Here is a 461,373-nt window from a genome sequence, read left to right on the forward strand (position 1 = left end):
TTGGCCGCTTACCGAACACGGGTATCAATGACAAGATTCTAATTAAATTGTCGACGCAGGCGTTTTCGAAACTTTCACCCGAAGATCGGCGTTTTCGAGCTGAGGTCAGTTATATTGTTAGATAAGGACTTATGGAAACCAAAGAAGAGCGTATTGCCCGGCGTCACCGCGAACGCGATGAGCAGATGAAAGCCACCCCAGGTTATTTGACGTTCAGCATTATGTTCACATTGGCGTATCCGTTCATTGCGGTCTTTACGTTCGTTATGTCGACACTGCTGGCCGTTTTTTCAGGTATTTCCCGCGCTATGGCGTGGATTGTTAGCGGAGGCCGTTCGCACTAAGCCTTCGCCAGCCACTACGTAGTTACGATGACACAACCCGAACTTATTGATTTTTTGAATCTGAAGGCCGATCAATACAATCGGCCTTCATTTATTGAGCACGATCCCATCAGCATTCCGCACCGCTTTAGTCGCAAACAGGACATTGAACTCATGGGCTTCTGGGCGGCCATACTTGCCTGGGGGAAACGCTCCGTTATTCTGAAGAAAACCACCGAGCTGGTCGAACTCATGGAGGGCGCGCCTTATGATTTTGTTCGCAATCATCAGGAAAGTGACCTGAGCCGGTTTTTGGCCTTCAAACACCGCACCTTCAACGCGACCGATGCGCTTTATTTCCTCCATTTCTTTCGGCAGTATTATCAGGAAAATGATTCGCTGGAGAATGCTTTTCTGCCTTACACCACGGGTTTAAAATCCAGTGCAGATGATACTATATTAGCGCCAGGTTTTAACCCGGTGTTCACAATGAATACTGTCGAATCGGCCCTCATTACGTTCCATGACCGATTTTGTAGCCTCACTGATTTTTTCCCGGAACGTACGCGCAAGCACATTGCCACACCCGCCCGCAACTCGACGTGCAAGCGACTGCTCATGTTTCTGCGCTGGATGGTACGTAGCGACGACCGTGGCGTTGATTTTGGGCTCTGGAAACAGCTACGTCCCGACCAATTAGTGATGCCGATCGATGTCCATGTGAACCGCGTGGCCCGCCAGTTGGGTCTGCTCACCCGACCGCAAACCGACTGGAAGGCCGCGCTCGAACTTACAGAAACACTACGTCAATTCGATCCAGCAGATCCAGTGCGGTATGATTTTGCCCTTTTCGGATTAGGTGTCGAAGGTGAAATGTAAGTATCCAGGCACCCATCTGTTTCGCTGTTTCGAGAAGAATTGTCAGAAATCAGCAAACAATCACCGCACGGGAAGGCTTACTAATTTACGACCTGACTGTATTGTTCTATGCCTTTTCAAATCACTACCCAGCCTTTTGGCCCGTTGCCAACCGGTACGGAGCCGCTCACTGAATACATACTTGCCCACCCTGAATCAGGCGAGTTTATCACGATCATTCCTGAATTTGGCGCCATTTTAAGGCGGCTAGTTCTTCGGAAAGGCACAGAGCGGTTTGAGTTGCTACAGGCTCCCGAATCACCACAGGCATTGTTGGTCGCCGAGAGTTACGCCAGCGCCCTACTCTACCCGTTTCCAAGTCGGATTCGGCATGGCATTTATCAGTTTGAGGGCGAAAGTTATGCCGTGAAACTGAATGAGATGAGACGCGACAATGCCTTACATGGCTTTGTACATGGGCGCGTATTTTCTGTAGTCAGCCAGGATATATCACCAACCCACGCGCAGCTAACACTACGTTACGACTATGAAGGTGATACGTTTGGTTACCCATTTCCGTTTGCGTTAACGGTTACGTATGAACTGGTTCAGGCTAATGCATTGCCTCTAGGTAGCAGTGCTGCCGAGGACAAGATGTGTGCGCTTCGGATGAGTTACTCAGCCCTCAACACGGGCGAAACACGTTGTCCGGCCGCTTTTGGCTGGCATCCCTATTTTACATTTTCGGAAGAGCCCATTGCCAATCAAACGTTATCACTACCTAACCGAACGCCCATCGAACTTGATGATCACATGATTCCGAAAGGTCGACTACCGCGTGAAGAAGCCGGAACAATTGGCCTGAAAGATCAGGAACTGGATATGGCATTTGCTGTTGAGCCAACGAGCCTCCCAACGGATACTAAGCCGTTTGCCGAAACGGTACTGACATCCTTACAAACGGGCGTTCGGTTGATTGTGGGGCAGGAGACTGGCGAAGGTAAACTCAATTATTTAGTGTGTTATACGCCCAACCGACGCGATAGTGTAGCGATTGAGCCGCTAACGGCCAATGTCGATGCATTTAACAACGGGGAAGGATTGGTTATCTTGAATCCAGGCGAAACACTGTCCGGTACCATATGGGTACGATTGGATTAGGGGTTACAGCGGGCGAAATTTGATATTCCGAAACCAGACCGAGCTACCCCAGTCCTGCAAACCGATTCGACCAGAAAGACGGCCTTTTGCCAGGGGACTATCTTTGAGTTTGCTGGTAGAAATGCGCTGCTTCCAGTCAGAGCTAGTCACATCATGCTCCTGAATGCTAAAGCCATTTAGTGAAACACTCAGCTTGTTGTTTTTAAAGATCACATGCACTTTATTCCAGCTTCCAACGGGCTGGAGCTCGCGAACCCGCGCGTTGGCTACACTAAAAAGATCGCCGGCCCGGTGCTTGTTTTCGGCAGCCCCTTCATAGATAGCGTCGTCCAGCACCTGAACTTCCAGCCCGGTATCGAAGATGTTTTTATACTGCGGTGCTTCCTGAACAAAGAGAAAGATACCACTGTTGGTGAATCGTTCCACTTTCCATTCCACCTTAAACTCGAAGTCGCCGGAGAATACGGCATCGGTTACTAAATCGCCCCCATCAGACGCTTTATTCCCAACTCGATTAGGTACATCTAACTTTAACGCACCCTGATCAATTTTCCAGGATGCACCTACTGTTTTGGTGCCATACGTATGCCAGCCTTCTACATTTTGCCCCGTAAAGAGCAACTTCCAGCCTTCTTTTTTTTCCTGAGGAGTCAACCTATTAAGCGCCTGCGCCTGTAAATCCGTAAAGGCGAGCCATATAAGTAGACCGATTGTTGAGATTTTGCTTAACATCGTTTTAGAAAAAGATTAGTTAGGCTAAAAAGGCTATATTATTCATTAACTCCTCATACGTTACCGGCTAATCTGTCAGGCTATAAACATGACTAATCCGAAAAAAAACAAAGGAGTAAGTATTTTTACCCAACGCTCATATAAGGTCTATTTTCTCTGATCAGCAATGAATTCGGGCAAAAAAAATCGAGCGTAATGTATAAACAACATTACGCTCGAATTAAAATTTTTCAGTAAATCAAACGCTACTTTATCGCTTTTTCTTGCCCGAATAGTTGCCCGAAAATTTAGGTTTACCAGTACTTTCTTTCTTTGGACTTCCCAACAAACGCTCTACCAAATCCGGCCGTTTGAGTGTGTTCAGGCGATTCCGAATCCAGTTTTTATATTCAGGCTTATACCAGAAGAAATAGTTATTCTGCGCCTGTTTCTCTTCCCGCGTTTTTGCCGTTTTGACTGGTTTCAGCGTGTAAGGATGGACACCGGAATAATAGATCACTTCGGCGACTGTCATCGGGGTTGGCGTGAAGTCCTGTACCTGTTCGAGTTCAAAACCCAGGTCTTTCGTTTCGGCGGCCAGATTGGCCATGTCCTGTTCTTCGCAACCGGGATGCGACGAGATAAAGTAAGGAATCAGTGGCTGCTTGAGGTTATGCTTCTCCTGAATCCTGTCGTACTTCTGCTTAAATAACTTGAAATATTTAAACGACGGTTTCCGCATCACCCGCAACGTATCGTCGGAGGTATGCTCGGGTGCGACTTTCAATCGACCCGATACGTGGCGCGTAACCAGTTGCTCCATATATTCATCGTGATTCCCGTCGGCATTGTTTTTGTTGAAATCATCGACCAGCAAATCATAGCGAACGCCCGAGCCAACAAATGCCTTTTTTACGTTTGGATTAGCATCGACCTTGCGATACAATTCCGTCATGGGTTTGTGCGACGTATCGAGGTTGGAGCAAATGACCGGGTGAATACAGCTTGGACTCTGACAACGGGCGCAGATCGATTCGTCTTTGCCCTTCATTTTGTACATATTGGCCGACGGACCACCCAAATCCGAGATATAGCCCTTGAATTCGGGGTGCTTCGTAATTTCATCGACCTCTTTAAGTACCGATGCTTCACTACGGGATGCCACGAATTTGCCCTGGTGCGCCGAAATGGTACAGAAACTGCAACCGCCAAAACAGCCCCGGTGCATATTGACCGAGAACTTAATCATGTCGTAGGCCGGAATCGGACCCCTTTTTTTATATTTCGGGTGCGGTAGCCGGGTATAAGGCAAATCGAACGACTTGTCGATTTCGGCCTCTTCCATCGTCTTGAACGGTGGGTTAATCACCAGAATCTGATCGCCTACTTTTTGGGTGATCCGGTTAGCCTGCCACTTATTCGATTCGACCTCAACAATCTTGAAGTTGGCCGCGTATTTGATTTTGTCCTCCAGACAAACCTCATGACTCGCCAGCTCAACCGAACTCCATTTATTATAGTCGCGTAGTTCAGTATTGGCGTCGTGCAGAAACGCTACCTGATTGATGTTCCGCATCGATGAAAACGGCACGCCTTTCTGCACCAGTTTCAGGATTTCGCGGAGAGGTTGCTCACCCATGCCATATACGAGCATATCAGCGCCCGCATCGACCAGAATGGAGGGCATCAATTTGTCCTGCCAATAGTCATAGTGCGTTACCCGGCGCAACGAAGCTTCAATGCCCCCGAGCAACACCGGTACATCGGGATACAGGGTTTTCAGAATATTGGAGTACACAATGGTAGCGTAGTCGGGACGGAAGCCCGCTTCGCCACCCGGTGTGTAGGAGTCATTGGAACGCAGGCGTTTGTTTGCGGTATAGTGATTAACCATCGAGTCCATACAGCCTGCCGTAACACCAAAAAAGTATTTTGGCTTACCAAATTTCTTAAAATCGCGCAGATCGTCTTTCCAGTTAGGTTGGGCGATAATCGCTACGCGAAACCCTTCACTCTCCATGATGCGCCCAATCACAGCCGTGCCAAAAGCTGGGTGATCTACGTAGGCATCCCCCGACACCAATACGACATCAACTTCATCCCAGCCTCTTTTTTCGACTTCTTTCATCGTCAGAGGCAACCAGTCAGTAAGGGGTCTTTCAATCATGAGTACGCAACATTATCTATCTAAGAAACATCGAATTTACGAAATAATTCGATGAGCGATAAGTAATTATGCATTCTCAGCCAACATAAGAGACTATATGAAGTAGGTAAGGAACCGGTTAATTACAGGTGATATGGGCTTTATGGCAATGCTACAGAAGTAGATTTTATCGAATGGCTATTATGCAAAATTAGTTGGTGACTCGTTTATATTTTTCAATTATCACCCGGTCAATACCAAGCTTCTCAACTTTTTCAACACCTTTCTGGACCAACGTATCCTTATTAATTTTGACAACGAATGGAAATTTGTTGTTCTCCCAGGCTTTATCACTGTAGTAATCCAGGCTCTCCGTATAAACACTATCAACCAATGTATATTTTCCTCCGCCTGCCGTGAATGCATTAGACGAATCTTTTGCAGTGTTGACAGCATGGTTTAAGAAGGCAAAATGTGTAGCATTAATGATTTTAATCATTTTATGACTCGGATCGAACGTAGAAAACGTGGAGTCTTTTTCTATCGTTGTTGCCGAAATCAACTCCCAGGTGCCAATAATTGGGCTGGCAGTATCTTTAGTAGCGCATCCATAGAACGTAGTAAATATGGCAATCGAACTAAGTACACGGTTGAATTTCATGGTTTAAGTGTTTACAGAAGTTTTACAAGTTACCAGTTATGAAGCCAAAAAATCCAAAGTTGATCGAAGAGATAGACGTAGAGTTGTGAATTGTCAACCTACTATCAAAGAACGTCGAGAGATTTGTGCGTTCATCCGCTCGTACAAAGCGACGACTACGGGTTCGTCTACTGCTTCGACCCAGACCTCAAAGCATAGTGCTTGAGCAAGCAGTCGCTTATCCCGGCAAATTAACCAAGCTCACCTTTAAGTCTACCTAACCAAGGTGCTTCTCGTATCACAGGGAACCCGCCTGACGAGCCTGAAGTTACCATAACGAGCCGAGCGACCTATCGTCCAGAACCCGCCTTACACGCCCATTTTGTTTGCTTCACCCAACGCCCGCGAGGGCTGATGGTGTGCGAAATAGTTCACTTCACTACGTTACTTCAACCTTTACACCCTCGTTTGGTTGGGCTGCCAATTTTCCTTCGGGACGTGCACTCTGTCATCGGAAAGCTACCCCACGCAGAGCGAAAAGGATTACTTGTAAATTGCGCTTCCATTCATCAAACTTCCATATGAGTTCCTTTCAAGATTCGTTAACATTCGAAACTTCGCTCCCCAATTATACAGGAATAGAGCGTGAAATCATTGTGTTCCCTCAAGAAAATCAAGTACTCGTTTACTTCACTTTCCGTGGATTAAACGATGAGTTCCCGGCTTTCGAAAAAGTATATAACAAGCCAGAAGTGGCACTTGAACACATCGAAAACTTCCTCAAAATAGAGCAACAGGAAAATGCTGCTGGTTTTGAGAGAGAAGATGAAAGCGTTACACAAAGTATGTACCGTTTTTTTGAAGACCTTTTGGCAGAGCGAGTGGCCTTGCCAGATAAAGGCGCTGGCTACGAGTTAAAAGGGGATAAAAATTATCTACAAGTTAAATTAGATCGTTACAAAAATAGTTTGCCCAACTAAGTTATCTAACTGGTGCATTCCCTTTGTCAGACGTTACGTGCCAAATGTGCTTTGTGGACTACCCTAATTGGGGCGCTTCTCGTGTCGACCGAAACCAGCAAACAAACCCAAAACCCGCCTAACGAGCCGCGCTCCCTGTCGCACGCAAGCCGACCACTACGTTATTTTCAGCTTGTTGCTGTTCACCCAACCCCAACGGGTGTTGATGGTGGGCTCAAAACTTTACTTAACAAACGTACTTTCGACCTTTACATACTCATTTGGTTGGGCTGCAAACCCGACCTCGGGACATGCATCCTGTCACCGGGAAGCTACCCCATGAAAGCAGTTTAGTCGGAGTAGTCCTCGTGCAACGGCTTCATCACGTCCTCGACAAAGGATTCCCAAGTGGTGAAAAAACTAACCCCTGGAAAATTAGGACTTGGCTCTCTGCGGCCTGTCCAAGTTAGATGCACAACACAGTACTCAAAACTACCATCAGCAAGTTTAAACAAGCAATCGTCGTCTGCCAAACTCCGCCCAATTAATTCAACCGACTTGCCGAAAAGAGGATGGTGCTGATTAATCTCTTTTTGTAGCTCGGTCATTATTTCCGGGCTATTGTCGGCGGTAATCCAAGGCTCTAAAAAAACGTACTTCATCTCATTCAAATTTTGCCAAACCGGGGCGTTTCCGCTGTCGCAGGAAACCCAGAAATGGAGACCGACCTTAACCTGCTTAATCGGGCGATTCTCGTATCTAAAAGAGCCGGAAATGATAAGCCGAAAGCTCATTGTCCGAGCCGGACCTCGTGTCGACCGATGACCGTAAATGAACACGGCCTGTTGGCGCCACCCAACGACCATAAGGGCTGATGGCCGAAAGATAAACGAAACTCAGGTACGTTGCCTTGACCTTTTCACCCTTGTTCGTGTTGGGTGTCGCATTGGCACTTCGACCGCTTTCCTGTCCGAGGTAAGTGGCCCCAGCAACGCTGACCAATACGCTAAGCAGGGAACGTGGCTAAATGAGTGATTAATTCGTGACTATCCGGCCATCCACTGCTTTGATGCATACAAACGATCAACCGTTGTTGCGCTTCCTCTAATGAACCAGCATATCCTTTTACATAAGCATCAGGCCAAGGTTGTTGAGATACTGGAATTTTGTACTCAAAGTGATAATGATTAGCCCCATCGTGATGAATCACTATGAGCTTGTCGGCCTCATAATCATCTCGGTTCATTAGAATGAGTTGGTCATGTGAGGTCATCACCCATAATTCAGTTTGTGGGAACGCCACGTTAACCATTTTGACAAACTCTCGCATGTGTTGGCTAACCTTGACGTAATACGGCGAGGAGTTGCTTGCCATCTCCTGATAGAACTCATCAACTGTTAAACGAGCCTGTTCTGAAAAACGAAGTAAAGGCATAAGTGGAGAAAGATACAATAAACAAGCTGTCACCAGTTGATTCCTGTCGGCCGGAACGCTTTTGAAGTTCTGACAATGGTTGGCTAGCTTGTCCAACCGAACGAGAAATGTCAGAAAGAACGTTCTGTCCAGCAGACATTGCCCTGTCGACCAAAACGCGAAACATCAGCAAACAAAAGCTCACTATCAATTAGTTATCCTGTCGCCCGATACGCGCCGAACCTACCGACTTGGACGGGCCACCCAACGACCACAGGGGTTGATGGCACCAGAAGTCGCTGCAAATAACAAACGTAGCCCCTGCCTTTACACCCCTGTTTGGTTGGGCTGTAAAGCCTCCCACGGGCCGCCCCCCTGTCCCCCGCCAACTACCCTACCGAGCAGAATTAAAAACGGTGCTTTTTTATCTTAATCCAGTTGAAGAGCTGCACCCCTTTCTGAATCAAAAAACGCCCAGCAAACCGAAAGTAGCGAAATCTAAAATTTCACCTACAAAGTCAGCGACAGCAGGCGTTGGAATTAGAAATATAAAGCCTATACCTGCCGCTACCACGAAAGCATAGAAAATCAATAAGTATTTCCACTTCATTATTCATCAACTATTGAACTATGTTTATCAAGCTTGTTGCTTTGTCACAGGAGACTTGACAAACCCATTTTTAGATTGTCCTCACTGGGCGTTTCTCGTGTCGACCGGAACCCGCCAAACGAGCCGAAAAACTACCCTGTCGAGCCGGGCGGCCTGTCGCACGAGGCCCGACCATTACGTTATTTTTCAGCTTGTTGTATGCACCCAACGACCCAGGGGGTTGATGGTGGAGAACACTACGTCACTGAACGAACGGAGCGCCAACCTTTACCCCCCTGCTGGTTGGGCTGCTACGTCTCCTACGGGACGCGCTTCTTGTCACAGATAGCCTGCCTTTGAAAGCTTTAATCTCGGAGTACTCGCAAGTAAATTGTAACGATAAACATCACAATACCCAGGAGCAAGATTCTTACTCCATGTTTTCTGTCGCTTTTTTGATACGTATAAACCTGTTCGCCTGTGGGAAGTGTCTTTCTTGAACTTACCATGTTCCAGCCAATAGCTATACCAATTACACCGCCCAATAAAGCCGAAAGATAACCAATCCAAATAGTGCCTCGATGTTCTTCTTCCGGTTTCGCAATGGTTTCAATACGAGCCTTTCTGAGAGAAGCGAGGAAAGCTTTGTCTATTTGCTTGCCCCGCTCTTGCAGAATTTTTTGGGCTAACTGATAGTCAAAGGCGGACCACTCATCAGGTTTAGCCAAAATGTCGTACAACTCTTGGTCTGAGAAATCAAACAAGTAATGTCCTCTATCAACGTCGGACATCTGCTCTGCCGCCAGTTCATTGAGAATTTCATGAACTTGGGCATATTTATCGGAAGGCACTTTGACAATATACTCAGGTGCAATAGGGGCTATAGTAACCGAATCAATCCTTTCTCCATAAGTTTCCGTCTGAAAAGGAATAGAATTTTTCTCTAAAATTCGGACTAACTCCTGAAACGGTTCCTCATTGTTAAATTTTTTAGCTGTTACAAATTCTTGCATTAATGGTGATTGGTTTAGGTTTTAAGTTACTGCTGTTTTTCAAAAGTATAAATTGTCAGCCAGAACTCGCCTTGCAAGCCCAGCTTAGATAATGGGCGCGTTTCCTCTGTCGCACACAAGCCCGACATGAACGCCTAAACTGACTTATCCGGGACGATTCTCGTGTCGACCGGAGTCAGAAATGAACGCCTAAAAGTTTGCTATCTGGGATAGACCTCGTGTCGACCGAAACCAGCAAATACGTATGACCTGTTTGGCTGCACCCAACGACCATGAGTGTTGATGGTGAGCGCACAACTCATTAAAGCAAACATACCTGCACCTTTACACACTCATTTGGTTGGGCTGAAGACTTTCCTGCGGGACGTGCTGCCTGTCGCCCGCGACCCGCCTTGCAATTTTAGCTTTTATTGGGTTTCCAAAATACTCCAGGTAAGAAGCCAAAATACAATTTAAACTCAAAAATATCAGTATCAACTGATGGATTTGCTTCTTTGACTGCTTCGATAAATCTGGCGAAACTATCATCTATTGTGGAGGGCAAGACCCTCACTGATTCTAGCTCGTCAGACAAATATGTTACCTTCCAGTAGCGATCATGGTGCTGGTTGGCCAGCCATGTTAGTTTAATTGATTGGATTGATGAAAGTGGGATTTTGTCTTTGCGATTTTTTCTGTAAAAGAAATGGGCGTCGAAATCAATGGGATGATAAAAGAAGCCGAACCTATAATACAGTGATACGGCAACAAAAGGTAAAAAATGAAGTAAGTTCTTAATGTTCCAAAAGTCATTTTCTAAAACAATCTCGACGCTGGCATAAACCAATGTAAGCAAAGCAACAAAGCTAAATAGTCTTTTAAAGTGTGCCGGATAGCTATTCATTATTACATCATTTCGCTTACTAGGGCGTTTCCTCTGTCAGCCGAAACTGGCTAACGACCTTATATTTTTTTATTGAGCCGTGCCCCCTGTCGCCCGAAACCCGCCGAACAAGCAAAAAGCTTAACATCTGGGACGTGCAACTTGTCGCCGAGATGCTGGCACTCACGCACTTTATGGACCCGCACCCAACGCCAATGAGTGTTGATGGTGAGCGCATAACTCCACTCGACAAACCTACTTGAACCTTTACACACTCATTATGTTGGGCTGCGATTTGCCCGCAGGACGTACTACCTGTCGTCCGGTACCTTGAATTACAGCTTTTCAAATTGCTCCTCAATGTTCCACAACACCTCCGAGTCGTCTCCTGCACCGTTCTTGACAAGCCAATTTTTTAGTAGCTCAAAATCCACTTCGTTTTCAATGCAAAACTGTTGAGTTAAGTTAAAGCCTGTTTCTGCCTCTTCGTCAAGGTTCTCCTCCAAGAAGTCGAACAGTAGCTCGAACAGGACAACTGACATAGGTAATGCCTGGCGAAACTCGTCTAACTGCTGTTGTTTGTACTGGCTTTTAAGAGCTTTCTTGTTGTCCTGCTCGTTCATTAAAAAAATATTTAGTCTCAATTTATGGGGCGTTTCCTCTGTCGCACGTAACCCGCCCATGAGCAACAGTTTAACTAAATCGTTGCTCCACTGTCGCAGGTATCCTGCCTTTAACTAGCTGCATGGACCCGCACCCAACGCCCGCGAGGGCTGATGGAGCAGTACACAAATCTACTGAACACGAACCACTTGCACCTTTACACCCTCATTTGGTTGGGCTGCAAACCGTCCTATGGAACGAGCGTCCTGTCACACGAAGCCTGCCCTTGTTCTTCTAAGAAAGCGTTTTCTCATTCGGTTTCCAAAGAATAAAATCTTCTATTTCTTCCTCATTTTCTTCATCGACCAATTGCCAACTGAGAAAAGTTGCAATTCTAACAAAGGTGTCTTTGAGCTCTTGAAATCCTTTTAATTCATCTTTTGCACAAACAATTGCGATTAAGTTAGTCCTCTGGGTGGCCCTATCTTTATCCGACCAGCTATAGATATGGTTTGTCCATAACAGGGAAATATTGATATATAAAGGCGACCTGTCGTCGTTGGTGAATGTAGTGGCAGCAATTTGTTTAAGTTGAGATAAGGACTTTAAAAACGCTACAAGTTGATTTGTGTCGCAATCAACGCTCAATCCCTTGTCATGATAGATATTTAGATAGTAATACTTGTCTGACCAGATGACTATAAAGAAATTTACAACTTGCCTGTCGGGGCGTTCCCTGTGTCAACCGGAAGCCGACCAACGAGCCTAAAAGCTACCTGTCGAGGAGTGCAATTTGTCACACGCGACCCGACCACTACGCTATTTTTCAGCTTGTTACGTTGCACCCAACATAGTATTGTACGCAAAGCCGCTTAATGATTTCTGGCTGATATTCAGCACGATGTAATTAAGCGGCTGCTTTATACTTGATATCTTTGAGGCCGAATTTTGTTGAGTAACTAATTACAGTACAATCATAGATAACCAGGTTGATGCCTGCAACTAAAATGGTAAAAAAAGTTTCTGTCAATACGCTGGTTGAGCGCGTATGGGATATTGAAGGCTATCCAAACTATTTTTTTGGGGATGACAAACAATTATATCGCTATGACTCACGAGGATGTCTGCAGCAGAATAAACGAATTATAATTGGTTACACATCAGGATATATTCTGAAACGCAAATTCTTTAGTTTGGCGCAACTTCGCCCATTACTCCGGCCACATAAAACTACAAATCATCTAACGGACTTTTGAGGGTACTGATTTTATCCGCCGTTACATGGGTATAGCGCATGGTGGTCAGGATGCTTTGGTGTCCGAGCAGTTGCTGTATGTAGCGAATGTCGGTGCCCGATTCGAGCAAATGCGTGGCAAAGCTGTGCCGTAGTGTATGGATGCCCCCACGTTTTCGAATACCCGCAGCGTGAGCGGTCTGAGCATAAACAAGCTGGATGGTACGTATCATCAGCGGCTCGTTCGTCTCAGTCTCTTCGAACAGATAGGTCTTGGAATTGTAGATTAGGCTGGCATCTCGCTCGTCAATACGGATAGTAATCATAAAGCAGACTTTCGGGATCAATGCAGTTTTGTTGACCCCGAAAGTCTGGTTCAGTCACTATTTATAATTCAAATGCAATGCCCTGCGCCAGTGGCATGGTGGTGCCGTAATTGAGGGTATTGGTTTGTCGGCGCATGTAGGCTTTCCAGGCATCGGAACCCGACTCGCGCCCGCCACCGGTTTCTTTTTCGCCCCCAAAAGCCCCTCCGATTTCGGCGCCTGACGTACCGATGTTCACGTTAGCAATGCCACAGTCCGATCCGGCAACCGATAGAAACCGTTCCGCTTCACGCAGGTTCAGTGTAAAAATAGCTGACGATAATCCCTGCGGTACGTCGTTCTGCTGCGAAATAGCGTCCTCTAAGGTAGTGTATTTGAGTAGATACAGGATTGGCGCAAAGGTTTCACGCTGCACAACAGGCCACTTGTTTTCAGCTTCGGCAATGCAGGGGCGAACGTAGCACCCCGACTCAAAACCTACTCCGGTTAATACGCCCGGCTCAACGACAAACCGCCCGCCTGACTCCCGTATCTCGTTAACGGTTACCTGATAACTATGAACGGCAGCCTGATCGATCACTGGCCCCACATGAAATGACTCGTCTAACGGGTTCCCTATACGTAGCTGCGCATACGCGTTTTTTAGCCGATTCTTTACATCATCGTAGATACTCTCCTGCACAATGATTCGGCGCGTAGATGTACAACGTTGTCCGGCGGTACCAACCGCCCCAAACGCGATGGCTGGAATAGCCAAATCAAGATCGGCATGTTCCGAAACGATAATAGCGTTGTTGCCCCCCAATTCGAGCAGACTACGCCCCAATCGGCTGGCCACGGCTTCGGCCACGGCTTTGCCCATGCGAGTGCTACCCGTTGCCGATACCAGTGCGATGCGTGGATCGCGGGCCAGCCACTCACCAGCATGGCTATCGCCCGTGATGAGGCAGGATACTCCTTCGGGAACGTTATTATTACGTAGTACTTCGCTTATAATCTGTTGGCAGGCCAGGGCGGTCAAGGGTGTTTTTTCGGATGGCTTCCAGATACAAACATCCCCACAAACCCAGGCCAGCATGGCATTCCACGACCAGACAGCCACGGGGAAATTGAAAGCTGAAATTATACCGACGACGCCCAGCGGATGCCATTGCTCCATCATTCGGTGGGCAGGTCGCTCAGAATGCATCGATAGGCCATAAAGCTGGCGCGACTGCCCGACGGCAAAATCGCAGATATCGATAATCTCCTGAACTTCCCCCAATCCTTCCTGGAGCGACTTACCCATTTCGTAACTAACCAGAGTACCCAGCTCGCGTTTATAATGCCGAAACTGCTCACCCATTTGCCGGACAATTTCGCCCCGGCGTGGGGCTGGAACTTGCCGCCATTCGGCAAAAGCAGCTTGGGCGGTTTCGACAACACGATCATAATCAGCACGGGTTGACGCATAAACACGAGCAATCAGTTGACCGTCAGCCGGCGAATAGGAATCAATGGTTTTCTGTGTGTCAGTATGCCAGAACTGCTGGCCAGTACTGGTGCCGGGCTTAACGGGCTGGGTTGGAAGTGGCAGAATAGACTGCATATACGTAGTTCGTTATTTGTTGAGATGCGGGCAAATCTACCGGCCTTTGGGCAAACAATGCACACAAATCGACAAACTTTTTAGGATACAAGAGGTTAATCCATGACTGATTATTACTAGGCAATTACGGAACAATGTTATGAAAATCAAGCAACATATTGGCCTGTTCGCGCTGGGAATCGCGCTGGTCATCACCCCTGGCTGGGCGCAGACAACGCCCACCAGCACCGCCCCGGCAACGGGCTATCCACAGGGAGCCATCGCTCCAGACTCAACTCCGGCAAAAACTTCCCGCAGTCAGAGAAGAGCGATGAAACGAAGCCAAAACGCTATGAATCAAAACGCAGCAACCAACACGAATACATCTACCCAGGATGCTAACTACCGGCAGAGCTCAGCCAGTGAGGGAACGTCTATCAACAATAGCAATACGACAAACTACAACAGTAACAACGTAACGAATGCGCCGACCGGAGCAGGCAGCAATCCAAACACCTTAAACAGCACAACACCATCTCCCAGCACGGGCACACCAACGAATACGAAGGGAGAAGCCAGGTCTGATGCTGGAGCGGCTGAAGCTATTTCAGGGGCCAAAACGACTGAATCGCCCGCCGTGAAAGCAGGCAGTACAGTTCGAAACACCAGCATCGGCGACTTTGTGGCTTCGTCGCCCAATTACACAACGCTACAAAATGCGCTTCAGTCAGTTAAACTGGACGAGACACTTAGAGGTACCGGACCCTATACAATCTTTGCCCCAACGAATACGGCCTTCAAAAAACTGCCTGCTACCGTGCAGGGTGGCTTGCTGGATGGCAGCAATCGTGAGGCCTTAACACAACTACTATCCTATCACGTAGTAAATGGCGCGCTGACTGCCGACGAGTTGACGCGGCAAATCAAAGCGGGCAATGGAAAAGCTCAATTAAAAACACTGGCGGGCGGTAGTTTAACGGCTCAACTTGGGGCAAACGGCCAGCTACAATTAACCGATGAGAAAGGTGGAATGGCTACTATTGAAGGAGCTGACAATCGGCAGGCCAATGGTGTCGTTCATGGGATTAATAGCGTACTGATGCCCAAATCAGGGTCAGGTTCTTTTCGATAAAAAGAGTGAGTAAATACTGGAATCCTTTGTTTATTTATTGGCTATATACGACGTAATACTATAGTTAGCTGTGTACCTTTTTAGAGATAGTCTGAAGAGGTATACGGCTAACTATCGCTTTTTTAACGTACATAATCGGTATAATGTGGCCTATATAGCGTTTATAATAAGTGTTATAGCAGCTTACCTCATTCATAGTTTGAATTTCTCTTATATTTGGCTCACTTAACACACCGTCTGCGTGAAACGCCAATCTTCTTTAGTTTCTGAAAGTGTCCTGATCGAGAAGCTTACTCGACGAGATCAGCAAGCCTTTCAGTGGCTCTATGACCAGTATTCGCCTGCTCTGTATGGGGTTGTATTACGTATTGTGCGTGATGAAGACCAGGCTGCAGATCTCTTGCAGGACATTTTCGTTAAAATCTGGAAGAACCTGGATGCTTACGACGCCAGCAAAGGCCGTTTGTTCACCTGGATGCTGAATGTGGCCCGCAATACGGCTATTGATTCCCTACGCGCTCAAAAAACACAACCCGCCAGTGCAATCCGAACCGATGAGGAGAACGTACATATTGTTGATCGGCAACATAATACGGAACAGCCAAACCCCGACCACATTGGTCTCAAAGAAGTTGTAAGCCAGTTGCGTCCCGAACGGAAACAACTTATTGACCTGATTTATTTTGGAGGATACACCCACGAAGAAGCCGCTGAAGAACTGAAGTTGCCCCTAGGAACGGTGAAAACCCGAATTCGAGCTGCATTACAGGAACTAAAGCAACTATTTAAATAAGTCATGAACGTCACGGAATATATAGCGTCTGGTATCTTAGAGTCTTACGTCATGGGTGCGGTGAGCGACCAGGAGCGACGCGAGGTTGAGTGCCTGTCGTCTATCTATCCAGATGTGCGCCAGGAACTCGACCAGCTATCAGTTGCCCTTGAACAGTATACACAATTACATAGTGTTGAACCCCCCGCGTCTGTAAAAGCGAAGTTGCTGGCACAACTTGATTTTGACCAGCCCCAGGAAACGGTCGTTCGGCCAATGCCCGTAGATCTTACAACCGGGCCCACCTATACGTACCGACTCACCTGGATGGTAGCCGCGTCCATCGGCCTGTTAGTTTTATTGTTTTCTTTTTATTTACTTTCTCAATTACGAACGAATCAAAATACCTTAGCCTCCGTTCGAACGTCAAATAATTCACTTCAGTCGGAGATACGGAAGTTGAAAGATCATCAGACACAGGCCGATCAGGCATTAGCGTTATTGCGTCAACCCGGTTTGCGTACGCTGGAACTGAAGGGTAACGAGAAAGCTCCGCAAGGTAATATGCTTGTCTTTTGGAATACCCAAACGCATCAGGTAGCCGTGCAGGTTCAGTCGCTGCCCGCTTTGCCAGCCGACAAGCAGTATCAGCTCTGGTACATGGTAAAAGGGAAACCCGTTGATGCCGGTGTTTTTGAAGCATCGAATGCCACCGAGCTTGTTCAACGCCTAAATCGCTCCGTTGATCGGGCCGAAGCATTTGCGATAACCGTTGAGAAACGTGGCGGTAGCCCTACCCCAACCCTCTCGACGCTGCTCGCGATGGCACCTGTAAATTCCTGAACGGCACCCGCTATTTTATTGTTATTATCACGTGAGTCCTTGCACCCACCTATGGCTTCGTGTGTTTTTCCAAACTCAAATCCTCAGGTGTCGTTTGGTCGTATATTTTGTCATAATAAAGTCATAAGCTCATGAAAAATAGTCTGTTTTTATTATTGTCCGCCTGTTTACTGGCTGGCTTCACCAACAAATTACCGGGTATGAATAGCCACGAACCCTCCAGTTCCATTAGCCGTGTTACACATGACGACCCACCTAAGAAGGTTGTCAAGACCGATGCTGAATGGAAGAAGATACTGACGCCGAATCAATATTCGGTGCTCCGCGAACACGGTACCGAACGGGCGTTTACCAGTCCCCTGAATGACATTCACGACCACGGTACGTTCTATTGTGCAGCTTGTCATAGTCCTTTGTTCTCTTCCGACACAAAGTTTGATTCGGGCACAGGCTGGCCTAGTTTCTACGCACCGATCTCTAAAACTGCCGTTAAGGACGTAACCGATAAAACTTATGGTATGATCCGTACCGAAGTGCTTTGCACCGTTTGTGGAGGGCATCTGGGACACGTTTTCAACGACGGTCCCAAACCAACGGGTCTTCGGTATTGCATGAATGGTGTTGCCATGACGTTTGAGAAAAAATAACGGATATGGCTAAACGTACTAGGTAGCAAAGACCGCTTATTGAATAGCGACACCGCTCATACAGTACGTTGATACTAACTCACTAAAAACCAACCGGGTTGTTCACGCGACCCGGTTTTTGTATATAAGATCGGTCGAAAATACGTTATATTTGACGCTCGGCCAGTCTGCCGGTGAAGTGAATCGTCCGATCAATATAAGCTGAGTAAATCTGTCGAAGCGGAATTTACTGTACTGCTTTTCGGTAGCCGGATAAGTTAGTGGCTTTAGGACGATACCATGTATAGTTATCAGGTTTCTTCGACTAAAAACGCATGAGTCAATTTAGGGAGCGATTACGCGCTGTCCGGCACGCTTTTGGCGCATTCCGACAACGACTTCGACAACGCCCGAACAAGTTAGGCACGATTAGACAAGGAGTTGGCCAACGTATTTATCGGCAAACGGCGCGCATTGCTGGTGAAGAACGTATCAGTTCATTATCGAATACGTACCATACCTACCGCAATCGTTTACGCTCGTTTGTTCACCAATACATCGACCCTGATTCCTGGTATTATCCTTATCTTAAAACAGCTGTCAAGGTTTTTTTCTGGTCTTTTCTGCTTTTAGGGCTTTACGTTTTTACGCTCAACTACAACTTTCTGTACCTGACCGGCGAAATGCCCAGCGTTGAAGAGCTTAAGAATCCAAAGCTCAATCAATCATCCGAAATTTACTCGCAGGATGGGATATTGATCGGTAAATTTTATGCCGAGAACCGATCGCCCATCAAGTATGAAAACATTCCGAAGCAGCTTATAAATGCGTTGATTGCCACCGAAGACGCCCGTTTCTACGATCATGGAGGTGTCGATCCACGTGCTATTGGCCGGGCCCTTATTAGTTTAGGGCGTGAGGGTGGTGGATCGACCATTACGCAGCAGTTAGCCAAAAATCTATTCAAGACGCGCCGAAAAACGAATACGGGCTTATTGACCCGGATTCCATTTATTCGAAAAGTTATCTACAAATCGAAAGAGTGGCTGATGGCGCTTAAACTGGAACGCAATTTTTCGAAACAGGAAATCATCACGTATTACTTCAATACCGTTGATTTTGGCAGCAATGCCTTTGGGCTAAAAACCGCAGCCCGGACGTTTTTCAATAAAATGCCGGACAGCCTGAACGTGCAGGAAGGGGCGGTTCTGGTTGGGTTGCAGAAAGCCACCACGAATTATAACCCCCTCAAGCATCCGGATCGCTCCCGCGAACGACGAAACGTAGTGCTTGGCCAAATGGCCAAATATAAGTTTCTGTCCAGAACACAAGCCGACTCGATCAGTGCACTACCTTTAGTCACCGACTTCACACCCGAAAACCCATACTCGGGCCCGGCTACTTACCTCAAAAACGCCGTTCAGGATTATGTCAAAAAATGGGGTGAAGAAAACGGGTACGATCTCAATACTGACGGATTGCGGATTATAACTACCATCGACTCGCGCATGCAATCCTACGCCGAAGAAGCGACCAGCGAGAAAATGAAACAGTTGCAGCGAACGTTCGACAACCACTGGCGCGGCCGTAACCCCTGGACTGACGAGGATGGAAATGAACTACCAGGCTTCATCGATTCGGTGGCACGGCGCACGGAACGTTACAAAACGCTTAGCCGACGGTTTATGCCTCTTTACCCGGATTCGATTACGTATTACATGAAAAAAGTGAAATACAAAATGCGGGTATTTAGCTGGAACAGTAAGAACGGGTACGATTCGACAACCATGACGCCCTACGACTCCATTGCTTATTACAAGCATTTTCTGCAATCGGGTATGGTGGCAATGGACCCGCACACGGGCTATATCCGGGCGTGGGTGGGTGGCCTGGATTACGATTACTTCAAATACGATCACGTTAAACAAGCCAAACGCCAGCCAGGGTCGACGTTTAAGCCGTTCGTTTACACAACCGCCATCGACGATACGTTGATTAACCTCAGTCCCTGTGACCGAATCGAGGATCGTCCGTTCAGGAAGGAATACCGGGAAAATGGCGAAGATAAAGTCTGGGAGCCCAGAAACTCGACGGGTTATTACACCTATTCCAACATGACATTACGCCGGGCAATGGCTCGGTCGGTAAACTCCATTACAGCCCAACTCACCGACCGCGTAACGCCCGAGCGCGTCGCTCAGTATGCGCATCGAATGGGTATAAAAAGCCGTTTGGAAGCGGTGCCGTCCATCGGTCTGGGATCGTCGGATGTGTCGTTATACGAACTGGTTGCTGCTTACTGTACCTTTATTAATGACGGAGAATCGACAGAACCCGTTATCGTTCAACGCATTGAAGATCGGGACGGGAACGTACTGGAAACGTTTACAAGCCAGCACAAACGGGCTATCAGTTCCGAAACGGCTTTCCTGATGCGGTACATGCTGCAAGGCGGTTTACAGGAATCGGGCGGTACATCGCAGAATCTGTGGTCATTCGATCTATTCAAAAACCACAATGAAATGGGGGCCAAGACCGGTACTACGTCGAACAACTCGGACGGCTGGTTTGTGGGTGTATCCAACAATTTAGTAGTGGGTGCCTGGGTTGGTGGCGATGACCGTAGCATACATTTCCGTTCAACTGACCTCGGCGAAGGTGCCAAAACGGCCCTGCCACTGGTGGGTCGTTTTCTGGAAAAAGTATACGCCGATCCTAAATTCAAAAACCTACAAGGCCCTTTCCCTAAGGCAGTTGGCATTACGAAAGAATACCTGAACTGTGGCTACTCGGGTGATGAGGAAGAAAGCAGTGAATCGGATTCGACGGATACGGGCGCGGTAAACGACTCGACTTTTATTCCAACCAGCCCGGCCCCAGACCCAACCGCGCCACCTGACACGACGATCAGACAGTAAACAAAAAATTAGTATATTGTGAAGTAAGCCCAACCTGGTTGGCCCTAGTTACTCGACGCCCTATGAAACGGTTCCTGAAAATTCTTCGCTGGTCCTTACTTACCCTGACCGTATTAGCCGCTGGAATAGTGGTTATTGCCTGGTTCGTTGACTCCCGTCAGAGCGATCAGGAATTGGCCGAAGAGTTTCGGGGACAACGCATCCGCCCCAGTGTGCATTATTATCACGTGGGCAAGGCTGGTGAGTCACGAACCATACGGTTCATCGAAACTCCGGGTAGCATTGGCGATTCAGCCTTGCCCGTCGTGTTATTCGTGCATGGCGCTCCAAGTTCGCTATCGTTCTTCAAGGAATTTTTCAAAGATACGTTGCTACTTAACCGCGCTCAGTTGGTAGCGGTCGATCGGCCGGGTTACGGCTATTCCGATTTCGGTCAGGTGGAAACCTCTATCATTCATCAGGCAGAATTACTTCAACCCTTAATTGAGCGATACCGGAAGGCTCCTTATTTAGTGGTCGTTGGATCGTCGTATGGTGGCTCCGTATCAGCTCGGCTGGCCATGAACAATCCAGATTGTATCAACCATGTTGTCTTTGTTTCGTCGGCCCTGGGGCCGGGCCTGGAACGTACTTATCCAATCAGTTATTTCGCCGACAGTCCGCTCATTCACTGGGGCGTCCCTCCCCTGCTTCGGCTGGCAAATGACGAGAAATTAGCGCACAGAGAAGCGTTGGAAGCCATTCTGCCCGATTGGCCCAAAATTCGCGCCAATATTACCATGCTCCATGGAAAACTTGATGAGTTGGTATATCCAACCAACGTATTGTTTGCGCAGCGACACTTGGTGAATGCGCGGGTGAAGCAGTTTTTACTCCCCGAGAATCGCCACGATATTGTCTTCAACAAACGCGAGTACATCACGGAAATCATACTCGATATCCTGACCGGTCGTGCCGTAAAAGCAACTGTCCAGGCCAGAGGCATAGCCGTGAAATAATAAGGGGAGAAAAAGGAGTAAGGAGAAGACAGGGGAAAAGGCTGAATTCGTCTTTTCCCTTGTCTTCTCCTTACTCCTTTTTCCTACCGCTAAACCGTAATTTCAATACGGTTCTGTTCCGGGTCAAGCACAACACTTTCATAGTAGCCGTCACCCGTTCGGCGCGGTTCGCCTGCAATGACGTATCCCGCTTGCCGGAGCTTCTCGGTCAACTCGTCAACAGCGGCTATACTTCCAACCGAGAAGGCAATATGGGCCAGCCCCATGTATTGAGTCTGAACATCCGTTGGTCTATCCACAATGCCCGGCATCTGCATCAGTTCCAGACGCGGCCCATCGTCGGGAAAACGCAGAAAATAGGAGGAAAATCCTTTACGCGGATTAACGTATTGCTCATTGGCGGTGGCACCAAAATACGTTTCGTAGAAAGCTCGCATCTGTTCCAGATCGCGAACCCACATAGCCAGGTGTTCAATTTTCATGACGCAAATATCCCGCTATTCCTTAAGCGAATGCTACGTCTCTATTGACAGGAACTACCACGCTATCAACGTATCGGCTCCCACATATCAGCCTGGCGACCTTAAAAATGGCGAAGCACCTCAATGGCTAAGTAAACAGGTAGCGATACATTTTTAATACCTGTTACACTGTGATAAGTAATGAACGGCGTGTTTTCACTTTTACCTAAGATCGCAATCAGCACGTACTGAAACCTCTCTTCCCCAATAAAGCCTTCTAAGCAATAATGACATCTAAATTACTTTGGGGGGTAGCAGCCCTCAGTCTGACAGCAACTCTTGGAATGACACTTACGGGTCATTTAGCACAAGCTGGGCCACTGGTGATTCTTTTCTTTCTAGCCATAGCCTTAGCCTTTCGGGGGTCGGAAGCCCTGAAGGGGTTTGCCTATACAATTATGATTTTTGCCGCTGTTACCACAGCCTTGTATTACCCGACTTATTTTGTGGAAACGGGTGGCTTTAAATTCAGCAAATTAATTACGCCCCTGATTCAGCTTATCATGTTCGGCATGGGTACGTCGATGAGTGTCGAAGACTTTGTTGGCGTAGTGAAAATGCCCAAAGGCGTACTGATTGGCGTAGTTAGCCACTTTGCCATTATGCCTACCATTGGTTTTCTGATTGCCAGCATGAGCGGATTTCCGCCAGAAATTGCTGCCGGTATTATCCTGATCGGTTGCTCACCCAATGGCATGGCGTCGAATGTTATCTCTTACTTAGCCAAGGCAAATCTGGCTCTGTCCATTACCATAACAGCCATTTCAACCATGCTGGCCCCGTTCATGACGCCCATGCTCATGAAGCTTTACGCCGGTGCACTGGTTGATATCAATGTACTGGATATGATGTGGGACATCTTCAAAATGGTGATTTTCCCGATTGGCGCCGGCCTGCTATTCAACAAGTTTCTGAGTGGAAAAGCCAAGTGGCTGGATGATGCGATGCCGCTGGTATCAATGTTTGGCATTGCCTTTATCATCGTCATTATCACAGCGGCTGGCCGGGATAAACTACTAACCATTGGCCCGGCATTGATCGGATTAGTACTGATTCATAATCTGTCGGGCTATTTCCTCGGCTACTGGTCTGGGCGACTGTTCAGAATGAGTGAGCGCGACTGCCGGACCATCGCCATCGAGGTCGGCATGCAAAATGGGGGACTGGCATCGGGACTAGCCAATCAAATGGGTAAAGTAGCTACGGTTGGACTGGCCCCCGCCGTGTTCGGTCCGTTAATGAACATTACCGGTTCCATACTCGCGTCCTGGTGGCACCGCCGACCGCCGAAAGACGACGTTCAGGAATCCCAGCACGTAGTGACTGCCGAAGTATAAAACAGGAAGAAGAGCCGGGTTTGATTACTCAACTCCTCGCTGTTTTAACTCGCTGCTGGGCGTAGTCAGAGACTACGCCCAGCGTTGTCCGGTCTCCGACCGGTTTATATCGTCAAGCTAACTTCGGTCGAAGACTTAGCTCGGCGTAGTCTCTGACTACGTCGCAGCGTTACCCGGTCTTCGACCGGTCTTAAGTAGGTGATAAATTCCGGTCAGAGACCGGGTAACACGGCGACGTAGTCAGAGACTACGCCGAACAGCGTAATGTCCCAGTTCACGTCCACGCGTTGCGCAGAAACCGCAGCCAGTTGCCGTGGAAAATATTATCAATATCATCGGAGCTGTAGCCTCGTTTTGTCAGCAGGCCACTTAGCTTTTGCAAGTCAGCGATCGTGTCCAGATCCGTGGGCGATTGCTCGGTACCATACGTACCGTCAAGGTCGCTGCCGATAGCAATATGTAGACTATTACCCGTCATCTGGCAAATGTGATCGTAATGATCGATGATGGTTTCCAGACTAATACCAAACTCTGCCGGACTGCTCATTCGCTGGGTGAAGCCCGGTTTCATCATCCAGGCGTCAAAACAGCCGCCGATGACGGCTCCGCGTTCTGTCAGTTGCTTGATCTGGTCGTCGGTTAGTTGCCGCTGGTGTGGCACCAACGCCCGGCAGTTATGATGACTTGCCCAGACCGGTCCTTTGTAGAGAGAAAGCGCTTCCATAAAACCCTCATCTGTGAGGTGCGTTACGTCCAGGATCATCCCTAGGCGATCCATTTCCTGCACCAGTTGGCGGCCCTGTGGAGTTAATGGTCCACTTAGTCCCGTGCCTGGCGCATACCGCCCGGTGCTATAATGGGCTGGTCCGCAAGCGCGCAGGCCGTATCCGTAGGCTTTTTCGAGATACGATAGGTTAACAAATGAATCGGCTCCTTCCAGGCTCAGAATATACCCGACGGGTTTCTGCTCGTTCGGCATGTTTTCGTCAAACCAAAGCGCCAGATGACGTTCCAGACCAGCACGATCTTTAATTTGAACCATCTCGCCCACATCTTCCATCGCTTCGTACCAGGCCCGCTGCGCCTGCGTCATGGCCCATGCCTGCTCGGGCGAATTCCAGCCTGCTCCGGGCAAATTGCCATTCGTCTGATTGAAGCGGGCAATCTGCGTAGCAACGACCAACCCAATATTTCCCCGGCGAAGATCGGGCAGCGATACGGTCCCTTTGCCCCGATCGATTTTATCGCTCATGCCAGTTTCGCTTTCCCGAATCTGATGGGCTGATAGCCGATAATCCCGGTTCCATTCCAGGGCATTCAGCGACATATCCAGGTGAGCATCAATAATTAAAGGGGATGTTTTCATGGCTGTTTAGAGGAGTCTTCGTCGTTCTGCCGGGCTAATCTGGTTTTTACTACGTCGGCTGGGTATTTCAACGCTAGCTTGCGGATTTCGTAACTGAACTCTTCATAGGTTTTTTGCCATTCCAGGGCTTCTTCGGGTGTGTAGTCATAAAAACCGTGTGCATTCAGTACGCCTTTGCCGCCTGCTTTAACAATATCGTCTATTAACTTCGGCATGGCTGTCTGATTACTCAGCGTAGGAAACAAATCCTTCATGACGGTATGATAGGCCGGTACACCCGTTAAGTCCATCCAGCGAAACACACCAACCAGCGTCATCCAGTAACCCGGACTATTTCGGCAGGCACGATCCACGTCTTCAACAGTAGCATAGCCATTTTCAACCAGATTGAAAGCCTCCCGATACATCGCGTACATCAGGCGGTTGGTAATAAACCCGCGAATATCTTTACGGACCAGGATAGGTTCTTTACCCCACTGGTGCGACAGTTCATAGAGCCATTCGGCGTATTGTACCTTACTCAAATCGCCACAGATAATTTCCAGAAAACGGGTTGTATGTGACGGCTCCATCCAGTGCAATCCCAGGAAACGGGAGGGCAGCCGCGTTTCTTTCTGTAGCAAGCTGATAGGAATAGCCGACGTATTACTGGTAATAATGGCCTCGTCAGACACTACAGCTTCGATTTTGGCGTAGACGGCTCTTTTAATGTCAATGTTTTCGAGTGTGCATTCAATAACAAGTGCGCAATCTTTCAGCAGGCTGTAATCTTCCGTAATACGGAGTTTTTCGAAGTAGACGTCCGGTAGTTGAGTTACTAAGCCTTCCTGAAGCGCACCCTTCAAGTGACCACGAATGCGCGGTTCAGCCGTTTCCATATCGGACGGAATTGGCGCCACGGCCACCACCGGATGCCCAGCTATCAATAGACACGTAGCAATGCTACAACCCATTAATCCCAAGCCTATTACGCCAATTGGTATCTGTGTCGGATTCATTGACTGATTTATTTTTGGTTAGAGGTGTTGCGAATATTCCTATAGCACTAGCGCAGGCATCCAGAAGACGCCATCACCAAGCCAGCGATAGCGTTCATTCCGGAGGAAATAAGCAGGATACCGTTGCATGACGTAGAGGGTCAAGCTCATTAGCCCAAGCATCAGTGCAGAGCGTTGTGCAAATCGATCTGTTGTCAGAAAGCAAAGTGTAAAACCGGTTACGACAATGACGGCGGCCAACCAGTTAAGTACCCGTTCACTACGTTCTTCACCCCAGGCTGTTGCCAGCGAAAACAGAGACTGATCTGGACGGTCCAACGATCCTGTTTCGTATTGTTCCATGACGGCAAACAGAAGCAGATTCTGAAACGCAATCCCAAGAAACATTAGAAACTCGGCTATCTCTATTCTGCTTACCGCAGTACGTTGCACCCAAACGCTACCCCAGACACCGACGGCAAAGAGCACGGCTACAAGTGGTTCTTTTAGAAGCAAAGCCGGATGCCGGGCCGGTAATCGAAAGACGGACCCTACATAGGCCACGCAAATTCCGCCCAGCACAATCCCGAACTTCACTACGTTACCCGGCAGAAAAAACGTCAGGATTAATACCAGGCCAGCGGCTACGCCAACAACGCTCCAGAGCAGCATAGCATAGCGTTGATGAAACCGATGCCGGGCCGTCATTGGCTGACTCAATGCATCGGCCTTATATTTACGAACATCAAGGAGCCGGTCAACGGTGTAGATAATGAACACAACCAGAGCCAGCACAACAGGTGTGGCCCAGTGAATAGGCGTCACGTCGGACAGGCGGGCAGCCATACGATTAGACAAAACAGCGCCAATCACGACGGGAAAACTTAAATAATAAAGGGTACGCAGATAAGTAAGCAACGAATCAGGAATTTAAAATCGAAACGCGCGTAGGGGGAGCCAGCCAGGGCTCCTGACGGCTGACTATCTCAACTGGTTGCCCAACACGCAGACTCCCTAAAGTGTTTTCGCCGGTCGATCTGGCCAAGACGTTCTGCCCGAACAGAATTTTGTGTTTCCACTGCCGATAGGTCGTCAGCGTTTTTAGTGGTTCTTTTCCTTTCTGACCCGTTTCGGGATCAATAGTCGTCAGCACACAGCGGGCGCAGGGTTTAACACCGTAGAAATCGATTTCACCAATTCGGAACTGGTTCCAGGCATCTTCGTCGTAGGGTTCACTCCCACTTACGACCATATTTGGGCGGAAGCGTAGCATGGTAAGAGGCTCCTCAAGGCGTTGATTAAGGGCATCGAGCGAAGACTGTCCGATCAATAAATACGGGTATCCGTCTGCAAAACTGACGGCATCCTGTTCAGGGTCGACAGCGTAATCCTGGTCGACAGCACGGGTGGTGGTTTCAGGCATAAACACCAGCCGGCAGGAGGTACCAATGGCATTCGTAAACCACTGATCGGCTTCGTCACTTACCGTTACGGCAGGCACATCTTTACTGTCCCAAATCTCGACCAGCATGGTTCCATGAGACGCAATAACTTCATCATTTAGCACCAACGGCAATTCCAGTACGTCGTCGGGGTGGTTTCGATGCCAGACATGTAGCGTAGCAGCACGGTCCGGCGTTTCAGTTATGGTTACATCAATAAGGGCCATCTGCGTGTGCGTCCGTTGGGTTATGAATTTCCCTTCGGGTGTGACAAGCATAAATCGTCGGTCATACCGAAATCCTTTCGGCTCCACAATTACCTCAGTCATCGAAATGCTGCCGAGCGATTTGATAGGATAAATAAGCAGTTCTGAAATGGTCATAGTCATGGGTTACGGTCTTCGGTTTACGGACCGCCGAAGGCCGTAAACAACAGTTAAAAGCTCATTCTCGGCAACGGACTTACAGTCTGGGGCGTAAAGTCACCTTGCTCGTATTTAAATTTTGCCGCCATTGCAATCATGGCGGCATTATCGGTACAATACTCAAATCGTGGAATGTATACGTTCCAACCCAACTCACGGCCAAGCTGCGTCAACGTAGTACGCAACCCGCTGTTCGCCGACACGCCCCCGGCAATGGCAATCTCGCGAATGCCTGTTTCTCGGGCGGCTTTCTTTAATTTGGTCAACAGCATTTGTATCAGCGTATGCTGAATGCTGGCACAAATATCCGGCAGATTTTGGGCAATAAAATCAGGATTTGCTTTACTATTATCACGCAGGAAGTACATAATGGCGGTTTTGATACCGCTGAACGAAAAATCCAGATTCGGCATCTCGCTCATCGGAAACTTGAAAGCCAGCGCATTACCTTCTTTTGCGTACTTGTCAATGAGCGGGCCACCGGGATAAGGCAGGCCCAGCAATTTAGCCGATTTATCGAAAGCCTCCCCTACCGCATCGTCCATTGTCTGGCCGATAACCGCCATGTCAAGTGGGCCATCGACACGTACAATCTGCGTATGTCCCCCGCTCACCGTCAGGCACATAAACGGAAAAACAGGCGTTGGCGACTCAATGAAATGAGCCAGTACGTGTGCCTGCATATGATTAACCTCGATAAGCGGAATATTCAAGCCCAGCGCCAGTGCTTTGGCAAACGAAGCGCCGACCAGCAACGAGCCCAGCAAACCCGGTCCTCGCGTAAAGGCAATGGCCGATACGTCATTTTTCGATAAATTTGCGTCGGTCAACGCACGTTCAACCACCGGCAGAATATGCTGTTGGTGCGCCCGCGAAGCTAATTCGGGCACGACCCCTCCATACTGCTCATGAATTAACTGGGTAGCAATTACGTTGGACAGAACAAGCCCGTTGGCTAAAACAGCCGCCGACGTTTCGTCGCAGGAAGACTCAATGGCTAAAATATTCACCGAACAAAAATAATGGATAATGATTTCCCCGAGAATAGACAATGGAAGTTACCTGTAAACCGTTCCCTCATTTAGTGGTGTAACCTATACAAGGTCCCGTTATTCATTGTATATTAGGTCTTTCCATTCTGAATGCGTCAATTTTTTGCCATATTCCTTAAAACGCTGCTTTACTCGCTCCTCACGGTACTGGGTTTAGCATTAGGAATATTACTGAGCTTGCAAATTCCGGCCGTCCAGACGAAACTTGCCCAGAAAGGCGCTACGTGGCTATCTAAAAAACTACAATTTCCGGTTGATATTGAGGGCGTTTCAATAAAATGGTTTGACTCATTAACCCTCGAAAAGCTTACGATTAAAGACCGTCAGGGACGACCGATGATAACCATTGGCCGACTTGATGCCGATTACAACCTTCGGAATCTGCTCGATTCATCGGCACACAATCTCCACCTGGATGAGGTCGTGTTGTATAAGCCCGATGTTCGGATGATAAAAAACAAGACGAACGGCGATACAAACCTCGACGATTTCATTGCCCGAATTGAGCAGCTAACTTCTGATCCGACCAAACCAAGCATTCCGAATCAGAATGTCCCCTTCACCATCGGCCATATTCATTTGGTGGAGGGAAAGTACACACTCGAAGACCCGCGCGAACCCTTACTGCGGGATAAAAAGAGCTTCGATTACAATCACTTTACCCTTCAGAATCTTACCGGCGAGGTCAGCGAATTCCTCGTCCTGGGCGACACCATTGCGTTCGATGTCAAAGGATTATCGGGCATTGATCGGGATACCCGATTGAAGATCCGGCAATTGGACACACGCTTTCTGTATTGCAATACCAAAATGGAACTGGCGCAGTTAAATGCCCACATTGGCAACTCCATCATCCGAAACGAACTCACCTTTCTTTACGATAAACCATCAGCCTTCGGTGATTTCAACAGCCGGGTGCTCATGCAGGCGCGGTTCCGCAACAGCAAAGTACAGTCCAAAGACTTGGGTTATTTTTCGGACTACCTACGCGATCTGAATGAAACTTGGTTGCTGTCGAGCAACTTCACGGGCACAGTCAATGACTTCCGGCTTCGAAATACCGATTTGCGATTTGGGCCTAACGGTCGCAGCCGCCTGGCGGGCACTATCGACTGGAAAGGGTTGCCCAATATGGACAAAACGACGGTCAATTTTGCCTTTACGCCCTCGGTAGTAAACATGGCCGATATCCGGCAGTATTACCCCGATTCGTCGTTTAACCATACCATTCAGAAACTAGGAACGGCATCGTTCAACGCTACGTTCGTGGGCGCTTTTGATGATTTTAAAACGAAAGGCACCTTCCGAACAGCCATTGGCAACGTAACGGGTGATCTGGCGCTTAAGCTCGCGGACAAATCCAGCCTGACGACTTACACGGCTAATCTACGGGGGGAGAACCTGGATTTAGGCCAATTGATCAATCAGCCCGCTCAGTTTGGTAAACTCGACGGCGAGGGACGGATCACCGGGCGTGGTACTAACCTCGAACTGGCTACAATTGACTTTGATGGGCAGTTCGGGCGATTCGGGTGGCAGGGCTATGCGTACAGGAACGTAGCGGCTCGGGGCAATTTGCAGAAATCCCTGTTTGAGGGGCAGATGCACGTTCACGACCCAAATCTGTCGTTTGATCTTGATGGCGAATTCAACCTAAAAGCTCCTCGCAATCATTACGATTTTCGTGGAGCGGTAGAACACGCCGACCTTAGGGCGCTCGGTTTTATGCGTGACTCACTGACAGTCAAAACGAAGGTAGACATCCGACTGGAAGGCAGCAAACTGGACGATATTGTTGGCAATGCTACGTTCAATGAGGCAACGCTCACCCTGAACAGCCGCACACTCGACGTAGACAAACTTACCTTGATGTCGTCAGTTGAACAGCAGCCTGTTGGTGCTGTCAACGGTGACTCTACCTTGACCGGCAAACAGACAACCAGTACGCAACGGTACTTTAATCTCGACTCTGACTTCCTGACAACCCGTTTACAAGGTACCTTTCAGCCACAACGCACGATTGACGATCTAAGCCGATTAGTGCGCGAATACGAGCTTTATTTTAAGGGCGACGCAGCCGGCATGACGGCCTATTATGAACAGAAACGTCAACAGGCGGATCGGTTAGCCAAACAACGGTCGCCCCTATCAGCACAACGGTATGGTGTTGACTATCAAATCATAATGAAACAAAGTGAACCTCTGCTCATCTTTCTGGGCATGGCTGCTTACGTAGCGCCGTCAACCAGGATGGAAGGTCGGTTCACCGAAGATAATACGTCCTTTTTGACGGCTACAGTCAAAACTGATTCGATGCAGTTCGGGAAGATTAGCTTTGGACCGAGTGACCTCGACTTAACCACATCTAAATTCACGTATAGCCAGGAGGTGCTGGCCTCGGCGGTTCTGTCGTCGAAACGACAATCCTTCAGTTCCCTCCTACCCACCCGAAATCTACAGGCAGAAGCGTCGTGGGACGTTGACCATATTGACTTTACAAGCGACATTGATCAGGCCGATAGCAGTGGGGTGTTCGCCAACCATGCCGACCTGAACGGCGAATTACGCTTCAAAGGAGACGCCATCGACCTGACCTTCCGACAGTCGAAAATACGCGTGCTGGATGGTGACTGGACGCTCAATCCCGAGAGTCTGATCCGTAAAGTAGGCGACGAGTACACAATTCGGAATCTGTCTCTGCTGAACCAAAATCAACTGGTGATGGCATCGGGGAAAATATCACCAGATTCGGTGCAAAACCTTAACGTAGAGGCTCAGAACTTCTTGTTGGCCTCACTTAATTCAGTATTGAACACTACGTTGGGCGGTACATTGAATGGCACGCTGGCGGTACGAAACATTTATGATACACCAATTCTGGAAAGTGCGCTGACGGTTACTGAATTATCGTATCAGAAAGCGCTGATCGGTGATGTGCGAGCCCAGGGAGAGTGGGATCAGCAGGCGCAGCGGCTCAACGTCGATGCCCGTGTAAACCGCAACGGTGCTGATGTAGTCACACTGCTGGGCACCTACACACCGAAGCGTAAAACAAACCCGTTGGCCCTGAAAGCGAAAGTAAATAATGCCGATTTGTCGCTGCTGGAACCCTTTACAACGGGGCTTTTTTCGAACCTGGGGGGTATAGCCAATGGGGTCGTATCCGTTACAGGAAAACCGGTGTCGCCTACGCTGATGGGTCAGGTGGCTATTAAAGGTGGCCGCGGACGATTCGATTATTTAAAGGCGGACTTCACTTTCGACGATAACATTTATTTCGGCGAAAATGAAATTGTCACCCAGCAATTGACGCTGCGCGATCCGCAAGGGAATACGGCCATTCTGAAAGGTGGCGTCTATCACGAAGGCTTCCGGCACTTCACCCTGGGTTTCGATGCCGATTTTAAGAACTTCAAGATCATGAATACGGTCGCGAAAGACAATGATGCGTTCTATGGACAGGCCATCGTCACCGGGAAAGCCGAACTTTATGGCCCAACAGATAACCTCACCATTCGCGCCAACGTAGCCAGCAATAAAGGCACGCGAATCTACATCCCGCTGGATGGTGCTACGTCGGTCGCGGCCGATGATCAGATTCGGTTCGTGAATATAATTTCCGGGAAGCCAACCAGCCAGACTGCCACGCATACCGGTGCGGAGAGCGATATTGATTTATCCCGAATTCAGATGGATTTCAACTTCGATATTACGCCCGATGCATACTGCGAAATTCAGCTGGACCGCCAAACCGGCGACATCATTAAAGCGTACGGCCAGGGTCGGGTGGGCATGAAAGTCGACACAAAGGGCGATTTCACGATGACGGGGAATTACGAGATTCAGAAAGGAGATTACACCTTCACGTTTCAGAATATCATCAACAAACGCTTCCAGATTCGCCCCAACAGCCGCATTACCTGGACGGGTGATCCCTATGGAGCGCTTCTGGATGTAACGGCAGCTTACACGCAATACACGTCTCTGGCACCTTTGCTGGGTAATCAGAAAACCAGTGCCGATCAGACCCGCCGGTATCCGGTCGATCTGGTGATCAAACTAAATGGAGAACTGGGTAATCCGACGATCAGCTACGATCTGGATATCAAAGAATACCCGTCATCATCCGATTTCCGGCAGGCCGTCACCGCATTCGAATCGCGGCTTCAAAGTAACGATCAGGAGTTGACCCGGCAAGTAAGTAGCGTTCTGTTATTCAATCAGCTATTATCTGAAAATACCAGTCTGTTCGAACAGGGGCAAGTCAATACGGGTGTCGCCAACAGCGTGAGCGAACTTCTATCCAATCAGATTAGTCGCCTGGCCTCGAACCTGAACGAAAATCTGGATGTAGGTGTATCATTCGGTGGTTTCACCAGCGGTACCCAAAACGAAAATCTGCTTAATAATCTTCAACTTAGGTTCTCCTATCGGCTACTAAACGACCGGCTACGTATCAGTCGCGATGGTGGGTTTACGTACGGACAAAGTCAGTACAACGCAGCCAGTTTACTGGGCGAGTGGACGCTCGAGTATTTCATTACGTCAGACGGACGTTTTCGGGCAAAAGTGTACAATCGCAATCAGCAAAGTATTCTAAGCCAGTACAGTACCAACAGCACCATTACTACAGGTGGTGGGTTGAGTTTACTCTATACACGTTCATTTAACCGGCTTTTCGGCGGACAACGTAACGCGCCCGGCCTAACGCCCAATAAAGCTGGTGACGAGCCAGCCCCGGCCCCTACCGTCAGCCCTATTTCCACGTTTAATGGTACAAGCCGGGACGTATTTCAGTAGGTTCACAAGCATTTCTTTCCTGTACGTTCCAGGGCACTACCTGTAAATGCCTGTGTTGATTGACTAAAGACACATCTATAGCGACCTGCTTTTCTGATAGTTACCTGTTTTAAGGCTCCTTTTCCCTAAACTTATTCAATAAATTCTTGCGTCTAAGAACTTCCTCAAGTATGTTTGTTTAAAATTAGTCTAAATAATTTTTACCCGATACGGTAGACGAAGTAAAGCAATGATCTTATAATCTTAAGTCCTGTGTACCGGAACAAACTAAGCTGGTTGAGATGCGCGAATCAACCCATTCCGGTCACAGGCACAAACCAGGCAATCCCAATTCCACCTGCGTATGAACCCTTGTAAACCAGCGGTATTGTTCGATAACGATCATTTTTGCATCGCCCAGTGCCATCATTGCCAACGAGTTGGCTTAACGTTTCAGAATCTTTTATTGGGCTTCTCCCAGGATGAGTTCGTCGGATTATGCCGTATCATGGACCAGGCAGATTTTCAGCAGTGCAGTGCGCTCATGCCCGACGGTCAATTACACATGATTGTCAACACGGGTCATCCAGACATTCAGTTTAGCTTATCACGATCAGAATTTGAGCGATTTAAAGCTGGCTTGTCGCAGGCACTACGTCGTCTGAACCTGTATCAATTACTAAAAAACCAATCCAACTAGCTCACACTCAACACGGCCTACGCATGGAACATCAGCATCATCTGAAAACGCTGACCCAACACGAAAACGGGTACATTGGCTATTGCGCCGGTTGCCGATCCTACAATCTGGCTTACAAGAATTCGCTGTTCATTCTGTCGGAAGATGAATACACGTATTACCGCAAAGTGATTGTCGAACGAACGGCCATGCGTCCTTTTTTTACGACACACGGCAAGGAATGGCTTCTAAAAACACCCATGCAAAATTATTTCATGATGTTCTCGGACGACGAGATCAACGAACTCATTCAGCTAATGGACGAAGCCAGCTTATTGATGCAGGTAAACCAGCTTTTGCAAACGCCAACCGCCAGAAGAAAAGATGATTGAGCAACCTACTTCTGTACAGGATGCTACTAGCAGCGATCTCCATCAGCAGGGCCTAATGGAGGTTTTGTTCAGAGGAATCCCCCTGTTTTTGAGTCGGTATGAAGTCGATGCGTTGCTTAATTGGCAGCAACAATGGTGGTGGTCTGTATTTTACAAAATTGGCCTTTTAGACGTACGGGATACTTGCATTCGAATCGGGTTTCAGGGGAAAAATCTCCAGATAACGCTCAAGGAATATGACGAACTAAGTTTGGTCATACAAGAAGCCTATTTACGGCTCGACTGGTAGGCTTCCAGAAGAAATATGATACGTGTATAACCACGATCCAGACGATAAATCATAGTTAGGTTAGTAGAAAAAGAAAAGGAACTGGTTGCTGACCAGTTCCTTTCTAAAATTTCAATCAGAGATGAACGAAACGCATTCGATGCTTGCCACCGCCCGAGCTAAACTGGAAGAATCTTTATTGGCGAAAGGATTACGTCGATCAGCCGAGCGCTTCGCTATTTTAGATGAGGTGTATTCCCGCGACGACCACTTTGACGCAGAGGATTTATATCAGGCCATGCACCAAAAATCGTATCCAGTTAGCCGGGCAACCGTTTATAACACGCTGGAAGTCCTGGTTGATTGCCATTTAGTGCGACGGCACCATTTTGGCGATGATGATAACTCTAAAAGCCGTTACGAAAAATCGCTTGGGCGTCAACAGCACGCGCATCTGGTTTGCACGGTTTGCCACCGGGTACAGGAATTTTGCGACCCGCGTTTACACCTGATAAAAACAAACGTAGGCAACACGCTTCAATTTGAAGTAGAGTCGCACTCATTCGTACTGTACGGGCAATGCATCGACGAAAACTGCGAAACTAAACCTGGCAACGGAGCGACGGCGAATTGATTTGTGAAGTGGTAGGGGTAAAAACAGGACTTTCGGTCTTTTCCTACCAAAACTTCGTTCTCTACATCATGACTTTTCCCCCAATTAAGTCCTGGTCTGTTGTCAGTGCGCTTTTTTTACTGATTCTCACGAACCACTACGTAGTAGCCCAGCGTACGTTCACCAACCCCATTAAAAACTCCGGGCCCGATCCCTGGGTATTGCAGAAAGATGGCTGGTATTATTATATGAATACCACCGGACGAAACGTAACCCTCTGGAAAACCCGGAATCTCGCCGATCTCAATACGGCTGAAAGCAAAGTCATATACACCCCTCCAGCCGGAAAGCCCTATTCACGGGAATTATGGGCGCCCGAAATCCATTCCTTTAATGGCCGCTGGTACATTTATTTCTCAGCCGATTCACTCAATAATCTCTCCCATCGAGTTTGGGTAATCGAGAATCCATCACCCGACCCCATGCTGGGGGAGTGGACAATGAAAGGGAAAATTGGCGACAAAGGCGATCACTGGGCGATAGACATGTCGGTCATCGATTTTAATGGTCAGCTTTATGCCGCTTGGTCGGGTTGGGAAGGCCCGAATAACGGACGGCAGGATATTTACCTGGCCAAACTGAAAAACCCCTGGACGATTGACGGCGACCGGGTTAAGGTTTCGCAACCCGACCAGCCCTGGGAACAGCATGGCGACGTACCACAGGAATGGCAGAAGAACGGCGAAGTTCCTAAGATCTATGTGAACGAAGGACCGGAATTTCTACGTCATGACAACAAGCTGTTTATTGTGTATTCAGCCAATGCCTGCTGGCTCGACTATAGCCTCGGGTTATTGACCTATGATGGCAAAGGCGATTTACTCGACCCCAAAAGCTGGATTAAAAGTCCACAACCCGTGTTTACGCAAGCGCCCGAAAATGGCGTTTGGGCACCGGGGCATGGCGGCTTCTTTCGCTCCTCTAGCCGCGACGGCGGACCGGGCCAGGACTGGATGGTCTACCATGCTAACCCCTCTGCTACTGACGGTTGCGGCAATAAACGTGCTCCTCATATTCAGCCGTTTACCTGGAACGCGGATGGGTCGCCCAACTTTGGCAAACCCGCTCCTAAAACGCCAATGCCTATCCCATGACGAATGGGCCGCCATAACTATTAATCATTATTAACTTATAATTCCTTCATTCATTAATTTTCAACAGCCAAATGCGTAAACTTATTTTCCCGGTTATTCTGGCCACTTTGTTTAGTCTGAATGGGTGTAAATCGGCGAACAAAAACGAACAGAAAGCCGTCGACTCCCTTGCTGTAGCCAAGAGTGACACAGCGATTACTCCTGCAGAACACTGGTCGGCCGAACGCGCAAATGCCTGGTACGCCCAAGAGCCGTTTCTGGTTGGTTCTAATTACGCTCCGGCCACAGCTATCAACGAATTGGAAATGTTCCAGGCAGATAGCTTCGATCCAAAAACTATCGACAAAGAACTGGCTCTTGCCGAAGGTATTGGCATGAATACCATGCGCGTTTTTCTACACGATCTACTCTGGCAGGATTCTACCGGTTTCACTAAACGGCTCGATCAATTCCTGACTATTTGCGACAAGCATAAAATCCGTCCAATGCTGGTATTATTCGATTCTTGCTGGGACCCGGCCCCTAAACTAGGTAAGCAACATGCACCAACACCCGGAATACATAATTCAGGTTGGGTACAAAGCCCAGGGGCAGCCGCTCTTAAGGATACAACACAATATCCGCGCCTGGAAACCTATGTAAAAGGGGTTGTGGGCGCATTCAGGAACGACAAACGGATTCTAGCCTGGGACATGTGGAATGAGCCTGATAACACCAATGCGAACAGCTACGGCAAGAATCACCTGAAAACTGAACTACCCGAAGACCAAAAGAAAGCCCTCATCAGGAAGCTACTTCCTCAGGTATTCCAATGGGCGCGGGCTGCCGGAGCAACTCAGCCGTTAACATCGGGCGTATGGATTTATCGCACGCCTGAAGACTGGCAGAATCCAGCCAAATGGTCGCCGATGGAAAAGATACAATTCGAAGACTCCGATATTATTACGTTTCACCAGTACTCGAAAGCATCTGATCTGGAGAAAGTCATTCCGGCATTACGTACATTGGGTCGCCCGATTATCTGTACTGAATACATGGCCCGAGGTGTCGACAGTAAATTCCAGACCCACCTCCCTATTGCCAAAAAAGAAAAAATTGGCATGATCAACTGGGGGTTTGTGGCAGGTAAAACGCAGACGTTCTTACCGTGGGATAGTTGGCAGAAGCCTTATGTGAATGGTCGTGAGCCAGCTGTCTGGTTCCATGAAGTGTTTAAACAGGATGGAACACCCGTTGACCCGGATGAAATTGTAGCTATAAAACAGGCTATGGGAAAATAAGTATTGATATTGGAAGCTAAATGAAAAAAATCGGCAGAACAAACCAACTGATTTCCAATGGATACGCCGAAACAGTACACCTTAGTTACAAAGTTTTTTCGGTAGCCCCTTGCATAGAATAGCCAAAGCGCCTACTTTTGTGCCACGATTAAGGAAAACGGCAACGTCAACCAAAAATCAAAGTTGGTTCGGTAGTTCAGTTGGTTAGAATACCTGCCTGTCACGCAGGGGGTCGCGGGTTCGAGCCCCGTCCGGACCGCCACTGTAAATCAAGCACTTATCAGAAATGGTAAGTGCTTTTTTTGTGTCTAGGTACAGCAGTAAGTATAGCAAGTCTAGAAGCTGCGGAGCAACTTGGACCAAGTACATAAGTAAGAAAAGAAGTAGAAGGAAATCTTCGAATTCCAAACCTATCCAAACCAACTTCTACAGGCTTCGATCCTGGCATTAAAGGCTCCTACAAAGAGGTTAGGTCATGGTAATTACAACCGACTGCCAAACGACCAGTGTCAATAACAGAGAAAGGAACCTACTAAACCAGAATAGCCAAACGTCGATTAGGATACAATGTCATTAAATCAGCAAGAATCACGGTAAGTAGTACGCCAATGTGTATTTCCGGATTGGCTTCCGATTGGATATTGATTCAACTGTAATTAGTAGCGTTGCCGTATCAGCACTGAGAAGCAGCTTCCAGCCTGCCCGAATAAGGCCATGTCATACCAGATTTGTTTTTAATGTAGACAGGCTATACTCTTCTACCAACCCAAAATATTTTTCAGGCAGTATGAGGTTTGGCTGAAAGTAAGTTTCGATTATTAGCAAGCGACTACAATTTGTTGGAAATACCAGGCCTGTTTAAAGACACCGCTAACCCGTCCACTCTTCGTTTCCTCTATTAATGCGGAGCTGGTTGCAACCTACATACCAGACGGAACCGTACTGTTTCTGATCACGGTCATTAGAGTCTATATAGAACGTACTAGAAGCAAAAATTCAGCCGGCCGTTATAAACGGCCGGCTGAATAGCCTTATCCAACAAGTGACCCACCTTGCGTCGGAGTCGCTTATAATATATACGAACAAGCGATTAGATTGGATTGATGTGGCAGGTACTTCTATCAGAAATATATTACCAAATACTTAAACGATTAAACTAGTAATAAACGGTAAATAAATTTCAATACAAAAACAACAAATTGGCTGTACCGTTCAGTATATTTTCGATGTATTTACATTCATTCTCAGGAAATTATCCTCGTCAATACCTAGATTTATGGAGTATATGTATACCTATATATAGTTAGTGTGCTTAACCTATAACTATAAACCTACATGAATCTTACATTAAGTGACGAAGAGACCATACGAAACCTTCTACCGAACCAGCCGAACCAATGTTTCGAGACGCTCTATAATCGCTACGTTAATAAGGTCTATCAACGGTGTCTTTATATGACCAAAGACTCCGAAAAAGCACAGGACTTTACTCACGACATATTTATGAAGGCCTTTGATAAATTAGACGCTTTTCAGGAGCGATCTAATTTTTCGACCTGGCTTAATACCATTGCCCATAACTATTGTTCCGATCAATTACGGCTGGCTAAACGAATTAATACAACACCTCTGGATGAAAATCATGAGCGCAGCTTGTCAGACTCCCGAGAAGCCAATTTGCAGGAGGAAACCCTTCAGATATTTCAACGGGCATTAGCCGAGCTCTCGTTGAAGGAGCAAACTCTACTACGGTTGAAATACGAACAGGGACTGAGTATAGACGAAATAGCCAACATTTATAAGCTCAAAACCAGTGCGGTCAAGATGCGGCTAAAGCGAAGTAGGGAGAAATTACAGCAGTTGTGTAAGGCCGAATATATGAATTAAATCTACTTTTATTTTATTAGGTAATTCTATTTACGTTCTATGGCCCACTAATATCATATTTACAAATTATACTGATTTTATAGCCCATCTACGCAGTTAATGGGCTTTTTTCGTGAACATTAGTTTCCTATTTATTGGTGCGAAGTCAATTTTAGTGATTACAACAACTACGCCAATATAAGCGTAGACTAACTCCGTATAAACACTTTAGAGCCGGAACGATTTGCAGTAGTTGTGGTGTCCTGAACCCATAAAAGTGAGCCAGTGAAAAGTAGGGTAAAAAACTTAACTTTCACTAGTAATCGAAAAGGGAATGAAGGCAACACGATTTACCGAATCGCAAATTGTAGCGATTCTGAGTCAGCAAGACAGCGGCCAAACCGTCGCCCAAATTACTCGCGAGCATGGCATTAGCGAGGCTACATTTTACAATTGGCGAGCCAAATATGGCGGCATGCAGATTTCCGAAGTCAAGCGGTTAAAGGAACTGGAAGAAGAAAACCGCCGACTCAAAAACGGGGCCGCCCGAGCGGATGTATGCTGAATTGAGTTTGCAAAATGAAATCATAAAAGAGGCACTCTCAAAAAAGTGGTGAGGCCCGCCGAGCGTCGAAAACTAGTCAGGTGGCTGATTGATCAGAAACAGATTAGTCAACGTAAAGCCTGCCGTTGGGTGGGTCTGAGCCGCAATGCGCTGGCCGAACCGGTTGTCATCAAAGACAAGGACAAAGCACTGGCTAGCCGGATTGAGCAATTGGCTCGACGGCATAAGCTGTGGGGCGTGTTGAAGATTTATCGCAGACTGCGTAAGCAGGGTGAGCTAGTTAATCACAAGCGAATTAGAAGGTTATATAGAAGTTTAGGATTGAGCTTGCGTCGAAAGGCTAAAAAGCGCTTACCTGATGCTGTCCGTAAACCGCTGCCCCAAGCAACTGCTTGTAATCAATGTTGGTCGCTAGATGTTACGTCTGACAACTTAACGGGTGGTCGGAAATTTCGCACGTTGAATGTGGTTGACGATTATAACCGGGAAGCATTAGGTATCGAAGTGGATTATTCACTGCCAGCCCAGCGGGTTATCCGATTATTAGATCAACTGGTTGAGCGATATGGTAAGCCGGAGCGGCTACGCAGTGATAATGGTCCAGAGTTTATTAGCCAAGCTTTGCAGGATTGGTGCAAGGGTCAAACGATTGAGTTATGTTGGATCGAGCCGGGCAAACCCACTCAGAATGCGTACATTGAACGGTTCAACGGGACGTTTCGGCGAGAAGTTCTAGATGCCCATGTTTTTAGCAGCATCAAGCAGGTAAGGCAAATAGTGGCCGCGTGGTTGATGGAATATAACACGGAACGGCCTCATCAGGCATTGAAATTTATGACGCCGGTCGAATATCGGCAGGTAGCTTAAATTCCAGTCAAAACTGGCTCACCGAACGGGGTAAGGACAGTGGTTCATTATAAAAGAGTAAAAAAACAGGCAACTTAATGTGTGTTCTCCTTAAATTGCTCCAGATTAATGGTTCAAATAAGGAATTAAACTACAAATTCTACCCAAATTCAGCTCTTACGGAAAAGTACCGATTTTGTTGTCAGGCAGTTACGCCTTCCATTCAAAGGTACCGATCAGACCCCCAAACGCTTTGCAGCTGGAATCGGGCTCATTTTCTCCATCACTATTCTATTAGTGCACAGCCCGGGAATCAATATGTTCCTTTTAACTAGTATCCTGATCGTATTTGCCCTGCTGGAATCATTTACTAGCTTTTGTGCAGGTTGCTACGTCTATACGTTTCTAAAGCCTTTTTTACCAACTGACAAGCGTACTTACAACTAAATAGGCTATGCCCCGAATCACACCCCTATCCTCCGACGAAGCCAGCACCGAAGTCCAGGCAGCTTTTGATGCGCACGTAGCTAATTATCCTGGCAGTCGCATCACTAACATGAAAGCCACGCTAGGCCGATCGCTCCTGTCGTTTCAGGTGTATATGCAGTGGTATCCGTTGTATGAAGAGGTCAAGAAAATTGTTGGAAACCGACTGGCCTATTTATTTGCTCATGCCATTTCAGAAGGGTCGAATTGCCCGGTCTGCACGACATTCTTCCGGCGGATTATTATCGACAATGGAGAACGTCCCGAAGAGTTGGTCTTGACCATCCACGAACAGGCTGTTATTGATTTTGGTAGTGCCATTGCCCAGCATAAGGGCGAGATTCCAGATGACCTTTATTTACCCATTAGCCAACGGTACACTGAACAACAGATCGTTGTGCTGGTGGCTTTTGCCGGACAAATGATTGCGACCAATGTGTTCAATAACGTATTGAACGTCACCGTTGACGAGTATCTCTTTCCCTACCTCCCTTTAACACAAGAAAAGTATAATGGCTGATTTTCAGGACAAAGTAGCCTTCATTACGGGAGCCGCCCACGGTCAGGGGCGAGCGGTTGCCCTGGCGCTGGCGCAGGCAGGGGCTTCTATTATAGCTTTCGATCTGGCGAAACCACTGTCCTACCCTGGTTATGCCCTGGGTTCTGAAAGTGAACTGGATTCCCTGCAACGCGAGATCGAAGCCCTCGGTAGTCGGTGCCTGACCGCCACGGGCGATGTTCGGCGCGACGAGGATATTAGCCGGGCTGTCGATGCGGCACTTGTCACGTTTGGACGTATTGATATTCTGTTCAATAACGCAGGAATCTGCGCCTATGGCCTAGCTCACGAATTGCCTGAGGACGAATGGGATGCGATGATCGACATCAATCTCAAAGGTGCATGGCTCATTGCCCGCCGGGTCATTCCGGTTATGATGAAGCAGAAATCAGGCGTTATCATCAACAATTCTTCCATCGCCGGACTTCGGGGCATGAATCGGCTGAGTCATTACGCGGCTTCTAAATGGGGCCTGGTGGGCCTGACAAAATCGTGGGCAATTGAGCTGGCTCCGTATACCATTCGTGTCAACTCCATTCACCCAACGGGTGTTAATACCCCCATGAACGACGGACTGGCTGAGTTGGAAGGCACGACGACGCAGGAAATTGCCGAACGGTCGGCAGGAAATCTGCTTCCGGTGCCGTGGGTCGAACCAGAAGATGTTTCAGGAATGGTGCTGTATCTGGCGTCAGACAAAGCTCGCTACGTTACCGGCGCACAATTTGTGCTCGATGCGGGCTTGCTGACGCGATAAATTCCGATCAATTCTTTCAGAAAAGCAGTGCTACGGTTCAGGCACTGGCACTGCTGTGGTTATAGTTTATTTCTCCCGAACACAGCGAAAGCCCAGATTGCTGCTGCCGCTGCTCACTTCGCCCTTGCCCCTACTCCCTGCCTTGTAGCGGATGCAGTATTGATCACTGCACAAAAACGAACCGCCCCGCTGTACATATTTCACGGCACCAGGCTCCTCGGGGTCATAACTGTCTTTGGGCCCTTTTGGATTGATAGCCGGGCTTGTTTGGTAGTAGTCAGGTCGATACAGATCCTGGCACCATTCCCACACGTTCCCGTCCATGTCAAACAAGCCATACGGATTAGCGGGAAACGACTGGATTGGCGCTACCCCGGCAAAGCCATCCTCCGATGTGTTTTTGTTGGGAAAATCACCCTGATAAATATTAGCGATCCATTTACCGCCCGGCTTTAATTCATTGCCCCAGTAATAGGTTCGCGCGCCTTTACCGCCCTGCGCGGCAAACTCCCATTCGGCTTCAGTCGGCAGGCGTTTTCCAGCCCATTTGGCATAAGCGGCCGCATCTTCCTGACAAACATGAACAACCGGCAAGTTCTCCCGTCCTTTGAGCGAACTCTTCGGCCCTTCGGGCTGCTTCCAGCTGGCTCCAGGAACGTACTGCCACCAACGTAGCGGATCAGCTAAAGAAACCTTCTGAGCAGGTGGCGTAAACACGGCCGAACCTGGCACGAGCTTATCGGCTGGAACGCCGGGATAATCGCTTGGCTTCAAGGGACGTTCGGCCACTGTTACGTAGTGAGTGGCTGCGACAAAACGAGCAAATTCAGCATTGGTTACTTCGTGCTTGTCCATCCAGAAGCCACTAACCGTTACGTTATGTACGGGTCGGGCATCCGGAAACTCATCAGCACCCATCTGGAACGTGCCGCCGGGAATCCAGGCCATATTGTCGGTGCTGGTTTCGCCTGGCCCAGTTACCGAAGCCGCCTGACGAACAGCCGCCGAACGGGATGGAATGCCTTTCGCTACACAATTGGCTCCACTGTCAGTCTCCGCAACAGTCGCCTGATCGGTCTTACTTGCTGAACTGCATCCCGAAAAAGCAAAGACAACACTACTCATCAAGGCTACTATGTAGCGACGTAATGGCTGTCTCCACCCACCTGAAATAAAATAAAATCTCTGATTCTCAACCATTACATATTAACTCTCCATACCATCAACAGGAATAAGTCTGGCTGATTGCTGGTTTACTTATCTGTCTTACCAGGCTGGGCCACCGATGCTTTAGCGGGCGTTTCGCCAAGCAGTTCGTTAATGTCGGCATTAAATTCCTTCACAAACTCTGCATAATATTGGCCCGTAGCCGGTCCACTGTAACCCGTATGAACCTTGGCAATTTCGCCCTGACGATTTACAAAAATAGTGGTCGGAAAAGCCATTACATTCTCCAGTGCAGGCAATACCGAGGAGGCATATTTTACATCAGCCGTGCCTGCAAACAGTATATCATACTCAACGCCAAACCGTTTTTTAAAGACTTCCAACCGAGTTTTGGCATAAGCAGGATCGTTCTTACGCTCGAAAGCCAGCCCGATTATTTCAACACCACGCTGTTTGTTGGCCTGGTACCAGGGAACCAGAAAAGAGGCCTCATCCAGGCAATTTGGGCACCAGCTACCCAGAATCGTTACCACAACCGCTTTGCCTTTGAACTTCGGATCGCTGAGAGATACGGGTTTTCCAGTAAACGCGTCGGGGAAGGTAAACGCAAACGGGGTACCGGCCTTAACTTTCGTCAATGTATAGGCATCGGGCAAGGCAGCCTCGGCATTACGGATACCTTTAATGGTTTGCGATGCTCGGGGGTTGGTCAACTCAGCCGTAAATTCATTACCATTAATTTTACCTTTGAGAAGTTGGGGGCTGGAACCGCTAAACGCTGATAAGGAAAACTCATCGCCCTGCACCGTGCCTTCAAAAAAACGATAGTCGCCCGTAGTGCTCAAAAACGTACCGGTCACTTTGTTCCCCGATTGATTGAATACGCCTACGGTCTTCGTCCCGCTACCCATCGTTACGTCCCATTTGCCATGCAGACTCACCGTCGCGGCAGCCGGTTTCTCCACAAATCGATACCGTTTGCCGAACTCAGCCTTGAACGGAATAGGGGCAACGGAAGGCCGTTTGAAAACGCCCAAAATCGTTTTGTCGGTCTCAAGTTTAGCAGCCAGCACTGCATCATAAATCTCGACGGGAATGAAGAGCGAATCACCCTTCTGGCTGACGCCTTTCAACTCAAAACGTTCCGAACCATTTAATAACCAGGCATTTGTGCCTTTCAGTTCAAAATTAAATGGAGATTCCTGATTGCCGGACAACGTGAATGTGCCGCGCCAGAAACCATCCTGCGGTTTGGTTTGAGCCAGACTAATTGAACTGGTTAGCAATAGACCTGCTGCTGCAGCTAAAGCGGTACGTTTCAGAATCATTGGTTGTATCGGTTTGAATGAGAAGGTATTTACGGATGCTACGCGACGCATCATAAGAGATCAATGTCGCACAAATCGACAACGGCAACGAGACGCGCAGGGTTCAAACCAGCACCTGTTTCCGATAGCGGATAAGTTCTTCGATACTAACGAGTTTCATGCCAAACCGATCCGCCAGTTGCCGAAGCTCGGGGAGTCGGGCCATGGTGCCGTCGGCACTCAACACTTCCACCAGCACACCCGACGGTTTGAATCCGGCCAGCACCGCTAAATCCATTGCCGCTTCGGTATGACCTGTGCGACTCAGGACGCCACCCGTTTGCGCGATCAGGGGAAAAATATGCCCCGGGCGACCAAAATCGTCGGGCTTGATTTTCGGGTCAACGAGTGCCTGAATCGTTTTCGCGCGGTCATGAACCGATATGCCCGTTCCACAGCCAAAGCCTTTTAAATCAACCGAAACGGTGAAGGCGGTTCTATGTGTCGCGGTATTTTGCGTCACCATAAGTGGCAAATCCAGTTCCCGGCAACGTTCTTCAGTGAGAGCAACGCAGATGAGCCCCCGCCCCTCTTTCGCCATAAAATTGACCAGTTCGGGCGTGATGCACTCCGATGCACCAATCATATCGCCCTCATTTTCCCGGTCTTCATCATCCACGACGATAACGAGTTTACCCTTTTTGATGTCTTCAATTGCCTCCTCAATACTATCTAATAAACGGTCTTCCATTTTTGCGAATCTGTGCCCTTTTTCGCTCCTGAAGCGCTCGATACACCTACGTATCATCTGGCTTTAGTGAAAGGGAAGGCAAAGATAGGTTCATATCCTCAGTCTACAACCCTGGCAATGACCCGTTGATAGCGGGTCAGAGAGGGCGTTTTCGCATCGGTTACCTCTAAAATGACGTGAATGGTTTTACCCGACGATGCATCTTTGGGTACTGTGAACGAAGCATTCGGCTTGTCTGCGTTCTGAATAACTACCTTCCCGGCATACGTACCGACCTCTTCGTACTGCCACCACCGATACGTTAGCGCGTCGCCATCGGTATCCTTTGCCGAACCGCTGAGCGTCACCTGCTGACCGGGTTTAACCCGAAGATTGGCCGAATGAGTCAGCTTCACAACCGGCGGATGATTGGCCTCTTTGTAGCTTTTGACGCACCAGTCGGCCCGGACGGCAAAATCATTTTGCAGCACTGGAATCCAGCGGGTTTGTGGGTAAGCGGCATCCTGCTTTTTGGTATATGGATCATAGTCGGTGACGGTCTTCCCGTCTTCCCAACGATACGAATTTTGGGACGATTGAACCATGCGCCCACCCCAGCCTCCGTAAGAAACATCCTCTCTACTACGTAATCCTACGTCAATCAGGTAGAAAAACGCGGGTGAGTCGCCCTCGGAAATAAAATCATACTGGCTACGCTGGTACTTTTCGGCTTCTTTCATGTCGCCATGCGTGTGCTCAGGGTCGCCGGGTAGTTTTTGACCATCACCCCACAGATAATAGGCTTCCAGCAATGGCCCGTGCCCAAACTTAATGTTTTCGGCAAACCATTTACCGCTCAAGTAAGGTTGAAGTTCGGCAGGAACAACACGCGGCCACAGATAAGCGAAACTCCAGAACTGGTCCGAATTATATAGCACTTTGATCGCCGGCCAGTTAGGAGCAACGTACTTTTGATACGTAGCGTCCTGATCGAGAACGGCGTAGATGATCGCCTTATCAGATACTTTCTTTGCAATAGCCGCCCATTCTGGTTTTCCTTTGTACTGATCTTCAATGGATTTCAGGGCGCGGGCCACCGTATTGGTGCCGCCCCAGATTTGCAGATAGACCGGGCTTGGGTTCGAATCGAGAAGAATTTGCTTAATGAAATCCGAACCTTCAGTATCCCGGCTCATTTCGCCTTCAAAGTCGATATTTCCAACCCGAACGAGACTTTTTAAATGCTCCGGCGTGGGGAAACCTTTGGCATGTTTTACCAGATTCGGGTAGACCTTTGCATATTTGTCGATGTAAGTCTCCATCCAGGTCGTGCCTGGCCAGCGAAGGTCAGTGCGCTCGCCGTATCGCTTGGCCGTGTTGGCCATCTCCGAGGTCATCTTCGTACCTTTTCCATCGCCTTTGTAGTGCCACTGCGAACTACTGTAGACCAGCCCTACAATATCAAACTCATTGGCATACAGCAATAACCGGATGAACGTATCGACATCGTCCACTTCGCCATCCGTCGTGACAATTGTTCGGGCTTTGCCGGAAATTGCGTCTTTCGGTTGGGCAAGAAGTGGCACCATAAGCGCCGTTTGCAAGGCCAAGAATAGGATAAACGATTTCATACAAGGATCGGAATAGGTTGATTTAAGGAGAGTTGCCTGGATTGCTACCTTTGACAAAGTTTTGAACTTTGTCAAAGGTATACTAGTCTATTAACTTGACTGAATGGCCGTCTGCCAACCGGTATATGCCTCGTGCACAGTTGAGTTATTAACAGTCGGGTTAATGGCAGATTTACAATCGTTCAATTGCTGTAAATGCGTCAGATCTTTATATAACCCCGTTTTTAAGCCAGCCAGATAAGCCGCTCCCAACGCCGATACGTCCGGCATGTCCCGATTGATCACCGCTTTACCCAGCAAATCGGCCAGGAATTGCAGGACGAAGCCATTCGAGGTGAGGCCGCCATTCACCATGATTTCTTCCAATGGAATGCCCGTATCCTGCTCCATCGCCAGAATCACGTCCTTAATCTGGTACGAAATCGACTCCAAAGCTGCCCGAACGATGTGGTTTCTGGTCGATCCGAACGTAAGACCGGAAATAGATGCCTTGCGGGACATTTCCCAGTGGGGAGCGCCCAATCCACTGAAGGCGGGCACAATATACACGCCCCCATTGTCGGGTACAGCCGTAGCCATCGCTTCCGTTTCGCGACTTTCAGCGAACAGACCCAGGCTATTTTTCAGCCACTCGATGGTGGCACCACACGTAACGATAACGCCCTCCAGTGCATAATCCACGCGACTTTCAGTGCTCCAGCAAATGGTCGTGACCATGCCATACTGCGACGTAGTGGGCTTCTCGCCGATGTTCATAATAATGGAACAACCGGTGCCTAAGGTCGCTTTGGCAGTTCCAGGCGTAAAACAACCTTCGCCAAACGCAGCCGCGTGCGAATCGCCAATCAGGCTCGTAATGGGCAGACTATGATCAAATAATCCGTTGAAATTTGACTCGCCAAATAACGCCGAAGACGGTTTCGGCCCCGGCAGATTCAGCTTCGACAAGCCGAACGTAGCAAGTAATTCCTGATCCCAACTCAACGTATGGAGGTTGAAAAACAGCGTTCGGGATGCGTTCGTATAATCGGTCAGGTAGCGCTGGCCATTGGTTAATTTATAGAGCAGCCATGTATCAATCGTGCCAAAATAGGCTTTTCCTGCGTCGATTGTCTGCCGGATTATCTCGTTATTTTCATAGAGCCAGATCAGCTTACTTCCTGAAAAATAAGGATCAATAAACAAGCCGGTTTTCGATTGGATTGTCTCTTCGAGCCCCTCAGCTTTTAATCGCTCACAAACTCCGATGGATCGTTTGCATTGCCAGACAATCGCGTTATGCAGCGGTACACCCTGTTCATCCCAAACCACAAACGTTTCGCGCTGATTGGAAATACCACAAGCCGACACCGCCCGCAAATTACCCCCCTGAGCCGCAAACGTACCGATGCATTTCCCAACGGACGCCAGTACGTTCCGAAAAATCTCGTCCGGGTCCTGTTCGACGTACCCATCCCCGAAGTAGTTGGTTGTCAGCGGTTCCGACGCCCGAGCCGCCACACGACCGGCCTCGTCAAACAAGAGTGTTTTGGTACTGCTGGTGCCCTGGTCGATGGCTAGGATGTAGGATGTCATTTGAAATTGGTTTGTGGTTTACGGTTTTTGGTCTACGGTGGGCTGACGCGAAGCAACTCCAGCGTCAGCCCACCGTAGACCAAAAACCGTAAACCAAATTTTTCAATCAGCCTTCGAATTCGATTTATCAATAATTACGGCCAGCAGAATCACGAAGCCTTTCACGACCTGCTGCCAGAAAGGCGATACGTTGAGCAGAACCAGGCCGTTGTTCAGCACGCCAATGATAATGGCGCCCTGCACCGTACCTAAAATACTGCCCCGCCCACCCGATAACGACGTACCGCCAATCACTACAGCCGCGATGGAGTCCAGTTCGTAGCTTGTACCCGCGTTTGGTTGAGCCGAGTCCAGTCGGGACGTAACGAGCAACCCACCGACGGCCGCCAGCGCACCGGCAATGGTGTATACCGCGATCTTGATCCGGTTGATGTTTACGCCCGACAGTCGGGCCGCGCTTTCACTGCCACCAATAGCGTAGATGTAGCGCCCTAAACGGGTTTTGTTCGTGACTAGCACAGTGATGGCAACGATGATACCGGATAACCAAACGGGCAGCGGAATCCCCAAAAACCAGCCGGTTCCCAGAAAGGTAAACGAATCGCCCAGCCCCGTAATCGGAAAACCTTCCGTCCAGAGCATCGTTAGTCCGCGAGCGATAGTCAGCATGGCGAGCGTTGCCACAAAGGGCGGAAGTTTGAAGCGCGTGATAGCCCAGCCGTTGAACCACCCCAGTCCGGAGCCGGTAATCAATCCAGCCAACGTAGCACCCAGCAACGTAAAACCAATGTACAGATTTGATGACGGCAGCTGAATTCCGTTACGTAGTAATCCAGCCGTAATGGCGCCTGACAACGCCAGTACTGAACCAACGGACAGATCGATCCCGGCAGTGAGCACCACGAGCGTCATACCCGTAGAAATGCACACATTGACCGAAATCTGCCGTAGCACGTTCCAGAAGTTGGCAACAGTCATGAATTTGTCGGACATGAGACTGATGCTCAGACAAAGAATGAACAGTGCAATGAGTGACTGAAACTTTGTAAGTAGTGGTCGGTAAGAAGTTGCGGTTAGTTGCATAGAAACGTAAGAAACGGTCAGAAACCCCCTACATCCCCTGAAGGGGACTTTGTTTGAGTACGAGCCAAGTCCCCTTCAGGGGATGTAGGGGGTTTCAGGCCTGTTGTAATATCTAACTAGTTTTCGGTATCGCGGCTTTGAGAATCGAGTCTTCCGACGCATCCTGCACAGTCATTTCAGCGGTTAAATTGCCTTCGCACAAGACCAGAATCCGGTCGGAAATGGCCAGAATTTCGGGCAGTTCCGAGGAAACGACAAGGATGCCCATACCTTCATCCGCCAATTGCAGAATGAGTTTGTAGATTTCGTTCTTGGCGTTGACGTCGATACCGCGCGTCGGTTCATCGAGCATCAGCAGCTTCGGATTTGTAGCCAGCCATTTCGATAACACGATTTTCTGCTGATTACCACCACTCAGGTTTCGGGCCGTTTGCTTTTCCGAAGGCGTTTTGATACGTAGATCAGCGATGTATTTTTTGGCCAGCGTCGTTTCTTTGTTCTGACTCAGGAAACCCGTTTGTTCAATGTTTTCCAAGGCCGTCAGGCTAATGTTGGTCTGCACATCCATCCCCAAAACCAGGCCATCTTTCTTGCGATCTTCCGGCACGAGCGCCATGCCCGATGCAATCGAATGAATAGGATTTTTAAACCGAACCGACTGGCCATCAATATTAACGGCACCGCTGGAGCGCTTCGGGTGGAGGCCGAACAACGTTTCTAGCAACTCGGTACGACCCGCGCCCATAAGGCCAAAAACGCCGACAATCTCACCCCGACCGACCGTGAATGAGAGGTTTTTGAGTTGATTATCCTGTACGCGAACGGGATGCTTGAGGCACAGGTTTTCGACCGAAAGTAGCGGAGCATGTACCCTATTAGTCAACTGACGGCGGATGCTGGTAATATCCCGGCCCACCATTTTGCGAATCAATGTATCGTGGTCGATGCCCTGCATACTGCCCGATTCGATGGATTTTCCGTCCCGTAAAACAACATAGCGGTCGGCAATCGTGAACAGCTCATCCAATTTATGCGAGATGTAGACAATGGCCTTGTTTTCGCGTCGCAGATCGGTGATGATATCGAATAGAACCGCGACTTCGCTTTCGCTGATGGCCGACGTTGGTTCGTCCATAATGATTACTTCCGACTCCACCAGCAGCGCTTTGGCGATCTCAACGACCTGTTGCTGACCGACTTTCAACTCAGCAACCAACGTATCGGGAGAAATGTCCAACCTGAGTTTATCCAGTAGTTTCTGGCTCGTCAGCCGCATGGCTTTCTTGTCGAGCGTGCCCCAGCGTGTAGTAATTTCGCGACCCAGAAAGATATTTTCCGTAATGCTCAGATACGGAATCAGATTTAATTCCTGGTGGATAATCGCAATGCCGCATTCCTGGGCGTCGCGGATGGAGTTGAAACGCACCGGCTCGCCATTAAAGCGAATCTGTCCTTCGTAGTCATCGTATACCCCCGACAGAATTTTCATCAGTGTGGATTTTCCCGCGCCATTTTCTCCAATCACCGCCGTTACGTTGCCCGCCAGAAATTCAAGGCAGACCGTATCCAGCGCCGTTACGCCCGAAAATCGCTTCGTGATGTTTTCTGCTACTAGCATAGTTTGATGGGCAAAAAATCATTACTGTCCAAAATACCCCCAACACCCTAAAATGGGCTTTGCTTATTATGGCACTAAGCCCCCTGAAGGGGGCTGGGGATATTTTTACTTCACTGAAATCGGGATAACTTCCAGATTATCAAGGTGAAAATGCGCTTTATTCAGCTCAATGGCTCCAACAAACTTCACCGTATTTCCGGGTTTCGCGCTGGCTTTAAACGGTGGCACCACTTTGTTCCGAATGATCGTGTTGAGTTCGGTCGATACGTTGTTCAGATCCATTGTGTTGTCAAATTCTGTAATCCTGATCAACCCCGACGCGTCTCGGGCGGCATTCCCGAAAATGTATTCGGTAGCGAGGTTTACCGATTCGCCACTGGACAGCGCAACCGTTACATCGTTGTCGCTGATGGCGGTTATTTGGCCTTCGCCCTTTACTAGAAAATAGCGGATGTTGCCGATGCCCAGCGCATGTGAGTAGGTGTCAAACGCTTTCTCTTTGTCTGTCTTCAGTAGCGAAAGAAGCGTACTCAATTCCGTTGCTGAACTCGCTCCCGCCGGAAGCAGCTTCGTTGTCCAGAACGTATTGGCGTAGGCAGCAGCATCAAATTTAGACGTAGCGTTTGCCCCAGACGTGGCTTTCACCTCATCCAGCTTCCTGAAATAGACCGAATTGTAGGCGACAAAGCCGATCAAAACCAGCAGAAGGGCGTATTTTACAATGTTTTTAGGCATGGTTCCTCAAGGCTTTTTTAGCGTGACGTAGTCCTTGATATTTCCCTGATCGACCAACTCAACGGCCACGGGTACCTTCTTCGCAAACTCCCGCTTTCCTTTGAAGTACTCGTCGGCATACTGAGCGGCTGTTTTGGCCATCGTCTGGGGCGATTGCAAACCCGTTGCTCTGATCTTGCCGTCGCGGATGGAGTTCATAACGTCGTCAGCTCCATCAAAGCCGAACACACCGACATCTTTAGCTTTTCCGGCAGCCACCAACGCCTGATAGGCTCCCATCGCCATCGCATCGTTTCCGCAGAAAACCGCGTTGATGTCGGGCTGCGCCTGTAGAATGGATTCGAGGACTTCCATTGCCTTGTTCCGATCGAAATCAGCGCTTTGCTGGGCAACCATTTTGAAATTCGGGTAGCGATCAACGACACTATGAAAGCCTTTCGAGCGGTTCCAGGTGTTGTTATCGCCCACTAAACCCAGGATTTCGACGTACTTGATCGGCGCATCTTTGGCTTTGCTACGTAGTGTTTGCACAAAATATTTGCCGATGGCCACGCAGCCCGAATAATTGTCGGACAGGATCTGGCACGTAGCGGCCTGCGGTGCGTTGACTTCCCGGTCCATGCAGAACACCGGAATACCGGCGTCTTTAGCCTTCATCGCGTTCACAATCGACCCGTCCGAATCCGTTGGGTTGAGCAGGATGGCGTTAAAACCTGAGACAATGGCATTCTCGAAATGGTCGTTCTCTAAAGCCGTATTATTCTGGGAATCAAAGATTTTCGTCTCATACCCCAACGCTTTTGCCTGAGCCGCAGCCGTTTCGGCCAGTACCACAAACCACGGATTGTTGAGCGTCGAGACAATCACGGCTACCTTTTTCGGCTGGCCCGTATCGGACTTATTCGTGCAGCTCCCGACCAGGATCAGGAGGACAAAAAGCCACAGAAAAATGAATTTATTCATAGTGAATTTAGGATCAGTTTGATCAAGCTTAAACACCCCCAACCCCCTAAAGGGGGCTTAACTCCATAAGTAGCAAAGTCCCTCGCAGTCAGCATCGGTATTGGCGGCCACGATTTTCAACCTAAAGGGGGCTTAACTCCATAAGTAGCAAAGTCCCCTTTAGGGGGTTGGGGGTGTTCACGGAAACACGGTCACGATAACGCGTTGGTAACGAGTCAGTGGCAGATTACCGGTATCGGTCACCGCCAGGATGACGTGAAATGTTTCGGGTTTGGTCACCTTTGGCGCTACGATAAAGGCGTTCATTTTCCCTTTATCCTGTACCTCAAGCGGGCGACTGCTGTCAAACGTACCCGGCTCCCGGTAATAAATCCACTCATAGGTCAACGGATTGCCATCGGGATCGGTCGAACCCTCGGCACTCAGCATGACCTTTTCGCCACTCTTCGCCCGTAACTCATTCGCGTGGTTAAGCATGGGAATGGGTGGGTGGTTCGCTTCTTTATACGGCTTCGTTGTCCAGTCGATGCGGGCGGCAAAATCATGCTGATACGCCCGGCGCCACCGCCAGATCGTGGCTTTGTTGCTGGTATGCCACGCGCTATCGGCTCCCATCACTTCATCCTCCGCATCCGACCAGAACGGGCGCGTTTCGGGTTCATAAAACCACTTGCGCATGCGAGGTGTATAGAATTCGTAGCGCCCACCCCAACTGCCATAATTCGGATGCTCGGGATCGCTTAAGCCGTTGTTAATCAGAAACAAGAACGTTGGCGTATCGCCTTCCATCAGGAATTTCGTGAACGGATGTTCGGCACCCAATGGCCCGTGATTTTTGCGGATATGTTCGTCCAGCCACGGGTTATCGACGATACTGAAATCGCCCCCTCCAAACCGCCCGTGAAAATTGTCTCCACTGATGCCGCTCCACGTAGCGTGGTGATACGCGCCACCCGCATGCATACCGGGACTGGCAATAAAAAACAGATTCGGAAAGGTTTTTCGGAGCCACGGACCCGAATCGTCCTGATCCGAAATGGTGTAGACACGCAGCTTTGACACGAATTTCTCGACGTCATCGGGTGTGCGGGTCTGGCGAACTTTCCAGAGTGCCTGCGCGAGGCAGTTGGCTCCACCCCAAACCGGAATCCAGACCGGACGACTGTCTTTTTTATCGACTACCGAAATAATCCAGTCCGAGCCTTCAGAATCTTTACCGGGCCCAACGGCCTCCATGCCGTAGTTTGGGTAACTCGCCTTAATGATACTGGTCAGATACGCTGTTTCCGGGTAGCCTTTTTCGTGCAGCAGCAAATTCGTTCTAACTTTTCCATAGGCCGTTACGATCTGTTTTATCTTGTCGGGCGCTACCCGATTTGGCTGGTGAATGGAAGTCGTCGCAATAAGGCCCTCTACGTCCCACTGGTTCGAATACGTCAGGAAACGCACCATCGACTGCGCATCATCCGGCTCATTCTCAATATCGGTCAGCACTAACACGCGCAGTTTCTGGGGCGCTTGCTGGGCGTGAGATACGAGTGACAGCGCTAGTAGCAGAAAAGTAAGTAGGAATTTCATGGGTTTAAGGGTAGGGATCACAGAGCCTTGGTTTACCCCCAACCCCCTAAAGGGGGCTTTGTATAAGAGTGAGCCAAGTCCCCTTTAGGGGATTTAGGGGTATTTCATCATTTATCAAGCAACGCCAACGCTTCTTTCACAATGCCGTCCTCCGACAAACCGTAGTGATTGAAAATCTCTACCTGTGAGCCCGTAACGGTGTATTCGTCGGGAATACCCATGATTTTGAACCGGTTACGAAAGCCGTTGGTCAGCAGGAATGACGCGCAAGCTTCGCCCAGACCGCCAAACACACTGTGTTCTTCGACGGTCAGGATCGGGCAGCCTTTAGCCGCTACGTCCGCCAGCAGATCGTAATCCAGTGGCTTAATCGTGTGCATGCTAATCACTGTCGAACGGAGGCCGTGTGTGGCTTCCAGTTGGCGGGCCGCCTGTAGTGCGGGATAAACCGTTTCGCCGGTTCCGATCAGCACCAGATCGTCACCTTCGCAGATAACCCTACCCTTCCCAAAGTCAAAATCCTGATTTTCCTCCGACAGCAGTGGCATCGCCTTTTTGCCGAATCGGATATAAATCGGATGCTCCGTTTGGGCAGCTAGTCGGATGGCTTGCTCTGTCTCGAAATTATCAGCTGGCGCTACCACGATCAGGTTATGCACGGCCCGTAGCGCGGCAAAATCGTGGAGGCTGTGGTGCGTCGAACCCAAGGCCCCGTAGCTAACCCCCGCGCTGATGCCGATGAGTTTGACCGGATTATTGGAATACGCTACGTCGGTTTTGATCTGCTCAAATGACCGCGCCGTCAGGAAACAGGCGGGGGATACGGCAAAAACTTTCTTGCCCGTTGACGCCAGACCAGCCGCCACTCCCACCAGATTTTGCTCGGCAATCCCGATTTCAATGAGCTGGGACGGGTATTTCTGACCAAACGGCACGAGTTTCCCCGACCCCCGCGAATCGCTGGTGACGGCCAGAATCTGCCGATCAGTGCTGGCTAACTCCTGCAACGTACTGGAAAACACATCCAGATTCGCTTGGGCCGCATTAGGCTGGGCTTTTTTATCAACTACTGTAATTACTTCTCCCATGAGATTTATTGATTCAGCTTACTGCAACGCCATTTCTGCCTCCGCCAACTCGTCCTGCGCCAACGCGTATTGCTCCGGATTCGGTACACCGTGGTGCCATTTCAACTGGTTTTCCATGTAGCTGATTCCCTTGCCTTTGATGGTATGCGCGATGATCAGACTCGGTTTTCCCGGCTCAAAAGGCAGTGCATCGAAGGCGTCGGTAAGGGCCTGGAAATCATGCCCATCTACGTGACGTACCGCCCAGCCAAACGCTTCAAACTTCCTGTCGAGGGGATCGGTGCTACACACGTCCGCCGTTGGTGCTGTGATTTGCAACCCGTTTTTATCGACAATGGCGCAGAGGTTATCGAGCTTATAGTGAGACGCTAGCAAAGCCGCTTCCCAGTTGGAGCCTTCTGGCAATTCGCCATCGCCCAGCAACGTAAACACACGATAGGCAAGTTCGTCCAGCTTTGCCGATAGGGCCGTGCCGACGCTCAATGACATGCCGTGTCCTAGGGAACCCGTATTCTGCTCAACACCAGCAACCTTTTTCGTGGGGTGACCAATGTAATGCGACTTGTACTGGCACAAGGTTTCCAGATCCGATTCGGGGAAAAAACCTTTGTCGGCCAGCACGACATAGAGTGCTTCGACGGTGTGGCCTTTGCTCTGAATATAGCGGTCACGGGTGGGCGATTGGGCCGTTTCAGGGCTGACATTCAGTACGTAATTATAGAGCACGTTCAGAATGTCCACGCACGACAAACTGCCGCCCGTATGCCCAGCCTTGGCCCCTACGATGTATTTGAGAATGTTTTTTCGGTAAAGAACCGACTTGCGGGCTAACTCCTGTGGCGTCATGATTTTGGTATTGAACAATTCAGAGATGGATAGAACACGGATTTTATGATCTATATGATTCGTTATGATTTAAGATCAGGAGCCCTTTCTCCAATGAATCATATAGTAATCTTACCAATCATACAATCAGCCTGCTATTGAGACTTAGTGGTTGTACACTTCCCAACCCATGTAGTTCTCCATCGCTTCGGTCAGGATTCCGGCGGTTTTAGAAGCATTCATAACTACATGGTGCTCAAAGCCGTTTCGGCAAATGTATTTCATCAGACCCTGGAGGTTGTCGATCTGTGCGACAGCCCGGTTGCCGAACGTATTCAGCGCATCGTCGGTCAGGGCACCTTCGCCAACGTAGGCCTTGATAACGCCTTTCGTATCGTCCGTGCTGATACGTCCGAAGGTGAGCGGAGACGCCGGTGTCCGGCCATCCAACGCACCATAGGTATTTTCTTCGCCAATGGTCGTGCCCAGAATGGGCGCTGTACTCATCTGAATATCAGGCAAAAACGACTTTGCCCAGTTGCCGCAGTGGAACAGCACGCATTTGTTTTCGTCGTCGGCGTAGTTATTATTCCAATCGACTAATGCGCTCGGCGAACCAGAGGCCAGCTGCATCGCATACATGCTCAACGTACCCGTTACATCCACTTCGCAGGCGCTCGGCAGCATGTTCTCGCTCATGATGCTCATGCTCGTACACACGTTACAGCCATAGTTTTGCTGAAGCGATGTCCAGCACTGAATGGCCGTTGCGTCGAGCGAATGTTCAGCCATGAAGTTATTCAGCACTACGTCTAATTTGGCAATCTGAATAAGTTTATCGTCAGGTGTGCGCCCCGTAGGTGTGTAGGCCTTGATGGCATCGAGCCGTTCTTTTACCGATTGATCGGCAGCAGTCAGTTTATTGGCATGGCCCAGAATCTGCGACAGATCGACCGTGACGACCGAAATGCCATTGCGCTGGAGAATTTTTTCGCTGTAACGTACTGTATTAAAACCACCCGGACGAGCACCGATGGCTCCAATCCGAACGTTACGTAGTCCTTTCACTACCCGACAGGTTGCCGCAAAATCGAGCAGATCGCGATGGAAACTAGGGTCTGACGGATGCACGACGTGCTTGGTCGTCAGCGAATATTTGATGCCGAATTGATGGAGGTTATTGCAGACCGAGATTTTGCCGCACCACGCATCCCGCCGACGCGCTACGTCCAAGCGATTCAGATCATCGGGATACGCCTGAATAAGCACCGGTACGTCCAGCCTGGCCCATTTCAACGTTTCGGCAACCCCTTTTTCGTCACCGAAATTGGGCAGAACCACCAGCACGCCCATGATCTCACTAGCATGATTTCGGAACAGCTCGGCACATTTCTGCGCTTCCTGAAACGTTTCTACGCCACCCAATTTCGTGGCAGACTCATCCAGCATAATGGGATTAATACCTGCTTTCTGAAACGCTTCGAGCAAATCGGCCCGACATTCTGCTACTAATCTATCCGGGAAGAAATCCCGGTTACCAATAATAACGCCTAGGGTTACAGGTTCACTCGTTTTTATACTCATGGGGTTAGTATCTCGCTACAATCAAGTCAATTTAGTAGGCTGGCAGGACGCCCTGACGCAGGGCGTCCTGCCAGCCTACTTAGCAAAGGTAAAAACAATAAATAGAAAATAAAACAAATAAATAGAAGATAACCTTAGTATAAAATGCCCATAGGTTTAAAAAATCTCGGAAGCTATACAGGTTAAAACTAAGCATACAAAGCCCTTTAAGCGCTACAAATCACACCTTTAAGCTATTTTATAGTATCTATCTTATGTTTAGTTTAAAAATAGCTTCAATATTTTCTTTTGCTTTCTAAATCATCCTTATTTTTGCCTTTCTATTAATTCTGCTTTCTACTAAAATGAAAAAAGCCCTTCCGTTCGTCTGTTTACTGCTATCGCTTGTATCACCTGGTTTTGCTCAGAAACAAGCTACCTGGATCTGGTATCCGGGCGATTTCGAGATCTGGCTGGGTAATAACATGCAAAACCGACGTACTGAACGGGGAACATTTTTACCGCCTTTCTGGAAGCTGGACAGTCATTATAATCTGATTGATTTTCACAAGGATTTCGATCTGGCGCAAGCCGAAGAAGTAGACTTGTTTGTGGAAGGGAAATACAACGTCAAGATTGATGGGAAGTCGTTTCCGGGCTATCCGAAGCGGATTATGGTGCCCGCCGGAAAGCATAAAGTGAGCCTTAAAGTATTCTGTCAGGATCGGGTTCCGGCTATTTTTGTTAAAGGCAAAAACGTGGTGTCCGATGCTACGTGGCTGGTTACGTTCGAGGATAAAGAGTGGATTGACGAAACGGGCAAAGCCTCCGATCAGTCGGGCACAACCTGGCTCAAAGCGGGTTCCTGGAATTTTAACAGCGCGCAAACACCACCGTCCAAATTTAGACTGAATACCGAAGAGAGGACTGCCGTGAAAGTGGATAAAAAAGCGGGTTCGCTCCTGCTAGACTTTGGCAAAGAAACCTTTGGCTTTATCAAACTGAAAGGGTTATTGGGCAAAGGGAACGTCAATATCTACTACGGCGAATCGCGGGAAGAAGCGCTGGCTACGGCAACCTGCGAAACCACCGATTTTTTGCAGATCGACCAGATGCAGAAACGGGATTCGGTGATGGAGCTGACCAAGGCATTTCGCTACGTCAATGTGCAGTATGACGGCAGCGTCTCGGTGGATTCCGTTTCGATGCTGTACGAGTTCCTGCCCGTTGCCGACCGGGGCGGCTTTCGCTGTTCCGACGAGCAGATCAACAGGATTTACGATGTAGCAACTTATACGCTCCACCTCAACACCCGTGAGTTTTTCATCGACGGCATCAAACGCGACCGCTGGATCTGGTCGGGCGATGCGGCACAGAGTTACCTGATGAATTACTACCTGCTATTCGACTCGCCCTCGGTGACGCGCACGCTGCTGGCACTACGGGGGAAAGACCCCGTTACGAGTCATATCAACACCATTATGGACTACACATTTTACTGGTTCATAGGCATTTATGATTATTACCAGTACACCGGCGATAAAGCATTCATCCAGCAATTTTACCCGCGCATGCAAAGTCTGATGGACTATTGTCTGGGGCGTCGGAACAAGAACGGCTTGCTGGAAGGCCTGGCGGGCGACTGGGTATTCATCGACTGGGCCGATGGGTTGAGCAAAAAGGGCGAGGTTAGTTTTGAGCAATTGCTGTTTGCCCGCAGTCTGGAAACGATGGCCCTCTGCGCCAACATCGTGAACGACGCCCCGAATGCGACAAAATACAATCAACTAGCGGCCGATGTAAAAGGAAAACTGTTCAGTTCGTATTGGAATGAGAGCAAACACGCGCTGGTGCATAGCCGGGTGGACGGCGTGCCTACGGAGAACGTAACGCGCTACGCGAATATGTTCGCGATCTTCTTCAATTACCTGGATGACGCCAAGAAACAAGCCGTTAAGCAACATGTGCTGCTCAATCCTGACGTACCGAAAATCACGACGCCCTACATGCGTTTCTACGAACTCGAAGCCCTTTGCGCCCTGGGGGAACAGACTTACGTAACGAAAGAAATCAAAGATTACTGGGGCGGTATGCTGAACCTCGGCGCTACGTCTTTCTGGGAAGAATACAATCCGGCAAAAAAAGGCGCTGAACATTACGCGATGTATGGCCGCGATTTTGGCAAAAGCCTGTGCCACGCCTGGGGAGCCAGCCCGATTTATCTGCTGGGCAAATATTACCTTGGCGTCAAACCGACTTCGCCCGCTTACGCTACGTATCTAATTGAACCACATCTCGGTGGCCTTCAATGGATTGACGGCAAAGTACCCACGCCCGACGGCGACGTTAGGGTGTATTGTAGCACCAACCAAATCAACGTAACGGGAGCCGCCGGAACCGGGACGCTACGGTTCAAAAGCAAAGCCAAACCCGTTTGCAAACAAGCCGACGTGCGTTCGGTAAGTGCCGGCTTGTATGAGGTGACAGTAGAGAAAGGAAAGAGTTACGTAGTGAGTTATAGGTTGTGAGCTGTATGCTCTTCCTCACCAGCCCAAAGCGTGTGCTATGTGTTGTAAGTACTCCACCCTTGCTATAAATTAGATCGATCCATCTGTTATTCAGTCTGCTAAGCACGACGGCAAATGCAACTAGCAACCCACTCAGTATCGACATAATAACGACTATTCCCGGAGCAAGCTCATCAGAAGGTGGAATAGTAGACAGTAAGATTACTTTAAACAGGAAGAGAAAACCAATTAGTTTACCTGCTTTGTTTTTCATCGCTACTAACGTTGTTCTGGCATCGAATCTATCTGGCGTTCTCATGCGGTTTACAAGCTAACTTCCGGCGAGGGGCGTTCCGAAGATACCAACCGCTAGTTCGGCCCAAATCAGGAACAGTGCTAGCAGAAGAACGGCACAAATAGCGATTCGGTACTCGATCTTGTGTACATCCCTCAGGACAAGCTCACACAGGAGACCCGTGCCGAAAAGCAGGACACCCGCTACGATAAAATCAAATACACTCCAGTTCACTTCATGGGTGAACTGCATCGCAATGAATGGGATGAGCAACAGCGTTGCTACGGCGATCATAATGCCCGTAAGGCGTTTGTTTTCAGTAATCATACATGGTTCGTTTTAGAATGATGGCAAATTTATCAAAGAACTTTGTATTACAAAGTGAATGAGTAAAAAAAAACTATTTGACTCGTCGCACATCACTGCGTATACCTCTGGTTATTTCTCATTGATTTCATGAAATAAGCGAGTAATTTTTTCGCCTAGGGGCTTAACAGCGTAGCGTCGCTGGGCCGGCCGCCGAAGCGGTAGCAAAATAACCATGTCACCTACCCTTCATGCAATCACATACGTAACTAGTCTCGTACCTGACAGCACGCTGAATAAACCCAAAAATTATACTATCTACCAACGCTACGCTGTTTGATCCCTACGGGATAAGTTGCTCGATTATTTTATGAAAATTGATCCGGAACAATACCATTTAATCCCGAATTGATTCCCATAAAGTGGCTAGACTATTTCAGGAAAATCAATTCGGAATTAGAACCTAACAGCTACTGCTTCAGTAGTTTCACAGTCTGAACCTGCGTGGGGGTTTGCACTTTCAGTATGTATAGCCCGGGTGAGCGGCCTAGTTTCACCTGATGCCGCTCACCCGTATTTGCCTGCTCAATACGTTGCTGGCTAACAACTTCGCCCTGTTGATTGACGACATCCAGTCTTATTGGTTCGTTATTAACTCCGGTGATTTCTACGTCAACGGTTTCATTACGTGTGGGATTGCCCAGCACAAGCACCTGTAACGTAGTGCCTTTTTCCGGGTTGCTGCCCTCTTCAGCCGCCTTGCGCAGACCGTTATTGCAACGTGACAACCAGTTCCAGGCAAAACTGGCCTTTCGACCCTGCGAATCCCAGGCTACGATGGTAACCGTTGGGTTATCGACGTAAGGATACATAATGGCGTCAGGATTCGTCGTTGGCTGAAGGAGTCCCACTACCGAGAAACTCATGGGCGGAGTAAAAGTGCCTGAGTATTGAGGCATAAACCGAACGGCCCGCATTTCAGGGTGGGAGGACGTAGCGGGCAGCATGACGTCGCAGCTTTGCAGGGTTGCCCCCGAAATAGAAAACGGCATTGGATCAGCGTTTGACGTAATGATTGTCCCTTTTTCACCCACGGCTATGTATTTTCCGTTCAAATAGCGGATGCAGTTCAGATTGCCAATGTTGCTGGGGACGCTTCTATAAGTCGGATTCGTGCCATCGAGCGTCGTCATAATGTATATATTACCCGCAATTGCGAACTGGCCGTTTCCGAACGTGATACTCCCCGTACCATTCCCCGACGTGCTGCCACTACCGGTCCAGGTGATGCCATCGGTAGACCGACGAACGTTTCCTCCTCCGCTGCCGACCGCCACAAAGTAACCGTTGTCATACGCGATACCGCTCAGTGTATTGGTCGTGTTGGAAACGCGGCTTGTCCAGCTCAATCCATCCGGCGACGTGTAAATAATCCCGCTACTCCCGACGGCAACAAACAAACCGTTGCCATAGGTAATGTCCTGAAAGTTTACGGATAGTAAGGGAGAGGATGCCGTCCAGGTCAATCCGTTGGTCGATACCATGGCTTGTCCGGAACCTACCGCGACATAGCGACCTTTGCCGTAGGTTATGGCTTTGAAGCTACTCCCCAGTTTGCGAAAAGTCCAGGTAAGGCCATCCGAAGACGATAAAATATTGCCGTAGTAATCCACCGAAACGAACAGATTCATGCCGAACACGACATCGCTCGGGGCCGGATAGGCCGCAAATTCGGTTCGGGTGAAGGTAACCCCATCGGTCGAGGTCAGCAGTTGTCCTTTGGACCCGGAGGCATTACTAGTCCCGAATATTACGTATCGCCCATTCCCATAAGCAACACTATTCAGATTGCTCTGTCCATCCGGGGCGTTGGTTGCCTGCCAGGTTGCTCCATCCGTAGACCGACGGATGCTGGTGCCGACCGTAATGAACTGGTTGTTGGCATAGACAACGCCCAGCATGGTATCCAGAATGCCAATGTCCCGTTTCGTCCAGGTGCTCCCATTCGGCGAGGTTAGAATAACGCCGTAATAACCTACCGCGACAAACTGGCCGTTACCGTACGTAATATCGTACATAGTATAGTCCATACCGTAGCCCGGCAGTTGAGAGGTCCAGGTGATCCCATCGGTTGACGTAAGCTTTGCGTTGGATGGATACCCACCCACGGCCACGTACTTGCCGTTTCCGTAGGCAACATCTTCCAAAGCTGCTCCTGAATTGGTCTGGCGCATTGTCCAGTTTAGGCCATTTGGCGAGGTCAATACAATGCCTCCATAGCCTACCGCAACAAACTGGTTTCCGCTATAGGTAACCCCCCGCAAGGCAACCGGACTTGGTGTATAGACATACCGTGCGGTCCAGGTATTGCCATCGGGCGAGGTTAAGATGGTACTGTTATCGCCCACAACTACGTATAAACCGTTGCCATACGTAACGTCATTCAGCGGGTTGGTCGTTGGCGACGATTTTTGGGACCAGCTATAGCCATAGTCCGTACTACCGAAGATCGTGCCATATACACCCACCGCGACAACCCCAACAACGGGCGAGCCAGCCGTCACACTGTTGAGTTGGTAATTCGTACCAATGAACGCTTTCTGCCAGGTGGTTCCGTTAATCGAGACAGCCACCGTATTGTCGATACCCACGCCGATGAACTGACCGTATTTGTAGGTAACAGCACTCAGGTTAAATGGCCTGCGTGCCGTCCAGATTGATTGAGCCGGGGCGGTGACCGCTATCAATAAAAACAGACCGATGAGAAGTTGAGAGGTCAATAAAAGTACTCCATTTGAAGAGCGATACGTACTAGTAGACATAATATTGGTTTGCGTTAAATGTTCGTCCCCTTTGTCGGCAAGACTATAAAGGATGGTAACACCGTTGAGCGAACGGTAAAATCGTACGATGGTTAGACAAAGTCCCCTTCAGGGGATTTAGGGGTGAAGGGCAACTTCATAGGCTAACATCCTACAACTTTTAGTGAAAATTGCAGAGCCGAAAAGGGTTTTTTGCTATTAATTTTGGCTTTTATACCATTTATCCAGTATGGGTTCTACCACTAAGCTAACCAAGACCGTTTTATTGGCTTTCGCTCTATCACCCCTGGCGCAGGTTACATGGGCGCAAACCAAAGCGCTGGTCAATACGTCGCAGAGTAAGTTTGCGCGATTGGAAAGCACGGACCTGAACGCTGTAAAATGGACGACGGGCTTCTGGGCCGACCGCTTTGCCGTTTGCCGGGATTCGATGGTGCCGCATTTGTGGGATACCTATACCGATGCCAACGTCAGCCATTCGTTTCGGAATTTTGAGATAGCGGCTGGGCTGGAAGAAGGTAACTTTAAAGGGCCTTCCTTCCACGATGGCGATTTTTACAAAACGCTGGAGTCGGTGGCGAGTATGTATGCACTCACCAAAGACAAAAAGCTGGACGAGCAGATGGATAAAGCCATTGCAGTGATCGCCAAAGCGCAGGCACCCGATGGCTACGTATACACGAAGGCGATTATCCAGCAGAAGAAGTCCGGCGAAAAGAAAATGTTCGATGATAAGCTCAGCTTTGAAGCGTACAATTTCGGGCACCTCATGACGGCGGCTTGTGTGCATTACCGGGCAACGGGCAAAACGTCCCTGCTGAACATTGCCAAAAAAGCGACTGATTTCCTGATTGGTTTTTACAACAACGCCAGCCCCGAGCAGGCACGTAACGCCATCTGTCCGTCGCACTATATGGGCATCACGGAGATGTACCGCACCATCCGCGACCCGAAATACTTAGCCCTGGCCCAAAAGCTGATCGACATTCGCGGGCTTTCGGAAGGAACAGATGATAACTCCGACCGCGTGCCGTTCCGGCAAATGAAGAAGGTAATCGGTCATGCCGTTCGGGCCAATTACCTGTTCGCCGGTGCCGCCGATGTGTTTGCCGAAACCGGCGACAGTACGTTGCTATCCACGCTCGATTTGATGTGGAACGACGTAGTGAATCGCAAAATGTACGTCACGGGCGGCTGTGGGGCACTTTACGACGGCGTTTCGCCCGAAGGCACATCGTATAAACCCGACACGGTGCAAAAGATCCACCAGGCATACGGCAAAGCCTATCAGTTGCCAAATCATTCGGCGCATAACGAAACCTGCGCCAACATTGGCAACCTGCTCTGGAATTACCGAATGCTGCAAATTACGGGCGAAGCCAAGTATGCTGACATTATGGAACTGGAGCTGTACAACGCGATTCTGTCGGGCGTAAACCTGGGCGGCACAAAGTTTTTTTATACGAATCCGCTGAGCGCGTCAGACGATTACCCCTATCAAATGCGCTGGATGGGCGGCCGTCAACCCTACATCCGCCTGTCGAACTGCTGTCCACCGAATACGGTACGTACTATGGCCGAAGTGAGCAGTTACGCCTACAGTATTTCTGATAAAGGTTTGTGGCTAAATCTGTTTGGCGGCAGTCAGTTGAAGACGACATTGAAAGACGGTTCGGCACTACGTCTGACGCAAACCACCAATTACCCCTGGGATGGAGCCGTAAATCTTCAACTGGAACAGGCGCCTGCGAAACCCTTTTCGGTTTTTGTCCGCATTCCCGGCTGGTGTCAGGGGGCAACGATTAAAGTGAATGGCACTACGTTGTCCAAAGCGGTTCAGTCAGGTGAATACGCCGAAATCAACCGAACCTGGAAAGCTGGCGATAAAGTGGAAATCAATTTACCAATGCCCGTGAAACTCATTGAGTCGAACCCGCTGGTTGAGGAAAATCGCAATCAGGTGGCCGTCAAACGTGGCCCGATTGTGTATTGTCTGGAATCGACAGACAACCAGAAAACGAAGCTGACCAACATTGCTTTATCGGCAAAGCCGGATTTAAAGCCGAATCTCGTCAAGATTGACAACGCTGACATGATGGCGCTGGAAGGGACTGCAAAGCTCATCAACGAAGGAAGCTGGACGAATCAATTATACCGCGAGGTGTCGGACAAAGCACCCCAGACAACGCCCGTTCGCCTGATTCCGTACTACGCCTGGGCGAATCGCGGGCATTCGGAAATGGAAGTCTGGATTCCATTTATTCGGTAAGATTAGGTTTAAGAAACTCTTTACAATTCACACATACCCTTAACCCCTGAAAAACGGTATGTCAATTACCCTTCCGCTTCGGTTATTTTTTCGTTTGCCTCTTCCAGGTCATCACTTTCAGGTTGTGGAATCTCTACATTCTTTGCTATCCGCTCGCCTACGTAAGTCAACGAAATTAGCATGGGAAAATGATCGGACCCGCAGTTAGGTAATCGACGGATAGATTGGAGCTGGAAATGCGGAGACACGAAAACATGGTCAAGGGGCCAGCGCAAAAAGAAGTAGTTGGCATGGAACGTATTGTACAAACCCCGGCCGATCCGCGGGTCGAGTAAGCCGCTGATTCGCTGGAATAAACGGGTGGTGTGCGACCACGCTACGTCGTTCAAATCGCCCGCAACGATGACTGGCCCCGACTTGGTACGGGCTTCTTTACCAACCAGCAGTAATTCAGCATCGCGTTCAGTAGACCGGTAATGTTCCGTTGGACTTGGCGGCATCGGATGAACCCCGTAAAAGTGCACCAACTGGCCGGATGGCAACTCAAGCTGTGCGTACATGGAAGGAATATCATCCTGAATCAGAAAACGCAGTTCATGGAAACGGATCGGAAAACGGGAATAGAACAGCATACCGTATGTATTTTCCAGGGGATGCAATAGTCTAAACGGATAATCATCTTCCAGATCAGCCAATTTATTCTGCCACTCCTGATTGGCTTCCAGTACTAAAAGCACGTCCGGCTTATGCTTTTTGGCCAGCGCCAGCACTTCGGGCATGTGCGTATTCTCCATAAACACGTTCGCGGTCAACACCCGGATCGTATTTTCTTCCGCGTGCGTTTTCCCTATCGGTTGCGAAAACGGCAGCACCTGTTTTTTGTGAAAGGGCGTAAAGGGATAAACCAGCCAGGCCTGGTAAACCAAGGTGAGCAACAAGCCGATGGGTACAGTGAGTAATATACCATCCATATGATGCCCAAGCACAAACCAGCCCAATAGGCCCAGTGCTGCCAGTACGGTCAGTTGCAAATGCGGGAAATCCCAAATGCGAATCCACCAGTAATCCAGTCTGATCAGGTTAAGGAACGAAGCAACTGTAATGCCTATCGAGTAGGCGAGCAGGATTACATCAAGAGTGGGCATGAGTGAGCAAAGGCGGTTAACAGGTTAACTTCGAAAAATACCATGTGGTTTATACCGTGGCCAGACAGCCTGGTATATGGCGGAAACTCAATAGCTCCTGAGGTACCGGTCTGATTATAATGCCCGTCTCATTATCCTCCTAAAAGTTCAATATTTTCTAAAAGTTATACCATGATAAGATAGTACAATTTTTAGGAAAAATGGTGGAAAATGACGCCCTTAAAATCAGTTAAGTTTGTCGACTCTATCAATTTCCCGAAAACGCTGGGCTTGCGGGAAATTTCGTTGGGAGAGGTTAGTAGCTGCGTACTACAGCTAAATAATCTTCTTGAATGCCAGCAGATTATCGATTATTACCCCTAAATCAAACTCCTCAATAATACGGTCATGAAGTATCTTCGCACTTGGTTTATTGGTCTTCTCGGGCTGGTTCAAGTGGTTTTTCCGGATGAAGTTTTTTCGCAAATAATTGCCAGTAATCGGCCGCGCTATGAAAAGATCCAATCCGCACAAATCACGTCACTGCCGTCAGTTGACAAGGTAATTAGAGGAACGGTCAAGGACGAAAATGGGCAGGCTTTACCGGGTGTAAGTGTGGTCATCAAAAATACGAGTCAGGGCACTACAACCGATCCCAATGGAGCCTATCAATTGACCGTACCCGATCAGGCCACTACGTTGGTTTTCAGCTTTGTCGGCTATCTGCCCAAGGAAGTGCCGATCGGGAATCAATCCGAAATAAACACTACTCTTCAGGTCGATACGAAGCAACTTTCGGAAGTTGTCGTGGTGGGCTACGGCACCCAGCGCAAACGGGATCTGACGGGTTCGGTGGTGTCGATCAAGGGCGATGAAGTGACCAAAGTACCGGTTACGTCGCCCATTGAAGCACTTCAGGGAAAGATTCCCGGTGCCGATATTTCGCGGACGAGCGGCTACGCGGGTCAGGGTCCTTCTATTCGAATTCGGGGCAACCGCTCCATTGCCAATCCGAGCAGTTCCAACAACGTACTTTACATTGTCGATGGTGTTCAGGGTGTGAACGCGGCCGATATCAACCCCAATGATATTCAGACGATTGACGTATTGAAAGATGCTTCCTCCACGGCTATTTACGGTTCGCGCGGGGCAAATGGCGTTATCATCATTACCACCAAGCGCGGGTCGGGCGGCAAACCCAAACTGAGCCTTAATTCCTACGCCGGTATTTCCGAAGTGGCGGGTTATGGTGCGTTTATGACGGGACCCGAATACATTGCCTTCCGACGCGAAGCCTACCGGGCATCGGGCACCTGGGCCAGCCCCGCCGACGATCCGAAAATATTTAATGCCAACCAGTTAGACGCGATCCAGAAGCAACAGTTCCCGGTATGGCCCGACCTGATACTACAGCACGGATTTCAGCAGAACCATCAGTTGGGCATCACAGGTGGAACCGACAAAACCAAGATATATTTCTCGGGTGAATATTTCCAGGAAAAGGGGTTGATGAAACTGGATGAATACAAACGGTATTCGGCCCGACTAAACATCGACCAGACGATCAACGACTGGGTGAAAGTGGGTATCCAGACTCAACTGGCTTATATCGATAATGACATCCGCCGGGACCCCTTCAACCGGGCATCAAGCATTTTGCCGCTAGGGACGCCCTACGATGCAAACGGGGCCTTTATCCCGTTTCCGTTGGGTGGCAGCATTATTAATCCGCTGGCCGACGAGCAACCCAATGCCTACAAACGGAACACAAAAACGAACCGGGGGACGTTATCGACTTACCTCGAACTGACACCTTTCAACGGGTTTTCGATTCGCTCGACACTGGGCGCTATTTTCTCGACCTCCGAAGCGGGCAGTTATTACGGGGTGAACACCATCGACGGAGCCGGGAGCCGGGCGCAGGCCTCGATCACCAACAACCAGAGCCGCAACCTGAGTTGGGAGAACGTATTCACCTATAAGCGGACCATTCAGGATCACGCGTTCACCATTACGGGCGTAACCAGCTACCTGACCTTTACCAATACATCGAGCTTTGCGGGGGGCAATAATCAGTTGATTCCGGCCCAGTTTTTTTACAATCTGGCAGCCGCTAACCAGAACCCATTTTGGGGCAGCGGCTACAGCCAGAACAAGCTGATTTCATTTACCGGACGGATCAATTATAGCTGGAAAGACAAATACCTGCTGACCGTTACGGGACGTAGCGACGGCTCCTCCAAATTGGGCGCTGGCCATAACTGGGCCTTTTTCCCCTCGGCAGGCTTGGGATGGCGTATCAGCGACGAGCCATTTATGAAAAATCAGCAAGTAGTAACAGATTTGAAATTACGGGCCAGCTATGGCGTATCGGGCAACGACGTTATCAACCCCTATGCGACCCAGAATTCCCTGACAACGGTTTCCTTCGCCTATAGCGATGCCAATGCGGCCAATGCGTACCTGATCAGCCCAACCATTGGCAATCAGGATCTGAGATGGGAATTGACCACCACCGCCGACGTCGGACTGGATGTTGGGCTACTCAACAACCGTATTACAGCCAATATCGATTATTACAATGCCCGCACGAACGACCTTATTTTCCCGTATACCCTTCCGTTGCTAACGGGCGTCACTACGGTGAACCGGAATATCGGCGTTACCCGGAACAAGGGTCTTGAAATCGGCATCACAACGCAAAACATCAATAAAAAGGGACTTAGCTGGTCGACGAATCTAACGTTTGCCCGCAACCAGGAACGTATCGTTTCGCTGCCCAACGGCAACGTCATCGCCGACGATTATCGAAATTCGCTCATCGAAGGCCAGCCGTCGCAGATTTATTACGATTACAAAAAGATCGGCATCTGGCAGTTGGGTGAAGAGTCGGAAGCGGCCAAATTCAACGCGATTCCCGGCGACATCAAGATTGCGGACCTGAACGGCGACGGCAAAATCGACGGAACCGACCGAACCATCATCGGCTCCCGCGTACCGCAATGGACGGGCGGCTTAAGCAACGACATCCGGTACAAAGGCTTCGATCTGAACGTACTGCTGGTGGCTCGCGTAGGCCAGTGGATCAGCTCGGATTATTACGCCAAATATACCCGCAACGCCAGTAGCAACGGCGCCAGCATCGACTACTGGACACCCGAAAATCCAACCAACGAATACCCCCGCCCGAACGCCACCCGTAGTTCAACCTACGTAACGACGCTGACCGAACGGCAGGCTTCGTTTGTCAAAATCAGGAACATTACGCTGGGATACACGATCCCGAAATCAATAACGAATAAGGCCAAAATTGACAACTTACGGCTGTACGTATCCGGTAAAAACCTGTACACGCTAAGCAACCTGAAAGACTTCGATCCCGAAGGCGAAGGCGTCATTGACCGTCCGCTCAACCGCCTGTATGTATTTGGCATCAACCTTGGCTTTTAATCGGAAACAGCATTCAATCATGAAAACATACAAAATTTATTTGTCGATGCTGGGACTGGCCGTTACGTTGCTGGCCTGCAAAGAACAACTTGTAGAATACAACCCGGCGGGGTCAACCGCGCAAAGCCTGTTTACTACGCCCGAAGGCATCGAAGCGGGTGTTAACGGGATTTACACGTACAACCGCTATTTCTACGGCAAAGAAGAGGGGCAGGCACTCATGGAAATGGGGACCGACATCTGGACCAATGCCGCCAACAATGGCAATTCGGGCTCCAACGGCGTATTTCCACAACCGCCCCTGATGACCTATCAGGGGTTAACGACGGATAATGTCTGGGTGAAAAATCGAATGTGGCAACAATGCTATGCCGCTATTAATCTGGCCAACAACGTATTGAAGTACTTACCAACGGCGGGTGTGCTGGCGACTCGTCAGAAAGAACTGGAAGGTGAAGCGCGGTTTTTGCGGGCCTGGTATTACTGGCATCTGGTCGAAAGTTTTGGGGCCATCCCCCTTCAGTTAACACCCACAGAGACCATCGAAACAACGGCAACCCGTACGCCCGTCGAGACGGTGTACGAGCAGATTTTTCAGGATCTTCAAGTTGCCGTAACGGCCATTCCGCAAACCACTACCGATTACGGACGTATCACCCGACCAGCCGCCGAAGCGTTTCTGGCGAAAGTGTATCTGACGCGGGGCAAAAACCAGGAAGCTAGTACTTACGCCAAAAAGGTAATCACGGGCTATTCGTACAAGCTGTTGCCTACGTACGCCAGTTTATGGTCGATGACGGGCCAGCAAAATACGGAAGTGTTATGGGCGGTGAACTACTCGACCAACCTGGCATTCAATGCGGGTAGTAACCTGAATCACACGCTGTTCCTGATGGAGTATAATACCCAGCCGGGCATGAAGCGCGACGTAGCAAACGGCTTTCCAAACGTTCGCTACATGCCGACGTTGTTCCTGCTCAACTTGTTCAATGAACAAAACGACTCCCGCTATAATGCCTCATTCAAGTCGGCCTGGCTGGCTAACGAAACCGACGCAACCAAGCGTCCGGCGGGGATGAATGTTGGTGATACGGCCGTTTTGACCACGAAATATCCGGTGACAGTGGCTTTTCGGCAGTCCAAAAAGTACCGGATTTATGACCTGAACGATATGTATAAAGCCGATGGCACACCCAACGACCGCTTTCACTACGTATCGCTTCGGAAGTTCGATGATCCCACGCGGGCCACAGACGCTACGACAGAGAGTTCGCGGGATGCCTACATCCTGCGTCTGGGCGAGGTATATCTGCTGGCTGCTGAAGCTCAGTTGAACTTAGGCAAGAAAGATTCGGCGGCTTATTACCTGAACGAAATCCGGACACGGGCCGCCGTGACCGGGCGTACTGCCAACATGCGTGTAGCGGCCGCCGACGTAACGCTCGATTTCATCCTGGACGAACGCGCCCGCGAATTAGCGGGAGAACAGGTACGCTGGTTTGACCTGAAACGCACGAACAAGCTGGTCGAGCGCGTGAAAAAGTACAACCCCGATGCGGCTCCCAACATTCAGCCGTTCCATGTGCTACGTCCCATTCCGCAGAGCGAAATCGATGCCGTGACCAATAAAGGAGACTTTAAACAAAATCCGGGTTATTAATAGATATTCAGAATTAATACCGTTCAAAGCTTCCCTAAAGACCAGATCTTTCGGGAAGCTTTGTTGTCGGGATATATACAGATTGTATGGAGAATCAGTTGGCAATAGAAGCGGCTGAGGCTTATAATCAGCTGAATCGGTTATAAGGAGACTTGGTCAGCGTGCTGGAAGTAGTTTTTTTCTACTTGAACAAACAGCGCTGAGTTAAAAACGATGAAAGCCATAGAAAACCAGAAGCCATAATGGGGCGTAATCCAACTGATCGCAGCGCTGGTATGAGCAATCAGAACAATCAGGGCAAATGTTTTAACAAATTGTTTAGGCAACCAGTAACCAATCACTCCGATGGCTATCAGCCAGGCAAATGAAATCAGGAATATACCTGATACGTGGCTTTTCATAAGGGCCGCTCCTATCGGATTGGCTTCGCGGCCTGCCTGCAGATTACCATTCCAGTAAGCCGCTGGCTGGTTAATAATAGTGACGGCTTCATCGACCAGGCAAGCGCAATAAGCTGGGATCAGAATAATCAATCTATTTTTCAGTTTAGACATCGGTATAATTAGTTATTTCTCAGGTAAACGATTGCCAAACAAATATACATTTAGGGTACTTATTCTCAAGCAGGTTGTTTACTTTCCAGCAACTTGCGTTCCATTCTTCGCCATGTCTCAACGATCCTTCGTTACTATCAGATTTCGCTAACATTGTATAATTTCCAGAGAAAATGGTGGAGATTAAGGTTGACATAAATGAGTAAGTTTGTTTCAATGCACGAGTTCCCAATGAGCGCATTTTTGTCATGCCTGATCCCAATATGAATCGATACGCCAAAACCTTTCCGCTTTTAATCTTCTTACTTTTCATTTCTCTGACGCTCTCCATCGCGCAGCAGACAACGAAAAAGAATCAGGCTATAACCATCATCATTCCCGCGTCGGCTCACGTTCGAACGACGTTCGGAGCAGAGAAGCTGAAACAGGCTTTGACCAAGGCGGGGTATCAGGCCACGGTAGCGAAAGGGCCGCAGGCGAAAAGCACTAATACACAGATTATTATCGGATTATGGTCTGACAACGTAGTGAAGCCGGCAATTAGGGCCTATGCACTCGCGGTGCCTACTGACGTAAAAAAGGAGAGTTTTTCGATTCGAAGCGCTCCTCAAAAACCACTGCTCATTGCCGGGGCTGATCCGTCGGGTACATTGTACGGCTGCATGGAACTGGCCGATCAGGTGACGGCAACGAGTAAACTTCCCGAAACAATAAACCTCAGCGATACTCCCGAAATGGTGCTGCGTGGTACGTGCATTGGCGTACAAAAACCTACCTATCTGCCCGGTCGGGATGTGTATGAGTACCCCTATACGCCCAAAACGTTTCCATGGCTATACGACAAAGCGCTCTGGATTCGGTATCTGGATATGATGGTCGAAAACCGGTACAATTCGCTGTATTTGTGGAATGGGCATCCGTTTGCGTCGCTGGTTCGGCTAAAGGACTATCCTTATGCCGTTGAAGTAGACGACGCTACGTTCAAAAAGAACGAAGAAATGTTTCGGTTTCTGACCGAAGAAGCCGACAAACGGGGCGTTTGGGTGATTCAGATGTTCTACAATATTATCGTCTCGAAACCCTTTGCCGAACATCACAACATCAAAACGCAGGACCGCAACCGACCGATTGTTCCGCTCATTGCCGATTACACCCGGAAGTCGATTGCTGCCTTTGTAGAGAAATACCCGAACGTAGGGCTGCTCATTGCGTTGGGCGAAGCGATGGAAGGCGTTGGGCAGGATGATGTGGACTGGTTCACCAAAACGATTATTCCCGGTGTGAAAGATGGCCTGAAAGCCCTCGGAAAAACCGATGAACCGCCCCTCGTGCTACGTGCCCACGACACCGATGCGCCACGCGTGATGAAAGCCGCGCTGCCTTTGTACAAAAATTTATACACCGAAGCCAAGTTCAACGGCGAAGCCCTGACGACCTACACCCCCCGCGGGAAATGGGCCGAATTACACCGGACACTGAGCAATATCGGTACGGTACAGATTGAAAATGTCCATATTCTGGCGAATCTGGAACCCTTCCGCTACGGTTCAGCCGATTTTATTCAGAAGTCGGTGCAGGCGATGCATAACGTGTATGGTGCCAATGGCTTACATCTCTATCCACAGGCGTCGTACTGGGATTGGCCTTACACCGCCGACAAAACGACACCGCGTCAGCTCCAGCTCGACCGCGACTGGATCTGGTACAAAACCTGGGCGCGCTACGCCTGGAAAGCCGGGCGGAATCGCTCTGAGGAGGTAACGTACTGGGGCAATCAACTGGCGGAGAAATATGGCTTGCCGCTGGATAAAGGCAAGGATGTACTGGAAGCCTATGAACAAACGGGCGAGATTTCACCGAAGCTGCTACGTCGCTACGGCATCACCGACGGCAACCGCCAAACCCTGACACTGGGTATGTTGATGACGCAACTCATCAATCCATTTCGCTACGGCCTGCTTACGTTGCTGTACGAGTCGGAAGCTCCTGAAGGCGAGATGATTATCGACTACGCTGAGAAAGACTGGAAGCATGAAAAACACATTGGCGAGACACCCGTTCAGGTTGCCGATGAAGTTGTCGAACATGGCAAAAAGGCGGTAGAAGCCATCGACAAAGCAACCGGGGCCGTCACGAAAGACAAAGAAGAATTTACGCGGTTGAAAAATGACGTGTACTGTCAGAATGCGATGGCGAATTTCTACGCGCAAAAAGCCCGTGCCGCGTTAGCCGTTTTGCGGTACAAATACTCCAGCGATGTTCGGGATCTGGATAAGGCCGTGCCCTTGTTGGAAAGCAGCGTGAAGCACTACGCCGATCTGGTGAACCTGACCAAAGATACCTACCTGTATGCCAACAGTATGCAGACGAAACAACGTAAAATTCCCATGCGGGGCGTCGATGCTACGTATATAACCTGGGCCGAAATGTTGCCGGTCTATCAGAAAGAACTGGACCATTTCAAGCACTCGATTGACTCGCTGAAATCTGCGACAAATGCGGTGGCGAAACAGCCCGTTACCTTAAAGCCAGCCACGGTTACGGTGCAAAGTCCACCAGTTGAAACGTATTCGATCGTAAAAGGGCAACGCGTGTATGCAGATACAGCCGCTACCATTAGTGAAGTTGCACCAGAATTAAAGGAGTTGAAAGGCTTGAAATTCTCGAAAGCGAAGCAGCAATTGGAACGTACCAGTCTGACATTTACAAGCACTCAACCCGTGAAGCTGTTGGTGGGCTTTTTTACCGAAAAGAACCCCAACTACCTGCCCGCGCCCGAACTGGAAACTGATGCCAGCGCAAATGACTATGGCCAGTCGGAAATCAAAATCTCGAATGCCATTCTGGTGAGCGGCCAACCGCCGGTAAACGTACACGCCTACTCGTTCAAGGCCGGTCAGCACACACTGAACCTGGGCAAGGGAGCCTGCTTGTTGTTAGGCTTTATGGATGGAAATCAGGAAATTCCCATTTTCGACGCTGGCCTTGCCGGGAACAAGAAGACTATTGACTGGCTGTTTGAATGATAACCAGATTTATCTCAATTCGCAATGATCAGTTCGATTTCGTTGTCGCGAAAGACCTGCTTATGTTTCTCTTCGATACCCGCGTCGGTAATGATGTAATTAATGAGCGACAACGCGCCTAAACTGGCAAACGCGCTCTTGCCGATTTTGGTCGAGTCGGCGACTAGATACGTAGTGTCGGCAGCGTCGATCATGGCTTTTTTTACGACTAAGTCGCTGATACTAGGATAGGTTAGTCCAGACTTTAATGATAGTCCCGCGGTAGCCAGGAACAATTTCTGCACGTTAATTCCCTTGAAAAAATCGGCGGCTTTCTGACCCGTCAACGACAGGGTTGGCGGCTTAAACTCCCCGCCCGTCATGATCACTTCAATACCCGGCTCAGCCCCTAAAATCAGCGCTATATTTAAGGCATTGGTAATGACGGTAAGATTCTTGTAGCCGCGAAGTTTCTTGGCAATTTCGGTCGTTGTCGAACCGGAATCCAGAATGATACTGTCACCGCTTTCAATGAACTCCAGGCACTTAGCCGCAATCAATTCTTTTTTGTCGATATTTTCCTGGTTACCCAACGAAAAGGTACGTACCTGATCTTCAACATTTTTCAGGTAAGCGCCACCGTGCTCTTTGGTCACCAGCCCGTCTTTCTCTAGTTTTTCGAGGTCCTGACGAATCGTAACTTCCGTTACTTTAAAGATTTTGGCCAGGTCGATTACCTTAGCCGAACCATCTTCCTTCAATAATTCGAGTATTTTATCCCGACGTTGGTTCGCCAACATATTTCTTTCTTTATGAATCAGCCCAAAGTAAGTAAAAGAACAATCTGCTACGTTATACTTTATAAACGCAAGAAATCAATAGCAAACGCAAATATAGTTATCACTCCGATGCCTATAGTAAGACTACCGAGACATATGAACCAATCCATGTAAGGTAAGCGATAAGCCTATGGCAAGAAAATAGAATGAAGCAACTTATAGAACCCGTGCTACGACAGCAATTCGCCTGAGCAAACTACTACTTAGCCAGCTTAAGCCCATCGCGCCCAAAAAGACAATAAGGAACTTAAGAACAGCCGGTACATTAACCGATAGTAAGGCGAATTGTAACCAGGTGACAAATCCGTAATGCACGACATAAATCCCGTAAGCATTAGCTGACAGGCTGTTCCAGCCTTTGAACGGGCGAGTAATTGACTGCCTGAAAAAACTGATGCATGCCCCCATACTGGCCAGGCAACTGGCGACAAATACTATATCATACAGGAAATAGCCCTCCGTAGATGTCAGGAGACCTTGCTTAACCCAAGTGGCTCCAGCACGGGAAATCATCACGAACAGTAGAAAAGAGCCCAGACATACGACGAGCCAGACCAGCCGGTCTTTACCGAAAAGCCTGTTCTGGCTGAAAAGATAATTCTGCCAATCGGTCGCGCTCAGGCAAGTGCCCAGCAGAAAGAACACTAAGTAAAATAAAAGCCGGTTTAGCTGAAAATCGAATGGCCCCCAGTTGCCTACCCATGTATATTGACCCACCCATAAACTCAGGGGAATCAGACTAATAGCGGCTATTCCGTAGACAACTGCGAACAAATAAACCGGCCGTTTGCTCAGCCTGGCCAGCCAATTGCCAGCGCTTACATAAAAGGATTTTCTCCAGGTGAAAATGAGGACAGCAACGCCATCAAATGCGAATAACAGCCAGATAAACCAGGGCGGACCAACGGGCCATTGTTGCACTAAACTATAATCCTTGATGAACGTAGTAAAATCCGTTGATTGGGTAGCCTGGTAAAAAGTAGGTGCATAAGCGAGTGGGATAAGGATCACTTCGGCGATCAGAAAAGGAATTCCCAGCCGGATGAATCGGTCCGCCAGATACGCTTTTATGCCTTTTTTAGTTAAGCCTCGATAGACAAACAAGCCACTGATCAAAAACATCAAGGGCATGAAAAACAGATCGTTGAAGCTAATGAACGTATCCATGCCCGACCAACGATTGCCATCTACAATGGGGGCAGTTGAATAGATATAATGAGCCGGATCAAAATAAGCAAATGTGGGGTAGGCCAGAGCTGCATGATGCGCGACGACCAGAAGTGTAACAAACGAACGTAAATAGTCAAGCCAAATCGCTCGAGCGTCACCAGTTTTCATAGAAAGTTTCAGAAATAAGAATCCATCAGCCAAAGGAGGACAGAAAATCAGAAAAGATGCATCCTATTAGATCGATACGTCTAAATTTTATGGTGTTTCAATATAAGTATTACCCCGTCTACAGCTTCACCTGCGCTAATCGAATGGGCTGACCAGCGTCTTATGCTGAATCTATTTGCACCAGCATTAAGGAACTCTGGTGCAAAAGATAAATAAAAAAAAGATGGCACAGTCTGTAAGAAAGTATATGAAAGCCTTCTATTAGCTACCAATGAGCAATAGCCCGAATTATAGTGGCTCATAATAAGTCAATTGACCAGATACCCTTCCGTTTAAGACTTACTTTCCTGATCTTACCTATAATTCAGATCACATCAGCACGACTGAATTTTTCTTTTTTTTGCTTTCTTAAGCCCGATCTTTACAGAAGTTTCCGTGCAACATCCCGCCTATTAAGGGAAGCCGTGAAGTCAACCTGCTCTAATCAATGTGTCTTATTCCAGATTGATCGATAGCCTTATTCTGATGCTGTCCATTCAGACAATTATTCATTTCAAAAAGGGAAAGAAGCTAAAGTTGACTTCTTAAAATAGTTATATTTAAAACGATCAAAGAGTATAAACTGACCTGCCTAGACGATGGGCCCTAAAAGTACCTATTCTATGTTTACTCACATAACGTTGCCAAAAATTCCTTTTCGGCAACGTTCCCGGTAACGATTGCGTAAAAAGAGCCAATCAAATACTTGTTTTCTACAATTTTTCTCCCAAGTTTTAATATACTCGTACGTTAAAAAATGGCTGGTATCAACCAGAATAAATTCAATTTTTCTCTCTGTATTATAAAGCTTGTGTTGATGAATTTTATACCTCGCTAATGGTCAAAAACGCATTGATTAAGCCACCAACAGCCACCTAAACCAGCCAGGGATAACCTCAGAAATAAGTAACAGAACAGGCCATTTCCAGTACCTCACTCCTACGAATTCAATTGATTTTTTACGACTAAACCAATACATATGAAGCCTATTTTAACGTATAGACGATCATGGAGAATAAACCTGATCTTTGTTTTATTTTGTTTTTCTTTCGTTCAGGTCTATGCACAACCAAGCGCAATTACGGGCAAGATCACAGACGAAACAGGGAAACCTCTACCAGGCGCTTCCATTTTGGTGAAATCGGCCAAAACGGGAACAATCTCCAATCAGGATGGTATATACACAATTTCTGCCGAGAAAAACGCAGTACTGGTCATTAGCTCGATTAGCTTCGACACCCAGGAAATTCCCGTCAACAACCGGTCGGTTATTGACGTATCGATGCAGTCATCCAACAAAACGCTCAATGAAGTCGTCGTCGTTGGGTATGGTACGCAGAGCAAACGCGCCATCACGGGAGCCGTCGCATCTGTCGGATTCAATGAATTCAAAGACCGGTCGTTCAGCAACGTTACACAGTCGCTGGCGGGTAAAATTGCCGGGGTAAATATTTCGCAGTCACAGGGAGCGCCGGGAGTCTCGCCCATCATTCGGATACGGGGTGTCAGTTCAATTACGGCCGGAACGAACCCGCTGTTTGTGGTCGATGGCGTTCCGCTCGAAAACTTCAACCTTAACCTGATCAACCCGCAGGACATTGAGTCGGTCGACGTACTGAAAGATGCGTCATCGGCGGCTATCTACGGATCACGGGGTGCCAGCGGGGTTATTCTGGTCACGACGAAACTGGGGAAACCCGGAAAAACAACCATCAGCGCGGGGTATGAATACGGCACGCAGACGGTAGCCCGTAAAGTGCCATTGATGAATGCGCAACAGTGGATTGGTTATTATATTGACGCCCATAACAATGCCTGGGTTGACCTGAATCCGGCGGTCAACAAAGCGTCTGATCCTAACAGTGCCCGTCCGTCAACGTATCGTATTCCCGAAGATTTCATTACCAATCCGCAGCAATTTGGCAATGGCACCGACTGGCAGGACGTCATGTTTCGGGTAGCGCCATCGCATAATGCGCAACTGTCGGTTTCGGGAGGTACCGAGAAAACACAGTTTTTATTCTCGCTGGCATATCTGGATCAGCAGGCCGTTCTGGACGAAAACTATTACAAACGCCTGGCGCTACGTTCCAACATCAAGCACAAAGTATCAGATAAGTTTAGCCTTGGCCTGAACCTGGGAGCAACCACAATTTTTGATCGTACAGAAGGTACGCAAGGCAAAAGCGATGTTATCAGTCTGGCTCAGCAAAGTGATCCGATCTTTCCGGTTTATAATGAAAATGGAAATCTGGGCTATCGCGACCCGAATTCGGTCTGGAACAAATACGTTGCCTACAATGACCTGAACCTGTGGCATCCGTATTCGCTAACTCGCTTTTATCATAAGCAGAACAAATCATTCAATACGCTGGCCACCGCCTTTGCCGATTACTACGTTACCGATGATCTGAAGTTTCGGACGAGCATCAGCGGCAACCTGTTCAATACGCGACTGAACTCGTACCGGGTTAAAAATCAGGGGTATGGCTATTCAGGGCTGCTGCCGGCAGAAGGCAATGTGCAGTCGTCGTATATGCTGAACTGGCTGTCGGAAAATACGCTGACGTATGACAAACAGTTTGGCGATCACAGCCTGAATGTGCTGGCTGGTTATACGGTTCAGAAACAACGCGATGAATTTGCTACCGTCACGTCGGGCAGTTTCCCGAACGACCTGGTCGAAACGCTGAACGCCGGTGTCGTGACCAGTGGCTCCAGCACGGCTACCGAATGGTCAATGATTTCGTATCTGGCTCGTGCTCAATACAATTACCAGAATAAATATTTCTTAACGAGCACGATCCGCCGGGATGGTAGTTCCCGTTTCGGAACGGACACTCGCTGGGGTTACTTCCCGTCGGTATCGGCTGGCTGGCTGATTTCGGACGAGTCATTTATGAAAAACGCTACGTTCATTAACAACCTGAAATTGCGAGCTAGCTACGGCGTAGCGGGTAATAACCAGATTCCGAACTACGGAGCCATCAGTCTGTTAGGCTCGTCCAACTACGTTTCTGGTGCTACGCTGGCATCAGGTCTGGCGATTGGTAACATTGCCAATACCAACCTGAAATGGGAACGGACAACTCAGTTAAACATTGGGCTGGACCTACGCATGTTGAGTGACCGCATCGGGTTATCGGCAGAATATTATCACTCCGTTACGAATGATATGCTGCTAAACGTACCCGTACCCGACATTTCCGGTTTCTCGACGCAGCTGACGAACATCGGCAAAATGCAGAATCGCGGGGTTGAGCTGAATCTGAACACAAAAAACACCACGGGTAAGTTTCTCTGGACAACCGATTTCAACATCAGTTTCAACCGAAACAAAGTGCTTCAGCTTGGCCCAGGGAATGCGCCCATCACGTATACCGACTACGTAGTGGCGGTAAAAACCGAAGTGGGTCAGCCCGTTTCTAATTTCTTCGGCTACGTAGTGGATGGCGTGTTCAAAAACCAGGCGGCTGTTGATGCCGCTCCGCACTACAGCACCACCAAACCCGGCGATCCGATTATCCGCGATGTGAATGGAGATGGTAAAATCACCGTTGACGACCGTACGACGCTGGGTAATAATCAGCCCGATTTCATTGCCGGCATTACCAATAATTTCTCCTACAAGGGATTCGATTTCTCCTTCATGCTGCAAGGCTCGTATGGCGGAGAGATTGTCAATCAGAACTTCCGCTACCTGGGGTTCTGGAATAATGGCCGGAACATGTATGCGAGTGTCGATAACCGCTGGCGTTCAGAAGCCGATCCCGGCGATGGCAAACACTTCCGCGCAACCCTCGGCCTGACGGGTTTGCAGGATCAGTTTCATAGCCTGTGGGTTGAAGATGCCTCGTTCACGCGCCTGAAAAACATTCGGATATCGTATACGCTGCCGACCTCGCTGATGAGCAAAACGCCGTTTCGGGTGGCCCGCGTGTATGTGAACGCCGAGAACGTGTACCTGTGGAGTTCCTACACAAACTACGACCCCGAAAACACGACCTACGGCGCCAGCAATTACTCCAGCGGCAGCAATGGATTGAATGCGTCGGGTAATGCACCAAATGGCGCGTTCATTGGGGTCGACTACGGCTCGTATCCACTCCCCCGCTCAATAACGGTAGGCTTAAAGCTTGATTTTTAAGGAAATACAGAAAGGTTTTTATCGATTTTCCGAAGACACTGGACTTCGGGAACGTAGTGAAACTCAAATTTGAAACGACAATGAAACATATAAAACACCTTCTAGCCATCATCTGTCTTTGCCTGGCGGCAACAGGATGCAAAGAGTCTTTTTTGAATCTTAATCCGATTTCCAACCCCACCGCCGATAATTTCAAAACCAGAGATGATTTTGAACTGGCGGTCAATGCGGCCTACGCGTCGCTGTACCTTGTCTATCATCCCGAAGGATCGGTTTCATATGCGAACGAGCAAATGAGCGACAACGCCATTGTGTTCAACATTTCGGGTATCCAGTCCGACAAATGGCAGTTTAAGGATTATAGCCTCGCGACGTCCAACACGATGATTTATCAGTTCTGGCAGGAATATTACAAAGCGATATTCAACGCCAACATTGTGCTGGACAAGATTGAAGGCGCTAGCGTGGATGCGGGATATAAAGAAGGCGTTAAAGCCCAGATGATGTTTTTAAGAGGGCTTTATTATTTCGATATGGTTCAACTCTGGGGCGATGTACCGCTGGTTACGACACCCTTAACGGGCGAAGAAAGTTATGGCGTGCTACGCTCTCCACAAAGTGCCGTTTATGACCAGATCAAAAAAGACCTCATCTACGCGGCCGATAAACTGCCTTTAGCGTCGGTGATCACCATGCCGGGACGGGCCTCAAAAGGGGCTGCACAGGCGCTTTTAGGTAAAGTGTATTTGACATTAGGCGATAAAGCATCGGCGGCAACAGTCCTTAAAGAAGTCTACAACAGCAATCAGTATTCATTGCTGACAAACTATGCCGATTTATGGGGGCCAACTGTAAAAAACACGAAAGAATCCATTTTTGAGATCCAGTATCTGGGAGGTAATGCCTCGGCCCCCTTTAGCCGCTACTACCAGACGTTTTACCCAAACAACAATTTTCTGGGTTTTTACGGGGGTGGCATGAATCAGGTGACCGACGATCTGTACAACGAATTTGAAGCCAGCGACCCTCGTCGTGATCTATCAATTGCGCTGGGCTACAACAACTCGGGTACGTTCATTTCGCAGAAATACCCGATCAAATGGACCGATACCAAAGCGACACAGGTTGGCGGTAATCCATTGGCTAACAACAACTTTATGGTGTTACGTTACGCGGATGTGCTGCTGATGTTGTCGGAAGCCAGTGGCGATGCTACGTACCTTAATCTGGTACGGACACGGGCTAAATTGCCCAAGTTTAGCGATGCTACGTATCCCACGGCCAAATATGCAACACTCGATTTGGCCATCGAACATGAACGACGGACGGAATTAGCGCTTGAATTTCACCGCTGGTTTGATCTGAAGCGGACGAACCGTGCCATTCCGGTACTGACGGCCAAAGGTAAAGCCATTACGCAGACCAAACTGCTGTGGCCTATTCCGCAAATTGTGCGGACGCAAAACGCAGCGATTACCCAGAATCCGGGGTACTAATGCCCTAAAACCCCTAAATCCCCTGAAGGGAACTTTGTTCGCACTTTGACAAAGTCTGCTTCAGGGGATTTAGGGGTATACAGACTAATAGTTTAACCAAACGACAACAATTACTAGGCTTTTTAGAATATACATGATTGGCAAAATCATACAATCCGGCGAAAAAATCATACACAGTACAACCTCGAAAAAATACATTCTTTGTACATGCTAAACCTGCTTTTTAAACGAAGCCTTCTTTTTGCGTTTCTGTCTACAATCATTGTCGCGTGTAGTACGGCTGAAAACGACAAAAAAGCACCCGATTCAAAACAGCTTTCCGTCTCGGCGAACAACCGATTTCTGGCCGTTGGCGATAATAAACCCTTTTTCTGGCTGGGCGATACAGGCTGGTTGTTGTTCGGTCGGTTGACGCGCGAAGAAGCCGAAAAGTACCTGGAAAACCGGAAGCAGAAAGGCTTTAATGTGATTCAGGTGATGGTATTGCATACGCTTAAGGTTACCAACGTATACGGCGACTCAGCGCTGATTAATAAGAACGTAGCAACGCCACTTATAACAAAAGGATCTTCCTTCGGCGATTCAACCGAATACGATTTCTGGGATCACGTTGATTTTGTGGTAGACAAAGCCGCCGAAAAAGGAATTTACATGGCGCTGGTGCCGGTCTGGGGCGGCAATGTAAAGAACGGGGGCGTCAATCAACAGCAAGCCAAAATTTATGCGGAGTTTCTCGCCAATCGCTACAAGAACCGGCCAAACATCATCTGGCTAAACGGCGGTGATATTAAAGGCAGCGACTCGCTGGATGTCTGGAAAACCATTGGTCGAACGATCAATCAGGTCGATTCAACGCACTTGATTACCTTCCATCCCCGCGGCCGGTCGTCCTCGTCGGAGTGGTTTCATAACGAACCCTGGCTGGATTTCAACATGGTGCAGTCGGGCCACAAGACCTATGCGCAGGATACATCGGCCAAAGAAACACTGCATTACGGCGAAGACAACTGGCGCTACATTCAGGCTGATTTAGCCCTAAAACCGACCAAACCCGATATCGACGGCGAGCCATCTTACGAGGGCATTCCACACGGACTGCACGACACTACGTTGCCGCGCTGGTCGGCTGATGACGTGCGCCGGTATGGATACTGGTCGGTGCTGGCGGGCGCGTTTGGGTACACCTATGGGCATAATTCCGTGATGCAGATGTACAAGACGAGGGATAAACACACGTCGTTCGGCCCGATCGAGACTTGGGACAAAGCCATCGACGCCCCCGGTGCCGGCCAGATGATTCACTTGAAAAATCTGATGCTGGCTCACTCCTTTTTCGACCGTATCCCCGACCAGTCGCTGATTGCCAATCAGGGCAGCAAGTACGATTATCTAGTGGCCAGTCGCGGACCAGATTACGCGCTGATTTACACCTACACGGGTCGGAACATCAGGCTGAACATGGGTAAACTCCCCGGTGATACTGTAGCAGCTTCCTGGTTCAGTCCGCGCGATGGCAAAACGACCGCCATCGGCGACGTAGCGAATAAAGGAATTCAGGAGTTCAACCCACCCGCCGAGCCAAAGAACGGCAATGACTGGGTCTTAGTCATTCAGAAGAAATGAGAATTAGTAGTATAAGCTTGAAACTCCGAAAAACCCCTAAATCCCCTAAAGGGGACTTGGCTTGTGCTTGGACAAAGTCCCCTTTAGGGGATCTAGGGGTTTTTCAGGCAAAATCCAAGTTTATCGGACTTATTGCCAGTCTTATTCTGTTCCTCTCATCCTGCTCGAAGGAAGTGTACATGTTCAGCTCATTTCATGAACCGGCTAATGAAGGACTTAGGCTGCTGTACAGCTACGACGGCTATAAATGGACGGATCTGAATCGTACGTTTCTGAAGCCTGAGATTGGCAACCAGAAAGTCATGCGCGACCCATCCATCGCCCAGGGGAAAGACGGTACGTTCCATCTGGTCTGGACCAGTAGCTGGAAAGACGATAAGGGTTTCGGTTACGCCAGTTCCAAGGATTTGATTCACTGGTCGGAAGAACGGTTTCTGCCCGTCATGGAACACGAACCAACGACAGTGAATGTGTGGGCGCCCGAACTGTTTTACGACGCCGAAGCCGACCAGTTTGTGATTATCTGGGCTTCCACCATTCCAGAGCGGTTTGAGCGGGGTGTTGAAGAAGAAAAAAACAACCACCGGATGTACTACACGACGACGAACGACTTCAAGACCTTCACGCCAACCCAACTTTTTCTCGATCCGAAATTCAGCGTCATCGACGCGGTAATCGTAAAGCGCAAACACGCTGATTACGTGTTGGTTCTGAAAAACAACACCCGACCGGAACGGAACATCAAAGTCGCTTTTGGCGATAAGGCGACGGGACCATTCACCAACGTATCGGCTCCTTTTACGAAGAAATTTACCGAAGGGCCATCCGTTGCCAAAGTCGGCGACGACTGGCTGATTTACTTCGACTCGTATCAGGACAAAAAATACGGTGCAGTAAAGACCCACGATTTCAAAACCTTCACCGATGTTTCCAGCCAAACGGCTGTTCCAGAGGGCCATAAGCACGGGACAATTTTTAAAGTGAAGAAGAAAGTTTTGAAAGGGTTGCTGAAATGATGTTGAGAGATGTTGAGCGTAGTCTCTGACTACGTTCGAGCGTTATCCGGTCTCCGACCGGAGCAAAACAACTATATAATTCCGGTCGGAGACCGGACAACACCACGACGTAGTCAGAGACTACGCCGAACAGTTCGCAAGTTTAATGAATCAACGTTTTTTTATCGTTCTCAGCTTTCTTATGTCGCTGGCTTACGTAACGCAAGCCCAGCAAACGGAAAAACGTTACCTGTCGGGAACCGGGAACAACAATACCGTAAACTGGCAATTTTATTGCACGACAGGGCAGCATTCGGGAAAGTGGACAACCATTCCGGTGCCGTCGAATTGGGAAGTGCAGGGGTTTGGTAAATACAATTATGGGTTCGCCAAAGACAGCTCACGCGGCAAGGAACAGGGGTTGTATAAGTATGATTTTCAGGCACCAGCGTCCTGGAAAGGCAAGCGAATCAACCTGGTATTTGAAGGGTCTATGACTGACACCGACGTTAAGATAAACGGAAAATCGGCTGGTCCCATACATCAGGGTTCGTACTATGCCTTCAAGTACGACGTATCGGATTTACTTAACTATGGATCGGGCAATCTGCTGGAAGCGACCGTATCGAAACACTCGGCCAATGCGTCGGTCAACGAGGCCGAACGCAAAGGCGATTTCTGGATTTTCGGTGGCATTTTCCGACCCGTATACCTGGAAATCCTTCCCGTCGAACACCTAAACAATGTAGCGATTGACGCCAAAGCGAACGGTACGTTTACGGCCCAACTTCAACTCAATACGTCGGGTGAAGCTACGGACGTTTTGGCCCAGATTTACACCACTAATGGACAAAAAGTCGGCACGTCCTTTAGCGCAAAAATTAAGCCAGGGAATCAATCGGTTACCTTGACAAAGACGCTACAAAATCCATTGTTGTGGACTTCCGAAACGCCGAATCGCTACAACGTTGAGTTCAAATTGCTCCAATCCGGAAAGCCGGTTCACGTAGTGACGAAGTACTTCGGTTTCCGTACGGTTGAGGTGAAACAACGGGATGGCATCTATGTCAACGGTACGAAAATCAAGCTCAAGGGCGTGAATCGCCATTCGTTCTGGCCAACGTCAGGGCGAGCGTTGAGTAAGAGAATCAGCATCATGGACGTAAACCTGATGAAAGACATGAACATGAACGCCGTTCGGATGTCACACTATCCGCCCGACGATCATTTTCTGGACGTTTGCGATTCGCTGGGCTTGTTTGTGTTCGATGAACTGGCGGGCTGGCATGGCCATTATGATACGCCAACGGGTACCAAATTACTCCACGAACTCATCACGCACGATGTTAATCATCCGTCGGTCATTGGCTGGATCAACGGCAACGAAGGTGGTCACAACTACGAGTTTGATGCACTTTTCGCCAAAGAAGACATCCAAAAACGGCACGTGATTCATGCCTGGGAGGATTTCGGCGGTTTCGATACGCAGCATTATCGGGAGTTCAACTACGGCATTGGCAATTACAACCACGGCCATTCGATCACGCTACCCACCGAATTTCTACACGGGCTGTATGATGGTGGACATGGCGCAGGGATAGAAGACTATTGGGAAGCGATGTGGCACGACCCACTGGCCGCTGGTGGTTTCCTGTGGGACTTTGCCGATCAGGGCGTGGTACGTACCGACCGAAACGCAGGAAAAGGTCCGCTGGATACCGATGGTAACCGGGGCGCTGATGGCATTGTAGGACCGTACCGCGAAAAAGAAGGTAGTTTTTTTACGGTCAAAGAGGTGTGGTCGCCAATAAAGCTGGAGCATCGGGAGATTACACCCACGTTTGATGGTTCGTTCCCGATTGAAAACCGGTATCATTTCACCAACACGAATCAGTGTTCGTTCATCGGAAAACTGGTGAGAGTTTCGGGGCCAAATGACGTAACGAAACCCATTGAAAAGACATTTTCTGTTACGGCACCCAGCTTAAAACCGCTCGAAAAAGGTGTGCTGAAAGCCAACCTGCCTGCCGACTGGAGAACTTACGATTTCCTGTACATCACGGCAATCGATCCGCACAAGCGCGAACTCTTTACGTGGAGCTTTCCGATTTCTTTACCTAGTAAAATCACGTCGTCGCTCGTCAAAACCGACGGTACTGGTACTGTAACAATAACTGAAACCGACTCGCTGTATAACGTAACGGCAAACGGTATAAAACTATCGTTCAGCAAACGAAACGGCCTTTTGAAACAGGCAGCCAACAACACCGGAACGATCCCGCTGACCAATGGCCCCATGTTGCAGGAAGGCGTCAATAATTTCAAAAACATCACCCAACGTACCGACGGATCGACCGTCATCATCGAATCGACGTTCGATCGAAAAAATAGCTACAATACCGTACAGTGGACCATTTATTCATCAGGTTGGGTAAAAATGAAAGTACGCTATTTTCCAGATGGTTATTTTACGTTCTTGAATGGCGTCAATTTCTCGTTTCCCGAAGCCAACATGAAAGGCGTAACATGGATGGGAAAGGGGCCTTATCGAGTCTGGAAAAATCGTATGAAAGGCGGCAGGTTAGGCGTCTGGACTAAAGCCTACAACAATACCGAAACGGGTGAGCAACCGCTGGTTTATCCCGAATTCAAAGGCTATCACGCGAACATGTACTGGTGCAAATTTGACGCGGCAGATAACCCGTTCACTGTCGCGACCGAGAACGAAGATGTCTTCTTTCGACTCTTTACACCGGCCTGGAAAACAGACCAATGGCACAACTACGAACCCATTTTCCCATCGGGTGATATTTCGTTCATGCAGGGTATCAGCAGTATCGGCACCAAAACGCAGCGCAACGAAACCACCGGTCCAATGGGGCAGAAATATGCGTTTTACGATTACGAAAAAGAACCCGCCCGCGCCAAAGAACTGACGCTATACTTTGACTTTTCGGGGAAGTGAAATCATATAGTACCCCCAACCCCCTGAAGGACGGTCGGCCGCTGCCGGGCTTTCCTTATACTCAACCAAAGCCCCCTTCAGGGGGTTGGGGGTGTTAGCAATATCGGAATCTCATGAAACGAACCCTCGCTACGTTACTTCTTTCTTCCCTCACCTCACTCATCTTCGCGCAGGAGGCCCAAATCTGGGTGGCGCCGGACGGGTCGGATGCGAACGCGGGGACGAAAGAAAAACCCGTGGCGAGTTTGCAATTGGCATTACGGAGGGTTCGCGAACTACGCCGGTTAGCTGATCCAGGTGTTGCTAAAGGCGCACACATCTACCTAAAAAATGGGCTGTATACCTTAAGTGAGCCCGTTTTTATCCGTCCGGAGGATTCGGGTACGCCCGCCAGCCCAACGATTATCGAAGCGGCTCCGAATGAAAACCCTATCCTGAGCGGTGGCGTAGCCATCACAGGCTGGCAGAAAGTGAAAGGCAACGTAGCGGGACTGCCCAAAGAAGCCGTTGGAAAAGTCTGGGTGGCGGATGCGCCCAACGTTGGTGGCCGCCCGATTGAGTTCCGGCAAGTGTGGGTCAATAGCGAAAAAGCGATACGTGCCAAAGACACACCCTATCCGCTGATGAACCGGATTCTGTCGTGGAATAAACAGGAACAAACCTGCTGGATTCCCGCCCCTAAATTCGGTGGTCTGTCAAAAGCGACGGGCCTTGAAATGTTAATTCATCAGTGGTGGGCCATTGCCAACCTGCGCATTAAACAAATTAACATTCAGGGCGACAGCGCCAAACTGTGGTTCCATCAGCCCGAAAGTCGCATTCAATCCGAGCATCCGTGGCCTGCACCCTGGATTTCCAAAGAAACCGGGAACTCAGCGTTTTACCTGACCAACGCCATCCAGTTTCTGAACCAGCCCGGCGAGTGGTTTCTGGATGCCAAAGCCGAAAAAGTCTACTACATCCCGCGTCCAACCGAGAACCTCGCGACGGCACAGGTCATCGCGCCCTCGCTCGAAACGCTGGTACGTATCGCGGGAACAGCCGACCATCCAGTGTCAAACGTCGTGTTTAAGGGCATTGCGTTTCAGCATACGGGCTGGCTGCGGCCGTCGCAGCAGGGGCACGTACCGCATCAGGCAGGGCTGTATATGCTGGATGCCTACAAGCTGAAAATTCCGGGTACACCCGACAAGAAGTCACTCGAAAATCAGGCCTGGGTGGGACGTCCGGCCGCAGGCGTCGAGGTGAATTTTGCCAATCACACGGCCTTCGACAATTGCCGGTTCGAACACATGGCGGCCGCCGGGCTGGATTACCATAAAGGCGTTCAGGACAACGTTATCCGGGGAAATCTGTTCCGCGACATTGGTGGCACAGGCATTCAGGCGGGCGTTTTCGCCGACGAAGCCACCGAGATTCACCTCCCCTACAACCCCACCGACGAACGGGACGTGTGCAGCAATCTGCTCATCAGCAACAACCTGATTACCAATGTAACAAACGAAGACTGGGGCAGTGTGGGCATCGGCGCGGGCTACGTCAGAGGGATCACCATTGAGCATAACGAGATCAGCAACGTATCGTATAGCGGCATCAACCTGGGCTGGGGCTGGACACGTACCATCAACGCTATGCGGAACAATGCCGTGGTGGCGAACAAAATCCATCACTTCGCCAAACATATGTACGATGCGGCCGCCATTTACACGCTGTCGGCGCAACCCGGTTCGACCATCGCGGAGAATTACATTGACAGTGTCTACAAAGCGCCGTATGCCCACCTGCCGGCCCACTGGTTTTACCTGTACACAGACGAAGGGTCGTCGTATTTTACGATCAAGGATAACTGGACACCCTCGGAGAAATACCTGCAAAATGCTAACGGACCCAACAACGTCTGGACGCACAATGGGCCGCAGGTAGCAGACAGCATCAAGGCGAAAGCGGGGATTCAGGCACCGTACCAACATCTGCTACGTGCCAAAACGCCTGCCGACCCGGCGTGGGGCATCAACAAAGAAAATCCGGTCATTGTTGAACTGGTCGTGAATACAAATCAACCTATTGATTTACAGAAATTAAAGAAAGTTTTGATTCGCACGAAGGTCAATCCCAAATCGGTCTATCAGTGGGGAAATCACTACGTTATTTTCGATAACGTGCAGGACGTATCGGTGCTCAGCGGGCGATTGGAGTCCGCTTTCCCGGGCACGACGATCAGGACGTATTACGATCTTTTCTACGAGTTCAACCGCGACCGTTGCGATGACAAATCCAAAGCCAGTGCGTGGGACCATACGATTTTAACCGCTAATCTGGTCGCCGATCCGAAGCGTCAGAATGAGTACCTGGACTATCACAAAACACAGTTTGAGAAATGGCCGGAGGTTGCCAGAGGGTTCTGTAACGCCAACTTTCAGCAACTGCTTTTGTATAGAAACGGGCGGCAACTGATGCTGGTTATCAGTGTTCCAAAAGGCGAAAGCCTGGATAAGCTCAATCCTAAAACCACTGAAAATAACCCGCGCGTCGATGAGTGGAATGCCCGAATGAAGAACTATCAGGAAGGCATTTCCGGGACAAAACCGGGCGAGGTCTGGGTGGAATTGAAGCCGGTAAATTGATTTTCCAACACGGAGAACACAGAGAAATAAGAAATTGAACGTATCGGTTTACCACTTTGTGTTCTCCATGCCTCTATGTTGAAATTTTTGCATTACTATTCAAAGTCAAGTAAATCATGTTACGATTAGGCATTTTAGGATTAGGCGAGGGACGCAGCACCATGTCGGCGGCATTGTCGAGCCCGAATTATGAGTTGGTCAAAGTCTGCGATCAGAAGATCGAGCTGTGCCAGCAACGGGCCAAAGAGTTTGATTTTCAACACTATACAACCAACTATCAGGACTTACTCGACGACCCGACGATTGACGTTATCGCGATTTACACACCCGATAAATTTCACGCGGAACACACCAAACAGGCGCTGCTCCACGGCAAACACGTCGTCTGTACCAAGCCGTTTATTGATGACTTGTCGAAGGCGAAAGAACTCATCGACATCAGCGAGAAGACAGGCAAAAAAGTGTTCGTCGGGCAGAGTTCCCGCTTTTTCGAGCCGATGAAAAAGCAGCGTGGTGATTTTGAAAAGGGCCTGATTGGTGAGTTGATTACGATCGAAGGCTACTATCATGCCGACCATCGCTGGTTTCTAGACAAAGGGTGGTCACTCGAAAACGCGTTCAAATGGCTATACGGTGGCCTCAGTCATCCGGTCGATTTCATTCGCTGGTATTTGCCGAATATCGAGCAGGTGATGGGCTACGGTATGCTCAGCGCTAACGGGCGCAAAGGCGGCCTGAAAAATGCCGATACGATGCATTTCATTTTCAAGGCCACAGACGGACGTATCGCCCGCGTGAGTGGTGCCTACACCGGCCCCGTGCAGCCGGTTGTCCGAGATTCCGAAATGAGCTGCATTCTGCGCGGCACGGAGGGATGTTCTCAGGCCGATTACATGGATTTGCGCTACGCCATCACGACTAACACCGGCGAGGAACTTGTGCAGACCTGGGAGCATAAACTAAAGCATTATTTCCGGTTTGAGGGCAAAAGCCACCATGCGGGCGAGTACCAGAACTACCTCGATTATTTCGCTACGTGTCTGGAATCGGGTCAAACGGCATACCCGGACATTCGCGAGGGAATCGGCACGGTGGCTTTGCTTCAATCGATGGACAAATCCCTGCAAACCGGCCAGCCCGTGAAGGTGCAGGACGTATTGAACGAGCACGGATTGTAGCTCGGCTGTTCGGCGTAGTCTCGGTTGTTCGGCGTAGTCTCTGACTACCGCACCGGCGGACCGGTCGTCGTGCTATCCGGTCTCCGACCGGAATTTAATGAATTATCCAAAACCGGTCGGAGACCGGGTAACGCAACGACCGGTCCGCCGGTGCGGTAGTCAGAGACTACGCCGAACGATAAAAGCATGAACAACATCACCGACCGCTTAACCGCCTTAGATTATTGTATTGTCCTGGCGTACCTGATTATCCTGGTGGTGATTGGTTATAAAGCTAGTATTCCGAAAAAAGGGCATACCGAAGAAACGTTGTTTCTGGCGAATAAATCACTGGGTTGGGCGAGTATTGGGTTCAATATGTGGGGTACCAATGTGGGGCCATCCATGCTGCTGGCGTTTGCGAGTATCGGCTACAGCACGGGCATTGTGGCCATCAATTTCGACTGGTACGCGTTCGTGTTTCTGTTTCTGCTGGCCATCGTTTTTGCGCCTAAATACCTGGCCGCCAACGTATCGACAATGCCCGAGTTCATGGGGCAGCGGTACGGCGAATCCACGCAAACGATTCTGGCGTGGTACGCGCTCATCAAGATTCTAATTTCGTGGTTATCGCTGGGGCTGTTTGCGGGCGGGTTTCTGGTACGTCAGATTCTGGACATTCCCATGTGGCAGTCTGTGGTTGTGCTCGTGCTATTTGCCGGACTGTTCGCCTATACGGGTGGTCTGAAAGCCATTGCCCGCGTGAATGTGTTCCAGATGATTTTGCTGATTGGCGTGTCGCTCACACTCACAATTCTCGGCATCAACAAAGTGGGTGGTCTGGAGGCCGTTGTTCATAGAGCGCCCGCCGAATACTGGAGTCTGATCCATCCGGCGAGCGACGCAAAATACCCCTGGCCAGCTATTTTACTGGGTTATCCGGTGGCAGCGGTGGCTTTTTTCTGCACCGATCAGTCGATGGTGCAATCGGTGCTGGGTGCTAAAAATCTGGAGCAGGGGCAACTGGGCGTCAACTTCATTGGCTGGCTCAAAATCCTGTCGCTGCCGCTGTTCATTCTGCCGGGAATTCTCTGCTTTATTCTGTTCCCGAACCTGAAAGACCCCGCTGAAGCCTACATGACGATGGTAACGAACCTATTTCCGCCGGGCATGAATGGACTGGTCATCGTGGTCTTGATTGCGGTGCTGGTTGGCACGATTGGTTCATCGTTGAACTCGCTGAGCACCGTATTCACGATGGACGTGTATGCCCGACAGATCAACCCGGATGCCAGCAATGCGCAATTAATTAAAGTGGGGCGAATGACGGTTGTGGTGGGTTGTTTGTTTGCCGTCGGGATGGCGCTAGCGATTGACAGTATCAAAGGGCTAAATCTATTCGACGTGTTTCAGTCGGTGCTGGGGTTCATTGCCCCGCCCCTATCCGTTGTTTTCCTGCTGACGGTTTTCTGGAAACGTACCAGCCGGAAGGCCGTAAATACCGTCCTATCCGTTGGTTCGGCCTTTAGTTTAGGCGTGGGTATCGTGTATTTATGGATTCTTCCGCCCGACAAATATACTTTTTGGCCGCACTATCTGCTGTTGTCGTTTGCCATTTTTGCGGTCCTGTTAATCAAGGCTGTACTGATTTCGTTACTCGATAAAAATCCGTCGATTTATGTTCCTGTTACGTTAAAATCTGACGCCATCAAACCAACCCGACGCGTCTGGATTGCCTGGATTTCACTGATTGTCACGATGGTGGGGCTGTATCTTGTTTTTAATTAGAAACTCTACTGAGCATGATTTGTCATTCCGACGCAGGAGGAATCTTGAAAGCATCCTAACCTGAGCCTAAGGAGACAGTAAGATTCCTCCTGCGTCGGAATGACAAAACCAACTCTTTAATGCTCTTACAAACCATGCTACGATTAATCCTCGTTTTCTTTGTCGCCAGCCTATCAATACAGGCACAACCACCCATTCGGCAGCCATTGACGCTATGGTACAAACAACCGGCTAATCAGTGGGTAGAAGCCCTGCCAATCGGCAATGGACGGCTGGGCGGCATGGTGTTCGGCGGTATTCTGGACGATCATATTCAGTTTAACGAAGCCACTCTCTGGACGGGCGAACCGCGCGAGTACCAGCGAGAAGGCGCGGCTCAGTATTTACCCCAGATTCGCCAATTGCTGGCTGAAGGAAAGCAGGCCGAAGCAGAAAAACTGGCGCAGGATAAGTTCATGGGTCGGCAAAGCAATGAAGAAGGCTATGCCCAGAAAAAAGAGACCTGGTTCGCCAGAGTTCGTCATCTGAGCAACGTAGCCTCAAACCCCACGGCTACTACGTTCCATGACCAGTCCTGGAAAACGATGAACGTACCAACCGCTGATGGTTGGGAAAAAGACAACCTGGAAGGACTGGACGGGGCCGTCTGGTTCCGCACGACGTTCGACTTGCCCGAAGCCTGGGCGGGGAAAGATGTCGTGCTGGATTTAGGGCGCATTCGTGATCAGGATTTCACCTACCTGAACGGCGAATTGGTGGGGTCTGATGAAGGCATTGCCAAAAACCGACGCTACAAAATTCCAGCATCAAAGCTGAAAGCAGGTAAAAATCAACTGGCTATTCAGGTCATTAATCTGTTCGACAAAGGTGGTTTCATTGGTGTTAAAACCGGCCAGCCTACGTTCGTTGTTTATCCCGAAGGACAGAAACCAACCGATGGCGTGCCGCTCAGCAAACCGTTTAAGTACTGGGTTCAGGATGATGCGCCCCCGGCTGCGCCCCGCTATCAGGCCGATTATCAACCCTTTGGTGATTTAAGGCTGCGGTTTAAAGATGCGGGGCCAGTAACTAACTACCGTCGCGAACTGGACCTGACAACAGCCGTCTCCCGCGTTACGTATCAAGCCAACGGTGTGAATTTTACCCGCGAATACCTGGCCAGCGCACCCGACCAGGTGATGGCTGTTCATCTAAAGGCTAGCCAGCCCGGCCAGATCAGTTTTGAGGCTACGCTGAGCAGTTTGCACAAAGGAAGCTCCGTTCGACAAATTGATAATCAGACAATTGCGCTTTCGGTTCAGGTACGTAACGGCGCGTTGAAAGGCGAAAGCCTGCTGTACATTCAGACACAGAAAGGCCAGATAACCGTATCGGAGGGGAAGCTCATCGTTTCGGGAGCCGACGAAGCGACGCTCTATCTGACGGCGGGGACTAATTTCAAAAAGTATAACGATATTTCCGGTGATCCGGCCACGATGAGCCAGCGACCTTTGCAGGCGCTACGTACCAAACATTTCGATGCCGTAAAAGCGGCCCATATCAAGGACTATCAGACCTATTTCACTACGTTAACGCTCGATTTGGGGACTTCGCCCAATCAAGGGCTGCCCACCGATGAACGACTCCAGCAATTCGAGAAATCGAATGACCCATCCCTGGCGGCTTTGTATCTACAATATGGCCGGTATCTGCTGATTTCGAGTTCACGGCCGGGAAGTCAGCCGGCTAATTTGCAGGGCATCTGGAATGATTTGCTCACTCCCCCCTGGGGCAGCAAATACACAACCAACATCAACCTCGAAATGAATTACTGGCCCGCCGAAATGCTGAATCTGTCAGCCTGTCACGAGCCATTGTTTGCGGCCATCGACGAACTGGTTGAATCGGGTCGGAAGACTGCCAAAGCGCACTACAATACCCGGGGTTGGGTAATGCATCATAACACCGATCTCTGGCGCGGTACGGCGCCCATCAACGCATCGAATCACGGCATCTGGGTGAGTGGGGGCGCGTGGGTATCGCATCATCTGTGGGAGCATTACCGCTACACGCAGGACCGGGTATTTCTGCAAAAACGAGCGTATCCGGTCATGAAAGAGGCCGCTCAGTTTTTCGTCGATTTTCTGGTTAAAGACCCGAAAACCGGCTGGCTTATCAGTACACCCTCCAACTCGCCCGAGCATGGCGGTCTGGTGGCTGGGCCGACGATGGATCATCAGATCATCCGCGATTTATTTAAGAACTGCATAGCGGCCAGCGAAATTCTGGGCACCGACGCTACGTTCCGCGATACGTTGAAAACGATGTACGGCCAGATTGCGCCGAACCAGATTGGCAGGCACGGGCAATTGCAGGAATGGCTACAGGATATTGACGACCCGAAAGACACGCACCGGCACGTATCGCATCTCTGGGGCGTTTTCCCAGGCACCGACATTACGTGGGACGAAACGCCCGACCTGATGAAAGCCGCCCGACAGTCGCTGCTGGAGCGGGGCGACGAAGGAACGGGCTGGAGCCTGGCCTGGAAAATTAATTTCTGGGCGCATTTCCGCGACGGCAATCATGCCTATACCATGCTCAAGCTGCTTTTCCGGCCGGCCATTTCGCCCGAAGGCACCATGGGTGGTGGGTCGTACCCGAACCTCTTCGATGCGCATCCGCCGTTTCAGATCGACGGCAATTTTGGTGGCGCCAGCGGCATTGCCGGGATGATCCTGCAAAGTGAGGGGCAAAGCATTGATCTGCTTCCCGCTCTCCCCAATGCCTTCCCGACGGGCTATATCAACGGCATCTGTGCGCAGGGCGGTTTTGTACTGAACATCCGCTGGCAGCAAGGCCACCTGATCGGGGTGGATGTTACGTCCCGAGCCGGGCAACCCTGCGTGCTTCGCTATGGTGACAAGCGAATGCGTTTGACGACTCAAAAAGGGAAGACGTACCGGCTAAATGGAGAGTTGAAACTGTTGTGATAGCCAACAGTTCAACTCTCCCCGGTCGCCCTAGTGTAGTTGGCTGCTAAATTTGAGAGAAAGCCGCCGGAATCAGGAACATACGGTTGATGTTCGAAACGATTTTGGCATCGGCAAATTCGGGTACGGAGCTGATCTTTTTCCATTCCGGATCGCTCCCAAAGGCTTTCCAGTTCTGATCGTGTTCCTCCATGTTGTCGAAGGTTAGCATGTACGTCAGATTGGGGCGCATGGGGCCGATGAGCGTTTCGCCGAAAAACACCGGCGTCAGGCCTACCCGTTTGAAAATAGAAATTTCACCACCCTGATTGTACATCTCGATTTTCTTTCTCCCAGCCGTTTCGTTATGGCTTTCATAGCGACGTAACTCAAAAATACGCGCCTTTTTTTCGGGCACTTCCAGTTTGGGCATACCGACAAAAGCCTTCAGTAACGAACTTTCAATACGTTCATAGGGCGGTGCAGTAGCCTCGGCATTTAAATAGTCGGCACCAGCCTGCTGATAGGCGTCATCTTTGGTCAGTTTATCGGACGTAGTGAAATAATCATCCAGCGAGATAAAGGGAATTAGGGCTACCAGTTTGGTAAACCCCTGCGGGAGATATTCGGAAAATACGCCAATGGTTTTGCTCCCTAATCGGTTGAGAGCCGGTATGTATGCATTTTGCAGATAGGTCTCAACGGCCTTCCGTTGCCGGGCATTTTTCAAGCTGTAAATCCGCAATTCATAAAACTCCGGGCTTGCATTTTGTTGGGTAGCGGCAGTCACCTGGCCTACGGGATGGATAAGGCTCGTCACGGCACTTGTGAGGAGGGATGCTTTTACGAATTTGCGTCTTTTCATCAGGGGTATTTTTTGCCAGATAGGCTGTAAACGAAATGTCTTGTCTTAGTACAACGTATCAAAGCACAAAGGCTACCCGTTCTATCTTACATTTCATCGGCAAAATTCGAGAATGGTCCTCCGGGCAGGGTTACTTATGCCCAAAACCGGATAGCCGCTTATGTTCCATTTAAACCCAGAAGAAGATCATTACTTTCGGCATCACTACTGATGATTTTTGACAAATAGCCTACGAAACGGGCACGAGCAAAGCACGAAAATAATGGCGGAAATGACCCTTTTATTGCCGTTTCTACCCCCTATCGAAGTGACGCCGGGGTGGTAAATTTGTCAGGTAAGTAAGTCAAACAGCAACTACACATGACACAAATCAATGCTGAAAACGCAACCCCTAAAGCCATGAAAAAGACAAACATCACGTACTGGATTCTGACTGGATTGTTCGCATTCGTTATGACGGGTTCCGCCATTCCCAACATCATGGTCAATCCAATGTCGGTGCAGGGTTTTCACGAAATGGGTTATCCGGCTTATATCATACCGTTTCTGGGCTGGGCCAAATTGCTGGGGTCTGTTGCCATTCTGGTTCCCGGTTTTCCTCGTCTTAAAGAATGGGCGTATGCCGGACTCATTTTCGATTTGCTGGGTGCTACGTATTCCGTCGCGAACAGCGGTAAGGATTTCGTCCAGTGGGCGCCAATATTTGTCTTTGTGGCGCTGGGTTTTGGCTCGTATTTCATGTATCACAAACGATTGAAAGCAATTTCATCAGGTGACGAAGCTGCTCAGCGCGACTTTCGCCTAAAAGCAACAGCGTAAGCTATCCGATCCAAGCTATCAAAAACAAGGCCCGTAATCTGCGTTCTTACAGATTACGGGCCTTGTTTTTGATAGATTTCCGGTTTGCTATACGCCCCCCGGCTTTATCGCTGAACGCTACGCGCAGATTCTTTTGGGGAGTAAACAGCTGATCGGTTTCATCCTTCAAAAACACAACCTACCGCTTGCCATCTTTCGGGAGCATAGTATTAACTAAGCCCATGGGCAGGTGGACTGAGGTAAGTTATAGCACGGCTTTTTTCAGGCTTATGGAAGCTCCACCATCGCCTTTATAACGCCATTCGCCGGGTCGAGATAACTGGCAAACGTATCGCGCACGTCCCCGAAAGCTACCCGGTGGGTGATGTACGTTGTTGGCGAAATGAGCCCTTGTTTCATGCTCGCGATAACATGCTCAAAATCGGCGCGGGTTGCGTTACGGCTGCTCATCAGCGTAGCTTCCCGTTTGTGAAACTCAGGATGATTAACCGAAATGTCGCCCCGCTGAAGGCCAACTAATACGTAGCGAGCGCCATGCGCCATGTATTGAAAACTGTTATTAATCGCTTTCAGGCTTCCTGTAGCGTCAATCACGACCGTCGGCATATCGCCGTTGGTAATGGCCTGAAGCTGCTCCATCACATCAGGTGACAGCGCATTGATGGTATAGGGTACGTTCAATTTCGCCTGGCAAAAGGCTAACCGGCCCGCATTGATATCCAGCGCAATAACGTTGCCGCCCGCAATTCGGGCAAATTCCATCACGCCCAGCCCGATGGGCCCGGCACCAATCACCAGAACAAATTCACCGGGTTTTACATCGGCCCGGCGCACGCCGTGGGCACCAATCGCCAGGGGTTCAACCAGGGCTAGTTCATCAACGCTTAAGCCGTCGCCATGTACCAGTGAGTACGATGGAACTGACAGATACTCAACCATACCGCCATCGATATGCACACCACTCACTTCCAGTTTGACACAGCAATTGGGTTTTCCCGATCGGCAGGCAATGCAGGTTCCGCAGTTGAAATAAGGAATGAACGTAACGATTTCACCCAACGAAAAACCGGGGGCTTCATCGGCTCCCATCAGTTCACCAGCCAGTTCGTGACCCAGAATTCGGGGATAATTAAAGAACGGTTGCGTCCCCTCAAAGGCGTGCAGATCGGTCCCACAGATACCAATGCGTTTGATGCGGATAATGGCCCGACCGGGCGCTGGTACTGGTTTCACGCCTTGTCTGTAATCTAACTGACCAGGGGTAGTACACACTAAGGTTTCCATATAGCTTATAAAAAAACTTGCCGAAAGACTCCAGGACATGCAGTCCGGGGATTGCAAAACTACGTATCGTAGCTACATATCATGGTTTAAAACTTTCGGCAAGTTTAAAAAATACACTAAACCTATATTCTCTTTTCTTGATGTAACGCGGACCGCCCGCGTTACGTAAAATCTATTTCAATGGATCGAAAGCCCCCCCCCAGGTCGTATTCTGGATCAGTTTGGGGTTATTGTCGATAGCTGACTGCGGTATGCCAAAGAAATAATACTCAGGTTTCCAGGCGATAGCATACTTCGTATCCAGTTGCTTGAACACCAGCGTAAAGTAGTTTGTGTAGGCCACATCTAAGGATACGTTGTCGCGATTAGTCGCGAAATCGGCCGGAACACCCGTGGTTTTCAGGTTGATCGTGACGCCGGTTCTGCGGGTGCCGTTCAGCGTTTTTTCGATCAGTTTCCAGCGACGTAAATCCCAGAAACGTTTGCCTTCAAAGGCAAATTCAATCTGGCGTTCATACAGAATCGCGTCGAACATTTCGGCACGGGTCATGTTGGCTTTCAGGCCATATAAACCATCAGTTCCGGCCTCAATACCCGCCCGCTTGCGAATGGCTTTCAGCTGCGTATAGGCTTCATCCAGTTTGTTGATGCCGGTAGCACTTTCTGCCAGATTCATCAACACTTCCGCGAAGCGAATCTCCATCCAGTCGGTACCCGAATACTGCGCATCGCCGATGCCAACCGATGGGTTGATGGCTTTCCGGGTATAAAACCCCGTATTGCTGGCCTTTTGCTCGACCGTTTTTCCGCCTGCATAATAAGTCCACACTTTATAGCCTGTGTTGCCGTTCAGCGGCCAGTTCACGCCGTTATAGGCGATGGTTTTGTCGAAACGGGGATCACGGTTTTTATAAAATAACTGGTCCGTATACGCATATTTAGTCGATTCGCCGGGCTTCTTACCGTCCAGCATCGGGAAAGCTTTCACCATTTCCCACGTTGGCTGGTTTGCGCCACCAGCTGTTCCCGTATACGAAGGCCGCGTATTGTTGTCGTACGTATTATTTTTTCGGGCCTGATCGCCAGTGGCCGTGTTATAACCCGTCAGCAATACGGCTTCCGGATTGTTGACTTCCTGGAACCACATCTGATCGAACGACGAATGCAGACCATATCCATTGGCCGTCAGCAAGTCGTAGGCCTGTTTGTTCGCATCATACGACGCCTGCCACTTGGTCTGATCATCGGTTGGATTGAACTGCGGACTGGCGGCATACAACAGAACCCGTCCTTTGAATGCAGCGGCACCCCCTTTGGTGATACGTCCCCAGTCGCTCGCAGCGGTCCAGCGACCCGGCACCGACGCAATCGTTGAATCCAGGTCTTTGACAATCTGCGCAAATGACTCAGCGGTGGTATTTCTTGGCAGAAAAGCCAAGTCTTTCGCTTCTGTACCCACAGCCGCCAGCGGACTTAGCACGAGCGGCACACCGCCGTACAAACGTACCAGATCGAAGTACCGCCAGGCCCGGAAAAACTGCGCCTGTGCTCGGAGTTTATTTTTCGTAAACTGAGGTAACGTCCCCCCATTTACATCACTCAGAAACATATTGATGACCCGGATTTTGCCGTAATTATTGGCCGCGTCCAGCTTCGTACCAAAATCACCAATTTCATTGATAAGCAGCGAACCCTGTAGAATTTTGCTCTCGGCAAACGACTCGTCGGAAAGGCCGCTGATGCTGGTGGGTTCCGGCCCCAGACTCCCAATTGGCGCAGGCAGATTCTGGTCGTAGATGTAATCGAGGTTCATCTGGGTGAGTACTGAATCTTTGAAAATCAGCGCGCCCGGTGTCGAACCCAGATCTGTTTTATCAAGCACCTTCATGCAGCCTGTCAGGACAAGCGATGAGCAAAAAACGGCCAGTAATTTATAAGAGAGTTTCATGGTATCTGTCGAAGTTTTACAAGCCAAGATTTAAACCCAGAGAGAAGGAACGTAGCACGGGATACGCATCGTAGTTACCCGAGTTTGCTTTATAATCGTACGGGTTGTAGAGATTGAGCGGGTTGGTGGCGACCAGGTAAAGCCGGGCGGTACTTAATCCCGCCTTACCTGCCCATTTCGTTGGCAGACCATACGAAACGTTGACGTTGCGAACGGCGATCTGCGTAGCACTTCGGTACCAGAACTCCGAATCTACGGTGTATGTGTCTTTGTAATATGGGCTTGGGTATTTGGCATTCGGATTTTCGGGCGTCCAGTGATCCGCCCAGAACTGCGGCCGGTTGGCGGTGGCGGTTCCCTGCGCCCGCGCCGTTCCTTCCACCATAGCCTGGCCGCCAAACGAGCCGCTGATCACTGCCGCAAACGACAGATTTTTGTATGACGTACTGAAATTGACCCCAAATCCATAGTGATTGCTGGCTTTTGGTTTCAGGTAATCCAGGTCAGCATCGGTGATTTTACCATCCGGAGCCGTGTATTGACCCGACGCATCTTTCGGCCCTCTAACGTCCTGATAATAAAGCATGCCCGGTTTAGGTGCCGCACCGAACAGCGTGTAGCCCGGATTTTTTTCTATGTACTGATCAACATCCTGCTGGGTTCTGAACATGCCCAGGTAATGATACCCCAGCAGGCCCATATCGCTCGACCGGCCGGTAGGGTCCAGATACGTACCAATCAGGCCCCGATTGACATCGACCAATACCTGTTTATTATCGCTCCAGGTAAAGAATGTATTGACTTTATACGACCAGTCACTGTTGATCTTGCTGTTCCAGCCGACCGAAAGTTCCGTACCAAAACCATCTATTGTTGCATAGTTTTCGGACGGCAACGTAGCACCCACCAGCAGAGGAACCGAAGAGGTCAGGGCCGTGAGCATGTTGTACCGGTGATCGTAGAAGGCGTCGAACGTGAACGACAGGCGGTTTTTCAGGAATTGCGCGTCGAGCCCGATGTTATATTTCGTGTTGTCGTCCCAGCGAGCCTGACGGTTGGCCATGGCGTTGTTGGGCGTTACGACCAGCGGCCGGTCGGAGTTGCCGCCAAATACGGCCCCTTTCCCCTGCTGGATCGAATAGCTGGTCAGCCAGTTGTAGGCTTTGGTGGCATCCCCTCCCAGGAAACCCAGTGAGCCGCGCAGTTTCAGGAAGTCGACAAAGTGAACGTTATCCCGGAAGAACCGCTCCTCCGACATCACCCAGCCCAGCGAGAACGAGGGGAAAAGGCCCCAGCGATATTCGGGGGCAAAGTTGGTCGAGGCATCGTACCGGATAGCCGTTTCGAACAGGTATTTGTTGGCATAGTTGTAGTTGATACGTCCTGCGTACGACAGGAAACCCGTTTCTGACTCTGTTTCCGAGGTTGTCTGGGTGCCGGTTGCATACCGCATGTTGTCCAGCCCATCAATGATAACACCCTCGGCCATGGCCGCCACCTGATCGGAGTGGGTTTCGGCCTGCTCAAAGAACGCGATGGCTGACAGCTGATGTTTGCCAAACTGACGGTCGTAGTTCAGGTAGCCATTGAACTGGTACGTATCGATGTAGCTTGGGTTGATCCGCACCCGGTCGCCGTTGTTCAACGTAACGGTTTTTAACAGGTCGCCCCCGTAGATATGCTTGTGGTCGCCGAGCATTGAGAAACTATAGACATTGTACTTGGTGCCGTACTGTTTCCCGAAGCTATTATCAAACGTACGGCTATAGAGCACTCTGGCTTTCAGGCCTTTTACGCCCGGAATCTGATACTCCATATTGGCCGTTACGTTCAACCCCGTTGTCTTGGTCTGTGTGTAGTTGTTCGAATTCTGAACCTCGAAAAAGTGAAAGGCATCGATGGTATTCGTGTTGCTGGCCGTAGACAGTTGAATGGGCAACCCATTCACATACGGTGGCGCAAACTGGGGGGTGTAGAGCAGACTTTTCATGTCATTCTCTGGGCTCTCACCACCCTGCTTCAGGTAATACATGCGTTTGTCGCCAATGAAACTGCTCAGCGACAAAGCAGCTTTCAGGCCCTTCGTCACCTGCATATCGGCACTGGCCCGGAAGGTCCACTTACTGGTGTTGATGTTGCTGAAGTTAGCGTCCTGCGCGTTATAAGAAACACCCGCGAAATACGTAGCTTTCTCATTACCACCACTCACGTTGAGCGCATGACGCGACACGGTCGAGGGTTTCCAGGCGGTACGTAGCCAGTCGGTATTGTTGTTTTTGAAATAGGCTAATTCATCGGGCGTGTAGATGAGCGGATCAGTAGCGGGTTTTCCAGCCGCGTAGTTGAGGTCATTCATGTAGGTCGCCTGCTCAAAGCCGTTCATCATTTTGGGCAACGTAGCATTCGAGATACCCGTCGAGCCGCTGTAGCTAAACTTAGGCGCGCCCGCCTTTCCCCGCTTCGTCTGCACAACCACGACGCCCTGGTTCGAGCGAGCCCCGTAAATGGCCGCAGCGGCATCTTTCAACACCGAAATTGCTTCGACTTCGGATACGTCCAGTGCGTTGAAATCATCCGACGACCGGACAACGTTGTCGATCACATACAACGGTTGCAACGTACCACCATCTTTCGACAGGATAACCGGGTTCCGAACCGTGATGGTGGCGTTTTCGCCGGGTCGGCTTGTCCCCCCCGAAACGCCCACACCGGGCAACTGACCCGTCAGCACGGCCGACAAATTGTTGACCGGCAGATCCTGAACGGCCTTCATGTCAACCGTCGCCACGGCCCCCGTCAGGCTTAATTTCTTCTGCACGCCATAGCCAACCACCACCACCTCGCTCAGCGCAGCGGCATCTTCTTCCAGCTGAACGGCCAGCGTCGTTTGCCCGTTTGCCTGAAATTCCTTTGTTTTAAAACCAATGTAGCTGAAGATCAGTGTCTCCTTTCCGGTCGGTAGGTTCAGCCGGAACGTACCTTTTATGTCGGTAACCGTTCCCGTTTTTGTGCCTTTGATCAGCACGTTTACGCCCGGCAAAGGCTCACCTTTCGCATCTTTGACCGTTCCGGTGATATTCTCCAGCGGGGCAATTTTCAACGAAGCGAGACCTCCCCGCTTACTGGTTGTCTCGTCGGCATAACACACATCGATTGTGCAGGCGCCCACGAGTAGCGCGCAGACCAGCTTTACGGTGCTGGGAATAAGGGTTGGGGTTCGTAAAGGCGTTATCATATGCGTTTGATTAAGGCAAACCGGGGTGTAAAAACTGGATCAAAAAGATATATGTGATTTAATTGTATTGCTTCTGGAATGCTGGTTCTGTAGTACGTCGGTCAAGGCAATAGACGCAACGAAAAGAGAACCTGGCGTTACTTTTTAGCTTCTTTAGCGATACGTTCTTCCCACTCTTTACCGGCCTTTTTCAGGTCGATCCCGGCGGCCGACAGGTAATTATTGATCCTGCCTTTATATTTCCCGAAAACGGCGTGTTTTCCTTCCGATGTTCCGGCATCCATGGCACGTTCGCGGGCTTCGGTTAACCAGGAAAGTATCTGCGTTTTCTGGGCATCGGTCAAATCCGGCAGCATAGCCTGATACCCTTTATAGGTAATGGGCAAAACGCCGTACGTCATCCCATCTTTTACCTGATCGACCTGCGTCGCCGTTAACTCCCTGGCCAATGCCGCTACGTACTCTTGATGCAGTTTTTCCAGCTTACTGTTCGTCTCGGTTTCGATCCTGTTCTTTTCGGTTTCCAGCGTTTCTTTGGCTGTCGTTTCACTGAGTCTTTTTACGGCTTCTTTACGGCTCTCATGAATGGTATTCAGGTCCCGATATTGCTGCACAATCGTCTGTTGTACGCGGACTGAAACCTGCGCGTCAGTGATACCCAATGTGGACACAATCTTGGCGGCACGCTCGTTGATGACCCGTGTATAAGCAGCCTCTCTACTTTCTTTTGTTTCATCCTGACCCAGCACCGAAATTGTAGCGAGAATGGTGATCAAAGCACTAAACAGGACTTTCCGTAGATGACAATTCATGGGTAAGTAGTGGGTCAAAAGTGTTGTTTTGTAGCGTTGGCCAACCAGTTTAGAATTTCCTGTTCAGTAGCAAAGAAGCGTCAGTAAAAGCAGACAAATCCATGAATTAACAATACTTTTCTATAACATGATACAAAAATATAGTACATTTTGAGGCCTTAACTGCATTTTTTTGCCAATTTGTTATAGGAAATTATCATAGAATAAATATGAATAAATAAGGTTCTTTCGTTAAGCGTATATCAGAAGGTCCGTATCGCACCGACTAAGCGAAAGTAAATTTGCCGGAATACAACTTACAGACTAAGGCCTTGCAGTAACAGGATGGAAGGTATGGCTGGAAAAGGCATAAGTTCGGCAGCGATGCAGGGTCAGTAGACAAGCAAAGGCCCGTACTTATACACGGACAGGATCAGTGTTTAAACAGCCTACAGGAAGGCTCAACAGCAAGGATACGGTTGCGGTAAGCCGGCCGAACGTTCAGTAAAAACGTATTATTTGTGTGATTGACTGCTAACAATTTTTGGTGATTATTGCCTACTACTATGAAGCCATTATTTCGCAAGGTGACTGCTAAACTGGAGAGTTCCTTTACAGTCCGTCACGATACATTGCCCCACTTCAAAAACATCTGGCATTACCACCCTGAACTGGAGCTACACTATATTGTAAAAGGAGAAGGCGTTCGGTTTATTGGGGATAGAATCAGCAATTTCTCGCATGGAGAAGTGGTGCTGGTTGGCGAGAATTTACCGCATACGTGGCGCAGTAACGAAGAATATTTTCACAACAATCCCGATCTGAATATTGAAGTAATTGTCATTCAGTTTTTGCCCGATTGTTTAGGTGATTATCTGTTAAATTTACCCGAAGCGTATTTACTGCCCAAGCTCTACGAAAAAGCCAAAAGTGGCATGGTCATAACCGGCGAGACCAATGAGAAATTAATTAATTTAATGCGTCGGGCGGTTCATGCAACGAATCTCGATAAAATAATCATCCTGCTCCAGATGCTGAAAATCCTCTCCGAGACTGATGAATATGAAGTGATTGTGAATGGACGAGCCGTGTTTTATCAGTCGAACGAAATGGACACGCTGCGGCTGAACAACGTGTGCAGTTACACCTTAACGAACTACAAAAAAGATATTACGCTGGAAGAGATTTCGGCCATCAGTAACCTGAGCGTTACGTCATTCTGCCGGTACTTTAAGTTGATGACGAATAAGACCTACTACGACTTCCTGATTGAAATCCGAATCAGTCATGCTTGCCGGGCCTTGATTGAAGATAAGACACCCACCGAAGTGATCTGCTTCGATTGCGGCTTCAACAACGTATCAAATTTTTATCGCCATTTCAAAAAGGTAACCGGTTTAACCCCGCTCGAATACAAACGCCAGTACCTGAATAAAGGACGGGTGTTAGTGGCGTAGTTTTCCGGTACCGGATCGAAAGTAGCAGGCATACGTATCAACCTGAAGGAACCCAACCTGATGGTATTGTGTAGGGTATTAACCGACCAATAGGGCTGTTCCCAACACAAACGATACGTATGGAATGAGTAAACATATATTAGATAACCCCGCCTGGAATGCACTAGTCTCCGGGAATAAACACTTGTCGAATGGGAATGACATCGCGAAATATTTTGCACCAGATGTTTCCCCGTTTGTCGGTATACGAGAGAATACTCAACAAAATCTGGAGGTTCTATATCAGACGATCCCTTTTGACAATCCCGTTATCTTGATTGCTAATGAGGAACTGATGATTAGTAGTCCCTGGCGTGTTTTAACCCGGATCGATGGTTTTCAGATGGTGTATAGCGGCCTTACCGAAACTTTACCAACAGGCCCGGAAATCATTCCATTAACCAATCAGCATGTGCCCCAGATGCTGGCGTTAACCCAACTAACGAATCCAGGACCATTTGCGCCGAAGACTATTGACTTCGGTCACTACAGGGGAATTTTTGATGGGGATCAACTCATTGCGATGGCAGGCCAACGATTGCACGCGGTTGACTTTGCCGAAATTAGCGCCGTTTGCACGCACCCGGATCATCTGGGTAAAGGCTATGCCCGAATGCTTCTCTTACATCAGCTTCATCGAATCCAGGCAGCTTCCGGCACGCCCTATCTGCATGTAAAATCCGATAATGTCCGAGCCGTAAACGTATACAAAGCGCTGGGCTTTGAAACCAGAACGGACATTTATTTTTACGTTTTGCAGAAAGCTTAGACCAATTTCAATTAAGTATACCCCCAACCCCCTGAAGGCCGGCCGGCCGCTGCCGGGCTCTGCTCGACTATTCTCAACCTAAGCCCGCTTCAGGGGGTTGGGGGTATAAACAAAAGCTATATAATCACCTCCGAAGATCCCTCCTGCGTCGGGATGACAGAAAATCAGATCGTCACCTTCAATTCCAGCTCTTCCTGTAAGCGCGTGTAGGAGGTAAACAACGTATCAACTTGCCGGGCAATGTCGGGGGTGAATGTACCGACGCTACGTCGGGTATAGGTCGACATGTCGAAGCCGCGCAGTTGTAAAAAGTACTTCGACACGGTTGGATAGACGTTGTGCATGACATCCATATTGTCGATGATAAATTGCTGCACTCTGGTTACTTCTTCCCGCTGGGCAGCATTGTCGTAATTATCACACAGCCAGACGATCAACTCGGGGAAGTAGTTGCCCTGAATGCACGAAAGTCCCGCTGAACCCGCCTTCAACGAATCGACAGCGTGAACCATGTAGGCATCGTACAAGCCAAAACCCGGCCGGGAAGCAAGCCGTAATTTCTCTTTAATCTGCGCCAGATCGAGCGACGTATCTTTATGATAAATCACGCGTCCGGTCTCGACAAACTGTTGCAGTTGTTCGGGCGAAATTAGACGCTTGTACGGAACCGGGCACTCATAAAATCCAACCGGGATTGACTCCGTTCGATCCAGTAATTGAAAAACGCGTTCGTTGAAAATGGCGTCCGGTTCGACTTCATCGGCCAGCAGGCCCGTAATCAGGATGACAGCTTCTGTACCCGTGTCGTGCACTTTTTTGACAAACTCAGCCTGTTGCTCAATCGGTCCGCCGAACGTACCGGTGGCCACCACCGGCACCGCGCCATTCACAACTTTAATGACATGCTCGATAATCAGAATCCGCTCCTGTTCGCTCAGTTCAAACATTTCGCTTGACAGGCAATTGGCAAACAAACCAGCCGCGCCAGCCTGTAAATAATAATCGGTGAGCCGGGTTAGGGCGTCGAAATCAATAGCGCCCGTATCAGTAAATGGCGTGAGCATGACGGGAATAAAGCCTTTTGCAGATGTTTTCATCAGAAAATAAAGAGCGAAAGAATGAATGGAACCGATTTATCATTATTCATTAGGGACGATAGCCTCTTTCTGAATCGGTGCCGAATTATGTGTTTTGAGTTTTGTCAATACCACACCCGTCAGGAAAATGGTGAGTGTACCTACGACGATAATCATATTGCTATGCAAGGTGTTACGCAGGAATCCGTATTCGTCGGGCAGTTTACCGGAGAACGTCATCCAGATGATTACCAGCACGCCAATGATGGTTGCCGTCAGCGCTTCGGGGCTTTTCGTTTGCCGACTGATCAACCCCAGCAGGAAAAGTCCCAACATGCCAGCCGCAAAAATTCCGGATAACGTCCACCAGGTATCCAGAATACTTTTTACGCCGATCATGGCAATACCAGCGCCCAAACCCGCCAGCCCAACCACAACCGTCGAGAGGTGCAACAACGTAAGCAACTTTTTGCCTGACAGGTTCGGGTTGACGTAGCGTTTGTAAATATCTTCCGTAAACACCGTCGCCGACGCGTTCATACCCGAACTGATGGTACTCATGGCGGCCGACAGAATGGCCGAAATAATCAGCCCCATGAGACCCGGCGGCACTTTGGTCACCATAAAATGCGGCATCACTTTGTCGCCATAATCAGCAGGTTGCAACGTAGCCACCAGACGCGATACCTCGGCCGCCGATGCGCCAATGGGTAGTCGATCCATTGCCACTTTTTGCTTGATCGCGTCGATGAATTCGGGGTGAAGCTGGTAGTAGGCAAACAGGCAGGCGCCAATGATGAAGAACAAAAGCGACGCCGGAACGTAGAGCCAGACGCAGAGCCACAACGATTTCGACGCTTCTTTGGTGGACGCCGTCGTATGGTACCGCTGAATGTAATTCTGGTCCATGCCGAAATTATTCAGGTTGATAAAAAAGCCGTACAGCAGCACCACCCAGAACGACGATTCGGTGAACGTCAACGAGAACGTACCCAGACTAAATTTATCGTTGGCCCGGCCAATATCCACGATTTTAGCCGCTCCACCCGGCATCGACTGCACGATCAGGTACACAATCAGGAGAGCCCCGAAGGTTTTGATGACCGCCTGTACAACCTCCGTCCAAATTACGGCTTCCATTCCCCCAAGAACCGTGTAGATAATGATGCAAATGCCCATTACCACCATGATCATCTGCATCGAGTAGCCGGTAAGCGCCTGTAAACTAAGGGCTATCCCCAGAAAAATAGACCCCATCCGGGCGAGTTGCGTAAGCAGAAAACAGACAACCGCATAGGTTCTGGCCCACGGGCCAAAGCGGTGCTCGAAGTGCGTATAAGCTGATATTTCACCGGTACGCCGGTAGAACGGAATAAAAAATCGAGCCGCTACGTAGGCCGCCAGCGGCATAGACAAACTAAAGACAAAGGAGTTCCAGTTGGTGCCGAAGGCTTTCCCGGGAACCCCCAGAAACGTATTGCTGCTCAGGAACGTAGCGTAAATGGATAAACCCGTTGCCCAGCCCGGAATCAGGCCAGATGCCTTCGTGAACTGATCGGCATTTTTGTTTTTTCGGGAGAAGTAAACCCCAACCAGCACCATCGCTACGAGGTAGGCGGCAATAACAGCAAGATCAACGAGAGGCAGGTTTTTCATGAAGGGTTTAGGAACAATTAACTAACTGACAGTTCAAAACTCTCGGTCAGTTAAAGGAAGGTTATAATCGGAAAGTCACCGGCGATAGTGTTTTTCCTTTAAATACTCGTTTTCCATCCGAAAAGACTATGAAGCCCTGACCTTTACCATAATGTTTTCCGGTTTTGTCGTACAAAATAGTCAGCGTTTTTCCGTGATACAGCACATTGTCGAGGCAAAACCAATTCCATTTGTTTTCAGGAATTAATGGATGGATTTCCACTACGTTGTCGGCGCGGGGTTTGAGGCCAACTAAATCGCTGATGACCAGATCGGCAAAGCCCGAGTGGTTGTAAAATTTACTCCTTGGATTATCGCCTTTCAGCCATTCGCCCGTCTTTTCGTCCTGATACTCACCCAGGTAGAGCTGCCCGTTCATGGTGTGCGACCGGGCATATTTTAACAACTCATCATAAAAAACCGTCTTCGTCATGGCCCCCTGATTTTTGTAATTGGTGAGCAGATTAGCCAGTCCTTTCAGTGTTTGCGTCGTCGCAAAGGGCCAGACGGGACCATCCCATTCACAACCGTGCCCGGACCCATGCGTGCGAAAACCCGGATGCCGGCGTTCGGCGGTGGTGATGCCCCAGGGCGCGTTGAAACCGGTGGTATCGGTTAGTTGATTCCACTGCGTTGCATACTCGGGCTTATCGTCGGGAAGGTTAAAATACCAAGGAATAAACCCAATGGCTTCGCGGGCGTTCGAGAAGCCGCCTTTTTCCAGTTTCACCTCGAAAAAATTGGCCGATTTATCCCACAAACTGTCGAGCGTCAGCTTTTTCAGTTCGGCCGCCTGCTGCTGGTAGCGCGTTTGTAACGTATCATTTTTGACCAGAGCAGCCATTGCCGCCAGGGCTTTGGCGTTGCCGTACATGTAGCTGTTGATGGATGGGCGACGATTTTTCTCCTTGCGCGAGCCGCTGATGGATTCCTCCATAGCATCTTTTACATCGAACTGCCAGAAAAGTCCGCTGGGCAACTGCTTCTCCTGCTGCCACTTACGGTAGTCGGCATCCAGTGCCGGTAACACTTTTTGGATGAACGGCTTGTCCAGATTGACGAGATACCGATTATAAACTGCATCGTCGACCCAGCTACTGAATCCATGAAACCGCTGTGCTACGTGCTTCGGGTCGACGTACAGCCAGAACGAAATATAGTCGTTTATGTACTGCGGATCGCGCAACCAGCGACCTTCGTAAATATGGTGGCCGAGGGCGCTGCTAATGGCGTTGTACTTTCCGGCATGGCTTACTTTGGTAATGAACTCCGTGAAAACATAACCTTCGGGCGTCTCCTTTAGATGTTTGCGAAACGCCCACCACCGGTAGTAATAAACGGTCTGCAATACCGAATCCGGGCAATCGAACATCGGGATATTTTTAGCGAGCCAGTCAAACGACTGATCGTTGGGTACGTAGTTTTTTACAGCTTCCTCCTGATCGATGGCGTTGAAGTAGGTAACGTAATTTTTCAGTTTATCCGTCGACAAGACCGTTGTCGATTGACCCCAACAAACCGTTGTTTGCAGCAACACAACGAACCAGACTAGACCGCAAATTCCTTGATACTTATTCATTGGCAAATCGTTACGTGAACTTCTTTTCGGCTTGTCAACCCCTAAATCCCCTGAAGGACGGTCGGCCGCTGCCGGACTTAACTCGTGTTTAGACAAAGTCCGGCAGCGGCCGACCGTTCTTCAGGGGATTTAGGGGTTTTCAGATAGCTGCTCAAGAAATTAACAACCTGTAGCTTCACAAATTTAGTCTCTAAATTTGCCATCAATCTCTACTATTTTCTCTTATAATTATACCATATTAGCCTTGCTACGTCCCATCTTCCGCCCCACATATACGGGTTTGCCAGTCGCTCTCTTACTGGCCAATCTACTCATTTTTAGCACACTAACTGACAGTTTAGCTCAGCTAAATCTGATTAATCAGTATAACGTAGTGTGGACAAGCCAGAGCAAAAATTCATCAGAATCGATGCCTTGCGGTGGGGGCGATATTGGCCTAAATGTCTGGGTCGAGAACGGTGATCTGCTGTTCTACATAGCGAAAAGCGGCACGTTTGATCATAACAACACCGTTTTAAAACTAGGCAGAGTTCGGCTTAAGCTTTCGCCCAATCCCTTCGAGACTGGAGCAACGTTCAAACAGGAATTGGTACTGAAAGAGGGATACATTCAAATTAATGGGGCAAAATCGGGACTTTCGGCGCAGGTCAGGGTTTGGGTCGACGTATTCAGACCGGTCATTCACGTCGATGTTTCCAGCAATAAAGCAATCAACGCCGAAGCTGCTTTTGAAAGCTGGCGCTACGTCGATCATGTGACCAAAGGCAAGGAAAACAATGCAAACTCCTACAAATTTGCGCCACAGGGCGAAATTAGAACCCTGAAAGATTCGGTTCGGTTTGCCAGTAATGAGGTCATCTTCTACCACCGAAATGATACGCAACGTTCGATTTTCGACGTAACAGTCCAGCAACAGGGCCTGGATAGCATCAAAATTCAATTGTTCAATCCACTGGCGAATCTGACGTTTGGCGGGAGCCTGTCAGGCGTGAACATGAAACCAGCCGGAACGTATCAGGGCAACTATCTGGATACGGATTTTCGGGGCTGGAAACTGGTCAGTAGGTCGGCATCCCGGAATCATGCGCTTGTCCTGCACCTGCATACCGATCAATCGGCGAGTGTGGCCGACTGGCAACGAGGCTTGGACAACGTAAAAAAGGAAGCCGCTACATCCGCAAAAACGGCTTCGGTTAAGACGCAGACATGGTGGAACGACTTTTGGGCGAAAAGCTACGTAGTCATTCTAGCGTCGCCCGGTTCGCCCCACTGGCAAATTGCCCGCAACTATCAACTATTTCGGTACATGCTGGGGTGCAATGCCTTCGGAAAATATCCTACAAAATTTAACGGCGGACTCTTCACCTACGACCCCTCACTGACCGACTCGACCATGCGCTTTACGCCCGACTTTCGCAACTGGGGCGGGGGCATTCATACGGCGCAAAATCAGCGGTTAGTGTACTGGCCGATGCTAAAAAGTGGCGATTTCCAATTGATGAAGCCTCAGTTCGATTTTTATCGCAATACGTTAAAAAACGCCGAGCTACGGACCGAATTCTACTGGCAGCATAAGGGCGCGAGTTTTACGGAACAGGTTGAAAATTTCGGCTTGCCCAACTCCGCTGAATATACCTGGAAACGCCCGAAAGACTACGATAAAGGCATGGAATACAACGCCTGGCTGGAGTATGAATGGGACACGGTGCTGGAATTTTGCCTGATGATACTGGATACCGAACGCTACGCCGGACAGGATATTTCGGACTATATGCCGCTGGTAGAAAGCAGCCTGACGTTCTTTAATGAACATTATCAGTATTTGGCCAGCAAACGGGGAAGTAAAACGCTGGACGGCGACAAAAATTTGATCTTATATCCTGGGTCGGCGGCCGAAACCTACAAGATGGCGTACAATTCCACGTCCACTATTTCGGCTCTCCGCACTGTGCTGACCCGCTTGCTGGAACTGCCTGATACGTATCTGAACGCTGAAAAACGGGAAGCCTGGACACTCATGCTCAGCCGGATTCCGCCCCTTTCATTCCGGTCGTTCGATGGTCACCCCACGATTTCGCCCGCCAAACTTTGGGAACGCATCAACAATACCGAATCGCCCCAGTTGTATCCGGTTTTTCCGTGGGGCATTTACGGCATCGGAAAGTCCGGCCTCGATACGGCCGTCAATACGTATCTGTACGATAAAGACGCGTTGAAATTTCGCAGTCACGTAGGCTGGAAACAGGATAATATTTTCGCGGCTCGCCTGGGCTTAACCGACGAAGCCGCCCGCCTGACGCTCCTTAAACTGGGCAACTCTCCCCGCCGGTTTCCCACGTTCTGGGGGCCCGGTTTCGACTGGACACCCGATCATAATTGGGGAGGATCGGGCATGATTGGCCTACAGGAAATGCTGTTGCAGGCCGATGGCAAAAAAATCTATCTGTTTCCGGCCTGGCCTAAAAGCTGGGATGTGCATATCAAACTCCACGCGCCTTACAACACAACCGTCGAAGCATTACTAAAAAATGGCAAACTTGAATCGCTCATTGTTACACCCGAATCAAGGCGGGGAGACGTAGTGAATTTACTGAAATAGGGAGTAGCAGCTGCCTCCTTAACGTACCAATGGTGTTATTTTCAACACAGAGGAAACGGAGTGAGGCATGAAGCTCATGGAGACAAAGCGCTTCACTGCGTTATATCTCAGTGTCTTGTTCGTAGATCGTCAGAGTTGGGCTTTCGATTCTAAACTTTCCGGATTTTCTATTTCAGGCTATAGCTACCCAAACTCAACGGCGGGAAGTGGTGTTACTCAGAGGAAATGATTCAGTCGGCGATTGCTCAGCAGGTACTTATTTCGGTAGCGCCGAACGGGTAAACCCAATTGATTTTCATGATTGAAGCTTAGGCTTTACAACGGCATTTTTTGAATAGCATAGATGGAACAACCCATTGAACCCCACCAGGCTGAACGGGGACAAAAAACAACGTTGGTCGGGATCGCCGTCAATATTGGTCTGGTGCTGGTTAAAGGAACAGCTGGCTGGCTAGGGCACTCCTACGCTCTTGTGGCCGATGCCATGGAATCGGGCACCGATATTGTTACGTCGATTTTTGTCTGGCTTGGCCTCCGCACGGCCGCAAAAGCCCCCGATCAGAATCATCCCTATGGGCATGGGAAGGCCGAGCCTTTAGCGGCTATGGTGGTGGCGCTGGCGCTGGTTGGCGCAGCCATCCTGATTGCGGTGCAAAGTATCCGTAATATTCAGGTGCCGCACGAAATTCCGGCACCATTTACGCTGGCCGTACTGGCGGGTGTCGTCATCGTGAAAGAAGTGCTGTTCCGGCGCATTGCCAAAGTTGGGAATGAAACCGAGAGCAGCGCCGTAAAAGCCGATGCGTGGCATCACCGCAGCGACGCCATTACGTCCCTCACCGCCTTTGTGGGCATCAGTATTGCGCTCATTGGGGGTCCCGGCTACGAGAGTGCCGACGACTGGGCGGCCCTGCTGGCGTCGGTGGTTATTGTGTACAACGCCTACCATATTTTCCGGCCCTCATTCGGTGAAATTATGGACGAAACACCGGCTGGCGACTGGCAAAAAGTGTTAAGAACCATTGCCCTGACGGTGCCACAGGTGAAAGGAATCGACAAATACCGGGTTCGAAAAACCGGGTTTGAGTATTTTGTGGACTTACACGTACTGGTGCCGGGCGACTTGACCGTAAAACAGGGTCACGATATCGCTCATGCGGTAAAAGCAGCTATTCTGAAGGAGAAACCCGCTATTTATGATGTACTGGTTCACATCGAACCGATTTAAGTAGTCGTTATTCCATTTTCGTAATTTTCACAGGCCCCAGCAAACCGGCTTCCTGCAAGGGTTTTCCCTGCAACCGGAAGGGGGCGGTAGTGCGGGTAATTCGTTTGGGTTCTGGCAACAACTGATCACCAATCAAGCGGTTGGCCCAGGTGTTGCTCACCTCAATTGTCAATTTATTTTCGCCGGGTTTGAGTTGGTTGGTAATCTCAATCCGATACGGAGCTGTCCAGATAACACCGCAGGAAATGCCGTTGACTTTCACATCGGCCATGTTGGCAATGCGTCCCAAATCAAGGTAAATACGTTGAGCAGGCGAGTTTTGAGAAGAAGCCCAGCTAAAGACTTTTGAGTAGGTTGCTGTTCCTGAATAGTAACGAATTGATGAATCAGCGGATTGGCTCCAGTCGGTGAGTTGGGTGAACGTTTGAGGTTGTTCAGGGCCGCCAAAAGCCGGATTAAACTGAACTTGCCACGATCCTTCCAGCGTTTGAACCGACTGAAAATCAGACCAGTTTTTGCCGGACTGACTAATTTGCCGGGTTGCTTTACGAAAAATAACAAACAACGATGCGTTTGGCTCCAGACGTACCGGAAGTTGCGTATGTCCACCGCGCAGACGCCATTCCCGGGCGTCTGTCAAATCATCGGTGATGGCATCATACAACTCAGGCTGCTTGCCAATAACCCGGAACGAAGCCAGTATATCCCGCTGTTTGTTCTGCTGATTAGCGATGAAATAAATGTCCGTTTCGCCGTCAGTTCGGTGCGTCCAGGCAATGTCATTTGCGTACCTGCCCGTTGAGTCCGTAAAGATCACATCTCGCATGACGTTCAGCTTTTCAAACGAACCCGGCTGGAAAGGTGTCTGAATCACCCACCCCTGCCCCAGCCGTTTTTTCCGAAGTGTCGTTGCACCATCCGCTACGTCCTGAAACAGGCCATCCCAGAGTTGATCGGCAAGCTGTTTCACTGGCTGATCGTCACCCTTCCCCGCCGAATACAATGGTTTCTCACCCAGCAGAACCGTTGCGCCACTCTTCACCACATCGACTAGTTTAGCCAGTGTTTTCGGTTTCATGAACGCATTATTGGTATTGAGAGGATGCTTTCTCGGCAATACGAGCAGGGCGTAATCTGCCCCATCGGCAAACGACACATTTCCTCCCTGCACTTTAGCCAGCGTGTTTAGCGCGTCGGGGCTGAACGAATCGTAGGCATATCCACGTAGCGGATTGACCCAATTCTCGGGATCGGCCATGTTGGCCGAATGCGTTACACCCGCCGGTTTCTGCCGCAGCGGCTGACCTACGTTCGTCAGTCGTTTGGCCTCTTTCTCAACAACATCTTTCCCGAAAATGCCGGGTAGGGTCGATACCAGTCGATCGGGTAAAACAGCGCGGCTGGGTATATCGTCGCCCGTGAAAACGGCAATGTCAGCAACGGGTCTGCCTATTTGAAGTAACGTCTGGCAGCGTCGGGCGTAGTCTACCCAGGCTCTGGCGGGCTTCCACCAGGTCTGGTCGCGTTGAAAATACAGGCCCACGCCGTCCAGTGTCATACCGGGTTTGCGGTCGAGCCAGGGGTTGTGCGTGAAGACGTGATACACCAACTTATTGATCCCCAAGGCGTAGTTCCGGTCCTGAAGGGTTTTCAGCATACCCGGATGTTCTGTCCAGTCCATACGTACTGTCGTAAATCCTTCGGCCTGAACAAGAGGTTTCCCATAAATATGAGCCGCCGAGACGGCGTCGAGCATGTCGTTCGGCTTGTCGTGCGTAGGGCTGTTCAGCCAGAATTCCCCCATCGGTATGTCTACCAGTCTGTAATGCGCCAGCCCATCGCTGGTCATGGTCGGGGCAACACTTTCGGCGGTAAACGTAACACCTTTCTGATGCGCCAGATCCGCCAATGTTTTGTAGAACGTATCGACGATTAATTCGGCCACTGTGCTGCGAATATCGTACAACACCTGCTCCGACATAGCAGCGCTCTCAACCGGAATCCCGGCCATGACCGGCAGATAAGGCGTCAGATCATACCCCCGCCGTTTTTTGAATTCATCCCCAAAAGCAGGCGACCAATTCTGACTCCCGCACTCCCAGCTATCGACGTGAAAGACCTTCAATACGTCCTTGCTCAAGGCTGGACCAATTTGCCGCTGGGCTTCCCCAAACCAACTATCGAACTGACGTTTAATGGCTTCGGGATTGAATTTATCGCACTCCAGTCCTTTCCCGGCTCCGGCGGTTGCGTTGGTATGCCCCGTAGACGTATGCCCGATTCGCAGGATCGTCCAGGAACCCGCCGGAGCTTCCCAGTCCAGCTGACCATCGGCTTTTAGCTTATCGGTGAGGTTGATAATTTTGTTGAGGGGGATGGCGCTATTTTCGCTTTTGGGAAAACCTGCATTCACAGGAATGGCCCGTTCCCCAACACGCCAGACAGCGGCCGATTTTCCTTCAAACTGATTAATTCTGGGTTCAGCGGAAAGCTCCAAACCCACCAATTTCAGGCCGGGCTTCCACTTGGCGGCATCCAGATCTTCAGAGCCGGGTTCAGAGCCGGTTTTGTCATAAACGAATCGAAAATAGCGGGCTGTGGTTGGCGTGATGGCGTGCGTTACGTCAGCGTCGGTATCCTGCCAGCCATGACGCGGGGGCGTAAGCCGACCAATGGCCCGAAACGTTTGACCATCGTCGCTTACCTCGATCAATAAACGCTGTGCCTGATAATTGTTGCCGCCCGTTCGGACAAGGATCGAACGGCAGGTAAACGGCTGATCGAATACGTACTGAATCCAGCAGGCCGTATCACTTCGGAAGCTTTCTTTCGTCGTACGGTTGAGCAGAAATTGCGGGTTTACGCCCGGCCTGCTGGACGTTATTTTGGGTTGTGAATGGTCCTGAGGTAGCGACGGAAATGCCAATACTGCGATGTTTTTGTAATAGCCTTCGCTTGTGGGCGGTTGAGGCAATTTGGCAGAAAACCGTTGACTTCCTTTTGCCTGAACCGACGAATACACTACTTTTTGCATCGACAATTCGGGCGTAATCCAGGGGCCACCCGCCAGCGCGAAGCCGTCACTGACGTGCATGCCCATTTCCAGACCCAATCGTTTGGCTTCCTGCATCGAGAACCGAACCATCTCCCACCAGCGGGAACTGAGTTGTTCGGTGGCGGGCACAAACAGCGGTGGATTTGTGACGCCCTTGATCGGCATCAAATACGCGCCACCAATTCCCGCTTCTTTCATGGCTTCCAAATCAGCCGTGATACCTTCTTTCGAGACTGCGCCCTGCATCCAGTACCAGAATACCCACGGTTTTGCCTGGCTGGTTTGCCTCGCTACCGGAACGATTTTCGCCAGCCCACCACCGGATTGGGCGAAGGCGCTAACATCTGTGAAAAAGATTACCAGTATAAAGCCAAGCTTTAACTTGCTGATCATAAATAGCTTGATTGAAACAAAGTCCCCTTTTATATTTTGCTTGTCTGCGAATGTTTTTGTCATTCCGACGCCAGGAGGAATCTCAAGTTTGATTGCTGAATAGGTGGAGATTCCTCCTGGCGTCGGAATGACAAAAAAAGTATTATTGACTAATCAACTCAACTGTAGCTCCTTGCAAGCCTTCCGACGTAACCGTTATAGTTATTTTCCCTGCTTTTTCGGTTGTCTGGATGATGGCCAGACATTTACCATGGTAGGCCTTTCGGTAGTTGGCTTTGAAGGGTTCAAGGCTGGCCTGGTAGCCATTATCGACTCCAGCAATTGTCCCCTCCCCTTTGACGCTGAACGTAATCAAATGGTTGGCGTCGGGAACGAGATTGCCTTGCTCGTCCAGTACGTTTACGGTGATGAATGACAGATCTTTAGCATCGGCATTCAGTGTATTCCGATCGACGATCAATTGAATTCTAGCGGGCTTTCCAGCCGTTGAAATCGTTCGGGTGAGCACGACTTTGCCAGCTTTCCGGGATACCGCTTTTAACGTACCGGCTTCATACGGAACGCGCCACATCACGTGCAGATCATCGCCCGACTTCCTGCGAATACCCAGCGATTTGTCGTTCAGGAAAAGTTCAACCTCATCCGCCTGGTTGTAGTACGCCCACACGTCAACGGTTGCCCCTTTTTGCCAATTCCAGTGCGGAAAAATGTGCAGAACGGGAGTATTTGTCCACTCCGACTGGTACAAATAATAGACGTCTTTGGGAAACCCGGCCAGATCCAGAATGCCGAAATACGAACTTCGGGCTGGCCACGGATAAGGATGCGGTTCGCCCAGGTAATCGAAGCCCGTCCAGATGTATAGCCCCGCCATATGCGGCAGTTTTTTGATAACTTTCCAGGTCTGTTCGTGCGTCGAACCCCAGTAAGCCGCTTCGTTATCATAGGCCGACGCCGTCCAGTCGGGATTGCCGTCTTTAAAAGTAGCGGGTCCACCTTTTCCCCACATACGTACCGAATCGGACGGCATGTCGTAATGCCCGCGCGTTTGCAGGGACGATCCCGTTTCGGACGCCAGAACAGCCTGATTCGGGAAGGTTTTGGGGAAATCAGCGTAGGCTTCGTGCTTGTAATTGAAACCTAACAGGTCCAATGCACCCGACCGATAGATGAAGTTTTTATCGGGTATATTTTCCGTCAACGCCGACGTAACGGGACGAGTTGTATCCAGTTTCCTAACAATTCCTACCAGCTCTTTTGTAATTGTAAGCCCCGTTGAATCAAACTGTTCGCGAATTTCATTGCCGATGCTCCACATAAAAATCGACGGGTGGTTCCGGTCGCGACGAACCATGTCTTCGAGGTCGGTTTTGTGCCAGGCATCCCAGCTAAGTCCGTAATCCTGCTTCGATTTCTTTTTCTTCCACATGTCGAAGGCTTCGTCCATCACGATAAAACCCATCTGATCGCACAAGTCCAGAAATTCAGGTGCAGGCGGGTTGTGCGCCGTGCGGATGCCGTTGCAGCCCATCGCCTTTAATAACTCGAGCTGACGCTGCATCGCACGTTGGTTCACGGCAGCACCCAACGAGCCAAGGTCGTGATGCAGACAAACGCCCAGAATCTTCGTGGGCTTCCCGTTCAGCGAAAAGCCAGTGGCCGGATCGAATTTGAAATAGCGGATACCCAGTGGTGTTTCGTACGTATCGACCAGTTGGTTCTGACTGTAAATTCGGGTCACGACTTTATACAGGTACGGGTTTTCGATCGACCAAAGCGTTGGATTCTTTACCGTGAACGACTGCGAAATGGTTGTTAACGTATCGACTAACGGAACCGACGGCGCAGTAGCCGTTGCTACTTCATGGCCTGCTACGTCCGTAATTACACTGACAACCCGGACGGTTTGCGGTTTTCCATCGGAGCGTCGACCGACCCCGTTACGTATCGTTGTCTGCAAAGAAACACTGGCGTTCTGATTCGTCACGTTGGGCGTTGTCACACAAGTACCCCACTGATCGACAGCGAGTTGGGACGTAGTAACGAGTCGCACATTCCGATAAATTCCCGACCCTGAATACCAGCGCGAATTGGGTTGCGTCGAATTATCGACACGTACCGAAATGACGTTTTTCTCTGTACCGAACTTGAGGTATTTGCTAAGATCGTACCGAAATGAGCTGTAGCCATAGGGCCGCATCCCCAGCGAATGCCCATTGATCCAGACGGCGCTGTTGCGATAAACCCCATCAAATTCAACACAAACGGCTTTGTTTTTTGCCGAAACGGGCACCCTAAAAACCTTCCGATACCAGCCAATTCCCGTGGGCAAGGCTCCCTCCTGGGTGGTGCTCAGGTGACGTTCACTAAACTGTCCTTCAATGCTCCAGTCGTGGGGCAAGGTCAGCATCCGCCAGTCCGAATCATTGAACACTATGTCCTTTGCTTTCGCGTCATCGCCTAGGTAAAACCGCCAGTTTTTAGTAAAATCCAGTACGGTACGTGGCTCGTTTCGGGCGAAAACGGGGGAGGTTATTAAGATTAGAAGTATAGCTAGAAGGCTGATCAGTTTTTGTTCAACCTGAAAAACCCCTAAATCCCCTGAAGAGGACTTTGTCTGCAAGCGAATTAAGTCCCCTTCAGGGGATTTAGGGGTTGTGATAGGGTTTATAAATGATAGGTTTCGTGATGTCAGATGCTTACATCTTCCACCATGAAACCTATGAAAAAGCGTATCCCTCATGGCTTTTTAGTGGCAGGTGCAGGTACGAATATCTTTTTACTTTTCCCTAAATCGACCGACGTAGCGACGGCGATGCCCCGTTGCTCGGCTTTGTTGACAGCGCAATAGAAGTGATACACGACGCCTTTATGCTTCACGACGAACGACTTATGAGCGTATAAGTCGTCATACGGCTCCGACGGCTCGACCAGGTTTGCACCTGTCCAGTCGGTCCAGTTGACCAGATCTGTTGACACGGCAAAGCGATTAAAGGCTCCCTTTCGATCCTCCCAGAAAGCGCCGAAATAAAACATGACGTAGAGATCGCCGATTTTCTGAATCACAGCGTCGCCCGTAATGCCAGCCGAGTGCATCAGAACCGGCTCTTTCTGAAAGCGTTGCCAGTTCAGCATATCGTCTGAAACGGCCATGCCAATACGTTCAAACCAGCGGGTTTTATTCACACCCGTCGTATCGCCGTTGGCGTTATAGTACATCACAAACGGGTGCCCAGTCAATTTTTTAGGATCGTGAATGACGGTGCTCTTGTATAATTTTCGATTTTCCCACCAGCGCGTGTCAGGGTCTTTGGCCGTTAAAACTGGTTTCGCCTGGCGCTGCCACTCGTGCACTTTCGTGGGGTCCTGCGCTGTAGACGCTATGCCAATGGACAGATCACCCGCTTCGTATCCTTTGGCAGCACCGCCGATATACGATAGCCAGTACTTGTTCTGGTATTTCTCCAGTGCGTAATTTCCGCCCCATTGATAATCCTGCAACGCGTTATAACCTGCTTTCTGATTGGCGTCCCACTGCGTACTGTCGGAGAATGACATAATACGTCCCAGCGTCTCCCAGTTCAACAGATCGTTGCTTTTTGCGAGCCAGGTTTCATAACCGCGTCCGTCATAAATCAGGTACGTCATATACCATTTTCTGCCTTTCTGAAACACCGTTGGGCAATCCAGTTTCCGCGAATTATCGGCGGGTGTCATCACCAACCCATACTTGAACGGCGTCTTGACTTCGTCATAAATTCGCTGCAGTTGTGCATCGGAAACACGCGCAGTCTGAGCAAACATAGGTGTGGATAAAAGGCAAAGAAGTATAACTCGGAGGGCTGGGAAGGTCATTATACTGATCAATTAAAGCCTATGGCGACTCAGAGTGCAAATCTATCCGTGATTAAGTCTATATTTATCTATTATTTTTCCTGAAGATTATATCATGTTAGCCTGCATTTGGTAGCCGTACCAGCGGACGGTCAGCAGGGCAGCCAAATGCACAATCGGAAAGCCAAGTGAAAACGTGGGCATCTATTTCGAGTTTGATAGCATTAGGTTTTAATTAATCAGCTTCTCCAAATCCTCAAACTTCCGAACAGCGGTAGCGGGCAGATTTTCGCCTTTCTCACCGAAGACATACATCGACGGATATTTTTCAATGGTGCCTTTCGATTCGTCAGCTTTCTTCACATCCAGCGCAAAGTTCTTCGCAAGAAAATCGTACAGCGCCAGTCGCTTATTGATGCCATAGTCGTGGCCTTCCTGGGGCAGATGGACATTTTTTACGGCGTCCGTTTTTCCATAGAAACTGTAGATACGTTGCAGAAAGGGGAATTCGGTATCGGGTACGTGCTGGGTCCAGTCTTTACCGTCGGTGATGGCTAATTGCGGACGGGGGGCCGCCATGGCAGCAATCTCTACGTTGTTGGTGCCCGTGCCACAAAGGTGTACACCCATACCACTTTCGCAGGGACAACCGCCACTGTGATAGGATGATAGCATCACCACAGGTACACTTAGCGTGATGCGGTCATCCAGAGCGGTCAACAGCATCGTCTGACTTCCTCCCCCCGATCCGCCACTGATCGCAACGCGCTTTGGATCGGCGTTTTTGAGCGTCAGCAGCCAGTCGAGACTACGCATCCCGTTGAGAATCTGAATCGTTTGAGCGAGACTTTTTCGATGATCTTCCGACCTGAATTGCAAGGCCGACTCACCCCAGGCGAACAGATCATAACTAAAGGCGATGGCACCCATGCGAGCCTGCATCGCACACCGGTATTGCGCATCGGCCCGGTAGCGACCATCGCCAAAATGCCCGTCGGGATTGAGGATTACGGGCATCAGCGCTTTGGTATTCAGGGGCTTATACAACGATCCCGTTACGTACAAACCCGGCAGTGTTTCAATCGCTACGTTCTCAACCGTGTAACCGTCGTATGTACGTTTGTTGGTAATGATGGGCTGACTATTGGGTTTGGCGGGCAAGTGCGACAGTTTGAGGGCATCCCACATACAGGCTTTTAACTCCGCTTTGCGTTTTTCCCAACTGGCTACGTCGGTGTACAAAGTCGCTAAATAAGCGAGTTGCAGTTTACCTTCGTCGGGCGTTTTGAGGTGGTATTGAAACGCCTGGAGTTTGTATTTTTTATCCCCTTCTTTCGCAAACGTAATGTCCTGCGACGCCAGAATATTCGCCATCGTTTTCTCGACATCAGCCGGTCGGAACCGCCAGTCGGCATACGTAACGAATTTATCTTTGATCAGCTCTTCGGGGTAGCGAATCTTTACGGCATAGCGCCGTTCGATTTCACCAATGACCTCTTTGAGTGGCTTTTTAAATTGATCATCAGATGTTTGCGCCGATGCGACCAGACTGCATCCGAGCAACAAAATGATAAACCCTAGTTTTCCTGTCGCTTCAAATTTCGAGCGGACCGCCATATCGGAAACTTGTTTTGACGCTTCTTTCGACGCCGTTCGCCAGCCGCTGTATAATAGGTTTTTGTCGAGTTTTGGCTTGGGGAAGAACAGACTCGCCACGTAGCCGACACCAATCACGATCAGGTGGCTGTACACGCCCAGCATCAGCTTGTGGTGGGTAAAATTATACATACCCAGATCCAGCAACAGCCGCTTGTTTTCGCCATAGCCGATTTTGGTCGACGTTAGAAACGCGTAGGCTGTAAACAGAATACAGACGATGATCGCAATATTGACGCCCTGTCTGTTGGCTCTCGCGCTGAAAATTCCCAGCAGAAAAATACCGACAATCCCGCCCGAAAAAATAGCATACAACGTGAAGACAATCCCCAGAACGCCCTCATTTCCAGCCTGCAAATAAATGGCTCCAATGCCAATTGCGATCAAACCCGAAAGAACGACAATTCCCTTGCTAATGGTCAAATATTCTTTGTCGGTACGTGTTGGACGGAATTTCTTGTAGAAATCTTCCAGACCAACGGCGGCCAGGGAATTCAGGTCGGCACTGAGGCTGCAAATGGCCGCTGAAATCATGGCCGCCAGAATGAATCCCACCACGCCCGTCGGAAATTTCGTCATGATGAAATACGGAAAAACGGCATCAGGACGTAGCGACGGCGGCAAAGGCTGCTGCTTGTAATACACAAACAGAGCGGTGCCAATAAACATGAACAACGCCCAAACCGGCACGGTTAACGAAATGCCCAGAATCGACGCTTTGATAGCGGCTTTGTCGGTTTTGGCGGTCAGGTAGCGTTGCACCACGGTCTGGTCGGTACCGTATTTCTGAATGGCGTAGAAGGCACCGTTGATGACCATGACAACGAACGTAAGCTTCGTAAAATCGAGTTCGTAGGGGCCAAATCCTGTTCGGTTGTTAGCCGATGCTACGTCGATGATTTCGGGAAAACCACCTTTAACGGAGAAAATAATGACGACTACACAGAGAATGCCGCTGGCAAAAAGCATGAATCCCTGAAACACATCCAGCCAGATAACGGCCTCAATGCCGCCCAGCAAATTGACGGCAATGATGATCAATCCGACAAGAACGATGATGTAAAAGGTATTACCGCCGGTCATGTTGGTCAGGGCGACGGCCAACAGAAAAAAGACGGTCCCCATGGACGAGAACTGCCTCAGAACGAACGCAATGGAGCTATAATAGCGGGCAAAACTACCGAAGCGTTTTTCGAAATATTCGTATGTACTCAGTCCGATCACCTTGCGATACAGCGGCACAATGAACCAGATGGTGCCCAGCAACACAATGGGCACCATCAAACCCTGTACCAGCAAAATCCAGTTTGACGAATAGCCTTCGCTCGGATAGCCCAGGAACGTAACGCTGCTGATCAGCGTAGCCAGCAGCGACATCCCGATTGCCCAGGCCGGCACTCTGCCTTTGGCAGCAAAATACGTCTGGGTTGTATTCTGATTTTTGGCGTAGCGCAAACCAAAATACAAATTGATAATCAACACCGTAACGATTATCAGGTAATCAATTGCGCTCAAGGTTAGGTTTGGCATTCGGTTTAGAAATTTATTTTTCTAACGTATCCACAGGCTTCAGCCCGTGTTTGGATCAGCACTAAACACGGGCTAAAGCCCGCGGGTACGTTATGCAAACGTCCATAAGTCCGGTGCCCAGCGGTAGCTTCCTGGCTTTACGGTAATATGTAAATTATTATTGTCGACAACGGCGCTTCGAACGACGCCAGCCCCCAACTCCTGCGTTACGGCCAGGCGCGTAATACCCAGTTCACGCAGAGTAGCCGATGCCGTTGAGCCGCCTTCGATAATTAATTCATCCACCGGGAATTGGTTGAGCACCAGCTTTACAGCTTTTGCCATGATCGTTCTCAAATGAACCGCCATCCCACTGGCATCCACGACCGATTCAGGCCCTATTGCCATAATCACCTGCTCATGTCGCTGAAAACAGTCAATAATACTCGCTACCCAATTCGCCAATTCAGTTGTTTCCTGATCTCCAGAATGCAACAAGGTATCGGGCATATAACAAACAAAATTGCCGGTCATAGCCGCTTTTTTTACCAACTCAACGCTGTGACCAAAGGCACTTCCGCATACGTAAAGTCTGCAATGGCCCAAGGCACTTGTTGGGCTTGTTGCCCGTTTAGATACGTAGCGCGATCCGAGAATAGCCGTAAAGAAACCCGATCCGCCACCCGGTAGCGTCTGCTCATCGACACGGCTGGCCCATGCCTGTAGGTCGCCTTGCGTGCCAACCTCGCCGATGACAATACCGGGCTGAACTAAAGCTTCTGCAGGTGGTTGCACCGTTATTGGCACGTCATTTCCAGCGAGTCGCTTCAACACATTCGATTCGATTATCGGGAATTCCGGATCGTTCGAGAAATGAGTCTGGTGGATCAGCTTACCCTGAACGTAATAATGGCCGTCGATCAGAATTCTACCCAGCGCCGGATTCGCCGGAACGATCAACGCTTTCTCTAAACCCAGGACGGCCAGCTGTGCCACGGTTTCCGGAATGACGTGTCCCCGCAGTACCGAATCGACTTTTTTGAAAATCAATTGCGGCTTCATCGCCTGTAAAGCCGCACTGACTTCGCTCATGATGGCGACCGCTTCCGGCTCCGAAACCGACCGGGCATCCGTCGCAATAACCAGCAATTCCGCGTTCGACTGCGGATTGACAGACATGGCTAATTCCACATCGAGCCCGTACGTCACCCCAATACCACCCAACTCGGCGGCCCCCGTTAAATCGTCTGCAATGACTGCTATCATTATGTTTTTTGTCCGCTGGTTCAATAACCCCCAACCCCCTGAAGGGGGCTATGCTTTAGAGGTGACAAAGCTCCCTTGTTCGGCGTAGTCTCCAGACTGCGCCGTCGTGTTATCCGGTCTCTGACCGGAATTAGCTTTTTTAACACGGTCGGAGACCGGATAACGCACGAGCGTAGTCTGGAGACTACGCTCAACCGAGTGACAAAAAAAGTTACACCGCCTGCAAATTCTTCTTTCGATACCTCGACAATTGAACCGCTGATTCAATCGCCAGGATCATTGCGTCGGGGCTGGCGACACCTTTTCCGGCAATTTCAAAGGCTGTTCCGTGATCGACCGAGGTGCGAATGATGGGCAATCCCATCGTGATGTTTACCCCTTTCACGCTGTCCATCTGCTTCTTGTCGGCGTTCCATTTGAAGCCTGTCAGCTTGAACGGAATGTGGCCCTGATCGTGGTACATCGCCACAACACCGCCGTAATAACCCGTTGCCGCTTTCGAAAATAACGTATCGGCGGGAACCGGGCCTTCGACGTCGTAGCCCCGTCGTTTCGCTTCTTCGACTGCTGGCCGGATTTCTTGATCGTCTTCCGTGCCAAACAATCCCGAATCGCCCGCGTGTGGATTCAGACCCGCAACACCAATTTTCAGGTTTGTTTCGCCTAACGAAATCAAGCCATTGTATAACAGGTCAATCACTTCAAGAATACGATCTTTTTTCACCAGATCGCACGCCTGCCGCAACGATACGTGCGTCGATACGTGAATCACCTTCAACTGGTCTTCTACCAGCAGCATACCATATTTTTTCGTGTTGGTAAACTGGGCGTAAATTTCGGTATGTCCCGCGAAATGGTGACCGGCTTCGTTGATGGATTTTTTGTTGATCGGGCCGGTAACGGTTGCGTCAACTTCATCGGCCAGGGCAAGATCAATCACAGTTTTCACTGCCGCAAATGCCGCTTCGCCCGCCATGGCCGAGATTTCGCCGAATTGCAGATTAACGAGATCGACATTGGCAAGGTCGTAGACATCAACCGTCCCTAACGTAAATTTCGCATCCGAAACGGACGTAATGGGATTGATAATTACGTTCAGATTCAACCGCGTGGCGATGTCGCGAAATACACTAGCATCACCTACCAGAACAGGGTTGCAGATGTCGTAAATAGTTGGATTCAGAAGTGCCTTAACGGCTATTTCGGGGCCAATGCTCGCCGGATCACCCATCGTGATTCCGACTATTGGTTTATTGTCTGTGTTCATCTTAAATATCTGATTAACAGATTTGATAAAGTTAGAAGCTATCTGAAAATTGTTTTTAGTCAACCTGCAAACCCCTAAATCCCCTGAAGGGGACTTGGCTCATGCTTAGACAAAGTCCCCTTCAGGGGATTTAGGGGTTTGTCAGACAGTTTCTTAGGTCTTGTCAATGATTACAGTTGTATTTCCTCCTTCTCGACCAAGTCGATCAGGGCAGCTTTCAATTGAATTTTCTCCTGCTCCGACTGCGGTTGAAGCGGGGGCATCACGGTGGTTCCGCATAAGTCATATTCCTGCATCAACACCTTCAGCGCCCACAAGGATTCACCCAGCGTTCGGCCTGCCTGATAGAGATGGCCGAATGCATCCGACTGATTCTGACAGCTATACGCCTTTTCCTCGTTGCCCTCCTCAACCGCCTTCAACATATCGCGGTAAAGGCCCGGAAAGAGATTTCCGGTACTCGGAACAAGTCCGTCACTCCCAGCGAGCAACGCGTGCGCCGATCGGGCGGCCCAGCCCATAAAATGGCTGAAATCAGGGCGGTTTGCCCATAACGCCAACGACTCGCTTAGTCGGTCGGTGCTACGTTCCGAGTCTTTGATACCGACGATTCGGGGGTGGTAGCTAAGCTCATCAATCACCGGAATCGGAATCGACATGCGGGTTGTCGCGAAGATGTTGTAGATGATCAGTGGCCCATTCAACTGATCGGCCAACTGCTCGAAATACCGCTTCATCTGGCTCTCCGACAGCGCATAATACGACGGCAACGTAGCGGCCACGGCATCGACGCCCTCATCGAAACAGTAATTGGCAAAATCGACCGACTCCTCCAGACAGTTGGACGAGATACCCGCGTACAACACCGTATCTGCCGACTTCAGCCGTGCCGCTTCTTTCACATAGGCCTGTTTTACCGACAGGGGCAATGAGGTCGATTCGCCCGTAGTCCCCAGAACGAACGGCATAGCTTCATTGATCTGAAGATTGGCCATCATCTTTTCAACGGCCGTTCCATCAATTTTATACGCGTCGGTCAGGGGCGTAACCAGCGGAACAACAACACCCTGGTATTTCTTTTTCATACTCATAGCTAATAAGCGGCTGTATAAATAGCAATAGCATCGTCGCGAGTGATCTCGCGCGGATTATTTTTTAGCAATCGTGTGATTTTCAGGGCATCATCCGCCATCTGAGGAATCGCTTCTTTCGGAATATTGACATCCCGCAAACGGGCTGGAATGCCACATTCACGAATCAGTTCGTTGATTTTCATTACGCCTTTCGCGGCTGTTTCGGCATCGTCTTTTCCGCGTTCACAACCCAGCGCAAGCGCTACCTGCGCATACCGACAAACGGCCGCCGGAATGTTGAACGCCATGACGTAGGGCAGCAGCAGCGCATTGGAAAGCCCATGCGCCAGGTGAAACGTACTGCCCAGCGGATACGAGAGCGCATGAACGCCCGCCGTATTCACCGGACCCAGGCAAAACCCACCCAGCAAACTCCCCATCGCTACGTTCGTGCGGGCCTCTTCATCCGCGCCGTTACGTACCACCTGCACGATATTGGCCGCAATCAGGCGCATGCCCTCAAATGCATACATGTCGATGAAGGGCTGCGCAAATTTGTTCGTATAGGCTTCCAGGCAATGGGTTAGCGCATCAATGCCGGTCGCGGCCGTAATGGACGCTGGCACGCTGATGGTCAGCAATGGATCGACATACACGATGTCGGGCACCAGAAACGGGCTGATGATTCCTTTCTTCTGATGATCAGCGTCGTCTACCAAAATGGCATTGGGCGATGCCTCGCTCCCCGTTCCCGACGTAGCAGGTACACAAATGAGCTTTTTACTACGTCCGTTCAGGTTTCCAATGCCCAGAATTTCCGTCAGCGTCTGGTCATTGTCCAGTTGAGCAGCAATCAATTTGGCAACATCCAACACACTCCCTCCGCCGATGCCCAGCACCAGGTCGGGATTGAACGGTGAAACGAGCTGCATCAGCTTTTCGAAGTCCGCGAACGAGGGCTCCTGCTCGATGCTGGTGTCGACCCAAACGCCTATTCCGTTGGTTTCCAACGTATCGACCAGGCTTTTCAACTGCGCCAGCAATGGGCTAATCGTCACGATCAGCACCTTTTGGGGCGACAACTGCACTAGTTCATCGGTCAGGTTTCCAAGTGAACCTTTGCCGAAAACCAGCTTGCCTGGAAAATGTATTTTTAATTCCTGCGTCATTGTCTAGCATGCTCGGCGTAGTCTCTGACTACGTCGCAGCGGTATCCGGTCTCCGACCGGTTTTAGGTAGTCTTTTAAACTCCGGTCGGAGACCGGATATCGCTGCGACGTAGTCAGAGACTACGCCGAACAGCGTATCACCTCAATCCTTCGTAATCTCTTTGGTTACCGGTGCCGTATAGCCATCCAGCATCGGCCAGACGCCGTTTTCAATGGGTTTCAGCTTCAGTTTCTTGGGGTCGATAACGGCATGTTTGATCTTCTGCCGACGCCAGGTGTAAATGACATGAATCATCCCATCGCTCGTCTGAATGACGGATGGATAGGAATACTGGCTTATTGGCGAATCTTCCAGGATCACCGCTGCCGACCAGTTCTTGCCATCGCTCGACACGGCCAAGTTCAGCGGTGTACGCGGTCCTTTGGCCAGGTCGCCCGGCGGCAGTACGTGGTTATACACCAGCAGCTGCCGACCGTCTTTTAGCGTGACAGCATCGGTTCCCGAATTGTTGTTCGGCAAGGTTGTTTTGGCCAATGGCGACCAGGTTTCGCCGTTATCCGTTGACCAGGATTCTTCGATGGCGCGGTCCCGACTACGGGCCAGAATCTGGAGTTTACCATTTCCATACGTCAAAATGCTGGGCTGGATAGCATTCAGTGTTTTGCCATCATTGAGCGGACCGATTTTTCGCCAGGTTTTTCCGAAATCAGGCGTTACCTCAAAATATAGTTTCCAGCCGTCACCCTCGGTGCTGGTTGGACAAAACAGATTGCCGTTGGCGAGCAGAACCGGCTTGTTTTTGATTGGGCCAAGGTATCCATCGGGTAATTTCCGGGCTGCTGACCACGTGCGTCCGTCATCGGATGAAGTTTTCAGCAATCCCCACCACTTCGACGGACTCGAGCCAACTTTATAAAACAGCATCAACTCGCCTTTCGGAATATGGTACAAAACCGGGTTCCAGCAGGCGTACCGAAGCGTGTCGTTGATAATGCCATTCGCCACGTTCTCAGGGGCCAGCCATTTCCCCTTTTCCTGCCGACTTACCCAAATACACACATCCGGGTTTCGCTCTTTGGTCCCGCCAAACCAGGCCGAAACCAACCCGGTCGGCGTCTCGGCGATGGTAGCCGCGTGACTTTCCGGAAACGGCGGTTTGTCAACCACAAATTCATCCACCACCAGCCCCGATTGCCACTTGGTCAACTGAGCAGACGTAGTGCCGAACAGGGTCAGGCTGATGAACAGGGTTGTGTATAGGGCTTTGTTTGTCATTGTGTTGTGTATTTTCTGTCATTCCGATTTTCTGTCATGCTTCCTATCGTCAGCATGACAGAAACAAAAAGAATCAATTCGTTGCCTGCTTCTTTGCTTCAGCCTTTTTAGCTTTAATCGCAGCCGTGTAAGCGTTGTACATATCCCGCCAATTCCGGCCATTTGCGTTCAGATACTGCTCTGATTTGGTTTTGTAGATCTCGAAGATGGCCGAGATCTCTTTCATGCTTTTGTAATCGACGGCCTGTTCACGCGCCTGTTCCAGAAACCCCTGAATGGTTGCTACTTCTTTTTCAGTGATGTTTGGAACAATAGCCTTGTATCCATTCATGGTGAACGCCACTTTCCCGATGGTGTATTTATCCAGAATGGCATCGACCTGATTCCTGTCCAGATCGGCCTGCAAACCGGTCATCAGTGATTGGTGAACCGTTCGGGGAATGGCTGAATCTGCGATCAATTGCCGGTCGAGTTCGGATAATGGGTTTCCGGTTACTGGATTGATTCCGGCGGGAACGGTACTGGCCGGATGCTCATTGTGCCAGTCACGAATGGCTTTCAAGTGGGTCGCCACTACGTTGGTCAGGCGTTTTTCTTTCCCGGCATCGTTCAGATTCAGTGATGCGATCCACTCGGACGCTTTTGTTTCCTGTTCGGCATCAGCTTTTGCCTCCGTTGACGTCGCCGATTGAGTCGACTCCTGCTGACTGAAGGCTGGCAATGTTGCAGCCAGAGCAGCTACGAATAAATAAGTAGTCAGGACGTTTTTCATCGTTAGTTTGAGCTTGACGTTTTTGCATCTAAACCTCTCGAAACAGGGCTGTCAGACGGCCTGACGCTGTCAAAAAGTTGATTCTTCTGTGGTTTATCTGTCCGGAAGGGCCGGGCTGGTAAGCCTTCTTTATTGAATAGATTCGGTTGGGCGGCTTCGTCCCACGCAAAGCGAACGGCCGTTGGATTCGGTACGTTGTCGGCCGAAACGAGTATGTGTTTGCCGTCAATATGTGCTTCGGCGGGCGAAAAAATACCGGCCTTCCCGGCAATGGTAAAGCCAGTAAGCGGCTGGCCATTTTTGCTCACTAAACCACTTCCGATTTGGCTGAAAGAGAGCTGAATGGCCCGACCTTTCACGTTCATTTTCTCGAAAATGGGACCTTCCGCTACTACGTCATTTTTGTCGTACGCATTAGTGAGGGCGAGCAGGGCCAATCGTCGGCCGACTTCCCATTTGAAAGGCGGGTGAATATCCGACAAGTCATCAGCCAGATCGGTCGTTACGATCATGCCCGTTTGGGGCAGGCTGAGCACCTGCTCCTGCGCTTCCCGAAACTCCGGTAATGTTTCGCGGGTCAGCGCAACTTTCCCTTTCGATTCGGAGTACTTGAACGGAGCCAGCGAGACGTAATAAAATGGCAGTTTCTGATCGTTCCAGGCAGTTCGCCAGCTTGTGATGAGCGTTTTCAGTTTGTGCGAATACGTAGTGGTTTCTTTTAGAAAACAATTGGATTCGCCCTGATACCACAGGAAGCCTTTCATGGCAAACGGAGCCAGCGGCCGAATCATGGGTTCGTAAAACTTACCCGGCTCGCCATCTATTTTCTGGTTGCCGTAGTAGGAGTCCTCCCGAAAAGCAGCCTCCGAAATCCACGGCTCAATACGACTGCCGGGGATAGCCGACGAAATGACGCCAATCGGTACGTTCAGATTCCTGTACAGTTGGTTGGCGAAGAAATAAGCCGGTGCCGAAAATGAACGTAGTGCCGAATCCTGCGCGACGTTCCATCCGCGATGCAGCGAATCGGGTTTGCTCAGCTCTTTCCGGTTGACCAAAAAGATTCGGATTTGCGGATTGTTAGCGTAGTTTAATTCGTCAACGGGATTATGGCCGTCAACGAGTTGGGTTGCCACTGATGCCTTCACTTTGCTGTTCTTCCGCATCGTGTATTCCATATTCGACTGACCTGAACACAGCCAGACTTCGCCCACCAGAATGTTTTGCAACCGGATTGTATTGGTACCCGAAATGACCAGCTCCGAGGGTGTGGCGGAGGCTTTGAGTGGTTTCAATGTGACACTCCACTTGCCCAGGGCATCGGCGGAAGTTGTTTGACTCTGCCCGGAAAATTGAATCGTCACGGTTTCACCCGCCGACGCTTTCCCCCAGAATGTCAACGGCTTACCCTGTTGCAGCACCATGTTATGCCCAAAAATCCGGGGCAGAATGATCTCGGCTTTCAGGTTGGCTGAAAGGAGAAATAAGGTGATAGCGAACAGTTTGTGTTTCCGCATTTTTGTTCGTGTTGAGCGAAGTCTCCAGACTTCGTTCGCGTGTTATCCGGTCTCTGACCGGTTTTGAACAGGTTATCAAGTTCCGGTCAGAGACCGGGTAACGCTGCAACGTAGTCAGAGACTACGCCGAACGTCAGAGAAGCAAGGCAACAGCTAACAGATTGTGTTTGAGCATTTTTGTTATTTTTATTTCTGTCCGCAAACCACTAAACTCCCTGAAGGGGACTTAACTCATACTCAGACAAAGTCCCCTTCAGGGGATTTAGTGGTTTCCGGGCGACTTCAGTTTTTTTACTCCACTCGACTTTGTAAACCACTCGTTTTAAAGGACTTGATTATAAATACAGCTTCGGCATCCTGTTCACCCGCTTTGGGTAAATCGTAGTTCTGATCGGTGGGCGTGTCGGCATCCGGGAAACGACGTACCGCACCCGTTCGGAAAACGACCCGTCGGAACGAGGCCACAGGCGCGAAAAACAGTCGGTTGCCTTTGGATTGTCCATTGACGAACGTAGTGAACATGCGTTTGTCGCGGTCCAGCTCAATCCGTACATCGTATTGCTTACCAGCCTCGTATTTCTGAATATTCGAATCGCGGTAGCCCACCTTGGCCTTGAACAGACTATCGGCGTCAAACATCAGCCGCACAGCCGCGTTGCCTTTAGCGTCCTGAAATTCAATGTGTAAGGTGCCTTTGTTGGTTCGGTCGGCGCTCCGATGTTGCGGTACGATCGAAAACTCAACGGTCAATTTCTTTGAATCAGGAATGACGCGCTCGGCTTTGGCGAAATCGAATTTGTCTTTGTCTCGCAGCACCAGTGCTTTCGTGCCGTCAACCGTTTCCAATTGAGCCGTTGCCTGAAGCGGGCTGTATATGTTCCAGTATTTAAGTTCTTCACCCGCCGGAAGCTGGGCAAATACGTCGTTGGCGTGGGTTTTCACCTCGTCGGTAATGGGAACCGGAATGCTCGATACCCAGATATCCTCCTTGTTCATGCTGTACGTAACCCATAGATTCCCATCGGGTGGCGTACCGTTTCCTTCCTCGATGCCCCGAACGTACTGCGGTCCATAAGACTTGTAGGCACCACCATAGCGCAGGGACGTAATCTCGCCGTTTACCAGCAGTAAGTTGGTGTAATTCAGCCCGTCTTTGCTGGTCGAAACAGCCAGCGGCCAGCGAAATTCCGACGGATTGTAGACCGTAGCGTACTGGCCGTCGGACGTTTTTTGTCCCCAGATTTTGGCGTTACTATTCACGAAACCCGGCGCCCGGACTGGGTTGTACTGCCACGTTTTACCGTCATCTTTGCTGATCGTCGTGAGGGCGTGTTTCCACAAACCCACCACACGATTGTCGGGCAGATGGTAGTAGCTGAACGCTTTTACGTCTTTCTTTAGCGAAATCAATGGGTCGTTGCGGTCAGCTTCTTCAATCCATTGCTGCATCATGAGCGTATTGCCCAGCAGTTCGTTGCAAGCGTCCACAAACCCTTTGTCTTTTGAACTGGTATAGAACGGATACGCTGACTTGCTTTTGTCCCAGGACGTATTATTTCGGATGAAGTAAATCGGTCCAAATTTGCCATCGGGGTAGATTTCACGCACCACCCGACCAATGCCGTTACCGTCGTTCGGATCATCTTTCGGACCCATCACAATGCCGTAAAAAGCCAGCGTCAGAAGTCGTTTGTTGGTCGCGACGAAAAAGCCCATGCGCTGGTGCATGACCGCATACAAATCTTTGGCTACTTCCGGGCGACCTTCTTTCTTCCAGCCATCCGGCACTTTGTAGGGCGGAAAAACGATGGTTGGCGCCGACCATTTATAGCCATCTTTCGAGGTCAGGAGCAATGTTTGACCCGGCGGTACGTGCTCACCAACGGGGTTGCTGAGGTATTGCAGGTAGAACGTATTGTTCCAGTAGGCCAGCATCGGCGCGTGGTTATACGTCCAGTTGGTGCCGCCCGCCAGCTCCGGATGCTCGCGGTTCGCCCGAAACACCTGAATGTTATGCACGCCCACCGCCGGACTCAACTGCCCATGATGATAATCGACATTGGACAGCGTCTGCCCAACGTAGCGCACCGTGTCTTGGGCGTGGGTTTGGGTGGAAAGCAAAACAAGGATTACTACCCCCAACCCCCTAAAGGGGGCTTTCCAGCCGGAGGTTTTAGCCCCCTTTAGGGGGTTGGGGGTAAGTTGATTCGTACTCATAACCCATTACTTTTTTTAACCCAGATCACGTCCGCGCCCTCGCTTTGTTTTTTCAGACTGACCATGCTGCCCCCTTTCACAATTTCTTTCGATTTCACTACGTCCCCCGTTTTAGGATTGATATAATTGACGGAGAATGATCCCGTTGCTTTTGTCAGATCAAGCTGAACCGGCGTTGCGGACTCGCTGTAAAGAACATAGCCGGTTTTGTCGTTGCCCATCGCCCACTGGCTGGCGGGTGTGTGGGGCAACTCAAGCGGCTGCATTTGGGTGGCGTCCGCTAAAAATTGAGGATCGGCCACTGCCGGAATATTCGGCATTGAACCGCCCGCCAGCAGGACCGCCCAACCCATCGAGTCGAAACTGTCGCCCGCATACGTAACGGCCTTGTCAGGGAACTTCTGCCGATATTCCCGCACGGCCCGATACACCTGCTCGAACGACGTTTTCTTGGGCGTTAAGAGTCGGGCATGTTGACGTGGGGCCAGATTTTGACCACCGGCAGGTGCGTAGGTCGTGCCGTTGGCCTGATAATGCCAGAATCGAATATCAATCAGATTGATAGCCGAAGCCCGTTTGGCATCTGCCAGAATCGCATCCTGAACGTCTTTGGTGGTGCTCAACCCAATGATTGCCTTTTTGCCAGTCGCCTTTTCCCACTCTTTAATTGTGTCGATCCAGAACTGCACAAACGGTAGCGGACCCGTAAACTCAGCCCCGATGAGTTGAATGACGCCCGAATTGGCCGCGAAATTGTCGAGGCATTTGTTGATATACGCTTTGTGCAGCGCCCGCCGAGCCGGGTGCGATACGTCGTAAAACTGTTCGGCCATGAAAATTCGCTTGTCACCCGCGTAGGGAACCGGCTCCGGAAAGCCAGTATTGTTGATGTTATTGGCGGGCCGCCAGGGGAAATCGGCGTAGTGAGCCCCCGCTTCAATGATGTTATGCTGGAAATAATTCTCGTGAATGAGCGCGAGTCCTTTCTGATCGGCGAGGTCAGCAAACTGCTTCAGTCGGCTCCAGTACCAGTTGTTGTACTTCGTCAGGTCGTATTTACTCAAGCCATCCCAGGCAGTTTCTTTTCCGCTTCGGGCAAAGGGAAGTTCGTAAAAAGGCGGCCATACCTCGCCATTCATCCGGCGAATACGTTCGTGATCGTCCCGCCGACGATCATACCAAAGTCCGTAATTATGGTCAAGCGCAACGATGTTATCGGTTTTCATCGAATCGGTCATTGCCTCCAGATTGTCGGTCAGGCCACGGCCCGTCATGCCCGGAACAAAGCGGGTGATATGCGGCTTGGCGCTGGCGAGTCCGTAGGGTCGGGCGCTGCCATTCCACCAGGGCACTTCCTGCCGCCGACCCGCAACCAACGTACTGCCCCGCACCAGTTTTCCGAGCTGAATCTGCATGGGAGCCGCTTTTGTGAGCGCCGTTTCTTTAGGTAAGCCAATCACATCAATTGACTTGGCAGACGACGTAGTGGAAAGGGGTTGGCGCGTTGCGGCTGCCGTGATAAAATCGTATAATGTCGGGGCGGGGTTGACGGCGAGTTTGGTAAGTGCCTGTGCTACGTCGACTTTGGGGCTGCTCGACGCTTCGGAGTCAACCGGCAGCAGAATTGTTCTGCTCGCTACGTTGTCGCCCAGCCGGTCTTTTAGTTGGGCGTAGTATAAACTCCTCGGCTGGATATGCTCATTGGACATGTCCCAGTAACCATCTCCGGCAAACTGCGCCCAGGTGCCAAACGCCCAATTTTGCGCCGTTGGCGGTTGAAAATTCTCCACGCGGGCAGCTGTACATTGCCAGAAAACACTATTGGCGGCATTCCAGCCCGCACCCTGTCCGTCCTGCCCGAGATTGGCGAAACGGAGCGCGTTGCCGTCGCTATTCACTACGTCGAATAACACACCCGACGCCCAACTGTCGATGCTGCCACTGAAACTAAACGGCAAATGCGCTTCGCACTGCACGAACGCATTCGGCCCGGCACTGCAAAAACCGACGGCAAAATCGTGGTAGCCAAATTCGGAATACAGCCGTTGGCAAAGAACCTGTTGTCCCCTGACCAGAAACGTGTTACGTCGTTCGCCACCGATTTCTGAAATCGGCTCCAGCGACTGGCAATCCTCAACCGTGATCCGTTTCGCCGTTTCCTGAACGTTGACCGCCGATCCGGCGAAGTGGCGAAAAACGACTTGGCGCACCCAGGCATCCTGCACGTTTTCAAGGCCGATGGCCGTCCAGCGATGGTCTTCATCTTTTGGATTTGTCTTGTCGTAAGTTGACCCCAGTGTGAGATTTTCGACCCCCGATTGCGCAATGCGCCCCGTCCATGTGTAGCGGGCAAGCCTGCCTCCGCCAAACGCTGAATCCAGCGCTGTTGTCAAGGAGGCATCAATGGTGATTTCGGAACCGTTAATGGCTGTAATTTGCCGATCCCAGTACATGTCGCGCTGACCCGGTTTCCAGCCCAGCGCCGAAATACCTCCACCAAACTGGTCTGTGCCCAATTTCTGAATCCATTCTTTGGTCGATGGACGACGAATCTGAACCTGATCGCCAACCTTAAAATCGGTCGATTTGGACAGGCGAATTTTCTGGGCGTTGACGGCTACGTAGCTATCGGCAATAGAAATTGGCGGTTCGGTTTTTCGGTCGTTTTGTCCCCCAATCGTAATCAGGTTATCGCGGCTGAAGCCCGTTCCGAGGAGGGTGGTGCTGCCCGTTCCGCTGCCTCGAAGGACAACACCAGAAGCGGTAATCGTTAACCTTCCAGCCACTTCATACACACCTTTTTCGAGCAGCACAGCGCCCCGGAAGCCATCGTTATTGATTGGCAGAGACGCTACGTAATCAAGAGCGGCCTGTATCCGGCGCGTAGCGTCTCCTTTGCGAACGGGCACGATAACCTTTGTCGCTACGTTCGGAATGGCCTGTTCACCAGCTTTGTAGCCGCAATATGAGAAATCAGGAATGCGGTTGCCTAACTGATCGGGCGTGTAGGTTAACCGCCCGTCCGTCCCAAGTGCCACCGGTTTGGGCGGAGTCGGTTTATTCTTCTGCGCATACGTATCGCTGCTGTGCCAACCAAGGGTTAGCCACGACATCAGGGCGATAAGTAGAGAAGGCTTTAGCACGGGTTTAGGCTGGCATGTTTTTGTTCTCATTAAGAACCCCTAAATCCCCTAAAGGGGACTTTGTCCAAATACAAGCCAAGTCCCCTTTAGGGGATTTAGGGATAAACTATTACGTCCTGGGAATTACCTGTTGCACAGGCACGACACTGTTAAGGTACTCTTCTATGTTGGTATAGCCATCTTTCTTTTTGGCCAGGCTCGCATCCGACGGATCTTTCGGGTTCAGGCCATTTTTGGTCTCCCACGCATCGGGCATGCCGTCCTTATCGGAATCAACGTAAGGCGTGCCTTTGTAATCCGGATAGCCCCCGACCTGAATTGGATCAGTAATGATGCCGTTCTTGTACGAATCGATGGGTAACCGACGGTGCTTGAACTGGGTTTCAGGCAGTTTTACACCTTCTTTGTACGTAATTTTTCCGGTACGTACCTGCTCAATAACGCGCGTATCGACGGGGTCGCGTTTGGGGAGCATAGCCCCCGCGTTGGCTAGTACGTAGCTATATGCCTGTTGCGCAGGCAGAATCGTGAGCTTAGGCATTGGAAGCGGCTCTTTCCATTTTATGTTGGCCATGTATTCACCAGCATTCGCCATCTCCTCCACCTGAACCCCACCATCCCAGTTGTCTTTCGTCACTTTCTCGTTACCATCGACAATATTGCCATTGACATAGGCCCGGCCATAAACACGGTAAGGCAATTTGCTACGTCCCGATTCCGGTTTTAGAATCCGGTAGGCAAGGGGCGAGTCTTTTGGGGTTTGCGGGCCTGGCTTGTAGTAGTTGTTGATAATATTGTACATAGCCGTATAGTCGCCCCCATCCGTTGACCGGTGTACCCAGTTAAAAATGACATTGTTGGTAAAGTTGAAGATGCCATTCCAGCCAATTGATGGGTTTCGGCCTGCATTATCGGCCCAGAGATTACGCATGAACGTACAATTTTCGCCACCCAACGTGCTGCCAAATGCGTGATTCCAGGTATCCAGTGCTTCTGAAAAAATCGAGTTTTGAATGGTAATATTCACTGTTGGGAGCTTTTCTTCCACCGTTTTACCCGTGCTGTCATTATACATGTGACGGTACATCGACATGTTTTCGTCCAGCCCCCAGCTTGCCGAAACATGGTCGATCATGATATTGCCAATGGGATTACCACCAATTGAGTCGTCGCGCCGACCCACACCGGTTTCACCCCGACGGAAACGCATGTAGCGAATGATTACGTCGTGCGTATTGATCCAGACCGATTCGCCGGCTACACAAACGCCATCGCCCGGCGCTGTCTGACCGGCAATCGTGATGTAAGGTGCTCGAATAATAAGCGGTGTTTTAAGCCGGATAATACCCGCTACGTTAAATACGATGGTGCGGGCACCGCCCTGTTCGCATGCCTCCCGCAACGTACCGGGGCCTCTGTCTTCCAGACTGGTAACGACATAAACCTTGCCACCACGACCACCGAATGTATACGCGCCACCACCTTCAGCGCCCGGGAAAGCCGGAATCGAAGCTTGCGGCAAATCGACCGGACGGGCCGCCCAGGGAATATAAGGTTTGCCTTCCTTCGCTTCTTTTGCAATAATCGGCTTCGCCTTTTCCCAGGCAATATCCGATTGCCGCCGGGATTCCTTTAGCAGTTCATCGCTTTCCTTCTGAACATCCGCCGGGATGGTTGGATACTGGGCAAAAGCGGAATACTGGCCAAGAAACAGGATAGCAGAAAGGGCTACAGGAATAACAGATTTTTTCATTTGGGTACAATTTCTGTTAGGTAATTGAATGAGTCAGGAATTTCTCTTTCAATCGGGCGACTTCAACGGCTTACGCTCAGATTGTATAGTAAGCTCAAAATAAGGCTAAAAAATAAGCTAATATCTATATCATTTTTTCGGCAATGTATAGGATATTATCATCCAGCCAGGAATCACTCTCGATTGTATTATAAATAGATAGAATTAGGCAATTGGGAGGCTAATGCCGAAGGATTTCAGCAACCATTTAGGGGCGTTATCAAACGCAATTTGGGAGCAACTAAAGCGACAAAGCCACACTAGTTTGTTGAAGCCCCGCAGGGGTTTGACAGCGTAGCGTCGGTAGAAAATAAAATATGGCAATTATTTGGAGTGCCGTCAGGTACGTAACCATCAATTATTTGTTACGTACCTGACGGCACGAACGATATATATTCTTTACCTTCTACCGACGCTACGCTGTTGAGGCCCATACGGGCCGTTTTTCAACTCAATTCAGTATTACTTTTTTTCCGGCTTTACGATCCGGTTGGCGAGGTCGAGTTGTAGGGTTTTGATGTTCGCCAGCACCAGTTCGGCCATTTTTCGGGCACCAAGTTCGCTGAAATGGGTGTTGTCTTCTTTCCCTTCGGGGTAGTTAGGGTGTTCACCAGGCGCCAGTTGCAGAAACAGCAGTTGGGAGTTCTCCACCCCGAACGTTTGCAGGAGTTCCTGGCTCTGCTTGTTAAGGTCAATGAAAGGCGTTTTGTATTCGGTCGCTACGTTCCGCACCAGCTCAGCATAGACGGCGTGGGTATCCTGAATTTTCCCGGCGGCATCGAACTGTCGGCGAGCAACGGGTGTAATGAGCACTGGAGTAGCTTTTTTAGCGCGGCTTTCGGTGATAAATCGAATCAGGTTTGCCCGAAACTCGCCTTCGGTCGTGTAACTTTTTTTCGTAGGCACTTCATCGTTATGACCAAACTGAATCAATACGTAGTCGCCTTCGTGCAAGTTATCGGCCACGGGTTGCCAGCGCTTTTCTTCAATGAACGTTCGGGTGCTACGTCCATTCATCGCCCGATTATCGACCGTTACGCTTTCGTCGAAAAAATAGACGAACGGCATGCCCCAGCCCGTTTCCGGATACGCTTTCGTCTGCTTGATCGACATGGTCGAATCGCCAATGAGGTAGACCGTAATCTTAGCGGGCGGGGTCGTAAAGGCCATCATAGCGATCAGGCCAAGTAGCGAGACGATTTTGAGACAACGAGGGTGGTTCATTGTTGAGTAGTCAGACTTAGTTCAGTTGGGATTTTTGACCGGTCTGAAAATACCCCCAACCCCCTGAAGGGGGCTAAAACCTCCGGCTGGAAAGCCCCCTTTAGGGGGTTGGGGTATTTTCAGACAGTCTCTTAGATCATTTAACGTCACTGATAAAATTCATTTCCCGCAGCCAGCTTTCACACAACGTTACCCATTGCTGGGTCGAACCCGGATTGTTACGTAGCGCAATGGCATGACCGCCCTGCGGAAACGTATGCAGACTGGACGGAATTTTCTTCTCAACCAACGCCTGATAAAAGAGTAAACTGTTACGTTGGTCTACGCCCGTATCATTAAAGGCATGAACCAGAAAGCAGGGCGGTGTTGTGGCCGTTACGCTGTTTTCCAACGAATACGTTTCCAATAGCTCTTCCGAGGGGTTCGGGCCCAGCAGATTTTTTCGACTGCCGACATGAGCATAATGCCCCATCGTGATCACGGGGGAGACAAGAATGGTAAAATCAGGCCGAAACGCCCGCTGACTGATTGAGTCGCCGATGGCTGATACGTCGGTGGTGGCTGTAGATAATAGAGCCGCCAGATGCCCACCCGCAGATGTTCCCTGCACCCCAATTTTATCGGGTTTAATGCCCCATCGTGTGGCATTCGCCCGGATAAGCCGCATCGCTCGCTGGGCATCCTGAAGCGGTCCCAGTTCGCGTTGTTTTAAATCCGGCGAATTCGGCAGGCGATAATTGAGCACAAATGCGCTGATACCCATTGTATTGAACCACTTGGCCAGTTGCCACCCGCTGATGATATAAGCCAGTCGTTCATAACCGCCACCGGGACAGATCACAACAGCGGCCCCTTTGTTCTCCTGTGCTGACGGCAGAAACGCATACATACCCGGCGTTCCTACCCGATAAATCCGCTCGTTGGCAATACTGTCTTTAATCACCAACCCTTTTGAATTGGGCATTTTACCCGCAGGCCACAACGGAATAAAATCCTGCGCCCTGGTGCAAAAGCTTACCAGCCAGAGAAAGATCGTGAGTACGTAGGTTAGGCGCATGAAGCTGTCGGAAGTTAGATTAAAAGGCAATTTTCGTCAATTTCTTATCGGGCTTCCAGTGATCACTACCCGCCAATACGTTGTCAACCGTGTAGCTTCTGGCCGCTTCGGTAGGTAGTTGTTTCGACCAGCTAACCCGTTGCGAGGGAGCAGCTCCCGGCCCTTTTGATCGATACTCCGCGTACAGGACTGTTTTTTCGGCGGTGGGCTTATCCCAATTGTGCCAGCCTTCGGGTTTGATATGGTCACCCAGTTGACAGCGAAGAAAAACCGTTCGGGCAAAATCGCGCCAGGGTCGACCCAGATACACACTCGCTCTGGAAGAATTGCTCGTAAGCCGACAGGCTAAAAATACAAACCCAAAGGACTTTCCTTTAGGCGTTGCAGCCGCCGTTATGTAGGTTTCCGGCTGTTTACTGAAAATAGTGCAGTTGTCAAAAACCGCCGTCGCCGATCCGAAAATGAAATCAATGGTACCCTCCACGTAGCAATCTTTGTAATACTGCCGACCATATTGCTCCGGCATTCCGGTGTAGAGGGTATCCTGAAAACCCAGAAACCGACAGTTGACAAACACGGCCCGGTCGCCGGTAATGTAGGCTGCCACGGCCTGCGCCACCGGCCCCGATGTGTTCTCAAACGTCAGATTCTCGGCCCTGAAATCGTTACCGAATATAGAAAACGAACTGGATGTGTAGGTGCGAAATTTGACGCCATCCGGCCCCATTTTACCTGAATAATCATCATAAGTAAGAATAGTTGACACTTTATCCTCGCCAATCAACGTAACGAAGTGCTGCGTGGAGTCAAGTTTTAACTTCTCTTTATAAATCCCCTTTCGAATTCGGATAATAATCCGGTTTTTATTTTCTGCCGGAATCGCATCCAGTGCGGCCTGTACAGTCCTGTAATCGCCACTACCGTCCTGTGCCACAGTAACGTATTGTTTTTGGGCAAACCCACACACGCTGACAAGGCTAAAAATGAGGGCAAGTACCAAGCTGTACATCCAGTTTATGCGGCTAAAGTAAGTGTTGAATGTTGGCGAACAAATTGACTTATACAACAAACAACCAACTTCTTTTTATGCAAACGTTGCCGGGAACGTTGCCAGTAAGCACGGCAAACAAGCCCTAAGTACGTATCTTTTCATAGCACAAAAAGAAGTCAAAGTAGAATAATCCTATTTCAATGAAAGCTAAAACAGTCACTATTTTAAGCCATATCCGTATTACTACCAATAAAAAGCCAGAATCTTCTTAGAAAGAGACAAACTGCAAACGTTGCCGGGAACGATTGCGTAGAAATAATTAAATAATACCTTGAGAAAATGCTTAACGGGACGTAGACTTGTTAAAAAGGGATTAAAAAATTACCGTTTAATAAGCATCTATTTCTTGAAAAAAGTAAATCCAGGGTCAATGAAACACATCTTATCTACTTTAGTAATGCTTCTGATTGTAGTCGCGGTTCAGGCGCAGGAAACGCGGCAGATCACGGGGCGTGTGACCGATGAACAGGGTGGGGCTTTGCCGGGGGTAAGTGTTGTCCGGAAGGGATCGCAGCAGGGAACCACCGCCGACGCCGACGGAAAATATACACTCCCCGTTTCCGGTCAGGGCGTTACATTAATTTTCTCGTACATCGGTTACATTACCCAGGACGTAGCAGTAGGCAATAACACGACGTTGGATATCGTCCTGAAAACTGACACCAAATCACTGAACGAAGTCGTGGTCGTTGGGTATGGCACCCAGCGGAAAGCGGAAGTCGCCACGGCGGTGGGTAGTATCGAAGGTCGAACCATTGCCGAACGCGGAACGGTCAACCCCATGCAGGCCGTTCAGGGCCAGATTGCCGGGGTCGATATCTCGGCCGGATCGGGCCGGGCGGGCAGCAATTATTCCGTTCAGATTCGCGGGCAAAACTCCCTGGCGGGCGGACAGCCGCTTTATGTAGTTGATGGGGTTATCGTGCCGGATATTAACTTCCTGAATCCGCAGGATATTGCCAAAATGGACGTATTGAAAGATGCGGCTTCAACGGCGATTTACGGATCGCGGGGCTCCAATGGCGTAATTCTGGTGACGACAAAAGGGGGCGCATCGGTTAAAGGACGCTCTACCATTTCGTACGATGGCTACATGGGTATTCGTGAGGTGGCGCGTATGCCCCGCTTCATGACCGGCCCGGAATGGTGGGAATATCGCCAGAATACGTTCATTTCACCGGAGTTGATCGCCGGACGTACCAATTACGACAACACGATTGGCTCACTGGGTAATCCGCTCGTTCTGCAACGGGTCGCCAACAATGACTACACCAACTGGCGTGACCTGGTGTTACGTACCGGAACGCAGGCCAACCACTGGCTGACCTTTTCGGGCGCCAGCGACAAGAATGCCATTCAATACCTGATTGGAGCCGGGTATCAGAAAGAGAAAGGCAATCTGCTCAATGAGGACCTTGAACGGTATAATTTCAAGGCCAGCCTCGACGGAAAAATCAACGATACATGGTCGGCGGGGATGAGCGTAAACCTCTCTTTGACCGAAACCGAGCGCGGCAGCGATGACGCCGTCCGGAATGCGTTTAACATGGCTCCTATCTTCAAGCCCTACGACGACAATGGCAATCTGATTTTCCGCCCTGGCCAGATTCCGGTACCGGGCAGTTCGACCATATCGAGCATAACCAGTACGGTGAATCCATTGCTCGAAATTCCCAATACCGAAAACAACACCCGCCGGATGTTTGGCGTCGGAAACATCTACCTGAAATTCGCACCGGTGAGCTGGTTCGAGCTAAAATCGACCTTCTCACCCAGTATGAATTTTGAGCGAAATGGCCGCTATTGGGGTTCGCTGACGGGGGTAGGCGAAGGCTTGCTGCCCGATGCGCAACGCACGAATCAGCAGTCACTGTCCTATATCTTCGACAACATCGCTACGATCCGTAAAACCATCGGCGACCACAATTTTACAGTAACGGGTCTGTATAGCATGCAGAAAGACCGCTTCGAAAGTGATGGCCTTCGGGTGAATGACCTGCCGTTTAATTCGTCATTCTACAACCTCGGTTCGTCAACCAACCGCCAGTCGGGAGTCAGTGCGTTCAGTCAGTTTTCGATCATGTCGTACATGGCCCGCCTGAATTATTCCTACAAAGGCAAGTACTACGCTACGCTGGCTACCCGCTGGGACGGCTCGTCGAAACTGGCTGATGGACACAAATGGTCTACGTTCCCATCGGCGGCTGTTGCCTGGCAGATTTCCGACGAAAACTTCCTGAAAGCAGCGAGTTACATCACGGAACTAAAGCTCCGTTTCAGCGCCGGGGTGGCTGGAAACAACAACAATATCAATCCCTACGAAAGCCAGATGACGCTGAGCGATCCCGCGTTTTATGACTATGGCGGAACGGTGGCACTTGGCTACGGCCCCAGCCGCCTGCCGAACCCATCGCTCACCTGGGAACGTACCCGCGAGTTTGACCTGGGGCTGGATTACGCTTTCCTGAACGGCCGTATTTCCGGTACGATCGACCTCTACGACAAGCTGTCGAAAGGGGTGCTGATGAACCGTGACATCCCGATCGAAACGGGCTGGAACTCCATTAAAGACAACGTGGGATCGGTGAGCAACAAAGGGATTGAATTTTCGCTGCGAACGGTGAACATATCGACCAAAAACTTCACCTGGAATACGTCGTTTACGCTGTCGCGCAACAAAAACGCCATTGTCGATCTGCTGGACAAAAAGGAAGATCTGGTGGGCAACTGGTGGTTCATCGGCCAGCCGATCAATGTCAACTATACCTATGTTTTTGATGGTATCTGGCAGGAGAGTGAACGCGAACAGGCGTTGAAATTCGGCCAGTCGCCGGGGCAGGCGAAGGTGAAAGACCTGAATAATGACGGCAAAATCAGCAGTACGAACGACCGGGCCATCATCGGCCAGAAAGATCCGAAGTGGACGGGCGGTTTCTCTACCCAGTTCACGTATAGGAACTTCGACCTGTCGACATCATTGTTTGCCCGTCAGGGAAATCAGGTATTCAGCGCTTTCCACAGCCAGTTCCTGAACTATTCGGATCGGGGAACCGACAAACTCTATACCGACTACTACATGTCGGCGAATAAAGTCACACCTACCCGCCAGTCCAACACCTATCCGCAGCCCAACAACATTGGCCCCTACTGGACCGGCGTTTCGGGCGTAGGTTTCTACAAGGACGTATCGTTTGTGAAAGTACAGAACATTGTGCTGGGCTATACGCTCCCCTCAACGCTCCTGCAACGGGTAGGCATCAGAAGCCTGCGCGTTTACGCCAACGTATTGAATCCGTTCGTCTGGACCAAATACGATGGGTTCGACCCAGAATATGCGAGCGGGATTGATCCGACAACCAGCTCATCGGTCAACAATACAACGACCGGCTCCATCAATAATACAGGTCCCAGCACCATTACGTATCAGTTTGGCCTGAACCTCAAATTTTAATCGAGATTAACTCATGAAGACCATAAAAATTGCCAGTCTGCTCCTTTGTCTGTTGCTATCGGCGGGCGGTTGTAAAGATTTCCTGGAAGAACAGAACAAGTCGAATATCGTTGCCGATCAGTACTATACCACCAACGAAGGCTACGAGAAATTGATCAATGCCGCTTACTCGTCGTTGCGTACCGTTTATGCCCAACCCTGGATTTTCTGTGCTGGCACGGACATGTACGTAACGGGGCGCTCGACGCAGCCCGAAGGCCTGAGCGAGTACCGGAATCTGATCCCCGATGATGGCGAAGTGCTGGCGTTTTACACAAATGTCTACAAGTCGATTCAGCTCACGAACACGGCCCTTTATTTCAACGAGAAGACGACGAATGTACCCACGCTGGCAGCGCGGAAAGGCGAAATGAAATTCCTGCGGGCCTACGATTACTTTTTGCTGGTGCAAACCTTTGGTGGCGTCGGCCTGGTAACGGATCGTTTCACGGCTCCCGTCGAGTCATTTAAGCGAAATTCGGCCCAGGAAGTGTATGATTTTATCATCAAAGAGATGACGGAAGCGCTGGACCTGGTACCCGAGACAACCCCGAACTTTGGTCGTGTCACGAAACGGGCCGTCCGGCATATGCTGGCGAAAATTTACCTGACACGCGGCTATGAAACTTTTGCCGGTGCCAATGATTTCAAGACAGCCGCTACGTTCGCCGATGCTGCCATTGCGTCGCAATCACTCACTACGCCCTTTGAAACGCTGTTTTTCCCCGGCAACGAGAAGAACAGCGAGATTCTGTTCTCGATCCAGTGGGATGCCACATCCATACCAACCGCTACCACGGGCGGAAACTCGCAGGCGGCTTTTTTTGGCCCTTATTTTGGCGGCCAGGGCGCTGTTGAAGGCTATCCGTACCGCACCTATACTCTCTGCCCGACGATGTACACCTTCGATCTGTTCACGCAGATCGATGCCCGCTTCGACGCTACGTTCATGATCACGTTCTACCAGCGGTACTACGATTATTATACCCGTCCAAACGAGCGTAACACGCTGAATGTCAAATATTATTACCCACCGAAATGGGCTAACACTCCGGCGGCCATTGCCGCTTGGAAAGCCGCCGACCCAACGCATCGGAACGGCGCAACGGTTTACCCGTATTCAGGCACGCTCTGGGAAGCCAGTCAGACCGTAACGCTGGACAATTTTACACCCTCGGTTAAGAAGTTTGATGATCCTACGGCGCAGTTCGGGGGAAATACCAGTACGCGGGATCTCTTTGTCGCTCGTTTGGGCGAGACGTATTTACTGGCGGCTGAAGCGTATTTCAAATCCGGCAACACCGCTACTGCCGCCGAACGCATCAATGAAGTACGGCGCAGAGCCGCCAAACCCGGGTCTGAAGCCGCCATGAAAATTGATGCGTCGGCCGTAACGATTGACTTCATTCTGGACGAACGGGGCCGGGAACTGGTGGGCGAATATCACCGCTGGTTCGATCTCAAACGTACTGGCACGTTGATTGCCCGCGCTCGCCAGTACAATAAAGATGTGAACAAATGGTATAATAACGGCGTCGATCCATTTCTGGGTGTCGGCAATCAGAACAAGATCTTACGGCCGATTCCCACCCGTGCCCTCGACCTGAACCAGGGAGATTTTGCTCAGAATCCTGGCTATTAAGCAATGCTAAAAAAGATATCCCGAAGAGGTTTACTTCTTCGGGATATCTTTTTTATAGCGGAATGGCTTGTCATCAATCCGAATGTAATCCTCAGTTTCTCTAAATATCGTCGCGCTACGTCACTCGTTCACTTGTTTGAGAAGGCCGGTTTTAGCCGGATTGTAGTAGCTCTCCAGCGCGTCCTGATAAAGCCCGTTTCGCCAGAGCAGATAGCAGAGTAGCGCCAACAGGACACCATACGCCACAATTCCCAGGATAGAGCCAATAAAGCGCATCAACAGGTCTTTGGCATATTCGAGGAGACGTGGCCAGCGCAAACGTGGCCACCCGAATGAGCGGCCAACGTTGCTGCTGGGCTGGTACAAAGAGGAAGGTTTATTCAATTTATGTGAATAGGAAAACAGGTCGTCAGAAGAGACAGTAGTAGTTCGTTTACCACTAAACCCGTCGGCAAATTTACCAGGCTCGTCAGCCACCCGGGTGTCAATCTAGGCCTACCAACGTATCAGATGACCCACCAGCGTGTCAATCTAGGCCCATAAACGTATCAGACGACCAAAGTCGGCAGATTAACCGTGACCGATGGCCGTAACCGTCGGTGATTCTATCCTTTCTTTTCGTCGCCTATAAACAGTAACGGTCGCTTCTGAACAGAAGCGACCGTTATGGAGACGTTCAGATTTACTTTACAGATAATCGGAGGGAAGCTTACCGAAGCGATTTTTGAACGTACTGGAAAAGTGTTTGACCTGGCGCAACCCAACCTGTTGTGCCAGGGCCTTCACCGAGGCTACCTGCCGGTTTTCCAGCAGCTGACGGGCGTGTTGCAACCGGGCTTCGGTAATGTATTGGGCGGGCGTCAGTCCTGTCAGCCGCTTCACTTCCCGGAACAGTGTGCTCCGGCTAACAGACAACGAATCGGCCAGTTGATCGGCCGTCAGGTCAAACTGGCTCAACTGCGCCTGCGCCTGCCTCTCCAGTCGTTCCAGCCAGTTTATATCCACACTCGACATCAGCGGACCCGGTTCCGGCTCATCGGCAGCGTCGATACCGACGGGTGCCAGTGACTGCCGCTGTTGCAAATTCAACAGCAGATTCGATACGCGGGCCGTTAACTCATCTTCATCGAAAGGCTTCAGCAGGTAATCATCCACGCCCAGCCGTAGTGCCTGGAGTTTATCCACTTTGTCGGCGCGGGCCGTCAGCATCACCACCGGGAGGTGTCGGTACGTATCACTACGTTTTAATGCTTCCAGCAATTGAAAGCCATCCATCACCGGCATCATCAGGTCGGAGATGATCAGCGAAGGCAGCATTGGCAACGTAGCAAGCCGGTCGAGGGCTTCCCGTCCGTTCTGAACCACCAGCACCGTGTAGCTGGGCTGGAGAATTGCCGTCAGGTAGTGACGCAGACCAGGATCATCTTCTACCAGTAACAGCGTTGTCTTTCGATGGTCTGTGTGTGTAAGCAACGGCATGGATGGGCTGATGCCGGGCATCATGGCGGTCTCATCGGCTTCTTCACTGGGAACCAACGTAGTGGTTCCTGGCTCTACGGGGTGTTTGGGGATTTCCAGATAGAATGTAGTACCCTGTTGCCACTGGCTATCCACCCGTAAGGTACCCCCCAGCAATTTGGCAAACTCCGCCGACAGGGCCAGCCCAATACCCGTGCCACCTTCGCTCGGCGAACCCGGCTGCTTGCTTTGAAAATAGCGATCGAATATGTGTGGCAGATCATTCGGATAAATCCCCCGCCCTGTGTCACTTACTTCAATATGAATCTGGGTCGGTTGTTCGGTCACGTTTACCGTAATATGTCCATCCGACGGCGTAAATTTAAACGCGTTGATCAGCAGATTATCGATTATCTTCTGAAACTTATTGGCGTCCAGCTCAACCACCAGATCGGCATCTGCTATGTAATTCAACCGGAGCTGAACAGCCGCCTGATGGGCCAGCGAGTTAAAATTAGCCACAATCCGACTCACCAGCCCATACAGATTCACCGGTTCGTTGGTCAATTCCAGCTTCCCGGCTTCGAGTTTCGTAAGGTCCATAATTTCGTTGACCAGATCGAGCAACCGACGGGCGTTTTGTTGCGCTGTCCGGAGAAGTTCGCTACTACGTTCGTCAGTCGGAGCTTGCTTGAGCAATCTACCGAGTGGCCCCAGAATTAAGGTTAGCGGTGTACGCAGCTCATGCGATACGTTGGCAAAGAACTGGCTTTTCAGGGCATCGACCTGACGCAGTTGGTCAGCCTGGGCCTCGGTCAGTACCATCTGCTTCCGAACGGCCCGCTGGCTTTTATGCTGAAAATACAGCGCCCCCCCTGTCGTTACCAGCAGCAGCGTTACCAGCACAATAACGATGATCAGATAGGTATGCTCCTGTTCACGCTGCTTCAGCAATAAATCCTGCTCTTCGGTATGAAAAATAGCTTCCCATTGCGAAAGGGCAGCGGCATTCTGGGTCTGATAGCGACGGCTCACATTCTGATATTCCTTTTCCAGATAGGCTAAAGCACCGGCCTTATCGCCGGTTTTTTTAGCGAGCTGGTACCAGATCACCGCTATCGACTCCGAGTAGGATCGATGCGGGGCCAACGCTCGGCCGAGCGAATCGATTTGACTGGCGGTGTGCGTTGCTTCTTTAATCCGGCTGTTGGCGATGAGCAACTCGAACAAATCCTGGTATATATATTCCAGGTATAGAGTTTCGCCCGTTAACCTGGTGTATTGCAGACTTTTTTGTAACAGTAATTCCTTCTGAGCGACTAAGTGGTTCGGCAAATAATGACTGGCGCCGATCATCAATCGGGCTTTTATCCGAGGCTGGCCCTTAGCCAACGGAAGTAGCTGAAGCATATACGTGATACACTTGTCGATTCGACCGGCATCTTCATAATTAAACGCCAGCGCCAGGGTTTCCTGCGCCATCAATACGGTATCCCGCCGGGCAATGCCAATTTTCAGCGCAGCCAGATGGTAGGGTACGGCTTTGAGCGATGCTCCGAAATAAATTCGTCGATTGATTACCCCCAGCAACGAAAGGGCGTTAGCTTCCAGATACGGATCGTGTTGCTGACGGGACAAACTCAGCGCTTGATTGAGCAGCGAATAGGCCCGTGAAAAATTCGTTTCCTGACCAAACAACGCACGTGCCTGAACAAGTTTGGACCAGCCTTGCAGGGTTTGCAGGGAATCGGCAAGCCAAACAGCCAGCTGACCGTACCGTCGGGCAGTGCTGTATTCACTACGAATGACGCAATAGGAAGCCCGCAAAATCAACCCCGACAGATAACGGGCATCGTGGATATTTCCTGCCTGTGCCGCCAGGGAACGTAGTTGCTGTTCATTACAGGCAGGTGTTGTTTTGAGTTGGGCTTGCAACGCAGGATACAGCCATTGCTGAGGACTTAACTCGTTGCCCCGGTTTGGTTCAGATGAGCAGGGCAGATTCGCTGGTGGTATCTCCTGCTGACACCAGTTAATTAACTGCTCAATTTTCCTGGGATCAGCCGGATACTGTTTCTTCGGCGTTACCGCCGACCAAAAGTTAGCCAGACTGTCGGTAGTTGGCTGAGCCTGTATGGTAGATACTAAAAAAAAGAAACAAATCAGTAAAAAGAGGATAAGCATCCTGGGATTGAGCAATACTCCAACAAATAGGCTTTGTTAAAAAGGAGTTAAAGTTACTGATTTGTTTGACATATACAGGCGACTATTATTCAGGTATACTGTCAGAATAAATCCATATCAGAAGTGGCTTTCTATCGTAATTTACCTGACGTTCAACGTCTCAGGTTGATTCACTACGTTCAATTTAAACACATCTGGGCGGGCATAATGGCCTACGCAGTCAAAGTCCATTTTGCTTTTGATCAGCACCGAAAAATCCAGTTCGGCGGTGAGTAATCCTTCCTGATTCCAGAGTGGTCCGGCTAACACCTCCCCCATCGGTGAAATAATGACGCTGCCACCCGCACTCATAATATCGGGCTCGTTCAGCAGGTCATCCTGGTATTTTTCGGGGTAATCGGCTTTGCGAACGTACTGATTACTGGCCAGCACAAAGCAACGGCCTTCCAGCGCGATGTGCTGCATGGTCGATTGCCAGGTTTCGCGGGCGTCGGCGGTTGGTGCCAGGTAGATCTCGATTCCCTTCTGGTAGAGGGCCGTTCGGGCGAGGGGCATGTAGTTTTCCCAGCAGATCAGGCCGCCAATTTTGCCCAGTTCCGTGTCGAAACTAACGAGCGAAGTACCATCGCTTTCGCCCCAGATGTAGCGTTCCAGACCCGTAGGTTTCAGTTTCCGGTGTTTGCCCAGCAACGTACCATCTTTACCAAAATAGAGCAGCGAGCAATGCAGTGAACCGCCAATTGGATCGCGTTCCGTTACGCCAAGGGCCACCAGCAGGCCGGCTTTTTTTACAGCTTCGCTAATTCGCTTGAAGGTATCTGATCCCACTTCGATACTGTTCGACCAGTAATCCAGCCACGTGCTACGTCCTTTATCGGTACGTCGGCCAATAACGGCGTCGAAGGTTAATCCTCGCGGATAACAGGGGATGAATGATTCCGGAAAAAGTAACAGCTCGCAACTTTCGCTGACGCCCTTCTTGATCCAATCAATAACCAGATCGGCACTCTTTTCCAGATCAAACAGGGCAGGTGTTGCCTGCACCACGCCTACCTTCACACGTTTATGAATCATAGAGATATCTTGGGTAGTTTTTTGAACACAGAGCCACAGAGAACACAGAGTAAAAATTGCTGGTTTTCATTTTCACTCTGTGTCTAACTCCGTTTCCTCTGTGTTTAAACATTTTGTTTCACTGGCGCATGCGCTTTTTTCTGGAAGCTGTAGATCAGGTAGAACAGCGCGGGCAGAATAAATACGCTTCCCAGCAACAGGGCCGTGCCAAGCGACTCAATCGTTTTATCATGGCCCCGGTGTTCCAGCAAGGAAAGGTATCCCCCATTTTTGAGGAGCACGATGTTCGGAAAATGATGGATCGTGGTGACCAGCAAAATCATCGTGATCTGAAATCCAGCCAGCACCCGCACGACGTAGCGCTTACCATTTGCCAGTAAATACCACATGAGCATCAGCGACAACGTAGCGGCCGAGATCGCCGTAAGGCCAACCCAGTTGCCAAAAACCCAGTCAAACAAGGGAATCCCTTCCGCATAGGCGGCTACGAAAACCAGTACACCACAACCAACAGCCGCCAGATTCATGAAGCGGGCTTTCCGGATGAACCGCTGTCGCTCACCGTGACTTCCAGTTTCGCCGATCAGATAAATAGCGGCCAGATATCCACAGATCGCAACCGTGAACAAGCCAACGGACACCGAAAACCAATCCAGCCAGCTGAACACATAAGCGTCCAGGAACGTAGTGGCCATCGGGTCGATATGGCCTGACACCGAGCTTCCGGCAATGATGCCCAGAAACAGGGGTGTGACGAAGCTGGAGTAGACAAAAATACGGTTGTAGAGTTCCTGCATATCGTCGACAACGGCGTCGTAATGCCGGAAGGCGAAAGCCGTTCCCCTGGCAATAATTCCCAACAGCATAATGGTCAGGGGAATATGCAGATAAACTGACATGGTTGCGTAGATGGCGGGAAAGCCTACGAACAGAATGACGACCGTGATAATGAGCCACATATGATTGGCTTCCCAGATGGGACCGATGGCCCGGTACAGGGTTTTCTGGGTGCGGCTCTGGTTGGCCTGCGACGTAAAAAACTCAATAATTCCGGCGCCAAAATCAGCGCCACCCAGGAGTAGGTACAATAAGATGGCGGCCCACAGATACCCAATGACAACGTATAACATGGCTTTAATGAACTAGTTGATTAGACGTAGCAGGCAGATCATACAGTTTCCCAACCATTCGAATCTGGCGGTACAACATGAAAATAACTACCAGCGCCAGCGATACGTAGACACCCGTATACAGGTAAAACGAGTAAATAATCCCCGGCATCGGCGTGACGGCATCAGCGGTGCGCATGATTCCCTGAATAATCCAGGGCTGACGGCCAACTTCGGTCACTGTCCAACCGGCCTCGACGGCAATAAATCCCATAGGCGTAGCCAGAGCGAATAAGGTGAGCAGCCAGCGCTTTTTCAGCCAATCGGCATATTTCCACAGAGCCAGAAAATACAGGCCTGACAGCGCCATCATCAGCATACCCAATCCTACCATTAGTTGAAAGGCGTAATGCGTAATGGCGATTGGGGGTTGATTTTTTACCGGAATCTGATCGAGCCCTTTCACTTCAGCCTCAAAGTTACCGTGCGCCATGAAGCTCAATAAACCCGGTACTTTCAGCCCATACTCCACCCGTTTATTTTTAGTATCGGGAATGCCTCCGATCAGCAGCGACGCCGATTTTTCGGTATGAAAATGGGCTTCCATAGCCGCCAGTTTAGCGGGTTGGGTTCGCGCCACGTACTTCGCCGACAGGTCACCGCTGAGGGGTTGCAGCAGAGCCGCAACGCAACCGAACACGGCGGCTATCTTGAAGGATTTTGTGTGGAATTCGACATTTTTATGGTTTAAAATCATGATCGCATGAACACCCGCCACCGCAAAACCCGTGGCGGCAAACGCTGCGATGGACATGTGCAGTGCCTGCGAGAACCAGGCATCGTTGAACATGGCTTTGATCGGGTCAATGTTAACGTACTGCCCGTTCACGTAGTCGAAACCCGACGGGCTATTCATCCAGGCATTGGCGGCTACCACCAGAATACCCGATACTAAGCCGCTAATACCAACAATGACGCCCGTAACCCAGTGAAACCACGGATTGAAGCGATCCCAGCCGTAGAGGAAAAAACCCAGCGCAATGGCTTCAATAAAAAAAGCCGTTCCTTCCAGCGAGAAAGGCATACCGAAAATAGGCCCGGCATGGTTCATGAATTTAGGCCAGAGCAAGCCCAGTTCAAAGGATAAAACCGTGCCGGATACCGCGCCGGTGGCAAAGAAAATAGCCACGCCCTGGCTCCACGCTTTTGTTACGTTCCGATAAACGACCCGGTTGGTCCTGAGCCAGTAATAATGCGATACGGCCATAAAAAACGGCATGACCATGCCAATGCAGGAAAAAATGATGTGAAAGCCCAGTGAAAGGGCCATCTGAGATCGTGCAGCGATAAAATCGTCCATTGTAAAACCCGATTATCAGGTGATTACGCCCCTGCCTATCTGATACGTTATGACTCAGAACAGGGTCTACAAATCTACTGGTTGGCAGGTTACTATAAAACCACAATTCTACACTTCTATAGGACAAACCAATGGTTTTGCGTTGATTTGGCGCGGTGTTCAACTCGCTCCCAACAGGGCTTTCCACAACATTCAACGCATGTCAACACAGGTCCCCGTTTATCAGCTCCAGGCATTTCCCCGACACCAGCCCAACGCGTCTTTTTACATGACCCGGCTGGAGAAGCTGGTGCAGGAGTTCAAGGGGATTGACAAGCCGCACTCCCATACCTTTTACCTGGTTATGTGGATCAGCCAGGGAAGCGGCACGCACACCATTGACTTTAAGACCTACGAGATCAACCCTCATCAGCTCTACTTTTTAACCCCAGGCCAGGTGCATAGCTGGAATCTGTCAGCCGATGCCCAAGGATATAATCTATTTTTTGACGCTCCTTTTTTCCACAACCGACTCGGGCACCGGCTCTATCAATATCCTTTTTTTCACTCGCATCAACATTTACCGCTATTGGAGGCAGGCAGCCAGGACAAGTTCTTCAGCGATTTGTTTGGGTATGCCTACGCGGAATATGAACAGGAGCAACCGAATCGGGCCGATGTATTTCAGTCGTTTGTGCACATCATTCTGGAGACAGCCAACCGACTGTATAATGAGCCCCGGATTCTGACTGACCGGCAATTATATGACCGTATCCGGCAATACGAAGAACTGCTGGAAGGGCAGTTTTTAACGGTTCGGGAGGTGAGCACCTATGCCGAACAAATGAATCTGACGCCGAACTACCTCAATCATATCTGCAAAAAAGTACTGGGTAAAACGGCCAGTCAATTGCTCCACGAACGTATCATTATTGAAGCGCAGCGTTTGCTGACGCACACGGCCCAGTCGGTGAAAGAAATCGGTTTTCTGCTGGACTTCGAAGACCCATCTTATTTCGTTCGCTTCTTTAAACGCCATACCGGCCAGACGCCCGCGGAATTCCGACAGACACTTCAATGAAGTAAATCACCTAAAAATGCAGGGCATCGAATTACACGCAATTAGAATCTGCGAATATAGTCTTATGTAATAATCTGGTTTACTTAGTAAAAAACACTGAAGACATAAATATTATGTAGTCAGCCTATTCCACCACCATTTCAATGAAAAAATCACTATTCTACCTGATCGTCTGGGTGTGGTTCAGCCTACCCGCCAGCGGTCAGCAGCTCTACATAAATGAACTTATGGCCTCTAACGGCCATGCGCTGGCGGATAATTCGGGAGCCTTTGAAGACTGGTTCGAGATTTATAATCCAAACGCGTTTGCCGTTGACATTGCGGGTTACTACGTCACCGACAACCTGAGCAATAAGACCAAGTATCAAATTTTAACCGGGTCTACTGAAACCATTATTCCGGCCAATGGCTACCTGATTTTATGGGCCAGCGAGGCCATGCATCGGGGCGTAACCCACGTCAATTTCAAGCTCTCAGCCGATGGGGAAGCGGTCGGGCTGTACCGGCCTGATGGCGCATCGGTAATTACAATCGACGAGGTGACCTTCGGTGCCCAACGAACCAATGTCTCCAGGGGACGCCAGCCCGACGGTTCGGCAAACTGGCTCTTTTTCGCAACGGCTACCATCAGTCCCGGAGCCTCTAATACCACACAAGTTGGCTACCCTAGCCTGCTGGCTCCGCCAACCTTCTCGCAGGCGGGTGGATTTTATAGCAACACAATCAATCTGAGTATTACGTCCTCCGATCCGGAAGCCACTATCTATTATACCCTGGACGGCTCCGACCCTACCCCTACCAACCTGACTGTCAACAAATTTCAATATAAAAATAGTTATCCTGAACTACCAGGACAGCCTTCGGGAGATTTTCTAACGGGTTCGTATCAAACCCAGGTTTATTCAGGCGCTATTCCCATTAGTGATCGAACCAGCGACCCCAATAAATTGTCGGTCAGATCGTCTACAATCGAATTTTCACCCACCTACTTCCCAACGACGCCGGTCTTCAAAGGCACCGTTGTGCGGGCCGTGGCATATAAATCAACGGCTCTGATCAGCGACATTGTTACCCAGACGTATTTCATTACGCCGACGGCTCCTGCCCGCTACACGATACCGGTTGTCTCGATTGCGACCAATGAAAAGAATTTCTTCGATTATAACACCGGCATTTATACCGCTGGTGCTACGTATGACAACTGGCGGGCGACTAACCCTACTGAGGACTCCTTTTTTTGCCCGTTAGGAAATTTTTCGAATGAAGGCAGCGCCTGGGAGCGACCGGGCAACGTCGAGTTTTTTCTCAATAATACATCCCTGCTCAATCAACCCGTTGGGCTACGTATTAACGGCAACTGTACCCGTTCGGTGATGCGCAAAAGTTTGCGGCTGTATGGCGATACTGACTTTCAGTATCCCTTCTTCGCGAATCGGCCTGCCAACCAGTTCTATAACCGATTGATTCTCCGTAACGGAGGAAATGACTGGTGGTATACATTGATTGCGGATGCCTATATGCAGACTATGGTGCGGCACCTGAAGTTTGATACCCAGGCCAATCGGGCGAGTGTGGTATTTGTTAACGGCGAGTATTTTGGTATTCATAGTCTCTACGAGCGCTACGACAATAACTACCTCAACCGAAACTATGCCGTCGATACCGATAGTGTTGATATGGTCGCTATTGGCTTTGATGACAATACCCGAGAATACGGCACGGTGGCCTCCGAAGGCGATCTGGACCAGTATACCAGCTTACAAAACTATTTTACCAATACGACCCCGATCAACTATAGCTACGTAAACACCCAGTTGGATATTGACAACTTCACTGATTATCAGATCGCGGAGATTTACTCAGCCAACGCCGACTGGCCCAACAACAATCAACAACTCTGGCGAAAACGGACGAGTCAGTACCTGCCCAATGCGCCTTATGGACACGACGGCCGGTTTCGCTGGATGATGAAAGATGTCGACCAGGGGCTTGGTAGTTATAGCAATGCCACGGACAACACCCTCGCCCATGCTACACAGGAAGATTCGGGTGAGTATACGCTGTTTCTTCGCCGGTTGCTGGACCTTCCCGACTATAAAACGTATTTCATTAACCGCTCCGCTGACCTGCTCAATACGACCTTTAGCCCCAGCCGCGCCGTCGACCTGCTAAGCGCTGTTCAGCAGGAGTATCAACCTTACATAACCGAACACTTCGACCGATGGAAAAACGGCACTACCTATACCAGCTGGCTCGCCAATATCGGTACGATCAACACCTTCGTGCAGCAACGCCCGGCCTATGTTCGGGATCATATACGCGCTAAATTTGGCTTAGCCAGCAACTGGAACGTAACGGTCAACGTAGTAAATACAACTCAGGGCTATGTGAAAGTCAACACCATCGACATTCTGCCTACTACACCCGGCGTACCGGCGACTCCTTACCCCTGGACGGGCATCTACTTTCAGGATAATGTGGTTCGCATCGTGGCCAAGGCGAAACCCGGCTATAAGTTTGTCAGCTGGAACGAGGGCGCCAGTGTCATCTCTACCGATACCGCCTTTAGTTACAACCCCACATCCAATCGTTCTTTTACAGCCCTGTTCGATCTGGATGACTCCTTCAATTCCAATCCGATTTCTTACGCACTAAGCAATTGTGAGTACCGGTTTGAGGCCTGGTCTCCTATGGCTACCCCGGCAACCTACCCGCCCAATATGCAATTTGTGAGCCTGAATCATGATGACCCCATGCTGACGGCTACTTTTACTAAGGCCGATACGGTAAAAGGGGCTTACAACTACGCCAGCAGTACACGCATCAATGGATTAAGTGGTAATGGAATTTCCTTTATCAACACGGGCGGAGCCAATCCCGGCTACGTTGCTACGGCCTTGGGCGGTGTCGTTCTGGCCATCAAAACGCTGGGCGTTACAGAGGCCTATATCCAGTGGACAGGGGGCACCGTCACACCTAATCCACGTCAGTATGCAATTCGGCTCCGGTACAGACTAGGCGATTCAGGCCCTTTCACTGACCTGCTCAATGGAGCCAATCAGCCGGTTGAGTACGTACGCAACGCTACCGCTGGGCATACTCAGCTCATTGGACCGGTTGCCCTGCCAGCCAGTCTGCTCAACAAGCCGTATGTGCAATTGCTGTGGCAGTATTATCACACAGGAATTGGCACGTCGGGGGCGCGGGATCAGCTTCGTCTGGACGACATCCTCATTACCCGGGGGAAATGCCAAAGTCTGGCCTCCGCAGCGTGGAATGCGCCCGCAACCTGGAGCTGTGGCCATGTGCCGACACTGTGTGATGACGTGATTATTAAGGCCGGGCATCAGGTGAGCATTCTCATTCCAAACAACATGGCCAGAAGCATTCAACTGGAAAGTGACGCCAAACTGATGTATGCCACCTCGGATGCGTCGGTACGCATCCAAACCCCATAAATTATGTGATCGATCGGCTCGGCTATTTTATAGCAAAATCCGTGTTCAAACGATCGTTTTTGATAACCTTCTGCTTTTTCTGTAGTTCTTAAAAGTGTAATCAACAACTCAATGTATTATGGAAACGCAGCAACGATTGACGGGAAAGAAGGTGGCGATTCTGCTAACCGATGGATTTGAACAGGTCGAAATGACGGAACCACGTCAGGCGCTGGATGATGCCGGCGCTACTACGCACCTGATTGGCTTGAAGGGTGGCGACGTGAAAGGATGGGACGAAACGGACTGGGGTGATACGTTCCCGGTTGATCTGCCCGTCGCCGGAGCCGACCCGAATCAGTATGATGCTTTATTATTACCGGGTGGCGTCATGAACCCCGACAAACTCAGAATGGATCCAAAAGCTGTGCAGTTTGTCCGGCATTTTTTCGAGGCTCATAAGCCAGTAGCCGCTATCTGCCACGCGCCGACATTGCTCATTGAAGCCGATGTGGTGAAAGGTCGGAAGTTGACCTCCTACCCATCAATTCAGACTGACCTCCGCAACGCAGGCGCGAACTGGGTAGACGAAGAAGTGGTAACAGACCAGGGACTGGTGACCAGTCGCAAGCCCGACGATATACCGGCTTTCAATCGGAAGATGATTGAAGAAATCCGGGAAGGAAAGCACGAGCGGCAACATGCATAAACTCATATAACAAAAAAGGCCGACCCTGCAGGGTCGGCCTTTTTTGTTACGAAACAGTTGCTTTAGCTACTAACTTTACCAAATTCAGTAGCTATATCAAAACAGTATTGCCTGTTTTTCAGCTACCAAATACATCTGCTGATCGCCCAGTTGATACGTTCCTTTTTCCGTCGAGTTGTAAACGGCAATCGTTCGCAATCCACAACTGGCCAGCAAACGTTTTATGTCGGAAAGCGTGTATACGTAGTGCTTGAAGGAGTGCGTTTCTGCCCGGTCGCCCTTTGTGTATGTAAGCTCAGTCGCCATGTAACTCTCGCCCACCACGTAGGCATTTCGGATATCCATGATCAAATCGCCGAGTACGTAGTGGCCTGCTTTTGGGAAATTAGGTAGAATGCTCTCCGCCACCATCCCCGAATTGATGACAAAGCGGGCACCTGGTTTCAAGGCGTCTGATACGTTCTTTACAAAAGCAGCCATTCCTGCATAATCGACATAGCCAAAACTGTTTCCCAGGCAATAAGCGCCATCGAAAAAGCGTCCAGGTTTCGTGGTTAATATGTCCCCCTGAATCACCTGAACAGGTAGATGTGCTGCATCAACCTGCTCGCTTAGCTTTTGGATATAGTCAGTCGAGATATCGATGCCTGTCATTGTAAAACCTCGTTTTGCCAACTCAAGCGTGTGCCGTCCGAAGCCACAGGGAACATCCAGAATGTGGTCGCCGGGTTTGATCTCTAGCGTATCAATCAGGAAATCAACTTCTTTATTAGTCCATTCGGTGGTTGTTGCTTTTTCCCACATCTCGCAGTTCAGGCCGGAGAAAAAATCCACGTACCACTCGTTATTAATATCAATAGTCATTGTCTGAAAGTTTTTGTGTAAATGTTCTGTAGTGCCGACCGCCGACGTGTCGGACCACCCAGCCAATAGTGAGGGCAATTCATCTGGCGGCTAATGAGTAGCCATGATCGCTACCTCCCGTTCAGTCATTGCGGAACGTAGCGAACCAGTAAAGGCGGACAAATTACCGCCAGCAGGAACGTTAAAACGTAGCGAATCAGCCGAGCCATTTCCGGCCGATCAGTTGGGCGAATAGAGCCGCAAAAGCGGTCGTTCCACGTGGGGTTCTTACAGGATGGCAGACACCGGCATTAGCATTTGAGTGCAGGATAAAAATACGTACATGGTTGACATAAAGTCAACTCTCGTTGAGCCAACGGTAAATATTGCCATTCAAAACCTTCTTCTAACAAATCCAATACAACACTATGGCTCTCAAACATTTGAATCTGGCGGTGCCGAACGTAGCACAAACCAGCGTTTTTTTCGAAACCTACTTTGGTTTCCGCTCCATGGAAGTCAAAGGCGACAACGTCATTGCCATTCTGGAAGATAGTGATGGGTTCACGCTGAGTATCAGCAATTTCACAAAAACAGAAACGCCCAGCTATCCAACCGATTTTCACGTGGGTTTCGTGCAGGGATCCCCCGAACAGGTTATGGCGATCTACCAGACCATGAAAGCTGATGGCATTGATGTTGGCAAAGAACCGCGTGCTTACGCTGGTCGAGGCACGATGTCGTTCTACGTAACAGCACCGGGCAATTTTCTGGTCGAGGTATTGTGTATAATTTGAGTGATAGGCAGAAGAATTGCCGTTAACTCAACAGTCGTTTTTGGCCGAGTAGTTTTGGATAGCAGCAGTCATTATGCTCTATACCAGACACTAACCATCTATTCGATAATGCTTAAACTCGACCAACTCCTGCACGACGTAGCGTCGGCCCGGAAGCGTTACACCAGCGCCTTAGAATCCCTCACCGACGAGCAGGCTCACTGGAAACCATCGCCCGATGCATGGAATGTCGTAGAAAATACCGAGCACCTTTATTGGGCTGAACATGGTGGCATTTGGGGGATGTGGCGAGCACTACTCGCTAAGCAGAATGGCAAACCGGTTTGGGAAGGCGAGTTGATTCACAAGGGCTTACCCATCGAGACAATTATCGACCGTACCTGGCAGGCCAAAGAAATCGTGCCCGCCAGTGCCGCTCCCCGAATGGGTGGACCGCTTGCCTTCTGGCTATCGGCATTTAATAGCCTGCAACAACCATTGCAAGATTTAGCAACCGCGTTAGCTAATGAAGATCACGAAGCCATCATTCATCCGCATCCCATTTCCGGCCCGTTAGATATCTGGCAGCGTTATGAATTCCTGCGCTTCCACATCGACCGACATAGGGATCAGGTGTTGGCGCTGGGGTTAGGGCCAGTTTAGACTAAATCGGGGAAGTTGGCACGTACCATAGCGGAGAATAGGTTTGTCGATCTGCCCCATTCTTTAAACGCTTCTCGTATTTCAGCAGCTTGTTCCCCATTTCTCTGGACGACACCTTCCAGAAAACGGAGTTTTTTCAGGTGTTCGAAGCGCTCTTTTAACAGAAACTCGCGATTCAGGCCAGTACGTTTAATTGTTTCAGCACCTTTACGAGAGCCATTTTTAGGTTTGACAATTTCGGCTTCGAACAATAGATGTTCGGCAATTTCATCGTGTGCTGGATGTAGGATTAAGCTGACTTCCAATGCCAAGTCATCATTATGCGATTTAGCACGATTGCTTTCGTTGGCCAATGGAAAATAATTCTTTTTATAGACCTGATTACAAACTTGACAACAGAAGAACAGGTTGGCAAAATCATAGGCCAACCAATAATAACCCGGTTTCACCAGTTCCTGATTCTCATCAATTTGATAGCCTGCTTTAGGGCGAAAATGCTCGACATCGCCGTGTGAAATATGTTCTATTTTAGCCTCACAAAAACAGCATTTGCTGTGCTGAATTTTCTTCAGAACTTCTTTAACTGTTTTATGGCCGTAAATAGATTTGTCGAAGACAAACGTAGTATCTCCGTTATCAAATACTGATTTTAGCTTCTCTGTTGCCTTTTCTCCTTTTCCGTTGTTCGCTAAAATTCTTGGTACTGCCAGTGTAGACTTATCAATCTTGATCACAAATTATTTGCTCAAAGCTTTGCCAATCAATTCCAATGCCTTGAGAGCCTCTTTCGATTCAGAAGCGGTCAGCATACCAAGTTCTTCTTCTAATTTCTCTAGTTCCTGGCTTTCAGCATCGGTACGGTCGTCTTTAAGTAACAAGGCCCGTCGACGCTGCATACGCTCTTCGGTTTTGGCAGGACGCCCACTTACTCCGCCAAACAAATCACTGCTCAAAATCTGGTCAATACGCCAGCTATGTACGTCAATACCATCTGCTACGTGTGTTTCGTCGCCTTCACGTTTCAGCAAAATAATATTGGCATCCTCAGCCGACTGCACAATCAACGGACTATGCGCTGTGACGATAAACTGCGTGTTGGGGAACGTATCAGTCAGAAACTGAATGATGGTACGTTGAAATTTCGGGTGTAAATGCAAATCAATTTCATCCACTAAACAGACGGCAGGTTCAGCAAGCGGATTTTCACTATCAGGATAACGATCAAATAAGCCTTTTGCAAAATCAACCATCCACGCGATGAGCGTTTTGTAGCCGAGACTTAATTCGTGAAGGCGAACGTCGCCGTAGTGAGTTTTAAAAAAGACTTTAGGAACGCCAGATTTAGTATCTATATAAATATCAGAAACTTCACTTTGGAAAAGAGTTTTTAACAATCTTAGAACCTCTGAATACTGGTTACTAAATTTTTCTTCTCTTAGAGAAATGTAATCAGCCTGTACAAGCCACTCTTCTGCATTTTGTAAACTTTTGTCATCTCTAAAAAGGGTAGTTATGGAGTTTGATATAATATCTGTTTCTGAAGAAAATTCTGGTTGAGTAATCGATCCGCTTCCAATCCTTCGAGATGCCCCATATCCAAATACTTTTAATTGTTTTATAGGTTGATGCTCTACTCCTATTTCATAATCTTTTTCCCTCATTATTTCAGCAGCTGACTTAAAATTCCTTACCCTTATAAAATGATGCTTGAAGGTTACGTCGTTTCCAATAGCATATTCAGACCATATATGAAGATCAGATTTCTTACTTCTTTCTAATGAATCAAGAAATTCGTTTCTACCGTCAAATATTTCTAAAACGGATAAATACGAGTATACTAATCCCTTCAACACCGTCGTCTTTCCCGTCCCGTTATCTCCCAAAATCACGTTCCAACGAGCGGCATTACCGTCTTTGTCGGTAAAGTTAATCGTTTGCTTTGTACCGAATGAACGGACGTTTTCAAGCGAAATACTCTTGAACCAGACGCGGGGATTTTCTGTAGCCATATTTTTAATACGCTAAAAACAACGTGGGCGAAGATACCAAAATATCTTCGCCCAACCGTAAACCAAAAACCGTAAACCGACTCTACACCTCCTCCGTTTGCAACTGTTTTTCGTACAGTTCGCGGTAGGCGCCGTTTTTGGCGAGGAGTTCCTGCTGTGTACCCTCTTCGATGATTTCGCCCTCGTCGAGCATGATGATGTAATCGGCGAGTTTAGCGGAGGAAACGCGGTGCGAAATCACCACCGACGTACGGTCGGCCATGATGCGCTGGAGGTTATTCAGGATAATATTTTCTGTGTTGGTGTCTACCGCGGATAAGCAGTCGTCCAGAATCAGAATCTTAGGGTCGCGGGCGATAGCCCGAGCAATGCTCAGGCGTTGTTTCTGCCCACCCGACAACGTAACGCCCCGTTCGCCCACGCGCGTATCGAACTGTTCCGGGAAACCCAGTACGTTTTGATACAAGTCGGCGTCGCGGATGGCTTGCTCCACGCGCTCCTGAGGCAGGTCGGGTTTGCCAAAGCGAACGTTGTTACTGATGGTTTCCGAAAACAGGAATACATCCTGCGGTACGTAGCCCATTTGTTCGCGCAGGGCAGTCAGGTTGTAGTCTTTGATCGGTATGCCATCGACCAGAATTTCACCAGATGATACGTCATACATCCGCGTCAGCAGATTTGCCAGTGTACTTTTACCGGAGCCCGTCGTTCCTAAAATCGCGACCGTTTCACCCGCTCGAACACGCATCGAAAAATTCTTGATGGCGATTATTCCCGAATCCGGGTAGACGAACCGGACATTTCTGAACTCCACCGCGCCCTGAATCGTGTGCTGAATATTTTTCTGCGACACAATGTCGGTTTTGATGTTCAGGAATTCGTTGATCCGTTGTTGCGACGCAGCCGCCCGCTGGGTTTGGCTCGTGGTCCAGCCGAGGGCCATAACCGGCCACGTCAGCATGTTTACGTATAAGATGAATTCCGTGATGTTACCGGGCGTCAGGCGACCGGCCAGAATTTCCTGCCCACCTACGAAGATAACCAGTACGTTGCTCAAGCCCACCAGAATGGCAACAATCGGGAAAAACAGCGAATCGACCCGCGTCAGACTCAACGACTTGCTTCGGTATTCATCACTTTCAATCTCGAATTTAGCCGCCGAATTATTCTCCTGCACGAATGCCTTCAGGACGCGGATTCCCGAGAAAGCTTCCTGAACATACGTGGACAGCCGCGATAAAGACCGCTGAATTTCTTCCGACCGCTGAATGATAATGTTATTGACAATGTAAATAGCTACCGATAGAATCGGCAAGGGCAGCAAGACGTACAGCGACAGTCGGGCGTTGATGCTAACCATATAGCTGATAACCAGAATGAACAGTACAATCAGATTCAGACCATACATAATACTGGGGCCAACGTACATCCGCACTTTGCTAACATCTTCCGAAATCCGGGCCATCAAATCACCAGTGTTGTGCTGGCGGTAAAAGCTTAACGGCAGCGTCTGGTAATGGTCGTAAATCTCGTTTTTTAGATCGTATTCAACGTGTCGCGACATAACGATAAGTGTCTGACGGACCAGAAACAAAAAGAAGCCTTTTAGTAACGCCAGCACGAGCGTTAGTACCCCAAACAGCAGAATACTGAACGCAAATACGTCGTATAAATCCGATTGCAGGGGTGATTTGTCGTAGAGGTAGTAAACGTCTAAGGTCTCGCGCACCAGATCAAGTGCGTACCGTACTAACTGGGCAGGAAAGATGCCGAATAAGTTGGAGATAGCGGTAAAAAGCGTCCCCAAAATCAGGTACCATTTGTACTTAAGTAGATATTTATTGAGGTAGGAAAGTGCTTTCACAGGACAACCAACAGCGTTTAATTCGTAACGGCCTGGGTTGGTGAAAAGTTGCAAATAGCAGAGGGGGCGGGGCAGAGGGGTTAGGGCATCGCAGCAGTCAAATAGTACGTTTTTTGTCCTTTGCCCAATCTCTTATTCCCAATTCCCTTTGCCCTTTGCCCAAATTTTCGTACTTTTGCACCCGATTTAAGCAGTTCTTTTTCTTACTGGTAGCTATTAGACTTAGGCGGGATGCTCAACAGGCGATTACTCCGAATAAAGGTCATGCAGGCGTTATACGCACTTCGACAGGCCGAATTTTCCAATCAACAACTAGCCATCGACGGCATCAATGACCTTTTCCAACCCGACCTAAACTCGATGTTGCCTCAGGATAAACGGCAACTCGAAGGCTACCGAAAACTCGCTGGTTTACTCTTCGAGGAAGCCATAAAATCCAATCAGCCGGCCAAAGATGAAGACGCCCCGACCAAGGTGCTCAAAGCCGCTAACGATGGGTTTATTTTCTACCAAAGTCGCTCAAAAAAAGATCGTCAGCACCTCGCCCAAATGCTCATTAAGCAGGTAAACAGCATTTATGACGATTACCTACGCGTTCTGTTGTTGTTGATTGAACTTGGACAGGCTGCCCGTGTTGACCGCGAACGGCAGTATCGAAATGTGGATGATGCGCCGTTTCCGTTTGAGTCTGATCTAAACGATAATAGGGTTATACAGGAACTGGCCAAACACCAGCCGCTACAAAATGAAGCGCTTCGGCATAACATTTCCTGGGCCGACGATTTAGGGTTCGTTCGGAAGGCTTTGCGCGAAGTGCTGAAGACCGATGAAACCTACCGTGCCTATTGCGACCAGCAAACGCATACCGCCGATGAAGACCAGGCGCTGGCTCAATACGTATTACGTACCCTCGTATTCAAGCACGAGGGCATCCGTGATCATTTAGCCGAAATTGACCTGAGCTGGGCCGAAAACAGCGAAGTGGTACGTGGTTTGGCGATCCGAACACTTAAATCCGTTCAAGGACCAACAGGTTTGCAGCTCGAACCCCTCACGGACGATTGGGAAGAAGACGAACTGTTTTTGAATACTCTGTTCGAGAAATCGTTTGAGAACGACGCTGAGTATGAGCAGTTAGTAGCTGACCAACTTCAGAACTGGGATGTGGAACGGGTAGCGATGCTCGACAAAATCATCCTGAAGTTAGCCGTTTGCGAGTTGCTCAGTTTTCCAAACATTCCGGTCAAAGTAACGATTAATGAATATATCGAACTGGCAAAAGCGTACAGTACGCCCAAAAGCGGTAAGTTTGTCAACGGAATCCTGGATAATCTTTCCGAAAAGCTGATGGCTTCCGGACGTTTGCGCAAGAGCGGACGTGGGTTACTGGACAATAAATAGTTTAAGTTTATGCGTTTACAGTTTACAGTCTACAGTTTTCGGTTGTGCGAAGCAGTTTTGCTTCAATTCAGGCGCAAGATCGAAAACTGAAAACCGTAAACTGAAAACTGAAAACTCCACAAAAAATGAGCAGAATTGGCCGTGATTTAACCTTTTTGCTAACTGGCATAGCTGCCGGTTCCCTGTTTGGACTGCTGTATGCGCCCGATAAGGGCAAAATTACCCGTGATCGGTTGTCATTCCGGTTATCGAAATACAGAGAGCAAATTAATCAGTTGCTAACTGATTTGAGCAACTCTACGGATTTGCCCGAAAATTCATCGAAAAACGAAGGACAACGGGTTGTAAATGACGCTCGCGAAAAAGCAGAAAAACTGCTGGAAGATGTAGATCGGCTGATGGCCCAGATCAAGCAACAAAACGCGTAAAACGTATTGGTTTACAGTATCCGGTTTACGGTGAGCTGGCACATCACTAACCGTATCGACAGGCTGCCGTAAACCGAATATCGTAAATCATAAATCATACCCCGTTAATGTACCTCAGACGTTACTTGCTTGTGGTAGCCGTTGTTGCCATAAGTGTTGGGCAAATTAGCTGCGATAATCGGCGGCAGGGCGAATCGGCTCAGGCAACCGCATCGGCGAAAAGCCCAAAAATCAAATTTGATCAAACAGGCATTTATGACTTCGGAACACTCACCGAAGGCGACACGGTTGAGCACGTTTTTTCGTTCACAAACACGGGCGAATTTCCACTGATAATCAATAACGTAACGGCTTCCTGCGGTTGTACTACGCCCGACTGGCCGCATGAGCCTGTAGCTCCAGGAACAAAATCGTCGGTACGTGTGCGCTTCAACAGCCGGGGCAAAAGTGGCGAGCAGAATAAAACCGTTACGATCTTCGCCAATACAGAACCGGCTATGACCGATCTGCAATTCAAGGCCATGGTAAACCCCAGAGCCAGTTCAACCAAAACGTCATAATATAGATCACCTATGTACTCCATCCTGTTACAGGCCGCAGCTGGCTCCAATACGTCAATGATTTATAATGTGCTGCTGTGGGTAGCCATCATCGGCGTTTTTTACTTCTTCATGATTCGTCCGCAACAGAAAAAGCAGAAGGACCAGAAGGGTTTTGTCGACAGCCTCAAAAAAGGGGACAACGTCGTAACTATTGGTGGGCTACACGGTCGCATTGCATCCGTAGAAGCTACCACTGTTACGCTCGAAGTTGATCGGGGTGTGAAAATGACCTTTGAGAAATCGTCTATTTCGCGCGAAGCGACCATCAAACCGGCCGTTGAAGAAGAGAAAAAATAAGCATTTTTTAGTTCAGCCAGGCTTCCGGGCCATGTCAAGTTCACTAATTTCGGATTGATCCGCAGTACCTAACTTGACTAGCCTGCCGCCTGGCTGAATCATTTTCTATTGACCTTAAATCCTCAGTACGCCTTTCTTTGTGAACACGCATGCCCAAAACGACCGCCCGTTTCAGCCAACCAAGCTTCTGCTTTGTTTAGGAGCCGCTACGCTGTTCTGGTTTTTGAGCGCGCTTAACAAACCGGGTTACACGCTCAATGTCGAGTATCCGGTACGGTTTGTCTATAATGACTCTCTGTTCATTCCCACCTCTCCCCTGCCACGTACGGTGCAGGTTAATGTATCGAGTGATGGCTGGGGCTTGCTTCGTCATGCCTGGCTGCCTTTCCGGGTAGATCCAGTGAGTTATGTTGTAAAAGATCCGCTTCATGCTACGGTCATTAATACGACTTCGCTAACAGCCGCCCTGGCTGAACACGTCAAAAAACTGCACGTCAACTACGTAGTTGCCGACACGGTCGACATTCGTTTCGACCGCCGTCAAAAAAAAACGATTCGTCTGATGCCCGATAGTCTACACATCAATCTGGCCCCGCGCTACGTAGTGTCGAGTGTTATCAACCTCACCCCCGACAGTATTCTGGTCGACGGTCCGGAAAAACTGGTACGTGGATTAGGCGATACGCTCCTGGTGACGATTCCAGGCAAGCGTATTGCCGATAACTACGACAATGAGGTTATTTTAAATCATTTTCGCCATCCACTTCTACGCACCAGTGCCGACCGCGTCATTGTCAGCTTTGAAGTGGGAGAATTGTTATCACCACTGCCTAATGACCCAAAAGTGAAGCAGTGAAAAAGCGCATTGCTAATGCAAGTGTCTTTTACTCTTTCACTCTTTTATCAATGAAACATCCCCTCCAGATTGGCGTAACAGGTGGCATTGGTTCTGGGAAAAGTATTGTCTGCCAGGTATTTCGGGCAATGGGTATTCCGATTTATGAGGCTGATGAGCGGGCCAAATGGCTCACCGAACACGACCCAATTCTGAAAGCGGACGTTATCCGCGTATTGGGACGTAATGCTTACCAGCTAGGCCATTACAACCGCGCTTGGGTAGCCTCGCAGGTTTTTGCTAATTCAGAATTGTTGCATCAGCTCAATGCTGTTATTCACCCCCGCGTGCTCAGCGACACCGAAACGTGGGTAACTCAGCAGTTAGGTAAGCCCTATGTTATCAAAGAGGCCGCGCTGATGAAGGCTGCTGGCGATGGCAATTCACTCGATAAAGTCATTGTTGTGCAAGCGCCTATTGCCATCCGCATCGAACGTATTCGTAAACGAGATCCGCACCGTTCTGAAGTTGAAATTCTGAATATAATCAATCGCCAGATCAGCGACGAGGAGCGACTACGTATCGCCGACTACGTTCTAAACAACGACGAAAGCCAGTTACTGGTCCCGAAGATCGTCCAGTTACATAAGGAATTTTTACAGCAACAGGCTGATTAATTTCACCATTGCTGTAATTTGGGCTAGTAGACCTGAATAGCCCAATCAATGAAACAACTATCTATTTTATTGGCTGCCTGTATCGGCAGCTTTCTGCTGGGTGCCTTTATCACCAGCGACGAACCACAGAAGCCTATAACGTCCAATATTGTGGACATAGCCTCGCGGGTTTTTGGCCTGGAGTTCAGCCCCGCCGAGCGCGATTCCATGCTCGACAAGCTCAACAATGCCCGTAAAGACTATGAGGTTCTTCGCACCATTGAATTGCCTAATAATATTGCGCCCGCGCTGTATTTCAACCCAGTACCAGACGGTTTTGTCATGCCTACGGGTTCGTCGGTATGCAAAGCGTCACCGTTAGGGAAAGTTAGCTTACCAGCAAATCGGGATGAATTAGCCTTTTACACGGTCGCGCAGTTGGGCGAGTTAATCCGAACCAAACAAATCTCGTCGGTCGAGTTGACGCAGTTTTTCCTGAACCGACTCAAAACGTACAACCCGAAATTACACTGTGTCATCACGATGACTGATGAGTTAGCACTGAGCCAGGCGAAACGCGCCGATGCTGAGCTAAAAGCGGGTAAATATCGGGGACCGCTGCATGGGATTCCCTATGGCGCGAAGGATTTACTGGCCAAAACAGGCTATAAAACAACCTGGGGATCAGTGCCCTACAAAGATCAGACCATAAACGCAGACGCTACCGTTATTCAAAAGCTCGAAGCCGCCGGGGCCGTACTCTGCGCCAAAATGACGCTTGGCGAGCTGGCCATGGGCGACGTCTGGTTTGGCGATATGACCCGAAATCCCTGGAAGCCGGAAACTGGCTCCAGTGGTTCGTCGGCAGGGTCGGCATCGAGTGTGTCGGCGGGGTTGTTACCGTTCGCCATAGGCACCGAAACGATGGGATCAATCGTCTCACCCTCAACAGTTTGTGGCACAACCGGATTGCGCCCTACCTTCGGACGTGTCAGTCGCCACGGTGCCATGGCGCTGAGCTGGAGCATGGACAAAATTGGCCCCATTACTCGATCGGTTGAAGATTGTGCCCTGGTTTTCAACGCCATTTATGGTCCCGATGGCCATGACCCTACGGTTATGGCTGCTCCATTCCGCTACGTTCCGACGGCATCGTTGAAAGGCATGCGGATCGGCTACGTCCGCAAAGGGTTTGAAAGCAACTACCCAAATCGGGATAATGACTCGCTAACGCTGCAAGTCCTTCGTAAACTGGGCGCCGAATTAGTCCCGTTCGATCTGCCAACGGGTGTACCGGCCAATCGAATTTCGTTCCTGCTGGGGGTTGAAGCAGCGGCCGCCTTCGATGAGCTGACGCGTTCTGGTCGCGATGATCAGCTGGTACGTCAGCTGAAAAATGCCTGGCCTAATTCCTTTCGCGCGTCGCGGTTCGTGCCAGCAGTGGAATACATTCAGGCGAACCGCGCCCGCACTAAACTGATCAATGACATGGCCGCTCAACTCAAAGCCGCCAAACTCGATGTATACGTATCACCCGCCTACGCCGGCGGTAATCTGACGGTGACGAACCTGACAGGCCATCCATGCGTCGTGTTGCCCAATGGGTTCAATAAGCAGAATCTGCCGACCAGCATTACCTTCATGGGGCAGTTGTTCGAGGAAGGAAAAGTATTGGCCGTAGCTAAAGCCTATCAGGATGCTACGGATTGGCATAAAAAGCATCCCACGCTTCAGTAGAGCGACAAAAACGGTGTGATAACGGGCCTTTGGGATGTCTGAGAAACCTTTCGTAGACCTATAAGTTCAATAGGAAACTATAGAAAGCAAACGTTATGAAGCGATTATTGGTAATTCTCAGCCTGCTAACCGTAGGCTACGGATGCTCGCCCAGAGTAACCGTTGATAGCAACAGCCGGGTTGATTTCAGTAAATACAAGACGTTTACCTGGATGGATTCGGATGTAAAAGCTGGACAGAATCCGGTCTTTTACAATCAATTAGCTACTCAGGGCGTCGAAAATACGATGAGTAGTGTATTACAGCAAAAAGGCTTGAGTCAGAATGAAGCTAATCCGGACCTGCTGATTGGCTACCATTTTTTCGTAGAAGATAAAACCCGAACGGTAGCGAACCCTACATCACCTTCCCCTTTTTATGGCCCTTATTTAGGCTGGGGTCGTTGGGGCTATCGAGGCTGGGGCCCCGGCTGGTGGGGTTGGGGTGGAACCCAATATACACAGGAAAAGTATAAAGAAGGTACCCTGGTTGTCGACATGGTCGATGCCCGCACGCATAAATTAGTCTGGCGTGGCGCGGTAGAAAACGCGGTGGCTGATCCGGCTCGTATTACGGCTCAGTTAACGAAAGAGGCCGAACGTATCGTTTCAAAATTCCCCGAGCGCACCAGCTAGGCCGGGCGGTTGGTTTAAAAGAAAACGTCCCGAATGCTTAAAGCATTCGGGACGTTTTCTTTTAAACCAGTTTACTACCAAAGCTTTTCGGGATAGGCTCCTTCGTCGTGCAGTTGTTTCAGGGCTGCCTGCACCCTTGGTTTATCATCCGGATACGTTACGCCGAACCAGGCCGAGCGACTACGGAATACCTTGCAATGACCCGTATCGGTTTCAATCAGATTGGTCATAACGGTTGGAATGTAGAATTCGGCTTTGGGGGAGTCTATATTTGCAATGGCATAGCTCTCAAACTGTTTCTGAACAAGCGGAAATACGCTTGGCTTGAATCCCCAGAAATTCATTGAAACGGGTGTATCGGGTGCCAGCGTCGTTAATTCTTCGCCTTCTTCGAAAACAATCCTGCTTTGTCCATTCTCTTTTTCGTAAATTTTTGTCCGCTCGATTACTGAGACAAGATTTCCATTTTCAGCCACTTCGCAAACGCCCCGCGATACGGAACCGTTTTCTGATAATGTGTTCTTAACTTCATAGCCAACCATGGCGTGGAGTTGATTGTCGGTATCAGTTGTCAGAAAATCGCTAATTAACTGGAAAGCTTCAAGGCCATAAAAATCATCGGCATTAATAACAGCGAAAGGCGTGTGCGTGTGATTTTTGGCACACAGCATAGCGTGGCCCGTTCCCCAGGGCTTCTGGCGTTTTACCGCACCCAATTCAGCCGGAACGAACGAATTGAGCGCCTGAATGGCGTAATCTACGTCAATTTTCCCCGCCAGTTTTTTCCCGAAAACTTCATCAAAGTCCTGACGTAGTTCTTCCCGAATAATAAACACAACCTTGCCAAAACCAGCCCGAATCGCGTCGAATAAAGAATAATCGATGATGGTTTCACCATTCGGTCCAAACTGGTCGAGTTGTTTGATACCACCGTAGCGGCTGCCCATACCAGCGGCCAGAATTAACAGAGTAGGTTGCATTTTTAGTCGTTAGTCAAAAGTTGTTAGCCGCCCGTTGCAGCAAATAACACGCTGCAAACATTGCCCGGCAAACGTTGTGCGGCAACGTTGTCCGGCCAAAATTAGAAAAAAGGGGTGGTCTCTGCTATACATCCACGTTGTAAACCCATTTTATCTAAAATAGCCTTGTTTAAACAAATTTTTTCTAAACAATATACAATTACCAATAGTTGTCCTTATAATTGTAAGCTTAACAATAGTTGTCTTAGCAATTATTATATTTCATCAACAAATGACTGGTTCCGGTCGGTTGAGCCGTACCTCGCCGACTGGAACGGCCAACCCAAGCGTATGCCATTTTACCACACACTCGGCCAGATTCCACCCAAACGCCATACGCAGTTTGAAAAACCAACTGACGGCAGCGTTCAACCAGGTGGACGTAGTGACAACCCATTTTATTACGAGCAGTTGTTCGGAACAATTGGCTTCGAGGGTATGTCGTCATTGCTGTATCACATGCATCGCCCAACGATGGTGCGCGACGTGCTGGAGAGTGTGGATGTAACGCCCAGGCTGGCCGTCGCTAAAAATATGCTGTCGCGGAAACTGATTGGTTTCAACGTCGAACCAACCGATGATTTTCTGGATAGCCGGATACCGCTGCTTGTCAATAATGACCTGATTTTTGGTCTGGCAGCCCCGCGTCAATCGCTCACTACGTATTTCTACAAAAATGCGGATGCCGACGAGATGCTGTTCGTGCATCGGGGTTCAGGTAAACTCAGGACGTTGTTCGGTACGATTCCGTTTCAGTATGGGGACTACCTGATTATTCCGCGCGGGGTAATTTACCAGATCGAGTTTGATGCTTCAGACAACCGTAACGACGAACCGCGCCTACTCTATGTCGAATCGCATTCCCCGATTTACACGCCCAAACGCTACCGAAACCAGTTCGGTCAATTGCTTGAACATTCGCCTTTTTGTGAACGCGACATTGTTCGGCCACGTGATCTCGAAACGCACGATGAAACCGGCGAATTTCTGATAAAGATCAAAAAACAGGGGTCACTGCACTCACTCGTCTATGCATCGCATCCGTTCGACGTTGTGGGTTGGGACGGTTACAATTATCCTTACAGCTTCTCAATTTTCAATTTCGAGCCAATAACAGGGCGGGTACATCAGCCGCCCCCGGTACACCAGACGTTTCAGACCGATGCCTTCGTCGTGTGTTCGTTCGTGCCGCGCCTGTACGACTATCACCCGAAGGCCATTCCCGCGCCTTACAATCACTCGAATATCGACTCCGATGAAGTCATATATTACGTAGATGGCGATTTCATGAGTCGCAACGACATTGCACCGGGTCATATTACACTCCATCCGGGCGGCATTCCACACGGGCCAGCGCCTGGCGCGATGGAACGTAGCATTGGCAAAAAGGAAACGCAGGAGTATGCCGTCATGGTCGATACATTTCGGCCGCTGATGCTAACGGAACAGGCCGTAGCCCTCGACGACGGGACATATTACAAATCGTGGTTAGACATGTAGAAACGCAAATATGCATCTCTACACAACATCAACAAGCAAAATGGAAGCAGTAGCAACCCTAGAACCAACTATTACAGATTTCCTGCCCCTCAACGGGACGGATTACCTTGAATTGTATGTAGGAAATGCCCGGCAGTCGGCGCACTATTTCCAGACGGCCTTTGGCTTCCAGCCGATTGCGCACGCGGGTCTGGCCACGGGCCTCCGTGACCGCGAATCGTACGTAGTACAGCAGGGTAAAATCCGGCTCGTGCTCACCTCTCCCCTGCACGGTGATTCAGCCATTGGTCAACATCTCGATAAACATGGCGATGGGGTCAAGGTCGTAGCCTTGTGGGTAGATGATGCGAGACGAGCGTTTGACGAGACCATAAGCCGGGGGGCGCGTGTCTACCTGGAGCCAACCCGCGAACAGGACGATCATGGCTACGTAGTGCGGTCGGGTATTCATACTTACGGCGACACGGTACACGTATTTGTGGAACGAAACGACTATCAGGGCATTTTTCTGCCCGATTATGAGCCCTGGCATCCAGAGTATCAGCCTGCTGGGGCGGGATTAAATTACGTCGATCACATGGTGGGGAATGTTGGCTGGCATGAAATGAACCAGTGGATGACGTTTTACCATGATGTAATGGGTTTTCAGCAACTCGTTTCATTCGACGACAAAGACATCTCGACCGATTATACGGCCCTGATGAGCAAAGTCATGACCAACGGTAATGGGCGGGTGAAATTCCCCATTAACGAACCTGCCGAGGGCAAAAAGAAATCGCAGATTGAGGAATACCTGGATTTCTACGGTGGGCCAGGCATTCAGCACATCGCCGTGGCGACAGACAACATCATAGAAACGGTATTGACGCTACGTAGCCGGGGGGTCGAATTTCTGAGCGTACCGGACACGTACTACGCAAACCTGAGCGAACGGATTGGTCAAATCGATGAGGAAATAGATAGGTTACGTCAACTGGGTATCCTGGCCGACCGCGACGACGAAGGATACCTGCTTCAGATTTTCACAAAACCAATTTGTCCACGACCTACTCTGTTTTTTGAGATCATTCAGCGCAAGGGTGCCCGCTCCTTTGGGAAGGGGAATTTTAAAGCCTTGTTTGAAGCCATCGAACGCGAGCAGGCTCTGCGGGGGACATTGTAGAGACGCAACCCCTTGCGTCTCCTGTGCGTCAGCAATACCATCCGGCGTATGAGACGCAAGGGGTTGCGTCTCTACAAGAATCAACAAATCTATGAACCAGACCTATTCAAAATATACACCCGACGATCAGGCGGTTTGGCAGTTGCTATTCGAGCGGCAGATGGCCCAGCTACCCGGTAAAGCCAGTCAGGAGTATCTGGACGGCATTTCGGCAACAGGTTTCCGGGCTGATCGGATTCCCGATTTTGAGCGGGATTTGAACCCGCGTTTGCAACAACTGACAGGTTGGCGTGTGTGTGCGGTGGAGGGATTAATTCCGAACCGTGCCTTTTTTGAGCTTATGGCCAACCAAAATTTCCCGGCGACAACCTGGCTACGTCGGCGCGACCAGATGGATTATTTACCGGAACCGGATATGTTTCATGATACGTTCGGGCACGTACCAATGCTATCAAATCAGGCATTCTGCGATTTTCTGGAAGCCCTAAGCCGGATCGCGCTACATCATATTGAGTGCGACGAAGCCATTGCCATGATTTCTCGTCTGTACTGGTATACTGTTGAGTTCGGCCTGATTCAGGAGGGTAATCAGTTGAGGATTTACGGTGGGGGAATTTTATCGTCAGTCGGCGAAACGACTTACAGTCTGTTCAGTCCAGTACCAAAACGAATGCCCTATGCTGTGGAAACGTTGCTGAAAACACCTTATATTATTGACCATTTTCAGGAGCAATACTTCGTCATCAAGTCTTACGAACAGCTATACCATTCAGTATCTCAGATTGAAGCCACGCTGGAAAGCTTGTTAGTTAGTTAGAATGGCTAAATTTGTCAATCATTTACGCCTAACTGATTACGGCACTAACTTTCTGGTGCCCCTCACCAATGACGCATCCATCCGATACGCGTGCTTATTTTTTCAAGATTGACACGACGATCAAAAAAATTCGAAACGCACTTCAGAAACAATTCATCGACTCGGGTTTTGACCTGACCGTGGACCAGTGGGTGGTTATTGATCACCTCTACCGAAACCCTGGTATCAGCCAGAACACCATTTCGGATATGACTACGAAAGATGCACCAACGGTCACGCGGATTATTGATCTGCTTTGCCAGAAAGGTCTGACCGAACGGCGTATGGCCGATACCGATCGGCGTAAGTTTCTGGTTTACCTGACCGCGGCCGGTGAAACCAAATATGGCGAGGTACTTCCAATCGTGTCGGCTATGCGACGCAAAGGATGGGGCGACTTGAGCGACGATGATTATCAGCACTTTGTCCGGATCATGGACTCGATTTACAGTAATATCAGCAAGTAATCTTTGCTCCTTTATCCAGCTTGCCAACTCCTTCCACCACGTTTAACGCCTGCCTATGCGTTCCGCTTATACGCAACCAAGGGAAACACTAGCATCACCGTCCGTCAATCAGTCATTTGGCTGGTATATACTCTTCTTATTACCGATCTTGCTTCACCTCTGGATGGTTTTCCGGTTCACGGTTAATCTTCCTTTTGTTGATGATTACACATTTCTGGTTGATTGCATGTATCGGCAGTCGCATGAGCTTGTTTGGAGTCATTTATTGGACGAACTATTTCATCCGCACGGGGAACACATCATTCTTTTTGGCCGTATAGCCGCTCTCACTGACTTATGGATTGAGGGCGAAGTGAACTTCAGAACATTATTTTTTATCGGGAATGCTACGTTAGTTGGCTCCGTTTGGCTACTCTACCGGCTTGCCCGCCGGGGTGGTTTGCCAGCCTGGCAATTTTTGCCTGTCGTGCTGTTACTTTTTCAACCACAGTATTATGACAATACGCTTACCTGGGCGATCTGTGCGCTGCAACATTTGCCCGCCCTTTTCTTCGCTTTTTGGGCGTTTGATCTAATCAGCCGTCCATCGAAATGGGCATTTGCCTTTAGCTTGCCGCTTGCTTTTCTGGCGCTGTTCTCGAATGGCAATGGCCTGGCCGTGCCTGTATGTGGGTTTCTGTTGCTCTTACTTCTTGGCCAGCGTAAGCGCCTGGTACTGTGGACACTTTTTTCGATAGTAAGTGTTGGACTATTCCTGTATGTGCATCATTTATACCACTCCCGCGCTACGGATTCGGGGAGCAACCTGCTTCATCCAGTACGTGTCTTGGCGGGGCTTTTCATGCTGGTGGGCTCGATAGGTTCCCTCGTTGCCAAATCCAGGGCCATTCTGGGATTGACCGGGGTAGTTTTTCTAGCCTTCGCAGGCCTGATTATCCTGACCAGTATAGTCTATCAGGCTGGCTGGACCCGCGTGTTAAGTTTCCTGCCAAATCGCTTTCGTCAATGGATTACCAGTAAATCATCCCAGTCGCGTAACACGTCCGCACTCGTCCTGATGGCGTGTTACCTATACGCGCTAATTACGTTGTTCGGTGTATCATTTGCCCGGAGCCTGGGTTGGTATCAGGGCTTGTTAAGCTCGCGTTTCATCTGGTTTGCTACGGTTGCATTCGCGCTGACTTATTTGTTGCTACTGTTCTGGCTAAAACCGGTTTACCGCACAGCTGTTGGTCGTATTGCCCTGGCGATGAGCTTCTTGTTCTGTTGCCTATCCTATCGGTTTACGTTTGCCGAAGTGATGAACGTACGGCAAGCCCAGTTAAGTGATCTACATAACTGGCGAGAAAGCCGACTGCTCACCAACTTACCCCCTGGCGAACAAACCTTTGATCAGTACTACAGTGAGCTTCTACAAAAAGCAGTCGATCAGGGAGTCTACCATTTGCCTCCTTCCATTATTGAATCAGAAATAAGTAAACTCCGTACGGCATCGGTAGAGCCCAATTTGATAAAAAAAGATAGCGCTTTCGTCTACGGAGCGCGGCAGATTCATTACCTCTCACTAGGAAACCGGCTACCATTAATTCATGCATTCGATACCAGGGAAGCCTATTTATTACTGCAATCGAGTCAGCATACATTCATGTGGCCCATCAATTGCAGCCCAACGAAACTGATGCTGTACATGATAACCGGCCATTCGGATTGGGATGCGAATATGGTTTGGGTATTCGCTGATCAACTTCCTCCGGCGCAGTACAAACCCTATCTGGCCGTTCTATCGGATGGCCATTGGACCACCGTTCGCAGTGATCAGGTACTTACGATGGGTACCAAATCAGGCAAAGTACAGTAATGCCTAACCCTTTATTGTTCACGTATGCTGTACGGTATTTTCAGTAACGGCACAGCCGGAAATGGTTCGGCAAATCCCCGCGTTGGGGTGAAGTACAACGAGCTTATCCTTGATCTCGATTGTGTGCGTATGTTAGGCTATTTCGATGAACTTGGCATCGACACAACCGTATTTGCCCAGCCTGTTCTTAATGATTTCATCGCTCTCGGCAAACCAGCTCACCAGCTTGTTCGGCAGCGCCTTTCGGAATTGCTACGTAGTGATGCCGCAGCGCTCGCCGATGTCCATGACCAGGTTTTCATCCCTGAATCGGGGGCTCAACTGCACTTGCCCGTGCGTATTGGCGATTATACGGATTTTTATGCGGGCATTCACCACGCCGAGAACGTAGGTCATATGTTTCGGCCAGATGGCGACCCGCTCCTGCCAAACTATCGTCATATGCCCGTAGCTTACCACGGCCGGGCATCGTCAATTGTTGTATCGGGTACGTCCATTCGGCGGCCAACCGGGCAGTTTATGCAGGCAGGTTCGTTAACGTTCGGCCCCTCTGAAGCATTGGATTTTGAGCTTGAACTGGGTTTGATTATCGGAAAAAGCAATCTACCTGGCGAACCCATTCCGGTTGATGAAGCCGAGTCCTACATTTTCGGCATGACGCTATTCAATGACTGGTCGGCACGCGACATACAACGGTGGGAATATCAGCCACTAGGCCCGTTTCTGGGCAAGAATTTTGCCTCGAGTATGTCGGCCTGGGTGCTTCCTTTCGAAGATCTGGAGCCGTTTCGCATCGCTGGGTCTGTTCAGAAACCAGTGCCTCTGCCCTATTTGCAATCCACTATACCGGGTCATTTCGATATTCAACTGGAGGTTTCACTACGTCCTCAATCGGGCGAAGAGGTTTGCCTTAGCCGTAGTAACGCGAAACATTTGTACTGGAATTTTGCCCAGATGATTGCGCACCATACCGTTGGCGGCTGCAATCTCAACATCGGCGACGTACTGGCGACCGGCACTATTTCGGGTACTGATCCTGATAGTTACGGTTCTCTGCTGGAGTTAAGCTGGAACGGTACGCAGCCTATCACCTTGCCCGACGGCTCTACCCGAACCTTTTTACAAGATGGCGATGCGATTACATTACGCGCATTTGCCAGAACTGATGCTATCACCATTGAGTTGGGCACTGTAACCGGAACAATTCGCTCATGAAAACCATCAATCCACACGATTTACAGCCCAACGAGTTTTATCGTTATATGATTGGCACCATTGGCCCACGGCCGATTGCGTTTGCCAGTACGATCGATGCAGTCGGCAACGTCAATCTAAGTCCCTTCAGCTTCTTCAATGTGTTTGGCTATAATCCTCCAACGCTGGTTTTCGCACCAACCATCAACCGGCATGGCCACAAGAAACACACGTTGCTGAATCTGGAAGAAGTTGGTGAGGTAGTAATCAACGTAGTGAATTATGCCATGGTTGAGCAGATGTCACTGGCAAGTGCCGAGTTTGAACGGGGCGTAAATGAGTTTGAGAAAACAGGGTTCACGGCCATTGCATCCGATCGGGTTCGTCCGCCGAGAGTGGCCGAATCACCCGCGGCATTTGAGTGTATTGTCAAACAAATCATACCTACCAGCCCCAACATGGACGCGCCCGGCGTGGATTCGCCGGGGGCTGGTACGTTGATCATTTGCGAAGTGGTGATGGGTCATTTTCACGATACTATCTTCGATCCTACGGGCGCTGTTGACCCGCACCAGCTTGATCTCGTTGGCCGTATGGGTGGCGACTGGTATTGTCGCGCCCAGGGCGACGCGTTGTTCGAAGTCAGTCGCCCTAAAATTGGTATTGGTGTGGATCAAATTCCAGCCTCGATTCGCAACAGTGCTATCCTATCAGGAAATGATCTGGGTAAACTTGGCAGTTTTGCGCTCCTGCCCACAGCCGACGAAATCGATCAGTTTCGGGTGTCGGGCGTACTAACGGATTTATTTAACGAAGCTCAGTATGGCTGCCAGTATTTACCGGATTTACTACACCAGAAAGCAAAACAGTTACTGGCAGAGAATAAGGTTAAGGAAGCCTGGTTAACGCTTTTGCAAAAACAGTAGGTTGCTGTTTGTTTATGGTTCGGCGTAGTCTCTGACTACGCCGTAGCGCTACCCGGTCTCCGACCGGTAATAAAGTACATGGATTCCGGTCAGAGACCGGGTAACGCTGCGACGTAGTCAGAGACTACGCCGAACCATAAATAAACAAGCAGCCCCTGTAACTCAGGGGCTGCTTGTTTTAGACAGGTAAAGTGTAATTATTTTATGGCAACTAAGCGGTTGGGAGCGCTGGGCTGTTGCGTCGAAAGGGTGACGTTGTGAACCGTTGTTTCTACGCCGTTTGTAATCTCTACCTGGTAGTTACCATCCTGTAAAGCGCTCATATCCAGACGAACGCGAGTTCCGGTTTCTTTTTTGCCGAGGTGCTGGCTGAATAAAACGATGCCGTCAGCGCTTTTCATCCGAATGTCGACAGCGCCACTGGTTTCTTTATCGAGTGCAATGTTTAATTTTCCTTCTATTGTGGTGTAGATACCCGTTTTGTAAGTAGCCACAGCTGCCGGACGAGCAGCAGGCGTTCCGTCGGCCAGGGCAGCAGACAGTGTAACGAGACTTAACGAGAAAGCAACGAGCAGAGGTTTGATGAGGGTTTTCATGATTTTTATGTTTTTATCTTTTGTTTAGAATCTAGTCGGGTTATTCCCGATTGGTGAAACAAAGATATAGGCTGTAGCCAGTACTATGCATTACAAACTACCGGAACGGTTGATCGGTTGGATAAGTGGATGGAAAACAGGTATGACTGAGGGAACGGTTTAACCAGCAAAATGCGCGATTAGCCTTATTAGACTCTTGAAGGCGCTACGCCGTACGTTTTTTTAAAGGCAAACGAAAAATGAGACAGGTCTTCAAAGCCAACTTCTAAATAAACATCCGACGGCGCCTGCCCTTTTTCTTTTATCAGGTAGTGGGCTTCCTGTAGCCGTCTTTGCTGTAACCAGCGGCTCGGCGTAACATGAAATATCTTTTCAAAATCCCGTTTAAACGTAGCAAGGCTTCGGCCTGTCAGGTAAGCGAACCGTTTCAGGTCCACATTGAAATGAAAGTTTTTTTGCATAAATCCTTCCAGGTCGACTTTACCGGGTTCAGAGAAGTCGAACAAAACAGGCTTTAGCTCCGGATTCGTTTGCAGCAGCAGTAAAATCGCTTCCTTCAATTTCAAGGCCTGCAAATGGTCATTAGCGAATTGCTTTATTTGGCCATAAGGTATGAGCGAATTCATATAATTCTCATACATTTTCGTAGGCTTCAATTGCAGAACAGGGTCGCCTTCTGTATGCTTCTCCGCTTCATAGCCGTATTCCAGACTAACATTTCGCAAGGTTTCCTGGTCAAGATAAATGGATATAGACTGAAAATCACCCGTTCGAGGGGGTTGCTTGCTAAACTTGATCAGATGGTTTCGCTTGCAGAATCGAAAATCGCCTTCTTTAAAAATGTACTCTTTCTGGCCGTCGTTCATGCTGAGCGTACCTGCAAGCTGATAACCAAAAATATGCTCGGGTATAAACTGTTCGCCCTGCCGACTCCGGGTGTGGTAGCAGGAGTACAGTATTTGCCCAGATCGATTGTCACCCTCTAGTACAGCCATATACACAAATCTACAAAAAAGACGCTACCTCATTAATAGCCTAAATCCTTAAGCCACATGGCTCATTTGCAAACTATCTAGCCTAAGGATTTAGACGGACAGAACAACCTGCTACGTATCGCTCAAAAAATACGTAGCAGGATCAACGTCATGATTCTTTTTTACCGAAAAGTGCTTTTCCGGCTTCTGTTTCCAGAAAGTTAACCGCGGTTTCGTGATCCGTGGAGATGCTTACGGGTATCCATTTTTCAAATTCGGCCTGTCTTGCGGCATCGGCTTGCTTTAAAATACCGACGGCTTCACTACCCAGGATCAGATGTACAGGTGGTTCAGGATGCTCAACCAGGTCAATCATCACTTGTGCGGCTTTGTCTGGGTCGCCCATGGGCATAAATTTCCCTCCCTTAAAGAACTCAACCCGTTGGTCTACGGTCGTCTCGTAACCTTCTACGGGTGCAGCATACGTCATGGAGTCGCCCGCCCAGTCGGTTCGAAAGCCGCCAGGTTCTACACTTGTTACATGAATACCAAGGGGAGCCACTTCTTTTGCCAGTACTTCACTAAAGCCCCCCAGACCAAATTTAGCGGCCTGGTACACGGATAGACCCGTACTGCCAACCCGTCCGCCTATTGAGCTAATCTGCAGAATATGACCTGAACGCTGTTTCCGCATGTAAGGCAACACAGCGCGTGTCACTTCAATGGGTGCGTAGAGATTTGTTTCCAGTTGACTACGTACCTGTTCATCGGTGAAGGCTTCGGTAGCGCCAATGATACCAAAACCAGCATTGTTGACCAGCACATCGATACGTCCGAAGTGGGCTATAGTCTGCTCAACCGCGGAAACGATCTGGTCTTTATCTGTTACGTCCAGTTGGACCGGATAGACTTGATCAGGGTATTTTTGAACGAGCGCAGATAAATTTTCCGGATTACGCGCGGTTGCCGCTACGTTATCGCCTTTGGCAAGTACTGCTTCTGTCAGACTTCTTCCCAAGCCACGGGAACTACCGGTGATAAACCAAACTTTTGTCATTGTCTTTGCTTTTAATTTTGACAAAGGTCGGTAGCCTTTCAGGGGGCAACTTTGTTGAAACGCTCAAAGTAGCTTTGTTGAAACGTTCACATTTCTGTCACGCTTCGGCACCGGCCGCCCGGCTGCGTCAGCATGACAGAAAAAGTAGTGGGGGCCAATTGATACGTACTTGTCAGATACGCATCAATTGGCCCCCACTTTATAAACTTGTCTTAATAACCTCGTGCTGTATTATCCGCTCGTGGGTCAGAAGCACCTTCATACGAACCGTCGGGACGTATCAAAATGCAATCCATACGACCGAGGGTGTTTGTCAGCTTTTCCAGGATGTAACCCCGATTTTTCAACGCTTCGATCGTAGCGTCGGAAAAGGCCCCGTTCTCGAACGTGGTTTTGTCGGGCAGCCACTGGTGGTGAAATTTCAGGGCGTTAACGGCCTGCTGCATGGTCATGCCGTGTTCTATTACGTTCAGAATAGTTTGGTAAACCGAGGTCATGATCGTTGAGCCACCGGGTGTGCCAACAACCATAAACAGTTTTCCATCCTTCTCCAGAATCGTCGGGGTCATGGATGAGAGCATCCGCTTGCCAGGTGCAATCGCATTTGCCTGATTACCAATCAGTCCGTACATATTGGGCGAACCGGGTTTCACGCTGAAATCGTCCATTTCGTTGTTCATGAAGAAACCGGCTCCCCCAACTACCACCCGGCTCCCGTAGCCGCCATTCAACGTAGTGGTAATACTCACCGCATTGCCCTCTTTATCGACAATGGAAAAATGAGTCGTTTCCAGACTTTCATACCCTGGAATCGTACCGCCTTTTATAGTCCGGCTGTCAGATGCTTTTGCCCAGGAGAAATCGGTCCAGCGGGTTTTCAGGTATTCGGGACTGATGAGTTGCGCCACCGGAACCTTAACAAAATCGGGATCACCCATAAATTTTGCCCGGTCGGCATAAACGCGTCGTTCGGCTTCGATCATGACCTGAACGGTACTATCACGATTCCAGCCCCATTTGCGCAACGGGAAGGGCTCCGTAAACCGCATCATTTGTAATAGCGCCACGCCCCCGCTGGAAGTCGGCGGCATAGTAATTACATTATAGCTTTTGTATTTGGCCTGAATAGGTTCACGCCAGACGGCGTGGTAATTTTTCAGATCTTCTTCTGTAATCAGCCCTTTACCACGTGCCATTTCTTCGGCAAGTAACCGGGCCGTTTCACCTTCGTAAAAGCCAGCACGGCCTTGATCTTTAATGCGTTGCATCGTCCTGGCCAGATCAGTCTGCACCAGCAAGTCGCCTTTATGCCATGTAACCGTATCGGTTGGTTCTGCACGTTTCAGAAAATACGTTTTACCCGGATTGATGGTGTTCAAATCATTTTTGATACGATTTAGCCCCAGTGCATCGCGCTCGGTAAGCGCAAATCCTTTGACGGCCAGATCAACCGCCGGTTGCACGACCTGCGCCCAGGTTAATTTCCCGAACCGTTTGTGAGCTTCGGCCATACCATCGACTGATCCCGGCACACCACTCGCCAGATGCCCGCTGATGCTCAATCCCGGCCGAACATTTCCGAGTGAGTCGAGGTACATATTCTGAGTGGCCTTTCCGGGCGCTTTTTCACGGTAATCGAGGGTGTAAGCCTTCCCGGTATTGTCGCGATACACCATGAAGCCTCCACCACCAATATTGCCAGCGCCTGGGTACACGACGGCCAGCGCAAATTGCACCGCTACGGCCGCATCGACCGCATTACCCCCCGCTCTCAGGATATCGAGCCCCACCTGCGAGGCTTCCGGATGCGCTGAAGCGACCATACCATTGCGCCCAATCACGCCAACCCGGTCCGAAAAGAACGGCTTGACCAGCGGGTCTTCATCGCGGTATTGATAAACTCCCTGGCTCTGACTGAGTTTCGTATCAGACCTGGTGGTCGATGTCAACTGAGTTTTGCAGGAGGCAATGGCTAGTGCAAAGAGGAGTAATTGAGTGTACTGAGCGATACGTAGTTTCATATTTTACGGTCTGACAGGCGGTTGTAAACGGCTAATCTACAAAAATAGCGTTATCCAAACGATCCTGCAATCCGCCACTTATCCGGCAGAACGTTGTACTTGTCCAAAATAACTTGGGTTGACGTATAGAACGTAGTACCTTCATTGAATTGAACGGCAGACTGATCTTTTGCCCTTTCGTTCCTTACAGTAGATGAAGTTTATTCGTCAGACGTTAGAAAGTTTCCGGTTTGCGTGGCAGTCGTTGCGCTCAAATCTCCTGCGCACCACACTTTCACTGCTGGGCGTAACCGTTGGTATTTTTGCCATTATTGCCGTCTTCACCCTGGTCGATTCGCTGGAACGCAATATCAAGGATAGTTTGTCATTCATTGGCGACAAAGTAATGTACGTCCAGAAATGGCCGTGGGTATTCGATGGCGACTTCCAATGGTGGAAGTACTTCCAGCGCCCCGAACCCACCTACACCGAATATAAATTCCTGTCCGAACGGCTCGAAAATGCGCAGGCTGTTGTAGCTATGGACTTCAAAGGTCGAGTGACCATCAAAAATGGGAATAACAGTATGGCCGCACTCATTCAGGGCACAACGCTCGACTACAACAAGATTTCGGATGTGCCCATTGAAGAAGGGCGCTATTTTACCCAGCAGGAAATTGATGTAGCCCGTAACGTAACGATTATTGGCTCCGATGTTGCTGAAAATATCTTCCCGGCACAAAGCCCTGTTGGTAAGACGTTTAAAATCAATGGACTAAACTTTATTGTTATCGGGGTTCAGAAAAAGAAGGGCGAAAGTATTCTCAACGTGGGTGGCAATCCCGATATCAAATGCCTGATTCCATACGGTGCATTTGCCAAAATGTTCCACTCGATTACCCCGAGTATCGACATCGTCGTTAAAGGGTATGACAGTGACGAAGGGCTCCTCGAACTCGAAAGTGAGGTTCGGGGACTCATGCGCACCCGAAGGGGCCAACGTCCCTTACAGGAAGATAATTTTGCCATTAACCGACCCGAAGCCGCGGCAAAAGCGATTAGTGGTATTTTCTCCGTACTGACCGTAGCGGGTTGGGTCATTGGGGGATTTTCGATTCTGATCGGTGGCTTTGGCATCGCCAACATCATGTTTGTTAGTGTTAAAGAGCGTACCAACATCATCGGTATTCAGAAATCACTTGGAGCGAAAAACTACGTCATTCTGTTCCAGTTTCTATTCGAAGCCATTTTACTGAGTTTAGTGGGTGGCCTGGCAGGTATCTTCTTAGTCTATCTGCTGACATTCATACAGTTAGGTACACTCGAACTTCAGCTTACAGCAGGAAATATTGCCTTGGGCTTAGGTGTTTCGAGTGTTATCGGGGTAATATCAGGCATTATCCCCGCCTTTTCAGCCTCCCGTCTCGACCCCGTTATTGCCATCCGGGCGAAGTGAGATGGAGCATGGTGCCAGGAGCATGGGGCAACGGTAAAACAATCTTTGCTTTTCCATGCCCCATGCTCCTGGCACCAGTCTAGCCTACATCTCAATCCTCAGCAAGTGCATGGGAAGCTGATACGGATCTAGTTCGACGTAGTTGTACTCGCCCTTCCAGGTGTAATAAGCCTCTGTGAGCAAATCATGAACCGTATAGGATTGATCGGGCTCAATACCCAATAGCCAGATCGGTACCTGCACAACCCCCGCCCGACGTTGATACGCATCCGTATTGACCACCATCAGCAGCCGATTGGCGCCTGAAACTTTCAGATAAGCCATGATCGCGTCGTCGTTGACGCTACAGATCGTTAGGTTATTGGTCGTTTGCAGTGCTACGTTCTCCCGCCGAATGCGATTCACCAGCGTAATTAAATAGGTTAGTTTATTGGTTTTGTCCCAATCCCAGTGCCTGATTTCGTATTTCTCCGAGTTCAGGTATTCTTCTTTATTGGGGAATGGAATATGCTCCATCAACTCGAACGACGGACCATAAATACCGTAATTACTGGACAGGGTTGCCGCCAGGAAGTAGCGAATCAGGAACGCCGGTTCATGACCCGAGTGTAAATAACTGGGATTAATATCGTGGGTCGTAGGCCAGAAATTAGGCCGGAAATAATACTTCATTTCCTCGGTCGTCAATTCGGTCATGTATTCCTCCAGTTCCGCCTTGGTGCTGCGCCAGGTGAAGTACGTATACGAATGGGCAAACCCCCGTTTCGCAAGTTCTTTCATTACTTTCGGCTTGGTAAACGCTTCGGCCAGAAACAGCATATCAGGATATTCCTTCTTTACTTCGGCGATGAGCCATTCCCAGAAAGCAAACGGTTTCGTATGCGGATTATCGACCCGGATGATGCGCACACCCCAGGACGCCCACACGAGCATTACCCGTTTTAGCTCCAGCCACAGATTTTGCCAGTCGTCGGTTTCAAAGTATATCGGATAAATATCCTGATATTTTTTTGGCGGATTTTCAGCGTATTGAATCGTACCGTCGGGTCGTTTTTTAAACCATTCGGGGTGTTCTTTAGCCCAGGGATGATCGGGCGAACATTGAATGGCAAGATCCATTGCCACCTCCATGCCGTAATTTTTGGCAATGGCGATCAGGTGTTTAAAATCATCTACTGTACCGAGTTCAGGGTGAATAGCATCGTGGCCACCTTCTTCAGACCCAATACCATAGGGAACACCCGGCTCACCCGGCTGGCAAATGACCGAATTGTTTTTACCCTTACGGTGAGCCGTGCCGATCGGGTGAATGGGCGGTAGGTACAGAACATCGAAACCCATGCCCGAAATGCGCGGCAGCAGCGTCTCGACATCCCGGAACGTACCGTGTTTAGGTTCACCCTGAAATTCCTCCCGCGAAGCCGACCTAGGAAACAGGCAATACCACGTACTGAATCCAGCCCGGGCGCGATCGACGTCTATGGCCAATTCGCGGTCGTAGCGCGTGGTGTGCTTCCGTTCGGGATAGCGGTTTGCATAAAATGTAAACTGGTCACTTTCAGCCACCGACACCGCTTCATTATAGCGATCTTCTCCAATTTCTGCGGCACCGGCGCGGAACAAAGCCGCCATTTCCTGCAAGGCCCACACATCAGCGTTGGGTGCTGGATCAATCGTTTTTTTGCCTTTACGTCCGGACTTCGATCCCGCTTTTACACCACCCGCCCGCTCCAGCATGCCATCTACATATTGCGCGCCAGCCAGCAGTTCACTTGTAATACGTTGCCCATCAGCCACTTTCAGATCAACCTCATGTTGCCACGTGGCCGGATGGTCTACCCAGGCTTCAATCGTGTATACGTACCGGCCCTGCTTTTCAACAATGAACGAGGCCCCCCAGCGATCATTAGTGAGCAATGACATGGCCGTTTCGGCCCAGGCATCATCGTCAATGTGTTTATAGAGAAGCACCGCGGAAAGGTAATCGTGGCCGTCGGCAAAAACATCAGCTTCAATGGCTACTACGTCGCCAATAACCGCTTTTATAGGGAATTGACCGCCGTCGATTTCGGGCGATACGTGCTCGATAACCACTCGGTTCTGGCCCCGCGTGGATTCGCCCAGCGTAGAATCACCTGAGATGGTCTGGACAGACAGGCTGTTGGATAAACTCATGCAGTCAGTAGTTGATTGTTTAGGCACAAAAGATGGGGCAATGTTACAAAAAAAGACACCAATCAGTTTAACTAAAAAGCCGCGTCCATTGATTCTGAACGCGGCTTTTTATTACGAAATGGTATTGACGATACGAGCGTCGGCTGGAATCTCAGGCAAGCGCTGCTGTTTCGGGAAGTCGATTGACTCTATTTAGCCCCATCTACTTTGGCACTAGCAACCGCTACGTTGCCGATCGCTGTTCCCAGCTTTGTTCCTTCATCGACATCGAATCGGTACTGAATGCCGCCGTAGAGTCGCGACAGAGCGGCTTCGGTTGCCTGTGCATTCAGGCTGCTGGCCTGATCCGGAAACAGATAGCCCAATACAGTACCGGCAGCGGTCGATATGGTCGCGTGATCGGATGGATATCCTGGATAATTGGGAATCGCAATGGATGTTTTGATCGTTGGATCAACCTGCGAGGGGCGTGGCACAAAATAGCGGTACATGGTAGCCCAGGAGGCTGTACTGCCATCTTGTATAGCCCGATTCATGAGCGCGTAGGTACGAGCCGACCGGAGTTCATTCTGGCGGGCATCCCGAATCAGATCCTGCGCAATGACGTTCCAGTGACCGGCCAGCATGTAGGTTGCAATGCCATCATCCCAAAAACTGGAACTACGCCACTGGTCGCGGGTGCGCGCGCTGGCCATATCGCGAACTTCACCCAGTGCTTTTAGAAACTCAGGTGATGTAGTAGCCGGTGGTGCAGCGGGTGCCAGTTTAGCCAGGGCGGTTGAATCATACCATGTTTTGACGCGCCCACCCAACGGGAGCATCGGAGCACGAACGGGGCTATCCAAGCTTTTCCATTTGACATCGTAAGGCGCACTGGCAATTGCCGTTTGCCAGCTATTGACCGGATCGTGGGCTGTAGCGAATCGGTCACTTCTGGCCCGGTCAAGAACGGTCGTTGCGACAATTGAAGCCAGGTCTTCGCCCGCTTTGAGGTCACTGGGAACGCTGGCTCCCGCCCAAAGACGACTCTGCTTGTGTTCGGTTGCTTTCGCCTTGAGCCAGTTGGCTTCGTTCGGAAATAAATACGCCAGAATCTGGTACGATGTCTCTGCAATGGCCGCGTCTTCTGACGGATAAGACGGTACGTCGGCTATGGGTACGCGCCCCACAACGCCCTGCCGTTCCAGCGCCGGTCGGTTATACTGGTACTTGGCTCGCCAAGCAACTACCAGTGCATCGTACTGCGCTACGCTCAGAAGGGCATACACACGAGCCGCGAACGAAGGGCTGGCCATTGGATTGGCCGGATCGGAAGGGGAGCCGATGTTGGGGTTCGTCAAATAGTCGGGCACTACGTTGTATTTAGCGACCAGTTGACGCGCAATCTGATTCCAGCGTCGAACACCCCCATCAGCCCAGTAGTTAACGGCTGTGTTCTGCTCAGGACTTATACTCAGCAACCCATTTTTTATATCCGTCAGCTCCTTCTGATACGTATCGGATGTAGCGGCTGCCGGTTGAGGTACCGTAATGTCGGCGGCTGATTTCAGCACGATGGTTCGCCAGGTTCCGCCATCGGGATCTGTGGTAGCAGGTTCGACAAAAGGCAGAATTCCCTCGTCGATGGTTGGCTCTTTACAACCGGCCATCCACAGCAATACAACACTTAAACCAATCGATAAAAAAGACTTTTTCATAAAATTCTTATGGTCAATACGCACGCCAGAAGCCTCATTTACAGACCAACAACCAGCCCAGCCGTGATGCGGGTGAATTTGCCAATGTTCCGTCCGTCGAGTGTCACGCTGTAGCCACCTGTCAGGCCAAGCTTGCCAATGAGTCGCAGGTAGGCAGATGCGCCTGCCCGGGTGAAACCAACGGCATTCGTTGGAAATGGGATGCCAGGGCCAATGTCGGTGCCTTCATTGTAGGGTGTTTGCCGCTGAATCCAGACATCGGCCGCAAATGGTTTCGTAATAATGCCTGTGCGAATACTCATGTCCGTCACGTCCGGGGAGTTGACGGTAGACCCGCTGGCGGGATTGACCTGTCCGGGATCATACGTGTTTACGACGTGGTCGAGCGTGACTTGCCCACGTCGTATGTAGCCGTACTGTCCGGTGAGGAAAAATTTCCCGGTCTTAAAATGCAGTAACGTCCGCGCATCAAAATTTCGGGAGCCGCGACCAATAGCTACCAGCGCATCGTTCACGTAATTCTGAAGCGGCACGGAGTAGCCCAGGGCAAATTGCCACGACACGCGCAGTTTCCCAAATTTGTAATCATAGGCTTCCCAACGTAGCGCGGCCGAAATGTCCTGAAACCCCTCCTGCTTGGGCGAATAACCTGCACTGGCCTCGGTACGGATGTAGGGAACGGCAACAATCAGGTCAAGGTCATAGCCCAGACCATACGTACCAACGAGAGTCAAGGCCTGCGTCGTGACGGTGCCAATATTCGGATTTCGGATTTCGGTCTTCCCCACGTAGTAGGAATCGTAGGTGTCCTGCGACCCAACCAAGGCAAGGCTCGCCTTTCGCTGGCCGCGCATAAACCCATCCACAAGCCCCTGTGCGTGAGTTTGATACGTAACACTTTGAAGAAGAGCAAAAAGGACAGTATAGGCTATTAATCGCATAATTCGACAGTAAGAGTCAGCAAAAGTAGTCGTTGGACGGCAGGCTACGTTATAAATGAGTGTTTTCCCTGCCAGCGGTCAAGCCAGTCACTCTATGCTGTTGTAACGGAAAGTTAGGGCGGTGGTGTATTTTTTGGCGCAAAAGAAAAGTCGGCTTTTAGGAACCGGCTGGTTTTAGAAACCTTACTACCCTGCTTTCCACACCGGATTAAAGCGGATGCGGATACCCTTGCTATTCATCAGTTTTCAACTCGTTAGACCGGGTATTGAGCCTGTGGTGCAAAAGTCTTCAACGTTTCGTGTATTGCTGCGTATTAGGGTGAAAGCTGCGCCAGGAATGCCAGAACTCCTGATACGCCTTTGGTATAGGTCCCAGTCGCTGACCCTTTAGCGAACCCGCTATGCAGTGCCCTCGCCAGGTCCAGACGGAGTGCGTTTCAAGATCAGTGAGTTGCCGATTGGCAAACTGGAACGTAAGCGTCTGCACACCCATGCGCCGACTCCAGGCACCAAATGATATGCTATCCGGTGACATCGCCAACAATAGGGGTTCCCCGCCTACTACGTCGTTCAGGATGCGTGTTGTCTGCAATTGATTCCAGTCGTATGCTTTGGTGTATCCAGATCGCTCGACACCGATGACCCACGATTTAGGCTGCCACGAAGCCGAGTCGCGTCGGGTAAGTTTTCCCTTCGACAACCCCAGGTCGTAATTCTTCATGCCATCAAATTCGTCGGCAAAGGCTGGGTCTGCCTGTAGTACGTGCGTATTCGGGTGTTCGGCAGCCCATTCGTCAAGGGTCATCTGCCGACCCGCTAGTTCACCCAGTTGCAACCCGCGTAACGGCCCGACTACAGCCTCGCCCGTTGCCTGACGCCACCAGGTGCCGGTACGTTTATCTTCGAACATGGCGTTGAAATGATCCATACCCACCAGGCGAAACTCATCGGACTGCCCCTTCACGACCGGATTAAATACCCGCCCGGTACGACAAACCGTGCAATACGTTACCATCACCGGCTGGCCACCCACGGTGTCACGCACCTGGTGGTGATAGCCAATCAGTTGAATCGGGTAAGCCGTAGCCTGTCCAAATGCCTCATAACCAATCACGAGTTTGTTACCCGGAATTTCGTTCTGACTCATCGGCACCACACGCTTCGTGATGGGTTGCAGGAACATGTGGTCAGCCATCATCTCCTGATTGACCTCGTATACTACCACGCCATAGGCCAGCACCAACGCACCCGCTACGTAGCGATGCCACGCCCGACGGGGTTTGACCAGAACTGAATAAGCTGGATAAGCCAGTAGTAACAAGCCAACCAGCCGCAGCCAAGTTATATGTTGATGCAGCCAGTACGCCCATTCCAGTCGGGCCAGGGAAGTCTCCGCCGGATTCGTCGCATCGAGACCCAGTTGACTGCCGGGAAACGGCATGATAAAGTAAACGCTTAGTACCTCAATGGCAATCAGCAGGAGGATCGGCACCAGAAACCAGGCGAAGGAACGCTTCATAGACAGGCAATCAAGTAGTTAATCCCGTTGGTGGCATGTAATGATCTTCATGGGTATATCCATATTCGGCTACTTTCGCGGCTCGATACCGGTAAAGATCCGGACTTTGGGGTGCCCAGGTGGCCAGCCCATCCACGTAGCGATTGAACATACAGAAGGCCGCGGCAATCAGTACGGTGTCGTGAATGTCATGATCTGTAGCTCCCTCGGCGCAGGCAGCTTCAATCTGCTCGGGAGTTACATACTTGCCACCCTGCTGCACACTGCCAGCAATAACCAGCAAGGCTTTCAGTTTCGGGCTAATGTCGGCCTGTTCAGGATCGCTTTTGACCGATTTCACCAAACTCCAGTCGTCGTCGCCCAGGTGATGGCTGGCAACAGCGCCGTGGATGGTCTGGCAAAAAAAGCAGTCGTTTCGGGTCGATACGTAGGTCGCAATCAGTTCTCGTTCGCCTTCTGTTAGCCCTGACTCAGGGCGATGCGCGTTGGTTCGCAGCAATACGTTAACGAGATCGTTGAGCGGGCGCGCCGTTTCGGGACTAAAGGCCATTGGCCTCCGAATGCCGGGCAAACCGGCGGGTAGTTCGATATGTGGCATATTCTTCGTTAGTTTGTGAGGGGAAATAGTCCCCCGGCCACAGTGTAGCCGGGGTCTATGCAACCAACCTATGATAAATTCGGTGAATGTGGATAACACGAACAGGTGTTATCCACTTCGTTTTTTGTCCCTTTTCAAGCCGGTTGTGGCTCGTTATAATTCACATAGCCCCGCGTAGCCAGGGCCTCGCCCATTTCAGCATATGCCGCCGGGTTCTCGGGCGCCCAGGTGGCCAACCCGTCCACGTAACGATTGAACATGCAGAAGGCCGCTGCAATTAAAACGGTATCGTGGATGTCGCGATCCGTAGCTCCCTCGGTCCGGGCGGCCGCCACCTGTTCGGGTGTTACGTATTTGCCACCAGTCTGGACACTGGCTGCAATACTCAGTAAGGCTTTCATTTTATCCGACACTGGCGCCGTAGCCGGGTCTTCCCAGGTTTGCGCTACGATGTTATTATCACGTCCAAGCAGATAATCCGCAACGGCCCCGTGGCAGGTCGAGCAGAAAAAACAATCGTTTCGGTGGGACGTAAACGAGGCAATTAATTCGCGCTCGCCCTGCGTAAGCGAATCGCTGGCATTTGTACGTAATAAAACTTCGGCCAATTCATTTAGCGGCTTGGTCGTTACAGGACTGTACGCCATTGGTCCTACAATTCCGGGCAATCCGTCAGGTAATGGAATGTGTGCCATGTTTTCAGCAGTTAGTTGTTTTAGAGAAATTTACAGATGTTACGCGTTTACGTTAGGTAGTTGATCCCATGCATTCGCCCATGGCTTCATAGGCGGCTGGATCGGTGGGCGTGAACGTAGCGAGTCCATCGACGTAGCGATTGTACATACAGAATGACGCAGCAATCAGCACCGTATCGTGAATGTCACCATTACTAGCACCTTCTGCCCGAGCCGCTGCCACTAGTGCATCGGAAACGGGGCCGACTCGCCACGTAGTAAAATCTGGGTGAGTTCCCGAATCGGCTGGGCCGTATCTAACCGGTAGTCAAGCAGGCCCGTAATGCCCGGCAGTTGTTCTGGTCAAGGGATATGTGGCCTATTTTTGAATGATGACCGGGTCGCTGGTGCGATTATACATGATGAATGATATCTGAATGACCTAATACTTTGTTCTTACATTCATGATGTATAATCGCACCGGCGACCCGGTCATCATTCTTTTACAGTCCCGATCCATCGGCTTTGCCACGTGCTATGGCGTAGGAACCGATGTTTTTCCCGTGTTTCAACCCTTCCTTCGAATCGAACCGATAGTGAATCAGTCCGTAGATACGCGACGTTGATGCTTCGTTTGCTTCGTCCTCAAAATCCTTCGCTTTGTCAGGGAAAATGCTGCTCAATACCACAGCAGCTGCCCCCGAAAACGTCGAGTGGCCGGAGGCATAGGAGGGAAAATTGGGTAAACCTACCGATGTTTTCACGCCAAACTGCTGCGGACGAGGGTAGTAGTAATAGTATTTGGCATCCCAGCAGGCAATAGCCGCATCCATCTCCGTCGTACCCAATAGGGCTAATGTCCGGGCCATGCGCACTTCACTATATTGCGCATCGTGGGCCGCATTGGCAGCCGTGCGGTGCCAGTGGCCAGGGGGCGTGTAACTTCCCGCACCATCCGACCAGTAGTTGGCAATACGGGCCTGGTCGCGCGTCTGGCTCTTGTTGATCTGCTTTAGCTCATCCAGCGCTGTCGTGAATTCGGGACTGTTAAGGGCTGGCGGTGGGCCGGGACGTAGCTTAACCAACGTCGCTTTGTCGAAATTCCAGGTCTGGACAGCCCCGTAGTTAGGCAACATGGGGGGCCGGGCGGGTGTCTCCTGACTTACCCATACATCAGCCAACCCACGCTCTTTTGCCGCCTGAATCATGCCTGCGGTTACCGTCTGGTTATTAGCGGCACTCATCCCATCGACTTTGGCCCGTGCCATTACTTTAGCGGCAACAGCATTACCAAGCGCCACACCAGCCGCAAGGTCGCTCTCTACATTCATGCCCGCCCATAGCCGACTATCGCGGTGTTCGGCCAGTTTAGCATCCAGATAGGCCACTTCGCCGGGAAACATGGCTTTCAGAATAACCGCAGAAGCAGCCGCGACAACCGCATCTTCGGACGGATACGACGGCAACGACGATACCGGCAACAGCGGTTTTAAGGCCGCATCAGTTTTAGCAGGAGCCACCCGGTTGTAGAGATACTTATAATGCCACGCCGACACCAATGCGTCATATTGCGCCACACTCAGATAAGCCAGAGCCCGCGCCGTGTACGGCGGATTGGAAAACGGGAATTTCGGATCGGCCAGTGGATTGGCGGCATCCGGTACGGGGTATTTGCCATCGGGCGTTGACGCCGGTGGAATGTTGTATCGGGCGGATAATTCACGGGCGATCTCGTTCCAGCGAAAAGCGGCCCCGGCTCCCCAATACGTCACTGCATCCTGTTGGGCACTAGTCAGGTTCGCTGCCTTTTGTTTCAAACTGGCTACCTCCGCCAGATAATCCGCTGAACTGATGGCCGCCGGGGCCGCAACGGTTACGTCGGTGGGCGCTGTCAGAACATAAGTTTTCCAGGTACCGGCCTTCTCGTCTACGTTGGTGGGCGCGTAAGCCGACAATTGGGGTTCATCAATTGTTTTGCTGCACGCGTTAAGCCCAGCCGATAACGCGATGATGGCAGCGCAACGTGCTATAAAATGATTCTGTGTTTTCATGACAAGTACGGTCTATTTCTTGAAACTGATTTGGTATAACACGCCAACCGTATAGCTGGTACTTTGCCCAACGTTCAGGCCGTCAACAACATAGCCGACACGGGCGTTAACACCAATGTTGTGCGGCTGGAACTTGCCGTACCAGCCGACGGAGGTGGCCTGCATGTTGTTGGTCAGAAACGGCATGTCGTTCCGGCGAATATTGTCTCCATTTAGGCAGGCGACACGTTCTGCCCACACTTCCGTTTGCCAGCCCCGGCGTAGTATGCCTAAGCGAACGGCCGCATCATACGTATTTGGTACATGTATCTGATTGGTATTATAAATCCGATCGTCGGCCTGGTACGCATCGCGATCGCTTTTGACATTACTCCGCCAGCCGTAGCTGCCGTAGGCGGTCACATAGAGGCCCGTTTTTGGATGTTTATAGTTCGCCATCAGTCGGCCGGTTGCCGTGCGACACTGCATACCGATGGACATAGGCATAAAATCGGGTACGTAATCGCCAACCGGAATCGATCCGCCCACAATGGCGTGGAGCGAGAAACCACCGGCGACTAACGCCTTTACTTTCAGCCAGGCCGATACATCCTGGATGCCCTTCTGCCCCATGAGGTTGCCCGCGCTGGTACTCGTCCAGACGTAGGGCAGGCTCATAATGACGTTCACGCGCTTGCTGATCCCGAAGGCAGGCATAATCATCGCGCTCTGCGTCGTCTGCGTACCGATGTTAAAATTTTCACGTTTCAGCGTATTTTCCCAGTACTGATTCCAGGAGCTATGGCTATACATGCCGGCCACACAAAGCTGGTTTTTGCCCATGTAGATGGCATCGTTAGGCATTTGGGCCTGCGCGGCAAAAGGAGCCAGCAGGAGGGCGATACGGAGTTGTTTTAGAATTGCTTTCATAGGTTTACAAGTCAGTTAAGTCAATGTAATACGATAGAATTATACCGTTAAACCAACGGTCAGCACAGCGCTGCGGCCGTCGGACGACCAGACGCCGGGGCCGGGATAGAAGGTTGGGCGTTTGGTGAAGTATTGCGCATTTAAGAGGTTATTGATACTGCCCCGTACCGTTAGTCCGCGTTTGATACGCCAGGTCCCGTTCAGATCCCACAGGCTGTAGGCAGGCACAGGACCAATGGCACCGTTCGCTGATGGTGTTGGCGTATTGAGGGCATCCGAAAAGGTCTGAGCAACGTAGCTGTACTGAAGCGTCAGGCTGGCGCTTCCGTAACGCGCCGTCAACCCGTTGCGGGAGGTCCAGCGGGGTGCCGATTCGACCTGATTTCCCGTAACCGCCCGGTTGTCGGTACCTGTTGAAACATGCCCATTGATGTAGCGGGCGTTGTTAAAGGCGGTCGAGGAGAAGCCGCTGATTAATACGGTTGACGTACGGATCAGTTGCCCTTCGATGAGCGCTTCAACGCCTGTACTCCGGCTGTCGCCGATGTTTGTCCGGAAGACATAATTCGTTCCATCGGTGTTGGTCAGCAACAACGTTCCCAGCCGATTCCGGTAGAGTAAGTCAAAGACTGTGACGTTCAGATGCAGTACCTGCCAGTGGGCATCCACCCCGATTTCGGCGTTATAACCCTGTGCATCTTTCAGATTCTTGTCGATGCGTTCATAAACCGAGGTTGGAATGATGTCTTTGAACACCACCGGCCGATACGCCTGCGACCAGCCGCCGTAGACCTTGACAGCCTCATTGATTTTGTATTCGCCATTGACACCCAACAGCGCGAACTGGTGGCTGATGTCGGTTGGCAGGTTGAGCGGGTCGTAGTACGTGATCGTTCCCCGCATTTCGGTCTTCCCATCCTCGATCCGAATACCGGGCGAAACCGTCAGGCGATTGGTCAGGTAAAACTGGCTTTCGGCAAAAGCGGCCAGGTTTTTGGTTCGGAAATGTAAATCACGCTTAAACGGGCTGACCAGTGCCAGGTCGAAATCGCTCGCCGTAGTGCCGACGCCAAGCTGTTGCCGATGCAAATCCGTACTCATTACTTGTACACCTCCAGCTACTGTAGCGCTAATGCCACCCAGTTTATAGTGGTGCAGCAATCGAAGTTCAGTGGTATAGCTATTGAAATGATCGACGTCCACCTGCCGGGCTTTGTATTGACCGGTTGCCCGGCTGATCGTATCGGGAACCGTCGCAAAGGCGTCTAGTTGAACGCTGTTACGTGCACCCAAAACGGCTGATGTTGTCCAGAGCAGGCGCGTCCGGTCCGACAGGTACCAGTCCAGTTTCAGCGACGGGATGTAAATGTCGGGGTTGAAATAGTTGCGACTACGTGTCGACTGGCGCGGGTCCTGCGCGAACATGGCATCCGTCAGTGGACCAGGAATCTGGTACGTATAGGTCGAGCGGCCAAGTTCTGCCGTCAATCCCAGCCGTCGTGTTGCCTGATAGTGCAGATTGCCAAACTGAGCCTGTGCATCGGAGCGGCTGTTTTGTCGGTATCCATCCGAATGCCGCCGGTAGTAATAGGCATAATACGTCCACTTTCCCACGCGACCACCAATGGCGTTGTAAGAACTCATCAGTCCGTAGGAGCCAATCGAATTGACCGTCTCAAAACCAAATTTGCGCGTGCTGTCGGCTCGTTTGGTTACGTAATTCAACATCCCGCCAAACTGGGCGCCGTATTGCAAAGAAGCCGTTCCCCGCACAAATTCAATCCGGTCCATGCTTTCCATCGGGGGCGAGTAGTGGCTGGCCGGATAGCCATACATGTCTGAGTTCGTGATGACGCCATTCTGCCGGATATTATTTTCCCAGGACCGGTGCGGGTCTAAACCGCGCGTGGCAATGTTGATCTGATTGCCCGTGCCGTCCATGTCATACACGAATACACCGGGAATCCGGGCAAATATCTGTCGAGGATTCTTTTCAGCTACGTTAGCATCAATTTCCGACACGTGTATGGCTTCACTTCGTTTTCCGCCCATTAGATACGTACCATGAACCGCGGGCAACGACTCGACCACCGACGACCGGATTCCTTTTACCGTCACCTGATTCAGGGTTCGGCCTGGCAAGGAGTCTGCCGTCTGTTTTTGTTTGGGAAGCTGTTGGGCACACAAAAGAAAAGGAGCGCCTACCAGTTGTCCAATCAGGAAATAGACTAATTGAGAAAATTTCATAAAGGTTGTCCCTATGCTGAACGTGGTGCGATGGTGATCGCCATCGCACCTGAAACCACTTAGAACCAGCGTGATACGTTGATAGACACCAGATAGTCGGCAAAGGCCGCATCACCTTGTCTCAGACCGGCCGGATCAAGTCGGTCGGAGTAACTCTTGATGCGGTTGCGATACAACGCAATGGGAACGGTAGCCGCAATCGACGTTTTGTGGCGCATGTAGGCCAGTCCCGGCTCTACCGATACGATATAGCCCGGCCGACGAAATCCCTGACTGCCGCCAAAAGCATCCATAGCAGGTACACCTTCAACCCGACCGCCCAGCATTACGGCTAATCCCGGAACCGCGCTGATCGACTGGCTCAGGCCCACGCGAGCGGCAAACTGATCGGCTACGGAGAACGTACCGGTTACGGGATCGACGGTGGTAGACAGTGGATTCCGGACAACGCCGTTCGTTTCGCGCGGATTGAACAGGTAAAAACCGTTGGTGTAGAGCGCCAGGCCTTTCGATAATTGCGCGTAGCCCTGTAGCTCAATACTCACTCCCACGCCACCGTCGCCAAGTTGAATAGACTGGTCAACGGGTAGTTCGACGGTATAGTCTTTGCCTTCTTTGTCCAGCTTATGGAATTGGTCGGTTGCCCGATAATTGCCGGTTGGCAATTTTACACCCAAACCAACGGCCAGGTTCGCCTTGGGTAGTTTGACCGGATTGACAAGCCAGTAGCTTCCCGACAGACGCAAATCACCAATGCCCTGCGAGCCGGTGTGAAACCGTTTCTGCTCAGGATTTTGCGCCACAGCATTGCCGTAATGCTCGTACAGAGACGAACGATCATTGTTCTGAAGTGGCAGATTGACCGAAAACGAAAGCCGTTGATTGACCATGTACGTAATGCCCAGGTCGATCGCATGCGACACATTGATCACATTGGTACCCTGTTCAACGCGCTGTTTCTGCTCGGCATCGCCCACGAAGTGCTTGTAAGACCGGAAGAAGCGATAACCCGCTGATACCTGCCAGTGGCCGGTACGTTGTTTAAAGTAATCGGCTGAACCCACCGGAGCTGCCGAACTCATATGACGAACGGCGACACAACCCTGCGCCGAAGCGGATGTATAGGAAATAAGAATATAGGCTATTGCCAGAACGATAGTAGAAATCGTTTTCATCAATAAGAATGTCTGTCTGAGTTGAAAATCAAGTAATTGTCCGCGATTGAAACCGAATGTTCATCGCGCAAACCAGCTCCTATTTTTTGTATAGGATACGGTGAGACTAAGCAGAAAATCATTCGGTTATGTGCTCTGTGAGCATACAGACCAAAAGCGATACGCACTGTGCGCTGGCAGAAATCACCTGATCATATGACCTGTAAAATCACAGCTCTAAGGCGTGTTTTAGAAGCTACTGAAGCAGAACACCAGTCACACAAACGTGTCGGTTACACTACGGAGTAAAGCAATTGCTTACTGTGCATTGTCACAGATCGTTCACAAACAGAGGTCGTCCGGTCAAGCGTTTGTTTAAACGCAGATCATGACCCTCGGAGACGGACTACAGTAATGAACACAGACCGTAATGACGTAGCACAGCTACGAGCATAGACTCACTAACGTAGTGGAAAATGACCTCAGACTTGAGGAGGGGGAGAATGAACCGGCAGGGCACGAGCAGCAACCACGAACAGATGTTCGGGAATGCGGATATCCTCGCGCCAGGTGGGAGAGAGAAAACTAAAGACGGCTCTTGGGTTGGCCGAATATTCTTTCAACAGGAATTTCAGGATTTTATTCGCTTTCTGATGCGTGTCCGTGGCGCCGGTGATGTGATCGTTGAGGAAGGAAAGAAGATCACTCTGCCAGAAGGACCGGCTTTCGGTCTGTAGACCGGCAATGTGCAGGGTGTCACCTTTTACATCCAGACTTATTACGGAATAATAATGACCCCGATACGTGAACCCATCGGAGGTCGTGCTGGCAATAGCACTGGCATCGGGCTTGTCTTTAAGCGGAATCTGAAACTCAACGATACTATCTACCGATCGATACACTAAAAGCCGCTCCGATAGATCATGCTCTGCCTGCCACCACGTACCGACAAACACCAGCACATAGGCGAGTGTATGATACAGGAGCAAGGCCGAGAGACCGATGGAGACCGCTTTTTTCACAAGTAGGCTACGTAAACTTTCTCCAAAAATAGCATTTATTTCTCAAACAAATTATAAAAAACAAACTTCCCGAAATTTTTCTACACGGTTGTTAGACCCGTCCTACAGCATTTCACGCTGCATTGCAATCAAAATTTGTAGTTTTGTGTTAGTAAGATACCCAATGATCTACGACAACCACAACCGACCCATCACGTATCTTCGGCTGGCCGTAACGGACCGCTGCAACCTGCGTTGCTTTTACTGCATGCCCGAAGAGGGAATCAAGTATCTGCCTAAGCACCAGGTACTGACCTTTGAGGAAATGGAGCGACTTGTGCGTGTGCTGGCTCGTTTAGGCGTGCAAAAGGTACGTATCACGGGCGGAGAGCCTTTTGTACGGTCGGGTTTAATGGATTTCATGCACCGCTTAGCTGAAATTGATGGTCTCAATGACCTTTCGATGACGACGAACGGCGTATTAACCGCTCCGCATATCGAGAAAATGGCCGCGCTGGGCGTAAAGTCAGTGAATTTAAGTCTGGATACACTTGACCGCGAGCGCTTTCGAAAAATCACCCGACGCGATGAACTCCCCGCTGTTCTGAAGACACTCGATGCGTTATTGAAAGCGGGTATTCAGACGAAAATCAATGCGGTCGTGATGGACGGTCAGAATACGCAGGACATCCTTCCGCTGGCCGAGATGACACGCGATCTACCCGTTGACGTGCGATTTATTGAGGAAATGCCCTTTAATGGGGAAGGAAGTCACTATCCCATCCTTCACTGGACGCACCGACGTATCGTTGACGAAATCAGGTTACACTATCCGGACTTACAAAAGCTGCCAGACCCACCGTTTTCGACGTCTGCTACGTATCAAATTCCAGGTCATCAGGGCACTATTGGTGTCATTGCGGCTTTTAGTCGCACCTTCTGCGGCACCTGTAACCGCATCCGCCTGACCGCGCAGGGCACGCTCAAGACCTGCCTGTACGACAATGGTGTATTAGATGTTCGCGCTCTGCTCCGGGGTGGCGCATCCGACGCCGAACTAACAACCGCTTTCCTGCAAGCCTTCGCTCATCGCCCGGCCAACGGATTTGAGGCCGAGCAACAGCGTGATGTGGTTAGTGAGTCGATGGCAACAATTGGTGGGTAACTACTCGTTGCCAGCAGAAAACAATTAATTTATATAGCCGAAATCCTTCAACTGTTGCTCCGGCTGCTGTAATTGAATGGTTCGTCCGCCGGTATTTAACAGATATAGGCTGTCACTGATCGCTAGTACTTCATGGTAATAATGATCCGTAATAAGAATTCCTTTCCGGCTTTTGAGGGAGATGAACAACGTTTTCAACGCGTCTACATGCAAGGGCATTACGTTTGAAAAGGGTTCGTCTAAAATGATAAATGAGGCAGGACAAGTTGCAACCATAAGCGTCTCAACCAATCGTTGTTGCCCACCCGAAAGCTGGTTGAAACGGAAGGGAAAAAGGCTCTTTAGTTCAGGAAAGAGCTCATTAGCTTCCATCAAGACTGACTGATAAAACGTAAAGGCCTCGTCTACACGCAGATGAGCGGGTACAAAGTTTTTTTGAGGTAGGTAGGCGGCTACGTTCTTACAGTGAAAAAGCTTCTTGATGTAGTTTCCGTCAACGCGCACAGAAGCGTTTTGAGCCGATCTAATGCCGTAGATAATTTCCAGTAAAGAAGATTTACCACAACCGTTTCTGCCCAGCAAACCAATAATCCGGCCCACGTCGACCCGCAGGTAGATATTCTGTAACACCTTACGTTGTCCATATGCCAACCAGATACTATCTGCTTCCAGTTTCATTGCTGGAACAGCAGGCTTGCCAAACAAATCCATAGGCTAATGAATATAAGGTCAAGCGTATAGATACCGCTGGCCAGTTGTAATTCCGATAATCCAAAATGTTGATAGAATACAAAGCCTTTCCGATTCATGGTACGAAAAAGGTACCAAATCAGGAGCTGACTTAGCGTACGTAACCAAAAAAAATTGGTTAAAAATGACAGTAGATTGACGGATAAAAGGGTCGGGTAACCAGCCAGAGCCCACATCAGCAACGACGTAGCAATAGTGAAAGGCCAAACTTGCCTATACAAAATCAGTAAGACCCGAAATAGAACCATCACCTCTTCTTTTGGGAAAGATAGCTGGTTCTGTTACACTCAACTTGAAATTAAGAAGCTTTAACACGAGTCTGCCCACACTTACCCAGAGAATCTAATTGGGTTGACGTAACGCTTGATTATAAAATAGCCAGTAACGTCTTTACGCTATTCCATCACTTAATTAACAACTACTTATGAAAGCACTATCTATCGCTTTATTGATAAGTGCAGGACTGGCCCTGCAATCCTGTCAGGATTCAAGTCAAACAGTCGATGAAAGACCAGCAATCAAATCCGTTTCATTTGTAGGTATCCCAACGAAAGATGTACGGTTTGATGCTGCAAATTCCAGGATTACGGTCCAACTTCCAGCTATTCTAAAAGGAGGCTTGCAACCCATTTTTGACTTAACGGATGGAGCAAGTGTGCTCGATGGGGTGATGGCGGATAACACCATAGATTTAACCCGCTTTTGTTACTGTGGGCAAAGCCATAACTCAGCTCAGGAAAAAGAGATAACCTTACGAATCGGCAATAAAACGACTACGACCGTTTATAAAGTAAACGTAGTGGCAACGGGAGTTTTAAAAGCGCAGGATAGTAATGAGGAATTTACGTTCTCCAGAAAAACGAAATTGCTGGAACTGAATTTACCCGTTGAAAATCTCTATACCAATCCCAGTATCACCGATCTGGTCTTTACGAATGTCGCCACAGGAAAAGGAACCCGAATTAATGCGGATGCCGCCTGTCTAAATACATGCAGTAGCACAGCTCCCAACCAGCTTGTCTTTAAATTATCCTCGCCAATTGAAAGTTATTTAACGGCTGGCACCTACACAATGGCGATTGCCAATGGAATAAGTTTTCCTCAACGCCTGATCGTTACGGATTAACCAGAGGTTGTCTTCAAACGTGAATCTGTTACCAACGTATCAGCGCGGGTACACCGGCCAGAAATTCGTTCGTAAACAGCGTGTCGACATCTAATCGTTGAATCAGCTCCCCGCTGAGATCGGTAAGCATATGGTTGCGAATCATCCAGTTGACAAACGACACCCAGATATTCCGGTGCATGAATCCCCAATGCCCTTCGCCATCCAGATAATACCCGGAGACGATTTGCTGGCTTTGCTCCACAAAATTCCGGTTGGACAACGTTGGGTGATTGGCCGTTTTGATCAGAATCTTGGCGGCTTCATCTGGATTTTTTACAGCGAATTGAAAGCCTAAGGCTGTTGCTTCCAAAAACTTACGTAGCGCATCCGCATTTTTGTGCGCCCAGTCGCGGTGAGTCGTTAGTACGGGGTTATAGCCATACGGAATTTCGTATTCGTCGAACAGAAACTGATTCAGATCTACGCCTTCAATATCCGCCCTAACGCCTTCCCAGGTCAGCCAGCACCAGGCCGCATCCACTTCACGCGTCAGCAACGCCCGCCAGATACCCGACCAGGGCGATTTATGCGGAATAAACTGCCCGCGGCCGTCGTCGTTCTGAATCATTTGGCGAATAATATCATCTTCATAGCGGGCACCGTAGGAAGCATATACTTTGCCATCTAACTGCTTGGGGCGATCAATTCCACTTTCTTTAAGAGTAACAATAGCACTGATGTCGCGGGCAAGAACGGTAGCAATGGCTAGTAACGGAACGCCATTTGTCTGGTAACTAATGATGCTTTCGGAGGGAGTAATCGCCAGTTCGGCTTCGCCTTGTGACAATCGTCGGGCGGGCGCTTTCTGATAATTATCGGCCTCAGGGCTTATAAACTGTACGTCGAGTCCGGCTCTCTCATAAGATCCTTTGGCAAGGGCTACATAGAATCCGGTATGATTGGTGTTTGGCGTCCGATCAAGGGCTAAACGAATTTGCGTATTCATAATCTTCAGTACTGCTACGGCTTCTTTAACCATCCTGATGATGGAAGGTTTTTGTATCCTCCAACCCGGTTGGCAATACGCAAAATTACAACTTTGTCCTTATTACTACGTAGTGCTGCAGGACGTATCATTACCCCACAAACAGAATCTCGTCTCGCAGGGCTTTCTCATAGTTTTCCTTATTGAACCGGTACAGATAAGGTGCCTTGTGGGCGCCACCGGTCTTGCGCTCCTCCAATCGCTCCAGGATACCGTAGCCCAGCATCCGTTTCTGGAAATTCCGGCGGTCAAGCGATTGGCCCAAAATTGTTTCATAGAGTTGTTGCAAGTCAGGCATGGTAAACTTGTCGGGCAACAGATTATAGCCAATCGGCTGATAGCTGAGTTGCCGACGTAGCGTTTTCAACGCCAGGGTGATCATGTCGTTATGGTCGAAAAGCAACAGAGGAATCTGATCGATATCCCACCAGCGGCACTCGTCCGTAAACAGGTCAGGGGTAGGTGTCACTCCGGCAAATTCAACCAACGCATAATAGCCCACCGAAACATCCCGGCTGGCAAACCCTTTTAAATCCTCCTCAGGCAGCCCCAGTTTGCTTAACGTATCATGTCGGCTGAAATGCGTATAGCGATCCACCTCACCGAAGGTGTGAAACTGTTGTAGGAAAATTTCGCTCAAACCAGTACGTTCCCGCAAACTTCGGTAAGCTGCAGCCTCCATGTTTTCGTCATGACGAATTCGGCCTCCCGGCAGGCACCACTTATCCGTTGTCTTCCAGCGTAATAACAGGACTTTCAACTGCCCATCATGAAAGCCAAAGATGACCAGATCTATTGATACGGATGGTAAGTAATTTGTTTTAAGGTCTAAAATCAGCCGTTTGAGCTCTTTTTGGTACTCCATGATGGAAAATTAAAACTTTTTATAGTGTGTACACTCAACACAATGAAAAATAAGTATTATCATTGTGTTGAAACTACGCATTAAGATGAACTACAATTCCTTTACCTCACAATCGTATCGAACGGTAGCTGCATTGTGTGTCGGTGCAATAGGTCTCTGGGCTTATTCGGCAAAGCCCATGGTCGATCCCGGTGACCTGCCCGACGAAAACCGCTTCACAAAGGTAGTGTTGGCCGAAAAACTTAACGAGCCGCTCGAAATGGCCATTTTGCCCGACGAACGTGTGCTGCTTGTGGAACGGCACGGCGACGTTCGGATATACTCACCATCGACCAGGCAGCTCAAAACCATTGCGACGATTCCGGTCAGTACGAAGTATAAAGATAAGGAGGGGCACGAAACCGAAGCTGAAGATGGACTTCTGGGGGTTAATATCGATCCCAATTTCGAGAAAAATCACTGGATTTACCTTTATTATTCCCCCGTCGGTGCCGAGCCTAAGAACATTCTGACCCGTTACGAACTTCGTGGCGACGAGCTGATTCTTTCCTCCAAAAAAGTTTTGCTGGAAGTCGCTACCCAACGCGAGCAATGCTGCCACACCGGTGGCTCGATCGACTGGGATCGCGACGGTAATCTGTATCTCTCGACCGGCGACAACACCAGCCCCCGGGCTACGTTGTATGCGCCCATCGACGAGCGGCCTGAGCGTGGCCCCTGGGACGCCCAGAAATCATCAGGTAATACCAATGATCTGCGGGGAAAAATCCTGCGCATTCACCCCGAAGCCGACGGTACGTATACCATTCCAGAAGGCAATTTATTCCCGAAAGGCACCGACCCGTCGGACCGCGCCAAAACCCGCCCGGAAATTTACACCATGGGTCACCGAAACCCATACCGTATTTCGGTGGATAAACACACGGGTTACGTGTACTGGGGCGATGTTGGTCCCGATGCCGGTGTAGATTCAGTAGGAGTTGGGCCAACGGCTGAAGACGAGTACAATCAGGCCAAAAAGCCGGGTAATTTTGGCTGGCCGTATTTCGTAGGTGACAATAAAGCCTACAATGATGTGGATTTCGCCACCAACAAATCGAGGGCCAAGTTTGATCCGGCTCATCCGTTCAATGACTCACCCAACAACACGGGCATGCGCGACCTCCCTCCTGCTCAACCCGCGCTGATTTCCTATACGGCGGCCGAAACCAAAAAATTTCCCCTCATGGGATCGGGCGGACGTAGCGCCATGGCCGGTCCAACCTATTACAAAGACGATTTTAAAGGTGCCAAACGACCTTTCCCGGCGTATTACAATGGTAAAACATTCCTATATGAATGGATGCGCGACATGATCATTGCCGTGAGTTATGACGGCAAAGGCGACATGACCAAAATGGAACGCTTTCTGCCGAATATGTCGTTCAGCCACCCGATTGACATGGCTTTCGGCCCGAATGGGGATCTGTATGTACTCGAATATGGCACGGGCTGGTTCCTCAAAAACGACGATTCGCGTTTGGTACGTATTGAATTCAACGCCGGAAATCGCAAGCCCAACATCCAGATTGCCGCCAGTCAGAAAGCGGGAGCCGTGCCGCTTAAGGTAAATCTATCATCGGCAGGCACGAAGGATTTCGACGGTGATGCCATGACGTATCAGTGGAAGATCATCAACAAGGCGGGGAATCAGGCAACGATTCTGAACGAGCCCAATCCGACATTTACATTCCAGAAACCGGGTCAGTATAAAGCGATTCTGACGGTGACCGATGCCAAAGGGTCGAAAGATTCTCGTGAGGTAGACATCATGGCGGGTAACCAGCCGCCCCAGGTGGTGCTGGACGTAGCGAAAGGAAACAAGAGTTTCTATTTCCCTAGCAAAGCCATTGATTACCAGGTCAGGGTGACGGACAAAGAAGACGGCAGCCTGACCGATGGCCGGATTAAAGCCAGTCAGGTGATGGTGAAAGCAACCTATCAGGATGAAACAAACGCCGAGGCCAAAAGCGAGACCGAACGCGGCCCGGCAGGCCATAAGTTTTCGGAAGCTACGTACCTGTCTACTGGTCAAACGCTTATGGAAAAAAGTGACTGCAAAGCCTGTCATTTTACGGACAAAAAATCGGTTGGGCCGTCGTTCACGGACGTAGCGAAACGGTACAAAAGCGATGCAAATGCCGTCGCCAGCCTGTCGAACAAGATTATTAAAGGGGGTGGCGGCTCCTGGGGCGATGCCATCATGACGGCTCACCCGCAACTGGCGATGCCCGACGCCAACGAGATTGTCAAGTACATTCTGACACTATCGGACAAGAAAGTAGCCACTCCATCCCTACCGACCAAGGGCACCTATGTTCCCAAAGCCGACGAAAAAGGAGATCTGGTTTTGCAGGCTTCCTACAAAGACAAAGGCGCGAATGGATTACCTCCCCAAATGGCCGAACAGGTACTGGTACTACGGAATCCGTTGGTCGCTATGGGCATGAGCACCAAACAGTCGAAAGGCATTACGCTCTTCAAAATGGGCACCCAGCCTTACCCACTGGTGATTGTGATGGCGTCGGATACTTACGTACAATTCGATCAGCTTGACCTGACGGACATCAAAACGATGGAGTTCGCTGTGGCGGTTCCCAAAGCCCAACTCATCGCCGTGGGTGGACGTATCGAAATACGTATTGATTCACCAACCGGGCAGTTGCTGGGGCAGACGGAGGAACTCGTGCAGAACACCAGCAGCGATCCTGCCGATATGTTCAAGCCCAGCATGGCCAAGGTTACCATTACACCGACAACCGGCCAGCACAATCTGTACTTCGTCTTTAAAAACGAAAAAGCGGGAAAATCGCCCCTGTTTGTCCCGGCCACGGTTCAATTCTCTAACTAAACTCACCTCAGCCCCTCTCATTTAGAGAGGGGCTATCCCCTGTTCAAATCATGACACAATCTCGTCGTAGTTTCCTGAATCAACTCGGCCTGACAGCCGCCGGAGTAGGCCTTGCTTCCACCTTTTCAACTGATCTATTCGCCGATATGGCACCGACAAAATTCTCGTTCGATATCTCACTGGCGGAGTTTTCGTTCGCCGGGGAGTTGATGTCAGGCAAAATGACCAACATGGAATTTCCTGCTCGTACCAAAAACGACTTCGGCATCAACGTACTCGAATACGTGTCCATGTTTTTCAACAACAAGCACACGGATCAGACGTACCTGAAAGAGCTTAAACAGCGGTGCGATGATCTTGGCATGAAAAACAACCTCATCATGGTCGATAGCGCCAACATTGCTGATCTGGATGCTGCGAAACGCCAGAAAGCGGTAGAATCACACTATGCCTGGGTCGATGCTGCCAAGTTTTTGGGCTGTACGTCCATTCGGGTCAATTTAGGCGATAGCTCCAAAGCTATATCGGGCGTAGCTGACGATCCGGCTGCTGAAGCCGCTAAAACGGCGGCCGACGGCTACCATAAACTACTGGAATATGCCGCAAAATCAAAAATGGACGTCATCGTCGAAAATCACTTTGGCAATACGACAGATATCGACTGGCTCGTCGGCGTTTTGAAGCAGGTGAATATGCCCAACGCGGGGCTTCTGCCTGACTTCGGCAATTTCTGCGCCCAACGTAGCAAACCCGAAACCAACGACATCAAGGGGATTATGGGTACGAAGTGCATCAAGGAATTTGATCGCTACGAAGGGGTAAAGAAAATGATGCCATACGCTAAAGGAATCAGTGCCAAAACGCACAAATTCGACGCGAATGGCAATGAAACCGAAACGGATTTCCTGAAAATGTTCAAGATTATCAAAGACGCGGGCTTCAAAGGCTATGTAGGCATCGAATACGAAGGGGGCCTTATCGGTATGTACAATCCAACGGGTGGGTATTTACCAACGAATGACGGCATCCGCGCGACTAAAACGCTGCTCGAACGCGTACGTACTGAGCTTGCCTAGCGCTAAAATTCATGCTTCGTAAAACCCTGAGAATTCTGCTGGGCGTCGTCTTGTTGCTGGCGCTGCTGGTAGGTGGATTTGTCGTCTTTGGAATGTACGTAACCCGTACGTTGCCCTGGCAGAAGCCTGTATTTGATACCGTGCTGCCGGCCGATCCAGGTCCGGTTGGCGATAAAGGTGTGCTGATTTTCTCGAAGACCAACGGCTTCCGCCACGAATCCATCGAGCCGGGTATCGAAGCGCTCAAAAAAGTGGGCAAGGAGAAAGGCTGGGACGTACGCACCACCGAAAACGGGGCTTTCTTTAACGATACCTACCTGAGCCGTTTCAAAACGGTGGTTTTTCTGTCCACTACGGGCGACATTCTAACACCTGAGCAGGAAAAAGCCTTTGAGCGATTCATCGAAAACGGCGGTGGGTACGTCGGTATTCATGCCGCTTCCGACACCGAATATAGCTGGGACTGGTACGACCACATGCTTGGCACGCACTTCCGCGACCACCCGCTTTATCCAGAACATACGCCCGAAGCTGAAGTGATTACTGACATCCGCGATCACCCGACAACCCAACATTTGCCTGCCAAATGGCGTAAAGTCGATGAATGGTATAACTTTAAACAAAGTGTCCGGGGAAAAGACAGCATCCAGGTGTTACTGACGCTCAACGAAGCAACCTATAAGGCTATGTGGCCAAAAGCCATGGGGGGCGATCACCCCATTTCGTGGACCAACGCTATGGGCAAAGGACGCGTTTTCTACACGGGCATGGGCCACACCAACGAAACTTTCACCGACAAATACGCCATGCCGCATATTGTCACCGGTGTCGAATGGGCAGGTCGATTTTAATGAGATGTCCGGTGTAATTTGGCGTTTGGCGTAGTCAGAGACTACGCCATAGCGTTATCCGGTCTCTGACCGGGTTTTAATTGATGATATAAACCGGTCAGAGACCGGGTAACACGGTGACGTAGTCAGAGACTACGCCGAACCGCTTCATTAGTACTTTCCCAAGTCATTATACCCGATTAACTGAATACCTTTCGTTTTGATCATTTCCTTCACACGTGGGTTCGTCCAGACATCCGTTACACCTTGGCGGTCGGCCGCTACGTTCTCATAGCCAATGTGGTAAATAGCCTGTACTTCCGGTGTATCAAGGCCAGGATGATCGACAAAAATGTATGTTTTCCCTGCCTCCAGACTTTTAAGCATCTTCATGAAGCTTTGCAGTTTTTCTTCCGACGTAGTGTGAGCGCCCACGTAGCCCACATGCGTAACACCCGCTTCGCCAAGGCTCATGTCATATTGCGGAATATGATACTCCTGCGCTAACTTTTTAACGAGCGCTTTCACATCATCATCCAGGCTTGTGCAACCCATATGGCCAGAAAAATGGCTTATCCGGGGAATTTTCTTCATCGCCAGCTCAATCTGAGCCCTGAACTCCTTTTCAACCTCGGCTAGTTTCCAGTCGTTTTCCGACACCGAGCGTTTGGGGTAGTTTTTGTTAGGTCGGATCATTGGATAAAAATAGCCGTCGGCATCCCGCAAACTGGGACAGTTGGATAGCGGACGCCATTTGATGTTGTCCCATTCGCTGGTCAGCGTTAAATGGATACCCACATCGGCCGTCGGAATCTGCTCCAGCATTTTGACGGCTTCGGGGAACCAGGGCGAGGGAACAAGTACTTCGATCGATTTCTCAATACCCTCTTTGTAGCATGTCAGAATCGCTTCGTTTCCGGCATGCGAATACCCCATATCATCCCCGCGAACAATCAGGCGGGGCGGAGTTGATTGCGCCCTGGCCGAGTAGAGGGCCGAAATGATCAGCAACAATGTAGGCAGTGTTTTTCCAGTCATCAGTTGTACGCTTGTGTTTAGTAGCTGAAAGACACATCTGCTGGGCAAAATACTGTGTGCCAACGTAGCAGATTACTTATCATAAAAAAAGCGGCCTAAGCCGCTTTTCACTCAGGCAGAATGCCAGAACTATTTATCATCAAAGCTCTCAATCATGTTCCGATAGAATGTTTTAGCGCTCCATTGGCCACCTGCAATAATACGTCGGACGGTGTATAAGGGCATCTGATCATCCCGTTTATCAGCCAGGGTAAACGCAGCCGCATAGCCTCTTTTTTGTATTTCCGGCAAGGCTTCCTTGTTCCAGAGACCAAACGGATATGCGAAGTATTTAACGGGCTTTCCGATGATGCCTTCCAGCTTGGTTTTTGGCTCTTCAAGCTGAATTTTCCAATCCTCGCCCTGGTATTTCTTTACATTATGGTGATCCCAGGTATGTGCACCAATGGTATGTCCCCGATCAGACAGGTCTTTAATTTGCGCTTTGTCCATATACGGCTGTTTTCCCCGGCGGCCAATAGCAACCGTCATAATGAAAAACGTGCCTTTAAACCCGTGTTTTTCCAGAATGGGTGTGGCCGTTTCATATTGATCGAGGTCACCGTCGTCGAACGTAAGCATAACCGGTTTTTTGGGCAGCGGAGCGCCCGTCGTCAGGTAGGCATAGAGTTGATCAGGCAGAATCGTGTGATAGCCACTATCGGCCAGAATTTGCATCTGTTCCTGGAAAGCCGCCGTCGGAATGATATAATCCTTCGCACTTTTGGAATCTTTGGGGCGCCAGTCCCGAATCTGGTGGTAGCACAGAATCGGCACCTGTGGACGAGCCAGAATCGTGGCGGCATCCGCGATTTTATTGGCTGGAATACTGGAAGGATCAGGCCCCGACGTAGCGGCTTCGGTGCTTTCCTTGGTCGACTTATCAGCCGTCGTTGAATCGGTTGTAGCTGAGCTCTCCGAAGAAGAACCTTTTGATTGACAACCGGTTAACCCATTAGCTAATAGAACAGACAGGCCAATGGCCGTTGCAATAGATAGTATTTGACGCGTAAACATAGTAGAATAATATACCCCAAACTTACTGAATTCTGAGCGGCTTCCATTAATCATCGGGTTAAAACTGGTGCAGATGACTCTATTAACAATGTAAACTACCGGGTTACAAACGAAAAATCAGAACATGTTGCCCGATGCGCTTGTTTACCAGAAATATAAAGGAAATGACCAATGACAGAGGATGCCGACGTACTAATCATTGGCGGTGGATTGGCAGGATTAACAGCAGCTATTCATCTGGCTAAGTATCATGTACGCGTAATCCTGATTGAAAAACAGACCTATCCGCATCACAAAGTATGTGGCGAGTATATCTCGAATGAAGTACTCCCCTATCTGCAATTTCTCGGCATCACGGTCGACGACTTAAATCCTTCCCGCATACATCGTTTTTTATTGAGCACTGTTTCCGGGAAAACAATAGAAACTGATTTACCCTTGGGTGGATTTGGCGTGAGTCGGTATGCGTTTGATCATTTCCTATACAAAAAAGCACTCGCTATGGGTGTTACCATTCATCAGCAGCAGGTTGTAGATATCCAGTTTACGAACGACGTATTTACAGTTACAACCGACGATGGCGAGAAGTATACGGCCCCTATGGCGATCGGCGCCTACGGCAAACGGTCTGTCCTGGATAAGCAATTAGAGCGTAAATTTATCCAGAAAGAATCCCCCTGGTTAGGTGTAAAAATGCATTATCAGGCTACATTCCCCAACGATCTGGTATCACTCCATAATTTCGATGGTGGTTATTGTGGCCTGTCTCAAGTAGAAGATGGCCTGGTAAACGCTTGTTATCTGGTCAGTTATTCCAGCTTCAAGAAGTATAAAAACGTGAAATTATTCCAGGCCAATGTTCTGTATAAAAACCCCCATTTAAGAAATTTCCTGTCTGGTGCTACGTCGCTGTTTGATAAGCCACTGGTGATTAGCCAGCTTTCGTTTGCTAAAAAAGAACCGGTAGAAAATCACATGCTCATGTGTGGCGATACCGCCGGGTTAATACATCCACTGTGTGGAAATGGTATGGCCATGGCCATTCACAGCGCCAAAATCGCATCCGACTTACTTATCAGGTATTTTCAGCGAGAAATAACCAGCAGGCTAACCGTGGAAAAACAATACGTTCTTTCCTGGAATGATGAATTCAAAAGGCGCCTGGCTATTGGCAGGTTATTACAATCCGTTTTATACTATCCTGCCTTAACAAACACCTTACTCAAAAGTCTGCAGCTAACGCCTAGGGCATTACCCTTACTAATCAAACAGACGCATGGAAAACCGTTAATTGTTGGCTAGGCTGGATTGTATGTTTGCACAACGCACCAATAAAGAAGAAATCATGGACAACTTTTCGCTGGAAGGCGAAGAGTTGCGCGACGCGTTAGATAAAATCGCCGTAATTAATCAGTGGTTAGGCGGCAACAAAATTACGCTTGATGGTATAAAGGAATTGATCAAGCATCAGCCCGGCGATAAAGTGATCTCCGTTGTAGATATCGGCTGTGGAAATGGGGATATGTGCCGGGCTGTTTCCGAATTTGGAAAACAAGAAGGTATTAAATTTAGTATTCTGGGAATTGATGCCAATGATTTCACCGTGAATCATGCAAAGGCCATTTCTACCGGCTACCCAGATATACAGTATGCTGTTTTGAATGTCTTTGACGAAGCGTTCGCCACGATGAACTATGACATTGCCTTGTGCACCCTGACATTGCATCATTTTACGGATCATGAAATTCTGCACATACTGAATGTATTTTCCAGCCAGGCTAGACTCGGCGTTATCATCAACGATTTACAACGTAGCGGTCTCGCGTATAGGCTCTTTCAGCTCATCTGTTTTGTATTTGGGCTGAATCCAATGTCAAGAGAAGATGGATTAACATCCATCCTTCGTGGCTTTAAAAAAAATGAGTTAGAATCTTTTTCACAACAGTTAAAACTCAAACAGTACAGCATTACCTGGCGGTGGGCTTTCCGCTATCAATGGATTATCAACAACCTATGAGTGTAAAAATAACAACGGTAGCAAAAGCTTTACCCCAATACTGGCGGCATACAAACGAAATCTTACCTTTTCTGGATGAATGGTTAGCGGGGCAGGAAGATCGCTTTCAGCGGAAAGTGAAAAAGATATTTGAGAATGCTGCGGTCGATACGCGCTATTCCATTATGTCGCCGACGGAGGTCTTCAGTAAGACTTCGTTTGAAGAAAAAAACGCCATCTACGCTCGTGAATCAATTAAATTAGGGGAAGCCGTTTTTATGAAAGCCTTACATAAGGCTAACTGGAACGTAACGGATATTGATTATTTGATTACCGTAAGTTGCACGGGCCTGATGATTCCTTCGCTGGATGCTTACTTGATCAACAGCCTGAAAATGCGTCAGGACGTAGTACGTCTTCCCGTCACAGAAATGGGCTGTGTAGCAGGCATATCCGGACTAATTTACGCGAAGAATTTTTTAAAATCGAACCCTGGAAAACGGGCTGCTTTGCTCGCCGTTGAATCGCCAACCGCTACGTTCCAGTTAGACGATTTTTCAATGGCCAATATTGTTAGTGCCGCCATTTTTGGTGATGGAGCGGCCTGCGTTTTACTTTCTTCTCACGATGAGGATGAAGGGCCAGAAATTGTAGCCGAAGAAATGTATCATTTTTATGAGGCTACGCATTTGATGGGCTTTAATTTAACAAACAGCGGTCTACAAATGGTACTGGATAAGGCCGTTACAGATACGATTGCCACCCATTTCCCGGCCATTGTCCATCCATTTTTAGAAAAAAATCAACTGACTATCAATGATATCTCCCACTTGATTTTCCATCCGGGAGGACGCAAAATTGTCGAGGTTGTGCAGGAGCTTTTCGGTAAACTGGGCAAGAATATTGACGACACAAAAGAAGTACTTCGGCTTTACGGAAATATGTCGAGCGCAACGGTGCTGTATGTGTTAGAACGCTTCCTGGAAAAACAGCCCGAAAAAGGTTCTTATGGGCTCATGCTCAGTTTTGGCCCCGGCTTTTCAGCGCAACGCGTTTTATTAAAGTGGTAAACGAATTTAGTCATACTAACTATTGGGCAATCATCCTTGGTGGAAGCAAAGGACTAGGGCTGGCTACGGCGAAGAAATTGGCCAGGCATGGCATGAATATATGCATTGTGCATCGCACGCTGAAAACCGACCTTCCTAAGCTGGAAAAAGAGTTAGATAGCATTAAAAACGAAGGTGTTTCGTTAAAACACTTCAATATTGATGCGACGAATATCGAAAAACGCCACTACGTCATTGATACGTTAAAGAAAGAGCTGGGCACGCACGAAAAAGTAAGAACGCTGATTCACAGTATTGCGAAAGGAAATTTGAAACCGATGCTCTCCGATAATCAAACATTTCGGCTAAAACATGACGATTTTCAATTAACGATCGACGCCATGGCCATCAGTTTATATGACTGGACGAATGACTTGCGAAACGCTGCGTTATTTTCGGCCGATGCGCGTATCATTAGTTTTACCAGCGAAGGAAGCACCAAAGCCTGGAAAAATTATGCGGCTGTTTCAGCAGCAAAAGCGGCACTGGAAGCTATTTCCAGAAGTATTGCCTTAGAAATGGCGCCCCTGGGTATTCGGGCCAATTGCATCATGGCGGGTGTGACTGATACGACTTCGTTAAGGATGATTCCTGATTCGGATATTTTGATGAATCATAGCAAACAAAAGAACCCGTTTTCGCGATTAACAAGGCCAGAGGACGTAGCCAATGTGGCTTATTTGCTTTGTAAAGACGAAGCGTCATGGATTAACGGTACGGTTATTCCGGTCAATGGCGGTGAACACCTTCAATAACAAACGCTTGCAAAATTTTACCCATATCCAGTCGAAGCTTCCTTACAACAAACCCTTTCTGTTTGTTGATGAGTTGCATGCCATCACGGAGAATGGTGTCGAAGGCAGCTATACATTTCCTACCGATTCTTTTTTTTACGAAGGCCATTTTAAAGATAAACCCGTAACGCCCGGTGCTATTCTGACAGAAGTTATGGCGCAGATAGGCGTCGTTTGCCTGGGAATCTTCCTGTTAAACGACTCACTTACAGCTAATATAGAAATCGCCATGACATCCACCCAGATGGATTTTTATAAACCTGTTTTTCCAACCGAAACAGTTACGGTTCGGTCAGTAAAAGAATACTTCCGGTTTAATAAATTGAAATGTAGAGTGGAGATGGTCAATACCAGCGGGGAATTGGTCTGCCGGGGCACTATTTCAGGAATGATGAAAGCAAACAATCATGCGTAATCGAGTCGTTATAACCGGGCTTGGCGTAGCGGCTCCAAATGCAGTAGGCATCCCTTCTTTTTCAGCCGCTATCAAAGAAGGCAAAAGCGGTATTTCTTTTCTACAGGAGTTAGCGGACTTAACGTTTTCCTGTCAGGTGGGCGGCATCCCTCCGGTTACAGAGGCCATTAAACATCAATACTTTACGGAATTGCAACTGCGTCAACTCAATAGCAGTGGCGTTGTGTATGGTGTCATAGCAGGCGTTGAAGCCTGGCAAAACGCGGGGCTTCCCATAGCCACCGACGAGCCCGATTGGGAGAACGGAGTTATCTTCGGAACCGGCGTTTTGGGCGTCGACAAGTTTCGGGAATCCATTTATAAAGTAGATCAGGGACAGGTCAGACGGCTGGGCAGCACGGTTGTCTTACAAACGATGACCAGTGGGGTGAGCGCTTACCTGGGCGGCATACTGGGCTGCGGCAATCAGATCACGGCTAATTCGTCGGCTTGTGCTACCGGAACCGAAGCGCTTTTACTGGCTTACGACCGCATTGCAAATGGGTATGCAACACGCATAGTATCAGGTAGCTGCAACGATCATGGTCCCTATGTTTGGGGGGGATTCGATGCCATGCGTGTGATGCCTTACCAATACAATAATTCTCCGCACCAGGCATCCAGGCCCATGAGCGCGTCGGCCAGCGGCTTCGTGCCCGGCAGTGGCGCCGGGGCGCTTGTCCTGGAATCGCTGGACAGTGCGCTGGCCCGTAACGCCCGCATTTATGGCGAAGTATTGGGCGGCCATATCAACTCCGGCGGTCAACGGGGCGGGGGTTCTATGACCGCTCCCAACGCGGTGGCGGTAAAACGCTGCATTCAAAAAGCCGTGGAACAGGCTGGTATTCAGTCAGAAGACATTGATCTTATCGACGGGCATTTAACGGCCACGAGTAAAGACTCGGCCGAAATAACTGCCTGGAGTGAAGCTCTGCAACGTAGCGGAGATGATTTTCCTTACGTTAATTCCCTGAAGTCGATGGTTGGCCACTGCCTGAGTGCAGCCGGTAGCATTGAATGTGTAGCCGCAGTTCTGGAATTATCCGAAGACTTCATGTACCCATCACTCAACTGCGAAGACCTGCATCCCGATATTTCAGCCATCATCGCGCCCGATCGAATTCCGCATCAGCTCATTCAGAAACGTATCAATGTCATTGCAAAAGCCAACTTTGGGTTTGGCGATGTAAATGCTTGCGTTATCTTCAGGAAATTTCAACCGTAAACACGCTATGCAGACGAACGAAGAATTAATTATAACGCTAAAAAAAATCGTAAAACCCTACGTTCAGGATGAACAGGCGTTCGAAAACGTAACGGAGAATACGGACTTCATAAAAGATCTAAAAGTAAATTCGGCAAACCTCGTTGACATTGTGCTGGACGTGGAAGAAGCCTTCGACATAGAGATTGACAATGCCTCTATGGAACGTATGCTTACCGTAGGCGCTGCGATCGACATTATTACCGAAAAACTAGCCGCCAAATGATCGGCAATGACATTGTTGACCTGGCGCAGGCGAAACAGGAAAGCAATTGGCGACGAGCCCGATTTCTGGATAAAGTTTTTACGGCTCATGAACAGCAGCTCATTCACACGGCCAACGATCCAGACGGTATGGTTTGGCTCCTGTGGAGTATGAAAGAGAGTGCTTATAAACTAATAATCCGACAAACAGGAAAACGCGTTTTTGCTCCTCAGAAAATAGCCTGTCAGCTTACTAATTCCTATCCAGAAGCCGTTGAAGGAGTCGTTTCGTATGAAGGAACGCATTACACGCAGTCCATACGTACAAATCAATACGTAGCGACGGTGGCATCTTTGGGGACCGTCTTTCCGCCTAAAAATCAAGTAATTATCCCATTTAACGATACTGCGTATCAAACGCAGCGTATGGGCATCCGAAACGCAATAAAACAGCATTGCGCTACTCATTTTTCCATTCCCGAAACGTCGATTCATATCCACAAAACTGAATCAGGTGTGCCAACATTACGTATCGACGATACGGAAGGAACGAAATTAAATCTCCTGCTTAGCATCAGCCACCACGGCCATTACGGCGCATATGTCATCGAACTTTCAGCCATGGAAGTTGCAAGAGAATAAACTGTTCAATTCACCTCGGGACCTATATATCGGCTGTATTTTAGGATCGCAACCAATTATAATTGGGTATTATTTGGCGAGTAACTATAACATAGCGTCGATAGGATTGCTGAGCCAGCGTTTTTGACTTATTTTTATCAATTCGCAACACCAATCATCTGACTGCAACCCACATGAAAACACAGTTTCTCACGGCGGCTTTACTGCTCCCGCTACTTGCCCTCGCTCAACCTAAAGCCAAAAAAGCCGCGGTACCAGCACCCGACAAAGACAAGCAAACCATCATCGCCGATCTTGACAAACGTTTCCCTGAATACGCCAGTATCTCCAAACAAATCTGGGATTTTGCCGAACTGGGCTATCAGGAAGAAAAAAGTTCAGCCCTGCTAGAAGAGCAATTGAAAAAGGAAGGTTTTAAGGTAGAAACCGGCGTGGCGGGCATCCCAACCGCTTTTGTCGCGACCTATGGGACAGGAAAACCCGTTATCGGCATCCTGGGTGAATACGACGCCCTGCCCGGTCTGGCTACCGAAGCGAAACCCGATTTCACGCCTATCGCCGGTCAGAAAGGCGGACATGGGTGCGGCCATAATCTGTTTGGTACAGCCTCTATGGCCGCTGCCGTTGAGATAAAAGACTGGCTTAAGTCATCGGGTCATTCAGGAACCATCAAAATCTACGGCTGTCCGGCTGAAGAAGGTGGGTCTGGTAAGGTGTACATGGTGCGGGAAGGCTTGTTCAACGATGTGGACGTAGTACTACATTGGCATCCGGGCGCACAAAACGCGGCCGACGCCAGTACGTCGCTGGCCAACAAAAACGCCAAATTCAGATTTCGGGGCATTGCGGCTCACGCGGCTGCCTCGCCCGAGCGGGGTCGGTCGGCCCTGGATGGGGTGGAAGCGATGGACTATATGGTCAACATGATGCGCGAGCATATTCCATCCGACACCCGGATTCACTACGTGATCACCAAAGGTGGAGAAGCCCCCAACGTAGTGCCCGCTTATGCGGAGGTTTATTATTATGCCCGTCATAAAGACCGTGATATTTTACAGAGCGTCTGGAAACGGATTGAAAATGCGGCTCAGGGAGCGGCACAAGGCACTGGCACGAAAGTAGAATGGGAGGTGCTCGGGGGCGTTTATAACCTACTCCCTAACGTAACGCTGGCGGAAGTAATGCACCAAAACCTCACAACGGTAGGTGGTGTGAACTATACACCCGAAGAAACAGCCTTCGCCCAGAAAATCAGTGAAACATTTGGGGAACAGAAAGTGGCGGTTACTGACGCAGCGCAGGTGAAAGATTTCCGCACAGCCACCGAAACCACCACCAGCAGTGCTTCTACGGATGTGGGTGACGTCAGTTGGGTGGTACCGACTGTGGGCTTATCAACGGCTACCTGGGTGCCCGGTTCATCGGCTCACAGTTGGCAGTCTACAGCCGCCAGTGGCATGAGCATTGGCCAGAAAGGCATGATCGTGGCGGCCAAAACGCTCGCCCTGACAGCCCTGGATCTGTATAAAACACCCACCCTTATTGAGAAGGCCCGCGCTGAATGGGTCAAAAAACGGGGTACTGATTTTAAATACGAAGCACTGCTTGGCGCTAGAAAACCAGCTCTGGATTATCGGAAATAAGTACGAAACCTAGTTTAGAAACCTTATAGGTTTGTCCGTACCTTTGCGGCAGAATTTAAAGAGTGAAGTTGCTCCGCTCCAGCAGAGCAACTTCACTCTTTCACTCTTTCGCTTATTTAAAAATGCTTCGAACGCATACGTGCGGGGAACTCCGCCTTACTGACGACAACAAAACCGCCACCCTATCTGGCTGGGTCCAAACCATCCGCGACAAGGGTGGTGTATTATGGATCGATCTCCGCGACCGCTACGGAATCACCCAGCTTTTGCTCGAAGACGGGCAGACAGCTCCCGAACTCTTCACCATTGCCCGATCGCTTGGCCGCGAGTTTGTCCTGAAAGCAACGGGAACGGTGATCGAGCGGAAGTCGAAAAACCCAAACCTACCAACGGGCGATATTGAACTGAAGGTAACGGCTTTACAGGTATTGAACCCGGCCAAACTACCGCCTTTTCTGATTGAAGATGAAACCGACGGGGGCGACGATCTGCGCATGAAATACCGGTACCTCGATCTTCGCCGGAATCCGGTTCGCCGAAGCCTCGAACTACGCCATCGCATGGCCCAGCAAACGCGGGTATACATGGATGGCCAGAATTTCATTGAGGTCGAAACGCCGGTACTCATCAAATCGACGCCCGAAGGAGCGCGGGATTTTGTGGTGCCAAGCCGCATGAACCCCGGTGAGTTTTATGCGCTCCCGCAGTCGCCCCAAACGTTCAAGCAATTGCTGATGGTATCGGGTTTTGATCGGTACTATCAGATTGTGAAGTGTTTCCGCGATGAAGATCTTCGCGCCGACCGCCAGCCCGAATTTACCCAGATCGACTGTGAGATGTCGTTTGTGGAGCAGGAAGATATTCTGAACATGTTTGAAGGGCTGGTACGTCATCTGTTCAAAGCGGTTAAAGGCATTGATATGGCTACAGTTCCCCGCATGACCTATGCCGACGCCATGCATCGCTACGGTTCCGACAAACCCGATACGCGCTTTGGTATGGAATTCGTGGAAATTAAAGGACCATTTGATACCATCGACATGACGTCGGGCAAAGGCTTTGGCGTATTTGATGCAGCCGAATTAGTGATAGGTATCAATGCGCCGGGTTGTGCGCATTACACCCGTAAGCAACTCGACGAATTGACAGATTGGGTTAAACGCCCGCAGATTGGCGCGAAAGGCCTGATTTACGTTCGGTATAACGAGGATGGCACCTTGAAATCGTCTGTTGACAAGTTCTATTCAGAAGCCGATTTGAAAGCCTGGGCTGTTCACTTCGGTGCGAAGCCCAGCGATCTGATGTTGATCATTTCGGGCGATTGTGCTAAAGCCCGCAAACAGTTGAGTGAACTACGTCTGGAAATGGGCAGTCGGCTAGGCCTGCGCGATCCAAACGTATTCAGTACGTTATGGGTGCTCGATTTTCCGTTGCTGGAATACGGCGAAGAAGACAATCGCTGGTTTGCCATGCACCACCCGTTTACGTCGCCAAAACCAGAGGATATTCCTTTGCTCGACTCCAACTTAGGCGCTGTTCGGGCCAATGCTTATGACCTGGTCATCAACGGAACCGAAGTAGGCGGTGGTTCCATCCGAATTTTCAACCGTGACTTACAGGCCCGGATGTTCAGCATTCTGGGTTTTTCGGATGAAGAAGCAAAAGCACAGTTTGGCTTTCTGATGGATGCCTTCGAATTTGGGGCACCACCCCACGGGGGGATCGCTTTCGGCTTTGATCGGCTATGTTCACTCTTTGGTGGCGCCGACTCGATCCGTGATTTCATTGCTTTCCCCAAAAATAACTCGGGCCGCGATGTTATGATCGACTCGCCATCACCAATCAGTCAGGCACAATTGAATGAGTTAAAGATTGCTACTGTTAAAGCTTAAATGATAACGAATAGTTAATATTATCTAATAATAGTAAAAAAAACAAATCTAGTCTAGTACAAGTATTGTCATATTGGCTTACTTTTGCTAGACTAGATTTATATCTTATCCACCCCTTCCAAGAAATTATAGCCGTGACATTACGGTTTGTGCATCGTCTGTGTAAGTAAAGCTTGGTTAAATGAAGTGAAAAGCTACGGCGATTCTCTATTAAGAAAGCAGTACCAAATGTCAATATAGTTGAAAGGTAAAATACGATCTGGGGAAAAAGTAATACACTTTACCGGATCAATTTAATCAGCAATTACGTAGATCAATTTTTGATTGCACTAAAAACTGAAGTGTGCAAACCTGCGTAAGTATTTAGTATATGTTACCTATTACCGCTTATCCAACGACTTTGCATGAATCTACGCAACCTCTACCTCTGGGGTGTTATGTTTTGTTTAGTACATAACATTTCCTTTGCACAACTTACCATCACGAATCCGGTCTCCCGGATGGTTTTCCAACGGAATCAGGCCAACCAAGCCACAATAGTTGTATCAGGGCTAGCTTCATCGGCAGCGACAACAGTGGAAGCCCGACTTATACCTATGGCTAATGGACAGGGGCAAAGTACAGACTGGACAACGTTTGCTTTTTTACCTTCGTCTAAAGCTTTTCAGGGATTAATAACAGCAAAAGCTGGATGGTACCGGCTAGAGGTGCAATCAAAAGCAGGATCTATGGTGGTTGGCCAGGCACAGGTCACCAAAGTGGGCGTTGGCGAAGTATTTGTTATATCAGGACAATCCAATGCAGTTGGCGGTTTCCAACGCGAACCGGGTGCTGCCGATGACCGGGTGTCCTGCCTGGATTTTCGTCAGAACAGCCTCGATGAGCAATTGTTACCGTTGGCTTTCAGCCATGCCAGCTATGGTGCCAGTATTGGGCCGGGCCAGCCTCCCCACATCTGGGCTGGGCTGGGTGACAAACTTGTTAGTCGACTCAACGTACCTGTCCTCTTTTTGGGAGCAGCTCAGGCTGGCTCCTCCAGCGATCAATGGAAACAGTCGGCAGCGGGTGTCACGGATGCATCGGGACAGCCGTTCCCATATCGGCGTCTGGGTGTTGTTTTGCAACATTACATTGCCCGAACCGGAATGCGGGCCGTTCTCTGGCACCAGGGCGAGGGTGATATTGGTTCGTCCAATGCTACGTATTTCAACAATATTCAATCCATTATCCAGAAGAGTCGACAACAAACAGGCTTCTCTCAACTGCCCTGGGTCATATCGCGGGTGAGTTATACACAGGGACAAACGAATTCCAACGTCATTGCCGCCCAAAACCGCCTTGTTTCGGAGGTTAATGATGTGTTTGCCGGTCCATCTACCGACGATCTAATCGGTCCCGACAATCGCCTTGGCGATAATGTTCATATTGCCAACAATGGGCTGGCGCGCTTTACGGACCGCTGGAATCAGGCGCTGACGGATGATTTTTTTGCTCGTTCAGTTCCCTTTTCTTCCCCTAATACGTCGGCACTGATAACAGACGGTTATGCACTTCCCCTAAAACGTCGGGCGGGTGAAACGATTCAGGTACCTTCCTTACGTAGTGATGCTCATGAAGCAGACAATGCTTATTTTGTAGAGCTGCTACGGGCTTCCGACAATAGTGTAATCAGTTCTTCACCACAGGGGACGGCCAATCCGCTTACATTAACCCTCCCCGGGAATTTAGCCGACGGCCAATATCGGGTACGAACCGTTTCGACTCATCCAGCCATAACCGGAACGCTCAGCGAACCCTTCACGGTGGACTATTTTGCTACACCATCAACTAATTCTCCAGCTATTGTAGCTCCCATTGCTGGCGGTATAGCTGACCCGGCATTACAACGGTTCGGGTATCGGTATGAGAGTGACAGCCATGGTTTCTACATGATGGCGCAATCCGACGTCCCGGTAGAAGGGCGGGTTGAGCGGATTGATGGAGGAGGGTTTAATAGCTCGAACTGGCAGTTGGCATTGCCCAGCAATCAGGCTCCTGATTACACCGATTTTGCCGATTATAACAGGATTCTTAATTACCCCCCTCCCTACCCATCATCTGGTGGCGTTGAGCCGGGCCGCTATCGGCTGTCTGTACGACGACAGGGTGATACAGGGGCAGGCTTCTGGTACGAAACAACTGTACAGGATGGCCGGAATACGCTCTATCAGCGTATGGAAACTATGGCTCCCGATCTGGTACCTATTGTTTATACCCAGTATTATAATCAGAATGGTATGACAAACTTCGGTATGCTGGTCGATGTTTATGAAATAAATTCCGTACCTACTAATGGGCTGATTACCATCTATATCCCCAAAGATCCGCTCGTTAAAATAAGCTTTTCTTCTGCTAGTATTATTGTAAGCAATCGGTCTGCCCAAAACAGTGCCTGGACATTTAATGAAACATCCAATCCCGACTTCTACCTACTGACTACGAATCAGGTGATTGAGGGTGGAAGCAAACTCTCGGTGGGTATTACTGGCGTATATTCGCCCGGCCGGACCAGGGGCACCTTAACCTTGGGCGCCACCATTTTGGCGGGCAGTGGAGGTGAATTGAATATCAATAATAACTCCGACAGTGATAGAATTGACTATTTTGGTTATTAACGATTTTAGCCAACTAACCAGGCTGTAGGGACTGAACCTGGTTAGTTGTAAGGCCAATACTACGTAGCCCTTAAGCCTGGGTAAATACGGCAAAGGAGCCCATATTTAGTTTCCAGAATCTGCATCATTCGGTCACCCATTTACCAATCCAAGGGTCATGTGTTTGCTGCTGAAAGCGCCTGAGTTTAGCTTGCATTTGCGTCAATTTAGCTTGATAGGCAGGCTTCGCAGCTAGATTATGTATTTCGTCAGGGTCAGTCTGAAGATCGTATAGTTCAAAGCGAGGCCGATGCAGATAAGCGGCAACCGTTCGCTTTCCGAACTGCTTCTGCTTTGTCTGGATAATGTCTTGCCACGTGAACGACTGATAAAGATCAAGTGCCATAGGGTAGGACAACGAGTGAGCGAGGTTGACAATCAATTTGTACCGACGTTCACGCAACACCCGCATGGGATAATACATCGTTATTTCATGTAGGGAATGAGATCCATAAACCTCGTCCCAGCCTGCCACGTTGTCCTGCTCAATAATAGACTTAAACGAACGCCCTTGTTGCCGTAACCCAGTGGGCTGAGCACCCGCCATGTCCAGCAGGGTAGGTGTAATATCAGCCCACGAAATCATTGCGTCCTGCACAAACCCGGGTCTCTGTGGTTTCGGTAATTTAATAATACACGGCAAACGCATCCCAGGTTCGTATACATTCGTTTTTGAGCCCGGAAAGGGAGCCCCATTATCTGATAAATAAATAATTACTGTATTATCGTACTGACCAGTGTCTTTCAGGTAGTCAATCAGACGACCGACACCCTGGTCAAGACGACTGATTGACTCATAGTATTGAGCCAATTCGGCCCGGCAGGCTTTGGTATCTGGCAGGTAGGCGGGTACCCGAACGTCCCGAGGTTGGTAGAAATGGTCGCCAACCTGTGGATACCCACCAGGTCGATTGCCAAAAAGGTTAGGTTTCGATCCATCAAATATTGGCGAACCATCAGGTGCTACGCTATTACTCCGGTGCGGATCATCAGTGGCAAAATATAGAAAAAACGGTTTATTCGATTTTTCGTCAATAAACGAATAGCACTCGCGGGCCATTTCTACCGGACTACGACCAATCGACGCCGGATCGTTGACGCCACCAGCCTTAAGAACTCGCTGGAAATGGTATACCTGCTCTGGTGCTACGTGTAGCTTGCCAATTCGGGCCGTTCGGTAGCCAGCCTGTTCTAACAAGACAGGCAATGAACGTAGTGTTTCAAACGAGCTGAAATGATGCTCCTGATGCTGCAGACCATACATTCCGTTAGCATGATTATGCAAACCCGTTAATAATACCGATCGACTGGGGCTGCAACTGGCGGTGGTGCAAAAAGCATGCGAAAAACGCGTTCCCTCAGTTGCCAACTGATCAATACGGGGCGTTCGGATGGTGGGGTTCCCGTAACAACCAACGGTTTCGAGACCATGATCATCCGCTACGATCAGAACAATATTCGGTCTTGCAGCAGCCAGATGGCTTTCTGTTTGTGCCTGGGATCTACTTCCAATTATCGATGCTATCCATGGCAGAAGTACAAAGAATACAAGGAGGGAAGGCCTTGAAGACATACTACTGGTGGCACGTAGTGAAACAAAACGCATAGCTAAAAAATAAGTAAATGCTTTATAGATAATAAGTTACATGTAGACAATAACATATTTTATTAGCAATTGAGTAAAAAATAAGTTACCTTTTAGTAAATTGCATTATGATTTGCCGGTAAATCTATTATGACATTAAAAAATAAAAAACAAACGATTGCTTCTATAGGCTATCTTATCCGTATAATCGTCTTTCGGTAGCCGCTGCGGTTTATCAACAATATGATTCACCAATTCAACAGGTCACACATCTCGATTTCTTCTTACTAAGCCAGGTGGATCAACGTTTCCTACGCAAATATGCATCATTAGCCTGCTACAAATCAATTAATTACGTAACACTCACCTAAACCACTGACAACCCGTATTGGCAAAGCTTGCCCCTATCCTGTGCCCAAAATAGTCGCCTGTTAGGCATAGCCTACTTCCCAGTTTTCAAATAGTTCATTTTATTCATATGAAATTACGTTCACTTAAATTTATACTACTTGCAATCACTATTCTTTTTTCATTTAGAACGATTGCTCAAATAAATATTACCAGTCCGGTACCCAGAATGGTTTTTCAACGCGGTTTAAACAATCAGGCTGCTATTTTGGTAACCGGTACAGCACCGTTAACAACTTCCAATGTTGAAGCCCGATTTGTACCGCTGACTACAGGGCAAGGGAGTCAAACGGCATGGACATCCCTGGGTTTAATCAGTGGGTCATCGGCTTTTCGGGGACAGGTAACCGTAGCAGCAGGCTGGTATCGTCTGGACGTGCGGGCGAAATCGGGGTCAACTGTGCTAACTCAAACGCAGGTAAATCGCGTGGGTGTTGGCGAAGTGTTTGTTGTGGCAGGCCAGTCAAATGTATTCGGTGGTTTTGAGCGAGTGCCCAATGCGTCCGAAGATCGGGTGTCTTGTGTAGATCTCCAGCAAGACAGCCTGAGTGAACAGACGTTGCCACTTCGGTTCAGTCACATCAGTTATGGAACGAATATTGGGCCAAGCCAGCCGCCACACATATGGGGCATTTTAGGGGACAGGCTTGTGCAGCGGCTCAATGTACCCGTTCTGTTTTTGGGGGCAGCCTTGGGTGGTAGCAGTAGCAGTCAATGGAACCTATCGGCAACGGGCACCATCGGAACTACGCCGAACTCATCCGTTTATCGTCGGTTGGGCGCAACCTTGTTACACTACATCCTTCGCACGGGCGCCCGGGCTGTTCTCTGGCATCAGGGGGAGAGTGACCGGGGAACACCTACCACAACGTATTTCAATAATATCAAGAACGTCATTGAGAAAAGCCGTCAGCAACTTGGCGGTAACTCACTTCCCTGGATGATGTCGCGGGCGAGTTACATTGATGGCTTGTCCGATTCGAATGTTATTGCGGCTCAAAACCAACTTATTTCAGCCGTACCGAATGTCTTTCCGGGCCCGGAGTCCGACAATATTACCGGCACAGACAATCGACCCGATTACACACACTTTAAAGGCGCTGGCCTGTATCGTTTTACAGATCAGTGGGATCAGAATTTATCGACTTCCTTTTTCCAGAATGCGGCCCCCTTTTTGCCCAATGATCCGGCAGCCCTCATCACCAGCGGATATACCTTACCACTCACCCGCCGGCAAGGAGAAACCATTGCGGTAGCCTCGGTACGTAGCGATGCCCATGATTCAGATAATCAGTACGTTGCACAGATTGTCCGCGTAAGCGATGGAGCCACCGTCTACGAATCTGGCCCCAGTACTGATAATCCAATCCTGGTAACCATACCTACCGACCTAGCCAACGGCCAGTATAGACTGCGTACGCGCTCTACCCATCCGGTTCTACTTGGGACATTAGGCGAGCCATTCAACGTTCAACAGTCGGCCACACCCAGCCCTGCCTTTGCTATATTCCGTCTACCTACGGCCAGTGGTGGTACAGGCGATCCAGTTATCCAGAAATGGGGGTATCGGTATGAAGCTGGTACCTATGGTTTTTATGCGACGGTACAGGCATCCGCCCCCGTAGAAGTCCGAATTGAACGTATCGATGGAGGAAGTTTCTCCGATTCGGGCTGGAATCTCGTGCCGCCCAGTAATCAATCACCTGACTATAATTCGTTTGGTGACTTCAATTATATTCGCAATTACCCGCCCATAACGGCAGGGCTCGGCGGTGTATCACCAGGCTTATATAGATACTCAATACGTCGGCAGGGGGACACGGGAGCAGGTTTATGGTATGAACTTCGTTTTCTGGACGGACGCAATATTATTTATTATCCGATGGAGCCAATAGCGCCCATAACCCCTCCTGATCTGACGTCCATTAGTTACGCCCTGCCATCTACCCAATATGGCATTACTAACTCTTCCCTTGTAGTCAATATTTTAGAAATAAACTCCAGAGCCACCAGCGGACAGATCACTGTATATGTCAGCAAAGATCCGCTGGTTAACATAAGTTTCAATCCAACAGCCACAGATATAGGTGGCCGCAGTGTCCAGAATAATGCTTGGACATTTAATAACAGTGATCCTTCCTACTACGTATTGACGACGAATCAGGTCATTCAGGCCGGTAGCAAGCTTGCTTTTGGCTTAACAGCGTTGCTAACACCTGGTCAAACCAGAGGCACCCTCACCTTCAGTCAGATTATTGTTGGAGGAAGTGGCGATGAGGAGCAGATCAACAATAACTCAAGTAGTGTTCGAATTGATTATTTCAATAAATAACCCGGTCCAATTCTTACTAAAGAAGGCCCCGCAGTGCAGGGCCTTCTTTAGTCTTTCCGAATAATCTCTTCCAGAAAGGCTCGAAATTTATCTGCAAACTCGGGCCGCTTAAGCGCAAATTCGACGGTTGTTTTCAGAAAATCGAGTTTATTTCCAATGTCATGACGCTTCCCTTCAATCCGATGCGCGTAAAGATTCTCCCGCTTCAGCAGCAATAGCAGGGCATCCGTTAATTGAATCTCGTTGTTTTTACCGGCTGGCGTTTGTTCCAGCATCGAAAAAATCTCGGGCGTCAGGATATAGCGGCCAGCAATAGCTAAATTTGACGGAGCCTCTGCCAGGGAAGGTTTCTCAATTAATGTTTCCAACTCCAGAATTCGGTCGCTCAACGACTTGCCTCCCACAATGCCATATCGGTTGACTTTGTCGTGAGGCACTTCTTCAACCCCAATGACCGAGCAGCCGTATTGCGCATACGTATCAATCAATTGCTGCGTAACGGGAATAACGGAATCCATAATGGTATCGCCCAGCAATACGGCAAATGGTTCATCACCCACATGATGACGAGCGTATCGAATGGCATCACCCAGCCCGTTCAATTCGCGCTGACGAACGTAGTGCAGGTTGGCCATGTCCGATAGCCGACGCATTTCATCGAGAAGCAACTGATCTTCTTTTTCTTCGAGCCGGGTTTCGAGTTCAAAGTTTCGGTCGAAATGGTCTTCAATAGCCCGTTTACCTTTACCCGTGATAATCAGAATATCTTCGATACCCGAGTCAACGGCTTCCTGCACCACGTACTGAATGGTCGGCCGGTCAATAATGGGCAACATCTCTTTGGGCTGGGCCTTTGTGGCAGGTAGAAACCGGGTTCCAAGTCCGGCAGCGGGAATAACGGCTTTTTTGATCATGAGCATGGAGCGTAGGCATGGGGCCAAGAGCATGGAGCAGCGGACTATCGTTTTTACCCGCTGTCCCGCGCCCTTGGCCCCATACTACATTACATAAGGCTTTATAACGCGGGCATTTACTTTTCTAAGTTCAATAAACAAGCGATTCAGCATAGCATCATCCCGGTAAAGACCGATAATGGAGCCGCCCGACCCCGTGAAAGAGGCCGATGCACCACAGGCGCGTGCCGTCTCGATGAGGCTTCGATTCCGATCGCTGATTGTATAAATCTGGGACCGCAGGTCGAAATTGCGGTTGACAAGTTCATTCAGCGCGTTAGTATCCTGACGGAGCATAGCTTCCCGCCCCTCACGCGCTACGTTGGCAATAGCGTTCATGGTTTCAACCACGGCCGGCTCACCTTTCAGCCATCGTGCCTTCACATCGTTGTGCACACGCCCCGATTGTTTGCCAAGATCTGTGTTATAGGCAATGTATAATTTAGGCAACAGACGCGAATCTAGCGGTACGTAGTGGCCATATCCCTGGCTCTCCATAGTGGCCCGATCGAAATCCATGTAAACACACCCCTCATAACACTGGATAACGCGATCCTGTAAACCAGCCGTAATACCGAGTTCTTCAGACTCGGTGGCCAGCACTAAATTAGGGAGTATGGGCAGCGGAATCTCAATACCATAGAACTGCATGAGCGCTCGAAAGGTAGCCACAATGATCGCGCTGGAACCGGACAAACCAACTTGTCGGGGAATGGACGTATTGTAGCGAATCGAAAAATTCTGATTGGGTAATCGAATCTGTTGCGCTTCGCAGTATTCGGCAAACTTTTTAATGGCTGCCTTTAACAAGGGAACACCGCCATGATACCCGAGCATGCTGACGGAATCGCGCAGATGGTGCAAACTCCGGAACACGTTCGTGTCCTGCGGCTGGGGTTCAATCTGCAGTTCGGGGGAAGGATAGAGCGTAACAGACGCCCCAAAATTGCGGACGGTAATGGCAATGGTTTTACCAAAAAAGCCGTCGGACGGGTTGCCGAGCAAGCCCGCCCGGGCATAGGCACGGGTTTCGATGAGCAAAACAGTAGGGTGGAGACGTTCTCCCTTGGCGTAACAATTAAACGACAAGTTTACGAAAGAATCTTCATCATAAAGATGCCTGATGAGTGTATGCTACCAAATAAAAAAAAGCGGCCGGGTTATTCCCGGTCGCCTTATCTACTCAATTTTATGCAGTACCTTATTTCGACGTCTCCTTGTCCTTCCCGTCATAGCCCACATTGTGAGGGTCGTAGCCAGCATTTGGATCGTCGCCTTCTTCGAGATACGTAGCGTCGGCCCGGTGGAACAAAGCATCATCGGATGGATTTTCTGCCACTTCGCTTAATTTCTTTGCAGATTCATCACTCATCATCTGGCCTTTCGGTACCTCAGAAATAGCGTCAGCGTTAACGTCCCATTCCGAATCGGTACCAAGACTACTGTTATGTGGCTCACCCGCGCGACCTACGCCAAGGTTGGCCTCGCGGGTGTCTTGTGTTATGTCTAAATTTTCGGTGTCCATATCCATGCCCGACGAAGAATCTTTGTAGGAATTCGTACCAACCCCTTCTGATTCACGACCAAAATCGGAATCGCCATGTTGCTGCGGGTCTTTCGAATAGAATTCGGGATCAACTTTATCTGGATCGAATGGTGATGTCGTTGCCATAGCGTTACGTGTTTTTTCTATATAACCTGAAACGCGGGAGGTTGTTTAGCATGGAGCAGGGGGCTTGGGGCATGGGGTGCAGGGCGAAGAGCATAGGTAAGAAGCAACTTCGCTCATTTCGATGACCCATGCTCTTCGCCCCACGCCCCTCGCCCCAAGCCCTTCAACTCCGCCAGCAGTTGATCATTGGTTTGTTGCAGCAAAGCGACGCGCTCGTTGAGCTGAAAGAGCAGGAACTCTACATTACGGAGCCGCTCCTCAGTTGTGATGGCTGCTGACGGTGAATTCAGGACCTTAAACATCATACCTTCTCCCCGCATAAGCCAGTCTCCATTGACCTGCGGATAGGCTATTAAAATTTTTTCGAGGGTGTCGTAACGAGGCTTCAGCCGACCGTGCAAAATATGATAAACTTTTTCGCCCCGATGCTCCCCCAACTGCCGGGCAAATTCCAGAACGCTAATGTCGAGCGTATCAATTAGCTGTTGCAGGCGGAGATGAATAGCCATAAATTACATTATTCTGTGTAAGAAACGATAAAAACGAAACGTATGCCTGAAGATGGCACAGAAGCCGCCAAAAATCAAACCTAAGCCATCAAAAAGCACCAAATTATCCCCTCTATTCAACCCCGAAAATACTTACAGAGTGGACTTGTTTTTTACACAGTTTTGTGTAATTTTATATCTGTAAACACAGGCCCTTAAAAAGGCAAAAGGGACCGCAAAATGGGTCCCCTGCTTGAACAGTAAACAACAAATACTAATGAACACACAAAACAAAAGCCAACTTTCGACAATTCAAAGCGATATCGCTCTGAAACCGTACCAAAAGATTAATGAATTGACCGGAGAGGTGGTCAATAAGTACAAATATCTGGAGGGCCATCCGCGCCAGTATCGCTTCGATGCGAAGGAAGGTGTGTTCAATATCAATGGTACGGAAAAGCTAGGCCGTACCCTCACCTTTCAGCCCATTGCCTGGCGCATCTTCACGGATAATATCCTGAACATGGGCACCAAAAACTGGGCAGAGATTTTCTTTATCGACGACAAAAACTGCGTGTCGGCCCTGCTGTTTCATGGCTATTCCGTCGATAATATTTTCCGACTCATCGAACCGCTGTACTATGACGACCTGACCCTGGCCGACGTAGTGATTACCGCCGTTGCCGAGAAAAAAGAATATACGAAAGTTCAACCCAAAGGCGTGTACTACATCGCTACGTTCTCCTACAAGATCGGCAACGCCGAGCAAACAGCTGAACTGAAGCAATTTGCGCAGGAAGTGAAAATCTTCCGTCAGGAAACGCTTACCGACATTGCCAACATCAAAACGGCAATGCACTACTATAACCCGTTCGCCGTCCCGGTTGAAGAACTTGGCGAGGCCGACAATCACCTGCTGTCGGTGGGTTAATCTGTAAAAAGTGAGGTTTTATTTAAGTAGGTATCCCTTCCACGGCGGGGATACCTACCCGATCTGTGCACGTAAATATTGATTCTATGTTAGCTTCCCCAGTTTCCAGACAAGCAGTTTCGCCACTCTTTATGCCGGGCGATGAGTATCGTTCACTGCTACGTGTTTCTAACTCTGATTTAACGCGATTAAAGGAAGAACATCTGGGCTATTGGTCGGCGCCTTCTTCGCGATTCATTCCGGAGAAAACGAAGGTTTTTGGGCGTGCTTTTCATCAACATCTGCTTGAACCCGAAACCGTAGGCACCGTATTGTCGCAGTTTCTGCCCGATATGGTCGACCCGTTGACACAACCCGCGTCAGATGCCTTAGCACCCGCCCAGACAGAGCAATTAAAAAAACTGATGCAAACGATTCGGCAGGATGCGTTCTGTAAACGGTATCTGCGCCTGTCGGAGCGGGAGCGCGTGGTGTTATTTACAGAGCCAACGACGGGTGTGGCCTGCAAATCGCGACTGGATATGGTGTATACCAGCCAGAAACGACGTAACGCCCTGATCATTGATCTTAAAACTACCTCTGCCCGAACACAGGCCCAGTTCCTGGAATCATGTTACACGTACGATTATGATCGGCAGGCAGCTTTTTACGTAGACAGCCTGCGCCATGCCGATAGCCAGGAGTGGGATATGACGCGGCAGTTTCGATTCGTGTTTATTGGCATTATGAAACAACGCCCGCACCGGCTCTTTGCCGTAGAAGCAACGTCGATTCCGGGCTTTATGGAGTATGGCCGAAAAAAATACCGTTTCTGGCTCCGTAAATGGCGCGAAGAACAAGAAACAGAGCTCATTACAACGCCGGCTTTGCAGATGCTTGCTTGATATTGGTTTATAGTATTCGGTTTACGGTTTCTGGCTGGCTGGTGCTGGCTACTGAAAACCTAAACCGTAACCCCCTAAAACGTTATGAACGCTTCGATTATCACCTTAACACCCGCTCAGCTCCATTTTGATTGGGGCACCGATGGCCTGGTGCTATGGATTGAGGAATTAGATGGAGCCGACAGTCTGGCGGGTCAAATGCATGAAGTAATGGACCGGATTGCCTTCGCCATAGAATTACAAACCGGGTGGGATCACCGCACGGATAGCGATACGTTACATCCGCTTTATGGCTATCGTCTTTTGTTACGTGATGCATCGGGCCGATGGAACGCTATTCGAACCGACGAAACCGGGCATTTTGCCGGGATAGTTCCCCTCGAAGAAATGGACTATGAAGTTGCTTATGAAAAAGTGATGTGGCTGGAATAGTAACCCGGCTGGAAAGCTGTAGCCTGTAATAATCTTTAACCCGTCGATTCTCAATGTAGAATCGACGGGTTTGTTTTTAGCACTCACGCAACGTTCTTTTACTAAACTGCATCTTTAAAAAAACACAACCAATAACGTCCCATGAAACTATTCATTGCGTCCCTCCTGCTTGCCTTTGTAGCGCTGGCCCCTGCTTTGGCCCAAACAACCGTTGATGCCAAAGATATTATTGCAAAAATTAATCGAAAAGAAGCCGTATCGTATCAAAATGCCACCATCACGGGTGATCTGGATCTGACCAATTTAGCCAACCGCAAAGAAGTAAGAGAAGGTAGCTGGAAAGGTGATTCACGGGAATTTCTGAGTGTGGTGGAATCACCGATTACATTCAAGAACTGCACGTTTAAAGGAAAATTTCTCGCCTATTACACTGAAGATCAGGACAGAAAAATCCTAAAAACAAACAATACAGTTTATAATGCTGACTTCAATGAAGCGGTCACGATCGAAAATTGCGCCTTTGACGACGATGCTACGTTCAAATACTCACACTTCCAGCAACGTGCCATTTTCACCGATAACACCTTCCGTGACGTAGCGCTGTTCAAATACGCCAAATTCAGCAATGCTGCCGATTTCAGCGGGTCTACGTTCCGGGACTATGCGGATTTCAAATACACGAAATTTGATGAGTCATCGTCATTCCAGAAAGTAGCGTTTGAGCAGTATGCGGACTTCAAATACACGAAGTTCGATGAAAGCGTTAGTTTCAAACAGGCTCGCTTTAACCGGAATGCCGATTTTAAATATACGCACCTGCCCCGCGGCACCAGTTTCGATGAGGCCCGTTTTGATGGCTCAACCGATTTCAAATACGCAACACTCGACGGCCGAAAGTTTTCGCCGAGTAACCGATAAATAAGTGCCACACAGACAGCCCCCTAAGATTTTCAAAACCTTAGGGGGCTGTCTGTGTGTTAAGTAAAACGTTACACCAATCATGCAACACTTTGAAACGCACAACCAAAATTCTGATTGCGCTTGTCGTTCTATTAATTATTGCCCGGCTGCTCCTGCCATATTTCGTACTCCGCTACGTTAATAAAACCCTGGCCGATATGGGCGACTATACCGGCCACGTCGAAGATATTGATATTCACCTTATCCGGGGCGCCTACCAGCTCGACGATCTACGTATCCGCAAGATCAACGGCAAAATCAAGGAACCCTTTCTGTTTGTTCCCAAAACCGATTTATCTATCGAGTGGAAATCGCTGTTTAAAGGGAAATTAGTCAGCGAAGTGGAGTGCTACGAGCCTGAAATCAACTTCGCCTTTAGCGAAAGTGAATCCCAGAGCCAGACGGGGGCCGAAGTAGACTGGACGGCTTATTTGAAAAAGCTGTTGCCGATTAATATCAACCGGTTTGCGGTCATCAATGGCAAAGTCAACCTGACGAGTTTAATTACCCAGCCGCGGGCAGATTTATCGCTCCAGAAATTTCAGGGTGAAATTCGAAACATTCGTAACGTTGAAGACAAGGACAACAAACTCCCCTCTCCGGTAACAGCCTCGGGAGACGTACCGGGCTATGGTGGAACGATGAACTTCGATGCCAATATGAACTTGCTGAAAGTTGTCCCCGATCTAGATTATAAACTCCGGTTCAGCAATCTTCAGTTAGTTAAACTCAATCCCTTAGCTCGTGAATATGCCAACCTCGACTTCGAGCGCGGCACGGTTAGCGTTTACAGTGAGATGGCCATGCTCAACAGTAAACTGAATGGCTACATAAAGCCTCTGACCAAAGGGATGAAAATCTTCAAAATTAATGAACACGAAGGCCGGTCGGTGGGTAAATTCTTTACCGAACTTCTTGCTCAGGGGGGAACGGCCATCTTAAAAAACCAGAAACGCGATCAGGTAGCGACGCGCATCCCGCTCAACGGCACCATCGAAAATATCGAAACAGCCACCTGGCCAACGATTTTCGGCGTACTGCGCAATGCCTACATTGAAGCCTTTCGCGGTGAGTTCGACAATAACATCACGCTGAAAGATGCGTTCAAGACGTTTAAAGAAGACTTCAAGGAAAAACGGGCCGAACGAAAGGCAGAGCGAAAAACCGAACGAGCCAAGCGGAAAGAGGCACGGCAGCAAAAACGAGCCAAGCGGAAGGCCGAGCGCAAAGCAAAACGGGAAAAAGAAAAATAGCCTGACATGAAACGTCCCGAAAGCTCTAAAGTTTCGGGACGTTTCATGTCAGGCTATTAAAGTTTGGTCGATTTCATCGTGTCCGTACGCGCTCCCGACTTTGTTCGTCGTGGTTCATACTTGGGCCTTACTTTGTGGACCCCTGCGTCTTTCTCCTGTTTATAACTGGGAATAGCTCGATCGCCACTTTCCAGTTTCTCCTTCAGCGAAGGTTGTGGTAATGGGCGCGTTGACGCAGCAACGGCCGTTTTTGATTGAGACCGGGTTGTCGATTCTGTTGAGCCGGATGCCTTCTCGGCTACACCAGCTCGTTTGTTATCTGAGGGTGTCTGGGCTTTTTGGGCAAAGGCTGTCGTAGCCACAAACAAGGCACCAATTACTAACTTGATCATAACGTTTCGTTGTTTTCTGGTAATTAAAATCAAAAGCAGATTAGCCTGCGTTACCCGTTTACCGACGGACGGTGTCAACTTTCGTGGCGCCACCCCGACGTAGTGAATCAGGGTTGAGTCGCCGTTGTTTCCGATTTTGGGGCGAAGTCGAATCCATACTGGTATTCATTTTTTGTTGCACCCCCTTAGGCGTTTTCTTGTTTTTTACCGGCCCCTGATCGGATTGATACGTATCAACCAGTAAGATCGATTTTGAGAAGGCAACAGCCTGATTAGCCTGGGTAAACAATCCAGTCGTCAGCAATAAGCTGAGCCATAGGGTATACTTCATACGCATGAGTAATTGCTGTTTTCTCACAACTCCCAATACGTAGTGAAAGTTATACCGTCAGCTAGGTTTAAGTTCAATAAACTCGTTCTACACCTATATTTGTGTCAAAAAAGCAACCAATCACCTTATGATCAGTGTGTAACCAAATTTGTTTCCCACTTAATATAGTGATTCCTTTGTAGTCTTTTTTCTTTCCCGTAACGCTAGTAATGCTCTTCAATTCATTACATTTTCTATTATTTTTTGCGTTCACCACACTGGCTTACTTTAGTTTACCGCTACGTGGACGGTGGGTGTTGCTCCTGATTGCCAGCTGTTATTTCTACATGGCATTCATTCCGGCTTACCTGCTTATTCTGGGGGGCGTTATCCTGATTGACTACGTTGCCGGCATCTATATTGAACAATCGCAGGGCGCTCGCCGAAAATTATTATTGATTGTCAGCCTCGTAGCGAATATTGGGCTGCTAGTCTTTTTCAAATATTACGATTTCTTCAATGAACAACTTACGCTGATGCTGCACAGCTTCGGCAAGGAGAATCCCATTCCTATGATGGGCGAGCTGTTACCGGGAATTTTGCTACCCATCGGCTTGTCATTTCACACCTTTCAGTCGATCAGCTACACCATCGAGGTTTACCGGGGAAACCAAGTGGCAGAACGAAATTTGGGCATTTACGCGTTGTACGTCCTTTTCTATCCGCAACTAGTAGCGGGGCCTATTGAACGGCCGCAGAATGTGCTCCACCAGTTCCGTCATTTTCATGCCTTTGACTGGGTTCGGGTTCGTCATGGGTTGCTGCAAATGGCGGGTGGATTTATCAAAAAAGTGGTCATTGCCGACCGCATGGCCCTGGTGGTAGATCCGGCTTTTAGCCATGCCAGCACAACGGGCAGTTCGACACTGTTGCTGGCAGCCGTCTTTTACTCGATTCAGATTTACTGCGATTTTTCGGGCTATACCGACATTGCCATTGGTGCGGGTAACGTACTGGGCATCAAGATGATGCAGAATTTTAACATGCCCTATCTGGCCGCGTCGATCAGCGACTTCTGGCGTCGCTGGCATATTTCGCTATCTACCTGGTTTCGCGATTACGTCTACATTCCGCTGGGTGGAAACCGCCGGTCAGCCCCACGAACGTATCTGAATACGTTTATCGTGTTTGGCTTGAGTGGCCTCTGGCACGGTGCCGACTGGAAGTTCATTATCTGGGGCCTTCTGCACGGGTTTTACCTGGTAGTGGGACAGCTCTGGTCCAAGCAAAGCCCGATTACGCCGGCATCCCCACAGGTAAAATACAAACAAAGCAGCTTTAGTTTTGTCAACCTCGGCCATCTAACGAACCAACTGCTGACCTTTACGCTGGTTACCCTAACGTGGGTATTTTTCCGGGCTAATACCACGGGTGATGCGTTTATGATTTTACGCAAAATATTGTCGTTCAATTACACAGAGCCCATTCAGGCAGCTATCCAACCCGCCGAACTTATTTTTTGCTTTTTATTAATGGCTGGTTTGCTGGTAGAAAACCGCTGGATTTCGTTTATCAAACGGGCGAATAACCGGGATTTCTGGATCGCGATACCCGTATTGATCCTTATCTGCTATTTCTTCGGCGTCTTTACGGCCAACCAATTCATTTACTTTCAGTTCTGACCGAAACGCGATGATCAGTAACGTATTAAAATGGTTTTCCCTGGTTGCATCAGGCGCCATCCTCTTCGTAGCGCTTTCGCCAGAAACACAACGCTGGCTGGACCAAAAACACTTGATTCCCAACCAATACAGTCATGGGGATTTATATAACATAACCAACCTCAGAGCCTTTCGGGAAGCGAATTTCGGCGAAAATACTAATCTGGTTGACGCCGACATTCCCAAAAAGCATAAGGATGTGCATCTGTATACAATAGGCGACAGCTTCACGGCAATGGATACGGTTTACTACGCGGGTGGACGTAACATGCACGTTTGGGTCGGTGAAAAAGATCACCCAACCATTGCCAAACTGGATACAACCAAAAAAAATATTCTGGTCATTGAGTTTATCGAGCGCGTTCTACAGGAACGTTTATATAAGCCCGACTATGAAAAAATATACATTCGGAACGGGTTTGCCCAGACGGCCCAGCCGGTTGTTGCCCAGCAAAACCCCGTTGAAGAAAACACCGTAAAGAGTTGGTTATTAGCCCGTTTCGCTAGTGACATAAACCAACGGCTTGAGTTTTTGCTGTTTAATACGAGACCGTTCATCTGGTTTAAAGAGATGAAAGCGCAGCTACTGCTCGATCTGTTTGGACGAGTGCCGGGAGCCGTTATTTCTGAGGATAAAAAGCACCTTTTTTACCAGCCTGAAGCCAATAACGACTACATCCTCAGCGCCTTTCGCCCACTGTCAGATCAACGACTCGATACGCTGGTCACCAATTTAAACACTATCCGGCAACATTACCTGCACATGGGTTTCGATGAAGTTTATGTGTGTATGATCCCCAATAAGGTAACGATTCTGGATCCAACCTATGGTCAATATAATCACCAGATCGAGCGCATTGAAGCCAATCCACGCTTACAGGCACCAATCCTGACCATGATTGATACGTTGCGGCAACACCCGGAATGGTACCATCTTGGCGATGGCCACTGGAATAAGGAAGGGAAGCGATTCTGGCTGCGCCGGGTTAATCAGCTGGCGGCTACCTGGTCCAGCGATCACGATTAATGCCGCTGGCTTGTGTGAAACGTTGTCTGAAACCCCCTAAATCCCCCGAAGGGGACTTTGTTCGAGTATGGGAAAAGTCCCCTTCGGGGGATTTAGGGGTCTTCAGACCAAATAAGAAATAACTCTCAGGCAATTTCAGACCAACTTTACAGCGTGCCAAACAATCTGTGTGGAATTTAGTCCGTTCATGCATCTATACAGTAAGTAGCCTGGCAGCGCATGTTCCTAAAGCGATTTCGTAAACCCAAACCCACTACCGACCTGGAGTATGTCGCGGCTTACCGCGCCACGGGCGATTTGGCCGTATTGGGTGAACTTTACGAGCGGCATATGGAACTGATCTACGCCGTTTGCTATAATTATCTGCGCGACGAAGACGAGGCCAAGGATGCAGTCATGCATTTGTTTGAGCAACTGGTGACCGATCTGCTACGTCATGATGTACAGCAGTTCGGGGCCTGGCTCCACAGCGTTGCCCGCAACTATTGCCTGATGCAACTCCGTAAAAACCAGGCTCATCCAAAGACAACACTGGTTACCAACGGCGTTGACGAAACCGATGATGAGTCACGGAATAGATTATTGATTGATGAAACAACCGATTCGGACCTGGAGGAAGACCTGAGCCGTATGGAAAGTTGCCTGCAAACGTTGCCACCTGAGCAACAAACTTGCCTGACGCTGTTTTATCTGGAGCGGAAAACGTATACTGAAGTGGCCGAGATAACGGGCTACGACCTGAAGCAAGTGAAAAGTTATTTGCAAAATGGTCGCCGAAATTTGAAAATTTGTATGCAAAAATAGTGCGGGTGGAAACCCGCAAGTAATTACAACGCGGGTTTCCACCCGCGCTATGACATGAACGACCAACTAACATTCGACGATTTACGGGCTTATCAGGCCGGCCAGCTGAGCGGCCCGGCCCGGCACCGTGTAGAGCGAATTTTGCTGGAAAATCCCTTTTATGCCGACGCATTGGCAGGTTTGGAAGCCATGCAACAAACGGCCTCTACGCTGGCGGCCGGGCCAATGACCGACCAAATAGCCGATTTACGCGATGCACTTCATCAGCGCATTCATGAGTCGGCAACCCCGAAACGGCTCTGGCCACTCTGGATTGCGACCACTACGGCAGCGATTCTATTCATGCTGGCGATGGCGATCTACTTTATTTTCTTCGCCCCTAAGCAAGCTAGAAAGCTTCAGGTTAAACCTGCCCATGCTGTTACGAACGTAGTGACCGGTAGCTCAATTCCTGTGCAGCCGATCAACGCCGTAACCTATCATCCAGACTTTTTGAGCTAGCTTAATTTTCGCGGTGAGGAAGCATAGAGTGCGCAGATTATAAGGGCGCAGGGCCTTGCCTGCCCAGTTGTTTTGGCCGCAATTTTACCTATGGTTTTTAGCAATTTCTGAGATATTCTTCTGAAACGGTAAAACATTTGTCGGAGATCAGACGTTAACCGGGCATATCAACTTATTGTTTTCTCCATGTTTCGCCCAATTTCAGTACGCTCTATTTTACTAGTTTTTCTGTTCGTTTTCTGCTGTCTATCAAGCACTTTCGCTCAACAACGCTTCACAGCCGGACCACGTATCGGCTTGAATATGTCTAATTACTGGGGCAATGCAGATCACATGTCATTTAAGCCAGGGTTGGCAGCCGGTGGTTTTTTAATGTATAGTTCGCTGAATCACTTCGGAATTTCAGCTGACGTCATGTATATGCAGCGGGGAGCAAAATATGATGACGGTCGCTACAAGTTTACCCAACATGTCAATTACCTGGAAATACCGGTGGTGGCCCGCTATTTTCTAACGCTATCCGGTAATTTCAGACCTAATGTTTTCGTTGGACCTTCTCTGGCCATTAAACTAAACGCCAAACGCACCGACGGCCAGATACTTTCGGGCCCTACTACGGTTATTAATAATGATAATACCCAGGATTTCAACAGCCTGGATTTAGGGGCCACAGGCGGTTTTCAACTTAACTGGGGAATGGGCAATCGGCAACACTTTTTGATTGATGCCCGCTACAACCTGGGACTGAGCAATGTACAGTCTAATTTGCCTAATTTGTGGGGCACACGGAATAACCTCAACAACTCAACAATTACACTGACACTTGGCTACGGCTTCGGTGTAGGACGTGAGCACCCCAGTCGTTATAAGCGATAGTAAATAAGTGGTTGTATAAAAAACGGCTACAGAATCGCCTTTATCATGCTTGTCGATAGCTATGGTAAAGGCGATTTTTGTTTCGTTCAAAATTTCGGTCCTGTTTTTTTAAGGCAGCCGTAGGAAATAGTTTTCGTATTTTTGAGGTTCAGGTTCAATTCATCAGCTCATGCCCTTCTGTCGGTCCCTTCTGTTTGGTTTATTCAGTGTTTTTTTGTCCCTACCAGCTTTTGCCCAAACCACCACGCCTACTTTTTTTCAACTCAATGCCCGTCAGAATTGCTGGGTTGATTCGGTCTTTACGAACATGTCACCCGACGACCGTATTGCCCAGTTGATCATGGTGGCCGGTTATTCAAACCGCAAACCAACTTACGAAGATTCGCTGATCAGGCTTGTTCAAACCAATAAACTCGGTGGCGTGGTGATGTTTCAGGGTGGTCCCGTTCGGCAGGCTCAACTGACGAACCGGTTACAGAAAGCTTCACCGGTACCTTTACTGATCGCCATGGATGCCGAGTGGGGACTAGCCATGCGCCTGGACAGCACCGTTCGCTACCCGTATCAGATGACGCTTGGTGCCATGCAGGGCGCGGGTTCCGATTCGCTGATTTACCAGATGGGGGCTAACCTGGCTAAGCAGGCTCGTCGTTTAGGCGTTCACGTTAATTTTGCGCCTTCCGTTGATGTCAATAACAACCCGAACAATCCAGTCATTAATTTTCGATCTTTCGGTGAAGACAAGTACGCTGTTTCGCGCAAAGCACTTGCCTATATGCGTGGGATGCAGGACAATAACCTACTAACCAGCCTTAAGCATTTTCCTGGCCACGGCGACACCGGCACCGACTCGCACTACGATCTGCCGTTGATTACGAAAAGTCGGGCACAGCTCGATTCGCTCGAACTCTATCCCTTCCGGCAGTTGATCAAGGCTGGTGCAGCGGGCGTGATGATTGCCCATTTGAGTATTCCGGCCTTAGATACGACACGTAATCGCCCTTCAACCCTCTCCCCTGCCATCGTTACCAACCTGCTCAAAAACGAACTGGGTTTTCAGGGGCTGGTCTTTTCGGACGCGATGAACATGAAAGGCGTAACGAAGTACTTCCCGTCCGGGCAAGCCGACGAACTAGGTCTTGAGGCTGGCATGGACGTATTGGAATTTACCGAGGACGTACCCGCAGCATTAGCGCAGATCAAGTCGGCTATTGCTACCGGCCGACTTACTCAGGCAGCCCTGGACAGCCGTTGCCTCAAAGTGCTACGTGCCAAAGCGTGGGTTGGTCTGGATCAGTATAAGCCCATTGTGCTGGAAAATCTGGTGCGCGACATCAACCCGGTGCGCGATGAGCTGCTCAACCGTAAATTTACCGAAGCCAGTCTGACGGTTTTAAAAAACGAGAGAAACCTACTGCCCTTGCAGCGATTAGATACATTGCGCATTGCGTCGGTAGCGATTGAGAGCGACAAAATCACGGCGTTTCAGCAAATGGCGGCCAACTACACGCAGATCGACCATTTTAACATCACCTCAAACACCCCCGATTCAACACTGGCGCAGGTGCGCGATTCACTCAAAAATTATAACCTGTTTTTGGTCGACGTTCACCTGAATAACATCCGGCCCGCAGCAAAATACGGGCTTCAGGCGAAAACGGCGGGTCTGGTCAGTGAGTTGGTCGCTACGGGGAAAGCGGTTGTCACGGTCTTCGGCAATACCTATGTTCTGGACAAACTCACCTTTCCGATGGATACGGCTCAGCCCAGCCGGAGCATCGAGCAGGCACGGGCCATTGTTATGCCCTATCAGCTCACTACGTATACCGAAGAATTATCGGCGCAGTTAATTTTCGGAGCTATCGGTGCATCGGGAAAATTGCCGGTAACCGTCAATCAACGTTTTCGAATCGGCGACGGTATACCTGTGCAACCTAACGGTCGACTCAAATATACAATTCCCGAAGAGGTTGGTATCAATAGCGTGTTTCTGACGCAACAAGTCGATTCTTTGGTGAACGTGGGTATTACACAAAAGGCGTTTCCAGGTTGTGTGGTGCAGATGGCAAAGGATGGCAAAGTAATTTTCCGCAAAGCGTACGGTCAGCATACGTACGATGCCTCACTGGGTGCAGAACCCAGGCCCGTACAGTTAGACGACCTCTACGATATGGCATCGGTGACGAAAGTGAGTACGTCAACGCCCGCCCTGATGCGCTTAGTGGACGAAGGCAAGTTCAACCTGAATGGAAAAATGGGGGATTATCTGCCCAGCTTTAAAAAATCGAACAAGGCAGATCTGGTTTGGCGAGACGTATTAACCCATCAGGCCCGGCTGAAAGCGTGGATTCCGTTCTGGATGGACACCAAAAATCCGGATGGTACATGGAAACCGAAAACGTTTAAATCCGAGCAATCCAGCCGGTATCCAATTGAGGTAACCGACAGTCTGTATGAATTTAGAAAGTATCCGCAAACGATTTACGAACAGATCAGAGACTCGCCCTTGAACGAGAAAAAGGAGTATGTTTATTCCGATCTGTCGTTTATCCTTTACCCACTGATCGTGAAGCGGCTAACGGGCATAGATTTTGAGGATTACCTGAAAACAACCTTTTACCGGCCGCTTGGCGCCAGTACGTTGACATTTAAACCCCGTCGATTTTATTCACTCAATCGAATTGTGCCAACAGAATATGACTCCTTATTTCGAAAAACGCTCATCTGGGGACGCGTACACGACGAAGGCGCGGCTATGCTCGACGGGCTATCGGGCCATGCGGGTTTATTTGGTGATGCCAACGATTTGATGAAGGTCTATGAAATGTACCGGCAGAAAGGCAGCTACGGTGGACAACAGTTTATCTCGGCCAAAACGATCGCCGAATTTACGCGCTATCAGTTCCCGGAGTTAGGTAACCGACGCGGCCTGGGCTTCGATAAACCCTCATTCAAGTACTCAGGAAACGCCCCCCAGTCGGCAACCAAAGCCAGTTTCGGGCACTCGGGCTTTACCGGAACGTTCGTTTGGGTTGAACCCGATCCGGCCTATAATCTGACGTATATCTTTTTATGCAATCGCGTCTATCCTACCCGAAATAATCCTAAACTTGCGAACCTGAATACGCGAACGAATATCGTTGAAGCACTCTATCAGGCCACTAAACGGGGAATGCGATGAAAGACTATCTGATTCACTTACTTGATTACGAACTCTGGGCGAATCGACGTGTGATTGATGCGCTCGAAACCGTGGCGAAACCGCCCTCACGAGCGGTAGCTGTTATGGGGCACATTTTGTCGGCAGAACAGGTTTGGTTTGGCCGTGTGGCGAATGAATCGGTATTTGTTTCCATCTGGGAAGATATTCCGGTAAGCTGGATGGTCGAAACGGCTGAACGTCAGCACCGCAAGCTAGTTAGCTATCTGGAAGGTGTGCCTGAACTGGAGTTGTTGCAGATGGTAGAGTACCATAATTCTCAGGGTAATCCATATCAGAGCACGCTGCTCGATATTCTGACGCACATGAGCCATCATGCGGCCTATCACCGCGGGCAGGTGGTTCAACTCATTCGCCCAATGCTGGCTGAAGCCCCCGTAACCGATTTTATCGTCTGGCAACGGGAAGGCATAAAGAACCATAAAACTGCCTGAGTATAGGCATCTGATACTAGGGCGACAAGCACGTTTCGTTTCCTGTCAACACAGCTATACGCTTGCCAGGTATCCGTGCCTATAAGAATCCATTAAAGATCAGTTTCAACGCAAAATCAAGCGACGTGAAATACCCATTTCTGCTCTTATTTTTCTGTTCATTTACGGCTCTGGCGCAAGTCAAATTACCAACGAATGAAACCGGCCAGGTGCAGTACCAGGAACTTGTTAAGCTACCGGATAATACCCGAAAAGCGAAGCAAATAATTGAACAGGCCAAAGCCTGGGCAGGTCATGAGTACGACTCCCTAAGTGCCGAACAGCAATATGACCAAGTAAATAACATCCTGTTCATCAAATCCTTATATTTAATTGACAGCCATAATGTTCGCTATACACTGACCATCGAAGCTAAGTATGGCCGGTATAGAGCCACCATAACGGATCTGCTTACGGAGAGTAATGGATTGAGCCTCCTTGTCAGACCGACCAGCCCTACTGTGGACGAAATGATGCAGGCGGCTGGCAACAAAATTACCGCTAAAGAGAAAGAAGTGATCGAACAGACGGTCCAGCAACAAACCGAATTGTATCAACAGATTAATAAATCCTGCCGCGCTACGTTAGCCAGCCTAAAAACGGCCCTGACGGCAGCGCCGAAAGAAGAGTAATTTTTAATAGTGCTACCTTGTTTGGCATAGTCTCCGACTACGTCACAGCGTTATCCGGTCTCCGACCGGCCTGTTTTGCCAGACTAATACCGGTCAGAGACCGGATAACACCTTGACGTAGTCAGAGACTACGCCAAACAACTCAAACCAACCCTAGCGGTGCCGCTCCACACCGACTTGCTCACAATAGGGTAAAACCGGGCAAGTGGAGCAATATGGTAACGTACCGGTACAGATATGTTTGCCAAATGGCATCAGCAACCGATTGATGTTCACCCATTGGTCGCGCGGCACATGCGTTTCCAGGACTTTCAACGTTTGCTCGGGCTGCTTCGTGTGTACGTATCCCCACCGGTTCACCACCCGGTGTACATGCACGTCTACACTGATGGCCGCCTGGCCCGTTGCCACGCCAAGGGCCAGGTTAGCACACTTCGGTCCAACGCCCTTTAGTGAAATCAACGTATCAAAATCAGCGGGTAAATGCCCGTTAAACTCATTAACAATGCGCTCGGCAATACCGCGCATGGTGTAAGCTTTCTGATCTGGGTACGTAGTGCCGTACAGCAACTCTGTCAGCGTTGGGATGTCTAACGTTAGAAGTTGTTCGGGTGTTCGAGCCTGTTCAAACAGACGTAGTGAAACCGGAATTGTAGTTTCATCGAGCGTTCGAATAGAAACAATGCATGAAATCAATTGCTCGAAGAGGCTATTATAGCCCCGTTCAAACAAGTCAAACATAGCGGCTTTAGGATATGGCCGGATGGCCTCTTCAATACCAGCAAGAACAACGTTGAGGTCAAAGTTGGGTTTCATACTAGCTAAACACGGAGATAACCGAGTTGTCACGGAGTACACAAAGATTTTTCTCTGTTTACTTATGTACAGCCATTGATACGTACTAGGGTTTATTTATTTTTAATAAAAAAGCCCTGAGAGTCAGGGCTTATACGATAATTTTTTAAGTAGTAGATTGAAAGTAATGGGGGTAGTTTTGAGTAAAAAGCATGGGCTGAATCCGTTAGTAGTCTACTATCTTTCCAGCCCCACCGGGTACGCTTTTTCCCAGACGAACTACCGGCGCTTCAAGTCTGGACCGATATAGGCGAAGTTGATTGGCGCTCTTGGGATGACCCTTACATAGAGTCATAAAAATATCTATTTGATGGCCAATCGACGCCGTTGCAAATACTCGCTCATCTCTTCCAGCGTCAGCGCATTGAATGTCATGGCTTTTGTTAATCCGCCTTTGCGGCCAATGGCTACACCATAATGCATGTCCAGCAAACCGGCGAAATCGTGCGCGTCGGGGTTGATGCTCAACATAACCCCCTGCTGCATGGCATACTCAATCCAGTGCCAGTCAATGTCGAGCCGGTACGGGCTGGCGTTGATTTCGATAATAACGTTGTGCTCAGCGCAGGCGTCGATGATGGCCCGGTGATCAATTGGGTAGCCTTCGCGGGCAAGCAATAATCGGCCCGTTGGGTGGCCTAGAATGGTGGTGTATGGGTTTTCAATGGCCCGCAGCAGCCGGGTCGTTGCCTTTTCAAGCGACATGGTCAGGGTTTGGTGAACCGATGCCACTACGTAGTCGAAAGTGGCCAGCGTCGCATCGTCGTAATCCAGTGAGCCATCACCCAGAATATCAGACTCGATCCCTTTAAAAATCCGGAAGTCAGAACCAAAACCGGCGTTAAGCTGATCAATTTCAATCTGTTGCTGGCGCACACGTTCGGCATCCAGCCCACCAGCATAGGAAGCCGTTTTTGAGTGATCGGCGATGCCAAAATACGTTAAGCCCAGTGTGCGGCAGTAAGCCGCCATATCGGCAACCGACTGTTTACCGTCCGACCACGTACTGTGATTGTGGAGCGTACCGCGCAGATCGTCCCAGGTAACGAGTTCGTCGTTCCGGTGATTTCTAGCCCAGCGGAAGGCAAAGTCGTCTTCCCGCATTTCAGGAACGATATACGGCAGACCCGCGCGTTCGTAAATAGCTGTTTCCACTTCGACAACCGACTGATTTTCTGCTACGTATGCACCGGTATAGGCCGACTGCAATAACGACGTGCCGCTGGGTCCAGCTTGTTTTAAGTGAGCATCGGTAGCTGTGTTGATGAACAATTGTCGGTTGATCTGCTCGGCTGGATACAACAGTATCTCAACCAATACGTCGAAACCGGCCAGTTTCCCCCGCCAGGCAAACGGTGACGACTCCAATTCGTTCTGCTCCAGATTCGGTAGTTGACCGAGCGTCAGCATGGCCGAAAGGGGGTCGCTGGTTTGCACCAGCAGTTGAATCATATCCACTTCCTGCGCTTTGCGCCGAACCTGTCCGCTTATTTCAACACGTTCGACGTGTTCGGTCAGTTCGTCGCGCAACAGATGAGCGATCATCTCGGCTTTATCCATGCGAACTTTTCCCTGCTGTTCCTGCAAAAACTCAAGTGCAGCCAGAATTTTCTCCTGTGTGCTGGCCCCAAATCCCTTGATTTTTGCAATCTCGCCGTTTTCGCCCGCCCGTTGCAGGTCATGGAGATTGTCAATACCTAGCTCCTGCCAGAGCGTACGTACTTTCTTGACACCCAACCCTTTGATGCGAAACATATCCAGCACACCAGGCGGTGTTTCGGCCAGTAGTTCGTCCAGGTCAGTCAGGCGGCCCGTTTCCGCAATTTCACGAATCTTCTGGGCAACAGACTTGCCAACGCCCTGTAATTTAACCAGTTCTTCAACGGGCAAATTAAGTAAGTCGGCAGTTGATTTATCTAAATTAAACGCGGCTGTCTGGAAAGAACGTGTTTTAAACGTATCGCGGTCGTGGAGTTCCATTAACCGGCCGGTCATTTCAAGCAGGTCAACGATTTCGGAATTAGTCATACAAAAACGGCAATTTACTCCGCAAGTTAGGCAATCGGTCAGATTTTAGAGAATGACGTTACAAGGTCCCAATACCTTTACATCGTCGGACAACAAACCGGCCTGATTATCAGTCAAAACGAATCGTAAACTCATGGAATCGACCCCAACAACTCCCGAACGTGACCCTTATTTATGGAAACAGGCCAAAGCCCGCGTCGGTTTTCGAATACACCTCCAAACGTATCTGCTTGTTAACACCGGCCTCTGGCTCATCTGGGCACTGACCAGCTTTGCTTTCCAATCGTCTGGGCACAATGGTTTCATCTTCCCCTGGCCTTTTCTTCCGATGCTCGGCTGGGGCATTGGTTTAGCCTCGCATTACTTCGCTGTTTACCGGAATCGCGAAAAGCATATGATTGAAGAGGAATACCGGAAACTAGTGGATCAGCAAGCGTAAGTAGCAAGCGCATAAGACAATTTAAACCAAGTGAACAGGCAAAAAGCAATCATAATTGGCTGTGGAATTTCCGGTCCGGCAATGGCTTTGTTCCTGAAGAGGATAGGCATAGACGCCACTATTTATGAAGCACAAACCAGGCATAGAGATGATACCGGTGCTTTTTTAGGTAGTTCGCCAAACGGGTTGAATGTGCTTAAAGAGCTTATGGCTCTTGAGACGATTTTAACAGATTTCACCCCCGGAAAAATGACCTTCTTCAATGCACAAAATAAACAGATAGGTGAAATTGACAATGCCAACCAAACCGAATTGTATGGAGCCGAAACTGTTCAATTAAAAAGAGGCTTGCTCAATAAAGCGCTCCGTAACGTAGCTATTGAGGAGGGGATAAAGATAGAACTGGGTAAAAAGCTAACATCAATTACCCAAACCGAACATTCGGCAACGGCTATTTTCGACGATGGAACGACAGCAACGGCCGATTTTATCGTTGGTTGCGATGGTATTCATTCGGCAACCCGAAAAGCTATATTTCCCAATGCGCCCAACATAGCGTATACCGGCTTACTGTCAACGGGTGGTTTCACAAAACTGGATAACGTAACGGATTTGTATGGTTCGATCCGTATGACTTTCGGGGAGAAATCATTTTTCGCGTACGCTGTTTCCAACTTGGGCGAAATCTGGTGGTTCAATAACATTTCGCAGGACAAAGAACCAGAGAGAAATGAGTTGAACAAAATAGACATGGATCAGCTCAAAAATACGCTGTTAACGCTGCACAAAAACGATCCGAAACCCATTACAGACATCATAGAATCGGCCCACACAATCGAGCTTTACCCAATTTACGATATTCCTTTTTTAGCAAATTGGCATAACGGGCGTGTTTGTCTGATAGGTGATGCTGCTCATGCCACAGCCCCGCACATTGGTCAGGGTGCATCATTGGCCCTGGAAGACACCATCGTTTTAGCGCAATGCATCAGAGACCTCGCCACGGTGGAAACAGCCTTTGCGAAGTTTCAATCAGTGCGACAAGCCAGAGTGCAAAAAATAGTTCGGGAAGCTAGAAAAGTGGGCGATAACAAAACAGTTCCCAACAAATTTCAACAATTTTTCAGGGATCTACTTTTGCCATATTTTGTAAAGTACGAGGCCAAAAAAATGGATTGGGTATATTCTTATAAAGTTAACTGGGCTACGAAAATAGAGTAGGCTTCGCCGGTTCGTTTATGAAACATCACAAACGTTGGCCAGCGTTAACGGCCTACACCGCCACAGGCGCTTTGATGGCGGGGTGCGGATTGTAATTCTCAAGCGTAAAATCCGCGTATATAAAGTCAAAAACCGACGTTACCTCCGGATTTAAACGCATGGTTGGCAACGGCCGCGACTCGCGGGAAAGTTGCGTTTCAACCTGTTCTAGGTGATTCAGGTACAGGTGCGTATCACCACCCGTCCAGATAAATTCGTGAGCAATGTAGCCGCATTCCTGCGCAATCATCATCGTCAATAATGCATAGCTGGCAATGTTGAAGGGAACGCCCAGAAATACGTCGGCGCTACGTTGGTAAAGCTGGCAGGAGAGCTTGCCATCCGCCACGTAGAACTGCATTAACAAATGGCAGGGAGGCAGCGCCATAGAAGGAACATCGGCGGGATTCCAGGCCGAAATAATCATCCGACGCGAATCAGGGGAGTTTTTAAGTTGCTTCAATACGTCCTGCAACTGGTCGATAACCTGTCCATTGGGCGCGGCCCAACTGCGCCATTGTTTGCCATACACCGGACCCAGATCCCCGTTTTCATCTGCCCATTCGTCCCAAATTGACACACCGTTGTCTTTCAGGTATTTAATATTCGTGTCACCCTTCACGAACCAAAGCAGTTCATGAATAATGGACTTCGTATGTATTTTTTTGGTGGTCAGTAGCGGAAAGCCCTCCTGTAGATTAAAGCGCATCTGGTAGCCAAAAACGCTGATGGTGCCGGTGCCTGTACGGTCAGTTTTGCGCGTGCCATCTTTGAGAATATGGCGAAGCAGATCATGGTATTGTTGCATTAAACAAAAGTCGGAAGTCAAACGTAGTAAGCCAAACGTTAGTGAAAATATTAGCCAGTCATTAATGATAAAGGCGTGCCACGGTTGCAACCGTGGCACGCCTTTATCATTAATGACTGGCTTACTTAATTATTCAACTCAAACGAATACGTAATGTCAGCCGACGGGCGGAATTGAGCTGTTGCCGAGCAGTATTTATCCATAGAAAGGTCAATGGCGCGCTTCACTTTATCGGCGTTTAGCTGACCTTTAAGCAGATAGGTAATATGAATTTTTTTGAATGGCGCGGGTATGGCGTCCTTTTCGCGCAGGCCATCCACTTTCAGTCGAAAATCTTCGATCACCTGCTTTTGTTTTTGCAGAATCAGAATCACGTCGATAGCCGAGCAACCGGCCAATCCCATCAGCAACATTTCCATGGGTCGCGCGCCCGCGTTATGGCCGCCAATATCGACTGCGCCATCTATGTGTTGCGCGACGCCCGACTTTCCGAGGGCTTCAAAGTGGAACGCATCGTCTACACGTACTAGCTCGACCTGCATTGTATTAAATTCCTGAACTATGTCAACCGGTTGTGAATCAAGCATTGTCTTTTTTGCGTTTATCAGGTAAAGTGTTTATTTTCACCAGCTCAAAGTAAGTTAAATCATGTCCGAAAAATTCACCGACGACCTCTTCGACCTCAAAAACGACCGGCGGTTAAGCGTGTACTTATACCGGGCGGGTTTCGGCTGCTGGCTGCTTTACATCGTGTCGGGCGCACGATTCATGCAGTCGGTAAGTATGTATCGAACAGATTTTGGCGTATTCTCGTTCTTCCTGATGGTCATGGGTTTGTCAGCCTCCATGATTTATGACTACTATCATCACCCGACCGAGTTTGCCCAAAAAAGAAAGTGGCTGGCCTTTAGCTACCTAGCGTTGGCAGCGTTGATCTACTTCTTCATTTTACACAACGAACCGATTTCCCTGGATCATATTTTTGGACGGGGTTCATTCTGAGTCGAAGAATTTCCAAACCGCCTGTATTCACCAGATAAGCTCAGTTTTTCACCTTACCAATAGGCAACGTAATCTGCGTAAGATAAATCGTTAAATAGTTGGTGTTATCCGGGCTGTCGGGAAAGTGATTGACCGTACAAATTTGCCAATACGATGCCCCATTCGCGGGTTTTTTTTTACGATAACTTACCTCGATAAAATGGCCTTCGAAATAATACAATTCAAGTTTGAAAGCTGGTTGGGTGACTTCTGCCAAAAATGTGGCTGAGGTAAAGGTAAGGTTGATTAATTTGCTTCTGGTCAATTTATTCAGATTATATTCAGTCATGTTGAAAACGAATGGTGGTCGTTCTCCTTTGACGTACCCTCGAACAAAAAGCCACGAAAAAGCTAGAATTTTTTGAGGTTTTTTATCAACTTTTAATGAATAAGGTTCATGGAAAGGCTTGCCTTCTTCTATGCTAAATCGGACTTGAAATATAGACGGCTTATAATTACCTCCTACACATTTATAAATTTCTAATGTATTTCTGCCCACCTAAATACCTCATTTGCTTCGCGATTTGACGCGTCCGACGCTGTATGTAATTTGATGGATTACTTATCGAGAACAGGCGTGGGTTGGGCAATACGGCCGCCATGCGGGCCGATTCGTTTCGGGAAAGTGATTCGGCCGAGTGCCCGTAATAGCGTTGTGAAGCGGCTTCAACTCCAAAGGTCATCGGGCCGGTTTCTGCTACGTTCAGGTACACTTCCAGGATGCGTTTCTTACCCCACACTAATTCAATTAACGCCGTAAAATATACTTCGAGCCCCTTTCTAATGTAACTACGGCCATTCCACAGAAATACGTTCTTGGCTACCTGCTGCGAAATAGTACTGGCGCCACGGGGTAGTTTTCGGGTCTCGTTTTCCTTCATGGCATCCTTAATCTCGTCGAAGTCAAAGCCCCAGTGCGTTGGAAAATCCTGATCTTCGGAAGCTACTACAGCCAGAGCTACTTCTTTACTGATGGTATCATACGAGCGCCATTTTTTATACACATGACTGCTTTCGTTCGTACCAAACGTATCTACCCAGCGCGAAACGATTAAAGGAGTTACCCAAACCGGGACGTATTTGAGCACAATGACCGCACCAATGGAACTCAAAAATAGCCACAACACCACCTTGAGCGTAACCCTGTAGATCTGCTCCACCAGTGGCCGATCACGCATGTACTGACGCACCCACCCCCATCGGGATGACGCCTTCACCCGACTGCTCACGGTCTTTGGTAGCGCCTTGGAAGACCCAGGGGCCGCTTTAGGATGCGGCTGCGGGGGGGCATTTCGGAAGGTATTAGCTGGACGCTTGGTACTCATGCGGATACAATCTGTTCCGCGAAAATAATAGTAAAGTGGGTGGAAATCCGTATTACAGCCTATGATTAAATCTGATAAAATTGAAATACGGTTGTTTATCGTTTACTCAACAAACAGCGTAGCAGCAACCCGATCGGCGAAAAGTTTGCCCGCACCGGTCAGTTGCAGACGATCATTGCTACTGCGGATAAGCCAGCCCGACGCGTACATAGTTGCCAAATCACGCATTTGCTTTTTGGCGAAGTCCTCCCCCAGCAACGTGGTTAATTCAGTAAGTGAACACCCCCACTGGGTTCGCAAACCCGTCAACAGGTATTCATTTACCTGATCAACAACCGTTAATTCTTCCACTTCGGCGGGCAGTTTTCCCTGCTTGATCTCGGCGATGTAGCGAGCGTTATTAGCTACGTTATATTGCCGCGAAAAACCATTGTAGGAATGGGCACTGGGTCCCACGCCCAGATACGACCGACGTTGCCAATAGGCCGTATTATGGCGGGCATACTGGCCAGGCCGCGCAAAGTTCGAGATTTCGTAATGTTCGTAGCCCTTATCAGTCAGCGCTTTTGTCAATTCTTCGAACTGTTCGGCAGCCAGAGATTCATCCGCGGGCGGGAGTTTACCCTTCTTTTGCCACCGTCCGAAGGCTGTATCAGGTTCAATAGTCAGTGCATAGGCCGACAAGTGGGGTACGTCGAGTGCAAGTGCTTTTTGCAGGTCTGTTTGCCAAAGCGTTTTTTCCCGATTCGGAATACCATAAATCAGATCAACGCTCATGTTCTCGAAACCAGCCTCTCGTGCCTGCCAAACACAGCTTTCGGCTTCAGTAGCGGTATGAGCTCGATTCATCCAGCGGAGCGTAGCTTCGTCAAATGTTTGAATCCCAATACTAAGCCGGTTAACGTATCGACGTAGCAGGTGGAGTTTCTCCAGCGACAAGTCATCAGGATTCGCTTCAAGCGTGATTTCAGCTGTCGGCGAAACCGTAAAGTGGGTGTGTATCTTCGTAAAAATCTGCTCTAACTCACTTTCCGTCAGCAGGGAAGGCGTTCCCCCACCGAAATAAATCGTCTCCAGGGTTTTAGTGGGCAGGTAGTCATTTTGCAGGGCTATTTCCTGGCACAGTGCGTCGACCAACGACGATTTTTGGCTTAGGCTCGTGCTAAAATGGAAGTCGCAATAGTGACAGGCCTGTTTACAGAACGGTATGTGCAAATAGAGGTGCATCAGCGTAATGACAACAAAGCCGGGCGATGGGTTCCTTTACAAGGCCTCTGCAATAGGATAGCCCGTTCGTAATGTAGACTACTGGCGCAGCCGGCATCAAGCAGGCTGTTAAGACATCAGTCAGTCAATAATTTGACAAAAACGAGTGTAAATAGGGCAGTCAATGCCTTTCTCGTGATTTGGGAAGAACGTCGTAAAACCCGTAAGGAATTTCTAGGGTCGATGTGTCGAAAAGGCCTACGTTTACGGCAGAACAGGCCTTAATCATCTGGGCATTTCTTACAACGCTTGCCCTTTTTGTACTTCTTGCAGCACTTCTTCAACACGCACTCATGTCCCAGAAACGGATTGGACTGAATCAGTGATTTTAATTCAGCCGGTGAAGTAAGGCAATCAGAAGAAATTGATTCGGCAGTCATTCGTACTTGTCGTTTGCGAAGACAAAGATAAGTTATTTAGATTTATTACAAATTAAAATTTGTGAGAAAAATCGCATTCCCCTTTTTCGTTATCACCTACCGGTCATGGCCTTACCCCCAGGCATAGTGCTGGGTATAAGCAAGTTGATATATGTCAAAAGTCGGTGACTGGAATATCACAAATAAAAAAGTCGTCAGGATGTAGACCCAATGCATCCTGACGACTGACTAAAATAAGGTTCTTACTCGCTAATTTCTCCCGTCAGGTACAACTGTACCTGCCCCGAAATATCAACCCGGTTCGGACTAGCGTGGTCATTGAGTTTGCAACGCAGGTACCCACCCCGTTTAGAAAGCTGACGTGCGATAAGGTCGTTCTTACCGAGTTGTTCGGCCCAATATGGCACCAGGGTTGTATGAGCTGATCCCGTTACCGGATCTTCGTCAATGCCTACCTGCGGCCCAAAAAATCGGGACACAAAATCAACTCCGGAATCAGGACTGCCCGGCGCGGTCACAATGACACCCCGGGCCGGTACGGTACTCATTTCGCGAAAATCTGGGGCCAAGGCTTCGATCTGCGCCTGATTTTCATAAATCAACATGTAATCGGTTTTGCCTTTGTAGACGGCTAATGGTTTCTCGTGAACGCTGGCGAGCAGGGCGGGCGGTTGCAAGTTGGCTTTTTGCACCATATCGGCCGGGAAGTCGAGCGTCAGCCAGCCATCACTACTCCGGCAAACTTTCAGCAAACCACTGCGGGAATCGAAAAAAATCTGATCATTCGATTCATCATCTGCGAGTACGGCGCCTTCCTGATTCTTTTCCAGAAAAAAAACGACATATCCAGTAGCTAACGTAGCATGCCCGCATAAGTCTACTTCCAGGGCTGGCGTAAACCAACGAATGTGGTAGTGAGCTTCACCTGTTTTTACGTAAAAGGCCGTTTCTGCAAGGTTATTTTCAGCGGCTATTTTCTGCATCTGTTCGTCGGGGAGCCATTCTGTCAACGGAACAACAGCCGCCGGATTCCCGGCAAACAGCTTGTCGGTAAAGGCATCGAGTTGGTAAATACGCATGTGATTTTAGGGTGTGCACCTAAGCACGCTTATGAAGTTAGGAATAGTACTCTTGGGTCTGTAAGGCATCGAACGCATTAAGCGAGAATGCCGTCAACGAAGGCAATTTAATGGTGGCAATGGAAAATTTGGCGTCATCGTATTCAAAAGCTGCCGGAACGGCCACCACACGCATACCAGCGGCATAAGCCGATTGTAATCCACTACCCGAGTCTTCGAACGCCAGACAAGTAGCGGGCGGCACATTCAGTTTTCGAGCCGTGCCCAGATACACGTCTGGAGCGGGTTTATTGTGAGCCTCCAGTGTAGCCGAGTGCCAGAGCGTCAGAGCGTCCCGAATACCCAACCGGGTCACAACAACCTCAATTAAACTCATGGGTGAGGCCGAAGCAATGGCGGTCGGGATACCCCGACCAGCAAAAAAATCCAGGGTTTCCAGGGCACCCGGCATGGGCTCGGCCATCGTAGCAATACGTTCGTGGACACCATCGGTAATCGCGTCGGCAAGATCCTCATGCGTGCGGCCCGCTGCGGCCTGCGCCGTCCAGGGAGCCCGGGCAAACCAATAACGTACTACTTCCAGTATTGGCAATCCAGTCGTTTGCTTGCATTCATCGTCCGTCAAGTGAAGACCAACTGTGGCAAACACAACCCTTTCCATAGCTCGCCAGTGGGGTTCTGAGTCCACTAGCAGCCCATCCATATCAAATATTGCGGCCTGTATCAAAATTAAGCTATAAGTCTGTTAGTCAATTAAGTACTGAATTAGTCAGTCAACCCGTCAAGTAGGCTTTTAGCCATCAGCTGGTTGATTGACCTGTCTTTTTTTTACACGTTAGCCTGACGAAATGGTTTTATGTCAATCGTATCCCAGACGCCCTGCACAATGTACGGATCAGTATGTAGATACGTCGTTAACTCATCTTCGGTTTCCAGATTGAGGATGAGCATTGAGCCAATCATATTTCCGGCTGGGTCAAGAAGGGCGCCACCGAGCAAAAATTTACCGGCTGCTTTCAATTGCCCAACATAATCAATGTGAGCAGGACGAGCGGCCATGCGCCGGTCAAGCGCATTGGCATGATCGTAGGCGTGAATAACGTAGTGCATAGGTGATCCAGCTTGTTTTAAGTAGGCAAGATACCATCTTTCGGTAATTTGCACTAAAGCCGATCAACTTCATATCATTTTTTTTATTAGGGTAACACCGTTATAGTCAGGCCAACCTAAAAACGCCGATATAAACGAACCCTGAACTAATTTAAACAATACTATTTCCAAGAGCAAACACAGTATATTATAAATCAATTGATGGCATCTTGCCAATCAAAATATAAGCAGTTCGCCATTTTCTTACTAATTTCAACCCTTTCGATTCGTTGTTCACTCACCTCATCAATGAAACATCTGTTCTTCTGGCCGCTGGCTTTCCTTACAACATCCGTTCTTGCACAACCTACTCCAAGACCTACAACCACATCGCAGCTCACCGTCGAAACGATCATGCAGGACCCAAAGACCTGGGTCGGTACATCGCCATCCAATCCCTTCTGGTCTGATGATTCGCGCACGCTGTATTTTAGCTGGACTCCCCCCGCCAATACGGAGAAAGCTAAAAGCGATTCGCTTTATAAAGTAACGTTCACAATGTCGGCAAAAGGGAAAAAGCCGGTGGCTTCTCAACCCCTAAAAGTTAGCCCTGCCGAACGTCGCGCCTTGACAACGGGCCCCACAACGGCTTACAACCAAGCCTTTACGCAACGTCTGTTTGAACGCCAGGGCGATATTTTTCTGGTTGATGTACGTTCCGGTATGATTCGGCAACTCACCAACACCGTTGAGGTTGAAACGGATGCTGTTTTCTCCGGCGATCAGCAGCACGTAGTGTTCCGCAGGGCTGGCTCCAATCTGTTTAGCATCGACCTTAAAACGGGCTTATTGACGCAATTGACCGACTTTAAGCCGGGTACCAAAAAAGCAGATCCTAAACTAACTGATGAAGAGAAGTTCCTGAAACAGGATCAACTACGGCTTTCGGATGTGTTGGCGGAGCGGAAAGCGAAAAAAGACGCTGGGGAACGGATTACCAAAGCGGATCGGCCCAAACGTCCGAAAGAAATTTATATGGACGACAAACAGGTTGCCGGTCTTCAACAAAGTCCTGATGGGCGCTTTGTCACGTATCGGATGACTAAAAGTCCGACCAACGCCAAAATGGCTCAGGTTCCAAATTACATTACCGAATCGGGTTATACCGAGGAAATTCCAGCCCGCACTAAAGTTGGTGCTCCTCTGGCCAGTCAGGAGTTTTTCGTGTATGACGTTGCCAAAGATACCGTTCGTGCAGTGAGCGTGAAAGATATTCCTGGCATCAGCGATAAACCGGCCTACCTGAAAACCGCCAGCAGCAGTGCGAAATCGGATACCACAAAAAAAACGCGGCCTGTTACGATTAGTGGCCCTGTTTGGTCGCTCGACGGTAAATTAGCAGTCGTCACCATACGATCATTGGACAATAAAGACCGTTGGATCATGCGCCTTGAGCCGGAAACGCTGAAGCTCACGCTGCTCGACCGGCAGCATGACGACGCCTGGGTGGGCGGGCCAGGTATCAGTTTTGCGTCGGGCAATATGGGGTTTCTAGGCGACAGCCAAACACTCTGGTACCAGTCGGAGGCTGATGGCTATTCCCATCTCTATACGATTAACGTACTGACACCCGTCCTGAAAAAGCAGCTCACTTCCGGCAAATTTGAAGTGCAGCAGGTACAGCTGTCAAAAGACAGAACCCAGTTTTTCGTCCAGACGAATGAAGTTCATCCTGGTGAGCAGCACTTTTACCGGATGCCCGTAACCGGTGGAGAACGTATTCGCCTGACGACTATGGTAGGGGCAAACGACGTAACGCTCTCGCCCGATGAAACCCGGATGGCGATTCGCTATTCGTCGACAAACCACCCTTGGGAAATGTACGTAGCCGATGTTCCCCAATCCTCCCAAAGCGTTAGCAAAAAACAGTCAGCCGAGTCGGCTGACGGGCAAAATACACCTGTCAAACTAACCGATTCGCCTACTGAAAGCTTTAAACAATATCCCTGGCGTGAACCAACGCTGGTAACCATTCCGGCCCGGGATGGACAGCCGATTTATGCCCGTTTGTATAAGCCAACTAACCCAACTGGAAAGTCCGTTGTGTTCGTGCACGGCGCGGGGTATTTGCAGAATGCCCACAAGTGGTGGAGTTCGTATTTTCGGGAATATATGTTCCATAACCTACTGGTCGACAAAGGGTACACGGTGCTGGACATCGACTATCGGGGCAGCGCTGGCTACGGCCGCGACTGGCGCACGGGTATCTATCGGTATATGGGCGGTAAAGATTTAGAAGACCACGTTGACGCGGCCAAGTGGCTTGTACAGACACAAGGCGTGGATGCCAAACGCATCGGTCTCTATGGCGGATCGTATGGTGGTTTTATTACGTTGATGGCCATGTTTACCACGCCTGACATATTTAAAGCGGGGGCAGCACTACGTCCTGTTACGGACTGGGCGGCCTACAACCATGGATATACAGCTAACATCCTGAACGAACCGCAGTTGGATTCACTTTCCTACCGTCGTTCGTCGCCCATTAACTTTGCCGAAGGGTTAAAAGGCCATCTGCTCATTTGCCACGGCATGGTCGACGTAAACGTACATTTTCAGGACGCCGTTCGTCTGGCGCAGCGGCTCATTGAACTCAAAAAAGAAAACTGGGAACTGGCCCCCTACCCTGTCGAAGATCACGGCTTTGTGGAACCTACCAGTTGGATGGACGAGTACAAACGCATTCTGAAATTATTTGACGAGCGATTATGATTGATAGTATAAATGCCGGATTAAAAGCCGGTGTTTAGCACAAAAAAGCCGCTCTGCATATGCAGAGCGGCTTTTTTAGGTACATATTCTATAGCGATCAGTAGAAAAGGCCCCAATCATCCGGGGCATCGTTGTCCTTATCAAAGCCATTTACCCAGTCAACAAACAGCAGCCGAAACTGCTCTATTTCATCACGGAGTACGTTTAAATAGGCTGTCGTGGCCAATTTTTCAGCTTTACAATACGACGTTTGTGCCAATAATTCACGAGCATGCATTTTAATAATGACCGCATTTTCCATCCTCAGGGTATAAAGATCTCCCCCTTCGGCGCCAACGATCTTTGGGGCCAGCATCATGGCGTTAGCCAGCATTTGCTCGTGCATCATCAGCACGTCTTCTTCTTTATTGATGGTTTCGACAATAGCCTGCGTCAATTCCATTAACTCGTTGGCTTTGCGCAGGATGGGCAGGTTTTTGATCCGCCGATTTTCGGCTTCCATTTCAGCGCGGGCCTCTTCGGGATCATAGTCCTCGTCGAAACCGTCCCAGTCCATAAAGCTGTCGTCGTCGTCTTCGTCGTCAAAGTTCATCGCAAAATGAGTAGAGGGGTTGACCACCTTCTATTTGCCAAAGTAACACAAACGATTCCCAAAAACAAACCATTCTTGCCTAAAATCAGCATCTTAGCCTGAGAATTAAGCGCGCATGGACACTCGTTTATGTCTACCTGTTCGATCGCTTTCAAAATCACTTACCAACTAGTAAAGTTCGTTGTGAAACGAACGGCTGGCATTTAGGTAAAGCTGGTGGACGCTATTCTCAGCAACGTAGCATCTGGCTCCAACACAAAAATACTAACGACTCTCAATCCTGTTCCTCGCTATATCTGGTTAGCTAAAAGTCGGTATTTCTGCTTTAGCGACTCCCTAACATACAGCAGCTTTTTCGAGAAAACACGGCAATAAATCGAACAAAAACGGGGGCAACCTGTATATTTGTTGGGTTAGTACCTGATTTTCCCACTGTATAGAATGACGTATTGTTTAGGAATTAAGGTCGCGTCTGGCTTGGTTGCCATTGCCGACAGGCGACTTACCTCCGGCACTGAGGTATCATCAAATCGTAAAATTTCGGTTCATGAAGTCGAGAATCACTCGCTCTTTATCATGACCTCGGGCCTTCGTTCCGTCCGCGACAAGGCCATTACGTATTTCAAAGAAGTGATTTCCGAACGGGATCGATCATTCAATAAATTATACAAAGCAGTCAACGCGTTCGGGGAACAGGTGAAGCGTGTAGCGCAGGAAGATAAAGCGTCCATTATTGCCAGCGGGTTGAATTTTAACCTGAATGCCATCGTTGGGGGCCAGCTAGAAGACGATGAAGAACACAAATTATTTATGCTCTACCCCGAAGGCAACTGGGTGGAAGTTGATCAGGGATCGCCCTTTAAAATTATTGGCAATTCCGGCTATGGTAAACCACTGCTGTTTAGAAATTTGTCCTACGAAACCAGTTTACCCGATGCCCTTAAAATCGGCTTCCTGGCGTTCGATGCTACCCGCGTAAGCGCTAACGATGTTGATTACCCATTGGACGTAGTAATCTACCCGAAAGACAGTTTCCACATGACCGAATATCGCCTTGAAAAAGAAGATATGGATGAAGTGTCGCACCAGTGGAGCGCCTTACTAAGCAATTCGGTCCGAAAACTGCCTTCTTACTGGATGGACCCAATCTTTGAAAAAGTTCGCGCCGTTAAAAATGTATGATGTATGATATAGGATGTATGATATAAGGGCCAAGCTATATCATACATCCTATATCATACCTCTTATATCTTATATTCCTTCCCCATGCACCTGCACGTTCGGCACTTATCGGAATACACGTACGATAGTCCTGTCGCACTGGGTCCGCAAACACTCTATCTCTATCCAAGAGCTTACCCCTATCAGCGATTGCTGAACTATGAGTTGGTTATTGATCCGAAGCCAGCCAGGATCGTACGGAATATTGATGTCGAAGGTAATGTGCAGCAGTTAGTGTATTTTAACCGTCCGACCCGCTACCTGAATGTAACGGTTGAGATGCATCTACAATCCGACGAGTTCAACTCGTTGGATTTTGTCCTGTTTCCCTTCGACACAAAGCGCGTCCCATTCCGCTACCCCAAAGCGGTCGAAGAGCTCCTCCAGCCTTACTTACAGCGCGTTGGCGTATCGGAACGCGTTGAAAGCTGGGCTCAGCAACTGGCCGCAGAAGCCAATGGGCAAACAACCGCCTTTCTGCTAAAACTGAACAAGACCATCCGGGCGTTCACCTACGAGATTCGGGAATTAGGCGCTCCCTTTCCACCCGAGCAAACGCTGACGTTGCGCAAGGGTTCCTGTCGGGATTATACAACGCTGTTTATGGCAGCCTGCCGGAGTCTGGGTATTGCCGCCCGCTTTGTAAGCGGCTATTTGTTCGGAAATCCACAGCAGGAGCATCAATTGCACGCCTGGGTAGAAGTTTATTTGCCAGGTGCGGGCTGGCGTGGTTTTGATCCCACAGAAGGATCTGTGGTCGTGAATCGTCATATTTTTCTGACATCGACTGCCAAGCCCGAACTGGCGGCCCCCATCAGCGGTACATTCATCGGTCGGGCAAATTCAGTGCTTCGATCAGAATTGCTATTTATATGAGGCAAACCTACCTGCAAGTAGGTGGCTTAGCAAATAAAACTATACCATATATCAGTTAACTACTTCCATTCATCAATAACGTACCAATAACTCATTCAATGGCCTACTTACTAATTTGGCTGGCTGACTTACCAACTTACACACTATCTTTGCATACCTTATTAGAATACTTACCTGACCCATTACAGTGGCATTAATTAAGTCTATTTCCGGTATTAGAGGAACAATTGGCGGACGCAGTGGAAACGGGCTGACGCCTTTAGACGTAGTGAAATTTACAGCTGCCTTTGGCCAGTGGCTTCGGCAACGTAACCCCGATCTAATGTCGGTGGTTATTGGCCGCGATGGTCGGATATCAGGCGACATGGTGGCCAAACTGGTAGCTGCTACGTTACAGGGGCTTGGTCTACATGTTATTGATCTGCGTCTTTCCACAACCCCAACCGTTGAATTGGCCGTTCCGGGGGAAGGGGCTGCCGGCGGAATAATCATCACCGCCAGCCATAATCCGATTCAATGGAATGCCCTCAAACTTCTTAACGAAAAAGGCGAGTTCATATCCGAACAGGACGGCGTCGAAGTACTGGAAATTGCCGAGGCTGAAACCTTCGATTTTGCCGAAGTGCGTAAGTTAGGCCAGTATCGCGCCGACACCAGCTGGCTCCAGAAACACATCGACCAGATTCTGGCACTGCCTCTGGTCGACCGGGAGGCCATTGCCAAGCGGAATTTTCGTGTGGTTGTCGATGCAGTCAATTCAACTGGTGGGTTAGCCGTGCCGATGCTACTGGAAGCCTTGGGCGTCGAACAAATCACAAAATTACACTGCGAACCAACGGGCCATTTTGCTCACAACCCCGAACCGCTTCCCGAAAATCTACGCGATATCATCAAAGAGATGACCAAAGGCAATGCCGACCTCGGTATTGTTGTCGATCCCGATGTAGATCGGCTGGCGCTAATTTGTGAAGATGGTTCTCCTTTTGGTGAAGAATATACACTCGTGGCCGTGGCCGACTACGTCCTTAAAAACAGAGCGGCTGATGGTCATCCGGCAGGCAACACGGTTTCGAACATGTCGAGTACGGCAGCACTGCGTGATATAACCCGAAAATACAATGGGCAGCATTTTGCATCGGCGGTTGGCGAGGTCAACGTAGTGAATATGATGAAAGAAACCGGGGCTGTTATCGGGGGCGAAGGCAATGGTGGTATCATTTACCCCGATCTGCATTTTGGCCGCGACGCGCTGGTTGGCATTGCTCTGTTTCTAAGCCATTTGGCCAGACTCGGCAAGTCGGCGTCCATGATGCGCCGGACCTATCCGAACTACTACATTTCTAAAAATAAGATTGAATTAACGCCAGATATCAATGTAGATGCTGTGCTGGCTCGTATTCAGGCCAAATACGCCCGTAACCCAATTAATACTATTGACGGCGTTAAGATAGAGTTCGATAAAGAATGGGTTCATCTGCGTAAGTCAAACACCGAGCCCATCATTCGTATTTATTCTGAATCCGATACACTCGCTACCGCAGATCATCTGGCTGGAAAAATCATTAGCGATATTCGGGAGATGATCACCGAGAAGCGATAGACTTCTTTTCCCCTGCGTGTTTTCATAAAAAAGCCAGGCTCTCGTGTGTAGAGCCTGGCTTTTTTATGACGTTTTTTATCGATTCGACGAAGTCGTATTCAGATCATCGTCTTCATTCCGCCATCCGGTCGTTACGGCGGGCTCTGCTGTAGTGCCTGTTGTACCCAGATTCTCTACGTCAACGTCCGTGCTGCGAACCGTATCCCGAATCGTTTCAACACGCTCGTTAACTTCCTTACCAACTGAGATTTCTTCCACGACTCGAGCCGTTTTCGAAACCACCGGCACTTCAGCATGCTCAGTCAGCTCAATTTGTCCTTCCTGGAAAGCATTTAGCTCAGCATCTGTAGCTACCCTATTAACGGGCGTACGCTGAACAGTAACACGCTCCTCCCGCAGCCGTAAGCTTTCTTCGACAGGACGCTCAATGATGCGGCTACGTACCCGAACGCCACCCGTTTCAACTTCGCGCTTACCAACTTCCAGATTTTCCTCGATCACCTTGATTGTCTGATCTGTATCAGTTGTCAGGTCTCGATTCGTTGTACCAACATACGCATCACCACTTCCAGTTATGGTATCGGGCCGGGCCGTAGTGCTTCCGTAACCATATTGCACTGCCCGTTCGTCTACGTCAACGGCTCCATTGTCATCAAGAATATCAGCAGCTTGTTTTGCTTCGTCCTCAGACTGGGCATGAACAGTCACAATGGTGCTTCGACGACCTACTTCAGTGTGTTTTTTATACTCATCGTCGTCATCATCACCACCAAACAGTGATTTAAAAAAACCACCAATGCTGTCACCCGTGTCTTTAACATCATCAACGACTTCTTCAGTTTTTGTACCCGATGTATTGACATGCCGGTCAGGGATACCTAACGTACTGTCGGTTGAGTGGGTATCACTTGAGTAGGTATCGCTTACATTATTGGTTGACAGATCAATATTAGTACGTGAGAAACCTTCATTAACTAACTCATCCACTGCGTTTTGAGCTTCGGTTGGGCTATCGAAAAAGCCCACTACGGTTTGTTGTGCCATGATAATTACTGATTTGACCGTTGAGAATTTAGTTTAACTGATTTATAACGAAGGCCTTTTCAGGCCGGACGTTCTTGGTTAGGGTTAGTCCGCTCTACCGTTATTTCTTCTTTCCGAAGTATAACTTCCTGCGTTTCCTGGTCGGTGAGTTGTCGTTTGGTAACGTGTACTTCCTCGACCAATAAGAGTCGTTTCTCCGTCACTAACACCTCGCGCAATACAGGGATAATCATCGTTTCTCCTTCGTAGCGAACGCCAGGTGCTTCATCGACGTACTGATAGACAGCCACATGCTCAACGATAACTTCTTCACGGGAAACCGGTACGTCAACTGTTTGCGACTCCTCAATGACGTGCTTAGTGATGCGAACGGCTCCTGTTTCAATTACCCGCTTGCCAATTTGTATTTGTTCCTCAATAACCGGGATGATAACCGGTTCCGCCCTCATCGAGTCTGCAAGCCGTTGCTCTGGCTCATCAGCTTGAAAATCCTGCTTAAACTCGTTGTTCATTATCTCTGAATGATTGCGGAAAACTCAAGTCTTTTACCTGATGTATAGCATAAAGACTTTTTATCTCTATTTGTTCTATATTTTATATATTTTTATCGATTGCACCAAATATGGTGACTTGCTAATCCGCTCTTTACTACTGTGAACCTTTGTTTATGCCTACTTAAATTCTCAGTACTGCTTAGCCTCTCTTTCTAAACATAAACAGTCCAGTATAGTAAGAAATTGATAGGCAATGGCGCTCGCCATAACACCTGATAGTATAGTAGACACCTTACATGAATGGCTATTCATAGCCCCTACTTTGTGGAATAAAATACTCAGCAGGTCATCAATCCAATACGTACATAAAATTTACTATAAACTTAAACCATTCAAAACCAATCGCTTGCAAGGCGGTATAAGCTTCTGGCACGCTTTTTAAAGACTAGTAAGTATCAAACGAATTCAAAATAATTAAGGATATGAGCTTTCTTAGAGGAGTACTAGCAGGTCTTGCCATCGGTTATCTGACAGCGCCACGTAGCGGTAAAGAAACCCGCGACAAACTAACCAAACAAGCCAATGATTTGCAGAATCAGTGGGAAGAGGGGGTCGCTCAGGTAAAATCGCAGATCGATAGTTTAACTGGTAAAGCCGAAGCAAAAGTTGACCAGTATGCCGATAAAGCAGAAAACTACGCTAATAAAGCGGAGAATAAGTTCGATCAATACAAAAACGAAGCTCAGTCGGCTTATAATAAAGATCACGCCAAAAGAGCCTACAACAACAAAGTAGACGATGCGGCTGATTCAACAAAGTCGGGCATTGACAACGTACAGGAAGCCCTGAAACTAAACTAGTTACAGTAGACTTCAATAAGTAAAAATGGGAGGGACTCACCAACTTGGTGAGTCCCTCCCATTTTAATTAACTAATTTTTTCGGTCGATTATTCGTTTAGGTTATTCCCACTCAATCGTAGCGGGTGGTTTTGACGAGATATCGTAAACAACCCGGTTAACGCCTTTAACCCGATTGATGATTTCGTTCGATATATCGGCCAAAAATTCGTAAGGCAAATGCGCCCAATCGGCAGTCATACCGTCAACGCTCGTTACGGCACGTAGCGCGACTACTCGCTCATAGGTTCGTTCGTCACCCATAACGCCAACAGACTGCACTGGTAACAACATAGCACCCGCCTGCCAAACTTTATCATACAATCCTTCGCGCTTCAGCCCCTCAATGAACAGCGCATCGACCTGTTGCAGAATAGCGACCTTTTCGGCCGTGACATCGCCCAGAATACGTATCGCCAGACCTGGGCCGGGAAACGGGTGCCGCCCCAGAATCGCTTCGGGTAACCCCAATGTCCGACCAACAAGTCGCACTTCATCTTTGAACAACGTATTGAGGGGCTCCACAACTTTCAACTTCATGAAGTCGGGCAAACCACCAACATTATGGTGCGATTTGATCGTAGCCGAAGGCCCTTTCACCGAAACCGATTCAATAACGTCGGGATAGATAGTTCCCTGCCCTAACCACGAAACGCCTTCAATCAAATGCGCTTCATGATCGAATACGTCGATAAAGGTTTTGCCAATGGCTTTACGCTTAGCTTCGGGATCGGTCAGGCCAGCGAGTGCTGCGTAAAATTGATCTTTGGTATCAACGCCCTTTACGTTCAGACCCAGCGTTTTGTAGGACTCCAGTACACCCGAGAATTCGTCTTTCCGAAGTACGCCGTTATCGACGAAAATGCAGTAGAGGTTCTTGCCGATGGCCTGGTGAATAAGCATGGCGGCAACCGACGAATCGACACCACCCGATAGACCCAGTACAACTTTATCATTACCAATTTTTGTCTTCAATTGCGCCACTGTCGTTTCCACGAACGATTCAGCGGTCCAGTCCTGCGCGCAACCGCATATGTCAACCACAAAGTTATGCAGCAACATTTTACCCTGGAGCGAGTGTGTTACTTCGGGGTGAAACTGAATTCCGTAGGTAGGCTCGCCTTCTACGTAGAAAGCCGCTACCTGAACGGTGTCGGTCGAGGCAATGATCTTGAAATTGTCGGGCACACTCGTGATCGTATCAGCGTGCGACATCCAGACCTGCGAGTGCTGGTCGATGCCCTTCATCAGCGGATTTTCGGCAGTAACCGTACCGAGTTTGGCCCGGCCATACTCGCGAATCGACGAGGCTTTTACCTCCCCCCCACTGGAGTGGGCCAGCAGTTGTGCCCCGTAGCAAACCCCCAGAATAGGAAGCTTATGCCGGAAAGCGGCCAGATGCACCTCGGGCGCATCGGCGTCGCGGACGGACGAGGGACTGCCTGAGAGAATGATGCCCTTCACATCGGGCGTAATAACAGGGAGATGATTATACGGATGGATTTCGCAATAAACGTTCAGTTCGCGCACCCGGCGGGCAATGAGTTGGGTATATTGCGAACCAAAATCCACAATCAGAATTTGTTCGGTGGCCATGAATAGGTCTCTAAAATGCAAAGTTAGGGCATTTTTTGAATTTGCTGGTCCAAACAAGCTCCGCCTGTTTGCATTTGTCAACCGGCCGGAGCCTACCAGACCCCATTAATGCGTCACCAAAACACGCCCTTGTGCTAGTCCATCACGATGTTGTAGCGTGAGCAGATACGTACCAGCAGGCAACGTAGCGACCGAAAAGGATACATAGGAACCACTCATTCGCTGGCTTTGGCGAAGTACAACTGCCCCTGTCTCAGTATATACTGTCAGCGCAACCGCACCTGTGATCCAGTTGGGAGGCAAACGTACCTGAACCTCATTGCTTGTCGGGTTTGGATACACGACGGCAGGCAGATACCGCTCCCTGGGGGTCCCAAGGATCAACTGCATGGAGGCCGTAACAACCGGAGAATAGTCAGCTTCGGCCCGTTGATTCAGCGAACGAATACGGTATTGATAGACCTTGCCTACTTGCAGTGAGTCGGTATTACTCGCCGTTCGACGGTCATTGTAAGTCGTGACCGAACCCGGAATAAGAGCAATCTGCCTGAACGAACCTGTCGAATCAGCCCGTTCAACGGTCCATTGGCTTACATCGGCCGAGGTTGTTGTCCACCGCAATTCAATAGCACTCGTGTCTATAGGAATGGCCCGTAAATCGGTGGCGACTGGCAAGGGGGGCGCAATAGGAACCTGATAGAACGTAAGTGCCCGCATACCACGGCGGTTTCGAATCACTGGGCCAACGTAGTAGCCAATTTCAGCATCCGTATAAGACGATGGCAGGTACGTCAGGCTGCTGGCCGAAAGAGACTTTTTAAGTTTCAGAATTAATCGATTACCCTGATCGATAACCGATTTGATAAACCCGGTTTCGCCATTGGGGTAATCGGTATACACATAATCGGACAGACTCTGAAGGTACTGTACTTTATTGGCCGGATTGGTCAGGATCGTATCAGCGGGCCAGTGCATCACCTGCCCTGGTTCAAATTCAAGGGTAATTTCGTCCTGCTTCGGCGTGCTAAAAAACAACCGTTGTATGTTAGGCGACTGGATGTTGCTGGTGTCCGTTGACCCATAAAAATCACGGGCCACAAGTCGATATAATTCCAGGCCAAACTGAAGATAACCGCTGTCATTATAGTGTATGCCCTGATAACCCGGCAAACCAACCGTGGCTATGGGCTCATTATCAGTAAAGTTTTGTTTCGATAGCCGCTGATAATCGCGTAGTGCCCCCGCCCGGATAAAATTATCGACCAGCAGATTAAGCTGCGCATGGTATACCTTTTTTACTCCCGGATAATCCTGTTTCCAAAAGCCATAAAGCTCGGGAAAGAGTTTTATATACAGATCGGGCGTGGTGACCGCATCGGATTCACCCTGCCGCCAGATCATGGCTTTCACCTGCCTGGCAACACCCGCTTTTTGGGCCCGGTAAAGCAATCGACCATAGATCGTTCCCAGATTCGTGGGCTGATTACCATCGCGATTAGCATGTCGATCAATACCCGTTGAGCCAACGGCTCCGTTCAGTATCGCCGTAGGAATTCCATTTTGTTCATTGATCTGGCGTTGCAGTTCAACCGCCCACAGGCAATTGAAACCCTCCGTCGTGTTGGTCAGGCACCAAGCCGTATCGGCGGGATTGTAGGAGACATCGCCTTTGTTTACGCCAAACGTACGGCAGAATTCACTGCGATAGAGTTTCCCATCGAGGCCACCGAGCGCGTTTGACTGCCCCATGATGAGGTATACATCGCCACAAACGATACTATCACGAAATGCCACCAGCACTGAATCTGCGAGCTTGAACCGATGGGCAAATAGCTGAAAACTATACTCACTACGTTCCGCCTTGATGCTGGGTTTGAAGCCAAACCGGCCGCTTATCGAATCAACGGCCTGGCGAACATATTGCACGCGCTGCTGATTTCGCAGGACGACTAACGACACCGTTTTTACGTCGTTAACGGGTACGCGTCCGGAAATAGCCACTGCACATTGATTCGTTTGATCGCGCGGGTAGAGCTGTAGGTGTGCAGGCCACTGATCGAGCGTAACGGCTACCTGTCCCCAACCAGTAACGGGTCCGAACAGGCTCAAAAACAGCGTGATCAGGAACAGAACTATACCGGTACGCATACGTATTCTCAATCGTCTCACCTGGAGTTACGGATATAATACGTATTTCTTCCGAATAAGTTTGTAGGCATTCAGGCCAGGTTCCCAACTTTTTCGAATCTTATCTTCCGAAACGCCCATCAGCAGTTGTAGCCGGAGCTGGTCGGTACCCGCCAGTCGGTCGATACCATTATTCGCCAGAAAGAATTTGGATTTATCGGTAGCTCGCTTGAAATAGTCAAAGAAGTAATCCAACATCAAGCCCTTCCTGGAGATGGCAGCGTCCGACAAATCGACACCGTAGCAAAGTTGTCCTTCCAGGGGTGGATTCACCGCACCGGGTTTGTCTACGGGCGTAAACGTATACGGCCCATACTTTGTGTAAGGTGAGCCGATTACCTGAAACTGCTTGTCGGTTCCGCGCCCAACGCTGACGACGGTTCCTTCAAAAAAACAGAGCGATGGGTACAGCAAAACAGCCTGCTGATTCGGCAGATTCGGCGAGGGCGGCACCGGCAGTACATAGGGCGTTTGGTGCGTATAGTTTTTCAGCGGTACTACGGTCAGCGGACACGTTTTTTTGGTCGTCGCGGTGGACCCAGCCAGCCAGCCCTCACCATTGATCATCCGGGCCAGTTCACCAATCGTTAGCCCATACACCACCGGAATTGGATTCAGTCCCACAAACGATCTAAACTTGGGGTCCAGCACAGGGCCATCTACGTAGTGTCCATTGGGGTTTGGCCGATCGAGCACAATCAGGGGCCTGTTCGATTCGGCGCAGGCTTCCATAACGTAGTGCATGGTGCTGGTGTAGGTATAAAATCGCGCACCAACATCCTGAATATCAAAAACCACTACATCCAGCGAATCCATTTGCGCCTGCGTTGGCTTCTTATTTTTCCCGTAGAGCGACGTAATCATGATGCCCGTCCGCGGGTCACGCCCACTGCTGATTTCTTCGCCGTCCGTTGCCTGCCCCCGAAAACCGTGCTCAGGCGCAAAAATTGTTTTTATCGTTATGCCCCGCGTAAGCAGACTATCGACCAGATGGGTCCGACCAATAATAGAGGTATGATTGACGACCAAACCAACCCGTTTTCCCTGGAGTGCAGATAGGTAGAGGTTCATTTGGTCGGCGCCCGTCTGAATGGCAGGCTGCGTTGATGTACGATTGGTCTGTGCGTTGCAAGCACAGGTCAACACGAAAAAGGCACTAAAAAAGAGTTTACTAAACGAAGTCATAGCCGTGAGTAGGAAGAGCGTAGTGCAAAACTCTTATTTTTACGCTCCAGAACAAAACAGTTCTCAGTCAGGAGTCGTTAGTCAAGAGTCGTCAATCAGGCGTATACGTGATTCGTTTTGGTCAGCGAACGACAAATCCAGCCATCTGGTGTTGATCATTGACCGCCTGACTATCGACTCTTGACTACCGACTTATCTTGAACGTTCCCGTTTTTTTAGCCAGCAAGGTTCGCCACGCACCCCAGGGCAGCTTTTCGTCTACTGTCACCAAAATTGGCATTGCCAGCATTGCGCTTGGCCTGGGCATTCTGATTATCGCCTTTGCCGTGCTATTTGGTTTCAAGAATTCGATTCAGCAGAAGATTTTTCTGTTCGGCGCTCATTTACAAGTCAGTAAGTTCACCAACAATTCGTCCTACGAAGAAACGGCGCTGGCGCTCAATACAAAACTTTATCAGGACAGTACCCGCATTCCCGGCGTTCAGCACATCCAGGCCGTTGCGTTGAAAGCGGGTATTCTCAAAACCAGTGAAGAGCTAACGGGCGTGGTTCTGAAAGGAGTCGGGAAAGACTATAACTGGAATTTATTTCAGGGTTCGATTGTGGCCGGAACAGTGCCCGTCGTTGGGGCCGACACCGGCTCTGGCTCAACCCAGATTCTGCTCAGTCAGTACATGGCCAACCAGTTGAAGGTGAAAATTGGTGAGAGTGTACCGCTCTACTTTCTGGGAAATCCACCCCGCGCCCGCAAAATGACCGTAGTTGGCATCTACGAAACGGGGCTGGAAGAGGTGGATAAAACGATCGCCCTGGGCGATATCCGGCTTATTCAAAAGCTAAACCGCTGGGGACGCGACTCCGTTGGAACATACGAAATCTTCGTCAAGGATTTCAATAAATTAGCGGCTACTGAGCACTCCATCTTCAACGTAATGACGCCCGAAATGCGTATTATTCGGGTGACGGATCAATACCGCCCCCTGTTCGACTGGATGTTGCTCCTGGACCGAAACATGATCATTCTGCTCGCTCTGATTACATTCGTGGCCTCCTTCAATATGGTGTCGGTGTTGCTGGTATTGATGGTGGAACGAACCCCGATGGTTGGCTTACTGAAAGCCATTGGCAGTCCTAATGCGCTCATCCGCAGAATGTTTGTATTTGTCGGTTTGAACATGGTGATCTGGGGATTGGTCATCGGGAACGTAGTGGGGCTGGGACTTTGCTTCCTTCAGTACCGTTTCAAATTGATTCCCCTGGATCCTAAAAATTACTTCATGAATTACGTTCCGATTGTCTGGGACTGGCCAACGATTCTGGCGCTGAACGCAGCCGCAATTTTGCTCATCGCACTCGTCTTATGGGTCCCAACGATCATTATCAACCGGGTTCAACCCGTCAAGGCGCTGGCCTTTAAGAAGTAAATCAGCCGATAAGCCTCTATATCAGCGAAGCAGATTTCCATTTCTATTGACTCTCCCCTTCATTATTTCTATGCTACACTAAACCAATGAACCTCCATAAGCGTATGTAGTAGAACATTAACACCAGCACAGTCGTTTACTTACGAATAAAGTGGCTTTCCGATAAGGGAGAAATAATTGAAACGCCATTGATTCGTTTGGTTTCGCTGACTATGTATGTATGGTCAGATTCTTTATAATTTTCTGTTCCAAGCTACCTTATGAACCTTCCTCTTTCTTTACCTGAGGAAAATAATCGACTGGATGCCCTTGCGAGTTACGACATCCTTGATACGCTGCCAGAACAGGAGTATGACGAACTGACTCAGCTTGCCTCTCAAATTTGTCAGACACCCATCGCGCTTATTAGTCTGGTCGATGACAAACGACAGTGGTTCAAGTCAAACCACGGACTCACGGTACGAGAAACACCCCGTGCCCATTCATTCTGTGCCCATGCTATTATCAATCCGTCGGAAACGCTGATCGTTCCAGATTCCCGGGAAGATAGCCGCTTTGCGCAGAACCCGCTGGTTACGGGAGATCCATACGTTATTTTTTATGCGGGTGTGCCCCTGGTCGATGATAATGGGTTCGCTTTAGGCTCCTTGTGCGTCATCGACAATGCGCCAAAACAGCTAAGTCAGGCCCAGCTTTCGGCCCTTAAGATTTTAGCCAAACAAGTCGTCAATCTGTTAACCCTCCGAAAGCAGAACAAGGCTTTAAAAGAGAATGAAGAGCGGCAACGTATCGAAATTGCCCAGCAAATTCAGATGCGGACAGCCCTATCCGAAAGCGAAGCCCGTTTCCGATCATTACTCAAAGAAGCACCCGTAGCTACTTGCCTGTTGGTGGGCCGGGACATGCACATTGAATTGGCCAACGATTTAATCCTTGGCTACTGGGGTAAGGACTCCTCTGCACTTGGTAAACCGCTGGCTGAAGCTATTCCTGAACTAAAGGGACAGCCTTTCCTGGACATTCTGGATACCGTATTTGCCACCGGCGAAACGTACATCGCTCAGAATATGCAGGCCAACTTAGAAGTCGACGGCCTGTTAGGCAGTTACTATTTTGACTTCACCTACAAACCGTTGCGCAATCAGACGGGACAGGTTTATGGTATCATGAACATGGCCATTGATGTTACCAGCCGTGTTGTCGCCCAGCGACAAATTGATGAAGCTCAACAACAAATTCTCAGTTCGTTTGAACAGTCGCCGGTCGCTATTGCGCTGATTGATGAACAAGACCTGACGTTTCGTATGGTCAACCCGTTCTATAGCCAATTAGTGGGGCGCAGTCCTGAACAACTCGTCGGCAAATCCCTCTCAGACGCCTTACCCGAACTACGGGGGCAAGGCTTTGATCAACTGCTGAATCAGGTCATCATAACTGGTGAGCCATACGTGGCTCACGAAACAGCCGTTGAGATTGTCCGCCAGAATCAGAAAGAAACCATTTATGTCGATCTGACGTACCAACCGCGACGACAGGCCAACGGTCATGTATCGGGGGTTCTGGTCATTGCTACCGATATAACGGGCCAGGTTAGAAGCCGTCAGAAGCTGGAACAGACGCAGGAAGTGCTCAGCAGAGCTGTTGAGCTGGCGCAGCTAGGTAACTGGAGCATAGACGGCACCACTCGTATACTCACGTTTGATGAGCGGGTGAGAGACTGGTGGGGTTATGAAGACAACATTATTGCGGAGAAAGCATTTGCTCACGTCCATCAAGATGATCGCGACCGCGCACTAGCCGCTTTTGCCCACATAACGAAGCCCGAATCAAGTGATCGGGTTGAGATCGATTACCGGGTTATCAATCCAAGAACGGGCCGCGAACGCATGCTGCGTGTTGTTGCTCAGGCGTATTTTGATCAGACCGGTCAGTTACTACGTATTGTTGGTACCTCCTTGGATATCACCCAGCAACGGCTTCTTCAGATCGAACTGGAACGCATGGTCAATGAGCGTACGCAAGAGCTGACTTTTGCCAATCAGGACCTCAAACGATCCAACGACAACCTTCAACAGTTTGCCTACATTGCCAGTCACGATCTGCAGGAACCACTACGTAAGATTCAGTCATTCAGCTCCTTATTGACTCAAAAGTTCGATAGCCAGCTAGACGAACAGGCACTGGATTACCTGCAACGGATCTCATCCGCTGGCTCCCGGATGTCTTTACTTATTAAAGATTTACTAACCTATTCACGCATCACGACCCGACAGCAGACATTTGGCCTGGTATCGCTGGATACGATTATGGCCGATGTGCTGGACACGCTGTCGTGGGAGATTGAAAAACGAAAGGCCCACGTCGAGGTCGATCAGCTAGCAGTCATCCAGGGGGATGAGTCCCAGCTAAGTCAGTTGTTCCAGAATCTCCTTTCCAATGCGATCAAGTTTACGCCCGCAAGCCAGACGCCCCAGATTCAAATCGGGTGTTTTCTTCGAAAAAGGAGTGAATTACCGACCGATGTTCGACCCACCAGCAATGCGCAGGTATTCTATCAAATCAACGTCGTTGACCACGGTATAGGCTTCGATCTAAAATACCTGGATCGTATTTTTCAGGTGTTTCAGCGCCTACACGGAAAAAACGAGTTTCCGGGTACGGGGGTGGGTCTGGCCATCTGCGAACGCGTCGTGGCCAACCACGGCGGGGGCATCACGGCGACTAGCCTCCCCGGCGAAGGTGCCACATTTTGTGTCTATCTGCCTAGCGTAGCGAACTGATTTTGCTACGTTATGTAGTAAAATCATAGGCGGTTAACTTAGCCCATAATTCAGGTCTTGCTTAGTTTATATAACTATTCAGTACGCTTTACCTATTGTTTTGTTACTTGTACGGGTTTTCTTTCTAACAGATAAGATCATGGTACTAAAACATATCACCTCTGTAGTTTTGACGGCTGGCTCTTGCCTATACTTTACGGCTTGTCATAAAGAAGAATCAGGAATTACTCCCTCAAAACCTTTCCATATAACCATCAACGATCAACGTCATTTCAACGTTAAGCCACTCGTTTTGATCGATGGGATTGCCATTGACGATCCTACGAAGGTCAAGATTAACCCGGCTGATATAGCAAGCATGACTGTTCTGAAGTCGGACTCAACCAATAATCTGGTTGATACGTATGGCCCAAAGGCAAAGGCTGGTGTAATTCTGGTAAGTACCAGGAGAAATAAGTAGATGCATGAGCTTTATAAAGTGCAAAACTCCGTCTTCTTGGGAAGTGGCGGAGCTTTATATTTTTTGCAGGATAGCAGTATGATCGATGCTATGTAAATGGACAAGGGTACTACTAGTCAATGAGCAATATCGATGAACAATATTATTTTATACCTTCTCGCTTGCCCAATTCAGGAAGTTGTTTTTTTTATAATCGGCTACATTCCAAGTTATACCTCATCCATTATCACAACCCAAGCCGTATATGATAGAGCAAACCCACCCGATTCTGCTCATTTCTTATACCCAAACTTCAGAATATAGCCCTTTTTGCCATCGCCTTCACTCGCAATAAACAGATCGCCATTGGGGGCAAAGCAAATACCTTCGGGCTGGCGAAACTGCTTGGGATCGAGGGGTTCAGAATAAATAATTTTAGCTTCGTGGTTTGTAATCAGCAGGCGCTTCCCAGCCGACGTCAGCATATACCACTCCCCCGTTATAGGATGTACGGCAATGCCTGATGGCTTCCATGTTTTCGGGTCGATGCCCGCTCCTTCGAGTTGCTCATCGTTCAGGCTCATGTCTTTAAACACGGCCTTGTTCAGCAAATCGAACGAATAAACCGCTTTATCGCTCGATCCTTTTCCGTCTTTTACGGCAATGAGCAGGCGTTTAGTTTTGGGATTATAGCCAAGTCCTTCTACTTCCGTTTTCTTGGGCAAGTCGGTTTTGGTACGTCCAATTTGAGTCGACTCTGGCTTGAAACGAAACAAATTTCCGTTGCTTTCCAGCACATACACGTCATCATTCACGTACTCAATCCCTTCAAAATCACCATAACCACCGAATCCAAAGTCTTTGACAACTTCCCTCTTCTTCGTATCGAAAACGTACACAACAGCTTCCTCGTCCTGAACACAAAGCAACTGATTGTTTTTATAATACGTCAGGCCCGATATTTCCTTTAGCTCTTTGGGCATTGTATAATTTTCGTCGGGAGCACTGAGCTGGTAAGGCAGCTTAAAAGGGGCGGCAATGGTTTCGGCCCTGGGCTTTTCATTTTTTGTCGACGAGCCACCGCAAGCCGCCAATAGCCAGGCTACTCCCAAAAGAAGACGATTCATACGTTCGATGTTTGTCGTAAAAGTAGGGGTTTGCCGGTCAAATAGGGCAGCTAATTTTAGTTGAATTGATAGGTAGGACTTTCTCCTGGAGCTGTGCCACGGTTACTCTAGTAATTAAATTGACCGTGGTACGGCTTCAGGAGAAAATCCCACTAGTATTACTTTCGGCTCCTGAGCTCTTATTAGCAGGGGCGAGTAGACAAATTCCTAATCGGTGAACAACACAACCAACGATCCCCCCAAGATTCTATCGGCCGCTAACCGTTTATATGGGCATTTGTAACAGAAGAGCAGCCTGCATAAAATAAGTAGCCTTCCGCTCGAAAACTGAATCCTGGCATTCACGCTCCTGAAACCGGCATTCCGCTGGTTTCTTTTTTGCAAATTAGTAGGAGTAATTAGCTTTGTTAGTAAACCTATCGTACCATGTCCTACCGTCTAACGAATTCGCAAAAGTGGCAGCTCGCCCTAAGTGTGTTCGTTATTTACTGGCCCATTCGGCTGTACGTTAACATATCCAACCTCGACTGGTTGCTTTCACCACGTAACATACCGTTCTGGATTTTCGAAATCATCCTGAGTGTTCTGTTTTTTTTCGCCTGGATTACCGTATCCGAGCGATTACAGCAGTGGCTCTTCAACCGATTCGGTGGCGATTTCCTGATCGAGTTCAAAATACCGGCCCAATTAGCCACTCTGTTCATAGCCAGTGCGCTGGCGGTCGTATTTAATTTTGCCTTCTACTCCCTCTGGCATACCCTGGACGATACGCTGGAAAAAAGCTTTGGTGTCCACCGGGACCAGGAAGTCCGGCCACCTCAGCCTGCTACCCCACAACCTATATCCGAAGAACGGCGTAAACGGAGTGATCAACGTCGGCGTGTCAATCATGGTCTGACGGTAATGGCTATGCTATCAGCCTTTTATCTGGCGGCCAATCGACGAACGTATCGCCAACTGGAAGACGTACAGTTTCGCGCAGAACGGTTGGAAAAAGAGAATGTACAAGCGCAGTTCGCGGCATTAAAAAGTCAGGTCAACCCTCATTTCCTGTTCAATAGCCTTAGCATTCTGTCATCGCTGGTTCACGCCGATGCCGAATTGTCTGAAAAGTTCATTGATCAGTTGTCGCGGGCGTACCGCTACATCCTGGAGCAGAAAGACAATGAGCGGGTATTACTTAAAACCGAACTGGAGTTTATTCAGGCCTATCGGTTCTTGCTGAATATTCGCTTCGAGAACAAATTCGACGTCATTGTCAACGTACCACAAATGGATCAGATGCGCTACAGCATTGCTCCGCTAACGCTACAGTTGTTGGTTGAGAATGCCGTAAAACATAATCGCATGTCAGCTAAAGAACCGTTGAGAGTGCAAATTCATCTCGACGGCGACTGTCTGGTTGTGCAGAATAACCTGCAACCCCGGCCGCAGGCCGAAAACTCTACCGGCGTAGGCTTGCAGAACATCATCACCCGATACGCACTTCTCACCGATCAACCCGTTTGGGTGGGCGAAACCGAAGGCAACTTTGTCGTAAAAATTCCTCTATTACTCAATGAGCGCATGAGTGAACCAGTCCCTGAACGACAACACGTTCGCTAATTCACACGTTTAATCGCTCACAAATTTGACCAGTAACAATGAACGTAGTCATCATCGAAGACGAGAATCTGACCGCCAAACGGCTCGAAAGCTTACTCCACAAATATGATCCGGCCATTCGTGTGCTGGCCCGGATTCCGTCGGTGGCCGAAGCCGTAGCCTGGTTTAGCGCACAAAATCTCAACGCTACGTCCCCTGATGTCGATCTGGTGTTTATGGATATTCACCTTGAAGACGATCTGGGGTTCCGGATTTTCGAACAGGCCCACCTCACCACACCCGTCATTTTCACCACGGCCTATGATGAATACATGATTCAGGCGTTTAAGGTCAATAGCATCGACTACCTGCTCAAACCCATCAATTACGATGAACTGGTAGCCGCCATCGAGAAATTCAAATCTCTGAAAAACCAGTTTGCAATGGCCGGTTCACATGAGCCGACTACGTATCAACCCGATCTGGAAACGTTACTCAATCTGCTTGGCAAATCGAAACAAACCGATTACAAAGAGCGGTTTATGATTACGGTAGGCACAAAAATACGTAGCATCGAAACCAGCGAGATCGCTTATTTTTATCTGGAAGAAAAGGTTGTTTTTCTGGTTACCAAAGACGGACTGACTCTCCCCGTCGACTACAGTTTAGACAAGCTCACACAACTGCTCAACCCGCGCCAGTTTTTCCGGATTAGCCGCCAGTTTCTGGTTTCGCTACCCGCCATCCAGACCATTCACGCCTTCTCGGCGGGCAAACTCAAGCTGGACATGATGCCCAAGTCACGTCAGGATGTCTTCGTGAGTGGCGACCGCATGACCGAGTTTAAGGAGTGGTTGGGGAAGTAGTTGTCTCATAATCTTAACTCAACTAGTTAAGAATTTCCCTTCTGTCAGTTTACTCCAACTTACATTACTAAACAATGGTTGTAATAAAATGTATATACCTTTCACAGGTGAAACTGAGACATATATACTAATTATAAAATACAATCATTCAAAAGTTGTAATGTAAATTTTTAGCTGATATTTTTATGGGGCTATAAAACAAACCCGCCTAACAAATGCAAGTTCCTGTAAAAAATATAGTAGAGAGAGTTGACTTAACTTCACAGGACGCACTACTCCCTTTGTTTGAATGCGTGGTTAACTCAATCATTAGCCTCTTAAAGTCTGATATTAAGGACATTAAAGATAAACAAATACAAATTAAGATTCGTAGAGGAGATCTACCTTCTCAAATAAATCTAGAAAATATTAAAACCATTCATTCCATAACCATCACAGATAATGGAGTAGGGTTTGATGACGAGAATTTCAAATCTTTTGAAACTCCATACTCTAATATTAACAAGGAGTTTGGATGTAAAGGAATTGGACGATTTACGGTTTTGGCGGCTTTTAAGTCAGTAAAAATTTATAGCAACTTTAAAGAAGAAGGCATTTGGAAGCATCGTGAATTTTCATTTGATTCAGAAAATGAAGTAGACGGCGTAAACTGCATAGATTCAAACGAGCACTATCCTAAGACTACAGTTGAATTAATTGATTGTTTCAATCCGATAATTAAAGACAAGACAGCAAGAACTGTTGAAGAAATTGCAAAAGATATAATGCAGCACTGCTTAATTTATTATTTAAGTGGCAGCCTTCCAGTTATAACAGTATTTGATACAGAAAACAATCAAGTTCAAGTTATCAACGATTTATTTAAACAGGTTTCTAAAGAGCGGGAAAAGGAATTTGAAATAGATAATCAAAAATTCAAAGCATATGTAACAAAATCGCCTAAAGAGGGGAATCGTATTAATCACTACGTCTTGTATTGTGCAAACTCACGAGTTGTCGGACAACCGAGAAATATTAGTAAGTTTAATCAACTGTTTAGTTATCCCGTACAGCAAGATGGTAAACAGTATTTTCTTGACATTTACTTGGTATCAGAATACCTTAATAAAAAAGCATATAATACTAGAAATGGATTTGCTATACCTCGAGAAAAAGAAAGGGGAATGTTTAATAATTCTATTATTTCATTTCAAGAAATAGAAGAAAGCTTGACCACCCTTTTAGAGGAGGAATACGAACCACATGTTAAACTTACTCAAGAACGAAGCCTTAATGAAATAAGAACATATATAACAAACTATGCACCAAGATATAGGAGTTTACTAAACAATGCGGAAGTCTTAAAATCTATCCCTCCTAATCTTAGTGATGATAAAAAAGAAGAGTTTTTATATAAAATTTCGTACAATGCTCGGAGAACAGTTGAGAAAAATGTTCAAGATTTTATCAACAACAAGAAGTTTAATGAAGAGTCTATTTTAAAAGTAAAAAAAGATATTCAAGAAAAAACAGCTTATGACGTCGATAGTCTAGCCGATTACATGACTAGAAGAAAAGCTATAATTGATTTATTTGCCAAGTTTTTAGAAGCAGACTCTGAAGGAAAATACAGACTAGAAGAAGATATACATAATTTGATTTTTCCAATGGGAGTAACAAGCGATGATATCGATTATGAATCCCATAATTTGTGGTTGCTGGACGAAAGATTTTTAGGATATAAATTCATAGCTTCTGACAAATCTATTACTTCAATAAGTCAAAAGAAGAGTAATAAGGAGCCGGACTTAGTTTGCATTCAGGACAAGCCAAAAATGTTTGACAATCCTATGGGTTTTGGCGATAAAAGTCATGGAGAGTTAAATTCATTAGTAATTTTTGAGTTTAAAAGGCCAGGCGAAACTGCGCATCAAAAAAACAAAGGAAATTATCGTTGGGAGTTTTCTGATCTAATTGATGTTTATTTTGATGATTTCATATATACTCCTGACAAAAAGAACCATAAGGGTAGGCAAGTCATTGTAAAAAATGATACTCCTAAATTTGGATATATTATTGTCGATGTGATTCCTACTCTTTTAGAGGATTACAACAAGAGCAAAGGCTGGAAAAAAACACCATTTGGTTCATTTTACAAGATGAATGCTGATTTGAATTTACATTATGAGGTTATGACTTTCGACAAATTATTGGAATATGCAAAGGGAAGGCACATGCCGTTTTTTAATAAGTTATTCGGTGGGCACTAGCAAAGGCTTCGCTGATTTTGTTCGTGTCAGGGTAATACCTGCTTATCTTAAACATCAAGTTATTTTTGATAACAACAACGGTAATCACCCTACAGCCCAATCACCAATTGCTTTGCTCTAAGTATAAGTTGAGAGTGACAATTTAGGTAATAAGCATGGGAAGTAGTTCGGGCTATAAGCCGTACCTTTGCTTGATGGACACACCCGAGCAGCCCCGCCGTCAACGCGGCCAACGTACCAGTACCCAGCTTACCGTTGCGGAACCCGCCGAACTGATGGCATTTTTGATCGCCCACCTGCCGCACAAGAATAGGAACAACATAAAATCCCTGCTCAGCAATAAGCAGATCCTGATTGACGGCAAGGTCTATACGCAGTTTAATCACCCCCTGCGGCCGGGCCAGGTGGTGACGGTGGCAGCCAATCGAGCACCCGAAACCACTCAGTATCGGGGACTTACCATTCTTTATGAAGATCAGAGTCTTATCGTTATCAACAAGCAATCCGGACTACTCTCCATGGCTACTAACAAAGAGCGGGACCGTACAGCCTATGGTATTCTAAGCGACTACGTTAAGAAAGAGAATCCCAAAAATAAAATATTCATCATTCACCGACTCGACCGAGAAACGTCGGGGGTTATGATGTTTGCCAAGAGTGAGAAAGTCCAGCAGTTGATGCAGGAATCCTGGAACGACACGATAAAAGAACGAACCTACGTAGCACTGGTCGAAGGCGTCCCAAATCCGCCAAAAGGGACCGTCACGTCTTATCTGAAGGAGAGCAAAGCCCTGATTGTCTATTCGAGTCAGAATCCTGACAACGGACAACTCTCGGTCACAAATTATACCGTACTCAAATCGACAGCCGACTATGCGTTACTGGAACTTGAGCTGGAAACGGGACGCAAAAATCAGATTCGCGTCCATATGCAGGACATCGGCCACCCGATTGCAGGCGATTCCAAATACGGAGCAGAAACCAACCCTATCGGTCGGTTAGGCCTTCACGCCGAAGTGCTGGCGTTCGAGCATCCCATCACGGGCGAGGCCATGAAATTTGACGCTCCCGTGCCGAAAACGTTTCTGGCTATGGTAAAGGAACGCATCGCAGAATAAAAAAAGGTTCTAACCCAGCGATTCACGGAGGTAAAAAGAGCAACACGGAGAAAATTAAAACTCTATGTTGCTCTTTTTACCTCCGTGAATCGCTGGGTTAAAATTACCCTGACTATTTCACAAAGCGATATTTGAGCAATACCCAGATCGCTTCGATACCATCAAACCACGAAATTTTCTTCCCTTCAGCAATGGATCGTGGATAATAATTGATGGGAAGTTCCTTGATACGTACACCGCGCTTGGCCACTTTAGCGGTCACTTCCGGGCAAAATTCAAAGCGCGTGCATTCGAGCGGAATAGATCGTAAAAATGTAGATTCAAAGACTTTATAACAAGTCGGCTCGTCGGTGAGTCGTTGGTTATACAAAATGTTTGTCAGCAACGTAACGACCTGGCCACCAATGTAAAAAGTCATATAAGAATGGCGGTTCTCACGATTCAGGAACCTCGACCCATAGACAACTTTCTCTTTTCCGTCGATAATTGGTTGCACCAGCGCCAGATAATCCTGCGGCTCATATTCTAAATCGGCATCCTGAACAATGGCAATATCGCCCGTCATGTGTTGAATGGCCGTGCGAATGGCCGCTCCTTTCCCCTGATTATGCTCGTGGTAATACACGTTGATATTTGGCACCGACTGATACGTTGCCAGTAGTTCACGAGTGCCATCTTTGGAGCCATCATCAACTATAATTATTTCTTTCGTTAGGGGAACCGCCTGGACTTTCTCAATTAATGTATGAATAGACTTAATCTCGTTGTAAGCCGGGATCAAAACGGATAGTAGCATAAAAACAAAGATAAACGAAAAAGAAACCAACAGCGACGAGTTTACCTGCGCACCCAGTATGTCAACGGAAACCGGGGGTCTTTTACCTGCACAAAGTGCGTTTGCAATCCGGCCCGTAGTTGCCCGATTGCCTGCTTGTTGGGTGGCCTATTCAGGGTGGTACTATCGTCGATAACATTCGAACGATTCCCGAAGATGACTAGTTTCAGGCTAGTGTCGGCAAGCGCCTGTTTATACGTATCGGGGTGCGATTCAAGATAATGCGTCGTTTGCATTTCGGTATGAATAAACGGCACGTTGGGCTCCCGATCTGACAGATAGTATAAACTCATGGCATTGTCGATGAGCAACACCTTGCCTTTCGGGCCAGCCAACTGACGAATATACTCCCCAGCCTGTGCCTCCCCGCTGTAATCGGTTACACTAATGAGCCGTTTAGCCGCATTCGGACGATATAAAAGTAGGCTAATCACGACCAGCACACAGCCTATGGCACCACCAATGAACAACCGGCGTTGTGCGCCCTGTCGTTGCGGATTCTGTTGCGTTAACCACTGATCACCTAGAAAGCCCAGGTGCAACGACAGGAAAACCGCTGCCGGAAAGAAATAGTGACTAGCCTGTGTTTTCAACATGGCAATACTGGCAAAAGCCGCTAGCAGCAACGCCAGCCACAAAGCTGGTGTCTGTCGATAAAGGTCGCGGTAAGGACGTTGCCACACCAGCACAAATGAGACCAGCAACAACAACAGCAGCCAACTCAATTTGAGGAAAAACTTAGTTAGGAAAAGCGTGTGCGATGGATAGCCGCCGAATGGATAAATGTAGGTCCACTCCAGGTGTTCGTCCAGGCGATCGGTTGCGTAAAAATACAGCGCCGACAGCACCAGCGGGATGGCAAAGCCCAGCAACACCAATAGCCCCCGACCAACCATTGGCCAGAATGTCAATCGGCCAGTCAGCCATAATAAACCAATAAATGCGCCAAAACCTGCTACGTAGAAGGCTGCCACACTTTTGAAACACATAGCGAACCCTAGTAATATCCCAGCCGCCAGCCACCGCCAGGACTGCCGACTATTGGGGCCAACGACCAGGGCGTAGGCATTCAATCCAAAGATGGCAATCCAGCTCTCGGGCTCCAGGAAATTGATCTCCATGAAGAAGCAGCAAAGGCCCGACAGCACGACGCCAAACAGGGCTGCCCGTTCGCCAAACAATCGGGCAGCACGCCATGTTGACACCAGAACACCAGCGGCCAGTATGGTAATTAAAGCGGAAACGCTGGTGTGATTATACCCATCCAGGAGGTTGAGCAATACGTTCGTTGAGGAGTATAAAAGGTATGATTTAGTCGGGATAAAATCATATAATTCATGGCCTCGATCGAGCGAGCGCGCCAGGATCAAATATTCATAGGCATCGTAACCATAGCCAGAATTGTAGGCAAACAGAAAAAAAACAGGGCAGAATAATCCCAAAAAGACGAGAAATCGTGTCATAAAACGCTAAAACGGCACAGCATATAGTACGCTCTTACCAGACAAAGGTACTTGGTTTAGACACAAGGCGCTATTCGAACTATTGGCTTTTTATTGACCGTACGCTCATTCCTCGCCTGACCTTATAAAAATAATCCAACATAAAATTCAACCAACCTGTCGATTCTTCGCCAGCTTATTTTCTGTATTCAGCACCCGAAAATGGGCATTCGACCAGATTGGTTTTCCAGTATAAGGATACAGACTCACCTTTGACGCGTTAATAAAAAATCTCATGAAAGCCCTGTTACTATCTGTACTCATCGTTAGTTCGACTGCTACGTTTGCCCAGAATCCGGCTGCGCCTTCGGTGCCTACCAGCACAACGGCAGCGACTGCGCCGAGTGCTGTTACGACACCTACGCCAGCCGCCCCCGATCCTTTCGGCGCAGCGCCGAAAGATACAGCTCCAACGAATTTCACTGCTCCAGGTGGCCCAAGCATCATTAACGAGCCCGCTACGGGCGGACGTACCCGGCCAGCCAATGCTCCGCTGACTACGCCTTCGGAAGCAGACCCAATTGCCCGGGGAAATGGCAAAATCAGTGGTATGTTAATTGACTCGGCAAGTAACAAACCCGTTGAGTTCGCCACCATTGCCCTGCTTAACGTAGCCACCAACAAACCTATTGATGGGACAACGGCCGATGCCAAAGGCAAATTTGTACTGGGCAAAGTAGCGCCCGGCAAATACCGACTTCAGTACTCGTTCATTGGTTATAAAGATAAACGTAGCAGCCTGCTCACGGTCGATAAAGGAAGCGACATAAACATGGGCACTGTTAAATTAGGCTCTGACGTTCGGACGCTCAACGAGGTGAACGTAGTGGGTCAGGCTGCCATCATCGAAGAAAAAGTAGACAGGCTGGTTTATAACGCAGACAAAGACATTGCGGCCAAAGGGGGCGACGCAGGGGATATTTTGCGTAAAGTACCCATGTTATCCGTTGACCTGGACGGCAACGTCAGTCTGCGTGGTAGCAGCAACGTAACGGTTCTGATCAACAACAAACCCAGTACGATTGTCGCCAGCAGTGTGGCTGATGCGCTTAAGCAAATTCCGGCCGACATGATCAAGACGGTGGAAGTAATTACCAGTCCGTCGGCCAAATATGATGCGGAGGGATCGGCTGGTATTATCAACATTGTCACTAAGAAAACGTCTTTGCAGGGCGCTACGCTCGATGCAAACGGGGGCGTAGGAAACCGGGGTAGTAACCTGGGGCTGAACGGCAACTATCGGGTCGGTAAAATGGGCTTTTCGCTCGGTGGTTTCGGACGGGCTGAATACAATGTCAAGGGTTCTTTTATGAACGATCAGTCGACCCGCGCCTACGACGCAACGACCAATACTTACTCGGCATACACCCGGACCGTGCAGTCAGCGAACACACTGAGTTCCCGTTTATTTGGTAACTTCCAACTAGGCTGGGACTACGACATTGACAAGAGAACCTCATTGACGGCCAGTCTGCGCTACGGTGCCCGAAACAACATTGCCAATCAAACCAATCTACTCACGCGGACAACATCGCCAACCAGTTACTTTCCAAATATCAGCGACCGGAATGTAAAGACCACCGATTTATCGGGGACAGTGGATGCGAACGTAACGTATACCAAAACATACAAGCCTCAGCAGGAATTGAGCATCCTGGCGCTTTTCAGCCGGAATAACCGCACGAATAATTTCGTATCCGACATTTTGGGGGGCACCGATTTTCAGACTATTACGTCCCGCATTAAAAACGATAACCTGAGTTATAACCAGGAATCTACGTTGCAGATCGACTATCAGACGCCAATCAAAACGAACCAGTTGCTGGAATTCGGAGCAAAAGGTATTTTCAGAAAAGCCAACAGTGCCTATCAGTACTTCCTTGCCACCGGCGATACGGGTGAGTATCAGGTTGATAGAAGCCGGCCGGATAACACCCTACTATACAATCAGAACATTGCTGCGTCTTATCTGTCATACACCCTGACGACGAAGAACAAATATACGATCAAAGCTGGGGCACGCTACGAATACACCTTTATTGATGCCCAGTTCAGCAAAGAAACGAGTACGCCAGCTGAATCAATTCCTGATTATGGTACGCTTGTTCCCAGCATCAATATTTCGAAAAGCCTGAAGGGTGGAAAAATTATCAAGCTGGCTTACAACCGCCGGATTCAGCGGCCAGGCATTCAGTTCCTGAACCCGAACCTTGTCACCTCAAACCCAACCAACATTACACAGGGTAACCCCTATCTATCACCGGAATTGACAGATAACGTTGAGTTTGGAACCAGTGCTAATATTAAGGGATTATACTTGAATGCAACGGTGTTTGCCCGGCGTACGAATAACGAAATTACAGCCGTTCGCGACGTAACTCCGCAGGAAATCAATGGTGTAACCCAGCAAGTGATACGTACTAGTTACCTCAACGTTGGTCACCAGGACGCTTATGGTGTGAACCTGTTCGGTAATGGAACGCTATTTGGTAAACTCCAACTGGGTGGTGGCATTGACCTCTACCATGTTAACCTGACGAACAACAATGCTAATCCAATTTATTCGGCCTCCAATTCGGGCTGGGTTCTTGGCGGACGCATCCAGAGTAGCATGTCGATCAGCAATGGGTGGGGATTCCAGATCTTCGGTGGTGGACGTGGTAACCAGGTCCAGCTTCAAGGCTACCAGAGCGCCATGTACTTCTATAGCTTCGGCGTTCGCAAAGAATTCAACGACAAAAAAGCAAGTCTGGGACTAGCAGCCGAGAACGTTTTCAATCACCCATTCGTGCAACGGTCTGAGCTGTCTTCACCGATTCTGGTCCAGAATTCACAAACGAACTATTACAATGCCGGGGTTCGACTGACCTTCAGCTACAAGCTCGGCAAGATGAGTTTCGATGCTCCTCAGAAACGAAAAAGATCTATCAATAATGATGATGTGAAAGGCGAAGGTGGCGAAGGTAATGATCAACCACAGCAGCAGGCGGCTCCAGCGGGCGGAGGTGGCAGAGGAGGTCGGCCGCGGTCGTAATAAACATATGCTTTTAGATTAAGATTAGGTTGGTTAAAAGCTCCCGACACTGTCGGGAGTTTTTTTATGGCCGGAATTGCTCAACGGCCTATTTTAAACCTACTGTTTCAGGGCTTCTGGCCGCCAATTCTAGTACGTTATACTTGTACTAAATCAAATTGTAACTTACTTTACCCAACGGCAGTAACGATATGCACCATTTTCCTCCCGAAAACCGCTGGTGGGAAGTGAAAAACCGAAAAGAATACGCCATCATCACGTTCACTTATGAAATCAAAAAACTTAGTTAGCCTTTTTGTTGCCGCCATATTTTTTGTTCTGGCGATTACGGGTCTGTTAATTTATTTTGGCCAAGGTTCTCATATCGTTGAACATACCCATGCCTGGTTCGGCATTCTGTTCGTAACCGCAGCCGTCTTCCATATCGTCAATAACTGGTCGTCGTTAAAAGGCTACACCAAAAACCGTCGAACGGGGGGCATCCAGAAGGAAGTTATCATACCAACTGTCGTAGCCGCCGTTTTTGCCATAGGCATTGGCTTTGATATACCCGTTTTCGACAAATTGGCCAATGCGGGTAAGAACCTGATGCGGGGTGAAAAACAGAAAGATGTCCCCCTGTCACAAGCCAGGGTCGATTCAATTGCGAACGTCGTTGAGACAGCCTATGCCACCGCCTATAGCAAAGGTGATACCGCAGCCCTGTCGGCCATTTTACCAGCCAAGACAACGGTTTTGACTGAAGCAGGAACGCTGCTTCACGGGTCGGATATACAGCAGAATCTAGTCAAGCAGGCAACGAAAGAAGCTATAAAAACCAAAGTTGATAATGCCGAAGCCCTTGACGACAACATGATTGTGGTACGTGGTACGTCTACTACCTCCGGCACCACCACTCCAACTGTTTACACTCACTTGTTGAAAGAACAGGATAAAAAGTGGCAGATCATAGCAGCGCAACGGGCTTACCCATCGGTTCAGTAGGTTTTCGGCGACACGATCAATCGCACCAGTGTTTCCAGTACCCTATTCGCCATCAGGTTATCTAGCCAGGTGGCATCTTACCGTTTTAAATACCGGCTTTCAGTTCGCTGGATTAGGGCCGTTAGCGAATGCAGGTCGTCTGGCATTCTGGAAATTCATAAACGACTTAACTTTTTCTTCCACTTATGCGTACCGTTGCCATTCTCCTGTTTAATGAAATCGAAGTACTCGATTTTGCTGGGCCATTTGAAGTCTTTGGGGTGACGGGACGGCACGATGATCCCAAGCCTTTTCGGGTATTTACGGTTGCCGAACAGGGACCCATATACGCCCGCAATGGATTGAGCCTTACTCCAACTTATTTGCTTAACGATCATCCGAAAGCCGATATTATCATTGTGCCGGGCGGGGGCGGTCGGCATGAAGATGGCACGCCCTACGGCTCCCGGCGCGAAATGGACAACCTAGCCGTGTTGAACTGGGTCCGCCGGACAGCAAAAAGCGCGGAACTGGTTCTGTCCGTTTGCACTGGTTCATACATTCTGGGCAAATCGGGTTTGTTAGATGGCTTAGCGGCTACAACGCACTTTTTAGCCGTTGAGGGCATGAAACAGGCCGCACCAATGACTGAGATACGCCACACTGAACGGTACGTCGACACCGGTAAAATCATTACGTCAGCGGGCATATCGGCGGGCATCGATATGTCGCTGTACGTCGTCGGGCGGCTACTCGGTAAAGACGTCGCCGACGAAACAGCCCGGTATATGCAATATGACCATTGGCAGTAAATGAATACCGTTTTCTTTTCCTACAACCGCCCACGTGCGTAGTTTCATCACATCCCCTTGTTTGTGAGCGGCTTATGTAGTTATCACTCATCAGCGAATTGCTCGGCTACGTAGCGCTTGTAGACTTTACCAATGCGCAACTCGTCTGTGCCAATCCAGACACTATCCGGTCCCCTACCCGTTATGTGCATCACATTTACAATGCAGGACCGGCTAATGCGGACAAACTGCCGTTTTGGCAATCGTTCTTCAGCCTCTTTCATGGTCAGGCGCGTCACAAAGACTTTTGGCTTGGCAATAATCTTCAGGTAGTTCTCCAGGCTTTCAATATACTGAATATCAGCGTATGAAATAGTTTTTCGCTCACTATCTACAACACACGTAAAATACCCTGAATCATTGGCCAGAACCGGCGGCTTCGGTGGAGAAGGGCTTTCCGTCTGTTGATGCGTATGCAAATATCGGTAGGCCATGTAAATCCCTAAACCCGTGACGGTATATACCCAAAAATTGACCAGATATGGCAGTGAGTGCGCAATATTGAACTCCGTGTGAAGAATGAAATTCATGTTGAAAGACCCCAGTACCATCAGCAGAAGCAACCACCCAACGTAGACCGCTTTTCTACCCCGCAAGAACAGCCGATCAAACAGAAGGCGGTTATGAAAAACCAGCCAGCCATATAGCAACAGCAGGTAGAAATAAGGAGATACTTTCGACAACCCAGATCGCTGATCCATAGCGTACTGGTCAGCGAGATAGTGAACGCCCAGCAAGGCCAGTAGACCAAGCAGGTTGCGCACGACGAAATTGTCCAACAGCCGATTGCGTTTCATCGGGTCAAATTACGATGCAGAATCAGGATAGCCATCAAGAACGTGACGAAAGGCATTCGTCACAGATAGCATTACTTGGTCACGTAAGTCTGGCGATCTAGCTATCCCCTGCTCAATTTTGACAGCGTTCCGGCTCAAACAAACATCCGGGGTTCTTTTCAAATGCAAACGCTTCATACGATCAATATCATTGTACACGTCCTGTTCGGAACGGTGGGGTTGATCATCGGTTTGGTAACACTGATATTCCAGAACCAGCCCCAACGGCATATTCGCTACGGGCGGTATTTTCTGTATGTCCTGATAGTTGTCGTCGCAACGGCTTTCATCGGTATTCTCTTTTTCCGGTCAAATCCATTTTTGCTTATTCTCACGTTGCTGGCTGGCTATGTAGGCTACTCCGGTTATCGAACCGTCCGTCTGCGTGAACAGAAATCTTCCACCGCCGATAGGCTGCTGGCGGTCAGTGTACTCATCGCGGGCGTGCTGTATCTAAGGTCAATGCAACTGGCGGGTGGAAATTGGTCGCCAGCGGTAGTTTATCCAACGCTGTCGGCATTGCTTCTTGTCGTAGGATACGACCTGATAAAAAATGGCTGGCTTTTTCATCGGCTCAAGACCTGGTGGCTCTACGAACACATCTACAAAATAATGTCGGCCTATAGCGCCCTTGCCTCAGCCTTTGCAGGTACCGTATTATCTCAGTATAAGCCATTCAGCCAAATTTTGCCATCAACTTTTGGTGTTTTATTGATCGCTTTTTTCATCTGGAAGCAAACGAAAAAGCAAAAGAAAATTCGCCTATATCGCTAAATGAGCAAACGATTGACGTACTCTAATCGATGTGTATTGGTCATTTAGCTATCTTGTGCTGTGGTTTCATGCCTATTGATACTCTTTCAGGAAACCAGCCCAATCAGCTCATGAAAAAAGTCTTCCTCCTTGCCTGCTTTCTGTTCAGTCTTTCTCCTGCGTTTGCCCAGGACCGGCTCATGGGCAAAGCCTTTGCCACCCGTTCTGTCGTGATGGCGCAACATGGGATGGCCTGCACCTCGCATCCGTTATCGACTCAGGCCGCTATTGACGTATTGCGGTCGGGTGGCAACGCTATTGATGCCGCTATTGCAGCCAATGCGATGGAAGGGCTTGTTGAACCACACGTTAATGGCATTGGTGGAGATTTGTTCGCCATTGTCTGGGATGCAAAAACCAAAAAACTATATGGCCTGAATGCGTCGGGCCGGTCGCCCTATTCCCTGACGCTGGCCGAATTGCAGAAACGGGGTTTGACCCATATTCCATCTGATGGCCCACTACCCGTTTCGACGCCGGGTTGTGTAGATGGCTGGTTTGAGTTGCACAAGCGGTTTGGGAAAACGCCTATGCCAAAAATTCTGTCGCACGCCATTCGTTACGCCCGCGAAGGGTATCCTGTTCATGACGAAGCGTCGATTTCCTGGGCGACTATGATCGGGCGATTTAGTAAATATCCGAACGTAAAGGAAACCTATGCCCCGAATGGGGCCGCCCCTAAACGGGGTGAAATCTTTAAAAACCCGGCACTGGCCAATACGCTGGAGAAAATCGCCAAGGGTGGTCGTGATGCGTTTTACAAAGGTGAGATTGCCCAGACGATTGATGCTTTCATGAAAAAAGTGGGAGGCTACCTCACAGCCAAAGACTTAGCTGACCATACCTCCGAATGGGTTGAACCTGTTTCGACTAATTACCGGGGCTACGATGTATGGGAATTGCCACCGAATAGTCAGGGTATTGCTACGTTGCAAATGCTGAATCTGCTGGAGCCTTATGATTTTTCGAAGATTCCCTGGGGCAGTCCTGAACATATTCACCGATTTGTGGAAGCGAAGAAACTGGCGTTTGAAGACCGCGCCAAATATTATGCCGATCCAGCTTTTGCGAAAATCCCGGTTAAAGAACTGATCAGCAAAGAATACGCAGCTGAACGAATTAAACTCATTGATCTCAACAAGGCCGCCAGCCGTGTAGACGCTGGTAATCCTGCTCTAAGACAGGGCGATACCATTTACCTGACCGTGGCCGACGAAGAGGGCAACATGGTGTCGCTGATCCAAAGTAATTATCGGGGTTTCGGCTCCGGCATGGTGGCTGATGGGCTAGGGTTTATGTTTCAGGACCGGGGCGAACTGTATAGTCTCATCGATGGACAGAACAATACGTTTGCGCCACACAAACGCCCATTTCAAACCATTATTCCGGCTTTCGTGACCAAGGACGGACAACCGTTTATGAGCTTTGGCGTTATGGGTGGAAGTTTTCAACCGCTGGGCCATGTTCAGATTATCATGAACATGATCGACTACGGCATGAATCCACAGGAAGCGGGCGATGCCCCCCGAATCGACCACCAGGGATCATCGGAACCAACGGGCGAGAAAATGGTAGATGTAGGGCAGATCACGCTGGAGTCAGGCTATCCCTACGAAACCATCCGCGACCTGATGCGTAAGGGCCACAAAATAGGGTATGGACTTGGTGGGTACGGCGGCTATCAGGCTATTATGTACGACGCCAAAAACAAAGTGTACCACGGCGCTACCGAGTCGAGAAAAGACGGACAGGCAGCTGGTTATTAATAAGTTGCTTTGGAGCTTTGACAAAGTTAAAAACCGCTTCGGCGGCCCGGTTTGTCAAAGCTCCAGACTTGTTCAATGATACGTTAAAGACTGCCTTTTTTATTCGGCGGGTGTGCTGGCTGGCATACTGGTATTCCAGATGTCGCGGTGCAGTTTCCAGTTGCCACCTTCCTGTTTCCAGACAACCATATATTTACCCTTATCCAGCACAGAATCCCCACCATAAAGCGTGTAATTACCCACTTCAATGATTTGCTCTCCCGCTGGTTCAGCTTCCGCGGTTTCCAGATTAGCTTTGGTAATACCCATTCCGTAGGCACCTTTCCAGAACGCTCCAATAGCGGCATCACCGGAAATGGCGTCACCACCGGGCGGATAGATTATGGCATCAGTAGTATACAAATCACCCATAGTCTCGGCTCCTTTGGAGAAGATGTCCATGAACGTCTGATTGGCGGCAATAATTACGTCACGCATAAATGTAAGGGTTTGATTGTAAAGGAGAAAGGTGTTCTTCATTAAGCAACTACTACTTCATTTGCTGTTTCAACCAACCATTTTAGTAAACGGTATATATGACTCTCATGGTCAATAATCTGCTGGCCCGGCAAGATGATACAGGTCAGATTTTGTAGTTTAGATTTTTTACAACCTGTCTCATGAAAACTTGCCTGACTCTGCTGGTTGCCTGAGTAGTAAAAAAAGCTTTACCTGTCACGCTACCGGGCAATGAACGAACCACTCATCACCAATGATGCCATCATTCTGGGCATTTTTCTGGTACTACTCACGCTGATTTTCCAAACGTCCCAGTCCGAACACCCTTTCTGGCAACGGGCTTATACCTACGTACCATCGTTGTTACTTTGTTATATTTTCCCGGCTGCGATGAACAGCTTTGGCGTTATTTCGGGCGATCAATCGAGCCTGTACAAAGTCGCCACTACGTATCTTCTGCCAGCGGCTTTAGTCCTCCTCACCTCCACCGCCGACCTGCGGGCCATCGTCAGGCTTGGCCCCAAAGCCCTGATTACATTTATGTCGGGGACCGTGGGCATTATCATCGGTGCCCCAATTGCTTTTTTTCTGGTCATGTGGCTGATACCCGGCTTTCGCGAGCAAGCCATTGCCAACGAATACTGGAAAGGATTGGTAACCATTTCGGGGAGCTGGATTGGCGGCAGCAGTAGCCAACTCGCGTTAAAAGAGATATACGGTTGCAGCGAAGCCCTTTTTGCGGTTATTCTGGTGGTCGATGCCGTTGTGTCAACGACCTGGACAGCCTGTCTGATTTATGGGGCCGCTTACAAAGACAAAATTGATGGATGGCTCAAGGCCGATAACACCTCCATCGAGGAAGTAAAGCAGCGAATACTAGCCTATAAGGAAGAATCTGACCGACCTGCTAATCTGCTGGATTTGAGCACGATCCTCGCGCTCGGATTTGGGGGTGGGGCGCTCGCCCATGGGCTTGCCTACTGGATTTCCACTACGTTGCAGCCGTATAAAACGACCCTTGCTGCCTATGGCCTGGACCCGTTCACGTCTAATTTTCTCTGGGTTGTTATTCTATCTACCTCGCTCGGTATCGGACTGTCATTCACCCGATTGCGTAAACTCGAAAAACTCGGCACGACAGACCTCGCTACGTTGTTTGTCTACTTTCTGATCATGACCATCGGCATGCGACTTGACCTCTCCAACATCGGTGGTAACCTGGGTCTGTTTCTGGTTGCGGTCATCTGGATGCTCATTCACATCATAATCATGCTCATTACGGCGCGTGTCATTCGGGCACCTTACTTTTTTGTAGCCGTTGGCAGCCAGGCCAATATTGGTGGCGTGTCAACCGCGCCGGCCGTCGCGTCAATTTTTCACCCGGCGCTGGCGCCTGTGGGTGTATTGCTGGCCGTTCTCAGCCATGTATTGGGTGTATATGGTGGACTAATTACGGGCTGGCTGATGCAGTTAGTGACGCATTAAAAAAACATAATGCACTTATAATCAGCGTTTAACTAAAAAGTGGAGTTAGAAGTGGCCTTTTAAGGGCTATAAAGCAATTCCTATTTCACGTTAATTTAGGGTAACCATACGATCATAGCGATGACTGTTTCTCTTAAAAAGGTGCCACTTTATGTCGCCTATGCCCTAATTATGCTCGTGGCGTTGTACGCCCTGACTTATTTCATCCCAAGCTTTCAATCGCCTTTTCTACAACACAAACCGCTTGATAATACCTTGTGGCGAGTTGCCTTCTGGACGCACGTTGGCTTAGGCGCTTTAGCCCTGGCGCTGGGTCCGTTTCAATTGTCCGCTAAATGGCGGCAACGTAATTTGAATCTGCACAGGCAATTAGGCAAACTATATGTAATCAGTATTTTGGTGGCCAGCGTGTGCGCTTTTTACGCATCCTTTTTCGCCGATACGGGCTGGATCGCCAGTTTAGGTTTCGCACTGCTGGCGGTTGCCTGGTTTTACACAACCCTGCGCGCCTATCAAACCATCCGGCAAAAGCAGGTTGATCAGCATCGGGCCTGGATGTACCGAAGTTACGCCGTTACCCTGGCGGCAGTTACGCTACGTATCATTTTACCCGTTGAATTAGCTCTTTTAGGTTTACCATTTAGTCTAGCCTATCCTATTGTTGCCTGGCTTTGCTGGGTACCCAATCTGATCGTCGTCGAGTGGTGGTTAACTAAAAGGAGTCTGAAGCGATAATCTATTTCCGGTCAATAAAAATAGGTGATAGCGAAGAAGAAGAGATAATTACCTTAGTTCATTCAATTGACGTGAACGGCCAACATGATCTACGTTTACCTGATTTTAAGCTGCGTGGCTTTCGGAGTCATTCATAGCGTGACGGCAACCCAATGGTTCAAACGGGATATCGCGGAAAAGGCGAAGCCCGTTCAGCGATATTATCGACTGATCTACAATGCATTAGCTATACTTACCTTTCTGCCCGTGCTTTTGCTGTATCGAATCACCCCACTTACGTATATAAGCTCCTGGCAGGGTACACCGGTAGTCGGAAAACTGGTTATAGGAGTAGGCCTGATTACAAGTGTTCGTGCGCTAGCTGGCTATGATCTGGCTGAATTCCTCGGCTGGCCGGTTGAAAGCAAGTCTTCTGTCAGCCAGACGCTGCAACAAAGTGGACTACTGCGTTACGTACGCCATCCTTTGTACTCTGGTATTCTTCTCAGTTTGCTGGGTGTATGGATGGACCGCCCAACGTGGTCCCATTTAATCCTGCTACTGGCGGCTTCGCTGTATATCCGGATTGGCATACACTTTGAAGAACGGAAGTTAGTGGCTACGTTCGGAGATGCCTATCAGCACTATCGCCAACGCGTACCCATGCTACTACCCCGCCTGTTGGGGCACTAGCTATTGTAGATAAAGAACATGCTATTAAGCACCGAACGTCATGAACTACAGCGTGTGATTCCGGATAGAAATACCCAAACAGGCGTTAGATCAATGTACCAAAGGGCGGCCTGTGTCGGCAAGTATGATTTCTCAGTAGCCTATCCAGTCAACAGCCTCCCCGTTACATAAAGTAGCACCCCCTTATTCACAAAAAAACATCGGGTAATCTTTCGACTACCCGATGCTGAAACAAGAAACAACAAAACGTAAGCTCTTTTCTCGACCTTACTCCATCACCATCTCGGTGTGGGCAGGCGCTTCAATTTTCTTACCAATAAATAATAATAGCAACGGCACGCAGACCAGGAAGAACCCGCCGATAACCAGAAAAGCGTCGGCATACGTCATCACTAAAGCCTGCTTCATAACGGCTCCCTGCATTATGCCGTAGGCTTTACTGGTGGCTGCCATCAGCGCATCCCCTTTCGACAGGAACAGGCCAGTATATTGTTTGATACGTTCGACCGAAAATGGATTATAAATCGAGACATTATCCCCCAACCGCGATGCATGAAACATGGTGCGCGTTGAGATGTAAGTAGTCATGATAGCCGTTCCGAACGTACCACCCAACTGACGAATCATACCGGTCAGCGCCGAACCCTGAGGAATTTCGATGTTTTTCAGATCCGATAACGTAATGGTTGTCAGCGGAATAAAAATTAACCCCATACCAATACCCCGGACGATGAGCGGCCAGAAGAAATAGTCAGGACCGGCCACAAGACTAATTGCCGACAAGTCGAAACAGAAGCCAAAGAACATCAAAAAACCAATGGCGGCATACCAGATCGGCGAAACGTAGTTTTTACTGAGTAACCCTCCAACAATCGGCATCATCAAGCCCGTCGCGATGGAACCGGGCATCAGCAGTAAGCCTGTCTGGCTGGCCGTGAACCCAAGAATGGTCTGGCAGAAAACCGGAATAATAAAGACCGATGCAAACAGTCCGAAACCCAGAATGAAATTAAACAACGTGCCCACCGCAAACCGGCGCTGAAGCAGCAATCTCAGATCCAGAATAGGGATTTTAACGGCCAGCTGACGCCAGATAAAGCCAATCAGACCAACGCCTGCCGCAATAGACATACCGACAATGAAGCGTGAGTCGAACCAGTCTTTTTCTTCGCCTTTTTCCAGAATGATCTGCAACCCACCAATACCCATGATCAGAAGGATCAGCGCCAGCCAGTCCATCTTACCGGCCGCTACCTTCTCGGCAGGTTCCTTGATGTAGGTATATGTCAGGAAGGTGGCCAGAATACCAAATGGAATGTTGATGTAAAATACCCAGTTCCACGACAGGTTATCGGTGATGTACCCCCCAAGCGTAGGACCAATAGAAGGACCAATGATGACCCCCATCCCGAAGATGGCGTTGGCAATGCCAATGTCTTCTTTAGGAAAGGTTTGAATCAGGATCGATTGGGCCGTAGTCAGCAACCCTCCCCCACCAATACCCTGCACCACCCGGAAAAATACCAGTTCCCATACGTTGGTGGACGTACCACAGAATATCGACGCAATCGTAAACATGACAATCGACGCGGCAAAGTAATTCCGGCGGCCCAGCTTGGATGTTAGCCAGCCCGACATGGTGATCATAACCGCACTGGCGGCTGCGTAACCCGTAACAACCCAGCTGATATCGCCGAGCGATGCACCGAGGTTACCCATCATCTGGTTCAACGTAACGTTGACAATCGATGAGTCAATCGTTTGCAGCAGAGCCGCCATCGTTACGGTCAAAACGATCACCCATTTATCAAAACCTAATCTGAACATAATTTCAATGGTTTTCGGTTTATGGTATTCGATTTACGGGGTCCGTCGCTACGGTCTGCCATAAACCAAATACCGAAAGCCAATACTATTTTTTCTGTAAATCCACGGCAACCGTCACGCTCATACCCGGACGAAGTCGGGCGTAAAGCGGGCTGTTTTTATCCAGGTCGATACGTACTGGAACCCGTTGTACGACCTTCACGTAGTTACCAGTCGCGTTATCGGGAGGCAGCAACGTAAATTTCGCACCCGTCGCACCAGCAAACGAACCGACATACCCCGTCAGTTTTTCGCCATCGAAAGCGTCTACGTCGATATCTACTTTCTGACCGGGCTGCATCTGGTTCAACTGCGTTTCTTTGAAGTTCGCCGTTACCCACAAGGTCGAGTTACTGACGATTGAGCAAAGAGCCTGCCCGGCCTGAACCAGTTGACCAACCTGCACGGACCGCTTGGACACGACACCCGAAGCCGGAGCCCGTACAATCGTATACGAAAGCTGAAGATTAGCTAGATCTAAGTCTGTCTGACGCTGTTTAATAGCCGCCTGAGCCACTGAAATCTGGCCTTTAGTGGCCCGACTCTGTGAACTTGTAACGTCCGTTTGCGAACCGGCGGCATTGACCTGCGACTGAGCCGTTTGAAGCTGAGCCTGAGCCGCCTGCAATTGAGCCTGAGCGGCATCACGTTCGGCCTGAGCCGCATCAAACTGTTGCTGAGGAATGGTTTTTTCAGCGAGTAACCGGCTATAGCGTTCAAAATCCTGATTGGCTTTGCGGGCACGGGCCTGAGCCGCTACTACGTTAGCCTGGGCCGTAGCTACCTGATTGCGAGCCGTTTGTACACTTGCCTGTGAACTCTGTACCGTTGCCAGTGCTACGTTCACCTGCGAACGGGAAACTCTGTCGGAAGCCATGGCACTTTGCAAAGCTGCTTCGGCCTGAGCAACCCGAATTTTGTAGTCAGCATCGTCTAACACAACTAACGTATCGCCTTCTTTCACAAACTGATTGTCTTTGAAGCGAATTTCCTTCACATAGCCGCTCGCTTTCGGAATGACCGGATTCACATCGCCATCAATCTGGGCGTCATCAGTCGTTTCATGACGTTGCAGGTACTGGAATTCACTGTACCCAAAAAAGAGGGCAATGGCCAGAATAATGACACCCCCTACACGGATTAAAGTTTTGGTATTCATGGTTATTATATCGCTTTACAAACGAGATTAATTAAGGTTGTTGCCCGTGGCTTTTAACAGGCGCTGATAGGCCAGTTGCGCATCGACGGTTGCGTTGATGACATTAAGTTGTGCCTGAAGCAGGAAGCTGTCAGCCTCCAGCAGATCGGTTGAGCCAACCAGCCCATTTCGGAAACGGGACTCCGTCAGACGGTAGTTTTCCTGCGCCTGCCCAACCGCCGTGCGGATTACATTCTGCTGTTCCAGCGCCAGTTGATAGTTGTTATACGCCGTGACAACTTCGCTACGAATCTGATCGGTTTGTTGCTTACTTTGTATACTCGCCTGATCGATCGCCGTTTTCGCGCTGTTTAGTTTTCCTTTCATATTGTAGAGCGAACCAATGTTATAGGTCAGTCCCAGCCCTACGTTCCAGGCACTCACAAACGAACTTCCTTCCGGAATAAGTTTAGCCGTTGGGTTAATGTAATTGTACCCCACCGACGCACCCAGATGCGGATACATAACGCTCTTGGTATTCCGTAGCATAGCTTCGGCCGACTGCACACGTAATGAATTGGCCTGTACCTCCGGACGACTCTGCACCGCTTGCGTCAGAAAGTTGTCTAACGGCTCAAGGGTAGCGACGGGGTTCGTCAGGGTTGTATCAACGGCAATGGTTTGTTCGGTTGGCAACCCAACCAGCAGATTGAAATTATAGAGTGCCGTTTGGCGGGCCTTATCGACCTGTAAGCGACTTAAATGCAGATTATTTTTCTGTAACTGAATCTTCAGCACTTCGTTTGCGGTCACAATACCCTCTTTTTGAAGGTTCTGAGCCTCCCGCTCCCGTTCGTCAAACTGCCTGATGTTCTGATCGATAACTGTAGTTGACCGAATCAGCTTAACGATGTTATAATAAGCATCGGTTACCGTGTAGACCAATTCTGACCGATTACGCTTCGCATCCAGATGGCTAGCCTGTGCCAATAAATTGGCCGACAGTTCGGCGGAGCGCTCGGCAAAGCCACCAAATATCTCTTTAGCAACCGTAACCCCACCAATAGTAGCGTTGAAAGCGCCAGCCGGAATACTGGCCAGGGGTTTCCCGTCCGCATCCTGTCCGAATGAGAATGGCCCCGTCAGGCTATAGCGGGAATAAGCCAGTGACGCATTCGCTGTTGGCAAACTGCGATCCTTAGCTTCCTGCGAACGGGCTTCTGCCGACAGCGTACGCGAATCAGCCAGTTTAATGCCCTTATTATTTTGTAAGGCCAGTTGAATAGCCTTGTCGAGCGGCATCACGGAGGGTGTTGGCTGGGCGGTTGTCCATCCCAAACTCAGCAACCACAAGCCCGCTCCTATTACGTACTTTTTCATTTTACCGATTTCTAATTTTTTCCAGGAGTGTGTTCATTGTGCGTACTTCTTCGTCAGTCAGATGGCTAACGATCGATTCAAAATTCTTAAACTCAACGGCGACGGCTTCCACAAACCGGTAGGATTCTTCGGTAAGTCGTAGATTAACCCGGCGACGATTTTGCGGATCCACCTCGCGAACAATCAGATTTTTCGCCACCAGCCGATCGGTTAGCCGGGTCATATCGGAGTTCACATCCGTCATTTTTTCCTTCAACTCCCCGGCTGTCAAACTGTTGGGATATACCTCGGAAAGCCGACGCAAAGTGATGTACTGTTGAACCGACAAATCGAACGGAGCTAGCTTTTGTCCAAAATAGTTGAAGATATAGCCATCCGTCATATGCAGATTTTTTATCAGTCGGTGGTATTCATTCACTAGTTGCGTTTCCATATTCAGTAGAGTATGTCAAAGGTATAACCAATATTCGTTTAAACAAATTTCGTTTAAACAATGAAAAACATACAATTTATAGGCTATTACCCTATGAAAATCATAACTAGCTTTATTTAGTACAATAAATTCAGTCTATTAGAATAATGCAATAATTATTTCCAGGAAAAAGGCCGGTAAAGCGTCTTCAATAATGAGATTTAATGAAATGTTTTTAATGGAATTTTAATAGAAAAAGGTCTATTCAGAAAGGCCATTAGTAGCTGATTATAATAAAGCGGGCTCCAGTGATAGTCACCAGAGCCCGCTTTATTATTACCTGCTATAAAACTTACTCAATCTCACCTACCATATCTTCTGGCTTCACCCATTCGTTGAACTCATCTTCGGTTAGATAGCCGAGTTTCAGCGCAGTTTCTTTCAGGGTCGAGCCATTTTTGTGGGCAGTCTGAGCGATTTCGGCAGCTTTGTAATACCCGATTTTCGTATTCAGGGCCGTCACCAGCATCAGCGATGAATCGACGTGCTTTTTGATGTTGGCTTCGATGGGTTCGATGCCTTCCGCGCACTTATCATTGAATGATACGCACACATCGCCGATGAGCCGGGCTGAGTGCAGGAAATTAAAGATCATGACCGGCTTGAACACGTTCAGTTCAAAATGCCCGTTCATACCGCCAATGTTAATCGCTACGTCGTTGCCCATTACTTGTGCCGCCACCATTGTCATAGCCTCGCACTGTGTTGGGTTGACTTTACCCGGCATAATCGACGAACCCGGCTCATTGTCAGGAATATGCAGTTCACCGATGCCCGCCCGTGGGCCACTCGACAGCATCCGGATATCGTTGCCGATTTTCATCAGGCTGGCAGCCACAGTTTTCAAAGCACCATGGGCCTCCACAATGGCGTCGTGGGCGGCCAGCGCTTCGAACTTGTTTTCAGCCGTGATAAACGGCAGGCCCGTTACGTTGGCAATGTGTTTCGCTACGTTCTCTGAGTAGTTTGGGGGCGTGTTGATGCCCGTACCAACGGCGGTGCCACCCAGCGCCAGTTCGCTCAGGTGAGCCAGTGAGTTGTTGATAGCGCGCAGGCCATGATCGAGTTGTGAAACATAGCCCGAAAACTCCTGCCCAACCGTCAGGGGCGTAGCATCCATGAAGTGTGTTCGACCGATTTTGACGATGTTCATGAACTGCTTCGACTTGGCGGCCAGCGTATCGCGCAGTTTCGTAATGCCCGGAATCGTTACGTCGAACAGAATTTTGTAGGCTGCAATGTGCATAGCTGTCGGGAACGTATCGTTGCTCGACTGCGACTTATTTACATCATCGTTGGGGTGCAGAAACTTCTTTTCGTCGGATAGCTGCCCGCCGTGCAATACATGTCCGCGATAGGCAACGACCTCGTTTACGTTCATATTCGATTGGGTGCCCGAACCCGTTTGCCACACAACTAGTGGAAACTGGTCGTCCAGCTTTCCAGCCAGAATTTCGTCGCAGGCCTGCCCAATCAGGTCGCTTTTTTCCTGCGATAATACGCCTGCGTCGAGGTTCGTTAGCGCAGCCGCTTTCTTGAGGTACGCAAACGCCCGGATGATTTCGCGGGGCATTTTATTGATGTCCTGAGCAATTTTGAAATTCTCGATAGAACGCTGGGTTTGAGCGCCCCAATAAACGTTGGCCGGGACTTGTACCTGGCCCATCGTGTCTTTTTCGATGCGGTATTCCATGAAAATAGTCGATAGTGTTTAGTCAATAGGCGTCAGTGACAGGTATCGACGGTTTTACCTGTCGACTCCTGACTAACGACTATGCCTGCAAAGGTAGGCGGGGGCTCGTGTTTTACCATACAGTTCAATAGGTTTCCGTAATCTATAGAAACTACATGGGCTCTACTGATTGAGATGCGTATTTCTACGTTCGTTTGACGATATTGCTACTGAGCCGGTTTTACTACAAAATCATGGCTTAGTTCCGTATATTTCTCAACTTACTTCCTCTTATACAACCATGATCAACAAGTACCTCCTTTTTTTCTCGGCTATCTGGCTAGGACTAGGCGTAACGCAAGCGCAGAATCGATATTACTTTCCCAGCTATACCGGCGGTTTTGATGCGACCATCCCAACTCCGGAACAGTTTCTGGGCTATCCGGTTGGATCACACTACACCCGCTATGATCGAATCGTCGATTATCTGAAAGAACTGGATCGGCTGTCGGATAAAGTCAGCTTCAAGGTTATTGGTAAGACGTACGAAGAGCGGCCACAGGTTATTGCCTTTTTTACCTCAGTCGAAAATCAGAAAAAACTAGAATCACTACGTACGGAACACCTTCAACTGATTGATCCCAAAGCGGCCGTTCCCGACTACAAAAAGCTACCCGTAGTCGTGCATCTGGCCTACACGGTTCATGGAAACGAAAACTCCAGTAGTGAAGCGGCCTTACTGACGGCTTATTATCTGACAGCCTCTACAGCACCCGAAACCGCGCTGTGGCTCCAGAATGCCGTTATTAGCCTCGACCCTGCCGAAAATCCGGATGGGCGCGACCGGGCTGTGCAATGGTTTAATCAGCACAAATCCTTTCCGCCCGTAACAGACCCGCTCGATCGGGAGCACAATGAACTTTGGCCGGGCGGACGGTTCAACCATTATCTGAATGATCTTAACCGCGACTGGTTGCCGCTGGCCCATGTCGAAAGTCGAAACCGAATGGTCTTTCACCGCGACTGGTACCCAAACGTAATGATCGACTTTCACGAAATGGGTACCAGCAGTACGTATTACTTTGAACCCTCGAAACCTTACAGTACAGAAAACGATTTGATTCCCCGCGCTACGTATGACGTCCTGAATGTCCACCTGGCCAAGTATTTTGCGAAAGCACTCGACAACCTGGGCTCGTTGTACTGGACAAAAGAACAGTTCGATAACCTGTCGCCTATTTATGGATCAACCTATCCCGATTTTACGGGCGGTGTGGGCGTAACTTTTGAAGTAGGTAGCTCACGAGGGCTGGCTCAGGAAGGTAGCAACGGGGTCGTTACGTTCCCGTTCACGATCCGCAATCATCTGGCTACAGGATTGGCGGCTGTGAAAGGAGCCGTCGAAGAGAAGGAATTGTATCTGAAACACCTCCGCGATTTTTATGCCTCTGCCCTCACGGATGCGCAGAAGTTTCCGACCAAAGCCTATGTATTCGGCAGCTCGACCGACGAAAACCTGACAAACCGGTTTCTGGAAACGCTGCTCCTGCACAAAATTAAGGTCTATGATTTACCCCAGAACGTAACGGTAGACACTAAGAAATTTGACAAGGGTCGTGCCTTCGTCGTGCCAACGAATCAGCCGGAATACCGTCTGGTACACTCAATTTTCGAAGAAGTGACGGCTTTTCATGACAGTGTATTTTATGACGTGACGGGCTGGTCGCTGGTGCATGGCTATGGCCTCCCCTACGCCAAGTTGAAGGATGTCGCTTTGGTAAAAGGAGACCCTATTGGGACAAGGCAGGCCGTGGCCGGTCAAGTGCTAAACGGACCATCGAATTACGCATACGTATTGAACTGGAGCGATTTCCATGCCTCAAAAGCCCTGTCGCTCTTGCAACAGGCTGAGGTACAAACCAAAGTAGCCATGCGGCCATTCAGTGTTGAAACAGGGGAGCGTTCCGGCTCAGGACCTCAAATGACCAGTGGCTTCCATATTCAGGACTTTAGCTACGGTTCCATCGTGGTACCAGTAGCCGGGCAGAAACTATCACCGGACTCCTTATATGGGTTGATTGGGCGGGTTAGCAAGCAGGCAAGTGTACATTTTGTCGGTGTACCTACTGGCTTGAATGCCAAAGGAATTGACCTGGGTAGCAATAATATTCGTATGCTGAAAAAGCCGGAAGTAGCCATGTTGGTGGGTCAGGGCGTTAATCCATCTGAAGCAGGCGAAGTGTGGTTTCTGTTAAGCGGCCAATTGAACCTGCCGCTAACCAAAATTGATATAAACAGTCTTAGCCGAGTTGACTGGGCCCGATACAACACGGTGGTGTTAGTCGGCGGACAATACAATTTGCTGGATAAAACTATGGTGGGCAAACTGAAAAGTTGGGTCGAAAATGGCGGTACGTTAATCACAACTAAAAACGCATCGGAATGGGCCATTCGGCAGGGGTTAGTAAAAGAAAATCTGTTGACTTCAGCCGTTTCCAGCCGGACCGACACAGTAAAAGTAGCAGGTGCAGCTAAACTCACAGACCAGACGAAAACGGTCAGTCCAGACCGGGTCAGTCCAGACCGGGTCAGTCCAGACCGGGTCGATTTTGCCAACATTTCGCTCAGAGAAGGTCCCCGAGCAGTGGCCGGCTCAATTTACACGGCCGATTTAGACATTACAAATCCTATAGGGTTCGGTTTCAGCGATCGTAAAATCTATATTTTTCGCAATGGCACCACGTTCCTTAAACCGAGTAGCAGTCCATATAGTACGGTAGTGAAGTATACAGCAACGCCTTACGTAAGTGGCTTTGTCTCCACGGAAAACAAGAAGAAAATCAGCAATTCGGCAGCGGTTGTGGTCAGTACAGAAGGTCAGGGGCGTGTAGTGTTGTTCGCTGACAATCCGAATTTCCGGTCATACTGGCACGGTACGTCGCGGTTATTTCTAAATGCCATTCTATTTGGGCAACACTTAAGCGTGCCAACTCCGCAAGTTTCGTCGGAAGAGAAGTAATTGAAATTCAAGTGTCAGGATATAAATTTGATGTACGTTGCCTTTAGAAAAACTACATTATATGTATTGGCACTACCAGAGTGAATTCACTCTGGTAGTGCCAATACATTCTCCAGGATGGAGAATTAGGGTTCGAGTTTATTAAAGGCAGTCTGACAAACTTAACCTACGGATAACACTTACTAATCAGCCTTTCTGTAAGGGGAGCCGGAGCGGTTATCTGGTTGCTGAATAGAGAAAAATGGTTTAGGCTGGTTCAACCGGTACGTAGTTTCATGCATTGCTCTTTTATATTGAGCAAAAAGAAGCTTGAACTCCGGAAAGCTTACAACTTCCGTGTAGATCGAATCGAATTTAAATTCATCGTCTTGATACATAGTAGTGAGCATTAGGTGAATATTTACCCACATACGAAAACAATTATGTAACGGATTTACACTAATGATAAATATTTAAAAATTTATTCTCCTTATAAACCCAATATCAAATAACCCATGGATCAGCGAATCATCAACCTTTTCGACGAATACACGCACAAACCACTCAAACGCGACGAATTTCTAAAGAGGTTGGCTAGCCTAACAGGTAGTATGGCCTCAGCATTGAGTGTGCTACCACTTTTGGAAGTCAACTATGCGCAGGCTGAAACGATTGCGCTTCAGGACGACCGTATCAAAACCGAATCCGTTACGTTTCCGGGATCAGACACAACCATGAAAGGGTATCTGGCTCGTCCGGTAGCCGCTGGTAAGTATCCGGTTGTAGTGGTCATTCACGAGAATCGGGGCTTAAATCCACACATAGAAGACGTAACACGCCGACTCGCTTTAGCTGGCTTTCTGGCGTTGGCACCCGATGCACTATCGGCTTCAGGTGGCACCCCAGCCGACGAAACGCAGATGCGTGAATTATTTGGCAAATTAGATGCACAAAAGACGCGCGAGAACTTTGTAAAAGCCCTCGACTTCTTAAAAACCCACGCCGATAGTACGGGCAAACTGGGGTGCGTGGGCTTTTGCTGGGGTGGCGCCATGGCGAATCAGCTGGCCGTTCATGACCAGGATTTGAAGGCAGCGATTGCTTTCTATGGCCGCCAGCCCGACGCAGCGGACGTACCAAAAATTAAATCGGCGGTGCAGCTTCACTACGGTGGTCTGGACGAACGCATTAATGCCGGGATTACAGCTTATGAAGAAGCGTTAAAAAAAGCCGGCGTACAGTATGAAATCTATGTATATGAGGGCGCACAACATGCATTTAATAACGACACCGCCCCGACGAGATACAATGAAGCAGCCGCCAGGCTGGCCTGGGAACGTACTGTAACGTTTTTGAAGACAAAGCTGACGTAATAAATGCCCATTCAGTAATAAATATTAACAATTTATTGAGTATCTATTTATGTATCAGTAGGCTTATCTGCTTCGGTGTGGCAGATAAGTACTGACTAAAAAGCAAACGACTACAACGTATGAAAAGCGCACTAGAAGAAAATCCGGTAAAAGGGTTGAGCCTTGCAATAGGGGCAGGTATTCTGGCGGGAATAGCAGGAACGGCGGCCATCACGGTATCGCAGATGATCGAAATGCGCCTGACTAAACGTTCACCCAGCAATACGCCGGTGAAAGCGGTCTCTAAGGTTCTTAAGGTAAAGCCAACCCGAAAAGATAAACAAGAAACCGTCTCCCAGGAAATTCATTGGACGTATGGGACATCGTGGGGCATTCCCAGAGGGTTGATTGCTCTGGCTGGTTTGCAGGGATGGCCAGCTACGCTCCTTCACTTTGCCGCGATCTGGGCCACTGAGTTAACGATGCTTCCTTCACTTGATGTTGCTCCACCCCTTACTGAAGAAGACCCGAAAACTGTGGCTATCGATGCCCTGCATCATGCCGTATATGCCGTAGCTGCTGGTCTGGTATATGATGCAATCAGTAAAGAAGATTGAACGAGAAATTATTGGCTAAACAGAGGTAAACGAGTGAATTTCTGATCCCTTATTTATAAATAGTTGGTAAAACTGAAAATTTCAACGACCAGAATGGGTTACTTTTCATCTAATAGCGCATTAATAGGTTGAAACGTATCAACTTCTATAATTCATTATAATCATGGTAAAATCTGCATTCTTCCTTCTGTCAATGATGGCTTTGGCTACAGCTTGCTCTAGCACAAAAACCGAAACAACCGAATCAGCTACGACTGTAACCGATTCTACCTCAACAATGAGCTCGGATTCTACAAAAATGACTGGCGACAGTACGTCGACAATGTCAACTGACACAACCAAGAAAGATTCGATCAAATAGTCGGTTAAGTTACTTTATAAGTGTACAAAGGCTCTCACTAGTGGGGGCCTTTGTTGTTTATCAGCCAGTCTGGCCATAGCGCATACGACAGCGGTGTCCTTTTAAACCAACAAGCCTGAATAATTGCCGTTGGTTAATTATTCAGTCGGCAGCTAATTCCATTTTTGTTATCTTTAAACTGCCTTTTTAATCTACAGTGAGTAAAGACGATGCGGTACGAAACATGGCTGTTTCTTTTCCTGGGTATGATGATGGCAATACTGTTGTACAACCTGGTGCAATGGTGCCTTTACCGTGAACGAATCTATGGTCTTTACACGGTTTACCTACTAATCTGGCTCCTTTATTTCCCGTTACGTGAAGCAGAGAATTTGCCTGCCCATACTGCTGATTTTGTGCGAATTATTGGCCCCATGGCAGCCTACTTCGTTTACTATGATTTCACGATTGCCTTTCTTAATCTCCGGGATCGTCATCCTGCTTTACTACATCTGTTCCGCATTACGCAGGCTGGCTTAGCCGCTTACCTGTTAGTAGAGGTCATTTTTTGCTTTTTCTCCAATTACTGGCAACTGCCAATTCACGAACTTATTCATACAATAGTGCGCACGGGACTAGCTGTTTTGTCTGGTTATATTGTCGTTACCATTTACCAGAAGAAAGATATCATTTCCCGATTTTTTATTACCGGCTCAGCCATGCTCGTACTGGGTGCCCTGGCGGCAATGATTCTGACAATGTCACTAGCCAACATCGATTCGGGGGTTTTCTGGCTCGCTCCATTGACCTATCTTCAAGTCGGAATTGTGCTGGAACTTTTGTTTTTCTCCATAGGTCTAACGTATCGTCATCGCCGTGATGTGCTCAAAAAATCGTTGATTCAACAGGCACTTTTTCGAGAACGCGAACTACGACATCATGATCATACCGAGGCCAATCAGACTGTGCAATCGCTGCAGCAGGAAGTAGCCGAAATGCAAATGCGGGCTCTCCAGGCACAATTGAGTCCTCATTTTTTGTTTAACAGCCTTAATTCATTATCAGCCCTGATTGCCGATGAGCCAACAAAAGCGGAGCGATTTGTTGACGAATTATCGAGTGTATACCGCTATCTGCTCCAGGCTAATGATCAGGAGTTGACCTCACTGTCTATGGAAATGAAATTCATCAATTCCTACTATCATCTGTTGAAGACACGTTATGGCCAGGGTATCCGTTTGGAAATTGAGATCGACAATGCGCATGAGGAATGCTTACTCCCCCCGTTGACATTGCAGTTATTGATCGAAAATGCAGTAAAGCATAATGTAGTTTCGTCTAGCAGCCCCTTGACGATCAGGATTTTCACAAATAGCAAAAATCTTTTGGTGGTGCGTAACAACCTGCAACGTAAAGGAATCAATCGGTTTTCTTCCACCAAAAAAGGGCTTCAGAATATTAACATGAAGTATCGGCTATTAAACCAGCCAACGATAGATATTTATGAGTCGGATGAAGCGTTCGATGTCATTGTGCCCCTGATTCCTGCTAAAGCGCAATTGACTTTTTAGAACTACCTCATTTAGCTATACAGCACGTAGCACGTAGCAACTCATAGCAGTAATTGTCCATATTCATTGAATTAGACTACGCCTTCTCACTTCACAAACTATAGCACCTTTCTACGCGTATATACGACGTAGTAATACGGTCTATAACTGCCCATTAATTCAGGGGATCTCATTATCTTTGGAGTACAACTGATAAAATGCGGTGCATCTATCTAACTAGTTTAGACTGCTTGCCACATTATTCACTGCATTTTTGTATTGAATAATGACGTGCTTTTCACCTTACCAAGTAGCACAAATAGGCCTAACGTATCGAACCAGACCAGCTTACAATTAGTCTGCCAAGGCGAAGATGGGAAATCAATCAGCTAATTCGGTAATGTTTGCCAGCCTTTAAATACCCCTAATCAGCGTAAAACATTAAATTAGTTTATTTAATATGAGAATTTGGTTACTATCGATATTACTTTTAGGAAGTTCACTAGCGGCAAATGCTCAGAGTCGATTTGCGAACGAATGGGTAAAGTATAATCAGAGATATATAAAAGTTTCAGTAGCTCAGGCGGGCATTTATCGACTAAGTTATCAGGATATTAAAAACGCGGATGCGTCTTTTCTAGCGACGAATCCAGTTAACTGGCAATTATTTTTTAGAGGGCAGGAAATCTCCATGCGGGTGGTGGGTCAGCAAGATGGTCTATTCGATGCTCAGGATTATGTCGAGTTTTATGGTGAAGGCAATGATGGCAGTCAGGACTCCTTACTATACCGGCCTAAAAAACGATTGCACCCCTATCAAACGCTATATTCTGATACAACCGCCTATTTCTTAACCAGTTCTACATTAGCGGGTAAACGAGTGGTGGAACTTAACACGTCAGCACAAGGTCTCACGCCCGAGAAATTTCACGTTGAAGAAACCGTACAGGCTTTCACCAGCGACTATACCTTCAACAACCTTAAAGGCATTGAGCCGTTTCTGCAACAAAGTTATTTTGAACCTGGCGAAGGTTGGTCAGGGACCAACCTCACGCTGGATTCGGTTGGCGTAGTCCAATTAAAACTGACAGGGCGGGTTGTAAACGATTGGCCAATCAAGTTGGATGGCATGGTAAATGGCCGGGATAATTTGCCGCACAGCGTTCAAGTTCAAGTTGGCCCTGCGGCAACCATACCTTTATCTTTTTTGGGCTTCGCCAGTCAAACGTTTCAGCAAACCATTACAGCGTCGGCACTTCAGAACGAACAACTCACGCTACGTTTCACACCGGCTAAAACCGGCTACGCTACCAATAATTTTTCGATTACCTACGCAAAACTCACCTATCCACAAGCGTTGGATATGACGGGGAAGCTTACTAAAACTTTTCATATTCTGCCAAATCCAGGGCTAGCAGCCTTACTGTCCGTCACAAATGCACCGGCTTCTTCGCTTGCCTACGACATTACAGACAAGGCCAATTGCCGCTACCTGGTTACTCAAACGACGGCAGCACAAACACAGATAGTTGTCAGTCAGGCAGATCGTAACCGGACTATTTTCGTCAGCAGTCAACTGGCGAAACCAGTTTCCATCAAGGCTGTTCGTTTTTCGTCAACATTTCCCAAAACTACCGACTATTTAATCCTTACACACGCTTCACTCCGGCAGTCGGCAGCTACGTACGCTGCTTACCGGGCATCGGACCAGGGTGGACATTACACGCCCTTCATTGTGGAGCCAGATTCGCTTTACGATCAGTTCAATTATGGTGAAAAGAGTCCATTAGCCCTCCGACGGTTTGCCGATTATATGCTGACGAATACGGGGGTAAAATACATGCTTCTGGTAGGCCGGGCATGCAGCTACCCCTACTACATTAAAAACACGAAAGATGACTTGGTACCAACGATTGGCTATCCAGGTTCAGATATTCTACTGACGGCCGGTCTGGGAAATTATTCAACCAATTCGCCAGCCATTCCAACGGGACGACTGAACGTAACAACGAACGATCAGGTGCTTGCCTATCTGGAGAAAGTGAAACAACTTGAGACACCAGCCTTGAATGGTTTATGGCGCAAACATATCCTGCATATTAGTGGCGGCAATGGAAAAGATCAGGCTCAGAGTTTACGCTCCGCGCTGGTCGATGCTGGTAAAATATTTACAAATGGACTGTTGGGCGGACAGATAACATCGTTCAACAAAACTATCGAAGCCGAAGTACAGAATATCAATATTTCCCCTCAAATCAACGACGGCGTCAGTATGATTACCTTTTTTGGCCATGCTGGGCCAGGGGTTACCGACATGAATTTTGGGTTTGCTTCACCTCCGGAAAACGGATTTCACAATCAGAATAAGTATCCGCTCATGATTTTTAATGGCTGCGGAGCTGGTGAGATTTTTTCCCGTTTCAACACCCTCTCAACCGATTGGTTACTAGCCCCTCAAAAGGGCGCCGGCATAGTACTGGCCCACTCCTACTGGAGTTTCGAACAGCCAACCACGTTGTACCTGACAAAATTATATACTGATTTATTTGTTGACGCCAGTACCCTGGGCATGTCTCTTGGCAGAGTGCAGCAACGACTGAATCAGGATTTTGACAAGGGAGCTGCGGACGCCTACGTCGAATCAGTGATGCTTGAGATGATTTTACAGGGCGATCCTGCTTTGAGCGTTTACCCCTTACCCAATCCCGATTTTTCGGTCAGTCAGAAGGGAATTTATCTGCAATCCTCTGTAGTTGGCAGTGCTATCAAAAGCAGTGATTCCATACAAGTCGTCATACCGATGACTAACCTGGGAAAATTTGTGTCCGGTCAATCAATTTCACTATCGTTGAAAAAGACCCTAGCTAATGCTACGTCTACTACGAGTACTGTACTGAATTTTGGTTCATTTCGCTACCAGGACACGTTGACTTTTACGATAGCGAAAGATCTTAACCTGCAAAAAATAGACATCCTTATCGACCCGGATAACAAGATTGTCGAACTGAGCAAAACCAATAATAGTGCTACGTTAACTATCGACTGGGCTCAGGTACAGGGAAGTAGTTATCCAGCCGCTGCCTTACCAGATGCGATAAGTCCAACAATCACAGTATTTGTGAATGGAACCATCAAAGAAAATAAGGCTACTGTCGATGCAAACCCGCACCTGGAGATTTATTTATTGGACCAGAATGCTCTTTCCGCAAAAGACACGTCGGCTGTCGATGTGTATCTGAAGAGTTGTGTCACCTGTACACCCCAAAAACTTTCGGCGAAGACATTTGAGATTTCATCCACTTCAGATAATCAATTGCGCATAGCTACGAATCTTTCGCTAAAGTCTGGTAGCACCTATCAACTTGTCATTTTCGGTAAGGATGCTACTGGTAACCGGACCCTGTCGCCTTATACGCTTGATCTCACCGTATTAGGAAACGATGAGCCAATTACACTACGCGCCTACCCGAATCCTGCCACAACTTATGCGAAATTTGAACTAACATTAAACGTGCAGGAGTTACCCGTGGAATGCCGTCTAATGGTTTATAACCTGGCTGGCATGCGTGTTTATGAGGATGTGTTCTCCATATCAACCGGGAAGAACTCACTTTTATGGCAGGGGGCGTCGCCGGGGATCTATCTTTATTCGCTTTTATTGACCTGGAAAGAAGGCCGTACGGAAACCTATAAAGGCAAAGTTCTCTGGCAGAATTAAGGCAGACGATTGCTGCTAAGTAATTCTATTTTCTTCCGGGTACCCGACTCTATTATGGCTTTACCGATGCAGTCTGCGGACGATTGGCAGTAGGCCAATGAGGCATTCTCCTGGTAGATCAGGCCAATATTCTGGGCATATACCTGGCGGTGTTTCTCTTGATTTACCAGGGTCGAATCATTATTTCCAACTACAGAAACCGTTTGATTAAAATTCAATTTGCCTACGGCAAATGCTTTACCATTATCCTGGTATGTGAGCAACGTATCTGGATTGGCATTGTATTCGTTGACATTCCAGGATGTTGCAGTGCCAATAGGAAAAACCATTTTTACGACCGGTACATTGTGTTCCTGGCTAACGACTTCTGTAAGATTTTTGTACACAGTATGAATCCCATTGAGTTGCCAGCCCGATTGTTCCGTTTTTTTAATAGACTCTTCAACCACAAAAAACAATTGACCATTCTGGGAATATGAGCTAGCAATCTTCTCTTGTAGCTGATACGTAGTATTTACGACTGGACTAGCAATGGCATAATTTGCCTGTGTCACCTGATATACCCAGTAATCACCGATTTCCAGTGGGAAATAAGCAGTGTCATTAGGCGCAGGTTCGTTATTATTTTGGCACCCTCCAACGATGCTCACTAAAATCAACAGGATAATTGCTTTATAGAGACGGTTATATATTATCATCGTCAAGCTTGCGAATCGTTAGTTTTATATGGGCAGCGTTAAAAATATCTACCTGCTGAGCGAAGATACGAAAGATGAATTGAACAGCGAGGCTGAACATGTTAAACAAGCATTCCTTGGCCCACATGTCGGCTTTTCGTTTCTTTGTAGTACGTCAGGCTAAAATTTCACTACCGATAGGGCTAGACTTTTGATTGTCAGGCAGTTATTTTTTATTGTTTACTAATATGGGGGGAATAGCCGGACTAATTCGATTTGATGGACAAGCCATTGCTGAATCTGATACGTTGCGTATAACCAAGCTATTAAGGCATCGGGGTAACGTAACAAGCCAGCAAATCGACCAGGGTATACTTCTGGCATCTGGCGGCAAATTTGAATTGGATAAACCTGCTCAAATCTTTACGACCGTTGATGCTGACGTTTTTGGCAATGCTTCGCCTGATCAACTTTTTACCACAACATATAAACAAGGTGGACCATTGGCATTTAACGAACTGAATGCTGATTTCGCGGTGGCGATATGGGATGCCAATCGGTATATGCTTTGTCTTAGCAGAGATGCAATGGGCGTAAAACCACTATATTATGTCCACCAGCCAGGCCGCTTCTGCGCCTTTGCGTCTGAAATTAAGGCTCTGCTAGCTCTTAATGAAGTAGTTGTGAAGCCAAACAAATATAAATTCCGAGAGTATTTAACCTGGCCCACAGCATATGTACCTTATACCATTGAAACATTTTATGAAAATATCCATAATGTTTTACCCGGACATTACCTTCAGATCAATGCTCAAAAGGTAACGGCTCACCCTTATTGGCGCGTAAACGTAAAGAAATACGAAGGTCTGAATAAGCCGGAAGATTATTCAGCCTTGTTCAGAGACTATTTTACGACGGCTGTCACTAATCGTATAGCTGGGAAGAAAAATGTTGGATCTCATTTGAGTGGCGGGCTGGATTCATCGTCGGTGAGTAGCATTGCTCAGCGTGTGTTATTGAGCCAACATCGACCTGCACTTCATACCTTTAATATTGACACTGAACAACCTTATGCCGAAGAGCAGGAATACGTCCAGGCTGTAGTTAATCAGTACGCCACACAGCATCATCGGGTTCGTCCATTACCTGATGTAGTTGATTCTATCCTGAAAATAAGTCGCTTATTTGATCAACCTGAGCAATTTATCATTCCCTCCAGTTTCCATTTAAGTGTATCCGTTCAGGCTCAGAAACTCGGTTGCGATGTTCTTCTAACCGGACATGACGGTGACAGCGTTATTGCTAACTGCTTTGAATATTTGGACCAGTTGTTTGATGCTGATGACTGGGAAGGTTTCCAGACAGCCAGTCAGGAGTTTATTACTAATTGTGGGTATAACCTTTCATATATCCATCCAAAGTGGCTCCAACTAAGCCATCAGATGAAATTGAAGAAATATTTTGCTCATACTATTACGTCTACTATAAAAAAGAATTTTCGCGGCAAGTCTTCGTCAAACTTACTAGCCACACTCCGGGATCAGAATCATTTCTTCGGTATTTCACCAACTACTGTCATTGCCTATTTTTATGATCGTCTGGTAAATAAATGGCAGTTTCGTGCTCAGCTAGACAATGCCTTTACAGCTGACTTTAAGCAACGCTTTTCTCACAGACCACACCCATCGACAGAAAGTCTGGCAACGAGCCTATCGACTGACCAATACGTTGTTGGCCAACAAATTCTTAATACGACCAATGTAGTTTGTAATGAACAGTTCAACCACATTGGAGCCTATTATGGACATGATTATTCCTTTCCTTTTTTTGATCGGAATGTTATCGAGTTAGGGCTGGCTACGCCTTTAGTGGTCGGTTTTGATCATGGTCGTGGGCGCGGCCTCATACGAAATGGCCTTCGGGACATTTTACCACACAGCATTGTGGAAAGGGTTACAAAAGCAAACTTTATTGAATACAGCAGCTTGTCCACCCGACAATTGTATGAGGCTACATATCATCAGTTTTCATCACCAAGCCATGCTATATGGGAAATTATCGATCGCAAGGAATTTGCTAAAATCTTGGCATTTGTCTTTAACCCCCGTATGCCGATGTTGAGAAAAGCACGCTACAATTGGTTATTAAGCCGAATTATCTACCTTGCTCTGTGGCTCGGTTCACTACCTGAACACACTATTGAAGTTATCCAGAAATAGTCAACGACTTATATACTCCGTAGATAATACGGAAAAACACAGTCAGAAAACCGAATCGCCGAGGCATATAGAACCGGTATCTCCCAATTTTAATCAGACTGGACCGGAACACGAAATAGCCGATGTAGGCTGCATAGATTTTCAGTTTTTTCGTAAATTGAGTTTGGGCGCTTGTAAAAAATGCAACTTGCCGTAACCCGGAATTCGTTGTGAGTACAGCGTCTTCTGCCTCCCAGTTTTCTTCGTAAGCCACGGCCATTGAACGCACTTGTTCAGAATCAATTAACTCTTCCACTAATGACGGTAAAGGCAGATTCCATATCTGCTGACACCAGTACACTCCTACTAAGAATACTCTTTCGAGCCCATATTGACGTAGCTCCTGTAATAGCCAGGCCCAGTTGATGTCTTCGTCATTTAGAGAAAAATAAAGATCATTTACATAAATGATCTTTTGCCAAATGTTATTAACACCATGGTGGACTACTAGTAAGATGATCTGGTGTTCCTTAAACAAGCCCGGGGGGATAAATATGTCTTGTAGGCCAAAGGAAGCATATTGATTATTTAAGCAATCAATCTCCCAATGTAGGTCAATGTCAAAATAGCTTTTATTAAAGAATGGCTTTATAAGACTAACTTCTTGTAAATCAGACACTAAGGTGCGCTTATTATATTGTAAATAGTGTTTATATTGATAACCTAATTGATATTGATCAGATTCTAGTAATTGTATAACCTCAAGAAGGATATTTTTTTCTACGAGTATATCAAGGTCACCAATACTTCGTAGGCTACTATCTGGATAATTATTTTCTGATAAATAGACTCCTTTAAAAGCGACGTGCGCAATTTCATGTGTATCAAGTAACCTTTTAATTCGATGATATTCGTGCAGCTTAAGCATGTTATCCGTTGCTATTATTCGGCATTCATGCTGTAGTCTTGTCAGAAGTTTTGCTGGAATAGAAGGTAAGGCTTGAAGTGTCCTATATAAAAATGGAATTACTCGATGCCGGTTGGCGAGTGTATATAAATGATCCCAGTCTATTTGATGCTGGCTTAGAAACTGGCTTAACTGTATTTTTTTTTCTGCTGATAAGTCTAAAGCACAACTCATCAGCAATACATTTAATTCTGGGGAGCGGACAATCTTCATCTAAACCGTTGTTTTCAAACTGTCCACAAACGAATGAAGTTTTGTGAAATCTGCAGGGCGGCTCATTTTAAAGATTGGAGTAGTACGTGCGATGGCTACACTTTTTTCAAAATGATCCTTCAAGCGTTCCCCTCTTAAAAGCAGATCAGGCAAAGGAAAATAACTGAGTAATGCAATAGGCCGCTCGCTTTCGGCAATTTGTTTAATTTTAGTATCTCCCGGCCGTGGTGAATTCAAAATAAAAATCTGCTCTAAAGGCACAGCCTCCTGTTCAAACAAGATTGACTCATGCCAAGAAAATTTGTTGCTACCGGCGCGCACTACGTCTAATTCGCTTTTAGCCATTTGTAACCCTTCAACGCTGTTTTCCCAAATTTTAATCTGAGAGAAGGCGGGTATCAATAAGGGCTCACCCATTTCATTGACACGTATACACACCATATCATCGCTCATAATACCAACTCCTTTTTGTGCAAAAGCTGCAATAGTCGTTGATTTACCAGCACCCGGTTCGCCTACAAACACGGTACCCTTATTGTTTAAGCAAACTGCACTACCGTGTAATAAAAAATACCCTTTTTGAAATAATATTAAGCCCAAGGCCTCACTCAATATAAATAAAGAAAGTGTCTTCTCATCCGTCTGGTCTGTATCAACAACAAGCTGATTACCCCCTATAGCTACAAATGATGCAACAGGTGACCAATCTAGCCATAAACGATCATCAAGCTGGGCGAATCGGGCATTTAGACCTGCACGATCTATTCGGGTAGGAACTAGCGGTGGGGTCTCTGAAATTTCACCTAATGAAATCGTTAGATCGACTGTAGTTGCTTGTATCTCTTTTAGAAGCGGCAGCGCGATTGCAGAATTAATAGTAAGACCATAGGCTGTATAGTAATATTTACCTGGTTGCATGTTAAAAGAGAATTTTTTAAAATTAGGCAGTTGTTTCGATAAGCCTTTCTAGTAACATATTTTCTAGGAATATCTTTAACTCTTTTTGGCAAACGTCTTCCTGTACATCGAACTCGTTAAGTATTTTTTCTTGAATTTCTTCGACAGCCATCACTTTATTAGTTTGCAGAAGAGCCCAAATAAATCCACCTATTTCATTTAATTCATAATAACTACCCTGATCATAATTTAACACAATCGTTTCTTTCCCTAGAGCCGATGAAGATTGCCCCGAGGCCAGCTGAATTCGGGTACTATGATTAATTGTCATAAAGAAAAAATTAGGTATTCACAAAAATAGCTTGCCTAGCCAAAAATAGCGGCTAAGCAAGCTATCATTACTCGCTTTCTTTTCATGACTTAAATAAAGTCAATCGATATTTCATTATCAACAGGGCTTGCAAGTAGAAACTAATCTACTAAACGAAGCTTCCATTCATTCCATCGACATTAGAACCTAGCTTAAGCGTCAATTCTTTTACGCTACCCAAAGGCTTTAACTGTGGTGTTTGATAGGCTTTTTTGGCACCTTCAACTTTACTGATAGTTGTCTTAGTTGTCATAATTTTTTTTTTTAAGGTCTTTAAAATGGTGAATTTCAAGTTTTAACTTGCTAAGAAGCTCCATTAAATATACCGCCGAAAGGCAGTTATAAACCTGACCTCGCTTCCTAATGGTCAGTCAAAAATTAGTTACTTATAACGTCTCAACTGGCTTCAACTACAGTACTTAATTCGATAAAAGGTTCTATAGCTTTCTCAATTCGAGGACAATTTAGCATCCCTAAAAGAGAAAACAAAATTTATGAGTTAAAAATCCTCAATTAGTTAGCCCCAACTGAATTAGCACAACACAGACCGAGGATATCACCTCTATAAAACTTCTTATACTCCGATTTGGTTTTGCTTATTTTTCATCAGCCTATTGAACGACTAATCGGTGGGTACGCACTTGCCCACGTTCCTCCACTTGTAATAAGTAAATACCCGAGGACAACTTCTCGGTTGGCTTCAGATTCACACTCGACGAACCAACCCCCGACTTCTCCACCCCAATCGACCGACCCGTCGCACTGTAGAAGTGCAGCACGGCGCTGCTGGGCTCATCCAGAGACACACTGAAATTGTTAGCCGCCACCGGGTTAGGATACACCCCGTACACCCCATCAATCGTCACCGCAGCAGCGGCATAGGTCCGACTGCTGCCCGACAGATCCACCTGCTTCAGGCGGTAGTAGCTGGTGCCCCGGTACGGATTGGCATCGGTAAACTTGTAGCTGTTCAGGCTGGTGCTGTTGGCCGCCACGTCGGTCACCTCGCCAATGGCTTCAAAGCTTGTCAAGTCTTTGCTGCGTTCTACCACGTAGCCTTTGTTACCGCTCTCCATGGAGGTCTGCCAGTTGACGGTGACGGTCTTGTCAGACTGAGCCTCTGCCTTGAAGTACACCAATGACACAGGCATAGCACCATTTTCGTTGGTATAAATAGATGAAAAGTCATTGGTAGTTACCTGATCAGTATCAATCGGACTGGGGTTAATGGTACATGACCCCCCAATGCCAAGCTCTGCTGGCGAAGGTTGAGTCACTTGCAATTGAATGATTAATGTATAGAGTGAAAGAGGTGGAAGGACTACGCCTTGCTTCTGAATGGCGATAAACTGATTAGTCGATGAGTTATAGACAATATCAAAATATGGTAAAATCGGACCCGATAAGGCATTAATACCAGAACCGGCTGGAGCAGGTGCACACTTAGCCAGATTTATAATAAAACCCATTTTATTATTGGCATCGGCTCCGGTTATACAACCTGCGCCAAAGTTACCAAGTTTAAACTCCAGCCTAAAAAGAGAGCCTACTCCAGCCAAAGGTTGGTCTAATAAATTACGGGTTGTAACCGCTGGATCTGCTGCGCCTGGCGTACACTGGCTATAGCCTTTTAGGCCTACCAACATGCATAGACCTATTAATAAAGTAAATTTCATTTTCATAAAGCGCTGCCTAAAAAATTTTAAAGAGAATTTATTAAAAATTTGCTCGATTTATATAAACCTTTCTATAGGTATCGTAAAGTATTAACTCTACGATACCTATAGAAATTCTACTTAGCATCGAGCGTAATAATAAGCATTATTTATTGAAATAATCAATTGTATCAGCATCAGAGTTGTTTACCAAATTCAACTCACCACTACTGCTTCCAATAATAAGCGAACTTATAGCAATTTTTCCTTTTGTATTACCTGGAGTAAACACGCCTGTCAAGCCAAAAACACGTTTCGTCCCACCAACAAAACCTGTATTTGTAGTCAGTGTATAGAAGTCAGCATTGGTAGCATCAAAGGTCCAAATACTATTGTTTACCACCTTGCTACCTACGATAGTTGCATTGCCATCAAAGCTCAATACAAATATAGGGTCTTTAGCTATGTATATTGTAATCGGTCCCGTGACAGCTGATGAATTGAGCTCATACACATCTCCTACTAAGGTAAAGTTGGTTGTGCCATACATACTAGATGGCTGTACCGTCGTAATAATAGCCAGATCGGGCACTTTTTTAACTAGTATATGTAAGGTTGCTGTTCCACAAGAGGCTGGGGTAACGCCATCACAAGCGGTGTAAGTGAAGTCCACTGGACCGGTTACGCCCGCAGCTGGGGTAAATGTATAACTACCTGTCGAAGTTATAATCAGTGTTCCCTTACCCGGCGATGTAATGGTGCCTGCGCTTGAGACGGCCAGGCCCGTCCCCGAATCATTAGTTAACACATTGCCTGTTACCGATGCATTCTGTACAGTGCTTACATAGTCATCAGCTACCGTCACAGTTGAACTTCCAAGCGCAACAATATGTACCGTGACTTGAGCCGGTGCACATAGTCCGCCCGGTGTCTCACAAACCTGATACGTTAGAACATCATCACCGATGTAGCCTGTTGCTGGTGTATATACTACGTTACCTGATCCATCAATACTAGCGGTCCCATGGGTTGGGTTAGTAGTAATTGTTGGTGTGCCTAACACTCCGCCTGGGTTACCCGCTCCATCATTAGCCTTCACATTTATGGTTACGCTTCCTGTGGCAACAGTTGAGCTCTGTACGTTGGCATAATCAGGATTTGCCACCGGTTTGTTGTTCGTTATAGACTGATCAAGAACCGTAATGACCAAAGACGTTGTTGGGCAACTTGTCTGGCCTGTAGCGCAAACAGGTACAGTATAGGTGTAGGTACCAGGCATAGTAGCCGTAAAACTATATGCACCAGTAGAAGCGACTATAATAGTAGCTCCTGATGGGTTACTACCACTGGCTGCTGGGGTACCGTATGTTGTTCCGGCAGGCACTTTATCATTTGTACTTACATTTCCAGAAACGGGTACATCTATAATTGTTACGTTGAAGTCCGGGTTAAGAACGAAATTACAAACCAGACTACCTCCGTTTGAGGAAGTACGCGTATCAACAAAGGCCCCATATACATCTACGAAGTTCCCTACACTAGCGAACGAACCGACGCTGAGCTGAATTTCGTCAAATGATTTTGACGTAACAAAGCCAACGTTGGCAAGGTCACTGCTTGGCACTCCGCCAAAGATTTGCAGGAACACCGACAGATCAATCAAGTTACCAACAGTTGCGCTACTTTCCTGAAATACGCCATTCAGGTACGTATTGACCGTAAGATTTGAGAATAAATTTGCCGAGACGGGCAAATTTGCCTTGCTAATTGTGAATCCAGCAAATGTCCCGGCGGGGTACACATCTGCTGGGTCAGCTACTGAAATTGACGCCGTAACCCCTACGCCTAACACGTTCGTAATCCGTGCGAAATCTGTAGTGGTAGGCGAAATCGCGTTCCCAGGGTTCGCAACGCCACTACCCAGTAAATCAGCAGAAACTACTCCGAATAAGCCTGTCCTGGTCCCTTCGATAAACGCAGAGAAATCAGTCGTATTTAAAAATTTGGTTTGATTACAAGCTACCGGCGTTACGCAGGCTTTTTGAATAACTGCCCGATAAATGCTGACAGTGCCTAGTGGATTTGCGCTGACCAACTGCGTAAATTCGATCTCAACCTCATCGAACGGCACTTGTGCTACGGTTCCCACCGTTTGTCGGTTGCCCGACACCAACGAGACACCTGCTAGTAAGGATGCGCCACTTCCGGTTTGCACAGCACTTCCATTATTATATAGAGTAATTCGGGTGCGGCCCAAAAGGTTTGCTCCTACTAACGTACTGCTTTCAATGTCAAACCCAACATAGGATTCAGCTGGATATGTATCCAACGGATTGGCAACTGAAAGCCTGGCAGTAGCCGATACGGCTGCTCCTAGAGAAATAGTAGCAGGCGATGAAGTCGATCCATTGATGACATTATCAGCATTGTTAATAGCACACCCCACACACGCCAGCGAAGAACCCGTACCTGTATGATTATTATTAATATAGACAGGAAAATTGGTATTCGTTAAGGGCGTCACTGCACTGGTGCTACAGGCAATTGTTGGTCCCGCACAGAAGCTTTTAAAAATTGCACTATAAATTCTTGTCTCTCCAACGCTCAATGTTGCAGGGAAACTAAAAACTATTTGTACCTCATTAAAGGGTTGACTCGTTACAAACCCAATCGTCTGTCGTCCTGTAGCTGTTAATAGTGGAACTGACACCAATGATGAGCCGCCCGTTACAGCTTCGCTCAATACACCATTTAAGTATGTTTTGATGGTTGTTGAACTTAGTAAAGACGCTCCAATCACTACCGTATTTTCGACGTCAAATCCAGCAAATGTACCAGTTGAATAACCGGCTGTATTTACCTGATTTTTCACCGCAAGAGACACACTGCTTACGCCACTGACATTGACAGGCAGCGGGGCTGAAATACTGGCATAATCAGCTGTAGTAGAGTTGGTTACATTTGTTGCATTTAATACAGTGAACGTAGTGGGACCACTAGCGCCAGTATGGGCAGGTTCTATGGCAGCTGGAAAACCCGTTGCTGTTGATGAGTTAGCCGCAGTTACAAAAGGAGTCCTTGTGTTACACGCTAAGGAAGGTCCTGTAGCGAACCGGCGTTGCACTGCGTAGTATACATCGTAGGTATCAGCACTAACTAAGCCCCCGAATCTAATTTCTATCGCATCGAATGGTGCTGTAGTGATAAATCCTACCTCATAAGCTCCCGCAAGTAATGATGAACTAACTCCTATTAATGAGTTTGATGTACTGGCTTCCACAAAGGAGCCATTATTATACGTAGCGATAGTGATAGTGCCTAACAAACTGGCTCCCAGAGCAGACGAGTTTGCTATAACAAACCCAGCAAAATTACCTCCGGCGTATGTATTTGCGGCAGTATTATCTGTTACTCTTAAGCGTGCCGATCCACCAGCTGATAAAAAGTGGACTCTGGCAAAATCTGTAGTAGAGCTATTTGTTACATTATCCGCTTCATTTGGTCCACAGGGAATGGGAAGACCTAGTGTAACACAATTATTACCATTTTCCCAGTAAACCACACCGACCCCATCAACTGCTGTAGTCGTAGCGACTAGACTAACTGTGGGTAGAGCAGTGGTAGAGATAAAAGGAGTAGATGCATCTTTATTGGCAGGTATACTGGCTTGCTGAGCCATTGATTGAATGGAACACAGCAAAGACAAACATAGAAATAAACAAGCCCAATGGCATGAAGTGGTCACATGGACTGGAAAAATAAACATTCGTCTCATAAAAACGAGGAGTTAAAAGTGAATTAATTGTGCAAATTAAAATTTAAGTAAAGTGTATAACTAGTTTGATATATTGGTGAGTAGGTCTTTAAATTAACAGGGTAATAAGCTACTAAATCGACAGCTAGCTAAACACATAACTATATAAGTCCCTCAAACAATCTATATAGTATCAAGAAGTGTATGTTAGCTGATAGGCAAACATACAGATAATTTATTATTAAAAAACTAGTTTACTATTTATATAAATAGATAAGAAAAGAAAAAAATTATCTATGATTTAAGTATCATACGTAGAATAATATTACTATTTATATACTGAATAATCATATAACTGAATTTTATATAACTAAAATAAGTTACTAAATAAAAACTGCCTATAATTACGGTTAATCTCTGTCAAGTTGACAAGGCTAATGCTTAGACGAATCAAAGTGAAAATAGAAGGAAAAAAAAACATCAACTCACCCACTTATTATCTATTAATACGTCAATTAAGGTAGTTAGCTCAACCTGCTGCGGAATGAATTACCTGCTTTAAATCTGCTAAAAGATATAGCTAGACATCCCAGTAATCTTGTTATAGAATGATTGTATCGCTATAGTCTAATAAAGGTGAGCTTTTAACATGCATAATTAGAAGCCTTATATAGTTGTTTATCAGGCTAGTAAGAAAAACTAGGAGTGAATTATTTTCGCTACAATTTCGAATATTTTAAGGCCTATTGACCAGCCAATATCAAGGACCTTTACGTAGGCAAATCACTCAGCCTTCGGTTTCTGCACCTTAAACATTTTTTGGAGACAATCTGGAAGAGGAAATGAATTGGTAGTTATAGCAACCTTGTATTAAACCCACCGTTTTCATAAATAATGTTCTCTGGCTATGCAGAAATGGCACCATTTACCTCCGAAAATTAAGTTTATGTACAGCAGTATTCATCATGTAGTGATCTCACATAAAGTAAGACAACAGGGGAAAGTAGCAGCTTAAGTGCTACATAATCTTTTTGACTTAAGTTTAGCTAATAGTAGTAAATACTAGCTACTTATGAAAATGAAAGTGAACCTGAAAATTCCTATCTGATGGTGCTCCGACTAACTTGAACTAAAGAGGAAAAGCTAATATAGTAATCACTTGCGCTAATGGACTGAAGCTTACCATTAGCGATTGACAACTTTTCTTTAGACGTTTTTTTATAAAGATGATCCATATTATCGTACACAATTGGGAATCAATGGCAACAGCAGACCGGTGAGGAATATATTAGGACTTATTAGTGGAGATAATAATTAACTAGTTAAGCCTTTTTGAAGAACATACAGAAAATATATTGCTTTAATAAAACACCCCGGCCCAAGCTTTGGTGTGCCGACTCCAAGATACTCCTGGGTATATTAGATTGAGTTTAAAAGTCAATTTAGTTTATACCACATTTTATTTAACGGTAATGTAATGTCTTACTGACCTGCACTATTTATGCTACTAGGCAAAAAAAATCTCCTGTTACAAGTAGCAACAGGAGACATAATAATCGTATTGTTTATCTATACCTACTGAACGACTAATCGGTGGGTACGCACTTGCCCACGTTCCTCCACTTGTAATAAGTAAATACCCGAGGACAACTTCTCGGTTGGCTTCAGATTCACACTCGACGAACCAACCCCCGACTTCTCCACCCCAATCGACCGACCCGTCGCACTGTAGAAGTGCAGCACGGCGCTGCTGGGCTCATCCAGAGACACACTGAAATTGTTAGCCGCCACCGGGTTAGGATACACCCCGTACACCCCATCAATCGTCACCGCAGCAGCGGCATAGGTCCGACTGCTGCCCGACAGATCCACCTGCTTCAGGCGGTAGTAGCTGGTGCCCCGGTACGGATTGGCATCGGTAAACTTGTAGCTGTTCAGGCTGGTGCTGTTGGCCGCCACGTCGGTCACCTCGCCAATGGCTTCAAAGCTTGTCAAGTCTTTGCTGCGTTCTACCACGTAGCCTTTGTTACCGCTCTCCATGGAGGTCTGCCAGCTAACGGTGACGGTCTTGTCAGACTGAGCCTCTGCCTTGAAGTACACCAATGACACAGGCAAAGGGGAAACCGTACGGACATAGCTGGATGCAAAATCATTTCCTGGTACATTTGCCGTTGCTGCGCTGGGCTGAATGTTACAAGATGCTCCAATATCAGATGTGTATACGCCAGGCACAGAGTAATCAGTTGCTACTGAAACAGTTGCCGAGATTACAGCAGTCAACAATGTATTTGCAGGGATAGCTACCCCTGTCTTCTGTTGGCCGACAAAAGAATAATAGCCATTACCCGATGGTACGTATATAACATTAAAGTAGTTCAGGATGGTACCCGACAAGGCACTTACATCGTTAGGTACGGCACCTGCTTTCCCCAGTGAGATAGTAAAGCCCATCTGATTGGCATCGTTAACGCCACTAATGGGTACTGAGCCATTATTACCGATGGCGAAACTGATTGTCAAGGGACCACCAACGCCTGCGGCTGGATTGGGCAGTACACTCGCGATAGTGACCGCTGGATCGGCCTGTCCATAGCTCCTCAGGGCAGCCATTAAGAGTAAAGCCCAGAGAAAAGTAAATTTCTTCATGTTCATAAATGGAAGATAGTAAAGTTTATGGATGCAACGATAAATGCTAAAGCGGTCGCGGATTTCGTCCTACTTAATCCACGACTGCAATGATAAGCATTATTTTTTATAAAAATCTATTTTTTTCTGCATTTGGATTCTTGTCGATCTGAATTTCACTTTTGTTTCTCCTTTAAAGACTGTTATATTATTTTGCTTGTCACTCCCCTTGATATACAGTAAGATGGCTAAGGAAAATCTCCTTAAAATGAAGGAGTAACCATAAACAACTTCAGCCGTCGTAGGTTTCATTTTACTAAACTGACGACGGCTGAAGTTGTTTATTAAAAAATCCATTTCATCAGCAATCGAATTGTTTTTGACACACACTCCGACTCATTTGCTGCCCATAACAGTGAGGCAAATAGTCATAATATTCTCTTTCTACTCTTCCAGCATTAATCTATTAGTATTTCAAAACTATCTATCTCCCTAAGTAATCACTTTAGTTATAGTGAGGATATAGAAATCATTATTTGTCTTCAGATGTGATTCTCTACCAACTTACACTACCCTTGACTAAGAAAGTATTGGTGGGAGACGGTAGCAGGTAAACTATTCGACCACGACGGTAAAGTAAACGTACTGCATTGGTTGAATTGCTTTCAGGAAACTGAGATCGCTATGGCATCATCAGGTTTTAGTTACAAAGCGCTACATCACTCGTTCGCTTCTTGTTAGCTTCCAATTACTGTTTCCTGCATATTAAGTCGCTTCATCCGAATACCCTCACAATTCAGGCAGTGCTTTGCTCAGTTCACACATGAAGGCCTGTTCTACCCTACCCCTCCATTCGTAGGTTTGTTCTGTTCCTCATAAACAACTATAAACAACAACTACAATGTCATCTATGCAAACCTTTACCAAACTAGGCACTTTTGCTCTAACCTTTGCCCTTACAATCAGCACAACGCTAGCGCAACAACCCGTTCGAAAACCAGTTGTAAAAGCAGTTCACCGGCCTCACGCATCAACATCTAAAGTAGTAACAACACCGGTCAGAAAGCCAATCGCTGCTCCTGCAACCGCACCCAAAACTCAGGCGCAGGAACCAGCTCCGGTGGCAAACACAGCCCCAACGGTCACCCATCAGGCACAGCCTCAAGCGCAGCCCGTTACGAAACCAACTCTAACGGCACACCACCGGCCTGCAGGGAAACACGACGTATATCTTAATGCTGGCATTGGACTGGCAACCTACTATGGTGGCGGTGTACCTATAGGAATATCCGTGGAGGTAGCGGGTAAAAATAATTTTTCAGTCGGTGGCTCAATCGATTATTTCCGCTACAACAATGGGTACTATTCAAGTGGTTATACTTTCGTTTACGCGGGGGCACGGGCCTCCTATCACTTAGCGGAAGCCCTGAATGTACAGACCAGTAGTTTCGATCCCTACGTAGGGGCTACGTTGGGGTTTCGTCACGCAGGTTATAGTGACTCGTACGGCTATAGTTATTATGACGGTTACTCAAGTTCGTACAACAGTGGCCTATTTATCGGTATCCATGCCGGTGCTCGCTTTCTGTTCAGTCCTAAAGTCGGCGCTTTTGCCGAAGTAGGCTACGGCATATCAGCGCTGAAACTAGGCTTAACGGCAAAGTTTTAATGCATCATTCATTTCATTGACTATCCACACGATAAATACGATAAAATCTATCCAAAACATCCGCACCGTGCTACGTATTGAGCGTTCATGATTACTAGGAACGGAATCGACAGTGTAGTGACCTGTATGAGGCACACCCGTCTTTCCGACCGGACGGTAGTATAATCGTCCCGGCCTATGACAAAAGCCCGACCAAAGCCGGGCTTTTTTTGTTTTAGTTAAAAATGGACTGCAACTTGCTCCTATAAATTTACTAGGAGACTAGCGACTTGTTGTCCAAGTTTACTTTTACTCGACATTTAACTCCCTCATTATGAGCAAACAATCAAAAATAGGTATTCTCTTCGGCCAGGAAAATACATTTCCTCAGGCGTTTGTAGATAGGGTCAATGAGAAACAAAGTACGTTTAAGGCGGAGTTTGTCAGCATCGACCAGGTCGAACAAAGTGTACCAACCGACTACGCTGTCATTATTGACCGCATTTCGCAGGATGTACCTTTTTATAAAGCATTTCTGAAAAACGCTGCTTTGACTGGCACAGCCGTAATCAACAACCCATTCTGGTGGAGTGCCGACGAAAAGTTTTTTAACAATGCCCTGGCCGTTCAACTGGGCGTTCCGGTACCGAAAACCATTCTGCTTCCCTCTAAAGAACGACCCGACGACACAACGCATAATTCGTTCCGCAACCTGAACCACATGAACTGGGAAGGCATTTTTGCGCATATCGGTTTCCCGGCGTTTATGAAGCCCCACGCGGGAGGTGGCTGGAAAAGCGTTTATAAAGTGGACAATCCAGAACAAATGTTCAATGCGTACGATGAGACCGGCCAGTTGGTAATGCTCTATCAGGAAGCTATTGACTTCACGGACTACGTTCGTTGCTACTGCATTGGCGGCAAAGATGTGCTCATTATGCCCTACGAGCCCCGCAATCCGCATCATCTCCGCTACGCATCTGAGCTAAAAGCGACCGGCGACGCAGGCAAAAAACTGCTGGATACCATTAAAGACTACGTACTGAAACTGAACCACGGTCTCGGCTACGATTTTAATACAGTAGAGTTTGCTGTACGCGATGGTATCCCCATTGCTATTGACTTTTGCAACCCTGCCCCCGATGCGGATGTGCATTCTGTTGGTCAGAAGAATTTCGATTGGGTGGTTGAAGCTGCGGCTAACATGGCTATTGAGCGTGCCAAGACAGTACAGCCGGGAAAAGTTAACCTGACTTGGGGGACATTCGTGCAAGATTCTGTGGCGAATACGACACCAACTCCAGCAGAAGAAGCACCTGCGCCTAAGAAGGCCGTTGCGACTAAGGCCGAAAAAGCGCCAAAAGTTGCAATTGTAAAAAAAGAGGAAGCCATGGAAGCTAAGCCCAAAAAAGCCAAGAAATAGGAACGTCTGTTTTCCTTTATATAGACCTGCCGTGATGGATTATTCTCCCATCACGGCAGGTCTATTTTCGGCTTATCATTGTTCAGAGTTCTAGGTTAGTTTCGCCAGACGATTCATGCCAAGTTAGTTTAGATCAGTGGGCCACTATACTATTTCTTTATCTATAGTGGTATGAATGATAATCCGCACGTTCTGTGTAAACTACTTAATACGCTTACGGATATAGGGACCTGTTTTTCGTGGTTGATTGGCTTACGATGTCAACTGTAACTATATACCTAACCAAAATAATATTGGGTATTTATCCTTAAATACCAATTTACCATTCGTCACAAAAAAAAATACCCTTGCTGGTGTATCAACTATTTTTGGCCATCTTCGTATTTTCCAACCAATCCAATTAGCCGATCATCAACCAGTAACTTCATTAACTACTTAATCAGTACATGCAAAGAAGAGATTTTATCCAGTTGTCGAGTCTGGGCATTGGTGGCCTATTGACGGCTGGAATTCCAGTATTAGGCAATTCTGTATCGCCCGAATACCTCATTGACGCAGCCGGTCGGGGTGTAGGTATTGACACAGCCGCTAAGAAACGGCTGGCCGACGTTGCGCTGAATGCGGCCAAAAGCAAAGGGGCCACCTACACCGACGTTCGCATTGGTCGGTATCTGCAACAGTTCATGTTCACCCGTGAAACCAGGGTGCAGAACATTGTAAGCGCCGAATCTTACGGCGTAGGTATCCGAGTACTGGCCAACGGTTGCTGGGGATTTTCGGCAACTAGCGACGTAACGACCGACGCCATTGCCAAATGTGCCGAAACGGCCGTAGCCATCGCCAAAGCAAATGCCAAACTTCAGGCTGAACCCGTACAGCTAGCTCCACAAAAAGGCGTCGGAGAAGTAGTCTGGAAAACGCCTATCAAGAAAAATGCCTTCGAGATTCCGGTTCAGCAGAAGATCGATCTGCTGATGAAAGTGAATGGCGAAGCCATGAAAAATGGGGCTACGTTCGTTACCTCGAACCTGTTCTTTGTAAACGAACAGAAGTACTTTGCCTCAACTGATGGTACGTATGCCGACCAGGATATCCATCGTGTCTGGCCTACCTTCACCGTATCGGCCGTTGATCGGGCAGTGGGGAAATTCAAAACCCGCGACGCGCTCAGCTCTCCGATGGGCATGGGGTATGAATACCTTGATGGACTGGCATCCGAAAAAATTATGGCTCCCAATGGGCTGATCGGTTATCGTAATTCGTATGATATGGTCGAAGATGCCATATTAGCCGCCAAACAGGCAAAAGAAAAACTTACGGCCAAAACGGTGCAACCGGGTAAGTACGATCTGGTGCTCGACCCAAATCACCTCGGCCTGACTATCCACGAATCGGTAGGGCACCCCCTCGAACTCGACCGCGTGCTGGGCTACGAAGCCAACTACGCTGGAACCAGTTTTGCTACGCTCGACAAGTGGAAGACCAAGAGCTTCAACTACGGCAGCAAACTGGTGAACATTGTGGCGGATAAAATCCAGCCCTATACGCTTGGCACAGTCGGTTACGATGATGAAGGAGTTCCTGCCAAGCAATGGGACTTAATTAAGGATGGTATTCTGGTCAACTATCAGGCCATCCGGGATCAGGTGGCCATTCTGGGCGAAAAAGAGTCGAACGGCTGCTGCTATGCCGACAACTGGGACTCAGTACAGTTCCAGCGCATGCCGAACGTATCACTGAAACATGGCACGGAAAAACGCTCGGTTACCGACATGATTAAAGGTGTCGACAAAGGCATTTATATCATCGGTCGTGGCTCTTACTCCATTGATCAGCAACGGTATAACTTCCAGTTTGGTGGACAATTATTCTACGAAATCAAGAACGGCGAAATCGTAGGCATGCTCGACGATGTAGCCTACCAGTCGAACACCCAGGAATTCTGGAACTCCTGCGCACAGCTTTGCGACAAAGACGATTACCGCACGTTCGGTTCGTTCTTCGACGGCAAAGGCCAACCCTCGCAGGTTAGCGCCGTCTCGCATGGCAGTGCCACTACTCGCTTCAACGGCGTGAACGTTATTAATACCGGACGGAAGATTTAAAATAGTTTAGGGTATTCAGTATACGGTAGGCTGACGCATAAACTTACTGATGCGTCAGCCTACTATATACTGAATACCCTAAACCATGAACCTCAAAAAAATGGCTATTTTAACCAAAGCAGAAGCAAAAAAGATTATTGATAAAGTGCTCAGCTACGCAAAAGCCGACGAAACCAGCGTCAGTCTTACGGGTGGCCGCAGAGGGAACATCCGGTATGCCCGAAACTCAGTTTCGACTAGTGGCGAATCGACGAACCTCTCCCTGGCCGTAACGGCGGTATTTGGCAAAAAATCCGGCACAGCAACGATCAACGAGTTTGACGACGCAGCCCTCGAAAAAACTGTTCGCCGGGCGGAGGAAATTGCCCGGCTGGCGCCCGAAAACCCCGAGTACATGCCCATGCTGGGGCCGCAAACCTATTTGCCAATTGATCCTTTTTCACGTAACACCGAGAACATTACGCCTGATTACCGGGCGCAGGCTGCCTTCGATAGTCTTGACCCCTGCCGCAAGCAAAACCTAACAGCCGCAGGCTACATGGAAGATTCAACCGGTTTTACCGCTATTGGCAATAGTAAAGAACTGTTCGCCTATAACCGGGAGACAAGTGTTGAATTCTCCGTTACCGTTCGTACAGCCGATGGTATGGGATCGGGCTATGCTACCCGCGACGTAACAGATACGTCGAAACTTAACACGCGGGAAGCGACTGAAATTGCGATGCAAAAAGCACAGGCATCGGTTGGTGCCCGCGCTATTGAACCCGGCAAATACACTGTTATTCTGGAGCCAGCCGCGCTCGTTGCCAATACCGATGCCTCACTCCTGCTGGCTATGATGGGTTCGATGGATGCCCGCAATGCCGAAGAGGGCCGTAGTTTTTTAAGTAAAAAAGGGGGTGGCACGCGGCTGGGCGAAAAACTGATGGATGAGCGTGTAACCATTTATTCGGACCCAACAAATCCTGAAATCCCAACCTCACCCTTTGGTGGCGGGGGCGGTGGTCGCTTTGGTGGTGGCGGTGCCGATGGACGCCCCCAGGAGAAGATAACCTGGATTGAGAAAGGCGTCATCAAGAATATGTATTACTCGCGCTATTGGGCGGATAAGAAAGGCGTAAAAGCGACTCCCCCACCAGCGAATTTTATTATGGAAGGCGGCACTCAATCGCTGGCCGACATGATCAAGAGCACCGAAAAAGGCATTTTAGTAACGCGGTTCTGGTACATCCGACCTGTTGATCCACAAACGTTGCTCTATACCGGCCTGACCCGCGACGGGACGTTCTACATCGAGAATGGTCAAATTAAATTCCCGGTGAAGAACTTCCGTTTCAACGAAAGCCCGATCATTATGCTCAACAACCTCGAAGCTATGGGTAAACCCGTCCGCATCGGTGGCAACCTTGTTCCGCCCCTAAAAATTCGGGACTTTACGTTTACGAGCTTGTCAGACGCAGTATAAAAGTCGATAGTCGTCAATCGGTAGTCAGGAATTGATGGACTAACAAATTATCGACTCTTAACTAGCGACTGACGACTCTTGACAATCGACTAATCACTATTGACCAATTTTCATGAATCGTCGCGATTTTAATCAACTTATAAGCATGGGAGCTGCCGGGATCATGATGCCCGCCCTTCCTGCCTTTTCCCGTAGTGTCACGCCCGAAGCCCTGCTGGAGCCCGGTCTGGATGTATCCATGAAGAAGCGTCTGGCCGATGCCGCGCTGAACGCTGCCAAATCGAAAGGCGCTACGTATGCCGATGTCCGTATTGGCCGATATTTGAATCAATTCATCCTCACACGCGAAAACAAAGTACAGGCCATTATCAACTCCGAATCATACGGTGTCGGTGTTCGGGTGATTGCCAATGGTTGCTGGGGTTTCGCTTCCGTGGGCGATGCCCGGGATGAATCCGTAGTGGCAAAAGCGGCCGAAACGGCCGTAACGATTGCGAAAGCAAACTCCCGCTTATTAACGGAGCCAGTACAATTAGCTCCCCAGAAAGGCTTTGGTGAAGTGAGCTGGAAAGCACCTATCAAGCGCAATGCGTTTGAAGTGCCCGTCAAAGAAAAGGTGGATTTGCTATTGTCGTGTAATTCGGCGGCTATGCAAAATGGCGCCAACTTCGTAAACAATGTGCTCTTCCAGATTAACGAGCAGAAGTATTTTGCCTCAACTGACGGTACGTATGCCGATCAGGATATTCACCGCATCGGGCCGAGCTTTACCGTGACAGCCGTTGATCCGGGGAACGGACGCTTTGCTACACGTAACTCGTTGAGTTCGCCCATGGGCATGGGCTACGATTACCTGCAAGTCAATCCGAAAGACAAATCGACCGGCATTACGACCCGCTACAACAAGGGTTACGACATGCTGGAAGACATTACGTCAGCGGCTAAACAAGCCAAAGAGAAATTATCTGCGAAGTCGGTGGAAGGGGGTAAATATGACCTCGTTCTTGATCCGTCGCATCTCTGGCTCACCATCCACGAATCGGTGGGTCACCCCCTCGAACTCGACCGCGTCTTAGGTTACGAAGCCAATTACGCCGGTACGTCGTTTGTTACCCTCGATAAGTTGCAGTCGAAGAATTTTGCCTACGGCAGTAAGGAGGTGAACATTGTGGCTGATAAAACGCAGGTCGATTCGCTAGGGGCCGTTGGCTGGGACGATGAAGGGGTAAAAACCAAGAAATGGGATCTGGTTAGAGACGGCATTCTGGTCAACTATCAGGCCATTCGGGATCAGGTGCACATCATCGGTGAGAAAGAATCCCAGGGCTGCTGCTATGCCGACAACTGGAGTTCGGTGCAGTTCCAGCGTATGGCCAACGTATCGCTGGAAGCGGGCAAAACGCCCCTGTCGGTGCAGAACATGATCAAGGATGTCAAGAAAGGCATTTACATCATTGGCGATGGGTCGTTCTCGATTGACCAACAACGGTATAACTTCCAGTTTGGGGGCCAGTTATTCTACGAAATTAAGGATGGTCAGATTGCGGGTATGCTCAAAGACGTAGCCTACCAGGCCAATACGAAAGAATTCTGGAATTCGTGCGTAGCTGTTTGTGATCAAAGTGATTACCGTCTGGGCGGTGCCTTTAATGATGGCAAAGGCCAGCCAGGACAGTCGAGTGCGGTTTCTCACGGTAGTGCAACAGCCCGGTTCAACGGTGTTAATGTGATCAATACAGCAAGAAAAATATAAGAGTTAATCGACAGTCGTTAGTCATCAGTAAATTCCTAGTAACTAACGACTGTCGACTTCTGCCAATCAACGACTAAAAAATGGCAATCCTAACCAAAGAAGAAGCAAAGAAGATACTCGACAAAGTACTGTCCTATTCGAAAGCCGATGAGATGAGTGCCAACCTAACAGGCAACCGGACAGGAAATATTCGATATGCCCGTAACTCGGTTTCGACCAGTGGCGAATCCAATAATCTTGCGCTATCCGTGACGGCGGTATTTGGCAAAAAATCCGGTACGGCAACGATCAACGAGTTTGACGACGCAGCCCTCGAAAAAACCGTTCGCCGGGCCGAAGAAATTGCGAAGCTGGCACCCGAAAATCCCGAGTACATGCCGATGCTGGGACCTCAGACCTATTTGCAAACCAATACGTATTCAGAAAGTACGGCTAAAATCGACCCTGACTTTCGGGCAAATGCGGCTTTCGACAGCATCGATCCCTGCCGGAAGAATAATCTGACGGCGGCTGGCTATATGGAAGACACAACGGGCTTCGTGGCCATCGGCAACAGCAAAGGACTCTTTGGGTATAATCGGGAGACAAACGTTGATTTTTCGATTACCGTCCGTACTGCCGACGGCCTGGGATCAGGCTATGCGAATCCCGACGTAAACGACGTCAGCAAACTCGACACCAAAGCCACCACGCAGATTGCCATGCAAAAAGCGCAGGCATCGGCGAGTGCACGAGCCATTGAACCCGGCAAATACACCGTCATTCTGGAACCAACGGCGTCTGTCGAGCTACTGCAAAATATGATGCGCAGTATGGACGCCCGTAATGCCGACGAAGGACGTAGCTTCCTGAGCAAAAAAGGGGGCGGCACACGTCTTGGCGAGAAGTTATTCGACGAACGGGTAACCATCATAACGGACCCAATGAATGCTGATTTACCGTTGTCGCCCTTTGGTGGCGGGGGCGGAGGAGGGGGCGGTGGCCGTTTCGGTGGAGGTGGCGATGGGCTGGGCTTACCCCAGGAAAAGCGAACCTGGATCGAGAATGGCGTGGTTAAGAACATGTTCTACTCACGCTTCTGGGCGGATAAGAAAGGTGTTAAGCCAATTCCTCCTGCCGGTGGATTCATGATGATGGGCGGTACGCAATCGCTGGCCGATCTGATTAAGAGTACCGACAAAGGTATCCTGGTCACTCGCTTCTGGTACATTCGCGCCGTTGATCCGCAAACGCAGTTGTACACGGGCCTGACCCGCGATGGGACGTTCTACATCGAAAACGGTCAGATCAAATTCCCGATCAAAAACTTTCGTTTCAATGAAAGCCCGGTCATTATGCTCAACAACGTTGAAGCATTGGGTAAACCGGTTCGGGCGGGTGGAAACTTGATTCCGCCCATGAAGATTCGGGACTTTACGTTTACGAGTTTGTCAGATGCAGTTTAATAGTCGCTGGTCGTTAGTCAGAAGTTGATAGCATAACAACCTACCGACTCCTGACTAACGACCAGCGATAGCCCACCACTATTGACTAATTTTCATGAATCGTCGCGATTTTAATCAACTCATAGGCATGGGTACCGCAGGTATCCTATTGCCAAATCTTCCTGCTTTTTCTCGCAACGTTGCGCCAGAAGTGCTGCTCGAAGCCGGTATGGACGTAGCCCTAAAAAAACGGCTGGCGGATGCCGCTATGAATGCGGCCAAAAGCAAAGGAGCAACCTACACCGACGTACGTATTGGCCGTTACCTGAACCAATTTGTCATTACGCGCGAAGATAAAGTCCAGAACATCGTCAATACCGAGTCCTATGGCGTTGGAGTCCGGGTGATTGCCGATGGTTGCTGGGGATTTGCCGCTGTGGTTGATGCCAAAAGTGAAGCCGATCTGGCCAAAGCGGCCGAGACGGCCGTAGCCATCGCCAAAGCGAATGCCAAACTGATGAAAGAGCCTGTACAACTAGCTCCACAGAAAGGCTTCGGGGAAGTTACCTGGAAAGCGCCCATCAAAAAAAATGCCTTTGAGGTGCCTATCAAAGAGAAAGTCGATCTGTTGATGTCGGTAAACGGAGCGGCCATGAAAAACGGCGCCAACTACGTTAATTCGGTGCTGTTCATGGTGAACGAGCAGAAGTATTTTGCCTCGACTGATGGGACGTATGCCGATCAGGACATTCACCGGATCTGGCCAATTTTCAACGTAACGGCCATTGACCCCAAGACGGGAAAGTTTGAAACCCGCAACGCCTTGAGCGCGCCCATGGGCATGGGCTATGAGTATCTTCAGGCAAATCCTTCCGATAAGATAACCGGGGTGACGACTCGCTACAACATGGGCTACGACATGCTGGAGGACGTAACAGCGGCCGCTAAACAAGCCCGTGCCAAGCACAGCGCCAAATCGGTAGAAGCCGGTAAATACGATCTTGTTCTTGACCCCTCTCACCTGTGGCTTACCATCCACGAATCGGTGGGCCACCCCCTCGAACTCGACCGGGTACTGGGCTATGAAGCCAACTTTGCTGGAACCAGCTTCGCTACGCTCGATAAATGGCAGTCTAAGAACTTCAATTATGGCAGTAAGCAAGTGAATCTCATTGCCGACAAAACACAGGTTGGTTCGTTGGGAGCTGTTGGTTACGATGACGAAGGCGTGAAAACCAAGAAATGGGATCTGGTACGGGATGGAACGCTGGTTAACTACCAGGCCATTCGGGATCAGGTGCACATCATCGGCGAGAAAGAATCCCAGGGCTGCTGCTATGCCGACAACTGGAGTTCGGTGCAGTTCCAGCGTATGGCCAACGTATCGCTGGAAGCGGGCAAAACGCCCCTGTCGGTGCAGAACATGATCAAGGATGTCAAGAAAGGCATTTACATCATTGGCGATGGGTCGTTCTCGATTGACCAACAACGGTATAACTTCCAGTTTGGGGGCCAGTTGTTCTACGAAATCAAGGACGGTCAGATTGCGGGTATGCTCAAAGATGTAGCCTACCAGTCAAATACCCAGGAGTTCTGGAATTCGTGTGTGCAGGTCTGCGATGAGAAAGACTATCGGCTTGGCGGTTCGTTTTTCGACGGTAAGGGCCAGCCTTCGCAGTCGAGTGCGGTTTCCCACGGCAGCTCTACCGCCCGATTTAATGGCGTTAATGTAATTAACACAGCAAGAAAAATATAGAAATTAGTCGATGGTCAACAGTCAATAGTCGTCAGTAGAAGAGAAGTGCTGGCAATTATTACCTGTTGACTATCGACTGTTGACTATTGACTATAAATTATGGCAATCATACTCACCGAAGCAGAGGCCAAAGCACTGCTTACCAAGGTTCTATCCTATTCTAAAGCCGACGAATGTGAAGTTAACCTTTCAGGCCAGGCAGGTGGTAACCTTCGCTATGCCCGCAATGAAGTGTCGACCAGTGGCTCGTTGATTAATAAGAACTTACAGGTTCAATCATCATTTGGCAAAAAAGTCGGTATTGCCACCATTGATGAATTCGACGATGCTTCACTCGAAAAGGTAGTTCGCCGGGCGGAAGAGTTGGCTCAGCTGGCTCCAGAAAACCCTGAGCATGTGGGCGTATTGGGCCCACAACAGTATCTGAAATCGAACGGTTTTTTTGATTCTACGGCTAAAATCACACCCGATATTCGGGCCGATGCCGTTATCAAAAGTCTACAGCTCTCCCGGGAACAAAACTTGGTAGGTGCTGGATTTTTACAGGACACGTATGGCTATTCGGCCATGATGAACAGCAAGGGCCTGTTTGCTTATTACCCAAGCACGAACGTCAACTTCTCCCTGACTGTCCGAACGAACGATGGAAAAGGATCGGGCTACGTAGCGCGTGGGTACAGCGATTTCGCCAAATTGGATACGGCCGCTGCTACCCGCATTGCACTCCAGAAAGCGCAGGGGTCGGCAGAGGCTCGTGCCATTGAGCCGGGCAAATACACCGTCATTCTGGAGCCAACAGCGGCTGCGGTGTTACTCGAAAACATCTTCTTCAACATGGATGCCCGCTCGGCCGACGAAGGTCGTTCCTATTTCAGCAAATCCGGTGGAAAGTCAAGGCTGGGTGACAAGATCGTGGATGAACGTATCACTATCTACTCCGACCCAACTAACCCCGAATTACCAGCCTCACCCTGGTCGGGCGATGGTCGTCCGCAGGAAAAGACGATGTGGATTGAGAAGGGTGTTGTGAAAAACCTGGCCTATTCCCGGTATTGGGCTCAAAAGCAAGGTAAAAAAGCGACTCCCAATCCCAACAACGTAATTGTCATGGGTGGTACGTCTTCCCTGGAGGATATGATCAAGAGTACCCAGCGCGGTATCCTGGTCACGAAACTCTGGTATATCCGGGAAGTTGACCCACAGACTATCCTGCTTACGGGCCTCACCCGCGACGGTACGTTCTACATTGAGAATGGCAAGATCAAACACCCGGTGAAGAATTTCCGCTTTAACGAAAGCCCCATTATCATGCTCAATAACCTAGAAGCATTGGGTAAATCGGAGCGCGTCGTTAGCACCGAGTCGGATCAGAATTACCTGATTCCTACAATGAAAATTCGTGAATTTACCTTCACAAGTTTATCGGATGCGGTATAAGAACTAGTGATTAAAACCATCCATGAATTGAACCTGCATTAGCTATATCCAATTTCATGGATGATTTTAATAAAGTTTTATAATATTAATACAAATGTAAAATTACCATATAATGAATATTTAACTTAGAGTTCAGATCCTTTCAGCACTTGTTTATTAGCTAAAAACGAGTTCTTGCAAAATAAGATTTGTTGATATGGAATTATAACCTGATTAAATAAAAAGCCCATATTACGGAGTAACACGCATAGTAAACCCTAAAAAAATCCAGGAAGCAGTTGACTTATGAAGCTTTTTCCGCGGTGTTTTTTCGCTGTTAAATGTGCCATGGCAATAACTACGAATTGATATGGTCATTATTCGAAAAGCAGCCGTGGACGATAAAAAAGCAATTGTTGAATTGCACCGGTACGTCGCTCGGGTTAGTCAGGGAATTGCCCGTACGGAACCCGAAATAACGGAGCAATACGTTGACAGCTTATTCTGTACAATCGAGAGTCAGGGATTGATGTTGGTTGCAGTTGATGCCACGAATCAGATCGTTGCCGAGATACATGCATCAAAATATGGGTTACTTATTTTCGACCACATATTGACAGGACTAACGATCGCTGTCCATCCGGATTATCAGGGAAAAGGCGTCGGAAAAATGCTCTTTCGTTCATTTCTCGAAGAGGTGCAGCAAACGTTCCCTGAAGTAGGCCGAATAGAACTTGAATCAAGGGCATCCAACGAAAAATCAATTGGGCTCTATCATAGCCTGGGATTTGTGCAGGAGGGACGAATGAAAAATAAAACCAGGAATGTGGACGGCTCCTTTGAAAATAGCCTGCTCATGGCCTGGACCAAGCCCGGTTTTGGCTACAGCAGCTAATTCCGACACGTTATTGAGTAACAATCAATGATTACAATTACCCAAGCCACTGAACAAGAGTTACCGATTATTCGGGATATAGCGTACCAAACCTGGCCTACTACGTTCGGGGAAATCCTATCCCCTGAGCAGATTCGTTATATGCTGGACATGATGTATAGCCTTGATTCGTTGAAAACGCAGATTACTGAGCAAAAACATGTGTTCCTACTGGCTCAGGAAGCCGACAGTAAGGCGTATTTAGGCTATGTTTCGTATGAGTTGGATTATAAAAATCAGTCTAAAACCAAGCTACACAAAATATACCTGCTGCCAGCCAGCCAGGGAAAAGGGGTTGGCCGATTATTGATTGACAAAGTTGCCGGGATAGCCGCTGAACATAAAAACTCAACGCTCTCCCTAAACGTAAACCGGTATAATAAAGCGATTCAGTTTTACGAACGTATGGGATTTAAAATAGTTGATAATGAAACAATTGATATTGGCGATGGCTTCTTAATGGAAGACTTCGTCATGGAGAAACCATTGAATGTGACCTGACGTTTTGCGAACAGTACGCAAGTAACACTTCTCAACGAATCTCTTTTGAAACCGTTTATTTTCACTCGAATCCAATATACTTCCGGCGACTGGGACACCGATCAGCGAATGCCCGCTAACATTCTGCATTCACTGGTGGAGTACACGACGCTACCTATTGATCAGAAGGAAAAAGTAGTGCAATTGAGCAGCCCTGATCTGTTCAAAAGTCCATTCTGCTACCTCAGCGGCCATAAATTAGTTGAGTTTTCGGGGCAGGAGCGCGACCACTTCAAACGCTACGTTCAAAATGGTGGTTTCGTATTCGTGGATGACTGTAACCACGACGTTGACGGGTTGTTTGCCAAATCATTCGAGCAGGAAATGGCCCGCACCTTTGGGCCGAAAGCGCTACAGAAGATTCCGAATAATCACCCGATTTATACCTGTTTTTTCAAGTTTGACGAAGGCCCGCCAACGACCTCATTTGAGTTAAATGGCTGGGGCGACGACCTTGTGCACGACTACCTGAAAGCAATCCTGGTAAATGGCCGTATTGGTGTGCTGTATAGCAATAAAGACTACGGCTGTGAATGGGACTACGATTTCCGAAATAAGCGGTTTCTTGCCGAAGACAATACCAAGTTCGGCGTCAACATTGTTACGTATGCGCTTACAGCTTAATATATGAAGTATGATATAAGATGTATGATTTAGTCAGTAATACACACTTCATATATTCTACTTCATACATCAACATCTACAACCTGAAAAATTACACGTTTGGAATCAACAGATTTAACCCACTACAAAGCGCTGGTAGCGAAATTGCCTCAGCTACGGAAAGAGATTGGCAAAGTCATCGTCGGGCAACAGGAGGCTATCAGCGAGGTGCTTATTTCGCTTCTGGCCGGTGGTCATTGCCTGCTCGAAGGGGTACCGGGCCTCGCTAAAACCCTGATGGTGAAGACTATGTCGGATGCGCTGGCCATGCGTTTCAAACGCATTCAGTTCACTCCCGATCTTATGCCGGGCGATATCGTTGGAACGGAGATTCTGGAAGATGATCATGAAACGGGTCGTAAAGTCTTTGTTTTTAACCAGGGCCCAATCTTCGCCAACGTCGTGCTGGCCGATGAGATTAACCGGACTCCGCCCAAAACGCAGGCCGCTATGCTCGAAGCCATGCAGGAGTACAAGGTTACCTACGGCGGTAATGACTACGCCCTGCCCAAACCTTTTCTAATTATCGCCACGCAGAACCCCATCGAGCAGGCCGGTACGTATCCGCTGCCCGAAGCGCAGTTAGACCGTTTTCTGCTGTATATCAAGCTCAGTTACCCATCGCAGGAGGAAGAACTCAACGTACTGAAAAGCACCACGGGTACATCGCGTCCGGTGTTGGAAACGATTCTTTCTGACAAGGACATTATCGAGCTACAATCCTTGACCCGGCAGGTGCACATCAGCGAAGAACTGATTGACTACATCAACCGGCTCGTGCGGGCGTCGCGCCCGGATGGTTCACCGTCTGCTTTCGTCAAACAATGGGGCGAATGGGGTGCGGGGCCACGCGCCGGGCAGGCACTGGTCTTGTGCGCCAAAGCGCGTGCCGTGCTAAGTGAACGTTTCTCGGTTATTCCTGAAGACATCCAGACGCTGGCCTACCCCATTTTACGCCATCGGATTGCCCTCAATTTCCGCGCGGAAGCGGAAGGCATTACGACCGACCGGGTGATTCAGGAGTTACTTAATACGGTAAAATGAGTTTACGTTTTCGGTATATGGTTTACGGCGGACCGTCGCTGCAGTTTATTAATGCATGCTGTTAAAACGTGCGTCAGCCCACCATAAACCGTAAACTGAATACCATAAACCAGTTACCACGAACACAATGCTCATCACTGAACTAATCAAACTCAACAATCTGCAACTGGCCGGTAAACTGGTCAGTGATGAGTCGTTGTTGGGCATCCAAACCAGCCGACGGTCGGGTATCGGGACAGAATTTGAGCAGTTTCGGCACTATACGCCGGGCGACGATCCGAAACGGATTGACTGGAAATTATTTGCCAAAACCAGTCACTATCTGGTCCGTGAATCGGCCACCGAAAGCAACCAGCAGATTCGGTTTCTGCTCGATCTATCGGGTTCGATGAACTACACCGAAGCGGGCGTCAGTCGGTTGCAATACGCGAAGATTTTGCTGGCCTCGCTGGCCTATCTGGGCAATCGGCAAAGTGATCAGTTGAGCCTATATACCTTGCAAAATGGCTCGGTGCAAACGGCCGTTCCAGCAGGAAAACAGGCTTTTCAGAAAATCGTAGCTACGCTCGAAAATGCGCAGGCGGCTGGTGCTTGGACGAGTCAGCGAGCAGCCATTCCGGAGTTTAGCCGCAAGCAGGCTGAAATGCTCGTCATTGCTTCGGATTTTCTACAGGTCAATGATGAGTGGGTAAATCTGATTCAAAGCATCGCCGGGCCACGACGCGAGATTGTCATTTTTCAACTACTGGGCGATCAGGAGATGGATTTCTCGATGAGCGGCTTCTACCGGTTTCAGGATCTGGAAACGGGAAAGGAAATTGAATTACAGGCCGAGGCTATTCGGGACACGGTTCGGCAACGGGCAACGGATTATCTGGCTACGTTAGAAGAAAATCTACGTATCCCGCACGTACGGCTCATCCGTACGCGCCTGAGCGACCCGATGGCGCTTGTTTTAAAAAAGTTTTTGTTGAGTTGATATGCAATTTATCGAGCCATTTTTGTTGTGGGGTGCTTTGGCCGTAGTAGTTCCGGTGGTCATTCACTTCTGGCACCAGAAGCAGGGAAAACTTTTGCCCTGGGCGGCTACGCAATGGCTCATCGAAAAGCAACAGCAACAGAGCCGTGGTTTACGACTTGACAATATTTTCCTGCTGGTTATTCGGTGCTTACTTTTGGTGTTACTCGCGATTTTACTCGCCCAGCCAATCCTGAATTGGTTTAATAAACCACCAGCGATTCAGAAAGTCCATCTGGTGCAACCGAATACGTCCGTTGCCAGTAACTTTAAGTTTGAGCTGGCTGAAGCCCTTAAAAAAGGCGACCGTGTTATTTGGGCTGACAATCAGATGGAACCGGTGACGGATCAATTTACACCTGGCCAGAATTCTGCTACGTTTAATGTGCTGAGCTTACAAACAGCAATCAATACGCTGGACACGAAAAACACGGATCTCCATCTGTACCTCGTCAATAATCAGGCATTAGCCGACGTACCGGCAATCTCGGTTCCAGGCCGGTTTCAGCTTCATGCACTACTGGATTCAACAAAACAGCCTCGGCCCTACCTAACCGTAAAAAACAACAAAAAACTTTTTGTTAATCAGGCGGGCAGGCTAACGAGTAATGCTTCGTTGGACCCGGCGCTGAAGTTTCAGTCAACTCCCGTTCAGGCTGGCCCAATCACTACGTTGCTCGCTTACAAAAATGCTCAGGAGCGGCAAACAGTTAAAGCAGCGATTGCCGCCCTGACGGACGTATATGACCTTGATTTGACTAGTGACGAAAAACCATCGCCAGACCGGCAATATAGTTGGATATTAACGGATCAATTACCCGCCAGGCCCGCCCCGAAAACCCTTTACATTGTTTCGGGCGTTAAGCAACCGCTGGCGAGTTCTAACATAATCTTTACCAACGAAACACTTACACCACAAACGTCGGAACGTGTCGAAAGCGGGCAGTTGCCGGAATGGCTGGGCGAACAGCTTATCCGCTATTACGGACTGAAAACGGCCCAGCAGCCATTAAGTCAACAAGGACTAAAAACCTTATTTGTGACTTCGACCAAACCCACTACTCAGCAACAGGCGGGATTAAATAATGCGCTGTTGCTGGCATTTGTCGTTTTATTAGTACTCGAACGCTGGCTTGCTTTAACCAAAAACGCATGAACGAACTGAAACGCCTTATCTCGTCGGTTACGTATCAACTCTATGCCAACGCCCTGCTACGGTGCGTATTGGTAGCAGCATCGCTATATCTGGTAACCGCGACATTTACAGAGCCTTCTATCTGGCCAGTTGTGGCGGGTCTGGTCGGGTTTGGCCTGGTTGCCTTCTTAAACCGGCTTTACCAAGACAAAAAGCCGCAGGCCATTCAACTTATCCATAAGACCGTTGGTGACGTAGAATATAGCTTGCCGCTCCTGACGAAACCTCAACTCAATCTGGCGGAACAACTGCAACTCGACCGGCTGAATGACCAGATAAGCCATGTTAGTATTCCGCTCGTTTTTCTATCGAAAGTAGGATTATATAGTCTGGTTCTGTTCGCTGCACTAGGGATTCATTATGGGTATCCTTTACTGCAAAACAATGCGGCAGAAAGCCCCAAAAAGAAAGGTTTTCTGGCTGCATTTATCCCGGAAGCAAAACCCCAGGCTCCCGTGTTTCAATCGGCGGAGCTAAACGTTCAACCGCCCGCCTACACACGTCTTCCGGTCATTAATTCTGCCAATTTAAATGCGTCGACTATCGTTGGCTCAGCTCTTTCGTGGAACGTGCGGTTCAATACAAACCAGCAGGTACTGGTCAAGTTAGTAAATAGCAAGGGCCAGGAATTGGCTTTTCGGTCAACAGGGAATGGATTTACGTATCAGGACAAACTGATCAACTCCGGGCTGTATGCGATCAAAGCGTATTGGCACCGAAGTAATGAAGAGGACTCCGTCGTTTATCAATCCGATTTCTATCGACTCGAAGCCAAGCCTGATTTAGCACCCAAAATTGAACCAGAGTCGAAAGAATTATACCGTTACCATTATTTGAAAGACCCGAAAACGCTGAATATTGCGGCTAAAATGTCCGACGATTTCAGCGTTTCGCAAGCGTTTATTGTGGCAACCGTAGCGCGTGGCTCGGGTGAGAATGTCAAGTTTCGGGAGATCAAAATGCCCCTGAGTCAGGCCAATTTCAAAGAATCCCGTGTTTCAAAAACGCTGGATCTGAAAGAGCTGAAATTCGCTCCCGGCGACGAGCTTTATTACTACTGGGCCGCGTTTGACAATCGCCAGCCTGAGCCGAATTTCACGAAGTCAGATACGTATTTTGTCGTCTATAAAGACACGACGCAGGTCGAGGAAAGCGAGCTGGCAACAATGGCCGTCAATATCATGCCAGAGTATTTCAGGAGCCAGCGCCAGATTATCATCGATACGGAGAAACTGATTGCAGGGCGTAAAAAAATGACCGAGAAAGGAGGCAATACAACCCATGCGTTCAAGAGTCAATCGAACGAAATTGGTTTCGATCAAAAGGCCCTTCGGTTACGGTACGGCCAATTCCTGGGCGAAGAATTCGAGAAATCGATTGGGGGTGGTGATGCGCTCCCAACCGACCGCGATGGAGATCCCGTGGTGGGCTTTGCGGCCATGCAACAGTACATGCACAAGCACGACGAGGGCGAAGGTGACCCCAGCACAAGGGCCGCAGCAACCACGGGCGGACACGACCACGCCGGGCATAGCCACGGGGGAGGTGGGGGCTCAACTGAGGGTAAAGATCCTGTGGCAGCCCTTATGGAGCAATACATTCACTCGCACGATGACGCTGAGACGAACACGTTCCACGAACAATCTACACGGTCGCTGCTGAAAATGGCGCTTGAGAACATGTGGCAATCGGAACTGAACTTACGGATGTACGAGCCAGAAAAAGCGCTGCCATTTGAGCAAAAAGCCCTGGAATATTTAAAATTATCGCAGCAAAAAGCCCGGTCGTATGTTAAGAAAACCGGCTTCGATCCTCCGCCAATCAAAGAACTGGAAACACGACTTACGGGCGAATTGACCAACGTAAGCCCGACCTTTAGTCAGGAGCGGACGTTCAGCCAGCATCAGATCGAGTTGTTGGTTGCTGAATCTCTGGGGTATGTGGACCTACCTAGCCTTACCACCAGGCAGCGACTGACGCTACAACAGCTTGGTAATGCACTGGCGAACAACGTAGTGAATAGTGGCCTTCAAAACTGGGCAGTGCTGGCGTCGCTTCAGAAATTAGCCGGTGGCAAAATGCTTTCAGCAACTGAAAAAACACAATTGAAAACGAAATTATATGCTCTGGCGGGCGCGTCGGAACGTACCGGTCCGGCCTACGTCAGTGATCGAACGCTTCAACAAACCTTCTGGCGAAAATTGAAGTAGACAGCTCGGCATTGTTCAACGCAGCTCTCATTGATCATAAAAGTAGTCTGCTGTTCGGCGTAGTCAGAGACTACGTCGCAGTGTTATCTGGTCAGAGACCAGTATTTTTCCAATTCTGGTCTCTGACCAGATAACGCCCCGACGTAGTCTCTGACTACGCCGAACAGCACTCCTCATGCAAACAACTATAAACTGGACCACCCCAATTACCTGGATTATCGCGCTCGCGTTGCTGGTTTTACTGATCACTCAACTCTGGCTTCTTGGGCGTAATCAATCAGTATCGAGTGGGCGAAAATGGGTTAAGAGTGGGTTAAATGTGCTGCTGTGGTTAGTTGTGACAGGCTACTTCCTGCAGATTCACTGGCCAGTCGCCCAACCGACTAACCACGCCTTACTGGTTGGTGATGAGGTTCCCGCTACGTTTGCCCGGCAAATAAAAGATAGCTTACACATTAAAGACAGCTTCACGAGCCGTGCCCTCACCGAAGCCTACGATTCGGTGACGCTGCTGGGTAAGGATTTCCCGACGGAAACCCTTACCCAATTGAGTAATTCTGCGGTGCAGTGGGTGCCTTACCAACAACCCGATCAGTTGGAAGAAATTCAATGGAAAGGAATCGTTCGGCAAGGCGAGATGCAACACGTAACAGGCCGCATTCAATCCGCTAAAGATCAATTCCTCAAAATTCGATTCGGTCGCCAAACCCTGGATAGCGTAGCCCTGCATAAAGGGACTAATACGTTCGATCTTCACTTCCCGGCCTTTGCGCGAGGGCGTAGCCAGACCGACCTGGTGCTGGGTGCTTCGACAACGCTTGATACGATTCGCTTTTTTACCCGGACAACAGAACCGCTCAAAGTTCAATTTGTACTTAACAACCCTGATTTCGAGAGTAAAACCCTGGCCGACTGGTTAGGCAAACATGGCCATACGGTTCAGTTGTCAGCAACGCTTTCAAAGAATGTAAGCAGCAGTGTCAGCATTAATAAAGCAGGAAAGTCAGCAACCGCTACACCAGATCTTATTATTACTGAACCTGCCAATGCTGGTAATGCAACCGTCCGAAAAGCCGTTGCCGACGGTAAAGCTGTATTGTTCATTAACCTGACTAATCCAGAAGCTGAATTGCGAGCCATCAATCAGGCATTGGGGAGTAAATGGCAGGCTCGAAAAACATCGAACGAGCCCTTAGTTCCGATTGGAAATGGGCTGAACGCTCTTCCCTATCGCCTGGCAGACAACCTGAATCAGTTTGTAGTTTCGGGTTATCCAATGGCTATTCAACGAACCACTGGACGTATTGGCGTCAGTTTGCTGAGTGAAACCTTTCCTCTGGCGCTTAGTGGCGATAGCGTTACGTACAACCGGGTGTGGACGGCGGCATTGGCCCAGCTATCTCAATCAGAAAAGAATACGGTTCAGGTGAACGCACCCGTATATAGTGGCCTCCAGCATCGGATTTACGTCAATAATACCGATACGCGAGTGCGGGCGATGCGGGTGGGTAAGGATACAATCTCGTTGGCCTACTCACCCATCAACGCCCGGTCGGCGGAGGGAATGTCTTCGTTCGGGGAAGCGGGCTGGCAACTGATTCAGGATTCGCTGGCAATGTACATTAATACGCTAAAGCCAACAGACCCAATGGCAGGCCAGGCGGTCGTTAGTCGGTTTGTATTGGCTCACTCACAAAACCAGTCCACGCAGGAACGGCTTGAGCGAAATGTTACCACCCAGATTCCAAACTGGGTCTGGCTGCTGCTTTTAGTAGTCTGTTTCACGGCTCTTTGGGTAGAGCCAAAAATCCAATAGCTGGACTGGATAAAGCCGTGCCACGGTTTGGAACCGTGGCACGGCTTTATCCAGTCCAGCTATTGACGGACCATTGTCAGCAGCAATTCAGGTTCATTTGTTGTGATATAATCTACATGTTGACCCAATAGCCAACTTAAATCATCTTTGCTGTTTACTGTCCAAACGTTCGTGGTGAGTTTGAGTTGCTGGGCTTCCCGAATCCAGGCTTCATTTTTCTTGACCACACTCTGGTGGTAATCAAACCCGTTCAGATGATCTTCAGCTAGTTGAGCGGGTGTTTTATCGCCGTTCAGATACGTAACGACAGCTTCAGGGCTCAGGCTTTTTACTTTTTTACAGACATCATAATCGAAAGCAATGTAGTCAACCCACGCCTGTGCTTTCAGGTGATGTACCATATTCACCACGCGTTCCGTTAGCGCTAATGACCGCTCTTTTCCTAAGGTTGAGGTTTTTATTTCCAGAATCAGGCGTGTTTTAGTCTGCTTCATACCCTCCTGCAAATAAGCGGCTAACGTAGGAAAGGCCTCCCCATTACTCAACTTGATTTTTGCCAGTTCGGCAGCGGGGGTTTTCTCAATCGCCAGGCCTTGAATTGTCCCGTCATGATTGACAAAAAGTACCGAATCAGCCGACATATGCACGTCGAATTCGCTCCCCATGCAGCCTAACCTGACCGCATTTTGTAACGATGTAATCGAATTTTCACTCGTTCCCGATTGCTTCCAGGCCCCCCGGTGCGCAATCACCTGATTGCGGATAAATGTATCGTTCACCACCCGAAATGTGTCTCGCTTTGTACCACCAACCACCACGATATCGAACCAAGGCTTACCGGAACGAGCGGCATCGGCTTTAATTGAAAGCTGATTCGCTTTATCGAGTGAGAACAATTTGGCATTTGGCCCCTGCAAGGTGTACCGACTGACAGGCTCTTTTGCCTGTAAGGTACCGATGGTTAGCTGCGTGGGCGTGTAGGTATAATTTGTGAGCGAAAAAGCCGATTGGGCCCAGGCAGATGTAAGACTACCAAGGGCAGCAATAAGGCTGGCAGCTACGACAGTAATCGATTTCATAAATAAAACAGGAGAATTACGTTCGTCAAAGTTAAGGGGCGGAATCGCTCACTTTACTGACCAATTGCATTGATAAAACATTCTTAATACAGGCTCCTACTTTTTGGCACTGGCTGGCGAACGTAGTGCTTCAGCCACTTCGATCGGCAAATCAGATTCCAGCACACTGGCTCCGTCTTTGATGATAGCCCGATATGCGGCTGCCCGTTCGTCGCTACTGTTCAATTTGTCGTAGGTTGGAGCGGCAGAAATCATACACATTACCCCCTTTGCATGTAGCAATCGATACATTTCCTGATTTTCCGACTTTATATCAGGCCCGATATAAGCAATCATTTGTCCCCAGGGAATACCCGCCTTTTCGTATGCTGCCATGGCTTGGGGAGTTTTCACGAAAGCCGAGAACATACGGTCTTTGTTATCCTTGTAATAGTAAAGGGCCTGCTCGGCGGTGTGTACCGTGAGCATCACAAAAGCATCCGCTTTATGCTCTCTGATGATGGCCGTAATCATCGAAAACGGCACGTCTTTTTTATCGAGGTTTAAAACGGTTTTTCCACGCGCCCAATCTATGGCTTCGGCCAGCGTCGGAATCCGATGATTCGTTACGTTCCCTTCGCCATCTTTCAGATATAGCGTTTTTAGTTCAGCCCAGGTGTAATCAGCTACTTTTCCGTGTCCGGTTGTCGTGCGGTCCAACGTCTCGTCGTGCATCAGCACGATCACGCTATCTTTTGTAAGTCGTGGATCAGTTTCAAAAAAGGCCGGCGTATGCTTCAGCGTATTTTCGAACGCAGCAATGGAATTTTCAGGAAACCCTTTGACCATGCCACCCCGATGCCCGCTCACAATCGGTTTTTTCTGGTCAGACCAGTTGAAAAATGCGCGTAGATCCTGAACCGTCTTTATGGGTAATTGATGCAATGCCTGCCCTTTCAAGGACTGCACAGGACAAATTATAAACAACAGCACGGCGGTCTTCACCAGAAAGATTTGGGTTCGCATAATCACTGCTTATGGATACGTCTGTTTAAAGAGCGGAAATGAAGTTTGTCTACTCGCAAATCGATTCCCGCAGATAATACAAAAGAAGGCAACCCAGCGTATAGGATTGCCTTCTTTTGTGTTATCAAATCATGATTAAGTTAGTCTTACTGACTGTCAGCCGAGTCAGATTTGGGCGCAAGCCTCCTGCCGTGCGGACCATCCCCATCGTAGGCTTCACCCCTATCATGGCCGTAGCCATGGTAATACCCGTGTCTGTGGCCCCAATAGCCACGGTGGTGTCCGAAACGAGGGCCAACGAAAGCCATCAGGCTGCCGAAGGTAAGGGCCGCTGTAAGAACCACGACCCAGGGATTTAAGCGTCTTCTCATTAGTTCTGTTGTTTAGTTGTATCGGTTGTTTCATTCGATTTCTGGGCAGCGCCCGTTTGGCAAGGGCCCTGATGGTACCGTTGCTTAAAGGCAGTGTACTCTTCGTCACTCATCTGACGAATTCGGTCAGCAAAAGCGGGCATGTAGCCGAAGCCACGGCCACGACCCCATCCGCCCCGGAAGCGTCCACCCCCAAAAAGCCGGAACAGGACGCCGATAATTACAAAAAAGAAGACCAGTCGGATTAGAAAAAAGGGCATAACGAATAAGGCGACACCCAGCAGCAGACCGGCTAAAATGGATCTTAAAAGATTGTTGTTCATTGTCTTTATAGTTTACTGTTGTTCTATAAAGGATGACGGGCAAGTGGAAAAATTACTTTACGATTTTGGAAAGTTTTTCAAAACTCTTTTGGAATGGTTTTACCACAAATAGCCTTTCACAAAAAAACCTCACGGGGAATACCCATGAGGTTTACAGTAGCTATAAGTTTTAGACAGTCAATGACTACGAATTATCACCACCCCGCCGGCGCCATTCATTTTTAAACTTCGCTCGTTCCTCTTCGCTCATCTGACGCCATTTTTCCCGCCAGGGTGGTCCCCCTGGTCCCCCAAAATTTGGACGGCCAGCGGGTCCGCCCGCTTTGAAACCTCCCAACAGAATTCGCGACAGGACCAGTAGACCCATCGCCTGCCAGAACGTAACGGCTTTAACCGGTACGACGGCTACCAATACGTTGTTCCACAGCCAATACACCACAAACGAAAAGGCAAACAATGCCATCAGGATAAAAAACGGAAAGAAGAATCGTCTTCGGCCGTAGGAATTTCTCATTGCCTTATAGTTTATCGAGTTCGTCGTACAAATTTTGTAATCGCCTGCGCAAATGTTGAACAGCGTATCGTTTTCGGGAAATGATGGTTTTCAGGTTCTCACCGGTCTGGTCGGCAATTTCCTGCAAGGTTAGATCTTCTAATTCATTCTGAACAAAAACCGTCCGCTGATTTTCGGGCAGTTCCTCCAGGGCACGCATCAACTCTTCCCAAAAAATATCCTTAAAAAACTGATCTTCCGGCGTTTCGGCATCCGACATCAGAATATCCCGAAAGCGCGTTTCGCCTTCTTCGTCTTCAATCATTAAATCGGACAGGCTATCTTCTTTTTTCTTGCGATACGTATCGGTTATTCGATTCTTCGCCACCTGAAAAAGCCACCCGCTCATACTCTCGATGCCGTCGAGATCCACTACTTTACTGAGCTGGAACCAAACATCCTGCAAAATATCTTCGGCATCTTCGTCTGATTTTACTTGTCCACGAATAAACCGCGACAGCCGATTTCCGTACTGCTTAACTGTCTCGATTATATTTCGTTTGGGCACTTCAGCCATGTGGAGTTTCCATTAGGGTTTCTCACCCTGCTGGCCCGATGTCAGACGGTCGAACGCGTCAAATATCCTGACTTTATTCGGGTTATCATGTCGAATAATGAGTGCGGTCAAATAAATCTCCCCCGAGGGATCAACAATGTTACGGTTACGGTTGATCTTTATAAAGTCGATACCTCTATAATACTCATACCAACCGTCGAATTTAGGTGCTCGGGCTACCTGGCGCAAATCAGATGAATCGCATATGTAAACGATAATACGCTCATTTCTAGCGAGAAAGGCTTTAAATATCTCGGCAATTGTAGCGGCAATACGTAGGTCGGAGGGAGTTCGCTTACCAGTTGTATTTATAATTAATTTAATAACTAATTCAAATACATGGGAGTCTAAATCAGGATCGTCGGGGAAAATATATCCACTTCGCTCAAACAATACCTCGTAGGCTAATCCAAATTCGGTTGTGAAATAAAAAGCATTTTGTACACTTTCTGTAGAGTCAAAATCATACCCTTTCATTAATCTTCTGCTGTTTACTTCTACGAAATAATTCGGCTACTAATGCCTGCGCTTCAGGATTGTTTTTATACTCTTCTACCATCTTCTTTTGCTCAGCACGTTTATGAGCCATCGCCTGGCGTGCCCAGGCAACCGCTCGCTCGTTGCTGGCTTGGATGGGTTGCTCGTGATTGGGTTCCTGTGTCATCCTTTTGTTGTTTAACTGGTCAAATCTATTTGTATTTGGGCAACAAAAAAAGTGAGCTACTTGTGCTCACTATAAAGGGGCAACTTAACTAAATAGCCATTGTATCAACAATGGATTACGTTCGAGCACGCTTATCCAGTTCCCGTAATACGTCGGCCAATGTACGAAAACGGTTGGCATCGCCAATAAAACCCAGTCCCGTCATAATGAGCGCAAAACCACCCGTGCTAACCCAGAACCATGAATCAGCATTAATTTCTTTGAGTTTCGAGCCATGTAATAAGGTGGCTAATCCGCTTCCCAGCAGCATGGCCCCTCCCCCACCAAACAACCAGTATTTTGTAATCAGTTTCTTCTCGCGTTGCGTTCTCATGGTGATAATGGTTTGATTTTCGATTCTTCAGGAAAACCATACCAGCGGCTTCCGGTTCACAAAAAAACTGTACCTTACTCCGTAGTTATGCCTTTTGAGGTAGTTAGTATCTCGTTTAGTGAGCAACTGGTTACGAAGAGAATGTTATTTTCTTTCTACTCGCTACCCATCTTTTGTGTAGCTTCTACAAATGGTTTTCGATCTATTTATCCGTTCTAAACTTGTCTCAACACGCAAACCGGCTTACGGTACAACCTATTATGAAGTACATTTTCCTTGCCTCTTTTTGTTTTGTCATGCTTGCCTGTAAACCTTATAAAGAGAAGGTCTGCGGAAAAATTGATGATAGCATTCGCCACTACATGGAACGTAAAGCCGACAAAGAGCAGAAGGAGCTGACAATCGATGCGTTAAAAACCACCGACTTTGACATGATCGGTGCCGGTCGGATCGACTCGATGAGCAAGGAGTACTACACTAAAAAGATAGCGTCTTTCCAACATCTTCAGCAGACTGCCGGAGCAAACGCCAAAGCGTATGGAGACTCAGTTGATTACTATATGAAACTGGATTCACTTACTACGTTGCAAATCGCGAACAGATGGCGAGATCCACAAGACTATTATTATTCAAAAACGTACGTCAAAGCAACGAATGGCAACGTAAAGACCGATGATACGTTACGATACGCGCTTGATAAGACATATAAATTAATCCCTTTATTCTGAGCCAGTTACTCCACAGAAGTATGCTTTTATTTTTCGTAGATCTTGTTTCTATGAAGCTGGTTCAACTAGCAGCTCTGGCCATTTAGACAGTCAAACTTATGTCTGTCCCATCAAAAAAGTTACTCACCCAGGTTACCTCTAGCGCGCCAAGCCAAAAACAAGTATATTCCCCTTTCGTTTATCAACTAATAGGAACCCGCACTTATCTAAATCAGAACGCCAATGCCCGAATTTACCCTCGGAATCGAAGAAGAATTTCAGACTATTGACCCCAACACGGGTGAGTTGCGTTCGCATATGTCAAAGATCGTTGATGGAGGCCAAATTGTCCTTCACGAACGCGTAAAAGCCGAAATGCATCAGGCTGTTGTGGAAGTCGGCACGAACATCTGCCACAACATTCACGAAGCACGCCAGGAGGTTACCTACCTCCGCAAGATGATCATTGAACTGGCCGAGAAGCAGAATCTGAAGATTGCCGCTGCCGGTACACACCCCTTCTCCGATTGGCAGGATCAGTTAATTACGCCCAACGAAAGGTATGATCAGCTCATCGAAGAGTTGCGCGACGTAGCTCGCTCGAACCTGATTTTCGGTTTACATGTACACGTTGGCATTGAAAATCGCAATGAGGGCGTTCAGATCATGAACGCCGTGCGGTATTTTCTGCCTCATATTTACGCCCTCTCGACAAATTCGCCGTTCTGGCGGGGGCGCAATACAGGATTCAAATCGTATCGCTCGAAGGTATTCGATAAATTTCCACGTACGGGTATTCCTGACTTCTTTTCGTCGGCCAATGAATATGACGAGTATATTAATCTGCTGGTTAAAACCGGTTGTATTGATAACGGCAAAAAAATCTGGTGGGATATTCGATTGCACCCGTTCTTCGACACGATTGAGTTCCGTATTTGCGACGTACCTATGCGCGTAGACGAGACGATTTGTCTGGCGGCCATCATGCAGGCTTTGGTCGCGAAAATCTACAAACTACATAAGCAGAATCTGAATTTCCGGCCCTACCGACGTATTCTCATCAACGAAAACAAGTGGCGGGCGGCTCGCTATGGTATCGAAGGAAAACTGATCGACTTTGGCAAAGAAGAGGAAGTGCCTACGCACCAGTTGATTCTGGAATTACTCAGTTTCATTGACGACGTAGTGGACGAACTCGATAGCCGCGCCGAGTGCGAATACGTACTGAAAATTCTGGAAATGGGTACCGGCGCCGACCGTCAATTAGCTGTGTTCCAACAACACAACGACTTAAAGCGGGTTATCGATTACATCATTGAGGAAACTTCTTTTGGCGTCGTATAGTTAAAAGTAGAGCGGCTGAGAAGCCGCTATTTCTATTATTTATCTGTGGCTTCCAGCCGCTCTACACTCTATGAGCTTACTTAAAATTGCCGTTCTTGATATGAATAATGGGCATGCCAACGAAGGCATGCGTTGTATTATACAACTGATTCGGAATGTACAGGGGAACGACCATGCTGAACTGTCGTTCGATGTATTTAATGTCCGGGCTAATAATGAAGTGCCTGGTTTAGAGTACGATGTTTATATTTCTTCGGGCGGCCCCGGCAGTCCGATGGCTTCACCCGACGAATGGGAGCAACGCTATTTCGAGTTGATTGATCAGCTTTTTGACTGGAACCAGCATAACGAACGGAAAAAGTTTGTCTTCCTGATTTGTCACTCCTTTCAGTTGGTTGTCCGGCATCTGGACTTGGGTACGTTGAGCTTGCGGAGATCGACTTCCTTCGGAATCTTTCCGGTCCATAAAACGGACGAAGGCTATTCGGAACCCCTTCTTCAAGGCTTGCCAGACCCATTCTACGCCGTTGATTCGCGGAGTTATCAGATAACGGAACCCACGGTCGAACGTATGGAGGCTATGGGCGCGTCTATCTTGTGTCTGGAGAAAATCCGGCCGCATGTAGCCCTCGACCGGGCCATCATGGCGATGCGCTTTTCTCCTGAAATTATGGGCACGCAGTTTCACCCCGAAGCCGACAATCAGGGCATGCTACGTTACTTTATGACGCAGGAAAAGCGAGATCACATTGTCAGAAACTTCGGTCAGGAAAAGTATGACGACATGGTGGCGTATCTACAAGATCCGACCAAAATTGCCCTGACTGAATCGGTAATTTTGCCCGGTTTTCTGCGGCAGGCGATTCAGGCATTGGCCTCTCCCGTTGCTGCCGAAGAGTCAGAATTTTTATACTAATTTTTATCATCGCTCCGATAACAGTCCGATAATAAAGTGAATTTCCGGTGACCTTTCATTACCGGAAATTCCTGAACCGTCTATGATCCAATCCGCTCGCCAAGCCTACAACCAGGCTTTCAGTCCAGACCGTTATCAATCTTTTTTAGCTAAAATTGATGCTGACTTTCCGGGTCAGTTAGACTTTCGCGTGGCCGAAACACCCGTTTTTGTGCCGAAAGTTCTGACGGATAAAATTCTGCAAGCCTGCGACGATATTATAGATGTTATTACGCAGGCGGATTTTAAGACGTTGACCGAGAATGCTATTCCGTCTGGGCAGCGTGTGCCAAATGAAGACGATCATACGCAGTTTATGGCGGTAGATTTTGCAGTCTGTATGGACGAGACGGGTGAGTTGATGCCACAGTTGATCGAACTACAGGGTTTTCCATCGCTTTACGGATTTCAGCCCTACGTAGCGAATCTCTTTCGTACTACGTATCCAATTCCAGATAATCTTTCCCACTTGTTCACGGTTGATTCCAATGCCGAGTACATAGAGCAATTGCGCCAGATGCTGGTGGGTGATTGCCAACCCGAAGAAGTTATTCTACTGGAAATCTATCCCGAAAAACAAAAGACCCGTGTCGACTTTGCCTTGACGGAAAAATACTTCGGTATTGCACCCGTTTGCCTGACCAAGATTAGAAAAGAAGGAAGAAATTTAGTTTACGAAAAAGATGGTCGTCAGGTACGTATCAAGCGGCTATACAACCGGCTGATTTTCGATGATTTACAAAATTTCCCGGACCTCAAGACCGATTTCCACCTAACCGACGATGTAGATGTTGAGTGGATCGGCCATCCAAACTGGTTCTTTCGCATCAGCAAATACACACTGCCTCTGCTGAAAAGTCCATTCGTTCCGGCTAGTTATTATCTGTCCGATTTGAAGGAATACCCGGCCGATCTGGAAAACTACGTACTAAAACCCCTGTTTTCGTTTGCCGGTAGTGGCGTTAAACTGACGATCAACGCTGCCGATCTCGACGTCATTCCGACCGACCAGCGCGCGGGTTATTTACTTCAGCGCAAGGTTAAATATGAGCCGGTTATTCAGTCGCCCGATGGGTTGGTTAAATGCGAGATACGGATGCTGTTCATCTGGCCAAAAGATGACGCTAAACCTACACTTCTGACTAACCTTAGCCGCCTGAGCCGGGGTGAAATGATTGGGGTGAATTTTAATAAAAATAAAGACTGGGTTGGTGGTTCTGTTTGCTTTTTCGAAAAATAGATAACCACATATCAAGCTAAATAAAGCTACAAATAACTTCTTCACGCAACTTGTCGCAGTAACGTACTACCACGTCTGCAACAAGTTGCGTGAACTATTTTAGCCAGCACTCCCTAAAACTTCCTTATAAGAATGCATTTATGATTCCTGATTCACTTTATTAACCTAACAGAAAATATAGCCGCACGCTAAATACGATTAACCAATTATCTGTTCTTAATTTATATTAACCCTATAATACGCATATATGAAACATTTACAAAACAGACATGCATCATGTTTCCCTGGTTTTACTACGTTATCTCGTTAGGACTACTGGTGATACTTATTCTTCAGTGCCAGCCTGGAGATCACCCGAAAGCGGTTAAAAATTGGCTCCAATCTAATCTTTTTTTCGTGGGCCTGTCACTCATTACGCTCACGTTCATGCGGTTACCGAGTTTGTTCCACAATGAAGAACTCAACCCCGATGAAGGTCAGCTAGTAACTCAGGCTATCACACTCCTGCAGGACCCGGTTTTCGGCCGCTCGGTGGATGGCACTTCCATCGGCCCAATCAATAGTTACTTACTGTTGTTACCTCACCTGTTCGGCTTACCAACTGATTACATCGCAGCGCATATCACTAGCCTGATTCTGATTGGTTTAGCCCTTACAATTTTTTATTTTAGCCTTCTCCGGTTGATTTCACCGACCGCAAGCCGGTTGAGTTTAGTTATGGCTCTTGTTTTCTTTGCCTGGACTACCGAAAACGATTACCTGCATTATAGCAGTGAACTTAGTTCACTACCTATTATCACGGCCTGTTTCTATTTTGCGGTCAGACTATTTCAATCGAGGAACGTAGCGGTTGGTACATTGTGGGAGTTAGGCATTGCGGGGTTAACGCCCTACTGTAAATTACAGACACTGCCAATCGTGGGCACAATACTTGCTCTGGTAACGTGGTATTTATTCTGGACGAAACGACAACAGGCGATCGGGTCATTCCTCACCTTGTCCGCTGCATTCCTGCTCCCCACGATTGGTGTATTTAGTCTGGCGTATTGGTTCAACGTTGAGCGCTATTTCATTGATTATTACTTCATTGGCAACTTAACGACCTATGCCCAGATTTACGCCGATGAACCACTAATCCACCAAAATTTCTTTATTAAGCTGCTCCGATTCCCAATTTTCACCATACATCACTCCGATTTCAGTCTTTTCATTTTGTCCAATAGTTTTTTCATCATGCTGGCCACTATCCTTCTTGGTTGGTCGATCCGAAAGAAAGAGAACCTATGGAAAAAATCTTCCTGGACACTCCCGCTGGTGTTATTAACGGCCTTGAGTGCCTTATGGGCCGTTGTTATGCCGGGCACTGAATTTGGGCATCACTTACTTCTGCTCGTATTTCCATTTTGCTGGGTTATTGGGCTGTGTCTTGAATTTGTGCTGAATCATCAACCCGCTCAATTTCAACCTCGTCTGGTAGCGATTGTTCTCGGGTTATTGATAGGCGATATTGCGCTGTCAAATCATTTTTTGTTGCCCTATATCAAGCAGTTTGCTCATCGTTCCATAAAGCCAACCGTTGCGTTGTCTGCCCAACCCGATCCAACCAGTTTACAGGTTCGAAATCCACCCTTATTCTGGTTTCCGGCCAGAACCGAAGTCATACTATCGCCCGTTGCTCAGATAATAAAACAGTACACCAAAGATTCGGATAAAATGGCCGTTTGGGGATGGAATTGCCGGTATTATGTGGAAGCCCAATTAGCGCAGGGGGTCAGTGAAAACCATACACAACGTAGCATCGTACCAAACCGGATGCGCGACCAATACCTCAGTCGCTACGTACGTGAGCTGAAAACTAACAAGCCTGTCGTCTTTTTAGATGCTGTTGGCCCTGCCAGCTTAATACTGAACAAACGAAGTCAGCAACACGAACAGTTTGCCAGTGTCAATACTATTATTCAACATCAATATTCGCTAGTCGCAACGCTTGATGATGTGCGCGTTTATATACGTCGGGATCGGTTAACTTCGCAGCGCCTTTCACCAAGTATCAAGACCATTTCAACTTTATGAATACAGCTGCTGAAAAAGCGCTATTTGATCTTACCGGAAAAGTGGCCGTTATTACCGGTGCCAGCAAAGGTATCGGCGAAGACATAGCCAGAGTATTCGCTCGTTTTGGTGCGAAAGTAGTCGTTAGTAGCCGCAAACAGGATGCCTGCGATGCCCTGGCCAATGACATTAAAGAGCAGGGTGGCGACGCTACGGGTATTGCCGCCCATGTAGGTGACATGACCCAGCTTCAGCGATTAGTTGATAAATCCATCGAAGCATACGGCGGCATTGACATTCTGGTCAACAACGCAGCCTCCAATCCTGTCTTTGGCCCCTCACTCGATTGCGACGGTATGGCCTTCGATAAGATTATGCAGGCCAATGTAAAAGCTCCTTTTGAACTTAGTAAGCTGTGTTATCCCAGTATGAAAGAACGGGGCGGAGGCAGCATTATCATGATGAGTAGTATTGCCGGTCACACACCCGATCCTGGCTTGGGTATATACAGCGTGAGTAAGGCGTCGCTTAATATGCTCACCAAGGTGCTGGCGAAAGAATGGGGACCGGACGGTATCCGCGTCAATGCCATTTGCCCGGGTCTGATTAAAACTAAATTCAGCCAGGCGCTTTGGCAAGACGAAAATATCCTGGATCATTTTACCAAGCGTCTACCCATTGCCCGTATGGGCACTACCGATGAAATCAGCCCGCTGGCGTTGTATCTGGCCTCTGACGCATCTTCTTACAGCACCGGTAGTTTATTTTATGCTGATGGTGGAACCGTAATTTAACCCATTTCCTATGCCTCCTCTCGACACCCGCGAAGTCTGGCTACGTGGCCCGTTACCCGACATACCAGCGCTGGTACAACCGGTTGCTCATGCGCTACTGCAAGCCCGCGAAGAAGTGAATGCCTTGCTACAGGATTTTCCGGAAAGTCTGCTTTGGCAACGCCCTCTGGACCGAAACAACGTAGCACTGGCGTCGGTTGGTTTTCATTTGCAACATTTGACTGGCGTATTGGATCGTCTCTTTACCTACGCTTGTGGAGAGGGGCTTTCCCCTGATCAACTGACTGCTTTGGCCGCCGAAGGAAAGCCTACCGAACCATTTCCGTCGATTCAGGAATTGATTGATCGGTTCAATGAGCAGGTCGACCTGGCGCTGGCTCAGCTACGTGTCACCAATGAGCAGACACTTACAGAGATACGTGGGGTTGGACGGGCAAAACTGCCTTCAACCGTCATTGGTTTGCTGGTTCACTCGGCCGAGCACACCATGCGCCACGTGGGTCAGTTATCGGTAACGACGAGGCTTATAACAGATTAACCTTTTTTTAAGTTATAGTTCATATGCTTTTAACAATAGCATCTGACCTTTCGTACGAAAAGGCCGCCAGTCAGGCGAGTTGTTTCACTACATAAAATCTAATCCCATGAAAAAGCTAATTTGGATGGCTGCGATCGCAGTAACCGTGTTAACAGGAAATGCCGCAGTAGCCATCTCTCCTTCGCAGGATAAGCCCGTATCAACAACGACGACAACAACGAAGAAATCAACGCCGGTTAAAGCCACTACGTCGTCGACTAAATCGACTCATAGCAAGCACGTTAAGAAAGCCGGATGATCTATCTTCGAGCTACTGTAAAAAAGCGAGCTGGAAAACCAGTTCGCTTTTTTATTGACGATTTATGCCTTGTTTATCACCTCAAAAGTCACAACAGACTTCGTCTCGCTTGTCACACGAAAGCGGTGGTCAATTCGTCGGCCGATGACCCAGGCAATCTGCTCACCCGACAGCAGAACAGCCGTTTGCTCCCGTTCAGAACGGCTCAGTTTGAGATCATTCAATAAATCGCTGATTAATTTATGACCATTCAATCCCAATGGTCGGAAGCGGTCACCCTGCCGCCAGGGCCGAATGATGAGTGGAAATACGAGTCGATCCGCATCTAAACACGCTACGTTAGGATTAATATCCGGCCGGAAGTTCTCAGGTTTCTGAAATCGCTCGATAGTCAACGTAAACTGCCCTGCTACGTCCACGGAAGCTATTGGCCAGTCTGTCAGTTTGATTTCGTAATCAGCCACTACTGAAAGTTCTTCCAGTAACAAGCCGGTCGCACCAGACGACAATCGTTCATGTGTCATGCGATGCGTTGGCGAGTCAAACCTCTGTCCTATTGCCTGTGTCAATGATGCAACCAGCTGAATAGCCTGATCGGTTGTAAAGCCAAACGGTTTCAGCCACTCTCCCAATCGGAACGGCAACTCCGGTAAGGCTAGTAGTTTTGCGATCGGCAGGAATGTTTGCTTACCGATTGGTTCAGCTATCTCCCGCCACGAACGGTCAAGTTCGAGTTGAACCAATACGTCGGCTGCCCGTAATCGCTCAACCGTACGCGGCAATGTTTGCCACAAACCCGGGTTTAAATCGGTTAACACCGGCACCACATGGTGGCGAAGTCGGTTACGAGCGTACTTGTCATTGGCATTAGAACTATCTTCCCGATAGGTAAGTTTCTGTTCCTCAGCATACGTAGCAATAGCAGCCCGAGTTGCAAACAGCAACGGTCGGATGATGCCATTCTGACTAGCAGCAATGCCGTGCAAACCCGCTAATCCCGTGCCACGTGTCAGATTAAATAAAATGGTTTCCAATACGTCGTTCTGATGGTGGGCGGTCGCCACACCAACGTAGTGGTGTTCCTGAACAAGTTGCGCAAACCAGGCATAACGGAGGTCGCGGGCGGCCATCTGAATAGAAATGCCACGCTCTGCTGCAAACTCAGTTGTACCGAACTGAGTCAGATGAAACGGAACCCCATACTCTTCCGCCTTGTTTTTAACGAAAAGGGCATCGGTTTCAGACTCCGGTCCGCGTAATCCAAAGTTAACGTGAGCTATGGCAAACGGTTGACCAAGACGATAAAACAGTTCAGCCATTACCATTGAATCGATACCGCCACTGACGGCCAACAATACACAATCGGTCGGTTTGAACAGCTTTCTGTCGTTAATAAATCCTAAAAAATCCCGTTCCAACATACGGTGTCGGCTCGAAGCCGTAGTTTTGTCATTATGATTCGTCTCATTGCCCACTTTCTTGTCATTTCCATTGGGCTTGGTTTTCTGTTTGTATCTACCTCTGCCTCAGCGCAGGTTGGCAGCCCCACGCCTGCCCGCCCGTCGGCAACGGGTGGTGCGTCAGATAAAGTGGAATTGTTCCATGCCGACAGTTTGGTCGTTATGAACATCCCTGGACAGGCCGTTCGGAAATTATATAATAACGTTCGACTGCGACACAAAGGCGTACTGATGTATTGCAATCTCGCCATACAAAACGTAACGACCAACGTGATCGAAGCCTATGGGAACGTCCGGCTGGTACAGGGGGACACCATCAACGTTCAGGGCGATACCATGTTTTATTATGGTAATACTCGCCAGGCGAATCTGCGCGGTCGCGTCATCATGCGCGATCGTAAAATGACATTGACCACGGCCCAGCTTGACTACGACATGCTGTCGGGGATGGCTCACTACCCCGTGCCCGGCCGAATTGTCGACAAGGAAAACGTACTGACCAGCCGCGAAGGTTTTTACGATACCCGATCTAAACTCTTTACTTTCCGCCAAAACGTTAAGCTGGTAAATCCCAAAGGTACGCTTACTGCTGATTCACTGCTCTACAATTCACTGACTCGTATCGCGACTTTCCAGGGGCCGACGCGAATTGTCAATAAAGATGGCGTTTTAACGTCTATCGAAGGTCAATACAATACCATCACCGGCATCTCAAATTTCCAACGACGAGCCACTGTCGATACGCCTAAATATCGGCTCACCGGCGATTCGCTCTATTACGATAATATATCAGAATTGGGCATTGCCAAAGGGAATGTCATCATGGTTGCCAAAGACCGAAAAGCCGTTATTACCGGCGACCATGTTCGGTATAATGGGAAAGCGGGTATTTCGCGGGTAACTGGCCACGCGGTCGCTAAAAGTCTGGCCAACGAAACCACGAATGATACCCTCTATATGCGGGCCGATACCTTATTTTCTTTCGATAATAAACTGACCAATACCCGTCGGCTCCTGGGTCAGAAAAACGTATTTATTTACAAATCGGATCTGCAAAGTAAATGCGACTCACTCATTTATGATACGGCTGATTCAACGATTTACTTCTATAAAAAACCCATCGTCTGGAGTCAGAATAAATACCAGATGGAAGCCGATTCGATGAAGGCGTTTCTCAAAAACAATCGAATCAACACCATGTATCTGAAGACTAAATCGTTCGTTATCTCACTCGATACGCTCAATAATTTTAATCAGATAAAAGGCCGTACCATAACCGCTTACTTTACCACCAAAGCGATTAGTAGTGACACAATTCCGGCCAATACGTCTAAGCCTAAGGGTAGTAAGCAAACGTCGACAATGGCTTCGGCAGCACGTAACGTTTCAGCGATTGCAACGAAGGCCCCTCCTCAACGCGTATCGGATATCAAAAGCACATTACCCGGTTCAGGCACCGCTCCGGTTCAGGAGCAAACGGTACTCGACCGGGTACTCGTGGATGGAAACGGGCAAAGTCTTTATTACGCGCTTGACGAAAAAAATAAGATGATTGGTTTGAATCACGTTGAATCCAGTAAAATGAATATCGAATTTGTCGATAACAAAGTCGGGCAAATTCGGTTTTATGGACATCCAGATTCGGAGTTAATTCCACCAAAAGAAATAACAGAGGATGCCAAGGAACTGGATGGTTTTCGTTGGCGAAAGGAAGAAAAACCAACCAAGAATCAGGTTTTGTGGCTGGAAACACCACCAACGGAGAAGCCAGTAACTAGAAAACCATTAAAAAATAGATCGGCAATTAAACCATTAGCTAAAAAAGGGGTTCCAAGAGGTATTAATTAACCCTTTTAACAATTTTTTAGATAACCAACCGTTGACTTTGTCTTTTATCTTGAATAGGTTTGTGTTGAATATTTGTGTACATAGAGGACTTTCATGAAACAAATTATACTTATTGGTGTATTGACGGGCTTGCTAGCGGCAACGATCCCTCTCCAGGCGCAGGTCGCCCAGCGGGATTCGGATGCTCGTAAAGGAAGTCGACTTGAATTGGGTCGTACGTCTCCACCAGGCAAAACGGGCTCGTCTAGCCTTTCCTCCCAGCGGTTTTTGATCGCGCCAAATCCAACCTTATCGGGGTTAGATCGGGCCATGTCGGTAAACAAGAACACGGCAATCAACGCGCACTATCGGTCGTTGCTCATAGCACAGTCAGGTACTAAACCAACGGCACGGGCAGTTTCTAACGAGGTCCCACCCGCTGTTTCCAATGAAGCGCGCGTAGGAGTCACACAGGAAAATAAAGACAAAGAAGGAGGCCTTTATTCGAGTGAGAAGTTATGGGTTTCCAATGCCTACCCAAACCCAGCCGACGACATCGCAGAACTGGATTATCAGTTTAACGGTCCGGTTAATGAAGCTAAACTAGTTTTATTGAACGTATTAGGTGAATCTGTAGCCGCTCACGAACTGGATCGTGGCGAGCGAAAAGTTCGTATTGCAACACGTCATCTGGATACAGGTTATTACCTGTATCAACTCTCGGTCGATGGAAAAAAGGTCGCTACCAAACGGCTTCTTGTTCGCCATCAATAAGAGTTGGCTTTGTTTGTTAAAATAGCATAAATACCGCCAGTGATTGGTCATTCTCGGCACTATGGCAGGCTACGTCGTCGTTAAGACGGTGTAGCCTGTATTTTTTTTGTATCTTTGCACCCATATGCAACACCGTCATATTGTTAGGGCTCTCCTTGGTATTGGGGTCTTACTTCTCCTTGGATCGTGTAGTCCGTTCTCTAAATTACAGAAGAGCGGAAGCGACGATGAAAAATACAAAGGAGCTGTTGAATACTATAAAAAAGGGGACTGGTACCGCGCTGGCTTACTGTTCGAGGAGTTGATTCCTGTACTTAAAGGCAGCACAGAGTCCGAAATGGCTCAGTTTTATTACGCCTACACGCAGTATCAGCAACAGCAATATTTGTTGAGTGCTACGTTATTCAAGAAGTTTTACGAGACTTTTGCCCGATCGGACTACGCTCAGGAAGCGATGTATATGTATGCCTACTCGCTGTACAAAGACACGCCCTCGTTTAACCTGGATCAGTCCAATACCCTCACCGCTACTTCGGCTCTTCAGGATTTCATTAATACGTACCCTGATAGTAAATACAAAGAAGAAGGCACCAAGTTGATTCTGGACTTACGCGGAAAGCTGGAACGAAAGTCATACGAAAAAGCGAAGTTGTATTACAAAACCAGTGGTTTTAATATCGCTTCCTACAAATCGGCCGTAATTTCTATTAATAACTTTCAGAAAGATTTTCCGGATTCAGAATACAACGAAGAGCTAGCCTTCTTAAAAGTAGATGCCGAATTTAGTCTGGCACAGAATAGTCTGGAAGCCAAGCAGAAGGAACGTTATCAGGAAGCAATCAGTTATCACCAGGCGTTTGTGGATAAGTACCCTAGTAGCCGATTCTTAAAACAGTCGGAGAAGATGTACGAAACCAGCCAGAAAGAAATTGAACGGCTGGACAAACTGGAACAGGAGCGTGAGAAGGAAAAAGAAAGGCTTAAAGACGCCACTCGCCCAGCAAAAGTAACCGCAGCAAATCAATAGTTTACCGTTTCTGATTTACGATTGTATAGTGTCTGGCACACAATCGTAAACAACAAACCAAGTACTGAAAACCAAGTATATGGCAACGAATCAATCCATTATTACCCGCAACAACGATAAAATTGCGGCTCATACCGGAAATCTATACGAATCGGTATCGATTATATCGAAACGCGCCCGACAAATCGCGTCGAAAAATAAAGAAGAGCTGAGTAACAAATTGTCGGAGTTTGTTTCGGCGGTTGACAACCTGGAAGAAGTATTTGAAAACCGGGAGCAAATCGAAATTTCGAAATTCTACGAGCGTATGCCCAAACCAACCTCCATTGCAACGGATGAGTTTCTGGAAGGCAAAGTATACTGGCGCTATAACGACGAGGAAGCTCAGCAGTAATGCGAGTCTTTTATCATTTTCAGGACCGCATGGTATAGTTTTTACCATGCGGTTTTAGTGTTTTAGTCCCTTCATACTTTCACAAATACGCCTACTCCCAGCGCCATATGTCAGTAGCGGGCAAACGAATTCTTCTTGGTGTAACGGGAAGCATTTCAGCTTACAAATCGGCCTTATTAGTCCGGCTTTTACTAAAAGCCGGAGCCGATGTGCAGGTCGTCATGACAGAATCGGCACAGATGTTTATTACACCGCTAACGCTGGCTACGTTATCGAAGAAACCAGTGCTGTCTACCTTCGTTAGTACGGATAATGGCAGTTGGAACAACCACGTTGACTTGGGCCTCTGGGCTGATGCCATTGTGATAGCACCCGCTTCAGCGCATACATTGGCTCGCTGCGCTACTGGCCTCTGCGATAATCTGTTATCAGCGGTTTATCTGTCGGCGCGATGTCCGGTATTTTTTGCTCCGGCAATGGACGTGGATATGTACCTTCATCCCACCACTGTTGAAAATATACGTCGGCTTACATCGTTTGGCAATCATTTTATTCAGGCTGAATACGGCGAACTGGCCAGCGGCTTGGTTGGCGAAGGCCGTCTGGCCGAGCCAGAAACGATTCTACAGGTTCTTGATACGTTTTTTGAGCAAGGGGCAAGAGGCATCGGGTATGGGGGGCTGGTGGGAAAGAAAGTATTGATAACGGCAGGACCAACACAGGAATCCATTGACCCAGTACGTTATATCAGTAACCATTCGACTGGCAAAATGGGCTATGCCCTTGCCAGAGCGTTTGCTAAAGCCAGCGCAGACGTCACATTGGTGAGCGGACCAACAGCGCTACCGGTTCCTGATCCATCTATTCGACGCATTGATGTTCGGTCGGCACAGGAAATGTTCGAAGCTACACAGGCCGTTTTTGCCGATGTCGATATTGCGGTTTGGAGCGCAGCCGTCGCCGACTATACACCGGCTTATCCGGCAGACCGAAAGATCAAGAAAAAAGAAACTACGTTCGCCATTGAGTTAACCAAAACTACCGACATTGCCGCTACGTTAGGGGCTCAGAAACGACGTGGGCAATTAATAATGGGCTTTGCTCTTGAAACAGACAATGAACATGAGAACGCATTAAAAAAACTTTACGCAAAGAATTTAGACTGGATTGTGTTAAATTCACTGCGTGACGCGGGTGCGGGCTTCGGGCACGATACGAATAAAATTACCGTTATTGACAAAGATGAGCAAACCCATGAATTTGCCTTAAAATCGAAAGAGGACGTAGCACAGGATCTGGTAATGTTAATTGGGGATGCCTTAAAATCGATGTGAATTAGTTGTTCTCCTTACAGAAGAAGTCAGTGCCAGAGAGTAGAGTTCTACAGAGAAAATCCAATGAAATCGATACAAGTAATAGTCCTGTTATGTTGTCTGACCAGCGCAGTACGGGCGCAGGAACTGAACTGCCAGGTGACAATCAACTCAGACCAGTTGTTTGCTCAGCAGAAAACTGATTTCTCGTATGTAAACCAGTTGAAAGGCATTATTACCGATTTCATGAATAATCGGCGGTGGAGCAATGACCAGTTTACGGTTGCTGAGCGTATCAACTGCTCGATGAATATCAACCTGGTCAAGTCATTGGCACAGGGGGCTTTCGAAGCAACTGCCCAGATTACGGTAACCAGACCTGTTTATGGAACTACTTATGAATCAACGACTTTTAGCTACGTTGATCGTTCTTTTAACTTTGTTTATTTACCAACAACACCCGTTTATTTTCGGGAAAACCAGTTCTCCGACGATCTTACCTCTCTGCTGGGATTCTATGCCAATGTTATATTGGCTGTAGACTACGATACGTTCAGTAAGCAGGGGGGCAATCCATTTGTGCAACGGGCGTATTCGATTGTCAACCTGGCTCAACAGGGGTCGCCCAATGGGGCCTGGCAAACGGGCGGTGACCGTCGTAACCGGTACTGGCTCATTGAGAATTTACAGAATCAGCAGTTGATCCCATTTCGCGACGGTCTCTATACCTATTATCGCCAGGGGTTAGATGTTTTTGCTACGAATCCGGTACAGGTGCGAAAACAAACCCTCGATCTGTTGTCTATGATTCGTACCATTGGCCTGCAGTTACCGAATTCAGTTCTACTTAACTCTTTCTTCGATGCTAAGTCGCAGGAATTGTATAATATTATGTTTGAAGGAACCCCGACCGAGCGTAAACAAGCGTTCGAGCTGCTTTCCTACTTAGACCCGGCTAAAACCGAAAATTACCGGAAATTAATTACGGATGGACAGTAAATAATCACCAGTTGTTAGTCGTCAGCAACAAACCAGATCCAGGCGTATTGTTATTGACTGACGGCTATCGACTGATAACTATTTACGGCTAACTACTCACTGATTTTGCTATCGCATTTATTAATAAAAAACTACGCGCTGATTGACGAAGTCGAACTCATGCCCGACCGTGAATTGAATATCATCACGGGCGAAACCGGGGCGGGGAAATCAATCATGCTGGGCGCTATCGGCTTGTTGCTGGGCAACCGGGCTGATACGCGTGTGTTATATAACCCGGAGAAGAAGTGCATAATTGAAGGTACATTCGGCGTATCAGGGTATAGTATTGAACGAATTTTTGAGGAAGAAGAATTAGATTATTCCAGTACGTGCATCGTTCGCCGGGAAATTAGTGTCAGCGGTAAGTCGCGGGCGTTTGTCAACGATACACCGGTGAATCTTGAAACGCTCCGACGCGTAACGAGTCAGATGATGGATATCCATTCGCAGCACGACTCGGTGCTTCTTGGCTCAAACGAATACCAACTGGAGATTGTGGATGTCTACGCGCAAAATGACAATCTGCTACGTCTGTACCGCGTTGATTATCAGTCCTACCGCTTAAAAAAAACGCATTATGACCAATTGAAGGTTGAAGCGTCAGTTATGCGTAAGGAGTTCGATTACAATAATTTTCTTTACGAAGAACTGATTAAAGCCCAGTTGCAGCCCGACGAGCAGGAATCGCTCGAACAAGAACTGACAATTCTTGAAAACGCGGAAGAAATAAAAGAACGCTTACAATTGGCCTATGAATATTTAGATAACACGGAACAATCAGTTATTGACTTTTTAAAAGGTACGGTTAGTAATCTCGCCTATATCAGTAAGTTGTCGGACCAATATGAGCAGTTGCTGCAACGCGCCCAAAGTAGTCTGATTGAACTTCGTGATTTAGCAGACGAAATCAGCACAGAGCAGGATCGCGTGGAGATTGATGACACACGGGCTGAAACTATTCGGGAACGGTTGAATCTGGTTTACCAACTTCAGGCCAAGCACCAGCTTAAAGACGTAGCGGGCTTAATTGCGCTACGTAATGATCTTGGTCAGAAAGTGAGTAAAGTGCTTAATCTGGATGATGCCTTGGCTGACGCAAAAGCACAGACAGAAGCCGCTCGTGTTCAACTTCAGACCAGTGCCGACACTTTATCAGCTTCGCGCCAGGCCGTTCTGTCGTCTATTGAGACCGAGATCGGTGGTCTACTTCAGGAGCTTGGCATGCCCAATGCCTCGCTGAAAATACAGGCTGAAACGAGCAAACCGACAAATACAGGTGCCGACACGATTTCATTTTTGTTTAGTGCGAACAAGGGCGTCAAGCCGCAGCAACTGAAAAACGTAGCATCGGGCGGTGAGTTTTCCCGCTTGATGATGGCGATCAAATACATTCTGGCCAGCAAACGATCGTTGCCCACCATTGTATTCGACGAAATTGATACGGGCGTTTCAGGCGAAATTGCGATCAAAATGGGCAACATGATGCGCGATATGGCACACAGCCACCAAATCATTGCCATCACGCACCTCCACCAGATAGCCGGGCAGGGTACCGCACACTATTTTGTATATAAAGACCATTCGGCGGATAAAACCGTAAGCCGCATCAGAAAACTCACGCTCGACGAACGTATCAACGAGATTGCGCAGATGATCGGCGGTAAAAATCCATCGACCAGCGCCCTCAAAAATGCCCGTGAAATCTTGAAACAAGGGGCTACGTCGGTAGCGAAATGAAAGTAGACTCACCAGTAACATTTAATTTCACCCGTTTTCAATGTATAAATTGACGCTTTTAGTGGCCGGGGTTCTCGGCATTAGTGGAGTTCTCTGGGGCTGTAACTCGGGGAAGGAAACTGTTAAAGAAACGGAGAACGAGGTATTTGCTATCCATGATGAAGTAATGCCCAAAATCGATGACATCATGAAACTGAAGAAGCAACTCAAACAACGTATTGCGTTGCTCGATAGCTTGAAAACGACTGGCTCAGCGACTGCCGAGGTTCGGATTGGCGAAGAAAAAGATCAAGCTTCACGCTTGAGCCGTAACCTCCTCGTTGCCGATAGCTTAATGATGGATTGGATGAGTCACTATAATGGAGATACGTTAGCTAAACTCTCATCCGACGACGCGTTGCGTTACTTAGGAGCGCAAAAAGATCAAATATCCGATGTTAAAACAAAAGTTAATACCAGCATTGAACAGGCGAAACAGTTTCTGGGCAAAAAATAGCCTGTATCTGCTCCTGGTGAGTTTGGCGGCATTGCTGTGGAGTTGTAACTCTTCGACAAATGATAAACTTCCCATCTTGGGCCAGCGGGAGGCCATCACAAAGACGGTGGACGGGAAATCAGTAACCGATTCAACGTATCAGACAATTCCCGATTTCAAGTTTGTTAGTCAGTATGGCGATACGGTAACAGCTAAAACACTCGACAACAAAATCTATGTAGCCGATTTTTTCTTCACCAGTTGCCCAACCATCTGCCCAAAAATGAAGGTGCAATTGAAACGGGTTTACGAGAAATTTAAAGGGAATCCAGACGTAATGTTACTGTCGCACACCATTGATCCCGCCCACGATTCAGTGGCAGTTCTAAAGGAATTTGCTAAAAATCTGGGCGTAACGGGTCGCCAATGGCTATTTGTTACGGGAGATCGTGACAAAATTTATGACATTGGCCAAAACAGCTATATGGTCACGGCACAGGCTGATTCGTCGGCACCAGGGGGCGTTGTCCATAGTGGTGCGTTCATTCTGGTCGATAAAGCCAAACATATTCGGGGCATTTACGACGGTACAACCGAAGCCGGTGTTGACAAACTAATGAACGACATGAACCGGCTGCTGGCCGAGTATACTCAATGATGCGCCTTACAGGAATTTTATCTGTGTTCGTTACCCTTTTTGTCCTTGTTTCCTGCCAGAGTGATGAAGAGATTAAGCGGCAGAAATACATTACCGAAGGCATTCTGGTTTATAAAAACAATTGTGCAAACTGCCATCAAAACAAAGGTGAAGGGCTGGCGGCTCTGTATCCACCTCTGGCCGGATCAGATTATTTAGCCAATAAAAACAGTGTAATTTGTTTGATACGGTACGGCCAGAAAGGAGCGATTGTCGTTAATGGCAAGCCTTACAACCGTCCTATGCCCGCCCAACCACAGCTCAGCGACCTGGAAGTAGCAGAATTAGTTACGTATATCTACAATGAGTGGGGAGGAGAAAAGAAACTGATCGGCGTTAAAGAGGTCACACCAATCTTAGACACTTGTGTAAAATAGGCTTTAGTCGCCAGTCTCTAGTTTTTACCGCCTGACCAGCAACTGACAACACCCGATTAAATTCCTGGTTCAACGTTGAAAACACCTGATGGTTTTCGGATTGAATACTGCGAAAAATCCTGATTCGCATCCAGGCCAATTCCGTACAGTTTTTCGCCTGTTAACTGGCTCAGTATCGTCACTCGTTTGTCTGTATAGACTTTCTTGGTCTGTGGTTTCCAGTAAAGTTCGGGGGTGAGTAGCTTCTCCTGTTTCTGCTTATTGATAACAACCACATGACCCATCACTACGTATAAATCTTTGGCTTTATCGTAGCGGCCCGAGTCAGATCGGAGCGTCGTTACCTCCTCCCCTGTTGGGCTGTAGAAAACAATATTTACAGGTTTGGGATACTTCCGATCATCATTAATGTACCGAAACTGCTTGGGGGTTGTTAAGCGAACCTTCAACTTGGCAGCCTCGCTATACAGCAGTTTCACATCATTAATTTCTTCAATAGGTCCGCTATAAGGGATTACTTTTTTCGTCTGCTTAGGCTCTTCGCAGGCTATAAATAGACATGAAGAATGAAGAATGAAAAGTGTAGAATAAAAAACAGTCTTTATCCGCGTCACGTCTCTATTCTTTATTCTACACGCTATATTTTTCATTCTTTAGTAACCAGTTAATCAACAACCTGTTTCCGGAACCACCAGTCATTCAATGAGAAGCCCAGAGCGATACGCACATATTGCTCCCGAATCTGTGTACCTGTCAATACACCCCGCTGTCCACCCACTAGGGAGAGTGTTACGTGGTTGACGAAGTAAGCGCCCAGCGGCAGTGACAAACCTAAGCTACCGTTAATATCATTGATCTGGGTCCCATTCACCTGATACGGAAGGCGATTATACTGGAAGCCAACGCGATAAGTAATTAAATCACGATACCGATTAGACGTTGGTTTAGGCGTATATTCCAGTCCAGCTGCGATATTCATCGCGTCAGCCAAGCCTCCGGACTGGTTATCTGCCGTACGATACTGCGACCATTTCTGCATACCTACATCTACCCCAAACAATAATGAATTGCCCTTTTCGAGGCTAATACCAACGCGCATCTGCTCTGGCAATGTTGCTTTACCTTTAGAATTCAATCGCAACGTATCGGGCACGGCCCCTACATAGGATTGCTGATAGATGTCAGTCTGATTGGCATTAATATTCATTTTGGGATCATACGTAGCCCCCACGTTAAGCGTCCATGTATCACTTAATTTAGGACGCCAGGCTGCGCCTAATTTAAAGACGATATCGCTGTAATTTGTGCGTCCCAATCGAGTTATCGTTACGTTATCAGCGTTTGGATTGAATTTATCGTATGTGAGCGCAGACGATGAGTGCGTGATGTTACCAAAGAGAAACGAAGCCTCTGCGCCGACGTAAATATTTTTGGTAACGCGAACCCCATTCGCAAACGTCGCTTTATTCAAGCCACCGCGGCCTGTATAATTATACACTGCGCTATTGGTAGTACCCTGTAGATCAGCCGTTTGCTGAATACTGTAGTTAACGTAGGTGTACGGCTTCAGGCTAATCGACATATTCCAACGCGAATTGGCAGGAAACGAAAGAGCCAGATAGCTTAGATTACCAGCAAAGTTATTTTGTTTTTTGACCGTATTGCTCAGGTTCTGGCTAATAGCGGTCGATTGCCCGATCAGGCCCACCTCAAATACCGTAAAACGGGTTCGACGGGCTAGTAGTGCAGGGTTTTGCAGATTCAGGTAGAAGGCACTGGCATTGCTGATACCCACTTCGCCCATGCCCATATTCGTTACGTTAGCCGGGCTGTATAATTCTCCGACGCCCAGAGCAGAGTAAGGTGAATTACCCAATCCCTGTGCCAGCACAATCGGCGATGTCGCGGCAACGGCCAGCAAACTATGCGTTAACGTCTGGCGTATTCGCTTGTATATTTTCAACATTATAGCGTAAAATTCGATTCAATCCAATCAGCACCAATTCAGGCACTGCAAATATCGGCTGTTTAAGACGACTTTCAAAGGAAGCCGCATCACCACCACATGCCAGCACCACAATACCCGGCCTTTGCTGACGATACATGTCGATGATGCCGTTCATCTCAAACAGTAGCCCATTCATCGCGCCACTCTGCATTGCCTGCTTTGTATTCTTCGCGGTCAGCCCAGGCCATTCACTAGCCAGATCAACCAACGGCAGTCGGGCCGTTTGTTCATGCATGGCCCGAAAACGCATATGTAGCCCCGGCGAAATTAGCCCGCCCTGGAAGACGGCATCCTGATCGATAAAGTCAGCGGTCAGGCACGTACCTAAATCAAACACCAAACAATCTTGTCCTGGAAATAAGCTTACTGCGCCTGCTACAGCCGCAATTCGGTCAGTTCCAAGCGTGGTGGGCGTATCATAGGCCTTACGTATAGGCACTGCTGTTTGGCTATCCAACAACCAAAAATCAGTTTTTAAACCGGCTAATTGAGTACGTATCTCATCAGCCGGTCGACTGGTTGATGACACTAGCATATGGTCTACAGAACGATTTTCAAGATCGACTACCAATTCATCCGGCGATTCATACCGACCGGTTTCAGTCAACGTTGAGCCATCGAACCAACCTGTTTTCAGACTTGAATTACCCCAGTCTACAACCAGATTCAATGTAGTTAGCCATTGGGTAGGGTTCCTATTTATTCCCATACGAAAGAGTGAACGTTGATTTAAAGGCAAAATTTATACGCGCTCAGCGTTTTAAGTTTTTTTAACGATGCAATTGTCCCTACCTGGATCGCCACGTAGCATAAGACCAGAATGGCTGTCAACAGAGCGACCGTTTTCTTGTTGCCATTATTTTATTTCAGAACTGGAAACATTTATTAGCGAATAACGTTCTATTGACAAAACCAGATCAAACTACTACCTTTGTCACCATCAATCCGGTCGACAGGTAGTGCTTTCATCAAAGCAGCAGCCTGTAGCCATTACGGCAAACCGTCGCAACGGCGAACCAACAAAACGTCGCACCGCAGTTTTCCAAACGTTTTGATAACCACCGTGTCTGGCCCCACCAGACCTTTGTGTTTGGATCAGGTAAATCATCCCAGTTTATAGTATAGTTTTATTTTCATCACGTAATTACTTGAATTAGTTGAGGTTACTTTGATTTATTAATCATAAAGCCCCACGAGCCTATAATATGGCCTGATAGCCTGCCTGTCAAACTGGCTGTTTCATATTTCACAATCCCCAATTTCCATCCTTGCCGCTCCAGCGGTCCTTTCAAGGTTTATTGCTAACCTGACCTGTATGTTTAAGAAAGAAGAATTAGATATGAAGCTTCTCTCGGAGCTTCACCCCATTGCCGAGCAATTTGGCATCCGCAACATTGCCAAATTCACGAAAGAAAAACTTGTTTACGAAATTATAAAACAACAGTCTGAGAAACCCGGGCCCGAAATACCTGAGGCAACCGCGGCTGTTGATGAAGCGCCCAAGCGTGGTCGTCGGATAAAACCGGCTGCTACGTCTGATCCAGCGCAAATGAGCCTACCCGTCGAAACTGTAGTCGCTACACCAGATACAGCCAAGCCCCGGCAGCGTGTTCGTCGGGAGGTTGCAGCTACCGATGCGGCTGTCAGTTCTGAGCAGCCAGCGGCAGCAGTCCCTGAAGTGACCGAAAGCACGCCCGCACCGGCCATATCGGAACCCACCACAGTTCCTGAAGAGCGCCAAAGCGAAGCAGGCCAACCAGCGCAGAATGGTGTCGAGAATCGGCCCAACCGCAATGGTAGTAACTTGTCCACAACAGATCGTCCGGAACGGCCTTTCCAAGCCGGGAATCCACGTAACGACCGAAATCGTACGAATGGTAACCCATCCGGGCCACGCGACGTGAACGCTCGGCCAGATAATAACCGACAACGGATACAACGGCCCGAAAATACCCAGTCAGGATCACGCGATGTGAACGCTCGGCCAGACAATAATCGGCAACGTTTAGACACTAACCGTGAGGCAGGTTCAGGTCAGCGTGATAACGCCCAGCGACGTGATCAACGGCCGCGTACCCAACGCATAGTAACCGACGAAACAGGGCTAAACTACGGCGGCCAGGCTGATGAGGAGTTCATGACGCCAACGGTCGTAACGGAAGACAACGCAGCCAATATGCAGTCTTCGGGTAAAACGCCGGTTTCTGTTGTCAATTCGGAGGTTGAAGCGGTTAGTTCACCAGCCGAAACGCAGGCAGTTCAACAACCTCAACCCGAAACCGAGCAACCGGCTCCACAGTCGCAACCGGCTCGGGAAGCGCAGGAATACCAGAACCGCATCCGTCGCCAGTATAATCAACACATTCGTGAGTTCGATGGTATCATCGACAATGAGGGCGTTCTGGAGATAATGCAGGATGGTGGTTATGGCTTCCTTCGATCAGCTGATTACAACTACCTGGCCAGCCCGGACGATATTTATGTATCGCCCTCACAAATTAAACTGTTCGGCCTGAAAACGGGCGATACCGTTCGTGGCGCTATCCGTCCACCCAAGGAAGGTGAAAAATATTTTGCGCTGCTACGTGTTTCGACTGTAAATGGTAAAACAACCGAAGAAATCCGGGATCGGATTCCGTTCGAATACCTGACTCCCCTTTTCCCCGAAGAGCAGCTTCATCTGAGCAACCGCCCCGATAATTACTCGTCGCGCGTACTGGATTTGTTTGCCCCTATTGGCAAAGGACAACGCGGCATGATCGTTGCACAGCCTAAAACGGGTAAGACCGTTTTACTGAAAGAGATTGCCAATGCCATCACGAAGAACCATCCAGAGGTGTATCTGATCGTGTTACTGATCGACGAACGTCCTGAAGAAGTGACCGATATGGCCCGTAGCGTGAATGCTGAAGTAATCTCCTCCACATTCGATGAACAGGCCGACCGGCACGTGAAGGTATCGAGCATGGTTCTCGAAAAAGCAAAGCGAATGGTTGAATGCGGTCACGACGTAGTGATTCTACTGGATTCCATTACGCGTCTGGCGCGGGCTTACAATACGGTCGTGCCTTCGTCGGGTAAGATTTTGTCGGGTGGTGTAGATGCAAACGCCCTTCACCGCCCCAAACGCTTTTTTGGTGCAGCCCGGAACGTGGAGAATGGTGGTTCGCTGACCATTATCGCTACCGCCCTGATCGACACGGGTTCGAAAATGGATGAGGTAATCTTTGAAGAATTCAAAGGTACCGGCAACATGGAACTTCAGCTCGACCGCAAGCTGGCGAACAAGCGAGTTTATCCAGCCATCGATGTCATGGCATCGGGTACACGGCGCGAAGACCTGCTGTTAGACAAGGAAACCCTGCAACGCGTCTGGATTCTACGCAAACACATGTCGGATATGAATCCGATGGAAAGCATGGACTTCCTGCTTGGCCATATGAAAGGGACACGTAGCAACGAAGAGTTCCTGATTTCGATGAATCGGTAGAATTCATATAGCTAAACGCAAAGCGCACAAAGGGTTATGCTGTGTCCACATGTTTTACGTCTCTGTGGACACAGCATAATCCTTTGTGCGCTTTGCATTTAAAAGGCATTAACTTGCATAAAAATCAGAAAACCTATGAGAGATCTGATTCAGTATGCTATCCCTGGCTTTGTCATTCTGTTGGTTGCGGAGGTTATTATCACAGCGATTCAGCAAAAAGATTATTACGACGCCAAAGACACAGCCAGCAGTTTGGCGATGGGGATTGGCAACGTACTTATCGGGATTGTCGGGAAAGCTATCGTATTTGGTACGTATTCGCTGGTTTACCAATTTCGGCTTTTCACCGTCGACATGACCCAGTGGTGGGCGTGGGTTATTCTGTTTTTTGCCGACGATTTCAGCTACTACTGGTTCCATCGAATTAGCCACAGCAGCCGGTACTTCTGGGCATCGCACGTAGTACATCATTCATCCATGAAATACAACCTGGGTACGGCTCTGCGCCAAACCTGGACGGGGAACATCACGGGTGCTTTCATTTTCTGGATCTGGTTACCATTAATCGGGTTTTCGCCGGTCGCCGTTATGACCATGCAGGCCATCAGTTTGTTATACCAATTCTGGATTCATACCGAACACATTACTAAACTTCCGGCCCCGATTGAGTACATTTTTAATACACCATCGCACCATCGAGTGCACCACGGCTCTGACCTGAATTATTTAGACAAAAATCACGCGGGCGTACTTATCATCTGGGATCGCTTATTTGGCACCTTCGAGTTAGAACGAAACCGCCCTACCTACGGACTAACTACAAATGTTGGTTCCCATAATCCAGTACGTATTGCCTTCCACGAATGGATCGCCATTGGTCAGGATATCCGTCGGGCAGACTCATTTCGGGCTGCGTTAGGCTATATTTTCGGACCGCCCGGTTGGAGTCACGATGGTTCCAGAAAAACAACGAAGGAGTTGCGGGCGAATCAGAAGCGGGTTATGAAAGATGTATAAGCTGGTAGTCTTTGACCAAGGCGAACAGCTTACACGTCTTTTTAACGTTTTCTACTTTAAACTCAATGGCACATTTTAACTCTAAGCAGCAAAGTATAGTTATTCTATATTATCAATGCTGACTTGTCTAGCTCAGCATGCCCGACTGGCAACCTAATAACAGTTTTAACTTTAATTCTAAAACGTTATGAAAATCGCCCTCAAAAGTCTGCTTTTCGCTAGTCTGTTCATCGCTTCAGTTGCGTATACGAATGCTCAGGTGTATGTACGACAACGACTTGTTGTACCAAGACCGCACGTAGTAATTGCTCACCCACCGGCACCTTCTCCGCGCCATAGATGGGTAGCCGAAGAATGGAGACCCTACCGCAACAGTTATCGTTGGCACGGCGGTTACTGGGTTGCTCCTCCACGACCGCGAGCAGTATGGGTACCCGGTTACTGGGTAGCACGCCGTCGAGGCTATGTTTGGGTACCCGGTTACTGGCGATAGAACTATAATGTAAAAACGAAGCAGGCAGGTTGAGTAACCTGCCTGCTTCGTTTGTTATGAATGATGCGGTAACTCAACGGCCTTGGACTCGTGCCGCGCCATTTCTTTTCGTGCGCGCCGACTGTGAATCAGTTCGTACGTAACAGGTAAAATCAGTAGCGACAGCACCGTACAGGTCATCAGGCCACCAATCATGACAACAGCCAGTGGCTTTTGTGTTTCAGAGCCGATCCCCGTTGACAAAGCGGCTGGCAACAAGCCGAGAGAAGCCATCATGGCCGTCATCACAACCGGTCGTACCCGAGTTAGGGCCCCTTCCCGAATGGCTTCGCTAATGGGCAATTTGTTATGCAGGTTTTCCTTGAATCGGTTAATCAGAATGACGCCATCCTGCACCGATACACCAAACAGGCAGATAAAGCCCACGCCTGCCGATATGCTAAAGTTAATACCCGTCAGCCAAAGGGCGAGCATACCACCAATAAGCGCAAATGGTACGTTCAGGATAATCAACGTAGCATCGAGCGCACTTCCGAAAGTGAATAAGAGAATCATGAAAATAATCGTAATGCTAATAGGCACTACAATTGCCAACTGACGCTCGGCCCGCGTCTGGTTTTCGAACTCACCCGCCCAACGCATCTGAAATCCATCGGGCAGTTTCACCTGATCCCCTACCCGCTTCTGGGCGTCGGCAATGGTGCTGCCGAGGTCGCGATCACGTACCGAAAATTTGATGGCGATGAAACGGGCATTGTTTTCGCGGTACACAAAGGCTGGCCCCGACCGAGTACCAATATCAGCAAGCTCCTTAAGCGGAATCTTACTGCCTGACCGCGTTGGGACCATCAGATTTTCAATCAGTTCGGGCGAGTACCGAAACCGCTCATCGTACCGAACTTTGATGTCGAAATGCCGTTCACCTTCGTAAAACTGGGTTACGGTTTTACCGCCAATCGCGGTTTCAATTACCGATTGGGCTACGTCGGTTGGCACGTTATAGAGCGCCAGTTTCTGCGGGTCGAGCTGAATGCGAAACTCCGGCTGGCCGAGGTTACGGAAGACGCCCAGATCACTCACGCCTGGAACGGTCTTCATAATAGTAAACACCTTCGTCGCTTCTTTGTCCAATACGTTCAGGTCCTGCCCAATGATTTTGATCGCCATCGAGCCTTTCACCCCCGATACAGCTTCTTCGACGTTATCGGAAATCGGTTGCGAAAAGTTGAAAGAAACCCCTCGAAAACGGGCCAGTTTCTGTTGCATCTGCGCCACTAACTCGTCTTTTGATACGTTGCGTTTCCACTCTTCTTTCGGATAGAGGTCCACAAAAAACTCATTATTAAAGAAGCCAGTAGGATCGGTGCCGTCGTTCGGACGTCCGGTCTGCGAAATGACACCCCGCACCTCTGGAAATTCCTCAAAAATCGCCCGGAATTTTCGGGTGTAGGCATAGCTCTCATCCAGCGACACCGAATACGGCAGGCTGGCCCGCACGTAAATAGAACCTTCATTTAGTTGTGGCAAAAATTCTGACCCGATGTGAAACAGGAACAGATACACAGAAAACCCCAACGCACCCATCGCGATGGAAATGATGGAAACGGGCTGGCGAATCGCCCAGTTTAGCGCGGGGACATAGGCGCGTTCCAGTCCATTTACCACCGGATTGTGCCGTTCACGTACCTGCTTGTTGAGCAGCAAACTACACAGCAACGGAATCAGCGTCAGGCTGACAATGAGCGAACCCGTCAAGGCAAACCCGATTGTCCAGGCCAGTGGGCTGAATAACTTACCCTCTACTTTCTGAAAGGTAAAAATCGGCAGCAGAGCCGTGATGATAATGATTTTCGAGGTAAAAATGGATTTACCCAGTTCCGTTGCATTCTGAGCAATCCAGCTCAGTTTGGCCCGACTATTGAATTTCATCATGCCCATTTGGGCCGCTCGGTGCGCCAGCATCACAAACAAGCCCTCAACCATGACCACAGCTCCGTCGATGATAATCCCGAAATCCAGGGCGCCAATGCTGAGCAGATTGGCCGTCATGCCTTTCAGGCGAAGGCAGATGAAAGCGAACAACAAAGCCAGCGGAATAACAATGGCAACCGTAAGTGTAGTACGCCAGTCGGCCAGGAAGATCAGCAGGATGAGCGTGACCAGGAAAATACCCGTCAATACGTTCTCACCAACCGTATGTAAGGTGTAGTTATTTAACGTAGTGCGATCGTAGAATGTCTTTATCTTGACATCTTTCGGCAGAATCTGATTATTCAACTCGTCGATTTTAGCTTTTAATGCTGGGATAACGTCATTGGGATTTTCACCTTTTCGCATCACCACAATACATTCCACGACGTCGTCCTGCTTGTCGCGCCCGACAATACCCAGACGAGGCTGAAAGCTTTCCTTAACTGTTGCTACGTCACGCACCTTAATCGGTACCCCATTGACGTTGTCGATGATAATTCCGGCTACGTCCTCGGGCTTGGTCAGCAGGCCGATACCCCGCACAACAAGGGCCTGATTTCCCTGCTTGATGACATCCCCGCCAACGTTGATATTGCTCGATTGAATCGCCTGATCGACGTCTAGAGCCGTGAAGCCGTAGTTGGCCAGCAACGTTGGATTCAGGCTAACTTCAATCGTTTTGACCTTACCGCCAAAACTCACGACGTCGGCAATGCCCGGTACACTCTTGATTTGCCGTTCGATCACCCAGTCCTGAATCGTTTTCAGTTCCGTTACGTCCTTGTCCTTGCTTTCTAATGTGAAGCGATAAATCTCGCCTGTAGGGCCATATGGAGGCTCCACTTCGGCCGAAACGCCATTAGGCAGGTCCACGGCAGCCAGACGATTCGCTACGTTGGTCTGGGCCGTAAAATTGTCGACACCATCCTCGAAAATCATAGTAACGACCGACAGGCCAAACAGCGAAACGGAACGTAGGGTGCTTTTACGCGGCACCGAGTTGAGTTCCGTTTCGAGGGGTAAGGTCACGAACCGTTCGACTTCTTCGGCCGAACGACCGGGCCACTGCGTGATGACAACCACGTTTGTGTTCGTTACGTCGGGGAATGTTTCGACGGGCGTATTCAAAAATGCCACAACGCCCCCAACAATGATCAGCGCAATACCGAAAAAGACGGCGAAGCGGTTCGTAAGCGCGAAGGTGATTATGCTGCGGATGAATTTGTTCATGATAGTCGACAGTCACTAGTCGTTAGTCAACAGGTAGTATCAAGTTGTTACGTTCGACTCCTGACTGACAGCTAGCGACTTTATTTAGTCCGTTAAATCATTGTATAACAACAAACTACCTTCCGTCACGACGGTATCGCCGGGCTTGAGATTACCACCCGACACGAAGGCATACCGCGTCGTATTCTTCATCACGTTTACTTCCCGCACTTCATATTTGTTCTTGCCCGTCTGTACGATAACGTAGTAATGGTCGCGGTCGAAGACGACGGCTTTCTGCGAAACGGCCAGCGACTTAGCGCCGTTCGATACGTTGGCGTTGGGCAGGTGAACATGAATGGTAGCGAACATATCAGGTTTCAGCAGCCCATTCTGGTTAGGAAGGACGATCCGGACTTTCAGCACCCGCGCCTGTTCATCGAGCACGCTGCTCACGTTGCTGATAACCCCTTTAAATATTTTGTCGGGATAAGCCAGCACCTGAATATCAACCGGTTGTCCCTGCTTGATTTCGGGAATATCCTGTTCATATACATTGGCTAGTACCCATATTTGCTGCAGGCTGGATATGGTATAGAGCGGGTTCTGATTATCAGCTCGTAAGTCCTGCCCGGTATTGACGTTTTTCTCGACAATGTAGCCCGAGATCGGCGCTTTGACGGCAAAAGAAGGTTCGCCCGTTCCGGCCGTGCTGCCTCCGTATACCCGGAGAATATTCGACGATTTACTCAGTTCATCCTGCGCCTTTTTGACATTATTTTTGGCTGTCAGAAAATCCGTTTCCGAGGCAAAGCCGGCTTTATACTGCGCCGATACGTTCTTAAGTTGCTGCTGAGCTACCTCCAGATCCGATTTATCGGCCTGATAATCGTTGGTATAGGTGGAAATGTCACCCGAGCGAATAAGCGCCAGGTCCTGTCCCTTCTGAACATAAGCACCCAGCGAGGCAGTCGTCTTCTGAACGTTCCCACTAACGAGTGGAAATACGCGTACTACGTTGTCCTGGTCGAAGGTGACCGTGCCATTTAGGGTCAGCTCGTCTTCGGGATTCATTTGCCGAACCGAATCCGTCAGGTAGCTGCTGCTAGAGTCGGCACTGGACGTTGGCGCCTTCTCTGTCTCCTCATTTTTATGTCCGCAGGCAGCCATTGTCAACCCAACGGCCAGGGCACAGAGTACTTTTTTCATGCCTTAAAAGAATCTCGTGTTGGTGGTATAATTCAGTAACTGCTGCGTGTTGAAGAGATTATTCAGCAGATTTATGTTGTTGAGTTGCGCCTGTTGATACGTCCTGATTTTGTCCAGATAATCCAGCAACCCAATCGTACGGGCATTATAAGCCTTGGTTGCCTCTACCGAAATATTCTGAATACGATCCAGGTAGCCTTCGGGCCGGGCGTTCAGTTGCGCATAGTACGTGTTCAGTTTATCATAGGCATTCAGAACATCGCTCTGCACAACAATCTGCTGATTTTCCAGGCCGCCCGTCACGCTTTTAAGGGTCGTTTCTGCCGACCGAATAGCGCCCTGATTTCGGTTTCGTACCGGCAGGTCCATAGCTAGCTGGAAGCCGGTAAAGTTATTGTAGGCATTCCCATACTTCTCGAATAACAGACCCGTTGTCAAATCGGGCGTACGCCGGGCTTTTTCCAGGGCCACGCTACGTTGAGCATTGTTGATCTGCTCCTGCGACAGACTAATGTCGGGTCGGTTTGTCTGGGCAGAGTCGAGTGCCGTGGCCAGCGCAGGAAGGGTTATCTTCAAGGGTGGCAGTTCGGTCGGCATAATAAACGTCTTATCCGGTTGACGTAGTAAAACGCGAAGAGTCGCCTGGTCATCAGCAATTTGCGTCCGATAATTCGCACTGTTGGCCTGAAGATCACGTATCGCCACTTCCAGCCGGGTTACCTCATAAGCCGCTACGCCCCCCGTTCGGAGTGCAATTCGATAGGATTCAAGCAAGCGCTGCTGCCGCGCTATTTCCTCGTCAAACAGGTTTAGCCCCTGTAAATCATAAAACAGATTGGCATAGGTTGTATAGAGCTGATAATGAAGTGTTCGCATGATATCACGAAACGCCAGCCGGGCCAGTGATTTATTACTTTCGGCCAGGGCTACCAGCTTACTACGTTTACCCGCGAGCAAAATCACCTGCTGCAATTGAACGGCGTAATAGCCGCTATTATAGATGCCAGCATCTTTATCAGCCTGCGAAGGCGGACCATACTGCAAAAACTTGTGCGTACCGGGATTGTATAAATTACCCTGAAACCACAGGTTCGGATTAGGGCGTAAGCCAGCCTGCGTGATGGCTGCGTCAGCGATATCGATCTGATAGCGTTGGGCAATCAGTTGAAAATTGCGCTCCACAAACTTCTGTTCGAGTTGCGGCAGGCTTTGTCGAATGGTGTCGGGCGCGGCTACGGTCGTTTGCGCCAGTAGCGGTGAACAGGCACCAAGTCCACTCAGCAAAAGGCCGATGATACGGATACGAATAAGTTGAAAACGAGACATAAGCTACATATTGGCCGAATAAGATCCGGCTGGTTTGGGCGGCAAGTAGCAACCCCGTGGTTAAGGTCTGGTTAAAGCTTTATTAATTAATTCTTAAAAAAATAAAAATCATTCTCAATCCATATTCTTCTCATAATCATACAATTAAATTTTAAAGAAGTTTTAATATTCCTTTAAAGCCGATTTAAAGTTAGCCCCTCACATTTGCGGTTCAATTATATTTTAGGGCATCGGCGTATGAAAATTCTTTTAATTCAAAGTGATTCTGACTATCTCGACTTCCTACACAGAACCTTAGTGGAACGCCAGTACACCATGAAGGTGGCTACCGACGGATACACAGGGTTGGCCATGGCGCTGCACGCTCGTTTCGACCTGATTTTACTGGACACGCAGTTGCCCCGGATGGATGGTTTCGACGTAATTAGACGACTTCGACAGGAAAACGACTCAACGCCTGTGCTGCTATTATCAAATCTGAATGCACCGGCCGACAAAGCCAAGGGCTTATACGCTGGTGCCGACGACTATGTAGGGCGCCCTTGCGACCCCGATGAATTGCTGGCTCGGATTTACGCGCTACACCGTCGGCGAACGGGTGGTTTCAATTCGCCTACCATTCTGAGCATTGATAACCTGGAACTGAATGTCGCCGAAAAAGTAGCGTATCGTGCCAGTAAACGTATCAGTTTAACCGCCCGAGAATTTCAGTTACTCGCTTTTCTGGTCGAAAATGCCGGACGCGTTGTCTCGAAAGCGCAGATTCTAGAAAAAGTATGGGATAACAGTACGGCCTGCAATACCAACAAAGTCGAGGTATATATTAATTTTTTACGAAAGAAAATAGATCGCGGGTTCGACCACAAATTGATTCATACAGCTATGGGCGTAGGCTATCTGCTGAGATCAGGCCTATAGATTTACCTACTAATTCATGCCGCTCCGCACGACTTCACCTGACTGATTTCTCATTTTCAACGCTTTATAGATACAGTATAGCTCATAAAGCGATTTTAGTTAGTTTTCCGGCATGAAATTCATGGGAAACCTTCGAGGCTGGTTTTGTTTAGTGCTAGCGCTCGCCACCAGATCAGCCGTACACGCACAGCAGGATAATAATAATAACTACCTCGACTCGCTCAAGAACTGGAGCCTGCACTTTCAGTTCACAACAATTGTACAGGGACACACCCGCTTCAATGGAGCCGGTTATGATGGTCGCAATACGTTGAGTACGTTACCAGACACGGCCTTATCGGTGACAACGACGCTATTTCTGGGACGTCGGCTATGGCGCGGAGCCGCGGTTTATGTAAATCCCGAACTCGCTGGTGGACGAGGGGTTGGTCATCGCGACAGTCAGGCTCCCTATGACGAAAGTCTGTACGCGACCGCCGTTGGTATAGCGGGCTTTCCCAATGGTGAAACCTTTCGCATCGGCAGCGCCCGGCCAGCTCTGTACATTGCCCGTTTTTATATCGAACAAATTATTCCGCTAAACACAGATGCCTCCAACGAGGCCGAATCAGAAGCAAACCAGGTCGAGGAACCCATCCCTCCGTCCCGGCTGGTGATAACGGCGGGCAAATTCTCCATTGCCGATATATTTGATAACAACGCCTATGCACATGACCCCAGAAGTCAGTTTTCGAACTGGTCGCTGATGAACATGGGCGCCTGGGATTACCCGGCCAACACACGAGGTTATACATGGAGTCTCGCCACCGAATACATCCGGCCAAACTACGCCATTCGGGTTGCAGCGGCTCTTATGCCCACTGTCGCGAATGGCAACGTACTGGACTGGAATATTAGCAAATCCCATGCCCTGACCCTGGAACTCGAACATAAGTTCAGGCTACTGCCTCGCGCAGGAACCGTTCGGTTGCTGGCTTTCCGCAACGTAACAAAAGCACCAACCTATAGCTCAGCCACGCAGTTATTACAGACGGGCACCTACCCTACCGATCCCCCTTATCTACTGACCGGCACCCGGTACGGCGGAGTCAAATATGGATTGGGTTTGAATGTCGAACAACCGCTGGGCGACGTAGGGGGCCTTTTCGGGCGAGCCAGCTGGAACGATGGGCATACCGCCACCTGGGCGTTTACCGAAATTGACAATAGCCTTACGGTAGGCGCCTACATTGGTGGCACGCGCTGGCACCGCCAAAACGATGTTGTGGGCATAGCCGTAGCCCGAAACGGTATTTCGGCCGATCACATCGCTTTCCTTGATGCGGGTGGAACAGGGTTCATGCTGGGCGATAGTAGTTTACCCAATTACGGGACAGAAAATAGTCTGGAAGTATTTTACAAAGCCCGAGTCGCCCATACACTCTATCTGACACTGGACTACCAGTTAGTCCAGCATCCAGGTTACAATGCAGATCGGGGACCGGTACATTTGTTTGCGTTGCGAACGCACGTTGAATTTTAACCAGGCGTTTTTACAGGAAGCCGTGCCACGGTTAGTTTGATCTTTATTAATAACCGTGGCACGGCTTTCTGTAAAACGCCTGGTTAACCCAAAAGCGATTTTTCAGGTTAGTAGAGCATTATGGTTGCTTTGTACCTGTTCGTTTGTTCACTTCTGACGCCCCGGATTGACTCAACTCCCCCGGTCGATACGACACGACCATCCCATTTCTTCATTAAACCGGCCTTTAACCTCGATTTCAGGGATTCGTTCCTTGAAAGCCAGCACGTAAACGTCTGGGGAATTAATGCAGGTATTCAGTATGGTCCCAAACGCCACCAACTAACGCTCGGCTATTACTGGATCAACTATGCTACGTATTTACGGCTGATTAATTGGCAACGCGACGCGGCCCGGCGCATTAACCTCGATTACTACACCCGCACCGACTTGTGGTATGTAAGCTTGATGTACTGGTGGAATTTGACGAACAACAAGAAATGGATGGTGAGTTTTCCGGTTGAACTTGGTGGGGGCATCGCTTATGCACTACCGCTGAATTTACGGCAGGAAACCCCTGTTGATCGGTCGCGCCGAAGTTTTTTCGTGCCTTTGCAGGCGGGTGTGTATGGGCAGTGGAAAGCAACACGCTGGGTAGGTCTTAGTGCCCAGATCGGCTATCGGGTTTCCATATTCCAAACCGCCATCAACCAGAATTTCAACGGGAGTTATTACAGCATTGGCGTTACTATTTATCCGGCCCTGGTGACGGACATATGGCGGTGGGTGAAGAAAAAAGATCGAATTTCACCCATTCACCCACCCAAGCCCCGAACGCCATGAAGAAAGATAAACCGTCAGCCCAGAAACTAACCCTGCACCAGGTCATTATGCTGGTGTTGTCGGTCTACGTCGTCATCGCCCTGCTCATCCGGGAACTGGTTCCGATGGACGAGCAGAACCGGCTATTGCTCGATCACATTGATACGGGTATCTGTTTTTATTTTCTGTTCGATTTCTTTCTGCGACTTTACCAGGCCCCGAACAAATGGGCGTTTTTACGCTGGGGCTGGATCGATCTGTTAGCCAGTATTCCGGCGCTCGACTGGTTCAGGTTGGGACAATTGGTGCGGGTCGTTCGGATTTTGCGGATGGTCCGGTCGTTTCGTTCCATTCGTGATTTTCTGCAATACGTCTTTCGCGACCGGGCTAATGGTACGTTAGCGATTGTGTTACTTAGCGCCGTTCTCCTCATGATTTTCGGAGCCGTGGCTATTCTCTACGTTGAGCGCGTTCCCGAAGCCAATATCAAAACCCCATCCGATGCGCTCTGGTGGGCTTTTGTGACCATCACAACCGTTGGCTACGGTGACCGTTTTCCCGTTACGACAATTGGGCGACTTATTGCGGCCGTTCTGATGATTGCCGGGGTGGGCTTATTCGGTACGTTTACCGGCTACGTGGCCAATTTTTTCGTGGAAGATGACCAGGATCAAGCTGACAGCGACATGCAAATACTCATCAGCGAAGTCCGGCTGCTACGTCAGAAAATAGAAGAAATGGAACAACGGGGGAAATGATGTATGAAGTAGGGTGTATAATATATGATGCGTAGATGGCAAGACATATATTATACACCCTACCTCATATATCTTTCTCACTTTTCCTCTGCCACGCTCGTGGGCAAATCATAGAGTAACCACGATTTGTTACGGATATACGGCGACTTTTGCCGAATTAGATTGATGAAATCGGTGATGCCCAACGGCTCATTTCCGTTAGCATGAATTAACACCAGACTGCCTTGTTTGGGCTGTTCATTTTTGGCTAACCAGGCATCGCTACCGATGGGCAACAGGCCAAATGCCAGCACGCGGTCGAACACGGATTTATCGGAAACCAGACCCGGAAACCGAAAGAAGATAGAAGGCTTCAGGCCATTTATCAGCATGGCTTGTTCGTTCAGCAGCACTTCGTCGTTCAGGTTCGTAGTGGGTTCGAGCAGAAAGTTGGCGTACAGTGGAAGTCTCGGATCATACCGATGATGATACGTATGATTAACCCATGTGATATCCAGCTCTGCCTGACTGACCAAATTTTTCAGGTAAGCCAGGTCCTGCGGGTGCTTCTCCATCCAGAGACCCGTAATCGTAATGGTTACTGGAATTGGCTTTTCTTCCGGTTCAAAAGCCTTGATCAACTGCTCAAAAACCGAGCGTGTCAATGGCTTTGTGGAAGGACACAGGTCAATCGTCAGGCTGAATCCCCGTTCGGTTGTGTCAGTACGTTCGATACCGGCGTCCTGCAAATTCTGGTCGCGCCGTTGCTCGAATCGCATTGCCCGGCCATAAGGTGTCTGGCCTAGCTGTTGCATCAGGCTCGACCATGACAGCACTTTCACGCCGTTCGGTGGGAGTGCTATTATAGCCGTTTCGAGCGTTCGTGGATTCACGACCAGATAGCGGGTCTGCGCCCGTTGCTGCCACTGACGTAGCACAATCTGTTGGGGCTGCTGTGTTGTGAGGCCAAATAACACACGGTAACTCGTTAGTTGGCCGAAGCCATTAACACAAAGCCCCAAAAGCAGAATGCCCATTACAAAAAAACGATTCATTCAATCCCTTAAAAATCGTTGATGCTATAGGCGGACGAAACGACCCGATTCCAGTCGGGATGGCGTTTCAGATAGGCCGTCACAAACGGACAGAGCGGCACGATTTTAAGGTTATGCTGCTCAACGTATTGTAAAACATCTTCGACCAGCTTAGAACCGACGCCATGCCCTTCCAGACTGGGGTCAACTTCTGTGTGCGTCAGGGCCAGCGTTTCATCATCGACCTGCTGGTATTCAACAATGGACAGTTTACCGTCAACGTCTAATTCGAAGCGGTGGTGATGGGTGTTATTGTGGAGGCTGTTCGTGCTCATACTGTTTAGAATTGCGTTATGACTGTTACGCAAAAAAGTGCCTACTTGTTCAATCGAACCAGCGTAATTTGCAATTAGCTTTACCCTCCTTTCAACCATGAATCGCCTTGACCGCCTGACCGCCATCCTGATTCACCTGCAAACCAAGCGCGTTGTTCGTGCGCAGGAATTAGCCGACCGTTTCGACATTAGCCTCCGAACCGTCTATCGTGATGTTCGCTCACTGGAAGAAGCCGGCGTGCCAATTGGAGCCGAAGCCGGTGTTGGTTATTTTCTGACGGATTATCACCTGCCGCCCGTCATGTTTTCCAGTGCCGAAGCCAGAGCCCTGATGCTGGGGGGTAAATTGATTGAAAAATGGGCTGACGAGTCCGTACGCACCGAATTTGAATCGGCATTGTATAAAATCAAATCCGTGTTGAAACGCTCCGATCAGGAACACCTGGACGATCTGGACGCGCACATCGACGTAGCAACACCCACCCATCGAGTTCCGTATTCCAATGAGCTTCTCAATGATATTCAGCAAGCCATCGCCCAACATCATGTCCTCGACATTCAGTACCATTCTCAATACAAAGACGCCGAAACCCAGCGCGAAGTAGAGCCCCTTGGCCTGTATCATTATCACATGGGCTGGCATTTAATTGCTTTTTGTCGCATCCGTCAGGACTACCGTGATTTCCGCATTGATCGCATTCGCCAGCTTACCGACACAGGTGAACGGTTTGCCCGTCGGGATCGCCTGACATTGCAGGAATACCTGAAACGACTGGATGTCGATATGCCGATGGTATACGTAACGATTGTGTTTCGCAAAAAGGCAGCCCGTTATATGCATGAGCAGAAACACTACTTCGGCTTTCAGCACGAAGAAGATATGGGCGATCACGTCCGGATGCATTTTCAGACACCGTACCTGGAAGGATTGGCCCGCTGGTTACTGATGTACGGCAACGCAACGACCATCGAGCAACCCGAATCGTTACACACAATTATGCAGCGATTGGCGCAGGAAATTCAAGCGCATTACGCAGCACAAACCGTCAGTGAATAAAAACAACCAAACAACGTAACGGACTGCATCTTATGCCTACGCCTGCTGACACACCGTTGTCAGTGCGTCAGCTAATCTTTGTGTAAATAATCAATAATCTTCAGGCAAGCAACTATCGCTTGATTGACAGCCTGTATTCTGACCTCAAACTAACGTAGTTATGGCCAATGAATTAATTGTAACAAGCAGTATACTCATCAATGCACCAATCGCTACCGTCTGGGACGCACTGACGAACCCGGAGCAGACGAAAAAGTATATGTTCGGTTGCGAAACTGTTTCCAACTGGAACGTTGAAAGTCCATTGCCCTGGCAAGGAGTTTGGGAAGGGCAACCAATGGTTTTCGTAAAAGGGACAATTGTAGCGATTGAGCCTAATACCCATTTATCCTACACAACCTTCGACCCAAATTCGACGCTTGCCGATATTCCTGAGAATTACGTAATGGTTACGTATGACTTGTCTGAAGAGAACGGACAAACCCATTTGGTAGTAACCCAGGGCGACTTCGCCACGGTTGCCGATGGCGAACGACGATACACCGATACCTATAATGGCGGTGAAGGCTGGAACCCAATTTTAGTGGAGATCAAAAAATTAGTGGAAAATGACGTAATGTAACATTCGTAATCACGACTCTCCAGCTTACCAATTGACGTTAGTCAAATAAAAAAACAAAAGGAACACTTTCTTCAAATGAAGTGACAAATCACTTTAACATAGCAAAATGGAATTGAATTAAAAAGTGAGCCAACTTTAATTATTTACTCCAAGTTTCGATACAATTCCATCATAAAAAGAAGACTATATAGATAAGTAACTCTCCATGATTTAAGGAAGCCTTGAAATAGAAGTTTATTAAATGCTTAACCTGAGTTGATGGAGCATTAAACTTAAAAAAAGTAACCTGGCTCATTTTTCAGTAGCACAAATTTCCTTCCTACAACTACAGTATTTCCTCATCAGAGAGCATAAGTACCCTATTTGAATTTTTCACTCATTTATTCGCTCAAAAAAAGCAACAAATCAAGTAAACACACATAGCAATTAAGTTAATTAAAAAAAAATAAATGGCTAAATTTGTTCGTTAATTAAAAGAAATAATTATATAATAAATCTAATACTATTACGACTCAATTAAGAATTTCAATCCCCTTTAATAATCTTATTTTAAAAATAATAAACAAAGAAGATAACTAAAACCGACATAAAAATACATTCATATGTTGTAAAGCCTGGACTTGTGTTACAATAATTTATTTTGCGGAGCACTTCATAAGCCGAATTTTGTATTAATTTTGATTACAACTTGTACGATTTATATGGATAAAGTTTTATATATTATCTATTGGAGCTACAGCTTAAGAATACCCCTTTTCTTGATTTTGCATAAACCAGTAGAGATTACAGAGCATAATTTATATCAATAGTGAGCGTATAAAATCGACTTGATCCAGCCTTGAAATTTGTACTTTAACAAGGTCCAACATTGAAACGGTTTTTACATAAAGTACTATCTAAATAGACCTGGCGCTGACCTGTTTAAAAGTCAAAACTACTTTCCTAATTGAAAGTAATAAAATAAATAGTAATGTAAAGAGCTAAAACTATATCCTATGTCTTATTTATCTAAATATACAGTAGCATAAAGAGCGATTTTAATATATAACAAATTGCCCAGCTTAAATTTTTGAACTAGTTGTGACCCCTCTTTTTTAATCAACGTACTGTCCAAATGAAAATAGACGTATCTCACCTAAGATTTCCAATTTACGAGAGTCATCTTTCGGAAATATGTGGATGCAATAAAAAGAACGTATATCTCAAAACACATTTCATATACACGCGTCGGGAATTACATGACCTAAAACGGCATACCACTAAGTCGACCATTCGAACTACTCCTACACTAACGTCCACATTCATTAAGGCTTCGACAGCAACTAATAATGGCTGGGCTACAGATCATATATTATTTTCTTCTACCAGCGTATATCGCGTAGAAAAGCCTTCCCCTTCACTGAAATTTCGACAGGCATCCATTACCTATAGGCAGCCTTAGCACCTACATTATAGAGTTAGAGATCTCGACAATCCCCCTATATCAAATCAGTTTCCTAGGCTTAGTGAAGTAACTTGTATGAACGTAAGTAAAGTACGTACCCATTTAGGGTATTGGTTTGTTGGTTTGTGTATAAGCTTGTCAAGTTGTATTTCCAGCAAAGAGCTGGTCTTGTACCAGGCAAATACAGGCGAGAAAGACTCGATAGCGCTGGCACCACGGTATGTGCAAACTATTAAAACAGGTGATGTACTATCCGTTCAGGTGAGCAGTCTTAGTCCTGAAGCGACGGCGTTCTTTAATCCATATTCAGCCATGGCCACAGCGGAGCGGGCTGGAGGACCACAGCAGGTAACCCCAACAACGCCATTGCCCTACACGCCCGGCTATTTGGTCAGTGAAGAAGGGCAGATAGAATTACCTCTGATTGGTGTGCAAACTGTTCAGGGAATGACCAATACACAGGCGGCAGCGCTGATTCGAAAAAAATTACTCGATTACCTGAAAGAGCCAACGGTAAACGTCAGAAACCTGAACTTTCAAATCTCTGTGTCTGGAGAAGTAGCCCATCCGTCCCTCTTCTCGATTCCCAATGGCCAAATTTCGTTGCCAGCCGCACTAGGCCTGGCTGGTGACATAACGATCTACGGCCGCCGAAACAATGTATTGATTATCCGGGAAGAAAATGGGCAACGCACCTTCAATCGCATCGATTTAACGAAGCGCGATGTATTCAAGTCGCCCTATTATTACCTGCACCCGAATGATGTTGTTTATGTCGAGCCTGGCAAAGCTCGCATTGCCAACGCCGATCGGACGTACGTGCTTTTACCTATTATTCTTAGTGCGCTATCCTTTATCGCCATCATTGTCAGCCGGAATTAATATGAATACCAACCTATACACACCATACCAAGCTTACGAAGTAGAACCGCAAACTAACCTGCGTGCCCTATTCATGCGCTATGCACGCAACTGGCCGTGGTTTGTACTTACAATGATGCTGGCGTTGGCAGCCGCTTACGTGTACCTACTGTACCAAGCACCAGTTTATAACGTACAAGCTAGTGTCCTGGTCAAAGACGAGCGGAAAGGCATTTCGGAGCAAAGTGCCATGAAGGAAATTGACATCTTCACACAGAGTAAACTGGTGGAGAATGAGATCGAAATCCTTAAGTCCTACACATTAATGGATCGGGTTGTCACTAATCTGGGACTCGATGTAAGCTACTACCGGCCGACCGGCACACTCAAAAAACAGATTTACCAGGAATCACCCATTCGACTTCTTGTAGAGAAACCTACGCCACAACTCTATCTGGAAGATTTACACTTCTCGTTTGTCGATGCCAAAACGGTAAAGTTAAATGGGCAAGCCTACCCTGTCAATCAAAGCATTCAGACCCCCCTTGGCCAGTTACGGATATTTGCACGAAAGCCTCTTAACAGTAAGCTGGAGACCGTTTTTGCATCGATCTCTTCCCATAGCGATGCGATTGAAAGGTATTTAGCAAATCTGAAAATTGAACCCACCTCGAAATTGTCTACGGTACTGGTCATGACGCTACAGGAATCAGTTCCTGATCGAGGGGAAGCAATTTTGAATCAGCTCATTAGCGAATATAACAAAGAAGAAATTGTCGATAAAAATAAAGAAGCCAGCAAAACACTCAATTTTATTGAGGACCGATTGGCTTTGATTTCAGGTGAACTATCTACTGTGGAAAAACAGGTTGAAGCCTACAAATCAACCCAGGGCATTACAGACCTGAGCGTACAGGCACAAACGTTTCTAACGGCTGTCAAAGAAAACGATACACAACTGAATGAAGTCAATATGCGCTTAGGTGCTTTAGCAGATATTGAGCGGTATGTTCAAAATCATTCAGGAGAGAAGGGCGTGGCTCCCGCAACATTGGGATTCGATGACCGCATATTAACGGGTCTGTTGTCCAAAGTAGCTGAGCTGGAACTAAAACGAGAGGACGTATCGAGAACTATGTCGTCGAACAACCCATTGCTTCAATCGCTCGATAGCCAGCTCAAAGCCATAAAGGCCAGCATAAACGAAAATATTCAGACTATCCGTCAGCAATTAGTTAGTAACCGAACTCAACTCGTCGCCAATAATGGGCGTATGGAGGATATTATCCGAACCATACCGGGTAAAGAGCGTGCCTTATTGAATATTACCCGGCAACAATCTATTAAAAATGGGTTGTACACCTACTTATTGCAAAAGCGGGAAGAGACGGCTCTCTCAGCCGCTTCCAGGATGTCAGATAGCCGAACTGTCGATGCCGCACATACCAGTAACAGACCTGTTAAACCGGTTAAGATGATGATTTTTGCTCTGTTTGCGGTTATGGGACTCTTGATACCCATAGGGTTTATTACGGCTAAAGACGCCCTAAACGATAATGTATTGCGCCGGGCCGACGTAGTAGAAGTTACTCAAATACCTATTCTTGGCGAAGTCGTAAAGGGTAGTCAAAAAAGTACGGACAATCTTATACTCAATCCGGGTATACAGTCGGTAATGGGTGAGCAAATACGGGCATTACGCACAAATCTGCATTTCCTACGTAGCGATCCACAAAAAAGTCAGGTTTTGTTATTTACCTCCAGCATTAGTGGAGAAGGTAAATCCTTCATTTCGTTGAATCTGGGAGCCAGTCTGGCAATGGTCAATCGCAAAACGGTTATACTGGAAATGGATATGCGAAAGCCAAGGTTACATAAAACTCTGCACATCGAAAACCGGGCAGGACTGAGTAATTACCTAATGGGCGAGGCAACTATAGATGACCTGCTCCACCCGATTATGGGCTATCCTAACTATTACATCATAACAGCAGGTCCACTGCCATCTAATCCGGCAGAGTTATTAAGCTCTCCTCGCATGGAAGAATTGTTCTTGGGATTAAAAGAGCAATTTGATTACATATTGGTTGACTCACCACCCATTGGACTGGTAACCGACTCACAACTGATCGCTCCTTTTGCTGATGCGACAATGTTCTTGGTACGTCATGACCATACGCCTAAAAACTATATCAAGACAGTAGACACGCTCTATAAAGAACAACGCTTTCCCAAACTAAGCATTATCCTAAATGGCGTAGGAGAAGGTGAGTCGCTTAATTATAGTTATAACTATAGCGATTATCAGGAATTAATAAAAAAGTCCAATTAAATCGCAACTATTTAAACTATATAATAAATAACAAATTCTATTACACACTTTTAATAAACTCATTCTTATGTTAAGCCTTGATTCAAACTACAAAACTTTATATGTATATGCTGATTCACAAATTAGGCGCCATGAATTGACTCACCATCAACTGGGAAAACGAGCCTTTGATATTTGTTCCGCTATACTTATATCCATTTTTGTTTTATCCTGGTTGATTCCCATCATAGGCTTACTGATACGAATAGAATCTCCAGGCCCAATTTTGTTTATCCAAAAACGTACTGGTTACCGAGGGAGGTCTTTTCGCTGTCTGAAGTTTCGAACCATGACACATAATCCGAATGCATCGTTCCAGCAAGCGACAAAAAACGATAACCGGGTAACTTCTTTAGGAAGCTTCCTACGCAGAACAAATTTGGACGAAATGCCTCAATTTATAAATGTTCTTATCGGTGACATGAGTATTGTAGGACCCCGGCCTCATGCCTTGCAGCATAGCGCTCAATTTTGGAATACGATGCCCGAGTACCGAAAAAGATACCGAGTCAAACCAGGCATTACAGGATTAGCGCAAGTACGCGGTTGCAGGGGCGAAACAGATCAATTGATTAAAATGCAACATAGAGTAAAGTACGATCGCTTTTATAATCGAAAAAAGTCCCCTGCCTTAGACATGTGGATTTGTTGGTTAACTATAAAATCAATGTTTGAAGGAAATATGAACGCCTGGTGATTTATTAAAAAGGAAATGATAAATAAGGAAAAAAAATATAAGAGTGCAATTAACAAATACTACATAGAATAAATCAACGAAAGTTAAAATTATGCTATAATAGCACGTATCTATAGCACAATTTAAACTTTCGTTGATTTGTCGATAATCTACAAACAAACAAGTTAACTTTGAAGACATACGATTACTTGTTTGTTACAATTAAAAAGAATAACAGCCTCATGGAAATAAATGAAATAAAAGAGGTTACAGTATTTACAAATGGAGACTCAGAAAATTTATCTACTTGGTCAAATATTCCATTTTTTTTTACTAAAACATTAATAGAGAAAGGGATAAAAGTAAATAGGGTTAATATTGACATAAATAGATATTTCAATTTTATATATTCAACAATGATATATAAAATATTATCACTATTTTTTAAAGATCATGTTTATGCTTATGACAGAACAATATGGCATCGTTGGTTAATAAATCGAAAAATTAGAAAAGCAATTAAACAATACTCAAATAGTGATTTAAGCATCTTTATGACTTTTAGTTTCTATAATCAATACTCAGAAAAGCCTTCGCTTTTATTCTGTGACTGGACTTACGAGCTTTTTATAAAAGAAAGATTAAAAAGAGAGCCCTATGCCTTTGAAAAAGAGTACATAAGCTACCAAAAAAAAACAATTGAATCGGCTAAACTCGTTGTATCGCTTTTTCCTAAGTGCGCAGAGTATATGAAAAAAGCGTACAGAAATCCAAATATATATTATTTAGGAGGAAATGTAGTCAATTCCTACTATTGGACTGAAGTTTCGTCTAAAGACGCAATAGCTAGGAAAGCGAAATCAAACAGTTTATTGTTTATTGGGGATAATAAGTATAAGAATGGAGCCCTTCTTCTGATAGATTCCTACAAAGAGCTACTTAAGGCTAACCCTGATCTTGAGTTGAACATTGTTGGAATGACAAAAGAGGAATTTAATAATCTACCTAAGGGCGTTAAATGTCACGGTTATTTGCGAAAAGAGAATCCTCAGGAAAAAAAAACTTATTATGAATTATTATCTGATGCTAAAATTTTCATCAATCCGACTCCATTATGGGCTGGTTACTCATCAACCATTGAAGCTATGTATTTTCATAATCCAGTGATTGTGTCGCCATACGCTGATTTCGTTGAAGAGTTCGGCGAAAATATAACCTTTGGCTTATACTGTAACGAATTTAAAAAAGAAGTTTTAGCGGAATGTATACAAGAAATACTGGACGCTGAAAATTACGTTACTTTATGCTCTAATGCGCATAAGGCAGTTGCTTCATATACGTGGGACGGTTATATGGACAGATTGTTAATAAAAGTAAATGAAGTCATGGTGGCTTAAAACGAGCAAATTAAACTGTGGTTCAGTTTTCGTTCAAGTTAAATACAAAATGATTCACACAGTTAGGTAAAGCCCAATACTTTCCTTTACATTTTCTGCAACAAAAAATACTAAATCAGTACGCAAGTCTCTAATGAATATTAAGAAAAATTTTTTGTATAGTGGAGTGCTGGTGGCCTCAAATTACATTCTACCACTATTGACGTTCCCCTATGTATCCCGTGTATTGGGGCCAGCGAATATAGGTATATATAATTTTGTTGATAGCATAGTTAATTACTTCATACTATTTTCCATGCTGGGTATAGGCTCTACTGGAATACGCGTAGTGGCCAAAAACAAGTTAAACAGTACAGAGCTAAATCAATCATTTTCGAGCTTAGTTTTCTTAAACACCATTTCTACAGTTGTTATTCTAGGTTTATTTCTTCTTTTCATAAGCATCGTACCAAAGTTTAATGATTATAAAGAAATGTTCTATATAGGTAGCGCTAAAATATTATTTAATTTACTGTTAATAGAGTGGTTTTATACAGGGATGGAGAATTTCAAATACATCACTATTCGTATTATAGCGGTAAAGCTTATTTACACTGTTGCCATATTTTTATTCATCAAGGCAAAAGATGATTATATATTATATTACTCGATCACGGTAATATCAGTTGTTATAAATGCTTTATTCAATTGGACATACAGCAAAAGATTCGTTAAAATAAGTATAAAGAACATTTCTTTAAAGCCATATTTAAAATCATACTTCATTTTAGGTTTTTATGTTCTACTCACGTCAATGTACACAACCTTCAACGTAGCTTACCTTGGCTTTATGGCAGGAAACGAGGAGGTTGGCTATTATACAACGGCTACAAAACTTTATGGCATTTTATTAGCGTTGTTTTCTGCTTTCACGGGTGTTATGCTCCCAAGAATAAGCTCATTGGTCAGCACCGGCAATATAGATGAAATCAAGAGGCTAATCCAGAAGTCATTTGACATTTTATTTATGTTTAGTTTCCCTCTGATCATATTTTCAATAATCTTGGCCCCTCAAATCATTTATATCATTGCAGGAGTCGGCTACGAAGGAGCTATTATGCCTATGCGCATTGTTATGCCTTTAATGTTAATAATTGGTTTAGAACAAATTCTGATTCTTCAATTATTAATGCCATTTAATAAAGACCAAAGTGTATTAATAAATTCTGTAATTGGTGCCGCAGTTGGCTTAGCCTTGAATTTATTACTGGTTAGTTATTTCAAAAGCGTAGGCTCCTCTATAGTTTGGGTAATTTCAGAAACAGCAGTTTTACTATCTGCCTGCTATTTTGCAAAAAGCAAGATTGGAATCTCTATAGATATAAAAAAGCTCTTACAGAGCGCGGTATATTCATTACCTTATGTGGCCATTATTTATATGGTGTCCATTATACATGCAACAGCCTATTATATATTGTTCACCGCTAGTTTGGGATGCTTACTCTACTTTGTTTTTTTACACATCATTTTATTAAAAAATGAACTCATATTTGATGCATTGCCAATTTTTAGAAAGCTTTTACTTAAGTACAACCTAATACCTTAGAGTTTTACACCTTATAATCCTATCAAGGAGTAAATCGAACAAACCAACAAGATGGTCTTTGTATGAATAAAAAAATCCTATTTTTATTTTTACTAGTGGCTTTTTCGCTAAAGTTCTTTGATGCAGTCATTGCCAATCAAGGACTGTTGAAAAACGCCTGCTACGGCTATATGCTCCTGACAATCCTGTTATCATTACCTTACTTCTTCTCCTACAAAGGCGGCTTTGTGCTGCCCGTCCAGCTCATATGCCTGGCCATCGTGATTTCGTTGTTCATGGCTCACTACACATGGGGGCAGGGAATTGAATACAGCGCAACGACCATCCCGTACGCTATGTGGTTTGCCTTCTTCTATCTGCTCAAGCTCAACCCCCCCATCAAAACCATCGAGAACCTCGTGCTCATCTATGGGTTGATCTATATCGTCCTGTTTCTGTTTCAGTTTACCCACACCAGCACAGTCTACTTTGGAATGCATGGCGAGTTTAAAGAGGAACGCGGGGTGACCCGGGTCAACTTTCCTGGAGGTGGCGTATTCTTTCTGTCTTGCTTCATTGCCATCAACCGAGTCACCAGCGCCGTCAGAAACAGGCCCCTCTGGCTGCTGTACGCCTTGACGGGGCTGGTCATCGTGGTCCTGCAGGTCACCCGCCAGACGATCCTTATCATGCTGGTGGTCTATCTGGTGCACTTTCTGAAGAATGTACGGCTGGCCTACAAGATCGCCACGATTAGCTTGTTTGTCTTGGCCGGCTATGGCTTTCTTAACTCCGGCACCTCCATCAGCCAAGGCCTGGCCGACCAGCAGAAAGAAGATGCTTCAGCCGGGGGGAAGTACATCCGCATACTGGCGGCCGAGTACTTCCTCACCGAGTTCACCCCTAACCCGGTGAGCCGAGTGCTGGGCAACGGCTTTTTCAATGATACGTCCAACTATGGTAAAACACTAATGGTATTAATCGACCAGTACGGTTACTACCTATCAGATGTTGGTTTAGTGGAAGTGTACGTAGTGTTCGGGGTCATCGCCCTTTGGGGCTACCTTCTCATCCTGATCAAGAGCATACGTATCCCACTGCCGCCTGCTTACTACTACCTGAAGTACTACCTCTGGATGATCATGATTACATCACTGACGTCAGACTTTTTGGTATCCTATTATTTTTTAATCACAACTGTGCTGGTGTTGTACTGCTATCAGCGTCTGTACGAACAGAAGAAGCTAGCTAAGTATATTCAGTTCACTAACCTACAGCCAGCATGAAATTTACCATAGCTATCCCTGCTTATAAAGCAACTTACTCACGAGAGTGCATTGACAGCATTCTGGCTCAGACTTATTCCAAGTGATTAGATAAATATCTTTCTCGTCCAAGAAGGATTTATCAGATTAATACATGAATAAAAAGGCAATATTCATTTTCATACTGGTTCTGGTTTCCCTAAAAGTCTTTGATGCAGTCATTGCCAATCAAGGACTGTTGAAAAACGCCTGCTACGGCTATATGCTCCTGACAATCCTGTTATCATTACCTTACTTCTTCTCCTACAAAGGCGGCTTTGTGCTGCCCGTCCAGCTCATATGCCTGGCCATCGTGATTTCGTTGTTCATGGCTCACTACACATGGGGGCAGGGAATTGAATACAGCGCAACGACCATCCCGTACGCTATGTGGTTTGCCTTCTTCTATCTGCTCAAGCTCAACCCCCCCATCAAAACCATCGAGAACCTCGTGCTCATCTATGGGTTGATCTATATCGTCCTGTTTCTGTTTCAGTTTACCCACACCAGCACAGTCTACTTTGGAATGCATGGCGAGTTTAAAGAGGAACGCGGGGTGACCCGGGTCAACTTTCCTGGAGGTGGCGTATTCTTTCTGTCTTGCTTCATTGCCATCAACCGAGTCACCAGCGCCGTCAGAAACAGGCCCCTCTGGCTGCTGTACGCCTTGACGGGGCTGGTCATCGTGGTCCTGCAGGTCACCCGCCAGACGATCCTTATCATGCTGGTGGTCTATCTGGTGCACTTTCTGAAGAATGTACGGCTGGCCTACAAGATCGCCACGATTAGCTTGTTTGTCTTGGCCGGCTATGGCTTTCTTAACTCCGGCACCTCCATCAGCCAAGGCCTGGCCGACCAGCAGAAAGAAGATGCTTCAGCCGGGGGGAAGTACATCCGCATACTGGCGGCCGAGTACTTCCTCACCGAGTTCACCCCTAACCCGGTGAGCCGAGTGCTGGGCAACGGCTTTTTCAATGATACGTCCAACTATGGTAAAACACTGATAGTGCTTTTAGATAAGTATGGGTATGCCTTGTCGGATGTTGGTTTAGTGGAAGTGTACGTAGTGTTCGGGGTCATCGCCCTTTGGGGCTACCTTCTCATCCTGATCAAGAGCATACGTATCCCACTGCCGCCTGCTTACTACTACCTGAAGTACTACCTCTGGATGATCATGATTACATCACTGACCGCTGATTTTCTAATATCGTTTAATTTTTTAATCACAACGGTGCTGGTGTTGTATTGCTACCAGCGGCTGTACGAGCTGGAAAGGCTTAATAAATTTGTACGCTTTGCCAATCTCCCTTTGACATGAAATTTACCATAGCTATCCCTGCATTTAAAGCTACATATCTGAAAGAATGTATTGACAGCATTCTGGCTCAAACTACCTCAGACTTCGAATTAATCATTGTTAATGATGCGTCTCCAGAAAATCTTGATGAAATTATTGACAGTTACGATTCGCATCAAATTAGCTATTATAAAAATGAAGTAAATTTTGGAGCTCTAAATGTCGTTGATAACTGGAATAAGTGCCTATCTTATGCCAAAGGATCATTTTTTATACTGATGGGGGATGATGATAAAATGTGTCCTGATTATTTAGAAGTGTTCTCAGATTTAATAGACAAATATCCCGTTTGTGATGTCTATCACTGTCGAACAATTGTGATCGATGAAAACTCCAAACCTCTATGGATTACAGGCCCTAGGCCGGAATTTGAACAGGTACATGATTCTATTTTAGAAAGAATGAAGGGCAATAGACTTTTTTTTATTTCTGATTACGTGTATAGAACAGAAACGTTAAAAAAAGATGGTGGTTTTTTCAAATTACCTTTAGCCTGGGCCTCTGACGATATAACCTCTTATATAGCGGCTGAGCATAACGGCATAGCCCATACAAATAAACCCGTTTTTATGTATAGACAAAATTCTTATACAATATCAACTACAGGAAATGTCATGCTTAAAATGGACGCAATACTTGAGGAAGAAAAGTGGTTGGATTTATTTGTTAAAAAAGAACCGCAAGATCATGTCAGCAAATTAGTAAATCATAATATAAGGCATGAAATCAAAAAGTTCATACAAAAGAAAAAGATAAGGACCATTTATTCTTCCATTAATCACAAAAATATATTTTCGTACTTAAAATGGTTTGGGGTAAAAAATAAATATAGATTATCTACAGAAGAATTAATTTATGCATTACTATTAAGTTTAAAAGAAAGGAGAAAAATAAAGTATGAACAAATTTAGAACGTCCGATAATGCTAAGCGTAAAATAACGTGGATAACTCCTGATTATTTTATTGATTGCGATTTAAACAAAGATATACTCACAAATATTTTACAATATTTTGATATAAACTGGATCGTACTTCTACCTAAAAAAGGTGCAAGATTTACTGAAAAGGATTTTTCTGTTATAAAGAGCTTACGAGGACTGAATATCGATTTTTTGTATTGGGAACACAGAGCCCGAAGTCCTAAAATGTTACTTTTTTACGAAAAAGTATATAAACGCATTAAATATTTTAAATCTGATATTGTATATTTTAATGATGTTCCTACAAGTCCTTATATATTACCTTTATACTGGCGTTTGAATAAATATAAAACTATTTTGACAGCACACGACGGTAATGTAAAACCAAGCTTTAAGATGGCTTGGATCTCCAAAGTTATATTTAAACTTGCATTTAGTACGGTAAATTATGTTAACATGTTTTCACTATCTCAATCTTCTGTATTTAGCTTGGCCTACCCGAAGCCAAAAGTCTTCGTTATACCTTTGGCACTTAAAAACTTTGGAGAAAGCACTCGTTCAAAGCGCAATGATAGTATAGTTTTTTCTTTTTTTGGATCTATAAATTCAAATAAAAATGTAGAACTATTAATTGAGGCAGCCTGTAATTTATATGACAAGGGAATTTGTAATTTTAAAATATCTATAAATGGCTATTGTGCAGATTGGGAGATTTATGAGTCCAAGATCAAGTATCCACATCTCTTTGAATGCGATATTCGATTACTAAAGAATTCAGACATACCTGATCTATTTTCTCAAAGCCATTACATAGTTTTCCCGTATAAAGAAGTTTCTCAAAGTGGTGCCTTAAAAGTTGCTTTCAACTATTGCGTTCCTGTAATCGTGTCTGATTTGGAAGCCTTTACAGATGAAGTTAAAGAAGGAGTTAATGGATTTATCTTTAAATCAAATAGCGTAGCTGAGCTAGAAAATGTAATGAGTGAAAGAATAAATAATCATGTTAATGATTACAAATCCGTTCAAACATCTATGCTTCAATATAATAAAGAAAATTTTTCGAATGATATTTTAGCGAAGAAGTATTTAAATATGTTCAATGAAGTAATGTCAAAATCTTAAGTATAAAATGAGTACATTTCAAAATAAAAATATTCTATTTTTCCAGAACTCAATTTTACCGAGTAACGGTGGCGTTCCACGAGTTTCTGATGTTATAACTAAAGAATTAAAGAGACGAGGATACAATTGTTTTTTTATTTACAATAACAAGGACAATGAATCTTATCCTTCACACATCAAATTAAAGATAGATATTAACCAACCTTACAGTCAAATAGAGAAACTGATTTTTTCTTTCATAGAAGAAAAGAACATTAATGTATTTATATGTCAAAATCTTTATTCTCAAACCTTCATAAAGGTATACAAATCTATCCGTAATAAATACTCAATGTATCCATTCATTTGTTTTCTTCATGCATCACCTGATTACTGGCAATCTTCTTTTAAAATAGATAATACTTTATCAAAATATAAATATTTAAAAAATAAACTAAAAAATACAGCAAAATCTATCATTTATCCTTTTTATAACCCATATATAGTTACGACCGTATCTCTATATGAAATAGCAGACAAATTTGTATTACTGTCTGAATCATTTAAAATACCTTTTGCTAAAATATATTCTATAAATAATGATGACAAATTAATATCATTACCTAATCCCCTAACTTTCGATACGTTTCCAACTTTATATGATGTAATAAATAAGGAAAAAATAGTTTTAATAGTAAGTCGTTTAGTGGAAGATCAGAAAAAAATATCTTTAGCCTTAAAGCTATGGAATCAATTGATAAACGATGATAATAGAGACTGGAAGCTATGTATAGTTGGTTCAGGACCTGATGAAGGCGAATATAAAAAATATGTTAATGACAATAAATTAGTAAATGTTACATTTATAGGTGAAACAGCGCATGTAGATGCATACTACCAGAAAGCCTCTATTTTCGTTATGACTTCTATATGGGAAGGACTCCCTATGGCGTTATTAGAAGCTCAACAAAATGGTGTAGTACCAATATCTTTTGATAATTTCTCAGCCATTCATGATATTATTTCAGATGGGATTAATGGCTATATTATACACAACAATAATTTAGATCAATTATCTAGTAAATTAAATTTATTAATGAATGATGATCATTTAAGAAATCGCTTGGCTATCAATGCCATCGAGAGTAGTAAGCGCTTTCATGTATCGAAGATAGCTGACAATTGGGAGCTGTTAATCAATGAATCTTAAATCTATGCAATATTGCTTAACAGCCGCTACGATAAAATTGATATGAGACTTTTCTTCAATGTTTTATTTCAAGATTGGTCGGCAAACTCGAGTAATACTAAAGGTAAAATCTTTACATTTTTTTTCAGGATTGCTCACTTTTCAAATAACAGTGCTTTAGCCAGTATACTGTTATTGCCATTCAGAATTTTCTATAAACTGTTTTTTGAATGGATAGTAGGTATTGAAATTCCGTGTAACACAAATATTGGTAAAGGACTTAAAGTTTATCATTTTCCATCCATAGTAATTAACAAAAAGGTTGTCATTGGTGAGTTTTGTACCCTTCGCCAATCTACTACAATTGGAAATAAAGACGAAAATAGCAACTGTCCTATAATTGGAAACAATGTTAACATAGGCGCTAATGTGTGTATTATCGGCGATATAACCATTGGTGATAATGTAACAATAGGCGCAGGTAGCGTTGTTGTTAAAAGCGTGCCGCCTAACTCAGTTGTTGTAGGTAACCCAGCTCGTGTAATAAAAACAATTAAGCAATCATAATGCCAATTTAAAGAGATTGTTGAACACTTATAAAAGCTAATTCCAAACTGGAGATGGTAAAAACAGCAATTCATAATACGCTTATCTTCAAGCACGTTCTTCATATTGGTCCTAACTATAAAGATCACAAAGGCGGAATGGGTGCGGTAGTTGATGTGTATCAAAAAAATATAACTAATTTTAAATTTCTTGCTTCATACGAAGGTAATTATAGTTCTTTAACCAATATCCCATTCTTTATCATTGCGTTTGTTAAGTATTTGCGTTTATTAATTATAGATAAGGATATTAAAGTAATTCATATGCATGGTGCTTCTTACGGCAGTTTTTACAGAAAGTTTTTATTTTTTGCCGCAGCAAAGTATTTTTTCTCTAAAAAAGTTGTATATCATTTACACGCAGCTGAGTTTCACGTATTTTATAAAAATAGCGATTTCTTAAGTAAAAAAATGATCGCTAGTCTAATCAATAACTCAGATAGCATTGTAGTTTTATCAACACGCTGGTCAAATTATGTTAAAGAAACTTTTAACCCCAAATATATATTAGTAGTAAATAATCCAATTGAAATGCCTGGCAATAATTTCACTTACTCGGCCGACAATCAGGTTAAATTGTTATTCATGGGCAGAATAGGCCAGCGTAAAGGCTTGTTTGATTTATTGGATGTCTTAACCGAAAACCATGATCGCTACGTAAATCGTTTATCCTTACAGATCGGTGGTGATGGTGAAGTAGATAAATTAAAATCGTACATACAGTCTAATAACTTAAATGATTCAGTAAATTACATAGGGTGGGCTAATGGTGATTTAAAACATAGGGCTCTATCTGATTGCGATGTATTGATTTTGCCGTCCTACAACGAGGGTTTACCCATAGCTATTTTAGAAGCTATGAGTTATGGTAAGGCAATTATTGCTACAAACGTCGGTGGTATTCCTGAGGTGGTTAAAGAAGGCTCAAATGGATTTTTGATTGAGCCAGGCGATAAACTGGCACTTAAAAGAAACATTGATTCTATTTTAGACGATCGTTCGCGACTATCAAAGATGGGAGAAAAATCCTTAGGGTTAATTCGTAATTATGATATAAATGAGGTGGTCAAAAGCTTAACCACTTTATATGAAAGAATATTACATTGATGTATAGCCTTATTTTAATATGTGTAAATTTAAGACCGTATTTTAGTTGAATTTCAGCCTATTTTATAACGAAGTTATACTTTACAAATGAAGATCGCAGCAATAGCATCTGGAGGGGGGCATTGGACAGAATTACAACGCATCGTTCCTGCCTTTGAAGGCCATGAAACTATATATATATGTACTCATCCTAGCTACGAAGCTACTGTCAGAGCGCATAAATTTTACGCTGTATCCGATGCTAGCCGTTGGAATAAATTTCGGCTCTTACTTGTTTTTTATGAAGTATTCCAAATTATGGTAACTATAAAGCCAGACGTAATAATTTCAACAGGAGCTGCTCCGGGTTTGATGGGAATTTTGGTAGGAAAACTGGTTGGTGCCAAAACAATTTGGCTTGACAGTATTGCCAACGTTGATAAACTTTCCTTAAGCGGTCGATTGGTTCTTCCTTTCGCAGACCGAGTATACACGCAGTGGCCTTCTTTAGCTACCCCAACCATTAAATTTGCTGGCAACGTATTATCATGATCTTTGTTGTTACAGGTACCCAGGAACCCTTTGACCGTATGGTTCGTGCTATCGATCAGGTGGCAGCCATGTATAAAACGATCTCTTTTATTGCTCAAGTTTCAAAGTCTGCTTTAGCCACCCCTAATTTGCAAACCTTTGATTTTATTCCACCTGTAGAATTTAACAACTACTTCGATCAGGCAAGTCTCATTATTAGTCATGCCGGTACAGGAACTATTTTCTCAGCGCTGGAAAGAGATAAGCCAATAATTATTATGCCGAGATTAGCCCAGTATGGAGAGCATAGGAATGACCATCAACTTGCAACATGCCAAGTTTTTGAGCGATTGGGCTATGTTAATGTAGCTTATGACGAAGAGGAGCTTAAGTCTCAAGTTATTAAATTATTGAATACTGCACCTCAATCTTTGCATAAAATGGGAAAATATGCATCAAATGAATTGATCGAATCATTACAAGAATTTATTGGTTCGTCCCAGTCATAAAGTTCTAACTCTAGAGTAGAAATACCCTTGTATTATAGTTATATTCATACCTAATATTTATGGAAAGGATATTTAAGATTAATAATTTTGATTTGATTCGAATATTTGCTGCGACTCAGGTTTTAGTCTTTCACACAATTGATCATCTGCATTTAGAAAAATCAATCTGGTTAACTCCTCTGGATTATTTCCCTGGGGTACCTATCTTTTATGCAATTAGTGGCTATTTAATTTCAGCATCTTATGAACGTAGTACCAGCTTAAAAAATTACTTTCGAAATCGTCTGCTTCGTATTTATCCAGGTCTTTGGGTATGCTTGCTCTTGACTGTTTTGGTAGCTAGTTTATTTGGGTTTAATTTTATTAATAAATCAGCGCCTGTGTGGCTAATTAGCCAGATGGCAGGATTAATTTATACTCCTGGCTTTTTAGCTGACTTTGGGTTTGGATCATATAATGGTAGCCTTTGGACAATATTCATTGAGTTGCAATTTTATATAGTACTTCCTATTGCCTATTTAGTTATGAGCAAAGGAAAATCTAGTAATACTACTCTGTATATATTATTCTCTTTATTTGTCATTATCGCGTTAGCTACCAAATTATTTCTTCCGGGTATACTAACTGATCATGAATCAATACTTGAAAAAGTAGTTCGTTATTCTTTTTTTCCACATTTCTATGTATTCCTGGCGGGTGTTATTATGCAGCGACTTAAGATTTACAAATCAAACCTGATCTATGGAAAAGGATTATATTGGATAGTAGCGTATGCATGCTTTAATGCTTTGATTTCTCTTTCTTCTATTTCTGCGTTGTCGATCTTATCAATACTTTTGCTGTCGGTATGTATAATTTCTCTTGCTTATACCCGTACCGAATTAGCGCATAAGCTCTTAGGCGGAAATGATATCAGCTATGGAGTTTATATTTATCATGGCTTACTTTTAAATATTTTGGTTTCGTTTAACCTATTTTCTCAACACTTTTACATAGCAATTGTCTTAATCGGTGCTTACCTACTTGGATACTTTTCCTGGATATTAATTGAAAAACCTTTCCTACGAAGAAAAGCGCATATCCCTTACAATCAATTAACGACCAGCCCTCTGATTGAGCCTTCTATTTCTAAATCAGGAGCAAGCGTTTAGCCCAATAAGGGGAGTGGCTTAATTGCATTTATCTTCAAATAAAAATCGATTAATTAATAGACCAATTATTTCGTCATGCACTATAACTTATTTTTTAAAAGAAAATCGTACAGCTAGCTAATCGTTTGATCCGCGTTCGCCGTGTTAGATGCTTGCGCTCTAGACTTTGCAATAACGATTTACTATCTAATCGTAAAGCTTGATCTAAACGATCAATATAAGCCTACCAAGAATCAGTAATCTAGGTGACTATCTGGATTTTAGTAGGCTGATTAATTAATGAAAGGTTTGGTGAGTACAATGACCAAAAGCGAAGGCAATAATTTCTTCTGTCACCGTGTCTTCAACCCACTACAGACAGCGTTGGCACTTTTTGTTGCCCACATAAGCCCACATTTCGACAACTTTAATGGTAATTTTTAAGCCCTTATTGACACATAAGAAGGATTGACATAAACTGCATGGCCTTAGGACTTTTTTAAATTGATTACTAACAGTCTTTCATTTGACGCCTAGTATACGAGCGGTATCACGGACGCCCGATCCATCGAGCACTATTTGAGTAATGTGCTCTTCAAGCAATGGATCACGGTCTTTGTGGGTGTAGGTTGCACAAACGTTCAGTTACAATCGTAATGATTATAAGCAACAAACCGCTTCTAATACCATTTGCTTCAACGCAGTTAAGCTACTACCAAATTACAGACATATAAAAAATTTTACATGTCTGTAATTTGGTCTAGATTCATTACAATACATACTAAAAAATTAAAAATATTTTTGTGGAGATTTTAGCATATTTTTTGTACATCAAACTCCATCAAATAGCGAACCTGACTTAGCAATCAGCATCAACTATAGTAGCTTAAAATAGCTAATCAAACCAGCACAATTATTGGTAGTAAAAAAAGCAGTCAGATTAGTGTTTGTCTACGAAAAATATCATATGTATGCAATCAAATTTTGCAGAAATAAGTTGATTGTATTTTATACTAGTCGTTCAGTTTTTATAATGTTATCATTTTATTACAGTTTTTAAATTCTGGAAGACTTATTATAGGATATTATTTTTAAACTTAAAGATTATGCTTAGGCTTAGACTATTTATAGATATAACACGCATAATAGTGTATGCTATGGGGACATTAACAAATTCATTTTAAAAACGATAGTTCGTATGAAAAAAATAATTAATTACTCTTTATTCAATAAATCTGGGTTAAGTACTATATGGATTACGTTCATGATAACCGCCATGAGTAGTTGTAAACCAACAGATAGTAATCCGCAAACTCTTCGCTACATGCTTCCATTTGAGTTTGGAGCAGCCATGGATCCTACTCTTCTAACCGATAACGAAGCTTACCGCCAGGTAGCCAGTCGTGAATATAGTAGCATGACTACAGAGAATTACTTAAAAATGGGGCTAGTTCATCCACTACAAAACCTCTACGTTTGGACAGGAAGCGACATATTAGTAAATTTTGCCGAGCAGAATAATCAACGTCTGCATGGGCACACGTTGATATGGCATCATTCAATTCCAGATTGGGTAACGTATTTCAAAGGCGATTCAATCGCTTGGGAAAATTTATTCAAGAGTCATATTCAACAGGTTATCAGTCATTATGGTAACCGTATTATGTCTTGGGATGTCGTTAACGAAGCCTTTGATGACGACGGTAAAGTCCTATCAACTATATGGTCAACCCATCTTGGCCCTGATTATATAGCTCGGGCATTTCGCTATGCCCATGAAGCCAATCCCAATGTAAAACTATTTTACAATGATTTCGGATACGAGTATAATCCCAAACGCTTAGCCGCGGGCATTGCTTTGGCAGCCGATTTTAAACGCAGGGGAATTCCAATCGATGGATTAGGCGTTGAGATGCATACTAACATTGCACAATCGGATTCGTCAATAGATAACGTTATTAGAGAAATGGCGGCAACAGGACTTTTAGTACATATTTCGGAACTTGAAGTTCGTGTCAACCAAACGAATCTCCCTAACTACATCATCAATGATGAAGATATTCAGAAGCAGCGGCTGAAGTATGCTACTATCGTGCGGGCTTACCGCACGCTTGTTCCTAAAGCTCAACAGCATGGTATTACTACCTGGAATATAGGTGACGCCGATAGTTGGGTGACTGCGGCCTGTAATTGTCCAGATTTTCCGCTACCCTTCGATAAGGAGTACTCAAAGAAAATAGCCTACGACGGCATTCTGGATGGGCTGAAGTAATTGAGGTATCCCCTTCGATTCAACACTTTATCAAACTTATCAGGTACCTTACCTCAGTTTGTTATTGGGATCATAACGTCGCATTCAGTAACGGCTGCTCTTCCAGTAACTTCAGATCAGCGGCATTGAAAAGACGAGACATGGTAGTTAAGTCACTATGGCGGTGCACATCATTACCGACAAAGTCGACACAGCGCTATTGAAATAAGTATTGGGCTTATTTTTCTATGTGGGAGCCGTAGCGTCCACAAAGCGACATGCAGTTTAACTGAACAGACAACCCGTTTTCATGCAAATGTGTTAGCGTCATTTTTCGTTGTGATAATACGCGTATTGCTTCGGATGAGCGAGCATAGGCGTATGGTGGCGTGTAGTTATGCCGCTAAATTCGAGACGGTACGTCATCCACACGTAGCGAGGGGAACACCAGCCCGATTCAACAAGGAGGTAGCGTTTTTCGCCAAAGGGCAGTAGGTCACCTTGCTCTAGCTGGCCCAGAATAAAATCATCCAGTATATACTCAGCTGCTACGTTTACGATAAGTCGGGGCTGATGCTCATCCGCAAGGTCTTGTACAGCAATTAATCCTTATCGGATAGTTGTAGTTCGTTTGGATACCAATCGCAACTAACATAGAGTGTAATAATGACTTTCCGAATATCCCAAATAGCAAACTGCTTCAGCCAGCTCAAGTTTTTTCCAGCGTACTTATACCATCGTCAAGGCCTGGCAGCAAACGAGAATGGGTATCAACCTGCAAAAACGAGCATTCTCTGTTCCAGTATAGCTTTGGAATGCTGAATTGTTGCCAGAATCTTCTATCCCATATATGGAAAGAAGTAAAGTTCATTTACACATACCGAGTTCAACCCGGTTATATAGGCAAATGAAAGAACTAATAAATGGTTTATTAAGTGGGGTTACTTTCCGATACAGAACTTACTGAAAATGGATTCCAACAAATCATCTGTTGTGATTTCGCCTGTCAATTCGCCTAGATGTCGCAACGCTACCCGTAAATCCATGGCCAGCCAATCAGGTGTAACGCCGGAGTCCAGACCAGAGATCGCACGAGCGAGGGCGTCGTCGGTTCCGGTGAGGTGTTCGTAATGGCGGGCGTTGGTCACGACAGCGCTACCCGTTTGTACCGCCGAATCGGTGCGGACGCGTGCCGACAGGGCCGCTTTCAGTTCGTCCAGGTGCGTTTGCTGAGCAGCCGAGATCCAGACAATCTTTTCGCCAACGATGTCTTGCAGGGCCTGGCGCTTCAACTCGTCGATTGCGTCAAGTTTGTTACCAACCAGCAGATACGGCTTCCCCGACGAGCGCACTTCCTCAACCGCCGTGTGCAATTCGTCAGGCAGGACATTTTTTCCGTCGAACAGATAAACGACCAATGCGGCATCGCGCATTTTTTGCTGCGTTCGTTCGATACCAATGGCTTCAATTTGGTCGGTGGCTTGTCGTAAACCAGCGGTGTCAATCAACCGGAAACGAATGCCATCCAGAAATAGCTCGTCCTCGATAACATCGCGGGTAGTGCCGGGAATATCGGAAACTATGGCCTTTTCTTCGTTCAGTAAGGCATTCAGCAAGGTCGATTTCCCCGCATTGGGTTTACCGACAATGACTGTTGGAACGCCATTTTTTATGGCATTTCCGGTTGAAAATGACTCGATTAACGGACGCAGCACGCGCCGAATATCGAGCATTAACTGCCGAAGTTTATCCCGATGAGCAAACTCAACATCTTCCTCACCAAAGTCTAGTTCCAGCTCGACCAAAGCCACGAAATCAATGAGTTGCTGACGTAGCACTTTCAGTTGTTTTGAGAAACCGCCCCGTAGCTGCGTCAACGCAGCGCGATGGCTGGCGTCAGAATCAGAAGCAATCAGGTCGGCAACGGCTTCGGCCTGCACCAGATCAAATTGGCCATTTAGAAAAGCCCGCTGCGTGAACTCGCCGGGGCGGGCCAGTCGAACGCCTTCCGCGGTCAATCGGCGGAGAATCTGCTGGATAATAAACTCCGAGCCGTGACACGAAATCTCGACTACGTCTTCTTTAGTAAACGATTTTGGCGTATGAAAAACCGTTACCAATACCTCGTCGATAATGCTATCGTCCGGATTTCGTAACGTACCGAAATGAGCCGTGTGCGAGTCCTGCTGCGTAAGGTCTTTTCCTCGAAAAAATCGGTTTGTGATGGCGATGGTCCCTTCGCCCGATACCCGCACAACGGCAATGGCCCCAATACCCGGCGCCGTAGCCAGCGCAGCAATAGGTTCTAACTGATAAATCATAGCGTACCCCAAACTGGAGTCCAGACAATTAATTGGCAGAAAGTCTCCCGGATCAATTGTCTCGTTCAGCTCAAAGAGCGGGAATTAAGGTTGAAAAAATAGGCAGTCGATTGACCAGGCTAACCAGTCTCTTTTCGACAGGCGCATCTGGAATACCCAGCCAGTCGGCATAGCGATCACCCAGGAAGAAACGCATTTCACCAGCCGCGAGGTTCCGAATGGTTTCGGGTTGGCTCAGGCCGGGCTTACCTGCCCCGGCCTGGACGATTTGCGTAGCAATGGCGTTCAACAGGGCACGCGTGAGACCAACACCCGCTTCGGAAGATCTAAACTGCCGCTGAGCAATCGCGCGGTTGAGATTATAGGCTTCGCGGAGGTTCATCGGCATCAGTTCGTCGACCACACCGTTGAGGGAATTCACTATGTTACTATGATGCAAGTAATCTTCTTCTTCCTGCTCAGTCATCACTATGTTAGATTTGCGCAATCCCAGCAGGACAAGATAGGAAAATGTCAGATTCGTCCCGGCCATATCTTCCTGATTAATAGGATGTCCCCAGTCGGTATTCCATCGGTTGGAGTGCAACGAAAACCACCGCGCCCCGGCATGAATCAGGCGAATCTTCAACGTCCGGGCGATGGCATTACCTGTCTCCCACTCCTTTGAATTATTCACGGCAAACACCCATTCGCCGGTTTCCTGTAAACGCCGGGCCGTGTCGTTTTTAATACGTTCGGTGAGCCAAAGTACCTGCGCACCGTTCGCGCCCAGATAGGAATAGGGAAGCGAGTAAAAGCCAAGGATTAAACCAATCTGCTGGGTATGTTTTTTGAAAAAGGCCATGCCCCGTTTCATTCTGTCCATGTCAGCCCAGGCAGGCAGCTTAGCCCGCTGAACAAAAAAGTCCTGAACCGCCGGATGCTGATTTACTGTCTGCATATTGGTTGTATCGACCAGCCAGGTCATTAATGAGCGCAGTCCGGTTGGGCCTTCTGCTGCAACTATGGCCGCAATAACCGCATCGGCCGGGACGTCACCCTGCTGACGATAATGCTGCAATAATTCATTAGAAAATGAGCGGGACGGCTTAATATGGGCTACCATCGTGTTAGGAAAGATTCTTCACGGGTAACACTACGTAGAAGCAATTGGTTTGTGGTAGCAATCGGGTCGGATTGCTACAGGGTTAGTTGTAAGCCATCGTACCCCAATCGAATATTATGGGGAAGCTCGTTTTCAACCTCCCTGTGCAGTCCCAGTTTGTGGCTAATGTGCACAAAATACGTCCGGTCAGCACCAACACGTTGGGCCAAAGCAACGGCCTGATCGAGGGTAAAATGGGAGATATGTGCCTGCCGTTGAAGCGCATCGACTACCAGAATTTTGGTGCCGTACACTTTCTCCAGCTCCAGGTCAGAAATGTAGTTGAGATCGGTGAGGTACGTAAAATCGCCGATACGAAATCCATAAACGGGTAGTTTATGGTGCATGACCTCAATCGGTACGATCCGGACGCCCAGTACATCAAACGGCTCATTGCGAATTTCGTTGATCTGAACGTGGGGCGTACCAGGGTATTTCTGGTCGGCAAAAATGTAGGCAAACTCTCGCTGCAATTGTGCCAGTACGGTCGGGCGGCCGTAAATTGGCATATCCTGCCCTGATCGGAAGTTATAGGCCCGCACTTCGTCCAACCCTGCCGTGTGGTCTTTGTGTTCGTGCGTAAACAGGACAGCATCAAGCTGTTGCAAATTCAGCCGAAGTACCTGCTGGCGGAAGTCGGGACCTGTATCGACAATGAAACTTCGCCCATCAACCGCTATATGAACTGACGTTCGGAGCCGTTTGTCCCGAAAATCTACCGAGCGGCACACCTCACATGAGCACCCAATCAGCGGTACTCCCGAAGACGTTCCCGTACCGAGTAAGGTGATGAGCATAAGGGTGAAAGTTGGTAAGTCAGTAAGTTGATAAGTGGCTGACGCCAGAATGTGCTCTAGTTTCGCGTCAGTTACTTACCAACTTACTGACTTACCAAATTACTCATTTATTTATCCGTAAGCTGGTTAACCACTTCTACCAGGCGGTCGAAGTTGAGTGGTTTCACCAGTACGTCGTTGAAGCCTGCTGTTTTAAATTCTTCCTCCGTGTAATTCTTGGCGTTTCCCGTAATGGCGACAATGGGTACGCTGGCTTTTTCAGCATCAGGCAGTGCCCGAACGCGCCGTACGCATTCCATACCATCCATGAGCGGCATGTTAATGTCTAACAGGAGGATACTGAAGTCTTCTTTTTCCAGAATTTGCAACACTTGCTCACCGTTCTTAACGGCCGTGATGTCGTAATTCTGGAACTCAAGAATTTTGCGGGCCAGATTCTGGATAACGGAGCTATCTTCGGCAATCAGGACGCGTTTGGAAACTGACATAAGGCTTGTGGTATCGTGTTTTGTTTTAACGTTGTGAAATTAGCAGTTTAATCCGCAAACTCAAAAATGGCTTTTCCTGATTCTACAACTACGGCATAACTTTTTCCATCACAATAAATTCCAGCGGTTGCGTTGGCACACCAAAGCGGGGATCATCGGGGAAAGGCTGGGTTTCGCCCGTAGGCTGATAACCCCGCCGATTATACCACGCAATCAATTCATGCCGCTGGCTAATAACCGTCATGGCGATGACCCGACAATGTTGATTAACAGCAACTTGTTCTGCCGCCGATAAAAGTTGCTTCCCGATGCCGTTAGTCTGTGATTCTGGAGAAACTGTTAACATGCCGAGATAAAGGTCGTGGCCTTTCTTTTCCAGATAAACGCAGCCCAGTAACTGCCCCGTTACTTTATATGTCAAAATCGTTACGTTCGGGTTGTGCAGCATCGTTCGTAAAGTAGCTTCGTCGGTTCGAAGACCACTGAGCAAATCAGCTTCGGTCGTCCATCCTTGTCTGGAGCTTTCGCCCCGGTATGCCCTATTAACCAGACTGTTTAATTCCGGAATATCCTGATCGGTGGCAGGTGAAATACTAACTTGAGTCATTCGGATACACTAGTTTTTGTCATCATGACAAAAAAACTGATTTAAGTAAGTTTACTTGCCTGCTTCCCGAAAATCCAGTTGTTGAATTAAGGCGGGATTCTCGGGAGTTAGTGTAAAAAATACATCAATAGTCCCGGTTTCACCTTCCAGCAAAAAGTGCCCCCGTAATTGATTCTCGGGAATGAGCTCGCCAACGCGCTGAATTTTGCCGACTTTGGCGTACAAATCCTGCACGACTTTCCGACGTAACGCAACAGGTTTATCGGGAAAGAAATTCTCCGCAAAAATGCCACTTTGTTCGGCATTCGTCCAGTCGGGCAGGAGTTTTACGATTTCGGCTTTACGCTGTGTCAGGATGTTCGACGCCGGCAGTTGACGCGGCTGGAGTTTTCCAATGGCGACCAACGTATCGAGTACAGCCGCGTTGATCGCCCCCATTCCGGCGTACGTCAGATTGGCGTAGGCAATGACACCAATACCGTAATCGGTCAGAATACGCCATTGACTCCCAAAACCGGGCAGTCCACCCGTATGCCCTATGCCAATCTGCCCTTTGCAGTTTTGTCCCCATCTCAATCCGTATCCGTACCCGCTTACCTCAGGGCATAGCTCTCCTGCCGAATTTTTCGCCTGTGCCGACAAACCCGAAAGCGTCCAGGGTTTCTGCATCTCCCGTAATGAACTTCGTTTTATCGGCCCGCTGTCAGCATCTGAACGCGGTGGCCAGGCAGCCTGATGGAAGGCTACGTACTTGCTAAAATCCTCTATCGACGTAATCAGTCCACCCATTGCGCCGTAGGAACCGTCGTGCAATAACGGTTCCTCAAGCCACTTGTCCTCTTGCCATCGGTAACCCAGCGCCAGTTTTGCGGCTGGCACTTTAGTGTACTCCCACTGGGTGTCGTTCATACCCAGCGGTTTCAGGATGGTTTCGGTGATGTACTGCTGGTACGGTTTGCCCGACACTACGTTAATAATATGGCCCAGCATGGCAAACCCAAGATTGCTGTATTCATAAGCGAAGCCCGGCACATTGGAATCCGATATACCCTCTTTAATAAGTTTGAGCAGGTCAGTATCCGTATCAGCCAGTTGGCGATCCCCCCAGGGATTATCTTCGGGGAAACCGGCCGAGTGCGTCATCAGGTTACGGACCGTAATGCGGGGGGCGTCGGCGGTGAGGTATTTATGATTTTTCAGTTCCGGGATGTAGTTTTCGGCAGGATCATCGAGCCTAAGTTTGCCTTCATCGCGCAGTTTCAGAATGGCCATCGCCGTCAGACTTTTGGTCATGGACGCAATCCGAAACAGCGATTTGGCCGTTGCCGGTGTCTTTTTCACTACGTCCGTATAACCAACACCACCCGAATAAATCAGTTTTCCATCCAATACAATCCCGAACGCCACACCCGGATAATGAAATTTCTCGGCCCGTTCCCGGTAGAGTTTTTCAACGATTGGGAAGGCGGCTTCCAGCCGTTTCAGCCGGTCGGCGTCCGTGAACGTGGGCGGTTGATACATGGTTATGTGCGCTACGCTACGGCCTGGCGGAGCTGGTTGGGCAACCGCAGCGGAAGCCAGGAAAAGGAAAGCCGGGAAGAACTGTTTCATCGTAACGGTTAAATTCAGGTTGGTTTTAATCCTGCTAACTTAACAAATAACCGCACACAGTCTCTGTGAACATACTTTTTACTTGTTCTTTCGCGACGCAATCCGCATTACCGAATAATCCGAACTTCCCTAGGGCCGCTTATCTCCGACTGAATTTTACCGTTCGCCAACTTCGTATGCTTCACTTTCACCAGACCGTAGGGTGTTGGAAAACTACCTTCGGCAAAGTTCAGATCTTCCAGATGGGGCGTCACTTTGATAGCTTTACATCCCGGCTCAACTACGCTGATGCCCAATACGTGTTCTGTCAGCCAGGGCGTTGGACCGGATGCCCAACCATGCGACAGACTATGCCGAAATCCAACGTAGCAGTAGGCCCCGCAATCGCCGTGAATGTCTTTTTTACCCTCGGCCACCAGTTCGTCAATTCGCCCAGCATTCTTCACCCAATCCAGGTTGAAATCTTCCCAGAACGTAGTAGCGCCCAAGTCGAGCATGCCGCCCCAGAACTCCCGAATATTAGCTAACGCGCCTTTATAATCGCCCGCTTTAGCCTTGGCCTGTAGCATGTAATACCCATAAAATGTTGAGAAATTGTGTGCGCCGTCCACCGCCAATACGTCCCTGTTCGCTTTTTGGGCGGGTACTAAACCCGATAAGGCTAACAGAGCCGCTCCCTGTTTCGACCTGTTTGGGTCGGGTACGTACTGTTTCAGGCGAGCCACGGCTTCATCACACTTTTTTGCCGTTTCAGGATCATTCAACACACGACACAAATCGGCACCGGCTCCCAACGACAGCACCATCATCGACTGCAATCCAGCGTGAATCCCTTCAGCATTTTCGCTGGACGGCCAATCCAGAAACCGCGTCCCGTCCAGTTTTTCGCTGTTCTTCGCGTCGATTTTTTCAATAAGCAGTTTCAGTAAATCGGCCAGGTACGTTTTCTGCTGCTTCAGATACGCCAGGTTACCATTGTGCAGATACCAGTCCCGCTGAATGAGAATCCACCACATTGAATACGTACTGATGCCGTTCATCCAGCCGGGTAAGGGCGTGATGTCGCGCGCCAAATCAAGGCTTTTGGGTACTACATCATTGTAGCCAAAGACAGCGTTGATCGTCGATACTTCGGGGTGCATATCCCCCACCCACACCAGCCGGTCGCGCTTGATACCGTCCCAGAGGTAATCCTGCATGTTGAGGTGTACCGTGTAGGCACCGGTCGCCCAGATTTTATTCAACAACGTATCGCTGCTGCGAAAAGAACCGAGGTAAGGAATATCGCGGAAGGTAAAAATGGCCCGTACTTCTTTGAGCAGTAGTTCGGTATCAGCATCAACCAGGTCGATACGAACAAACCGGAAGCCTGTATTCCCGATTTCCAGCTTCCCCAGCCACGGCACCGGCACGATCATATCCCGCATAGCGTGGTCGTTGGTGGCGTTTTGTTTGGGCTCAATGTCCGACATGGCCTCGCTGGCCGACTCACCAAATCGAATCCGAACCGTGATGGGCTTGCTGACTTTCCACTGCCCTGTCACGATTTGCAGACCACCGTGGAGTTCCTTGCCAAAATCCAGCAACAGACTGGGCTTGCCAGCCGCATCGCTTTTTAACGAACAAACACCTTTCCCCGACAGATCGGCCTGTCCATTGCCGGGTTTTAGCAGTTGTTCCGCATTGATAATCGAGCCCGTGTGCCAAAGGATTTTTACGGGCGCCAAAAACCGCCGGACGGTGGCTTCCGTCTGAGCGCTTTGAGCACGCGCCTGATCAAAAATGGGCGGCAGCTGGGCTAGAGTGGATTGGCTAAAAATCAAGTATAAAAAAACAAACCCGAACGCCGGTCCAAAGCGCAAAAATGAAGAGTTCATTGGAAAAAGTATATGTAGAATCGTTTTTGATCACAGAGACAAAGCGAATTCGGCGGTATGAATTACTTGAAAGCTGTTGTGGCGCTACTTCTTTTCTTTGATCCAGGCACGTAGCAGTTCCAGGCTTTCGGTCTGGATGGTTTTGCGGCCAAGTTCGGGCATCATCTCGCCGGGGTCTGTCGAATTTAGCCGGTAAATCAGAATGGACTCATCGGGCTTGCCGGGCACAATATCGAACGGGTGCCCACCCGACCCACGTCCGGCAGCAACGGGTGTTTTCAAGACGCCTAAGGCCGTTGGATCCCTCTCCGAAACGCTTAGATTTAAGCCCGACGTCATGGCTGGCCCTTTAGGATTGTGGCAATGCGCGCAGTTGATGTCGAGCCAGGCCCGCGCCCGATCGTTGATTGTACCCGTTTCAGGTTTGTTCCAGACCGGCGTTTTAGGGCAGCTGGTCAGGGCGGGCAAGCCCGTCAGCATACCACTACGTTGCCAATGCGTCAGTTGATTTTCTGTGGCACCAGCCCCACTCCTATCGTATGCCAGATCGCCGTTAAGTTGACGTATCGACGGACCAATGGGCGTCATAACCTCATTACGATTATGGCACCCTTTGCACTGATTCAGGTTAGGAATCGAATACGAATGTTCCCGATTTTGTCCCTGCGCATCGACGTAGCGAACGGTTTTGGTATCGCCCGCGACTTCCAGCAGGGCGTCGGTCTGTTCGTCATTCCAGACGTAGTCAAACGCTTTCCAGCCTTCCGGCTGGTGCACCAGCAGCCGGGTTTCCATCAATCGACGGCCTTTGGCAGAATCCCGAAAATCGTTTGGGAAATAGAACGTTTTGATCAGCGTTGTGCCAACCGGAAAGTTAAGCACGGCCGAGTCGTTGTACGCCACCGCCTGACCAGCGGGCAATTTTACGAAGCGCAACTTCTCGGCATAATCCGAAAATAAGGGGGTATTGAGTGCGTACGGAACGACCCCAGCCGCTGGCTGCTGATCGGCCAGCTTCCCGCTAAAAAATCCATAATCAGACAGTTTTTCGGGGATAGCCGCCGTTCGCCAGCTAACCAGCGTTAGCCATAGCACGATTAGCAGCAAGCTCCAGGGCAGGTAAGTACGCATTCTTTTAACGAGCGCTCGTGACGGTTTTCAGTGGCTCCAGTTGGCAATTGAAGGGAACGGCATCGAAGGAAACGTTTTTGAATCCACGACCAGCATCGAGGTTGACGATGCTCTGGTTTTTATTGTTACGGATGCAGATGCGCTTGTCGGCCAATGGTTTACCGTCTTTATCGAACGTAGCAGGATCGGCGATGCCATCATACAGAATGTGCGGTACATCCTGACCCGTTTTCAGGATCGACTCAAAAATTTTACCGTACCGACCGCGTGAGCTGGCGGGACCGGGTTTCCGTTCGTACACGTTATCATGAATGGAAACCGCCGTCGAAAATGGGTAATACGCTTCGTCTTTAATAGGCAGTTCAGTAAGCAGGTAACTGATAATGCCCGTACTGACGCTCTGATTCCGAATAAACCGATTGTTGAACACCTCTACCCCATTCGCGGCCAGAATCAGCAACCCGGTTCCGTCGGATACACTGGCGACAATATTGCCTGCGGGTGCAAAATTGGGCAGGTTATTGTCGTGCACGTAGTTGTTGAATACCCGCACGTTCCCGCCCTGTTTCTGCACCAGATCGGGCAAATCGAAGACGAGAATACCACCCGTATTTTCGTAGGCTTCGTTGTCGAATACGTCGGCATTGCGGGAATTTTCGATCTCGATGCCCGCTACGTTGTGGTAGGCTTTGCTCTTCTTCACGACGATTCCGCGTGACTGCCCTACGTAAATACCCGCGTCGGATGCACCAATGGCGGTGCATCCGTCAATCACTACGTTGTCGCACTGCACGGGATAAAGGCCATAGCCCCCATTCTCCGCTTTGGGTGGCCCCGTCCATTCGACCTTCACATTTCGGAACGTAATGCCTTTCACGTTCATGGTTTTGATACCGTCTCCTTTTGTGTCCTGAACCGTCAGGTTTTCGATGACAATATCTTCGGCGTTGGACACGCGCAGACCTTCGGCGCCGTCGGTCTGGCCTTTAAAACTCAGAATGGTTTTGTCGATGCCCTTCCCCCGAATAACAATGCGCTTTTTGTCCTCCAGCGACAGGCTCCCACTGAACGTAAACGTCCCCTGGCCGAGGTCAACGGTGCCGCCATCCTCAACCATGATCAGCCGGGTCTGGTAGCGTTTCTGAACATCGGCCTGCGCCCAGCTTTTGGTGCCAAACAGGCAGGCGGTCAGGAGTAAGAGGTAAGGTTTCATGGATGTCTGGATTTAAGGAAATAGCGTAGTAAATATAAACCAAGTTGTGAGAATTTGTTGTAACAGTCATTTCTGTCACCAGGTCGAAACCAGGCGCAGTATCATTGTCGTGCGTCGGATTTCGGCCCGGTGAAATAAAGATTCTTCTAGCTCAAAACATTTATTTTAATTGGAAAACAAGCACTTTTCAAATAGATCCTTCGCTCGTCTCCCTGATCTACAAAATCATCAATAAATTGCCAGCGCAAAATAATCCGTTGACTAAAGTATGCTCATCTCTATTCTCTTTAGAAACCAATCGTTTATGAAACAAATCAGTACGTTAGTATGCTGTCTTCTCTGTTCATCAACCCTCTACGCCCAAAAATCTTATTACGGCACCGAAGAGAAGTGGCCGGAACAGGATACCGCCCGTAAATTCTACACCGTGAAAGGCGAGCGGCATGGCATCAGTTATTTCAAAAAACATCAGTTCAAAGATGTTCAATACCAGCCGGGCCCAACGCTCACGTTCGATACGTATCATATGCCCGATGTGATCTACAGCTGGTATCGAAAATGGGCCGAGCAGTATCCAAACCTGATTGATTTATACGAAGTTGAGAAGAGTTACGAAGGTCGGCCGATTCTGCAAATGACGCTGACGAATAAGAAAACGGGAAAACACACCGATAAACCCGCTGCGTATTTTGAAGGTGGCCGCCACAGTGGCGAAGTGACCAGTAGTGAAGCGGTTTTCTGGCTGACGAAACATCTGCTTGACAATTACGGAAAAGACCCCGTGATCACGAAATTGCTGGATACTAAATCCATTTATCTCCGGCCGGAAAACAATCCGGATGGCGCCAACTTGTATCTCTTTACGGCGCAACGCAACCGCAGTTCGCTACGTCCCCACGACGACGATCGGGACGGACTTTTTGACGAAGATTCGGAAGATGACCTCGATGGCGATGGTATCATTTACCAGATACGTAAAAAGGCAACGACCAAAGAAGAGCTGGAGAAAGCCGACTACGTACTGAACCCGAAAGACAAATCGGGTCGGCTGATGAAACGGGTCCAGCCGGGACAGGGTGATTATTTTGTGTATACCGAAGGCATTGATAATGATGGCGATGGCAAATACAACGAAGATGGCATCGGCGGTTTAGATAACCACCGTAACTATCCGGAAAACTGGCGCCCCGATCAGGGGGGCGACTTTACGGGCCGGGGCTACACGCAGGGTGGTGCCAGCGAATATCCGCTCAGCGAAACCGAAACCCGTGCCACCTACATCTGGCTGATGGGTCATCCAAATATTACGGTGGTGAACTCGATGGATACGAGCGTACCGATGCACCTTCGGCCACCGTCCACCTCGTCCAGTGCCGAGAGCATGTTCCCGCCCGATCTGGCGATCTACAAACACATGGACAGTCTGGGGCTATCGTTTACGGGCTATCCGTGGGCGGGCGATGTGTATGAAACCTACAATACCCGCAACAAAATCAACCGCTTTACGGGCGAACCGTCCAAGCCAACGCCTTTGTTCGGCCATGGTCCTGATTTTGGCTATTTCCAGTACGGGGCAGTCTGGTACGGCGATGAACTCTGGAATAACGGTGCCATGAAAGATTACGATGGCGACGGCGATCGTGACGATTATGATGGCCTGATGTGGGACGACGAAGCGAACGGCAAACGCGGCTTTAAACCGTGGGCAAAAATGACGCATCCACAGTTGGGTGCGGTAGAGATCGGAGGATTTAATCCCAAATTTTTCTCACAGAATGGTCCAGCCTGGCAATTGGAAACCTGGATTTCGAAACAGTCGATGTTCAATCTGGCGATGGCGAAAGAATTGCCGCAAATTGACTTAACCGACGTAGCGGTGAAAGCGCTGGCCAATAACGAATATGAAGTGAAAGCCACCTGGACCAACTCGGGGAAATTGCCGGTTGCTCTGGAGCAGGCAAAGCGGGTTAAGATGGTGCAGGAAGACCGCGTTACGTTAGACATCGACAAAGCCCTGTTGAAAGGGTTTAAAGAAGCTAAGGTGATGATTACCCAGCCAGAATTGGTCGACAAAACCATTTACGCGGGCTACACGAAAGTTGGCGAGAAAAAGGAAGCTATTTTCCACGTCAAACTTAACCAGCCAGGGCCCATCAAAGCTAAAGTCAAGCTGCTCTCAACACGCGGTGGCTATAAAGAAAAGGAAATCACGATTGGAAAATGATCTAAGTCGTCTGGTTATGAAGCTATAGACAGACATTTTTCTTTTATGGCGGTGAATGAACGAAGCCAACCAGGGATTGCCCAATTCCTGGTTGGCTTTACATTTTGTTTATGATGTACGCCACACGTGGAGGCTAAGCCGTAGCGGTTAATACCCATTGCTGGCTCAGGGATTGGGCCATACGGGATAAATCTTCATACGTAGTGGGCTTGGTTAAAAAGCCATTCGCTCCTGCTGTCAGGCTTTTTTGTCGGTCCGGCTCATTGGATGACGTAGTGAAAATCACCACCGGAATATGCGTAAAAGAAGGCGTACTACGTAGTTGTCGGAGTAAATCGAAGCCATTCAGCCCTGGCATATTGAGGTCTAGCAAAATCAGCTTCGGCAAGCCACCGCAATCTTTTAGTTCGGCTAAAAGCTGCTCACCATTATTAAGCGTTAACACCGTTACTGCAGGACCGATATCCTCAAATGCCGACCGAACAAAAAGACGATCATCTTCGTCGTCGTCAACAAACCAAACTGCGGGAACCTTTATCGGCATAGAAGAATAGAAAACTGGCTGAACTGCCTGCATGAGTAACCACCTAACGTGAGTGGGTGTTTGGAAAAGAATTGACTATAAATTAGCTGGGCAAATGATACCAAAACTATGCTCCAGGAACTTACTTTCCGACTTGCCACTAAAGACGACCTCGTTGCCATCGTCCGGATGCTGTCAGACGATACGCTTGGTGCGTCACGGGAAAAGTTTGACGAGGTTCTTCCCGAAAACTACGTAGCGGCCTTTGCGCGAATTGAGCAAGATCCGAATCAGGAATTAACCGTTGTTGAAATGAACGGTGAACTGGTGGCGACATTTCAGCTAACCTTCATCCAATACCTAACATATCAGGGAGGGTTGCGGGCGCAAATGGAGGCTGTACGCACAAATTCAGCGTATCGTGGGCAAGGCATTGGCACCAAAGTATTTGCCTATGCTATTAACCGGGCCCGGGAAAAAGGTTGTCATTTACTGCAGCTCACGTCGGACAAACGGCGACCCGACGCCATTCGGTTTTATGAATCGCTGGGGTTTACGGCGACTCACGAAGGTATGAAACTCAAACTGGATTGAACGCCGGTACAGCTAATTGGATTACACGTAGGTTAAACTCTTCTGCCAGAGCCAGTCAGCGTTCGCGTCGGTAACGTCCCGGTTAGTGGTTGATTTGGGACGACTGTCGGCAAAATAACCACCGTCATTTTGCTCTCCAATGGCTTTGAGGGGTGCCGACGCCAGAAAAACCGTGGTTTTCGCGCCATCTTCCGGCGTACGCATAAATGGAGTTGCCAGCCACAGCATCTTGCCGAAAAAACCCGGCGCATCACCGCCAAAATTAGTCTTAACTACCCCAGGATGAACAGCATACGCCCGAATGCCCGTACCGGCAAATTGCCGGGCGGCTCCTTTAGCGAATAACAGATTGGCCAGTTTATCATCTCCATACGCCGAAAGCAGGGATAAATCGGTAATGCGTCGAAAAAAGCGGGCTTTACTACCCAAAGCATGCGCAGCCGAGGATAGACTGATAATACGTACATCGCCAGTTTTGTCGGCTGTCTTTTTCAATAAATCGGTCAGGTAGTACGTCAGCCGAAAATGACCAATGTGGCTGGCATAGAACGACTTTTCGATCCCGTCTTTTGTAAAGTCAAGCGTCGAAGGCGTATATCCAGCGTTATTAATGAGCACATCTAACGCTGAATAATGGGTCGTAATATAATCGGCTACCTGACGTATCGACTCAGCATCACCAAGGTCAGCGATCACCAGATCAACCCGAACAGCAGGGTTTTCCTGCTGCACCTCAGCCTGAGCAACCTGCCCTTTCTGCTGATTGCGGCATAATAGTATCAGGTCAAACGAGCGGCTGGCAAGTGCCCTGGCCGTAGCCAGCCCCAAACCTGAATTGGCTCCCGTAATCAGAGCGATTTTATTGTTCATCTGGTAAATTGATTATAATCACCCTGATCACTTATCCGTAATCGCGATCCTAATGTCATGGGGCGCTACTTCGTCGCCACCAAAATACGGGTAAAGCAAATAACGTTGCGTGCTTTCGATGGATGTACAACTACAGGCAATAACGGTTTGTTGCTCCTTGAAGGTGAACTCGTAGTTCCCACCTATTCCATTTGCTTATCCCTCATTCCGATTTATGATGAGTATGGCCACAGCCAGGCCCCTACATTTGTGACGTACTGTGATGCGCTAGTTGTGTCATGGCTACCCCCACATGATAACAACAGATATTTGCATAATTGGCGCGGGTCCAGTGGGCCTGTTCGCCGTTTTTGAAGCCGGTTTATTGAAAATGCGGTGCCATCTGATCGATGCTCTGCCACAAGTTGGTGGACAGCTTTCGGAGATTTATCCACAGAAGCCGATTTATGACATTCCCGGTTATCCGTCTATAAATGCCCAAACGTTGGTGGATAACTTGATGGAGCAGATTACCTCCTTTAATCCGGGCTTTACGCTGGGCGAGCGCGTGGAAGAACTGGATCGGCAGGACGACGGTTCCTATATCGTTACAACGAACGACGGAACAGCCGTTCACTGCCAGGTGGTGGTTATTGCCGGAGGACTCGGCTGTTTTGAACCCCGCAAACCAGAAATCATTAACCTGGAACGCTTTGAAGGGAAAGGCGTTGCGTATATGGTCAAAAATCCTGAGCAGCTACGCGACCGCCGGGTGGTGCTGGCCGGGGGTGGCGACTCGGCCCTGGACTGGACCATTTTCCTGGCCGACGTAGCAAAAGAAGTAACGCTCGTCCATCGGAGTGATACGTTCCGGGGCGCTCCCGATTCGGCCGAGAAAGTATTCAACCTCGCGAATCAGGGTCGGGTGAATCTGGTGCTGCAATCGACGATTACCAGTATCAACGGGAATGGACATCTGAACGAGGTCGTCATTACGGCGAAAGATAAAACGGTAACCACGCTGCCCGCCGATCACCTGATTCCGCTCTTCGGCCTGACGCCAAAACTCGGCCCCATCGCCGACTGGGGCCTGAGTATCGACAAATCAGCCATCAGCGTCAACACAACGGATTACTCGACCAACGTTGAACGCGTTTACGCCATTGGCGATATCAATACGTATCCGGGCAAGCTGAAGCTGATTCTCTGCGGCTTTCACGAAGCAGCCCTGATGTGCCAAAGTGCGTTTCACTACGTTCACCCCGACCAGAAACTGAGTTTCAAATACACGACCGTTAACGGGGTTCCCACTTTTTAAAAATAAGTCGATAGTTGTTAGTCAATAGTCAGCAGTGGTGGATGCGATTATACTGCTTCGCGTCAGCCACTAAAGACTATCAACTGACGACTGCTGACTACATTTCCTATGATCGCATTCACCATTGAAGACCGAAACGGCGAGCGGCAGCCGATAGAAATACCGGAGGGCATTAACCTGAGCCTGATGGAAGTTTTGAAAGCTTCGGAGTATGATATCCTGGCGACCTGCGGAGGCATGGCCCTCTGTGCGACCTGCCACGTACAGGTACTCGACGGACTCGATTCATTGCCCGCTGCTCAGGATGCCGAACTCGATATGCTGGACACTTTACCCGACGCCAATTTTGACAGCCGACTGGCGTGCCAGATTCGGGTCGAAGAATCGCTGGAAGGCGCTATTTTTAGAATCAAAGGGGAACCGGGATTTATTTGATTTTATTGATTACTATGATTTTGCTTTCGCTTGCATAACCCGGATAATCAAAATCATGTCAATCAATTTAATCAGATAAATCCCGCCGGGCTGCCGTTGCAGTTCAGACCTCTTCAAGCAACGTATCGAAGGAGATGAACTGATTTCCGAAACGATGTTCAATCCGTTTACGCAAGCCATCGGCGTGGATTTCCAGATAGGTGTTGTAGTCCTCTAGTGTATTGAAATCCAGTTGAAAGGAATAGGTCACGCCACCATTATCAAGCTCGGTCAATAGGCGAAGAATGCGGTAGCTAATGGGTAATCCGGTCGCTACGGCTGCGGGCACAAAAAAGCGCTTCATCCACCGAAGCCAGTCATCAGCGATCTCGCTGGCAACGCTATACGTTGTATTGTAAAGAATCATAAGGACTCAACACCTGATTGGCAATGTAAGTTGGCTATTTGGTTGTTTCTTTGTCAATCAAAAAACGAACTTGACTCATGTATTCCGGATTAGTACACGCCCACTCGGGGCTTCGCTGGATAGCCCTTATTTTATTACTAGCTGCCGTTGTAACTGCCATTAGTAAGTGGCAGGGACGTAGTGGTTATACCGACGGTAACCGTAAACTCTACCTGTTTACCCTGATTTCAGTGCACACGCAGTTGATTCTGGGACTAATTCTACTATTTATAAGCCCGAAAGTCAATTTTAGCCTGATGAGCGACAAGCTATACCGCTTCTACAGTGTGGAGCACACAACCGGCATGCTGATCGCTATTGTGCTCATCACCATTGGTTACTCTCGTTCCAAACGCGCTTCCGATGCCGTCACCAAGCAGCGCCTGGTCGGAATATTCTACGGTTTAGGCTTATTGCTTATCCTAGCTTCCATTCCCTGGCCCTTCCGAATCGTCGGCGCGAACTGGTTTTAATTCATACGGATTACTTGTAATAAAGATCAATCAGCGGTCTTTCGGTGCTTAGGAAAAGCAGTGAGAGACCGCTGATTAGTTTAGACAAGCAGCTAACCTATCCGAAAGCAGCGCATTAAATTTCAAAAAAATAAACGCAAAATTTCAGTTTTTAGCTCACTTACCCTCAGTAACTTAGCCGTTTTGGCACGTAAAATTGTCATTAAAAGTGTAGAAACTTTTCCTCAAACAATAGGTAGTTCGGTCAATATTCAATACTTTTAAGAACGTAACTTGGATTTGACCCACTTCTATTATGAGAAAAATGCTCCTGGCAGTAGTTTGTACTGTCTCGTTTGGCATCGTTCAAGCACAAACCGTACCCACCGTAAAAGAAATATCAGAAGCCTCAGTAACTGAAACAAGTTTTTACGAAAGCATTCCCGTCGTTAAGGACATTATCAGCTTCGCCAAGGAGCACCTTTCAATTCGATACCGCTCTGGCGGCACAACAACACGAGGCTTCGATTGCTCGGGATTCACCCGATTCTGCTTCAAGCATTTTGGGGTCTCCCTCCCTCACTCCAGCGCTGCCCAGGGAAACGTTGGTGAAGCCGTTGCCAAAGACGAAGCGCAACCCGGCGACCTGATCCTGTTCAAAGGTCACGGGTCGGGCGGCAACCGGATTGGCCACGTTGGTTTGATTACAGAAGTTATTGGAGATAAAGTCAAATTTATTCATTCAGCCTGGAACGGGGGCGTTCGATACGATTACCTTCACGCTTCCTATTACCAACAACGGTTTATGGGCATCCGGCGTGTTGCTCACCTGCTGGCTGAAAAATAAGAGGAGCGGCTTGGGAGCCGCTTAACTTTCACGATACTGTACAAGAGCGACTGAAGGTCGCTTTATTTTTTTAAGGTTGTTCCAGCTCCCTGCTTAACGGCTTCAGCGACGTCATCAGCGTGGCAGATGATCACCTTCGCGACGCCATTATCCAGGGCCTTAAATGCATTGTCTAGTTTGGGAATCATGCCTTTGTTGATGGTTTCAGCGGTTTTGTAGTCGGCATAGAGGGACGGGTTGAGTTCATTGATAACGCTGTTGTCGTCGGTTGGGTCTTTCAGAACGCCCTTTTTTTCAAAGCAATAGATCAGCGTTACGTTGTTGTGCCGAACCATATCGACCGCAATCGCCGAAGCCATCGTATCGGCATTTGTGTTCAGCAAATCACCGCCACGGGTATACGTAATGGGCGCAAAAACGGGTGTTAAACTCTGCCGCAGAAAGAACTGAATCTGGCCAGAGTCTACTTCCTCAATATCACCAACCATACCATAATCAATATCTTTGACAGGGCGCTTTTTCGCCAGAACAGTACCACCATCGGCTCCAGTAAGCCCAATAGCATCAATATCCAGCGCCTGAAGCTTAGCTACGATCTGCTTATTGACCAAGCCACCATATACCATTGTCACCACATCGAGCATGGGCTGATCCGTAATACGTCGGCCGTCAACCATTTTGGTTTCAATACCTAATTTCTCCGCCACCTGCGTCGCTATTTTGCCGCCACCATGCACCAGCAGTTTAGGACCAACCAAGCTGGCAAAGGCTTTTAAAAAACGGTTCAGTGCCTCCGGATTATCGATGACATTGCCGCCAATTTTTATAACAGTCAGGTTATCCATTATTTTTTAAACACAGACGACAGAGATAAGCACGGAGTATACAGGGAAAAAATTCATCTCTGGGCGTTCCGTGCTAACCTCCGTCTCGCTGTACTTTACATTGTTTTTAAGATTTCCTTCAATACCGCCTGAGCCGACCATTCCCGGTTAGCGGCCTGTTCAATTACGAGCGACTGCGGACTATCCAATACTTCATCAGCCACTTTTAAATTACGGCGAACAGGCAGGCAGTGCATAAACTTACCGTTATTGGTCAAGCGTAGATCATCCATGGTTACAGCCCACGATGGGTCTTGCGTCAGTACCTGACCGTAGTGCGTATAGGACGACCAGTTTTTGCCGTAAATAAAATCGGCACCGGCAAAGGCTTCATCCTGATTATAGATCACACGGGCATTGCCCACAAATTCGGGGGCGAGTTCGTAGCCTTCCGGATGGGTCACTACAAACTCAACATGACCTGCCTTCGCACGGACATTCATCCATTCACAGAACGAATTGGCGACGGCCTGGGGCAGTGGTTTGAAATGGGGCAGCCAGGTTAGAACCACCTTTGGGCGAGCCGGCATCAATGGTGATTTTAACTGGGCTTCCTGAATCGTGATACAGTCGGCGAGCGATTGCAGCGGATGCCGCGTCGCCGATTCCAGATTAACGATGGGTACCCCAGCGTACCTGGCAAACTGGTGCATGACCTGCTCCCGATAATCTTTGTTCCGGTCCTTGAGTTCGGCAAACGCCCGAATCGCGATTATATCACAATAGCGGCCAATAACAGCGGCTGCTTCCCGGATGTGTTCCGCTTTGTCGCCGTTCATGATAACGCCTTCTTCCATTTCCAGCCCCCAACTATCCTGCCCGACACCAACGTTCAGTGTTATTACGTTCATGCCAAGGTTCTGGGCGGCTTTTTGAGTGCTCAAGCGCGTCCGCAGGCTGGAATTAAAGAAGATCAGGCCAATGGTTTTGTTTTTACCAAGGTGCTGATCAGCAAAGGGGTTGGCTTTGGCATCAAGGCCGGACTGAATTAACGCGTCGAGATTTGTGACGTCGGCAAGGGAGAGAAAATTGGTCATTATAATTTAAACGCAAAGGGCGCTAGAGATCATGGAATGGTTACTGAATTCTGCGTTGTCGTATTTTATCGTTTTCAACAACTGTATGCATATGCTCAAATTGGTACGCTCCCTTTAACAGATTCATCAAGATGTAGGCAGGTTCGTCAGCCGTAATATTTTGCAAACGAAAATAGACTACACCTGGTGGACGGTATCCAAACTTAAATATTAACGTACCATAATCACCATCAAACGTAAGGATAATCCGATCCTCGTTGATAGCATAATCCGTTACGTCTGTGTCTGCCACGCTAGGCATTTCATAGGCTATATGTTTGATGTCATACCTGATTCGAGCAAAATTCGGTAAGCGGTAATAGGGAAGTTTTCATCAGCGAGAAACTTCATGATGCTTGTCGAAAATTACTAGCGGGGAAGAAAACAAGATTATCTTTCATCGTAGCATGGATGTAAGCAAAAACCGCTTTCAAAGCTTCTTTGGTCAGACGTGGATAATTATCGAGCAAATCCTGTTCTGTCCAACCATCAGCCAACCGTTCGAGCAGGAATTCTACCGACAATCGTGTGCCTTTGATAGCAGGCTTCCCCATCAACACGTTTTCATCTGAGTGAATATAGTCTTGCCAGTTCATAGCAAAGTTGTTTTTAACAAAGATAACCAAACGTCAGTCTTTTTGCTGACCATAAATGGCCCGCATAGCCCGGTAGCACTTTAGTTACAATAAGACACTAACTTCTTTTCGCAATGCTTCCAGGAACTGATCGGCTTCGTCGATACCAATTGCCAGCGAAGGCAGCAATCGAATCGTGTTTTTCCCCGCTACACCCGTAAACTGCTTATGCTCGAACAGGAGCGTTTTACGGAGCGAATCGACAGGAAAATCATATTCAATCCCGATCATCAGGCCCCGGCCACGCAGCTCTTTGTAGCCGCCAATCTGCCCGATGCCGTTCATTAAGTAGTTGCCTATGTTGGTAGCATTTTCCATCAACCCTTCGTCTCGCATGATGTCCAGGACCGCAATGGCCGCCGTGCAGGCCAGATGGTTGCCGCCGAACGTAGTACCGAGCAAGCCGTAGCTGGCTTTGAACTTGGGAGAAATCAGAATGCCGCCAATGGGAAAGCCATTGCCCATGCCTTTCGCCATGGAAATGATATCGGCTTCGATACCGCTAAACTGGTGCGAGAAGAATTTTCCCGACCGACCGTATCCACACTGAACGCCATCCAGAATCAGGACCGTGCCGGTTTCGTCGCAACGCTGACGTAGCGTCTGCAAAAATTCATCCGTAGCTACCTGAATACCCCCCACGCCCTGAATGCCTTCGATGATTACAGCACAGGTTTCTGAAGTGATGCCAGCTCGGGCCGCTTCCGAATCGTTATAAGGAAGAAACGTAACGTGCTGATTATAATTGATTGGGGCAACGATAGATGGATTATCGGTAGCAGCAACGGCGCCGGCCGTACGGCCGTGGAAGCTCTTTTTGAACGCGACAACCTTCGTCCGGCCATTATGGAACGACGCCAGTTTCAGCGCATTTTCATTGGCTTCGGCTCCAGAGTTGCACAGAAATAATGCGTAATCAGGGTGGTCGGAAAGAGCGCCCAATTTATCCGCCAACTCCTGCTGCAATGGAATCTTAACCGAATTGGAGTAGAAGGAAATCTTATGCAACTGGTCAGTGAGGGCCTGTACGTATCGTGGATGCGTGTGCCCAACTGAAATCACGGCATGACCACCGTAGAGATCGAGATAGCGGGTGCCATTGACGTCCCACAGGTAGCTCCCCTGCGCGCGAACGGGTTCAATGTCGTATAGCGGATAAACGTTAAAAAGCTCAGCCATTGTCGTAACAGGATAATTCGGTCGGACAAGTTCGGCTCATCCGGCCTATTTTTAAAACAAGGTGCAAGTTTACGGATAATCAGTTGAAAATGGGCTTAAAACGTAAAAAGGAAGCGTATACGGCTTCCCTCTTTTAAATAACTGGCAATGAAATCAGTACTGAGCCATAAAAGTTCGAATGGCCTGCATGGCGGCTTCGGGTTGTTCAACCATACTCAGGTGCCCGGCGTTCTCAATGGGAAGCACCGTAATGTTGTCGGACAAGTCAGCCAGCTGCGCCGTTTTATCGAAAGGCATCAGTTGATCTTCGCGCCCCAACACCAATACGGTTGGAAACGTAGCCGTACGTAGCACATGCGTTCGATCTGGCCGACCAGCTATTGCTTCCACACCCGCAATAAGGGCATCGGCAGGCAAGTCCAGAAAACGGTCGATCAATACCTGCGTTTTTTCGGGAGGATACGTAGTAGCCACCATTTTCGGCAATTGCTTTTGAATAAATGGCGCCGTTCCCTGCGTCTTCAACTCGTCAATGGTTTGCCGACGTACCTCTTTACGCTTTTCATCATCAGCGGTCGCCGTAGAATGGAACAGCATCAATCCCTGAACCATCTCAGGATGTTGCTCGGCGAAGGCCAGCGCTATATAACCGCCCATCGAATGACCAACCAATACGACGTTTGAAATCTGTGCAGTTTGCAATCGAGCATACAAATCTTCAGCATAGGCTTCAATTGTCTTATGATTCGTTAGGCGGGCAAAATTAGGTTTTAGTACCTGAGCATCCGAAACCAAATCGGCGTAGATGCCATCCCAAATGGAAGCATCTACGCCGTGGCCATGGATGAGACAAAGAACGGGTAACTGACTCATTCCAAAAAAGTATGGGTGACTATTTATGCGTTAATGACGCCTAGCAAAATCAGTACCAAACCTACGATAAGACCGATAGCACCAATTACGGCCAGAACGCCACCGTTAGCTAGTAATAACAAGAGCAAACCGATAATTCCGATGATAATACCCAGGCGGATATTGCTATCCATCACTTTCGTTTGGTCGGGTGCTACGTGATTTTTTATTTTCTTGTCGATCTTTTTGAGCATCATCCGCTCCATCAGCGTCGATTTTTTCGCGGAAGCAACATTCGTCGTTACCGTCGCTTTATTGCTGGTGTTCGTCAACAGGTCATTCAGACGCGCCATGCGTTTAGTCAGCTTTTTGTTCGATGACAATTTGCTATCATTCCGAACATACGCTTCTACCTGACTCATGGCCTGCTTTGTCTGCGCAAGTTGCTCAGCTGGTGCAGCCACTGGCGCAGGCGTTTCTACTGTTGCTGGTTGACTGGTCTCAATCGGTGTTGTGGTGGCAACGGCTTCGGGCTGCGCTGTTTTAAACTGTTCACGAGCCGTTGGCTGGAAGTAGGCTACCGGACGGCTGCACGACGAAATAAGAGCTGTGCCCAGAAGAGCGACAAAAAGGTGCTTGGAAAGCGTTCTCATAGTATACGATATAATTAAAATTGAACAATTGAGACTCATCCACAACAACTACAACTTGATAGGTTTGTTATGATAAAAATGAAAAATAGATCAAAAGAGTCGAAATCTATACAAAATCCCATCCAGCCGAGTAAGTAGTTCGTCAGACAAGGAATTTATCAGGCATCAAAAACTTAATCTATAACAGGCCGAGTAAAAGGAGAACCGCACCGCCCAAAAGACCAATGAGCCCAATTGTTGTCGCTGTGCCGCTGCCAAAAATAAGCAGTAATAAGCCGACAATAACCAAGATGGCACCCAGTACCAGAAGCGGCTGGATTGCCATTGCGCGTTCAGGATTAGCGGGGGCAAGTTGCTTGTTGATTTTCTTATTTACCTTTTTGAGCATCATTCGCTCCAGCAGATTCATTTTCCTGGGTGCGCTCACCTCTGTAGGCGTCAGGCTCGCCTTAGCAGAAGCACTTGCCAGTAACGTCCGCACGCGATTCAGCCGTTTCTGAACTGTTTTGTTGTCGGCCAGTCTGCTGTCGTTGTGCACCAGCGCATCCATTTGATCCAGCGCCACATTCGCCTTGGCAACCTGTTCGGTTGGAGTAGCTATTGCAACGGGAGTCGTGGTTTCAACAATTGCAGGGGAAGGCGTTGCGACAATCTTAGCTGGCGCTGCTTTTGTGGACGTAGTGGCGAAATGTTCGCGGGCGCTGGGTTGGAAATAAGCCACCGGACGGCTGCATGAAGAAAGAATTGTGGTGCCTAGAATAGTGGCAAAAAAATAACGGGAAAATGTGTTCATACGAGAGAGTTTTTTTTAGGTAAACGATTGAGATTCACTCACAACAACTCCAGCGTTGTCGGTTTGTTGAGACAAAAGCTAAAAAAACAGATCAATCGAATTGGATAGTATGAAAAATCCCTGCCTAACCAGAAGAATTATCCGGCTAAACAGGGATTTTATTTGTATTACTACGTTATAATAATCCGATCAGGAGGATGACCGCACCTACCAGAACCGCGACAAGGCCAACCGTTGCCGCCGTGCCACTCGTCAGGATCAGCAGTAGCAACCCGATAATAACCAATACGGCACCAGCAGCCAATGTTCCGCTGTTAGCCATCGTTTTTTCAGGATTAGCGGGGGCAAGTTGCTTGTTGATTTTCTTATTCACCTTCTTGAGCATCATCCGCTCAACCAGATTCATTTTCCTGGGCGCGCTCACTTCCGTGGGGCTCAAGCTGGCTTTGGCCGAAGCACTTGCCAGTAACGTCCGCACCCGATTCAGTCGTTTCTGAACCGTTTTGTTGTCGGCCAGTTTGCTGTCGTTGCGCACCAGTGCATCCATTTGATCCAGCGCTTGAGTAGCTTTGGCGGTCTGTTCTACGGGGGCAACTGTGGCCGCAGGAGCTAACACTTCCGCAGCTACAGGGGCGGGTGTTTCGGCCGTGGCTACGGGTGCAGGCGTTGGTTGTGCAGTGGCGAAATGTTCGCGGGCGCTGGGCTGGAAATAAGCTACCGGACGGCTGCAGGCAGCAAACAGCGTAATCATTAACGCACTTCCCAGGAGATGATGGGTAATGTTCCTCATAACAAGAATGGTTATTTAATTGAGTGTAATAAATGAATTATCATCTAGGTAACTACGGAACGTTTCATTTGTTGACATGTATCAAAAAATAATCCTAAAAAGACAAACCCCGATTTCCGTCAAGAAATCGGGGTTTGTCTTTTTAGGATACGTTCACTAAGCGACCGAGCGTATTTGATGGGTACTGGATTTGCCAAATTTCTCGCGGGCATATTCCAGACTAACTGTAAGTTCTTTTACGCCCGTTTGTGAGGGCATCTCAAACATAGCATCAGTAATAATAGATTCGCAGATGGAACGCAATCCCCTTGCGCCAAGACCATACTGCAATGCCTGATCGACAATATAGTTCAGGGCGCTGGGGTCCCAGCGGAGTTTGATGTCTTCCATTTGGAAGAGCTTATCGTACTGCTTCGTGATGGCGTTTTTAGGCTCCGTCAAAATCTGCATCAACGCTGAACGGTCGAGTGGTTCAAGGTGCGTCAAAACGGGCAGTCGACCGATCAATTCAGGGATCAGGCCGAATGATTTTAGATCAAGTGCCGAAATATACCGCATCAGATGGCCTTTTTCGAGCATATCATTCAGTCGACGGTCGCCCGAGAACCCAATGGGCCGTGTGTTGATTCGCTTGGAAATATGTCGCTCAATGCCATCAAATGCTCCGCCACAGATGAACAGAATATTTTCGGTATTCAGCGCAATCAGCCGTTGGTCGGGGTGCTTGCGTCCACCCTGGGGTGGTACGTTCACGATCGACCCTTCGAGCAATTTCAGCAATGCCTGCTGAACGCCCTCGCCACTTACGTCGCGGGTGATGCTGGGATTATCGGATTTGCGGGCAATTTTATCAATCTCGTCAATATAGACGATGCCCCTTTCAGCTGCTTCGACATTGTAATCGGCGGCCTGCAACAGGCGCGTTAGAATGGTTTCAACGTCTTCGCCAACGTAGCCAGCCTCCGTAATGACGGTTGCATCGGCAATGCAGAAGGGCACTTCCAGTATCTTGGCAATGGATCGGGCCAGGTAGGTTTTGCCGGTGCCGGTTTCACCAACCATGATAATATTCGATTTTTCTATCGTAACATCATCGTCGGTTTTGGGCTGCATCAACCGTTTATAGTGGTTGTAGACGGCCACCGTAATTGATTTTTTGGCCTCATCCTGACCAATAACATACTGGTCGAGGTGTCGCTTCATATCAACGGGTTTGATGAGGTTAATCTTCACCTCCGTTGGTTCACTCTGCCGGGGGCGTGTTTCTTCCATCACCACCTGATGCCCCTGCTCAATGCAGTAGTTGCAGATATGTGCGTCGATACCTGACAGCAGCAGCGTTACTTCATTTTTGCGCCGTCCACAGAACGAGCAACTAATTTGTGGCATGAACGTTTGCAGGGTAAATGGGCTGGGGGTTAGTGGATCATAAGCGGGACTACGCCTACTTAATTTGTAAAACAGTTTGGTATAAATGCTGTCAAACCAATTTCAGCAAAAATAACCTCCTCAAACGAGTATGCGTTCTTGGCTCTCAACAAAGTTATCCATTGGTAAGTAAATAGCCAAGTGTTTGTATACGGATTTGCATAAATTCTAACGCTAGTCCTCAAACAAAAAGCGCGAGAATTACAGGTCGTAATTCTCGCGCTTTACTAACTAAGCGGCAGACAGTGGCTTATTTTTCCCGACGTAGTACGTCGTCGATCAAACCATACTCTTTTGCTTCTTCGGCGCGCATCCATTTGTCACGATCCGAATCTTTCTCAATTTGCTTAACGTCTTTGCCGGAATGGAAGGCCAGAATTTCGTATAATTCTTCGCGAAGTTTAACGATTTCACGGGCTGTAATTTCAATATCGACCGATTGTCCCTGTGCACCACCCGATGGCTGGTGAATCATAATGCGGGCATGCGGAAGCGCCGAACGCTTTCCGGCGGCACCGCCAGCCAGTAATACAGCACCCATCGAAGCAGCCAGGCTCGTGCAGACCGTCGCTACGTCGGGCCGGATGTGCTGCATGGTGTCATAGATACCCAGACCGGCATACACCGATCCACCAGGGCTATTCAGGTACATAACGATGTCCTTTTTCGGATCAGCCGATTCCAGGAACAGCATCTGGGCAATAATGATATTGGCAATATTATCGTCGACGGGCAATCCCATGAAGATAATCCGATCGGCCATTAACCGGGAGAATACATCTACCTCCCGGAAGTTCATAGGACGTTCTTCAATGACCGAACGGGTCATGTTCTCAACAGTGTGGTTTACGTAACCGTCCACGGTCAGACCGTTAAGCCCCATGTGGTGCACGGCATATTTGCGGAATTCTTTTTCGTTATTCATAATTGGGTTTACTCCTTTGATTTGAAAACCAATAACGGTTGGTGTAAGTTCGAGAATTGTTTCGTCACAAAATTGCGTTATCATTCCGAAAATTAGTATCGGTTTTGGTTTAGAATTTATCGTCGTTACTTGATATGAAGACATCCATCGAAGAAAAAATACGTCTTGAACGGCTCCAGCGTGGTTTATCGCAGGAAAATATGGCCGATCTGCTCAATTTGTCCACCACGGCCTACGGCGATATAGAACGCGGCAAAACGGATCTGACCCTCTCTCGGTTGACCCAGATTGCCAACGTACTGGGGATATCGCCCTTAACCCTGCTTAGCGACGAAGCCATTCCGGCACAGGTTGTTGAGCCAAAAACAAACGAATTAGTTAGTCATGAGCTTGAAACCCTCCGGCTACTGGTTGAAAAGCAGCAGATCGAATTAGATAAACTGCGGCTGGAGGCCGACTACTGGAAGCGCCAATACGATGAGCGCATTGCGATGGAACTGCTACGTTCGATGGGCGTCGAGCAAACCCGTGAGCGGATTGGGTTTTGATTTTTTACATTTACTTTCCTACTTGGAACGTGGCTGACATGATCAAGCTGGTTGTGGCATCCGCGTTCCAATGACAATTAGCTACCTAAAATGAACGAACACAGTAAAAGCTTCCTGTACAAATACCTTAATAATGCCTCCCCTACCGGCTTTGAATCGTCGGGGCAGCAGATTTGGCTGGATTACATTAAACCCTATACCGACGAGTACATCGTTGATACGTATGGTACCGCCGTTGGCGTGATCGGGCCGGGCAAAGACTATAAAGTCGTCATCGAAGCCCACTCCGATGAAATTTCGTGGTTTGTCAATTACATTTCCGACGATGGCTATCTCTACGTTCGGCGGAACGGTGGCTCCGATGCACTCATCGCCCCGTCGATGCGCGTCAATCTGCACACAAAAAAAGGCGTCGTGGAAGGTGTCTTTGGCTGGCCCGCTATCCACGTGCGCGACCTTGCCAAAGACACGGCGCCTAAAGTAACCGATCTGTTCATCGACGTAGGGGCGGCTACCAAACAGGAAGTCCTGGATATGGGCATTCACGTTGGCACCGTCTGCACGTTCGTTGATGGCCTGATGGAATTGAATCAGCGTTACTACGTGGGTCGGGCGCTAGACAACCGTGTGGGTGGATTCATGATCGCCGAAGTGGCCCGGCTTTTGAAAGAAAACAACGTAGCGCTGCCCTTTACGCTGTATGTCGTCAATGCGGTTCAGGAGGAGATTGGCCTGCGCGGTGCCGAAATGATTGCCCGTCGCCTGAAACCTGACTTGGCGATCTGTACCGACGTAACGCACGATACACAATCCCCAAAATACGACAAAAAAGAACAGGGCGATCTCAAATGTGGCGACGGCCCCGTGCTGTGCTATGGCCCGGCAGTACAAAACAACGTACTGGATTTCCTGATTGACGTAGCTGAGCAACAGAACATTGCGTTTCAGCGGCAGGCCGTCAGTCGCTCAACGGGTACGGACACAGATGCTTTCGCTTACGCTACGGAAGGCATTGCCTCAGCCCTGATTTCGCTGCCACTCAAGTATATGCACACGACTGTCGAAACCGTGCACATGGACGACGTACAGAACGTTATCAAGCTTATGTACGAAACATTGCTGGCCTTGAAGGGTAATGAAGATTTTCGCTATATAAAGTGAATTAGTGAGCTGGTCAGCAAAAATTATTTTTGCTGACCAGCTCACTATTGATATAAGTAATTCGCCTTACTAAACTATCGTAATCTACACTAAATAACTCATACGTATATAGAGATTCGTCAACCAGATTATTACCTGTTTCAGAGTAAAAAATAGTAGCTTCACACAGACACAAATAGCTTTCATAAAGGAAAACTACTTATCAGCTTATTTTAAAATTGGTAGCATAAATACTTATTTATCCATTTATTTTTTCGCTTTGTATAGTGGTGAGTATATACGCTTATTAGCCAATTCATTCATCGACTTAAGCACTATAAATCAATTAATTACACAGCTGTTTTTTTAAAGAGTTTTTAATCTCTCCACTAGATTATTCTCTATAATTTCACGCTGGGCACCAATAAAGTTAGTTAGCTTTTTTCTGGTGTCTATTAATCAATTGAAGTGAAAACTTTTCTTTTCTAAATTATTACCTGACGTTATATACATGAAGCAATTGAGCTACCTTTTCGGGTTGCTGTCAATAGCTACGTTAAGTTCTTGTCATACAAGCTATACGGCGCATAATAGTCATCAAGAACTCCCCAAAGACGTAACTAAAATCGACCTGCCTTTATCAGAGGGAATAAAAAATAACTACAAAGATTTTGCGAAACTCGGTTATCAGAAAGGAGATAAAATAAAAGACATCACTTTTCTGTCAACCGATGGCGCAAAATTTTCACTTTCAGGAATTCTGGAAAATAACAAACCGCTCCTGCTGGTTTCGGGTAGTTATACCTGCGACATAAGCCGTCTTAACATACCGGATATCAATGCCTTAACCGCGAGATACAGAGACAAAATAAATATCTATCTTGTTTATACGATTGATGCCCATCCGTCCGATACGATCAGTCCTTATTCAAAAAACAATCGAATAGAGATTGCTCCGGCAAATGTTAGAGATCACATTGAAGCGAAACAAGCCAAGACGTATGGTGAGCGAAAGTTACTCGCGAAGAGATGGCAACAGAAAAATGCGCTCCTCGCTCCTGTATTGATAGACAATCCAGCAAATGATTTCTGGTTAGCTTTTGGGCAAGCGCCCAACATGGCTTATTTGATTGAACCAGATGGAACGGTCTATTTTAAACAGGCCTGGTTTAAGTTTCCCAGCTTAGATGAGTCAATCAGAAGTTTGCTACACAATCAGCAGAAAAATAGTACCAGCCCTTAATACAGAATCTATTACCCGTCAACCTATGTGAATTCAGGATTTATCTGAATGATGAGGAAATACGTAGTAACAAACCCCAATTTCAGCTCAGAAAATAGCTTAAATAGCGATCCGTTGGTATAATTCCGAACGCTGACGAAGTACTAAACTGTTTCAGCGATTGAAACTTTGTTGCTCTGGAACGTATTCCAAAATGCAGGTTTTCAATACATCTATCAGTCGGGTCTTGACCTGCTCACGGTTCACGGCCAGGCATACTTCCCGAGTGGGTTCCGGAAATTGGAAGTTCCGTATGTATTTTTGGCGATCCTCCGGGAGTTCAGCCACCGCCAGTTCGGGCAAAATGGTGATGCCGCCGTTCCGGTCAACCATTCGCATCAGGGTTTCGATGCTTCCTGACTTATAATTGAAACTGCTGCCAAATGTGCTGTTTCGGCTCAATTCGCAAAGTTTCTGGATTTGAGTACGGAAACAGTGACCTTCCTCCAGCAGCCAAAGCTCGTTGGGCTCTATATCGCTGGGCAAAATATATTGCTTGTTGTACAGCATTGTTTTTTCCGAAACATACGCGTAAAACCGCTCTTTATAGAGTGGGATTTCCTGTAACGCCGGATCGTCTGACAGCGAAGCTACAATGCCCACATCCAGGTTACCCGTCTTTAATTCATTAACGATTCGTTCGGTGATCATTTCCGAAATGTGCAGACGGATTTCAGGATACTGCTGAATAAACGCCTGTACAAAATGCGGCAATAAATAGGGAGCGATGGTAGGAATCACACCGATTTTCAGTTCCCCCGATAAATCCCCGTTATAATGTCGGGCCAGTTCATTTAGCCGACCTGCTTCGCGAAGTATCACTTTGCCCTGATCAATAAGTTGCCGCCCAATGGGTGTCGGGATAATGGGTTGCTTGGTGCGGTCAAAAATCTTTACACCCAGTTCCTCTTCCAGTTTTTTGATCATCATAGACAGGGTAGGCTGGGTAACGTTACAGTGGTCGGCGGCCTGAACAAAATGACGGAAATTATCGACGGCGGTAATGTATTCTAACTGCTGAATATTCATTGGCTAAGCGAATGCAGGTGATTTGGTATGTCTATAACCCGACTAAATCACTAAAACGATATAGACATAGTGATTCGGATTGCAAAAATCATCAATAATATCTATAGAAACGCAAAAAACATCAGTTTGAACTAGGTGAATTCAATAGGCACCAGCAAATGCCTACGCCAGGCAACAAAAAGGCCAGTCGCTACGTAGCGACTGGCCTTTTCTATCAACCTACTTTTGTTTATTCGTTTCGGCGGAAACCTCCTCCCTGACCGCGTTGTCCCCCCTGCCCTCTCGGTGGCTGACTGAATGGGTCTCTCGGTGGCGTAACGCCTGCATTAAACTTACGCAGGTTATACACGAAGCTGATCATAAAATAGCGGTTCAGCACGCGGCTCCGAACTTCCTCCGTGTACGTATCCGTTACATTCCGCACGATGCTCTGGTTCTGGTTCAGCAAATCGAACGCCTGGAACCGCAATTCCCCCTGATTTTGCTTGAACAACTGCCGGGCCAACGTAGCATTCCAAAGTGTATACGACTGGTTGAAGCTGGCCGAGCTACCGCCGTAATGATTGTAGTACACATTGGTCGAGAAGGTAAACCGGAGCGGCAATTGGTAGTAGACATCGAGCGTAACCGTCTGGTTCAGGAAAGTCGTATTCTGCTGCGGTTGCAGTGAATACTTAGCCGATTGCCAGTTGATATTTCCCGACAGATTCAGGTCCAGTTTCTCCGTAAAATTTGAGCTTATCGTAGCGCCCTGGCCAATCAGCCAGTTGGTAGCCCGGTTCGATTGTCTATTTATGAAGCTCGTTCCCTGATTGTGCGTCAGGTTGGTCGACAAATTGAGATTTGTTTTCTGCGCACCCAATTTAAGCGGTCGTCCCAGCACCAGCGACCCATTGATGGTGTAATAGCCATTGGTATTCACAGGTGTGGTTGTCTGCGCGCCCGTTGACGTGAACTCCGTTGAATTGACGATTTTATTGTTCGTCCGACTCGCGTTCAAAAAGACGAACGTATTGCGGAACGTTGCCGCATCGAATCGATTATAATTCAGCGAGATGGTGTGCGCGTATTCGGGTTGCAAATCAGCATTACCCCGCTGGATATTCAGTGGGTTTGTATTGTTCGCTACGGGTTGCAACTGATTGACCGATGGCGCGTTGATCCGAGTACGATAATTCACCCGCAATGTTCGGCTCTTCCCGAAATTATAAGTAAACAAGGCATTGGGTAATAGATTCGAAAACGACCGATTTAGGTTAGTTTTCAAATTAGTTTCCAGGCTCAGGTTGTCCGAATTCAAACTTGCCTGCTGCGCATCCAGCCCCAGCGCGTAAGTGTATTTCAGCCGTTTAGTCTGCCATGTCAGTCCACCCCGATTCGTTATGTAATCGTTTATGAAGTTGTTACTTAGCTGAGGATTCAACTGATCGTACTGATTTGTCAGGCCATTGAAATCATTCACCGCCCGGTTCGACGTATTGTGGTTGTCGGACAGATTGTAATGGAATTCAAGCGTTTGACGTAGCGAAAGCGGCTCGGTATAACTTACGTTGATCGTGTTGGTCATCGAACGCGTCTGCTGATTGTTGCGCTGATTGACGGTCTGCGTGGTGATGCCCGTTAGCGTGTCTTTCGTGATGATGCCGGACGTCAGACTCGTGGATGATCCATTAAATTGGTTTATCGATTTATTGATCCCTTCGTTATTCTGGTTGTTGGCCCCAATCGTCCAGTTCACCGAAAAGCTCCGGCCTTTCTTGCGAAATTTACGGAACAGCAGCAGCGAATTATTTCCTGTAAAACCGTTGCCCGCCGAGGTATAATTGGTCACACTCGAGTTGGCCATAACGCCTTCGTTGGTGACAGTTCTCGCTTCACTTTGATTGTTGTAATTTGAATTTATCCACGACAGGCTCGGAATAACCCGAATCGTTGTCAATGAATCAATCCGGTAATCGAGCCGGAGGTTAACCCGCTGGTTGGTGTTGGTATTGTCGGAACCGTTCGTCTGATCGCGTACAAATCCGGCATCAGGCCGGGTTGTTGTGCCCGACGTACCACTGGGAATGACGTTTTCCCGATGGCTTTGCTGGTTGGTGAGCGTGTTGGTATTGCTGGCGTTGTAACTGCTGACAACGTCAACTTTTTTACCCCAGCCATCCCGGTAGTTGATCCCGGCGGCCCACGACTGCGTAATAGCATTGCTACCCACCTGACCCGCGCCATTACCACTTCCGCCACCGGCGCCACCCCGCACTACGTTGCTGCCCCCTCCACCACCCTGGCCTTGTCCAGCACCACCGAAGTTATTGCCAAGACCTAAATCACTCGCGGTGAAGCCCTGTTGGTTGACATTATTGGCCATGCCCAGCACTGAAATCTGACGGCCATTATTGAACTGGTTCAGGCTCACCCGGCCCGAATAGCGGGCGTCATCGCCGGGCTTTGGCCCAGCGCCAATGGTCTGCTGACCAAATGACCCTTTGCGTTTGTCTTTTTTGGTCGTGATGTTGATCGTTTTCTCCCGATCACCGTCATCCACGCCCGAAAAAGCCGATTGCTCTGAAGATTGGTCGAAGAGTTGTACTTTGTCGATGATATCGGCGGGGAGATTTCGGGTAGCCATTTTTGGGTCATTGCCAAAGAAGGGCTTCCCATCGACCAGTATTTTTGTAATAGCTTGTCCCTGTGCTTTCACATTTCCATCGCGGTCGACTTCAACACCCGGCAGTTTCTTGAGCAAATCCTCGACCTGAGCGTTAGGTCGGGTTTTAAACGATCCGGCATTGAATTCCAGCGTATCGCCCTTTACGGCAATGGGGGCGCGTTCGCCCTGTACCGATACTTCCGTGAGGGTTTGCGATTGCGCCACGATATCGATGGTTCCGGCATCAGTAACAGGGTCGCTTTTCGTGACAGAGATCCGCTTGGAACGGCCACGGTAGCCCACATACGTTACCAGCAGCCGATATTGTCCTTCTACGACTTTCAGGAATTCAAATTTCCCATCACCATCCGTTATGCCGAACGAAACAAGCGACGAATCTTTGCCCGAAAGCAGCGATACCGATGCTTCCATGAGCGGTTTCCGGCTCACAGAATCGACAACGGCGCCCCGGATCGTTTGCGCGAACCCGTTGGTAATGAATAGTGTAAAATGTAAAATGCATAATACGCTCCCCAGCAACCATCTTTTTGCAGTTCGTCTTTTCATTATGCAGTCGGGGCCAAAAGGTCCATTTTTCATTATACCTTGTGCATTTTCAGCCAGTAATCATTTTTATTCAGTTCCGACCCTGAAAGCCGCCATTCTGCATCATTTTCTGCCTGAAATCGGCCATACCCTTTCGGCGTAATTGATCCATTTCTTCCGACGTAACAGTTTTGGCATCCGCTGGCGGCTGAACGGCGCTAGCGGCAACCGCTTCCATCGAAACACCGGTTGCCTTGTAGGATTCATTGTCCGATTCAATCAGCAAGACCACGCCCTGAGGAGGTGTCAAATCAGCAACGGGCGAGTAGGTAAACGGCAGATCGGTGGTGTACCAGATTGTATAAGGCATCTTCCGGTGGGTAGCGGTGGCTTTGTGGCACATGTAGCCCGCAATTTTCTTGGTTTTATCACTCGCTACCCAATCCGTCGCGGCTGGCATGGGTTTTTCAGAGCGATACATCTCTTTCGTCAATGAATCCTTCTTTATAGTTAGCAGGTCGATTCGCTTTCGATTGGCCAAGTCCAGAAAGGTTTCCTGTTCAAAAGGGGGGCTCATGCGTGGGCCGGTACGTTGTGGCCGCTGCCCATCTCCGCCCGCTGAAGCATTACCATCCATTTGTCGCCGGAACATCATGCCCCCCTGGGGACGGTCGCGTTCTTCCTTGGCCATTGTGCCGGAGAAAACGAGTTTCTGCGTAAATGATACTACTTCCGGCGCGCCTTCGGGTGCATCGGGTGCACCGGGGCTTCCCGGCCGAACTTCCTGCCCGTTAATGACCATGCGCATTTGCGACCGATCGATCTGGCGCATGCCTTCATACGTAATTTTACCAGATGCCGAGGTCGTTGTCTGGCCATACAGCGTCGTGGACAATAAGCTAGCCACGAGTGCAGAGAATAGGTATTTTTTCATGGTAGAATGAGCAATTGATAGAGTAAACGTTGCACAAAATTCTCGACTCACCGCCAAAATCTTGTTAAAAGCAGTTAAATCGGTGCTAAATCGGCTTTTTATGCCACTGAATGTCTGCCCTATGCCCCCCAAACGCATTATTTCACTCGTTCCATCGCAGACTGAATTATTGTTTGATCTAGGTCTGGATGAGGCAATTGTGGGCATCACAAAATTCTGCATTTATCCGGTCACTAAAGTTAGGAATAAAGCAATCGTAGGAGGGACTAAAACCCTGGATCTCAACAAGATAAAATCACTATGTCCCGATCTGATTATTGCGAATAAAGAAGAAAATACGCGTGAAGAAATCGAGGAGCTTCAGAGTCAATACGTTGTTCATGTCACCGATGTGGCAAGCCTTCCCGATGCGCTGGCCATGATTCGGGAGGTAGGTGCATTAGTAGGCAAAAGCGCCGAGGCCAAGCAACTAACCCGTGCTATTGAATTAACCCTATTCTCCTTACCCCCTGTCCCTCGCCCCTCAGTCGCTTATTTCATCTGGCGTAAGCCGTATATGGTAGCCGCTAACGCTACTTTCATCCATGCCATGCTGGAAGTTGCTGGTTTTCAGAGTGTTTTTGCCGATCGAACGCGCTATCCCGAAATCACAGCCAACGACCTGAAAGTGGCTCAACCCGACTTGATTTTCCTGTCATCGGAACCCTATCCATTTGCGGAAAAACACGTTGCTGAAGTACAGGTAATCTGCCCATCAGCATACGTAGTGGTTGTGGATGGTGAGTTGTTTTCGTGGTATGGCAGCCGGTTGTTGCGGTCATCAGACTATTTTAGGAACTTGCGTAACGAAATCGCCCGACACAGTTCATGATTACCGATATCTCACAACTCGATCCCAACGGTACGTACACGTATGCCGACTACCTGAAATGGCAGTTCGACGAAAGAGTTGAATTGATCAAGGGGAAAATTTACCGAATGTCTCCTGCGCCAAAGCGTAAACATCAGGATGCTTCAGTGAATTTGGAATTTGCCTTACTGAAGTATTTTGAAGACAAATCCTGCAAGGTATATGATGCTCCTTTTGATGTTCGTTTGCCTGTACGTAATGAGCGTAAGCCAGATCAGCTACATACGGTCGTTCAGCCTGACATCTGCGTCATATGCGATCTCAGCAAACTAGATGATGACGGGTGTCTGGGTGCTCCCGATTGGATTATTGAGATTATATCCCCCCGAACGGCGAAAAATGATTTCAACGAGAAATTTAATCTATACCAGGAGTCGGGTGTGCGCGAATACTGGATTGTTCAGCCTAAAGAAAAGGCGGTCAACGTTTACGTACTGGAAGATGGGGAATACGCCTTAGTAGACGTTTATGAATCGGGCGAAATTCCCAGCGGTATTTTTCCCGACTTGCTTGTTTCACACGATCGTATTTTTCGGTAAATGACACCCTCCAACGATACACTTTCTGTAGCTTCCATTAACCTGATTCTGTTTGCGGCCAGCCAGTTAGGGGCCGATACGAAGGTGCTGTCTCAGCTGGTGGGCATCAGTCCAGAGCAATTGCGTGACCCAGACGGCCGCGTAGAAGTTCGGCAGGTGCAGGCGTTATGGCGCGAGGTCACAGCCGCTACCGGCGACCCGAATATTGCCCTGAAACTTGGTGAAATGATCAATCCCGTTGCGTTTGGCGTACTGTCCTACGTAATGATGCACAGCCCCACGTTGGGAAAGGCCTTTGAGAAGCTCTGTCAGTATCAGGATATTGTTTGTGAAGGGATTCGCACAACTGGTCGGCAATCTGGCCATTCGTTTACCCTATCACTCGAAATAACCAGTTCAGCGATAATTTACCTGGATCATACCCTAAACTCCGAACTATCGATTTATCTGGCCGCTATTCGGGCCTTGATCGGGTATCCCGTTAACGCTACTGAAATACGTTTTTCCTACCCGCGTCCCGCCGATATCCGCGAGCACGAACGCGTATTTGCCCCCGCCCGTCTGACGTTTGACGCTCCCCAAACCGAGATGGTTCTTGATGCGACTTTGCTTGATTTACCGGTTTTAAACGCCAGCCCCAGCTTATCGATACTCTTTGAGAAACACGCTGCCGACATTCTCAATCGGCTCAAAGCCCCATCTCTGACCACCCGCGTTAAATCAAAAATCGTCACGATCATGAAGGGGGAAGAACCAACGCTGGCAACCGTAGCCGATCAACTGGCAATGGGTGTCCGTACGCTTCAACTGCATCTCAAGGAAGAGGGCACTACGTATCAGCAACTGCTGGACGAGATTCGGAAAGAGCTGGCGGTCAAGCACCTTCAGGAAGCAAATCTGAGTACAACCGATATCGCCTATCTGCTGGGTTTCGCTGAGCCGAGTGTATTCTTTCGATCGTTCAAGAA

The 461,373-nt window shown here is 48.2% G+C and carries 379 protein-coding genes, 1 tRNA gene and 2 pseudogenes (2 of these 382 cut by a window edge); 201 read left to right on the top strand and 181 right to left on the bottom strand.

Annotation, left to right across the window (positions count from 1 at the left end):
- The 4 genes from ACYVEA_RS02425 to ACYVEA_RS02440 form a co-directional block, all read left to right on the top strand.
- Nucleotides 1-125, top strand: partial view of a LysM peptidoglycan-binding domain-containing protein gene (locus ACYVEA_RS02425; RefSeq protein WP_461111720.1) — the final stretch only. 1,117 nt of this gene lie to the left of the window's left edge; the window shows 125 of its 1,242 coding nt (coding positions 1,118-1,242); its start codon lies beyond the left edge, outside the window; its stop codon occupies nucleotides 123-125.
- Nucleotides 126-131: 6 nt separating this feature from the next.
- Nucleotides 132-344: a hypothetical protein gene (locus tag ACYVEA_RS02430; protein WP_093823805.1), complete on the top strand. Its 213-nt coding sequence runs from the start codon at nucleotides 132-134 to the stop codon at nucleotides 342-344.
- Nucleotides 345-371: 27 nt separating this feature from the next.
- Nucleotides 372-1,202, top strand: coding sequence for a TIGR02757 family protein (locus ACYVEA_RS02435; RefSeq protein WP_461111721.1), 831 nt, complete (start codon nucleotides 372-374; stop codon nucleotides 1,200-1,202).
- Nucleotides 1,203-1,310: 108 nt separating this feature from the next.
- Nucleotides 1,311-2,342, top strand: coding sequence for an aldose epimerase family protein (locus tag ACYVEA_RS02440; RefSeq protein WP_461111722.1), 1,032 nt, complete (start codon nucleotides 1,311-1,313; stop codon nucleotides 2,340-2,342).
- Nucleotides 2,343-2,345: 3 nt separating this feature from the next.
- Here the strand turns inward: ACYVEA_RS02440 and ACYVEA_RS02445 are convergent, their stop codons facing one another.
- From ACYVEA_RS02445 to ACYVEA_RS02455, 3 genes are all read right to left on the bottom strand, one after another.
- The gene (locus tag ACYVEA_RS02445) at nucleotides 2,346-3,074 is read right to left on the bottom strand and encodes a 3-keto-disaccharide hydrolase (RefSeq protein ID WP_461111723.1); all 729 of its coding nucleotides are present in this window, start codon (nucleotides 3,072-3,074) and stop codon (nucleotides 2,346-2,348) included.
- Nucleotides 3,075-3,324: 250 nt separating this feature from the next.
- On the bottom strand, nucleotides 3,325-5,220 hold the full coding sequence (locus ACYVEA_RS02450) for a YgiQ family radical SAM protein (RefSeq protein WP_461111724.1): 1,896 nt from the start codon (nucleotides 5,218-5,220) through the stop codon (nucleotides 3,325-3,327).
- 190 nt (nucleotides 5,221-5,410) lie between these two features.
- On the bottom strand, nucleotides 5,411-5,860 hold the full coding sequence (locus tag ACYVEA_RS02455; protein ID WP_461111725.1) for a hypothetical protein: 450 nt from the start codon (nucleotides 5,858-5,860) through the stop codon (nucleotides 5,411-5,413).
- 560 nt (nucleotides 5,861-6,420) lie between these two features.
- Between ACYVEA_RS02455 and ACYVEA_RS02460 the strand changes: the two genes are divergently transcribed.
- A complete protein-coding gene (locus ACYVEA_RS02460) occupies nucleotides 6,421-6,819 on the top strand; it encodes a hypothetical protein (RefSeq protein ID WP_461111726.1) in 399 nt (132 codons plus the stop codon).
- Nucleotides 6,820-6,870: 51 nt separating this feature from the next.
- Nucleotides 6,871-7,152, top strand: coding sequence for a hypothetical protein (locus ACYVEA_RS02465; protein ID WP_461111727.1), 282 nt, complete (start codon nucleotides 6,871-6,873; stop codon nucleotides 7,150-7,152).
- Here ACYVEA_RS02465 and ACYVEA_RS02470 read toward each other — a convergent pair.
- The 9 genes from ACYVEA_RS02470 to amaB form a co-directional block, all read right to left on the bottom strand.
- Nucleotides 7,149-7,592 (bottom strand): hypothetical protein, encoded by a 444-nt coding sequence (locus ACYVEA_RS02470; protein WP_461111728.1) that lies wholly within the window; start codon nucleotides 7,590-7,592, stop codon nucleotides 7,149-7,151. The two genes, ACYVEA_RS02465 and ACYVEA_RS02470, sit on opposite strands and share 4 nt — an antisense overlap.
- Complete coding sequence (locus ACYVEA_RS02475) at nucleotides 7,558-7,800, bottom strand: hypothetical protein (protein WP_461111729.1); 243 nt, start codon at nucleotides 7,798-7,800, stop codon at nucleotides 7,558-7,560. Before ACYVEA_RS02475 ends, ACYVEA_RS02470 begins: the two co-directional genes overlap by 35 nt.
- A gap of 4 nt (nucleotides 7,801-7,804) precedes the next feature.
- On the bottom strand, nucleotides 7,805-8,233 hold the full coding sequence (locus ACYVEA_RS02480; protein WP_461111730.1) for a hypothetical protein: 429 nt from the start codon (nucleotides 8,231-8,233) through the stop codon (nucleotides 7,805-7,807).
- 933 nt (nucleotides 8,234-9,166) lie between these two features.
- Nucleotides 9,167-9,814, bottom strand: coding sequence for a hypothetical protein (locus tag ACYVEA_RS02485; RefSeq protein WP_461111731.1), 648 nt, complete (start codon nucleotides 9,812-9,814; stop codon nucleotides 9,167-9,169).
- A 400-nt stretch (nucleotides 9,815-10,214) separates the two neighbouring features.
- Nucleotides 10,215-10,697, bottom strand: coding sequence for a hypothetical protein (locus ACYVEA_RS02490; protein ID WP_461111732.1), 483 nt, complete (start codon nucleotides 10,695-10,697; stop codon nucleotides 10,215-10,217).
- Nucleotides 10,698-11,011: 314 nt separating this feature from the next.
- The gene (locus ACYVEA_RS02495; protein ID WP_461111733.1) at nucleotides 11,012-11,359 is read right to left on the bottom strand and encodes a hypothetical protein; all 348 of its coding nucleotides are present in this window, start codon (nucleotides 11,357-11,359) and stop codon (nucleotides 11,012-11,014) included.
- A gap of 214 nt (nucleotides 11,360-11,573) precedes the next feature.
- Nucleotides 11,574-11,927, bottom strand: coding sequence for a hypothetical protein (locus ACYVEA_RS02500; RefSeq protein WP_461111734.1), 354 nt, complete (start codon nucleotides 11,925-11,927; stop codon nucleotides 11,574-11,576).
- A 582-nt stretch (nucleotides 11,928-12,509) separates the two neighbouring features.
- Nucleotides 12,510-12,839: a tyrosine-type recombinase/integrase gene (locus ACYVEA_RS02505; protein WP_461111735.1), complete on the bottom strand. Its 330-nt coding sequence runs from the start codon at nucleotides 12,837-12,839 to the stop codon at nucleotides 12,510-12,512.
- Nucleotides 12,840-12,900: 61 nt separating this feature from the next.
- Nucleotides 12,901-14,427, bottom strand: coding sequence for an L-piperidine-6-carboxylate dehydrogenase (gene amaB, locus ACYVEA_RS02510; RefSeq protein WP_461111736.1), 1,527 nt, complete (start codon nucleotides 14,425-14,427; stop codon nucleotides 12,901-12,903).
- Between the two features lie 139 nt (nucleotides 14,428-14,566).
- Here amaB and ACYVEA_RS02515 point away from each other — a divergent pair, with 139 nt between their 5' ends.
- From ACYVEA_RS02515 to ACYVEA_RS02540, 6 genes are all read left to right on the top strand, one after another.
- Nucleotides 14,567-15,538: a fasciclin domain-containing protein gene (locus tag ACYVEA_RS02515; RefSeq protein WP_461111737.1), complete on the top strand. Its 972-nt coding sequence runs from the start codon at nucleotides 14,567-14,569 to the stop codon at nucleotides 15,536-15,538.
- Nucleotides 15,539-15,779: 241 nt separating this feature from the next.
- Nucleotides 15,780-16,331, top strand: coding sequence for an RNA polymerase sigma factor (locus tag ACYVEA_RS02520; protein WP_461111738.1), 552 nt, complete (start codon nucleotides 15,780-15,782; stop codon nucleotides 16,329-16,331).
- A 3-nt stretch (nucleotides 16,332-16,334) separates the two neighbouring features.
- Nucleotides 16,335-17,153, top strand: a complete 819-nt coding sequence (locus ACYVEA_RS02525) for an anti-sigma factor (RefSeq protein ID WP_461111739.1) — start codon at nucleotides 16,335-16,337, stop codon at nucleotides 17,151-17,153.
- A 200-nt stretch (nucleotides 17,154-17,353) separates the two neighbouring features.
- Nucleotides 17,354-17,800: a peptide-methionine (R)-S-oxide reductase MsrB gene (gene msrB / locus ACYVEA_RS02530; protein WP_461112937.1), complete on the top strand. Its 447-nt coding sequence runs from the start codon at nucleotides 17,354-17,356 to the stop codon at nucleotides 17,798-17,800.
- 314 nt (nucleotides 17,801-18,114) lie between these two features.
- Nucleotides 18,115-20,697, top strand: coding sequence for a penicillin-binding protein 1A (locus ACYVEA_RS02535; protein WP_461111740.1), 2,583 nt, complete (start codon nucleotides 18,115-18,117; stop codon nucleotides 20,695-20,697).
- Nucleotides 20,698-20,759: 62 nt separating this feature from the next.
- Nucleotides 20,760-21,695 carry an alpha/beta fold hydrolase gene (locus tag ACYVEA_RS02540; protein WP_461111741.1) on the top strand — a complete coding sequence of 312 codons (936 nt, stop codon included), beginning with the start codon at nucleotides 20,760-20,762 and terminating at the stop codon, nucleotides 21,693-21,695.
- An 89-nt stretch (nucleotides 21,696-21,784) separates the two neighbouring features.
- On the opposite strand, the gene ACYVEA_RS02545 is transcribed toward ACYVEA_RS02540, so the two are convergent.
- The gene (locus tag ACYVEA_RS02545; protein ID WP_461111742.1) at nucleotides 21,785-22,177 is read right to left on the bottom strand and encodes a VOC family protein; all 393 of its coding nucleotides are present in this window, start codon (nucleotides 22,175-22,177) and stop codon (nucleotides 21,785-21,787) included.
- Here ACYVEA_RS02545 and ACYVEA_RS02550 point away from each other — a divergent pair.
- The gene (locus ACYVEA_RS02550; RefSeq protein WP_461111743.1) at nucleotides 22,176-22,334 is read left to right on the top strand and encodes a hypothetical protein; all 159 of its coding nucleotides are present in this window, start codon (nucleotides 22,176-22,178) and stop codon (nucleotides 22,332-22,334) included. The two genes, ACYVEA_RS02545 and ACYVEA_RS02550, sit on opposite strands and share 2 nt — an antisense overlap.
- Before the next feature lie 109 nt (nucleotides 22,335-22,443).
- Nucleotides 22,444-23,553 (top strand): bile acid:sodium symporter family protein, encoded by a 1,110-nt coding sequence (locus ACYVEA_RS02555; RefSeq protein ID WP_461111744.1) that lies wholly within the window; start codon nucleotides 22,444-22,446, stop codon nucleotides 23,551-23,553.
- Between the two features lie 274 nt (nucleotides 23,554-23,827).
- Here ACYVEA_RS02555 and ACYVEA_RS02560 read toward each other — a convergent pair whose 3' ends face one another.
- The 5 genes from ACYVEA_RS02560 to tsaD form a co-directional block, all read right to left on the bottom strand.
- Nucleotides 23,828-24,919, bottom strand: coding sequence for a dipeptidase (locus ACYVEA_RS02560; RefSeq protein ID WP_461111745.1), 1,092 nt, complete (start codon nucleotides 24,917-24,919; stop codon nucleotides 23,828-23,830).
- The gene (locus tag ACYVEA_RS02565; RefSeq protein ID WP_461111746.1) at nucleotides 24,916-25,917 is read right to left on the bottom strand and encodes a 3-hydroxyacyl-CoA dehydrogenase family protein; all 1,002 of its coding nucleotides are present in this window, start codon (nucleotides 25,915-25,917) and stop codon (nucleotides 24,916-24,918) included. Before ACYVEA_RS02565 ends, ACYVEA_RS02560 begins: the two co-directional genes overlap by 4 nt.
- A 39-nt stretch (nucleotides 25,918-25,956) precedes the next feature.
- Nucleotides 25,957-26,742 carry a UbiA prenyltransferase family protein gene (locus tag ACYVEA_RS02570; protein WP_461111747.1) on the bottom strand — a complete coding sequence of 262 codons (786 nt, stop codon included), beginning with the start codon at nucleotides 26,740-26,742 and terminating at the stop codon, nucleotides 25,957-25,959.
- Nucleotides 26,743-26,818: 76 nt separating this feature from the next.
- Nucleotides 26,819-27,721: an MOSC domain-containing protein gene (locus ACYVEA_RS02575; protein WP_461111748.1), complete on the bottom strand. Its 903-nt coding sequence runs from the start codon at nucleotides 27,719-27,721 to the stop codon at nucleotides 26,819-26,821.
- A gap of 53 nt (nucleotides 27,722-27,774) precedes the next feature.
- Nucleotides 27,775-28,773: a tRNA (adenosine(37)-N6)-threonylcarbamoyltransferase complex transferase subunit TsaD gene (gene tsaD, locus ACYVEA_RS02580; RefSeq protein WP_461111749.1), complete on the bottom strand. Its 999-nt coding sequence runs from the start codon at nucleotides 28,771-28,773 to the stop codon at nucleotides 27,775-27,777.
- A 132-nt stretch (nucleotides 28,774-28,905) separates the two neighbouring features.
- Here tsaD and ACYVEA_RS02585 point away from each other — a divergent pair, with 132 nt between their 5' ends.
- The 13 genes and pseudogenes from ACYVEA_RS02585 (at nucleotide 28,906) to ACYVEA_RS02645 (ending at nucleotide 43,059) form a co-directional block, all read left to right on the top strand.
- On the top strand, nucleotides 28,906-33,615 hold the full coding sequence (locus tag ACYVEA_RS02585) for a translocation/assembly module TamB domain-containing protein (RefSeq protein WP_461111750.1): 4,710 nt from the start codon (nucleotides 28,906-28,908) through the stop codon (nucleotides 33,613-33,615).
- Nucleotides 33,616-33,958: 343 nt separating this feature from the next.
- Nucleotides 33,959-34,294, top strand: a complete 336-nt coding sequence (locus tag ACYVEA_RS02590; protein WP_461111751.1) for a hypothetical protein — start codon at nucleotides 33,959-33,961, stop codon at nucleotides 34,292-34,294.
- A gap of 23 nt (nucleotides 34,295-34,317) precedes the next feature.
- Nucleotides 34,318-34,665, top strand: coding sequence for a DUF6686 family protein (locus ACYVEA_RS02595; RefSeq protein ID WP_461111752.1), 348 nt, complete (start codon nucleotides 34,318-34,320; stop codon nucleotides 34,663-34,665).
- The gene (locus ACYVEA_RS02600) at nucleotides 34,658-34,954 is read left to right on the top strand and encodes a hypothetical protein (RefSeq protein WP_461111754.1); all 297 of its coding nucleotides are present in this window, start codon (nucleotides 34,658-34,660) and stop codon (nucleotides 34,952-34,954) included. The genes ACYVEA_RS02595 and ACYVEA_RS02600 overlap by 8 nt, the downstream gene beginning before the upstream one ends.
- A gap of 121 nt (nucleotides 34,955-35,075) precedes the next feature.
- Nucleotides 35,076-35,567 (top strand): Fur family transcriptional regulator, encoded by a 492-nt coding sequence (locus ACYVEA_RS02605; protein WP_461111755.1) that lies wholly within the window; start codon nucleotides 35,076-35,078, stop codon nucleotides 35,565-35,567.
- Between the two features lie 68 nt (nucleotides 35,568-35,635).
- Nucleotides 35,636-36,700 (top strand): glycoside hydrolase family 43 protein, encoded by a 1,065-nt coding sequence (locus tag ACYVEA_RS02610; RefSeq protein WP_461111756.1) that lies wholly within the window; start codon nucleotides 35,636-35,638, stop codon nucleotides 36,698-36,700.
- 71 nt (nucleotides 36,701-36,771) lie between these two features.
- Nucleotides 36,772-37,980: a cellulase family glycosylhydrolase gene (locus ACYVEA_RS02615; RefSeq protein WP_461111757.1), complete on the top strand. Its 1,209-nt coding sequence runs from the start codon at nucleotides 36,772-36,774 to the stop codon at nucleotides 37,978-37,980.
- A gap of 185 nt (nucleotides 37,981-38,165) precedes the next feature.
- Nucleotides 38,166-38,242, top strand: a tRNA-Asp gene (locus ACYVEA_RS02620).
- 1,073 nt (nucleotides 38,243-39,315) lie between these two features.
- The gene (locus ACYVEA_RS02625) at nucleotides 39,316-39,867 is read left to right on the top strand and encodes an RNA polymerase sigma factor (protein WP_461111758.1); all 552 of its coding nucleotides are present in this window, start codon (nucleotides 39,316-39,318) and stop codon (nucleotides 39,865-39,867) included.
- A 313-nt stretch (nucleotides 39,868-40,180) separates the two neighbouring features.
- Nucleotides 40,181-41,278, top strand: a pseudogene (locus ACYVEA_RS02630) (IS3 family transposase).
- 147 nt (nucleotides 41,279-41,425) lie between these two features.
- On the top strand, nucleotides 41,426-41,704 hold the full coding sequence (locus ACYVEA_RS02635) for a DUF4395 family protein (RefSeq protein WP_461112938.1): 279 nt from the start codon (nucleotides 41,426-41,428) through the stop codon (nucleotides 41,702-41,704).
- Nucleotides 41,705-41,711: 7 nt separating this feature from the next.
- Nucleotides 41,712-42,263 carry a carboxymuconolactone decarboxylase family protein gene (locus ACYVEA_RS02640; RefSeq protein WP_461111759.1) on the top strand — a complete coding sequence of 184 codons (552 nt, stop codon included), beginning with the start codon at nucleotides 41,712-41,714 and terminating at the stop codon, nucleotides 42,261-42,263.
- Nucleotides 42,256-43,059, top strand: coding sequence for a mycofactocin-coupled SDR family oxidoreductase (locus ACYVEA_RS02645; RefSeq protein WP_461111760.1), 804 nt, complete (start codon nucleotides 42,256-42,258; stop codon nucleotides 43,057-43,059). Before ACYVEA_RS02640 ends, ACYVEA_RS02645 begins: the two co-directional genes overlap by 8 nt.
- Before the next feature lie 66 nt (nucleotides 43,060-43,125).
- On the opposite strand, the gene ACYVEA_RS02650 is transcribed toward ACYVEA_RS02645, so the two are convergent.
- The 13 genes and pseudogenes from ACYVEA_RS02650 to ACYVEA_RS02710 all read right to left on the bottom strand — a co-directional run bounded on the left by ACYVEA_RS02650 (nucleotide 43,126) and on the right by ACYVEA_RS02710 (nucleotide 58,943).
- Nucleotides 43,126-44,184, bottom strand: a complete 1,059-nt coding sequence (locus ACYVEA_RS02650; protein ID WP_461111761.1) for a formylglycine-generating enzyme family protein — start codon at nucleotides 44,182-44,184, stop codon at nucleotides 43,126-43,128.
- A 128-nt stretch (nucleotides 44,185-44,312) separates the two neighbouring features.
- Nucleotides 44,313-45,554, bottom strand: a complete 1,242-nt coding sequence (locus ACYVEA_RS02655; protein WP_461111762.1) for a TlpA disulfide reductase family protein — start codon at nucleotides 45,552-45,554, stop codon at nucleotides 44,313-44,315.
- Between the two features lie 121 nt (nucleotides 45,555-45,675).
- A pseudogene (ribB, locus tag ACYVEA_RS02660) lies at nucleotides 45,676-46,284 on the bottom strand (3,4-dihydroxy-2-butanone-4-phosphate synthase); the annotation flags it as partial.
- 98 nt (nucleotides 46,285-46,382) lie between these two features.
- Nucleotides 46,383-47,894, bottom strand: coding sequence for a DUF1593 domain-containing protein (locus ACYVEA_RS02665; RefSeq protein ID WP_461111763.1), 1,512 nt, complete (start codon nucleotides 47,892-47,894; stop codon nucleotides 46,383-46,385).
- Nucleotides 47,895-47,984: 90 nt separating this feature from the next.
- Nucleotides 47,985-49,469, bottom strand: a complete 1,485-nt coding sequence (locus ACYVEA_RS02670; protein ID WP_461111764.1) for an FGGY family carbohydrate kinase — start codon at nucleotides 49,467-49,469, stop codon at nucleotides 47,985-47,987.
- A gap of 102 nt (nucleotides 49,470-49,571) precedes the next feature.
- Nucleotides 49,572-50,552, bottom strand: coding sequence for an ABC transporter permease (locus ACYVEA_RS02675; protein ID WP_461111766.1), 981 nt, complete (start codon nucleotides 50,550-50,552; stop codon nucleotides 49,572-49,574).
- Between the two features lie 112 nt (nucleotides 50,553-50,664).
- Nucleotides 50,665-52,170 (bottom strand): sugar ABC transporter ATP-binding protein, encoded by a 1,506-nt coding sequence (locus ACYVEA_RS02680; protein WP_461111767.1) that lies wholly within the window; start codon nucleotides 52,168-52,170, stop codon nucleotides 50,665-50,667.
- A 105-nt stretch (nucleotides 52,171-52,275) separates the two neighbouring features.
- Nucleotides 52,276-52,905, bottom strand: a complete 630-nt coding sequence (locus ACYVEA_RS02685; protein WP_461111768.1) for a DUF2291 domain-containing protein — start codon at nucleotides 52,903-52,905, stop codon at nucleotides 52,276-52,278.
- A gap of 6 nt (nucleotides 52,906-52,911) precedes the next feature.
- The gene (locus ACYVEA_RS02690) at nucleotides 52,912-53,868 is read right to left on the bottom strand and encodes a substrate-binding domain-containing protein (protein ID WP_461111769.1); all 957 of its coding nucleotides are present in this window, start codon (nucleotides 53,866-53,868) and stop codon (nucleotides 52,912-52,914) included.
- A gap of 177 nt (nucleotides 53,869-54,045) precedes the next feature.
- Nucleotides 54,046-55,446, bottom strand: coding sequence for a DUF1593 domain-containing protein (locus ACYVEA_RS02695; protein WP_461111770.1), 1,401 nt, complete (start codon nucleotides 55,444-55,446; stop codon nucleotides 54,046-54,048).
- Between the two features lie 107 nt (nucleotides 55,447-55,553).
- Entirely contained in the window at nucleotides 55,554-56,534 is a 981-nt protein-coding gene (locus ACYVEA_RS02700; RefSeq protein ID WP_461111771.1) for a transketolase family protein, read from the bottom strand.
- 18 nt (nucleotides 56,535-56,552) lie between these two features.
- Nucleotides 56,553-57,380 (bottom strand): transketolase, encoded by an 828-nt coding sequence (locus ACYVEA_RS02705; RefSeq protein WP_461111772.1) that lies wholly within the window; start codon nucleotides 57,378-57,380, stop codon nucleotides 56,553-56,555.
- Nucleotides 57,381-57,524: 144 nt separating this feature from the next.
- Nucleotides 57,525-58,943, bottom strand: coding sequence for an L-fucose/L-arabinose isomerase family protein (locus ACYVEA_RS02710; RefSeq protein WP_461111773.1), 1,419 nt, complete (start codon nucleotides 58,941-58,943; stop codon nucleotides 57,525-57,527).
- A 344-nt stretch (nucleotides 58,944-59,287) separates the two neighbouring features.
- Here ACYVEA_RS02710 and ACYVEA_RS02715 point away from each other — a divergent pair, with 344 nt between their 5' ends.
- The gene (locus tag ACYVEA_RS02715) at nucleotides 59,288-61,450 is read left to right on the top strand and encodes an alpha-L-rhamnosidase-related protein (protein ID WP_461111774.1); all 2,163 of its coding nucleotides are present in this window, start codon (nucleotides 59,288-59,290) and stop codon (nucleotides 61,448-61,450) included.
- Nucleotides 61,451-61,760: 310 nt separating this feature from the next.
- Here the strand turns inward: ACYVEA_RS02715 and ACYVEA_RS02720 are convergent, their stop codons facing one another.
- Both ACYVEA_RS02720 and ACYVEA_RS02725 read right to left on the bottom strand, forming a co-directional pair.
- Nucleotides 61,761-62,051, bottom strand: coding sequence for a hypothetical protein (locus tag ACYVEA_RS02720; protein WP_461111775.1), 291 nt, complete (start codon nucleotides 62,049-62,051; stop codon nucleotides 61,761-61,763).
- A 449-nt stretch (nucleotides 62,052-62,500) separates the two neighbouring features.
- The gene (locus tag ACYVEA_RS02725) at nucleotides 62,501-64,852 is read right to left on the bottom strand and encodes a T9SS type A sorting domain-containing protein (RefSeq protein ID WP_461111776.1); all 2,352 of its coding nucleotides are present in this window, start codon (nucleotides 64,850-64,852) and stop codon (nucleotides 62,501-62,503) included.
- Between the two features lie 229 nt (nucleotides 64,853-65,081).
- Between ACYVEA_RS02725 and ACYVEA_RS02730 the strand changes: the two genes are divergently transcribed.
- Entirely contained in the window at nucleotides 65,082-67,121 is a 2,040-nt protein-coding gene (locus ACYVEA_RS02730; protein ID WP_461111777.1) for an aceric acid hydrolase, read from the top strand.
- A 65-nt stretch (nucleotides 67,122-67,186) separates the two neighbouring features.
- On the opposite strand, the gene ACYVEA_RS02735 is transcribed toward ACYVEA_RS02730, so the two are convergent.
- A complete protein-coding gene (locus ACYVEA_RS02735) occupies nucleotides 67,187-68,266 on the bottom strand; it encodes an endonuclease/exonuclease/phosphatase family protein (RefSeq protein WP_461111778.1) in 1,080 nt (359 codons plus the stop codon).
- A 387-nt stretch (nucleotides 68,267-68,653) separates the two neighbouring features.
- Here ACYVEA_RS02735 and ACYVEA_RS02740 point away from each other — a divergent pair, with 387 nt between their 5' ends.
- Both ACYVEA_RS02740 and ACYVEA_RS02745 read left to right on the top strand, forming a co-directional pair.
- A complete protein-coding gene (locus ACYVEA_RS02740) occupies nucleotides 68,654-71,695 on the top strand; it encodes a SusC/RagA family TonB-linked outer membrane protein (RefSeq protein ID WP_461111779.1) in 3,042 nt (1,013 codons plus the stop codon).
- A 19-nt stretch (nucleotides 71,696-71,714) separates the two neighbouring features.
- On the top strand, nucleotides 71,715-73,355 hold the full coding sequence (locus tag ACYVEA_RS02745; protein ID WP_461111780.1) for a RagB/SusD family nutrient uptake outer membrane protein: 1,641 nt from the start codon (nucleotides 71,715-71,717) through the stop codon (nucleotides 73,353-73,355).
- Between the two features lie 140 nt (nucleotides 73,356-73,495).
- Here ACYVEA_RS02745 and ACYVEA_RS02750 read toward each other — a convergent pair whose 3' ends face one another.
- Nucleotides 73,496-73,909 (bottom strand): hypothetical protein, encoded by a 414-nt coding sequence (locus tag ACYVEA_RS02750; protein WP_461111781.1) that lies wholly within the window; start codon nucleotides 73,907-73,909, stop codon nucleotides 73,496-73,498.
- A 248-nt stretch (nucleotides 73,910-74,157) separates the two neighbouring features.
- Here ACYVEA_RS02750 and ACYVEA_RS02755 point away from each other — a divergent pair, with 248 nt between their 5' ends.
- Nucleotides 74,158-76,935 carry an alpha-d-galacturonidase gene (locus ACYVEA_RS02755; RefSeq protein WP_461111782.1) on the top strand — a complete coding sequence of 926 codons (2,778 nt, stop codon included), beginning with the start codon at nucleotides 74,158-74,160 and terminating at the stop codon, nucleotides 76,933-76,935.
- 14 nt (nucleotides 76,936-76,949) lie between these two features.
- Here ACYVEA_RS02755 and ACYVEA_RS02760 read toward each other — a convergent pair whose 3' ends face one another.
- On the bottom strand, nucleotides 76,950-77,714 hold the full coding sequence (locus ACYVEA_RS02760) for a DeoR/GlpR family DNA-binding transcription regulator (protein ID WP_461111783.1): 765 nt from the start codon (nucleotides 77,712-77,714) through the stop codon (nucleotides 76,950-76,952).
- A 195-nt stretch (nucleotides 77,715-77,909) separates the two neighbouring features.
- On the bottom strand, nucleotides 77,910-79,091 hold the full coding sequence (locus ACYVEA_RS02765; protein ID WP_461111784.1) for an acyltransferase family protein: 1,182 nt from the start codon (nucleotides 79,089-79,091) through the stop codon (nucleotides 77,910-77,912).
- 1,018 nt (nucleotides 79,092-80,109) lie between these two features.
- Between ACYVEA_RS02765 and ACYVEA_RS02770 the strand changes: the two genes are divergently transcribed.
- The 9 genes from ACYVEA_RS02770 (at nucleotide 80,110) to ACYVEA_RS02810 (ending at nucleotide 98,897) form a co-directional block, all read left to right on the top strand.
- Entirely contained in the window at nucleotides 80,110-83,277 is a 3,168-nt protein-coding gene (locus ACYVEA_RS02770) for a SusC/RagA family TonB-linked outer membrane protein (protein ID WP_461111785.1), read from the top strand.
- A gap of 80 nt (nucleotides 83,278-83,357) precedes the next feature.
- Nucleotides 83,358-84,773, top strand: a complete 1,416-nt coding sequence (locus ACYVEA_RS02775; RefSeq protein ID WP_461111786.1) for a RagB/SusD family nutrient uptake outer membrane protein — start codon at nucleotides 83,358-83,360, stop codon at nucleotides 84,771-84,773.
- 207 nt (nucleotides 84,774-84,980) lie between these two features.
- The gene (locus ACYVEA_RS02780; protein ID WP_461111787.1) at nucleotides 84,981-86,396 is read left to right on the top strand and encodes a glycoside hydrolase family 140 protein; all 1,416 of its coding nucleotides are present in this window, start codon (nucleotides 84,981-84,983) and stop codon (nucleotides 86,394-86,396) included.
- 179 nt (nucleotides 86,397-86,575) lie between these two features.
- A complete protein-coding gene (locus ACYVEA_RS02785) occupies nucleotides 86,576-87,412 on the top strand; it encodes a glycoside hydrolase family 43 protein (RefSeq protein ID WP_461111788.1) in 837 nt (278 codons plus the stop codon).
- A gap of 145 nt (nucleotides 87,413-87,557) precedes the next feature.
- Nucleotides 87,558-90,356, top strand: a complete 2,799-nt coding sequence (locus ACYVEA_RS02790; protein ID WP_461111789.1) for a glycoside hydrolase family 2 protein — start codon at nucleotides 87,558-87,560, stop codon at nucleotides 90,354-90,356.
- Nucleotides 90,357-90,469: 113 nt separating this feature from the next.
- On the top strand, nucleotides 90,470-92,980 hold the full coding sequence (locus tag ACYVEA_RS02795; RefSeq protein ID WP_461111790.1) for an L-rhamnose mutarotase: 2,511 nt from the start codon (nucleotides 90,470-90,472) through the stop codon (nucleotides 92,978-92,980).
- 116 nt (nucleotides 92,981-93,096) lie between these two features.
- Nucleotides 93,097-94,158 carry a Gfo/Idh/MocA family protein gene (locus tag ACYVEA_RS02800; RefSeq protein WP_461111791.1) on the top strand — a complete coding sequence of 354 codons (1,062 nt, stop codon included), beginning with the start codon at nucleotides 93,097-93,099 and terminating at the stop codon, nucleotides 94,156-94,158.
- A gap of 186 nt (nucleotides 94,159-94,344) precedes the next feature.
- Nucleotides 94,345-95,925, top strand: coding sequence for a sodium:solute symporter family transporter (locus ACYVEA_RS02805; protein WP_461111792.1), 1,581 nt, complete (start codon nucleotides 94,345-94,347; stop codon nucleotides 95,923-95,925).
- Between the two features lie 134 nt (nucleotides 95,926-96,059).
- Nucleotides 96,060-98,897, top strand: a complete 2,838-nt coding sequence (locus ACYVEA_RS02810) for a glycoside hydrolase family 95 protein (RefSeq protein WP_461111793.1) — start codon at nucleotides 96,060-96,062, stop codon at nucleotides 98,895-98,897.
- A 46-nt stretch (nucleotides 98,898-98,943) separates the two neighbouring features.
- Here ACYVEA_RS02810 and ACYVEA_RS02815 read toward each other — a convergent pair whose 3' ends face one another.
- Nucleotides 98,944-99,741: an NIPSNAP family protein gene (locus ACYVEA_RS02815; protein WP_461111794.1), complete on the bottom strand. Its 798-nt coding sequence runs from the start codon at nucleotides 99,739-99,741 to the stop codon at nucleotides 98,944-98,946.
- Nucleotides 99,742-100,101: 360 nt separating this feature from the next.
- Here ACYVEA_RS02815 and ACYVEA_RS02820 point away from each other — a divergent pair, with 360 nt between their 5' ends.
- On the top strand, nucleotides 100,102-100,560 hold the full coding sequence (locus tag ACYVEA_RS02820) for a DoxX family protein (protein WP_461111795.1): 459 nt from the start codon (nucleotides 100,102-100,104) through the stop codon (nucleotides 100,558-100,560).
- A 267-nt stretch (nucleotides 100,561-100,827) separates the two neighbouring features.
- On the opposite strand, the gene ACYVEA_RS02825 is transcribed toward ACYVEA_RS02820, so the two are convergent.
- From ACYVEA_RS02825 to ACYVEA_RS02840, 4 genes are all read right to left on the bottom strand, one after another.
- Nucleotides 100,828-101,844: a zinc-binding alcohol dehydrogenase family protein gene (locus ACYVEA_RS02825; protein ID WP_461111796.1), complete on the bottom strand. Its 1,017-nt coding sequence runs from the start codon at nucleotides 101,842-101,844 to the stop codon at nucleotides 100,828-100,830.
- Nucleotides 101,845-102,016: 172 nt separating this feature from the next.
- Entirely contained in the window at nucleotides 102,017-103,792 is a 1,776-nt protein-coding gene (locus tag ACYVEA_RS02830) for a RagB/SusD family nutrient uptake outer membrane protein (RefSeq protein ID WP_461111797.1), read from the bottom strand.
- A 16-nt stretch (nucleotides 103,793-103,808) separates the two neighbouring features.
- Nucleotides 103,809-107,027 carry a SusC/RagA family TonB-linked outer membrane protein gene (locus ACYVEA_RS02835; protein WP_461111798.1) on the bottom strand — a complete coding sequence of 1,073 codons (3,219 nt, stop codon included), beginning with the start codon at nucleotides 107,025-107,027 and terminating at the stop codon, nucleotides 103,809-103,811.
- Nucleotides 107,028-107,164: 137 nt separating this feature from the next.
- Nucleotides 107,165-107,839 (bottom strand): DUF3826 domain-containing protein, encoded by a 675-nt coding sequence (locus ACYVEA_RS02840; RefSeq protein WP_461111799.1) that lies wholly within the window; start codon nucleotides 107,837-107,839, stop codon nucleotides 107,165-107,167.
- A gap of 545 nt (nucleotides 107,840-108,384) precedes the next feature.
- On the opposite strand from ACYVEA_RS02840, the gene ACYVEA_RS02845 reads away from it, so the two are divergent.
- On the top strand, nucleotides 108,385-109,275 hold the full coding sequence (locus ACYVEA_RS02845; RefSeq protein ID WP_461111800.1) for an AraC family transcriptional regulator: 891 nt from the start codon (nucleotides 108,385-108,387) through the stop codon (nucleotides 109,273-109,275).
- A 124-nt stretch (nucleotides 109,276-109,399) separates the two neighbouring features.
- Nucleotides 109,400-110,083 carry a GNAT family N-acetyltransferase gene (locus ACYVEA_RS02850; RefSeq protein WP_461111801.1) on the top strand — a complete coding sequence of 228 codons (684 nt, stop codon included), beginning with the start codon at nucleotides 109,400-109,402 and terminating at the stop codon, nucleotides 110,081-110,083.
- Nucleotides 110,084-110,247: 164 nt separating this feature from the next.
- On the opposite strand, the gene ACYVEA_RS02855 is transcribed toward ACYVEA_RS02850, so the two are convergent.
- The 3 genes from ACYVEA_RS02855 to ACYVEA_RS02865 form a co-directional block, all read right to left on the bottom strand.
- Entirely contained in the window at nucleotides 110,248-111,180 is a 933-nt protein-coding gene (locus ACYVEA_RS02855; RefSeq protein ID WP_461111802.1) for a dihydrodipicolinate synthase family protein, read from the bottom strand.
- A gap of 42 nt (nucleotides 111,181-111,222) precedes the next feature.
- Nucleotides 111,223-112,815, bottom strand: coding sequence for a sodium:solute symporter family protein (locus ACYVEA_RS02860; RefSeq protein ID WP_461111803.1), 1,593 nt, complete (start codon nucleotides 112,813-112,815; stop codon nucleotides 111,223-111,225).
- A gap of 61 nt (nucleotides 112,816-112,876) precedes the next feature.
- Nucleotides 112,877-114,433, bottom strand: a complete 1,557-nt coding sequence (locus ACYVEA_RS02865) for an MGH1-like glycoside hydrolase domain-containing protein (RefSeq protein ID WP_461111804.1) — start codon at nucleotides 114,431-114,433, stop codon at nucleotides 112,877-112,879.
- 196 nt (nucleotides 114,434-114,629) lie between these two features.
- Between ACYVEA_RS02865 and ACYVEA_RS02870 the strand changes: the two genes are divergently transcribed.
- Nucleotides 114,630-117,032, top strand: coding sequence for a DUF5703 domain-containing protein (locus tag ACYVEA_RS02870; RefSeq protein ID WP_461111805.1), 2,403 nt, complete (start codon nucleotides 114,630-114,632; stop codon nucleotides 117,030-117,032).
- A gap of 343 nt (nucleotides 117,033-117,375) precedes the next feature.
- Entirely contained in the window at nucleotides 117,376-118,260 is an 885-nt protein-coding gene (locus tag ACYVEA_RS02875) for a cation diffusion facilitator family transporter (protein ID WP_461111806.1), read from the top strand.
- Between the two features lie 7 nt (nucleotides 118,261-118,267).
- Here the strand turns inward: ACYVEA_RS02875 and ACYVEA_RS02880 are convergent, their stop codons facing one another.
- The 17 genes from ACYVEA_RS02880 to ACYVEA_RS02960 all read right to left on the bottom strand — a co-directional run bounded on the left by ACYVEA_RS02880 (nucleotide 118,268) and on the right by ACYVEA_RS02960 (nucleotide 147,489).
- Nucleotides 118,268-121,708, bottom strand: coding sequence for a glycosyl hydrolase (locus ACYVEA_RS02880; protein ID WP_461111807.1), 3,441 nt, complete (start codon nucleotides 121,706-121,708; stop codon nucleotides 118,268-118,270).
- Between the two features lie 142 nt (nucleotides 121,709-121,850).
- The gene (gene galB / locus ACYVEA_RS02885; RefSeq protein WP_461111808.1) at nucleotides 121,851-124,331 is read right to left on the bottom strand and encodes a beta-galactosidase GalB; all 2,481 of its coding nucleotides are present in this window, start codon (nucleotides 124,329-124,331) and stop codon (nucleotides 121,851-121,853) included.
- 116 nt (nucleotides 124,332-124,447) lie between these two features.
- On the bottom strand, nucleotides 124,448-125,512 hold the full coding sequence (locus ACYVEA_RS02890) for a glycoside hydrolase family protein (RefSeq protein WP_461111809.1): 1,065 nt from the start codon (nucleotides 125,510-125,512) through the stop codon (nucleotides 124,448-124,450).
- Between the two features lie 261 nt (nucleotides 125,513-125,773).
- Nucleotides 125,774-128,728 (bottom strand): sodium:solute symporter family transporter, encoded by a 2,955-nt coding sequence (locus ACYVEA_RS02895; protein WP_461111810.1) that lies wholly within the window; start codon nucleotides 128,726-128,728, stop codon nucleotides 125,774-125,776.
- 90 nt (nucleotides 128,729-128,818) lie between these two features.
- Nucleotides 128,819-129,973, bottom strand: a complete 1,155-nt coding sequence (locus ACYVEA_RS02900; RefSeq protein ID WP_461111811.1) for a four-carbon acid sugar kinase family protein — start codon at nucleotides 129,971-129,973, stop codon at nucleotides 128,819-128,821.
- 211 nt (nucleotides 129,974-130,184) lie between these two features.
- Nucleotides 130,185-131,240 carry a 4-hydroxythreonine-4-phosphate dehydrogenase PdxA gene (pdxA, locus tag ACYVEA_RS02905; protein ID WP_461111812.1) on the bottom strand — a complete coding sequence of 352 codons (1,056 nt, stop codon included), beginning with the start codon at nucleotides 131,238-131,240 and terminating at the stop codon, nucleotides 130,185-130,187.
- A 170-nt stretch (nucleotides 131,241-131,410) separates the two neighbouring features.
- Nucleotides 131,411-132,325, bottom strand: coding sequence for a dihydrodipicolinate synthase family protein (locus ACYVEA_RS02910; protein ID WP_461111813.1), 915 nt, complete (start codon nucleotides 132,323-132,325; stop codon nucleotides 131,411-131,413).
- Between the two features lie 8 nt (nucleotides 132,326-132,333).
- Nucleotides 132,334-133,482, bottom strand: a complete 1,149-nt coding sequence (locus ACYVEA_RS02915; protein WP_461111814.1) for an iron-containing alcohol dehydrogenase — start codon at nucleotides 133,480-133,482, stop codon at nucleotides 132,334-132,336.
- 142 nt (nucleotides 133,483-133,624) lie between these two features.
- On the bottom strand, nucleotides 133,625-134,758 hold the full coding sequence (locus ACYVEA_RS02920) for a sialidase family protein (protein WP_461111815.1): 1,134 nt from the start codon (nucleotides 134,756-134,758) through the stop codon (nucleotides 133,625-133,627).
- Between the two features lie 73 nt (nucleotides 134,759-134,831).
- The gene (locus tag ACYVEA_RS02925; protein WP_461111816.1) at nucleotides 134,832-135,530 is read right to left on the bottom strand and encodes a DUF3826 domain-containing protein; all 699 of its coding nucleotides are present in this window, start codon (nucleotides 135,528-135,530) and stop codon (nucleotides 134,832-134,834) included.
- Between the two features lie 2 nt (nucleotides 135,531-135,532).
- A complete protein-coding gene (locus ACYVEA_RS02930; RefSeq protein ID WP_461111817.1) occupies nucleotides 135,533-137,047 on the bottom strand; it encodes a sialate O-acetylesterase in 1,515 nt (504 codons plus the stop codon).
- A 291-nt stretch (nucleotides 137,048-137,338) separates the two neighbouring features.
- Nucleotides 137,339-139,264 carry an exo-alpha-sialidase gene (locus tag ACYVEA_RS02935; RefSeq protein WP_461111818.1) on the bottom strand — a complete coding sequence of 642 codons (1,926 nt, stop codon included), beginning with the start codon at nucleotides 139,262-139,264 and terminating at the stop codon, nucleotides 137,339-137,341.
- Entirely contained in the window at nucleotides 139,261-142,407 is a 3,147-nt protein-coding gene (locus ACYVEA_RS02940; protein WP_461111819.1) for a DUF6298 domain-containing protein, read from the bottom strand. The genes ACYVEA_RS02935 and ACYVEA_RS02940 overlap by 4 nt, the downstream gene beginning before the upstream one ends.
- Nucleotides 142,408-142,516: 109 nt before the next feature.
- Nucleotides 142,517-144,160 (bottom strand): pectate lyase family protein, encoded by a 1,644-nt coding sequence (locus ACYVEA_RS02945; protein WP_461111820.1) that lies wholly within the window; start codon nucleotides 144,158-144,160, stop codon nucleotides 142,517-142,519.
- A gap of 501 nt (nucleotides 144,161-144,661) precedes the next feature.
- On the bottom strand, nucleotides 144,662-145,423 hold the full coding sequence (locus ACYVEA_RS02950; protein WP_461111821.1) for a rhamnogalacturonan acetylesterase: 762 nt from the start codon (nucleotides 145,421-145,423) through the stop codon (nucleotides 144,662-144,664).
- A gap of 136 nt (nucleotides 145,424-145,559) precedes the next feature.
- Nucleotides 145,560-146,480, bottom strand: coding sequence for an alpha/beta hydrolase (locus ACYVEA_RS02955; protein WP_461111822.1), 921 nt, complete (start codon nucleotides 146,478-146,480; stop codon nucleotides 145,560-145,562).
- A gap of 19 nt (nucleotides 146,481-146,499) precedes the next feature.
- Nucleotides 146,500-147,489, bottom strand: a complete 990-nt coding sequence (locus ACYVEA_RS02960) for a pectinesterase family protein (protein ID WP_461111823.1) — start codon at nucleotides 147,487-147,489, stop codon at nucleotides 146,500-146,502.
- A gap of 439 nt (nucleotides 147,490-147,928) precedes the next feature.
- On the opposite strand from ACYVEA_RS02960, the gene ACYVEA_RS02965 reads away from it, so the two are divergent.
- Nucleotides 147,929-150,982, top strand: a complete 3,054-nt coding sequence (locus tag ACYVEA_RS02965; protein WP_461111824.1) for a SusC/RagA family TonB-linked outer membrane protein — start codon at nucleotides 147,929-147,931, stop codon at nucleotides 150,980-150,982.
- A gap of 13 nt (nucleotides 150,983-150,995) precedes the next feature.
- Nucleotides 150,996-152,663: a RagB/SusD family nutrient uptake outer membrane protein gene (locus tag ACYVEA_RS02970; RefSeq protein WP_461111825.1), complete on the top strand. Its 1,668-nt coding sequence runs from the start codon at nucleotides 150,996-150,998 to the stop codon at nucleotides 152,661-152,663.
- 120 nt (nucleotides 152,664-152,783) lie between these two features.
- Here ACYVEA_RS02970 and ACYVEA_RS02975 read toward each other — a convergent pair whose 3' ends face one another.
- The 5 genes from ACYVEA_RS02975 to ACYVEA_RS02995 form a co-directional block, all read right to left on the bottom strand.
- A complete protein-coding gene (locus ACYVEA_RS02975) occupies nucleotides 152,784-152,981 on the bottom strand; it encodes a hypothetical protein (protein ID WP_461111826.1) in 198 nt (65 codons plus the stop codon).
- A 369-nt stretch (nucleotides 152,982-153,350) separates the two neighbouring features.
- On the bottom strand, nucleotides 153,351-156,305 hold the full coding sequence (locus tag ACYVEA_RS02980) for an ATP-binding protein (RefSeq protein WP_461111827.1): 2,955 nt from the start codon (nucleotides 156,303-156,305) through the stop codon (nucleotides 153,351-153,353).
- A gap of 141 nt (nucleotides 156,306-156,446) precedes the next feature.
- The gene (locus ACYVEA_RS02985; protein WP_461111828.1) at nucleotides 156,447-157,379 is read right to left on the bottom strand and encodes a carbon-nitrogen hydrolase family protein; all 933 of its coding nucleotides are present in this window, start codon (nucleotides 157,377-157,379) and stop codon (nucleotides 156,447-156,449) included.
- A gap of 104 nt (nucleotides 157,380-157,483) precedes the next feature.
- Nucleotides 157,484-158,509, bottom strand: coding sequence for a cytochrome d ubiquinol oxidase subunit II (locus ACYVEA_RS02990; RefSeq protein ID WP_461111829.1), 1,026 nt, complete (start codon nucleotides 158,507-158,509; stop codon nucleotides 157,484-157,486).
- A gap of 4 nt (nucleotides 158,510-158,513) precedes the next feature.
- Nucleotides 158,514-159,848 (bottom strand): cytochrome ubiquinol oxidase subunit I, encoded by a 1,335-nt coding sequence (locus tag ACYVEA_RS02995; protein WP_461111830.1) that lies wholly within the window; start codon nucleotides 159,846-159,848, stop codon nucleotides 158,514-158,516.
- Nucleotides 159,849-160,047: 199 nt separating this feature from the next.
- Between ACYVEA_RS02995 and ACYVEA_RS03000 the strand changes: the two genes are divergently transcribed.
- The 3 genes from ACYVEA_RS03000 (at nucleotide 160,048) to ACYVEA_RS03010 (ending at nucleotide 165,054) form a co-directional block, all read left to right on the top strand.
- Nucleotides 160,048-160,908, top strand: coding sequence for a helix-turn-helix domain-containing protein (locus ACYVEA_RS03000; RefSeq protein WP_461111831.1), 861 nt, complete (start codon nucleotides 160,048-160,050; stop codon nucleotides 160,906-160,908).
- Nucleotides 160,909-161,051: 143 nt separating this feature from the next.
- Nucleotides 161,052-164,366 (top strand): CotH kinase family protein, encoded by a 3,315-nt coding sequence (locus ACYVEA_RS03005; RefSeq protein ID WP_461111832.1) that lies wholly within the window; start codon nucleotides 161,052-161,054, stop codon nucleotides 164,364-164,366.
- A gap of 118 nt (nucleotides 164,367-164,484) precedes the next feature.
- The gene (locus ACYVEA_RS03010) at nucleotides 164,485-165,054 is read left to right on the top strand and encodes a type 1 glutamine amidotransferase domain-containing protein (protein WP_461111833.1); all 570 of its coding nucleotides are present in this window, start codon (nucleotides 164,485-164,487) and stop codon (nucleotides 165,052-165,054) included.
- 96 nt (nucleotides 165,055-165,150) lie between these two features.
- Here ACYVEA_RS03010 and ACYVEA_RS03015 read toward each other — a convergent pair whose 3' ends face one another.
- Nucleotides 165,151-165,918, bottom strand: coding sequence for an SAM-dependent methyltransferase (locus tag ACYVEA_RS03015; RefSeq protein WP_461111834.1), 768 nt, complete (start codon nucleotides 165,916-165,918; stop codon nucleotides 165,151-165,153).
- Nucleotides 165,919-166,021: 103 nt separating this feature from the next.
- Here ACYVEA_RS03015 and ACYVEA_RS03020 point away from each other — a divergent pair, with 103 nt between their 5' ends.
- From ACYVEA_RS03020 to ACYVEA_RS03030, 3 genes are all read left to right on the top strand, one after another.
- Nucleotides 166,022-166,153 carry a hypothetical protein gene (locus ACYVEA_RS03020; RefSeq protein ID WP_461111835.1) on the top strand — a complete coding sequence of 44 codons (132 nt, stop codon included), beginning with the start codon at nucleotides 166,022-166,024 and terminating at the stop codon, nucleotides 166,151-166,153.
- Between the two features lie 172 nt (nucleotides 166,154-166,325).
- Entirely contained in the window at nucleotides 166,326-166,694 is a 369-nt protein-coding gene (locus tag ACYVEA_RS03025) for a VOC family protein (RefSeq protein ID WP_461111836.1), read from the top strand.
- 108 nt (nucleotides 166,695-166,802) lie between these two features.
- A complete protein-coding gene (locus ACYVEA_RS03030) occupies nucleotides 166,803-167,336 on the top strand; it encodes a DinB family protein (protein ID WP_461111837.1) in 534 nt (177 codons plus the stop codon).
- Here ACYVEA_RS03030 and ACYVEA_RS03035 read toward each other — a convergent pair.
- The 3 genes from ACYVEA_RS03035 to ACYVEA_RS03045 all read right to left on the bottom strand — a co-directional run bounded on the left by ACYVEA_RS03035 (nucleotide 167,333) and on the right by ACYVEA_RS03045 (nucleotide 171,209).
- Nucleotides 167,333-168,070, bottom strand: a complete 738-nt coding sequence (locus tag ACYVEA_RS03035) for an HNH endonuclease family protein (protein WP_461111838.1) — start codon at nucleotides 168,068-168,070, stop codon at nucleotides 167,333-167,335. The two genes, ACYVEA_RS03030 and ACYVEA_RS03035, sit on opposite strands and share 4 nt — an antisense overlap.
- A gap of 3 nt (nucleotides 168,071-168,073) precedes the next feature.
- Nucleotides 168,074-169,345: an AAA family ATPase gene (locus ACYVEA_RS03040; RefSeq protein ID WP_461111839.1), complete on the bottom strand. Its 1,272-nt coding sequence runs from the start codon at nucleotides 169,343-169,345 to the stop codon at nucleotides 168,074-168,076.
- Between the two features lie 82 nt (nucleotides 169,346-169,427).
- Nucleotides 169,428-171,209 (bottom strand): ABC transporter ATP-binding protein, encoded by a 1,782-nt coding sequence (locus tag ACYVEA_RS03045; RefSeq protein WP_461112939.1) that lies wholly within the window; start codon nucleotides 171,207-171,209, stop codon nucleotides 169,428-169,430.
- A gap of 264 nt (nucleotides 171,210-171,473) precedes the next feature.
- Between ACYVEA_RS03045 and nusB the strand changes: the two genes are divergently transcribed.
- The 8 genes from nusB (at nucleotide 171,474) to ACYVEA_RS03085 (ending at nucleotide 177,839) form a co-directional block, all read left to right on the top strand.
- The gene (nusB, locus tag ACYVEA_RS03050; protein ID WP_461111840.1) at nucleotides 171,474-172,610 is read left to right on the top strand and encodes a transcription antitermination factor NusB; all 1,137 of its coding nucleotides are present in this window, start codon (nucleotides 171,474-171,476) and stop codon (nucleotides 172,608-172,610) included.
- A gap of 125 nt (nucleotides 172,611-172,735) precedes the next feature.
- Nucleotides 172,736-173,038, top strand: coding sequence for a YtxH domain-containing protein (locus ACYVEA_RS03055; RefSeq protein ID WP_093826534.1), 303 nt, complete (start codon nucleotides 172,736-172,738; stop codon nucleotides 173,036-173,038).
- Between the two features lie 107 nt (nucleotides 173,039-173,145).
- Nucleotides 173,146-173,598, top strand: a complete 453-nt coding sequence (locus ACYVEA_RS03060) for a DUF1573 domain-containing protein (RefSeq protein WP_461111841.1) — start codon at nucleotides 173,146-173,148, stop codon at nucleotides 173,596-173,598.
- 12 nt (nucleotides 173,599-173,610) lie between these two features.
- Complete coding sequence (gene yajC, locus ACYVEA_RS03065; protein WP_461111842.1) at nucleotides 173,611-173,937, top strand: preprotein translocase subunit YajC; 327 nt, start codon at nucleotides 173,611-173,613, stop codon at nucleotides 173,935-173,937.
- 139 nt (nucleotides 173,938-174,076) lie between these two features.
- Nucleotides 174,077-174,793 carry a YbbR-like domain-containing protein gene (locus ACYVEA_RS03070; RefSeq protein ID WP_461111843.1) on the top strand — a complete coding sequence of 239 codons (717 nt, stop codon included), beginning with the start codon at nucleotides 174,077-174,079 and terminating at the stop codon, nucleotides 174,791-174,793.
- A 50-nt stretch (nucleotides 174,794-174,843) separates the two neighbouring features.
- A complete protein-coding gene (gene coaE, locus ACYVEA_RS03075; RefSeq protein WP_461111844.1) occupies nucleotides 174,844-175,449 on the top strand; it encodes a dephospho-CoA kinase in 606 nt (201 codons plus the stop codon).
- 48 nt (nucleotides 175,450-175,497) lie between these two features.
- Nucleotides 175,498-177,165, top strand: a complete 1,668-nt coding sequence (locus tag ACYVEA_RS03080) for an amidase (RefSeq protein WP_461111845.1) — start codon at nucleotides 175,498-175,500, stop codon at nucleotides 177,163-177,165.
- A gap of 95 nt (nucleotides 177,166-177,260) precedes the next feature.
- Complete coding sequence (locus ACYVEA_RS03085) at nucleotides 177,261-177,839, top strand: DUF4136 domain-containing protein (protein ID WP_461111846.1); 579 nt, start codon at nucleotides 177,261-177,263, stop codon at nucleotides 177,837-177,839.
- A gap of 74 nt (nucleotides 177,840-177,913) precedes the next feature.
- On the opposite strand, the gene ACYVEA_RS03090 is transcribed toward ACYVEA_RS03085, so the two are convergent.
- Nucleotides 177,914-178,819 (bottom strand): nucleotidyltransferase family protein, encoded by a 906-nt coding sequence (locus ACYVEA_RS03090; protein WP_461111847.1) that lies wholly within the window; start codon nucleotides 178,817-178,819, stop codon nucleotides 177,914-177,916.
- Nucleotides 178,820-179,149: 330 nt separating this feature from the next.
- Here ACYVEA_RS03090 and ACYVEA_RS03095 point away from each other — a divergent pair, with 330 nt between their 5' ends.
- The 7 genes from ACYVEA_RS03095 (at nucleotide 179,150) to ACYVEA_RS03125 (ending at nucleotide 186,821) form a co-directional block, all read left to right on the top strand.
- Nucleotides 179,150-180,358 carry a homogentisate 1,2-dioxygenase gene (locus ACYVEA_RS03095; protein ID WP_461111848.1) on the top strand — a complete coding sequence of 403 codons (1,209 nt, stop codon included), beginning with the start codon at nucleotides 179,150-179,152 and terminating at the stop codon, nucleotides 180,356-180,358.
- A gap of 40 nt (nucleotides 180,359-180,398) precedes the next feature.
- Entirely contained in the window at nucleotides 180,399-181,520 is a 1,122-nt protein-coding gene (hppD, locus tag ACYVEA_RS03100; protein ID WP_461111849.1) for a 4-hydroxyphenylpyruvate dioxygenase, read from the top strand.
- Nucleotides 181,521-181,599: 79 nt separating this feature from the next.
- Nucleotides 181,600-182,337 (top strand): phenylalanine 4-monooxygenase, encoded by a 738-nt coding sequence (gene phhA, locus ACYVEA_RS03105; RefSeq protein ID WP_461112940.1) that lies wholly within the window; start codon nucleotides 181,600-181,602, stop codon nucleotides 182,335-182,337.
- A 68-nt stretch (nucleotides 182,338-182,405) separates the two neighbouring features.
- Nucleotides 182,406-182,843: a MarR family winged helix-turn-helix transcriptional regulator gene (locus ACYVEA_RS03110; protein ID WP_093826553.1), complete on the top strand. Its 438-nt coding sequence runs from the start codon at nucleotides 182,406-182,408 to the stop codon at nucleotides 182,841-182,843.
- Nucleotides 182,844-182,898: 55 nt separating this feature from the next.
- Nucleotides 182,899-184,701: a hypothetical protein gene (locus ACYVEA_RS03115; RefSeq protein ID WP_461111850.1), complete on the top strand. Its 1,803-nt coding sequence runs from the start codon at nucleotides 182,899-182,901 to the stop codon at nucleotides 184,699-184,701.
- A gap of 24 nt (nucleotides 184,702-184,725) precedes the next feature.
- Nucleotides 184,726-185,916: a fumarylacetoacetase gene (gene fahA / locus ACYVEA_RS03120; protein ID WP_461111851.1), complete on the top strand. Its 1,191-nt coding sequence runs from the start codon at nucleotides 184,726-184,728 to the stop codon at nucleotides 185,914-185,916.
- Nucleotides 185,913-186,821 (top strand): flavin reductase family protein, encoded by a 909-nt coding sequence (locus ACYVEA_RS03125; protein WP_461111853.1) that lies wholly within the window; start codon nucleotides 185,913-185,915, stop codon nucleotides 186,819-186,821. The genes fahA and ACYVEA_RS03125 overlap by 4 nt, the downstream gene beginning before the upstream one ends.
- A 197-nt stretch (nucleotides 186,822-187,018) precedes the next feature.
- Here the strand turns inward: ACYVEA_RS03125 and ACYVEA_RS03130 are convergent, their stop codons facing one another.
- From ACYVEA_RS03130 to ggt (ACYVEA_RS03145), 4 genes are all read right to left on the bottom strand, one after another.
- A complete protein-coding gene (locus tag ACYVEA_RS03130; RefSeq protein WP_461111854.1) occupies nucleotides 187,019-187,417 on the bottom strand; it encodes a hypothetical protein in 399 nt (132 codons plus the stop codon).
- 188 nt (nucleotides 187,418-187,605) lie between these two features.
- Nucleotides 187,606-188,412 carry a helix-turn-helix domain-containing protein gene (locus ACYVEA_RS03135; RefSeq protein WP_461111855.1) on the bottom strand — a complete coding sequence of 269 codons (807 nt, stop codon included), beginning with the start codon at nucleotides 188,410-188,412 and terminating at the stop codon, nucleotides 187,606-187,608.
- A 148-nt stretch (nucleotides 188,413-188,560) separates the two neighbouring features.
- A complete protein-coding gene (locus tag ACYVEA_RS03140) occupies nucleotides 188,561-189,448 on the bottom strand; it encodes an oxidoreductase (protein ID WP_461111856.1) in 888 nt (295 codons plus the stop codon).
- A 212-nt stretch (nucleotides 189,449-189,660) separates the two neighbouring features.
- Nucleotides 189,661-191,469, bottom strand: coding sequence for a gamma-glutamyltransferase (ggt, locus tag ACYVEA_RS03145; protein ID WP_461111857.1), 1,809 nt, complete (start codon nucleotides 191,467-191,469; stop codon nucleotides 189,661-189,663).
- Nucleotides 191,470-191,662: 193 nt separating this feature from the next.
- Here ggt (ACYVEA_RS03145) and ACYVEA_RS03150 point away from each other — a divergent pair, with 193 nt between their 5' ends.
- Nucleotides 191,663-192,904 (top strand): ABC transporter permease, encoded by a 1,242-nt coding sequence (locus ACYVEA_RS03150; protein ID WP_461111858.1) that lies wholly within the window; start codon nucleotides 191,663-191,665, stop codon nucleotides 192,902-192,904.
- An 84-nt stretch (nucleotides 192,905-192,988) separates the two neighbouring features.
- Here the strand turns inward: ACYVEA_RS03150 and ACYVEA_RS03155 are convergent, their stop codons facing one another.
- The 12 genes from ACYVEA_RS03155 to ACYVEA_RS03210 all read right to left on the bottom strand — a co-directional run bounded on the left by ACYVEA_RS03155 (nucleotide 192,989) and on the right by ACYVEA_RS03210 (nucleotide 207,891).
- Entirely contained in the window at nucleotides 192,989-195,079 is a 2,091-nt protein-coding gene (locus ACYVEA_RS03155; protein ID WP_461111859.1) for an alpha-1,4-glucan--maltose-1-phosphate maltosyltransferase, read from the bottom strand.
- Nucleotides 195,080-195,267: 188 nt separating this feature from the next.
- A complete protein-coding gene (locus ACYVEA_RS03160; protein ID WP_461111860.1) occupies nucleotides 195,268-196,776 on the bottom strand; it encodes a phosphatase PAP2 family protein in 1,509 nt (502 codons plus the stop codon).
- Between the two features lie 38 nt (nucleotides 196,777-196,814).
- The gene (locus ACYVEA_RS03165; protein ID WP_461111861.1) at nucleotides 196,815-197,717 is read right to left on the bottom strand and encodes a hypothetical protein; all 903 of its coding nucleotides are present in this window, start codon (nucleotides 197,715-197,717) and stop codon (nucleotides 196,815-196,817) included.
- Nucleotides 197,718-198,006: 289 nt separating this feature from the next.
- Nucleotides 198,007-199,236, bottom strand: a complete 1,230-nt coding sequence (locus ACYVEA_RS03170) for a DUF3179 domain-containing (seleno)protein (RefSeq protein WP_461111862.1) — start codon at nucleotides 199,234-199,236, stop codon at nucleotides 198,007-198,009.
- A gap of 10 nt (nucleotides 199,237-199,246) precedes the next feature.
- Entirely contained in the window at nucleotides 199,247-199,834 is a 588-nt protein-coding gene (locus ACYVEA_RS03175; RefSeq protein WP_461111864.1) for a carboxymuconolactone decarboxylase family protein, read from the bottom strand.
- A gap of 134 nt (nucleotides 199,835-199,968) precedes the next feature.
- The gene (locus ACYVEA_RS03180) at nucleotides 199,969-200,529 is read right to left on the bottom strand and encodes a carboxymuconolactone decarboxylase family protein (RefSeq protein WP_461111865.1); all 561 of its coding nucleotides are present in this window, start codon (nucleotides 200,527-200,529) and stop codon (nucleotides 199,969-199,971) included.
- A gap of 52 nt (nucleotides 200,530-200,581) precedes the next feature.
- On the bottom strand, nucleotides 200,582-200,752 hold the full coding sequence (locus ACYVEA_RS03185; RefSeq protein ID WP_461111866.1) for a hypothetical protein: 171 nt from the start codon (nucleotides 200,750-200,752) through the stop codon (nucleotides 200,582-200,584).
- A gap of 259 nt (nucleotides 200,753-201,011) precedes the next feature.
- Complete coding sequence (locus ACYVEA_RS03190; protein WP_461111868.1) at nucleotides 201,012-202,559, bottom strand: vanadium-dependent haloperoxidase; 1,548 nt, start codon at nucleotides 202,557-202,559, stop codon at nucleotides 201,012-201,014.
- A 12-nt stretch (nucleotides 202,560-202,571) separates the two neighbouring features.
- Nucleotides 202,572-203,468 carry a hypothetical protein gene (locus ACYVEA_RS03195; protein WP_461111869.1) on the bottom strand — a complete coding sequence of 299 codons (897 nt, stop codon included), beginning with the start codon at nucleotides 203,466-203,468 and terminating at the stop codon, nucleotides 202,572-202,574.
- A gap of 39 nt (nucleotides 203,469-203,507) precedes the next feature.
- The gene (locus ACYVEA_RS03200; protein ID WP_461111870.1) at nucleotides 203,508-205,715 is read right to left on the bottom strand and encodes a TonB-dependent receptor family protein; all 2,208 of its coding nucleotides are present in this window, start codon (nucleotides 205,713-205,715) and stop codon (nucleotides 203,508-203,510) included.
- A 59-nt stretch (nucleotides 205,716-205,774) separates the two neighbouring features.
- A complete protein-coding gene (locus tag ACYVEA_RS03205; protein ID WP_461111871.1) occupies nucleotides 205,775-206,890 on the bottom strand; it encodes a hypothetical protein in 1,116 nt (371 codons plus the stop codon).
- Nucleotides 206,891-207,351: 461 nt separating this feature from the next.
- Nucleotides 207,352-207,891 (bottom strand): hypothetical protein, encoded by a 540-nt coding sequence (locus tag ACYVEA_RS03210; protein ID WP_461111872.1) that lies wholly within the window; start codon nucleotides 207,889-207,891, stop codon nucleotides 207,352-207,354.
- A 163-nt stretch (nucleotides 207,892-208,054) separates the two neighbouring features.
- On the opposite strand from ACYVEA_RS03210, the gene moaA reads away from it, so the two are divergent.
- Nucleotides 208,055-209,035 (top strand): GTP 3',8-cyclase MoaA, encoded by a 981-nt coding sequence (moaA, locus tag ACYVEA_RS03215; protein WP_461111873.1) that lies wholly within the window; start codon nucleotides 208,055-208,057, stop codon nucleotides 209,033-209,035.
- 24 nt (nucleotides 209,036-209,059) lie between these two features.
- Here moaA and ACYVEA_RS03220 read toward each other — a convergent pair whose 3' ends face one another.
- On the bottom strand, nucleotides 209,060-209,746 hold the full coding sequence (locus tag ACYVEA_RS03220; protein ID WP_461111874.1) for an ATP-binding cassette domain-containing protein: 687 nt from the start codon (nucleotides 209,744-209,746) through the stop codon (nucleotides 209,060-209,062).
- Between the two features lie 463 nt (nucleotides 209,747-210,209).
- On the opposite strand from ACYVEA_RS03220, the gene ACYVEA_RS03225 reads away from it, so the two are divergent.
- Nucleotides 210,210-210,911 carry a hypothetical protein gene (locus ACYVEA_RS03225; RefSeq protein ID WP_461111875.1) on the top strand — a complete coding sequence of 234 codons (702 nt, stop codon included), beginning with the start codon at nucleotides 210,210-210,212 and terminating at the stop codon, nucleotides 210,909-210,911.
- Between the two features lie 28 nt (nucleotides 210,912-210,939).
- Here ACYVEA_RS03225 and ACYVEA_RS03230 read toward each other — a convergent pair whose 3' ends face one another.
- Both ACYVEA_RS03230 and ACYVEA_RS03235 read right to left on the bottom strand, forming a co-directional pair.
- The gene (locus ACYVEA_RS03230; protein WP_461111876.1) at nucleotides 210,940-211,899 is read right to left on the bottom strand and encodes an ABC transporter substrate-binding protein; all 960 of its coding nucleotides are present in this window, start codon (nucleotides 211,897-211,899) and stop codon (nucleotides 210,940-210,942) included.
- Between the two features lie 130 nt (nucleotides 211,900-212,029).
- A complete protein-coding gene (locus tag ACYVEA_RS03235; protein ID WP_461111877.1) occupies nucleotides 212,030-212,803 on the bottom strand; it encodes an NUDIX hydrolase in 774 nt (257 codons plus the stop codon).
- Nucleotides 212,804-212,888: 85 nt separating this feature from the next.
- Here ACYVEA_RS03235 and ACYVEA_RS03240 point away from each other — a divergent pair, with 85 nt between their 5' ends.
- The 3 genes from ACYVEA_RS03240 to ACYVEA_RS03250 are packed head-to-tail and all read left to right on the top strand — an operon-like array spanning nucleotide 212,889 to nucleotide 217,620.
- A complete protein-coding gene (locus ACYVEA_RS03240; RefSeq protein ID WP_461111878.1) occupies nucleotides 212,889-215,693 on the top strand; it encodes a PQQ-dependent sugar dehydrogenase in 2,805 nt (934 codons plus the stop codon).
- A 50-nt stretch (nucleotides 215,694-215,743) separates the two neighbouring features.
- Nucleotides 215,744-216,769, top strand: coding sequence for a sugar phosphate isomerase/epimerase family protein (locus ACYVEA_RS03245; protein ID WP_461111879.1), 1,026 nt, complete (start codon nucleotides 215,744-215,746; stop codon nucleotides 216,767-216,769).
- 11 nt (nucleotides 216,770-216,780) lie between these two features.
- Nucleotides 216,781-217,620 carry a ThuA domain-containing protein gene (locus ACYVEA_RS03250; protein WP_461111880.1) on the top strand — a complete coding sequence of 280 codons (840 nt, stop codon included), beginning with the start codon at nucleotides 216,781-216,783 and terminating at the stop codon, nucleotides 217,618-217,620.
- Nucleotides 217,621-217,770: 150 nt separating this feature from the next.
- Here the strand turns inward: ACYVEA_RS03250 and ACYVEA_RS03255 are convergent, their stop codons facing one another.
- Complete coding sequence (locus ACYVEA_RS03255) at nucleotides 217,771-218,637, bottom strand: polysaccharide deacetylase family protein (RefSeq protein WP_461111881.1); 867 nt, start codon at nucleotides 218,635-218,637, stop codon at nucleotides 217,771-217,773.
- Between the two features lie 129 nt (nucleotides 218,638-218,766).
- Nucleotides 218,767-219,693, bottom strand: a complete 927-nt coding sequence (locus ACYVEA_RS03260; RefSeq protein ID WP_461111882.1) for a polysaccharide deacetylase family protein — start codon at nucleotides 219,691-219,693, stop codon at nucleotides 218,767-218,769.
- Between the two features lie 171 nt (nucleotides 219,694-219,864).
- Between ACYVEA_RS03260 and ACYVEA_RS03265 the strand changes: the two genes are divergently transcribed.
- The 11 genes from ACYVEA_RS03265 (at nucleotide 219,865) to ACYVEA_RS03315 (ending at nucleotide 232,345) form a co-directional block, all read left to right on the top strand.
- Nucleotides 219,865-220,995 (top strand): NAD(P)/FAD-dependent oxidoreductase, encoded by a 1,131-nt coding sequence (locus ACYVEA_RS03265; RefSeq protein WP_461111883.1) that lies wholly within the window; start codon nucleotides 219,865-219,867, stop codon nucleotides 220,993-220,995.
- A 10-nt stretch (nucleotides 220,996-221,005) separates the two neighbouring features.
- Nucleotides 221,006-221,710 (top strand): methyltransferase domain-containing protein, encoded by a 705-nt coding sequence (locus ACYVEA_RS03270; RefSeq protein WP_461111884.1) that lies wholly within the window; start codon nucleotides 221,006-221,008, stop codon nucleotides 221,708-221,710.
- Nucleotides 221,707-222,759: a type III polyketide synthase gene (locus ACYVEA_RS03275; protein ID WP_461111885.1), complete on the top strand. Its 1,053-nt coding sequence runs from the start codon at nucleotides 221,707-221,709 to the stop codon at nucleotides 222,757-222,759. Before ACYVEA_RS03270 ends, ACYVEA_RS03275 begins: the two co-directional genes overlap by 4 nt.
- Nucleotides 222,753-223,553, top strand: coding sequence for an SDR family oxidoreductase (locus ACYVEA_RS03280; protein ID WP_461111886.1), 801 nt, complete (start codon nucleotides 222,753-222,755; stop codon nucleotides 223,551-223,553). The genes ACYVEA_RS03275 and ACYVEA_RS03280 overlap by 7 nt, the downstream gene beginning before the upstream one ends.
- A gap of 7 nt (nucleotides 223,554-223,560) precedes the next feature.
- Complete coding sequence (locus ACYVEA_RS03285) at nucleotides 223,561-224,007, top strand: 3-hydroxyacyl-ACP dehydratase FabZ family protein (protein WP_461111887.1); 447 nt, start codon at nucleotides 223,561-223,563, stop codon at nucleotides 224,005-224,007.
- The gene (locus tag ACYVEA_RS03290; RefSeq protein ID WP_461111888.1) at nucleotides 224,000-225,271 is read left to right on the top strand and encodes a beta-ketoacyl-[acyl-carrier-protein] synthase family protein; all 1,272 of its coding nucleotides are present in this window, start codon (nucleotides 224,000-224,002) and stop codon (nucleotides 225,269-225,271) included. The genes ACYVEA_RS03285 and ACYVEA_RS03290 overlap by 8 nt, the downstream gene beginning before the upstream one ends.
- Before the next feature lie 7 nt (nucleotides 225,272-225,278).
- Nucleotides 225,279-225,536, top strand: a complete 258-nt coding sequence (locus ACYVEA_RS03295) for an acyl carrier protein (protein WP_093826630.1) — start codon at nucleotides 225,279-225,281, stop codon at nucleotides 225,534-225,536.
- A complete protein-coding gene (locus ACYVEA_RS03300) occupies nucleotides 225,533-226,156 on the top strand; it encodes a 4'-phosphopantetheinyl transferase family protein (RefSeq protein ID WP_461111889.1) in 624 nt (207 codons plus the stop codon). The genes ACYVEA_RS03295 and ACYVEA_RS03300 overlap by 4 nt, the downstream gene beginning before the upstream one ends.
- A 173-nt stretch (nucleotides 226,157-226,329) precedes the next feature.
- Nucleotides 226,330-227,799 (top strand): amidohydrolase, encoded by a 1,470-nt coding sequence (locus tag ACYVEA_RS03305; RefSeq protein ID WP_461111890.1) that lies wholly within the window; start codon nucleotides 226,330-226,332, stop codon nucleotides 227,797-227,799.
- A 122-nt stretch (nucleotides 227,800-227,921) separates the two neighbouring features.
- Complete coding sequence (gene aspS / locus ACYVEA_RS03310; protein WP_461111891.1) at nucleotides 227,922-229,691, top strand: aspartate--tRNA ligase; 1,770 nt, start codon at nucleotides 227,922-227,924, stop codon at nucleotides 229,689-229,691.
- Nucleotides 229,692-230,095: 404 nt separating this feature from the next.
- Entirely contained in the window at nucleotides 230,096-232,345 is a 2,250-nt protein-coding gene (locus tag ACYVEA_RS03315) for a sialate O-acetylesterase (protein ID WP_461111892.1), read from the top strand.
- Nucleotides 232,346-232,469: 124 nt separating this feature from the next.
- Here the strand turns inward: ACYVEA_RS03315 and ACYVEA_RS03320 are convergent, their stop codons facing one another.
- Entirely contained in the window at nucleotides 232,470-233,990 is a 1,521-nt protein-coding gene (locus ACYVEA_RS03320) for a sulfatase family protein (RefSeq protein WP_461111893.1), read from the bottom strand.
- A 556-nt stretch (nucleotides 233,991-234,546) separates the two neighbouring features.
- Here ACYVEA_RS03320 and ACYVEA_RS03325 point away from each other — a divergent pair.
- The gene (locus tag ACYVEA_RS03325; protein WP_461111894.1) at nucleotides 234,547-236,709 is read left to right on the top strand and encodes a sialate O-acetylesterase; all 2,163 of its coding nucleotides are present in this window, start codon (nucleotides 234,547-234,549) and stop codon (nucleotides 236,707-236,709) included.
- 47 nt (nucleotides 236,710-236,756) lie between these two features.
- Here ACYVEA_RS03325 and galU read toward each other — a convergent pair whose 3' ends face one another.
- From galU to ACYVEA_RS03345, 4 genes are all read right to left on the bottom strand, one after another.
- Nucleotides 236,757-237,623, bottom strand: coding sequence for a UTP--glucose-1-phosphate uridylyltransferase GalU (galU, locus tag ACYVEA_RS03330; protein WP_461111895.1), 867 nt, complete (start codon nucleotides 237,621-237,623; stop codon nucleotides 236,757-236,759).
- An 84-nt stretch (nucleotides 237,624-237,707) separates the two neighbouring features.
- Nucleotides 237,708-238,703, bottom strand: coding sequence for a mevalonate kinase family protein (locus ACYVEA_RS03335; protein ID WP_461111896.1), 996 nt, complete (start codon nucleotides 238,701-238,703; stop codon nucleotides 237,708-237,710).
- Nucleotides 238,704-238,863: 160 nt separating this feature from the next.
- Nucleotides 238,864-239,334, bottom strand: coding sequence for a hypothetical protein (locus ACYVEA_RS03340; RefSeq protein ID WP_461111897.1), 471 nt, complete (start codon nucleotides 239,332-239,334; stop codon nucleotides 238,864-238,866).
- A gap of 113 nt (nucleotides 239,335-239,447) precedes the next feature.
- Nucleotides 239,448-239,843: an XRE family transcriptional regulator gene (locus tag ACYVEA_RS03345; protein ID WP_461111898.1), complete on the bottom strand. Its 396-nt coding sequence runs from the start codon at nucleotides 239,841-239,843 to the stop codon at nucleotides 239,448-239,450.
- 256 nt (nucleotides 239,844-240,099) lie between these two features.
- Here ACYVEA_RS03345 and ACYVEA_RS03350 point away from each other — a divergent pair, with 256 nt between their 5' ends.
- The 5 genes from ACYVEA_RS03350 to ACYVEA_RS03370 all read left to right on the top strand — a co-directional run bounded on the left by ACYVEA_RS03350 (nucleotide 240,100) and on the right by ACYVEA_RS03370 (nucleotide 244,282).
- Nucleotides 240,100-240,753 (top strand): hypothetical protein, encoded by a 654-nt coding sequence (locus ACYVEA_RS03350; protein ID WP_461111899.1) that lies wholly within the window; start codon nucleotides 240,100-240,102, stop codon nucleotides 240,751-240,753.
- An 86-nt stretch (nucleotides 240,754-240,839) separates the two neighbouring features.
- Entirely contained in the window at nucleotides 240,840-241,637 is a 798-nt protein-coding gene (locus tag ACYVEA_RS03355) for a PD-(D/E)XK nuclease-like domain-containing protein (RefSeq protein WP_461111900.1), read from the top strand.
- 84 nt (nucleotides 241,638-241,721) lie between these two features.
- Nucleotides 241,722-242,069, top strand: coding sequence for a hypothetical protein (locus ACYVEA_RS03360; RefSeq protein WP_461111901.1), 348 nt, complete (start codon nucleotides 241,722-241,724; stop codon nucleotides 242,067-242,069).
- A 141-nt stretch (nucleotides 242,070-242,210) separates the two neighbouring features.
- Nucleotides 242,211-242,987, top strand: a complete 777-nt coding sequence (locus tag ACYVEA_RS03365) for a pentapeptide repeat-containing protein (protein WP_461111902.1) — start codon at nucleotides 242,211-242,213, stop codon at nucleotides 242,985-242,987.
- Nucleotides 242,988-243,079: 92 nt separating this feature from the next.
- The gene (locus tag ACYVEA_RS03370) at nucleotides 243,080-244,282 is read left to right on the top strand and encodes a DUF748 domain-containing protein (RefSeq protein WP_461111903.1); all 1,203 of its coding nucleotides are present in this window, start codon (nucleotides 243,080-243,082) and stop codon (nucleotides 244,280-244,282) included.
- 56 nt (nucleotides 244,283-244,338) lie between these two features.
- Here ACYVEA_RS03370 and ACYVEA_RS03375 read toward each other — a convergent pair whose 3' ends face one another.
- Both ACYVEA_RS03375 and ACYVEA_RS03380 read right to left on the bottom strand, forming a co-directional pair.
- Nucleotides 244,339-244,674 (bottom strand): hypothetical protein, encoded by a 336-nt coding sequence (locus tag ACYVEA_RS03375; RefSeq protein WP_461111904.1) that lies wholly within the window; start codon nucleotides 244,672-244,674, stop codon nucleotides 244,339-244,341.
- Between the two features lie 58 nt (nucleotides 244,675-244,732).
- Entirely contained in the window at nucleotides 244,733-245,005 is a 273-nt protein-coding gene (locus ACYVEA_RS03380; protein ID WP_461111905.1) for a hypothetical protein, read from the bottom strand.
- A gap of 209 nt (nucleotides 245,006-245,214) precedes the next feature.
- On the opposite strand from ACYVEA_RS03380, the gene ACYVEA_RS03385 reads away from it, so the two are divergent.
- The 8 genes from ACYVEA_RS03385 (at nucleotide 245,215) to ACYVEA_RS03420 (ending at nucleotide 254,238) form a co-directional block, all read left to right on the top strand.
- Nucleotides 245,215-246,666 (top strand): MBOAT family O-acyltransferase, encoded by a 1,452-nt coding sequence (locus tag ACYVEA_RS03385; RefSeq protein WP_461111906.1) that lies wholly within the window; start codon nucleotides 245,215-245,217, stop codon nucleotides 246,664-246,666.
- Nucleotides 246,667-246,676: 10 nt separating this feature from the next.
- Nucleotides 246,677-247,732 carry a hypothetical protein gene (locus tag ACYVEA_RS03390; RefSeq protein WP_461111907.1) on the top strand — a complete coding sequence of 352 codons (1,056 nt, stop codon included), beginning with the start codon at nucleotides 246,677-246,679 and terminating at the stop codon, nucleotides 247,730-247,732.
- A gap of 219 nt (nucleotides 247,733-247,951) precedes the next feature.
- Entirely contained in the window at nucleotides 247,952-248,536 is a 585-nt protein-coding gene (locus tag ACYVEA_RS03395) for an RNA polymerase sigma factor (RefSeq protein WP_461111908.1), read from the top strand.
- Nucleotides 248,537-248,590: 54 nt separating this feature from the next.
- Nucleotides 248,591-249,037, top strand: a complete 447-nt coding sequence (locus ACYVEA_RS03400; RefSeq protein WP_461111909.1) for a hypothetical protein — start codon at nucleotides 248,591-248,593, stop codon at nucleotides 249,035-249,037.
- Between the two features lie 186 nt (nucleotides 249,038-249,223).
- The gene (locus ACYVEA_RS03405; RefSeq protein ID WP_461111910.1) at nucleotides 249,224-249,913 is read left to right on the top strand and encodes a porin family protein; all 690 of its coding nucleotides are present in this window, start codon (nucleotides 249,224-249,226) and stop codon (nucleotides 249,911-249,913) included.
- A gap of 169 nt (nucleotides 249,914-250,082) precedes the next feature.
- A complete protein-coding gene (locus tag ACYVEA_RS03410; RefSeq protein WP_461111911.1) occupies nucleotides 250,083-253,094 on the top strand; it encodes a glycoside hydrolase family 3 N-terminal domain-containing protein in 3,012 nt (1,003 codons plus the stop codon).
- Complete coding sequence (locus ACYVEA_RS03415; RefSeq protein WP_461111912.1) at nucleotides 253,091-253,567, top strand: DinB family protein; 477 nt, start codon at nucleotides 253,091-253,093, stop codon at nucleotides 253,565-253,567. The genes ACYVEA_RS03410 and ACYVEA_RS03415 overlap by 4 nt, the downstream gene beginning before the upstream one ends.
- 125 nt (nucleotides 253,568-253,692) lie before the next feature.
- Nucleotides 253,693-254,238 (top strand): hypothetical protein, encoded by a 546-nt coding sequence (locus ACYVEA_RS03420; RefSeq protein WP_461111913.1) that lies wholly within the window; start codon nucleotides 253,693-253,695, stop codon nucleotides 254,236-254,238.
- A gap of 153 nt (nucleotides 254,239-254,391) precedes the next feature.
- On the opposite strand, the gene ACYVEA_RS03425 is transcribed toward ACYVEA_RS03420, so the two are convergent.
- Together ACYVEA_RS03425 and ACYVEA_RS03430 are read right to left on the bottom strand one after the other, a co-directional pair.
- Complete coding sequence (locus ACYVEA_RS03425) at nucleotides 254,392-255,054, bottom strand: endonuclease III domain-containing protein (RefSeq protein WP_461111914.1); 663 nt, start codon at nucleotides 255,052-255,054, stop codon at nucleotides 254,392-254,394.
- 342 nt (nucleotides 255,055-255,396) lie between these two features.
- A complete protein-coding gene (locus ACYVEA_RS03430; protein WP_461111915.1) occupies nucleotides 255,397-257,121 on the bottom strand; it encodes a helix-hairpin-helix domain-containing protein in 1,725 nt (574 codons plus the stop codon).
- A 133-nt stretch (nucleotides 257,122-257,254) separates the two neighbouring features.
- Between ACYVEA_RS03430 and ACYVEA_RS03435 the strand changes: the two genes are divergently transcribed.
- On the top strand, nucleotides 257,255-257,560 hold the full coding sequence (locus ACYVEA_RS03435; protein ID WP_461111916.1) for a 2TM domain-containing protein: 306 nt from the start codon (nucleotides 257,255-257,257) through the stop codon (nucleotides 257,558-257,560).
- Nucleotides 257,561-257,590: 30 nt separating this feature from the next.
- Nucleotides 257,591-258,781, top strand: coding sequence for an FAD-dependent oxidoreductase (locus tag ACYVEA_RS03440; RefSeq protein ID WP_461111917.1), 1,191 nt, complete (start codon nucleotides 257,591-257,593; stop codon nucleotides 258,779-258,781).
- 52 nt (nucleotides 258,782-258,833) lie between these two features.
- Here the strand turns inward: ACYVEA_RS03440 and ACYVEA_RS03445 are convergent, their stop codons facing one another.
- Nucleotides 258,834-259,628 (bottom strand): thymidylate synthase, encoded by a 795-nt coding sequence (locus tag ACYVEA_RS03445; protein WP_461111918.1) that lies wholly within the window; start codon nucleotides 259,626-259,628, stop codon nucleotides 258,834-258,836.
- Nucleotides 259,629-259,753: 125 nt separating this feature from the next.
- The gene (locus tag ACYVEA_RS03450) at nucleotides 259,754-260,215 is read right to left on the bottom strand and encodes an OsmC family protein (protein WP_461111920.1); all 462 of its coding nucleotides are present in this window, start codon (nucleotides 260,213-260,215) and stop codon (nucleotides 259,754-259,756) included.
- 61 nt (nucleotides 260,216-260,276) lie between these two features.
- On the opposite strand from ACYVEA_RS03450, the gene ACYVEA_RS03455 reads away from it, so the two are divergent.
- Nucleotides 260,277-260,630 carry a hypothetical protein gene (locus ACYVEA_RS03455; RefSeq protein WP_461111921.1) on the top strand — a complete coding sequence of 118 codons (354 nt, stop codon included), beginning with the start codon at nucleotides 260,277-260,279 and terminating at the stop codon, nucleotides 260,628-260,630.
- A gap of 40 nt (nucleotides 260,631-260,670) precedes the next feature.
- Here the strand turns inward: ACYVEA_RS03455 and ACYVEA_RS03460 are convergent, their stop codons facing one another.
- From ACYVEA_RS03460 to ACYVEA_RS03485, 6 genes are all read right to left on the bottom strand, one after another.
- Complete coding sequence (locus ACYVEA_RS03460; protein WP_461111922.1) at nucleotides 260,671-260,958, bottom strand: hypothetical protein; 288 nt, start codon at nucleotides 260,956-260,958, stop codon at nucleotides 260,671-260,673.
- Between the two features lie 181 nt (nucleotides 260,959-261,139).
- The gene (mtgA, locus tag ACYVEA_RS03465) at nucleotides 261,140-261,994 is read right to left on the bottom strand and encodes a monofunctional biosynthetic peptidoglycan transglycosylase (protein ID WP_461111924.1); all 855 of its coding nucleotides are present in this window, start codon (nucleotides 261,992-261,994) and stop codon (nucleotides 261,140-261,142) included.
- Between the two features lie 102 nt (nucleotides 261,995-262,096).
- Nucleotides 262,097-263,221: a radical SAM family heme chaperone HemW gene (gene hemW, locus ACYVEA_RS03470; protein WP_461111925.1), complete on the bottom strand. Its 1,125-nt coding sequence runs from the start codon at nucleotides 263,219-263,221 to the stop codon at nucleotides 262,097-262,099.
- Nucleotides 263,222-263,882: 661 nt separating this feature from the next.
- On the bottom strand, nucleotides 263,883-264,719 hold the full coding sequence (locus tag ACYVEA_RS03475; RefSeq protein ID WP_461111927.1) for a PhzF family phenazine biosynthesis protein: 837 nt from the start codon (nucleotides 264,717-264,719) through the stop codon (nucleotides 263,883-263,885).
- Between the two features lie 37 nt (nucleotides 264,720-264,756).
- Nucleotides 264,757-265,446, bottom strand: coding sequence for a hexitol phosphatase HxpB (gene hxpB / locus ACYVEA_RS03480; protein WP_461111929.1), 690 nt, complete (start codon nucleotides 265,444-265,446; stop codon nucleotides 264,757-264,759).
- A 101-nt stretch (nucleotides 265,447-265,547) separates the two neighbouring features.
- The gene (locus ACYVEA_RS03485; protein WP_461111930.1) at nucleotides 265,548-265,829 is read right to left on the bottom strand and encodes a YciI family protein; all 282 of its coding nucleotides are present in this window, start codon (nucleotides 265,827-265,829) and stop codon (nucleotides 265,548-265,550) included.
- 288 nt (nucleotides 265,830-266,117) lie between these two features.
- Between ACYVEA_RS03485 and ACYVEA_RS03490 the strand changes: the two genes are divergently transcribed.
- A complete protein-coding gene (locus ACYVEA_RS03490) occupies nucleotides 266,118-268,580 on the top strand; it encodes an alpha/beta fold hydrolase (protein ID WP_461111932.1) in 2,463 nt (820 codons plus the stop codon).
- A gap of 97 nt (nucleotides 268,581-268,677) precedes the next feature.
- Here the strand turns inward: ACYVEA_RS03490 and ACYVEA_RS03495 are convergent, their stop codons facing one another.
- A complete protein-coding gene (locus ACYVEA_RS03495) occupies nucleotides 268,678-269,172 on the bottom strand; it encodes a hypothetical protein (protein ID WP_461111933.1) in 495 nt (164 codons plus the stop codon).
- 441 nt (nucleotides 269,173-269,613) lie between these two features.
- Here ACYVEA_RS03495 and ACYVEA_RS03500 point away from each other — a divergent pair, with 441 nt between their 5' ends.
- The 3 genes from ACYVEA_RS03500 to glmM all read left to right on the top strand — a co-directional run bounded on the left by ACYVEA_RS03500 (nucleotide 269,614) and on the right by glmM (nucleotide 272,869).
- Nucleotides 269,614-270,354 (top strand): peptidase, encoded by a 741-nt coding sequence (locus tag ACYVEA_RS03500; protein ID WP_093832592.1) that lies wholly within the window; start codon nucleotides 269,614-269,616, stop codon nucleotides 270,352-270,354.
- 84 nt (nucleotides 270,355-270,438) lie between these two features.
- A complete protein-coding gene (locus tag ACYVEA_RS03505; RefSeq protein ID WP_461111934.1) occupies nucleotides 270,439-271,269 on the top strand; it encodes a transglutaminase family protein in 831 nt (276 codons plus the stop codon).
- 187 nt (nucleotides 271,270-271,456) lie between these two features.
- The gene (gene glmM, locus ACYVEA_RS03510) at nucleotides 271,457-272,869 is read left to right on the top strand and encodes a phosphoglucosamine mutase (protein WP_461111935.1); all 1,413 of its coding nucleotides are present in this window, start codon (nucleotides 271,457-271,459) and stop codon (nucleotides 272,867-272,869) included.
- A 75-nt stretch (nucleotides 272,870-272,944) separates the two neighbouring features.
- Here the strand turns inward: glmM and ACYVEA_RS03515 are convergent, their stop codons facing one another.
- Both ACYVEA_RS03515 and ACYVEA_RS03520 read right to left on the bottom strand, forming a co-directional pair.
- Nucleotides 272,945-273,913 carry a YsnF/AvaK domain-containing protein gene (locus tag ACYVEA_RS03515; protein WP_461111937.1) on the bottom strand — a complete coding sequence of 323 codons (969 nt, stop codon included), beginning with the start codon at nucleotides 273,911-273,913 and terminating at the stop codon, nucleotides 272,945-272,947.
- A 59-nt stretch (nucleotides 273,914-273,972) separates the two neighbouring features.
- Nucleotides 273,973-274,425, bottom strand: coding sequence for a YsnF/AvaK domain-containing protein (locus ACYVEA_RS03520; RefSeq protein ID WP_461111938.1), 453 nt, complete (start codon nucleotides 274,423-274,425; stop codon nucleotides 273,973-273,975).
- A gap of 464 nt (nucleotides 274,426-274,889) precedes the next feature.
- Between ACYVEA_RS03520 and ACYVEA_RS03525 the strand changes: the two genes are divergently transcribed.
- Nucleotides 274,890-275,267 carry a YtxH domain-containing protein gene (locus tag ACYVEA_RS03525; protein ID WP_461111940.1) on the top strand — a complete coding sequence of 126 codons (378 nt, stop codon included), beginning with the start codon at nucleotides 274,890-274,892 and terminating at the stop codon, nucleotides 275,265-275,267.
- 101 nt (nucleotides 275,268-275,368) lie between these two features.
- On the opposite strand, the gene guaA is transcribed toward ACYVEA_RS03525, so the two are convergent.
- The 3 genes from guaA to ACYVEA_RS03540 form a co-directional block, all read right to left on the bottom strand.
- On the bottom strand, nucleotides 275,369-276,901 hold the full coding sequence (gene guaA, locus ACYVEA_RS03530) for a glutamine-hydrolyzing GMP synthase (RefSeq protein ID WP_461111941.1): 1,533 nt from the start codon (nucleotides 276,899-276,901) through the stop codon (nucleotides 275,369-275,371).
- 105 nt (nucleotides 276,902-277,006) lie between these two features.
- The gene (locus ACYVEA_RS03535) at nucleotides 277,007-279,049 is read right to left on the bottom strand and encodes a sialate O-acetylesterase (protein WP_461111942.1); all 2,043 of its coding nucleotides are present in this window, start codon (nucleotides 279,047-279,049) and stop codon (nucleotides 277,007-277,009) included.
- 27 nt (nucleotides 279,050-279,076) lie between these two features.
- The gene (locus ACYVEA_RS03540) at nucleotides 279,077-280,273 is read right to left on the bottom strand and encodes an exo-beta-N-acetylmuramidase NamZ family protein (protein ID WP_461111943.1); all 1,197 of its coding nucleotides are present in this window, start codon (nucleotides 280,271-280,273) and stop codon (nucleotides 279,077-279,079) included.
- Between the two features lie 197 nt (nucleotides 280,274-280,470).
- Here ACYVEA_RS03540 and ACYVEA_RS03545 point away from each other — a divergent pair, with 197 nt between their 5' ends.
- The 3 genes from ACYVEA_RS03545 (at nucleotide 280,471) to ACYVEA_RS03555 (ending at nucleotide 284,937) form a co-directional block, all read left to right on the top strand.
- Complete coding sequence (locus ACYVEA_RS03545) at nucleotides 280,471-281,697, top strand: ABC transporter permease (RefSeq protein WP_461111944.1); 1,227 nt, start codon at nucleotides 280,471-280,473, stop codon at nucleotides 281,695-281,697.
- A gap of 260 nt (nucleotides 281,698-281,957) precedes the next feature.
- Nucleotides 281,958-284,477, top strand: a complete 2,520-nt coding sequence (locus ACYVEA_RS03550; RefSeq protein WP_461111945.1) for a PAS domain-containing protein — start codon at nucleotides 281,958-281,960, stop codon at nucleotides 284,475-284,477.
- A 139-nt stretch (nucleotides 284,478-284,616) separates the two neighbouring features.
- On the top strand, nucleotides 284,617-284,937 hold the full coding sequence (locus ACYVEA_RS03555; RefSeq protein WP_461111946.1) for a hypothetical protein: 321 nt from the start codon (nucleotides 284,617-284,619) through the stop codon (nucleotides 284,935-284,937).
- Nucleotides 284,938-285,209: 272 nt separating this feature from the next.
- On the opposite strand, the gene ACYVEA_RS03560 is transcribed toward ACYVEA_RS03555, so the two are convergent.
- Nucleotides 285,210-286,043, bottom strand: coding sequence for an SdiA-regulated domain-containing protein (locus tag ACYVEA_RS03560; protein ID WP_461111947.1), 834 nt, complete (start codon nucleotides 286,041-286,043; stop codon nucleotides 285,210-285,212).
- A gap of 426 nt (nucleotides 286,044-286,469) precedes the next feature.
- Here ACYVEA_RS03560 and ACYVEA_RS03565 point away from each other — a divergent pair, with 426 nt between their 5' ends.
- The 4 genes from ACYVEA_RS03565 to ACYVEA_RS03580 all read left to right on the top strand — a co-directional run bounded on the left by ACYVEA_RS03565 (nucleotide 286,470) and on the right by ACYVEA_RS03580 (nucleotide 291,860).
- The gene (locus ACYVEA_RS03565) at nucleotides 286,470-287,648 is read left to right on the top strand and encodes a sensor histidine kinase (RefSeq protein ID WP_461111948.1); all 1,179 of its coding nucleotides are present in this window, start codon (nucleotides 286,470-286,472) and stop codon (nucleotides 287,646-287,648) included.
- Nucleotides 287,649-287,686: 38 nt separating this feature from the next.
- Nucleotides 287,687-288,493 carry a LytR/AlgR family response regulator transcription factor gene (locus ACYVEA_RS03570; RefSeq protein WP_461111949.1) on the top strand — a complete coding sequence of 269 codons (807 nt, stop codon included), beginning with the start codon at nucleotides 287,687-287,689 and terminating at the stop codon, nucleotides 288,491-288,493.
- Between the two features lie 215 nt (nucleotides 288,494-288,708).
- Complete coding sequence (locus tag ACYVEA_RS03575; RefSeq protein ID WP_461111950.1) at nucleotides 288,709-290,742, top strand: hypothetical protein; 2,034 nt, start codon at nucleotides 288,709-288,711, stop codon at nucleotides 290,740-290,742.
- A gap of 194 nt (nucleotides 290,743-290,936) precedes the next feature.
- The gene (locus tag ACYVEA_RS03580; RefSeq protein WP_461111951.1) at nucleotides 290,937-291,860 is read left to right on the top strand and encodes an RluA family pseudouridine synthase; all 924 of its coding nucleotides are present in this window, start codon (nucleotides 290,937-290,939) and stop codon (nucleotides 291,858-291,860) included.
- 112 nt (nucleotides 291,861-291,972) lie between these two features.
- Here ACYVEA_RS03580 and ACYVEA_RS03585 read toward each other — a convergent pair whose 3' ends face one another.
- The 3 genes from ACYVEA_RS03585 to ACYVEA_RS03595 form a co-directional block, all read right to left on the bottom strand.
- Nucleotides 291,973-292,656: a glycosyltransferase family 2 protein gene (locus tag ACYVEA_RS03585; RefSeq protein WP_461111952.1), complete on the bottom strand. Its 684-nt coding sequence runs from the start codon at nucleotides 292,654-292,656 to the stop codon at nucleotides 291,973-291,975.
- Nucleotides 292,657-292,697: 41 nt separating this feature from the next.
- On the bottom strand, nucleotides 292,698-294,158 hold the full coding sequence (locus ACYVEA_RS03590) for an ArnT family glycosyltransferase (protein ID WP_461111953.1): 1,461 nt from the start codon (nucleotides 294,156-294,158) through the stop codon (nucleotides 292,698-292,700).
- 147 nt (nucleotides 294,159-294,305) lie between these two features.
- A complete protein-coding gene (locus ACYVEA_RS03595) occupies nucleotides 294,306-294,434 on the bottom strand; it encodes a hypothetical protein (protein ID WP_461111954.1) in 129 nt (42 codons plus the stop codon).
- On the opposite strand from ACYVEA_RS03595, the gene ACYVEA_RS03600 reads away from it, so the two are divergent.
- The 3 genes from ACYVEA_RS03600 to ACYVEA_RS03610 all read left to right on the top strand — a co-directional run bounded on the left by ACYVEA_RS03600 (nucleotide 294,433) and on the right by ACYVEA_RS03610 (nucleotide 299,006).
- Nucleotides 294,433-297,231 (top strand): TonB-dependent receptor, encoded by a 2,799-nt coding sequence (locus ACYVEA_RS03600; protein WP_461111955.1) that lies wholly within the window; start codon nucleotides 294,433-294,435, stop codon nucleotides 297,229-297,231. The genes ACYVEA_RS03595 and ACYVEA_RS03600 overlap by 2 nt on opposite strands.
- A gap of 267 nt (nucleotides 297,232-297,498) precedes the next feature.
- Complete coding sequence (locus ACYVEA_RS03605) at nucleotides 297,499-298,215, top strand: DUF4405 domain-containing protein (RefSeq protein ID WP_461111956.1); 717 nt, start codon at nucleotides 297,499-297,501, stop codon at nucleotides 298,213-298,215.
- A gap of 185 nt (nucleotides 298,216-298,400) precedes the next feature.
- Nucleotides 298,401-299,006, top strand: coding sequence for a DJ-1/PfpI family protein (locus ACYVEA_RS03610; RefSeq protein ID WP_461111957.1), 606 nt, complete (start codon nucleotides 298,401-298,403; stop codon nucleotides 299,004-299,006).
- Between the two features lie 83 nt (nucleotides 299,007-299,089).
- Here ACYVEA_RS03610 and ACYVEA_RS03615 read toward each other — a convergent pair whose 3' ends face one another.
- A complete protein-coding gene (locus ACYVEA_RS03615) occupies nucleotides 299,090-299,842 on the bottom strand; it encodes a LytR/AlgR family response regulator transcription factor (RefSeq protein ID WP_461111958.1) in 753 nt (250 codons plus the stop codon).
- A 162-nt stretch (nucleotides 299,843-300,004) separates the two neighbouring features.
- Here ACYVEA_RS03615 and ACYVEA_RS03620 point away from each other — a divergent pair, with 162 nt between their 5' ends.
- Both ACYVEA_RS03620 and ggt (ACYVEA_RS03625) read left to right on the top strand, forming a co-directional pair.
- Entirely contained in the window at nucleotides 300,005-300,655 is a 651-nt protein-coding gene (locus tag ACYVEA_RS03620) for a hypothetical protein (protein ID WP_461111959.1), read from the top strand.
- A gap of 110 nt (nucleotides 300,656-300,765) precedes the next feature.
- Nucleotides 300,766-302,460: a gamma-glutamyltransferase gene (gene ggt, locus ACYVEA_RS03625; RefSeq protein ID WP_461111960.1), complete on the top strand. Its 1,695-nt coding sequence runs from the start codon at nucleotides 300,766-300,768 to the stop codon at nucleotides 302,458-302,460.
- Between the two features lie 99 nt (nucleotides 302,461-302,559).
- On the opposite strand, the gene ACYVEA_RS03630 is transcribed toward ggt (ACYVEA_RS03625), so the two are convergent.
- Nucleotides 302,560-302,937 (bottom strand): YybH family protein, encoded by a 378-nt coding sequence (locus tag ACYVEA_RS03630; protein ID WP_461111961.1) that lies wholly within the window; start codon nucleotides 302,935-302,937, stop codon nucleotides 302,560-302,562.
- Nucleotides 302,938-303,189: 252 nt separating this feature from the next.
- Here ACYVEA_RS03630 and ACYVEA_RS03635 point away from each other — a divergent pair, with 252 nt between their 5' ends.
- The 3 genes from ACYVEA_RS03635 (at nucleotide 303,190) to ACYVEA_RS03645 (ending at nucleotide 305,850) form a co-directional block, all read left to right on the top strand.
- On the top strand, nucleotides 303,190-304,443 hold the full coding sequence (locus tag ACYVEA_RS03635) for a DUF819 family protein (RefSeq protein ID WP_461111962.1): 1,254 nt from the start codon (nucleotides 303,190-303,192) through the stop codon (nucleotides 304,441-304,443).
- 120 nt (nucleotides 304,444-304,563) lie between these two features.
- Nucleotides 304,564-305,178 carry a DUF2306 domain-containing protein gene (locus ACYVEA_RS03640; protein WP_461111963.1) on the top strand — a complete coding sequence of 205 codons (615 nt, stop codon included), beginning with the start codon at nucleotides 304,564-304,566 and terminating at the stop codon, nucleotides 305,176-305,178.
- 84 nt (nucleotides 305,179-305,262) lie between these two features.
- A complete protein-coding gene (locus ACYVEA_RS03645; RefSeq protein WP_461111964.1) occupies nucleotides 305,263-305,850 on the top strand; it encodes a methyltransferase family protein in 588 nt (195 codons plus the stop codon).
- 267 nt (nucleotides 305,851-306,117) lie between these two features.
- On the opposite strand, the gene ACYVEA_RS03650 is transcribed toward ACYVEA_RS03645, so the two are convergent.
- The 5 genes from ACYVEA_RS03650 to fumC form a co-directional block, all read right to left on the bottom strand.
- Nucleotides 306,118-307,677 carry a DHA2 family efflux MFS transporter permease subunit gene (locus ACYVEA_RS03650; RefSeq protein ID WP_461111965.1) on the bottom strand — a complete coding sequence of 520 codons (1,560 nt, stop codon included), beginning with the start codon at nucleotides 307,675-307,677 and terminating at the stop codon, nucleotides 306,118-306,120.
- 85 nt (nucleotides 307,678-307,762) lie between these two features.
- On the bottom strand, nucleotides 307,763-308,875 hold the full coding sequence (locus ACYVEA_RS03655) for an HlyD family secretion protein (protein ID WP_461111966.1): 1,113 nt from the start codon (nucleotides 308,873-308,875) through the stop codon (nucleotides 307,763-307,765).
- Between the two features lie 27 nt (nucleotides 308,876-308,902).
- Nucleotides 308,903-310,234 (bottom strand): TolC family protein, encoded by a 1,332-nt coding sequence (locus ACYVEA_RS03660; RefSeq protein WP_461111967.1) that lies wholly within the window; start codon nucleotides 310,232-310,234, stop codon nucleotides 308,903-308,905.
- A 1-nt stretch (nucleotide 310,235) separates the two neighbouring features.
- On the bottom strand, nucleotides 310,236-310,667 hold the full coding sequence (locus ACYVEA_RS03665; protein WP_461111968.1) for a MarR family winged helix-turn-helix transcriptional regulator: 432 nt from the start codon (nucleotides 310,665-310,667) through the stop codon (nucleotides 310,236-310,238).
- A 331-nt stretch (nucleotides 310,668-310,998) separates the two neighbouring features.
- Complete coding sequence (fumC, locus tag ACYVEA_RS03670; RefSeq protein ID WP_461111969.1) at nucleotides 310,999-312,399, bottom strand: class II fumarate hydratase; 1,401 nt, start codon at nucleotides 312,397-312,399, stop codon at nucleotides 310,999-311,001.
- A gap of 280 nt (nucleotides 312,400-312,679) precedes the next feature.
- Between fumC and ACYVEA_RS03675 the strand changes: the two genes are divergently transcribed.
- Entirely contained in the window at nucleotides 312,680-315,397 is a 2,718-nt protein-coding gene (locus ACYVEA_RS03675; protein ID WP_461111970.1) for a M14 family zinc carboxypeptidase, read from the top strand.
- Nucleotides 315,398-315,579: 182 nt separating this feature from the next.
- On the opposite strand, the gene ACYVEA_RS03680 is transcribed toward ACYVEA_RS03675, so the two are convergent.
- Nucleotides 315,580-315,774 (bottom strand): hypothetical protein, encoded by a 195-nt coding sequence (locus tag ACYVEA_RS03680; protein ID WP_461111971.1) that lies wholly within the window; start codon nucleotides 315,772-315,774, stop codon nucleotides 315,580-315,582.
- Nucleotides 315,775-315,891: 117 nt separating this feature from the next.
- On the opposite strand from ACYVEA_RS03680, the gene ACYVEA_RS03685 reads away from it, so the two are divergent.
- From ACYVEA_RS03685 to porU2, 4 genes are all read left to right on the top strand, one after another.
- A complete protein-coding gene (locus ACYVEA_RS03685) occupies nucleotides 315,892-316,749 on the top strand; it encodes a dienelactone hydrolase family protein (protein ID WP_461111972.1) in 858 nt (285 codons plus the stop codon).
- Nucleotides 316,750-316,868: 119 nt separating this feature from the next.
- Complete coding sequence (locus ACYVEA_RS03690; RefSeq protein WP_461111973.1) at nucleotides 316,869-317,345, top strand: hypothetical protein; 477 nt, start codon at nucleotides 316,869-316,871, stop codon at nucleotides 317,343-317,345.
- Nucleotides 317,346-317,915: 570 nt separating this feature from the next.
- Nucleotides 317,916-319,256 carry a sensor histidine kinase gene (locus tag ACYVEA_RS03695; RefSeq protein ID WP_461111974.1) on the top strand — a complete coding sequence of 447 codons (1,341 nt, stop codon included), beginning with the start codon at nucleotides 317,916-317,918 and terminating at the stop codon, nucleotides 319,254-319,256.
- 439 nt (nucleotides 319,257-319,695) lie between these two features.
- Nucleotides 319,696-322,953 carry a putative type IX secretion system sortase PorU2 gene (porU2, locus tag ACYVEA_RS03700; RefSeq protein WP_461111975.1) on the top strand — a complete coding sequence of 1,086 codons (3,258 nt, stop codon included), beginning with the start codon at nucleotides 319,696-319,698 and terminating at the stop codon, nucleotides 322,951-322,953.
- On the opposite strand, the gene ACYVEA_RS03705 is transcribed toward porU2, so the two are convergent.
- Entirely contained in the window at nucleotides 322,950-323,651 is a 702-nt protein-coding gene (locus ACYVEA_RS03705) for a hypothetical protein (RefSeq protein ID WP_461111976.1), read from the bottom strand. The two genes, porU2 and ACYVEA_RS03705, sit on opposite strands and share 4 nt — an antisense overlap.
- 227 nt (nucleotides 323,652-323,878) lie before the next feature.
- Here ACYVEA_RS03705 and ACYVEA_RS03710 point away from each other — a divergent pair, with 227 nt between their 5' ends.
- Nucleotides 323,879-325,849, top strand: coding sequence for an asparagine synthetase B family protein (locus ACYVEA_RS03710; RefSeq protein ID WP_461111977.1), 1,971 nt, complete (start codon nucleotides 323,879-323,881; stop codon nucleotides 325,847-325,849).
- On the opposite strand, the gene ACYVEA_RS03715 is transcribed toward ACYVEA_RS03710, so the two are convergent.
- From ACYVEA_RS03715 to ACYVEA_RS03745, 7 genes are all read right to left on the bottom strand, one after another.
- Nucleotides 325,836-327,008 (bottom strand): nucleotidyltransferase domain-containing protein, encoded by a 1,173-nt coding sequence (locus ACYVEA_RS03715; RefSeq protein WP_461111978.1) that lies wholly within the window; start codon nucleotides 327,006-327,008, stop codon nucleotides 325,836-325,838. The genes ACYVEA_RS03710 and ACYVEA_RS03715 overlap by 14 nt on opposite strands.
- On the bottom strand, nucleotides 327,009-327,926 hold the full coding sequence (locus ACYVEA_RS03720) for a serine kinase (protein WP_461111979.1): 918 nt from the start codon (nucleotides 327,924-327,926) through the stop codon (nucleotides 327,009-327,011).
- A gap of 22 nt (nucleotides 327,927-327,948) precedes the next feature.
- On the bottom strand, nucleotides 327,949-328,236 hold the full coding sequence (locus ACYVEA_RS03725) for a PqqD family protein (RefSeq protein WP_461111980.1): 288 nt from the start codon (nucleotides 328,234-328,236) through the stop codon (nucleotides 327,949-327,951).
- A gap of 148 nt (nucleotides 328,237-328,384) precedes the next feature.
- Nucleotides 328,385-328,567 (bottom strand): lasso RiPP family leader peptide-containing protein, encoded by a 183-nt coding sequence (locus ACYVEA_RS03730; protein ID WP_461111981.1) that lies wholly within the window; start codon nucleotides 328,565-328,567, stop codon nucleotides 328,385-328,387.
- A gap of 319 nt (nucleotides 328,568-328,886) precedes the next feature.
- Nucleotides 328,887-329,921 carry a T9SS type A sorting domain-containing protein gene (locus ACYVEA_RS03735; RefSeq protein WP_461111982.1) on the bottom strand — a complete coding sequence of 345 codons (1,035 nt, stop codon included), beginning with the start codon at nucleotides 329,919-329,921 and terminating at the stop codon, nucleotides 328,887-328,889.
- Between the two features lie 175 nt (nucleotides 329,922-330,096).
- Nucleotides 330,097-333,609 carry a beta strand repeat-containing protein gene (locus ACYVEA_RS03740; protein ID WP_461111983.1) on the bottom strand — a complete coding sequence of 1,171 codons (3,513 nt, stop codon included), beginning with the start codon at nucleotides 333,607-333,609 and terminating at the stop codon, nucleotides 330,097-330,099.
- Nucleotides 333,610-335,259: 1,650 nt separating this feature from the next.
- Entirely contained in the window at nucleotides 335,260-336,330 is a 1,071-nt protein-coding gene (locus ACYVEA_RS03745) for a T9SS type A sorting domain-containing protein (RefSeq protein WP_461111984.1), read from the bottom strand.
- A gap of 880 nt (nucleotides 336,331-337,210) precedes the next feature.
- Here ACYVEA_RS03745 and ACYVEA_RS03750 point away from each other — a divergent pair.
- The 16 genes from ACYVEA_RS03750 (at nucleotide 337,211) to ACYVEA_RS03825 (ending at nucleotide 358,719) form a co-directional block, all read left to right on the top strand.
- Nucleotides 337,211-337,978, top strand: a complete 768-nt coding sequence (locus ACYVEA_RS03750) for a hypothetical protein (RefSeq protein WP_461111985.1) — start codon at nucleotides 337,211-337,213, stop codon at nucleotides 337,976-337,978.
- A 313-nt stretch (nucleotides 337,979-338,291) separates the two neighbouring features.
- Nucleotides 338,292-339,380 carry an ATP-grasp domain-containing protein gene (locus ACYVEA_RS03755; RefSeq protein ID WP_461111986.1) on the top strand — a complete coding sequence of 363 codons (1,089 nt, stop codon included), beginning with the start codon at nucleotides 338,292-338,294 and terminating at the stop codon, nucleotides 339,378-339,380.
- A 446-nt stretch (nucleotides 339,381-339,826) separates the two neighbouring features.
- The gene (locus ACYVEA_RS03760) at nucleotides 339,827-341,485 is read left to right on the top strand and encodes a TldD/PmbA family protein (RefSeq protein ID WP_461111987.1); all 1,659 of its coding nucleotides are present in this window, start codon (nucleotides 339,827-339,829) and stop codon (nucleotides 341,483-341,485) included.
- A gap of 100 nt (nucleotides 341,486-341,585) precedes the next feature.
- On the top strand, nucleotides 341,586-342,950 hold the full coding sequence (locus ACYVEA_RS03765) for a TldD/PmbA family protein (RefSeq protein ID WP_461112941.1): 1,365 nt from the start codon (nucleotides 341,586-341,588) through the stop codon (nucleotides 342,948-342,950).
- Between the two features lie 112 nt (nucleotides 342,951-343,062).
- Nucleotides 343,063-344,703, top strand: a complete 1,641-nt coding sequence (locus tag ACYVEA_RS03770; protein WP_461111988.1) for a TldD/PmbA family protein — start codon at nucleotides 343,063-343,065, stop codon at nucleotides 344,701-344,703.
- 80 nt (nucleotides 344,704-344,783) lie between these two features.
- On the top strand, nucleotides 344,784-346,148 hold the full coding sequence (locus ACYVEA_RS03775; RefSeq protein ID WP_461111989.1) for a TldD/PmbA family protein: 1,365 nt from the start codon (nucleotides 344,784-344,786) through the stop codon (nucleotides 346,146-346,148).
- A 94-nt stretch (nucleotides 346,149-346,242) separates the two neighbouring features.
- Nucleotides 346,243-347,883 (top strand): TldD/PmbA family protein, encoded by a 1,641-nt coding sequence (locus ACYVEA_RS03780; RefSeq protein WP_461111991.1) that lies wholly within the window; start codon nucleotides 346,243-346,245, stop codon nucleotides 347,881-347,883.
- A gap of 99 nt (nucleotides 347,884-347,982) precedes the next feature.
- Nucleotides 347,983-349,320 (top strand): TldD/PmbA family protein, encoded by a 1,338-nt coding sequence (locus tag ACYVEA_RS03785; protein ID WP_461111992.1) that lies wholly within the window; start codon nucleotides 347,983-347,985, stop codon nucleotides 349,318-349,320.
- 349 nt (nucleotides 349,321-349,669) lie between these two features.
- Nucleotides 349,670-350,194, top strand: a complete 525-nt coding sequence (locus tag ACYVEA_RS03790) for a GNAT family N-acetyltransferase (protein ID WP_461111993.1) — start codon at nucleotides 349,670-349,672, stop codon at nucleotides 350,192-350,194.
- A gap of 27 nt (nucleotides 350,195-350,221) precedes the next feature.
- Nucleotides 350,222-350,734, top strand: coding sequence for a GNAT family N-acetyltransferase (locus ACYVEA_RS03795; protein WP_461111994.1), 513 nt, complete (start codon nucleotides 350,222-350,224; stop codon nucleotides 350,732-350,734).
- Between the two features lie 45 nt (nucleotides 350,735-350,779).
- A complete protein-coding gene (locus tag ACYVEA_RS03800) occupies nucleotides 350,780-351,397 on the top strand; it encodes a DUF4159 domain-containing protein (RefSeq protein WP_461111995.1) in 618 nt (205 codons plus the stop codon).
- Between the two features lie 99 nt (nucleotides 351,398-351,496).
- Entirely contained in the window at nucleotides 351,497-352,480 is a 984-nt protein-coding gene (locus tag ACYVEA_RS03805) for an AAA family ATPase (RefSeq protein ID WP_461111997.1), read from the top strand.
- A gap of 127 nt (nucleotides 352,481-352,607) precedes the next feature.
- The gene (locus ACYVEA_RS03810; protein ID WP_461111998.1) at nucleotides 352,608-353,459 is read left to right on the top strand and encodes a DUF58 domain-containing protein; all 852 of its coding nucleotides are present in this window, start codon (nucleotides 352,608-352,610) and stop codon (nucleotides 353,457-353,459) included.
- A gap of 1 nt (nucleotide 353,460) precedes the next feature.
- Nucleotides 353,461-354,654: a BatA domain-containing protein gene (locus ACYVEA_RS03815; RefSeq protein ID WP_461111999.1), complete on the top strand. Its 1,194-nt coding sequence runs from the start codon at nucleotides 353,461-353,463 to the stop codon at nucleotides 354,652-354,654.
- Nucleotides 354,651-356,903: a hypothetical protein gene (locus tag ACYVEA_RS03820; protein WP_461112000.1), complete on the top strand. Its 2,253-nt coding sequence runs from the start codon at nucleotides 354,651-354,653 to the stop codon at nucleotides 356,901-356,903. Before ACYVEA_RS03815 ends, ACYVEA_RS03820 begins: the two co-directional genes overlap by 4 nt.
- Nucleotides 356,904-357,078: 175 nt before the next feature.
- Entirely contained in the window at nucleotides 357,079-358,719 is a 1,641-nt protein-coding gene (locus ACYVEA_RS03825; RefSeq protein ID WP_461112001.1) for a hypothetical protein, read from the top strand.
- A gap of 59 nt (nucleotides 358,720-358,778) precedes the next feature.
- Here the strand turns inward: ACYVEA_RS03825 and ACYVEA_RS03830 are convergent, their stop codons facing one another.
- The 9 genes from ACYVEA_RS03830 to ACYVEA_RS03870 all read right to left on the bottom strand — a co-directional run bounded on the left by ACYVEA_RS03830 (nucleotide 358,779) and on the right by ACYVEA_RS03870 (nucleotide 363,643).
- Nucleotides 358,779-359,798, bottom strand: coding sequence for a glycerophosphodiester phosphodiesterase (locus ACYVEA_RS03830; RefSeq protein WP_461112002.1), 1,020 nt, complete (start codon nucleotides 359,796-359,798; stop codon nucleotides 358,779-358,781).
- A gap of 96 nt (nucleotides 359,799-359,894) precedes the next feature.
- Nucleotides 359,895-360,803 carry a glycerophosphodiester phosphodiesterase family protein gene (locus ACYVEA_RS03835; RefSeq protein WP_461112003.1) on the bottom strand — a complete coding sequence of 303 codons (909 nt, stop codon included), beginning with the start codon at nucleotides 360,801-360,803 and terminating at the stop codon, nucleotides 359,895-359,897.
- Between the two features lie 146 nt (nucleotides 360,804-360,949).
- Nucleotides 360,950-361,174, bottom strand: coding sequence for a hypothetical protein (locus tag ACYVEA_RS03840; RefSeq protein WP_461112004.1), 225 nt, complete (start codon nucleotides 361,172-361,174; stop codon nucleotides 360,950-360,952).
- The gene (locus tag ACYVEA_RS03845; RefSeq protein WP_461112005.1) at nucleotides 361,174-361,497 is read right to left on the bottom strand and encodes a hypothetical protein; all 324 of its coding nucleotides are present in this window, start codon (nucleotides 361,495-361,497) and stop codon (nucleotides 361,174-361,176) included. The genes ACYVEA_RS03840 and ACYVEA_RS03845 overlap by 1 nt, the downstream gene beginning before the upstream one ends.
- A gap of 184 nt (nucleotides 361,498-361,681) precedes the next feature.
- Nucleotides 361,682-362,011 (bottom strand): hypothetical protein, encoded by a 330-nt coding sequence (locus ACYVEA_RS03850; protein WP_461112006.1) that lies wholly within the window; start codon nucleotides 362,009-362,011, stop codon nucleotides 361,682-361,684.
- 4 nt (nucleotides 362,012-362,015) lie between these two features.
- Nucleotides 362,016-362,567 (bottom strand): RNA polymerase sigma factor, encoded by a 552-nt coding sequence (locus ACYVEA_RS03855; RefSeq protein WP_461112007.1) that lies wholly within the window; start codon nucleotides 362,565-362,567, stop codon nucleotides 362,016-362,018.
- A 12-nt stretch (nucleotides 362,568-362,579) separates the two neighbouring features.
- Nucleotides 362,580-363,083, bottom strand: a complete 504-nt coding sequence (locus ACYVEA_RS03860) for a DUF6169 family protein (protein ID WP_461112009.1) — start codon at nucleotides 363,081-363,083, stop codon at nucleotides 362,580-362,582.
- Nucleotides 363,070-363,270, bottom strand: a complete 201-nt coding sequence (locus ACYVEA_RS03865; protein ID WP_461112010.1) for a hypothetical protein — start codon at nucleotides 363,268-363,270, stop codon at nucleotides 363,070-363,072. The genes ACYVEA_RS03860 and ACYVEA_RS03865 overlap by 14 nt, the downstream gene beginning before the upstream one ends.
- A 115-nt stretch (nucleotides 363,271-363,385) precedes the next feature.
- The gene (locus tag ACYVEA_RS03870) at nucleotides 363,386-363,643 is read right to left on the bottom strand and encodes a hypothetical protein (RefSeq protein ID WP_461112011.1); all 258 of its coding nucleotides are present in this window, start codon (nucleotides 363,641-363,643) and stop codon (nucleotides 363,386-363,388) included.
- A gap of 260 nt (nucleotides 363,644-363,903) precedes the next feature.
- Between ACYVEA_RS03870 and ACYVEA_RS03875 the strand changes: the two genes are divergently transcribed.
- From ACYVEA_RS03875 to ACYVEA_RS03910, 8 genes are all read left to right on the top strand, one after another.
- Nucleotides 363,904-364,371, top strand: a complete 468-nt coding sequence (locus ACYVEA_RS03875; RefSeq protein WP_461112012.1) for a hypothetical protein — start codon at nucleotides 363,904-363,906, stop codon at nucleotides 364,369-364,371.
- 222 nt (nucleotides 364,372-364,593) lie between these two features.
- Complete coding sequence (locus tag ACYVEA_RS03880; protein ID WP_461112013.1) at nucleotides 364,594-365,694, top strand: carboxylate-amine ligase; 1,101 nt, start codon at nucleotides 364,594-364,596, stop codon at nucleotides 365,692-365,694.
- A gap of 70 nt (nucleotides 365,695-365,764) precedes the next feature.
- Nucleotides 365,765-366,610, top strand: coding sequence for a type 1 glutamine amidotransferase (locus tag ACYVEA_RS03885; protein WP_461112014.1), 846 nt, complete (start codon nucleotides 365,765-365,767; stop codon nucleotides 366,608-366,610).
- An 82-nt stretch (nucleotides 366,611-366,692) separates the two neighbouring features.
- Nucleotides 366,693-367,889, top strand: coding sequence for a hypothetical protein (locus ACYVEA_RS03890; RefSeq protein ID WP_461112015.1), 1,197 nt, complete (start codon nucleotides 366,693-366,695; stop codon nucleotides 367,887-367,889).
- 276 nt (nucleotides 367,890-368,165) lie between these two features.
- Nucleotides 368,166-369,962, top strand: a complete 1,797-nt coding sequence (locus ACYVEA_RS03895; protein WP_461112016.1) for a hypothetical protein — start codon at nucleotides 368,166-368,168, stop codon at nucleotides 369,960-369,962.
- Nucleotides 369,959-370,735 (top strand): glucose 1-dehydrogenase, encoded by a 777-nt coding sequence (locus tag ACYVEA_RS03900; protein WP_461112017.1) that lies wholly within the window; start codon nucleotides 369,959-369,961, stop codon nucleotides 370,733-370,735. Before ACYVEA_RS03895 ends, ACYVEA_RS03900 begins: the two co-directional genes overlap by 4 nt.
- A 10-nt stretch (nucleotides 370,736-370,745) precedes the next feature.
- Nucleotides 370,746-371,273 (top strand): DinB family protein, encoded by a 528-nt coding sequence (locus ACYVEA_RS03905; protein WP_461112018.1) that lies wholly within the window; start codon nucleotides 370,746-370,748, stop codon nucleotides 371,271-371,273.
- A gap of 106 nt (nucleotides 371,274-371,379) precedes the next feature.
- The gene (locus ACYVEA_RS03910; protein ID WP_461112019.1) at nucleotides 371,380-371,571 is read left to right on the top strand and encodes a hypothetical protein; all 192 of its coding nucleotides are present in this window, start codon (nucleotides 371,380-371,382) and stop codon (nucleotides 371,569-371,571) included.
- A gap of 62 nt (nucleotides 371,572-371,633) precedes the next feature.
- Here the strand turns inward: ACYVEA_RS03910 and tilS are convergent, their stop codons facing one another.
- Nucleotides 371,634-372,992 (bottom strand): tRNA lysidine(34) synthetase TilS, encoded by a 1,359-nt coding sequence (gene tilS / locus ACYVEA_RS03915; protein WP_461112020.1) that lies wholly within the window; start codon nucleotides 372,990-372,992, stop codon nucleotides 371,634-371,636.
- A 33-nt stretch (nucleotides 372,993-373,025) separates the two neighbouring features.
- Between tilS and ACYVEA_RS03920 the strand changes: the two genes are divergently transcribed.
- The 10 genes from ACYVEA_RS03920 (at nucleotide 373,026) to ACYVEA_RS03965 (ending at nucleotide 382,693) form a co-directional block, all read left to right on the top strand.
- Complete coding sequence (locus ACYVEA_RS03920) at nucleotides 373,026-374,879, top strand: OstA-like protein (protein WP_461112021.1); 1,854 nt, start codon at nucleotides 373,026-373,028, stop codon at nucleotides 374,877-374,879.
- A 93-nt stretch (nucleotides 374,880-374,972) separates the two neighbouring features.
- The gene (locus tag ACYVEA_RS03925; protein ID WP_461112022.1) at nucleotides 374,973-375,632 is read left to right on the top strand and encodes a T9SS type A sorting domain-containing protein; all 660 of its coding nucleotides are present in this window, start codon (nucleotides 374,973-374,975) and stop codon (nucleotides 375,630-375,632) included.
- Nucleotides 375,633-375,756: 124 nt separating this feature from the next.
- Nucleotides 375,757-376,659 (top strand): outer membrane protein assembly factor BamD, encoded by a 903-nt coding sequence (locus ACYVEA_RS03930; RefSeq protein ID WP_461112023.1) that lies wholly within the window; start codon nucleotides 375,757-375,759, stop codon nucleotides 376,657-376,659.
- A gap of 79 nt (nucleotides 376,660-376,738) precedes the next feature.
- Nucleotides 376,739-377,053 carry a DNA-directed RNA polymerase subunit omega gene (locus tag ACYVEA_RS03935; protein WP_093833795.1) on the top strand — a complete coding sequence of 105 codons (315 nt, stop codon included), beginning with the start codon at nucleotides 376,739-376,741 and terminating at the stop codon, nucleotides 377,051-377,053.
- Between the two features lie 107 nt (nucleotides 377,054-377,160).
- A complete protein-coding gene (gene coaBC / locus ACYVEA_RS03940; RefSeq protein ID WP_461112024.1) occupies nucleotides 377,161-378,387 on the top strand; it encodes a bifunctional phosphopantothenoylcysteine decarboxylase/phosphopantothenate--cysteine ligase CoaBC in 1,227 nt (408 codons plus the stop codon).
- 63 nt (nucleotides 378,388-378,450) lie between these two features.
- The gene (gene porD, locus ACYVEA_RS03945; RefSeq protein ID WP_461112025.1) at nucleotides 378,451-379,365 is read left to right on the top strand and encodes a type IX secretion system protein PorD; all 915 of its coding nucleotides are present in this window, start codon (nucleotides 378,451-378,453) and stop codon (nucleotides 379,363-379,365) included.
- A gap of 105 nt (nucleotides 379,366-379,470) precedes the next feature.
- On the top strand, nucleotides 379,471-381,144 hold the full coding sequence (recN, locus tag ACYVEA_RS03950; protein WP_461112026.1) for a DNA repair protein RecN: 1,674 nt from the start codon (nucleotides 379,471-379,473) through the stop codon (nucleotides 381,142-381,144).
- A gap of 40 nt (nucleotides 381,145-381,184) precedes the next feature.
- Nucleotides 381,185-381,640: a viral A-type inclusion protein gene (locus ACYVEA_RS03955; protein WP_461112027.1), complete on the top strand. Its 456-nt coding sequence runs from the start codon at nucleotides 381,185-381,187 to the stop codon at nucleotides 381,638-381,640.
- Nucleotides 381,606-382,277, top strand: a complete 672-nt coding sequence (locus ACYVEA_RS03960; RefSeq protein WP_461112028.1) for an SCO family protein — start codon at nucleotides 381,606-381,608, stop codon at nucleotides 382,275-382,277. Before ACYVEA_RS03955 ends, ACYVEA_RS03960 begins: the two co-directional genes overlap by 35 nt.
- Nucleotides 382,274-382,693, top strand: coding sequence for a c-type cytochrome (locus ACYVEA_RS03965; protein ID WP_461112029.1), 420 nt, complete (start codon nucleotides 382,274-382,276; stop codon nucleotides 382,691-382,693). The genes ACYVEA_RS03960 and ACYVEA_RS03965 overlap by 4 nt, the downstream gene beginning before the upstream one ends.
- 56 nt (nucleotides 382,694-382,749) lie before the next feature.
- Here the strand turns inward: ACYVEA_RS03965 and lptC are convergent, their stop codons facing one another.
- Genes lptC through ACYVEA_RS03980 form a run of 3 tightly spaced genes read right to left on the bottom strand, consistent with a single transcriptional unit; the run spans nucleotide 382,750 to nucleotide 385,410 of the window.
- On the bottom strand, nucleotides 382,750-383,298 hold the full coding sequence (lptC, locus tag ACYVEA_RS03970) for an LPS export ABC transporter periplasmic protein LptC (RefSeq protein WP_461112942.1): 549 nt from the start codon (nucleotides 383,296-383,298) through the stop codon (nucleotides 382,750-382,752).
- A 59-nt stretch (nucleotides 383,299-383,357) separates the two neighbouring features.
- A complete protein-coding gene (locus tag ACYVEA_RS03975) occupies nucleotides 383,358-384,659 on the bottom strand; it encodes a hypothetical protein (RefSeq protein WP_461112030.1) in 1,302 nt (433 codons plus the stop codon).
- Nucleotides 384,616-385,410, bottom strand: coding sequence for a type III pantothenate kinase (locus ACYVEA_RS03980; protein ID WP_461112031.1), 795 nt, complete (start codon nucleotides 385,408-385,410; stop codon nucleotides 384,616-384,618). Before ACYVEA_RS03980 ends, ACYVEA_RS03975 begins: the two co-directional genes overlap by 44 nt.
- 606 nt (nucleotides 385,411-386,016) lie before the next feature.
- Here ACYVEA_RS03980 and rho point away from each other — a divergent pair.
- The 3 genes from rho (at nucleotide 386,017) to ACYVEA_RS03995 (ending at nucleotide 389,701) form a co-directional block, all read left to right on the top strand.
- Nucleotides 386,017-388,191 carry a transcription termination factor Rho gene (gene rho / locus ACYVEA_RS03985; RefSeq protein ID WP_461112032.1) on the top strand — a complete coding sequence of 725 codons (2,175 nt, stop codon included), beginning with the start codon at nucleotides 386,017-386,019 and terminating at the stop codon, nucleotides 388,189-388,191.
- 135 nt (nucleotides 388,192-388,326) lie between these two features.
- Complete coding sequence (locus ACYVEA_RS03990) at nucleotides 388,327-389,208, top strand: sterol desaturase family protein (RefSeq protein ID WP_461112033.1); 882 nt, start codon at nucleotides 388,327-388,329, stop codon at nucleotides 389,206-389,208.
- Between the two features lie 187 nt (nucleotides 389,209-389,395).
- On the top strand, nucleotides 389,396-389,701 hold the full coding sequence (locus ACYVEA_RS03995) for a hypothetical protein (protein ID WP_461112034.1): 306 nt from the start codon (nucleotides 389,396-389,398) through the stop codon (nucleotides 389,699-389,701).
- A gap of 54 nt (nucleotides 389,702-389,755) precedes the next feature.
- On the opposite strand, the gene ACYVEA_RS04000 is transcribed toward ACYVEA_RS03995, so the two are convergent.
- From ACYVEA_RS04000 to ACYVEA_RS04010, 3 genes are all read right to left on the bottom strand, one after another.
- Nucleotides 389,756-392,902 carry an efflux RND transporter permease subunit gene (locus ACYVEA_RS04000; protein WP_461112035.1) on the bottom strand — a complete coding sequence of 1,049 codons (3,147 nt, stop codon included), beginning with the start codon at nucleotides 392,900-392,902 and terminating at the stop codon, nucleotides 389,756-389,758.
- A gap of 84 nt (nucleotides 392,903-392,986) precedes the next feature.
- Nucleotides 392,987-394,090, bottom strand: coding sequence for an efflux RND transporter periplasmic adaptor subunit (locus ACYVEA_RS04005; protein ID WP_461112036.1), 1,104 nt, complete (start codon nucleotides 394,088-394,090; stop codon nucleotides 392,987-392,989).
- Between the two features lie 3 nt (nucleotides 394,091-394,093).
- Nucleotides 394,094-395,416 carry a TolC family protein gene (locus ACYVEA_RS04010; protein ID WP_461112038.1) on the bottom strand — a complete coding sequence of 441 codons (1,323 nt, stop codon included), beginning with the start codon at nucleotides 395,414-395,416 and terminating at the stop codon, nucleotides 394,094-394,096.
- A gap of 237 nt (nucleotides 395,417-395,653) precedes the next feature.
- Here ACYVEA_RS04010 and ACYVEA_RS04015 point away from each other — a divergent pair, with 237 nt between their 5' ends.
- The 4 genes from ACYVEA_RS04015 to ACYVEA_RS04030 all read left to right on the top strand — a co-directional run bounded on the left by ACYVEA_RS04015 (nucleotide 395,654) and on the right by ACYVEA_RS04030 (nucleotide 399,415).
- Nucleotides 395,654-396,334 carry a response regulator transcription factor gene (locus tag ACYVEA_RS04015; protein ID WP_461112039.1) on the top strand — a complete coding sequence of 227 codons (681 nt, stop codon included), beginning with the start codon at nucleotides 395,654-395,656 and terminating at the stop codon, nucleotides 396,332-396,334.
- Between the two features lie 121 nt (nucleotides 396,335-396,455).
- The gene (locus tag ACYVEA_RS04020; protein ID WP_461112040.1) at nucleotides 396,456-397,856 is read left to right on the top strand and encodes a carbohydrate porin; all 1,401 of its coding nucleotides are present in this window, start codon (nucleotides 396,456-396,458) and stop codon (nucleotides 397,854-397,856) included.
- Between the two features lie 120 nt (nucleotides 397,857-397,976).
- A complete protein-coding gene (locus tag ACYVEA_RS04025) occupies nucleotides 397,977-398,678 on the top strand; it encodes a hypothetical protein (protein ID WP_461112041.1) in 702 nt (233 codons plus the stop codon).
- Nucleotides 398,675-399,415: an ion transporter gene (locus ACYVEA_RS04030; protein ID WP_461112042.1), complete on the top strand. Its 741-nt coding sequence runs from the start codon at nucleotides 398,675-398,677 to the stop codon at nucleotides 399,413-399,415. The genes ACYVEA_RS04025 and ACYVEA_RS04030 overlap by 4 nt, the downstream gene beginning before the upstream one ends.
- A 77-nt stretch (nucleotides 399,416-399,492) precedes the next feature.
- Here ACYVEA_RS04030 and ACYVEA_RS04035 read toward each other — a convergent pair whose 3' ends face one another.
- Nucleotides 399,493-400,449: a polysaccharide deacetylase family protein gene (locus ACYVEA_RS04035; RefSeq protein WP_461112043.1), complete on the bottom strand. Its 957-nt coding sequence runs from the start codon at nucleotides 400,447-400,449 to the stop codon at nucleotides 399,493-399,495.
- Between the two features lie 8 nt (nucleotides 400,450-400,457).
- The gene (locus tag ACYVEA_RS04040; RefSeq protein WP_461112044.1) at nucleotides 400,458-400,763 is read right to left on the bottom strand and encodes a GNAT family N-acetyltransferase; all 306 of its coding nucleotides are present in this window, start codon (nucleotides 400,761-400,763) and stop codon (nucleotides 400,458-400,460) included.
- Between the two features lie 97 nt (nucleotides 400,764-400,860).
- Here ACYVEA_RS04040 and ACYVEA_RS04045 point away from each other — a divergent pair, with 97 nt between their 5' ends.
- The 17 genes from ACYVEA_RS04045 to ACYVEA_RS04125 all read left to right on the top strand — a co-directional run bounded on the left by ACYVEA_RS04045 (nucleotide 400,861) and on the right by ACYVEA_RS04125 (nucleotide 420,509).
- Nucleotides 400,861-401,820 (top strand): helix-turn-helix transcriptional regulator, encoded by a 960-nt coding sequence (locus ACYVEA_RS04045; protein WP_461112045.1) that lies wholly within the window; start codon nucleotides 400,861-400,863, stop codon nucleotides 401,818-401,820.
- 160 nt (nucleotides 401,821-401,980) lie between these two features.
- Entirely contained in the window at nucleotides 401,981-402,442 is a 462-nt protein-coding gene (locus ACYVEA_RS04050; RefSeq protein WP_461112046.1) for an SRPBCC domain-containing protein, read from the top strand.
- A gap of 1,519 nt (nucleotides 402,443-403,961) precedes the next feature.
- Entirely contained in the window at nucleotides 403,962-404,768 is an 807-nt protein-coding gene (locus ACYVEA_RS04055) for a polysaccharide biosynthesis/export family protein (RefSeq protein ID WP_461112047.1), read from the top strand.
- A gap of 1 nt (nucleotide 404,769) precedes the next feature.
- Nucleotides 404,770-407,079 carry a GumC family protein gene (locus tag ACYVEA_RS04060; RefSeq protein ID WP_461112048.1) on the top strand — a complete coding sequence of 770 codons (2,310 nt, stop codon included), beginning with the start codon at nucleotides 404,770-404,772 and terminating at the stop codon, nucleotides 407,077-407,079.
- Between the two features lie 67 nt (nucleotides 407,080-407,146).
- Nucleotides 407,147-407,815 carry a sugar transferase gene (locus ACYVEA_RS04065; RefSeq protein WP_461112049.1) on the top strand — a complete coding sequence of 223 codons (669 nt, stop codon included), beginning with the start codon at nucleotides 407,147-407,149 and terminating at the stop codon, nucleotides 407,813-407,815.
- A gap of 221 nt (nucleotides 407,816-408,036) precedes the next feature.
- A complete protein-coding gene (locus ACYVEA_RS04070) occupies nucleotides 408,037-409,191 on the top strand; it encodes a glycosyltransferase family 4 protein (RefSeq protein WP_461112050.1) in 1,155 nt (384 codons plus the stop codon).
- Between the two features lie 133 nt (nucleotides 409,192-409,324).
- A complete protein-coding gene (locus tag ACYVEA_RS04075; protein WP_461112051.1) occupies nucleotides 409,325-410,776 on the top strand; it encodes an oligosaccharide flippase family protein in 1,452 nt (483 codons plus the stop codon).
- A gap of 62 nt (nucleotides 410,777-410,838) precedes the next feature.
- On the top strand, nucleotides 410,839-412,041 hold the full coding sequence (locus tag ACYVEA_RS04080; protein ID WP_461112052.1) for a hypothetical protein: 1,203 nt from the start codon (nucleotides 410,839-410,841) through the stop codon (nucleotides 412,039-412,041).
- A 133-nt stretch (nucleotides 412,042-412,174) separates the two neighbouring features.
- Complete coding sequence (locus ACYVEA_RS04085; protein WP_461112053.1) at nucleotides 412,175-413,377, top strand: hypothetical protein; 1,203 nt, start codon at nucleotides 412,175-412,177, stop codon at nucleotides 413,375-413,377.
- Complete coding sequence (locus ACYVEA_RS04090; RefSeq protein WP_461112054.1) at nucleotides 413,374-414,327, top strand: glycosyltransferase family 2 protein; 954 nt, start codon at nucleotides 413,374-413,376, stop codon at nucleotides 414,325-414,327. The genes ACYVEA_RS04085 and ACYVEA_RS04090 overlap by 4 nt, the downstream gene beginning before the upstream one ends.
- Entirely contained in the window at nucleotides 414,314-415,459 is a 1,146-nt protein-coding gene (locus ACYVEA_RS04095) for a glycosyltransferase family 4 protein (protein ID WP_461112055.1), read from the top strand. The genes ACYVEA_RS04090 and ACYVEA_RS04095 overlap by 14 nt, the downstream gene beginning before the upstream one ends.
- A 7-nt stretch (nucleotides 415,460-415,466) precedes the next feature.
- Nucleotides 415,467-416,648 (top strand): glycosyltransferase, encoded by a 1,182-nt coding sequence (locus tag ACYVEA_RS04100; protein ID WP_461112056.1) that lies wholly within the window; start codon nucleotides 415,467-415,469, stop codon nucleotides 416,646-416,648.
- A 42-nt stretch (nucleotides 416,649-416,690) separates the two neighbouring features.
- Nucleotides 416,691-417,194: a serine acetyltransferase gene (locus ACYVEA_RS04105; RefSeq protein ID WP_461112057.1), complete on the top strand. Its 504-nt coding sequence runs from the start codon at nucleotides 416,691-416,693 to the stop codon at nucleotides 417,192-417,194.
- Between the two features lie 53 nt (nucleotides 417,195-417,247).
- Nucleotides 417,248-418,339, top strand: coding sequence for a glycosyltransferase family 4 protein (locus tag ACYVEA_RS04110; protein WP_461112058.1), 1,092 nt, complete (start codon nucleotides 417,248-417,250; stop codon nucleotides 418,337-418,339).
- A gap of 87 nt (nucleotides 418,340-418,426) precedes the next feature.
- Nucleotides 418,427-418,870: an oligosaccharide biosynthesis protein Alg14 gene (locus ACYVEA_RS04115; protein WP_461112059.1), complete on the top strand. Its 444-nt coding sequence runs from the start codon at nucleotides 418,427-418,429 to the stop codon at nucleotides 418,868-418,870.
- Nucleotides 418,867-419,358 (top strand): PssE/Cps14G family polysaccharide biosynthesis glycosyltransferase, encoded by a 492-nt coding sequence (gene pssE, locus ACYVEA_RS04120; protein ID WP_461112060.1) that lies wholly within the window; start codon nucleotides 418,867-418,869, stop codon nucleotides 419,356-419,358. Before ACYVEA_RS04115 ends, pssE begins: the two co-directional genes overlap by 4 nt.
- A gap of 59 nt (nucleotides 419,359-419,417) precedes the next feature.
- Nucleotides 419,418-420,509, top strand: coding sequence for an acyltransferase family protein (locus ACYVEA_RS04125; protein WP_461112061.1), 1,092 nt, complete (start codon nucleotides 419,418-419,420; stop codon nucleotides 420,507-420,509).
- Nucleotides 420,510-421,010: 501 nt separating this feature from the next.
- On the opposite strand, the gene ACYVEA_RS04130 is transcribed toward ACYVEA_RS04125, so the two are convergent.
- Nucleotides 421,011-421,133 carry an IS1-like element transposase gene (locus tag ACYVEA_RS04130; RefSeq protein WP_461112944.1) on the bottom strand — a complete coding sequence of 41 codons (123 nt, stop codon included), beginning with the start codon at nucleotides 421,131-421,133 and terminating at the stop codon, nucleotides 421,011-421,013.
- A 553-nt stretch (nucleotides 421,134-421,686) separates the two neighbouring features.
- Between ACYVEA_RS04130 and ACYVEA_RS04135 the strand changes: the two genes are divergently transcribed.
- Together ACYVEA_RS04135 and ACYVEA_RS04140 are read left to right on the top strand one after the other, a co-directional pair.
- A complete protein-coding gene (locus tag ACYVEA_RS04135; RefSeq protein WP_461112062.1) occupies nucleotides 421,687-422,760 on the top strand; it encodes an endo-1,4-beta-xylanase in 1,074 nt (357 codons plus the stop codon).
- Between the two features lie 342 nt (nucleotides 422,761-423,102).
- Complete coding sequence (locus tag ACYVEA_RS04140) at nucleotides 423,103-423,234, top strand: hypothetical protein (RefSeq protein ID WP_461112063.1); 132 nt, start codon at nucleotides 423,103-423,105, stop codon at nucleotides 423,232-423,234.
- Nucleotides 423,235-423,680: 446 nt separating this feature from the next.
- On the opposite strand, the gene mnmE is transcribed toward ACYVEA_RS04140, so the two are convergent.
- The 9 genes from mnmE to ACYVEA_RS04185 form a co-directional block, all read right to left on the bottom strand.
- Nucleotides 423,681-425,060: a tRNA uridine-5-carboxymethylaminomethyl(34) synthesis GTPase MnmE gene (mnmE, locus tag ACYVEA_RS04145; RefSeq protein WP_461112064.1), complete on the bottom strand. Its 1,380-nt coding sequence runs from the start codon at nucleotides 425,058-425,060 to the stop codon at nucleotides 423,681-423,683.
- A gap of 70 nt (nucleotides 425,061-425,130) precedes the next feature.
- A complete protein-coding gene (locus tag ACYVEA_RS04150; protein WP_461112065.1) occupies nucleotides 425,131-426,165 on the bottom strand; it encodes an oxygenase MpaB family protein in 1,035 nt (344 codons plus the stop codon).
- 74 nt (nucleotides 426,166-426,239) lie between these two features.
- Entirely contained in the window at nucleotides 426,240-427,001 is a 762-nt protein-coding gene (locus ACYVEA_RS04155) for an MBL fold metallo-hydrolase (protein WP_461112066.1), read from the bottom strand.
- A 107-nt stretch (nucleotides 427,002-427,108) separates the two neighbouring features.
- Nucleotides 427,109-427,489 carry a response regulator gene (locus tag ACYVEA_RS04160; RefSeq protein WP_461112067.1) on the bottom strand — a complete coding sequence of 127 codons (381 nt, stop codon included), beginning with the start codon at nucleotides 427,487-427,489 and terminating at the stop codon, nucleotides 427,109-427,111.
- 88 nt (nucleotides 427,490-427,577) lie between these two features.
- Complete coding sequence (locus ACYVEA_RS04165) at nucleotides 427,578-428,096, bottom strand: GNAT family N-acetyltransferase (RefSeq protein ID WP_461112068.1); 519 nt, start codon at nucleotides 428,094-428,096, stop codon at nucleotides 427,578-427,580.
- 51 nt (nucleotides 428,097-428,147) lie between these two features.
- On the bottom strand, nucleotides 428,148-429,707 hold the full coding sequence (locus ACYVEA_RS04170) for a serine hydrolase domain-containing protein (RefSeq protein WP_461112069.1): 1,560 nt from the start codon (nucleotides 429,705-429,707) through the stop codon (nucleotides 428,148-428,150).
- 107 nt (nucleotides 429,708-429,814) lie between these two features.
- The gene (locus ACYVEA_RS04175) at nucleotides 429,815-431,584 is read right to left on the bottom strand and encodes an alpha-L-rhamnosidase-related protein (protein WP_461112070.1); all 1,770 of its coding nucleotides are present in this window, start codon (nucleotides 431,582-431,584) and stop codon (nucleotides 429,815-429,817) included.
- An 84-nt stretch (nucleotides 431,585-431,668) separates the two neighbouring features.
- Nucleotides 431,669-432,715, bottom strand: coding sequence for an SO2930 family diheme c-type cytochrome (locus tag ACYVEA_RS04180; protein ID WP_461112071.1), 1,047 nt, complete (start codon nucleotides 432,713-432,715; stop codon nucleotides 431,669-431,671).
- Nucleotides 432,716-432,719: 4 nt separating this feature from the next.
- Nucleotides 432,720-433,928 (bottom strand): parallel beta-helix domain-containing protein, encoded by a 1,209-nt coding sequence (locus ACYVEA_RS04185; RefSeq protein ID WP_461112072.1) that lies wholly within the window; start codon nucleotides 433,926-433,928, stop codon nucleotides 432,720-432,722.
- Nucleotides 433,929-434,232: 304 nt separating this feature from the next.
- Between ACYVEA_RS04185 and ACYVEA_RS04190 the strand changes: the two genes are divergently transcribed.
- The gene (locus ACYVEA_RS04190; protein WP_461112073.1) at nucleotides 434,233-436,152 is read left to right on the top strand and encodes a M14 family metallopeptidase; all 1,920 of its coding nucleotides are present in this window, start codon (nucleotides 434,233-434,235) and stop codon (nucleotides 436,150-436,152) included.
- A 133-nt stretch (nucleotides 436,153-436,285) separates the two neighbouring features.
- On the opposite strand, the gene ACYVEA_RS04195 is transcribed toward ACYVEA_RS04190, so the two are convergent.
- Nucleotides 436,286-436,696, bottom strand: coding sequence for a response regulator (locus tag ACYVEA_RS04195; RefSeq protein ID WP_461112074.1), 411 nt, complete (start codon nucleotides 436,694-436,696; stop codon nucleotides 436,286-436,288).
- Nucleotides 436,697-436,804: 108 nt separating this feature from the next.
- Here ACYVEA_RS04195 and ACYVEA_RS04200 point away from each other — a divergent pair, with 108 nt between their 5' ends.
- On the top strand, nucleotides 436,805-437,269 hold the full coding sequence (locus ACYVEA_RS04200; RefSeq protein ID WP_461112075.1) for a GNAT family N-acetyltransferase: 465 nt from the start codon (nucleotides 436,805-436,807) through the stop codon (nucleotides 437,267-437,269).
- Between the two features lie 21 nt (nucleotides 437,270-437,290).
- Here the strand turns inward: ACYVEA_RS04200 and ACYVEA_RS04205 are convergent, their stop codons facing one another.
- Nucleotides 437,291-438,139 (bottom strand): SDR family NAD(P)-dependent oxidoreductase, encoded by an 849-nt coding sequence (locus ACYVEA_RS04205; RefSeq protein WP_461112076.1) that lies wholly within the window; start codon nucleotides 438,137-438,139, stop codon nucleotides 437,291-437,293.
- A 292-nt stretch (nucleotides 438,140-438,431) separates the two neighbouring features.
- On the opposite strand from ACYVEA_RS04205, the gene ACYVEA_RS04210 reads away from it, so the two are divergent.
- Nucleotides 438,432-439,436 (top strand): NAD(P)/FAD-dependent oxidoreductase, encoded by a 1,005-nt coding sequence (locus tag ACYVEA_RS04210; RefSeq protein WP_461112077.1) that lies wholly within the window; start codon nucleotides 438,432-438,434, stop codon nucleotides 439,434-439,436.
- Nucleotides 439,437-439,544: 108 nt separating this feature from the next.
- The gene (locus tag ACYVEA_RS04215) at nucleotides 439,545-439,871 is read left to right on the top strand and encodes a 2Fe-2S iron-sulfur cluster-binding protein (RefSeq protein ID WP_461112078.1); all 327 of its coding nucleotides are present in this window, start codon (nucleotides 439,545-439,547) and stop codon (nucleotides 439,869-439,871) included.
- Between the two features lie 103 nt (nucleotides 439,872-439,974).
- Here the strand turns inward: ACYVEA_RS04215 and ACYVEA_RS04220 are convergent, their stop codons facing one another.
- The gene (locus ACYVEA_RS04220; RefSeq protein ID WP_461112080.1) at nucleotides 439,975-440,277 is read right to left on the bottom strand and encodes a DUF4286 family protein; all 303 of its coding nucleotides are present in this window, start codon (nucleotides 440,275-440,277) and stop codon (nucleotides 439,975-439,977) included.
- Between the two features lie 77 nt (nucleotides 440,278-440,354).
- Between ACYVEA_RS04220 and ACYVEA_RS04225 the strand changes: the two genes are divergently transcribed.
- Together ACYVEA_RS04225 and ACYVEA_RS04230 are read left to right on the top strand one after the other, a co-directional pair.
- The gene (locus ACYVEA_RS04225; protein ID WP_461112081.1) at nucleotides 440,355-440,789 is read left to right on the top strand and encodes a cytochrome B; all 435 of its coding nucleotides are present in this window, start codon (nucleotides 440,355-440,357) and stop codon (nucleotides 440,787-440,789) included.
- 295 nt (nucleotides 440,790-441,084) lie between these two features.
- Complete coding sequence (locus tag ACYVEA_RS04230; RefSeq protein WP_461112082.1) at nucleotides 441,085-441,615, top strand: C40 family peptidase; 531 nt, start codon at nucleotides 441,085-441,087, stop codon at nucleotides 441,613-441,615.
- Between the two features lie 62 nt (nucleotides 441,616-441,677).
- Here the strand turns inward: ACYVEA_RS04230 and argB are convergent, their stop codons facing one another.
- The 11 genes from argB to ACYVEA_RS04285 all read right to left on the bottom strand — a co-directional run bounded on the left by argB (nucleotide 441,678) and on the right by ACYVEA_RS04285 (nucleotide 450,830).
- Nucleotides 441,678-442,460, bottom strand: a complete 783-nt coding sequence (argB, locus tag ACYVEA_RS04235) for an acetylglutamate kinase (RefSeq protein WP_461112083.1) — start codon at nucleotides 442,458-442,460, stop codon at nucleotides 441,678-441,680.
- 95 nt (nucleotides 442,461-442,555) lie between these two features.
- The gene (locus tag ACYVEA_RS04240; protein WP_461112084.1) at nucleotides 442,556-443,536 is read right to left on the bottom strand and encodes an N-acetylornithine carbamoyltransferase; all 981 of its coding nucleotides are present in this window, start codon (nucleotides 443,534-443,536) and stop codon (nucleotides 442,556-442,558) included.
- Between the two features lie 40 nt (nucleotides 443,537-443,576).
- Entirely contained in the window at nucleotides 443,577-443,870 is a 294-nt protein-coding gene (locus ACYVEA_RS04245; protein WP_461112945.1) for a DUF5615 family PIN-like protein, read from the bottom strand.
- A 52-nt stretch (nucleotides 443,871-443,922) separates the two neighbouring features.
- Nucleotides 443,923-444,171 (bottom strand): DUF433 domain-containing protein, encoded by a 249-nt coding sequence (locus ACYVEA_RS04250; protein WP_461112085.1) that lies wholly within the window; start codon nucleotides 444,169-444,171, stop codon nucleotides 443,923-443,925.
- 84 nt (nucleotides 444,172-444,255) lie between these two features.
- Nucleotides 444,256-445,389, bottom strand: coding sequence for an aspartate aminotransferase family protein (locus ACYVEA_RS04255; RefSeq protein WP_461112086.1), 1,134 nt, complete (start codon nucleotides 445,387-445,389; stop codon nucleotides 444,256-444,258).
- A 153-nt stretch (nucleotides 445,390-445,542) separates the two neighbouring features.
- The gene (locus ACYVEA_RS04260) at nucleotides 445,543-446,262 is read right to left on the bottom strand and encodes an alpha/beta fold hydrolase (protein ID WP_461112087.1); all 720 of its coding nucleotides are present in this window, start codon (nucleotides 446,260-446,262) and stop codon (nucleotides 445,543-445,545) included.
- Between the two features lie 23 nt (nucleotides 446,263-446,285).
- Nucleotides 446,286-446,894, bottom strand: a complete 609-nt coding sequence (locus ACYVEA_RS04265) for a hypothetical protein (protein WP_461112088.1) — start codon at nucleotides 446,892-446,894, stop codon at nucleotides 446,286-446,288.
- A 178-nt stretch (nucleotides 446,895-447,072) separates the two neighbouring features.
- Nucleotides 447,073-447,687 (bottom strand): hypothetical protein, encoded by a 615-nt coding sequence (locus ACYVEA_RS04270; RefSeq protein ID WP_461112089.1) that lies wholly within the window; start codon nucleotides 447,685-447,687, stop codon nucleotides 447,073-447,075.
- Nucleotides 447,688-447,862: 175 nt separating this feature from the next.
- On the bottom strand, nucleotides 447,863-448,477 hold the full coding sequence (locus ACYVEA_RS04275; RefSeq protein ID WP_461112090.1) for a hypothetical protein: 615 nt from the start codon (nucleotides 448,475-448,477) through the stop codon (nucleotides 447,863-447,865).
- A gap of 156 nt (nucleotides 448,478-448,633) precedes the next feature.
- On the bottom strand, nucleotides 448,634-449,866 hold the full coding sequence (clpX, locus tag ACYVEA_RS04280; protein ID WP_461112091.1) for an ATP-dependent Clp protease ATP-binding subunit ClpX: 1,233 nt from the start codon (nucleotides 449,864-449,866) through the stop codon (nucleotides 448,634-448,636).
- A gap of 289 nt (nucleotides 449,867-450,155) precedes the next feature.
- Entirely contained in the window at nucleotides 450,156-450,830 is a 675-nt protein-coding gene (locus ACYVEA_RS04285; protein WP_461112946.1) for a ClpP family protease, read from the bottom strand.
- A gap of 134 nt (nucleotides 450,831-450,964) precedes the next feature.
- Between ACYVEA_RS04285 and ACYVEA_RS04290 the strand changes: the two genes are divergently transcribed.
- From ACYVEA_RS04290 to ACYVEA_RS04300, 3 genes are all read left to right on the top strand, one after another.
- Nucleotides 450,965-451,378 (top strand): helix-turn-helix domain-containing protein, encoded by a 414-nt coding sequence (locus tag ACYVEA_RS04290; protein WP_461112092.1) that lies wholly within the window; start codon nucleotides 450,965-450,967, stop codon nucleotides 451,376-451,378.
- A 90-nt stretch (nucleotides 451,379-451,468) separates the two neighbouring features.
- Complete coding sequence (locus ACYVEA_RS04295; protein ID WP_461112093.1) at nucleotides 451,469-452,539, top strand: M42 family metallopeptidase; 1,071 nt, start codon at nucleotides 451,469-451,471, stop codon at nucleotides 452,537-452,539.
- Between the two features lie 490 nt (nucleotides 452,540-453,029).
- Nucleotides 453,030-453,761: a deiodinase-like protein gene (locus ACYVEA_RS04300; RefSeq protein WP_461112094.1), complete on the top strand. Its 732-nt coding sequence runs from the start codon at nucleotides 453,030-453,032 to the stop codon at nucleotides 453,759-453,761.
- A 153-nt stretch (nucleotides 453,762-453,914) separates the two neighbouring features.
- Here the strand turns inward: ACYVEA_RS04300 and ACYVEA_RS04305 are convergent, their stop codons facing one another.
- The 3 genes from ACYVEA_RS04305 to ACYVEA_RS04315 form a co-directional block, all read right to left on the bottom strand.
- On the bottom strand, nucleotides 453,915-454,829 hold the full coding sequence (locus tag ACYVEA_RS04305) for a LysR substrate-binding domain-containing protein (RefSeq protein WP_461112095.1): 915 nt from the start codon (nucleotides 454,827-454,829) through the stop codon (nucleotides 453,915-453,917).
- A 229-nt stretch (nucleotides 454,830-455,058) separates the two neighbouring features.
- Nucleotides 455,059-458,043 carry an outer membrane beta-barrel protein gene (locus ACYVEA_RS04310; protein WP_461112096.1) on the bottom strand — a complete coding sequence of 995 codons (2,985 nt, stop codon included), beginning with the start codon at nucleotides 458,041-458,043 and terminating at the stop codon, nucleotides 455,059-455,061.
- 70 nt (nucleotides 458,044-458,113) lie between these two features.
- The gene (locus ACYVEA_RS04315) at nucleotides 458,114-458,956 is read right to left on the bottom strand and encodes a GLPGLI family protein (protein ID WP_461112097.1); all 843 of its coding nucleotides are present in this window, start codon (nucleotides 458,954-458,956) and stop codon (nucleotides 458,114-458,116) included.
- Between the two features lie 121 nt (nucleotides 458,957-459,077).
- On the opposite strand from ACYVEA_RS04315, the gene ACYVEA_RS04320 reads away from it, so the two are divergent.
- The 3 genes in view from ACYVEA_RS04320 to ACYVEA_RS04330 are tightly spaced (each overlapping or abutting the next) and all read left to right on the top strand, a layout consistent with a single transcriptional unit that may run on beyond the window.
- Entirely contained in the window at nucleotides 459,078-459,827 is a 750-nt protein-coding gene (locus ACYVEA_RS04320) for a helical backbone metal receptor (protein WP_461112098.1), read from the top strand.
- Nucleotides 459,824-460,405, top strand: coding sequence for a Uma2 family endonuclease (locus ACYVEA_RS04325; RefSeq protein WP_461112099.1), 582 nt, complete (start codon nucleotides 459,824-459,826; stop codon nucleotides 460,403-460,405). Before ACYVEA_RS04320 ends, ACYVEA_RS04325 begins: the two co-directional genes overlap by 4 nt.
- Nucleotides 460,406-461,373 carry the 5' portion of an AraC family transcriptional regulator gene (locus ACYVEA_RS04330; protein WP_461112100.1) on the top strand. 46 nt of this gene lie beyond the right edge of the window, so 968 of the gene's 1,014 nt are visible here — the first part of the coding sequence; it begins with the start codon at nucleotides 460,406-460,408; the stop codon falls past the right edge of the window.

The sequence above is a fragment of the Spirosoma jeollabukense genome, from assembly GCF_054777855.1.

What these genes read in the sequence shown, in the direction of transcription:
- ACYVEA_RS03520 (WP_461111938.1), bottom strand. Translation starts at nt 274,425, where the DNA reads ATGAACAACGAGTTTAAGCAGGATTTTCAAGCTGATGAGCCAGAGCAA.
- ACYVEA_RS04085 (WP_461112053.1), top strand. Translation starts at nt 412,175, where the DNA reads ATGAATAAAAAGGCAATATTCATTTTCATACTGGTTCTGGTTTCCCTA.
- ACYVEA_RS02570 (WP_461111747.1), bottom strand. Translation starts at nt 26,742, where the DNA reads ATGGCTGCCCGCCTGTCCGACGTGACGCCTATTCACTGGGCCACACCT.
- ACYVEA_RS04255 (WP_461112086.1), bottom strand. Translation starts at nt 445,389, where the DNA reads ATGGCTGAGCTTTTTAACGTTTATCCGCTATACGACATTGAACCCGTT.
- ACYVEA_RS03585 (WP_461111952.1), bottom strand. Translation starts at nt 292,656, where the DNA reads ATGCTACTATCCGTTTTGATCCCGGCTTACAACGAGATTAAGTCTATT.
- ACYVEA_RS02920 (WP_461111815.1), bottom strand. Translation starts at nt 134,758, where the DNA reads ATGACAAACAAAGCCCTATACACAACCCTGTTCATCAGCCTGACCCTG.
- ACYVEA_RS04020 (WP_461112040.1), top strand. Translation starts at nt 396,456, where the DNA reads ATGGGAAACCTTCGAGGCTGGTTTTGTTTAGTGCTAGCGCTCGCCACC.
- ACYVEA_RS02875 (WP_461111806.1), top strand. Translation starts at nt 117,376, where the DNA reads ATGGAACAACCCATTGAACCCCACCAGGCTGAACGGGGACAAAAAACA.
- ACYVEA_RS03660 (WP_461111967.1), bottom strand. Translation starts at nt 310,234, where the DNA reads ATGAAAAAGTACGTAATAGGAGCGGGCTTGTGGTTGCTGAGTTTGGGA.
- ACYVEA_RS02640 (WP_461111759.1), top strand. Translation starts at nt 41,712, where the DNA reads ATGCCCCGAATCACACCCCTATCCTCCGACGAAGCCAGCACCGAAGTC.
- ACYVEA_RS03930 (WP_461112023.1), top strand. Translation starts at nt 375,757, where the DNA reads ATGCAACACCGTCATATTGTTAGGGCTCTCCTTGGTATTGGGGTCTTA.
- ACYVEA_RS03090 (WP_461111847.1), bottom strand. Translation starts at nt 178,819, where the DNA reads ATGCAACCTACTCTGTTAATTCTGGCCGCTGGTATGGGCAGCCGCTAC.
- ACYVEA_RS03575 (WP_461111950.1), top strand. Translation starts at nt 288,709, where the DNA reads ATGCAAGTTCCTGTAAAAAATATAGTAGAGAGAGTTGACTTAACTTCA.
- ACYVEA_RS03290 (WP_461111888.1), top strand. Translation starts at nt 224,000, where the DNA reads ATGCGTAATCGAGTCGTTATAACCGGGCTTGGCGTAGCGGCTCCAAAT.
- ACYVEA_RS02495 (WP_461111733.1), bottom strand. Translation starts at nt 11,359, where the DNA reads ATGGGCGGGTTACGTGCGACAGAGGAAACGCCCCATAAATTGAGACTA.
- ACYVEA_RS02615 (WP_461111757.1), top strand. Translation starts at nt 36,772, where the DNA reads ATGCGTAAACTTATTTTCCCGGTTATTCTGGCCACTTTGTTTAGTCTG.
- hemW (WP_461111925.1), bottom strand. Translation starts at nt 263,221, where the DNA reads ATGCACCTCTATTTGCACATACCGTTCTGTAAACAGGCCTGTCACTAT.
- ACYVEA_RS03905 (WP_461112018.1), top strand. Translation starts at nt 370,746, where the DNA reads ATGCCTCCTCTCGACACCCGCGAAGTCTGGCTACGTGGCCCGTTACCC.
- ACYVEA_RS03935 (WP_093833795.1), top strand. Translation starts at nt 376,739, where the DNA reads ATGGCAACGAATCAATCCATTATTACCCGCAACAACGATAAAATTGCG.
- ACYVEA_RS03410 (WP_461111911.1), top strand. Translation starts at nt 250,083, where the DNA reads ATGCCCTTCTGTCGGTCCCTTCTGTTTGGTTTATTCAGTGTTTTTTTG.
- clpX (WP_461112091.1), bottom strand. Translation starts at nt 449,866, where the DNA reads ATGCCACAAATTAGTTGCTCGTTCTGTGGACGGCGCAAAAATGAAGTA.
- ACYVEA_RS03110 (WP_093826553.1), top strand. Translation starts at nt 182,406, where the DNA reads ATGACGCATCCATCCGATACGCGTGCTTATTTTTTCAAGATTGACACG.
- ACYVEA_RS03620 (WP_461111959.1), top strand. Translation starts at nt 300,005, where the DNA reads ATGCAAACGCTTCATACGATCAATATCATTGTACACGTCCTGTTCGGA.
- pssE (WP_461112060.1), top strand. Translation starts at nt 418,867, where the DNA reads ATGATCTTTGTTGTTACAGGTACCCAGGAACCCTTTGACCGTATGGTT.
- ACYVEA_RS02925 (WP_461111816.1), bottom strand. Translation starts at nt 135,530, where the DNA reads ATGAAAAACGTCCTGACTACTTATTTATTCGTAGCTGCTCTGGCTGCA.
- ACYVEA_RS03715 (WP_461111978.1), bottom strand. Translation starts at nt 327,008, where the DNA reads ATGAAGATTGTCCGCTCCCCAGAATTAAATGTATTGCTGATGAGTTGT.
- ACYVEA_RS03725 (WP_461111980.1), bottom strand. Translation starts at nt 328,236, where the DNA reads ATGACAATTAATCATAGTACCCGAATTCAGCTGGCCTCGGGGCAATCT.
- ACYVEA_RS03980 (WP_461112031.1), bottom strand. Translation starts at nt 385,410, where the DNA reads ATGGGAATAAATAGGAACCCTACCCAATGGCTAACTACATTGAATCTG.
- ACYVEA_RS03305 (WP_461111890.1), top strand. Translation starts at nt 226,330, where the DNA reads ATGAAAACACAGTTTCTCACGGCGGCTTTACTGCTCCCGCTACTTGCC.
- ACYVEA_RS02435 (WP_461111721.1), top strand. Translation starts at nt 372, where the DNA reads ATGACACAACCCGAACTTATTGATTTTTTGAATCTGAAGGCCGATCAA.
- ACYVEA_RS03135 (WP_461111855.1), bottom strand. Translation starts at nt 188,412, where the DNA reads ATGGCTGTACTAGAGGGTGACAATCGATCTGGGCAAATACTGTACTCC.
- ACYVEA_RS04275 (WP_461112090.1), bottom strand. Translation starts at nt 448,477, where the DNA reads ATGAGGAACATTACCCATCATCTCCTGGGAAGTGCGTTAATGATTACG.
- ACYVEA_RS03340 (WP_461111897.1), bottom strand. Translation starts at nt 239,334, where the DNA reads ATGGCAACGACATCACCATTCGATCCAGATAAAGTTGATCCCGAATTC.
- ACYVEA_RS03010 (WP_461111833.1), top strand. Translation starts at nt 164,485, where the DNA reads ATGGAAACGCAGCAACGATTGACGGGAAAGAAGGTGGCGATTCTGCTA.
- ACYVEA_RS02650 (WP_461111761.1), bottom strand. Translation starts at nt 44,184, where the DNA reads ATGAGTAGTGTTGTCTTTGCTTTTTCGGGATGCAGTTCAGCAAGTAAG.
- ACYVEA_RS02545 (WP_461111742.1), bottom strand. Translation starts at nt 22,177, where the DNA reads ATGAAAATTGAACACCTGGCTATGTGGGTTCGCGATCTGGAACAGATG.
- ACYVEA_RS04010 (WP_461112038.1), bottom strand. Translation starts at nt 395,416, where the DNA reads ATGTCTCGTTTTCAACTTATTCGTATCCGTATCATCGGCCTTTTGCTG.
- ACYVEA_RS03265 (WP_461111883.1), top strand. Translation starts at nt 219,865, where the DNA reads ATGACAGAGGATGCCGACGTACTAATCATTGGCGGTGGATTGGCAGGA.
- ACYVEA_RS02830 (WP_461111797.1), bottom strand. Translation starts at nt 103,792, where the DNA reads ATGAAACTCTCTTATAAATTACTGGCCGTTTTTTGCTCATCGCTTGTC.
- ACYVEA_RS03490 (WP_461111932.1), top strand. Translation starts at nt 266,118, where the DNA reads ATGAAACATCTGTTCTTCTGGCCGCTGGCTTTCCTTACAACATCCGTT.
- guaA (WP_461111941.1), bottom strand. Translation starts at nt 276,901, where the DNA reads ATGGCCACCGAACAAATTCTGATTGTGGATTTTGGTTCGCAATATACC.
- ACYVEA_RS02670 (WP_461111764.1), bottom strand. Translation starts at nt 49,469, where the DNA reads ATGACATCCTACATCCTAGCCATCGACCAGGGCACCAGCAGTACCAAA.
- ACYVEA_RS03250 (WP_461111880.1), top strand. Translation starts at nt 216,781, where the DNA reads ATGCTTCGTAAAACCCTGAGAATTCTGCTGGGCGTCGTCTTGTTGCTG.
- ACYVEA_RS04155 (WP_461112066.1), bottom strand. Translation starts at nt 427,001, where the DNA reads ATGCTCATCACCTTACTCGGTACGGGAACGTCTTCGGGAGTACCGCTG.
- ACYVEA_RS02945 (WP_461111820.1), bottom strand. Translation starts at nt 144,160, where the DNA reads ATGAAAAAATCTGTTATTCCTGTAGCCCTTTCTGCTATCCTGTTTCTT.
- ACYVEA_RS03390 (WP_461111907.1), top strand. Translation starts at nt 246,677, where the DNA reads ATGATCAGTAACGTATTAAAATGGTTTTCCCTGGTTGCATCAGGCGCC.
- ACYVEA_RS03165 (WP_461111861.1), bottom strand. Translation starts at nt 197,717, where the DNA reads ATGCGATTAATAGCCTATACTGTCCTTTTTGCTCTTCTTCAAAGTGTT.
- ACYVEA_RS04110 (WP_461112058.1), top strand. Translation starts at nt 417,248, where the DNA reads ATGGTAAAAACAGCAATTCATAATACGCTTATCTTCAAGCACGTTCTT.
- porU2 (WP_461111975.1), top strand. Translation starts at nt 319,696, where the DNA reads ATGAGAATTTGGTTACTATCGATATTACTTTTAGGAAGTTCACTAGCG.
- ACYVEA_RS03910 (WP_461112019.1), top strand. Translation starts at nt 371,380, where the DNA reads ATGAAAAAGCTAATTTGGATGGCTGCGATCGCAGTAACCGTGTTAACA.
- ACYVEA_RS03525 (WP_461111940.1), top strand. Translation starts at nt 274,890, where the DNA reads ATGAGCTTTCTTAGAGGAGTACTAGCAGGTCTTGCCATCGGTTATCTG.
- ACYVEA_RS03605 (WP_461111956.1), top strand. Translation starts at nt 297,499, where the DNA reads ATGAAATCAAAAAACTTAGTTAGCCTTTTTGTTGCCGCCATATTTTTT.
- ACYVEA_RS03690 (WP_461111973.1), top strand. Translation starts at nt 316,869, where the DNA reads ATGAAAAGCGCACTAGAAGAAAATCCGGTAAAAGGGTTGAGCCTTGCA.
- ACYVEA_RS02645 (WP_461111760.1), top strand. Translation starts at nt 42,256, where the DNA reads ATGGCTGATTTTCAGGACAAAGTAGCCTTCATTACGGGAGCCGCCCAC.
- ACYVEA_RS02860 (WP_461111803.1), bottom strand. Translation starts at nt 112,815, where the DNA reads ATGAAAAACCTGCCTCTCGTTGATCTTGCTGTTATTGCCGCCTACCTC.
- ACYVEA_RS02575 (WP_461111748.1), bottom strand. Translation starts at nt 27,721, where the DNA reads ATGACCATTTCAGAACTGCTTATTTATCCTATCAAATCGCTCGGCAGC.
- ACYVEA_RS02710 (WP_461111773.1), bottom strand. Translation starts at nt 58,943, where the DNA reads ATGAGTATAAAAACGAGTGAACCTGTAACCCTAGGCGTTATTATTGGT.
- ACYVEA_RS02840 (WP_461111799.1), bottom strand. Translation starts at nt 107,839, where the DNA reads ATGAATTGTCATCTACGGAAAGTCCTGTTTAGTGCTTTGATCACCATT.
- ACYVEA_RS03760 (WP_461111987.1), top strand. Translation starts at nt 339,827, where the DNA reads ATGCAAAGAAGAGATTTTATCCAGTTGTCGAGTCTGGGCATTGGTGGC.
- fahA (WP_461111851.1), top strand. Translation starts at nt 184,726, where the DNA reads ATGCTGTACGGTATTTTCAGTAACGGCACAGCCGGAAATGGTTCGGCA.
- ACYVEA_RS03540 (WP_461111943.1), bottom strand. Translation starts at nt 280,273, where the DNA reads ATGACTTCGTTTAGTAAACTCTTTTTTAGTGCCTTTTTCGTGTTGACC.
- ACYVEA_RS03190 (WP_461111868.1), bottom strand. Translation starts at nt 202,559, where the DNA reads ATGAAAACACAGAATCATTTTATAGCACGTTGCGCTGCCATCATCGCG.
- ACYVEA_RS03085 (WP_461111846.1), top strand. Translation starts at nt 177,261, where the DNA reads ATGAAGCGATTATTGGTAATTCTCAGCCTGCTAACCGTAGGCTACGGA.
- ACYVEA_RS03735 (WP_461111982.1), bottom strand. Translation starts at nt 329,921, where the DNA reads ATGTTGGTAGGCCTAAAAGGCTATAGCCAGTGTACGCCAGGCGCAGCA.
- ACYVEA_RS03155 (WP_461111859.1), bottom strand. Translation starts at nt 195,079, where the DNA reads ATGAGTTTATCCAACAGCCTGTCTGTCCAGACCATCTCAGGTGATTCT.
- ACYVEA_RS02605 (WP_461111755.1), top strand. Translation starts at nt 35,076, where the DNA reads ATGAACGAAACGCATTCGATGCTTGCCACCGCCCGAGCTAAACTGGAA.
- ACYVEA_RS03665 (WP_461111968.1), bottom strand. Translation starts at nt 310,667, where the DNA reads ATGGAAACGCAACTAGTGAATGAATACCACCGACTGATAAAAAATCTG.
- ACYVEA_RS02585 (WP_461111750.1), top strand. Translation starts at nt 28,906, where the DNA reads ATGCGTCAATTTTTTGCCATATTCCTTAAAACGCTGCTTTACTCGCTC.
- ACYVEA_RS03630 (WP_461111961.1), bottom strand. Translation starts at nt 302,937, where the DNA reads ATGCGTGACGTAATTATTGCCGCCAATCAGACGTTCATGGACATCTTC.
- ACYVEA_RS02735 (WP_461111778.1), bottom strand. Translation starts at nt 68,266, where the DNA reads ATGCCCACTCTTGATGTAATCCTGCTCGCCTACTCGATAGGCATTACA.
- ACYVEA_RS04070 (WP_461112050.1), top strand. Translation starts at nt 408,037, where the DNA reads ATGGAAATAAATGAAATAAAAGAGGTTACAGTATTTACAAATGGAGAC.
- ACYVEA_RS03225 (WP_461111875.1), top strand. Translation starts at nt 210,210, where the DNA reads ATGAAAGCACTATCTATCGCTTTATTGATAAGTGCAGGACTGGCCCTG.
- ACYVEA_RS04180 (WP_461112071.1), bottom strand. Translation starts at nt 432,715, where the DNA reads ATGCGTACTTACCTGCCCTGGAGCTTGCTGCTAATCGTGCTATGGCTA.
- ACYVEA_RS02485 (WP_461111731.1), bottom strand. Translation starts at nt 9,814, where the DNA reads ATGCAAGAATTTGTAACAGCTAAAAAATTTAACAATGAGGAACCGTTT.
- ACYVEA_RS02595 (WP_461111752.1), top strand. Translation starts at nt 34,318, where the DNA reads ATGGAACATCAGCATCATCTGAAAACGCTGACCCAACACGAAAACGGG.
- ACYVEA_RS03360 (WP_461111901.1), top strand. Translation starts at nt 241,722, where the DNA reads ATGAACGCTTCGATTATCACCTTAACACCCGCTCAGCTCCATTTTGAT.
- ACYVEA_RS03475 (WP_461111927.1), bottom strand. Translation starts at nt 264,719, where the DNA reads ATGCGTATTTACCAACTCGATGCCTTTACCGACAAGCTGTTTGCCGGG.
- ACYVEA_RS03380 (WP_461111905.1), bottom strand. Translation starts at nt 245,005, where the DNA reads ATGAAGTATACCCTATGGCTCAGCTTATTGCTGACGACTGGATTGTTT.
- ACYVEA_RS03845 (WP_461112005.1), bottom strand. Translation starts at nt 361,497, where the DNA reads ATGAACAACAATCTTTTAAGATCCATTTTAGCCGGTCTGCTGCTGGGT.
- ACYVEA_RS02950 (WP_461111821.1), bottom strand. Translation starts at nt 145,423, where the DNA reads ATGAACCACCCTCGTTGTCTCAAAATCGTCTCGCTACTTGGCCTGATC.
- galU (WP_461111895.1), bottom strand. Translation starts at nt 237,623, where the DNA reads ATGATCAAAAAAGCCGTTATTCCCGCTGCCGGACTTGGAACCCGGTTT.
- ACYVEA_RS03580 (WP_461111951.1), top strand. Translation starts at nt 290,937, where the DNA reads ATGGACACACCCGAGCAGCCCCGCCGTCAACGCGGCCAACGTACCAGT.
- ACYVEA_RS03325 (WP_461111894.1), top strand. Translation starts at nt 234,547, where the DNA reads ATGGTTTTTCAACGCGGTTTAAACAATCAGGCTGCTATTTTGGTAACC.
- ACYVEA_RS03995 (WP_461112034.1), top strand. Translation starts at nt 389,396, where the DNA reads ATGAAAATCGCCCTCAAAAGTCTGCTTTTCGCTAGTCTGTTCATCGCT.
- ACYVEA_RS03180 (WP_461111865.1), bottom strand. Translation starts at nt 200,529, where the DNA reads ATGGCACACATTCCATTACCTGACGGATTGCCCGGAATTGTAGGACCA.
- ACYVEA_RS04050 (WP_461112046.1), top strand. Translation starts at nt 401,981, where the DNA reads ATGGCCAATGAATTAATTGTAACAAGCAGTATACTCATCAATGCACCA.
- ACYVEA_RS03955 (WP_461112027.1), top strand. Translation starts at nt 381,185, where the DNA reads ATGTATAAATTGACGCTTTTAGTGGCCGGGGTTCTCGGCATTAGTGGA.
- yajC (WP_461111842.1), top strand. Translation starts at nt 173,611, where the DNA reads ATGTACTCCATCCTGTTACAGGCCGCAGCTGGCTCCAATACGTCAATG.
- mnmE (WP_461112064.1), bottom strand. Translation starts at nt 425,060, where the DNA reads ATGATTTATCAGTTAGAACCTATTGCTGCGCTGGCTACGGCGCCGGGT.
- ACYVEA_RS04285 (WP_461112946.1), bottom strand. Translation starts at nt 450,830, where the DNA reads ATGAATAACGAAAAAGAATTCCGCAAATATGCCGTGCACCACATGGGG.
- ACYVEA_RS02715 (WP_461111774.1), top strand. Translation starts at nt 59,288, where the DNA reads ATGAAAAAAGCCCTTCCGTTCGTCTGTTTACTGCTATCGCTTGTATCA.
- porD (WP_461112025.1), top strand. Translation starts at nt 378,451, where the DNA reads ATGAAATCGATACAAGTAATAGTCCTGTTATGTTGTCTGACCAGCGCA.
- ACYVEA_RS02720 (WP_461111775.1), bottom strand. Translation starts at nt 62,051, where the DNA reads ATGATTACTGAAAACAAACGCCTTACGGGCATTATGATCGCCGTAGCA.
- ACYVEA_RS03435 (WP_461111916.1), top strand. Translation starts at nt 257,255, where the DNA reads ATGGAATCGACCCCAACAACTCCCGAACGTGACCCTTATTTATGGAAA.
- ACYVEA_RS04025 (WP_461112041.1), top strand. Translation starts at nt 397,977, where the DNA reads ATGGTTGCTTTGTACCTGTTCGTTTGTTCACTTCTGACGCCCCGGATT.
- coaBC (WP_461112024.1), top strand. Translation starts at nt 377,161, where the DNA reads ATGTCAGTAGCGGGCAAACGAATTCTTCTTGGTGTAACGGGAAGCATT.
- ACYVEA_RS03015 (WP_461111834.1), bottom strand. Translation starts at nt 165,918, where the DNA reads ATGACTATTGATATTAATAACGAGTGGTACGTGGATTTTTTCTCCGGC.
- ACYVEA_RS02460 (WP_461111726.1), top strand. Translation starts at nt 6,421, where the DNA reads ATGAGTTCCTTTCAAGATTCGTTAACATTCGAAACTTCGCTCCCCAAT.
- ACYVEA_RS03355 (WP_461111900.1), top strand. Translation starts at nt 240,840, where the DNA reads ATGTTAGCTTCCCCAGTTTCCAGACAAGCAGTTTCGCCACTCTTTATG.
- ACYVEA_RS04065 (WP_461112049.1), top strand. Translation starts at nt 407,147, where the DNA reads ATGTTAAGCCTTGATTCAAACTACAAAACTTTATATGTATATGCTGAT.
- ACYVEA_RS02895 (WP_461111810.1), bottom strand. Translation starts at nt 128,728, where the DNA reads ATGCCAAACCTAACCTTGAGCGCAATTGATTACCTGATAATCGTTACG.
- ACYVEA_RS04175 (WP_461112070.1), bottom strand. Translation starts at nt 431,584, where the DNA reads ATGAACTCTTCATTTTTGCGCTTTGGACCGGCGTTCGGGTTTGTTTTT.
- ACYVEA_RS02810 (WP_461111793.1), top strand. Translation starts at nt 96,060, where the DNA reads ATGCTACGATTAATCCTCGTTTTCTTTGTCGCCAGCCTATCAATACAG.
- ACYVEA_RS03200 (WP_461111870.1), bottom strand. Translation starts at nt 205,715, where the DNA reads ATGAAATTTTCTCAATTAGTCTATTTCCTGATTGGACAACTGGTAGGC.
- moaA (WP_461111873.1), top strand. Translation starts at nt 208,055, where the DNA reads ATGATCTACGACAACCACAACCGACCCATCACGTATCTTCGGCTGGCC.
- ACYVEA_RS04195 (WP_461112074.1), bottom strand. Translation starts at nt 436,696, where the DNA reads ATGCCGATAAAGGTTCCCGCAGTTTGGTTTGTTGACGACGACGAAGAT.
- ACYVEA_RS04220 (WP_461112080.1), bottom strand. Translation starts at nt 440,277, where the DNA reads ATGATTCTTTACAATACAACGTATAGCGTTGCCAGCGAGATCGCTGAT.
- amaB (WP_461111736.1), bottom strand. Translation starts at nt 14,427, where the DNA reads ATGCAGTCTATTCTGCCACTTCCAACCCAGCCCGTTAAGCCCGGCACC.
- ACYVEA_RS03320 (WP_461111893.1), bottom strand. Translation starts at nt 233,990, where the DNA reads ATGCGTTTTGTTTCACTACGTGCCACCAGTAGTATGTCTTCAAGGCCT.
- ACYVEA_RS04325 (WP_461112099.1), top strand. Translation starts at nt 459,824, where the DNA reads ATGATTACCGATATCTCACAACTCGATCCCAACGGTACGTACACGTAT.
- ACYVEA_RS04225 (WP_461112081.1), top strand. Translation starts at nt 440,355, where the DNA reads ATGTATTCCGGATTAGTACACGCCCACTCGGGGCTTCGCTGGATAGCC.
- ACYVEA_RS03795 (WP_461111994.1), top strand. Translation starts at nt 350,222, where the DNA reads ATGATTACAATTACCCAAGCCACTGAACAAGAGTTACCGATTATTCGG.
- ACYVEA_RS04030 (WP_461112042.1), top strand. Translation starts at nt 398,675, where the DNA reads ATGAAGAAAGATAAACCGTCAGCCCAGAAACTAACCCTGCACCAGGTC.
- ACYVEA_RS04215 (WP_461112078.1), top strand. Translation starts at nt 439,545, where the DNA reads ATGATCGCATTCACCATTGAAGACCGAAACGGCGAGCGGCAGCCGATA.
- mtgA (WP_461111924.1), bottom strand. Translation starts at nt 261,994, where the DNA reads ATGAGTACCAAGCGTCCAGCTAATACCTTCCGAAATGCCCCCCCGCAG.
- ACYVEA_RS02610 (WP_461111756.1), top strand. Translation starts at nt 35,636, where the DNA reads ATGACTTTTCCCCCAATTAAGTCCTGGTCTGTTGTCAGTGCGCTTTTT.
- ACYVEA_RS04055 (WP_461112047.1), top strand. Translation starts at nt 403,962, where the DNA reads ATGAACGTAAGTAAAGTACGTACCCATTTAGGGTATTGGTTTGTTGGT.
- ACYVEA_RS03610 (WP_461111957.1), top strand. Translation starts at nt 298,401, where the DNA reads ATGCGTACCGTTGCCATTCTCCTGTTTAATGAAATCGAAGTACTCGAT.
- ACYVEA_RS03270 (WP_461111884.1), top strand. Translation starts at nt 221,006, where the DNA reads ATGTTTGCACAACGCACCAATAAAGAAGAAATCATGGACAACTTTTCG.
- ACYVEA_RS02680 (WP_461111767.1), bottom strand. Translation starts at nt 52,170, where the DNA reads ATGCTAGTAGCAGAAAACATCACGAAGCGATTTTCGGGCGTAACGGCG.
- ACYVEA_RS03365 (WP_461111902.1), top strand. Translation starts at nt 242,211, where the DNA reads ATGAAACTATTCATTGCGTCCCTCCTGCTTGCCTTTGTAGCGCTGGCC.
- rho (WP_461112032.1), top strand. Translation starts at nt 386,017, where the DNA reads ATGTTTAAGAAAGAAGAATTAGATATGAAGCTTCTCTCGGAGCTTCAC.
- ACYVEA_RS02560 (WP_461111745.1), bottom strand. Translation starts at nt 24,919, where the DNA reads ATGAAAACATCCCCTTTAATTATTGATGCTCACCTGGATATGTCGCTG.
- hppD (WP_461111849.1), top strand. Translation starts at nt 180,399, where the DNA reads ATGGAAGCAGTAGCAACCCTAGAACCAACTATTACAGATTTCCTGCCC.
- ACYVEA_RS03900 (WP_461112017.1), top strand. Translation starts at nt 369,959, where the DNA reads ATGAATACAGCTGCTGAAAAAGCGCTATTTGATCTTACCGGAAAAGTG.
- fumC (WP_461111969.1), bottom strand. Translation starts at nt 312,399, where the DNA reads ATGGAATACCGCATCGAAAAAGACACGATGGGCCAGGTACAAGTCCCG.
- ACYVEA_RS02675 (WP_461111766.1), bottom strand. Translation starts at nt 50,552, where the DNA reads ATGCAACTAACCGCAACTTCTTACCGACCACTACTTACAAAGTTTCAG.
- ACYVEA_RS03685 (WP_461111972.1), top strand. Translation starts at nt 315,892, where the DNA reads ATGGATCAGCGAATCATCAACCTTTTCGACGAATACACGCACAAACCA.
- ACYVEA_RS02990 (WP_461111829.1), bottom strand. Translation starts at nt 158,509, where the DNA reads ATGTTATACGTTGTCATTGGGTATCTGTGGGCCGCCATCTTATTGTAC.
- ACYVEA_RS03350 (WP_461111899.1), top strand. Translation starts at nt 240,100, where the DNA reads ATGAACACACAAAACAAAAGCCAACTTTCGACAATTCAAAGCGATATC.
- ACYVEA_RS04165 (WP_461112068.1), bottom strand. Translation starts at nt 428,096, where the DNA reads ATGACTCAAGTTAGTATTTCACCTGCCACCGATCAGGATATTCCGGAA.
- ACYVEA_RS02535 (WP_461111740.1), top strand. Translation starts at nt 18,115, where the DNA reads ATGAGTCAATTTAGGGAGCGATTACGCGCTGTCCGGCACGCTTTTGGC.
- ACYVEA_RS03560 (WP_461111947.1), bottom strand. Translation starts at nt 286,043, where the DNA reads ATGAATCGTCTTCTTTTGGGAGTAGCCTGGCTATTGGCGGCTTGCGGT.
- ACYVEA_RS02470 (WP_461111728.1), bottom strand. Translation starts at nt 7,592, where the DNA reads ATGAGCTTTCGGCTTATCATTTCCGGCTCTTTTAGATACGAGAATCGC.
- ACYVEA_RS04100 (WP_461112056.1), top strand. Translation starts at nt 415,467, where the DNA reads ATGAGTACATTTCAAAATAAAAATATTCTATTTTTCCAGAACTCAATT.
- ACYVEA_RS02625 (WP_461111758.1), top strand. Translation starts at nt 39,316, where the DNA reads ATGAATCTTACATTAAGTGACGAAGAGACCATACGAAACCTTCTACCG.
- ACYVEA_RS02685 (WP_461111768.1), bottom strand. Translation starts at nt 52,905, where the DNA reads ATGCCTAAAAACATTGTAAAATACGCCCTTCTGCTGGTTTTGATCGGC.
- ACYVEA_RS03600 (WP_461111955.1), top strand. Translation starts at nt 294,433, where the DNA reads ATGAAAGCCCTGTTACTATCTGTACTCATCGTTAGTTCGACTGCTACG.
- ACYVEA_RS02790 (WP_461111789.1), top strand. Translation starts at nt 87,558, where the DNA reads ATGAATCAACGTTTTTTTATCGTTCTCAGCTTTCTTATGTCGCTGGCT.
- ACYVEA_RS02800 (WP_461111791.1), top strand. Translation starts at nt 93,097, where the DNA reads ATGTTACGATTAGGCATTTTAGGATTAGGCGAGGGACGCAGCACCATG.
- ACYVEA_RS03240 (WP_461111878.1), top strand. Translation starts at nt 212,889, where the DNA reads ATGAACTACAATTCCTTTACCTCACAATCGTATCGAACGGTAGCTGCA.
- ACYVEA_RS03170 (WP_461111862.1), bottom strand. Translation starts at nt 199,236, where the DNA reads ATGAAGCGTTCCTTCGCCTGGTTTCTGGTGCCGATCCTCCTGCTGATT.
- ACYVEA_RS02725 (WP_461111776.1), bottom strand. Translation starts at nt 64,852, where the DNA reads ATGTCTACTAGTACGTATCGCTCTTCAAATGGAGTACTTTTATTGACC.
- ACYVEA_RS03315 (WP_461111892.1), top strand. Translation starts at nt 230,096, where the DNA reads ATGAATCTACGCAACCTCTACCTCTGGGGTGTTATGTTTTGTTTAGTA.
- ACYVEA_RS04210 (WP_461112077.1), top strand. Translation starts at nt 438,432, where the DNA reads ATGATAACAACAGATATTTGCATAATTGGCGCGGGTCCAGTGGGCCTG.
- ACYVEA_RS03850 (WP_461112006.1), bottom strand. Translation starts at nt 362,011, where the DNA reads ATGAGAAATTCCTACGGCCGAAGACGATTCTTCTTTCCGTTTTTTATC.
- ACYVEA_RS04205 (WP_461112076.1), bottom strand. Translation starts at nt 438,139, where the DNA reads ATGAACAATAAAATCGCTCTGATTACGGGAGCCAATTCAGGTTTGGGG.
- ACYVEA_RS04095 (WP_461112055.1), top strand. Translation starts at nt 414,314, where the DNA reads ATGAACAAATTTAGAACGTCCGATAATGCTAAGCGTAAAATAACGTGG.
- ACYVEA_RS02980 (WP_461111827.1), bottom strand. Translation starts at nt 156,305, where the DNA reads ATGCTTATCCTCTTTTTACTGATTTGTTTCTTTTTTTTAGTATCTACC.
- ACYVEA_RS04305 (WP_461112095.1), bottom strand. Translation starts at nt 454,829, where the DNA reads ATGAATATTCAGCAGTTAGAATACATTACCGCCGTCGATAATTTCCGT.
- ACYVEA_RS04185 (WP_461112072.1), bottom strand. Translation starts at nt 433,928, where the DNA reads ATGAAACCTTACCTCTTACTCCTGACCGCCTGCCTGTTTGGCACCAAA.
- ACYVEA_RS03385 (WP_461111906.1), top strand. Translation starts at nt 245,215, where the DNA reads ATGCTCTTCAATTCATTACATTTTCTATTATTTTTTGCGTTCACCACA.
- ACYVEA_RS03425 (WP_461111914.1), bottom strand. Translation starts at nt 255,054, where the DNA reads ATGAAACCCAACTTTGACCTCAACGTTGTTCTTGCTGGTATTGAAGAG.
- ACYVEA_RS03710 (WP_461111977.1), top strand. Translation starts at nt 323,879, where the DNA reads ATGGGGGGAATAGCCGGACTAATTCGATTTGATGGACAAGCCATTGCT.
- ACYVEA_RS03810 (WP_461111998.1), top strand. Translation starts at nt 352,608, where the DNA reads ATGCTCATCACTGAACTAATCAAACTCAACAATCTGCAACTGGCCGGT.
- ACYVEA_RS03840 (WP_461112004.1), bottom strand. Translation starts at nt 361,174, where the DNA reads ATGAGAAGACGCTTAAATCCCTGGGTCGTGGTTCTTACAGCGGCCCTT.
- ACYVEA_RS03000 (WP_461111831.1), top strand. Translation starts at nt 160,048, where the DNA reads ATGTCAACACAGGTCCCCGTTTATCAGCTCCAGGCATTTCCCCGACAC.
- ACYVEA_RS04320 (WP_461112098.1), top strand. Translation starts at nt 459,078, where the DNA reads ATGCCCCCCAAACGCATTATTTCACTCGTTCCATCGCAGACTGAATTA.
- ACYVEA_RS04200 (WP_461112075.1), top strand. Translation starts at nt 436,805, where the DNA reads ATGCTCCAGGAACTTACTTTCCGACTTGCCACTAAAGACGACCTCGTT.
- ACYVEA_RS03125 (WP_461111853.1), top strand. Translation starts at nt 185,913, where the DNA reads ATGAAAACCATCAATCCACACGATTTACAGCCCAACGAGTTTTATCGT.
- ACYVEA_RS03695 (WP_461111974.1), top strand. Translation starts at nt 317,916, where the DNA reads ATGCGGTACGAAACATGGCTGTTTCTTTTCCTGGGTATGATGATGGCA.
- ACYVEA_RS02815 (WP_461111794.1), bottom strand. Translation starts at nt 99,741, where the DNA reads ATGAAAAGACGCAAATTCGTAAAAGCATCCCTCCTCACAAGTGCCGTG.
- ACYVEA_RS03485 (WP_461111930.1), bottom strand. Translation starts at nt 265,829, where the DNA reads ATGCACTACGTTATTCACGCCTACGATCATGCCAATGCGCTTGACCGG.
- ACYVEA_RS03405 (WP_461111910.1), top strand. Translation starts at nt 249,224, where the DNA reads ATGTTTCGCCCAATTTCAGTACGCTCTATTTTACTAGTTTTTCTGTTC.
- ACYVEA_RS03025 (WP_461111836.1), top strand. Translation starts at nt 166,326, where the DNA reads ATGGCTCTCAAACATTTGAATCTGGCGGTGCCGAACGTAGCACAAACC.
- ACYVEA_RS03885 (WP_461112014.1), top strand. Translation starts at nt 365,765, where the DNA reads ATGAGCTTACTTAAAATTGCCGTTCTTGATATGAATAATGGGCATGCC.
- ACYVEA_RS03745 (WP_461111984.1), bottom strand. Translation starts at nt 336,330, where the DNA reads ATGAAGAAATTTACTTTTCTCTGGGCTTTACTCTTAATGGCTGCCCTG.
- pdxA (WP_461111812.1), bottom strand. Translation starts at nt 131,240, where the DNA reads ATGAACACAGACAATAAACCAATAGTCGGAATCACGATGGGTGATCCG.
- ACYVEA_RS02705 (WP_461111772.1), bottom strand. Translation starts at nt 57,380, where the DNA reads ATGACGCCACAGGAGTTAGCCCGCAAGTCGGTTCTTTACCGAAAAAAC.
- ACYVEA_RS02525 (WP_461111739.1), top strand. Translation starts at nt 16,335, where the DNA reads ATGAACGTCACGGAATATATAGCGTCTGGTATCTTAGAGTCTTACGTC.
- ACYVEA_RS03785 (WP_461111992.1), top strand. Translation starts at nt 347,983, where the DNA reads ATGGCAATCATACTCACCGAAGCAGAGGCCAAAGCACTGCTTACCAAG.
- ACYVEA_RS03235 (WP_461111877.1), bottom strand. Translation starts at nt 212,803, where the DNA reads ATGGAGTACCAAAAAGAGCTCAAACGGCTGATTTTAGACCTTAAAACA.
- nusB (WP_461111840.1), top strand. Translation starts at nt 171,474, where the DNA reads ATGCAGGCGTTATACGCACTTCGACAGGCCGAATTTTCCAATCAACAA.
- ACYVEA_RS03990 (WP_461112033.1), top strand. Translation starts at nt 388,327, where the DNA reads ATGAGAGATCTGATTCAGTATGCTATCCCTGGCTTTGTCATTCTGTTG.
- ACYVEA_RS02855 (WP_461111802.1), bottom strand. Translation starts at nt 111,180, where the DNA reads ATGAAAACATCTGCAAAAGGCTTTATTCCCGTCATGCTCACGCCATTT.
- ACYVEA_RS02985 (WP_461111828.1), bottom strand. Translation starts at nt 157,379, where the DNA reads ATGATTCATAAACGTGTGAAGGTAGGCGTGGTGCAGGCAACACCTGCC.
- ACYVEA_RS02935 (WP_461111818.1), bottom strand. Translation starts at nt 139,264, where the DNA reads ATGAGTACGAATCAACTTACCCCCAACCCCCTAAAGGGGGCTAAAACC.
- ACYVEA_RS02760 (WP_461111783.1), bottom strand. Translation starts at nt 77,714, where the DNA reads ATGTTGGCGAACCAACGTCGGGATAAAATACTCGAATTATTGAAGGAA.
- ACYVEA_RS03590 (WP_461111953.1), bottom strand. Translation starts at nt 294,158, where the DNA reads ATGACACGATTTCTCGTCTTTTTGGGATTATTCTGCCCTGTTTTTTTT.
- ACYVEA_RS03925 (WP_461112022.1), top strand. Translation starts at nt 374,973, where the DNA reads ATGAAACAAATTATACTTATTGGTGTATTGACGGGCTTGCTAGCGGCA.
- ACYVEA_RS02750 (WP_461111781.1), bottom strand. Translation starts at nt 73,909, where the DNA reads ATGTCTAAACTGAAAAATAGATTGATTATTCTGATCCCAGCTTATTGC.
- ACYVEA_RS04040 (WP_461112044.1), bottom strand. Translation starts at nt 400,763, where the DNA reads ATGAGCACGAACAGCCTCCACAATAACACCCATCACCACCGCTTCGAA.
- ACYVEA_RS02965 (WP_461111824.1), top strand. Translation starts at nt 147,929, where the DNA reads ATGCTTCTGATTGTAGTCGCGGTTCAGGCGCAGGAAACGCGGCAGATC.
- ACYVEA_RS02690 (WP_461111769.1), bottom strand. Translation starts at nt 53,868, where the DNA reads ATGAATAAATTCATTTTTCTGTGGCTTTTTGTCCTCCTGATCCTGGTC.
- ACYVEA_RS03455 (WP_461111921.1), top strand. Translation starts at nt 260,277, where the DNA reads ATGTCCGAAAAATTCACCGACGACCTCTTCGACCTCAAAAACGACCGG.
- ACYVEA_RS03060 (WP_461111841.1), top strand. Translation starts at nt 173,146, where the DNA reads ATGTACCTCAGACGTTACTTGCTTGTGGTAGCCGTTGTTGCCATAAGT.
- ACYVEA_RS03230 (WP_461111876.1), bottom strand. Translation starts at nt 211,899, where the DNA reads ATGAATACGCAAATTCGTTTAGCCCTTGATCGGACGCCAAACACCAAT.
- ACYVEA_RS03895 (WP_461112016.1), top strand. Translation starts at nt 368,166, where the DNA reads ATGTTTCCCTGGTTTTACTACGTTATCTCGTTAGGACTACTGGTGATA.
- ACYVEA_RS04075 (WP_461112051.1), top strand. Translation starts at nt 409,325, where the DNA reads ATGAATATTAAGAAAAATTTTTTGTATAGTGGAGTGCTGGTGGCCTCA.
- ACYVEA_RS02480 (WP_461111730.1), bottom strand. Translation starts at nt 8,233, where the DNA reads ATGCCTTTACTTCGTTTTTCAGAACAGGCTCGTTTAACAGTTGATGAG.
- ACYVEA_RS02910 (WP_461111813.1), bottom strand. Translation starts at nt 132,325, where the DNA reads ATGAAAAAGAAATACCAGGGTGTTGTTGTTCCGCTGGTTACGCCCCTG.
- ACYVEA_RS04300 (WP_461112094.1), top strand. Translation starts at nt 453,030, where the DNA reads ATGAAGCAATTGAGCTACCTTTTCGGGTTGCTGTCAATAGCTACGTTA.
- ACYVEA_RS04045 (WP_461112045.1), top strand. Translation starts at nt 400,861, where the DNA reads ATGAATCGCCTTGACCGCCTGACCGCCATCCTGATTCACCTGCAAACC.
- argB (WP_461112083.1), bottom strand. Translation starts at nt 442,460, where the DNA reads ATGGATAACCTGACTGTTATAAAAATTGGCGGCAATGTCATCGATAAT.
- ACYVEA_RS03750 (WP_461111985.1), top strand. Translation starts at nt 337,211, where the DNA reads ATGTCATCTATGCAAACCTTTACCAAACTAGGCACTTTTGCTCTAACC.
- ACYVEA_RS03160 (WP_461111860.1), bottom strand. Translation starts at nt 196,776, where the DNA reads ATGAAAAAGTCTTTTTTATCGATTGGTTTAAGTGTTGTATTGCTGTGG.
- ACYVEA_RS03205 (WP_461111871.1), bottom strand. Translation starts at nt 206,890, where the DNA reads ATGAAAACGATTTCTACTATCGTTCTGGCAATAGCCTATATTCTTATT.
- ACYVEA_RS03345 (WP_461111898.1), bottom strand. Translation starts at nt 239,843, where the DNA reads ATGGCTATTCATCTCCGCCTGCAACAGCTAATTGATACGCTCGACATT.
- ACYVEA_RS04140 (WP_461112063.1), top strand. Translation starts at nt 423,103, where the DNA reads ATGAGCGAGCATAGGCGTATGGTGGCGTGTAGTTATGCCGCTAAATTC.
- ACYVEA_RS03875 (WP_461112012.1), top strand. Translation starts at nt 363,904, where the DNA reads ATGAAGTACATTTTCCTTGCCTCTTTTTGTTTTGTCATGCTTGCCTGT.
- msrB (WP_461112937.1), top strand. Translation starts at nt 17,354, where the DNA reads ATGAATAGCCACGAACCCTCCAGTTCCATTAGCCGTGTTACACATGAC.
- ACYVEA_RS02775 (WP_461111786.1), top strand. Translation starts at nt 83,358, where the DNA reads ATGAAACATATAAAACACCTTCTAGCCATCATCTGTCTTTGCCTGGCG.
- ACYVEA_RS02600 (WP_461111754.1), top strand. Translation starts at nt 34,658, where the DNA reads ATGATTGAGCAACCTACTTCTGTACAGGATGCTACTAGCAGCGATCTC.
- ACYVEA_RS03445 (WP_461111918.1), bottom strand. Translation starts at nt 259,628, where the DNA reads ATGCAACAATACCATGATCTGCTTCGCCATATTCTCAAAGATGGCACG.
- ACYVEA_RS03975 (WP_461112030.1), bottom strand. Translation starts at nt 384,659, where the DNA reads ATGTTGAAAATATACAAGCGAATACGCCAGACGTTAACGCATAGTTTG.
- ACYVEA_RS03790 (WP_461111993.1), top strand. Translation starts at nt 349,670, where the DNA reads ATGGTCATTATTCGAAAAGCAGCCGTGGACGATAAAAAAGCAATTGTT.
- ACYVEA_RS03565 (WP_461111948.1), top strand. Translation starts at nt 286,470, where the DNA reads ATGTCCTACCGTCTAACGAATTCGCAAAAGTGGCAGCTCGCCCTAAGT.
- ACYVEA_RS03635 (WP_461111962.1), top strand. Translation starts at nt 303,190, where the DNA reads ATGAACGAACCACTCATCACCAATGATGCCATCATTCTGGGCATTTTT.
- ACYVEA_RS04105 (WP_461112057.1), top strand. Translation starts at nt 416,691, where the DNA reads ATGAGACTTTTCTTCAATGTTTTATTTCAAGATTGGTCGGCAAACTCG.
- ACYVEA_RS03770 (WP_461111988.1), top strand. Translation starts at nt 343,063, where the DNA reads ATGAATCGTCGCGATTTTAATCAACTTATAAGCATGGGAGCTGCCGGG.
- ACYVEA_RS04135 (WP_461112062.1), top strand. Translation starts at nt 421,687, where the DNA reads ATGAAAAAAATAATTAATTACTCTTTATTCAATAAATCTGGGTTAAGT.
- ACYVEA_RS02820 (WP_461111795.1), top strand. Translation starts at nt 100,102, where the DNA reads ATGACACAAATCAATGCTGAAAACGCAACCCCTAAAGCCATGAAAAAG.
- ACYVEA_RS03430 (WP_461111915.1), bottom strand. Translation starts at nt 257,121, where the DNA reads ATGACTAATTCCGAAATCGTTGACCTGCTTGAAATGACCGGCCGGTTA.
- ACYVEA_RS02825 (WP_461111796.1), bottom strand. Translation starts at nt 101,844, where the DNA reads ATGGAAACCTTAGTGTGTACTACCCCTGGTCAGTTAGATTACAGACAA.
- ACYVEA_RS03645 (WP_461111964.1), top strand. Translation starts at nt 305,263, where the DNA reads ATGATCTACGTTTACCTGATTTTAAGCTGCGTGGCTTTCGGAGTCATT.
- ACYVEA_RS02770 (WP_461111785.1), top strand. Translation starts at nt 80,110, where the DNA reads ATGAAGCCTATTTTAACGTATAGACGATCATGGAGAATAAACCTGATC.
- ACYVEA_RS03175 (WP_461111864.1), bottom strand. Translation starts at nt 199,834, where the DNA reads ATGCCACATATCGAACTACCCGCCGGTTTGCCCGGCATTCGGAGGCCA.
- ACYVEA_RS02550 (WP_461111743.1), top strand. Translation starts at nt 22,176, where the DNA reads ATGACGCAAATATCCCGCTATTCCTTAAGCGAATGCTACGTCTCTATT.
- ACYVEA_RS04230 (WP_461112082.1), top strand. Translation starts at nt 441,085, where the DNA reads ATGAGAAAAATGCTCCTGGCAGTAGTTTGTACTGTCTCGTTTGGCATC.
- ACYVEA_RS03705 (WP_461111976.1), bottom strand. Translation starts at nt 323,651, where the DNA reads ATGATAATATATAACCGTCTCTATAAAGCAATTATCCTGTTGATTTTA.
- ACYVEA_RS02490 (WP_461111732.1), bottom strand. Translation starts at nt 10,697, where the DNA reads ATGAATAGCTATCCGGCACACTTTAAAAGACTATTTAGCTTTGTTGCT.
- ACYVEA_RS03020 (WP_461111835.1), top strand. Translation starts at nt 166,022, where the DNA reads ATGATCGCTACCTCCCGTTCAGTCATTGCGGAACGTAGCGAACCAGTA.
- ACYVEA_RS03830 (WP_461112002.1), bottom strand. Translation starts at nt 359,798, where the DNA reads ATGAAATCGATTACTGTCGTAGCTGCCAGCCTTATTGCTGCCCTTGGT.
- ACYVEA_RS04115 (WP_461112059.1), top strand. Translation starts at nt 418,427, where the DNA reads ATGAAGATCGCAGCAATAGCATCTGGAGGGGGGCATTGGACAGAATTA.
- ACYVEA_RS02455 (WP_461111725.1), bottom strand. Translation starts at nt 5,860, where the DNA reads ATGAAATTCAACCGTGTACTTAGTTCGATTGCCATATTTACTACGTTC.
- ACYVEA_RS03195 (WP_461111869.1), bottom strand. Translation starts at nt 203,468, where the DNA reads ATGAAAGCAATTCTAAAACAACTCCGTATCGCCCTCCTGCTGGCTCCT.
- ACYVEA_RS04290 (WP_461112092.1), top strand. Translation starts at nt 450,965, where the DNA reads ATGAAGACATCCATCGAAGAAAAAATACGTCTTGAACGGCTCCAGCGT.
- ACYVEA_RS02565 (WP_461111746.1), bottom strand. Translation starts at nt 25,917, where the DNA reads ATGAATCCGACACAGATACCAATTGGCGTAATAGGCTTGGGATTAATG.
- ACYVEA_RS03395 (WP_461111908.1), top strand. Translation starts at nt 247,952, where the DNA reads ATGTTCCTAAAGCGATTTCGTAAACCCAAACCCACTACCGACCTGGAG.
- ACYVEA_RS03640 (WP_461111963.1), top strand. Translation starts at nt 304,564, where the DNA reads ATGACTGTTTCTCTTAAAAAGGTGCCACTTTATGTCGCCTATGCCCTA.
- ACYVEA_RS03450 (WP_461111920.1), bottom strand. Translation starts at nt 260,215, where the DNA reads ATGCTTGATTCACAACCGGTTGACATAGTTCAGGAATTTAATACAATG.
- ACYVEA_RS03780 (WP_461111991.1), top strand. Translation starts at nt 346,243, where the DNA reads ATGAATCGTCGCGATTTTAATCAACTCATAGGCATGGGTACCGCAGGT.
- ACYVEA_RS03130 (WP_461111854.1), bottom strand. Translation starts at nt 187,417, where the DNA reads ATGAAAACCCTCATCAAACCTCTGCTCGTTGCTTTCTCGTTAAGTCTC.
- ACYVEA_RS02765 (WP_461111784.1), bottom strand. Translation starts at nt 79,091, where the DNA reads ATGAAAACTGGTGACGCTCGAGCGATTTGGCTTGACTATTTACGTTCG.
- ACYVEA_RS03570 (WP_461111949.1), top strand. Translation starts at nt 287,687, where the DNA reads ATGAACGTAGTCATCATCGAAGACGAGAATCTGACCGCCAAACGGCTC.
- ACYVEA_RS04250 (WP_461112085.1), bottom strand. Translation starts at nt 444,171, where the DNA reads ATGAACTGGCAAGACTATATTCACTCAGATGAAAACGTGTTGATGGGG.
- ACYVEA_RS03615 (WP_461111958.1), bottom strand. Translation starts at nt 299,842, where the DNA reads ATGAAACGCAATCGGCTGTTGGACAATTTCGTCGTGCGCAACCTGCTT.
- ACYVEA_RS03080 (WP_461111845.1), top strand. Translation starts at nt 175,498, where the DNA reads ATGAAACAACTATCTATTTTATTGGCTGCCTGTATCGGCAGCTTTCTG.
- ACYVEA_RS02880 (WP_461111807.1), bottom strand. Translation starts at nt 121,708, where the DNA reads ATGATCAGCAAGTTAAAGCTTGGCTTTATACTGGTAATCTTTTTCACA.
- coaE (WP_461111844.1), top strand. Translation starts at nt 174,844, where the DNA reads ATGAAACATCCCCTCCAGATTGGCGTAACAGGTGGCATTGGTTCTGGG.
- ACYVEA_RS02700 (WP_461111771.1), bottom strand. Translation starts at nt 56,534, where the DNA reads ATGGGAGAAGTAATTACAGTAGTTGATAAAAAAGCCCAGCCTAATGCG.
- ACYVEA_RS04170 (WP_461112069.1), bottom strand. Translation starts at nt 429,707, where the DNA reads ATGAAACAGTTCTTCCCGGCTTTCCTTTTCCTGGCTTCCGCTGCGGTT.
- ACYVEA_RS02835 (WP_461111798.1), bottom strand. Translation starts at nt 107,027, where the DNA reads ATGATAACGCCTTTACGAACCCCAACCCTTATTCCCAGCACCGTAAAG.
- ACYVEA_RS02850 (WP_461111801.1), top strand. Translation starts at nt 109,400, where the DNA reads ATGAGTAAACATATATTAGATAACCCCGCCTGGAATGCACTAGTCTCC.
- ACYVEA_RS02780 (WP_461111787.1), top strand. Translation starts at nt 84,981, where the DNA reads ATGCTAAACCTGCTTTTTAAACGAAGCCTTCTTTTTGCGTTTCTGTCT.
- ACYVEA_RS02590 (WP_461111751.1), top strand. Translation starts at nt 33,959, where the DNA reads ATGAACCCTTGTAAACCAGCGGTATTGTTCGATAACGATCATTTTTGC.
- ACYVEA_RS04260 (WP_461112087.1), bottom strand. Translation starts at nt 446,262, where the DNA reads ATGAGTCAGTTACCCGTTCTTTGTCTCATCCATGGCCACGGCGTAGAT.
- ACYVEA_RS02450 (WP_461111724.1), bottom strand. Translation starts at nt 5,220, where the DNA reads ATGATTGAAAGACCCCTTACTGACTGGTTGCCTCTGACGATGAAAGAA.
- ACYVEA_RS04060 (WP_461112048.1), top strand. Translation starts at nt 404,770, where the DNA reads ATGAATACCAACCTATACACACCATACCAAGCTTACGAAGTAGAACCG.
- ACYVEA_RS03245 (WP_461111879.1), top strand. Translation starts at nt 215,744, where the DNA reads ATGACACAATCTCGTCGTAGTTTCCTGAATCAACTCGGCCTGACAGCC.
- ACYVEA_RS03005 (WP_461111832.1), top strand. Translation starts at nt 161,052, where the DNA reads ATGAAAAAATCACTATTCTACCTGATCGTCTGGGTGTGGTTCAGCCTA.
- ACYVEA_RS03965 (WP_461112029.1), top strand. Translation starts at nt 382,274, where the DNA reads ATGATGCGCCTTACAGGAATTTTATCTGTGTTCGTTACCCTTTTTGTC.
- ACYVEA_RS02695 (WP_461111770.1), bottom strand. Translation starts at nt 55,446, where the DNA reads ATGAAATTCCTACTTACTTTTCTGCTACTAGCGCTGTCACTCGTATCT.
- ACYVEA_RS03040 (WP_461111839.1), bottom strand. Translation starts at nt 169,345, where the DNA reads ATGGCTACAGAAAATCCCCGCGTCTGGTTCAAGAGTATTTCGCTTGAA.
- ACYVEA_RS03920 (WP_461112021.1), top strand. Translation starts at nt 373,026, where the DNA reads ATGATTCGTCTCATTGCCCACTTTCTTGTCATTTCCATTGGGCTTGGT.
- ACYVEA_RS03595 (WP_461111954.1), bottom strand. Translation starts at nt 294,434, where the DNA reads ATGAGATTTTTTATTAACGCGTCAAAGGTGAGTCTGTATCCTTATACT.
- ACYVEA_RS03890 (WP_461112015.1), top strand. Translation starts at nt 366,693, where the DNA reads ATGATCCAATCCGCTCGCCAAGCCTACAACCAGGCTTTCAGTCCAGAC.
- ggt (WP_461111857.1), bottom strand. Translation starts at nt 191,469, where the DNA reads ATGAAACTACGTATCGCTCAGTACACTCAATTACTCCTCTTTGCACTA.
- ACYVEA_RS04240 (WP_461112084.1), bottom strand. Translation starts at nt 443,536, where the DNA reads ATGACCAATTTTCTCTCCCTTGCCGACGTCACAAATCTCGACGCGTTA.
- ACYVEA_RS03860 (WP_461112009.1), bottom strand. Translation starts at nt 363,083, where the DNA reads ATGAAAGGGTATGATTTTGACTCTACAGAAAGTGTACAAAATGCTTTT.
- ACYVEA_RS04035 (WP_461112043.1), bottom strand. Translation starts at nt 400,449, where the DNA reads ATGAATCGTTTTTTTGTAATGGGCATTCTGCTTTTGGGGCTTTGTGTT.
- ACYVEA_RS02930 (WP_461111817.1), bottom strand. Translation starts at nt 137,047, where the DNA reads ATGCGGAAACACAAACTGTTCGCTATCACCTTATTTCTCCTTTCAGCC.
- ACYVEA_RS03460 (WP_461111922.1), bottom strand. Translation starts at nt 260,958, where the DNA reads ATGACTGAATATAATCTGAATAAATTGACCAGAAGCAAATTAATCAAC.
- ACYVEA_RS03550 (WP_461111945.1), top strand. Translation starts at nt 281,958, where the DNA reads ATGAACCTTCCTCTTTCTTTACCTGAGGAAAATAATCGACTGGATGCC.
- ACYVEA_RS04270 (WP_461112089.1), bottom strand. Translation starts at nt 447,687, where the DNA reads ATGAACACATTTTCCCGTTATTTTTTTGCCACTATTCTAGGCACCACA.
- ACYVEA_RS04125 (WP_461112061.1), top strand. Translation starts at nt 419,418, where the DNA reads ATGGAAAGGATATTTAAGATTAATAATTTTGATTTGATTCGAATATTT.
- ACYVEA_RS03400 (WP_461111909.1), top strand. Translation starts at nt 248,591, where the DNA reads ATGAACGACCAACTAACATTCGACGATTTACGGGCTTATCAGGCCGGC.
- ACYVEA_RS02555 (WP_461111744.1), top strand. Translation starts at nt 22,444, where the DNA reads ATGACATCTAAATTACTTTGGGGGGTAGCAGCCCTCAGTCTGACAGCA.
- ACYVEA_RS04000 (WP_461112035.1), bottom strand. Translation starts at nt 392,902, where the DNA reads ATGAACAAATTCATCCGCAGCATAATCACCTTCGCGCTTACGAACCGC.
- ACYVEA_RS03740 (WP_461111983.1), bottom strand. Translation starts at nt 333,609, where the DNA reads ATGGCTCAGCAAGCCAGTATACCTGCCAATAAAGATGCATCTACTCCT.
- ACYVEA_RS03515 (WP_461111937.1), bottom strand. Translation starts at nt 273,913, where the DNA reads ATGGCACAACAAACCGTAGTGGGCTTTTTCGATAGCCCAACCGAAGCT.
- ACYVEA_RS03855 (WP_461112007.1), bottom strand. Translation starts at nt 362,567, where the DNA reads ATGGCTGAAGTGCCCAAACGAAATATAATCGAGACAGTTAAGCAGTAC.
- ACYVEA_RS02430 (WP_093823805.1), top strand. Translation starts at nt 132, where the DNA reads ATGGAAACCAAAGAAGAGCGTATTGCCCGGCGTCACCGCGAACGCGAT.
- ACYVEA_RS04265 (WP_461112088.1), bottom strand. Translation starts at nt 446,894, where the DNA reads ATGAGAACGCTTTCCAAGCACCTTTTTGTCGCTCTTCTGGGCACAGCT.
- ACYVEA_RS03865 (WP_461112010.1), bottom strand. Translation starts at nt 363,270, where the DNA reads ATGACACAGGAACCCAATCACGAGCAACCCATCCAAGCCAGCAACGAG.
- ACYVEA_RS03030 (WP_461111837.1), top strand. Translation starts at nt 166,803, where the DNA reads ATGCTTAAACTCGACCAACTCCTGCACGACGTAGCGTCGGCCCGGAAG.
- ACYVEA_RS02995 (WP_461111830.1), bottom strand. Translation starts at nt 159,848, where the DNA reads ATGGACGATTTTATCGCTGCACGATCTCAGATGGCCCTTTCACTGGGC.
- ACYVEA_RS03495 (WP_461111933.1), bottom strand. Translation starts at nt 269,172, where the DNA reads ATGAACTTTGACGACGAAGACGACGACGACAGCTTTATGGACTGGGAC.
- ACYVEA_RS04310 (WP_461112096.1), bottom strand. Translation starts at nt 458,043, where the DNA reads ATGAAAAGACGAACTGCAAAAAGATGGTTGCTGGGGAGCGTATTATGC.
- ACYVEA_RS03675 (WP_461111970.1), top strand. Translation starts at nt 312,680, where the DNA reads ATGATCAACAAGTACCTCCTTTTTTTCTCGGCTATCTGGCTAGGACTA.
- ACYVEA_RS02655 (WP_461111762.1), bottom strand. Translation starts at nt 45,554, where the DNA reads ATGATTCTGAAACGTACCGCTTTAGCTGCAGCAGCAGGTCTATTGCTA.
- ACYVEA_RS03295 (WP_093826630.1), top strand. Translation starts at nt 225,279, where the DNA reads ATGCAGACGAACGAAGAATTAATTATAACGCTAAAAAAAATCGTAAAA.
- ACYVEA_RS02865 (WP_461111804.1), bottom strand. Translation starts at nt 114,433, where the DNA reads ATGAATAAGTATCAAGGAATTTGCGGTCTAGTCTGGTTCGTTGTGTTG.
- ACYVEA_RS03815 (WP_461111999.1), top strand. Translation starts at nt 353,461, where the DNA reads ATGCAATTTATCGAGCCATTTTTGTTGTGGGGTGCTTTGGCCGTAGTA.
- ACYVEA_RS03055 (WP_093826534.1), top strand. Translation starts at nt 172,736, where the DNA reads ATGAGCAGAATTGGCCGTGATTTAACCTTTTTGCTAACTGGCATAGCT.
- ACYVEA_RS03880 (WP_461112013.1), top strand. Translation starts at nt 364,594, where the DNA reads ATGCCCGAATTTACCCTCGGAATCGAAGAAGAATTTCAGACTATTGAC.
- ACYVEA_RS03835 (WP_461112003.1), bottom strand. Translation starts at nt 360,803, where the DNA reads ATGCGAACCCAAATCTTTCTGGTGAAGACCGCCGTGCTGTTGTTTATA.
- ACYVEA_RS03260 (WP_461111882.1), bottom strand. Translation starts at nt 219,693, where the DNA reads ATGTTTACGCGTCAAATACTATCTATTGCAACGGCCATTGGCCTGTCT.
- ACYVEA_RS03300 (WP_461111889.1), top strand. Translation starts at nt 225,533, where the DNA reads ATGATCGGCAATGACATTGTTGACCTGGCGCAGGCGAAACAGGAAAGC.
- ACYVEA_RS04015 (WP_461112039.1), top strand. Translation starts at nt 395,654, where the DNA reads ATGAAAATTCTTTTAATTCAAAGTGATTCTGACTATCTCGACTTCCTA.
- ACYVEA_RS02445 (WP_461111723.1), bottom strand. Translation starts at nt 3,074, where the DNA reads ATGTTAAGCAAAATCTCAACAATCGGTCTACTTATATGGCTCGCCTTT.
- ACYVEA_RS03870 (WP_461112011.1), bottom strand. Translation starts at nt 363,643, where the DNA reads ATGAGAACGCAACGCGAGAAGAAACTGATTACAAAATACTGGTTGTTT.
- ACYVEA_RS02740 (WP_461111779.1), top strand. Translation starts at nt 68,654, where the DNA reads ATGAAGTATCTTCGCACTTGGTTTATTGGTCTTCTCGGGCTGGTTCAA.
- ACYVEA_RS02955 (WP_461111822.1), bottom strand. Translation starts at nt 146,480, where the DNA reads ATGCGCCTAACCTACGTACTCACGATCTTTCTCTGGCTGGTAAGCTTT.
- ACYVEA_RS03825 (WP_461112001.1), top strand. Translation starts at nt 357,079, where the DNA reads ATGCAAACAACTATAAACTGGACCACCCCAATTACCTGGATTATCGCG.
- ACYVEA_RS03535 (WP_461111942.1), bottom strand. Translation starts at nt 279,049, where the DNA reads ATGCGTACCGGTATAGTTCTGTTCCTGATCACGCTGTTTTTGAGCCTG.
- ACYVEA_RS03650 (WP_461111965.1), bottom strand. Translation starts at nt 307,677, where the DNA reads ATGTTCAGATTAGGTTTTGATAAATGGGTGATCGTTTTGACCGTAACG.
- ACYVEA_RS03655 (WP_461111966.1), bottom strand. Translation starts at nt 308,875, where the DNA reads ATGAATACCAAAACTTTAATCCGTGTAGGGGGTGTCATTATTCTGGCC.
- ACYVEA_RS02755 (WP_461111782.1), top strand. Translation starts at nt 74,158, where the DNA reads ATGCCTGATCCCAATATGAATCGATACGCCAAAACCTTTCCGCTTTTA.
- ACYVEA_RS04315 (WP_461112097.1), bottom strand. Translation starts at nt 458,956, where the DNA reads ATGAAAAAATACCTATTCTCTGCACTCGTGGCTAGCTTATTGTCCACG.
- ACYVEA_RS02785 (WP_461111788.1), top strand. Translation starts at nt 86,576, where the DNA reads ATGTTCAGCTCATTTCATGAACCGGCTAATGAAGGACTTAGGCTGCTG.
- ACYVEA_RS03500 (WP_093832592.1), top strand. Translation starts at nt 269,614, where the DNA reads ATGACGTATTGTTTAGGAATTAAGGTCGCGTCTGGCTTGGTTGCCATT.
- ACYVEA_RS03255 (WP_461111881.1), bottom strand. Translation starts at nt 218,637, where the DNA reads ATGACTGGAAAAACACTGCCTACATTGTTGCTGATCATTTCGGCCCTC.
- ACYVEA_RS03720 (WP_461111979.1), bottom strand. Translation starts at nt 327,926, where the DNA reads ATGCAACCAGGTAAATATTACTATACAGCCTATGGTCTTACTATTAAT.
- ACYVEA_RS04090 (WP_461112054.1), top strand. Translation starts at nt 413,374, where the DNA reads ATGAAATTTACCATAGCTATCCCTGCATTTAAAGCTACATATCTGAAA.
- ACYVEA_RS03220 (WP_461111874.1), bottom strand. Translation starts at nt 209,746, where the DNA reads ATGGATTTGTTTGGCAAGCCTGCTGTTCCAGCAATGAAACTGGAAGCA.
- ACYVEA_RS03505 (WP_461111934.1), top strand. Translation starts at nt 270,439, where the DNA reads ATGCACCTGCACGTTCGGCACTTATCGGAATACACGTACGATAGTCCT.
- ACYVEA_RS03095 (WP_461111848.1), top strand. Translation starts at nt 179,150, where the DNA reads ATGCCATTTTACCACACACTCGGCCAGATTCCACCCAAACGCCATACG.
- ACYVEA_RS04005 (WP_461112036.1), bottom strand. Translation starts at nt 394,090, where the DNA reads ATGAAAAAAGTACTCTGTGCCCTGGCCGTTGGGTTGACAATGGCTGCC.
- tilS (WP_461112020.1), bottom strand. Translation starts at nt 372,992, where the DNA reads ATGTTGGAACGGGATTTTTTAGGATTTATTAACGACAGAAAGCTGTTC.
- ACYVEA_RS04190 (WP_461112073.1), top strand. Translation starts at nt 434,233, where the DNA reads ATGAAACAAATCAGTACGTTAGTATGCTGTCTTCTCTGTTCATCAACC.
- ACYVEA_RS02515 (WP_461111737.1), top strand. Translation starts at nt 14,567, where the DNA reads ATGAAAATCAAGCAACATATTGGCCTGTTCGCGCTGGGAATCGCGCTG.
- ACYVEA_RS02745 (WP_461111780.1), top strand. Translation starts at nt 71,715, where the DNA reads ATGAAAACATACAAAATTTATTTGTCGATGCTGGGACTGGCCGTTACG.
- ggt (WP_461111960.1), top strand. Translation starts at nt 300,766, where the DNA reads ATGAAAAAAGTCTTCCTCCTTGCCTGCTTTCTGTTCAGTCTTTCTCCT.
- ACYVEA_RS03765 (WP_461112941.1), top strand. Translation starts at nt 341,586, where the DNA reads ATGGCTATTTTAACCAAAGCAGAAGCAAAAAAGATTATTGATAAAGTG.
- ACYVEA_RS03820 (WP_461112000.1), top strand. Translation starts at nt 354,651, where the DNA reads ATGAACGAACTGAAACGCCTTATCTCGTCGGTTACGTATCAACTCTAT.
- ACYVEA_RS02730 (WP_461111777.1), top strand. Translation starts at nt 65,082, where the DNA reads ATGGGTTCTACCACTAAGCTAACCAAGACCGTTTTATTGGCTTTCGCT.
- ACYVEA_RS02960 (WP_461111823.1), bottom strand. Translation starts at nt 147,489, where the DNA reads ATGTACAGCTTGGTACTTGCCCTCATTTTTAGCCTTGTCAGCGTGTGT.
- ACYVEA_RS03680 (WP_461111971.1), bottom strand. Translation starts at nt 315,774, where the DNA reads ATGTATCAAGACGATGAATTTAAATTCGATTCGATCTACACGGAAGTT.
- ACYVEA_RS03140 (WP_461111856.1), bottom strand. Translation starts at nt 189,448, where the DNA reads ATGACAAAAGTTTGGTTTATCACCGGTAGTTCCCGTGGCTTGGGAAGA.
- ACYVEA_RS02440 (WP_461111722.1), top strand. Translation starts at nt 1,311, where the DNA reads ATGCCTTTTCAAATCACTACCCAGCCTTTTGGCCCGTTGCCAACCGGT.
- ACYVEA_RS02540 (WP_461111741.1), top strand. Translation starts at nt 20,760, where the DNA reads ATGAAACGGTTCCTGAAAATTCTTCGCTGGTCCTTACTTACCCTGACC.
- ACYVEA_RS02505 (WP_461111735.1), bottom strand. Translation starts at nt 12,839, where the DNA reads ATGATTACTATCCGTATTGACGAGCGAGATGCCAGCCTAATCTACAAT.
- ACYVEA_RS03555 (WP_461111946.1), top strand. Translation starts at nt 284,617, where the DNA reads ATGGTACTAAAACATATCACCTCTGTAGTTTTGACGGCTGGCTCTTGC.
- ACYVEA_RS03150 (WP_461111858.1), top strand. Translation starts at nt 191,663, where the DNA reads ATGAAGTTTATTCGTCAGACGTTAGAAAGTTTCCGGTTTGCGTGGCAG.
- ACYVEA_RS02805 (WP_461111792.1), top strand. Translation starts at nt 94,345, where the DNA reads ATGAACAACATCACCGACCGCTTAACCGCCTTAGATTATTGTATTGTC.
- ACYVEA_RS03755 (WP_461111986.1), top strand. Translation starts at nt 338,292, where the DNA reads ATGAGCAAACAATCAAAAATAGGTATTCTCTTCGGCCAGGAAAATACA.
- ACYVEA_RS02915 (WP_461111814.1), bottom strand. Translation starts at nt 133,482, where the DNA reads ATGACGCAGGAATTAAAAATACATTTTCCAGGCAAGCTGGTTTTCGGC.
- ACYVEA_RS04295 (WP_461112093.1), top strand. Translation starts at nt 451,469, where the DNA reads ATGAACGAACACAGTAAAAGCTTCCTGTACAAATACCTTAATAATGCC.
- ACYVEA_RS04080 (WP_461112052.1), top strand. Translation starts at nt 410,839, where the DNA reads ATGAATAAAAAAATCCTATTTTTATTTTTACTAGTGGCTTTTTCGCTA.
- ACYVEA_RS03275 (WP_461111885.1), top strand. Translation starts at nt 221,707, where the DNA reads ATGAGTGTAAAAATAACAACGGTAGCAAAAGCTTTACCCCAATACTGG.
- ACYVEA_RS03415 (WP_461111912.1), top strand. Translation starts at nt 253,091, where the DNA reads ATGAAAGACTATCTGATTCACTTACTTGATTACGAACTCTGGGCGAAT.
- aspS (WP_461111891.1), top strand. Translation starts at nt 227,922, where the DNA reads ATGCTTCGAACGCATACGTGCGGGGAACTCCGCCTTACTGACGACAAC.
- ACYVEA_RS03775 (WP_461111989.1), top strand. Translation starts at nt 344,784, where the DNA reads ATGGCAATCCTAACCAAAGAAGAAGCAAAGAAGATACTCGACAAAGTA.
- ACYVEA_RS02900 (WP_461111811.1), bottom strand. Translation starts at nt 129,973, where the DNA reads ATGATAGCAGTCATTGCAGACGATTTAACGGGGGCCGCCGAGTTGGGT.
- ACYVEA_RS02845 (WP_461111800.1), top strand. Translation starts at nt 108,385, where the DNA reads ATGAAGCCATTATTTCGCAAGGTGACTGCTAAACTGGAGAGTTCCTTT.
- ACYVEA_RS02665 (WP_461111763.1), bottom strand. Translation starts at nt 47,894, where the DNA reads ATGAAATCGTTTATCCTATTCTTGGCCTTGCAAACGGCGCTTATGGTG.
- ACYVEA_RS02970 (WP_461111825.1), top strand. Translation starts at nt 150,996, where the DNA reads ATGAAGACCATAAAAATTGCCAGTCTGCTCCTTTGTCTGTTGCTATCG.
- ACYVEA_RS02890 (WP_461111809.1), bottom strand. Translation starts at nt 125,512, where the DNA reads ATGTTTGCTCAGACTGCGCGTGTTTCCGATGCACAACTGCAGCGAATT.
- ACYVEA_RS04160 (WP_461112067.1), bottom strand. Translation starts at nt 427,489, where the DNA reads ATGTCAGTTTCCAAACGCGTCCTGATTGCCGAAGATAGCTCCGTTATC.
- ACYVEA_RS03375 (WP_461111904.1), bottom strand. Translation starts at nt 244,674, where the DNA reads ATGATCAAGTTAGTAATTGGTGCCTTGTTTGTGGCTACGACAGCCTTT.
- ACYVEA_RS02795 (WP_461111790.1), top strand. Translation starts at nt 90,470, where the DNA reads ATGAAACGAACCCTCGCTACGTTACTTCTTTCTTCCCTCACCTCACTC.
- ACYVEA_RS03115 (WP_461111850.1), top strand. Translation starts at nt 182,899, where the DNA reads ATGCGTTCCGCTTATACGCAACCAAGGGAAACACTAGCATCACCGTCC.
- ACYVEA_RS04150 (WP_461112065.1), bottom strand. Translation starts at nt 426,165, where the DNA reads ATGGTAGCCCATATTAAGCCGTCCCGCTCATTTTCTAATGAATTATTG.